At 44.6% G+C, this 459015-nt stretch carries 476 protein-coding genes, 17 tRNA genes, 3 rRNA genes, 6 pseudogenes, 12 riboswitches and 1 other annotated feature (2 of these 515 running past the window's edge); of the genes and pseudogenes, 127 read left to right on the top strand and 375 right to left on the bottom strand.

All coding sequences use genetic code 11. From position 1 onward, the window contains the following. Nucleotides 1–981: the 3' portion of a DUF2254 domain-containing protein gene (locus QNH15_RS06800; protein WP_283893532.1), read on the top strand. The gene continues 390 nt to the left of window position 1, outside the view; the window shows 981 of its 1371 coding nt (coding positions 391–1371); the start codon falls outside the window, past its left edge; the stop codon is at nt 979–981. A 73-nt stretch (nt 982–1054) separates the two neighbouring features. Here QNH15_RS06800 and QNH15_RS06795 read toward each other — a convergent pair whose 3' ends face one another. Beyond that, nucleotides 1055–1981: a S66 peptidase family protein gene (locus QNH15_RS06795; protein ID WP_283893531.1), complete on the bottom strand. Its 927-nt coding sequence runs from the start codon at nt 1979–1981 to the stop codon at nt 1055–1057. 195 nt (nt 1982–2176) lie between these two features. Between QNH15_RS06795 and QNH15_RS06790 the strand changes: the two genes are divergently transcribed. Further along, nucleotides 2177–2347, top strand: coding sequence for a hypothetical protein (locus QNH15_RS06790; protein WP_164988894.1), 171 nt, complete (start codon nt 2177–2179; stop codon nt 2345–2347). A gap of 26 nt (nt 2348–2373) precedes the next feature. Here QNH15_RS06790 and QNH15_RS06785 read toward each other — a convergent pair whose 3' ends face one another. From QNH15_RS06785 to QNH15_RS06750, 8 genes and pseudogenes are all read right to left on the bottom strand, one after another. Continuing rightward, nucleotides 2374–2682: a DUF2325 domain-containing protein gene (locus QNH15_RS06785; RefSeq protein ID WP_283893530.1), complete on the bottom strand. Its 309-nt coding sequence runs from the start codon at nt 2680–2682 to the stop codon at nt 2374–2376. A 330-nt stretch (nt 2683–3012) separates the two neighbouring features. Beyond that, entirely contained in the window at nt 3013–4152 is a 1140-nt protein-coding gene (gene ssuD, locus QNH15_RS06780) for an FMNH2-dependent alkanesulfonate monooxygenase (RefSeq protein ID WP_283893529.1), read from the bottom strand. Beyond that, nucleotides 4149–4736: an NADPH-dependent FMN reductase gene (ssuE, locus tag QNH15_RS06775; RefSeq protein ID WP_283893527.1), complete on the bottom strand. Its 588-nt coding sequence runs from the start codon at nt 4734–4736 to the stop codon at nt 4149–4151. The genes ssuD and ssuE overlap by 4 nt, the downstream gene beginning before the upstream one ends. Continuing rightward, entirely contained in the window at nt 4736–5107 is a 372-nt protein-coding gene (locus QNH15_RS06770; protein ID WP_283893526.1) for a hypothetical protein, read from the bottom strand. Before QNH15_RS06770 ends, ssuE begins: the two co-directional genes overlap by 1 nt. Before the next feature lie 27 nt (nt 5108–5134). Next, complete coding sequence (locus QNH15_RS06765; RefSeq protein WP_283893524.1) at nt 5135–6139, bottom strand: aliphatic sulfonate ABC transporter substrate-binding protein; 1005 nt, start codon at nt 6137–6139, stop codon at nt 5135–5137. A gap of 34 nt (nt 6140–6173) precedes the next feature. Continuing rightward, nucleotides 6174–7245: pseudogene (locus QNH15_RS06760) on the bottom strand (LLM class flavin-dependent oxidoreductase). 30 nt (nt 7246–7275) lie between these two features. Next, nucleotides 7276–8127 (bottom strand): ABC transporter permease, encoded by an 852-nt coding sequence (locus QNH15_RS06755; RefSeq protein ID WP_283893522.1) that lies wholly within the window; start codon nt 8125–8127, stop codon nt 7276–7278. Nucleotides 8128–8146: 19 nt separating this feature from the next. Further along, nucleotides 8147–8917 carry an ABC transporter ATP-binding protein gene (locus QNH15_RS06750; RefSeq protein ID WP_283893520.1) on the bottom strand — a complete coding sequence of 257 codons (771 nt, stop codon included), beginning with the start codon at nt 8915–8917 and terminating at the stop codon, nt 8147–8149. Between the two features lie 193 nt (nt 8918–9110). Further along, a riboswitch (SAM riboswitch) is annotated at nt 9111–9223 on the bottom strand. A gap of 208 nt (nt 9224–9431) precedes the next feature. Here QNH15_RS06750 and QNH15_RS06745 point away from each other — a divergent pair. From QNH15_RS06745 to QNH15_RS06735, 3 genes are all read left to right on the top strand, one after another. Then, nucleotides 9432–10304: a VanW family protein gene (locus tag QNH15_RS06745; RefSeq protein ID WP_283893518.1), complete on the top strand. Its 873-nt coding sequence runs from the start codon at nt 9432–9434 to the stop codon at nt 10302–10304. A gap of 121 nt (nt 10305–10425) precedes the next feature. Beyond that, nucleotides 10426–10704, top strand: coding sequence for a hypothetical protein (locus QNH15_RS06740; protein WP_129477202.1), 279 nt, complete (start codon nt 10426–10428; stop codon nt 10702–10704). Nucleotides 10705–10763: 59 nt separating this feature from the next. Then, nucleotides 10764–11312: a site-2 protease family protein gene (locus QNH15_RS06735; RefSeq protein ID WP_342027833.1), complete on the top strand. Its 549-nt coding sequence runs from the start codon at nt 10764–10766 to the stop codon at nt 11310–11312. Nucleotides 11313–11347: 35 nt separating this feature from the next. On the opposite strand, the gene QNH15_RS06730 is transcribed toward QNH15_RS06735, so the two are convergent. Continuing rightward, complete coding sequence (locus QNH15_RS06730; protein WP_283893513.1) at nt 11348–12061, bottom strand: GNAT family N-acetyltransferase; 714 nt, start codon at nt 12059–12061, stop codon at nt 11348–11350. After that, the gene (locus tag QNH15_RS06725; RefSeq protein ID WP_283893512.1) at nt 12058–12918 is read right to left on the bottom strand and encodes an alpha/beta fold hydrolase; all 861 of its coding nucleotides are present in this window, start codon (nt 12916–12918) and stop codon (nt 12058–12060) included. Before QNH15_RS06725 ends, QNH15_RS06730 begins: the two co-directional genes overlap by 4 nt. A 163-nt stretch (nt 12919–13081) precedes the next feature. Here QNH15_RS06725 and QNH15_RS06720 point away from each other — a divergent pair, with 163 nt between their 5' ends. Both QNH15_RS06720 and QNH15_RS06715 read left to right on the top strand, forming a co-directional pair. After that, a complete protein-coding gene (locus QNH15_RS06720; RefSeq protein ID WP_283893511.1) occupies nt 13082–14344 on the top strand; it encodes an MFS transporter in 1263 nt (420 codons plus the stop codon). A 63-nt stretch (nt 14345–14407) separates the two neighbouring features. After that, a complete protein-coding gene (locus QNH15_RS06715) occupies nt 14408–15061 on the top strand; it encodes an ArsR/SmtB family transcription factor (protein WP_283893510.1) in 654 nt (217 codons plus the stop codon). 295 nt (nt 15062–15356) lie between these two features. On the opposite strand, the gene QNH15_RS06710 is transcribed toward QNH15_RS06715, so the two are convergent. After that, complete coding sequence (locus QNH15_RS06710) at nt 15357–15842, bottom strand: peptidoglycan-binding domain-containing protein (RefSeq protein WP_283893508.1); 486 nt, start codon at nt 15840–15842, stop codon at nt 15357–15359. Nucleotides 15843–16037: 195 nt separating this feature from the next. Between QNH15_RS06710 and QNH15_RS06705 the strand changes: the two genes are divergently transcribed. Next, nucleotides 16038–16580, top strand: a complete 543-nt coding sequence (locus QNH15_RS06705) for a hypothetical protein (RefSeq protein ID WP_283893507.1) — start codon at nt 16038–16040, stop codon at nt 16578–16580. A 166-nt stretch (nt 16581–16746) separates the two neighbouring features. Here QNH15_RS06705 and QNH15_RS06700 read toward each other — a convergent pair whose 3' ends face one another. The 10 genes from QNH15_RS06700 to QNH15_RS06655 form a co-directional block, all read right to left on the bottom strand. After that, nucleotides 16747–17727, bottom strand: coding sequence for a cation diffusion facilitator family transporter (locus QNH15_RS06700; protein ID WP_283893505.1), 981 nt, complete (start codon nt 17725–17727; stop codon nt 16747–16749). Nucleotides 17728–17895: 168 nt separating this feature from the next. After that, entirely contained in the window at nt 17896–18468 is a 573-nt protein-coding gene (locus QNH15_RS06695; RefSeq protein WP_061967780.1) for an undecaprenyl-diphosphatase, read from the bottom strand. Then, a complete protein-coding gene (locus tag QNH15_RS06690) occupies nt 18440–19453 on the bottom strand; it encodes a glycosyltransferase family 2 protein (RefSeq protein ID WP_283893504.1) in 1014 nt (337 codons plus the stop codon). Before QNH15_RS06690 ends, QNH15_RS06695 begins: the two co-directional genes overlap by 29 nt. Nucleotides 19454–19483: 30 nt before the next feature. Beyond that, nucleotides 19484–21166 (bottom strand): DUF6044 family protein, encoded by a 1683-nt coding sequence (locus QNH15_RS06685; protein WP_283893502.1) that lies wholly within the window; start codon nt 21164–21166, stop codon nt 19484–19486. Nucleotides 21167–21196: 30 nt separating this feature from the next. Then, complete coding sequence (locus QNH15_RS06680) at nt 21197–22330, bottom strand: MGDG synthase family glycosyltransferase (RefSeq protein WP_283893500.1); 1134 nt, start codon at nt 22328–22330, stop codon at nt 21197–21199. Between the two features lie 133 nt (nt 22331–22463). Then, nucleotides 22464–23297: a hypothetical protein gene (locus tag QNH15_RS06675; RefSeq protein WP_283893498.1), complete on the bottom strand. Its 834-nt coding sequence runs from the start codon at nt 23295–23297 to the stop codon at nt 22464–22466. Nucleotides 23298–23308: 11 nt separating this feature from the next. Beyond that, nucleotides 23309–23812: an anti-sigma factor family protein gene (locus QNH15_RS06670; protein ID WP_283893496.1), complete on the bottom strand. Its 504-nt coding sequence runs from the start codon at nt 23810–23812 to the stop codon at nt 23309–23311. Between the two features lie 5 nt (nt 23813–23817). After that, on the bottom strand, nt 23818–24351 hold the full coding sequence (locus tag QNH15_RS06665; protein ID WP_283893495.1) for an RNA polymerase sigma factor: 534 nt from the start codon (nt 24349–24351) through the stop codon (nt 23818–23820). Nucleotides 24352–24544: 193 nt separating this feature from the next. Beyond that, nucleotides 24545–25357 (bottom strand): DUF2935 domain-containing protein, encoded by an 813-nt coding sequence (locus QNH15_RS06660; protein ID WP_283893493.1) that lies wholly within the window; start codon nt 25355–25357, stop codon nt 24545–24547. A gap of 59 nt (nt 25358–25416) precedes the next feature. Continuing rightward, entirely contained in the window at nt 25417–26772 is a 1356-nt protein-coding gene (locus tag QNH15_RS06655) for an amino acid permease (RefSeq protein WP_283893491.1), read from the bottom strand. Between the two features lie 139 nt (nt 26773–26911). On the opposite strand from QNH15_RS06655, the gene QNH15_RS06650 reads away from it, so the two are divergent. Next, nucleotides 26912–27733 (top strand): MBL fold metallo-hydrolase, encoded by an 822-nt coding sequence (locus tag QNH15_RS06650; RefSeq protein ID WP_283893489.1) that lies wholly within the window; start codon nt 26912–26914, stop codon nt 27731–27733. A gap of 43 nt (nt 27734–27776) precedes the next feature. Here the strand turns inward: QNH15_RS06650 and QNH15_RS06645 are convergent, their stop codons facing one another. The 6 genes from QNH15_RS06645 to QNH15_RS06620 all read right to left on the bottom strand — a co-directional run bounded on the left by QNH15_RS06645 (nt 27777) and on the right by QNH15_RS06620 (nt 31871). Continuing rightward, nucleotides 27777–28412, bottom strand: coding sequence for an FMN-dependent NADH-azoreductase (locus tag QNH15_RS06645; protein WP_283893488.1), 636 nt, complete (start codon nt 28410–28412; stop codon nt 27777–27779). A 71-nt stretch (nt 28413–28483) separates the two neighbouring features. Further along, complete coding sequence (locus QNH15_RS06640) at nt 28484–29458, bottom strand: ring-cleaving dioxygenase (protein ID WP_129477230.1); 975 nt, start codon at nt 29456–29458, stop codon at nt 28484–28486. A 118-nt stretch (nt 29459–29576) separates the two neighbouring features. Beyond that, a complete protein-coding gene (locus tag QNH15_RS06635; RefSeq protein WP_283893486.1) occupies nt 29577–30419 on the bottom strand; it encodes an STAS domain-containing protein in 843 nt (280 codons plus the stop codon). A 65-nt stretch (nt 30420–30484) separates the two neighbouring features. After that, a complete protein-coding gene (locus QNH15_RS06630; protein ID WP_283893485.1) occupies nt 30485–30976 on the bottom strand; it encodes a hypothetical protein in 492 nt (163 codons plus the stop codon). Between the two features lie 107 nt (nt 30977–31083). Beyond that, complete coding sequence (locus tag QNH15_RS06625; protein WP_283893483.1) at nt 31084–31317, bottom strand: hypothetical protein; 234 nt, start codon at nt 31315–31317, stop codon at nt 31084–31086. Nucleotides 31318–31700: 383 nt separating this feature from the next. Further along, on the bottom strand, nt 31701–31871 hold the full coding sequence (locus tag QNH15_RS06620; RefSeq protein ID WP_283893482.1) for a hypothetical protein: 171 nt from the start codon (nt 31869–31871) through the stop codon (nt 31701–31703). 255 nt (nt 31872–32126) lie between these two features. On the opposite strand from QNH15_RS06620, the gene QNH15_RS06615 reads away from it, so the two are divergent. Together QNH15_RS06615 and QNH15_RS06610 are read left to right on the top strand one after the other, a co-directional pair. Next, nucleotides 32127–33770 (top strand): M4 family metallopeptidase, encoded by a 1644-nt coding sequence (locus QNH15_RS06615; protein ID WP_283893481.1) that lies wholly within the window; start codon nt 32127–32129, stop codon nt 33768–33770. A gap of 148 nt (nt 33771–33918) precedes the next feature. Beyond that, a complete protein-coding gene (locus tag QNH15_RS06610; protein WP_283893480.1) occupies nt 33919–34554 on the top strand; it encodes a flavodoxin family protein in 636 nt (211 codons plus the stop codon). 38 nt (nt 34555–34592) lie between these two features. Here the strand turns inward: QNH15_RS06610 and QNH15_RS06605 are convergent, their stop codons facing one another. Further along, nucleotides 34593–35024 (bottom strand): MerR family transcriptional regulator, encoded by a 432-nt coding sequence (locus tag QNH15_RS06605; RefSeq protein WP_283893479.1) that lies wholly within the window; start codon nt 35022–35024, stop codon nt 34593–34595. Between the two features lie 194 nt (nt 35025–35218). Here QNH15_RS06605 and QNH15_RS06600 point away from each other — a divergent pair, with 194 nt between their 5' ends. Both QNH15_RS06600 and QNH15_RS06595 read left to right on the top strand, forming a co-directional pair. After that, nucleotides 35219–36409 carry an MFS transporter gene (locus tag QNH15_RS06600; RefSeq protein ID WP_283893477.1) on the top strand — a complete coding sequence of 397 codons (1191 nt, stop codon included), beginning with the start codon at nt 35219–35221 and terminating at the stop codon, nt 36407–36409. 21 nt (nt 36410–36430) lie between these two features. Beyond that, nucleotides 36431–36850: a universal stress protein gene (locus QNH15_RS06595; RefSeq protein ID WP_283893476.1), complete on the top strand. Its 420-nt coding sequence runs from the start codon at nt 36431–36433 to the stop codon at nt 36848–36850. 34 nt (nt 36851–36884) lie between these two features. On the opposite strand, the gene QNH15_RS06590 is transcribed toward QNH15_RS06595, so the two are convergent. Beyond that, the gene (locus tag QNH15_RS06590) at nt 36885–37085 is read right to left on the bottom strand and encodes a hypothetical protein (protein WP_283893475.1); all 201 of its coding nucleotides are present in this window, start codon (nt 37083–37085) and stop codon (nt 36885–36887) included. Between the two features lie 144 nt (nt 37086–37229). Between QNH15_RS06590 and QNH15_RS06585 the strand changes: the two genes are divergently transcribed. Then, the gene (locus tag QNH15_RS06585; RefSeq protein ID WP_283893474.1) at nt 37230–39260 is read left to right on the top strand and encodes a YhgE/Pip domain-containing protein; all 2031 of its coding nucleotides are present in this window, start codon (nt 37230–37232) and stop codon (nt 39258–39260) included. Here QNH15_RS06585 and QNH15_RS06580 read toward each other — a convergent pair. The 3 genes from QNH15_RS06580 to QNH15_RS06570 form a co-directional block, all read right to left on the bottom strand. After that, nucleotides 39254–39445, bottom strand: a complete 192-nt coding sequence (locus QNH15_RS06580) for a Fur-regulated basic protein FbpA (RefSeq protein WP_061967728.1) — start codon at nt 39443–39445, stop codon at nt 39254–39256. The genes QNH15_RS06585 and QNH15_RS06580 overlap by 7 nt on opposite strands. A 152-nt stretch (nt 39446–39597) precedes the next feature. Further along, a riboswitch (SAM riboswitch) is annotated at nt 39598–39701 on the bottom strand. Nucleotides 39702–39728: 27 nt separating this feature from the next. Continuing rightward, the gene (locus tag QNH15_RS06575) at nt 39729–40955 is read right to left on the bottom strand and encodes a threonine synthase (RefSeq protein WP_283893471.1); all 1227 of its coding nucleotides are present in this window, start codon (nt 40953–40955) and stop codon (nt 39729–39731) included. Between the two features lie 211 nt (nt 40956–41166). Beyond that, the gene (locus QNH15_RS06570) at nt 41167–41661 is read right to left on the bottom strand and encodes a DinB family protein (protein ID WP_283893470.1); all 495 of its coding nucleotides are present in this window, start codon (nt 41659–41661) and stop codon (nt 41167–41169) included. Between the two features lie 197 nt (nt 41662–41858). Here QNH15_RS06570 and QNH15_RS06565 point away from each other — a divergent pair, with 197 nt between their 5' ends. Further along, a complete protein-coding gene (locus tag QNH15_RS06565; protein WP_283893469.1) occupies nt 41859–42068 on the top strand; it encodes a hypothetical protein in 210 nt (69 codons plus the stop codon). Between the two features lie 134 nt (nt 42069–42202). On the opposite strand, the gene QNH15_RS06560 is transcribed toward QNH15_RS06565, so the two are convergent. The 3 genes from QNH15_RS06560 to QNH15_RS06550 form a co-directional block, all read right to left on the bottom strand. After that, complete coding sequence (locus tag QNH15_RS06560) at nt 42203–43552, bottom strand: IS1182 family transposase (protein WP_283889030.1); 1350 nt, start codon at nt 43550–43552, stop codon at nt 42203–42205. A gap of 135 nt (nt 43553–43687) precedes the next feature. After that, nucleotides 43688–44323, bottom strand: a complete 636-nt coding sequence (locus QNH15_RS06555) for a pyridoxamine 5'-phosphate oxidase family protein (protein WP_430667130.1) — start codon at nt 44321–44323, stop codon at nt 43688–43690. 153 nt (nt 44324–44476) lie between these two features. Further along, nucleotides 44477–44626, bottom strand: a complete 150-nt coding sequence (locus QNH15_RS06550) for a hypothetical protein (RefSeq protein WP_156412545.1) — start codon at nt 44624–44626, stop codon at nt 44477–44479. Between the two features lie 262 nt (nt 44627–44888). Between QNH15_RS06550 and QNH15_RS06545 the strand changes: the two genes are divergently transcribed. Next, nucleotides 44889–45824: a M15 family metallopeptidase gene (locus QNH15_RS06545; RefSeq protein WP_283893467.1), complete on the top strand. Its 936-nt coding sequence runs from the start codon at nt 44889–44891 to the stop codon at nt 45822–45824. A gap of 39 nt (nt 45825–45863) precedes the next feature. Here the strand turns inward: QNH15_RS06545 and QNH15_RS06540 are convergent, their stop codons facing one another. From QNH15_RS06540 to QNH15_RS06520, 5 genes are all read right to left on the bottom strand, one after another. Next, entirely contained in the window at nt 45864–46277 is a 414-nt protein-coding gene (locus QNH15_RS06540; RefSeq protein WP_283893466.1) for a DoxX family protein, read from the bottom strand. Nucleotides 46278–46436: 159 nt separating this feature from the next. Beyond that, nucleotides 46437–47060, bottom strand: coding sequence for a nitroreductase family protein (locus QNH15_RS06535; RefSeq protein WP_283893464.1), 624 nt, complete (start codon nt 47058–47060; stop codon nt 46437–46439). A gap of 132 nt (nt 47061–47192) precedes the next feature. Next, nucleotides 47193–48803, bottom strand: a complete 1611-nt coding sequence (locus QNH15_RS06530) for an APC family permease (protein ID WP_283893462.1) — start codon at nt 48801–48803, stop codon at nt 47193–47195. Nucleotides 48804–48936: 133 nt separating this feature from the next. Continuing rightward, nucleotides 48937–50370, bottom strand: a complete 1434-nt coding sequence (locus QNH15_RS06525; RefSeq protein WP_283893460.1) for an NAD(P)H-hydrate dehydratase — start codon at nt 50368–50370, stop codon at nt 48937–48939. Nucleotides 50371–50451: 81 nt separating this feature from the next. Continuing rightward, a complete protein-coding gene (locus QNH15_RS06520) occupies nt 50452–51162 on the bottom strand; it encodes a hypothetical protein (RefSeq protein WP_283893458.1) in 711 nt (236 codons plus the stop codon). A gap of 209 nt (nt 51163–51371) precedes the next feature. On the opposite strand from QNH15_RS06520, the gene QNH15_RS06515 reads away from it, so the two are divergent. Further along, nucleotides 51372–52466: a hypothetical protein gene (locus QNH15_RS06515; RefSeq protein ID WP_283893457.1), complete on the top strand. Its 1095-nt coding sequence runs from the start codon at nt 51372–51374 to the stop codon at nt 52464–52466. Next, entirely contained in the window at nt 52463–52588 is a 126-nt protein-coding gene (locus QNH15_RS06510; RefSeq protein WP_276203830.1) for a hypothetical protein, read from the top strand. Before QNH15_RS06515 ends, QNH15_RS06510 begins: the two co-directional genes overlap by 4 nt. A 40-nt stretch (nt 52589–52628) precedes the next feature. Here QNH15_RS06510 and QNH15_RS06505 read toward each other — a convergent pair whose 3' ends face one another. Beyond that, the gene (locus tag QNH15_RS06505; protein ID WP_430667129.1) at nt 52629–54146 is read right to left on the bottom strand and encodes a M36 family metallopeptidase; all 1518 of its coding nucleotides are present in this window, start codon (nt 54144–54146) and stop codon (nt 52629–52631) included. A gap of 223 nt (nt 54147–54369) precedes the next feature. Further along, nucleotides 54370–54643: a binding site (T-box leader), on the top strand. Nucleotides 54644–54747: 104 nt separating this feature from the next. On the opposite strand from QNH15_RS06505, the gene metG reads away from it, so the two are divergent. Together metG and QNH15_RS06495 are read left to right on the top strand one after the other, a co-directional pair. Next, nucleotides 54748–56382, top strand: coding sequence for a methionine--tRNA ligase (gene metG / locus QNH15_RS06500; RefSeq protein WP_283893456.1), 1635 nt, complete (start codon nt 54748–54750; stop codon nt 56380–56382). Between the two features lie 311 nt (nt 56383–56693). Then, a complete protein-coding gene (locus QNH15_RS06495; RefSeq protein ID WP_283893455.1) occupies nt 56694–57500 on the top strand; it encodes an aminotransferase-like domain-containing protein in 807 nt (268 codons plus the stop codon). 190 nt (nt 57501–57690) lie between these two features. Here the strand turns inward: QNH15_RS06495 and melA are convergent, their stop codons facing one another. Further along, nucleotides 57691–59019, bottom strand: a complete 1329-nt coding sequence (gene melA, locus QNH15_RS06490) for an alpha-glucosidase/alpha-galactosidase (protein WP_283893454.1) — start codon at nt 59017–59019, stop codon at nt 57691–57693. A gap of 134 nt (nt 59020–59153) precedes the next feature. On the opposite strand from melA, the gene QNH15_RS06485 reads away from it, so the two are divergent. Beyond that, complete coding sequence (locus QNH15_RS06485; RefSeq protein WP_283893452.1) at nt 59154–60050, top strand: AraC family transcriptional regulator; 897 nt, start codon at nt 59154–59156, stop codon at nt 60048–60050. A 29-nt stretch (nt 60051–60079) separates the two neighbouring features. On the opposite strand, the gene QNH15_RS06480 is transcribed toward QNH15_RS06485, so the two are convergent. After that, complete coding sequence (locus tag QNH15_RS06480; RefSeq protein ID WP_283893450.1) at nt 60080–60514, bottom strand: MarR family winged helix-turn-helix transcriptional regulator; 435 nt, start codon at nt 60512–60514, stop codon at nt 60080–60082. Nucleotides 60515–60688: 174 nt separating this feature from the next. On the opposite strand from QNH15_RS06480, the gene QNH15_RS06475 reads away from it, so the two are divergent. The 3 genes from QNH15_RS06475 to QNH15_RS06465 all read left to right on the top strand — a co-directional run bounded on the left by QNH15_RS06475 (nt 60689) and on the right by QNH15_RS06465 (nt 62568). Next, nucleotides 60689–61114: an organic hydroperoxide resistance protein gene (locus QNH15_RS06475; protein ID WP_283893448.1), complete on the top strand. Its 426-nt coding sequence runs from the start codon at nt 60689–60691 to the stop codon at nt 61112–61114. A 119-nt stretch (nt 61115–61233) separates the two neighbouring features. Next, entirely contained in the window at nt 61234–61524 is a 291-nt protein-coding gene (locus tag QNH15_RS06470; protein WP_283893446.1) for a putative quinol monooxygenase, read from the top strand. Nucleotides 61525–61575: 51 nt separating this feature from the next. Beyond that, entirely contained in the window at nt 61576–62568 is a 993-nt protein-coding gene (locus tag QNH15_RS06465) for an LLM class flavin-dependent oxidoreductase (protein WP_283893444.1), read from the top strand. 45 nt (nt 62569–62613) lie between these two features. On the opposite strand, the gene QNH15_RS06460 is transcribed toward QNH15_RS06465, so the two are convergent. Continuing rightward, a complete protein-coding gene (locus QNH15_RS06460; protein ID WP_283893442.1) occupies nt 62614–63213 on the bottom strand; it encodes a nitroreductase family protein in 600 nt (199 codons plus the stop codon). A 172-nt stretch (nt 63214–63385) separates the two neighbouring features. Here QNH15_RS06460 and QNH15_RS06455 point away from each other — a divergent pair, with 172 nt between their 5' ends. Then, nucleotides 63386–63892 carry a cupin domain-containing protein gene (locus tag QNH15_RS06455; protein ID WP_129477272.1) on the top strand — a complete coding sequence of 169 codons (507 nt, stop codon included), beginning with the start codon at nt 63386–63388 and terminating at the stop codon, nt 63890–63892. A gap of 34 nt (nt 63893–63926) precedes the next feature. Here QNH15_RS06455 and QNH15_RS06450 read toward each other — a convergent pair whose 3' ends face one another. The 4 genes from QNH15_RS06450 to QNH15_RS06435 all read right to left on the bottom strand — a co-directional run bounded on the left by QNH15_RS06450 (nt 63927) and on the right by QNH15_RS06435 (nt 66798). After that, nucleotides 63927–64541, bottom strand: a complete 615-nt coding sequence (locus tag QNH15_RS06450) for a DUF2238 domain-containing protein (protein ID WP_283893439.1) — start codon at nt 64539–64541, stop codon at nt 63927–63929. 123 nt (nt 64542–64664) lie between these two features. After that, nucleotides 64665–65084, bottom strand: coding sequence for a hypothetical protein (locus tag QNH15_RS06445; protein ID WP_283893438.1), 420 nt, complete (start codon nt 65082–65084; stop codon nt 64665–64667). 79 nt (nt 65085–65163) lie between these two features. Further along, entirely contained in the window at nt 65164–66135 is a 972-nt protein-coding gene (locus QNH15_RS06440) for a DMT family transporter (RefSeq protein ID WP_283893436.1), read from the bottom strand. A gap of 15 nt (nt 66136–66150) precedes the next feature. After that, on the bottom strand, nt 66151–66798 hold the full coding sequence (locus QNH15_RS06435; protein ID WP_283895459.1) for a GntR family transcriptional regulator: 648 nt from the start codon (nt 66796–66798) through the stop codon (nt 66151–66153). Nucleotides 66799–66940: 142 nt separating this feature from the next. Between QNH15_RS06435 and QNH15_RS06430 the strand changes: the two genes are divergently transcribed. Genes QNH15_RS06430 through QNH15_RS06410 form a run of 5 tightly spaced genes read left to right on the top strand, consistent with a single transcriptional unit; the run spans nt 66941 to nt 72231 of the window. After that, a complete protein-coding gene (locus tag QNH15_RS06430; protein WP_430667128.1) occupies nt 66941–68485 on the top strand; it encodes a spore germination protein in 1545 nt (514 codons plus the stop codon). A 33-nt stretch (nt 68486–68518) separates the two neighbouring features. Then, a complete protein-coding gene (locus tag QNH15_RS06425) occupies nt 68519–69718 on the top strand; it encodes a Ger(x)C family spore germination protein (RefSeq protein ID WP_283893435.1) in 1200 nt (399 codons plus the stop codon). Beyond that, the gene (locus tag QNH15_RS06420) at nt 69715–69945 is read left to right on the top strand and encodes a hypothetical protein (RefSeq protein WP_283893433.1); all 231 of its coding nucleotides are present in this window, start codon (nt 69715–69717) and stop codon (nt 69943–69945) included. Before QNH15_RS06425 ends, QNH15_RS06420 begins: the two co-directional genes overlap by 4 nt. A gap of 36 nt (nt 69946–69981) precedes the next feature. Next, entirely contained in the window at nt 69982–71076 is a 1095-nt protein-coding gene (locus QNH15_RS06415) for a GerAB/ArcD/ProY family transporter (RefSeq protein ID WP_283893432.1), read from the top strand. Between the two features lie 51 nt (nt 71077–71127). After that, a complete protein-coding gene (locus tag QNH15_RS06410) occupies nt 71128–72231 on the top strand; it encodes a GerAB/ArcD/ProY family transporter (protein ID WP_347343370.1) in 1104 nt (367 codons plus the stop codon). Between the two features lie 30 nt (nt 72232–72261). On the opposite strand, the gene QNH15_RS06405 is transcribed toward QNH15_RS06410, so the two are convergent. The 4 genes from QNH15_RS06405 to QNH15_RS06390 all read right to left on the bottom strand — a co-directional run bounded on the left by QNH15_RS06405 (nt 72262) and on the right by QNH15_RS06390 (nt 75436). Continuing rightward, complete coding sequence (locus QNH15_RS06405; RefSeq protein ID WP_283893430.1) at nt 72262–72720, bottom strand: GNAT family N-acetyltransferase; 459 nt, start codon at nt 72718–72720, stop codon at nt 72262–72264. 102 nt (nt 72721–72822) lie between these two features. Next, nucleotides 72823–73269 (bottom strand): hypothetical protein, encoded by a 447-nt coding sequence (locus tag QNH15_RS06400; RefSeq protein WP_129477280.1) that lies wholly within the window; start codon nt 73267–73269, stop codon nt 72823–72825. Between the two features lie 115 nt (nt 73270–73384). Further along, a complete protein-coding gene (locus tag QNH15_RS06395; protein ID WP_283893427.1) occupies nt 73385–74242 on the bottom strand; it encodes a DUF1028 domain-containing protein in 858 nt (285 codons plus the stop codon). A gap of 402 nt (nt 74243–74644) precedes the next feature. Further along, nucleotides 74645–75436, bottom strand: a complete 792-nt coding sequence (locus QNH15_RS06390; RefSeq protein ID WP_283893425.1) for an SDR family oxidoreductase — start codon at nt 75434–75436, stop codon at nt 74645–74647. A 145-nt stretch (nt 75437–75581) separates the two neighbouring features. On the opposite strand from QNH15_RS06390, the gene QNH15_RS06385 reads away from it, so the two are divergent. Next, nucleotides 75582–76811 (top strand): glucoamylase family protein, encoded by a 1230-nt coding sequence (locus QNH15_RS06385; RefSeq protein ID WP_283893423.1) that lies wholly within the window; start codon nt 75582–75584, stop codon nt 76809–76811. A gap of 37 nt (nt 76812–76848) precedes the next feature. Here QNH15_RS06385 and QNH15_RS06380 read toward each other — a convergent pair whose 3' ends face one another. The 19 genes from QNH15_RS06380 to QNH15_RS06290 form a co-directional block, all read right to left on the bottom strand. Next, entirely contained in the window at nt 76849–77850 is a 1002-nt protein-coding gene (locus QNH15_RS06380) for a carbohydrate ABC transporter permease (RefSeq protein ID WP_283893422.1), read from the bottom strand. Further along, nucleotides 77847–78749: a carbohydrate ABC transporter permease gene (locus QNH15_RS06375; RefSeq protein WP_283893421.1), complete on the bottom strand. Its 903-nt coding sequence runs from the start codon at nt 78747–78749 to the stop codon at nt 77847–77849. The genes QNH15_RS06380 and QNH15_RS06375 overlap by 4 nt, the downstream gene beginning before the upstream one ends. Further along, nucleotides 78746–81073: a DUF5696 domain-containing protein gene (locus QNH15_RS06370; RefSeq protein ID WP_283893419.1), complete on the bottom strand. Its 2328-nt coding sequence runs from the start codon at nt 81071–81073 to the stop codon at nt 78746–78748. Before QNH15_RS06370 ends, QNH15_RS06375 begins: the two co-directional genes overlap by 4 nt. Next, nucleotides 81066–83120, bottom strand: a complete 2055-nt coding sequence (locus QNH15_RS06365; protein WP_283893418.1) for a YIP1 family protein — start codon at nt 83118–83120, stop codon at nt 81066–81068. Before QNH15_RS06365 ends, QNH15_RS06370 begins: the two co-directional genes overlap by 8 nt. A 12-nt stretch (nt 83121–83132) precedes the next feature. After that, nucleotides 83133–84005 (bottom strand): carbohydrate ABC transporter permease, encoded by an 873-nt coding sequence (locus QNH15_RS06360; RefSeq protein ID WP_283893417.1) that lies wholly within the window; start codon nt 84003–84005, stop codon nt 83133–83135. Between the two features lie 29 nt (nt 84006–84034). Further along, nucleotides 84035–85045 (bottom strand): carbohydrate ABC transporter permease, encoded by a 1011-nt coding sequence (locus tag QNH15_RS06355; RefSeq protein ID WP_283893416.1) that lies wholly within the window; start codon nt 85043–85045, stop codon nt 84035–84037. A 10-nt stretch (nt 85046–85055) separates the two neighbouring features. After that, nucleotides 85056–88052: an extracellular solute-binding protein gene (locus QNH15_RS06350; protein ID WP_283893414.1), complete on the bottom strand. Its 2997-nt coding sequence runs from the start codon at nt 88050–88052 to the stop codon at nt 85056–85058. A gap of 63 nt (nt 88053–88115) precedes the next feature. Then, a complete protein-coding gene (locus QNH15_RS06345; protein WP_283893412.1) occupies nt 88116–89462 on the bottom strand; it encodes an ABC transporter substrate-binding protein in 1347 nt (448 codons plus the stop codon). 45 nt (nt 89463–89507) lie between these two features. Then, complete coding sequence (locus QNH15_RS06340) at nt 89508–90533, bottom strand: LacI family DNA-binding transcriptional regulator (protein ID WP_283893411.1); 1026 nt, start codon at nt 90531–90533, stop codon at nt 89508–89510. Nucleotides 90534–90606: 73 nt separating this feature from the next. After that, nucleotides 90607–91245: a carboxylesterase family protein gene (locus QNH15_RS06335; RefSeq protein WP_283893410.1), complete on the bottom strand. Its 639-nt coding sequence runs from the start codon at nt 91243–91245 to the stop codon at nt 90607–90609. Further along, on the bottom strand, nt 91245–91871 hold the full coding sequence (locus tag QNH15_RS06330; RefSeq protein WP_283893409.1) for a YesL family protein: 627 nt from the start codon (nt 91869–91871) through the stop codon (nt 91245–91247). Before QNH15_RS06330 ends, QNH15_RS06335 begins: the two co-directional genes overlap by 1 nt. A 12-nt stretch (nt 91872–91883) precedes the next feature. After that, nucleotides 91884–92990: a Gfo/Idh/MocA family protein gene (locus QNH15_RS06325; RefSeq protein WP_283893408.1), complete on the bottom strand. Its 1107-nt coding sequence runs from the start codon at nt 92988–92990 to the stop codon at nt 91884–91886. 4 nt (nt 92991–92994) lie between these two features. Then, entirely contained in the window at nt 92995–93759 is a 765-nt protein-coding gene (locus QNH15_RS06320; protein WP_283893406.1) for a sugar phosphate isomerase/epimerase family protein, read from the bottom strand. A 12-nt stretch (nt 93760–93771) separates the two neighbouring features. Further along, nucleotides 93772–94818: a Gfo/Idh/MocA family protein gene (locus QNH15_RS06315; RefSeq protein WP_283893404.1), complete on the bottom strand. Its 1047-nt coding sequence runs from the start codon at nt 94816–94818 to the stop codon at nt 93772–93774. A 22-nt stretch (nt 94819–94840) separates the two neighbouring features. After that, entirely contained in the window at nt 94841–97306 is a 2466-nt protein-coding gene (locus tag QNH15_RS06310) for a beta-galactosidase (protein ID WP_283893402.1), read from the bottom strand. A 285-nt stretch (nt 97307–97591) separates the two neighbouring features. Next, nucleotides 97592–97969, bottom strand: coding sequence for a hypothetical protein (locus tag QNH15_RS06305; protein ID WP_283893400.1), 378 nt, complete (start codon nt 97967–97969; stop codon nt 97592–97594). 277 nt (nt 97970–98246) lie between these two features. Continuing rightward, nucleotides 98247–100004, bottom strand: a complete 1758-nt coding sequence (gene thiC, locus QNH15_RS06300; protein ID WP_283893398.1) for a phosphomethylpyrimidine synthase ThiC — start codon at nt 100002–100004, stop codon at nt 98247–98249. Between the two features lie 137 nt (nt 100005–100141). Then, a riboswitch (TPP riboswitch) is annotated at nt 100142–100252 on the bottom strand. Between the two features lie 441 nt (nt 100253–100693). Beyond that, entirely contained in the window at nt 100694–101149 is a 456-nt protein-coding gene (locus QNH15_RS06295; protein ID WP_283893394.1) for a DinB family protein, read from the bottom strand. A 124-nt stretch (nt 101150–101273) separates the two neighbouring features. Next, nucleotides 101274–101906 carry an SDR family oxidoreductase gene (locus QNH15_RS06290; protein WP_283893392.1) on the bottom strand — a complete coding sequence of 211 codons (633 nt, stop codon included), beginning with the start codon at nt 101904–101906 and terminating at the stop codon, nt 101274–101276. Nucleotides 101907–102135: 229 nt separating this feature from the next. On the opposite strand from QNH15_RS06290, the gene QNH15_RS06285 reads away from it, so the two are divergent. After that, nucleotides 102136–102357: a hypothetical protein gene (locus QNH15_RS06285; protein WP_283893390.1), complete on the top strand. Its 222-nt coding sequence runs from the start codon at nt 102136–102138 to the stop codon at nt 102355–102357. Nucleotides 102358–102435: 78 nt separating this feature from the next. Here the strand turns inward: QNH15_RS06285 and helD are convergent, their stop codons facing one another. Then, complete coding sequence (gene helD, locus QNH15_RS06280; RefSeq protein ID WP_283893388.1) at nt 102436–104772, bottom strand: RNA polymerase recycling motor HelD; 2337 nt, start codon at nt 104770–104772, stop codon at nt 102436–102438. Between the two features lie 331 nt (nt 104773–105103). Between helD and QNH15_RS06275 the strand changes: the two genes are divergently transcribed. Continuing rightward, nucleotides 105104–106462, top strand: coding sequence for an alkaline phosphatase family protein (locus QNH15_RS06275; RefSeq protein ID WP_283893386.1), 1359 nt, complete (start codon nt 105104–105106; stop codon nt 106460–106462). Between the two features lie 45 nt (nt 106463–106507). Here the strand turns inward: QNH15_RS06275 and QNH15_RS06270 are convergent, their stop codons facing one another. Together QNH15_RS06270 and QNH15_RS06265 are read right to left on the bottom strand one after the other, a co-directional pair. Next, nucleotides 106508–107041, bottom strand: coding sequence for a GNAT family N-acetyltransferase (locus QNH15_RS06270; protein ID WP_283893384.1), 534 nt, complete (start codon nt 107039–107041; stop codon nt 106508–106510). A 60-nt stretch (nt 107042–107101) separates the two neighbouring features. Continuing rightward, complete coding sequence (locus tag QNH15_RS06265) at nt 107102–107356, bottom strand: DUF3949 domain-containing protein (protein WP_283893382.1); 255 nt, start codon at nt 107354–107356, stop codon at nt 107102–107104. A 148-nt stretch (nt 107357–107504) separates the two neighbouring features. Here QNH15_RS06265 and QNH15_RS06260 point away from each other — a divergent pair, with 148 nt between their 5' ends. The 3 genes from QNH15_RS06260 to QNH15_RS06250 all read left to right on the top strand — a co-directional run bounded on the left by QNH15_RS06260 (nt 107505) and on the right by QNH15_RS06250 (nt 108875). After that, nucleotides 107505–107693, top strand: a complete 189-nt coding sequence (locus QNH15_RS06260; protein ID WP_283893381.1) for a hypothetical protein — start codon at nt 107505–107507, stop codon at nt 107691–107693. 5 nt (nt 107694–107698) lie between these two features. Then, complete coding sequence (locus QNH15_RS06255) at nt 107699–108520, top strand: serine/threonine protein kinase (protein ID WP_283893379.1); 822 nt, start codon at nt 107699–107701, stop codon at nt 108518–108520. Between the two features lie 94 nt (nt 108521–108614). Then, the gene (locus tag QNH15_RS06250) at nt 108615–108875 is read left to right on the top strand and encodes a hypothetical protein (protein WP_283893377.1); all 261 of its coding nucleotides are present in this window, start codon (nt 108615–108617) and stop codon (nt 108873–108875) included. On the opposite strand, the gene QNH15_RS06245 is transcribed toward QNH15_RS06250, so the two are convergent. After that, nucleotides 108862–109545, bottom strand: a complete 684-nt coding sequence (locus QNH15_RS06245; protein ID WP_283893375.1) for a Dph6-related ATP pyrophosphatase — start codon at nt 109543–109545, stop codon at nt 108862–108864. The genes QNH15_RS06250 and QNH15_RS06245 overlap by 14 nt on opposite strands. A gap of 92 nt (nt 109546–109637) precedes the next feature. Here QNH15_RS06245 and QNH15_RS06240 point away from each other — a divergent pair, with 92 nt between their 5' ends. Then, nucleotides 109638–110102, top strand: coding sequence for an HIT family protein (locus QNH15_RS06240; RefSeq protein WP_283893374.1), 465 nt, complete (start codon nt 109638–109640; stop codon nt 110100–110102). Beyond that, the gene (locus QNH15_RS06235) at nt 110083–110922 is read left to right on the top strand and encodes a PP2C family serine/threonine-protein phosphatase (RefSeq protein ID WP_283893373.1); all 840 of its coding nucleotides are present in this window, start codon (nt 110083–110085) and stop codon (nt 110920–110922) included. Before QNH15_RS06240 ends, QNH15_RS06235 begins: the two co-directional genes overlap by 20 nt. Before the next feature lie 46 nt (nt 110923–110968). Here the strand turns inward: QNH15_RS06235 and QNH15_RS06230 are convergent, their stop codons facing one another. The 16 genes from QNH15_RS06230 to QNH15_RS06155 form a co-directional block, all read right to left on the bottom strand. Then, nucleotides 110969–111679: a cytoplasmic protein gene (locus QNH15_RS06230; protein ID WP_283893372.1), complete on the bottom strand. Its 711-nt coding sequence runs from the start codon at nt 111677–111679 to the stop codon at nt 110969–110971. Between the two features lie 20 nt (nt 111680–111699). Then, a complete protein-coding gene (locus tag QNH15_RS06225) occupies nt 111700–112422 on the bottom strand; it encodes a bactofilin family protein (protein ID WP_283893371.1) in 723 nt (240 codons plus the stop codon). Between the two features lie 13 nt (nt 112423–112435). Further along, on the bottom strand, nt 112436–113059 hold the full coding sequence (locus tag QNH15_RS06220; protein ID WP_283893370.1) for a YhbD family protein: 624 nt from the start codon (nt 113057–113059) through the stop codon (nt 112436–112438). A 300-nt stretch (nt 113060–113359) separates the two neighbouring features. Continuing rightward, complete coding sequence (locus QNH15_RS06215) at nt 113360–114202, bottom strand: STAS domain-containing protein (protein WP_283893368.1); 843 nt, start codon at nt 114200–114202, stop codon at nt 113360–113362. A gap of 159 nt (nt 114203–114361) precedes the next feature. Continuing rightward, entirely contained in the window at nt 114362–115567 is a 1206-nt protein-coding gene (locus tag QNH15_RS06210) for a M20 family metallopeptidase (protein WP_283893366.1), read from the bottom strand. After that, nucleotides 115543–116193 carry a pyroglutamyl-peptidase I gene (locus tag QNH15_RS06205; protein ID WP_283893364.1) on the bottom strand — a complete coding sequence of 217 codons (651 nt, stop codon included), beginning with the start codon at nt 116191–116193 and terminating at the stop codon, nt 115543–115545. The genes QNH15_RS06210 and QNH15_RS06205 overlap by 25 nt, the downstream gene beginning before the upstream one ends. Next, nucleotides 116165–118168 carry a S9 family peptidase gene (locus QNH15_RS06200; RefSeq protein ID WP_283893363.1) on the bottom strand — a complete coding sequence of 668 codons (2004 nt, stop codon included), beginning with the start codon at nt 118166–118168 and terminating at the stop codon, nt 116165–116167. The genes QNH15_RS06205 and QNH15_RS06200 overlap by 29 nt, the downstream gene beginning before the upstream one ends. 25 nt (nt 118169–118193) lie before the next feature. Continuing rightward, nucleotides 118194–118544, bottom strand: a complete 351-nt coding sequence (locus QNH15_RS06195; protein ID WP_283893361.1) for a DUF3899 domain-containing protein — start codon at nt 118542–118544, stop codon at nt 118194–118196. Nucleotides 118545–118612: 68 nt separating this feature from the next. Then, nucleotides 118613–120220 carry a peptide ABC transporter substrate-binding protein gene (locus QNH15_RS06190; RefSeq protein ID WP_283895453.1) on the bottom strand — a complete coding sequence of 536 codons (1608 nt, stop codon included), beginning with the start codon at nt 120218–120220 and terminating at the stop codon, nt 118613–118615. A gap of 32 nt (nt 120221–120252) precedes the next feature. Further along, nucleotides 120253–121200 carry an ABC transporter ATP-binding protein gene (locus QNH15_RS06185; RefSeq protein WP_283893359.1) on the bottom strand — a complete coding sequence of 316 codons (948 nt, stop codon included), beginning with the start codon at nt 121198–121200 and terminating at the stop codon, nt 120253–120255. Further along, nucleotides 121197–122216, bottom strand: coding sequence for an ABC transporter ATP-binding protein (locus QNH15_RS06180; protein ID WP_283893358.1), 1020 nt, complete (start codon nt 122214–122216; stop codon nt 121197–121199). Before QNH15_RS06180 ends, QNH15_RS06185 begins: the two co-directional genes overlap by 4 nt. 9 nt (nt 122217–122225) lie before the next feature. Continuing rightward, nucleotides 122226–123173 carry an ABC transporter permease gene (locus tag QNH15_RS06175; protein ID WP_283893356.1) on the bottom strand — a complete coding sequence of 316 codons (948 nt, stop codon included), beginning with the start codon at nt 123171–123173 and terminating at the stop codon, nt 122226–122228. A 1-nt stretch (nt 123174) separates the two neighbouring features. After that, nucleotides 123175–124104 (bottom strand): ABC transporter permease, encoded by a 930-nt coding sequence (locus QNH15_RS06170; protein WP_283893355.1) that lies wholly within the window; start codon nt 124102–124104, stop codon nt 123175–123177. Between the two features lie 27 nt (nt 124105–124131). Further along, nucleotides 124132–124980, bottom strand: a complete 849-nt coding sequence (locus QNH15_RS06165) for a M55 family metallopeptidase (RefSeq protein WP_283893353.1) — start codon at nt 124978–124980, stop codon at nt 124132–124134. Between the two features lie 10 nt (nt 124981–124990). Next, complete coding sequence (locus QNH15_RS06160) at nt 124991–126055, bottom strand: M42 family metallopeptidase (RefSeq protein ID WP_283893351.1); 1065 nt, start codon at nt 126053–126055, stop codon at nt 124991–124993. Nucleotides 126056–126126: 71 nt separating this feature from the next. Then, the gene (locus QNH15_RS06155; protein WP_283893349.1) at nt 126127–126579 is read right to left on the bottom strand and encodes an Lrp/AsnC family transcriptional regulator; all 453 of its coding nucleotides are present in this window, start codon (nt 126577–126579) and stop codon (nt 126127–126129) included. A gap of 193 nt (nt 126580–126772) precedes the next feature. On the opposite strand from QNH15_RS06155, the gene QNH15_RS06150 reads away from it, so the two are divergent. Then, on the top strand, nt 126773–127924 hold the full coding sequence (locus QNH15_RS06150) for an amidohydrolase (protein WP_283893347.1): 1152 nt from the start codon (nt 126773–126775) through the stop codon (nt 127922–127924). Between the two features lie 68 nt (nt 127925–127992). Here the strand turns inward: QNH15_RS06150 and QNH15_RS06145 are convergent. From QNH15_RS06145 to QNH15_RS06105, 9 genes are all read right to left on the bottom strand, one after another. After that, nucleotides 127993–129158, bottom strand: a protein-coding gene (locus QNH15_RS06145) for an IS3 family transposase (protein ID WP_283889040.1) whose coding sequence is annotated in 2 segments (ribosomal slippage) — nt 127993–128882 and nt 128882–129158 — 1167 coding nt in all. Because the reading frame shifts where the segments join, the coding sequence is not laid out codon by codon here. A 109-nt stretch (nt 129159–129267) separates the two neighbouring features. Continuing rightward, a complete protein-coding gene (locus QNH15_RS06140) occupies nt 129268–130539 on the bottom strand; it encodes an MFS transporter (RefSeq protein ID WP_283895451.1) in 1272 nt (423 codons plus the stop codon). A 121-nt stretch (nt 130540–130660) separates the two neighbouring features. After that, on the bottom strand, nt 130661–131809 hold the full coding sequence (gene dgoD, locus QNH15_RS06135) for a galactonate dehydratase (protein WP_283893345.1): 1149 nt from the start codon (nt 131807–131809) through the stop codon (nt 130661–130663). Between the two features lie 15 nt (nt 131810–131824). Beyond that, on the bottom strand, nt 131825–132460 hold the full coding sequence (locus QNH15_RS06130; RefSeq protein ID WP_283893343.1) for a bifunctional 4-hydroxy-2-oxoglutarate aldolase/2-dehydro-3-deoxy-phosphogluconate aldolase: 636 nt from the start codon (nt 132458–132460) through the stop codon (nt 131825–131827). Nucleotides 132461–132476: 16 nt separating this feature from the next. Next, nucleotides 132477–133430, bottom strand: a complete 954-nt coding sequence (locus tag QNH15_RS06125) for a sugar kinase (protein WP_283893342.1) — start codon at nt 133428–133430, stop codon at nt 132477–132479. Between the two features lie 21 nt (nt 133431–133451). Then, nucleotides 133452–134204, bottom strand: coding sequence for an IclR family transcriptional regulator (locus tag QNH15_RS06120; protein WP_283893340.1), 753 nt, complete (start codon nt 134202–134204; stop codon nt 133452–133454). 309 nt (nt 134205–134513) lie between these two features. Next, entirely contained in the window at nt 134514–135059 is a 546-nt protein-coding gene (gene msrA / locus QNH15_RS06115; protein ID WP_283893339.1) for a peptide-methionine (S)-S-oxide reductase MsrA, read from the bottom strand. A gap of 458 nt (nt 135060–135517) precedes the next feature. Then, entirely contained in the window at nt 135518–136351 is an 834-nt protein-coding gene (locus tag QNH15_RS06110; RefSeq protein ID WP_283893338.1) for an aldo/keto reductase, read from the bottom strand. Between the two features lie 102 nt (nt 136352–136453). Next, complete coding sequence (locus QNH15_RS06105) at nt 136454–138130, bottom strand: methyl-accepting chemotaxis protein (RefSeq protein WP_283893337.1); 1677 nt, start codon at nt 138128–138130, stop codon at nt 136454–136456. Between the two features lie 183 nt (nt 138131–138313). Between QNH15_RS06105 and QNH15_RS06100 the strand changes: the two genes are divergently transcribed. Then, complete coding sequence (locus QNH15_RS06100) at nt 138314–140410, top strand: DNA topoisomerase III (RefSeq protein ID WP_283893336.1); 2097 nt, start codon at nt 138314–138316, stop codon at nt 140408–140410. A 60-nt stretch (nt 140411–140470) separates the two neighbouring features. Here QNH15_RS06100 and QNH15_RS06095 read toward each other — a convergent pair whose 3' ends face one another. Next, the gene (locus QNH15_RS06095) at nt 140471–141967 is read right to left on the bottom strand and encodes a LuxR C-terminal-related transcriptional regulator (RefSeq protein WP_283893335.1); all 1497 of its coding nucleotides are present in this window, start codon (nt 141965–141967) and stop codon (nt 140471–140473) included. Between the two features lie 197 nt (nt 141968–142164). Between QNH15_RS06095 and QNH15_RS06090 the strand changes: the two genes are divergently transcribed. The 5 genes from QNH15_RS06090 (at nt 142165) to QNH15_RS06070 (ending at nt 145349) form a co-directional block, all read left to right on the top strand. Then, entirely contained in the window at nt 142165–142761 is a 597-nt protein-coding gene (locus tag QNH15_RS06090; RefSeq protein ID WP_283893334.1) for a DUF6230 family protein, read from the top strand. A gap of 18 nt (nt 142762–142779) precedes the next feature. After that, on the top strand, nt 142780–143184 hold the full coding sequence (locus tag QNH15_RS06085; RefSeq protein WP_129477365.1) for a DUF6114 domain-containing protein: 405 nt from the start codon (nt 142780–142782) through the stop codon (nt 143182–143184). A gap of 2 nt (nt 143185–143186) precedes the next feature. Then, entirely contained in the window at nt 143187–144437 is a 1251-nt protein-coding gene (locus QNH15_RS06080) for a hypothetical protein (RefSeq protein ID WP_283893332.1), read from the top strand. Between the two features lie 105 nt (nt 144438–144542). Then, a complete protein-coding gene (locus QNH15_RS06075) occupies nt 144543–144965 on the top strand; it encodes a GNAT family N-acetyltransferase (protein ID WP_283893330.1) in 423 nt (140 codons plus the stop codon). Nucleotides 144966–145061: 96 nt separating this feature from the next. Next, nucleotides 145062–145349, top strand: a complete 288-nt coding sequence (locus tag QNH15_RS06070) for a DUF3817 domain-containing protein (RefSeq protein ID WP_283893328.1) — start codon at nt 145062–145064, stop codon at nt 145347–145349. Nucleotides 145350–145408: 59 nt separating this feature from the next. Here QNH15_RS06070 and QNH15_RS06065 read toward each other — a convergent pair whose 3' ends face one another. The 3 genes from QNH15_RS06065 to QNH15_RS06055 all read right to left on the bottom strand — a co-directional run bounded on the left by QNH15_RS06065 (nt 145409) and on the right by QNH15_RS06055 (nt 147641). Next, nucleotides 145409–146131 (bottom strand): amino acid ABC transporter ATP-binding protein, encoded by a 723-nt coding sequence (locus tag QNH15_RS06065; protein WP_061971419.1) that lies wholly within the window; start codon nt 146129–146131, stop codon nt 145409–145411. Between the two features lie 30 nt (nt 146132–146161). Continuing rightward, complete coding sequence (locus QNH15_RS06060) at nt 146162–146770, bottom strand: amino acid ABC transporter permease (RefSeq protein WP_283893324.1); 609 nt, start codon at nt 146768–146770, stop codon at nt 146162–146164. Nucleotides 146771–146876: 106 nt separating this feature from the next. Next, nucleotides 146877–147641: a transporter substrate-binding domain-containing protein gene (locus QNH15_RS06055; protein ID WP_425590392.1), complete on the bottom strand. Its 765-nt coding sequence runs from the start codon at nt 147639–147641 to the stop codon at nt 146877–146879. A gap of 294 nt (nt 147642–147935) precedes the next feature. On the opposite strand from QNH15_RS06055, the gene QNH15_RS06050 reads away from it, so the two are divergent. Next, a complete protein-coding gene (locus QNH15_RS06050) occupies nt 147936–148517 on the top strand; it encodes a hypothetical protein (RefSeq protein WP_283893320.1) in 582 nt (193 codons plus the stop codon). A 35-nt stretch (nt 148518–148552) separates the two neighbouring features. Here QNH15_RS06050 and ytvA read toward each other — a convergent pair whose 3' ends face one another. Continuing rightward, nucleotides 148553–149338, bottom strand: a complete 786-nt coding sequence (gene ytvA / locus QNH15_RS06045) for a YtvA family blue-light photoreceptor (protein ID WP_283893318.1) — start codon at nt 149336–149338, stop codon at nt 148553–148555. Between the two features lie 193 nt (nt 149339–149531). Between ytvA and QNH15_RS26310 the strand changes: the two are divergent. Further along, nucleotides 149532–149723, top strand: a pseudogene (locus tag QNH15_RS26310) (hypothetical protein); the annotation flags it as partial. Nucleotides 149724–149762: 39 nt separating this feature from the next. Here QNH15_RS26310 and QNH15_RS06035 read toward each other — a convergent pair. Both QNH15_RS06035 and QNH15_RS06030 read right to left on the bottom strand, forming a co-directional pair. Further along, on the bottom strand, nt 149763–150095 hold the full coding sequence (locus QNH15_RS06035; protein WP_283895784.1) for an LSm family protein: 333 nt from the start codon (nt 150093–150095) through the stop codon (nt 149763–149765). A 134-nt stretch (nt 150096–150229) separates the two neighbouring features. Further along, complete coding sequence (locus tag QNH15_RS06030) at nt 150230–150889, bottom strand: type 1 glutamine amidotransferase domain-containing protein (protein WP_283893316.1); 660 nt, start codon at nt 150887–150889, stop codon at nt 150230–150232. A gap of 154 nt (nt 150890–151043) precedes the next feature. Between QNH15_RS06030 and QNH15_RS06025 the strand changes: the two genes are divergently transcribed. Further along, the gene (locus QNH15_RS06025) at nt 151044–151499 is read left to right on the top strand and encodes a hypothetical protein (protein WP_283893314.1); all 456 of its coding nucleotides are present in this window, start codon (nt 151044–151046) and stop codon (nt 151497–151499) included. Nucleotides 151500–151533: 34 nt separating this feature from the next. Here the strand turns inward: QNH15_RS06025 and QNH15_RS06020 are convergent, their stop codons facing one another. The 28 genes from QNH15_RS06020 to QNH15_RS05885 all read right to left on the bottom strand — a co-directional run bounded on the left by QNH15_RS06020 (nt 151534) and on the right by QNH15_RS05885 (nt 175405). Next, nucleotides 151534–151770, bottom strand: coding sequence for a DUF2164 domain-containing protein (locus tag QNH15_RS06020; protein ID WP_129477376.1), 237 nt, complete (start codon nt 151768–151770; stop codon nt 151534–151536). A gap of 105 nt (nt 151771–151875) precedes the next feature. Then, entirely contained in the window at nt 151876–153096 is a 1221-nt protein-coding gene (locus tag QNH15_RS06015; protein ID WP_283893311.1) for an ABC transporter permease, read from the bottom strand. A 1-nt stretch (nt 153097) separates the two neighbouring features. Then, on the bottom strand, nt 153098–153982 hold the full coding sequence (locus QNH15_RS06010; RefSeq protein WP_061967565.1) for an ABC transporter ATP-binding protein: 885 nt from the start codon (nt 153980–153982) through the stop codon (nt 153098–153100). 170 nt (nt 153983–154152) lie between these two features. Then, entirely contained in the window at nt 154153–155439 is a 1287-nt protein-coding gene (gene aceA, locus QNH15_RS06005) for an isocitrate lyase (protein WP_283893309.1), read from the bottom strand. A 35-nt stretch (nt 155440–155474) separates the two neighbouring features. Continuing rightward, nucleotides 155475–155621 (bottom strand): hypothetical protein, encoded by a 147-nt coding sequence (locus QNH15_RS06000; protein WP_156412540.1) that lies wholly within the window; start codon nt 155619–155621, stop codon nt 155475–155477. Between the two features lie 196 nt (nt 155622–155817). Then, nucleotides 155818–156642, bottom strand: coding sequence for an aldo/keto reductase (locus QNH15_RS05995; RefSeq protein WP_283893306.1), 825 nt, complete (start codon nt 156640–156642; stop codon nt 155818–155820). A gap of 143 nt (nt 156643–156785) precedes the next feature. Next, the gene (locus QNH15_RS05990; protein ID WP_283893304.1) at nt 156786–158006 is read right to left on the bottom strand and encodes a M20 family metallopeptidase; all 1221 of its coding nucleotides are present in this window, start codon (nt 158004–158006) and stop codon (nt 156786–156788) included. A 24-nt stretch (nt 158007–158030) separates the two neighbouring features. Further along, nucleotides 158031–158855 carry a MetQ/NlpA family ABC transporter substrate-binding protein gene (locus tag QNH15_RS05985; protein ID WP_283893302.1) on the bottom strand — a complete coding sequence of 275 codons (825 nt, stop codon included), beginning with the start codon at nt 158853–158855 and terminating at the stop codon, nt 158031–158033. A gap of 24 nt (nt 158856–158879) precedes the next feature. Beyond that, entirely contained in the window at nt 158880–159542 is a 663-nt protein-coding gene (locus tag QNH15_RS05980; RefSeq protein WP_061967556.1) for a methionine ABC transporter permease, read from the bottom strand. Further along, the gene (locus QNH15_RS05975) at nt 159532–160563 is read right to left on the bottom strand and encodes a methionine ABC transporter ATP-binding protein (RefSeq protein WP_283893299.1); all 1032 of its coding nucleotides are present in this window, start codon (nt 160561–160563) and stop codon (nt 159532–159534) included. The genes QNH15_RS05980 and QNH15_RS05975 overlap by 11 nt, the downstream gene beginning before the upstream one ends. Nucleotides 160564–160653: 90 nt before the next feature. Next, nucleotides 160654–160764, bottom strand: a riboswitch (SAM riboswitch). Nucleotides 160765–160845: 81 nt separating this feature from the next. Beyond that, nucleotides 160846–160965: riboswitch (SAM riboswitch) on the bottom strand. Nucleotides 160966–161071: 106 nt separating this feature from the next. Next, on the bottom strand, nt 161072–161515 hold the full coding sequence (locus tag QNH15_RS05970) for a YflT domain-containing protein (protein ID WP_283893298.1): 444 nt from the start codon (nt 161513–161515) through the stop codon (nt 161072–161074). 108 nt (nt 161516–161623) lie between these two features. After that, the gene (locus QNH15_RS05965) at nt 161624–162823 is read right to left on the bottom strand and encodes an ATP-grasp domain-containing protein (RefSeq protein ID WP_283893297.1); all 1200 of its coding nucleotides are present in this window, start codon (nt 162821–162823) and stop codon (nt 161624–161626) included. Nucleotides 162824–163008: 185 nt separating this feature from the next. After that, nucleotides 163009–163908, bottom strand: coding sequence for a heme o synthase (gene cyoE / locus QNH15_RS05960; protein WP_283893296.1), 900 nt, complete (start codon nt 163906–163908; stop codon nt 163009–163011). Nucleotides 163909–164262: 354 nt separating this feature from the next. Then, nucleotides 164263–164592, bottom strand: coding sequence for a YolD-like family protein (locus QNH15_RS05955; RefSeq protein WP_283893295.1), 330 nt, complete (start codon nt 164590–164592; stop codon nt 164263–164265). Nucleotides 164593–164679: 87 nt separating this feature from the next. Then, on the bottom strand, nt 164680–165618 hold the full coding sequence (locus QNH15_RS05950; RefSeq protein ID WP_283893293.1) for an SDH family Clp fold serine proteinase: 939 nt from the start codon (nt 165616–165618) through the stop codon (nt 164680–164682). A 16-nt stretch (nt 165619–165634) separates the two neighbouring features. Beyond that, on the bottom strand, nt 165635–165808 hold the full coding sequence (locus QNH15_RS05945) for a hypothetical protein (RefSeq protein ID WP_283893291.1): 174 nt from the start codon (nt 165806–165808) through the stop codon (nt 165635–165637). Nucleotides 165809–166087: 279 nt separating this feature from the next. Further along, the gene (locus QNH15_RS05940; RefSeq protein WP_283893289.1) at nt 166088–166522 is read right to left on the bottom strand and encodes a phBC6A51 family helix-turn-helix protein; all 435 of its coding nucleotides are present in this window, start codon (nt 166520–166522) and stop codon (nt 166088–166090) included. A gap of 11 nt (nt 166523–166533) precedes the next feature. Beyond that, the gene (locus tag QNH15_RS05935; protein ID WP_283893287.1) at nt 166534–166965 is read right to left on the bottom strand and encodes a hypothetical protein; all 432 of its coding nucleotides are present in this window, start codon (nt 166963–166965) and stop codon (nt 166534–166536) included. 138 nt (nt 166966–167103) lie between these two features. Next, entirely contained in the window at nt 167104–168912 is a 1809-nt protein-coding gene (locus QNH15_RS05930; RefSeq protein WP_283893285.1) for a phage tail protein, read from the bottom strand. Next, complete coding sequence (locus QNH15_RS05925) at nt 168902–169240, bottom strand: hypothetical protein (RefSeq protein WP_283893283.1); 339 nt, start codon at nt 169238–169240, stop codon at nt 168902–168904. Before QNH15_RS05925 ends, QNH15_RS05930 begins: the two co-directional genes overlap by 11 nt. Nucleotides 169241–169301: 61 nt before the next feature. Beyond that, entirely contained in the window at nt 169302–170057 is a 756-nt protein-coding gene (locus QNH15_RS05920; protein WP_283893281.1) for a hypothetical protein, read from the bottom strand. A gap of 133 nt (nt 170058–170190) precedes the next feature. After that, on the bottom strand, nt 170191–171054 hold the full coding sequence (locus QNH15_RS05915) for a hypothetical protein (protein WP_283893279.1): 864 nt from the start codon (nt 171052–171054) through the stop codon (nt 170191–170193). A gap of 187 nt (nt 171055–171241) precedes the next feature. Next, nucleotides 171242–171703 (bottom strand): HNH endonuclease, encoded by a 462-nt coding sequence (locus QNH15_RS05910; protein ID WP_283893278.1) that lies wholly within the window; start codon nt 171701–171703, stop codon nt 171242–171244. 178 nt (nt 171704–171881) lie between these two features. Then, nucleotides 171882–172094 (bottom strand): helix-turn-helix domain-containing protein, encoded by a 213-nt coding sequence (locus QNH15_RS05905; RefSeq protein WP_283893277.1) that lies wholly within the window; start codon nt 172092–172094, stop codon nt 171882–171884. 63 nt (nt 172095–172157) lie between these two features. Beyond that, on the bottom strand, nt 172158–173075 hold the full coding sequence (locus QNH15_RS05900) for a hypothetical protein (RefSeq protein WP_283893275.1): 918 nt from the start codon (nt 173073–173075) through the stop codon (nt 172158–172160). A gap of 261 nt (nt 173076–173336) precedes the next feature. Further along, entirely contained in the window at nt 173337–173780 is a 444-nt protein-coding gene (locus QNH15_RS05895; RefSeq protein ID WP_283893273.1) for a helix-turn-helix domain-containing protein, read from the bottom strand. A 926-nt stretch (nt 173781–174706) separates the two neighbouring features. Continuing rightward, the gene (locus QNH15_RS05890) at nt 174707–175027 is read right to left on the bottom strand and encodes a hypothetical protein (protein ID WP_283893272.1); all 321 of its coding nucleotides are present in this window, start codon (nt 175025–175027) and stop codon (nt 174707–174709) included. After that, nucleotides 175028–175405, bottom strand: coding sequence for a hypothetical protein (locus QNH15_RS05885; protein WP_283893271.1), 378 nt, complete (start codon nt 175403–175405; stop codon nt 175028–175030). A 133-nt stretch (nt 175406–175538) separates the two neighbouring features. Here QNH15_RS05885 and QNH15_RS05880 point away from each other — a divergent pair, with 133 nt between their 5' ends. Next, entirely contained in the window at nt 175539–175754 is a 216-nt protein-coding gene (locus tag QNH15_RS05880; protein WP_283893270.1) for a helix-turn-helix domain-containing protein, read from the top strand. Nucleotides 175755–176144: 390 nt separating this feature from the next. Here QNH15_RS05880 and QNH15_RS05875 read toward each other — a convergent pair whose 3' ends face one another. Further along, nucleotides 176145–177065: a hypothetical protein gene (locus QNH15_RS05875; RefSeq protein ID WP_283893269.1), complete on the bottom strand. Its 921-nt coding sequence runs from the start codon at nt 177063–177065 to the stop codon at nt 176145–176147. Between the two features lie 165 nt (nt 177066–177230). Here QNH15_RS05875 and QNH15_RS05870 point away from each other — a divergent pair, with 165 nt between their 5' ends. Beyond that, complete coding sequence (locus QNH15_RS05870; protein WP_283893268.1) at nt 177231–177767, top strand: site-specific integrase; 537 nt, start codon at nt 177231–177233, stop codon at nt 177765–177767. Between the two features lie 13 nt (nt 177768–177780). Further along, on the top strand, nt 177781–178479 hold the full coding sequence (locus QNH15_RS05865) for a hypothetical protein (RefSeq protein WP_283893266.1): 699 nt from the start codon (nt 177781–177783) through the stop codon (nt 178477–178479). A 521-nt stretch (nt 178480–179000) separates the two neighbouring features. Here the strand turns inward: QNH15_RS05865 and QNH15_RS05860 are convergent. The 3 genes from QNH15_RS05860 to QNH15_RS05850 form a co-directional block, all read right to left on the bottom strand. Beyond that, nucleotides 179001–179804: a hypothetical protein gene (locus QNH15_RS05860; RefSeq protein WP_283893264.1), complete on the bottom strand. Its 804-nt coding sequence runs from the start codon at nt 179802–179804 to the stop codon at nt 179001–179003. Nucleotides 179805–179942: 138 nt separating this feature from the next. After that, nucleotides 179943–180956, bottom strand: a complete 1014-nt coding sequence (locus tag QNH15_RS05855; protein ID WP_283893262.1) for a tyrosine-type recombinase/integrase — start codon at nt 180954–180956, stop codon at nt 179943–179945. Nucleotides 180957–181109: 153 nt separating this feature from the next. Further along, nucleotides 181110–181185: transfer RNA gene (locus tag QNH15_RS05850), tRNA-Arg, on the bottom strand. A gap of 188 nt (nt 181186–181373) precedes the next feature. On the opposite strand from QNH15_RS05850, the gene QNH15_RS05845 reads away from it, so the two are divergent. Further along, nucleotides 181374–182840 (top strand): aminoacyl-histidine dipeptidase, encoded by a 1467-nt coding sequence (locus tag QNH15_RS05845; RefSeq protein ID WP_283893260.1) that lies wholly within the window; start codon nt 181374–181376, stop codon nt 182838–182840. Between the two features lie 87 nt (nt 182841–182927). Here QNH15_RS05845 and QNH15_RS05840 read toward each other — a convergent pair. Next, nucleotides 182928–183378 (bottom strand): annotated as a pseudogene (locus tag QNH15_RS05840) (aldo/keto reductase); the annotation flags it as partial. A 222-nt stretch (nt 183379–183600) separates the two neighbouring features. Between QNH15_RS05840 and QNH15_RS05835 the strand changes: the two are divergent. Next, on the top strand, nt 183601–183789 hold the full coding sequence (locus QNH15_RS05835; RefSeq protein WP_283893258.1) for a hypothetical protein: 189 nt from the start codon (nt 183601–183603) through the stop codon (nt 183787–183789). Here QNH15_RS05835 and QNH15_RS05830 read toward each other — a convergent pair. The 3 genes from QNH15_RS05830 to QNH15_RS05820 form a co-directional block, all read right to left on the bottom strand. Beyond that, a complete protein-coding gene (locus tag QNH15_RS05830) occupies nt 183786–183953 on the bottom strand; it encodes an aspartyl-phosphate phosphatase Spo0E family protein (RefSeq protein WP_283893256.1) in 168 nt (55 codons plus the stop codon). The genes QNH15_RS05835 and QNH15_RS05830 overlap by 4 nt on opposite strands. 418 nt (nt 183954–184371) lie before the next feature. Beyond that, nucleotides 184372–185721, bottom strand: a complete 1350-nt coding sequence (locus QNH15_RS05825; RefSeq protein ID WP_283889030.1) for an IS1182 family transposase — start codon at nt 185719–185721, stop codon at nt 184372–184374. 138 nt (nt 185722–185859) lie between these two features. Then, a complete protein-coding gene (locus QNH15_RS05820) occupies nt 185860–186405 on the bottom strand; it encodes an NADPH-dependent FMN reductase (protein WP_283893254.1) in 546 nt (181 codons plus the stop codon). Nucleotides 186406–186589: 184 nt separating this feature from the next. Between QNH15_RS05820 and QNH15_RS05815 the strand changes: the two genes are divergently transcribed. Then, nucleotides 186590–186970 (top strand): hypothetical protein, encoded by a 381-nt coding sequence (locus QNH15_RS05815; protein WP_425590536.1) that lies wholly within the window; start codon nt 186590–186592, stop codon nt 186968–186970. A 117-nt stretch (nt 186971–187087) separates the two neighbouring features. Here QNH15_RS05815 and QNH15_RS05810 read toward each other — a convergent pair whose 3' ends face one another. Then, the gene (locus QNH15_RS05810) at nt 187088–187468 is read right to left on the bottom strand and encodes a hypothetical protein (protein WP_283893252.1); all 381 of its coding nucleotides are present in this window, start codon (nt 187466–187468) and stop codon (nt 187088–187090) included. Between the two features lie 107 nt (nt 187469–187575). Continuing rightward, nucleotides 187576–187848: a hypothetical protein gene (locus QNH15_RS05805; RefSeq protein WP_283893250.1), complete on the bottom strand. Its 273-nt coding sequence runs from the start codon at nt 187846–187848 to the stop codon at nt 187576–187578. 154 nt (nt 187849–188002) lie between these two features. Between QNH15_RS05805 and QNH15_RS05800 the strand changes: the two genes are divergently transcribed. Further along, nucleotides 188003–188794, top strand: a complete 792-nt coding sequence (locus tag QNH15_RS05800; RefSeq protein ID WP_283893248.1) for a hypothetical protein — start codon at nt 188003–188005, stop codon at nt 188792–188794. A 37-nt stretch (nt 188795–188831) separates the two neighbouring features. Here QNH15_RS05800 and QNH15_RS05795 read toward each other — a convergent pair whose 3' ends face one another. Continuing rightward, entirely contained in the window at nt 188832–189566 is a 735-nt protein-coding gene (locus QNH15_RS05795) for an MBL fold metallo-hydrolase (RefSeq protein WP_283893247.1), read from the bottom strand. Nucleotides 189567–189772: 206 nt separating this feature from the next. On the opposite strand from QNH15_RS05795, the gene QNH15_RS05790 reads away from it, so the two are divergent. The 3 genes from QNH15_RS05790 (at nt 189773) to QNH15_RS05780 (ending at nt 192568) form a co-directional block, all read left to right on the top strand. Then, the gene (locus QNH15_RS05790; RefSeq protein WP_488259974.1) at nt 189773–190234 is read left to right on the top strand and encodes a hypothetical protein; all 462 of its coding nucleotides are present in this window, start codon (nt 189773–189775) and stop codon (nt 190232–190234) included. Nucleotides 190235–190386: 152 nt separating this feature from the next. Next, nucleotides 190387–191301, top strand: a complete 915-nt coding sequence (locus QNH15_RS05785) for a DMT family transporter (RefSeq protein ID WP_283893243.1) — start codon at nt 190387–190389, stop codon at nt 191299–191301. Between the two features lie 70 nt (nt 191302–191371). Further along, nucleotides 191372–192568 carry an MFS transporter gene (locus QNH15_RS05780; protein WP_430667127.1) on the top strand — a complete coding sequence of 399 codons (1197 nt, stop codon included), beginning with the start codon at nt 191372–191374 and terminating at the stop codon, nt 192566–192568. A 38-nt stretch (nt 192569–192606) separates the two neighbouring features. Here the strand turns inward: QNH15_RS05780 and QNH15_RS05775 are convergent, their stop codons facing one another. Then, the gene (locus QNH15_RS05775) at nt 192607–194997 is read right to left on the bottom strand and encodes a M14 family metallopeptidase (RefSeq protein ID WP_283893241.1); all 2391 of its coding nucleotides are present in this window, start codon (nt 194995–194997) and stop codon (nt 192607–192609) included. 242 nt (nt 194998–195239) lie between these two features. On the opposite strand from QNH15_RS05775, the gene QNH15_RS05770 reads away from it, so the two are divergent. Next, a complete protein-coding gene (locus QNH15_RS05770) occupies nt 195240–195722 on the top strand; it encodes a glutathione peroxidase (RefSeq protein WP_283893240.1) in 483 nt (160 codons plus the stop codon). Nucleotides 195723–195905: 183 nt separating this feature from the next. After that, nucleotides 195906–196133 (top strand): sporulation protein YjcZ, encoded by a 228-nt coding sequence (gene yjcZ / locus QNH15_RS05765; protein WP_283895447.1) that lies wholly within the window; start codon nt 195906–195908, stop codon nt 196131–196133. A gap of 56 nt (nt 196134–196189) precedes the next feature. Here the strand turns inward: yjcZ and QNH15_RS05760 are convergent, their stop codons facing one another. The 17 genes from QNH15_RS05760 to QNH15_RS05680 form a co-directional block, all read right to left on the bottom strand. Further along, nucleotides 196190–197425, bottom strand: a complete 1236-nt coding sequence (locus tag QNH15_RS05760) for a homoserine dehydrogenase (RefSeq protein WP_283893239.1) — start codon at nt 197423–197425, stop codon at nt 196190–196192. A 97-nt stretch (nt 197426–197522) separates the two neighbouring features. Beyond that, nucleotides 197523–197630: riboswitch (SAM riboswitch) on the bottom strand. A gap of 95 nt (nt 197631–197725) precedes the next feature. Then, nucleotides 197726–197835: riboswitch (SAM riboswitch) on the bottom strand. Between the two features lie 41 nt (nt 197836–197876). Beyond that, nucleotides 197877–198065 (bottom strand): hypothetical protein, encoded by a 189-nt coding sequence (locus QNH15_RS05755; protein WP_283893238.1) that lies wholly within the window; start codon nt 198063–198065, stop codon nt 197877–197879. Between the two features lie 95 nt (nt 198066–198160). Further along, on the bottom strand, nt 198161–198412 hold the full coding sequence (locus QNH15_RS05750; protein WP_283893237.1) for an HPr family phosphocarrier protein: 252 nt from the start codon (nt 198410–198412) through the stop codon (nt 198161–198163). Nucleotides 198413–198587: 175 nt separating this feature from the next. Beyond that, nucleotides 198588–199037: a GNAT family N-acetyltransferase gene (locus tag QNH15_RS05745; protein ID WP_283893236.1), complete on the bottom strand. Its 450-nt coding sequence runs from the start codon at nt 199035–199037 to the stop codon at nt 198588–198590. A gap of 79 nt (nt 199038–199116) precedes the next feature. Then, nucleotides 199117–199257: a hypothetical protein gene (locus QNH15_RS05740; RefSeq protein WP_283893235.1), complete on the bottom strand. Its 141-nt coding sequence runs from the start codon at nt 199255–199257 to the stop codon at nt 199117–199119. 57 nt (nt 199258–199314) lie between these two features. Then, nucleotides 199315–200325, bottom strand: coding sequence for an ABC transporter substrate-binding protein (locus tag QNH15_RS05735; protein WP_283893234.1), 1011 nt, complete (start codon nt 200323–200325; stop codon nt 199315–199317). Next, on the bottom strand, nt 200300–201100 hold the full coding sequence (locus tag QNH15_RS05730) for an ABC transporter permease (RefSeq protein WP_283893233.1): 801 nt from the start codon (nt 201098–201100) through the stop codon (nt 200300–200302). Before QNH15_RS05730 ends, QNH15_RS05735 begins: the two co-directional genes overlap by 26 nt. After that, entirely contained in the window at nt 201075–201818 is a 744-nt protein-coding gene (locus tag QNH15_RS05725) for an ABC transporter ATP-binding protein (protein WP_283893232.1), read from the bottom strand. Before QNH15_RS05725 ends, QNH15_RS05730 begins: the two co-directional genes overlap by 26 nt. Before the next feature lie 24 nt (nt 201819–201842). Then, nucleotides 201843–202532: a thiaminase II gene (gene tenA / locus QNH15_RS05720; RefSeq protein WP_283893231.1), complete on the bottom strand. Its 690-nt coding sequence runs from the start codon at nt 202530–202532 to the stop codon at nt 201843–201845. Next, nucleotides 202525–203814: an acetylornithine deacetylase gene (locus tag QNH15_RS05715; RefSeq protein WP_283893229.1), complete on the bottom strand. Its 1290-nt coding sequence runs from the start codon at nt 203812–203814 to the stop codon at nt 202525–202527. Before QNH15_RS05715 ends, tenA begins: the two co-directional genes overlap by 8 nt. A 379-nt stretch (nt 203815–204193) precedes the next feature. Then, nucleotides 204194–204298: riboswitch (TPP riboswitch) on the bottom strand. A 7-nt stretch (nt 204299–204305) separates the two neighbouring features. Next, on the bottom strand, nt 204306–205328 hold the full coding sequence (locus QNH15_RS05710; RefSeq protein ID WP_283893227.1) for a thiazole biosynthesis adenylyltransferase ThiF: 1023 nt from the start codon (nt 205326–205328) through the stop codon (nt 204306–204308). After that, complete coding sequence (locus QNH15_RS05705) at nt 205328–206092, bottom strand: thiazole synthase (RefSeq protein ID WP_283893225.1); 765 nt, start codon at nt 206090–206092, stop codon at nt 205328–205330. The genes QNH15_RS05710 and QNH15_RS05705 overlap by 1 nt, the downstream gene beginning before the upstream one ends. A 5-nt stretch (nt 206093–206097) precedes the next feature. Further along, nucleotides 206098–206298 (bottom strand): sulfur carrier protein ThiS, encoded by a 201-nt coding sequence (gene thiS, locus QNH15_RS05700; protein WP_061967493.1) that lies wholly within the window; start codon nt 206296–206298, stop codon nt 206098–206100. A gap of 6 nt (nt 206299–206304) precedes the next feature. Then, on the bottom strand, nt 206305–207435 hold the full coding sequence (gene thiO, locus QNH15_RS05695) for a glycine oxidase ThiO (protein WP_283893222.1): 1131 nt from the start codon (nt 207433–207435) through the stop codon (nt 206305–206307). Further along, complete coding sequence (locus tag QNH15_RS05690; protein WP_283893220.1) at nt 207419–208051, bottom strand: thiamine phosphate synthase; 633 nt, start codon at nt 208049–208051, stop codon at nt 207419–207421. The genes thiO and QNH15_RS05690 overlap by 17 nt, the downstream gene beginning before the upstream one ends. A gap of 93 nt (nt 208052–208144) precedes the next feature. Then, nucleotides 208145–208249, bottom strand: a riboswitch (TPP riboswitch). A 50-nt stretch (nt 208250–208299) separates the two neighbouring features. After that, nucleotides 208300–209682: a glycine--tRNA ligase gene (locus QNH15_RS05685; protein WP_061971403.1), complete on the bottom strand. Its 1383-nt coding sequence runs from the start codon at nt 209680–209682 to the stop codon at nt 208300–208302. A gap of 387 nt (nt 209683–210069) precedes the next feature. Beyond that, entirely contained in the window at nt 210070–210474 is a 405-nt protein-coding gene (locus QNH15_RS05680; RefSeq protein ID WP_283893217.1) for a hypothetical protein, read from the bottom strand. Between the two features lie 148 nt (nt 210475–210622). Here QNH15_RS05680 and QNH15_RS05675 point away from each other — a divergent pair, with 148 nt between their 5' ends. After that, nucleotides 210623–211477 carry a DUF1206 domain-containing protein gene (locus QNH15_RS05675; RefSeq protein WP_061967487.1) on the top strand — a complete coding sequence of 285 codons (855 nt, stop codon included), beginning with the start codon at nt 210623–210625 and terminating at the stop codon, nt 211475–211477. Between the two features lie 39 nt (nt 211478–211516). Here QNH15_RS05675 and QNH15_RS05670 read toward each other — a convergent pair whose 3' ends face one another. Further along, nucleotides 211517–212170 (bottom strand): penicillin acylase family protein, encoded by a 654-nt coding sequence (locus QNH15_RS05670; protein WP_347343379.1) that lies wholly within the window; start codon nt 212168–212170, stop codon nt 211517–211519. Nucleotides 212171–212214: 44 nt separating this feature from the next. Further along, entirely contained in the window at nt 212215–212598 is a 384-nt protein-coding gene (locus QNH15_RS05665; RefSeq protein ID WP_283893215.1) for a penicillin acylase family protein, read from the bottom strand. Nucleotides 212599–212754: 156 nt separating this feature from the next. On the opposite strand from QNH15_RS05665, the gene QNH15_RS05660 reads away from it, so the two are divergent. After that, the gene (locus QNH15_RS05660) at nt 212755–213582 is read left to right on the top strand and encodes a GDSL-type esterase/lipase family protein (protein WP_283893213.1); all 828 of its coding nucleotides are present in this window, start codon (nt 212755–212757) and stop codon (nt 213580–213582) included. 185 nt (nt 213583–213767) lie between these two features. Here QNH15_RS05660 and QNH15_RS05655 read toward each other — a convergent pair whose 3' ends face one another. Both QNH15_RS05655 and QNH15_RS05650 read right to left on the bottom strand, forming a co-directional pair. After that, nucleotides 213768–214397 carry a hypothetical protein gene (locus QNH15_RS05655; RefSeq protein ID WP_129477424.1) on the bottom strand — a complete coding sequence of 210 codons (630 nt, stop codon included), beginning with the start codon at nt 214395–214397 and terminating at the stop codon, nt 213768–213770. Nucleotides 214398–214411: 14 nt separating this feature from the next. Further along, complete coding sequence (locus QNH15_RS05650) at nt 214412–214678, bottom strand: hypothetical protein (protein ID WP_061967480.1); 267 nt, start codon at nt 214676–214678, stop codon at nt 214412–214414. A 310-nt stretch (nt 214679–214988) separates the two neighbouring features. On the opposite strand from QNH15_RS05650, the gene QNH15_RS26165 reads away from it, so the two are divergent. After that, nucleotides 214989–215072 (top strand): putative holin-like toxin, encoded by an 84-nt coding sequence (locus tag QNH15_RS26165; RefSeq protein WP_353051312.1) that lies wholly within the window; start codon nt 214989–214991, stop codon nt 215070–215072. 54 nt (nt 215073–215126) lie between these two features. Here QNH15_RS26165 and QNH15_RS05645 read toward each other — a convergent pair whose 3' ends face one another. After that, entirely contained in the window at nt 215127–217286 is a 2160-nt protein-coding gene (locus QNH15_RS05645; RefSeq protein ID WP_283893211.1) for an ATP-dependent Clp protease ATP-binding subunit, read from the bottom strand. Between the two features lie 245 nt (nt 217287–217531). Further along, on the bottom strand, nt 217532–218044 hold the full coding sequence (locus QNH15_RS05640) for a BsuPI-related putative proteinase inhibitor (RefSeq protein WP_129477430.1): 513 nt from the start codon (nt 218042–218044) through the stop codon (nt 217532–217534). A gap of 129 nt (nt 218045–218173) precedes the next feature. Between QNH15_RS05640 and QNH15_RS05635 the strand changes: the two genes are divergently transcribed. Together QNH15_RS05635 and QNH15_RS05630 are read left to right on the top strand one after the other, a co-directional pair. Beyond that, nucleotides 218174–219550 carry an FAD-binding oxidoreductase gene (locus QNH15_RS05635; protein WP_283893210.1) on the top strand — a complete coding sequence of 459 codons (1377 nt, stop codon included), beginning with the start codon at nt 218174–218176 and terminating at the stop codon, nt 219548–219550. Between the two features lie 234 nt (nt 219551–219784). Further along, the gene (locus QNH15_RS05630; protein WP_283893209.1) at nt 219785–220093 is read left to right on the top strand and encodes a hypothetical protein; all 309 of its coding nucleotides are present in this window, start codon (nt 219785–219787) and stop codon (nt 220091–220093) included. Nucleotides 220094–220333: 240 nt separating this feature from the next. Here the strand turns inward: QNH15_RS05630 and QNH15_RS05625 are convergent, their stop codons facing one another. The 4 genes from QNH15_RS05625 to QNH15_RS05610 all read right to left on the bottom strand — a co-directional run bounded on the left by QNH15_RS05625 (nt 220334) and on the right by QNH15_RS05610 (nt 223855). Further along, the gene (locus tag QNH15_RS05625; protein WP_141687001.1) at nt 220334–220594 is read right to left on the bottom strand and encodes a hypothetical protein; all 261 of its coding nucleotides are present in this window, start codon (nt 220592–220594) and stop codon (nt 220334–220336) included. Between the two features lie 47 nt (nt 220595–220641). Then, the gene (locus QNH15_RS05620; RefSeq protein ID WP_283893208.1) at nt 220642–222492 is read right to left on the bottom strand and encodes a PAS domain-containing sensor histidine kinase; all 1851 of its coding nucleotides are present in this window, start codon (nt 222490–222492) and stop codon (nt 220642–220644) included. 161 nt (nt 222493–222653) lie between these two features. Next, nucleotides 222654–222932 carry an HU family DNA-binding protein gene (locus QNH15_RS05615; protein WP_061967465.1) on the bottom strand — a complete coding sequence of 93 codons (279 nt, stop codon included), beginning with the start codon at nt 222930–222932 and terminating at the stop codon, nt 222654–222656. 152 nt (nt 222933–223084) lie between these two features. Next, nucleotides 223085–223855 (bottom strand): SDR family NAD(P)-dependent oxidoreductase, encoded by a 771-nt coding sequence (locus tag QNH15_RS05610; RefSeq protein ID WP_283893207.1) that lies wholly within the window; start codon nt 223853–223855, stop codon nt 223085–223087. 194 nt (nt 223856–224049) lie between these two features. Between QNH15_RS05610 and sigY the strand changes: the two genes are divergently transcribed. Continuing rightward, nucleotides 224050–224577, top strand: a complete 528-nt coding sequence (gene sigY, locus QNH15_RS05605; protein WP_283893206.1) for an RNA polymerase sigma factor SigY — start codon at nt 224050–224052, stop codon at nt 224575–224577. Further along, entirely contained in the window at nt 224552–224863 is a 312-nt protein-coding gene (locus tag QNH15_RS05600) for a YxlC family protein (protein ID WP_283893205.1), read from the top strand. Before sigY ends, QNH15_RS05600 begins: the two co-directional genes overlap by 26 nt. A gap of 250 nt (nt 224864–225113) precedes the next feature. Here the strand turns inward: QNH15_RS05600 and QNH15_RS05590 are convergent, their stop codons facing one another. From QNH15_RS05590 to QNH15_RS05575, 4 genes are all read right to left on the bottom strand, one after another. Beyond that, a complete protein-coding gene (locus QNH15_RS05590) occupies nt 225114–227888 on the bottom strand; it encodes a DEAD/DEAH box helicase (protein WP_283893204.1) in 2775 nt (924 codons plus the stop codon). Beyond that, a complete protein-coding gene (locus QNH15_RS05585) occupies nt 227881–229545 on the bottom strand; it encodes an SWIM zinc finger family protein (RefSeq protein WP_283893203.1) in 1665 nt (554 codons plus the stop codon). The genes QNH15_RS05590 and QNH15_RS05585 overlap by 8 nt, the downstream gene beginning before the upstream one ends. 114 nt (nt 229546–229659) lie before the next feature. Continuing rightward, complete coding sequence (locus tag QNH15_RS05580) at nt 229660–229917, bottom strand: phage holin family protein (RefSeq protein WP_283893202.1); 258 nt, start codon at nt 229915–229917, stop codon at nt 229660–229662. Nucleotides 229918–229990: 73 nt separating this feature from the next. After that, a complete protein-coding gene (locus QNH15_RS05575) occupies nt 229991–231550 on the bottom strand; it encodes a Na+/H+ antiporter (protein ID WP_283893201.1) in 1560 nt (519 codons plus the stop codon). Nucleotides 231551–231745: 195 nt separating this feature from the next. Here QNH15_RS05575 and QNH15_RS05570 point away from each other — a divergent pair, with 195 nt between their 5' ends. Then, nucleotides 231746–231910: an aspartyl-phosphate phosphatase Spo0E family protein gene (locus QNH15_RS05570; RefSeq protein WP_283893200.1), complete on the top strand. Its 165-nt coding sequence runs from the start codon at nt 231746–231748 to the stop codon at nt 231908–231910. A gap of 87 nt (nt 231911–231997) precedes the next feature. Here the strand turns inward: QNH15_RS05570 and QNH15_RS05565 are convergent, their stop codons facing one another. Continuing rightward, the gene (locus QNH15_RS05565) at nt 231998–232948 is read right to left on the bottom strand and encodes an aldo/keto reductase family protein (RefSeq protein WP_283893199.1); all 951 of its coding nucleotides are present in this window, start codon (nt 232946–232948) and stop codon (nt 231998–232000) included. A 296-nt stretch (nt 232949–233244) separates the two neighbouring features. Here QNH15_RS05565 and QNH15_RS05560 point away from each other — a divergent pair, with 296 nt between their 5' ends. Both QNH15_RS05560 and bacA read left to right on the top strand, forming a co-directional pair. Further along, nucleotides 233245–234156, top strand: coding sequence for a peptidoglycan-binding protein (locus QNH15_RS05560; RefSeq protein WP_283893197.1), 912 nt, complete (start codon nt 233245–233247; stop codon nt 234154–234156). A gap of 199 nt (nt 234157–234355) precedes the next feature. Further along, complete coding sequence (bacA, locus tag QNH15_RS05555) at nt 234356–235159, top strand: undecaprenyl-diphosphate phosphatase (protein WP_283893195.1); 804 nt, start codon at nt 234356–234358, stop codon at nt 235157–235159. A 66-nt stretch (nt 235160–235225) separates the two neighbouring features. On the opposite strand, the gene QNH15_RS05550 is transcribed toward bacA, so the two are convergent. The 5 genes from QNH15_RS05550 to QNH15_RS05530 form a co-directional block, all read right to left on the bottom strand. Next, nucleotides 235226–235789: a GNAT family N-acetyltransferase gene (locus QNH15_RS05550; RefSeq protein WP_283893193.1), complete on the bottom strand. Its 564-nt coding sequence runs from the start codon at nt 235787–235789 to the stop codon at nt 235226–235228. A gap of 5 nt (nt 235790–235794) precedes the next feature. Next, nucleotides 235795–236211, bottom strand: coding sequence for a CBS domain-containing protein (locus QNH15_RS05545; RefSeq protein ID WP_061967445.1), 417 nt, complete (start codon nt 236209–236211; stop codon nt 235795–235797). Nucleotides 236212–236231: 20 nt separating this feature from the next. Beyond that, nucleotides 236232–237158 carry a DNA-3-methyladenine glycosylase family protein gene (locus QNH15_RS05540; RefSeq protein ID WP_283893191.1) on the bottom strand — a complete coding sequence of 309 codons (927 nt, stop codon included), beginning with the start codon at nt 237156–237158 and terminating at the stop codon, nt 236232–236234. Between the two features lie 186 nt (nt 237159–237344). Next, nucleotides 237345–237509, bottom strand: coding sequence for a YtzI protein (gene ytzI, locus QNH15_RS05535; RefSeq protein ID WP_090238000.1), 165 nt, complete (start codon nt 237507–237509; stop codon nt 237345–237347). Between the two features lie 72 nt (nt 237510–237581). Further along, the gene (locus QNH15_RS05530; RefSeq protein WP_283893187.1) at nt 237582–238133 is read right to left on the bottom strand and encodes a DJ-1/PfpI family protein; all 552 of its coding nucleotides are present in this window, start codon (nt 238131–238133) and stop codon (nt 237582–237584) included. 327 nt (nt 238134–238460) lie between these two features. Here QNH15_RS05530 and QNH15_RS05525 point away from each other — a divergent pair, with 327 nt between their 5' ends. From QNH15_RS05525 to QNH15_RS05515, 3 genes are read left to right on the top strand one after another with little or no spacing between them, the layout of a single operon-like run. Beyond that, nucleotides 238461–239780, top strand: a complete 1320-nt coding sequence (locus tag QNH15_RS05525; protein WP_283893185.1) for an ABC transporter substrate-binding protein — start codon at nt 238461–238463, stop codon at nt 239778–239780. 15 nt (nt 239781–239795) lie between these two features. Next, nucleotides 239796–240887 (top strand): carbohydrate ABC transporter permease, encoded by a 1092-nt coding sequence (locus QNH15_RS05520; protein ID WP_283893183.1) that lies wholly within the window; start codon nt 239796–239798, stop codon nt 240885–240887. Next, nucleotides 240884–241756 carry a carbohydrate ABC transporter permease gene (locus QNH15_RS05515; RefSeq protein WP_283893181.1) on the top strand — a complete coding sequence of 291 codons (873 nt, stop codon included), beginning with the start codon at nt 240884–240886 and terminating at the stop codon, nt 241754–241756. Before QNH15_RS05520 ends, QNH15_RS05515 begins: the two co-directional genes overlap by 4 nt. A gap of 71 nt (nt 241757–241827) precedes the next feature. On the opposite strand, the gene QNH15_RS05510 is transcribed toward QNH15_RS05515, so the two are convergent. The 7 genes from QNH15_RS05510 to QNH15_RS05480 form a co-directional block, all read right to left on the bottom strand. Then, the gene (locus QNH15_RS05510; protein WP_283893179.1) at nt 241828–242664 is read right to left on the bottom strand and encodes a carbohydrate ABC transporter permease; all 837 of its coding nucleotides are present in this window, start codon (nt 242662–242664) and stop codon (nt 241828–241830) included. Nucleotides 242665–242675: 11 nt separating this feature from the next. Continuing rightward, complete coding sequence (locus QNH15_RS05505; protein ID WP_129477457.1) at nt 242676–243608, bottom strand: carbohydrate ABC transporter permease; 933 nt, start codon at nt 243606–243608, stop codon at nt 242676–242678. A gap of 62 nt (nt 243609–243670) precedes the next feature. Further along, nucleotides 243671–244954, bottom strand: a complete 1284-nt coding sequence (locus QNH15_RS05500) for an ABC transporter substrate-binding protein (protein ID WP_283893175.1) — start codon at nt 244952–244954, stop codon at nt 243671–243673. A 17-nt stretch (nt 244955–244971) separates the two neighbouring features. Next, nucleotides 244972–247230 (bottom strand): glycoside hydrolase family 2 protein, encoded by a 2259-nt coding sequence (locus QNH15_RS05495; protein WP_283893173.1) that lies wholly within the window; start codon nt 247228–247230, stop codon nt 244972–244974. A gap of 216 nt (nt 247231–247446) precedes the next feature. Then, a complete protein-coding gene (locus QNH15_RS05490) occupies nt 247447–247668 on the bottom strand; it encodes a hypothetical protein (protein ID WP_061967422.1) in 222 nt (73 codons plus the stop codon). A gap of 82 nt (nt 247669–247750) precedes the next feature. Then, nucleotides 247751–247972 (bottom strand): hypothetical protein, encoded by a 222-nt coding sequence (locus QNH15_RS05485; RefSeq protein ID WP_061967420.1) that lies wholly within the window; start codon nt 247970–247972, stop codon nt 247751–247753. 143 nt (nt 247973–248115) lie between these two features. Then, nucleotides 248116–248784: a C40 family peptidase gene (locus QNH15_RS05480; protein ID WP_283893170.1), complete on the bottom strand. Its 669-nt coding sequence runs from the start codon at nt 248782–248784 to the stop codon at nt 248116–248118. A gap of 568 nt (nt 248785–249352) precedes the next feature. On the opposite strand from QNH15_RS05480, the gene QNH15_RS05475 reads away from it, so the two are divergent. Continuing rightward, nucleotides 249353–250015, top strand: coding sequence for a phosphatase PAP2 family protein (locus QNH15_RS05475; protein ID WP_283893168.1), 663 nt, complete (start codon nt 249353–249355; stop codon nt 250013–250015). A 42-nt stretch (nt 250016–250057) separates the two neighbouring features. Here the strand turns inward: QNH15_RS05475 and QNH15_RS05470 are convergent, their stop codons facing one another. From QNH15_RS05470 to QNH15_RS05460, 3 genes are all read right to left on the bottom strand, one after another. Continuing rightward, nucleotides 250058–250567, bottom strand: a complete 510-nt coding sequence (locus QNH15_RS05470) for a TraR/DksA C4-type zinc finger protein (protein WP_283893166.1) — start codon at nt 250565–250567, stop codon at nt 250058–250060. 90 nt (nt 250568–250657) lie between these two features. Further along, nucleotides 250658–251575: a formate/nitrite transporter family protein gene (locus tag QNH15_RS05465; protein ID WP_283893164.1), complete on the bottom strand. Its 918-nt coding sequence runs from the start codon at nt 251573–251575 to the stop codon at nt 250658–250660. Nucleotides 251576–252380: 805 nt separating this feature from the next. Continuing rightward, nucleotides 252381–252761: a hypothetical protein gene (locus QNH15_RS05460; protein WP_283893162.1), complete on the bottom strand. Its 381-nt coding sequence runs from the start codon at nt 252759–252761 to the stop codon at nt 252381–252383. 202 nt (nt 252762–252963) lie between these two features. On the opposite strand from QNH15_RS05460, the gene QNH15_RS05455 reads away from it, so the two are divergent. Genes QNH15_RS05455 through QNH15_RS05445 form a run of 3 tightly spaced genes read left to right on the top strand, consistent with a single transcriptional unit; the run spans nt 252964 to nt 255657 of the window. Then, on the top strand, nt 252964–253776 hold the full coding sequence (locus tag QNH15_RS05455) for a GDSL-type esterase/lipase family protein (RefSeq protein WP_283893161.1): 813 nt from the start codon (nt 252964–252966) through the stop codon (nt 253774–253776). Next, nucleotides 253773–254684, top strand: a complete 912-nt coding sequence (locus tag QNH15_RS05450; RefSeq protein ID WP_283893160.1) for an ABC transporter ATP-binding protein — start codon at nt 253773–253775, stop codon at nt 254682–254684. Before QNH15_RS05455 ends, QNH15_RS05450 begins: the two co-directional genes overlap by 4 nt. Continuing rightward, complete coding sequence (locus QNH15_RS05445) at nt 254677–255657, top strand: ABC transporter permease (RefSeq protein ID WP_061967405.1); 981 nt, start codon at nt 254677–254679, stop codon at nt 255655–255657. Before QNH15_RS05450 ends, QNH15_RS05445 begins: the two co-directional genes overlap by 8 nt. 60 nt (nt 255658–255717) lie before the next feature. Here QNH15_RS05445 and QNH15_RS05440 read toward each other — a convergent pair whose 3' ends face one another. After that, the gene (locus tag QNH15_RS05440) at nt 255718–256419 is read right to left on the bottom strand and encodes a TerC family protein (RefSeq protein WP_283893159.1); all 702 of its coding nucleotides are present in this window, start codon (nt 256417–256419) and stop codon (nt 255718–255720) included. A gap of 302 nt (nt 256420–256721) precedes the next feature. On the opposite strand from QNH15_RS05440, the gene QNH15_RS05435 reads away from it, so the two are divergent. From QNH15_RS05435 to QNH15_RS05425, 3 genes are all read left to right on the top strand, one after another. Beyond that, nucleotides 256722–257546 carry a YihY/virulence factor BrkB family protein gene (locus QNH15_RS05435; RefSeq protein ID WP_061967400.1) on the top strand — a complete coding sequence of 275 codons (825 nt, stop codon included), beginning with the start codon at nt 256722–256724 and terminating at the stop codon, nt 257544–257546. Nucleotides 257547–257638: 92 nt separating this feature from the next. Next, nucleotides 257639–258670 (top strand): sporulation integral membrane protein YtvI, encoded by a 1032-nt coding sequence (gene ytvI / locus QNH15_RS05430; protein WP_283893157.1) that lies wholly within the window; start codon nt 257639–257641, stop codon nt 258668–258670. A gap of 183 nt (nt 258671–258853) precedes the next feature. Next, nucleotides 258854–259876, top strand: coding sequence for an acyltransferase family protein (locus tag QNH15_RS05425; protein ID WP_283893155.1), 1023 nt, complete (start codon nt 258854–258856; stop codon nt 259874–259876). Nucleotides 259877–259922: 46 nt separating this feature from the next. Here the strand turns inward: QNH15_RS05425 and hutG are convergent, their stop codons facing one another. The 5 genes from hutG to hutP all read right to left on the bottom strand — a co-directional run bounded on the left by hutG (nt 259923) and on the right by hutP (nt 265907). Then, entirely contained in the window at nt 259923–260870 is a 948-nt protein-coding gene (gene hutG, locus QNH15_RS05420; RefSeq protein ID WP_283893153.1) for a formimidoylglutamase, read from the bottom strand. Continuing rightward, nucleotides 260863–262119 carry an imidazolonepropionase gene (gene hutI, locus QNH15_RS05415; protein ID WP_283893151.1) on the bottom strand — a complete coding sequence of 419 codons (1257 nt, stop codon included), beginning with the start codon at nt 262117–262119 and terminating at the stop codon, nt 260863–260865. Before hutI ends, hutG begins: the two co-directional genes overlap by 8 nt. Nucleotides 262120–262129: 10 nt before the next feature. Beyond that, nucleotides 262130–263791, bottom strand: a complete 1662-nt coding sequence (gene hutU, locus QNH15_RS05410; protein ID WP_283893149.1) for a urocanate hydratase — start codon at nt 263789–263791, stop codon at nt 262130–262132. 16 nt (nt 263792–263807) lie between these two features. Further along, the gene (gene hutH / locus QNH15_RS05405; RefSeq protein WP_283893147.1) at nt 263808–265340 is read right to left on the bottom strand and encodes a histidine ammonia-lyase; all 1533 of its coding nucleotides are present in this window, start codon (nt 265338–265340) and stop codon (nt 263808–263810) included. A gap of 132 nt (nt 265341–265472) precedes the next feature. After that, nucleotides 265473–265907 carry a histidine utilization transcription antiterminator HutP gene (gene hutP, locus QNH15_RS05400; protein WP_283893145.1) on the bottom strand — a complete coding sequence of 145 codons (435 nt, stop codon included), beginning with the start codon at nt 265905–265907 and terminating at the stop codon, nt 265473–265475. Between the two features lie 181 nt (nt 265908–266088). Here hutP and QNH15_RS05395 point away from each other — a divergent pair, with 181 nt between their 5' ends. Beyond that, on the top strand, nt 266089–266550 hold the full coding sequence (locus QNH15_RS05395; protein WP_283893143.1) for a hypothetical protein: 462 nt from the start codon (nt 266089–266091) through the stop codon (nt 266548–266550). A 125-nt stretch (nt 266551–266675) separates the two neighbouring features. Beyond that, nucleotides 266676–268061 (top strand): branched-chain amino acid transporter BcaP, encoded by a 1386-nt coding sequence (gene bcaP / locus QNH15_RS05390; RefSeq protein ID WP_283893141.1) that lies wholly within the window; start codon nt 266676–266678, stop codon nt 268059–268061. Nucleotides 268062–268101: 40 nt separating this feature from the next. On the opposite strand, the gene QNH15_RS05385 is transcribed toward bcaP, so the two are convergent. From QNH15_RS05385 to QNH15_RS05360, 6 genes are all read right to left on the bottom strand, one after another. Beyond that, complete coding sequence (locus tag QNH15_RS05385; RefSeq protein ID WP_283895445.1) at nt 268102–269445, bottom strand: TrkH family potassium uptake protein; 1344 nt, start codon at nt 269443–269445, stop codon at nt 268102–268104. 12 nt (nt 269446–269457) lie between these two features. Beyond that, entirely contained in the window at nt 269458–270114 is a 657-nt protein-coding gene (locus QNH15_RS05380; protein ID WP_283893139.1) for a potassium channel family protein, read from the bottom strand. Between the two features lie 92 nt (nt 270115–270206). Further along, a riboswitch (cyclic di-AMP (ydaO/yuaA leader) is annotated at nt 270207–270351 on the bottom strand. Nucleotides 270352–270428: 77 nt separating this feature from the next. Further along, on the bottom strand, nt 270429–271211 hold the full coding sequence (locus QNH15_RS05375) for an undecaprenyl-diphosphate phosphatase (protein ID WP_283893137.1): 783 nt from the start codon (nt 271209–271211) through the stop codon (nt 270429–270431). An 88-nt stretch (nt 271212–271299) separates the two neighbouring features. Beyond that, nucleotides 271300–272802: a cardiolipin synthase gene (gene cls / locus QNH15_RS05370; RefSeq protein ID WP_283893135.1), complete on the bottom strand. Its 1503-nt coding sequence runs from the start codon at nt 272800–272802 to the stop codon at nt 271300–271302. A 90-nt stretch (nt 272803–272892) separates the two neighbouring features. Then, nucleotides 272893–273075: an asparagine synthase gene (locus QNH15_RS05365; RefSeq protein WP_283893134.1), complete on the bottom strand. Its 183-nt coding sequence runs from the start codon at nt 273073–273075 to the stop codon at nt 272893–272895. Nucleotides 273076–273188: 113 nt separating this feature from the next. Continuing rightward, nucleotides 273189–273644 carry a MarR family transcriptional regulator gene (locus QNH15_RS05360; protein WP_061967367.1) on the bottom strand — a complete coding sequence of 152 codons (456 nt, stop codon included), beginning with the start codon at nt 273642–273644 and terminating at the stop codon, nt 273189–273191. A 143-nt stretch (nt 273645–273787) separates the two neighbouring features. On the opposite strand from QNH15_RS05360, the gene QNH15_RS05355 reads away from it, so the two are divergent. Then, nucleotides 273788–273913, top strand: coding sequence for a hypothetical protein (locus QNH15_RS05355; protein ID WP_283893131.1), 126 nt, complete (start codon nt 273788–273790; stop codon nt 273911–273913). 129 nt (nt 273914–274042) lie between these two features. Here QNH15_RS05355 and QNH15_RS05350 read toward each other — a convergent pair whose 3' ends face one another. Then, nucleotides 274043–274672, bottom strand: a complete 630-nt coding sequence (locus QNH15_RS05350; RefSeq protein WP_283893129.1) for a hypothetical protein — start codon at nt 274670–274672, stop codon at nt 274043–274045. Between the two features lie 135 nt (nt 274673–274807). On the opposite strand from QNH15_RS05350, the gene QNH15_RS05345 reads away from it, so the two are divergent. Both QNH15_RS05345 and QNH15_RS05340 read left to right on the top strand, forming a co-directional pair. After that, a complete protein-coding gene (locus QNH15_RS05345) occupies nt 274808–275350 on the top strand; it encodes a histidine phosphatase family protein (RefSeq protein ID WP_283893127.1) in 543 nt (180 codons plus the stop codon). Between the two features lie 87 nt (nt 275351–275437). Next, nucleotides 275438–276109 carry a CAP domain-containing protein gene (locus QNH15_RS05340; protein ID WP_283893125.1) on the top strand — a complete coding sequence of 224 codons (672 nt, stop codon included), beginning with the start codon at nt 275438–275440 and terminating at the stop codon, nt 276107–276109. A 132-nt stretch (nt 276110–276241) separates the two neighbouring features. On the opposite strand, the gene QNH15_RS05335 is transcribed toward QNH15_RS05340, so the two are convergent. From QNH15_RS05335 to QNH15_RS05325, 3 genes are all read right to left on the bottom strand, one after another. Beyond that, nucleotides 276242–277672, bottom strand: coding sequence for an ATP-binding protein (locus QNH15_RS05335; RefSeq protein ID WP_283893123.1), 1431 nt, complete (start codon nt 277670–277672; stop codon nt 276242–276244). Between the two features lie 155 nt (nt 277673–277827). Then, entirely contained in the window at nt 277828–278403 is a 576-nt protein-coding gene (locus QNH15_RS05330) for a TlpA disulfide reductase family protein (protein ID WP_283893122.1), read from the bottom strand. Next, nucleotides 278400–278603, bottom strand: coding sequence for an RNA polymerase sigma factor (locus QNH15_RS05325; protein ID WP_283893121.1), 204 nt, complete (start codon nt 278601–278603; stop codon nt 278400–278402). Before QNH15_RS05325 ends, QNH15_RS05330 begins: the two co-directional genes overlap by 4 nt. A gap of 223 nt (nt 278604–278826) precedes the next feature. Here QNH15_RS05325 and motA point away from each other — a divergent pair, with 223 nt between their 5' ends. After that, complete coding sequence (gene motA / locus QNH15_RS05320; RefSeq protein ID WP_283893119.1) at nt 278827–279612, top strand: flagellar motor stator protein MotA; 786 nt, start codon at nt 278827–278829, stop codon at nt 279610–279612. Beyond that, the gene (gene motB / locus QNH15_RS05315) at nt 279605–280384 is read left to right on the top strand and encodes a flagellar motor protein MotB (RefSeq protein WP_061967351.1); all 780 of its coding nucleotides are present in this window, start codon (nt 279605–279607) and stop codon (nt 280382–280384) included. Before motA ends, motB begins: the two co-directional genes overlap by 8 nt. A gap of 388 nt (nt 280385–280772) precedes the next feature. Here motB and QNH15_RS05310 read toward each other — a convergent pair whose 3' ends face one another. Together QNH15_RS05310 and QNH15_RS05305 are read right to left on the bottom strand one after the other, a co-directional pair. Further along, nucleotides 280773–282071 (bottom strand): M48 family metallopeptidase, encoded by a 1299-nt coding sequence (locus tag QNH15_RS05310; protein WP_283893116.1) that lies wholly within the window; start codon nt 282069–282071, stop codon nt 280773–280775. Between the two features lie 87 nt (nt 282072–282158). Continuing rightward, on the bottom strand, nt 282159–282986 hold the full coding sequence (locus QNH15_RS05305; protein WP_283893114.1) for an HAD family hydrolase: 828 nt from the start codon (nt 282984–282986) through the stop codon (nt 282159–282161). A gap of 131 nt (nt 282987–283117) precedes the next feature. On the opposite strand from QNH15_RS05305, the gene QNH15_RS05300 reads away from it, so the two are divergent. Beyond that, complete coding sequence (locus QNH15_RS05300; RefSeq protein WP_283893112.1) at nt 283118–283282, top strand: hypothetical protein; 165 nt, start codon at nt 283118–283120, stop codon at nt 283280–283282. A 71-nt stretch (nt 283283–283353) separates the two neighbouring features. Continuing rightward, the gene (locus QNH15_RS05295) at nt 283354–283533 is read left to right on the top strand and encodes a YetF domain-containing protein (protein WP_347343369.1); all 180 of its coding nucleotides are present in this window, start codon (nt 283354–283356) and stop codon (nt 283531–283533) included. Nucleotides 283534–283546: 13 nt separating this feature from the next. Here QNH15_RS05295 and QNH15_RS05290 read toward each other — a convergent pair whose 3' ends face one another. The 5 genes from QNH15_RS05290 to QNH15_RS05270 form a co-directional block, all read right to left on the bottom strand. Next, nucleotides 283547–284431, bottom strand: a complete 885-nt coding sequence (locus tag QNH15_RS05290; protein ID WP_283893109.1) for a glycerophosphodiester phosphodiesterase — start codon at nt 284429–284431, stop codon at nt 283547–283549. 130 nt (nt 284432–284561) lie between these two features. Continuing rightward, entirely contained in the window at nt 284562–285437 is an 876-nt protein-coding gene (locus QNH15_RS05285) for a Cof-type HAD-IIB family hydrolase (RefSeq protein WP_283893107.1), read from the bottom strand. Between the two features lie 85 nt (nt 285438–285522). Beyond that, nucleotides 285523–285657 (bottom strand): hypothetical protein, encoded by a 135-nt coding sequence (locus QNH15_RS05280; RefSeq protein ID WP_283893105.1) that lies wholly within the window; start codon nt 285655–285657, stop codon nt 285523–285525. A 75-nt stretch (nt 285658–285732) separates the two neighbouring features. Further along, the gene (locus QNH15_RS05275) at nt 285733–286044 is read right to left on the bottom strand and encodes an AzlD domain-containing protein (RefSeq protein WP_061967340.1); all 312 of its coding nucleotides are present in this window, start codon (nt 286042–286044) and stop codon (nt 285733–285735) included. Then, nucleotides 286034–286753, bottom strand: coding sequence for an AzlC family ABC transporter permease (locus QNH15_RS05270; protein ID WP_061967337.1), 720 nt, complete (start codon nt 286751–286753; stop codon nt 286034–286036). The genes QNH15_RS05275 and QNH15_RS05270 overlap by 11 nt, the downstream gene beginning before the upstream one ends. A gap of 100 nt (nt 286754–286853) precedes the next feature. Between QNH15_RS05270 and QNH15_RS05265 the strand changes: the two genes are divergently transcribed. Beyond that, on the top strand, nt 286854–287414 hold the full coding sequence (locus tag QNH15_RS05265) for a helix-turn-helix domain-containing protein (protein ID WP_283893101.1): 561 nt from the start codon (nt 286854–286856) through the stop codon (nt 287412–287414). Between the two features lie 98 nt (nt 287415–287512). Here the strand turns inward: QNH15_RS05265 and lpdA are convergent, their stop codons facing one another. The 11 genes from lpdA to QNH15_RS05210 form a co-directional block, all read right to left on the bottom strand. Next, on the bottom strand, nt 287513–288946 hold the full coding sequence (gene lpdA, locus QNH15_RS05260; RefSeq protein WP_283893099.1) for a dihydrolipoyl dehydrogenase: 1434 nt from the start codon (nt 288944–288946) through the stop codon (nt 287513–287515). 1 nt (nt 288947) lies between these two features. Beyond that, nucleotides 288948–290189 (bottom strand): dihydrolipoamide acetyltransferase family protein, encoded by a 1242-nt coding sequence (locus QNH15_RS05255; protein WP_283893097.1) that lies wholly within the window; start codon nt 290187–290189, stop codon nt 288948–288950. A 12-nt stretch (nt 290190–290201) separates the two neighbouring features. Continuing rightward, nucleotides 290202–291200 (bottom strand): alpha-ketoacid dehydrogenase subunit beta, encoded by a 999-nt coding sequence (locus QNH15_RS05250; protein WP_283893095.1) that lies wholly within the window; start codon nt 291198–291200, stop codon nt 290202–290204. A 1-nt stretch (nt 291201) separates the two neighbouring features. Beyond that, nucleotides 291202–292263 carry a pyruvate dehydrogenase (acetyl-transferring) E1 component subunit alpha gene (gene pdhA, locus QNH15_RS05245; protein ID WP_283893094.1) on the bottom strand — a complete coding sequence of 354 codons (1062 nt, stop codon included), beginning with the start codon at nt 292261–292263 and terminating at the stop codon, nt 291202–291204. A gap of 28 nt (nt 292264–292291) precedes the next feature. Beyond that, nucleotides 292292–293392, bottom strand: a complete 1101-nt coding sequence (locus QNH15_RS05240; RefSeq protein ID WP_283893093.1) for a Leu/Phe/Val dehydrogenase — start codon at nt 293390–293392, stop codon at nt 292292–292294. Between the two features lie 64 nt (nt 293393–293456). Continuing rightward, nucleotides 293457–293855 carry a thioesterase family protein gene (locus tag QNH15_RS05235; protein ID WP_283893091.1) on the bottom strand — a complete coding sequence of 133 codons (399 nt, stop codon included), beginning with the start codon at nt 293853–293855 and terminating at the stop codon, nt 293457–293459. A 250-nt stretch (nt 293856–294105) separates the two neighbouring features. Continuing rightward, on the bottom strand, nt 294106–295440 hold the full coding sequence (locus QNH15_RS05230; protein WP_283893089.1) for a sodium-dependent transporter: 1335 nt from the start codon (nt 295438–295440) through the stop codon (nt 294106–294108). 124 nt (nt 295441–295564) lie between these two features. Next, nucleotides 295565–296359: an ABC transporter ATP-binding protein gene (locus QNH15_RS05225; RefSeq protein WP_129477523.1), complete on the bottom strand. Its 795-nt coding sequence runs from the start codon at nt 296357–296359 to the stop codon at nt 295565–295567. Beyond that, the gene (locus QNH15_RS05220) at nt 296334–297353 is read right to left on the bottom strand and encodes an ABC transporter permease (RefSeq protein ID WP_283893087.1); all 1020 of its coding nucleotides are present in this window, start codon (nt 297351–297353) and stop codon (nt 296334–296336) included. The genes QNH15_RS05225 and QNH15_RS05220 overlap by 26 nt, the downstream gene beginning before the upstream one ends. 126 nt (nt 297354–297479) lie before the next feature. Further along, nucleotides 297480–298472 (bottom strand): ABC transporter substrate-binding protein, encoded by a 993-nt coding sequence (locus tag QNH15_RS05215; protein WP_283893085.1) that lies wholly within the window; start codon nt 298470–298472, stop codon nt 297480–297482. Nucleotides 298473–298606: 134 nt separating this feature from the next. Beyond that, nucleotides 298607–299575, bottom strand: a complete 969-nt coding sequence (locus QNH15_RS05210) for an NAD(P)H-dependent flavin oxidoreductase (protein WP_283893083.1) — start codon at nt 299573–299575, stop codon at nt 298607–298609. Between the two features lie 60 nt (nt 299576–299635). On the opposite strand from QNH15_RS05210, the gene QNH15_RS05205 reads away from it, so the two are divergent. Then, nucleotides 299636–300148: a gamma carbonic anhydrase family protein gene (locus QNH15_RS05205; RefSeq protein ID WP_283893081.1), complete on the top strand. Its 513-nt coding sequence runs from the start codon at nt 299636–299638 to the stop codon at nt 300146–300148. A gap of 58 nt (nt 300149–300206) precedes the next feature. Here the strand turns inward: QNH15_RS05205 and paaX are convergent, their stop codons facing one another. The 18 genes and pseudogenes from paaX to QNH15_RS05115 all read right to left on the bottom strand — a co-directional run bounded on the left by paaX (nt 300207) and on the right by QNH15_RS05115 (nt 317077). After that, the gene (gene paaX / locus QNH15_RS05200; RefSeq protein ID WP_283895444.1) at nt 300207–301094 is read right to left on the bottom strand and encodes a phenylacetic acid degradation operon negative regulatory protein PaaX; all 888 of its coding nucleotides are present in this window, start codon (nt 301092–301094) and stop codon (nt 300207–300209) included. A gap of 90 nt (nt 301095–301184) precedes the next feature. Next, nucleotides 301185–301964, bottom strand: a complete 780-nt coding sequence (locus tag QNH15_RS05195; RefSeq protein ID WP_283893079.1) for an enoyl-CoA hydratase-related protein — start codon at nt 301962–301964, stop codon at nt 301185–301187. 13 nt (nt 301965–301977) lie between these two features. Beyond that, nucleotides 301978–303179, bottom strand: a pseudogene (locus QNH15_RS05190) (thiolase family protein). Next, complete coding sequence (locus QNH15_RS05185; protein ID WP_283893077.1) at nt 303176–304048, bottom strand: 3-hydroxyacyl-CoA dehydrogenase; 873 nt, start codon at nt 304046–304048, stop codon at nt 303176–303178. Before QNH15_RS05185 ends, QNH15_RS05190 begins: the two are co-directional and overlap by 4 nt. Before the next feature lie 64 nt (nt 304049–304112). Further along, nucleotides 304113–304883, bottom strand: a complete 771-nt coding sequence (locus tag QNH15_RS05180) for an enoyl-CoA hydratase-related protein (RefSeq protein ID WP_283893076.1) — start codon at nt 304881–304883, stop codon at nt 304113–304115. Nucleotides 304884–304896: 13 nt separating this feature from the next. Further along, complete coding sequence (locus QNH15_RS05175; protein ID WP_283893075.1) at nt 304897–305673, bottom strand: enoyl-CoA hydratase/isomerase family protein; 777 nt, start codon at nt 305671–305673, stop codon at nt 304897–304899. Then, nucleotides 305666–305971: an EthD family reductase gene (locus tag QNH15_RS05170; RefSeq protein ID WP_061967296.1), complete on the bottom strand. Its 306-nt coding sequence runs from the start codon at nt 305969–305971 to the stop codon at nt 305666–305668. The genes QNH15_RS05175 and QNH15_RS05170 overlap by 8 nt, the downstream gene beginning before the upstream one ends. Nucleotides 305972–306016: 45 nt before the next feature. Then, nucleotides 306017–306523, bottom strand: coding sequence for a 1,2-phenylacetyl-CoA epoxidase subunit PaaD (gene paaD, locus QNH15_RS05165; RefSeq protein ID WP_283893073.1), 507 nt, complete (start codon nt 306521–306523; stop codon nt 306017–306019). 15 nt (nt 306524–306538) lie between these two features. Next, entirely contained in the window at nt 306539–307330 is a 792-nt protein-coding gene (paaC, locus tag QNH15_RS05160) for a 1,2-phenylacetyl-CoA epoxidase subunit PaaC (RefSeq protein WP_430667156.1), read from the bottom strand. A gap of 11 nt (nt 307331–307341) precedes the next feature. Beyond that, the gene (gene paaB / locus QNH15_RS05155; protein ID WP_061967291.1) at nt 307342–307689 is read right to left on the bottom strand and encodes a 1,2-phenylacetyl-CoA epoxidase subunit PaaB; all 348 of its coding nucleotides are present in this window, start codon (nt 307687–307689) and stop codon (nt 307342–307344) included. A gap of 15 nt (nt 307690–307704) precedes the next feature. Further along, a complete protein-coding gene (gene paaA, locus QNH15_RS05150; RefSeq protein WP_425590391.1) occupies nt 307705–308613 on the bottom strand; it encodes a 1,2-phenylacetyl-CoA epoxidase subunit PaaA in 909 nt (302 codons plus the stop codon). Nucleotides 308614–308741: 128 nt separating this feature from the next. After that, a complete protein-coding gene (gene paaK, locus QNH15_RS05145; RefSeq protein ID WP_430667155.1) occupies nt 308742–310052 on the bottom strand; it encodes a phenylacetate--CoA ligase PaaK in 1311 nt (436 codons plus the stop codon). A gap of 383 nt (nt 310053–310435) precedes the next feature. Continuing rightward, nucleotides 310436–311425 carry a lipoate--protein ligase gene (gene lplA, locus QNH15_RS05140; RefSeq protein WP_283893067.1) on the bottom strand — a complete coding sequence of 330 codons (990 nt, stop codon included), beginning with the start codon at nt 311423–311425 and terminating at the stop codon, nt 310436–310438. Nucleotides 311426–311543: 118 nt separating this feature from the next. Further along, nucleotides 311544–312278: an MBL fold metallo-hydrolase gene (locus QNH15_RS05135; RefSeq protein WP_283893065.1), complete on the bottom strand. Its 735-nt coding sequence runs from the start codon at nt 312276–312278 to the stop codon at nt 311544–311546. Between the two features lie 116 nt (nt 312279–312394). After that, nucleotides 312395–313222 carry a carbohydrate ABC transporter permease gene (locus QNH15_RS05130; protein WP_283893063.1) on the bottom strand — a complete coding sequence of 276 codons (828 nt, stop codon included), beginning with the start codon at nt 313220–313222 and terminating at the stop codon, nt 312395–312397. 28 nt (nt 313223–313250) lie between these two features. After that, the gene (locus tag QNH15_RS05125) at nt 313251–314495 is read right to left on the bottom strand and encodes a carbohydrate ABC transporter permease (RefSeq protein WP_283895441.1); all 1245 of its coding nucleotides are present in this window, start codon (nt 314493–314495) and stop codon (nt 313251–313253) included. Nucleotides 314496–314743: 248 nt separating this feature from the next. Further along, nucleotides 314744–316039: an ABC transporter substrate-binding protein gene (locus QNH15_RS05120; RefSeq protein WP_283893061.1), complete on the bottom strand. Its 1296-nt coding sequence runs from the start codon at nt 316037–316039 to the stop codon at nt 314744–314746. Between the two features lie 51 nt (nt 316040–316090). After that, nucleotides 316091–317077 carry a LacI family DNA-binding transcriptional regulator gene (locus QNH15_RS05115; RefSeq protein WP_283893059.1) on the bottom strand — a complete coding sequence of 329 codons (987 nt, stop codon included), beginning with the start codon at nt 317075–317077 and terminating at the stop codon, nt 316091–316093. Between the two features lie 234 nt (nt 317078–317311). Between QNH15_RS05115 and QNH15_RS05110 the strand changes: the two genes are divergently transcribed. Then, nucleotides 317312–318034: an amino acid ABC transporter ATP-binding protein gene (locus tag QNH15_RS05110; RefSeq protein WP_283893057.1), complete on the top strand. Its 723-nt coding sequence runs from the start codon at nt 317312–317314 to the stop codon at nt 318032–318034. Nucleotides 318035–318082: 48 nt separating this feature from the next. Here the strand turns inward: QNH15_RS05110 and QNH15_RS05105 are convergent, their stop codons facing one another. The 10 genes from QNH15_RS05105 to QNH15_RS05060 all read right to left on the bottom strand — a co-directional run bounded on the left by QNH15_RS05105 (nt 318083) and on the right by QNH15_RS05060 (nt 331250). Continuing rightward, nucleotides 318083–319639, bottom strand: a complete 1557-nt coding sequence (locus QNH15_RS05105) for a glycine betaine ABC transporter substrate-binding protein (RefSeq protein ID WP_283893055.1) — start codon at nt 319637–319639, stop codon at nt 318083–318085. Beyond that, nucleotides 319629–320780, bottom strand: a complete 1152-nt coding sequence (locus QNH15_RS05100; RefSeq protein WP_283893053.1) for an ABC transporter ATP-binding protein — start codon at nt 320778–320780, stop codon at nt 319629–319631. The genes QNH15_RS05105 and QNH15_RS05100 overlap by 11 nt, the downstream gene beginning before the upstream one ends. A gap of 140 nt (nt 320781–320920) precedes the next feature. After that, nucleotides 320921–323314: a YhgE/Pip domain-containing protein gene (locus QNH15_RS05095; RefSeq protein WP_283893051.1), complete on the bottom strand. Its 2394-nt coding sequence runs from the start codon at nt 323312–323314 to the stop codon at nt 320921–320923. A 165-nt stretch (nt 323315–323479) separates the two neighbouring features. Then, nucleotides 323480–324049, bottom strand: a complete 570-nt coding sequence (locus QNH15_RS05090) for a TetR/AcrR family transcriptional regulator (protein WP_283893049.1) — start codon at nt 324047–324049, stop codon at nt 323480–323482. A gap of 84 nt (nt 324050–324133) precedes the next feature. Then, nucleotides 324134–324826: an ATP-binding protein gene (locus QNH15_RS05085; protein WP_283893047.1), complete on the bottom strand. Its 693-nt coding sequence runs from the start codon at nt 324824–324826 to the stop codon at nt 324134–324136. A 23-nt stretch (nt 324827–324849) separates the two neighbouring features. Continuing rightward, nucleotides 324850–325386, bottom strand: a complete 537-nt coding sequence (locus tag QNH15_RS05080; protein WP_283893046.1) for a LytS/YhcK type 5TM receptor domain-containing protein — start codon at nt 325384–325386, stop codon at nt 324850–324852. Nucleotides 325387–325498: 112 nt separating this feature from the next. Next, nucleotides 325499–326920, bottom strand: coding sequence for a protoporphyrinogen oxidase (gene hemY / locus QNH15_RS05075; protein WP_283893045.1), 1422 nt, complete (start codon nt 326918–326920; stop codon nt 325499–325501). A 5-nt stretch (nt 326921–326925) separates the two neighbouring features. Then, complete coding sequence (gene hemH, locus QNH15_RS05070; protein ID WP_061967263.1) at nt 326926–327864, bottom strand: ferrochelatase; 939 nt, start codon at nt 327862–327864, stop codon at nt 326926–326928. 5 nt (nt 327865–327869) lie between these two features. Next, nucleotides 327870–328907, bottom strand: coding sequence for a uroporphyrinogen decarboxylase (gene hemE / locus QNH15_RS05065; protein WP_430667154.1), 1038 nt, complete (start codon nt 328905–328907; stop codon nt 327870–327872). A gap of 222 nt (nt 328908–329129) precedes the next feature. Beyond that, nucleotides 329130–331250: a transglycosylase domain-containing protein gene (locus QNH15_RS05060; RefSeq protein ID WP_283895437.1), complete on the bottom strand. Its 2121-nt coding sequence runs from the start codon at nt 331248–331250 to the stop codon at nt 329130–329132. A gap of 237 nt (nt 331251–331487) precedes the next feature. Between QNH15_RS05060 and QNH15_RS05055 the strand changes: the two genes are divergently transcribed. Both QNH15_RS05055 and QNH15_RS05050 read left to right on the top strand, forming a co-directional pair. Continuing rightward, complete coding sequence (locus tag QNH15_RS05055; RefSeq protein ID WP_283893042.1) at nt 331488–331982, top strand: antibiotic biosynthesis monooxygenase family protein; 495 nt, start codon at nt 331488–331490, stop codon at nt 331980–331982. Between the two features lie 141 nt (nt 331983–332123). Continuing rightward, nucleotides 332124–333014 carry a diacylglycerol/lipid kinase family protein gene (locus QNH15_RS05050; RefSeq protein WP_283893041.1) on the top strand — a complete coding sequence of 297 codons (891 nt, stop codon included), beginning with the start codon at nt 332124–332126 and terminating at the stop codon, nt 333012–333014. A gap of 11 nt (nt 333015–333025) precedes the next feature. On the opposite strand, the gene QNH15_RS05045 is transcribed toward QNH15_RS05050, so the two are convergent. From QNH15_RS05045 to QNH15_RS05035, 3 genes are all read right to left on the bottom strand, one after another. Further along, nucleotides 333026–333709 carry a phosphatase PAP2 family protein gene (locus QNH15_RS05045; RefSeq protein WP_283893039.1) on the bottom strand — a complete coding sequence of 228 codons (684 nt, stop codon included), beginning with the start codon at nt 333707–333709 and terminating at the stop codon, nt 333026–333028. Between the two features lie 78 nt (nt 333710–333787). Beyond that, the gene (locus QNH15_RS05040) at nt 333788–334126 is read right to left on the bottom strand and encodes a DUF3243 domain-containing protein (RefSeq protein ID WP_061967254.1); all 339 of its coding nucleotides are present in this window, start codon (nt 334124–334126) and stop codon (nt 333788–333790) included. Between the two features lie 14 nt (nt 334127–334140). Beyond that, nucleotides 334141–334665, bottom strand: a complete 525-nt coding sequence (locus QNH15_RS05035; RefSeq protein ID WP_061967250.1) for a type 1 glutamine amidotransferase domain-containing protein — start codon at nt 334663–334665, stop codon at nt 334141–334143. Between the two features lie 140 nt (nt 334666–334805). On the opposite strand from QNH15_RS05035, the gene QNH15_RS05030 reads away from it, so the two are divergent. After that, nucleotides 334806–335237, top strand: coding sequence for a ferritin-like domain-containing protein (locus tag QNH15_RS05030; RefSeq protein WP_061967247.1), 432 nt, complete (start codon nt 334806–334808; stop codon nt 335235–335237). 62 nt (nt 335238–335299) lie between these two features. Here QNH15_RS05030 and QNH15_RS05025 read toward each other — a convergent pair whose 3' ends face one another. The 3 genes from QNH15_RS05025 to QNH15_RS05015 are packed head-to-tail and all read right to left on the bottom strand — an operon-like array spanning nt 335300 to nt 338048. Then, nucleotides 335300–336052, bottom strand: coding sequence for an EcsC family protein (locus tag QNH15_RS05025; RefSeq protein ID WP_283893035.1), 753 nt, complete (start codon nt 336050–336052; stop codon nt 335300–335302). Nucleotides 336053–336090: 38 nt separating this feature from the next. Beyond that, entirely contained in the window at nt 336091–337308 is a 1218-nt protein-coding gene (locus tag QNH15_RS05020; RefSeq protein ID WP_283893033.1) for an ABC transporter permease, read from the bottom strand. Then, a complete protein-coding gene (locus QNH15_RS05015) occupies nt 337305–338048 on the bottom strand; it encodes an ABC transporter ATP-binding protein (protein WP_283893032.1) in 744 nt (247 codons plus the stop codon). Before QNH15_RS05015 ends, QNH15_RS05020 begins: the two co-directional genes overlap by 4 nt. Nucleotides 338049–338553: 505 nt before the next feature. Between QNH15_RS05015 and QNH15_RS05010 the strand changes: the two genes are divergently transcribed. The 3 genes from QNH15_RS05010 to QNH15_RS05000 all read left to right on the top strand — a co-directional run bounded on the left by QNH15_RS05010 (nt 338554) and on the right by QNH15_RS05000 (nt 340794). Next, nucleotides 338554–338979 (top strand): HIT family protein, encoded by a 426-nt coding sequence (locus QNH15_RS05010; RefSeq protein WP_129477564.1) that lies wholly within the window; start codon nt 338554–338556, stop codon nt 338977–338979. 62 nt (nt 338980–339041) lie between these two features. Further along, entirely contained in the window at nt 339042–340127 is a 1086-nt protein-coding gene (serC, locus tag QNH15_RS05005) for a 3-phosphoserine/phosphohydroxythreonine transaminase (protein WP_283893031.1), read from the top strand. 115 nt (nt 340128–340242) lie between these two features. Beyond that, nucleotides 340243–340794 carry a tryptophan transporter gene (locus tag QNH15_RS05000; protein WP_061967234.1) on the top strand — a complete coding sequence of 184 codons (552 nt, stop codon included), beginning with the start codon at nt 340243–340245 and terminating at the stop codon, nt 340792–340794. 23 nt (nt 340795–340817) lie between these two features. Here the strand turns inward: QNH15_RS05000 and QNH15_RS04995 are convergent, their stop codons facing one another. Beyond that, the gene (locus QNH15_RS04995) at nt 340818–341234 is read right to left on the bottom strand and encodes a YkvA family protein (RefSeq protein ID WP_283893028.1); all 417 of its coding nucleotides are present in this window, start codon (nt 341232–341234) and stop codon (nt 340818–340820) included. A gap of 453 nt (nt 341235–341687) precedes the next feature. Between QNH15_RS04995 and QNH15_RS04990 the strand changes: the two genes are divergently transcribed. Then, on the top strand, nt 341688–342044 hold the full coding sequence (locus QNH15_RS04990; RefSeq protein ID WP_283893026.1) for a YtxH domain-containing protein: 357 nt from the start codon (nt 341688–341690) through the stop codon (nt 342042–342044). A gap of 202 nt (nt 342045–342246) precedes the next feature. Further along, the gene (locus QNH15_RS04985) at nt 342247–342831 is read left to right on the top strand and encodes an HTH-type transcriptional regulator Hpr (RefSeq protein WP_283893024.1); all 585 of its coding nucleotides are present in this window, start codon (nt 342247–342249) and stop codon (nt 342829–342831) included. Here the strand turns inward: QNH15_RS04985 and QNH15_RS04980 are convergent. Beyond that, a complete protein-coding gene (locus QNH15_RS04980) occupies nt 342822–343163 on the bottom strand; it encodes a DUF1878 family protein (protein WP_283893022.1) in 342 nt (113 codons plus the stop codon). The two genes, QNH15_RS04985 and QNH15_RS04980, sit on opposite strands and share 10 nt — an antisense overlap. A 122-nt stretch (nt 343164–343285) precedes the next feature. Continuing rightward, nucleotides 343286–343852 carry a YpmS family protein gene (locus QNH15_RS04975; RefSeq protein ID WP_283893020.1) on the bottom strand — a complete coding sequence of 189 codons (567 nt, stop codon included), beginning with the start codon at nt 343850–343852 and terminating at the stop codon, nt 343286–343288. An 88-nt stretch (nt 343853–343940) separates the two neighbouring features. On the opposite strand from QNH15_RS04975, the gene QNH15_RS04970 reads away from it, so the two are divergent. Next, complete coding sequence (locus tag QNH15_RS04970) at nt 343941–344126, top strand: hypothetical protein (RefSeq protein ID WP_061967217.1); 186 nt, start codon at nt 343941–343943, stop codon at nt 344124–344126. 36 nt (nt 344127–344162) lie between these two features. Here QNH15_RS04970 and QNH15_RS04965 read toward each other — a convergent pair whose 3' ends face one another. The 3 genes from QNH15_RS04965 to QNH15_RS04955 all read right to left on the bottom strand — a co-directional run bounded on the left by QNH15_RS04965 (nt 344163) and on the right by QNH15_RS04955 (nt 344611). After that, on the bottom strand, nt 344163–344246 hold the full coding sequence (locus QNH15_RS04965; RefSeq protein ID WP_074440427.1) for a YjcZ family sporulation protein: 84 nt from the start codon (nt 344244–344246) through the stop codon (nt 344163–344165). Between the two features lie 56 nt (nt 344247–344302). After that, entirely contained in the window at nt 344303–344398 is a 96-nt protein-coding gene (locus tag QNH15_RS04960; protein ID WP_074440426.1) for a YjcZ family sporulation protein, read from the bottom strand. 117 nt (nt 344399–344515) lie between these two features. Then, on the bottom strand, nt 344516–344611 hold the full coding sequence (locus tag QNH15_RS04955) for a YjcZ family sporulation protein (RefSeq protein ID WP_283893015.1): 96 nt from the start codon (nt 344609–344611) through the stop codon (nt 344516–344518). A 213-nt stretch (nt 344612–344824) separates the two neighbouring features. Here QNH15_RS04955 and QNH15_RS04950 point away from each other — a divergent pair, with 213 nt between their 5' ends. After that, entirely contained in the window at nt 344825–345703 is an 879-nt protein-coding gene (locus tag QNH15_RS04950) for a peptidylprolyl isomerase (RefSeq protein WP_283893013.1), read from the top strand. Between the two features lie 114 nt (nt 345704–345817). On the opposite strand, the gene QNH15_RS04945 is transcribed toward QNH15_RS04950, so the two are convergent. The 7 genes from QNH15_RS04945 to QNH15_RS04915 all read right to left on the bottom strand — a co-directional run bounded on the left by QNH15_RS04945 (nt 345818) and on the right by QNH15_RS04915 (nt 355182). Next, nucleotides 345818–346090: a sporulation YhaL family protein gene (locus tag QNH15_RS04945; RefSeq protein ID WP_082635661.1), complete on the bottom strand. Its 273-nt coding sequence runs from the start codon at nt 346088–346090 to the stop codon at nt 345818–345820. Between the two features lie 82 nt (nt 346091–346172). Further along, nucleotides 346173–347483, bottom strand: a complete 1311-nt coding sequence (locus QNH15_RS04940; RefSeq protein ID WP_283893012.1) for an MDR family MFS transporter — start codon at nt 347481–347483, stop codon at nt 346173–346175. A gap of 371 nt (nt 347484–347854) precedes the next feature. Then, the gene (gene yhaM / locus QNH15_RS04935) at nt 347855–348814 is read right to left on the bottom strand and encodes a 3'-5' exoribonuclease YhaM (RefSeq protein WP_283893011.1); all 960 of its coding nucleotides are present in this window, start codon (nt 348812–348814) and stop codon (nt 347855–347857) included. Between the two features lie 33 nt (nt 348815–348847). Beyond that, on the bottom strand, nt 348848–350200 hold the full coding sequence (locus tag QNH15_RS04930; protein ID WP_283893009.1) for a sensor histidine kinase: 1353 nt from the start codon (nt 350198–350200) through the stop codon (nt 348848–348850). Then, a complete protein-coding gene (locus QNH15_RS04925; RefSeq protein ID WP_061967207.1) occupies nt 350197–350868 on the bottom strand; it encodes a response regulator transcription factor in 672 nt (223 codons plus the stop codon). The genes QNH15_RS04930 and QNH15_RS04925 overlap by 4 nt, the downstream gene beginning before the upstream one ends. Before the next feature lie 57 nt (nt 350869–350925). Further along, on the bottom strand, nt 350926–353955 hold the full coding sequence (locus tag QNH15_RS04920; RefSeq protein WP_283893007.1) for an ATP-binding protein: 3030 nt from the start codon (nt 353953–353955) through the stop codon (nt 350926–350928). A gap of 12 nt (nt 353956–353967) precedes the next feature. Further along, entirely contained in the window at nt 353968–355182 is a 1215-nt protein-coding gene (locus QNH15_RS04915; protein ID WP_283893005.1) for a metallophosphoesterase family protein, read from the bottom strand. Nucleotides 355183–355378: 196 nt separating this feature from the next. Here QNH15_RS04915 and QNH15_RS04910 point away from each other — a divergent pair, with 196 nt between their 5' ends. Together QNH15_RS04910 and QNH15_RS04905 are read left to right on the top strand one after the other, a co-directional pair. After that, nucleotides 355379–355564: a YhzD family protein gene (locus QNH15_RS04910; RefSeq protein WP_061967201.1), complete on the top strand. Its 186-nt coding sequence runs from the start codon at nt 355379–355381 to the stop codon at nt 355562–355564. A gap of 77 nt (nt 355565–355641) precedes the next feature. After that, nucleotides 355642–356076, top strand: a complete 435-nt coding sequence (locus QNH15_RS04905) for a GNAT family N-acetyltransferase (protein WP_283893002.1) — start codon at nt 355642–355644, stop codon at nt 356074–356076. Between the two features lie 441 nt (nt 356077–356517). Here the strand turns inward: QNH15_RS04905 and QNH15_RS04900 are convergent, their stop codons facing one another. The 4 genes from QNH15_RS04900 to QNH15_RS04885 all read right to left on the bottom strand — a co-directional run bounded on the left by QNH15_RS04900 (nt 356518) and on the right by QNH15_RS04885 (nt 360793). Further along, nucleotides 356518–358002 (bottom strand): aldehyde dehydrogenase family protein, encoded by a 1485-nt coding sequence (locus QNH15_RS04900; RefSeq protein WP_283893000.1) that lies wholly within the window; start codon nt 358000–358002, stop codon nt 356518–356520. 157 nt (nt 358003–358159) lie between these two features. Beyond that, on the bottom strand, nt 358160–359005 hold the full coding sequence (locus tag QNH15_RS04895) for a Cof-type HAD-IIB family hydrolase (RefSeq protein ID WP_283892998.1): 846 nt from the start codon (nt 359003–359005) through the stop codon (nt 358160–358162). A gap of 238 nt (nt 359006–359243) precedes the next feature. Beyond that, nucleotides 359244–359606: a YlbF/YmcA family competence regulator gene (locus QNH15_RS04890; RefSeq protein WP_430667126.1), complete on the bottom strand. Its 363-nt coding sequence runs from the start codon at nt 359604–359606 to the stop codon at nt 359244–359246. Between the two features lie 50 nt (nt 359607–359656). Further along, on the bottom strand, nt 359657–360793 hold the full coding sequence (locus tag QNH15_RS04885) for a DUF445 domain-containing protein (protein ID WP_283892996.1): 1137 nt from the start codon (nt 360791–360793) through the stop codon (nt 359657–359659). Nucleotides 360794–360908: 115 nt separating this feature from the next. On the opposite strand from QNH15_RS04885, the gene QNH15_RS04880 reads away from it, so the two are divergent. The 5 genes from QNH15_RS04880 (at nt 360909) to QNH15_RS04860 (ending at nt 366125) form a co-directional block, all read left to right on the top strand. After that, nucleotides 360909–362261 carry a YheC/YheD family endospore coat-associated protein gene (locus QNH15_RS04880; RefSeq protein WP_283892994.1) on the top strand — a complete coding sequence of 451 codons (1353 nt, stop codon included), beginning with the start codon at nt 360909–360911 and terminating at the stop codon, nt 362259–362261. A gap of 85 nt (nt 362262–362346) precedes the next feature. After that, nucleotides 362347–363231 carry a PucR family transcriptional regulator gene (locus QNH15_RS04875; RefSeq protein WP_283892992.1) on the top strand — a complete coding sequence of 295 codons (885 nt, stop codon included), beginning with the start codon at nt 362347–362349 and terminating at the stop codon, nt 363229–363231. A gap of 135 nt (nt 363232–363366) precedes the next feature. Next, nucleotides 363367–364467, top strand: coding sequence for an ABC transporter ATP-binding protein (locus tag QNH15_RS04870; RefSeq protein ID WP_283892990.1), 1101 nt, complete (start codon nt 363367–363369; stop codon nt 364465–364467). A gap of 244 nt (nt 364468–364711) precedes the next feature. Beyond that, nucleotides 364712–365479: a transporter substrate-binding domain-containing protein gene (locus QNH15_RS04865; RefSeq protein ID WP_283892988.1), complete on the top strand. Its 768-nt coding sequence runs from the start codon at nt 364712–364714 to the stop codon at nt 365477–365479. Then, complete coding sequence (locus tag QNH15_RS04860; RefSeq protein WP_283892986.1) at nt 365472–366125, top strand: amino acid ABC transporter permease; 654 nt, start codon at nt 365472–365474, stop codon at nt 366123–366125. Before QNH15_RS04865 ends, QNH15_RS04860 begins: the two co-directional genes overlap by 8 nt. A gap of 31 nt (nt 366126–366156) precedes the next feature. On the opposite strand, the gene QNH15_RS04855 is transcribed toward QNH15_RS04860, so the two are convergent. Together QNH15_RS04855 and QNH15_RS04850 are read right to left on the bottom strand one after the other, a co-directional pair. Further along, nucleotides 366157–366405, bottom strand: a complete 249-nt coding sequence (locus QNH15_RS04855; RefSeq protein ID WP_061967175.1) for a hypothetical protein — start codon at nt 366403–366405, stop codon at nt 366157–366159. A 76-nt stretch (nt 366406–366481) separates the two neighbouring features. After that, nucleotides 366482–366685, bottom strand: coding sequence for an alpha/beta-type small acid-soluble spore protein (locus tag QNH15_RS04850; protein WP_090237685.1), 204 nt, complete (start codon nt 366683–366685; stop codon nt 366482–366484). Nucleotides 366686–366948: 263 nt separating this feature from the next. Between QNH15_RS04850 and QNH15_RS04845 the strand changes: the two genes are divergently transcribed. The 4 genes from QNH15_RS04845 (at nt 366949) to QNH15_RS04830 (ending at nt 369397) form a co-directional block, all read left to right on the top strand. After that, nucleotides 366949–368190 carry a DUF2157 domain-containing protein gene (locus QNH15_RS04845; RefSeq protein ID WP_283892981.1) on the top strand — a complete coding sequence of 414 codons (1242 nt, stop codon included), beginning with the start codon at nt 366949–366951 and terminating at the stop codon, nt 368188–368190. Next, the gene (locus QNH15_RS04840) at nt 368177–368683 is read left to right on the top strand and encodes a GDYXXLXY domain-containing protein (RefSeq protein WP_283892978.1); all 507 of its coding nucleotides are present in this window, start codon (nt 368177–368179) and stop codon (nt 368681–368683) included. Before QNH15_RS04845 ends, QNH15_RS04840 begins: the two co-directional genes overlap by 14 nt. Nucleotides 368684–368775: 92 nt before the next feature. Then, nucleotides 368776–369111: a protein YmzB gene (gene ymzB / locus QNH15_RS04835; protein WP_061967169.1), complete on the top strand. Its 336-nt coding sequence runs from the start codon at nt 368776–368778 to the stop codon at nt 369109–369111. A 124-nt stretch (nt 369112–369235) separates the two neighbouring features. Then, complete coding sequence (locus tag QNH15_RS04830) at nt 369236–369397, top strand: hypothetical protein (protein WP_283892975.1); 162 nt, start codon at nt 369236–369238, stop codon at nt 369395–369397. Nucleotides 369398–369435: 38 nt separating this feature from the next. Here QNH15_RS04830 and QNH15_RS04825 read toward each other — a convergent pair whose 3' ends face one another. The 7 genes from QNH15_RS04825 to QNH15_RS04795 all read right to left on the bottom strand — a co-directional run bounded on the left by QNH15_RS04825 (nt 369436) and on the right by QNH15_RS04795 (nt 377902). Continuing rightward, nucleotides 369436–371457, bottom strand: a complete 2022-nt coding sequence (locus QNH15_RS04825) for an ABC transporter ATP-binding protein (RefSeq protein WP_283892973.1) — start codon at nt 371455–371457, stop codon at nt 369436–369438. A gap of 4 nt (nt 371458–371461) precedes the next feature. Then, on the bottom strand, nt 371462–373216 hold the full coding sequence (locus QNH15_RS04820; RefSeq protein WP_283892971.1) for an ABC transporter ATP-binding protein: 1755 nt from the start codon (nt 373214–373216) through the stop codon (nt 371462–371464). A 469-nt stretch (nt 373217–373685) separates the two neighbouring features. Beyond that, nucleotides 373686–374156, bottom strand: coding sequence for a 6,7-dimethyl-8-ribityllumazine synthase (ribH, locus tag QNH15_RS04815; RefSeq protein WP_129477599.1), 471 nt, complete (start codon nt 374154–374156; stop codon nt 373686–373688). 19 nt (nt 374157–374175) lie between these two features. After that, on the bottom strand, nt 374176–375369 hold the full coding sequence (locus tag QNH15_RS04810; RefSeq protein WP_283892969.1) for a bifunctional 3,4-dihydroxy-2-butanone-4-phosphate synthase/GTP cyclohydrolase II: 1194 nt from the start codon (nt 375367–375369) through the stop codon (nt 374176–374178). A gap of 19 nt (nt 375370–375388) precedes the next feature. Continuing rightward, nucleotides 375389–376036: a riboflavin synthase gene (ribE, locus tag QNH15_RS04805; RefSeq protein ID WP_283892967.1), complete on the bottom strand. Its 648-nt coding sequence runs from the start codon at nt 376034–376036 to the stop codon at nt 375389–375391. Nucleotides 376037–376214: 178 nt separating this feature from the next. Next, nucleotides 376215–376360: riboswitch (FMN riboswitch) on the bottom strand. A gap of 88 nt (nt 376361–376448) precedes the next feature. Then, nucleotides 376449–377195, bottom strand: a complete 747-nt coding sequence (gene nfsA, locus QNH15_RS04800; RefSeq protein WP_283892965.1) for an oxygen-insensitive NADPH nitroreductase — start codon at nt 377193–377195, stop codon at nt 376449–376451. A 386-nt stretch (nt 377196–377581) separates the two neighbouring features. Next, on the bottom strand, nt 377582–377902 hold the full coding sequence (locus tag QNH15_RS04795) for a thioredoxin family protein (protein ID WP_283892963.1): 321 nt from the start codon (nt 377900–377902) through the stop codon (nt 377582–377584). Between the two features lie 159 nt (nt 377903–378061). On the opposite strand from QNH15_RS04795, the gene dapF reads away from it, so the two are divergent. Beyond that, the gene (gene dapF / locus QNH15_RS04790) at nt 378062–379030 is read left to right on the top strand and encodes a diaminopimelate epimerase (RefSeq protein WP_283892961.1); all 969 of its coding nucleotides are present in this window, start codon (nt 378062–378064) and stop codon (nt 379028–379030) included. A 193-nt stretch (nt 379031–379223) separates the two neighbouring features. After that, nucleotides 379224–380471, top strand: coding sequence for an aminopeptidase P family protein (locus QNH15_RS04785; RefSeq protein WP_283892959.1), 1248 nt, complete (start codon nt 379224–379226; stop codon nt 380469–380471). Nucleotides 380472–380535: 64 nt separating this feature from the next. Here QNH15_RS04785 and QNH15_RS04780 read toward each other — a convergent pair whose 3' ends face one another. Both QNH15_RS04780 and QNH15_RS04775 read right to left on the bottom strand, forming a co-directional pair. Beyond that, entirely contained in the window at nt 380536–380910 is a 375-nt protein-coding gene (locus QNH15_RS04780) for a hypothetical protein (RefSeq protein ID WP_283892957.1), read from the bottom strand. Between the two features lie 97 nt (nt 380911–381007). Then, nucleotides 381008–381723, bottom strand: a pseudogene (locus QNH15_RS04775) (MBL fold metallo-hydrolase). A gap of 122 nt (nt 381724–381845) precedes the next feature. On the opposite strand from QNH15_RS04775, the gene QNH15_RS04770 reads away from it, so the two are divergent. Beyond that, nucleotides 381846–382001 carry a YjcZ family sporulation protein gene (locus tag QNH15_RS04770; RefSeq protein WP_283892956.1) on the top strand — a complete coding sequence of 52 codons (156 nt, stop codon included), beginning with the start codon at nt 381846–381848 and terminating at the stop codon, nt 381999–382001. Between the two features lie 112 nt (nt 382002–382113). On the opposite strand, the gene QNH15_RS04765 is transcribed toward QNH15_RS04770, so the two are convergent. The 6 genes from QNH15_RS04765 to modB form a co-directional block, all read right to left on the bottom strand. Beyond that, the gene (locus QNH15_RS04765) at nt 382114–382683 is read right to left on the bottom strand and encodes a manganese catalase family protein (RefSeq protein ID WP_061967140.1); all 570 of its coding nucleotides are present in this window, start codon (nt 382681–382683) and stop codon (nt 382114–382116) included. A gap of 21 nt (nt 382684–382704) precedes the next feature. Further along, nucleotides 382705–382959: a spore coat protein CotJB gene (locus tag QNH15_RS04760; RefSeq protein ID WP_061967138.1), complete on the bottom strand. Its 255-nt coding sequence runs from the start codon at nt 382957–382959 to the stop codon at nt 382705–382707. 6 nt (nt 382960–382965) lie between these two features. Beyond that, nucleotides 382966–383190, bottom strand: coding sequence for a spore coat associated protein CotJA (locus tag QNH15_RS04755; RefSeq protein WP_129477611.1), 225 nt, complete (start codon nt 383188–383190; stop codon nt 382966–382968). Nucleotides 383191–383345: 155 nt separating this feature from the next. Further along, nucleotides 383346–384032, bottom strand: coding sequence for a zinc metallopeptidase (locus QNH15_RS04750; protein WP_283892951.1), 687 nt, complete (start codon nt 384030–384032; stop codon nt 383346–383348). A 35-nt stretch (nt 384033–384067) separates the two neighbouring features. Beyond that, nucleotides 384068–384766 carry a sporulation protein gene (locus tag QNH15_RS04745; RefSeq protein WP_283892949.1) on the bottom strand — a complete coding sequence of 233 codons (699 nt, stop codon included), beginning with the start codon at nt 384764–384766 and terminating at the stop codon, nt 384068–384070. A gap of 98 nt (nt 384767–384864) precedes the next feature. Beyond that, entirely contained in the window at nt 384865–385524 is a 660-nt protein-coding gene (gene modB / locus QNH15_RS04740; RefSeq protein WP_061967132.1) for a molybdate ABC transporter permease subunit, read from the bottom strand. 243 nt (nt 385525–385767) lie between these two features. On the opposite strand from modB, the gene QNH15_RS04735 reads away from it, so the two are divergent. Then, a complete protein-coding gene (locus tag QNH15_RS04735; protein ID WP_283892946.1) occupies nt 385768–387681 on the top strand; it encodes an IS1182 family transposase in 1914 nt (637 codons plus the stop codon). A 758-nt stretch (nt 387682–388439) separates the two neighbouring features. On the opposite strand, the gene bluB is transcribed toward QNH15_RS04735, so the two are convergent. From bluB to QNH15_RS04650, 16 genes are all read right to left on the bottom strand, one after another. Next, on the bottom strand, nt 388440–389081 hold the full coding sequence (gene bluB, locus QNH15_RS04725) for a 5,6-dimethylbenzimidazole synthase (RefSeq protein ID WP_283892944.1): 642 nt from the start codon (nt 389079–389081) through the stop codon (nt 388440–388442). Beyond that, nucleotides 389068–390147 carry a nicotinate-nucleotide--dimethylbenzimidazole phosphoribosyltransferase gene (cobT, locus tag QNH15_RS04720; RefSeq protein ID WP_283892942.1) on the bottom strand — a complete coding sequence of 360 codons (1080 nt, stop codon included), beginning with the start codon at nt 390145–390147 and terminating at the stop codon, nt 389068–389070. Before cobT ends, bluB begins: the two co-directional genes overlap by 14 nt. A gap of 96 nt (nt 390148–390243) precedes the next feature. Next, nucleotides 390244–390386: riboswitch (cobalamin riboswitch) on the bottom strand. Between the two features lie 77 nt (nt 390387–390463). Beyond that, nucleotides 390464–391864, bottom strand: a complete 1401-nt coding sequence (locus tag QNH15_RS04715) for a nucleoside recognition domain-containing protein (RefSeq protein WP_283892940.1) — start codon at nt 391862–391864, stop codon at nt 390464–390466. Next, nucleotides 391861–392556 (bottom strand): FeoB small GTPase domain-containing protein, encoded by a 696-nt coding sequence (locus QNH15_RS04710; protein ID WP_283892938.1) that lies wholly within the window; start codon nt 392554–392556, stop codon nt 391861–391863. Before QNH15_RS04710 ends, QNH15_RS04715 begins: the two co-directional genes overlap by 4 nt. Beyond that, nucleotides 392549–392800: a FeoA family protein gene (locus QNH15_RS04705; RefSeq protein ID WP_283892936.1), complete on the bottom strand. Its 252-nt coding sequence runs from the start codon at nt 392798–392800 to the stop codon at nt 392549–392551. The genes QNH15_RS04710 and QNH15_RS04705 overlap by 8 nt, the downstream gene beginning before the upstream one ends. A 142-nt stretch (nt 392801–392942) precedes the next feature. Further along, entirely contained in the window at nt 392943–393509 is a 567-nt protein-coding gene (locus QNH15_RS04700; RefSeq protein ID WP_283895434.1) for a 5' nucleotidase, NT5C type, read from the bottom strand. A 16-nt stretch (nt 393510–393525) separates the two neighbouring features. Further along, entirely contained in the window at nt 393526–394620 is a 1095-nt protein-coding gene (gene ribD, locus QNH15_RS04695) for a bifunctional diaminohydroxyphosphoribosylaminopyrimidine deaminase/5-amino-6-(5-phosphoribosylamino)uracil reductase RibD (RefSeq protein ID WP_283892934.1), read from the bottom strand. After that, nucleotides 394613–395371 carry a GTP cyclohydrolase II gene (locus QNH15_RS04690; RefSeq protein WP_283892932.1) on the bottom strand — a complete coding sequence of 253 codons (759 nt, stop codon included), beginning with the start codon at nt 395369–395371 and terminating at the stop codon, nt 394613–394615. The genes ribD and QNH15_RS04690 overlap by 8 nt, the downstream gene beginning before the upstream one ends. A 144-nt stretch (nt 395372–395515) precedes the next feature. Beyond that, nucleotides 395516–396298: a sulfite exporter TauE/SafE family protein gene (locus QNH15_RS04685; protein ID WP_283892931.1), complete on the bottom strand. Its 783-nt coding sequence runs from the start codon at nt 396296–396298 to the stop codon at nt 395516–395518. A 30-nt stretch (nt 396299–396328) separates the two neighbouring features. After that, nucleotides 396329–396556 carry a sulfurtransferase TusA family protein gene (locus tag QNH15_RS04680; RefSeq protein WP_283892929.1) on the bottom strand — a complete coding sequence of 76 codons (228 nt, stop codon included), beginning with the start codon at nt 396554–396556 and terminating at the stop codon, nt 396329–396331. A gap of 16 nt (nt 396557–396572) precedes the next feature. Further along, entirely contained in the window at nt 396573–397700 is a 1128-nt protein-coding gene (locus QNH15_RS04675) for an MBL fold metallo-hydrolase (protein WP_283892927.1), read from the bottom strand. 3 nt (nt 397701–397703) lie between these two features. Next, on the bottom strand, nt 397704–398282 hold the full coding sequence (locus QNH15_RS04670) for a sulfurtransferase TusA family protein (RefSeq protein ID WP_283892925.1): 579 nt from the start codon (nt 398280–398282) through the stop codon (nt 397704–397706). 50 nt (nt 398283–398332) lie between these two features. Next, nucleotides 398333–398626, bottom strand: a complete 294-nt coding sequence (locus QNH15_RS04665; RefSeq protein ID WP_283892924.1) for a rhodanese-like domain-containing protein — start codon at nt 398624–398626, stop codon at nt 398333–398335. Nucleotides 398627–398643: 17 nt separating this feature from the next. Continuing rightward, nucleotides 398644–399126 carry a DsrE/DsrF/DrsH-like family protein gene (locus QNH15_RS04660; RefSeq protein WP_283892923.1) on the bottom strand — a complete coding sequence of 161 codons (483 nt, stop codon included), beginning with the start codon at nt 399124–399126 and terminating at the stop codon, nt 398644–398646. Nucleotides 399127–399235: 109 nt separating this feature from the next. After that, a complete protein-coding gene (locus QNH15_RS04655; RefSeq protein WP_283892922.1) occupies nt 399236–399496 on the bottom strand; it encodes a metal-sensitive transcriptional regulator in 261 nt (86 codons plus the stop codon). A gap of 489 nt (nt 399497–399985) precedes the next feature. Then, entirely contained in the window at nt 399986–401404 is a 1419-nt protein-coding gene (locus QNH15_RS04650) for a SpoVR family protein (RefSeq protein ID WP_061967092.1), read from the bottom strand. Nucleotides 401405–401548: 144 nt separating this feature from the next. Between QNH15_RS04650 and QNH15_RS04645 the strand changes: the two genes are divergently transcribed. Both QNH15_RS04645 and QNH15_RS04640 read left to right on the top strand, forming a co-directional pair. Beyond that, entirely contained in the window at nt 401549–402256 is a 708-nt protein-coding gene (locus QNH15_RS04645) for a DUF421 domain-containing protein (RefSeq protein WP_283892921.1), read from the top strand. Between the two features lie 115 nt (nt 402257–402371). After that, nucleotides 402372–402494 carry a hypothetical protein gene (locus QNH15_RS04640; protein WP_276203817.1) on the top strand — a complete coding sequence of 41 codons (123 nt, stop codon included), beginning with the start codon at nt 402372–402374 and terminating at the stop codon, nt 402492–402494. Nucleotides 402495–402538: 44 nt separating this feature from the next. On the opposite strand, the gene QNH15_RS04635 is transcribed toward QNH15_RS04640, so the two are convergent. The 11 genes from QNH15_RS04635 to QNH15_RS04585 all read right to left on the bottom strand — a co-directional run bounded on the left by QNH15_RS04635 (nt 402539) and on the right by QNH15_RS04585 (nt 412754). After that, entirely contained in the window at nt 402539–403600 is a 1062-nt protein-coding gene (locus tag QNH15_RS04635; protein WP_283892920.1) for a hypothetical protein, read from the bottom strand. Nucleotides 403601–403668: 68 nt separating this feature from the next. Next, entirely contained in the window at nt 403669–404388 is a 720-nt protein-coding gene (locus QNH15_RS04630; protein WP_283892919.1) for a DedA family protein, read from the bottom strand. A gap of 49 nt (nt 404389–404437) precedes the next feature. After that, nucleotides 404438–405394 (bottom strand): magnesium/cobalt transporter CorA, encoded by a 957-nt coding sequence (corA, locus tag QNH15_RS04625; protein ID WP_283892918.1) that lies wholly within the window; start codon nt 405392–405394, stop codon nt 404438–404440. A gap of 30 nt (nt 405395–405424) precedes the next feature. Next, complete coding sequence (locus QNH15_RS04620) at nt 405425–406552, bottom strand: MGDG synthase family glycosyltransferase (RefSeq protein WP_283892917.1); 1128 nt, start codon at nt 406550–406552, stop codon at nt 405425–405427. Between the two features lie 23 nt (nt 406553–406575). Further along, a complete protein-coding gene (locus tag QNH15_RS04615) occupies nt 406576–407154 on the bottom strand; it encodes a DedA family protein (protein ID WP_283892916.1) in 579 nt (192 codons plus the stop codon). A gap of 1 nt (nt 407155) precedes the next feature. After that, entirely contained in the window at nt 407156–407875 is a 720-nt protein-coding gene (locus QNH15_RS04610; RefSeq protein WP_283892915.1) for a polysaccharide deacetylase family protein, read from the bottom strand. After that, nucleotides 407872–408417, bottom strand: coding sequence for a Chromate resistance protein ChrB (locus tag QNH15_RS04605; protein WP_283892914.1), 546 nt, complete (start codon nt 408415–408417; stop codon nt 407872–407874). Before QNH15_RS04605 ends, QNH15_RS04610 begins: the two co-directional genes overlap by 4 nt. A 179-nt stretch (nt 408418–408596) precedes the next feature. After that, a complete protein-coding gene (locus QNH15_RS04600) occupies nt 408597–409964 on the bottom strand; it encodes a TrkH family potassium uptake protein (RefSeq protein WP_283892912.1) in 1368 nt (455 codons plus the stop codon). 112 nt (nt 409965–410076) lie between these two features. After that, complete coding sequence (locus tag QNH15_RS04595) at nt 410077–410958, bottom strand: YitT family protein (RefSeq protein WP_283892910.1); 882 nt, start codon at nt 410956–410958, stop codon at nt 410077–410079. 132 nt (nt 410959–411090) lie between these two features. Further along, complete coding sequence (locus QNH15_RS04590; RefSeq protein ID WP_283892908.1) at nt 411091–412356, bottom strand: cation:dicarboxylate symporter family transporter; 1266 nt, start codon at nt 412354–412356, stop codon at nt 411091–411093. 164 nt (nt 412357–412520) lie between these two features. After that, the gene (locus QNH15_RS04585; RefSeq protein WP_061967063.1) at nt 412521–412754 is read right to left on the bottom strand and encodes a DUF2642 domain-containing protein; all 234 of its coding nucleotides are present in this window, start codon (nt 412752–412754) and stop codon (nt 412521–412523) included. 188 nt (nt 412755–412942) lie between these two features. On the opposite strand from QNH15_RS04585, the gene QNH15_RS04580 reads away from it, so the two are divergent. Then, the gene (locus tag QNH15_RS04580; protein ID WP_283892906.1) at nt 412943–413269 is read left to right on the top strand and encodes a hypothetical protein; all 327 of its coding nucleotides are present in this window, start codon (nt 412943–412945) and stop codon (nt 413267–413269) included. Between the two features lie 81 nt (nt 413270–413350). Continuing rightward, nucleotides 413351–413941: a YitT family protein gene (locus QNH15_RS04575; RefSeq protein ID WP_283892904.1), complete on the top strand. Its 591-nt coding sequence runs from the start codon at nt 413351–413353 to the stop codon at nt 413939–413941. A gap of 53 nt (nt 413942–413994) precedes the next feature. Here QNH15_RS04575 and QNH15_RS04570 read toward each other — a convergent pair whose 3' ends face one another. From QNH15_RS04570 to queG, 20 genes and pseudogenes are all read right to left on the bottom strand, one after another. Then, complete coding sequence (locus tag QNH15_RS04570) at nt 413995–415338, bottom strand: hemolysin family protein (protein WP_283892903.1); 1344 nt, start codon at nt 415336–415338, stop codon at nt 413995–413997. 80 nt (nt 415339–415418) lie between these two features. Further along, nucleotides 415419–415637 (bottom strand): hypothetical protein, encoded by a 219-nt coding sequence (locus tag QNH15_RS04565; RefSeq protein ID WP_283892902.1) that lies wholly within the window; start codon nt 415635–415637, stop codon nt 415419–415421. 6 nt (nt 415638–415643) lie between these two features. Beyond that, a pseudogene (locus QNH15_RS04560) lies at nt 415644–415826 on the bottom strand (MerR family transcriptional regulator); the annotation flags it as partial. A 102-nt stretch (nt 415827–415928) separates the two neighbouring features. Further along, nucleotides 415929–416300, bottom strand: a complete 372-nt coding sequence (locus QNH15_RS04555; protein WP_283892901.1) for a YidH family protein — start codon at nt 416298–416300, stop codon at nt 415929–415931. A 75-nt stretch (nt 416301–416375) separates the two neighbouring features. Next, the gene (locus QNH15_RS04550) at nt 416376–418121 is read right to left on the bottom strand and encodes a phospho-sugar mutase (RefSeq protein ID WP_283892900.1); all 1746 of its coding nucleotides are present in this window, start codon (nt 418119–418121) and stop codon (nt 416376–416378) included. A gap of 206 nt (nt 418122–418327) precedes the next feature. Then, a complete protein-coding gene (locus QNH15_RS04545) occupies nt 418328–419881 on the bottom strand; it encodes a bifunctional GNAT family N-acetyltransferase/carbon-nitrogen hydrolase family protein (protein WP_283892898.1) in 1554 nt (517 codons plus the stop codon). A gap of 38 nt (nt 419882–419919) precedes the next feature. Then, on the bottom strand, nt 419920–420315 hold the full coding sequence (locus QNH15_RS04540; protein ID WP_425590327.1) for a VOC family protein: 396 nt from the start codon (nt 420313–420315) through the stop codon (nt 419920–419922). After that, entirely contained in the window at nt 420312–420965 is a 654-nt protein-coding gene (locus QNH15_RS04535) for an HAD family hydrolase (RefSeq protein WP_283892896.1), read from the bottom strand. The genes QNH15_RS04540 and QNH15_RS04535 overlap by 4 nt, the downstream gene beginning before the upstream one ends. A 139-nt stretch (nt 420966–421104) precedes the next feature. Continuing rightward, nucleotides 421105–421968, bottom strand: a complete 864-nt coding sequence (locus tag QNH15_RS04530) for a ComEC/Rec2 family competence protein (RefSeq protein ID WP_283892894.1) — start codon at nt 421966–421968, stop codon at nt 421105–421107. Nucleotides 421969–422072: 104 nt separating this feature from the next. Next, on the bottom strand, nt 422073–423239 hold the full coding sequence (gene yhbH, locus QNH15_RS04525) for a sporulation protein YhbH (protein WP_283892892.1): 1167 nt from the start codon (nt 423237–423239) through the stop codon (nt 422073–422075). A gap of 210 nt (nt 423240–423449) precedes the next feature. After that, entirely contained in the window at nt 423450–423629 is a 180-nt protein-coding gene (locus tag QNH15_RS04520; RefSeq protein WP_061967034.1) for a FeoB-associated Cys-rich membrane protein, read from the bottom strand. A gap of 26 nt (nt 423630–423655) precedes the next feature. Then, on the bottom strand, nt 423656–425662 hold the full coding sequence (feoB, locus tag QNH15_RS04515; protein ID WP_283892889.1) for a ferrous iron transport protein B: 2007 nt from the start codon (nt 425660–425662) through the stop codon (nt 423656–423658). Continuing rightward, nucleotides 425659–425886 carry a FeoA family protein gene (locus tag QNH15_RS04510; protein WP_061967029.1) on the bottom strand — a complete coding sequence of 76 codons (228 nt, stop codon included), beginning with the start codon at nt 425884–425886 and terminating at the stop codon, nt 425659–425661. Before QNH15_RS04510 ends, feoB begins: the two co-directional genes overlap by 4 nt. 153 nt (nt 425887–426039) lie before the next feature. Next, a complete protein-coding gene (locus tag QNH15_RS04505) occupies nt 426040–426222 on the bottom strand; it encodes a hypothetical protein (protein WP_283892885.1) in 183 nt (60 codons plus the stop codon). A gap of 48 nt (nt 426223–426270) precedes the next feature. Continuing rightward, entirely contained in the window at nt 426271–426828 is a 558-nt protein-coding gene (lepB, locus tag QNH15_RS04500; RefSeq protein WP_283892883.1) for a signal peptidase I, read from the bottom strand. Nucleotides 426829–427003: 175 nt separating this feature from the next. Beyond that, nucleotides 427004–428899, bottom strand: coding sequence for a PrkA family serine protein kinase (locus QNH15_RS04495; RefSeq protein WP_283892881.1), 1896 nt, complete (start codon nt 428897–428899; stop codon nt 427004–427006). Between the two features lie 420 nt (nt 428900–429319). Then, nucleotides 429320–429793 carry a tRNA (uridine(34)/cytosine(34)/5-carboxymethylaminomethyluridine(34)-2'-O)-methyltransferase TrmL gene (trmL, locus tag QNH15_RS04490; protein WP_129477658.1) on the bottom strand — a complete coding sequence of 158 codons (474 nt, stop codon included), beginning with the start codon at nt 429791–429793 and terminating at the stop codon, nt 429320–429322. A gap of 72 nt (nt 429794–429865) precedes the next feature. Then, nucleotides 429866–430753, bottom strand: coding sequence for an amidase domain-containing protein (locus tag QNH15_RS04485; RefSeq protein WP_283892878.1), 888 nt, complete (start codon nt 430751–430753; stop codon nt 429866–429868). A gap of 83 nt (nt 430754–430836) precedes the next feature. Then, nucleotides 430837–431376 (bottom strand): methylated-DNA--[protein]-cysteine S-methyltransferase, encoded by a 540-nt coding sequence (locus QNH15_RS04480; RefSeq protein WP_283892876.1) that lies wholly within the window; start codon nt 431374–431376, stop codon nt 430837–430839. A gap of 60 nt (nt 431377–431436) precedes the next feature. Further along, nucleotides 431437–432582, bottom strand: a complete 1146-nt coding sequence (gene queG, locus QNH15_RS04475; protein WP_283892874.1) for a tRNA epoxyqueuosine(34) reductase QueG — start codon at nt 432580–432582, stop codon at nt 431437–431439. A gap of 88 nt (nt 432583–432670) precedes the next feature. On the opposite strand from queG, the gene QNH15_RS04470 reads away from it, so the two are divergent. Then, complete coding sequence (locus QNH15_RS04470; RefSeq protein ID WP_283892872.1) at nt 432671–433333, top strand: B3/B4 domain-containing protein; 663 nt, start codon at nt 432671–432673, stop codon at nt 433331–433333. A 421-nt stretch (nt 433334–433754) separates the two neighbouring features. On the opposite strand, the gene QNH15_RS04465 is transcribed toward QNH15_RS04470, so the two are convergent. From QNH15_RS04465 to QNH15_RS04370, 20 genes are all read right to left on the bottom strand, one after another. Then, nucleotides 433755–433839 (bottom strand) — tRNA-Leu (locus tag QNH15_RS04465). A 32-nt stretch (nt 433840–433871) separates the two neighbouring features. Beyond that, nucleotides 433872–433960 (bottom strand) — tRNA-Leu (locus tag QNH15_RS04460). A 14-nt stretch (nt 433961–433974) separates the two neighbouring features. Next, nucleotides 433975–434049: transfer RNA gene (locus QNH15_RS04455), tRNA-Cys, on the bottom strand. 18 nt (nt 434050–434067) lie between these two features. Then, nucleotides 434068–434142, bottom strand: a tRNA-Gly gene (locus QNH15_RS04450). A 5-nt stretch (nt 434143–434147) separates the two neighbouring features. Beyond that, a tRNA-Gln gene (locus tag QNH15_RS04445) sits at nt 434148–434222 on the bottom strand. Between the two features lie 6 nt (nt 434223–434228). Next, a tRNA-His gene (locus tag QNH15_RS04440) sits at nt 434229–434304 on the bottom strand. 4 nt (nt 434305–434308) lie between these two features. After that, nucleotides 434309–434382, bottom strand: a tRNA-Trp gene (locus QNH15_RS04435). A gap of 29 nt (nt 434383–434411) precedes the next feature. Beyond that, nucleotides 434412–434495: transfer RNA gene (locus QNH15_RS04430), tRNA-Tyr, on the bottom strand. Nucleotides 434496–434575: 80 nt separating this feature from the next. Continuing rightward, nucleotides 434576–434651, bottom strand: a tRNA-Thr gene (locus tag QNH15_RS04425). An 8-nt stretch (nt 434652–434659) separates the two neighbouring features. After that, nucleotides 434660–434735 (bottom strand) — tRNA-Phe (locus tag QNH15_RS04420). A gap of 23 nt (nt 434736–434758) precedes the next feature. After that, a tRNA-Asp gene (locus QNH15_RS04415) sits at nt 434759–434834 on the bottom strand. 3 nt (nt 434835–434837) lie between these two features. After that, nucleotides 434838–434914 (bottom strand) — tRNA-Met (locus tag QNH15_RS04410). Nucleotides 434915–435071: 157 nt separating this feature from the next. Continuing rightward, nucleotides 435072–435147, bottom strand: a tRNA-Val gene (locus QNH15_RS04405). A 69-nt stretch (nt 435148–435216) separates the two neighbouring features. Then, nucleotides 435217–435291, bottom strand: a tRNA-Glu gene (locus QNH15_RS04400). Nucleotides 435292–435307: 16 nt separating this feature from the next. Next, nucleotides 435308–435398: transfer RNA gene (locus QNH15_RS04395), tRNA-Ser, on the bottom strand. 6 nt (nt 435399–435404) lie between these two features. Beyond that, nucleotides 435405–435479, bottom strand: a tRNA-Asn gene (locus tag QNH15_RS04390). Nucleotides 435480–435490: 11 nt separating this feature from the next. After that, a 5S ribosomal RNA gene (gene rrf, locus QNH15_RS04385) occupies nt 435491–435606 on the bottom strand. A 310-nt stretch (nt 435607–435916) separates the two neighbouring features. Further along, nucleotides 435917–438855: ribosomal RNA gene (locus QNH15_RS04380) — 23S ribosomal RNA — on the bottom strand. 218 nt (nt 438856–439073) lie between these two features. Continuing rightward, nucleotides 439074–440621: ribosomal RNA gene (locus QNH15_RS04375) — 16S ribosomal RNA — on the bottom strand. The 16S, 23S and 5S rRNA genes sit together here with 16 tRNA genes alongside, the layout of an rRNA operon. Nucleotides 440622–440896: 275 nt before the next feature. Beyond that, complete coding sequence (locus QNH15_RS04370; RefSeq protein WP_283892870.1) at nt 440897–441763, bottom strand: nucleotidyltransferase-like protein; 867 nt, start codon at nt 441761–441763, stop codon at nt 440897–440899. A gap of 108 nt (nt 441764–441871) precedes the next feature. Here QNH15_RS04370 and QNH15_RS04365 point away from each other — a divergent pair, with 108 nt between their 5' ends. Then, a complete protein-coding gene (locus tag QNH15_RS04365; protein ID WP_061974236.1) occupies nt 441872–442240 on the top strand; it encodes a YgzB family protein in 369 nt (122 codons plus the stop codon). A 21-nt stretch (nt 442241–442261) separates the two neighbouring features. Here the strand turns inward: QNH15_RS04365 and perR are convergent, their stop codons facing one another. From perR to QNH15_RS04350, 3 genes are all read right to left on the bottom strand, one after another. Then, nucleotides 442262–442705 carry a peroxide-responsive transcriptional repressor PerR gene (gene perR, locus QNH15_RS04360; protein WP_283892868.1) on the bottom strand — a complete coding sequence of 148 codons (444 nt, stop codon included), beginning with the start codon at nt 442703–442705 and terminating at the stop codon, nt 442262–442264. A gap of 82 nt (nt 442706–442787) precedes the next feature. After that, on the bottom strand, nt 442788–443741 hold the full coding sequence (locus QNH15_RS04355; protein ID WP_283892866.1) for a D-2-hydroxyacid dehydrogenase: 954 nt from the start codon (nt 443739–443741) through the stop codon (nt 442788–442790). A gap of 133 nt (nt 443742–443874) precedes the next feature. Next, nucleotides 443875–444984, bottom strand: a complete 1110-nt coding sequence (locus QNH15_RS04350) for an aminopeptidase (RefSeq protein ID WP_283892864.1) — start codon at nt 444982–444984, stop codon at nt 443875–443877. 144 nt (nt 444985–445128) lie between these two features. On the opposite strand from QNH15_RS04350, the gene QNH15_RS04345 reads away from it, so the two are divergent. Next, entirely contained in the window at nt 445129–445308 is a 180-nt protein-coding gene (locus QNH15_RS04345; RefSeq protein ID WP_283892862.1) for an H-type small acid-soluble spore protein, read from the top strand. Between the two features lie 33 nt (nt 445309–445341). Here the strand turns inward: QNH15_RS04345 and bcp are convergent, their stop codons facing one another. The 6 genes from bcp to QNH15_RS04315 form a co-directional block, all read right to left on the bottom strand. Further along, nucleotides 445342–445812 (bottom strand): thioredoxin-dependent thiol peroxidase, encoded by a 471-nt coding sequence (gene bcp, locus QNH15_RS04340; protein WP_283892860.1) that lies wholly within the window; start codon nt 445810–445812, stop codon nt 445342–445344. A gap of 59 nt (nt 445813–445871) precedes the next feature. Continuing rightward, the gene (locus tag QNH15_RS04335; protein ID WP_061974249.1) at nt 445872–446291 is read right to left on the bottom strand and encodes a potassium channel family protein; all 420 of its coding nucleotides are present in this window, start codon (nt 446289–446291) and stop codon (nt 445872–445874) included. A gap of 117 nt (nt 446292–446408) precedes the next feature. Beyond that, nucleotides 446409–447578 carry a S8 family peptidase gene (locus tag QNH15_RS04330; protein ID WP_283892857.1) on the bottom strand — a complete coding sequence of 390 codons (1170 nt, stop codon included), beginning with the start codon at nt 447576–447578 and terminating at the stop codon, nt 446409–446411. A 244-nt stretch (nt 447579–447822) separates the two neighbouring features. Continuing rightward, nucleotides 447823–448608, bottom strand: a complete 786-nt coding sequence (locus QNH15_RS04325) for an ABC transporter permease (RefSeq protein ID WP_283892855.1) — start codon at nt 448606–448608, stop codon at nt 447823–447825. A 7-nt stretch (nt 448609–448615) separates the two neighbouring features. Next, nucleotides 448616–449407 (bottom strand): ABC transporter permease, encoded by a 792-nt coding sequence (locus tag QNH15_RS04320; protein WP_283892853.1) that lies wholly within the window; start codon nt 449405–449407, stop codon nt 448616–448618. Next, complete coding sequence (locus tag QNH15_RS04315) at nt 449400–450416, bottom strand: ABC transporter ATP-binding protein (protein ID WP_283892851.1); 1017 nt, start codon at nt 450414–450416, stop codon at nt 449400–449402. The genes QNH15_RS04320 and QNH15_RS04315 overlap by 8 nt, the downstream gene beginning before the upstream one ends. 183 nt (nt 450417–450599) lie before the next feature. Here QNH15_RS04315 and QNH15_RS04310 point away from each other — a divergent pair, with 183 nt between their 5' ends. The 3 genes from QNH15_RS04310 (at nt 450600) to QNH15_RS04300 (ending at nt 457886) form a co-directional block, all read left to right on the top strand. Then, the gene (locus QNH15_RS04310; protein ID WP_283892849.1) at nt 450600–451895 is read left to right on the top strand and encodes a glutamate-1-semialdehyde 2,1-aminomutase; all 1296 of its coding nucleotides are present in this window, start codon (nt 450600–450602) and stop codon (nt 451893–451895) included. A gap of 275 nt (nt 451896–452170) precedes the next feature. Beyond that, nucleotides 452171–456631, top strand: a complete 4461-nt coding sequence (locus QNH15_RS04305) for a glutamate synthase-related protein (RefSeq protein WP_283892847.1) — start codon at nt 452171–452173, stop codon at nt 456629–456631. A gap of 178 nt (nt 456632–456809) precedes the next feature. Next, entirely contained in the window at nt 456810–457886 is a 1077-nt protein-coding gene (locus QNH15_RS04300) for an FUSC family protein (RefSeq protein WP_283892846.1), read from the top strand. Between the two features lie 44 nt (nt 457887–457930). Here the strand turns inward: QNH15_RS04300 and QNH15_RS04295 are convergent, their stop codons facing one another. Both QNH15_RS04295 and QNH15_RS04290 read right to left on the bottom strand, forming a co-directional pair. Continuing rightward, nucleotides 457931–458842 (bottom strand): ABC transporter permease, encoded by a 912-nt coding sequence (locus QNH15_RS04295; protein ID WP_283892845.1) that lies wholly within the window; start codon nt 458840–458842, stop codon nt 457931–457933. Nucleotides 458843–458857: 15 nt separating this feature from the next. Next, nucleotides 458858–459015: the 3' end of an ABC transporter permease gene (locus QNH15_RS04290; protein ID WP_061974264.1), read on the bottom strand. Its footprint extends 844 nt past the window's final position; 158 of the gene's 1002 nt are visible here — the last part of the coding sequence; the start codon falls outside the window, past its right edge — the gene reads right to left on this strand; its stop codon occupies nt 458858–458860.

The following is a 459015-nucleotide window of genomic DNA, read 5'->3' as shown; positions in this document are numbered from 1 at the left end:
TTCTACATGCTGTTTTCCTTTCTGGTTTTAAACAAACGCTTTGCTGATCACTTTTTCACCGTCCCGCTGGTGGCGGTTCTACTCGCCTCCTTGTCCATGGGAACGTTTATCTTTTTCATCAATCATGCAGTAGCCTGGCTTCAGGTGAACAAAATGACATACGAAATGAAAAAAGAATCCATGTCCATCGTGAAGGGGTCGCTTCAGAATGAGATTGATCCTTATAAGGTAAAAGATACAGCGCCACTTAAGGAATATGTTGAACGGCTGACAAAACGGGAAGGAAAGCAGATCTCATCTAACAGATCCGGTTATATACAGTTGATTGACTTTGTTGAAATCATGGAAGAAGCAAAAAAAGATGACATCATCATCAAACTGGAATATACCATTGGAGATTATGTTTTTAGCTCCACCCCCATTCTTTCATACTGGTCGAAAGAAGATGCGGAGATTGACATACCCAAATATTTGGCACTTTTCAGCTTTGGAAAACGGCAGACGGAAGTGCAGGACATGGAGTTTAGCATTAATAAACTGGTTGAGGTTGCCATCCGTTCTGTAGGAAATTATGACCCAAAGACTGCCTCTAATGCCATCAATCAACTTGGAGAACTGCTATCCTACATTTCCTGTGTAGGTAATCTGAATCCTTATCTGGTGGATGTGGACGGACACTTGCGCGTCATTCTTCAAGAAAAAGATTTTAGCTATTATCTGTATAACGGCCTTGGATACATCCGTCATTATTCCGAGGATAACGTGATTGTCGGAATCGAAATTTTAAGTGTGCTTGATTTGATTGCTAAATCAGCCAATCCAAGAGATTATGATGCGATATGGGAATTTGCAGTTTATACGACTAAAGGGTATGAAAAGGATTTTCTATTTGGACTTGATTGCGAAAAATTTAACAACCTGCTTTATGAAATCGCCAAATCAACCGGGCATGAAAAAGATTTTCAACACATGGGACCTTAAGGAATTGCTCCCAAAACTAAAAACCAACCGCTGATACCGTTGATATTAACGGTTTTTACGGTTGGTTTTTTCTTTACGCATTGCCAACTGAAGGCTCAAGAATGGTAAACCGGTTGTTCACCGTATCCAGATTGGCTCTGGCACCAATCGGAATCGCTGCTTTATAGTAACCATGGGCAGTTGTTACATTAGTCATGAGAGGCTTTCCAAGGGGAATCATGACCTCCCGGATTAACTGCTCATAGGTGACTCCATAAGCAGGTTCACATGAGGTGCATTCCCCCATCACAATTCCCGCACAAACTGCAAATTTACCGGCGATTTTAAGGTGGTTCAAATACCGGTAAACGGTATTGATCGGCTCATGAGTTTCTTCAATGATTAGAATCTTCCCTGTTGTATCAATCTCAAAGGGTGTTCCCAAATTATCAACAAACGAAGTCAGATTGCCCCCAACCACCTCTCCGGTCACATTTCCGCGCACTCGGCTGACTTGAGGGATACCAGGAGGATTTATAATCTGCCGGGGAGATTGAAAGGTGGATGTTGCCAAAAAAAACTGATCATAATTATATGGCGGAGTTTCCAGATTAAAGTCGAGGAGCAACAGGCTTTGGAAAGAAATCAAATCCGCGTACTGGTACAGAACATTGAGCAGGATCGTGATATCGCTGTATCCAGATACAATCTTGGGATTTTGACGAATGACAGTAAAGTCCAAATACGGAAGGATCCCCGCTACTCCCACCCCTCCACGGGTAGGCAGAATCATTTTCACGTTTTTATTGGAAAACATCGCCATCAAATCAGCAGCCCGCTGCTGGTCGGTTCCTGCCAAAAAGCCCGTGCTCGTATACACGTTTTTGCCCAGCACTGTATTGAATCCAAGGCTCCGAAGGGTTTTTATGCCTTCATTTATTCTTGCAGGCTCCAACGGGCTTCCAAGCGTCACAATCCCGATGGTGTCCCCTCTTTGCAGAATTGGTGGTCTGACAGCCATATACATCCTCCCCATCCCCAGAGTTTCCCATCGAGATGCATCATTGATGTATATGTAATATAAAACAAGATTATCCCCTTATGACAAATCTTTCAAAACAATACTAAAAGGGGAATAAAGAGGGTATGTAGAAATAATACATAGACCCGTTATTAGTTTACGGACTGAATTATAAAATAGAAAGGGGAAAATTCAATGAAAGAGTATAAAATTATCGAAACCAGCGGACGCTGGACGTTCAGTCTTGATACACTGCCGGACAGCAATGCGCCTTTATCCTGGGAAGAAGCAGAGCGTATAAAAGAACAGCTGGAAGAATGTGTCCCCTTCCAGCTTGAGATTGTGAAAATAGATTCAACTGACTAACAGCCTGCCTTATTGGCAGGCTATTTTTATTTTAGTCTTGTTTTTATGTTTAAGAAGATGGCTTTCTCGAGAGACTGATGGATCGAACACCATGATCGTTTCGAATAGCATACCGGAATTGCTTGCTTATTCGCTTTTTTCTTGATGGCCGTCGAAAATTCATGATTAATATAGTCCGTCAGTACCAACACAAGATTCACATGGCTTGGTATTTCCTTTTGTGACATTCTTGCCTTTCTCCCGCTTACATGTATAATTTCCTCTACACCTACGTGCTCGAGCCTTTTTTTTATTTTACCAAGATGATCTCCGCCTACAATCAATAATGCTGACATCAAAAACTACTCCCTTCCTCATTCCCATTCATGTATTGGTTTTGACAGGGTGCCTTTGGTTTTCCAATGGGCAGTTTACGTTATTATTTATTTCTTATCTGTTTACTCGGATTTACTTTTAAATAAAAACCTCTTCCTACAGCTTTTTGCGAATAGGAAGAGGTTGTGATACCTGAGAAGACAGAAAATTTAAACGATTAAAAATAATATATAGAAATAGACCTTCCAAGTCAATATTAATTAAAAAACGTTGTCATGTGTATGTAAGCAGCAAAAACTCATAAAGAATATGAGTTTTTGTCTGAGTTCTGTTTCTGCTTATCTAACTTGTCATTCCGCTTTGCTTTTTAACGGCAAATAAGTGTTGGCGACAAATTCTCCTACCGGGTGAGCAGCGGTGTTTTCTTGTTGTTCTCCATGGTTGAGAGGCAATCTGGGAAACAGCAGTTCCGCTACCCGATAGGCTTCTTCCAAATGAGGGTATCCGGAAAAGATGAAATGATCGATGCCAAGGGACTGGTATTCTTTCATTCGTTCGGCAACAGTATCCGGATCACCGACAAGGGCGGTGCCTGCTCCTCCCCGAACCAGACCGATTCCGGCCCAGAGATTGGGGCTAATCTCCAGAGATTCAATTTTTCCGTTATGAAGCGATGCCATTCGCTTTTGCCCTACGGAATCATACCTTGAAAATATTTTTTGAGAGGCGGCAATCGTTTCCTCATCCACATATTGAATCAATGAGTCTGCGGCTGCCCAGGCTTCTTCCACAGTTTCTCTTACAATGACATGAAGGCGGATTCCGAAGCTGACAGTCCTGCCCTGAGCTGCTGCGAGTTTTCTGACTCTCTCAACCTTCTCTTTCACCTGCTCAGGAGGCTCGCCCCATGTCAGATAGACATCAATATGCTTAGCCGCTACTTCCAGCGCTGCATCCGATGAACCGCCAAAATAAAGCGGGGGATATGGTTTTTGCTGCGTAGGCAGTAACACCTTGGCTCCTTTAATTTTCAGATGTTCCCCCTCAAAGTCGACCTTTTCACCAGCCAGCTCTTTTCTCCAGACCTCCAGAAACTCATCGGTCAGCCGGTAGCGGTCGCTATGGGACAAATGGAGCCCGTCGCCCGCAAGCTCCACCGGATCACCGCCTGTCACCACGTTGATCAATAGTCTGCCATTTGATAATCTGTCAAACGTAGAAGTCATCCTGGCTGCCAATGAAGGAGAAATCAATCCTGGTCTTACAGCCACCAGAAACTTCATTTTATCTGTTGCCTGTATTAATGAAGAGGCGGTGATCCAGGCATCTTCGCATGAATGTCCGGTAGGAAGAAGCGCGCCCTTAAATCCCAGGCAATCCACTGCTTGCGCAATCTGGCGGAGATAGGAAAGCGTAATCGGCCTCCCTCCCTTTGATGTTCCTAAATACCTGCTGTCTCCATGTGTGGGCAAAAACCAGTAAACGTTCATGCACCTGTCCCCCTGCCTTTAGCGGAATCGAGTTCCAATTCTCTAATATAGATGTCTTTCTTGACCTCATCAATCAGCTCATTCAGCGGCACAAAGAGCCGGTTTTCGATTTCGGGATCAAATCTGACATCTGACCCAATGTTGTGTTGCAGCTGCTGATCGATTAAATAGACACCGTTTAATATGTTTCTTGCACCGATTGCATACAGAACCGGTTTAAGCGCATAATCAATGCTCAGCAAATGGGCAGCCGACCCGCCGGTGGCGATAGGCAGCACGCTTTTGCCGGAAAGAATGTCACGCGGCAGCAAATCCAAAAGGGATTTGAGAACTCCGGAATAGGCGGCCTTATATACCGGTGTTCCGATGATCACCGCTTTTGCCTGCTTTACACTCTTTTCAATTGCCTTAAGGGCCGGGCTGTTAAAGTTCCCAAGAACCAGATCCTCCGGTGGAATATCCAGCACTGAATAGGATTCAGTTTCCAGGCCCGCTTTTTGCGCCAGCTCACTTAAATGGTGAAGGACAATCCCCGTCCTTGACGTTACCGATGGACTTCCTGAAATCGTAACAATATCAGCCATTACAACTCCTCCTTTTTCTTCAGTGGTTTTAGTGAAGCATTTATTTGCCTGTTGATAAAAAAGGTTTGCAGCGCTCTGGCAAGCCCTCCTGTGCCAAATGTCAGATGCGAATGTTTGCCTTCGGTATACCTGCTTTGGACATCATTTAAAAATTCCAGTATATACAGCCTCCTGTAGAGGATATTGCGGATTCCCTGCTTTGAAAAGTAGTCCTCTATCGTGTTATACAGCCCTTTATTCACACCGTACCGTTCTCTGCAGACCCCGCTGAACTCCAGGTCTGCCAAATTGACAAGATACAGCTGTTCTTTGGTAGCTGACGCTAAAAAATTTTGTGGTTTATGCCATTCTTTTAATGATGCTTCACCCATTTTTATCCCTCCGATAACTGTTGTGGGTTATTTATTCTCTAACGCTTTTTCAACAAACTTGTTTTCAATGACTTTTGAAGTATCAAGCTTTGTCTTTATCCCTCCTGCTTTATAAAGGAAATCTGCCTGTTCCTGATGGGCTTTCGCAAACTCCGGAGTTGTTGGAGAAAGGATTAAGTTCGACCGCTTTAAAACGGTACTGACGATCTTGGGGTCAAGTTTTTCCTTTTTGGCAATATCGGAAGATACTTTGTCCGGATGATCAATAAATTGCTTCATAACTCTCTCATAGGTTTTCAAAAACAACACCGTTAAGTCCGGGTGGTCTTTCGTAAATTGGGTTCTGGCAACAAGAAAGCTCGGCGCATTAATATTCAGGTCCTCTCCGTCAGCCAGGGATTTTGCGCCCGTTTGAAAAATAGCTGTTGTGGCATAAGGTTCCCAAGTGGACCAGGCATCGACTGAACCATTATCAAGCGCGGGTCGTGCTTCATCGGGCTGCAGCTGAACAACTTTAATATCTTTGTCGGACAGTCCCGCCTGGTCGAGTGCCATATAAAGGAAATTATAGGCGCTGCTTCCTTTCGCGACGGCTATCTTCTTGCCTTTTAAATCCTTTAGCTCTTTGATTTTGCTTCCTTTAGGAATGATGATCGAATTTCCCTTTTTTCCATCCGTGGTTACGGCGATCGCTTTAAAATCCACATTGCCCGACTGTCCGGCGATCAATGGGGTTCCACCTGTGGCGCCAAAGTCCAGCCGTCCGGAAGCCAGTGCTTCAAAGTGCGGCGGTCCGCTCGCAAACTCGCTCCATTTGACTTTCACACCCTCTTTTTCAAAGGCTTTCTCAAAGGCTTTGGTCTCCCTTGCATAAGGCAGTACCCCCGTACTGCCCTGCACACCGATATTAACCGTTACATCCCCTTTTTGTTCGGCGTTCGTTTTTTTCTCACTGCTGCATCCTGAAAGCACAATCATCATCGTTAAAAGCGCCATAAGTCCTGCTGCTATCGTTTTCTTTTTGAGTTTCATCCTTTTTTCTCCTCTCCCTATCCCATCCTTTTTGTCATGCATGTGCCGAAAGATTGATCGTATCTGTATCCGGCCGTTTCAGCCCGAGGTGTTCCCTTAAGAGTGTTCCGGCGTATTCCTTTCGAAACAAACCTCTTTCCTGAAGGATCGGAATGACATAGGTGATAAAGTCATCAAGCCCTTCTCTCATTAAATGCGGCATAATATTAAATCCGTCTGCTGCTTTGTTTTCGAACCATTTCTCCAATAGATCGGCGATTTGGGTTGGTGTGCCCGCAATAGTGTAATGGCCCCTTCCACCAGCCAGACGAAGCAGAAGCTGTCTGATCGAAAGATTTTCACGAAGTGCGAGCTCCTGAATCAGCTTTGTTCTGCTTTGATGTCCATCCGTTGCAGGAAGCGGAGGCAGCGGTCCATCCAGCGGATAGGCTGATAGATCCACGCCGACTCGGTTTGACAGTTGATGAAGACTGAACTCTGTATTGGTATAATGATGAAGCTGTGCTTCTTTTTCTCTGGCTTCTTCTTCTGTTTTTCCTATGATCGGGCATATTCCCGGCAGGACCTTGACCGATTCAGGCGACCGTCCAAATGCAGTGGCACGGGCTTTTATTTCCTGATAAAAGCGCTGTGCATCCTCCAATGTTTGCTGGGCGGTGAACACTGCCTCGGCATACTGTCCTGCAAAATCAATTCTGGGTTTCTCCATCTGTTCCAGAGGTGATGATATTCCATCCCGCCCTGCCATTGCTGATATGATCAAGAGAAGCAAATCGTCTGGCCACGTTATAAGGTTCATTAAAGCTGGTTGAAACCGTGGCAATCAATCCAATGTTTTCTGTTACAGCGGCGAGGGCAGACAGCAGTGTAAGCGGTTCGATGCCTCCCTGCGGACCGTATTTGGCACCTTGTCGTGATACCGCATATCGATCTGCCAGAAATAATGAATCGAATTTGGCTTCCTCTGCTTTTTTAGCAAATTTTACATAATGGGAAAGCTTTAGGTTATTCCCTGTTTCTGAACCGGGATGTCTCCAGGAAGCCTCATGATGTCCCATTCCTGTCAGGAATAAATTAAGATGCAGCTGTCTTTTTGTTTGAACCATGTTAAAGCACCTCCATCACTATTTTTCAAATCATCCGATAAAGCTGTCACGCCATTTCAGAAGTCTCTTCTCGAAATATCTCACCAATGAATCCGATGCTTTGCCAAATACAGCGAAAATAATAATCCCTACAAAAACAATGGACGTCTGGGAAAACTGGCGTGCATCCATGATCAAGTAGCCGATCCCTTCACTGGAACCCATAAGCTCAGCCGCTACCAATGCCAGCCAGGCGGCTCCTAATGACAGCCTCAGGCCAAGAAGAATGTTTGGCAAGGCGGCTGGCAGGATAAGCGTTGTAATCTGCTTCCATTTACTGAACTCGAGCACTTTTGCGACATCAAACAGTTTTGAATCCACTCCGCGAATTCCAACAAACGCGTTAACATACAAAGGGAAAAAGGCAGCTTTTGAAATGAGAAGGATTTTGGATAATTCGCCAAAGCCAAACCAAAGGATAAACAATGGGATCACCGCCAAGGAGGGGATGGTTCTCATCATCTGCAGCGTGGGATCCAATGTTAGTTCGGTTTTGCTTGAAAAACCTACAGCCAGCCCTGCAAGAAGTCCGAGCCCGCCGCCGAGCAAGAATCCCAGAATCGCCCGGAAAAGACTGATTTTAAAGTGAGCGAATAGTTCGCCCGAAACGATTAAATCCTTAAATGCCACCAGGATTTCGCTGGGCCTTGGAAGCAATGTAGCCGAAATCAATCCATAGGCACCAGCTGCTTCCCAAATCAGAACGACAAGAACAGGAAGTGCAAGCCCCCGCATCCAATGGGATAAAGGTAACTTTTTACGATTTCTTTTAACAGCCGTTTCCTTTACTGATGGGGGGTGTTCAACACCTGATCGTGTTAATACTCCAGTTTGATTGCTCATTTTTTCATCTCCTTTTAAATCAAATCGCTGCTGCCTGGTGTTCTTCTACTTTTTCAAATTCACTCAGCACACGCTGGCGGATTTCCTGAAAAGACGCATCTGTTTTCTTTCTCGGATATGGAAGGTCAACCGGAATCACTTCCCGGATGGTTCCCGGCCTTGGATTCATGATGACAACCCTGGTCGCCAGGTAGATCGCTTCGTCAATATCATGGGTTACAAAAAGCATGGTCGTACGGTTGTTCTGCCAAATATCGAGCAGGACCTCTTGCATATGAGAGCGGGTAAAGGCATCAAGCGCTCCGAACGGTTCATCAAGCAGCAGCACCTTCGGATTTCGAAGAAGGGCTCTGGCAATGGCTACCCGCTGTGCCATCCCGCCGGAGAGCTCTTTTGGATAGGAGTTTTCAAACCCTTTCAAACGGACCAGTTCGATGAGCTGCTTTACGCTTTCCTTTGTCTCCTTGTTCTTAACTGGCAAATTGGCGGCTATATTTTTCTCAACGGTGAGCCAGGGAAACAGCCGCGGTTCCTGAAAAATAAATCCTTTTTCAATGCTCGGTCCAGTCACTTTCCGGTTATCCAGCCAAACTGAACCTTCATGGGCCGTATCCAGCCCAGCCACGATTTTTAAAAGGGTGCTTTTCCCGCACCCGCTCGGCCCGATTACCGTAATAAATTCCCCTTTCTCCACATCAAGCTGGATTTGTTCCAGCGCTTTAACCTTGCCATTGACGGTTTCAAAGCTTTTTTCAACCTCATTGACCTGTAATAATGCCACTCGCCCCATCCTCCTTTTTTAAATAAAGCTGTTCAAAATAAAAACAACCGGAGCCATTTTAATAAACAAAAATGGTCTCCGGTTGTCCGGTCGACTTTATTAGTGAATTTGTACAGTTGCTCAATTCCCTTTATTCAAAAAAACATAAAAAACTCCTTTCAACGTGCCAGAAGGACGTAAAGAAGAAGTACGGTTCATGCTTCTCTTATCATCCAAGCTTGCGGCTTGTTGGATTTGGCACAGTTCTCTTCAATTGAAAAGAGTCCGCTGCCGAGGTTTCATAGGGCCAATTCCCTCCACCTCTCTTAATAAGATAGAGTATGTAGTTTTTGATAAAAGGGAATCCTTATCGGATTACTTGTAATTAAAACAGGTATGTATTTGAATGTCAATAACTTTCTGAAAAAACAGATTAAAACTTTTTAAAATGATAATTTTTCTACTTTCAATTTCTTCCTTCTGTTTATCTCTTACATAAATAAAAGTTACCCTTATCATACTAATTGTTGGGAGGTTTTCGACTATGTTACTTTCTTGGTTAACGAGTATGCTTCTGCTTGTGCAGCCGGTTCCTGTCAACACGCCGGACAGCATCTCACTCGTTCAGCAAGGCCAGACAATTGCCATCATACAGCGCAAGGATTTCACGGTGCCGCTTCCTGGGACTCCTGTTCTTGATACCGAAAAGCTTAAGGTCTTTACGGACAAGCTGGAAGGACATGTGTACCGGCCGCCTGTCAATGCACGGATCAATGATACTGGTGGAATATCTTCTGGGCAAAATGGTTCGAAGCTTTATCGGGAGGCGTTCAAGGAAAAATTTTATGCAAAGTTCTTTAGTAAAGGACCCTCAAAGATAGAAATTCCAAGCCTGACGGTCCATCCCCGGGTGGATAGTGAGCTGCTCGGAAACATAAGAACCAACCACCTCGGCCAGTATGTGACCTACTTTAACCGCTCCAATACCTCACGGATTCATAATATTTCATTGGCCGCCAACGCCATTGATAATCATGTTGTTTTTCCCGGGGAGACCTTTTCTTTTAATAGGGTTGTTGGAAACCGAACAAAGGAAAAAGGGTATATGCGTGCACCGGTGATTATCCGGGGCGAACTGTCCGAAGGAGTAGGCGGCGGCATCTGCCAGGTTTCTTCTACCCTTTTTAATGCTGTGGACCGTGCCGGACTCCACATTGTTCAACGGTATTCCCATACCCGCAGAGTTCCCTATGTTCCTAAAGGACGGGATGCAACGGTAAGCTGGTACGGTCCTGACTTCCGTTTTCAGAACCGTTATAATCAGCCCATCCTGATCCGTGCAAAAGCATACGGTGGAAGCATTATGGTCATGGTTTCCTCTTCCGATGTGATCAATCTTCCTCAGAAAAAAAGGTAAACACCCCCTCTCTCCATTAATTGTGTCAACATTGTTAACCATTGCACAAACCCGTTCCAAATTGAAGGTAAGGATGATAGAATAAATGAGGATTTGATCATCAATTGGAGAGAGTGATGACATGAAAAGTCTTCCATTTTTCTATATGCTGTTTCTAATCAACGGATTGCTTCTTGCTGGCGGATTGGTCAGCCCGGCGTACATGGCTGTTGCCCGGTGGAGCATGATTTTCTTTAATATTACGGCAGTAGCAGCCCTTATTTACTTTAAAGAGCATGGCAATGGTGCAAGATGGAGCAAAGTATCCTCCCGCGGCCGCATGCTTTGGTGGGGCGCATTTATGTTCAATATTATTTCGGCTGCCAATGAAGTTCTTCATTCGGCACTATTCCAAGGTTAATAAATGTGCAAAAGCCCGGCAGCTGTTCTGCCGGGCTTTTTTCATATGGATGAAATTACATGTTTGCTATGAGCCATTTTAGGAAAAAAGTTAAAACATGTAACACGATAAGGGAGATGGCAGCTTTGTTTGGCTTTACAGAAATTTGGAAATTTTTCTTTTCGTTTTTTTTGGTATTACCAGGCGTCACATTTCTTCACGAATTCGGTCACTATTTTTTTGCCCGTATTTTTGGAGGAAAGGTCAGGGTGCACGTAGGTACAGGAAATGTACTTATGAAAATAGGCCCGCTGCGCATCCGTAAACTTTATTTTTATGATGGCTGGTGTGAGTATGTGTCATTAAAAGAAGATGCCAAATATTCCAAAGTTCTCGTATATCTTGGCGGCTCTCTCTTTAATCTGGCAGCCATTCTCTTGTTAAACTTTTTCGTCTTTAAAGGCATCTTCGAGGCGAATCTTTTCTTTTACCAATTCACGTACTTCTCGTTTTATTATGTATTTTTTTCTCTGATGCCGATGGAACAGTCAAGCGGTTGTCCAAGCGATGGCCTTGCTGCCCTGAACACAATCAAAGGTATCCAGTTAAAAAGCCACCCTGCCGACTAACATACAGCAGCCCACCTTTTATGGAGGGCTGTTTTTTAAAAATATTTATAATAGCTTTCCGTATAGGCATGTACGTGACAGCCGTTTTTTTCAAACACGCGTTGCATTTTTTCATTGTTGAGATGAGTGCTTCCGATATAATATTCTGCACCCATTTCTTTTAGGCATCCCAGCGCCTGCCTGTGCAGTGTGCTTCCTGTTCCTTTTGACCGGGCACTGGGAAAGACCCCAAAGTAAAACAACCGCCCTTCATTTGTTGTACCCGGTTCAATATGGGGAATGGCGATTCCGATTTGCTGATGGTCTTTATAAAAAATCCTGCAGGAATATTTCCATCCGCTGCCAAGCTCCTGCTTAACTGACTGAAGATGCTGCTTCATCGACAAGGTTGATGCTGCATTATCCGATCCCTGCCTGCACATTCTCCACACCTCCATAAATGCCTTCTCTGTCGTCCCCCTGTCCTCAAGCGTTCTCCAGGTGTAGGGATGAAAGCTTTCCATTTCTTTCAAGTCCCGATATACATTCACTTTGGATGCAAAATGCTCAAAACCCGAAGAAATCAAGTAATCGGAGCATGATTCATAATGGTCTCGGTTACGGTGAAGCGTTACGCCTACTCTTTTGACTTTCCCTTTTTCAGCTTTTCGGATGATGGTTGAGATGCCCTTTTTCCACTCGTTAATGTCCAACATCCCTTCTGTCGGTTCAATAAGAATATATTCAGGGGTTCCGTCAATCACTTTCATCTGTCTTCCCCCACTGTCATTTGTTGATAGAACTTGTTGATCACGTTTTGGAAGGCTTTTTTCTCCTCCAAAAAAGGATAATGATTGCTGTTATCAAAAGCAGCCAGCTGCACATCGGGAATAAGTTCCGCCATTTCTTCAGAAAAACCGATCGGACACTGAACATCGTGCTGTCCGCATGCGACAAGCGTTCGGGTACTGATTTTATGCAGCTGCCTTGTTACATCAAAAAGGAGAATCTCCCTTGAGAAAAACTCCATCCGGCGCGCGGCCATTGATTTATGGACATCCCCTGCAAAATACTCATCATGTCTTCCAGGCTCATGTAGTGATAATTTTGCCCGTTCCCTGGATATATCGTTTCTTTCTTCCGCAGATAGATTTGTTTTTAACTGCTCGATTAGCGACTGCATGTTTTTAAATTTCGGATGGTCTGGATGATAGATGCAAAAAGGGGAGGAGGACGCATACTCTCTTGCTGCAGCACTGGCTATGATCAATGATTCAAGGGATTTGGAATGTCGTATCCCATACACGAGTCCTAGCATCCCTCCTGTAGAATGTCCGGCAAAATGCCATGTCGGATACCCGAGTTCGTCTCTTACAGCTTCAAGATCAAGCACCGTTTCGATCATGCTTAGCTGATGCGGTTCGTGCGCCTTTTCAGACCTTCCCGCTTCTCTTAAGTTAATCAAAAATACCTGATGCGACTCTGTGAACATGTCCGCAAAACGGTCTCCCGTTTCATTGAATTCCGAATAAAGATGGGACACACAAAGCGGCGCGCCCTTCCCCTTACTGAACACTTCAAATACGCCCCGTTCTGTGGGGACCATGATTGTTTTCCAGTTCTTCATTTGCTTTCCCTCTGTTCTCTGGTATTTCATTACAAAAGCAACTTCTCTGTTCCCTCACTGAATTCCTTTCTAAATTTTGTCGAACGATTTTTCTTCACTAAAATGTTTTTTACCATTAAAATAAATTTTAACGATAAATGTTATTTTGATTGGAAGGAGAATTATGATGGGGACCAGTTTGGCACATGAACCAAAGACGGTAAGAAAACAAAAATTTGGAGGCCTTCTCTCCAACCGGCAATTTTTATTTTTATGGATAGCCAGTATATTTACAGGGTTGTCCTTCTCGATCTACTTAATCTCAGAAACATGGTTTGTTCTTCAGGCACTAAAAGCTCCTTCCAAGCTTGGGATTATTATGATGCTAACCACCATACCCCGCGTTTTGCTCATGTCGGTTGGAGGAGTAATGGCTGACAGAATAAAACGGTCTCACGTGATTATGATCACAAATTCAACCAGGGGACTTTTGGTCCTTGGATTGGCCCTGCTCATCCTGAACAGCAGTATGAACCTCTATCTCCTTGGTGTTTTTGCTCTTCTTTTTGGAGTTCTCGACGCTTTTTTCTGGCCGGCTAACCAGTCTATGCTTCCCACCCTTGTAAAAAAAGAACAGATCGTCCGTGCCAACTCTCTCGTGCAAACGACCAATCAGCTTTCATTATTGACTGGGCCGGTCATTGCAGGTTTTATGATTAAGTTTGGCTCGTTTTTCGGTGTCTTTGTTTGTACTTCTGTTTTACTTTTCTGCAGCAGCATTCTAATCGGACAAATCCGTTATCCTGATCATCCATCAACTGACAATAAGCAGAAAGAACCGGTGTTCCGGCAGCTTAAGGAAGGAATTGTTTACGTCAAGACGGTACCCTACCTGCTGCTCACCATGGCCACCTCTATTTTCGTTAATTTGCTTCTTGTCGGGCCTCTGAATATCGGTCTTCCTTTGATGGTGGATCAGCATTTGAAAGGGGATGTTCTGTCTCTTAGCTATTTGGAAAGCTCGCTCGCTCTTGGAATGGTCGCGGGTGCCTTTCTTACTGGGATCTTGAATATCAAAAGAAAACGGCCGATCATCAGCCTTTCACTGATTGCCGTCCTTTCTTTCTTAAATATCTTTCTGAGCCAGATGACCGCCCTTTGGCATGGAATTATTCTTTTGTCACTTGCCGGCGTCTGCTTGTCCATTTCCAATATTATTGCTCCTTCTCTGGTTCAGGAAATGACGGAGAAACGGATGATGGGAAGAGTTCAGAGTTTGATGTCAACTGCCTCCATGGGATTTATACCGCTTTCCTTTGCCCTTGTTTCTGCTCTGCTCTCTAGCGGACTTTCAATCGACATGATTATTTTGTACTCAAGCATTGCCCTTACCGCGTTTGTCCTCACTGTTCTTTGGAGAAGCAAAACCATCCGCACCATCGATTAATCACGTACATCCCTTAAATTGTGGTATTCTTTTTAGTAACACAATGTTTAGGTGGGATACAACGTGGCACAATGGAAAACACAGTCAATCGATTTAATGAAAATTTTTTCTGATCCAAGACGCCTGAGAATCCTTCATCTCGCTTCCGAACAGCCGATTACCGTTAAACAGCTGGCTGCTGAGTTGAACGAACATCCTTCAAGGCTTTATTACCATGTAAAAAAGCTTGAGGATGCCGAGCTTTTGGAAGTGGCTGAAACAAAGCAACTGGGGAATCTGGTGGAAAAATATTATCAAACTATCAATATGAATGATGTATTATACCGTGGAGATCTGCAGGCACAGGCTGAACAGCCTGAAGTCGCTCTTTCCCTTACGTACCGGCTCATCGAACCGGCATTGAAGTTATATGAAAAGTCGCTTGCCAAGCTGAGGGAAGAAAAGAAACATGGCGTAGTACGCAATGAAATGCCTTATCAAGTTACCATCAATTCCTCCAGTGACCGCATGACCGCCAAAGAGTGGCGTGAATCCTTTCCTGTCATCATGAAAGCACTTGGTAAAAAGGATAAAAAAGACTATGACTGGCCGGAACGCTCTTATCCTTCTGAAGAAGAAGCGAACAAAGTTGGTACCTATCAGTACGTTTTGCTCAGTTACCGGATTGAGGATGCAGAAGAACTTGGAATTGTAACGGAAAACGAGGAAGAGAAATGAACTGAGCCGCCTTTAGCATGCTGGAGGTGGCTATTTTTTGTAAAAGCACCTAATGGGCGCTCCTACATATAGAGACATCATAGCTTTCAATTACCGTGCAGATTGTTTTACTGGAGGTATGTAACGTGCAAACCTTACATGAACATTTGAAAAATTGTGAAGCCCCTCACACGTGTAAAAAAAGAATAAGAGCCATTCCTTCGAATGGGAAAGAAGAGCTCTTTTCATAGATAACACCTTGTAGAGTCATAGATCTCTAAAGTGAAGGAAAATATGTCGGGGATGTACCCATTCCTTAATTGGCATATAAGCGATACGAATCGGTTAATGTATCGCCGTTACCATAAATGTATGCCTTAGATGGGGCATAGAAATTGCTGCTATCATACTTCCAATGAATCCTTAGAGCCATATAACCGCCTGCTCCGTACGTGTTAGTTCCTCTTTTTTCAATATATTGAGAGAAGCTGTCCCACGTTCTAGGACCCACAACGCCGTCAACCATTAAGTTATGCGTTTTTTGATATTTTTTTACGGCAGCTTCGGTTTTCGGACCGAAAATCCCATCCGAATCAATGACGGAGGAATCAGTGTAAAATCGAAGAACATTAATGATGTACTGCATGTTTTTAACTTCAACACCTCGGGCATCTTTACGTAAAATCGAGTTTTTATCCCAGTCTGCCGGATGATGAAACCCGGGTGCTGAGGCAGATGCGGTAGAAAAGGAAATTCCCCAGGCCAAAAGAACAATTACCATACTGGCTACTATTTTCTTCACAATGCCATCTCCCTTTTATTAACTAGTGCAAACCCCTTACAAATTTCCCCTCCTTCTGAAAATTCCCCCTTTTCGTAAATTGAACCCTTTCTTTCTTGAGACCAATGCCCTGTTTTCTTCTGTACCTTTGGAATCAGTGTCCAAGTGTGGCAAGGAAGAATAGGATATTTTATATGCAAATAAGGAGGTTTTTGGATGAATGAATATTATGGGCAGCATTCGAACCCACGAATGTTTCCTCAACTCCCCGGCCAGGGCGGAGGCCAGCAGGCACCTGGTTTTCATGGCTTTTTCCCGCAGGGACAGGGCGGGCAGCAGCAGATGCCTCAGCTCCCTGGGCTTTTCCCCGGTATGCCCGGTGGTCAACAGCAGCAGGGACAGCAAGGCGGACAATCACAGCAGGGACAGGGCGGGCAGCAGCAGATGCCTCAGCTTCCCGGGCTTTTCCCCGGTATGCCCGGTGGTCAACAGCAGCAGGGACAGCAAGGCGGACAATCACAGCAGGGACAGGGCGGGCAGCAGCAGATGCCTCAATTCCCTGGGCTTTTCCCCGGTATGCCCGGTGGTCAACAGCAGCAGGGACAGCAAGGCGGACAATCACAGCAGGGACAGGGCGGGCAGCAGCAGATGCCTCAATTCCCTGGGCTTTTCCCCGGTATGCCCGGTGGTCAACAGCAACAGGGACAGCAAGCTCAACAGGTGTTTTATCCTTACTACTACCCGCCTGGCATGTTTTAAGCCTGCCGGACAGTAAATGTTTAAAACCGGCCAGTAAATCTTGAATTTCGGCCAGTAACCTGACGATTCTGGACAGTAACTTCCGCTTTTGGCCTGTATTTCTCTGTAAACAAATAAAACAAGGGAATTTCCTCTGCGGAATTCCCTTGTTTTAATAAAATGAAGCTTATTCTTCCGATTTCTCTGTAGGATTCTGCTTTTTCCACCGCTGTACGCCGTCATCTTCATCAAATTCGATGGTGACATCGGTGACGCCTTTTTCCTGCAGGATCTTTTCTTCCAGCCGATCTTTAATATCGTCGGCCTGGGCAACGGTCAGTGCAGGATCCACTTCTACTTCAAGCTCTACGTGGAGTTCCTCACCTTCTTTGATAACAACGACTTCCACCACATCTATTACTTCAGGATCACGCAAAACGAGCTCCCCGATTTTGTCTTCCATCTCTTCATCGGCTTCCCCAAGGACTCCTGCCGCATTATCGAGAAACACTTTGCCTACAACAAAGAACATCATGAGACCAATAATAATAGAAGCAATTCCTTCCGCCTGATGAAAGGGGGTAAAATGGGAGATCACGATGGCGACGATTGCCAGGATCCCTCCCGCTGTCGCAACAAGATCTTCCATAAAGACAAGCTTGGTGGCCGGTTTGGCTTTTGGCAGGTGACCGAAGCTTTTAAAGAACACCGCAAAACCGCTTGTTGTGTCGCCAACGTCATGCATAATCTCCCTCATGGCCTTAAAGAGAACAAATCCCTCAAGCACAACAGCAGCACCAAGTACGGCAACATTTATCACAAAACCGGTGGATTCTGTCGGGTGAAAAATATGTGAAAAACCTTCCTTGATCGTTTCAAAAGACATAATGCCTACAATAATAACGGCTCCAAGCAGAACCAGATGAACCAGTCTGCCAAATCCATTTGGAAAGCGGTTCGTCGCACCTCTTTTGCTTAATGCAGAACCAATAAATACAAAAAATTGATTGGCCGCATCCCCCAGGCTGTGCATGGTTTCAGCAAACATGGCTACGTTCCCAGTGTAAATATAGGTGCCGCCTTTTATAATCGCAATAATGGTGTTCACAATCGCCGCCAAAAAAGCAGATTTGTTACCGTTTTTTAATAATTTGAATAACCTTCCCATTGGATCCCTCTCTCTCATCATTAGTGTCATGCGTTATGTATAGATTTCATTTTCATTCTACCCGCTCTGATCTTTACCTACACTTGATTTCCCTTTCTTGAATACTAAAAAAACCTTTCTTTCCTATTTTAGCGATTCATCCATAGGAAGGAAAGGGTATTCGGCAGGCTATTTGCTCCAAATGGCCTGCTTTACTGTAGATTGAACTTGATTGTATTTACGAAGAATGACGTTTACAAACGGATCAAAAACAGGAGACAGCAGATAAACAAGGATACTGATGATTCCCGCGACTACTATACTTCCAGCAACATCAAAAGGATAATGCTGTCCTGTCCAAACACGTGATAATCCGGTTAACGCCGCTACCGCCAGCATTGCACTTCCAAGCTTTTTGTGGCTTAAGAATACGGCAAACGATAAAGCAAACGCACCTGTGGTATGGTCACTCGGAAACGAAGCATCCGCCGCATGTTTGAACAGCAAATGCACATGATGGCTGACAAATGGCCTTGGTTCATAATAAAAAAGTGTGATGATATAGTTTGCGATCAGCCCCAAAATTCCAGTTATTCCTGAATAGATTGCTAATCTTTTATATGAATCATTTGTAAACCACAGGACCAAAAGAACAAGGGCATAGAGATAAAGCGCCTTTTGGCTTAAAAAAATCATAAAACTATCCAATACAGGATGAGAAACGGACAAATTATTAATATCTTGAAACCACTGGTAGTTCATTTTTTTCCCTTTCTTTCGGTTTATTTCCTACATTATTCAAATTGAGACTTGTTTCAATTGAATATTTCGGACGCCTTTTTACTTCAGTAAAGATTTTCCCGATATACTCACCGATAACCCCAATTCCCATCAGCTGCAGACCGCCAATGAACCAGATGGAGATCATTAGTGAAGACCATCCGGCTGCTGCATTCCCCATTACTTTATGCACCAATGTGTATGCTCCTGTAAGCATACTGAGACAAATCGCCATAAAGCCAATCACGGTAACAAAACGAATGGGCGTGATACTGAACGAGGTGATTCCATCGGCAGCAAACGCCAGCATCTTTTTTAACGGGTACTTCGTCTCCCCTGCCAGGCGTTCTTTCCGGTCATAATAAACTTTGGCTGTTTTCATCCCAATCAGCGGAATAATCCCTCTTAAAAAGAGGTTGCTTTCTTCATAGCGGCATAGCTCGTCAAGTGCCCGTTTGCTCATCAGCCGGAAGTCTGCATGGTTGGGAATAAGATCAATGCCTATTTTATTCATGAAACCGTAAAATCCATTAGCGGTCACCCGCTTGAAAAAGGTATCAGTGTCCCGTTTTTTACGAACGCCGTAAACAATTTCGCATCCTTCTTTATATTTTAAAATAAAATCACGGATCACCAGGATATCATCCTGCAAATCTGCATCAATCGAAATCACACAGTCGGAGATTTCCTTCGCCTCCATGAGTCCGGCTAACAACGCATTCTGATGACCGGCATTGCGGGACAATTTCAATCCTGTAACAAACCCATTCACTAAACTTTCTTTTTCAATCAATTCCCATGTTCCGTCTTTGCTCCCATCATCAACAAACAAGATTCTGCTTTGAGGATGAATCCATTTCTCTGTTTCCAGATCTTCCAGCAGATAGGTTAATTGCTTTGTTGTTTCACCCAAGACTTCTTCTTCGTTATAGCAGGGAACAACAATGGTAACAACCGGTTGATTCATCAGTTCCACTCCCTTTCGCTCGTGCTGCAATCATCTCGTCTGGTAAAGATAAATTTTCCATACCGAATGTGGATCGGTGAACACTTTTTTCAATACCAAGTGATCTTGCTTGGCATTCTTAACAGGTACAGCTGAAAAAATATACCGGCCTCCCAGCTTCTTAAAGGCTTGGATATTTAATTGAAGCTGATGAATTTGTTTTGTGGATGTTTTCTCATAATCATAATGTTCTCCCAGTTCCGCTGAATACAAATAACAGCGGCCTCCCCAGTGATCAAAGTAGCTTTTGAGCTTTGGACTTTTGTCCAATTCCTTAGCAATAATGGAACGGAACTGATGTTTATAGGAAAGTGGATAAAAATTGTTATACGTATCCACTGTGTAAAAACCATTGTATTGCGCGATGGCGGGGTGAAGCCCCAGACTTGCCACCCGGTAGGAACTTTTTGGTTTTCCAATATACGTATCAATTTTTTTAAACAGCTGCACAGAGTAGAATTCTTTAAACGAGGGATATCCAGCGATACGATACCGCACTTCTTCGTTCAAGGTAAAAAGCAGAGTCAGCTGGAGGATCAGGAATACCACAGCAGCTTTTTTCCCTTTCCCTCCACCCTTCCAGAAAATTCTCAGCCCTATGGCAAACAAGAGATACCATAGTAATGGATGTAAAAAGTGAAAACGTGAAAAGTTAAATGTCCGCAGAAGCGAAATATGGGCTTTAATCGGCTCCCATCCCTTGTAAAACCAAAAACCATACCATACAGAAAGCAGTACATTTAAGATCATAAGGTAAACGAATGTTTTTTCATTCCGCCACTTGTTTTCTTTTATCAAATTCCATAGGACCATGATCAACAGTGGCAGGATAAAATACGTATGAATGGTCATGACATGAGTATGGCCCAAAAGGAAATTTTTCAGCATAAGCTTCATGGATGAAGGCCCATCAAGAACAGATTCATCAAATTCATTTCTGTTGGTCGGCGGCTGAGGCAATAACAGGGAAAAGACAAGCCTGTATTCAGTGAGCAAATACATTCCTGCCATAAAAATGATGCTTAACAGGAATCTCCCATTCCACTGCCGGCTGCGATATACGTCAATCATCCATAAAAGAGTCATAAAAGCCAGAAAAAAGAAAAAACCTAATACAAAACTCGAATAGAAAGGAAGACAAAAAAGAACCAGCCACTCTTTCCACCCGGATGTACGGTTTCGAATATTTAAAAACGCCCATAATGCAAGCGGCATACCGAGAGTGCTGAGCATACCCGATGGCCAAAACGGGGTAAGTGCAAAAGCCAGGGATGCACCTACCCGTAAAACGGCTAATCCCTCTTCCTTTATGAAATGCTTCCTTAAAAGCAAGTACATTCCAATGAACGCGATCACCCGCGTAATAGCCTGCGAAAAAGCATAAGCGAGCATCGATGGAAAGAGGGTATGAAGCCAGACAATCCCACTGAATTCCGAATCAAACGCATCTCTTGGCACACCATTGATCACTTGTGGAATGACAGCATTCAGAGGTCCAAACAGCTGGCCACTCTCGTTTAGTTCCTTGTACCACGTGATATTGGAGTCCATATTATCATGGACGCGGATATGAGCATTATCCCCAAGAATAAACAGGGGTGAAAGATAGATCAGAAGGACAATTACTGCCGCAGTTAAATATTGGGTTTCCTTTAGTTGATTCCCTCTGAACATACGATATACTCCTGCCTTGATGTAATGATTTTAAGCTTGACGGCTCAAGGTAAAAGCCGGCTCCAGCAAAGATTGGATAAATTTCGTAATTTGATCAGGCGATAACATTTCAAGCCCTTTCTCATAAGCATTTTTGGCAGCTTGCCAATTTTTCATGGCAGGTTGATTTCGGAGTACCCGTTTCAATTGAAATTCCAGCGGCAATGATTTATCGATCCGGAAGACCAAATTCTTTTCCTCCAGGTACTCGAGATTTATTTCTTCTTGTCCCGGGAGTACGGAATGTACAAATATCGGCAAGTTTTTCCTTAGTGCTTCACTCACCGTAATTCCGCCGGGCTTTGTAACGATTGCATCTACTCTGTCATACCATTCATTCATTTCGCTCCTTGATGAAATATAAGGCAGCGGATGTATATTTGCCGCACCCAGTGATCGGATCTTTTCATATAGTTTTTTGTTTTTTCCGCACAAGACATAATAATCAAAGGCGTTGGAAGAACCAGCGGCAGTAATCAATTCATAAATATCACCCAATCCGCTGCTCCCTCCGGCGATTAATACTTTCCTCCTGCTGCCTTTTGATAAATTCGTTGCTTTTCTTTTGAACTGCTCATGAACCGGAATCCCAGAGACAATTATTTTATCTTGAGGGATATGGTGTTCATCCATGAGCATTGTTTTCATATCCTGATTGGGTACGAAGTGGTAATCAATCTCTTGTCTTCCCCATACGTCATTAATGAAAAAATCAGTATAAACATTCATGACAGGGACATGGCATTTCCCTTTTCGTTTTAGCTCATTCACGAGATAGGACGGGATGCTGTGCGTGCATATAATCACATCAGGCTGTTCATCCTCCAAAAGCTTGTGCATAGCCTTTAAGAACAACAGATCGTATCCTTTAAAGGACTCTCTTCGAATAGTGGAATACGTAAAGTTCTTATATATAAGTTCATAGGTACCTGGCAAATGTTTAATCCATTTCAAGTAGGTCTTAGTCACCATTTTTTCAAGGGAAGCATTCATATAGCTTAACAAGTCCACTTTTTTTAAAACAATATCCATCTCTCTGATTTTCAGCATGTCGATTAATGCCTCTGCGGCCTGATGGTGGCCGGATGGCATCTGTAAAAACGGCAAAAATAATATTTTCTTCATTCTTCATCACCTATTTTATAAATAAAATTTCATTTAATGAATCTTGTACACTTAAAAAGACGGAAGTTCGTCCAAAAAGTTCATTACAAATAAAAAAAAGTCCCGGCAAATCCTGCCAGGGACTTAAACTTATTTATTTACGAGCTCGAAAGCGTTCAAACAGAAATTTAAATGCTCCTCCCAATGATAGAAAAAAGAGAAGAAAGAAGAAAATACTGCCAATAATCGGAAAGTTGAACAAGGACACCAGCAAAAAAGAACCAGTCAAATATCGAAGCCACGGAGCTTTATTCTCCAAGCCGGAAAATTGTACCGCCAATTCATGGCTATAGACGGCCAGCCCCGTAATAAATATCAGTACCGGTAAAAGTAAAACCAGAATGGAGACAGGAATTCCAATGACCGTAATACCAAGCAATACACCTACCACCAACAGTGCGGCACTGATAATGGCTCCTGATAAAATCAGACGTGGAGCCTGTCCCTTTGTTACTTCTGCCAGGCTGTTTGTTCGTTTGTGAAGCGACATGCCGGCAAGTACCGTTAAGAAAACCAGCACAATGCTTGCAATAAGCCTGAGCAGCCAGCCGCTGATCAGGACCAGCCCCCCAAGAAAAAGGCTGTTTTGTGATGGACTGTTCAGATTCATGGCGATGATATTATCGGTCACCTTCGAACCTGCTTCTTGTTTGACATGTCCACCAATGACAAGGACCAGTTCCTTTACTTTTGCTTTTTTCTTGATGTCTACATTTCCATTAATAACAATGACAGCAGTTTTCACCTTTCCCTTTACGATCGCATCGTGTCCAAAAACAATGACATTTTCAACACTTTGCTTTGCGGGCACCATCACTTCTTTTTGTTTGATCACATTCTTTTCAGCACCATAAACGGTTGGAGCTGCAAGTGTGAGGGCCATCATGAAAACAATCGTTATGCTTAATAAAATACGGTGCTTTTTCATCGCTGCCCTCCTCACCCTGTTGACTTTGTATCCAGTAGTCTTCGCACAGACCATCCTGATGCTATCAGCACGATTAGCGCCAGCACTAAGAAAACTTCAAGCAGATTTGGCAAAGCCCCCGCCACGGTAAAGGCTGAACGTATTAAACTAAAGGAAATCGAAGTAAGAGTAACCCCCACATGAATCCCTTTCGTAATAACCGATGAGGCTAACCATAGAAAAGCGGCCATAACAATGGCCCCCGCAATAGCTGCAGCCATACCTCCCCGGGAAAGAAGCGTCTCAGGAGTAGATTCAAAACGGATCCTGGCCATCACCGTTTGCTCCATGTTGCTGTTTTTCATATCAAACTCCTCATAAGCAGATGACAGTAAAGCCTTTAATTCCAATAGATGAGCCACTTCTTCCCTACATTCCCCGCAGTCACTCATATGCCTTTCCACTTCTTGTTGTTGCTTCTTGTCTAACTCATCATCGACATAAGCAGATAGAAGCTCATGTATTTCATCATGCATCCCGATCACCCCCTTAACAATTCTTTTTTCAGTTCTTTGCGGGCTATATTAATTCTGGATTTAACCGTTCCCTCTGGTATTTCCAGTATTTCTGCAATCTCTTGATAAGAAAATCCCTGGATGTCCCTTAAAACAATCACTGTCCGATGCTCCGGATTAAGCTTCTGCATGGCAAGCTGCAAATTGATCCTCAGCTGCATGTTTTCAACTTCCGAGTGGGTATCCGCCATTAACTCTGTTTGTTCTGGATTGATTTGCAACTGTGGCCGTTTCTCCCTCTTCTTTATCCGGTCATAACAAAGGTTGGTAACAATTCTTGTAAGCCAGGAGGTAAAGGCATACTCCTCTTTCAAATGATCCATTGAAAAATAGGCTTTGACGAAAGCTTCTTGCGTAATATCTTCAGCTTCCATCTGATCATGGACCATCGCAAAAGCATGCCGGAACACTTTTCCTTTATATCTTTGAATAAGTTCAGAAAAGGAATCCTGGTCTCCCTTCTTAGCTTTTACGATTAATTGCTGAAGTTCTTGGTCCACACTTTTTTCACCCGTTTCTGGACAGACTGCCTTTAAGAAAAATGGTTTCTAGTTAAAAAGACGCCAAATGATGAAATAAGTTCATTCTTATTTCAATTTCTTTTCCTTTATTTTGTATTAGGCGAAAATAATTCATTCTCAATACGATCAACATAGCATGAACATAAAAAAAAAGCCCCCACTTAGGAGGTTTTCAATTTTCTTCCACCCTTGGTTTTGCAGGATTGCAGCCCGGTTCTGTCGTTTGCGAGGCCATGGCCACCTTCGTGAGATAATAGCATTCTTCTCTTGCCATATGATCGGCCATGAGAGCAGAAAACGTACCGAGCACCTCATGCGAAAGTTCCAGTTCCTCGATTTCTTTTAAAAATTTCCGGAACAACATAATCTCCATCTTCACTTCTTGATTCATGCGCTTCAAGGCCGGAAATTCTTTCAGGTTTGTCCTTAAATAGCCCGCAAGTTCTACCGCCTTGATATAAAATTGTTCAAAATGAACGCTGTATTCCTTGCTTCGTGCTTTTATATCTTTTTCTACCGCATCCATCGTATCCGATATGGCTCCTGCATGTCCTGCAGCATCGGGAAGCCATACCATATGATAATGGAGCTCATGGTAGAGCGGCGGCATTTGTTCCGTTTTTAAATACTTAAGGATTCCTAAATACTCTTCCACCTCATTCACCATATGATTAAGAAAGGTTGGTGAAAGATGAATGCTTATTTTTCCTGTCAGGTGCCTCCTGATCATGTGAAGCTTAAAATCCCTGATTGATGTCGCCATTTCTTCCGCTGCAGCAGTTAGCTTTGTGAGATCCGCGTTTCCTCTTGCCTGCTGAAGCAGTCCGTCGAAACCTTCCTTATATCGTTTGGCCGCTTCAATTTCTTTTGTTTCCTTCGAAGCCAGGGTATCCAAAAAGAAACGCGCATGATCCCCCAGTACCTGGAGCCAAAACTGATGCTCAAACCTTGCGCTTTTTTCCCATGTTTGCCGGTCTACCTTCATCTCCTCCTTTGCACCTCTTTCATATGTATCAAAGGAAAAGATAAGTTATGCCCGATTATTTAGCTTGTTTCGGTTCTCTTCCATACCTTCCGCATAAAAAAAGCCACGATTCCAATAATGACGGCAAGCAGGATGCTGACATAAAACCCTGGACGGATCGTTTTTTCAGCTAGGGTTCCGCTGATGCTCGCCAAAATTAAAAGAAGCCCCACAACAGAAAACACTTTACTCCATATTTTCTGCTTCAGCACTTTCAGAGAAGAAATAATAATGAACAGCCAGTTATAAAGAAGCAGGATTCCTGCTGCAGTTGTGATGTATTCATAAATTTTCCCAGGCATTAACAACGCGGTGATGATGGAAGCAAGGAGACCTGCGGCTCCAAGTCCCAGAGAGGCTAACGGCAGATCCTTCAATTTTTTAGTTTTCTTGCTGAACAGTAAGGGAGCATCACCATCCTCCGACATTGTACAAAGAAGTTTGGTCACACCAAAAAGGGAAGCAGTCATGGTGGAAAAACCTGCTATAATGATCGCTCCGTTAAACACATGTGGAAAAAAGGGCAGATGGTAATCGTCAAGAGCGGTCACAAACGGACTTTCCTTATCGTCAAACGCCCCTTGGAAAACCATGGTTACTGCCAGCCCCATGGACACCACATAAATCGCAGCTAAAACGAACATCATGACTTTACCAGCTTTGGGTCCGTCTTCTTTCTTTTTCAGCTGCATGGCCATCAGCCCGATGACCTCAATGCCGCCAAACGCATAAAACGCGTAGATCAATGAAGACCAAAACCCCGGAAATCCATCATGAAAAAAATCCCCTGTGCTGTCAGGAAGACCTGGTTTTTTGACATCTCCATCCAGCCAGCCAAGAAGCGTTGCCCCTGCTATAATAATGAACATTAAAATAGCCGCCACTTTTACAACGGCAAGGATGTTCTCAACTTTGTCAAAGCCATCTGTCCCGGTTAATACAACGATAATAGCAAGAATCGCATACCCTGAGGCAAAAACCCACAAAGGTACTTGTTCAAACCAAAAGCGCGACAAGATGGAAAGTGCCGTCAACTGGCTGCCCATGACCAGGATATTGGAGAGCCAGTAGTTCCAGCCGCAGCTGAAACCTGCCCAATGGCCAAATGCCTTTTTTGCATAGGCGCAAAACGATCCTTTTTGGGGATCTTCTGCTGTCATCTTTGCCAATACATTAAAAACAATATACGTGCCAAGCGCAGCAAGGACAAAAGAAATGACAATGGATGGACCGGTCATCATAATGCCGATGGAAGATCCTAAAAAATACCCTGTTCCGATGGTACATCCGATGCCCATTAACGACAGCTGCCACCATGTTAAATTCCCGCCTCCGCCGTTTTGGCCGGAGGGAGAGCTGCATTTTGTCTGACTCATCAAACCACCCCTGTTCTGTCGTTAGTTTTTGTATATTGGGGTGGAATATGTAATGCTTCCATTGCCAGTAATTGCTTATCAAAACAGGTTTCTTACTTTATAATCAAAGCAGACAGAAATAAAAAAAGGGGATGATCGAATGAAGCCGTATATTTGCAGCACCTGCGGGGTCCAATATCCGCCAACAGAATACCCTCCCGAAATCTGCACCATCTGCACAGAGGAACGACAATATGTTTCACCCCAAGGGCAGTCATGGACCACGATGGAAGAGATGAGAAACCGTAATTTTAAAAATACCATACAAGAAGATGAATCTCGCCTGTACAGCATACATACAAAACCGGCTTTTGCGATTTCTCAAACCGCCTACCTTGTACAGGATAATCATTTCAATTTATTGTGGGACTGTTTGACCTTTCTTGATCACGACACGATAGCGCGCCTGAAGCAATTAGGAGGGATTGATGCCATCGCTCTTTCTCATCCCCATTATTATTCCACCCAGGTGGAATGGGCGGAAGCATTTGAAGCACCCATTTATATCCATGAAGATGACAAAGAGTGGGTCACACGTTCAAGCCCAATGATAAAATTTTGGTCCGGCGAAACGCTCGAGCTGAGTGATGGGCTTACCCTGTACAGGCTGGGCGGCCATTATAAAGGTGGAGCAGTCGTCCACTGGTCTCAAGGAAATGAAGGAAAAGGAGTCCTTCTGACTGGAGACATCATCCAGGTGGCAGCAGACAGAAATTGGGTCAGTTTCATGTACAGTTATCCCAACTTGATTCCACTTCCGGCTTCCACCGTGGAGCGCATGGCCAGCACTGCAGAGCCCATACCTTTTAACCGGTTATACAACGCGTTCCACAGAGTTGTGGCGGAAAATGCCTCACAATCGGTCCAGCGATCTGCCAAAAGATATATTAAAGCATTAAGAGGAGAATGGTTCTCCACCTAAATAAAAAGCGAAGGCAGAATACGCCTTCGCTTTTTTGATGAAGTTAAAAGGTTTGTGCCATTTCTTTTGCTTTAGTGATGGCCTGTTGCTTAATCTCTTCTGCTCGGTCGGGAAATTGATTGTGTCCTTCCACAAACAAGCCTTCAAACGAAGGAATGCCAAAAAAGTTCATGATCACACCGATGTAACGGTGGCCCATCTCGAGTCCTGCTGCAGGCCCTTCCGAATAGACGCCTCCGCGGGCTTGGATATGCAGTGCCTTCTTGTCTGTAAGCAGTCCAACAGGTCCCTGTTCCGTATATCTAAAGGTCTTTCCTGCCGTACAAATAGAATCAATATAGGCTTTCATAACGGGAGGAAATGAAAAATTCCACAGAGGCGTTACAAAAATGTATTTATCTGCCGCTACAAACTGATCGGTCAGTTCGGAAAGCCGCTGTACTTTTGTCTTTTCATCTTGTGATAGCTGATCAAAGGTAGAACCCGTTCTAAGCTTTCCCCAACCGCTGAACACATCCACATCAATGTGGGGAATATTTTCTTTATACAGATCCAGATGAACAACTTGATCAGAAGGATTGGCCTGTTTGTAAGATTCAATAAATGCTTTTCCAACCGCCATACTGAAGGATTGTGTGTCATCATGGGGATGTGCCGTAATATATAATATAGTCGTCATATCGTTTTCCCTTCCCTTTTCATTTGTACAGAGTTAATATGATACAAAGAAAGGAAACACATACCCTGAATTTATGTTAATTTTGTATCCAGCGGTTTCAACCTGGCCTCAATCTCTTGACGTTTGGGTTCAAGAAATGGGGGAAGGGCCAGTGATTCCCCAAGATGCTCCAGATCTTCATCCGTCGCAAATCCCGGACCGTCTGTGGCCAGTTCAAACAAAATACCATTTAATTCCCTGAAGTAAAGCGACTTAAAGTAGAACCGATCAACAAATCCTGAATTTGGAAACTGGGCATTCTGGACTTTCTCTATCCATTTTTTTAGCTCTTCCTCATCATGGACGCGGAAAGCAACATGGTGCACCCCGCCTCTTCCAAGGCGTTCAGGGGCCAAGTCCTTCCGTTCTTCGATATGAAGCTCTGCTCCTGTGCCTCCTTCGCCTGTTTCATATACCACAACATCCGGCTGGCCGGGTTGAAACGACGGGTATTCTCCTTTTTTCCGGAATCCCAAAAGTTCCGTAATGACTTCCTCTGTAAGCTCTTTCGTGCGTACAGTCAGCCTGACGGGTCCAAGACCGGTGATGCCGTATTCATTTGGAATCGGGCTTTTGTCCCAGGGCACACCAGCAGAAACTCCTGTATTGGTTTCGTCTGATACAAGTAAAAGACGCTGTCCTTCATCGTCCTTAAAGGCGAGGGAGAGACGGCCAAATCGATCTGAAGGCTCCTCATGAACCACGTTTATTTTTTCAAATCTGTTCTTCCAATAGTTCAAAGCTTCATCATTTTTTACCCGCAGCGAAATTTCCGAAATGCTGTTGGCACCATCATGGTTTCTTCCTGCCATCGGAATTTCAAAGAATGTTAATTCGGTTCCGGCATTTCCCTTTTCATCGCCATAAAACAAATGGTAAACAGAGGTGTCATCCTGATTCACTGTTTTCTTAATTAGGCGCATCCCCAGTACTTTTGTGTAAAAGTCGTAATTTTTCCCTGCTTTTGCCGTAATCGCAGAAACGTGGTGTATCCCTTTTAATTCCATAGTTCCTCCTTATAAAGCCTGAATTTTTTCTTTATGTATATCATACCCTCTTGGTTTATAAATTCAAAAAAAACAGCATTACGAAATGTAAATGCTGTTTTTATATGTGAATAAGTATTCATTTTCCCTGGTTTTTAATATCAATCGCCTGGGCCAGCGTTGAGGTTACCGATACACGGTCAAAGGACAGTCCTAGTTGAACCGCAGTTGTAGCGATCTCCGGTCGGATTCCGGACAATGTTGTCTTTACACCAACAAGATCCAAGGCATCGATCAGCTGAAACAGTTCGTGAGCTACCATCGTATCGATCATGACTACCCCTGATAAATCGATAAACAAATGGCCGATGCGCTTTTGCACACACTGGTTTAATGTATTCTCAAGAATAAATTTGGCTCTCGCTGTGTCGACATCCCCAACAAGAGGCAGCAATGCCGTATCATTGTTCAAGGAAATCACGGGAGAACTTAATTCATTCAGCAGTTCCTGCTGGGCACGCAATCGATCGGTGGAATATTTATGGGTTTCCTCGATAAATTGCAGCATGACAGAATCAAACACCTTAATCATCAGACCGTTCCATTCATCGATTTCCTCTTGATGCAATGTATCCCGGTTTATTGCCGCAAACTCACTGATATAATCAAAATATTGCTGGCGGACCCTCATGAACTCTTTAATGATCAAATGGATAGGCGTTCTCAGATGCTCATTATCTTTGGCAATTTTTATGATCCACTCTTCAAATTCCTTAAAGAAAACCTCTTCAGGCTTTACAAGAACCTCGCATAAATGAATATGAAATTCATAATTTTGAGCTTTCAGCGTTTCTATCACTGTTGGATCATTGGAAGTATACACGCCGGAAGTGCGGGTTTTATCGAGAGAATTATACCATTCCTCGGTCAGATTCCTGGCCCTTTTTAAAAGAAATTGATGTAATTCTTGATTTTTATTCATTAAAATACTCCTCGTAAAATGAAATATCTCTATACAAAAAGTTTACTTTCCCCATTATAAGATGTCTAGCGGGAGGAGCTTGAAATTTTTTCAAATCCTTCTTCCACAAGATAATCATGTGCTTCTTTATACGATTCAAACGCTGCTTCCAGATTCAGTCCTGCATAAATATTCCATAGTTCATCCTCATGTACGAGAAGAAGTCTTTCATTGTCGGCACCGCCTGTCCATATTTCTTTCACAGGTACTTCCGGCTCAGGAGCAGCCACTGATTCTTCGCTGCTTAAATAGTCGATAGAGTTTGAAATGAGTGAAATAAGATCCTCTCCGCTGTAGTCGCGAATGTTAACCAATTCCTTGTCATTCTTTTGCCGGCGGTCCAGATGGCCTGCATAAACAAAGCCATTTCCGTTCGGATGCAGCTGCTGTACGACTATTTTCTTATCTCTTTTGCTTTCTTCCAAGTGGTAATTGACTCGTCCGAGTGAAATATTTTTCCTGGTCAATTGTGGAAAATGAGTTTCAATAAGTTCTATTTTTTCTTCAAATGATAGCATGCTTTGCCTCTTTCTATAATTAATTTCGCCTGATTATACCATAACCCGAGAATAGTAATATAATCCCGCCTATCATCCAAAAAAAAAACACCGTGAAAGCACGGTGTTCATTTATGTCTGCAAAATTCCGCGGTTATCGCATCCATTGCGGCAGTTACGTTTGCAAATGAAACGATCTCTTGATTGTCGGTATATTTTAGTTGAAAAACATGATCTTTTTTGCTGTAGCTGATTGATAGTAAAGGAATGTTATTTTGACTTAGTGTGTGGGTTATTTCTGATTTAATGTACTGTTTTGCTTTTAAATCGACCAACATCTCTTGAATTTTAGATTGATTCATGGTCATCAATCCCCTTTCCAATATGAGGGGCAAAAAGCGAAAAAACCCAAATATTTTTTATTGATTCTATAAATTATAACATATTTCGGGTTTCGTTTAAAGAGATTATGGGAATAATTATATCTTTATATTATTTTCAGGCAAAAAGTCATAATTATAAAAAACAGCACTGCCCTCTTACGGCGTACTGTCGCTTAATTTACATTTGGCTAATAGCTTTTCTTTAAATCCAAGAAGAACTTCCTCTCTCCTGGCATAATCTTCTTCATCCTCTTCCCAACGGTTCAGGTCCGTCGCCGGTCAATCAGCTCAATGGATTTGGTACGGATCTCCTCCAATTGCTTGTGCTCTTCAAGCTGTCCGGCAGCAAGCCCGAAATATACCTAGGATAAGACTTCAAGATCTTCTTGTTCATCAAATTTCTTGTGATATTCATCCAGTATCATTTTGGTTGCTTCGTGAACGGTTAAATCTTCCTGCAACAGGTCATCAAACTTTTTTTTGACGCGACTGGCTTTTTCATTATCGAGCAGTCCTGTTCCTCGTGTACCCATTGTATCAAGCTCCTTTTAAAATATCGTACTCTACTACCATTCTCCTCCAACGGCTTCCGACAAACCAATATTTATGATGAAACATGACAAAAAATTATACTCTATTTTTGGTGTCTTGACACTTGGGAAAACAACCTGCCGGAGATAGAGGAATTTAATAGAAAATAGCACTTTATTTCCCAATATCGTAAATATTACCCTGTGCTATGATGTGAGTAAGGGCGCCCCCTATAAAGAACATTAGGAGGGTATTTTATGAAAAAAGGTTTCATTGCTTTACTATCTGCCGGTCTGTTGTTCAGTTCCGCCTATCAGGCAGCAGCTGCCAACGAACCTGGAACAAAATCACAAAAGCTTGTTCTTCATGAGAATAGCAAAACCCTTACTCCTCAAGTCCAAGTCACCACATCCAAGGACAAAGCCATTCCTTCCTTTATTGCAGGGAAACTTTCAAATGGTACATACCATACCGAGAAAGACGTCCTCGCCTTTATTGACAGCAATAAACAATTATTTCAATTCAATGAAACTCATCATCTTAATTTCATTTCGAAAGAAAAGGACAACCTGGGCATGACCCATTATGTGTTCAACCAATCCATCAATGGAGTACCTGTTGATGGAGCCGTGTTCATGGTCCATACCGATCAACAAGGAAAAATCACGGCGATTAATGGAGATGTTCATGCCAACCTTCCTGAAAATATAAAATCAATCAAAAAACTCACAAAAACCAACGCGATCAGTGCTGCCTGGAAACATATCGGGGAACAGCCGAAAAAAGAGAAAAACAAACCGCTTGCTTTTAAAGGGGCAAAGCTCAGCGACACGGTCGAAAAGTCAAAACTGGTCATCTTCAAGGACCAAAATCAATACAAGCTCGCCTACCGGGTGGCGCTTCAATTCATTGATCCTTATCCTGCAAACTGGCAGGTATATGTAGATGCGAACAGCGGCAAAGTCCTGAAAAGCTTTAACGCCGTGAATAGTGACGGACCTGCGACCGGTTCCGGCTACGGTGTTCTTGGCGACAATAAAACGCTGAACACCTACCTGTCTGGCGGCACCTACTATTTGTATGACACTACTAAAGCCATGTCCGGTGTGATTGAGACGTATACAGCAAGAAACGGATCAAGCCTTCCCGGTGTTTATTCAACAGATACAAACAACGCTTGGACCGCCTCCAACCAGGGCGCGGATGTAGATGCCAACTACTATGCCGGCAAAGTATATGATTATTATAAAAATACGCATGGCCGCAACAGCTTTGACAATGCAGGCTCTACCATAAGGTCTACTGTTCACTATAGCTCCGGCTATAACAATGCGTTCTGGAATGGTTCACAGATGGTTTATGGGGATGGAGATGGACAGGTCTTCCGTCCACTATCAGGAGCTCTTGATGTTGTAGCACATGAGTTAACGCATGCGGTAACAGAACGTACAGCCGGACTCAATTACTCTTATCAGTCCGGGGCGCTGAATGAATCCATGTCCGATGTGTTCGGTTATTTCCTTGATCCAAACGACTGGCTGATGGGAGAAGATGTTTATACACCAGGCACAGCAGGAGACGGTCTGCGCAGTTTATCCAATCCAAAACTTTACGGACAGCCTGACCACATGAGCGGTTATGTGAACACGTCAAGCGACAATGGCGGGGTGCATACGAACAGCGGAATTCCTAACAAAGCCGCCTACAATACGATTACTGCTATTGGAAAAGCGAAAGCCGAGAAAATTTATTACAGAGCACTGACCCGCTACATGACACCATCGACCAATTTCAGTGGTGCACGTGCCGCATTACTTAGTGCAACAACGGATTTATACGGAAGCACCAGCACGGAATACAATGCAGTAAAAACAGCCTGGACCAATGTTGGCGTAAATTAAATAAAAATGATATCCCACCGCAGGCGGCCTTTTGGAAGCCTGCGGTTTGTTTGTGTTGATGTTTTGTATAAAACAGCTCGATGTTTTTATAAAACAGAAACGGGTACAGATATAGAAGTAAAAATGGAGGACAAGGAGTGAACTCAGAATGACTTTGAAGGCACTAGTGATTAATTGTACATTAAATAAAAGCAATCAACCGTCAAATACCCGGGCTTTAATTGATGAAGTGGTGAAAATTTTTGACAAAAAAGAAATGGTAACAGAAATTGTTACACTTGCTGATTATAATATCGAATATGGCGTTACGGGAGAGGCGATCAGCGATCAGGATGAATGGCCTGTCATTTATGAAAAAGTAAAAGAAGCCGATATTTTGGTTATTGGTTCTCCGATCTGGCTTGGTCAGCAAAGCAGTCTGACCACCGTTTTGATCGAACGTCTTTACGGAGCAAGCAGCGAAACCAACGAGCAAGGTCAATATATCTTCTATAATAAAGTAGGCGGAGTTGTAGTCACGGGCAATGAGGACGGGGCAAAACATGTGAGCCGCTCCGTGATCTATGCACTCTCACACATCGGCTTTACTATCCCCCCGAATGTTGACACCTATTGGGTAGGAGAAGCCGGCCCTGGACCTTCTTATATTGAAGCAAAAGGATATGAAAATGAATTTACCATGCAGCATGCCGAAATTATGGGGTACAACCTGTATCACTTTGCTCGATTACTCAAGGAAAGTCCCATTCCGTCAGAGGGAAATGTCATCCAACAAACCCATTAAACGAATTGTTTCATCAGCCGGCCTGTCTGCCGGCTTTTTTATTTTTCCCCTTCAAAACGAATAAGTGCTGCTTTTGCACGGTCCCTGAGAGAAACCAGATCACCTTCAACCTTTAAGATAGTCTTCTTTTTCTGCTCCAAAAGCTTTAACTGCTCTTCTACAGTATGAAGAACCTTTTCAAGCTTTTCTTTTTGCAGCTCTGTACCCTTTACCTGTCTGTAGTCATGCCGCTGAAGTTCGAGCATGTCGCTGAGCTTAATAAATTCCTGAAGTTCAGCAAGAGAAAAACCCATCACTTCTTTGGCGTTTGTAATCTTCTTTAAAAAATTAACATGGTCTTGCGAATATAGCCTGAATCCTCCCTCACTGCGGGGCGGTGAAGACAGCAGCCCGATCTGTTCATAGTAACGGATGGTCCGTTTTGTCAGCCCGCTTTGTTTTGCTACTTCATCTATTTTTAAACCCGTCATTTCAAAAATCTCCTTTTAAAAAAACGTTGTATTCCAAAACTCTATATTCAAAATAACATAAATCAATATAAAAAAGGAAATAGTTACGTTGACGTAAAGGTTAACTTATATTATAATTTGTGAGTATTGATTTTATTTTGCGTGCACTACATTTAACTTTATTAACTAAATTTGATGAAAAGGGGTTTTACAGCATGCGTCAAGAAACGCTTGAGATCCAGGATCAGTCAGACAAACAGCCACTGGTCATCTGGGTCATCTTTTTTGCAACGATTATTTCGTTTATGGGATTAGGATTGGTCGACCCGATTCTCCCTGCTATCGCCAAGCAGCTTAACGCAACTCCGAGCCAGGTTTCGTTGTTATTTTCAAGTTATAACCTGATTACCGGTGTTGCAATGCTGATTACTGGTGTGGTTTCCAGCCGGGTTGGCGTTAAATGGACGTTATTAACGGGTATTTTACTTATTATTGTCTTTTCAGCATTAGCAGGTTCATCCAACGCGATCTCTCAAATTGTTGGATTCCGTGGCGGTTGGGGCCTTGGAAACTCCCTGTTTATTGCTACCGCCCTGTCAGCCATTGTTGGATTATCCATCGGCGGAACAGCAAAAGCCATCATTCTTTATGAAGCCGCGATTGGGTTGGGAATTTCCGTCGGGCCTCTTCTTGGAGGGGAACTCGGTTCCATTTCCTGGCGCGGACCTTTCTACGGTGTCAGTGTCTTGATGGTCATCGCCTTTTTTGCTTTACTGATTAAAATGCCTCAGGTACCAAAACCAAAAGTGAAAAGTTCAATCCTTGATCCGATTAAAGCCTTAAAATATCCAGGGTTGTTCAGACTAGGACTTACGGCTTTTCTCTATAATATCGGCTTCTTCACTTTGATGGCTTATTCTCCATTTGTTATGAATCTGGATGAACACGGCTTAGGTTACGTTTTCCTTGGATGGGGACTTTGCCTTGCGATTACTTCTGTATTTGTAGCACCGAAGATTCAAGCAAGATTTGGTACCGTTAAATCCATGTGTGCCATGCTTGTATTGTTTGCTTTTACCCTGCTTTCGATGGGGATTTGGACAGATCATGCCATTGTGGTAATCATTGCTGTTATTGTGGCCGGCTTGTTCCTCGGTACAAATAACACATTAATTACAACAGCTGTGATGCAGGTAGCACCTGTTGAACGGGCAACCGCTTCAGCAGCCTACAGCTTTGTCCGATTTATTGGAGGAGCCATCGGCCCATGGCTGGCAAACAAATTGGCAGAAATGTATTCGCCTCATGTTCCTTTTGTAACCGGAGCAATCTTTGTCATGTTTGCCATGCTTGTCGTCGCATTTGGTCGTAAACACTTAGCACACGTTGATTCAGCATCTCACTAATAAAAAAGGAAGGTCATACTTATGTACAATAAAATTCTAATCGCTTTTGACGGCTCACCTTCTTCCGCCCGTGCACTCATGCACGGAACAGAACTGGCAAAAAAATTCGAATCCGGACGGGTGACCATCGTTCATGTGAATAAAAACCTTCCCATGCAAGAGCCGGTAATGACCATAAACCTTGATGAACTGATTGAGGAAGAAGATAAGGAATTATTGCTTCCTGCAGTGAAGTTTCTTTCCGAATCGGGAATCCATTATGAAACTCACACATTCCAGGGAGATCCCGGCCATGTGATTGCTTCTTATGCAAACGAGCATGGCTATGATGCCATCGTCATCGGAAGCACAGGAAAAGGCTTAATAAAACAAACACTTCTCGGAAGTGTCAGTCACAGTGTTGCCCAATTGGCAGACTGCCCTGTCATCATCGTAAAATAAAAAAATCGGTTCCTTTAAAAAGGAGCCGATTTTTTTATGCTGTCCAGCCTGGCTGGTAAAAATATTTAATGTTTCCCCCGCCGCCCGGAACAATAATTCCTCTAAATGCCTTTTTGTCCTCCTGCTTTACAAGAACATCACGAAATAAAGGAAATTCCTCTTTTATCACAATATATTCACTGAGATTTCCATTTCGCAAATCAGATAGAATTTCATTGGCCAAATGTTCGTTCATTATCATTTCCTCCAATATTTCTGCTCACCTTAGTACACCACAACGCCCATTGGTATGTCCACTATCAAATGAATACATAATTGCTCCTTACAAACAAAAACTAAGCAAGATGTGAGATTCAATACTCATAAAAAAGGATCCAATATGATGAAAAGAGCATTTAATGTGTTTCGTACTGACTGGAAAGAGGTTTTAACCATCCCTTCTGCCGCCCTTTTATTAATGGGCCTCATTTTTCTTCCGTCCGTCTATGCCTGGGTGAACATAAAAGCAATGTGGGATCCTTATGAGAACACGGAAGGCATTAAAATTGCCATCAGCAATGAAGACAGAGGAACCGTCTTTCAGGATAAAAGCATCAATATCGGAAATGAAGTCGTCCAAAATTTAAAGAACAATCATAAGCTCGGCTGGACGTTTGTTACCAAGGAAAAAGCTCACAACGGTGTGGTGATGGGAGATTACTATGCAAGCCTCTACATCCCGAAAGACTTTTCCCAAAAGATTGCAAGCATTGCGAGTCAGTCTCCGGAAAAACCGATTATTGACTATACGGTAAACGAGAAAATCAATGCGGTGTCTCCAAAAATTACTCAAAGCGGCGTCTCCACCATCATCAACCAGGTGAGCGACAGCTTCACAAGAAACGTAGGAAAAGTCATTTTTTCAAAGTTCAACGAGGCAGGAATCACCCTTGAAAGGAATCTGCCGACGATCCAAAGCTTTGAACAGAAACTCTTTGCCCTTGAAAAAGAACTGCCGGAGATCAATCGAATGTCCAAACGCATTATTTTGCTTGATGAGAAACTCGCCTTATTGCATAAAAGAACAGCGTCGCTGAACCTCCAAAATATATCTTCCGATTTCGAGAAGGTAAGCTCACTTCTTACACAGACGGAAAAAGCCGTTCCAGAAATACAGCAAGTGCTGGATCGGGCTTCAGCCATCGATAGCCGTCTTTCCATACTTCCATCCGCAGAGCAAACAGCTGCTTCATTAGACAGTACCCTTCTGGAGCTTCAGTCTGTGACCGATGAGGCGATTCAAAAAGCCCGAGAAGCCCAAAAGGCTTCCCCGGGCGTGTCTTATCCAACGGAGCAGTTAACCACCATTAAAAATGATCTTAACAATCTGCGGGTGCTAACAGAAAAAAATCGTCGTTCATTAGGGGAGCAGATGGGGAACCTAACGTCCCTGCAGGATCTCATGGTCTATTACAGAGAAGATTGGCCTGCCGCCAAGAAAAATATCAGCGAGGCTTCAGCCAGACTTAAAAGGGATTCTCCCGAAATTAAAAAAGACCTTACACTTGCCGCAGCCTCACTGGAAAAGGATATACCCAAACTGGAAAGAGCCATCCACCGGGCGGCCAGCCTGGCTGAGAAGGATCTTCCCCAGATGGAAAAAGCCATTATAGAAACAGCAGACAAAATTAGAGAATTTAAACGGAATAACAATTTGAGTGATGTAATCCGTGCGCTAAAAAACAACCCTGGAAAAGAAAGCGATTTTCTTGCCTCTCCCATTATTCTAAAAGAACGTAAAATTTTCCCCATCCCTAATTACGGCTCTGCTATGACTCCCTTTTATACCGTCTTGGCACTTTGGGTAGGAGGCATGCTTCTCATCTCTTCTCTTAAAGCCGGCAGAGCAGTAAGTGAAGAGGGTCAGTCGGGCATGGTGTTTTTCTGGGGAAGATGGCTTACGTTTATTTCAATCGGCATACTCCAGGCGCTGGTGATTTCCCTCGGAAATTTATTTGTCATTTCAGCCTACATTGTGGATAAACTCCCATTTGTGCTGTTTTCCATCCTGTTAAGCATCGTATTCATGTCAATCATCTATTCGCTCGTTTTCATTTTCGGAAACATCGGCAAAGGCATGGCGGTTATTTTCCTTGTTCTGCAATTCTCAAGTTCAGGAGGCACGTTCCCCGTGTCGATGACCTCCCCTTTTTTTCAAAGGCTCAATCCATATATGCCCTTTACTTATGGCGTCAGCTTACTGCGCGAAGCAACGGGAGGCATGATCAAAGAGATTGTACTTTCAGACATCTGGCATCTCGTTCTTTTTCCTGTCATTTTTCTGTTGTTGTCCATGATATTACGCAAACCTCTTGGTAAGGTGATTTCAAACAAAAAACGGGGATTGAAGAAAGCACGTATCCTTCAATAGGTTAATTCATCCTTTTCTTGCCGTATTTTTTTATCGGTGACGGCTTTGCCGTATTCTTCTTCCAGGTCGGTCAAGGTCAACTGAAACAAATGCCGTTCTTCTTTCTTGTACACACCCATTTCGATGAGGCTTGTCATCAGCTGGTTTCTTTTGCTTTCTACTGCTTTACGAAATTGATTTCCCATGGTTTTTCCTCCTTTTGGACAAAAAATAAACGCATGTCATGATATTGACATGGCGCCTTTGGTTGACCAATCAGCAGGTGTTCAAAATGAAAAAGCCTCTTCCTGCATAATTAGTAAGCAAGAAGAGGCGGATATTTCAAAGTATGAGGCTCTTCTTATCTTTCAAGCAATACGCTTGTGGAATTGGCACAGTACTCTAAACGAGTCCGCTGCCGAGGCTTCATCGGGCCATTCCCTCCCCCTCTCTTCATAAGAACATTAAACCGTTATTTTATTTTATTTTTTATTTAACGTTCTCTTTGTTTCTTTGAAGATCCTCGCCCGGCTGGAGTACAAGCGGATCAACTTCCACAGTATCCGGGTATTTGATCCCCTGGCCGGTATTCAGGCAAAGTACGCGCTCCCCTGACTGAATCCATCCTTTGTCTCTTAATTTTTTGGCTGCAGCAAATGTTGCTGCTCCTTCCGGGCAAATGAAAGTTCCTTCCAGTTCAGCCGCATGGCCCAACGCTTGTTGAATTTCTTCTTCTGAAACGGCTACCGCACATCCTTCAGTTTCATAAATGGCTTCAAGAACTAAGAAGTCTCCAATGGCTTTCGGTACATTAATTCCGAACGCTGCTGTTTTGGAGTCCTCCCAGAATTCAGATTCATTTTTGTGCTCCTCCCAAGCTTTCACAATGGGAGCACATCCCTCTGCCTGAACAGCTACAAGGCGCGGGAACTGGTTTCCTTTAAAAAGACCAAGTTCCTTAAATTCCTTTAATGCTTTGTAAATACCAATAAGACCAACACCACCGCCGGTAGGATACAGGATGACGTCTGGCGTTTCGCTTCCGGACTGCTCAAGAATTTCATACCCCATCGTTTTCTTGCCCTCGATCCGGTATGGTTCCTTTAATGTCGAAGCATCGTAGAGTCCCTTTTCTTTTACCAGATTGGCGACCATTTTTCCCGCATCACTGATCAGGCCGTTCACAAGGTAAAGCTCAGCTCCGGAAATTGCCGTTTCTTTCCGGGTGATGACAGGTGCATCGACAGGCATTACGATCGTTGGTTTAATTCCTGCTCTCGCGCAATAAAGCGACCATGCGGCTCCCGCATTCCCATTGGTGGGCATCGCGAGCTGGGCCACTCCCAGTTCTTTTGCTTTTGAAACACCTACCGCTGCTCCTCTGGCTTTGAATGAACCCGTAGGTATGAGACCTTCGTCTTTCATAAATAACGATTCGATTCCCAATTCTGCACCCAGTTCGGGCATCGGCAATAAAGGAGTCATTCCTTCACCGAGAGAAACGACATGTTCCTCACTCGTAACCGGCAGCAGCTTGTGATAACGCCAAAGATCATTGCGTGCTTGATCAATAATGACGTCTTCCTCTTTCAATCTCTCCAGGTCATAATCCACAAGAAGCGGCGATCCACAGGTACAAAGCTGGTGAAGCTTATTGTGATCATAGGTTTTAGAGCATTTTGGACATACAAGATGGCTTACAAAGCTAAATGACATATCGAAAACTCCTCCAAAGTTGAGAAAAGCCTGGAGCTAGTTGCTGAAATCCTTTTTTTGCAACTCCGCAGAGCACAGTAAAAGAGACACTGCCCTGCATCGCAAAGAAGTGCCTTCAGTTTTCTGATCAGCTTTTCATATTGTGTTTTTGTTGTGTATCATTTTAAGGTAAGTATCCCGATAAGTCAACTTAGTTTTATATTGGGTTCTTTTATATCCTGTCCACCACCTTGTCCCTGATTTCCTTTATTTGCTCCAAGTGCCTTTTTTCGTGATAGCCGACAAATGGAATCCATTGCTCCAACGGCATCGGTCCGAAAACAGGATGCGGATAAGATTTTTGTTTCAGCTCTTCCTGATTTGCGCTGGCAGCTACCTTATTCAGCTCGTTTCTCGATTCTTCCAATTTATTTTTCATTTTTTCCAGCGTCATGTACTTTTTCGTGGGAACCACAAAAACTGGCGCGCTTACTTTCACACTTCGATCCACCGTCCTGTCAATCGGCTTCCTCTCGGCAGGAGCTGTTATTTTGCTTTTCAGACGGTTGGAGACAATGATGGCCACTGACCGTTCCATGAGGTAGAGATGGTGGAGAGTCTGCATAATGGACCATCTTCCCTTTTCTTCCGGCTCATTTAATTGGTCGTCCGTTAAGTTATTTACCGTTTCCAGCACTTCATTTCTGATTTCTTCATTATGCGTCACATGGACCGCCTCCCCGTTTCTGAATACGTTCTACTTTTCTTCTCCCGCACTCTAGGATTTTCCTTTATTTTTGTAGATTTTTAAAAGAAAGTGATCCAAATACAAAATCCGTGCGTTTTCTCTATGAGTTTACAAAAAAGGCCAAAAGCCAAAAATTTAAAGGAGTGAATTTCACATGAAAACATGTGTTTCATGGTATGCGGTTCGCGACAAATAAATATATTGTCCGATACAGGGTGTATAAAGGAAAGAAAAACGGTCCGTTTAAGCATGTGGCCAGCATATCAGCCTACGAACGCAAAACCTTTACCGATGAGGAAGCCGACAAGTACAGCTACTATGTTACTTCCATTACCAAGCAAGGGCTGGAATCAAAGGCTTCAAACGTTATTCATCCTAAAAAATAGCCAATTAAAAAAGAATGCCAAAGGGCATTCTCAGCTTGTGGAGAAAGCTCTGTTTTTTCTCCACAAGCTTTTTTATTTGTTTAGAATTACTGCCCTGTTGTGTGATTTCTCTGAAGAAAAAGATCCTCACACACCTAGCCAAGCTTGGCTAGGTGTGTGGCGATCTTTTTCATATTCTGACAGGCTGCTGTGAGAAGCACCTGCTCACTCGCATTCTGTAATCCCCTCAACCTGCAATAGCGAAGCCCATGCAGCTCTTTCGAATCTGCGAAGCTTCGCTCCACCTTTTCTTTTCTAAATTTATAAAGCATCTTTCCAGAAGCCGACAGTCTGTTGTCGCGTACTTTTTCTTTATGTTCTTCCCAGACATGGCGCGTTACGACTTTTTGTTTGTTTTTTGAACGCGTGCACTCATTTAATAGTGGGCATTCTGCGCATAGCTTGGGATCCGATTTATACTCCTGATATCCTTCCCTTGTGGTTGTGCAGTAGACGAGTTCCTGGCCATTGGGACAAACATATACTTCCCGTTCTTTATCGTATGTAAATTTCCATTTCGGCATCAGCCCTTTTGTTGGGTGGTATCTGCGGTGGGCGATCACCCCGAAAATCGTCCGGTCATAAAGTCCCTTACAAATCGGAGTGGTGAGATAGCCTGAATCTAAAGCCACAGCTTCTACCCCTAATTGAAATCGTTCGATTTGGCGGTCTAAACGAGAAAGGTAAGGCACAGAATCATGCACGTTCCCAGGGGTGACATAGGCATCGGTGATAATATTGAATTTCATATCGGTCGTTCTATGATCTAAATAACAGAACATTTCTTGTTTATGGTCTCGCGACATAAAACCACAATCGGGATCAGTCGTACTTTTGCGAATTTGCTTCTTTTCTTTCACCTCCTCTTTCTCTTTTAAGGGCTTTTTTCCGTGCTTTTCTCTGTCCTCCTCGACCGCCTGATTTAATTCTTCAATGTATCCTCTTGTTTCTGCTTCCACTTCTTCTCTTGTGAATTTATGTTTATTGGCATTCGCTTTAAGGTGGGTAGAATCGGAAAATAAGACTCTTCCTCCCACCATTTTATGATTCATGGCTTGAAGGACGATCTCATCAAAGATCTCTTGAAAGACGTGGGTATCTTTGAAACGAGTCCGCCGGTTCCAACTGATCGTGGAATGATCTGGAACAGGGTCATTCAGTTTTAAGCCAAGAAACCAGCGATAAGCGATATTGGTTTTGACTTCTCGTTCAAGTTGTCGTTCTGAGCGAATGCCGTAGAAATAGCCGATGAACATCATCTTGAAAAGCAGAATAGGGTCCGAAGGACGTCCTGTAGATTCTGAATAATAAGGACGAACTTTCTCACCGATAAAAGAAAAATCGATATAGCGATCAATCTTCCTCAAGAGGTGGTCTTCAGGAACCAAATCTTCGATAAAAACAAACTCTGCTTCATTCTGAGTATCCTTTTTAGGCTTATACATACAAACACCGTCCGATCCTTATTTGTTAGTTATATTATAACAAATTAACGCGGTGAATAAATAAAGTTGATGGATAAAAAAATAGACTGTCGAGAGTTTCTCGACAGCCTGAGAATGCCAAAGGGCATTCTTTTTTTAATATAGACGGGTTTGATAGCTCTCTTCCAATCCTTTAGCCACTTGCTCCTCACCCATGGCCGGTATATTCATGTGGGCTGCCATGATCGCGGCTGCAGAAGGGAGTTCTTCCTTGGAAAGCCACGTTTGCGGGTTCCAGATTCCCGAACGGATAAAAGCCTTGGCGCAATGAATAAAACATTCCTCTGCTTTTACAACCACACCGAAAAGCGGAGGATTTCCGTTAACCGCGTGTTGCTCCAAAAGTTTGGGATCACGGCATAACATCGCTTTGCCATTAATTCGCAAGGTTTCTCCCATGCCCGGAATCATGAACAGCAATCCGACTGCAGGATTGGTTATAATATTTTTTGCTGAATCCAACCGATTATTTCCTTTGCGCTCAGGAATGAACAAGTAGTGTTCATTCAATACGGTTACAAAGCCTGGCCGATCCCCACGGGGTGAAACATCACAACGCCCATCCGCACCATAAGTGGCCAATGAAAGAAATGAAGACTTTGAAATAAAATGTACACAGTTTGCATCCAATCGATCAATGACTTTATTGGCTGCGCGGATACTGGGGCTGCCGCATTGGGCTTGCAGCTCTTCAAATTGCTCTTCGGTCGTAATAACCTCCTGGAACTCCATCGCCATCCCCCTTTTGGACTTTCTTCCATATTCAGGATAACACGGAGCGCTCTCTGCTGGAATATCTTTTTTAACCCATAATAAAAGGCCTGAACTCCTGTGAAACTTGAGTTCAGGCCTTTTAATTCAACATTGGCATAGTCTCCTGAAAAATCAATTTGGGTTTAGAAAGGTCAATTCATACTCTGGTTTTCTGTTTTCATCCGGTTTTTCCAATGTCCCCGCTGCCCTTAATAACGGCTGCTTAGGAACGGACTGCGTTATTTGCTTCGAAACGGGCTGCTCAACTTGATTGATTTCCATTTGTCCATCCCTCCTTAACAAGTTTCTAACTCTATTCCCTCTCTATACTGGGGATAAACATAAAAATTAATAATTTTAATGATTTATTTTATGGAAGTTTAACGAATGGGTTCATTGAATCATCAGAAGTTCATATAACGTTCGGTTTCATCCGTGGGTCTTGTGGGAATTTAAGTTATAATAAGGTTAAATTCCTTTTTTCATTCATCTTAAATGATGGTAAAGTATTTTTTTGAACGTCATCTGAAAGGAAGTTTTACATATGAAAGTGAAATTGGTGTCTGGCATATCTTTAGCCTTGAGTTTAGTTCTTTTTACAGGCTGCTCAAATGATGAGCCTTCCCAAAAAGAAAGCACATCTCATCATACTGAAGACCATGCAAAAGAAACACAAAAAGATAAGGATCAGTCCAAAACAAATGAAGATAACAAAAGTGCAGATCAAAACAAGCCAAGCCATGATTCAAAAAATAATGGAGGAAAAGTAAGCCAGGATCCTGAACCAAAGGACGGACAAGAGCAAAAGAAGAACGATCCAAGCGAACCGACTCAGGATCACAAAAAGCCAAAGCCTCCAGCCAAGAATGACGAAAGTGTTTCTGTTGTTGCGCACCCTGAAAGCATCCCGGTTCTTGTAAACAAGCGTTCGAAGCTTCCGGAAGACTATAAGCCGGCAGACCTTGTGTATCCAGATGTTCCTTTTATTTTCAGTGAGAAAATTGAAAAACGAATGATGCGCAAAGAAGCTGCAACGGCTCTTGAAAACATGTTTGCGGCTGCAAAAAAAGACGGGATTAACCTTACCGGCGTATCCGCCTACCGTTCACATGCCACCCAAACGGCTCTTTTTAACAACTATGTCAAACGGGATGGCTACGAAAAAGCACGCTCATACAGCGCATTGCCCGGCACCAGTGAGCACGAAACCGGATTGGCCATTGATGTAGCTGGCGATGGGGGCAAATGCCCTGCACAGGATTGTTTCGGGGGCACCTCAGAAGCAAAGTGGCTGGCAAAGAATGCTCCTGATTTCGGCTTTATTATCCGGTATCCCGAAGGCAAGGAAAACGTCACAGGCTATAAGTACGAACCTTGGCATATACGTTACGTCGGAACATCCGTTTCCAAAAAGATTGTAGCCAAGCATGAAACACTCGAAGAATATTTTAACGCTGTTCCTGTAACAAACGGCGAATAAACGTAGAAAAGTACCAGCTTTATCCAGCTGGTACTTTTTTTATTGGTAATGAACGGTTTTATTTTTTCGGAATAAGGCACCTACTGACAACAAACGGCTGCCATTCAACAACAAAAATACAGTGATGACCAAATAGGCTAAATCAAGTTCATATCCAGCTGACTGGCCGTTTCCGGTAAAACCCGCTTGTGCTTTTACCGTAAGGATCGCACCGAGCAGTACCACTGCAAACAAAAAGGCGACCAACCGGGTTCCCAATCCCAGAATCATTAAGAACCCACCTGCCAGCTCAATAACCGCAACGACATAGGCTAAAAGGCCAGGTAAACCGATGCTTTCAAACCAGCCTGCTGTATTTCCAATTCCCTCCTGAAATTTTAAAGCTCCGTGAATTAAAAAAGCAATCCCGATAAAAATTCTTAAAATAAATGCTCCTGCATCCCTTCCTCTCATCGTTTCAAATAACCTCCAACTAATTTATATTTGTCCCACTAAATTACTTAATGTTAGCTAGTTTAAATAAATAACTAATTTACGTCAAGTAATTATGTATACAAAAGTATATATAAAAAACAACTTCCCATAGGAAAGTTGTTTTTTATGGCTCACGTATTAAAATTTATTCCAGACGATGGCTTCCTGAATGGGAAAGCGTGCCGTCTGATGAGCAGGCTTTACCGCTTTTCCAACGGAAATCAGCATGACAGGATGATACCTTTCAGGGATATCAAATGATTTGACGAGCTCCTCGGCGTTAAATCCGCCCATCGCACAAGTATCAAGTTCTCTGGCTTTCGCTGCCAGCATAAGCTGCATAGATGCAAGAGAAGCATTACGAATGGCTTCATCCTTTGCCATATCAGGTTTTGTAGCATAAGCGTCTTTAATCTGGCTCACAAGAGTCGATTTTACTTCCTCTGACATGTAGCCTTCATCTACTGCCCCCTGGTAGACCCTGTCAGCATTTTGGTCTGCCTCAAGGTCACCCAAAACTACCACAACAGCCGCTGCCTCTACCACCTGCTGCTGATTGTAGGCAATCGGCAATAATTGTTCCTTGGCTTGCTGGTCATGAATCACAAGAAACTTCCAATGCTGCAGGTTCCATGATGATGGAGCCTTTGCCGCATCCTCTAGTAATTCTGTGATCTCCTCTGTTGTCAGTTCTACTTCAGGATCATATTTTCTAACGGAATGCCGTTCATTTAGCACATCTGTAAACTCTCGTGATGTCATGTATATTCCCTCCAGTATTCCTATCTGCATTTGCAACCAAAAATATAATTCTTTACGACATACCTGTCAACTTTAAAAGCTTTAAATGGCCTCCCCATTGTCAGAGAAGACTATTCCGTTCTTTACTTAGCTCTATACCGTAGGTCCTTTTAACTCTGGATTCTCATCCCCCGCAAGATCTTCGTCATCATTATCAATGATAGCTTTCGGAAGACCTGAATGCTTCGCCCAGAAATAAATGGCTAGCGCACCGACGGCGATAATAATCAAATCCCATGGATTGCTCAATATTCCTTTGCCGCCTCCAAACGATCCGATGTAAGAGATTAGCAACATCATTACGTAGTAGACAATGAGCCACCAGGATGACTTAATTTGCTGAGCAAGGCTGACATCCTTTTTCGGAACATATTTGGAGAATAACAAATAAATAATAAACATGAGGAGCTGCGAGCCAATCAGCCATGAAATCGTCTTCCAGCCCGACCAGTAAACGATATACGTGGCAAAGATAAACGATAAAGGTGCAATAATATTCATTCCCTTTAACGTAAAAGGCTTATGAAGATGTTTGGCGTTAATGCGGAACGCTGCCGAAGAAATCGGAGCAATCGCATAAGAAAGGATCAATGCAACGGAACATACGTTAACCAGTGCATTCCAGGATGGAAACGGAAGCGTCCAAAAAACCGCCATTCCGAAAGACAGCCACAATGATGGCCGTGGAATCCCTGTCTTTTCATTTACTCTTGAGAAGACATTAAAGAGCGTCCCCGTCCTGCTCCAGGCGTACACAAGGCGGGATGTGGTATTCATAAAAATATTTCCGTTTCCACCTGGAGAGATAATGGCGTCCAGCACGACAATAGTGGCAAGCCAGCCCAATCCAAGTGCAACTGCAATATCTTTGAAGGGAAGCGAGAACTCTTGTGCAATTTTTGGCCATCCGTTTGAAACAATATCGGTTGGAATCGCTCCAATAAACAAAACCTGGAGAAGTGTATAGATGATGGCCGCGAGCACAATACATACGATCAGCGCGATCGGAATATTCCGCTGTGGATTTTTCACCTCTCCAGCCACTGAAACGATGGGATGAAGACCAAGATAGGCAAACATCACACCGCCCGTTGATATGGCTCCTTGAACTCCCTGAAAACCGAATGGTGCAAAACCTTCTACCGAAAAGTTCCCTGATTTAAAATGGAACGCTAGCACGGTAATAATGGTGAGCGGAACAAAATATTTAAAGATCGAAATAATAATATTGGATTTGGTAAAAGCTTTAACGCTCCAATAATTTAAAAGAAAGAATAAGCATAGCAGAGCAAACTGCAGCAGCCACCCTGCGATTGTGGGGGAATCCGATCCTGACTTTGTCAGGCCCGGGAACCAATAGGCAACATATTGTCGTACTGCTGTAACCTCAATTGATATTAAACTTGTGTAGGCTACAATGGTGATAAAAGAAATCAAATAGCCTACCAGCGGTCCATGAGAATAAACAGGATATCTTAAGATACCTCCAGTTCGCGGGAGAGCCGCGCCGAGTTCGGCATAAACAAACCCGATGAGGAGAACGATAACGCCGCCGATAATCCATGAGAAACTGCCGATCGGTCCAGCTTTTGATGCCACATTACTTACAGCAAACAGCCAGGCTGATCCGAAAATAGCTCCTAGTCCTATGAGTATAAGATCTAACAATGATATCGATTTTTTGAATGGTCCTTGGTCTGACATAATTTCCTCCTTAGTGATTTCCGTTACCCTTCTTCTCCCCCTCCGATATTTTTCGACTTAATCTGACAAAACATACATAATCAATATTTATCCATTTGCCCCCTGTTTAAAACCTCTTTTTCTCTTGCTCTGGTTATTCAAAATTCTTCATGACTTCGGGAAGCAGTTCACTTACATCACTGGCCAATAATCCGCGCTGTGCTTTTGTTTTGTCCCAGAGGTCAGCACAGCAGCCATGAAAATAAACAGCATTTGCCACGGCCGATTTGATGTCTTTTTCCGAAGAGACAAAAGCAAGCAGCATACCCGTTAATGTATCGCCGGTGCCTCCCTTGGCAAGACCCGCATTTCCAGTTTCATTGACAAATAGATCTCCATCCGGAAAGGCAATGACGGTATTTCTTCCTTTTAATACGGTAATAACTCCTTGATCCTGTGCATACTTTAGGGCAAAATGCAGACGGTTTTTTTGAATATCAGGTACCGGAACTCCTGTCATTTTGCTGAATTCTCCGGGATGGGGAGTCAAGATAATCTCAGCTTTCCTGCTCGGATATTGGCGTTCTCCAAGTGCTCCTGCATCAATAATCAGGGGAAGATCGGTTTGAAACAAAACCTGTAATGCCCCTTCGATGGCTTTTTGATCTGGAAGCCCAGGCCCGATGGCACATGCTTTCATTCCTTTTGGCACCTGACCGTCCACCACTTTTTTAAGCCCGTCGTGCGCGTACATGGCTTCCGGAATACGGCCTGCCAGAATACCTGCCACAAAGCGGCTTGTCCCTATCATCAGTTTTCCTATCCCGCTCCGCAATGCGCCAATGCCTGCAAGAAGAGCACTTCCCGGCATTTCATCTGAACCCGCAAGCAGCAGGCCAGTCCCGAACGTTCCTTTATGAGCACCCTGCTCTCTTTTTTGAAAGGTCTGTTTCATTTGTTCTTCCGTCCATACCTGCCATTTCGATTCTTGAGGCAAGCCAATGGAAAGGACCTTTTTCTCTCCATAAAAATCCGTGCTGCCTTCCAAAAAAGCGGAAGGCTTATAGCCATGGAGACAGTACGTATAATGAGCCTGAAACGCTTCGTCGGCTCCTCCTTCATCTGCCGATACACCCGTTGGAAGATCAACTGCAATTTTAAGCGCATGCTGTTCGTTGGCCCAGCGGATCACCTTTTGTATTTCACCTTGTAAAGGAGGAGTCGCTCCTGCCCCTAGAAGGGCATCAACAATAACATCGTATGTCCCCTCAATCTCCGATACTTTACGTCCGCAAGAGGTATAGTGGGCAAAATGCTTCAGTGCGGTTTCACTTTTGGGTTTTCCTGCAGGAAAAACCAATTCACACAAATAGCCATTCTGCTGCAAATACCTGGCCAGCACAATTCCGTCACCGCCATTGTTTCCTTTCCCTGACATGATCAGGATCCTGTCTGTTTTGCCGATGTGCTTCTTCATTTCCTCAAACAAGGCTCTCCCGGCGTTTTCCATTAATGCGAAAACATCAAGGCCGCTTTTTTGGGCAACTTGATCGATTTGTTTAATTTCAGCTCCGGTAAATATATACATATAGAGTGCCTCCAATCATTCAATAAACAGCTGATTTTTTTGGAAATAAAAAAGCCTTTTCTTTAATAAAGGCTTTTTTGTTTATTCAGTATCCTGTTTTTCCATGGCTGTTGGATTTGAGTCTTCCTGCTGATCATTTCCATTATTTTCGCTTGCTGGCAGCGACCCGTTTTCATCACCAGGATCATTTGCTTCTTCATCTCCTGCCGGATCCGGCTGCTTCTCGACAGCCGGTTTATCCTTTGGATTTGCCTTTTGCAGGGGTTCCGGTTTCTTCGGTTTCTTTTCCGCTTTGGGCTTTACTTTTGACGGGTGCTTATCAGGCCCGGGAGATTCTTTTTCTTTCATATTTTTGATTTGGTTTTTTTGCTTACCTTTTTGCTTACCTTTGTGTTTACCGTTATCCTTTTTTTCCTTCCCAGCAAGCTGTTTTTTACCTTTTAGTTTCTCTTTACCAGTATTTTTTTGCTCTTTTTTTTCTGGCTTTGCTTCTGCTGATTTAGGTTCAGCCTTTGCAACGTTTACGTTTTCAGTCAGTTTCCGGTTACCTTCAGGTCTTTTTACCGGCTGCTTCTGAAAAAGCTGATCCGTTGAAATGACTTGCTCAAACAAAATCCTTTGGTCCGTATTATGTAATTGATTGGTAGAAACAATTACACTGGACAGCGTGTGGATGGACTCAGAATCCTTTGCCGTTTCCTTTTTTTCGGAGGTTTCCGCCTTATCCTGACCTTCGTATCCAAGCCATATCCCCATTAGAAGAAGCGGTATGGCCACCAAAAACTTATACATTACTTACACCTTCCTCATAGCTACATACCACGGCAGCAACAATCATAAACACCAATGTGCCAAACAAATAAATCGAAATTTTATAAAAACTTGGGAAAATGAGATCAAAAACCCCTCACTTATTATAATATTTTCGGGTTCACTTTCCCAATTTTACTTTTTCCATTATATGCTACTATTTTTATATAACCTTCTTAAGGGGAGTTATCATGATATTACAAACAGAAAAGGCGTCTGAAGTCATTGAATTGCTCAGTCGATGGAATGTAAGTATGAGGGATCGGAATCTGGCAGTTGTCGAGGAATTAAATATTGAGATACAGGAACTGCTTGATCCTGCCGAATTGGATCATCAGGAACTGCTATGGCACTCTCTGCTGGAGACGCGGTATACACTCATCCATAAAAGGTATGACGACACCGAAGTCCTTTTGCAGCAACTGGAACTGCTTGAAGGACAACTTTCCCCTGAAATGGCATTTTATTATCACTTTTTTAACGGCTTGTTTGCATCCAGCATGAACCGGCACGTGGATGCTGTTTCCAGTTATCAGATCGCAGAGCGTTTTTTAGGCTGTGTGGAGGATAAAATTGAAGTAGCCGAATTCTATTATAAAGCGGCTGCCGCCTTCTACCATACCCGCAAATTTTTGCTTGCCATCAGTTATGCAAAAATGGCCAGGGAGACGTTCGAAGAAGTTTCAAAGAATGATTTAAGATGCGCTGATTGTGAAAACATCCTGGGCTTGTGCAGCCTCAGCCTCAAACAATATGAACAGGCAGAAGAGCATTTTTTAGATTCTCTGGATATCGCAGAAAAATTTAAAAGCGAAGAATTGCTCAACTTTATTCGCTATAACCTGGGATTTCTTTATTCTGAACAAAATTTATCCGATATCGCCATCCGGCATCTCGGCGAACTGTACAGTAAAAAGTTTATCCCTCACAAGCTTTCCTTTCTGCTTGCACGTGAATACTTCAAGATGAATGATAAGGAAAATGGATTTTATTATCTTCATCAAGGCATGGATGTGTGCAGCAGCGTTCAAAATGAAGAGTATCTCCATCACCTGCAAATTTTAAATGCCCAGTACTCTGATCTTCCTTTCGTGGAAATTGAACAGATTGTTATTGAGCATTTGAAATACTTTGAAGAAAAACAGCTTTGGGGTTTTGTGCAGGACTATACAGAATCTCTTGCTACCCTTCTTCATCATGAAAAACAATTTGAAAAAGCCAGTACTTATTTTTACCAGGCGTTCCGCGCTAAAACCAAAATCGAAGAAATGGGGTATTTACGATGAAAAAAGCAAAAATTCTTTTGGGAACATTTTTGGTTTTGACCGCGCTTATCGGCGCAGTTGCAAGTAACGGAAGCTTAGAGGCCGAGCACGGCGTCATCCGCGACACTCCAACACATCTTTAATCAAAAAAAGAGCCGGCTGGCTCTTTTTTTGATGCATTCATTATTTTGTAGATAACCCCCGGGCATTGAAGATCCGGTCAATCAACTTTCCATTTTTCCCGCGGTTAAGGAGCTTGTCTGCCTGTTTAATGGCACGTGCACCGTCATTGAAGGATGCATTTGGAGTCAGCGACCAATGAGACTGCAAAATGATTTTAGTGACAGCATCCCGTCCCATTGCATTTGCCAATTCATAAAGAGGCTGAGACCAGATTTCCCCGTCGGCATGAACTTCACCTATCGCATCGTTCGGGTACACTTTGTTTTCATCGAGCCTGCGCAGGCAAGGGGGATCGCCTGCGGAATACGAGGTCGCATCCCACTCGGCTACACAAGCTCTGCCAAAGGATTTTCCGGAAAGTGCGTCTTCATAAACAGCACCGAGATAATCCCCAAAGCCTTCACCCATGGAGCCTCCTTCAATGGAATCTCCAAACCCCGGAACCTGGTTATCCTGTATGGAATGACCATATTCATGGGCAATAACCCCTGCGTCCTCCGCATCATCCACACCGCCTGATCCAAAGGTCAGATCTTTTTTAGTCGGGCTGTAAAAAGAGTTATCTCCTTTATATGTATTCACATTGGCTGTTATGGAGCGGTTATTGATGTTTGTAAAGCCGAGCGACTGAATGTAACGCTGCAGCCGGTCGATATGATAGTAGGCCATGACATCTTCAAACCGGTCATCGGAACGGGTATAACGAAAAACATTGCTTTTGTTTTTTGTTTTTGCTTTGGAATAAACATTAACAAAATCACCTGTAAGTGTACCTGATCCATCAAGTCCCTGCAGCGCCACCGTTTTAAGCTGTGCGGTTAATTCCGGGGAATCGGCATCGTTATTATCTGCAAGATTGGAGGCACTTCCGCTTGACTCTACGGGGTTCGGATAAAATACTTGTCCCGATCCTATCGCTTTTTGGTTTAAGTCTTTCTTTTTCAACAATTTCCCTGTTCCTGCGTGAACGATGGTTTCCCATGCGCCAAAAGGTTTTTTTGCATGCACAATAACCTTGTATGCTGGTATGGCCTTTCCATTTTGGATCACATACCCAAACATATTCTTTGTCGTTCCCCAATCTCCCTCTCCTTTGTCTCCTATCAACTTATGAGCTTTGGACTCTGCCTGGCCTTTAGAAAGCTTGTCCTCCACCCGTTCTACTGATGTGTAGGGAATATAGTCCGAGACCACAAGAGAAATTTCTCCTGAAGGATCCACTGTTACTGCGAGCTGTCTGCCGAATACTTGGTACCCATTGACCGTTTGCTGGTATCTCACGTAGCTCCCCGCCTCTGTCTGCACAGTATTGACGTAAGAAAGACCGGAAAGATCCTGAGGAAGCTTTAATGCGCCCGCTTGTTCTTTTAAATAGGCATCTGCTCTTGCTTTCGCATTGATTTCTTGTGCTTTAACCATTGAACTTTGAGCCATGGGACTTCCTTGCTGGCAGACAGGCACTCCCAATGTAATTACGAGGGCTGCTGCAGCGGACCAGATCATTTTCTTTCTCATCATCTCTTTTTCCCCTATTCTTTTTAAATTTTCAGACAGCTTAATTGTACGTTGTGAAAATAGAACCAGGCAATAGACACAATGAGCTATTTTTACAAGTTTTGGATACTGAGCAATCAGGGGAAAGTACTTTTCAAAAATATAAAAGTACTTCTTTTACCCGAATACACAAAGGCTTTCACTGAAAGAGAATAACCTGCTATAATAAGGAAACAATTCCTTTATTGAAAAGGCGATGATGAGAAAGAGTAGAATCTCACCATTTTTACACAGAGAGCTTCGGCAGCTGAAAAGAAGCACTAATGAAGATTCGAACATGGTCTCAGAGCTCTGTCCTGAATTCAGAACCTTGTGAGTAGGGAGCAGCGAGTGGTGGCACTTGTTATCAAAACCACAGTATAAGAGTGTTCTTTTTACTCACTCCGTACTTGCTGAGATGACAGGCGCAAGCCTCTCATGAATAAAGGTGGTACCACGGGCAGACCGGCCCCGTCCTTATCTGTTTTTTTAGATATGGGCGGGGTTTTTCTGTTGTTTAGTATGAATAAAACGAGTTTCGGGAAAGGGTAGTAGAGACCGGGCTCAACAATGAGGAGGAATACTGATGGCTATTTTTATTGGAGGAGCGTGGCCCTATGCGAACGGATCTCTTCACACCGGGCACATTGCAAGCTTACTGCCCGGAGATATATTGGCGCGCTATTACCGGTTAAAGAGTGAAAAGGTGCTGTATGTCTCAGGCAGCGACTGCAACGGAACACCTATCACGATCAGGGCGAGACAGGAAGGCATAACGCCTGAGGAAGTGGCGGACCGCTATCACACGGAGTTTGAAAATAACTTTAACGCGCTTGGTTTCTCGTATGACTGCTATACCCGCACAGATCATCCTCATCATCACAAAATTGTTCAGGAAATCTTTCTTTCTCTCTATAAGAGAGGGTACATTTATCCAAAAGAAATCGAACAGGCGTATTGCGAAACCTACGAACAATTTCTTCCTGACCGTTATGTTGAAGGCACCTGTCCGGTTTGCGGAAGCCATGCACGGGGAGACCAATGTGACAATTGCTCGACGATTCTTGATCCTTCAGACCTCCTTGACAGAACGTGCAAGCTTTGCGGCAAGCCACCCGTCTTCAAGCGGACCGAGCATTTATACTTCGCTCTTCGCTTCTTTCAGCAGGTACTGGAAAAAGATGTGGAAGAAGCGGAAAAGAAGCACTCCTGGCGGACTAATGCCATTCAGCTGACCAAACGTTATTTGCGGGAAGGGCTGATCGACCGGGCCGTCTCGCGTGACCTTTCCGTAGGTGTTTCTGTTCCGATTGAAGGCTATGAAAAGAAGAAAGTCTATGTGTGGATTGAAGCTGTATCGGGATATTACTCTGCCAGTAAGCTATGGGCGCAATTAACAGGGAAAGATGATTCTCCGTTCTGGCAGGAGGATACCGTAACCTATTATGTCCACGGCAAAGACAACATTCCCTTTCACACCATTATCTGGCCGGCGATCCTCCATGGAATCGGGAATCCTGCCCTTCCCCGCCATATTGTTTCCAATGAATATTTGACATTGGAAAAGAAGAAGCTGTCCACAAGCAAGAACTGGGCGGTTTGGGTTCCTGATCTATTAGAACGCTATCATCCCGATTCCATTCGTTACTTTTTGACAATCAATGCACCAGAGAATCGTGACACCGATTTTTCATGGCGTGAGTTTATTTACAGCCACAACAGCGAGCTGCTTGGAGCTTACGGAAATTTCGTTAACCGAACCTTGAAGTTTATCGAAAAGTCGTTCAATGGACAGGTTCCCGATGGAGAAATCGCCAACATTGCAAGAGACGGGCTGCCTCCTCTCTATAATAGAATTGGCTCCCTCATCGAAGAGTCCCGCATTAGAGAAGGACTGGACGAGATTTTTTCCTACATCCGTTCTGCCAATAAATACTTTGATGAGCAGCAGCCCTGGAAGCAAATCAAAGATAAAGATCAAAGCAGGGTCAACGGGACACTCGCCACCTGTGTCGTTATCATTGCCAATCTCGCTCAGCTCCTGGAACCCTTTTTGCCTTTTTCCAGTCAAAAAGTACGTGAGACGCTCAAGCTCGACGGTGCATCCTGGGAGATGGTTACTCCGAAAGATATTGTGGTTTCCGAAGTATCCCCGCTGTTTGAACGAATTGACCTTAAGCAAATTGATGAGGAGTTCAAACGATTGGGAAATGAGTTTTAACACACAAAAAGGAACGAAACCGTTTATATCGGTTCGTTCCTTTCGTTGTTTATACAGCTTTTTGATTCATGTGTTTATTCCCATCTTCAAGATCTGATTTCGTCCAAAGGATAACCCCACCAATGAAGTAAAGAAAAGACGGCACAAGGACTCATGCCGTATACCGATTACAAGCACTGTATAAATGAAGCGATTGATCTGTATAAAGAAGCCATGTTTGCCTATTCCGATACACAGGGCCTTCCCTCTCTTCGTCATGAACTGGCACGGCAATTGCAAGACTGCAAGTGTTCACCGAACGAGAACGTATCGTGGTAGTAACTGGTTCCCAGCAGGCGCTTCATCTCCTGATCTCACTTCCTTTCCCAAATGGCAAGCAGACCATTTGCGTCGAACAGCCGACCCATCCCAGCATGATAGAATCCCTGCGTCACCAGAATGCGAGAACGACAGGCATCGAGATCCACAGAGACGGACCAGACTTATCACAATTGGAACACATTTTTCGAACAGAAGATATTAAGTTTTTTTATACCGTTTCACGATTTCACAATCCAACAGGCTACAGTTATTCAAATAAGCAAAGAAAAAGAATCGTTGAGCTCGCCCAAAAGTATGATGTATTTATTGTGGAAGATGACTATATGGGAGATTTGGACCATAACAAAAAACAAGATCCGATGTTTGCTTTCGACCCATCCGGAAGAGTGATCTATACAAAAAGCTTTTCCAAGGTGCTCCTCCCTGGCTTACGACTTGGTTTGGTCGTCCTTCCTGATTCATTAAAAGAGAACTTTCTGCGGGGAAAATTCGGCATGGATGTCCATACCCCCATTCTTACTCAAGGTGCACTTGAAATTTATTTAAAAAGCGGAATGTACGGAGCCCATATTCATAAATTACGGAATTTATATCATCAAAAAGGAATAATTGCACAGAAGGCTTATCAAAATTACTTACCGGCAAATACTGCCTATACAGGTTCCAACTCTGGATTTTATTCCAGTATCGAGTTGCCCCATCCACTAAAAGCAACCCATTTCGTTCAGCATTTAAAGAAAAGGGGATTTTGCTGGAAAGCATGGAGGAAATGTATCTGCCCGATTTCAAAAAATTAAATACCGTACGGCTCAGCGTCTCTAAGGTTGATAAACACCTTATACCCAAAGGGATTCTAAAAATCGGAAAAGCAATTGAAGTCCTGCTTACGAACTGGGTGTAGACAAAACAAAAACGAGTGGAAGATTTCCACCCGTTTTACTCTGCACTGCTATGAGCTTTTAATCCCATTTTAAATTTTTTTGCGGATTATGAATTAATGGCTTCTGCCTCTTCCTTAGGAAAATCCGGAATCCAGTCACCGTGAGCTTGAATGAGATCGTCACATAGCGCAACGATGTCATCCAGTGAAAGCTCTGCAGCGGTATGAGGATCCAAAAACGCAGCCTGGTACAAATGATCGCGGCTTCCTGTGACTGCTGCCTCGATCGTCAGCAGCTGCGTGTTGATGTTCGTACGGTTAAGGGCGGCCAGCTGTTCAGGAAGCTCACCCATATAGCATGGTTTGATTCCGTTCCGGTCGGCGACACATGGAACTTCTACGACCGCTTTTGACGGAAGATTTGAGATTAAGTTTCCTTCATTCAGCACATTTCCGCCAAACACAAACGGTTGATTCGTTTCCATTGCTTCGATGATCCTTGATCCATATTCATGTGAACGCACATGGGTCAGCTGTTCATTTTCCACGATGCTATCGCGCATTTTTTCCCAGTCTGCGATCTGCTGCTCACATCGTCTTGGATATTCATCCAGCGGAATATTGAATTTTTCTATCAGTTCAGGGTAATTTCTTTTAATAAAGTAAGGGTGGTACTCCGCATTATGTTCTGAAGATTCCGTTACATAGTAGCCGAATTTATCCATGAGCTCAAAGCGCACCATGTCATTGTGCTTTTCTTTTTGCTTTTCTTTTGCACGGTGCTTGATTTCTGGATAGAGGTCTTCTCCGTTGCGCTTGATCTCCAAAAGCCAAGCCATGTGGTTAATCCCCGCAATGCGCTCTTCTATTCCATCTGCCGGAAGATCCAGCGATTCCAGTAAGTCTCTTGTACATACCTGCACACTGTGGCATAGCCCGACAGCCTTTATGGATGTATAGCGTAAAACAACACCTGTAAGGGAAGCCATCGGATTGGTATAGTTCAGAAGCCAGGCGTCAGGGCATACATTTTCCATGTCTTTTGCAAGATCAAGCATAACCGGGATCGTCCGCAAGGCACGGAATATCCCGCCGATCCCAATCGTATCTGCGATCGTTTGCTCCAGGCCATATTTTTTCGGGATTTCAAAATCAATCACTGTGCTTGGTTTATAGCCTCCCACCTGAATCGCGTTAATGACATAGGAAGCACCTGATAAAGCGGGAATTCTCTCCGTATATGACTTAATCATAACGTCAGATTTAAGATTCTTTTTAAGCTGGTTCAGCATCGCCTCTGATTCGCTGAGACGTTTAGGGTCAATATCAAACAGCGCAAATTCAAAACTTTGCAGCGCAGGTGACAGCATGCAGTCTCCCAATACATTTTTAGCAAAAATGGTGCTTCCCGCTCCGATAAAGGTAATCTTTTTCATTACGCTCTCCTCCAACATGCAATTTATTGTTATCGTTTTTCCAAAGATATTTGTAAGAATATTTGTTATACTCAATATTAAATCGCTTACATTCTATTATCAATGGTAAAATACTGTTTTTGGAGGGTAATAAATTGCTGAACCAGGTGTTAGAGGAGCCATACGGCAATAGCGTATTTCAATACCGCAAAAAGGATATATCCATGCCTGCCAACCTGTGGTATGCAGGATGGGAGCTCCAAACCTCTTCCGCCTATCGGTGGAATGGGAATACAAGGAATGATGGTGATAACACATTTATCTTTCAATACACAACAAAGGGGGAAGGAAGGATCAGGGTGAATGAAACAACCTATTCGCTGTTACCGGGAGACGCGTTCCTTGTGGATGTTCCAAGTGACCACGAATATTGGCTGCCGGATGAGAGCAGTGAATGGGAATTCATGTTCATCACTCTGGTGGGCGAAAGCACCAAAATGTGCTGGGAGGCATTCACGGAAAAAAGGGGACCCGTCCTCAAGATCCCCTACTCTTCCCGCGTGATCCAGCTTCTTCATCAAATCAACCAGGAAGCCGCCAACAAAGAAATCAAGGATGCCTATATGGCCTCAAGCCGCGCCTATGAATTTGTCATGGCATTGCACCGTTTTGGCCAGGGGTATACCGAGGATACCGCCCCCATGCCGGAAAGCCTGCAGCAGGCCATTACCCATATCCATCAAAATATGAGCTCGCCGCTTCATCTGGAGGAATTGGCTGCTGTGGCCGGCTTGTCTAAGTTTTACTTTATCCAACTGTTTCAATCCCACCTCCAGACGACACCCATGCAGTACGTTACAAAGAAAAGAATCGAACAGGCGATGGCCTGGCTGTCGAATTCCACCATCCCGGTACAGGAAATCTCGCGCCAAAGCGGGTTTGATACCTCGAATTACTTTAGCAAGGTATTCAGACGGTATACTGGTGAATCGCCGAGCAGTTTTCGTGAACGCACCAGACACCGCAAATTTACAAATGTATTTTTGGATTAAAAAACCTCACTCCAGATGGAATGAGGTTTTTAGTCTTCCTGTATGCTATTGAGTATTTTTCCGAGCGATTTCTTTAATTGGAAAAGTTCTTGGTCATCAAGATTCATATTTTCGAGCAAGGCGCCTGGTATGCATGCCGCCTCCTCCTGCAGGGCTTCCCCCTTTTCGGTCAGAGAGACCATTACACTCCGCTCATCCTGTTTTGAACGCTGCCGAAGAATCAGCTCATGTGACTCCATACGCTTCAGCATCGGTGTCAGCGTACCCGAATCAAGGAGCAATTTCTTTCCCAGTTCTTTGACCGACACTTCCCTCTGTTCCCAAAGCACCAGCAATACCAGATACTGCGGATAGGTTACATCGAGTTTCTCCAGAAGCGGACGATACTGTTTGGTTATCTCCCTTGCTGCAGCATAAACCATAAAGCAGATTTGATTTTCCAATTTTAATGGGTCCTGTTCCATTTCTAACACCTCTTTTCCCTTTCCAATTCCTTACTACACTATAATCGACAAAAAAACATGCGTCAAATTAAATTGTGAAAAATTGAATTTTTGACAATCAGTAAGATATGTGCTAAATTAGCATCAAGCAATTAAATTGTGCACAATACAAATGATAAAAAGGAGAGATCTTTTATGTTAGATGCATTATATACAGCAAAAGCAACAGCAGACGGTGGACGACAGGGTAAAGTTAAATCCAGTGACAGCACCATCGACTTTTCATTGTCCATGCCAAAATCTCTTGGCGGAAAAGAAGAAGCAGGTGCAACCAATCCAGAACAATTATTCGCAGCCGGCTATGCCGCATGCTTCGACAGTGCCCTTCAGCTTGTAGCCCGTCAGGCAAGAAAGCGGATTGAATCCAGCGTGACAGCAGAAGTCAGTATCGGAAAAGACACAGATGGGGGCTTTGGCCTTGCCGTAGCTTTACATGCAAAAGTGAACGGAACAAGCCAGGAGGAAGCAGAGCAACTGATCGAACAGGCTCACCAGGTTTGCCCATACTCTAAAGCGACTCGCGGAAATATTGCGGTTACTCTCCACGTTTCAGCAGAATAATAATTAAGGCCAGTCTCTAACCTTTTAGAGACTGGCTTTTTCATGGGCAAATCAAATGACTTTTTAATTCGTGTCCGGTATAGTGGCTTAAACAACCAAAAACGGGAGGAATAAATATAATGAGTGCCATTGCTGTTTTAGCTACATTGAAAGCCAAATCGGGAAAAGAACAACAAACACAGGATGTATTGCTCGAAGTCATGAAGTATTCCAGAAATGAAGAAGGATGTCTTCACTATAACCTGCATCAAGCACAGGCTGACCCACAAACGTTTATGCTGTACGAACTTTGGAGCGACCAGGAGTCCATCGACCGCCATATGGATACCGCTCATTACAAAGCCTATCGGACCAACATCGAACCTCTTATACATGATCGTCAGGTTCATAAGTGGAATCAGATCGATTGAAAGCAGCCTTTTGACTGACTACAAAAGACGATACTGGGAGGCATATTCTTCATGCACTTAAGCATACTTGATCAAGTTCCCATTCCTAAAGGGCAAACCGCATCTGAGACCCTGCTTCAAAGTGCAGAGCTCGCAAAGCTTGCCGAACAATGGGGCTACAAGCGCTACTGGTTTGCTGAACATCACAGTACAAAAGGGCTGGCAAGTACAGCTCCTGAGATTATGATGGCACATATCGCGGCCCGGACAAGAACCATCCGGGTGGGTTCGGGCGGAGTGCTGCTTCCACAATACAGCCCTTTTAAAGTGGCAGAAACCTTTTTGCAGCTTGAAGCATTGTATCCCGGGCGAATTGACCTCGGCGTGGGGCGTTCACCTGGAGGAACGATGAAAACGAGGCTGGCCCTGACGGACAGCCTCAAAAAAAGCATGACGCAATATCCCCGTCAGCTTCTGGACCTAACTTACTATTTATCAGGATCTCTTCCTTCTGATCATCCCTATTACGGAATAAAGGCATCCCCGTCTGTTCCTTCACCTCCCCCGGTTTGGGAGCTCGGTCTCGGAGAAAACAGCGCACTGCAGGCAGCTTCACTCGGAATTGGATATGTTTTCGGGCACTTTATCCACCCTGACCGTGGACAGGAGGCATACAAAGCGTACTATTCAAACTTCGCTCCTTCCCCACTTCTTAAACAACCGGCAGGGATCACGGCCATCTTTGTTATTTGCGGGGAGAGTGATGAACATGCGGTAGAGCTCGCATTAAGCCAGGATTTATGGCTTCTTCGTGTGGAAAAAGGGCTCGACAGCAGAATCCCGAGCCTGGAAGAAGCGCATGCCTATTCCTTTTCACAAGCCGACCGGGAAAAAATCAAGATCAATAGAAAGCGAATGGTAATTGGCTCACCCCAAACGGTAAAACGCCAGCTGGAAAGCCTGGCCGAACGTTATCAAACGAATGAATTTATGGTGCTGACCAATCTATATTCCTTTGAAGAACGAAAGAAATCGTATGAGAGGCTGGCAGATATTTTTCTTTAATACTTCATTGCACAAAAAAGAGACCTTTTTAGGGTCTCTTTTTAATTATTTATAGATTTTCACGCGGTCTTCAAGCGGTTGGAATTCTTTTTCTCCCGGTACTGCAGCAGGTTTGCCAAACGGCATTTGTGCAATAAGATTCCAGCTTTCAGGCACATTCCATTCCCGTTTAACCTCTTCATCGATAAGTGGATTGTAGTGCTGAAGTGAAGCCCCAAGGCCTTCGTTTTCAAGAGCAGTCCAGATAACCAATTGAAGCATCCCTGAAGAATGATGAGACCAGATTGGGAAGTTGTCCGCATAGGCTGCAAATGATTCCTGAAGTCCTTCAATCACTTTTTGGTCTTCGAAGAACAATACCGTACCATATCCACTGCCAAAAGCATTCATTTTATCTTCGGTTGGAGCAAATTTGTCTGCAGGCACCATTTTGCGCAGTGTTTCTTTCGTAATGTTCCATAGCTTGTCATGATTTTCACCCAATAGCACAACAACACGTGCACTTTGAGAGTTAAATGAAGAAGGCGTATGCTTTACTGCATGCTCCACAATCTCCTGGATTCTTTCATCGGAAGCCACTGTTTCTTTACTGATTCCATAATACGTGCGTCGATCTTCAACAGATTTCAAAAAGTCCTTTGCCATGATGGTGTATTCCCTCCAACAATTTTTAATGTTAATTACTTTATATAAGTTAGTATAATTATTATATTTCATTACGTCAAGTACAAAGCGATAAATAAATCAGCCGATTAGCATGGTTAATTCTGATCAATAGCGGGAATTCTTTTTAAAACCCTAATGAGGAGGATTCACCATGAAAACATATGAAGTTAAAACGTATTTTCTTGAGGACGATGGCTTTATTCCCAACAACCCACGTCTGCCCGTTTTGTTTTATGAAGGTGTTTTATCCGAAAAACCTCAGCAGGCAGAAGAAATTTTCCTTTCCAACAACTGGCTGAACAGCTGGCAGGGAGGAGTATACGACTTTCACCACTATCACAGCAATACTCATGAAGCCCTGGGTGTGGTTTCGGGTTTTGCCACAGTAAAAATTGGTGGTAAATCAGGTGAGGAACTTCAGATTCATACCGGAGATGTACTTGTTCTCCCTGCAGGAACCGGACATATGAATGTGGATTCCAGCTCCGATTTTCAAGTCGCCGGTGCCTATCCAGAGGGGATGGACCATAACCTGATGCGGGGTGTTGACGGGGAACGTCCGCGTGTTCTTGAGGAGATTGGTGCGGTTCCGCTTCCTGAAACAGACCCTTTATTCGGAACAGACGGCCCTTTGCTCCAGTATTGGCAGGTAAAATAAAAAGCGCCCGAATCATTAGCGATTCGGGCCTTTCTTATGCCATTGATTCTGGCGGCAGCGGCTCTTTTTTTAGCGTTGGTTTACCTATTTTTGATTTCGTTTTGATGAGAGAAATGACGGCAATCACTAAACCACCTGTCGTATCCGCGATTAAATCCACCATTGTATCGCTGTTGCCTCCGCCCTGCAGTGTCATGTGAAACAGCTGATCCATGCTGAATTCATACATTTCCCACAGTACCCCGCCTAACACAGCAAAAGAAAACACAAACCAAAACAGAAGCCAGGGGGAGATTTCTGTTTTTCCTTCCCTGTGGACCAGTCGTTCATAAAGAGCGATGGCCACAAATGCCAGCAGCGCCCCGCTCAGCAAATGAAGAAAGGTATCCCACCATCCCAATCCATAAAAATGAAGAATGGATCCTAAATATTGTGAAGCAAAAAGAAACACAAGATAGGAAAGTGTAATCGAAAGGTTAAACGCGAGTCTCGTGAACTTCGCCAGCACAAGCGGAATGGCGCCGCATAATACTCCTCCAATCGCGACCTGATAGCTGTGCGTTGTTCCTTTTGAGAAATAGTAAAAAAACAAAACCGCCATAAAAACGGTGTAAGCCAGACTGAGCATAAGCACCCATTTTCGTTTCATAAGAACACCTCTTTGTTTCTTCCTTCTTATAAATTATTGCCACTCCCTCCAGAAATATGAATGATTCCGTGACATGGAAAGGCCCGGAACAAATTTTGTTCCGGGCCTGAACGCTATAACCTATTATTGTTTGGTTGTCTCTATACGATTTCTGATCGGTTTGATCACGTTCATATCCACATTGTATGTCTTCCCGTTGTATATCACTTTGGCTTTGTCATCCCCATCCCTGCCAGTAATCTTTACGCTTTTGCTCTCGATGACAAAGCTTCCGTCCTTCTTTTCCACATGTTTGGCATTTCCCAGCTCTTTGTTAATCACAGGTTCAATCGTTTTTTCATAAGCTTTCGAGGCGGAATTTGCGCCTTCTTTACCAATATCCGCAATCTTTCCCGGGCTGACTCCAAATACAACAATGGCGATGAGTGCAATAATGCCAAAAAGAATAGCAGCACGTACAGCAAGCTTTAGCAAGAATATAAAAACAAGTATGGCGACGACAGCCAGAATAACAAGCAGAAGATGATTCTCCAACCAAGCCATGATTTTTGTCATCCCTTCCTTTTTATCAGAATATTACCCCATTTACCTAGAAAGTAGGCAAGGAAAGAACTTCCTTTTATCAGGATGCGCTTGCTTTTCTGAGCGTCTCCTTTACAGAAGAGCGGGAGAAATAGCTATGAAGCACCATGCCAAGCATAACCAGAAACATGCCAAGCCAGCTTAAAGCAGTTGGCAGCGGCAGTGACAGCAGCCAAATCTCTCCTGCAGCCGCAAACAGAACTTCTGCCGACTGAGTCGCTTCCACCGCTGCAAGCTGCTGCATGCTTCCACGTACCAGGTCAGTCGCATAAAAAAACAGCACCGTTGCGATGACACCTGAAGAGAGAGCCACAATTCCTGTTTGTAAGATTTGTGCTTTGGCAGGCGGCCCTATTGTTGCTATCCCTATTACAGAGAGAATGATCCATACTGGCAAGCTTGCCAGTGTCATACCGAGCACTCTCTGATACGCATCGAGTCTTCCCCTGCAGACCTCCATCATTTTCCGGTTTCCAAGCGGGTAAGCAAACGAAGCCAGAATCACAGGAAGGACACCAAGCAGAACATCGTTAAACGACAATGTTCTCGCCTGCTCCAGCTGCAATAAAGCAATACCGAGCAGGATAATGAGCGACATCGACAGGCCTTTAAATGGGATCTTCCCCCGTACCGCTTCCATCCCATTTGGTGTTTGAACCTGTTCCTTAAAAAAAGGCACTAAGAGTGATCCGGAGATGATGGTAATCTGCCAGGTTCCTGCAATGAGCCATCCCGGCTCGTAAGCCGCGGCAAAGCAAATGGGAGCGTAAAAAAGGCCAAACCCAACCATACTCCAAATTCCCCATGCTTTTGGGTCTTCCTTCATCACCTGTACAAGAGACGGTAAATTCCCTCTAATGCCCACAATAATAAGAAGAAACGGCACCATGAACAAATACCGGAGTGAAGCACTCCAAATCCAGCTTCCTCCCGAAACTTCCATTAATGAATTGAGAACAAATGTAAAGGCAAAAAAGAACGCTGAACCTATACCAATCAATACCGGACGCATGACAACACCTCTGTTTTATTCTTGTATGAGCAGTTCTCCAAGACTGAGCCAGTTCTTTTCCGTTAACTGTGCCGTCTTCTCCCTATCTTTTTCTATGCAGGCAGAGATGATTTGCTCATGCTGCTGCACAGATTGAATTCCCTTTAATGAACCGAATTGTGCCATCTCCAGCCGCCTGATTTTTACCGTACTGGACTCCAGGGCTTTTCTAAGCTCCGGATTGCCGGCGGTCTCCAAAAACACTTCATGAAAACGTTCATCCGCTGCAATTGCAGCACTTACGTTTTGTTCTTCCATTGCTTTTTTCAGACTTTGGTTGTATTCCTTCAATTTTTGAACATCCTCGTTATGGAAAACAGGAACGGCCAACCTGGCTGCAAGTGCATGCAAAGCTGCGACTACGGTAAAGGCATGTTTTGCCTCCTCTTTATGCAGCGGGGCTACCCGTGTCGCAGAACCTGGCATCGCTTCCACCAGTCCCTCATCTTCCAGTCGTTTGAGCGCCTCTCTTACCGGTGTCCGGCTGATTCCAAATTGTTCGGCCAAATCCTTATCATTGAGCCTTTCTTCTGGTGCCAGTTCCAGTGAGAGAATCGCTTCCTTTAAATGTTGATACACTTCATCCCTCAAGGATTGTCGTTTAATTCGTTGAATTTTTTTCATAAAACCAATATATCGCATATCAATTGAATGCTCAATAAAAAATCAGCTTCCTGCGAAACTAAAATCCTTTTGCAGGACAAAATATATATTGGAAACATTCCAACCCAAGGTGCACATGCACTAAAAGAAGGAGCGCTTGAAGTTGTTTCGACGAAAAAGACTTAAATACCGCAACACTCCCCTGCAGCAAAAAACAAATAAACAATATCTTTCGTCAGATTTAAATAAAAATCTGGAGGTTCTTCGCTCCTTGTATGAAGATTCCTTTGATGTGGTGTTTCAAACATTTTTGGTGGGTGGAAATTTGAAAGCCGCTCTTATTTATATAGAAGGCTTATCCAATGTGGATGAACTTCACGATAATGTGCTTGCACCGTTAATGGAAGAAAGACAAGGAATAGCACCAAGTCCAAAGGCAATCATAAAAGAGCGTCTGCATCTTTCAAAACTAAAAGAATTTAAGACCATCGATGATTGCATTGAGAACATTTCAACCGGAAATCCTGTACTATTCGTAGAACAAGAAGATTTAGGCTTCGCCTTAGGCTTGTCCCAATGGCAACAAAGATCCATTGAAGAGCCCACGGCCGAGAGCCTCGTCCGGGGACCAAGGGAAGGATTTGTAGAAACACTGGGAGTGAATACTTCCATGCTCCGGAGAAAAATTAAAAGCCCTGACCTGAAAATGAAGTCAATGAAAATTGGCCGTTATACCAGCACGAATGTTGTAATTGCTTACATAAAAGGACTGGCGGATCAATCACTCATTAAGGAAATTGAAAACCGGCTGCAGCGGATCGATATAGACAGTGTGTTAGAAAGCGGTTATATCGAGGAGTTGATCGAAGACAACCCCCGCTCTCCTTTCCCTCAATTGATTAACACCGAACGGCCTGATACCGCTGCTTCCAATCTGCTGGAGGGCAGAGTGGTGATTTTAGTCGATGGTACTCCCTTTGTTTTAATTGCACCCATTGGCTTTTTTTCTTTACTGCAGTCACCCGAAGATTATTATCAGCGTTTCATTGTAAGTTCAAGCATCCGACTCTTACGTATGCTGTTCATGGGCATCTCTCTAGTTTTGCCTGCCCTCTATGTTGGGGTTACGACCTATCACCAGGAAATGGTGCCAACTTCGTTGCTGATTAGTGTAGCAGCATCAAGAGAATCCGTTCCTTTCCCGGCGTTCGTGGAAGCTTTACTTATGGAAATTACGTTTGAAGCATTACGTGAAGCGGGGGTCCGGCTCCCTAAACAAATTGGAGCTGCAGTAAGTATTGTTGGTGCTCTGGTCATAGGTGAGGCTGCTGTCTCGGCCGGCCTCGTTTCTGCCCCAATGGTCATCGTTGTCGCCATTACGGGAATTTCCTCCTTTATGATGCCGCATTACACACAAGGGATGGCGTTGCGGCTGTTGCGGTTCCCTTTGATTTTATTGGCTGCTACTCTTGGTTTGCTTGGAATTATGCTCGGCATCATTACGATTGTCATTCACTTATGTACGTTACGTTCGTTTGGTCTTCCATACTTAACGCCCGTTGCTCCTTTATCTGGTAGTGGATTGAAAGATACCTTTTTTCGGGTTCCTTGGTGGATGATGGACACCCGGCCTCATTTAACTGGAAAATTCAATAAAAATAGACAGGCTCCTGGTGAAAAACCGAATCCTGGTAAAGACAATCAATAGCGTGAATGCGATAAGGGAAGGATATGAATTTGGATGACTCTCTTTCTATCTCGAAAATACACAATCAAGTTCAACATTCTTCTCTTTGCCTCTTTATGTACCTTGCTAACAGGCTGCTGGGACAGAAAAGAAGTGAATGATATGGCACTGGTTTTGGGAGCTGCAATCGACAAAGCAGGAGATAAACATATTGAGCTTACGATTCAAACCTTACAACCCCGTAATGTTAGCAGTGACCGGCAGGGATCAGGCAGCGGGCCCATCATCTCCGTGCGATCGGCGGTTGGAGAAAATTTGGCTGATGCTGCATCGAAGCTCCAGACAAAGATTTCGCGTCAAATCTTCTGGGGGCATTGTAAAGTATTCATCATTGGAAAAACCCTTGCAAAAAGAGGAAAACTTAATCAGGAGATTGACTTTTTACTGCGTCATCCGGAACCCCGTGAGAATGCTCACCTGTTTGTCAGTAATGAAAAAGCAGCCGATATTATGGAATTAATGCCTCCGCTGGATCGTTATGAAGGAGAAGCTCTCAGAAGGTTATCTCTGATGGGAACAGGCACAGCTGTCACTGTTAACGAATTTGAGGTAATGCTTACAAGTGCAGGGGGGGGCGCCATACTGCCGTTAATTAAGATTTCACCCCGGATTCACGGGGAAGAAAAAGCAGAAACGTCTGCTTATATCGCCGGTACCGCTATATTTAAAAGAGATAAAATGGTCGGACAAATTGGTGCAAAAACAACGCAAGGTTTATTGTGGCTTAGAGATGAAATCAAAGGAATGTCCATTACAGTTTATCCGAAGAACAAGGGATCCATATCCTTGGATCCTATTCGGCAAAGAACGACTCTGGTCCCTGATATCAACAACGGAAAATGGAAAATTACAGCCAAAATACATTCAGAAAATACTGTTGTAGAGAATGGCACAAATCTTAACCCGATGAAATCAGGCGTTGTTAAACAAATTGAATATGATGCAAATAAAAATCTCGAACACCGTATAAACCTTGCCTTGAACCAAGTTCAGAAAGGAATGAAAGTAGACGTGTTCGGATTTGGAGAGGCCTTTCATCGCAAATACCCAAAAGAATGGATGAAAATGAAGAATCAATGGCAAGAGGCGTTTCCACTGCTCGAGGTGGACAAAAATATCACACTGCGTATACGACGGCCCGGTTTGTCTACCACACCTGCAGGGTTAAAGAAGGAAGAGATTAAAGAAAAATGAAATGGATATCGGTAATTGGGATAACAATAGTTGTAGCAATTCTTGCTTTTTATGAATGGCCGAAGATGAAAAAGGATTGTCAAAAGGAGAAAATGGCCTTTATTACCATTACAACAATCGGGTGGCTGTTGGCCATCGTCCTTCTTTTCTTTCCGGACTTGCCCGGACCCACACATTTGATAGTCAAGATTTTTAAACCTCTGGGTCAGGTGCTTGTACAAGAGTAAGATTGATAAAAACTTGAATCGAAAGAGACGATGCCCGTGCAGGAAAAAATAAGTAATTCCCAGCTTTTTTATATTATGATTGGGTTCGAAATAGGAAGCACAGTGATATTTGGTTTAGGGGCACAAGCAAAACAAGATGCATGGTTAGTGATCCTGACTGGGATGTTATGTGGTCTTGTTTTAATGTGGGTGTACACGAAGTTGGTGGATCACTACCCTGGACACACACTTACTCAAATGATACCAAAAATCGTGGGTCGATATATTGGCTACCCATTGAACTTGGTCTATATCCTTTATTTTATTTATCTGGCCTCTCGGGTAGCAAGAGATTTTGGTGAACTGATCGGTGGGACGTTTTTGCCCAAAACCCCAATGCCGGTCGTGATCGCTTGTTTTATGGCGGTGATCGTTTATTGTTTAAGCGGGGGCATTGAAGTGTTCGGCCGTACAGGAGAGGTATTAGTGCCCTTTCTTTTCCTAGTTGCAATCGTAAGTTGGAGTATTGTATACAGCTCACATATATTTGATATTAAGCGCTTAACACCAATTCTTGAATCAGGAGCAGGGACGATATGGAAAGCTGCATTTCCTCTGGTTGTTACGTTTCCTTATGGAGAGATGGTACTGTTTATGATGTTCTGGCCTTCATTATCAGATCAGACAAAAGTAAAAAAATTAGGATTAACGGCTGTATTTGTTGCGGGGATTTTGCTGACTATTAATATGGTCAATGTGATTTCTGTTATTGGTCCCAGATGGATAGAAGAGAGAGTTTATCCACTGCTTACAGTGGTAAAACTGGCATCGGTTGCAAATTTTATTGAGCGGATTGATGCGGTTGTCATTATAACCATGTTTATAGGCGGTTTTTTCAAAGTGGGTTCGTTTATTTATGGTGCGGCAATTGGTGCGGCTGAGCTGGTAAAAAAGGAAAGCCGTCGTTCGCTGGTTGTTCTAATCGGTGTAATCATTGTTCCATTGTCATTGATCATCGCCGGTTCCTATATTCAGCATGTAAATATCGGACTAAACAAGGTACCCCTGTTTTTACATGTACCTCTCCAGATTGTAATACCGTTCGTTTTGTTGGTTATAGCGACAATACGTAAAAGGTATGGAAGCCGGTAAGTTTCTTTTAAAAAACTATGGAAATACTAAAAAAAAAGGCATTGGGGCAGAATGATGATCGAAAAAGGCAAAATTTCATCCTACCAGATGGCACTTATTATGTATCCGACAATAGCAGCAACCGCTCTTCTTACCGTTCCAGGAATTACAGGTATGTATGCCGAACGGGATATGTGGATTTCTCCTATCATTGGGTCTGTCAATGGTTTTATCACAGTGTTTATCGTATTTCAATTACATAAGCTTTATCCTCAGGAATCGCTCATTCAATTGATAGAAAGAATTATCGGACGCTTCATGGGAAAAATAATCGGTTTTCTCTATCTGTTCTTTTTTCTCCATTCCGGGAGCATTATTTTAAGAGAGTACTCAACATTTATTAGTGTATCGTTCTTGCAAACAACGCCACCATTTGTAATCATTGGCGGTATGGTACTGGTTTGTTCATTTGCTGTGCGCGGAGGTATAGAAGGACTTGGAAGAACGGCTAACTTGTTTGTTCCTATGGTAGCCCTTCTTCCTCTTCTGATAGCCTCGCTTCTTTTAAAGGATTTTGAACCCCAAAATATGTTACCGGTAATCGAGCATGGGTTTGGGCCAGTTTTACTAGGTGCTGCTGCCCCTCAGGCTTGGTTTGGGCAAACACTTTTTATCTCCATGATCCTGCCTTTTTTATCCGATCGGGAAAAAGGAATGAAATGGAGCCTAATCATGGTCATTGTCATTACGGTTAACTTTACGATCACCAATTTGTTAGCTGTTTTCTTATTTAATGGAACGGCCAGTGGATATGCCTATCCCTTGTTTACCGCTGTCCGCTATATTACGATTGCCACTTTCTTTGAGCACCTTGAATCCGTTACAATCGCGATATGGATTACGGGGATATTTATCAAAATAGCCATGGTCTATTACGCACTTGTACTGGGAACTGCACAATGGTTAAACCTCAAAGATTACAAACCCATTGTATTTCCATTTGGCCTTCTACTGACGGTTTTCGGTTGTCAATGGGTAGCTCCCAACTTTGAAACACTTAATCAATTCGTCGTTGTGATTTATCCTTTTTATGGAACTTTGTTGTTGACTTTTATTCCGCTTCTATTACTGGTTATCGCAAAAATCAGGCAAAAACAGAACAAAGAAGATTTCTAAAGCTTTACAATAACAAAACACTCCCGGCCTTTATACTCGTTTTCGCCTATACACCAGCTCACCATCATATTCTTCACCTGTCGGAACATACCCTATCCTCTCATAAAGGTCGATGGCATGTTGATTTTCCCTGTTTACGGTTAACCGTGTTTCCTTAGAATGTGGAAATTTCCTTTCAATCCAGGAAATCATCTCATTCAACGCTTGCTTTCCATATCCCTTTCCCTGCTGCTGTTCATCAATAAGAAAGCCATTAATCCAATACATGTTTTCTGTATTTTGCACATACGCATGCATAATGAAGCCGACCATCCTGTCATTAACATAAATGGAGAAAGGCAGATATTCAACGTCATCACCGTCGGGTTTGATATACACTTTAGCCAGAGAGACTGCGACTGACGGTACCAGTTTTTCCTGCTCTTTCATCACCTTCAATCTTAATGCTTCTTCCCAATTATCACGATCGACTTTCCTGAGTTCCATCATCCAGTTTCCTCCTGCCAATCAGCTTGCAACTCTATTTCCTCACCAGGTTTGCACCTTCCTTTATAAAAACAAAAAAACCGGCGTCAACCGGTTTTTTATTGATTATGCTGTTTTTCTGTATTTTCCTGAAATACCAATCGCAAAAGAGATGATGGTCGTAATGAGCAGCGCCTCAGTAATCGAGCTTAAAAGCGGACTAAAGGCCATTGCGCTGTAGATTTGAATGGAAATGCCAATCGGAACACCTAAAAATAAAACAGCGGATCCGAAAAGCGCATTTTTGGTCGTTGTCAGTGAAGTGCGGTGTGCCCAATCAAGAACACGCAGAGCTGTGATCCAAAAAATGCTGACAACCGCCCAGAAAAAAAGAAGAGCTGCAATAAAGGAATGGGACGACAAACCGAAAAGCACTTGCTCGGAATACAAATCGATATTCATAAATACTTTAATGGTTTGATACGCTCCTACTCCAAACAGCAGTACAAGGTAAAACAAAGCAAACTCCATGCCTCTATGGTTCTGTAATCTCCGTTTCCATGAATGCATCATCTTTCCCCCAAAAAATGACTTATATGTTTATCGTCTAATCATACAAAAAACAATCTGAATTTTAAACCTGTTTTTTAAAAATTTTTGCAAAATAACGTTAATTGGTAAGATTGTACTACTTTTTAATCTTTTTATCTAATTTCATATACGTCAAAACTTCCGTATCAATCTTTCCTTTCTCCTGTTCCCTGTCTTCAAAGTTTTCTGTGTGGATATAGGCGGTGAGTGCTTTATACACCTTGCTGTCGTCAGCCGATGCGCCTTTCAGATAGTTTAGCCTGAGCAGCTCCCTGCTGATTTCCTGCTTCACTTCTTCACTAATTTCTATAATATTTTCCGGCTTGGAAGGCGCAAAGTATAATTGGTGCAGCTTATAGATTCGTTTCAGTTCTTTAATGGGTTCTTGGTGATCTTCCACTCGCAAATCAATATAGCGGTCATTATATCCGCCATAGCCGCCCCGGTCTTTCACAACCAGCAAAGCGGCGGACTGCTGGCCTCTGCTGTCCCCGCCAGCTTCTTGTCCTGCCTGCAAGGCTGCAAGCAACCGTTCAGCAAGTGTTCCCTCCGCCTCAGAGAAAGTCTTCCCCATGGCTTCCACTGTTGCTGAACTAACCAGGATATTGCCCTGTGCCGCAAAATGGGGACCCGTTATTCCTCCCGCCCAGTCGTAACATTCTTTCCCGGTAAAGGTAGCACCATTTCCGTTGGCATCGATCAGGCCGACCTGACGCATTTCCCGTTGCTCGTCCTTTTCGATCAACATCTTCAGCGTTGTCTCTGCTGACTTTCCTTGCTCCATCTCGTTCAGTGCCTGCGGCCCGTATGAGGTATTGGCATAGGACTGTGTGGCAACAGCCCCTATTCCTGCCTTTGCCCAGGGAACTACCGCACCCACCCCCAAAAATTTGGACTGCACCGCAATTCCCCATTCTTTTTCAATAGGATCAAAGCCTACAATTGAATATGTCATTACAAAATCTCTCCTGTCTTTTAATATGTAAAAATGCTAGATATTATGCTTTTCTGAACAAAGCTGTCTGGAAACCAGGGAGACCAAATAATCTCTCGTCTTCTTCCACGGCCGGAGTGCTGCATCTTGAAAAGGTCCTCCTTATTCAGAATGACTTCGCTTTGATCGTCTCCCGGTTACAAATTTTTTACCCTATCTAATTCTTCAAAATCACCTTTAATTCCTCTTTTTTCCACATCTTTCAGCAAAATGACAAAAAAAGCAGGCTGCTTCTGGAGTAGTTGGTTTCCGTTTCAGCCTACAATGAAGAAGCCTTGCAACGATATTCTCTAAGCTACAATCTTTTTGTAAAACTAAAAAAGAAAGAGCCTCGAGAGCTCTTTCTTCCATTGAATATATTTATTACAGCAGGGTTTCCGCTCCGTCAATATAAACTTCTGTTCCTGAAATATGGCTGGACCGTTCGGACGCCAGAAACAGGGCGAGATCCGCTACTTGTTCAGGCTCACCAGCCTTATGTTCAAGCGGTTGATTTCCCTCCGGGTATTCGACAGGAATGCTGATTTCTTTTACATCATCTGTTGGATGGGTATTTTGCCCAATGTTCGTGGAGATAGCTCCCGGACAGATGGCATTGACCCGGATTTTATATCGGGCAAGTTCCAGCGCCGCCATTTTCATAAAAGCCACTTGTGCTGCTTTGGTAGAGCTGTATGCCGACATCCCAAATCCTGAAAAACTTCGGTTTCCATTGATGGATGCCGTAATGACAATGCTTCCACCTTCTTTTTTTAAATGAGGAACCGCATGCTTAACCGTTAAAAAGGTACCCGTTAAATTGGTGGAAATGGTCGTGTTCCAGTCTTCCAGATTAAATTTCTCAATGGAGGAAAGAGTTCCATTGATTCCGGCATTGGCATACAGAACATCCAGCCTGCCCCATTCTTTTACCGCTTTTTCAATGCCTGCCTTCACCTGGTCTTCGTTTGTAACATCCATTTCTGCAGCAATGGCTGCCCCGCCGGCCTCTCTGATTTCCTTTGCGGTTTCTTCCGCACGCTCTTTTTTGACGTCCAGGACGCAGACCTTCATCCCCTCTTTCGCAAATGCAATGCAGGAGGCCTTTCCGATTCCCGATCCTCCTCCTGTGACAACAGCCACTTTGCCTTCTTCCTGGTTATAAACGGTTCCCATATGTATCTCCTCCTTTGGATTTATTACTTATATACCCACTTATTCTGCACTTTTTATAAAATTTAGAAACTTTCTTATGTTACACTGGGTTTGAGGGTTGCATAGCTATTAATTGAAACGTTTCAACTGTTGAGGAGGATGAATAATGACACCACTTTCCAATGAAGAATTAATGGACCTTGAAAGCAAACATTCCTTCCTGTTTTTCTGGCAGGAGGCCAATAGTAACCCCGGAAGCCCTGGTTTCGGATTGATCCGCGACCGTGCGCCGGGTGATCCCGAAATGTGTTCTGTCGCTTCGGTCGGTTACGGATTAACAGCGCTTGTGATCGGAGCTGAGCGGCAGTGGATCACCACGGATGAAGCCCAGCGGCGTGCCGAGGGGACACTTGATACACTATTGCAGCACGCAGAAGAAGTGAACGGATTTTTCTATCACTTTCTTTCTATGGAAACGGGCAAACGGTATGATAATTCCGAGGTTTCCGTCATTGATACAGCCATTGCCGTGTGCGGGGCCATTACGGCCGGTGAATATTTTGGCGGAAAGTTGAAGGAAAAAGCACAACAGCTGTATGAACGTGTGAATTGGGAGTGGTACAGAAATCCGGAGACCAACCAGTTTTACATGGGATATACACCTGAACGCGGCCATTGGGGCGCCTGGGACATGTATGCCGAGCAATTCATGATGTATTTTCTCGCGGCGGCTTCTCCTACACATCCGGCGGACCCTGAGATGTTTTACGATTTCCATCGCCAGGTCAGCACTTATGGCGATGTTCCTCTGTTCATTTATACTTGGACAGGCTCTCTGTTTACCTATCAATTTTCCCATGCCTGGTTTGATTTACAGAACAAGACGGACCGGGACGGCCTGAACTGGTGGGAGAACTCGGTTAAAGCCTCGCTTGCCCACCGTCAATACTGCATGGATGAATCGGAAACCTTCAAGACCTTTGGTCCCAACTCGTGGGGCCTGACGGCATGCGATGGCCCTTCCGGCTACAGAGGGGATTACGGAGCGCCACCTTCCGGACGGTCAGGAGCCAATGACCAGCATCATCCTGATGGGACCGTTCCTCCTGCAGGCGCTATCGGTTCCATTCCTTTTACGCCAAAAGAAAGCCTTGATGCGATGCAGCATTACTATAACCATGTTCCTGAGCTTTGGGGAGAATACGGCTTCAGGGATGCTTACAATCTGGATGTTTCTCCTCCCTGGTATGGCCGTGATGTCATCGGAATTGATAAAGGCATTTCCCTGCTCATGATCGAAAATCACCGGTCGGGACTGGTCTGGAAATGGTTCATGAAAAATAAATTTGCCAAAAAAGGATTGGAACTGACCGGTTTCACCGAAAAACCTCTATAAAAAATGCCTGCCAGCTTGTGCCTGGCAGGCATTTTTCTTATTCTCCTGAAATTCCCGTTTTATCCGTTACTTCCACAAACCATCGCTGTGCCACAAAATAGAGCACCAGTAGCGGCAGAATGACAAGCATGGTGCCCGCCAGTTTAATGGATTCATTAATGTCCGTTTTCGCCGATGCCGCCTGACTGCCGCCAAACATATTTTTGAATGCATCGTTAAACTCCTGAAGCTTTAAGGGAAGCGTGGACATGGCATCGCCAAGATACAGGGACGCCATATACGTCTCATTCCAGTGCCAAACAAAGGAAAAGAGGAACACAACGACCATCGCCGGAACCGAGATGGGAAGCACGATTCGGAAAAAGATCGAGATTCTTCCAGCCCCGTCAATCTGTGCCGCCTCTTCCAGAGCCACTGGAATCGACTTAAAAAACTGGGTGTAGATCAGGATAAACAGCGTGCTTTTGATCCCCATCGCAAAAATGGCCGGAAGGATAAACGGCAGGGATGAACCGGTCATCCCATAGTTCTCAAACAAGAGATACAGGGGGATCATGACCACTTGCGACGGGATAATGAAGGTAATAATCATCAGTACAAACAATACCGGTTTTCCCGGAAAATTGAATTTCGCAAAGCCGTAACCGACAAGCGCACAAGAAATCGTTTGTGCCACCGCCGGCAGAGCGGCATTCAAAAGGGTGGTGCTCAGGGTTTTCGGGAAATCAAGGACCTGCCATGCCTGAATATAGTTATCCAGGTTAAATTCCCGCGGTATCCACATGACGGTCGGATCAAGCAAATCGTCCATGCTTTTAAAGCTCTGCGAAAGGATAAACAGGATAGGATATAAGTAAACAAAGCCGATGCAAATAAGCAGGTAATAGGTGAAAAATTTAAAAATGAGCCCGTCATTTCCCTGTTTACCCAATAAGAGACGCCTGCCACGGAGAAGAAACGGATTTTTCCCGTACCTCCCTTTAGCAAGAACAGAGCCCGCAGGCGGTGTTATTTTTTCATGTTCTGCTATGGTTTTCATGAGACTGTCCCCCTTTTCGTACGCGGCTTCCGGTACCCCAGCTTACGCTCTCTCTTATCTTCCTTATTTCGGAAAAAGAAAACAATAACCAAAAGGATCAGCAGGATCAGGGCCTGATAAATCCAGGAAAGCGCGGTTGCATAACCAAACCCGGTTTCAATTTTGAACATATTCTCTTTAATCAGCTTGATGATGTCATTCACCGAGTTGGTAAACAAATCAACGGTGGTATAGATCAGGTTGACGAGTATAAACGGTTTTAAGCCAGGCAATGTAATCTTCCAGAATGTTTCCCATGGTGAGGCCCCGTCGATTGCGGCCGCCTCGTATATGCTTCTGTTGATTTTCTGCAGTCCGGCCAGAAAAATCAGAATCTGTACACCCGAAAACCAGAGAATCAGGATGAACTTCTGGATCACCTCAATGATCGGATCCGCAAGTCCAGGGCCCAAAGAATCCTTGATCATGCTCACAATGCCATACTGTTCCACCATAGGAATGGTTCCTGCTCCCTGTGCAAACAGCTCAGTGATTACGGCACCGCTGGAGATCACGACCGGAAGGAAAAAGATAGCCCGGAACATCCCCTTCATTTTGATCGGCTGGTTGATCAATAGAGCTACAATCATGGAAAAGATGACAACAATTGGCACCATGATGATCACCGATTTGGTAAAGTTAAATACTTCATCCATAAAATAGGGATCCTTAAACAGAGCGTACTGATAGTTATCAAGTTTAATAAATTGCGACTTAATGCCATCCGGTGTGATGAATACCTTCTCAAAACTCATTTTCAAAGAAGAATAGATCGGATACGCCATGAAAAAAAGAAAGCCGATCAGCCAGGGAGAGATAAACAGCAATCCTGTCAGCGTATTTTTTCGTTGGTTGGTCATTGCCTGCTCCCCCTTTTTAATAGAAAAAAATCTCTTGCCGGAATGGAATGGCCAGCCGCTTTTACTGCCTTGGATTGATAATTTACCAGAATGGCTGCTCCATTTGAATAGGTCACTTCAACCACTCCTGGCTGATAGACTTTACGGTTCTCAATAGTTTCTCCGGCTACCTCCCCAAGCGGCTCTTTCACTCGTTCATAAATTTCTTTTGCATCGTTCATCCAGTCCTTGTAATAGGACGCGCCAATGGATTTTGACGGTCCTTTGCTTAATAGATGAGACGGTTGCTTTGTAAAATAAAACGAAGGATAGGCTCCTGATTCTACCATCTTTAAGATCGTTTCATTTTTATCAGCCGCAAAGTTCAGCGGTGAAGTAAAGTAATCGATATAGCCGTGAAGCACCATCTGCACAAAAGGAATGGTGTCTGTCGCATACATGTATTGCGAGGAATCCATTACTATGTTGTAGATTTTTGATGCATGCTTTAAGAGATAAGCGTTCGGCTGATACACAGCCAAATCTCCAAGTTGATTAGAAAGCTGGTCTGCCAGTTTCATATAATCGGATGCAGCTTTATCCCGCCCTGTGGGCTGCGACTTTTTGAAATCTGAGAACAGAATGGAACCCGTATTTTCCAGTGCTGCGCCGGCTGAAGGGATATTTTTTATTTCTTTTGTATCCTCCCTGGCCAGGCTGACTGCTTTATGTGGAGAAATGTAATACCGCTCCAAATCGATTTTTTCCTTTTCAAATGGATCGCTTCCAATCCGCTCAATCAACACCTGATTCGTGATCTTGCGTGACGCTTCCGTTTTCTCATTGAAATTATTGGCTCCATCATAGCCATACGTGTAATCGAGCTGAAGCGACAGCGCGATCCCCCGGTTCTTAAGCACATGGGCGAGATCGGTCAAACCGTTCTCACCGCCAAGCTGATCGGCAACGGGAAACCGTTCCGGGTTGCTGCCCGTAAGGCCGCCATTGCCCCATCCACGTAAAAGCACATCCAGATTAGCAAGGCCATCCGCTTTTAATGTTTTCGTAATGTCATCAACATCCTGAAACTTCGTCATCTCCACATACTTGCGGCTGAACAAGCCTTTTTCCATTTCACCACCAAGAAATTCAACATGGGCCGGCACATCTTTTTTTGCAGATTTTGTTTTTCTCAGAATACCTTCATTCTCCAGGTAGCTTCGATAGGACTTGGCCATCCCTGTGTAAGATGCCTGATCTTTTTGAAGAAAATGGTACCTGATCTTCAGGTCCGTCTGAATTCTTGTTTTTTGGTAGGTGTTGTATCCGCCCATATTTTTGCTTGTTGGCTGAAAGTATGCGTTGCGGATGATAAACCGCGGGCTAATCCAGTTAAAGTTGGTGTTCAACCCTGCCGGATAGGCCACAATTTCTGAATTGTACTGGCCCTTTTCAACAATGCCGAGGAAGCCGTTCTGCCCTTCGCCATGAACCGCTCCAAAGACCGGCATGGTTACATTAATATCCCTGTTGTCCCCCATTTTTAGAGGATTAACGGAATAGTCCTGGCCGAAGATCCTGCCGACAAACGGTTCGTCATAGGAAACTGATGGCTTTTGGTAACGGATAAGAGCCCCGCTTCCATCCGGAATCATCATATAGCCGGGTAGATCATCAAGCCGGGTGCTTCCCATAAAAGGATAGACATAGAGATTAGCAAGCTTGTGATCTTTTTCGCTCCAGCTTTTTTCCGGCACGTTTACAACGAGCTCCTCACCCTCAATGCTTACTTGCACATCAAAGGACGTTTTTAATTTCTTAAGATTCACGGTAAACTGAAAGCCGTTTTTGATCGCCTTTTTGTTTACCACCTGGCCGTCAAGCGATGCTACGCTACCTCGATCGAGCCCTGCATTTTCGTTAAAATAATCGACCATCACCGGGGAACGGACAAGCATGCTCCAGTCCTCGTTCAACTGCTCTTTTTTCAGGGTCTCCTTTGCAGGATAAGAAGACCAAGCATATCCTGTTTTTTTATTTTTCACCATAATGCCCATCGTTTTGCTGTCAACATAAAGTGCGATGGAAGGCGTTTCTGCTTCTTTTTTGTACTCAGCTGGAATGGATTGGGATGTTACTTCCTTTTGTTTTTTGTCCGGCTGTGTGTAGCGGTTGGAACTCAGCTCAACGGCTGAGAGTTCCTCATGTTTTTTCAGTATCTCTTGCGGCGGCACATCCTTCGTTTTGGTAAAAAGCCCTGAAGCGCCTGTTAAGCCGCTTGAAATCAGCAGCAGTACTGCAAGCATCACACCAAACACTGCTTTTTTCACTGTGAATTTAAACACGGGCCATCACCTCCGAAAGGATAGCATCTACAAAATCATACAGCTGGTTGGTCAAACCAAACATCATAAATCCGATCAGCCCCAAAATCCCCATCCCCGCAAAGGTTAAAAGGATATTCTTCAGGGTTTGTCCAAGCTCGAACCGGTGGATTTCCTTGACCATTAAAAACATGAGAAGAGCCGTCCAAACCATCATCCCGAACCGGGCAATATCATAAAGCACCGATTCCATTAACGTAAGTCCGTTGGAAATAATGGCAATCGGGATACCCAAAAAGATGTAGGGACTGAAGGCGTATGCTGTCCCAATATAAACGTCACGCAGTTTTCCTTTACCGTCATTGATAGTACTCACCAGGTAGTTGGCAATGATCCAGACGGCAATCGGGGCGAGAATTTTCCATCCTTCATTAAATATCCTGATATTGTCGGGATCTTTTGCACTGAATAGAAAATTGGTATAGAGAAGATCAATGAAATAGACAGTAACCAGTAAAATGTAAAGGATTGTCGCCATGAACACAGAGCCTTTGCCTTTTTGAATGAGCTCCCAATAGCCATCGATCGGATGCCTCATGATCCGGAAGGACTGCAAAAATTGTGAGATGTATTTTTCCTTTTTTACGATCTGCCACTGGTTCATCACACGGGCGCCTAGTCCCTTTTTACGATACAATCGCCTCATCATAAAATAGGCGGCGAGAAGGACAGCACCGGCAATAATAAAAGATGAAGTATGCTCAAGCATCCATTTCCGCCGGATCTCCCAATAGGCAGTGGAGTAGCCTTCCATGTCCTTTGAGATGGAGAACCGTTCGAGTGCCTCTTCGTAGTTCCCTTTCTTTAAAGCCGCCATCCCCATTCCCTGGTGAGCCAGCCCGAACATGCTGTTGTACTTAAGAACTTCTTGCCAGTACCCTTCACTCTTTTCATAGCGGCCTTCCGAGTAATAGGACATCGCTTTATGCACAAGATTCGCATAGGCGGTGGGCTGGAAAACCTGGATGGCCCCCCGCTGTTTATCAAGCACGAACACGCGTCCTTTTGAGTTCACCGCAATGCCTGAAGGGCTCTTTGTCAGACCAAGGCGCTGGTTCCCGCTGTCCTCTCCGCTGAACGTGAAAATCAGGTTGCCCTCTGAGTCGTATTCGTAAATATAGCCAAATTCGCCGTCAACTGTATAGATGTTCCCCATGAAATCCACGGTGACGTCTGACAGGCTTGTACTGCTCATTACCGATGGAATGAGGTTGGAGCCGGAGATGTTCAGCTTTTTGATACTTTCTGTTTTGGTTCCGGTGGTGCTTGTGTAAATCAGCCCTTCATCATCAATGGCAAGGTTGCTTGCCGAAGGAGGGCGCTTGCTTTCTAGTTTTTTCAGCTGTTCCTTTGTATACAGCACCTCCTGGATCTTTCGTTTCAAATCAAAGGAGGTCTGGTTGGCACCGAAATAACCAAGAAACTCTCCCTTTGGACTGAATTGCGCAAGCCCTTCGACGGATCCTTCAAGCACCGCATACAAGTTCCCCCGCTTATCGACAATGACCTTTTTCGGGACAAAGTTGGTGTCTTTGCCAAAGAGAAGCGAATCGGGTTTTCCAAACTCGTTCACTTTTTTGCCGTGAGCGTCAAACTCAAACAGCTTCTGGCTCCCGTAATCGGCCACAAATACATGGCCGTTCTCCTTCACAAAAACCCCGGTGGGCTGGGTGAGCACCCCTTTCCCGATACTCTTGCTGTACTCGCCGTCAGGGCTTAGTACGGCAATTCTGCCGTTGCCGGCATCCGCAACATAGATCCGGTCATGCCGGTCAATAAAGATGTCTTCCGGCTGTGAAAAAGGTTGAAGTTTTTCTTTTCCGACGCCTTCTGTATTTCCGATGGAAGCCAGTCCATTGATCATTCCGGTCGGCAGGTAGGCATCCTGCGTAATCATCCATTCACCGTCGGGATTGATCGTATACGTATCATAAGGTGCAGAAGCTTCGGTTTTCCCCGGAAGCCAAAGGAGAAAAACAATGAACATGAGTACCATTTTTTTAGCCACAGTCTTTCCCCCCTATTTCAGACCTGAATGGGCCATCGTATTGATTACTTTACTTTGCATGAAGATGAAGATAACGAGGTTCGGAATGAACATGATCAATCCTGCCGCCGCAGCCATCCCCTGGCCCGCCACATTATTTTCGAGCTTTGAGGTCAGCGTGTTCATGTAAAAAGCAAAGGTTTTTAAGCTTTCATCGTTCATGAAAATAACAGAGGTTTCAATGTTGTTCCAGGCGAGCTGGAACGCAAGGATCGCCACTGTTGCAAGTGCCGGCTTGATCATCGGAAAGATAATCTTCCGGAACAGCACAAGATCATTGGCCCCGTCAATGGATGCCGCATCAAGGAGCGAGTCAGGAATCTGATCCACAAATTGCTTGACGAGAAACACACTGACCGGCAAGGCGAGAAGCGGCAGGATGTGACCAAGAAACGTGTCGGTCAAGCCAAGCTTTTCAATAATAAAATACCTTGGAATCATGACGGCTGCCGGAACAAACATCATCGCAATGATGTTGGCTTCAAAAATAACCTTCTTCAACATAAAATCCTTTTTTGAAAGTGCAAAACCGGCCATCGCGCTTACAAGGCAGGTTAACAGTACGACAGCGCCTGTAATGATGACACTGTTAAACAGGTATCGTGTAATTGGCACCAGTGTCGTGGATGTTTGCGACATCAGATCTGCAAAGTTTTCCATCGTCGGTTTATGGACCAGAAAACGGGGCGGATACAGGAAGAGCTCATCCATTGGCTTAAGTGCCTGAGAAAACATGAAAATGATCGGCAAAATCATGAATGTGCTCAGAGCCAGCAAAATGACGTAAAACTTCCACTGGCTGATATGAAATTTATCCGGGTTGATTTTTGTTGACTTAAATGACATCGGGCTCAGCTCCTTCATGTGGAAGTGGGTCAGTCTTTTTCACCGAATAACCTCCAGCACAGCTTTGAAAACAGATAAACGATCAGCAAAAGGATTACTGAAACAGCTGAAGCATATCCCATTTCATAGCGGATAAATCCATAATCGTCGATATGGTTGATGATCAGCTGGCCGGCATACTGCGGAGTGGGATTCGCTCCCGACAGCTGTACGCCGATCACCCCCGCCTGCACGGTTCCCACCACTGCCATAACAGCTCCAAACAGCATCTGCGGCTTCATGGAAGGAATGGTAATATAAAAAACTTCCTGCAGGCGGCTCCTGATTCCATCGATATAGGCTGCTTCGTAAAGTTCCTTATCCACGTTTAAAATACCGGCAAGCATCGCAAGAAATCCTACCCCCATGCTTCCCCATAACGACACAACCACCATAATCGGCATTAAATAGTCCGGTGACTGTGTCCATTGGATGGGCTCATAGATCAGGCCAAGCTTCAGAAGCATACTGTTTAAATAGCCTGCACTGTCTCCGCTGAAAATGATCAGCCAGACGACAGCCATGGCAATTCCTGCTGTCATCGACGGAGAGTAGATGACAAGGGTGAGGACTGTGCGCGATTTTTTCGGAATCTGCGCCAGCAGCCACGCGAGCCAGAACGACAGGGCATAGCCGATAGGTCCGACGATCAGTGAAAATTTGATCGTGTTGGGCAGCACATACATCATAAATACATTGTCCTGTGTCAGCAGATTCACGTAGTTCTGGAGACCGACAAACTTCGGCGCTTCCACTGTGTTAAAGTACGTAAATGACAGACCAATCGCAGCAATAACCGGGATAACAATGAAGAGGATAAAGAGAATCAGAAATGGACCGATAAAGATCATGGCACTTCCTTCATCCCTAAACTTTTTCTTCTGAAGAAACATGGTTTTCCGCCGGGTTTGCTGCTTTACTTCAGAGATTCCCGCCTGCTTTGGCAGAACAGCAGCATTGCTCTCCTCTTCTCTTTGCACAGACATATCAGGTAAACTCATTCATGTCACCTCACTTCTCCTGGAATTTAGGCATCTTGATTTTCTTTACAACTTTTCCGTTTTTCACATAGCCAAATTCCTCTTGCTTTTTCTTCATCTCGCGGTTGGAAAGAACAATGGCGTCCTCCAGTGCTTTTCTTGGGTTTTCCCCATCAAACACGATCGAGTTCCAGGCATTGCTGATTTCCCGTTCAAGCATGTAATCTCCCGGTACATGGGTGACATCCTTAAGCCATTTCCACTGCTCATTAATGACTTTTTTATCTTCATCCGGCCACGGAAGCCCTTTAAATGCCTCAAGGTTACTTGTGTTCCATTTATAGGAAGGTCCGTAGTTCACTTCCATCTTTGTTCCATATTCCTGCTGAACATCCTGGGAGGTCCACCACTTCAAAAACTCCCACGCCTCGTCTTTTTGCTTGGTTTTTTTGAAGATGAGTGCGGATTGTCCGGTACCCGGCGCCCATCGCTGAATCTTGCCATTTTCATCACGCACACCAGGCTGAGGGGCAATCTTCCACCACCCGGCGAGTTCCGGAGCCGCTGAAGTCAGCTGAACATAGGTTTCATAATCCGAAATTCCGATCGGCAGATTCCCTTCACGGAAATGGTTGTAGAAATTGGGAACTTGCATGGACATGCTGTAGATGGTGAACGCTTTGGTCATCAGTTCAAAGCCTTTCAATGCTTCATCCGTGCCAATGGCTGCCTTCATTCCATCTTTCGTGTAAAGTGATCCGCCAAACTGGTACAAATACGGCGTCGTCAGATGAAACGGCTTAAAGCCGCCTGCCTGTGACAGCGGAGTGTAAAAGTTCATGCCATACCGCTGAAGTTCCGGAAGCATGTTCAGGACTTGATCCCACGTTTGGGGAACCTTCATATGAAGCGCATCGAGAATATCTTTTCTGTAAAACATCACCCAGAAATTTTGGGTTTCCGGGATGGCATAAACCCCGTCATCAAAATAAAAGGGAAGCATGGCACCCGGTGAAAACCGTTTGTTTACCGTTTGGAAGTCGGGGAATTGCTTTAAGTCAAGCACAGCTCCCCGAAGGGCCATGTTGTATGGAAGCTGATTGCTCACACCCAGTGCAACATCCGGTGACTTGTTGGCGGCATTGGCCAAAATCAGCTTTTGCTCATCAGGCATGATTGAAAATGAGATTTTGATACCCGTTTTTTTTGTAAAATCCTGATCCGCCATCTGCTGCATCATGCTGACATATTGCTGTGGACGGTTGACCCAGACGATAAGCTTTTTCTCCTTTTTCTTTTCGGGTTGTGATGTGCGGTTAAATGAAAGGAAAAATTTCGAAACCTGGTTGCCAATCTTTGTTGCCCAGCCAGCTTCAGGATCCGGAAGTTCACCATTGGATATGTAGATTCTGTCCAGTTGCATTCGCTGGTTTGGAAGTTCTGCCAGCAGGTCACCAAGCTGCTGCGAGGCTGACCCTGATCCCTGATCAAGCATGCTTAATTTGTCTGGTACCTCATTCGGGTTCTTTGCCAGTTTTCTAAGCTGGTTAGCGGCCATCATCAAATTTCTGGCGGCATCCGGCTTGTTTCCGGAAATCTTTTGCAAATAAGTGTATTCATTGCTCAACTTGTCTGCATTGTCGGTTAATTTCTGTTTCAGATCTGGAATCTGTGTCGCAATCTCCCATTCACGGTTTCGGTCGACCGTGTTTCCAGTCGCCATTTTAATCCGCAGCGAAAGCTTTTTGATATCGTCCATTACCTTTCGGACCGACGTCACGGTCCGCTGGATCGGCTGCCCATTGACGATCAAGGAAAGAGTATGCTCTCCTTTATCTAAATGGATATTGTAGGGTTTCCCTTTACTGCCCAGGGTTTCATTGCTCCATGACTGGTTATAGGAAAACGGATAGGCCTCCAATTCTTGAAACGGGATCTTGCCATCTATAAGCACCGTTCGGAAAACCGGCATGTTTACTTTTTGATCCTGCAAGTATTTGAAGGACAGATGATAGGTTCCAGCTTCTTTTACATTGATTTTCCACGTGACCTTTTGGCCGCCCAGTTCAAATGATTTGTCGCCGGGTGTACCCAGCGTATTCAGCAGATCCTTCTTGACGCTATAAGGCTCAACATTGGCATCCGGCAAAGAAACAGGCTGAATATAGGGAACATTTTTATACGTAAAGCGTTCCGCTTCCAGAGTGATGGTTTTGGAAGGCTTTTTGTATGCTTCGTTGTCTGTTTCATAGTCTTTATAGGTTACAGGGGTTACAGGTGAGGAAATATGCATTTGGCCAAGCAGCATCGGTTCTCTCACGTACTCAAGACTTACGGTGTTCTTGCCTTTTTTCAAATAAAAAAGCAGTGGTTTATCTTCGAAATAACTGGCATCCATGGCAGAGATTTTTTGCCATTTTTTCACTTCTTTCAACTCATGGGGATATTCGTTCCCTTTTTCATCATGCGGGAATTTTCCGGAAGGGCTTTCCCATTTCCGGTCGAATACAATTCTTCTCGCCTCAAAAAATGGATACTTTCCGTTTACTTTTATGCCCCGCTCCACCGTATTCACATTTTCTTTAAGAGGCATATAATCGAAGGACAGCTGATACAAGCCCGATTCCGGCACCTCGACTGGAATCGAGAGTTCTTTCATCTGTTCATCAAACCGAACAGCTTTCTTTCCTTGCTTCATTTCCGTACGGCCTTTTGTCCCGGAAAGCCCGCTTAACGATATGTCCATCGTCTTTCCCGATGTGCTTTTCAGGCCAGCTTTCTTCCATTGGGCCAGCACGTCGCTATAGCTGCTCTCCACCATTTTTGAGATCAGGGATTCGTCCGCCTGTTTTCCGGATGAAGGTTTTTCATCTGTTTTCTTGTTCACTACGTTTGTTTTCTTTTTATCAAAGAGATCATTCAGAAGGCTTTTCGTATCATTTTTCTCGGCAAAGGTCTGTACCGGGGACCATACGGTCTGAAAAATGAGCAAGAGGGCAGCAAGGCGAAGGACCCACTTACATTTCATGGCAAAAACTCCTTTATGAAGGTAAGGCCCCTTCTTCTAAGAGAAGGGAGCCCGGTACCTTGCCTATTTTGTAGCTTCATCCATCTTTTTCTTGGCGTCCTCGTATGCCTGGTTCGAACGCTTTTGCAGATCCTGGCTGATGTCTTCCGGCTTGATTTCGCCTTTAACAAACTTCTCATAGTTGTTGCCGACAATTTTGTTCATTACTTCCTGGTAACCCGGAAGCCACTTCCAGCCGTCCACAAATCCGTCGGAGATCATCGGAACGACATTTTTCATTCCGGCTGGTACTTCTTTGCTATTCAGGTATTTCTCCCATACACTCTTGTCGTTGATCAGCGGGAAGCTTGTAATCGGCTTTTCCACTTCAATTCGGCTCTCCCAGCCTTCCTTGGAGTAGGTCATCCACTTCACAAGTTCAAACGCTGCCTCTTTATGCTTGGAAGACTTGGCCATTCCGATATAATCAGTTACAAGCGGAGTGCGCTGGCCTTTGTCTTTTGGCATCGGAAGGAAATCCCAGTCAAACTTTAATTCTTTGGACTGCCATCCGAAATCAGAAGATCCGCCATAGCGCATTGCAGCTTTTCCAACATTCCATGAAGATTTGCCTTTTCCAAATTCCTTGTCCCGCTCTTCCTGTGGAAGAATTTCAGCAGAAACTTTATCCTTGGTGAGCATATCTGTAACAATTTTATTGGATTGAACAAATGCGGGTTTATCAAAGTTATATTTTTCGCCATCCCAGGTTAACCAGCCCTGTGAAGGATCAAGCTGGGGAATCAGTGTTTCACGCAAACCGCCGACTCCGTCAAAACCATATTGTTTCTCACTGACTTTTGTCAGCTTCACGGCTTTTTCACGCATTTCATTAATAGTCCAGTCCGGCTTTGGAAGCTCAACATTCTCTTTTTTGAACAAATCCTTGTTCACAAAGATTCCGTTCGCATACAATCCTTGCGGAAGAGCATATTGTTTGCCGTTATACTCGGCGGTTTCCGTGAGATTTCCGAATACCTTGTCCTTGCTGTAGTCCTTGTCTTTCTTTAAATAAGGAGTAAGGTCTTCTAGCCAGCCGTTCGTTACGCTTGGTGGAACACTGAAAACAAAAAATACATCAGGAAGCTTGTTGGCTGCCGCTGCTGCTGCAAGCTTTTCATCCCAAGGCCAGGTAACGGCCTTGTTCATTTTTACTTCAATGTTTGGGTGCGCTTTCATAAAAGCATCGATGCGTCGTTTTTCAACTGCCGGATCTGCCCAGCTTGAATATGTGATGGTTACCTTCTTGCCGTCTTTTTCACTGTCTGCATCTGCCTGGTTCCCGCTTGATTTCTTTGAATCGGAACAACCCGCGAGCACAACGGATAAACAAAGTAGAACCGCCATTAACATTGCATACTTTTTTTTCATCTTAATCCCCCTCATTTTGTTTTCATTCACCTTCCAGCCAGAGAATCACACCTTATCCCGGTTCCCCCTCACCCCCTTCATCTGCTCCCGGGAAGAATCTCTTACGATCAGTTCCGTTGGCATGATATAATCGTTTTTCACAATTTTTTCTTTAATCGACCGGTAGATAAGATGCGCCGAAAGCGAGCCCACCTCATAGTTGGCCTGGCTGACCGTCGTCAGCTGCGGAGAGGTGTAGCGTGACATCTCAATGTCATCAAAACCAACGACCGATATTTCTTTGGGGACTTTGATTCCCGCTTCTTTTAAGGCATTCATTGCGCCTATCGCCATTTCGTCATTCCCAGCAAAGATGGCACTTGGCAGATCGCCCTGAAGAATGAGCATCTTGGTGGCCAGATAGCCGCCCTGCCTTGTAAATCCGCCCTGCAGCAGCCATTTGGGATGAACGGGGATTGAAGCTTCTTCCATCGCCTGTTCAAACCCTTTGCGCCGCTGAAGGTTGTCCCGTGAGTCAATGGGTCCGTTGATATAGGCAATATCGCGGTGACCGCGGTCAATTAAGTGCTGTGCTGCCTTGTATCCCCCTGATTTGTTGTCCACAATCACACTCATGATTGAATCGTGATTCAGAATCAACCGGTCGAGGACGACGATGGGAAAGTCTTTTCTTGCGGCCCTCTCAATCTCTTGATCTCCTAAATTGGATGCCAGAATAATCGCTCCGTCTGCTCGGCGCTCTGCCAGAAATCGTGACGCCGTGGAATTCCTTCCGCCCATTGAGCTGCAGGCGATCAATCCATAGTTTAATGATTGAAGCGTGTCCTGCACGCCCCTTACCAGTTCCGAATAAAAGGGACCGGCCAGATTATGGAGGATCAGCAGGATCGTATCTGTTTTATTTCGTTTCAAATCCCGCGCAATACCGTTTTTTTGATAGTTTAAGGTTTGTGCCGCATCAATTACTTTTCTGGCGGTTTGCGGCGCAACCTTGGAACTTTGGTTTAACGCATAAGAGGCGGTAGACACTGCCACACCTGCGAGTTTTGCCACATCTTTTATAGTAGCCATTGAAACCTCCAGCGGTTGAAACGTTTCGAATTACAGCATGAACCGTTTCTCTTCATCTTATATACTCTGCTATCTATCTCCTGTTCTCCAAAAACCAGGAATATAACGTTTGATTTTGATAGGTTTCCGTCCATGCATCATGTCCGGTATCCGGGTAAATGGTCAATCTGGCTTCCATTCCATTCTGTTCCATTGCCTGTACCATGGAAGTGGAACAAGCAACAGGGACTACATCATCCTTGTCCCCATGGAATACCCAAACCGGCAGTCCGGCCAGGCGGTCTGCTTTTTCTGGAAAACTTGTTCCGCATACGGGTGCTGCCGCCGCAAAAAGGTCTGGGTTCTCAATCGCGAGCTTCCATGTGCCTGCTCCCCCCATGCTTAACCCTGTCACATAGACTCTTGCCGGGTCCACTTTTAATGAGAGAATGCATTGTGTGATCAGTTCTTTTAATGTATCTGTTTCTTCTGTCCAGTATGAATCCCCGGGACATTGGGGAGAAACCGTTATAAACGGAAAAGACTGATCATCGGCCGCGGTTCTTGGTATGCCGTAATGCTTAATCAGATTTAAATCCGTTCCTCTTTCTCCCATGCCATGAAGGAAAAGAATCAATGGCCAGCTTTCTTCGGCTTCATACCGTTTTGGCTTGGAGAGCAAAAAAGGAAGGGTCCTTGTTTTTCCTGTAAATTGATGGGGTTCCAGTGCCATTACGAAACCGCCTCCTTGATTTCATCGATTTTGATTACGATTTTTTGTGTTCTCCATGTCAGCCATACCGTCATCGCACTCACTCCAAAAAAAGGAAGGAGTGATGGCAGTTTGATCAGGACGGTGCCGATTGTTATCGCCCCCACCACGGTAAAAATAGTTTGAAGCGGATGCACCATGGCAATCGACAGGGCGTACTTCCAATATTGAAGGAAATTAAGCCGGTAATGAGTATATACCGGGAAGATGTATACAACAGCCATGGCGAGCATGATGGACAATACAATCGCTATCGCTGAAAGAACAAAAAACAAGATGGATGATTTGCTGGAAAAATATAAAAAGTCCAGATACAGTACTCCCATCAGCACAATCGATATCCAGCCGTACGCCTGTGAGCCAGCAAAATTTTGTTTGTATTCCTGCCAAAACACACGGAAAACCGGAAATTCCTCATCAGATCTCATCCAGCGCCGGCATACCGAAAAGGCAGCAGCCGTTGCCGGCGAAAATCCGGCAACGACCACACCCAAAAGTGTAAAAACGATCCAGAGAATATTAATGTAAGCCATCCGCATCAGCCAATTGCATACCTCCATCAGAGGCATTTTTTTCAAGGCCTTCATGCTTCCACCTCCTTATTCAGACCGGTGTTTATATTGGGTTTGAAGACCCATCAATGGTTCTGGTTTGCTGCATTGTGTATCCAATTCGAGAAAGCGTTTCTTATCAGAGGATTCCAGGATGATTTCCATAACCTCCAGTACATGCAGGCCAAGTTCTCCACTGCACAGATACGGGCGATTTTCTTTTATGCCCCTGATCATGTCTGCCAGGCCAATTCCCCGGCAATTGTCTATATAGGCACTTACAAGGTTAGCTTCCTTCCAGCCTTCTGTTTCGTCATTCATGTAACAAACAGGCCCATTGAATTCGTTGGGATCCGGCACGAGCAGGGTTCCTTTTGTTCCGTAAATTTCAATTTTCGGAAGCTTTGTATTCCAAACATCAAAGCTTGTCATAAATGATGCGCTGATTCCCGTTGAAAATTGCAGCAGGGATGAAACGTATGTCGGAACTTCCACTTTAATTTTTATCCCGGCAAACGGTTCACTCGTAATCTCCCGTTCCGGAACCGTCACCCGGTTCATGGAAGCCACATGACTTACCGGGCCAAGCAGACTGATTAAGGCCGTTAAATAATAGGGGCCGAGATCAAACAGTGGACCTGCACCTTTTTTGTAAAAAAATTCAGGATTCGGATGCCAGCTTTCCGGACCCCGCCCAAGCATAAAGGCAGAAGCGCCTACCGGCTCCCCTATCACTCCCTGATCGAGCAGTGTTCGGCACGTTTGCAGGCCGGCTCCCAAAAACGTATCCGGCGCTGTGCCGACATGAAGTCCTGACCGCCGGGCTTCCTCCATCACCAGAAGACCATCACTGTAGGTAGTAGCCAGTGGCTTTTCGGAATACACGTGTTTTCCTGCCTGAAGGGACTTGATACTGACCTCTTTATGCGCAGCCGGAATGGTCAAATTCACAATAAGTTCGATATCTTCTTTTTCCAGCAGCTCTGATACACTGCCAGCAAACGGAATCTGGTGCTTTACAGCCTGTTCCTGTGCACGTTCTACATTTAAATCTGCCACCCCTGCAATTTCATAGTTTGAAAATTTCTGAGGCGAGGACAGATAGACATCACTGATGCTCCCTGTCCCAATGACTCCGATTTTTGTCTTCCTCATCTGTTCACACTTTCTGCTTTAAAAGTTCTTGAAGGACTCTGACATTTTCCTTTGCCGCTGTCTCCAGATCGGTTTCAAAATGCTCCTGCTCGACAACGAACCAGGAAACATCCATTTCTTTGCCTTTCGCTACAATGGATGCAAGATCCAGTTCGCCAGTACCGAAAATCGTGCTTGTGCGCTCTGATCCCTTTACTGCCATGTCTTTTACATGGAGAGTAACAAGACGGTCACGAAGAGTTTCCATAAACTGAACAACGTCATAGCCTTTGTAGGCCGCCCAATACACATCCAGTTCAAAAGATAAAAGTGACGGATCGGTCTCTGATAAGAGAATCTCATAACCGGTAAGCGCTTCCTGCTTTTCAAACTCAAAATCATGGTTGTGGTAGCCGAGCTTCAAACCTTCGGATTTTAAAAGGTCGCCAGCTTTGTTCAGTGTATCGGCCACCCGTTTATAATCATCCAGGTTCCGTCTGTTCTCTTCTGTCAAATAAGCCAGAATGATAAGCTCATTCCCAATTTCATGGCTGTATTCGATTTGCCGCTTAAGGGCATCTTCTTTTAATTGGTCCAGACCGGTATGACTTCCTGCAGGCTTTAATCCCAGTTCAGACAGCGTGTTTTTCAGCTGACCAGCTGGTGTATCATAAAATCCGGCAAACTGGGCACCTTCATATCCCCACTGCGCCACGTTTTTCAGCGTTCCGATAAAGTCTTTCTCACACAATTCTTTGATCGTATAAAGCTGTAAGGCTTTACTTTGCATATTGACCCCTCCTTATTGCAGCAATGCTGTCGTTTCTTTTGTATTTACAATGACCTTTGTTTCGCTCGATTCCAGTGCTGCAAGGACTACATTCAGCGACTTCATGCCTTCCTCTCCGTTCACCGGCGGTTCTTCATTGTTAACAACACTTCGGACAAAGGCGTCGATGACGTGAGAGCTGTGCTGGCCCCCCGCATCATTGGTCTGTATTTTATCGAGCTCATATTTAACCACTTCACCATCTGTATATTGTGCGATCAGCGAAAACTCCGGGTTTTCTTCAAGGCGAAGTATTCCTTTTTCTCCATAGATGATTGTGGAATTGTCGGCATGGTAATACGACCAACTGGCAGCAAGCGTACCGATGATACCGCTTTCGGATTTCAAAATGCAGACGGCGTTGTCATCAATGTCTGTATCTTCTTTAGCAAGGGTTTCAACAAAGGAACCTACCTCGGTAATTTCTTCTCCGAGCAAAAAGCGCAAAAGATCCGTCTTATGAACACCAAGGTCTCCCATTGCGCCAATAAACGCTTCGCTCTTTCTGAAAAACCAGCTGTCCCTTCCATCCACACTCCAGCCCTCAGGTCCTGCATGTCCAAAGGCCGTGCGGAAGCTGTAGATTTTTCCGATTGCACCGGAGGAAATCAGTTCTTTCGCTTTTTTGTGAGCGGCAGCAAAGCGCTGGTTGTGGCCGATCATCAGCTTTTTCCCGTTTTGTGCGGCAGCTTCGATCATTTGCTCCGCTTCTTCCCGGGAAGTGGCCATCGGCTTCTCGCACAGCACATGCTTGCCGGCATTCAACGCATCAATAGTTACAGGCGCATGAAGATAGTTTGGAAGGCAGACACTGACAGCATCCAATTCTTCTATTTGCAGCAGTTCGTTGTAGTCTGTTAATGCCTTCGCACCGTACTGCTCCGCATATGCCTCTGCTCTCTCCGGCACCAGATCACAAACCGCCACGAGTTCCACTTCCGTGTTTGCGTCATATTCCGGCAGATGCCTGTATTTTGCAATCGTTCCGCAGCCAATTACACCAATTTTTAATTTACCCATATCGGATTCCCCCAAATTAAGATTAATTTTTTTGTACTGCCACATTTCTTTGATCGTCTATTACATTTGAACCTGAAACGGTCTCGACGATCAGGTGGTCATCTATCTTCGCGTGCTTTTTTGAAGTAACAATCGTTTGGTTTCCTTCTGTTACAACATCAAATTCCTCTGACGGCAGGAGTTCAGGAGCCCCTTCAAAAACAATGACATCTTCCTTCTGTGTCAAACGGAAATCTATGGCTTCGTCTTTGATCTCTTTGATTTCTGCCGTGGAATAAAGAATTTTTATTCCGTTTTTCAACGTCATATTGACCGGAAGCATCAAACCGTCTTTGCTTTGCAGCAAAAGCTTTTTGCCTCCAAAAAGCACTTCGCCGTTTTGGTACAGGTGCAGCTCTTTATCAAAGCCATCAAGGTTTAACAGGTGGTAAAAGCGTTCTCCGTCCTTATTGATCGTCGATGTCATGAAAATGCCGTGATCCTTGAAGTCATGGATCAGGTTGGCACTCGCCCCGAGTCTCTCAAGTGCTTCCGTGAACAGCGGGATATCACAGCTGTAGGATGATCCGATAACGATCGCTTTGCCCTTGCCGGCCGTTGTTTCAAATCCGCACACCTCGTCTGTTCCGTAGACCGTCAGGATGGGTTCCCCGCTCCTTAGCCTGTACGTTTGAGCACGGTTAGCCCTGACCTCCGGACGGGGAGCGGCCCATCCTTTGGCAACAACAGACAAATAGTAACGCTGTTCTTCTTTTACCGTTCCCAGCGGTTCGGCGCCCAGGGAATCGGCTAAAATAGTACAGTCCTGCCCTTCCATATCCATTGTGGGAACTTCACCATAAAGCAACAGGCCTCCTCCGTCTTTAACAAAATGCGCCAGCTTCTCCTGGATGTTTCCTGCCATATAAGCGGCAGACGGCAAGACTAAAACGGGAGTTCCTTCAGGGTCAAGAGGCTTGTTCTGGATATCCGTTGCACCAAATCTGTAGCCGGCTAAAAGCATAGCCCGTGCCACGATTTCCCATCCCCCGCCTGACCGGTAAGCTTCAAGATTTTGAATCATTTCTTTCATCCTGCTACTGTTCGGATGGAACGATTCGGTCATATAATAGTCAGGAATAAAGCCGAAGGATACCCCGTCATGTTCCTCAACCATTTCTGCGAGCTTGTTTGAGGAAGCCATGACCGTTTTTGTCACCCTCGCCATCCGATCATAGGTGTAGTTCAATTCCCCTTCCGGGCTTACCGGGGCTGCAAATCCATGGCGTTCGCCGGTAAAGGCGATACGGTCATTTCCATCCTTCAATTCCTGATCCATTCTGTAATTGCGTCCTCCGGTAAACAGATAGTAGTTGATCAGCCTGTTCCCCTGTGCGATGCACATGCGAATTTTAAAATCCACCGCAGATGGGTCATACCGGTCGCTGTATGTACTTCCAAAGTTCCCGTCACCGCAATTGAACTCAACAGAGGTAAGCGGCTGTTCTTCCCGGTGGACCGCATCCATAAAGCCATTGATCAAATAGAGATCCTGAAAAGTTGTCATGTTCAGGTCGCCGAAATAGATATCCGAGCCTGACAGGTAGCCGTCATCCTGGGTATAGGATTCATACAGCTGGCTGATGCCGATCGGATAGGTGAATCCCCGGCCGCCGCTAGTCCCATGAATATTGACGACGAACGGAATATCCTTGACCCCGAACTCTTCTGCATAAGAACGAAGTGTGGCAACATACTCTGAAAAACGGTGTCTCATGTAATAACCCAGATCGTTCATTAATTCTGCGCTGTAAGCTTCTTTCGGTGACCTGATTTGTTCGTTTCGCTCCTGGGTGGAAGCAAGTGAAAACGGATAGCGCAATTTGAGCTGTTCTTTGCTGTAGCGTTTCTCAAGGTACACGCAAAAGTGGTCAATCAGCTGATCGGTAAGGTCTGGTGAATTGCTGACCCATGAGAGCATGCCGATTTCATTATCGAGCTGCACCGCGATCACATTGCCTCCGTTTTGAAGCAGCCTTGGTTCAATGACCCTCATGATTTTTTCATACCATTGGCGTGTTTCCTGCAAAAAGGAAGGAGCCAGGTAATCAATCGTCCTTGTTTGGATATCCCGGCCATCCCATGTGACTGGAATGATCTCCGGATGCTTTTCGTAGACCCAAAAAGGAATCCCCTCGTTTTTCATCTCAGCCATAATAAAAGGTCCCGGGCGTACAAAGAAGGAAAGACCGTTTTCTTTGCATAAATCAATAAATCCACCGATATCAAGCTCTGGACGGGTCTTCCCCGTTACATCAAGTTCACCTTCCACGGGCTCGTGACAAATCCATGGAACATACGCGGCCACCGCATTGCATCCCGCCTTCTTCAGTTTGGTGATCCGGTCCTGCCAATCGCCCCTGTCGAGTCTGTAGTAGTGAATTTCACCGCACATAATGATCTGAGGAGATCCATCAATCCATATTTTCTTTTCTTTGATTTCAATCATATCTTTTCCTCCATTTCTCATTCATTCCAAAAATTTCTATTTGTGAATAGAAACGTTTCGAAACGGTGTAAAAAAATAAGGTGTTCGGTTCATTTCTTTGGAATCGCTTACATAATTGAGGCAATTAGTCTTCTTGATGATTAAAAAATAGGAGGGAAAAAGTGAAACGTTTCGATTTAATCTTAATATGATTCCTCTTTTCTTACAAGTACTTTTTAAAATATTCCCAAAAATCTTTCTATATCCTGAATAAGAAGAACCGTCTGCCTTTTGGCAGACGGTTCTTCAGTGACTATGATAGTTTTTAATGTCATCCGGCACAGCCATTATTGTTTTGGTCTTTTTGTCATAGGAACGATAATGGGAAATGACTTTATTCTTGTTGATCACCAGGCATTCCAGTACCTTGGGCAACGAATTCTCTTTTGCCTCCAAAATCAAATCCGTCTCTCCCATTTTCAAAGTATAGGTGGCAAAGGTAAGCCCTAGCAATTCCCGCCTTTTTTTTACGGTTTCCGGATGGAGCATGATAAATGTAGCCAAGTCATTCACACTCATTGAGGATTCCTGCTTCACCTTGTTGAAAATTTCCCTGAATCCCTCGGAAGCTTGTCCCAGTCTTTGTTCTGTCCAGCTTATTGCTTGCTGCAGCCAATTATTCATACCGATTCCTCCGTTTTCACCTGCATTCTTGATCTAGTGCTTTGTATAAACACACTATATCTAGTTTAGTGCCCTTTGCCAGAAATATGCATCCACCTGCTAGTTCAGGAATGCTTTTGAGGAAATCGGTAAAAAATTCTTTCAGTAAAGCTGCACTTTACACAGGTCCGTTTGTCCGATTCAGAGGTTTCAAAGAAAACGTGAGAACAATGGGACTGTATTTCCTTCAGCTGTTTTTCTAAAAGCCTCATCCGTTCGGCAAGCTCCTCACAGTTTTTCATAAATACAGATTGGAGCCCTGTTCCTGAAACTCTTTTGCTTTTTTCTTCATTTCTTTCTCGGCTTCTTGTTTTAGTTCAGGCATGTTCCGCAGATCGTGAGAAATTCGCATAGAGCAGAACTTCGGTCCGCACATTGAACAGAAATGAGCGGTTTTCGCTCCCTGTGCGGGCAGGGTTTCATCATGGTATTCTCTTGCCCGGTCCGGGTCAAGTGACAGATTGAATTGATCCTCCCATCTGAATTCAAAACGGGCTTTGGACAGTGCGTTGTCCCGTTCCATGGCTCCCGGGTGGCCCTTGGCCAAATCGGCTGCATGGGCTGCAATCTTATAGGTGATTACCCCCTCGCGCACATCATCTTTATTGGGTAATCCCAAATGTTCCTTTGGTGTCACATAGCAAAGCATCGCAGTTCCGAACCAGCCGATCATTGCGGCTCCAATGCCCGATGTGATGTGATCATAGCCCGGGGCAATATCCGTTGTTAGCGGCCCGAGTGTATAGAAAGGCGCTTCATGGCAGATCTCCAATTGTTTATCCACGTTTTCCTTGATCTGATGCATCGGCACATGTCCTGGTCCCTCAATCATCACCTGGACGTCATGCTTCCAGGCGATTTTCGTCAGTTCTCCCAGCGTTTCAAGCTCGGCAAACTGTGCTTCATCGTTCGCATCGGCAATCGATCCTGGACGCAAACCGTCCCCAAGGGAGATGGAGATGTCATAGCGTTTGCAGATCTCACAAATTTCCTCAAAATGACTGTACAAGAAGTTTTCCTCATGGTGAGCCAGGCACCACTGGGCCAGGATGGAGCCGCCACGCGAAACGATGCCGGTCACCCGGTTGATGGTTAATGGGACATATCGGAGCAAAACCCCTGCATGAATAGTAAAGTAGTCCACCCCCTGTTCCGCCTGTTCAATTAACGTATCTTTGTACACCTCCCAGGATAAATCTTCAGCTATGCCATTCACTTTCTCAAGCGCTTGATAAATCGGGACTGTGCCAACAGGTACCGGTGAATTTCTTATAATCCATTCCCTGGTCGTATGGATGTCCTTTCCAGTGGACAAATCCATAATGGTATCCGCTCCCCAGTAAGTCGCCCAGGTCATTTTCTCAACTTCTTCTTCGATGGAGGAAGTTACTGCTGAATTGCCTATATTTGCGTTGATCTTCACGTGGAAATTCCGGCCGATAATCATGGGCTCTAACTCAGGATGGTTGATGTTTGCCGGAATAATCGCTCTTCCGGAAGCCACCTCATTGCGGACAAATTCTGACTCCAATCCTTCCCTGATGGCGATGAATTCCATTTCCGGCGAGATGATGCCTTTTTTTGCGTAATGCATCTGGGTTACATTTTTATCTTTTCGTGCACGCAGTGGTTGTTTTACAGCAACAGGGAAAGCATAGGCATTCCGTTCATTCTTTTCGTTATATCCATTGTCTTCGGGCTTCACATTACGTCCTTCATAATTTTCAGTATCATTTCTTTCCTGAATCCATGGTTTCCTTAAAACCGGAAGTCCTTTTTCTACATCTGATGTATAAAACGGATCAGTATAGGGCCCGCTTGTGTCATAAAGAAGCACCGGCGAATTCTTCTCTTCCCCTCCAGAAAGCCTGGTGGTACTCAGATTAACCTTTCTCATGGGCACCCTGATATCTTGGCGAGAACCCTCTTGATAGATTTTCTCACTGTTCGGGAATTGCGATTTCAATGAAACCTTTTTTTCGTTCTGTACTGTCATGCCACTTCCTCCTCTTGTTAAAAGTCGGAGCTACACGCAGCGGGGAATGGCGAAGCAACGGGTAAAATAAAAAAGCCAGGTTCTAATCAATAGAACCCGACAGGATAGACAAAGAAACAAACATACAAATATACCGTTATCTTCGACTCCTACTTTCCTACGCTGGTATAACCCAGATCAGGTTCAAAGGGTCAAAGGGATCGTTCTCCCCTCTCTCAGCCCGGCTACGGGCTCCCCTAGCAGAAAATATATTTTATTTTCCATGTTATCATAGCTTCTATTCAACTTTCACGCAATCCGCCTTTTGTCACAGGCTGATGCACACCTTTTTCTCTTAAATCATAAAAATGTCGCAGAACATGGTTTAATTTGACGAAAAAAGAGGAAAGGATGGAGTAGAAGAACTATCCATTACAAATCAAGGCAGGGAGAATGCATGCTAAAACATACAGAGGTTGTTTTGTTTATGAAAGAAATCGCTACGCTCACTGGCGAATATATACGTTGCAGAGATCATCTATTAAAAGAAAAAATTAAAGATGATATCGATTTTTTACATTCAGTCATTCACTCCTGACTTAACGTTTTGTGGTGGATGACTTTACATAAAACTTAAAACCTCTGTAACTTTCTGCCTTTTGCGTGTATATAAATAACCCGGAGAACCTGAACAGGTTCTCCGGGTTATTTTAGTGCTGTGTGCGTTCGAGCAATAGCTTCATGGAATGCAGCTGACCCAAATGGTTAGATTCATGAAAGAGAGACATAGCGGCCAATTCCCGGAACGTTTCCAATCCAAGAAACGGTTTTTCCAGCTTTTGCTCAAGGGCTTCTTCCGGAATTTCCTTGATGCGGAGAAGCTGCTTCTCAAGCTCGGGAGTCAATTCCTCGATGGATGGAACATCTCCTTGCCAGTCAACCGGCTTTGACCCCTTGCCAAACCATTCGACATATTTCCCGGGCAAAGCAAAGGATTTACCAAACAGAAACTGTTCGGTAACGGTTAACACGTGCCCGATGTGCCATTGTATCGTGTTGTTATACCCTTGTGGCTGAATATCAACCAGTTCTGGTGAAATCTTGCTGATGCTTCTTAAGAAAAATCCTCTTGTCATTTCGAATTGTCTGTAAAGTTCTTGGTTCATTTCTTTTATTCTCCTTTCAAAAACCCTTATTTCCTACACTAACAGAAAACACCTTCGAAATGCAGTGCAGAAGGTCTCAAATGAAAAAGGCATGCCCTCGGAGCATGCCTTTTCCATTCTTTATTTATAGGGATTTAAGGGCATCGGCTACTGGCTGGTCTCCTTCAAGGATTTCAAAAATCTTATGATTGGCATTCTCCAGGTCCAGCGACTGAACCATGACTTTCGCCACATCTGCCCGGGAGATGCTTCCCTGGCCCAGCTGCTCACCAATTTTTATTTTCCCATTTCCTCCGTCATTGGTCAGGGCGCCCGGCCTCACGATGGTATAGTGAAGCCTGCTGGATTCCAGCCGGTCGTCTGCTTCACCTTTCATCCTCAAATAATGCTGTAGTTCTTCCGGGCCTTTTTCAGGACTTCCGGCCCCCATGCTGCTTAACATGATAAAACGCTTCACCTGTTGCTTTTCCGCTTCTTCCATCAGCTTGATGGCCCCGTCCCGGTCAACCGCCTCAGTTTTCTCTGGTCCTGTTTTGGAACCTGAACCTGCCGCAAATATGATGGCATCACACCCTCTGATCGCATCTGAAAGATCCCCTTCCAGATCCGCCAGCACCGTTTCGGCTCCCAGCGTTTCGAGTTCTGAGGCCTGTTCTTTTTTTCGTATAATCGCCATTGCTTCATGTCCTGCGCCGGCTAATTCCTGCAAAATCAGCCTGCCGGTTGTTCCGTTTGCTCCTGCAACTGCTACTTTCATTTTTCAAAACTCCCTTCTACTCTAACTATTACCTTTTCATACCCTCATAAACCTATTCCTAGTCCGCTTTTGCTTTCTCTTACCTGCGTTAAGCTCAATTGCAAAATAACTGAATTTTCGATATAAAAAGATAAAATGTTACAATTAAATTTCTTTTTGCCTGTACAAGAGTAAAATGCTAAAATTGTGGTATTAATCTTATATAAACCAATACGGAGGTGGTCCCGTCATGGTTTCGTTAGTCAATCACGTTTGCCGGCAGCGTTCCTGGTCAGTTGGACAAAAAGAGATACAAGGAAAAGAATACGACTCGGTGGTAGGCGCCTTGCAGAATTGTCATGAAAATGAAGCAGTTGTTTGCAGAGTTAATGATGATTCCGTTTGCGTAACCAGCAAAGAGGATATTCAGGAGTTAGAGGAAATTGGCTATAAAGTCCTAGCCGCCAATTAACACACCCATTCGGGTGTGTTTTTTTTTTGCAAAATAACAAAAGCTTGCCATTTCGGCAAGCTTCGACAAACTGATCATTTAGTTTTCAGCATGAAAGGTATCCTCAGGAATTCGTTCAAAAAACGGCGAAAGGTCTCCTTTGGCGAAAAGATGTAGTTCATGCATAGCACGGGTGCAAACGGTATAAAACAATTTTCGTTCGCTTTCTTTTCCATACACTTCGTTTGACGCATCATAAACAAGAACAGCATCAAATTCAATCCCTTTGGCGAGATAGGACGGGATGATCAGTGTTCCTTGCTTAAACGCGGACGATTCTTTCAGCATCAATTCTACCTCCACCTGTTCCTTCAATGCTTCATACGCCTCTTTGCACTCCTGTTCGGTTTTGCAAATGACGGCAATCGTTTTAACCTTCTCGTTTTGAAGATGCGCAATCGTATCTGCAACTGAGCGGGAATGGTCACGAGAAACGGAAAATTGCTTCAGTACCGGCTTTTCTCCATCCCTGTTGAATGGAACAACCTTATCCGGTTCATCCAGCAGTTCTCTTGTAAACTCTACAATCTGCCTTGTTGACCGGTAGCTTCTGGTCAGAATAATCTGCTCTGTATTCTCCCTGCCAAAACGGTCGTACAGCATTTGAAAAGCGTCTCCTGTGGAATGCGCATAGATGGATTGGTTTAAATCCCCCAGTACTGTCATTTTGCTCCGCGGAAACAGCCGTTGTATGAAGGCAAACTGAAACGGTGAATAATCCTGGGCTTCATCAATGAATACATGTCTTACAGCCGTATTAGTCTGAAAGCCTTCCATCCGTTCTTTTAAATATAAAAATGGAGTAGCATCTTCATAATACAATTCTCCCTGGGCAAGAGTTTTTGCAGTAAGCAGGCATATTTCTTTCCATCTGGACGGGACTTCTGCAGGTGAAACCACTCCATCCTCTTTGAACAACGCCATATAGAGTGCTTTTAAATTAATGAAAGTTAAAGCTTTAATCCTTTTCTTCAGCAGCTTAAATGCTCTTGATACGACATAAGCCGATAACAGCTTTTGCTCTCTTTCAAAATCGTTGAATGTATTTTCTGAGTACTGCTTTTTCTTTTGCAGTTTTTGATACAGCTTTACGTATACATCCTTTTCGAGCAGCTGTATTTTTTCCTCTACCCACGGTTCATTTCTTTCGGCTTTTTCGAATTTGCGCACCTCACGGACCAGCCATTCGGATACGAGTTTCATCCGGTTCGGAATCGAGACCGATGGAGCGTAGGAATAAAACTTTTCTTTAATCTCCTCAGCCGGGATGAGTACTTTCCCCCTGAATTTGATCGGTTTAAAGATTATTCCCTCTTTACGAAGACGAGAAATGTGCTTTTCAATCATATCCATAAAGTCCAGAGACGCTTTGTATTGGATACTGGCCAGCCTTGTCTGATCCTGTGGACCCTCTCCAGCTGTCAGCACCGCTTCCATTTGTTCGAGCGGATCCTCAAGGTGAAAGGAGCTGCCCAAATGATGGTGAATATACTGCTGAAACGTCGTTTGCATCATATTTTCCTCACCGAGCTCAGGAAGGACATTGGATACATAACTGTTAAATACGTTGTTTGGAGAAAAAAGAACGATTTGGTTGGCTGTCAGCGTTTCTCTGTAACGGTATAGCAGGTAAGCCACACGCTGAAGGGCGGCGGAGGTTTTTCCGCATCCCGCAGCACCCTGGACGATCAACAGGGACCCCTTCGTGTTTCGAATAATCTGGTTCTGCTCTTTCTGAATGGTCGCCACAATACTTTTCATCTGCGGGTTCGCCTGACGGCTCAATACTTCCTGAAGCAATTCATCACCAATGGTTACACCCGTATCAAACATGCTTTTGATGATAGCGTTTCGAATGATATATTGGCGCTTAAGCTCCATCTCACCTGAAATAACACCGCCAGGAGCTTCGTATTCCGCCTTGCCCAGAGAATAGTCATAATACAGGCTTGAAATGGGCGCCCGCCAATCATATACCAAAAATTGATCCTTTTCTTCATCATAAAAAGAGGCAATGCCAAGGTAAATCGGCTGAGAATCGGAATCACTCTTCTCTTTAAAGTCGATTCTTCCAAAGTAGGGAGAATCACTCAAGCGCACCAGGCTTTTCATTTGATCTTCTGCATTTTTGTGGCTGCGTTCAAGTTCTGAAAGCAATTCCGCCTGCTGTTTAATGCTGGCCGCAGTCTCGATCGCTTCATCGGCATCTTCTAAATTGACGGTCACGTCTTCCCAGAAATTTTTCCGGATGTCAACCACGTCTACTTTTTTACCGCCGAGATGTGCCTCCAGCCTCCGGATCTTATGAGCAGCCTTCTCAACAACGGAATTCACACGCTCCTGCTCTGTCTGCCATTCTTTTTCCCACTGGTTCATGGCCCCTCTCCTTTATCTAAAATTTTTTTCGTATATCACTTGACAACAGATCAGCTTACATAGTATAATAAATTTGGATAGTTATAATATTATTTAAACTCGTAAGCCACAACCTTGATTTTAGCACAGCTATCATAAACAAAGCAACCTTTTATTTACATATGAACCCCAGAGCCGAAGCCTGTTCGGCTCTTTTTTTATGTCCTCTTTTTCACTCCATTGTCCCTCTAGTACATTCTATGCAATACCTATGGTCCATTGAGGGAACTCTTAAGGATGGCATATACTTAAATTGACAGATAAATATAAAATTTTACAGGAGGGAACGACATTGAAAAAGGACCGCTTTAAAAAATGGCTTCCTATTGCCCTTAGTACCGCCGTCGGGCTTGGAGCCGTTTCTATGTCGATGCATGGCGATGCAAAGAACCTCACCAAGAAAGAACCTAAAATAAAGAATGTTATTTTCATGATCGGGGACGGGATGGGCCCTTCGGCCACCACAGCATTACGGTATTGGAAAGATGATCCAGATACAATGGAAATGGAAAAAACCGCTTTTGACCGTTATTTCGTTGGAAAACAAATGACCTATGCTGATGATCCCGATGAGAATATCACTGACTCTGCTTCCGCCGCCACAGCAATGTCCACCGGAGAAAAAACATACAATGCCGCCATTGCCGTGGACAAAGATCAAAAGGAATTAAAAACAGTGCTCGAGGCGGCCAAAGCGCGAGGAAAATCTACCGGGCTTGTTGCCACTTCTGAGCTCGCTCACGCCACCCCTGCTTCTTTCGGCGCACACGATCCAAACCGTAAGAACATGAATGAGATTGCCAACGATTATTTCGATGAAAAAATCAGCCATAAGCATAAGGTCGATGTCCTTCTCGGAGGTGGCTCATCCAATTTTATTCGCAATGACAGAAACCTGGTGAATGAATTTAAGAATGCAGGATACAGCTATGTGACCACAAAGGATCAATTGCTCCGCAACAAAAACGAACTAGTACTGGGACTGTTTGCGAAAGGCGGAATGCCGAAAATGATTGACCGTAATCATGACCTGCCCTCACTCAAGGACATGACGACCTCCGCCATTAAACAGCTTGATAAAGACAAAGATGGTTTCTTCCTCATGGTGGAAGGAAGCCAGATTGACTGGGGAGAACACGACAATGATATCGTCAGCACCATGAGCGAGATGCAGGACTTTGAAAGGGCGTTCCAGGCTGCGGTTCAGTTCGCAAAAAAAGACAAGCATACTCTTGTCGTGGCTACAGCAGACCATGCGACAGGCGGAATATCGGTCGGGGCCAACGGAAAATATAACTGGTTCACTGAGCCGATCAAAGCGTTCAAGCGTACTCCCGATTTTCTCTCAGAAACCATTGCTTCCGGAGCAGATGTTGAAGCAACACTCGGAAAGTATGTCAACCTCAGCCTGACACCGGAAGAAATCAACAGTGTAAAGGAAGCGGCTAAATCAAAAGATGTAACAAAAATCGACGCCACCATCGAGAAAATTGCCGACCTTCGTTCCAATACCGGATGGACAACGACCGGCCATACCGGCGAGGATGTGAACGTATATGCATACGGTCCAGGCAAAGAAAAGTTTGCGGGATTAATCAACAACACAGACCAGGCGAAAAAGGTCTTCAAGATTGTTCACACCGGGAAATAACCAGAAAAAAAGCAACCAACGGGAGTTCCCGAAGGTTGCTTTTTCTTATTTTTTCGGTTTGTCATAGATGTTAAATCCGGTATCACTTGTACCTCTATATGTAAAACCTGCTTCACGGTAAAACGTATTCAAGCTCTCATTTGTGGCAATACAGTCTAAACGAATCACGTTTTTCCCTTCAAAAACAATTCCTTCTGTCACCCAGTTAAGAATTTCTTTCCCTAGGTTCTTCCCCGCAACACTCCGGTCAATGGCGAGGCGATGCAGATAAATGGCTTCCGGCTGTTCATTACCCCATAGTTGGATATCCCATTCTCTGGCTTCTTGCGGAAGCATCACCACTCCGGCAATCCTGCCGGCTTTTTTAAAAACAAATACATCTCCGTCTGCAATGGATTGGGCCATTCCGTGGACATCTTTGCCTTCAAGCAGCTCACTCCATTGAGATGATCCTTTGCTTTGAAGCCATTGAGCGGTCCGAACAAGGAGCCCCATAATTTCATCGGTCTCTGCTGCAACAGCCTGAGATGCAACTACATCCTTACTTACTTCTCGTTTAACAATGGTAAAAGTACCCAAGCTGATCCTCCTCTGTTCTTCTCTCTTATTAAAACTATCAAGGATCTGCTCCAAAGACAACTACTGCGACTTTCCGTGTTTTACTTTATATATCAAGCGTGCGACAAGAGCCGATGGAAGATTGAAAAGGTTGCCTTGTACGTGATAATGAAGCTGTTGTTCCTGAACCGGCATCGCGTCATACATCCCTTGCTGATTCAGTCCGGTGCTTTTGCTTCTTTCCTTCAAGCCGGTAATATAAGCATACTGTACAGGAATCATGACTAAGAAATATAAAAGGGCGATGCCTCCGAAAAAGTAGTAAACCGTTATCATATCTCTTCCTCCTTTACCATATTATAACATTCATGACTGAAACCCGCTTTCTTTTTCCTTCCCTTCTATGGATTGCCTGTTTTCGATTTTGGTCAAAATGAAACTAAATCCACAAGAACACGTATAGTTAAAAAAGGAGTTGATCGATATGATAAAAAAATTATTGAAATCCATACTTGGAAGCCGCCACAGACGATACAGCAGCAGTGATCACCGCAGACATTCCTACCGAAAATACAGCAGCAGCAGCGGCTACAAAAAGCATCATTACGGAAAAAGCCACGGCCACTCCTACTACAAAGGGAAGCGTCGAAAAAGCGGATTCTTCAGCAGCTAAAGAACATGAATTTTCATTGGGCAAAAACAATTTACCGGTTCATCATAGACCGGCCGCTCCCTAAAGGATATCTCCTATTTGAGCGGTATACCATTAAAGAGATACTCGGTATGGGCAGTTACGGTATTACGTACCGTGCGATCGACTACATGACCGGTAACCACGTGGCAATAAAGCAACTTCGAAGAACGAAATCCTGGACCGAGGATGGAAAAAAATCCTTTGAGAAGGAAAAGCAAATTCTTCAGCAGCTTTCCTTATCAGAAGTTCCTGCTGTTCATCACCCATCCCTGAATGAACAAGACCAGTTCCTTGTTATGGATTATGTGCCTGGGAAAAATTTTGAGGATTTGATTTTTGCAGAAGGTATGGTTTACTCAGAACAGGATGCGATGGCCATTTTTACTCAAGTAATGAAAATCGTTCAAAAGATCCATGAAAAAGGCATCGTTCACCGAGATCTCCGGATTCCCAATATTATCTCTTCTGGCGGCAGGCTGCATATCATCGATTTCGGTCTTGCCTGCAAACTTTCCGCCGAGGGTCAGGACAAACCAACAGAACAGCATCGGAACCTCATGCGGGAGGTATCGGTAACAAGTGACTTTTATGCACTCGGCCACTTCCTTCTTTTTCTTCTGTACTCAGGTTATGAACCTCAATCGAAAAAGGAAAACAGCTGGGAGGAAGAGCTTTCTTTATCCCAGGAAGTCCACGGAATGCTGAGGCGCCTGCTGCAAATCGATGAAAGCTTCATTTCTGCAGAAGAAATTATTGCGCATATACAGTCGATCAGTGACCGCAGAGAGACAACCAAAATCATGTAAAAAAGAGAACTGGCTTTCAGTTCTCCTTTTTTGTTTCACTCTTTATTTGGATAATGAATAAATTACGTTAAAGTCTGATTACGGAGGATTTATTATGTATCTTTTTCAACGGCAAATTCATGATCACTCAACCGGACGTGTTGTATCCGTCCCAGCTGTACCAGCTGTACCAGCTGTGCCTGCCGTACCGGCGGTCCCTTTCACTCCCGCTCCCCATCCACCCGTTCCGTTAGCATTTGGTTCCCCCTACTCTCTTCCTTACTATTCATCTCCCTATCACTTATCCTACTCTGTATCCTATCCCTTTTCTTCTTATCCCTACTACTCTTATCCCGGCTGGTTTATTCCTTATTAACACGCTCTTCTAGCAATGTGAGCTCCATACGTTTTGTTGTTTCCAGTTCCACAATATCGCCTTTTTTTACCGGAACCTGAAACCGGAACAGAGGGCCATCATACACATAGGTGTGGTACTCCCCCGCTTCACCCATCGGACAGATACCTGTTTCCTGAATCCCATTCAAGAAAGACGCATCCACTTCTCTTCCCAGCCATTTTTCATCAAGCCGGCTGTTTGAAATCCGGATCACCTTTGCTTTGTATCCTGAGTCAACAAAATCCTTTAAGGCCGCAGCTGCATTTTCCTTTTCCATCCAAAGTGGATATGATGACATGAGTCCTGCCTGTTCAGCCACGTTTTCTCCCCATTCTCTATGCTCGTCCAGATACAGATCGCCAAACGCCACCCCTTCCAGTTCATATTTATTTTTCAAAGATTTCAAGGTTGATAGGAAATCCAACGTATACGTATCAAACGAACAAGAGATCCATTCAAGCGGGATGCCGGTTGCTTCTGCCTGGGCCTGGATAAGCTCTGTTCTTTCACCATGCCCAAATGTCCGTCCAATCTCTTTTGGAAGGGTTGTGATCAGGCAAGCTACCTGATCTCCTTGTTTAATCAGCTGATCAAGCACCATGCAGGCATCCTTTCCTCCGCTCCACGAGAGCGCCCATCGTTTACTCATTTCGTTTCCTCCTTTTCGCATGGATAACTATTCCTTTTTATTAATAATTCCTATATACTTTCTAAAATACCAATAAAAGGGGATGTCCAACTATGTCTGATTCCTGTTTTATTTGCAGCAAGCATAAGGGCACAATACATACAGCAGGCAAGATGATCTACGAAGATGAATATGTTTACATCGGACATATTGATAAAGGAGACAGTCCAGCCTACCTTGGCTATTGCATGATCGATTTGAAGCGGCATGTGCCAACTCTGGCTGATATGAACATGGAAGAAGCCAAAGCGTTTGGCATGGCCATGGCCAGAATCAGCAGGGCTTTAAAAGAAAGCGAAGGCGCCGAACACATTTACGCCCGTGTATCAGGACATGGCGTCCCTCATCTTCACATGCACCTTACTCCCCGCTATCCCGGAACACCACAAGAGTACTGGGGCCCATGGGAAGTGCTTGATTGGCAGGATGCTCCATACGGGAAAGGCGTACAGGTCGATACAGTATGCGAAAGGCTGAAAGTTCATATGGAGGCCAATCATGCGAGCGGTGATGAATGAAATGAGCTGGGTTGGAAGGCAGGAGCCCTTTATCGATCATCCCCATGTTTCTGCTCTCTATCATATCATGGTCGGAAGGTATGGAGGCCATTCTCGTTCAGGAGGAAAGAAAAACGAAGATGGCTGCCTTGTTTGGGCATGCGAAAAAGCAGATTGGGAGTTTGCAGCCATTCTTGACGCCCATCATAGTGCAGAGAGTGCCGAGTTGGTCATTAAAGGACTTAAGGGAATCAAAGCGGATTTATTAAAAGCAATCCATCTGGATGTTCCTGAGAGTTTTAAAGAACTGGAAACCCGTATACTTACATTATTTAGAAGTGCTGAGTTTCGTAACGAGTGTCAGAAGGTAAAAGGCGAGACCGCCTGCCTGCTCGTTTTTCGAAAAGGAAACTATGTATGGTGGCTTTCCATCGGGGACTGCGTCCTCTATCTCTTCCACCCGGAACTTGCCGCTTTTGATCAATACCAGTTAAACCAGCGGAACTTTTATGAATGGATCGGAAAGGTGAATACGTTTGAAAAACCGGTACCCTGTTTCAGTTCAGGCACCCGTGAACTGAGAAAAGGCAAAACCATCCTCCTCCTGGCAACTGATGGCATGATCGAATGTCCCAGAGCCGGATATGAGAATGCAGAAAGCGTATATCAAGTGTTTAAGCAAGCTGAAAACGCCAACGCCAGTGTGCACCATCTGCTCAAAACTGTCGAAGAAAACCGCGGCCGTGACAGTGCAACATTAATAGCATGGCAGATACATTGTTCGGTGGAAGGCAGTGAGCCAAGCGATGGACGTATTCCCCCGGAGCTCAGGGAAGAATAAACAACGAAAAACGCGATGCCGGATCGGCCTGCATCGCGTTTTTTATTTAACCAATTTTCCGGTGTTCTTTCACAGACGATCCCGAAAGAGCCTTGAACTCATCGTAATACTCGACCAGCTGGATCTCACAGCCTGCACCGATTCGTACAGATTTCCCCCGCACGATATCAGCTGTGGTATTTTCCAAGAAGACATCATCTCCCTCAATTACCTTGGCTTCCAGAAAGCCTTCATTCTTCACGAACGGCAGGAATGCCCCCTTCTTTTGTACACGGATGGTCTGTCCGCCCATCTCCTGAACTTGACTCGTACTGAACCTCAGCTTTACATCAATAACATCCGCATTCAGCAGGCCGGAAACTTCAAAAAGCCCGCTGGAGATAAATTCCTCCGCCTCCAAATCGCCTTTCACCGCAATACTTCCTTTAAGGTCCACTTTATCGCCGGTAAATTTTTTGGCGACGTCCACAGATCCACGGATTTTCGTGTTTTCAATCGTTGCTGACTCACCAATTGAGAGCGTTCCATATACCTTCAGATTACTTGCCTGCACATTTCTTTTCACTTGGGTTTCGCCAAAGATCTCTATATCTCCGCCTTTAACATTTCCAGACGCTTCACTTGATCCGTACGTCTTAAAAAGAGTACATTCAAAATCATCCGTGATGGTTCCCTCACCCATAATTTTCACTTTATTATACAAACCGCCCGCTGCACTTCCGGACCCATTCATCATTAAATTATTTGCTTTCGTCATTTCCATCCTCCTTTCAATGGTTAAATTTTTTTAAACTCCCGTACTTTCGCGTCATCGTCGCAAAGAAAGCTTTCCTTGTATTCCACCAGATCGATTTCACAATCAGGTCCTATGTTCACATTTTTCCCACGAACAACTTCTGCCTTTGTGCTTTCAAGTTGAAGTTCATCGCCTTCAATGACATTTACCGTCAGCTTAGTTTGAAAAAAGGGTTTAAACAATTGAAAAAAGCCCCGCTTTTTGCCTTTTATCTTAATGGTCTGTCCGCCTATTTCAGCAGCAGTGCTCTCCCCATAAAGCCTGACGTCAATATGATCGGCACTCAGCAGCCCGCCGATGGCAAATTGACCGTCCGACCGAAAGTTTTCTGCTTCGCAATCAGTTGCAATTGTTGCCTTCCCTTTGATTTGGATCTCATCCGCCCGAAGGTTGCCTCCGATTTTACTCGAGCCCGAAATATTCATTTTGTTCAACAGGCTCACTCCTTCAGACACCGATCCATGCCCTTCAATGGTAAAATTGTTTCCTTCCACTGCGCCTTTTACTTTACCGCTTCCGCTGATCTTTCCGTTATCCACCTTTAAATCACCATGAACAGCACCTGACCCGTTGCATTCAAACAAAACGCATTCCAGGTTTCCGTTCACTATGCCACGTCCATTCAGCTTAACTTGATTAAAATGACCGCCATTTGACGAACCGTATCCATTGATCGTAAGGTTTCCTTTCATTCCGTTTTCCATAACTTTTCCTCCACTACAGATTTGTTTTCAGTTCTTCTATGCAGCTCATTACAGACAGTCTGACTGTTACTTTCGAACCCTGATCCACTATAATACTTTCTGCACCGTTCACCAGCAGGCATGATGTGACACCCAGCTTTCGGATCAGTAAAAGTTCATGTTTGCTTTGTCCCAGTGTTCCACTGGCCTCTTTCAGAACCCGGAGAAGCATCCTTCCTTCATCCAGACTGATATCCCCGGAAGACAGCAGTTTATCCAGAATAAATACTTTCAGAAGCTGATCGAACAGGAACGACTCAGTCATCCCATTTTCAGTAACATACAGTTCAAGAGATTTATTCGTAACAATGTTTCGTTCCAATAATTCGTTCTTTGATAATTCCACTCCTGCTGCTGATAAGGGTGAAAGCCGTTCCGCAAGCTCATCAAGCGAGAGCGTCTCTTTCATCGATTGAATTTTATCAATACGTTCAAGCACTTTTTCCTTTGGAAAGAACGTCTCCTGCCCGGTAAACGTGGACTTGCGGATAAACCATTCTTCAGGAATAAGATTCTTCCTTTTCCAGCGGTACAGCTGTCCGTAAGAGATTCCAGTCAGATCCAGCAGATCTTTTTTCGATATCAGTTCATTGCTCAAGGTAAATGCTCCTTTCTTTTATGAATAGAATGTAACATAACACTGTTACGTTTGTAAATACATGTTATGGATTTCTCTTCTTCTTGTTCCAAAAGCACGAAAAAAACGGCAGGAGCCTGCTCCTGCCGTTGAAACTCTTAGTCTATTCATTTATTTTAAGGGCTGATCTGCACGTTTGCAAAAGAACCGAAAACTTGCCAGTTCACAAGCCAAGGGCTCGATCTCTGTTCTTCAATCCCTGAACCTCAGCCCTGCCGGCATCGGCAGATTTGTTGCTTTCATTAGTTGCCTCCGTCTTTCCTAGGATAGTTCGGGTTTGTAATATTCAGGAAGTGTTTGCTGCAGTGTCCCCTTCATTTCTGCCTTGTCATAAAAGGTTACACCCAGCTGTATCATTTTTCTCACCAGTTCGGGCCGCAACCCGGTAATCACTGCTTTGCATCCCATAAGCGAAGTGCCATCAAGCACCTTTTGGAAGTGATGAATCACTTCCATATCCATATCGGTAATCCCGGAAAGATCAAGTATAAGTGTCTTGATCTTCAGCCTGGAAATGTCGGTTAATACTTTTTCTTCAATCGTATACATACGGTATACGTCAATAATCCCGATAAGAGGAAGAACAGCGACATGAGCGCTGAGCGGAATAATGGGAACCGACAAATGCTCAACCGTTTTACGCTGGGAGTTAATCAATTCGTCTTTATATTCGGAATAACTGATAAAAAAGCTATTGAGAAATTGGTCCAGGCTGTCATTGATTTGCTTTTCCATCTGATAAATGAGCTTTCTGAATTCAGAAATGGAAAGATGGGCATTTTCTTCTTCATCGTAATCCTTTAAATAATGCCAGATCGTCCTCCGGATAGCATGGACCCATTCCAGTTTAAATTGAAGCGTCAACGAATGCTCGGCCCATGCAATTCCTTCTTGCCTGGCAAAAGCGGTCAGCTCCGCTTCCCTGTTTTCCACCACAAACTGAACAAGCTTCTCCGCATTCTTCAGCAAATCAATATTGCCTTTTTGCAAGATTTCACTGATTTTAGAGGCTACTCCGTCTGCCTTGCTTAACAATTTGCTGTAAAAATCTTCCCTGTTTCCGACAATATACGAAGTAATTTCATCTTTATATAATTTTTCCATGGGATATGCTCCTTACTTTGTATTTTACAAGACGTCGCTATTTCCTTTTGTCCTAAAAGCATTCCTATAGTTTTATTAAAGACGATGAATGGGTACAAAGCAAGCATGAAAAAGCTGGAATGCATATTAAACCCTGATGCATTCCAGCTTCCTGCTGTCTTACTTTTTTACGGTTGTTTCTTCCTTAATGGCAGCTTCTTTTAAAAATGTCACCGCAGCTGCTCCAAGGGTGTTGGCTGCCACAAGCATCGCACGCTCATCAATGTTAAACTTCGGATGGTGGTGCGGATACATTTCATCACGGCTTGCATCCTGTGCGCCGGTGTAAAAAAAGGTGCCCTTCACATGCTGAAGATAGTAAGCAAAATCCTCGCCGCCCATATCAGGTTCACATTCCACGACGGCGGTTACTCCCGGCACATCCCCGGCCACTCTCGCTACAAAATCGGTCTCATCCTTATGATTCACAACCGGCGGATAACCCCGCTGATACGATAACGTATACTCTGCATCAGCTGTTAGGCAGGTTCCTTTTCCCACCCGCTCAATTTCCCGTTCCATCAAATCCCGCACATTCTCTTTAAAGGTACGTACGGTTCCGGTGATCTTGGCCGTATCGGCAATTACGTTAAACGCATTAATTGCTTCAAACCGGCCAATGGACAATACAGCGGAATCCAGCGGATTTACCCGGCGGCTGACCAGCTGCTGCAGATTCATTACCAGCTGCGAACCGATCACAACCGCATCCTTTGTGAGGTGAGGCTGCGCCCCGTGTCCTCCTTTGCCCTGGATCACAAAATCAAACTTATCAGCGGCAGCCATAAAAGGACCTGTCCGGTGCTGAATATGGCCATACGGCGTAACCGCCCAAAGGTGGGTGCCAAAAATGACATCCACGCCATCAAGGCAGCCATCTTCAATCATGGCAATGGCCCCTCCGGGAGCGAGCTCCTCGGCATGCTGATGGATGAACACAATGTTGCCTTCAAGCTCGTCCCTCATGCCATTCAGCACCTTTGCCAGGACCAGAAGCGTAGCCGTATGCCCGTCATGGCCGCAGGCGTGCATTACTCCGTCCACTTTGGATTTGTACTCTACGTCATTCTCTTCCTGAATGGGAAGTGCATCGAAATCTGCCCGGAGTGCAACGGTTTTTCCCGGTTTCCCGCCTCTTAAGACAGCGACTACTCCTCTTCCGCCAACCTCCGTGCGAACTTCATGGCCTAATTTTTCATGATAAGCGGCAATGTATTTCGGGGTTTCCACTTCCTCAAACGAAAGCTCCGGATGTTCATGCAGATGTCTTCGTATTTCCACCATTTCCGGATAACGTTCCTTCAGTCTGTCGTATAGCTTTTCCATGTGCGTTCATCTCCCGCTATTTTTTGATCCAAGGATTCAATGAGAATTTCAATGCCTTTTTGCAAGTTTTCCTTCGGCCAACCGGACAACCGGCGATCATTCACCGCCAGCTCGTTTGACGGAGGAACATGTATAAACCCTGCAGGAATACTGTGCTTCACCTTATTTATGTGATGAAGCATACTGTACATGACATTATTACAAAGGTAGGCACCTGCTGTATTCGATAATTCAGCAGGAAATCCTCTTTCATTTAACAGGTTTACAAATTTTCTGACAGGAAGTGTTGAAATATACGCCGCTGGCCCATCACCCGCAATCGGAACATCCGTCATCTCTGCGCCCGAAATATCGTTTGGCCCGTCATTGATATTGATCGCAATCCGTTCGGGCGTAATCCGGTTTCGCCCTGCCGCCAGACCGAGCATCATAACAGCATCCGGCTGCAGCGCTTCATAGTGATCGAGCAGCTCAAGAGCCGACCTTCTGTAATCTACGGGCAACACTTTTCCCGCAACTTGATAGGAGCCGATTTGTTTTCTGTTCAGTTGGCGGACAATATATTCCGCCGGATTGAACGGGTGCTCCAAAAAAGGCTCAAATCCTGTCAGCAGCAATGTTTTCATGCAAACTCCTCCCTTGCTCCGCCTGTCCAAGATGATCATCAAACCAGCTTACAATATACTGGAGGCGGTTCACCCTTAATCCCGGGTCTCCGTTTCGTGAAAGATTATGGTCGGACTTTGGAAACCGGACAAATTTAACAGGTTTTCCCTGCTGTTTTAAGGCAATGAATAATTGCTCACCCTGTTCGATCGGACAGCGGAAATCTTCTTCACCATGCAAAATGAGAAGTGGGGTTTCCACCTTGCTGCTCAGGCGTAAAGGAGAATGCTGCCACAGCTTCTCAGGGTCTTCCCACACATGATTTCCAATCTCCCATTTTGTAAAATAGTAGCCAATATCGCTGACACCGTAAAAGCTCAGCCAGTTGGAGATGGAGCGCTGGGTGACAGCAGCCTTAAACCGGGAGGTATGCCCCACGATCCAATTGGTCATAAAACCGCCGTAGCTGCCGCCGGTAACCACAAGCTGATCAGGATCCACAAAATCACAGTGCGTTACCACATGATCTACGGCTGCCATTAAATCGCGGTAGTCACCGCCTCCATAATCCTCCATGCACGCTTTTACAAACTGCTGGCCGTAGCCATAGCTCCCCCTCGGATTGCTGTACAGCACCACATAGCCGGAAGCTGCCAACAGCTGCAGTTCATGAAAAAAGGTATTGCCGTACATGGCATGAGGGCCGCCGTGAATTTCGAGCACCATCGGATACTTGCTTCCCTCTGTGTAGTGAGGCGGCTTCAAAAGCCAGCTTTGCACCCTAAAGCCCTCATCATTAATAAATGTAAATTCCTCAGGCTGTGAAAGGGAAATACTTGAGAGCAGCTCCTCATTCACATCCGTCAGTCTTACTTCTTCGCTCAAATTGGACAGCGAAGCATAAAACAAATCTCCCGGCACAGTCGGAGAGCTTGCCGCGAAAACGGCATAATCATTTTCTACATCCATGCTGTAGCCATACAGATGGCATTTTTGCTGAGTAATCTGTGAGACTTCTCCTTCCATCGTGACATAATGAAGAGAAGCATTGCCTTCACAGCTTGCAATGAAATAAAGCCCTTTTCCGTCTTTTGACCAGAATGGTTTTGGCGAAGGATGTCCAAAGTGCATATCACCGACCATCGCATCTCCGGCATGATCATCGAATTCCCCGGTCAGGCACAAGACCTTCCCGCTCTCCACATCAGCTGTGTAAACATTTCCTAGTGTTGCACTGCCATATTCAAACGTTTGCCCCAAAAACGCCAGGTGTTCTCCGTCTGCTGACCAGACCGGATCCGTAAAGGAGCCTGTTTCTTGATTAATCCGTGCTTCTTTTCCGTTCATTGTTCGAACAAAAAGATCTGAAGCATACGAAATCGTTTCCCTCTGCCCCCGGCTTTTACAATATGCGATTTTTTGTCCATCGGGCGACCATGCTGCGTCAAAATGTTGATGGGCCCCATCAGTCAGCTGTAATTCTTCCTTTGTCTCCAGATTAATGTGCACAAGCTGGCTGTATGCTTCGTTAAGCAAGCCTTTTCCATCCGCTTTATATTTCAGGTGTGTGACTTCCAATGGCTTTAGTGCGTTTTCCTTTTCTATTTCCTCTCCCACCGTCACTGTCACCAGGAGGGACTTTCCATCCGGAGACCATACCGGGCTTCCCGCTCCTTGAGTACTGCTGGTCAGCTGTACCGCTTCCCCGCCTTCCGAAGAAATAAGCCAAACTTGGTTCTTGCCGCTCCTGTCCGATACAAAAGCGAGCGTTTTGCCATCCGGAGACCATCGGGGACTGGAATCTTTTTGGCACCCGTTCGTCCACTGAACAGATGCACCGGAATTAAACCCGCAAATATAAAGATGAGATTCATAGTCTTTGTCCTGATTGATCCGTTTTGCAACATAAGCAACCCTTTCCCCATCTGGTGAAATTTGTGGATCGCTCACAAACCGCAATCGGTATAGATCTTCAGCCTTTACTCCCTGTTTCATGTTTACTCCTTCTCTCTGTATCGTTCTAGTGTTGAATCATAAGCAAGAGTATGGATACCGTACTGAATCCTGTTCCTATTCCAAGCAAAATGGAGGCAAAGAATGGCTTTCTTTCGGCCAGCGAAGCTTCCATATCCAGTTGAGCCGCCCGTACCGCTGAATGTGCGTGTTGCTTTTTCATTCGAACGAATTCCAGGGTTCGCTTAAGCGGTGAAAGGAACCCGCTGGAAAGAACAACGGCAGAAGCTCCAGCAGCCAGAAACATAAGTCCGAGAATAAAAGATTGATTGACCGCATCCAAAGCATCCAGTTTCCATGCGTTCATATACATAAACCATGCACCTGCCGACAAAAGGCCAGCTGTCAGAAATTTCATAACTACCACTCCATTCAAAACAAAATAGGAGGAACCTGCCAAGTACGGCAGGCGGCCCTCCACTTTATTTATTCGGTTTTTTCTGCCCAGCGGACATACGGATAACGGTTCACCGGATAAACCACTCCCTTAAACTTGCTGGAAGTTAAGTAGTTGTTAGAGTAATAGTATACCGGCATGAATGGCAGATCCTTCATCAACACATCCTCCGCCTGGTGAAGAAGCTCCATTCGTTTCGCTTCGTTCTGCTCGGTTTTGGACTGCGCAAGCAGCTTGTCGTACTTTGGATTCACCCAGTTCGTACGATTGTTCGGGCTGTCTCCAAGATAATAATCAAGAATTGGTGTTGGATCCACATAGATGCCGATCCAGCCCATGCGTGCCATCTGGAAGTTCTTTTGTTTTGTTGTATCCAGATACGTCTTCCATTCCTGATTGGTCAGCTTTACATCGACTCCAAGATTTTTCTTCAGCATTTCCTGAACAGCTTCAGCAATTTTTTTGTTGCTGTCCAACGTATTGTACTTTAGTTCAGTCTCAGGGAACTTGCTCCAGCCTTCTTCTTTCATGGCTTCCTTAATCAGCTTCTTCGCTTTTTTAACATCTTCCTGGAAATACTGTTCTTTCTCTTTTCTGAAATCCTTGCCGCCAACTTCTGCTCCATATGGTACAAAAGCCTGAGCAGGCTTCTCACCGGCTTGTGTAATCTTGTCGGTAATCATCTTGCGGTCAATTGCAAGGTTAAAAGCTTCGCGGACTTTTTGGTTGTTGAACGGCTCCTTGTCCACGTTGAACATGTACATGTAAGTTCCGAAATATGGTGTTACCTTGTATTCTTTATTATCCTTTTCCTGGTTGATAACATCAGAAGGTAAGGTTTGGATCAAATCCAACTCTCCTGATTTGTACATTTGGTAATACGTGGTGGCATCATTGACCATTTTCCAGGTGACCTTTTCCATGTTCACATCGTCTTTGCCATAGTAATTCTTGTTCTTTTCTATCACAACGGAACGGTTATGTTTCCATTCTGTTAATTTGTAAGGACCATTCGAAACATAGTCTTTTGCCTCAGCAGCCCAGTTTTTGTTTCCTTCGGCTGTTTCTTTCTTCACAGGGTAATAGACCCAGAATGAAAGGAGTTTTTCAATAAAACCAATAGGTGCGGCAAGCTCAACCTGAAGGGTTTTGTCATCAAGCGCCTTCACACCTACATCTTCAACAGAACCCTTGCCTTTGTTGTAGGCTTCTGCGCCTTTAATATAATACATATAAAACGCAAAGGAGCTTCCTGTTTTCGGATCAAGCACGTGCTTCCATGCATACTCAAAATCTTGAGCCTTTACCGGGGCGCCATCGGACCATTTTGCGTCATCCCGGAGTTTGAATGTATATACCTTCTTATCCTTTGACACTTTCACGTCTTTGGCAAGGCCCTTTACAGAGTCGCCGCTCTTGTTTTTCATGTACAATCCTTCATACAAATGATCCAAAATCCATCCCGAAGTTGTGTCTGTTGCCAGCGCAGGATCCAGAGACGGCGGCTCACTCACCGCGTTCATTGTAATTTCCTGTTTTACACCTTCTGTCGAAGACGATTTGCTGTTGCCCGAGCAAGCAGACAGTACAGACATGATCAGTACCAAAACAAGCAATCCGGCAAACGGTTTTTTCATCGTTTTTATCATATTCCTATTCCCCCATCCGTTTAATATAAATGACAAGCTGTCCAATGCTTTGGACGTATTTCTTTCCATTCCGGAACTGCTGCAGCACACACCTCCATGGCATGAGGGCAGCGGGTTCTGAACCTGCAGCCCGACGGCGGCGAGATCGGGCTAGGCGGATCTCCCTTTAAAATAATCCGCTCCCGCTTTTCCCTGGAAACCGTTGGAGCCGGGATCGCTGACAAAAGTGCCTGGGTGTATGGATGAAGCGGTTCACTGAAAAGATCATCACTGTCCGCGAGTTCCATGAAGCTTCCAAGGTACATCACACCGATGCGGTCGCTGATGTGCTTGACCATCCCCAAGTCATGGGCGATAAACAAAAACGTGAGCCCCATATCCCCCTGCAGATCTTCCATAAGGTTAATCACTTGCGCCTGTATGGAAACATCCAGCGCAGAGATCGGCTCATCGGCCACGATAAACTTTGGTTCAACCGCCAGCGCCCGTGCAATGCCGATCCTCTGCCGCTGTCCGCCGCTGAACTCATGCGGATAACGTTTGGCATGATCGCCCTGCAAGCCCACCCTTTCAAGCAAGCTGTAGATACGATTCATCCTTTCCTTTCCAGAAGCAAGTTTATGGGCGTCCATTCCTTCGGCAATGATATCGCCCACTTTCATTCTCGGATTAAGAGAAGCATGAGGATCCTGGAAAATCATTTGAACGATTCTGTTATACTTTCTTTTTTCTTTTTTATTGAACGTCCTGACATCCTTGCCCTCGAAGACCATTCTTCCGCCTGTGGCCTCATTCAGGCCGACAATGGTCCGGCCCAATGTGGATTTTCCACTGCCGCTTTCTCCAACCAATCCCAGGGTTTCTCCTTTTCGCACGGAAAATGAAACATTGTCCACAGCTTTCAAGGATTGCTTTCCTACGTTAAAATACTTTTTCAAATTTTCTACCTCAAGCAGCGCTTCTGTCATGATTCATCCCTCCCCGCAGCTGCAAATTCAGCTACCTTAGGCGCTCTTGGGTCGTTCAGCCAGCATCTGGAATGATGGCCGTCGTTTACGGCGAACGGCTCAGGCAACTCCCCGACACAAATTTCCATGGCATATTCACATCGGGCAGCAAACGGGCAGCCCTTGGGCGGGTCGTATAAATCGGGCGGTGTACCTTCAATCGGAATGAGCCGTTCCTTTTCTCCATCCTCATAATTAGGAAGAGAATTCAGCAGCCCCATGGTATACGGATGCTTTGGCCGCTCAAGGATATCAGCCACCGTACCACTCTCCACCACGATCCCCGCATACATCACGATGACTTTCTGAGCCATTTCAGCGACCACCCCCAAATCGTGGGTAATCAGCATGATGGAGGTGCCAAACTTGTGCTGCAGGTCCTTCATTAAGTCCAGAATCTGGGCCTGGATGGTCACATCAAGAGCGGTTGTCGGTTCATCGGCAATCAAAAGCTTGGGGTCACACGCCAGCGCGATCGCGATAAGGACGCGCTGCCGCATTCCGCCGCTCAGTTCATGCGGATACTGGTTGTACCTGGATTCGGGATTAGGAATCCCGGCAAGCTTCAGCAATTCCAATGCTCTTGCCTTCGCCTGCGTTTTATCCAGTCCCTTATGCTTGATAATCCCTTCTGCGATCTGTGTTCCAATTCTCATCGTCGGATTGAGTGAGGTCATCGGGTCCTGGAAAACCATGCTGATTTGCGAGCCTTTAAGTTGTTTCATTTCTTTTCCTGACAGCTTTAACAAATCTTTTCCTTCAAAATGAATGGAGCCATCTTTTATCCTGCAGCCTCGTTTGGGGAGAAGCTTCATGATCGCCTGAGCAGTTACGGACTTGCCGCATCCGCTTTCTCCTACCACAGCGAGTACCTCACCTTGGGCAATATCAAAGCTTACTCCCCTGACTGCCTGAACTTCGCCCCCATGGGAGCGAAACGATACTTTTAACTGATCCACTTCCAAAAGCTGTGCCATCGTCTCCCCCTAATCTTTTGCCTGATGCGGATCCAGTGCATCCTGTAATCCGTCTCCGAACACGTTAAACGCAAACATTGTCAGTGAAATCATGAATCCCGGAAAAAACAATCTCCACCACTGCCCGCTCAAAATTACACCGAGCGCATCGTTGGCCATCGTCCCCCAGCTTGCAATGGGCGCTTGTACCCCAAGGCCGATAAAACTCAGGAAGGCTTCGGCAAAGATGGCATTTGGAATGGTAAACGTCAGATTGACGATGATGATACCCATCATGTTGGGAAACAAATGCTTAAGAATGATGGCTCCGTGCGGTGTTCCGAGTTTTTGCGCAGCGGCCACGAACTCCTGCTGTTTAATCTGGAGAATCTGGCCCCGCACAACCCGGGCCATCGAGACCCAGCCTGTAATGGAAAGAGCAATAACGATGGTCCATAATCCCGGCTTCATAACCACCAACAGCAGAATGACGACGAGCAAATAAGGAATGCTGTACAGAATCTCAACAATACGCATCAAACCGTTGTCGATCCGGTCACCGAGTTTTCCCCTGCCTGCCATGTAGCCAGAAATACCGCCAACCAGGAGGCCAACGACGAGATCAATCACCGCAGCTGCCACCCCGATCGTTAAGGAAATCCTGGCACCATACCATGTTCTTGCCCACATATCGCGGCCGAGATCATCGGTTCCAAACCAGTGTTTTCCGTCAGGCGCCAGGTTTCCGCTCGCCAGACTTTGGTCGGAATAACTGTACGAAACCATTCGGGGACCAAAGATGGCAAAAAACAGAATCAGCAGCAAAATGACGGCTCCGGTGACAGCCAGTTTGTTTTTCAAAACCCTTCGAAAGCTTTCTTTTGCCTGGCTGACACTCGGCCGCCTTATCTCTTCTTTTTTCAGACGGCCCTTTTCAATCGGCCTGAAAAGTGAATCCTGAGAAGCTTTTTCCAGCATGTCAGTCCCCCCTGCTGCTTAGTTTGATTCGCGGATCAATGAGCCTGTAAGATAAATCGATAAGAAAGAGCGTTACGATCAGCACTACGCTGAAAAAGATGGTCGTTCCAAGAATGACGGGATAATCCCGGTTAAAGATACTGTCCACAAAGTATTTGCCCAGCCCAGGGATCGCGAAAATCTTTTCAATAACAAAGGTTCCGGTCAGAAGATGGGCAACAAGCGGCCCCATAAAAGAAACAACCGGGATAATTGCGTTGCGAATGCCATGCTTGATGACGATTCCTGCCGCACCAAGTCCCTTGGCATCTGCTGTTTTCATGTAATTTTGTTTAAGCACCTCAAGCATGCTTGATCTCGTAAACCGGGCAATAATGGCGAGCGGCCCGGCAGCAAGTGCAACGGACGGCAATATTGTATGTTTCCATGTGCCCCATGAGGCGACCGGCAGCATCCCCCATTGAACGGCAAAGAACTTGATCAGCAATGGCGCCAGGATGAAGCTTGGAACAGATATACCGAGTATGGCGATCGTCATGGCGGCATAGTCGATGGTCCGGTTATGAAACAGAGAAGCAATGATTCCAAGGATCATTCCAAAGACAAGGGCGATCACCAATGCCTGGAATCCGAGAAGTGCGGAAACCGGCAGACCTTCAGCAATGAGTGTGTTCACGTTGCGTGTTTCCGATTCAATGGAAGGACCCAGGTCAAATGACGCCAGGTTTTTCAGGTAAAGCAAATATTGAACAGGCAGCGGCTTATCGAGATTGAACTTTGCGCGCATGTTGTTCAATACTTCTTCTGGCAGCACATCGGAATCCGACGAAAAAGGATCTCCCGGGATCGTATGCATGATCACGAATGTGAGCGTTGTAATAACCCAGATGGTTAAAAGCATGGTCAGCAGCCGCTTCAGGATGAACTTCATTTCCCCACGCTCCTTTCTTTTCAGGTTTTAGGCGTTGGCATGTCCCAGTACGCCATTGGTCGCTGCCATACCGATAATGACCGCACCCCACATATGCTTGTAGGCGGTAATATAATCTTCACACGTAAATCGGATCGTCTTTGGCCCGATGAGCTCGACTGTCGGCAAGGTGGTCGTCATCATCGCCTGATTTGTTCCTTTAAACTCAATCTCAAATGTAACAGGGCCTTCCACCACGTATGGCGGAATCTCTTTTGCCCTCTCTACTCCCCGCTTTGCTTTTTCACGGATAATCTGCCTTGCCTTTGAGGGATGAAGAAGTTCTGCTGAAAACCGGTCAACCGCAAATTTCACCACGGCACCTTCGATTTCAGGCAAGGTTTCCGTTACTTCCTCCACGTAGGCATCATCTCCGGTGGCAAGAATGGCAGGTACACCGAAAAAGCCCGCAGCGCCTGCATTCATTTCTGTTTCCCCGACCACCTTTCCGTTGATTTTCATCTCAGCAACCGCGACACCAGCGAGTGTATGGCTGATCACCGCACGTGCGGACCCCGCTTCTCGTCCATGGTGGCCAACAAACATGATCCCGCCGAAGCTGTCATCCAGGCCAGTCAGCTGGCATAACACCCGGTTGTTTCCCGACACAAGACGCGCTCTCTCATCCAGCTCCTCAACAAGGATGTTGGACATATTGCCATGGCCGTCGGCTACGGTCACTTCGGTTGCTCCTCCATCAAATGCTCCTGCAATAGCGGCATTGACATCCTGTGTCATTAACTTCCTAAAGCGCTGATACTCATCGTTTTTTTTCAGCTGCATGTTCGTCGCTACTCCTGAAATGCCTTCCATATCTGCAGAAATAAAAATTTTCATGTTTTTCCTCCTATAAAAATGTAAATGATGAACGTTCTGATAACGATTCGATAAACGAGAGCAGCAGATCCACGGTTGCTTGCAGATCTCCCATATCAATCACTTCCACCGGTGAGTGGGCATACCTTGATGGAATGGAAAGAACACCTGTAGGTATGCCCCTTCCGCCAAGACTCAGTGCCCCGCCGTCCGTTCCGATCCCCGGAAAGACCTCTCGCTGAAAGGAAATTTCGTGTTCTCGCGCCAGATTCACCAATGTTTTTTTGATGGCCGGATGGGCAATCAAACTAAAATCCATAATTTTAATGCCTGTCCCGTCTCCAAGCTTTAAGCTATTGTCCATCGTGCTTTCAGGTGTATCGCTCACAGCCGTGGTGTCAACGGCAATGGCAGCATCCGCTTTGAGATGGTTGGCAGCAATGGATGCTCCTCTCAGGCCCACTTCTTCCTGAACTGAAAACAGCGCAATAACCTCACCTGCAAATTCTTTGTTCTTTAACTCCTGAAGCACCTGAATGAGCACCGCACATCCTGCTCTGTCATCAAAGCCCTTCCCTACGATTCGCCCGGTTTCTTCATTCCCGAGGTATTCTGTCTCACTAAACCAGGTCGCAATGTCTCCCACCTGTACACCGAGCGACTCAGCTTCACTCTTTGATGAAGCTCCAATATCGATATAAAGTTCCTTATGTTTCCGGACGGTATCCGGATTGTCAAATTTCATATAATGGGCGGAGATAGTGCCGATGATTCCCCTTAAGCGTCCCTGTTCCGTCGTTACCTCCACCTTTTGGGCAAGCAGGATACGGTCATCATGCCCGCCCAACTTTTCAAAACGCAGCATGCCATTCTCTTCTATTTTCTTGATCACAAATCCAACTTCGTCTATATGGGCCGTCACAATGACTCTTGGTCCCGGCTGGCTCCCCTTCGTTCTGCAAATAACATTTCCAACGGCATCCACTTCAACCGAGTCTGCAAGCTCTGCTGTTATTTCACGAATACAGCGGGTAATCTGCTGTTCATGTCCGCATGGTCCGTGAAGCTCGGTCAACGCTTTAATCAACTGATACACTGTCGCAATCCTCCTCAAAAGGAAACCGAATTTTCTGAACCTGATGCTGATATAAAAAAGACCCGGAGGCCTTAAATATATTCAAATGAATTTTTATACACATCCATCTGCAAAATCACATTGCTTTTGTTGATACCCGGAAGTTGATGAATGCTTTTTACAATCTCGGTAATCTCCTCATAATCCTTGACGTTGGCCTGTACTAGCAATTGGTATTCGCCTGAGGTCAATGTAATAAACCGGATGCCGGCAATGTCTCTCAACTGCTGAATGGTTTGATCCATATTTGGCGGAACCAGACTGATTTGAATGATGGCTCCTACTTTGACACCAAGAGAAATCGGATTCACCACACCGACGACCTCGAGAATGTTATTTTCCACAAGGTTGTTGTAACGGGAACGGACGGTCTTCTCGGTTACATTCAAACGATTCGCAATTTCTGTAAATGACATTCTTCCATCCTTGGATAAAAGTTTTATAATCCCCTTATCCAAATGATCAATAATCTCCACCGACACCATATTTCCACCTTTCAGTAATAAAAAGCTTCTTAAAACCACTAATTTAGTACTATTACTAGTATTTATTACCTAAAAACTATACTTTTTTTAGCAAATGGTATTGAAATTAGTAATTTTTAAATAGTATAATTTTTTCAGAATATTTATTCAAGTGTTTTTTGAAAAAAATTGAAAAAAAGAGGGGATTTTTGTCATGCTTTTGATTAAAAATGGAACACTCGTGACCGGCACAGGAACAATTTATAAAGGAGATGTTCTGCTGGATCAAGGAAAAATCGCCAGCATCGGTAAAATCATCGACCTTCCAGAAACCGAAACAGTTCTTGATGCGGAAGGAAAATTTGTGACGCCTGGCTTGATCGATGTACATACACACCTGGGCATTCATGAAGAGGGAATCGGGCCAGCGGGGCATGATTACAATGAGACAAGTGATCCCGTTACTCCCTATGTGCGGGCAATCGACGGCATTAATCCTAATGAGCAGGGATTTGAAGACGCCCGGAAAGCCGGTGTGACTACTGTTCAGGTGATGCCGGGCAGCGCCAATGTTATCGGGGGAGAAATGGTGGTCCTTAAAACGGCCGGAACGGTTATTGATCAAATGGTCATCCGCAATCCTTCCGGTATGAAGGCGGCATTCGGGGAAAACCCCAAACGTTTTTATGGAGGAAAAGGTAAAGCGCCGGTTACCCGAATGGGCATTGCAGCTCTGTTTCGCAAGGAGATGAAAGCGGCGCACCATGCTTTAAAAAAGCTTGAGCAGGGTGAAGAGCTCACACCTGATTTAGGAACCGAACAGCTCATCAAAGTCCTGAAAAAGGAAATACCTATTCGGGCACATGCCCACCGTGCAGATGACATCGCCACGATTCTCCGGCTGGCAAGGGAATTTGGATTTGACCTGACGATTGAGCATTGTACTGAGGGCCATCAGATTGCATCCTATATCGCAGAACATGATGTGCGTGTTTCTGTCGGCCCGACCCTTTCCACACGAAGCAAGATTGAACTGGCTGACAAAGGATGGCATACGCTCAAAGAGCTGAACGAAGCCGGAGTGCCGGTATCCATCACCACCGATCATCCAGTAGTGGGAATCGACAGCTTGATTTTGAGCGCGATCAGTGCTGTTAAACACGGTCTGGATCTGGAAACCGCCTGGTTGGCCATTACCTTGAATGCTGCCAAACATCTCGGGGTGGAGGACCGGGTGGGTTCCCTTGAGAAAGGAAAGGACGCCGATGTGGTCATTTGGGATGGCGATCCGTTTGATGCCCGGAGCATGGTAGAAACGACCATTATCAATGGTACTATTGTTTATGATCGTTCAAAAGAAAAGTAGAATCATAGAAAAAAGGCAGCGATGACTAGACTGCCATATTGAAATGAGACAAGAATAAAACACCTTTATTAGGCTGCCATTCGACCAAATTCCATGGGTGAATGGTAGCCTAATTTTTCTTGTATTCTTTCTTCATTGTAGTAGTTTATATAATGGTCAATTTGCTCACGTACCTTATCTAAAGATAAAGAATTGAATTTTACATACTGAAATTGTTCCGATTTTAAATTGGAATGAAACGACTCGATGACGGCGTTATCCCAACAGTTGCCCCTTCGCGACATGCTGCTGATTACTTCTTCCTCTTTCACAAAGTTCTGAAAGGCATAGGAAGTATACACACTGCCCTGATCGGAATGGAGAATTACCCCTTTCGGGTTCCCTCTATGGTCCAAAGCCTCTTTTAGCGTATCCATGACTAAGGGGGTTTGCTGATGTGTATAGAGTTTATAGGCTACAATTTGGTTATTATATAAATCTATAACCGTCGATAAATAAAGGGTAGACGATCCATATTGAATATAGGTAATATCCGTCACCCATTTCTGATTGGGCGCGCTGGCCCGAAAATTTCGCTCTAATAGGTTGGGGGCCACCACGATCGTTTCTCCTTGGGATTTCCATCTTTTTTTCGGCTTTACCCTGCATTGAAGATGATGTTTCTGCATTATGCGCTGAACGGTATTTCGATTGAGCTTTACTTGGTGCTGACGCCATAATAAGGCTTTGATTTTGCGGTGTCCATATCGATATTTTGTTTCCTTGCACAATGAAATAATGACCGTTTCTTCTCTGCTTAATGATTTCAACGGAAGCGTCTTGACCCAGCGATAGTAATTCGCCCGCGGCACATTTAATACGGATAGAACGGCAGAGACCGTATACTTTTTCCGCAATTTCTCCACAAGCTGCAGGACTACTTCTCTTTCAACTCCTTTACCATCTCCAAGTACTTTTTTAAGATTTCGTTCTCCTGTTTTAAATGGGCATATTTCTTCTCTTTTTTCTCTTCCTCACTCAGGATGTCTGGACCAAGCCCATAGGTGTATTGCTTTCCAATCGGCTGATCAAACCGATGGATCTCATTATTTTTATACCATTTCATCCAGGTACTAATTTGCGTTTTGTTCTTAATCCCGTGCTTTTCCATAATCTCCTGGTTGGTCAATTGGCCGCTCATTTTATCTTTAATCACAGCCCACTTCACTTCACTTGAATATACGTTTTTGCCCATGCAAAAACACCTCCGAATTCTCACTTGTTTTAAGTGTAACATTTCGAAGGTGTTTTATTGTGTCTCATTTACTTAGGTTAGTCTAGACCGCTGCCTTTTTTCTTTCTATCTATGCATGATGGGACAGATTTGAACGCTTCCCAGCATCGCCCTTTTCCACAATTCGCTCTACTTTTCCAACCAAAAGGATGTAGGATAGCGCACCAAACAGCGCCAGAACGCCAATGAAGACCAGTGCGGGCGCAAAGTTTCCGCCTTTCGCCAAGTATCCAATGACAATCGGAACAATGATGGATGCGAGACTTCCGATAAAGTTAAAAACCCCGCCAGTCAGCCCGACAAGTCGTTTCGGTGCGAGCTGGGAAACAAGCGACCATGTAATGGAAGCCAGACCGTTTCCGAAGAAGGCAATGGTCATGAAAAAGATAATCATCGTTGTATTATCCACATAATTGGCTCCAATAATGGCGATGGATAAAAGAAGACCTGTAATGATTGGTGTTTTTCGGGCAATACCCATGGATACTCCCCGCTTGGCCATGTAATCCGAAACAAAGCTTGAGATCAGAACACCGACAAATGCGGCAAGGAACGGAAGAGAAGCCAGAAAACCAGATTTAATGAAATCCAATCCCCTGTATTCCACCAGATAAGTAGGGAACCAGGTTAGAAAAAACCAGAGGGTGGAATTGACGGCAAACTGGCCGAGATAGATGCCCCAAAGCTTTCGATGGGATAAGGTTTCTTTCAAATCGCTCCATTCCAGCTTTTCTTTTTCCTGATTCTCTTTGCCTTTTGGATTGACCAGTCCTCCGCCTTGTTCTATATAAGACAGTTCTTTCTTGTTTACTTTTCTGCTTTTATTGGGATCCCGATAAACCGCATACCAGACGAGGGACCAGACAATACCGATGATCCCGGTAATAATGAACAGCCCTCTCCATCCTGTATAATGCTGGATGGTGGCAAGTACCGGTGTCAGAAATGCCAGACCCACAAATTGGCCGGACGTATACATGGCAACGGCTGAAGCACGTTCATTGTCTGGAAACCAGCTGGTGACGATCCGGTTATTCGTCGGAAATGCCGGGGCTTCAAACGCCCCAGTCGCAAGCCTGAGGCCGAACAGACCGGCAAACCCCTTCGTGAACCCCTGAAATAAGGTGGCGATTGACCATGTACATAAACTTAAAGCATACATTGCTCTCGGGCCAAAACGGTCAACCATCCATCCTCCCGGGATTTGAAGGGCGGAATAGGCCCAGCCAAACGCTGAAAAAATCAAGCCTAATTGCACTGAACTTAACGCAAGGTCTTTTCCCATAGAAGTGGCGGCAACCGAGATATTGCTTCTGTCCATATAGTTAATGATGACATTTATAAAAACAAGAGCAAGAACCCCGTACCTCGCCCTTGTACGCCTTTCCTTCTTTTGTTAGTACATGATGCGAACCCCTTTCTTTGATGAAGCGCTTACAGATCAGGCAAGAATGGTGAGATTCTCACCATTCTGCGATACTGCCGTCCTTATGCCGCCAAACCGGATTCCTCCAGTTGTGACCTTCCTCGGCCATCTTTCTGACATGGTCTTCATTGATTTCGATGCCTAGGCCTGGCCCATCAGGAATCTTGACATAGCCTTCCTCATAATGAAAGACGGAACGGTCCACGATATAATCGAGAATGTCACTGCCTTCGTTATAATGAATACCAAGACTCTGTTCCTGAATAAACGCATTATGGCAGGTTGCATCCACCTGCAGACAGGAGGCCAGTGCAATCGGGCCCAGCGGGCAGTGCGGAGCAGCCGCCACATCAAAAGCTTCAGCCATCGACATGATTTTCTTGCACTCCGTGATTCCCCCGGCATGGGATAGATCCGGCTGAATAATATCGACATATCCATCAATCAGCAGTGGCTTGAAATCCCATTTGGAAAACATCCTTTCCCCTGTGGCGATTGGAATGGAAGTGGCTCTCGCAATCTCGCGCAGCGCTTCATTGTTTTCAGGAAGGACCGGCTCTTCGATAAACATAGGCTTATAGACTTCAAGCTCTTTTGCCAGCAGCTTGGCCATCGGTTTGTGCACACGTCCGTGAAAATCCAAACCAATTCCAAACTGCGGTCCAACTGCTTCTCTGACCGTGGCAACGGTTTCCAGAATTTTATCCACTTTGTCATAGGAATCAATATATTGAAGCTCTTCCGCTCCGTTCATCTTCACTGCTTTAAATCCGGCAGCCTGTGCCTTTTTGGCAGCAAGCCCCACCTCTGCTGGCCGGTCTCCGCCAATCCATGAATACACCTTAATGGAATCACGGCATTTTCCGCCAAGCAGCTGATGGACAGGAGCGTTAAAATACTTTCCTTTCATGTCCCAGAGCGCCTGATCAATACCCGCAATGGCACTCATCATGATTGGGCCTCCCCGGTAGAAGCCTGCCCGGTACATCAGGTTCCAATGATCCTCAATATGCATCGGATCTTTGCCCATCAAGTATTCCATCAATTCTTCAACCGCTGTCTCAACCGTGGCTGCACGCCCCTCAATGACCGGCTCTCCCCAGCCCACGATTCCTTCATCCGTGGTAATTTTTAAAAACAGCCAGCGCGGCGGCACCTGAAACAATTCATATCCTGTAATTTTCATGATCTCATCCTCCTATTAATCTCGTGATACGGCGTTTACAAAATCACGTGCTTTTTCAGTAAGCTTTGATAAATACGCTTCTGTAACTTCTTCTTTTGTATTCACAAGTGCACTGCCAATGCCGCATCCGACTGCACCTGCTTTCATGAAGTCCGAAACATTTTCAAGCGTCACTCCGCCTGTTGGAAGCAGCGGAATGTGGGGAAGCGGCCCACGCAAATCCTTAATATAAGATGGCCCGATGGAAGCAGGGAACACTTTGACAATGTCCGCCCCATGCTCATTGGCGGTTAAAATTTCTGTTGGTGTGAACGCGCCCGGAATACTTACCGCTCCATACCTTTTGGTCAATTCTATCGTTTTCAAGTTAACGGTTGGAGCCAGGATAAATTGCGCACCGGCAAGGATTGCCATTCTTGCGCTCTCCGGATCAAGAACGGTGCCCGCACCGACCAATAGCTCATCTCCCAATTCCGATGAAACCTCTTCGATCACTTTAAGCGCCCCTGGTGAGTTCAAGGTGATCTCAAGCGTTCTTATACCCCCGGCCTGAAGCGCACGTGCGATCTTCAGCACGCTCTTCGGTTCTGCACCTCGGATGATGGCAACCAATTTATTTTCTTTTATGGATGAAAGTACATCAGACAACATGGTTCCTCCTCTTTTCTTAACGGCTTACGTCACTTTTGCTCGACAGGAAAAGCTCAAGCGTTTTTCGGTCAGGAAGACCTTCAATATCCCCATTGACCATCGTAACCATAGCTCCGATGGCACAGCCCCTGGTCACAGATTCTTTGAGGGAAAGTCCATCAAGCAGCCCCGATACCACTCCTGCCGCAAATCCGTCACCTGCCCCGACCGGATCGATTACCTGTTTCACACGAAAACCTTCCGCATGCCCCTGTTCCTTTTTTGAAAGGCAGGAATAGTAAGCACCTTCTTCACCCTTTTTTACAACAATAGTATCTGGTCCGAGCTCGTGCAGCGCATCTGCTATTTCCTCCGGATGGCTTGTTCCGAATAAAAATTCCCCTTCACTTGTACCCGGAAAAACAATATCGGAATGGCCTGCAATCTCCAGGATGGTGTTTCGTGCCTTCTCCTCAGTCCAGAGCTTGTACCTGATGTTTGGATCAAAGACAATGGTCAACTTGTGCTTTTTGGCTATTTCGATTGCCTGAAAAACAGCCTTTGAACACGAATCGGACAGCGCCGGGGTAATGCCGGTTATGTACAGCACTTTGCCCTCTGACAGGTAGTCTTCGTTAATGCTTTCCGGATTCAGAAAGCTGGCGGCCGAGTGTTTACGGTAATAATGTACGCGTACGTGGTCTCCGTAGACATTTTCTTTAAAAAAGATGCCTGTTGGTGCCTCATCGTCTGCGGCAACCTCACTCACATCCACCCCTTCGCCTCTTACGGCGTTTTTGAGCATGGCACCGAACTCATCACTTCCCACTCTGGAAATCCATCCTGTTTCATGCTCAAGTTTAGCCAGCCCAATGAGTGTATTGATTTCTGCTCCGGCTATTCTCGAGGTATAATCCCGGGCATACCTCATAGGCCCGCTCGTTTCAGGGGTAAAAAGCACCATCGCTTCCCCTATACTGATCACATCCATCTTTTGCCCTCCCTGTCATTTTTATCTGGCCAAATAGCCGAGACTGGCTGATATCTTTTTTGAAGTAAGCAGCAGCACTTTGGCAATCTGATCTTTACGGGCAGTCATCCTCTCTTTGGGCCCTGCTACGCTGATCGCAGCCTGCATCTGCCGGTCACCCCCGTATATTGGAGCCGCCAGACAGAATAATCCCTCTTCGTTTTCCTCATTATCGATCGCGTAGCCCCGTTTCCTGCTTTCGGCAAGTTCGTGTTCCATTTGTTCCCTGCTTGTAATGGTGTGACTCGTAATCGGAAGCAGCTCTGTTGAATCAAGCAGCTTGTTTTTTGATTCTTCCGGCATGAAGGAAAGGAATGCCTTGCCAAGCCCTGTGCAGTATATTGGCTTTTTGTTGCCAGGCTGGGCGGTGGTCCGGATGGAGCGGTTATTATCAATTTTGGCAACATAAACCAGTTCTTCTTCTGCCATCAGCGCCATAAAAACCGTTTCCTGTACTTCTTCCATTAACGTTTTCAGATAAGGCTTACCTACCGCCGAGACATCCAGCGATTCCATGGCAGCGGTTCCAATTCCAATGAGTTTGGGTCCGAGCTTGTACCTTTTTTGCGTGTCCTGTCTCAGGTAGCCTTCATCTGCTAAGGTTTTAATTAAATTTGATGTGCTGCTTTGCGGAAAGTCCAAGGTTTCGCTGATCTCCTTAATGGACAGCCCCTCTGTGTGCATGGTCAAGCACTCAAAAACCTGGAGTACCCGCTGAGCTGATTTAACTGACATCTTGCCCTCCATCTACATCACATATGTGATTTAATATTCTGTATGTGATTTTTGACACCTAGAAGCTACCATACCTCTTTTTGAATTGCAACCGCTTTCCAAAAAACTTTTTCTTAACTCATTGTTGCCTTGAGGGTCGTTGATTTCGTTCCAGGAGGCTCGCTTTCCGCGGGGCGTGCGCTGAGCCCCGCGGCCCAAGCGCCTCCAGGTCTCACCTGTCACGCATTTCCCGCCGGAGTCTCGCACCTAACACTTCAATGAACTATTCAATGAAGATTTTAATGAAACAATAAAATAAGACAGCTGTGATCAGCTGCCTTTTTTGCTCCAGTTTTCTTTTATAAATGCATCTCTGCCGGATTCTATTCGTTCCTGTTTGTATTTTACGGGATTCTTTTTATAAAAATCCTGATGATCCTCTTCAGCGGCATAAAAGACTGATGCCGGCAAGATTTCGGTTACAATGGATTTGCTGAACTTGCTGCTGTCTTCGAGCTTTTGTTTGGAAGCCAGTGCGAGATCTTTCTGTTCTTCATTATGGTAGAAGATCGCTGTTCGGTACTGGCTGCCCCGGTCAAAAAATTGTCCACCCTCATCTGTTGGATCAATTTGCGGCCAATACAAATCCAGTAATTGTTGATAAGGAAATATAGCCGGATCATATGTAATTTCCACCGCTTCGTAATGGCCGGTTGTTCCTGTTTTCACTTGTTCATACGATGGGTCTTCCACATTCCCTCCTGTATATCCGGAAACAATCCCATGGATTCCCGGCAATTCATCAAAAGGCTTGACCATGCACCAAAAGCATCCTCCGGCAAACGTCGCTTTTTCCAGTTTATTGTTTTCCTTCATCAAAATCCCCCTCATTATCCTGCTCAATTCTTTTTATCATATCGGTTCCAAGAGGGAAAATCCATAAAAAAGGCCGGTCCATTAAATGAACCGCCTTACTTTGCGTGCTATTTATCATCTTTTCCAAGATAATCTTCATGCTCTCTGTTTCTTTTTTTGCGTCGGACCGAACGAACGACCAATATTACAATTATGATGATCAACAATATGCTGACATTTAAAAAACCGCCCAAAAATAGTAGTATGTCCTTTAGCCAATCTGTAATTGATTCCATAGCTGTATTCACCTCTTCCCTTCTACAATACCCTGGTGCAGTAAAAATTAATCTATTTTCACTTCCGTTTTTCATAAGCTCTGGGCTAACTGTTATTTTTATTACCCCCGTTTTACAACTTTTAGACATGGAAATTGTGGCAAAAAAACAAACCTTCCAACGAGTGGAAGGTTATATGAAACGCTATTCGCAAAAGTACTGTCCTGTATTCGGTCCTGTCATCCGGCTGTTGTTCAAAAAGTGCAGAGTAACCATATCCTCAATCGGAAGAGTAAAAGACATCATTTGAATATTTTCCTGGACTTCGTTAATGGACGAAAATGCAGGAACAACCGGTATTCCATTCTGCAAAGCCCATTTCATGGCGATCTGAGCCGGTGTTTTCTCATGCTTTACCGCAATGTCCAACAGGACTTTTTGCTGGAAAAGCTCCTCCCTTGAATACGGGTTTCTGGCCTGAACTTGGATCTGGTTCTGCTTACAGAAATGGATCAGCTGTTTTTGAGACTTTAGCGGATGATATTCAATTTGGTTGACATGTGGCTTAATCTGACTTCGTCTCATGATCAGTTTCAGATCAATTTCTTCAAAATTACAAACACCAATGGCTCTCACTTCACCCCGGTTATACAGAATTTCAAGCGCTCTCCATGTTTCCTCAAGTTCTCCCCTTACCGGCCACTGAATCAAGTAAAGATCAATATAATCGACGCCCAGTTTCTTTCTGCTCTCATTAAAGGCAGCAAGGGTGTTATTGTACCCGTGAGAAATACTGTTTAACTTTGCCGTAATAAAAAGTTGCTTCCTATCCATGCCGGATAAAGATAAAGCGTTTCCAATTCCGCGTTCGTTTTGGTAGGATGCCGCAGTATCAATGGCCCGGTATCCTGCTTTAATGGCTGCAAGCACTCCTCTTTCTACTGTTTCAGGGTTATTTATACTGCATGAATCCAATCCGATCCATGGGATATGAACCCCATTTGACAACACCGTTCCTTCCTCCAGACCCATCATCATTTAAGTCCCCCTAATCCTTATACTTTTTACATTCTATGCGGTTAAGCATTTTTTCATATCTATCTAAAAAAGAAGACCGTAAAAACGGCCTCCTTCTTTTTGCTAGATTTTGAATTTTGATATCATCATTTGCAGCTCTTCTGCCATAAAGGACAGCGAATGAGCAGACGCTGCAATTTCCTCCATGGATGCCAGTTGTTCTTCTGTAGCAGCGGCAATGCTCTGCACACTGCCGGACGACTCTCTTGCGCCTGCTGCGATAATTTCGGATGAAGAGGAAAGACGTTCTGCTCCTTTTGCCAGTTGCGCAATCGATCCTGTTATTTCCATAATCTGACGATTCACTTCATTGGTTGAGTTCTGGATATGCTGGAATTGCTTTTCGGTTTCCTTGACTACGGTGAGACCTGCAAAAACATTGTTTCTTACCATTTTTACAGATTCACTGGAGTTATGGGTCCCCTCCTGAATCTTTTTAACAAGGTCACTGATCGATTGAGCAGAACTCCCCGACTGCTCGGCAAGTTTTCGTACCTCTGATGCCACCACAGCAAAGCCTCTACCACTTTCCCCGGCACGGGCGGCTTCAATGGAAGCATTTAGCGCAAGCAAATTTGTCTGATTGGCAATCTCGGTAATGATGGTTACAATTTCTCCAATGGATTCGGATTGTGCATTAAGTTCCTCAATGCCTTGTTGGGCCGTATCGACCGAGTCGACGATCTCTTTCATCTGATCATGTGTCCGATTGACATGCATCCGCCCCTCGTCGGCCTGTTCTGAAGCTGCTGATGTCAGGTCACGGGCCAGGACGGCATTTTTGGAAATAACCTCGAGCTGGCTTGCCGTTTGTTCCATCATTTCAGAAGTCTCCGTCGATTTTTCCGTTTGCACTTCGGTAATCGATGCAATTTGCTGAATACTTAACGTGACTTGGCTTGCCGCATGGCTATTTTGTTCAGCACTAGCGGTCAACTGTTGAGAGGAAGCTGCCACTTCGGAAGTGGTTTCTGAAATCTGCATGATCATATTCCGCAGACTTGAGGTAAATAGATCAAAGGTGTCGGACAGCTGACCCAATTCATCTTTTCTGCCAAGCTTTACGGATTTGGTCAAGTCCCCTTTCCCCTTAGCGATCTCCTTCATATTTTGGTGGAGCACTCCAATTGGACGAACGATGGAGGCCACGATAATACTGCCAAAAACCAAACCTCCCACGATTAAAAGAAGCAAGACAACCGCAAAAACAACTGTCTGAATCTTGATCGCCGTTTTATTTTTCTGCTTCTGAGTTTCAATATCTTTATGAAGCGTTTGCACCATTTTCTCAATAACAGGATTCAGCACATTTTTCCTAATGGCTCTTTCATCCACAAAGTGAACCGTCATAGCCAGTTCTTTCCCACCGCCATCATAAGCTTGGACCGCACGAGTGCTGGAATTAAAATACCCGGTCAATCCTCTCTCAGCAGTCTTTTTTGTTTTTGCATCCAGCAAAGGAAAAAGTTGTTTCTTTAGCTCTTCAATCCTGCGCTTTTTATCCGCCAATTCCGTTGTATACTCCTTCTTGCCCGTAAGAAGGTATGCCCGTTCATCATTCGAATAGCCTGCCAGGTAATATTGAAACTCCTTAAACTCTGTCTGCATGTCCTGCTTACTGGCCAGTTCCTGGCTAAGCCGGGTCTGATCATGAATAGAGTAAAACGCATAACTCCCGGCAACCATCAAAGCGACCACAGCGGTTCCCAATAAAATGAATAATTTACTTCTGATTTTCATTCGCTGCACCTCTAATTTTTTTACTTTTACGTTAACCATCTTTTTTATCGGAAATCATTTCATCTTTTTAACCTTTAGTCACTGTGTTTTTTCATATCATTTTCGAAGAAGCCTTGAATCGGCTATACTGATAAGGGATGCAGTTTAGGAAACTGCTGTTGTAGAAAGGAGCTTATTCATTTTATGAAATCCATTGTACTTGCTGAAAAACCGAGTGTTGCCAGAGACCTGGCCCGTGTGCTTGGGTGCAGTAAGCAATCAAAACAATATATAGAAGGACCGAAATACATTGTAACGTGGGCGCTCGGCCACCTAGTAGAACTAAAGATGCCCGAGGATTATAACAAGGAATATAAAACCTGGAGGATGGAAGACCTGCCGATCATCCCAAAAGAAATGGGATTAAAACTCATTCGCCAGGTCAGCCACCAATATAAGGGAATTGAACAGCTCGCCCGCAGAAAAGATGTGGGTGAATTTATTATTGCGACGGATGCCGGGCGTGAGGGAGAGCTGGTTGCACGCTGGATTCTTGAGAAACTTCGCTGGAAAAAGCCAGTTAAACGGCTCTGGATTTCTTCACAGACCGACCGGGCCATCAAGGACGGCTTCAAAAATCTGAAGCCTGCCAATCAATATGATTTTCTTTATCAATCCGCGGTATGCCGTTCCGAAGCGGACTGGCTGATCGGTTTGAATGTCACACGTGCATTAACTACGAAATACAATGAACAACTGTCCGCAGGCCGTGTGCAGACACCTGCTCTTTCCATGATTCTGGAACGCGAAGCAGACATTAAAGCGTTTGTGCCAAAAGAATATTTTACGATTGATGCCAAAATTGGACCCCTTGAGGCGGTGTGGGAGAAGAATGGAGAACGCCGGATTTTTGATCGTTCCCAAGCGGAAAAAGTTGGAGAGCTTGTAAAAAACGAAAAAGGGAAAGTTATTTCCCTGAATACGAAATCAAAAGCTGAACAGCAGCCTCTTCCGTATGATTTAACGGAGCTGCAGCGTGATGCCAACCGGCGCTTCGGGTTCTCTGCCAAGAAAACCTCCAGTGTCCTGCAAAATCTGTATGAACGGTATAAGCTTGTTACTTACCCGCGTACAGATTCCAAATATTTGACTGTGGACATGAAAAATACGATGAATGACAGGCTGCAGGCGCTCTCTTCCGCATATCGTGACGAAGTTCAGCCCGTCCTGAAAAATAAAGGAACGGTGCTTGTGAAAAAGGTATTTAACAACGACAAAGTGTCCGACCACCATGCGATCATCCCAACAGATGAACCCCCGCACCTCGGTGATCTGTCAGCCGATGAAAGGAAGCTGTATGATATCATCGTCCGCCGCTTTCTCGCATTATTTTACGGACCGTACCAGACAGAAACCATTCATGCGGTCATTGATGTAAAAGGCGAATCCTTTTCAGCCAGAGAAACGAAGGTTGTTGACGCCGGATTCAAAAAAATCACCGGGAAGGATGAGGAAGATTCCCATAGCAAACCGCTTGGAAATCTTACATCCGGACAGGAATTCAGTGTAAAAGAGTCGCGAATGCAGAAAAAACTGACCGAGCCGCCTGCCCGCTTTAATGAAGCCGATTTGCTCGCGCGCATGGAAAAATTCGGACTCGGGACACCGGCAACGCGTGCCGACATCATAGAGCGCCTGCTCAGCACCGAAACCATTGACCGCCAGAATAACCGGCTCCATCCTACACCAAAGGGCAAACAACTGATTGATTTGGTAAACAGCGAGCTGAAGTCGCCGGAATTAACGGCAAAATGGGAAAAACAACTGGAGGATATTGCACGGGGCAAAGGCAATCCAAAAGATTTCCTCGAGAAGATCAGAACGCAGACCAAGCAGCTTGTCAAGGAAATCAAAGGCAGTGAACAAACCTATAAAGCGCATAACCTTACTGGTTCGAAGTGCCCGGAGTGCGGAGAATTCATGAAGGAAGTCAAAGGACGCGACGGGAAAATGCTTGTATGCTCCAGCAGAGAATGCAGCTTCAGAAAGCGAAAGGACCCCAAGCTTTCCAACCGCCGCTGCCCGCAATGCCATAAAAAAATGGAGATTCACAACGGCAAAGCCGGTACCTATTTCCAATGCCGGCCATGCAACGTGGTTGAAAAAGCAGAGGACCGTAAAAAGACCGTATCCAAACGTGAGGAACGCCAGCTGTTGAATAAATACAAGAAAAAGGAAGAGGCCCCGATGGGCAACAGCCTGGCCGATGCACTGAAAGCGGCCCTCAAGAAAAAAGATTAAACCCATTTAATAAAGACCAGAGTCCGTTGATGATTGCTCATCAGCAGCCTCTGGCCTTTTTTATTCGATAAAATTCATCCGAATGGCTTTCACAACAGCCTCTGTCCGATTCTTCACTTTTAATTTTTTTATGATACCGGCTACGTAATCCCTTACAGTGTAATGACTTAAATGAAGAAGTGAAGCGGCCCGCTGAATGGTTTCCCCCTGTGCCATCAGCTTCAGCACCTCTTTTTCTCTTGGCGTCAAGATCGGTGAATCCATGTCAAGCAGTTGAATAACCGTCCCCCATTGCTTATAAAGAGCCTCTCCTGCATACTGACCGAATTTCATGAGCATGGCCTGCTCGTTTGGTGTCGGTTCCTCAAAGTGCGCTCCGTTACAGTCAAGCAATACCAGCCCGAGAAAACGCCCTTTTCGAGGTGTAAATACCGGAACGGCGATGAGCGATGCCACCTTGAACTGCTCTTCCAGTCCTTTAGGAATCTGCTTGGAAGCATCCTCAAGATAAATGGGCTTGGACTGAAGAATCTTCTGCAAATGATTCTTTAAAAAAGCAACCTCAGTAAAATCAACTTGGATTTCCTGAATATTATGTCCCAGGTTGCGATGAGCCGCAAATACAACCCGCTCCACCCGCGGGGAGTACAGAAAGAGGGCACTTCTTTCAAACTTTAAATAATCCACAAAACCATCCGTAACTGTTTTAAGTGTTTCGGTACAGGTTTGTGCCATAAGCAATCGGAGTGTATATAGCAGAGCAGCATCTTTCCATTCGTTTTCACTTTCAAGTGTATTCATCTTGAGCTGCTTTTTGTACATGTTCGAAATCAATTCAATACGCTGGGAAGAAATGCTTCCCGCATCGGTTGATTTTACACAAAGCAGCAAGGTTTCTTTGGCAAATGAAACAGGAATGACTCTCGGCTGTTTCGTACCAGGATTCATCAGGCGGCACAAAGCAAGGGACAGCTGTTCGGATGTGGGAGCGGACATCGTTTTGCAGATTTCTATGAGCGATTGATTGTCCTGCCCGGTATCTACACTTTTCAGCTCGATTAATTTATACTCGAAATCCTCAATTCTCAGCAGCGCAGCCCAATGAAGAGGGATAATGTTAGAGGTGATCATTGTATCCAGCCACTGATGCCCGTTCGTTTCCGATGTCAAAGGAATCAGAACATGGTCTAAAAGCTTGTTGAAAATATACTGAATGGACTGATGATCAATGATCCTTGGATTTTCTTCCTGTTCAAGAATATGATGAATCATATTTTCAATGGCAGACAGCAAAAAAATAACCTGGCTGTAGTCAACGTCCATGGAATAGTGGTCTCTCCATTGCGAGATCATGGCAAGTATGAGCTGATTGATATGCTCACAATCGTTCTTTTTCAGCAGTTCCTCAAAGGAGTAGGTCATCATTCCGTCAAATTCCGTAATGAGGTCCTGTTCATGCTGAGAGGATAGCTCACTTTTTATCGTTTTCCAGTTGTTTAATATATCTCCGCCATACTTTGCCAATAATGCCATGCCATTTAAAAAAAGCTCGTCCATATCCAGCCCCTCCTCCCCACTGCTTACATTCACTTTATAGTTTTCGAAATCTTTTTACAATATCCGCCCATTTAACCCGACAATTGTCGGGGTGATCCCCGTAATTACGATACTTATCGGAATTGTCAACTTACTAAACAAACCTTACAGTTACATTATTAAAGCGCTTTCATCATATTAAAAAGGGTGGGATACTGATGGGTAAAACGGTCGAATTGAAAACAACCCTCAACAAAGGAAACGTGAACAAAAGGGTGTTTTGGAAAGCTTTCGCATCAGGCATGGTGGTACTCGCCGCACTGCTGAGCTTTATGGGAGTATCCGGGACTGCTTATGCCATACCGATGGCAGGAGTAGGTAACTTCTATGTTGAGTTTGATCACCTGGAAGGAAACGGCTATACCTTCTACCCGAAAATGGGTGAATCCAGCAAGGAGAAATCGACTCCTCAGGGCACCAACCTGATTAAGGATTTAACCATTGATCATCTGCAGCTGTATAAAGATTTTAATATTAGCGGGGACAAATGGATCCGTGTAAAAATTGCCGCCAGTAAACCGGTTCATATCTCCGGTCTGCAGCAGGACGCTTCTGTGATCAATGCGGATGCCAAGTTCAGTAACCTTGCATTGAAAGAAAAACAGAGCAGTGACTGGCAGAAACAGTTTCAGCAAATGTCTTCAACCATTGAGCTAAATCATGCAAAAATTAAAACGCATTACCTTTTCCAAGAGAAGATTGTGATGAACGGAATGAAAGTTACGGTGGAACGCATCAACAAACCAGCCAATTAACAACAAGGAGGAATAAAGATGTCAGTTAGACAATGGAAACATGAACGCCCTTTTACCGGGTCACTGCTGACCTTGATATCTGGGGCATTGATCCTGTGGGTGCCCTTGAATCTTATTGTGAAAGCTTTCCTGCCAGGTACTGTCTCTGTAATTGGCATTTTATTTGGCGGCATGATTCTTTTGCTCGGTGTCATGGCACTGATTTTTCCCCAGTTCTCCAAACTGCTGGGGATTATAACCATCTTTTTATCCATATTGTCCGTGATCGGAGCTCTGGGTGGGTTTCTCATCGGAACATTACTTGGTATTACCGGGGGATCCCTGATGATTGCCTGGAACCCTCCTGCCCCTCTTCAGAAGAATGATGAACAAAGTGATGCTTATACCGGCTATGAGTCTCCTGAACTGGTAGAAGCGAAATGAGGATGCGAGCATTAAAAGGCTTGACCTGTTTGCTTGTTATGGCCTTGCTCTATGTTCCAAATCACGCACAAGCGGCAGCAAGCGGGCAAAATGACGAAGGGTTTGTGGTCAGCGCAGATCGGGTGGAGGGCGGAATCATGCTCCCTCAAGTAGTGATGGGAGAAACGTCATCAGCAAAATCAAAACCCATGATCCGCTTTCAATACCGTAATGCCACACTGTATGGTATGAAGCTTACAAAGGTACTTTCGACCGATGAAGGGCCGGTCACTGTAATTATGCAGGCACACGGACCTGTTCATATGACAAATATGACCGCTGATGCTTCGGCATTTTCACTAAAGGGAGCATGCCTGACCGCAGGAAAACCAATCCCCGACCCAGGACTTAAAAAGGTAACCATGCTCATACACAAAATGGAAGCCTCAAAAGGAGAATTGGACAGACTGACGCTTACTACGGTAAAAGGCAATCATGGACAACAGCGGCCAGCTGCTCCGAAAGTGCTTCAGGACCTTGCCTCGCTTCCCTTATTGGAAGTGAAAGAAGCCGTCAATAAGCTTATGAACGGCCATCTCCCGCTGACCTGCGAAGACCAAAAAGAGGACAAAGAAAAATCGCCTGAAAAGCCTGCTTCACCTTCGGATGAGATAAAAAAAGCACTTCCCAGGCTGTCAAAGGATCCTATAAAAAAAGCTGAGAAAAAACCGGACAAAAAGCAGGAGAAACCTGATGCCGAACACATTGTAAAGCACGTTAAAAAACCATTGGAAGATGTGTCCGACCCGGTAAAACACGTAAAAAAACCACTGGAGCATGTAACCCATCCAGTTAAACAAGGTGTAAAAAAAGAAATTACAAAAGTGCCAAAAGTCATTGATAAAACAAAGGAAACTGCCAAAAAGGAGAAGAAAAAAGTCAAGAAAACCATACAACAAACGAAACAGCAGCTTTGCCAGAAGGCAGGGATACTGAATGGATCTGTACCTAAAAAGCTTGGTCTTAACTTCATTGATGAGGCCCAAAAAGAAAAAATTCCGCTCACTGGCCTCTGTCCAACTAATGAGTCTGCGACCAAACAGCTTAAGCTTGTTCAGAGTCAGCTATTAAAGAACCTTCACTTATCTTCCCTGAACAAAGATCAGCTCGCCGATCCTGACCTGTTAAAAAAGATGGAGAAGGAGATGGAGAGTCACTCCTCACTCAAATTTCTGCCTGATCTTTTAAAACCATTGGACGGCCTCTTTTCATAATAGAACCCAGCAGCCTGCACTACATTCCAGGCTGCTTTTTCTCCTGGCATTAACAGCGTATGGAAGTTAAAATAAAACAAATGATATAGAGCAGGAGGAGGTACAGTGTACAAGATTGATAGAAACATTACAGGCCTAGATTGGAATGAGGTATTGTCCATCTACCACGCTGTAGGCTGGACCCGGCATACCCTTATAGCTTTGCAAACTATATACAGCAACAGCAGCCATGTTGCTGCAGCCTACGCTGACAGCCGGCTTGCAGGCCTTGGGAGAGCACTGTCTGATGGCGTGTTCAATGCAGCCATTTATGACGTGATCATTCACCCGCAATTTCAAAGAAAGGGAGTTGGGAAGCTCGTTTTGGAGGACCTTCTTAATCAGCTTAAGGACATTTCCTGCGTGCATTTAATTTCCACAACGAGTAATGAACCGTTTTATGAAAAAGCAGGACTGAAAAGCGCAAAAACCGCCATGGCGCGCTACCTGAACAAAGATTTGGAAGCTGAGTATCTAGTAGAAAAATAGACAAAAAGGATTCACAACTCTCTGTAATTTCCTGCTCAATAATCCCTTTGCTTATGGTAAATTAATAGGGACATAAGATACAGGAGGTAATCAGGTATGAATCCATCCCTCAAACGTTTTATCCTAATTGGAACACTTGAAGGCATCTCGTTTCTTGTTTTGCTTGCCATTGCCATGCCGCTCAAATACTTTGCCGATCTTCCACTGGCTGTTACCATTGCCGGTTCTCTACATGGGCTGTTTTTTGTTCTTTATCTGATCGCACTGGCTTATGCCACATTTAAAAACCGTTGGTCATTCCCTCTCGTCATAGGAGCCCTTGTTGCTTCAGTCCTTCCCTTCGGTCCCTTCGTTTTTGACTCCTATTTGAAAAAAAACGCATAAAAAACCAGGCCTTTTTCTTTGATCGGTTCAAAGACGGGCCTGGCCTTCTTATCTTTTATTTACAGGATAGTTCCAAGAAAATCTTTTGTACGCTGATGCTTCGGCTGGGAAAAAATATCGCTCGGTGTACCCTTTTCTACAATTTTGCCGTCATGCATGTACACCACAGTATCGGCCGCTTCTCTTGCAAAGCCCATTTCGTGTGTTACGACGAGCATGGTCATTCCTTCTTTCGCCAGATCCTTCATCGTCGACAGCACTTCACCAACCAATTCGGGATCGAGGGCCGAAGTCGGCTCATCAAACAACATGATTTTTGGCTTCATGGCGAGTGATCTTGCAATCGCCACCCTTTGTTTCTGGCCGCCGGAAAGCTTTGATGGATAAACATGTTCCTTGTCCGCCAATCCCACTTTCTTTAAAAGCGCTCTACCTTCCTCGATCGCCTCTTCTTTTGGAATCTTTTTGACCATTACCGGGGCTTCAATCACATTTTCCAATACCGTCTTATGAGGGAAAAGGTTAAAATGCTGAAAGACCATTCCCACTTCCTGACGCACTTTGTTCAAATCCGTTTGATCTGGTTCAATTACTTTGCCATCAATAGTTATCGTGCCGCTCTCCTTGTACTCCAAATAGTTTAAACAGCGGAGCAATGTGCTTTTACCTGAACCACTGGCACCAATTAAAACCACAACATCCTGCTCATGAACTTCGATATTCACATCCTTTAGAACATGCAGTTCACCAAAGGACTTATTCAAGTTGTTAACGTTTATCATTACTTTTCTCTGTTTCACACTCGTTCCCCCCTACTCGTCTCCTCCGGCAATTTTCCCTTCCAGTTTATTAACCAAAAGGGTGAACAACAATACCAGTACCAGATAGTAAATCGCCACTATTAAAAGATACGTCATTTCTTCAAACGTTCTTGACCCCTGGGTGGTGGCCACATTAAACAATTCTGAAGACGAAATAAAGGCGGCCAATGATGAATCCTTCAGTCCGATGATAAACTGGTTGCCAAGCGGAGGCAGTGCGCGCCGGAATGCCTGAGGAAGCACAATTCTCCTCATGGCAAGTGCCGTGCTCATGCCAAGTGACCGTCCTGCTTCGAGCTGTCCTTTATTAATGGACTGGATGGAGCCCCTGAAAATCTCGGCGATGTAGGCACTGTTATGCAGCGCCAAACCCAGTGTTGCACACCAGTAAGAAGAAATTCCAAGTTCTGCTAAACCGAAATAAAAGAAGAAAATCTGTACGATCAACGGCGTACCCCTGATAATCGCTATGTACACGTTGGCAATCCAGTTAAGAATTTTGCTGTTTGACAGCTTAAAAAAGGCAAACAGCAATCCGACTATCGTACCAATTAATACGGAAACCACCGTAATTTGTAAGGTAAGCAGCAATCCTTTCATAAAGAGCGGATAGCTGTCGATAAATACTTCGAAAAAATGTCTAATCTTGGTTCAGCTCCTTTTGAAAGAAAAGAATGTGCAGTGTAACACACATTCTTCATCGATTTTATGGTTTTTTTGTAATATCGGTTTTCAGGTATTTTTCGCTTATTTCTTTCAATGTTCCGTCTTTCCTTAATTGTTCCAGCGCTTTGTTGATCGCTTTTAACAGCTGCTTGTCTTTCTTTGATACCGCAATCGCTTGTTCGCTCGTGCCAAGCGTTTCTGCTTCCTCTACTTTAAAGCCTTTTGCAATAGCCTGTTTGCCGGTAATGGAGTCCGTAATGACACCATCATGCTTCTTTTCACTTAAGGCACGCAATGCGGTTACATCGCTGTCATATACCGATATGTCTTTGGAGTATTTTTGTGCTTCACTTTCGTATGTAGAGCCTTTCGCTACAGCGATATTCTTGCCTTTAAGGTCGTTTACATTCTTAATGCCGCTGCCCTTTTGAACAAACAAAACCGGTCCGGAATAATAATACGGTGTACTGAAATTTACCGCTTTCTTTCGTTCAGGAGTAATAGTATGGCTGGCAACAGCTGCATCAAACCGGTTGGTCTTAACCGCCGTAACAATTCCATGGAATTTCTGCTTGTCCACTTTTGCCTTCAATCCCATTTCCTTGGCAAGAGCCTTTCCAACTGCAACATCAAATCCATCAAGCTTACCATTCTTGTCTGAATAGCTGAACGGATAGAACTCGCCTGAGACGACAAAAGAAAAAACGCCATCTTCTTTAAGTTCCACCTCATCCCCACTCTTCGTTGTGGATGTCGAGGACCCGCAGCCGGCAATCGACAAAATCATCGCAGCAATTAACAACATTGGCAAATAGAACTTTTTCACTGCTTTTCCCCCTTTTTTAATGTTTGATAGTTCTGACTAATTCAATGGTAACGTGTTGAATCTTCAAATACTAGCCACAAAAGTACTAGAGAGATTGTACTATCCTGGGTATATGTTCACCTCTGCTTTTTTTAGAACGCTTTGATCCTCAGATACCAAACAATAGTCCCATGAGATATTTACCCTAATTACCATGTAACTAATCGTAGGATTATTTCAAATTTTGTAGAATATATCAATAATTCACTTTGTTTAAAGGGAGGGGTGCGAAAAATGATGGGGGATCATCCAAAAGTTATCCTTCTTTCGGAGTATAAAAAGAAGAAACGAAAAAAACGGGGAACCCTTGGTTCCACCCGCTTGCTTCTCCGGTCTACCTTGCTGTTTATGAGTGTAAGCTTTCTGGTGTTTGCCATTTTTATGTGGCAGGACTATAAACGCACCACTCTATTTTCTCACAATCCCAATGAAATTTTTAAAGTACTGGATCAGCAGGATTCAAAAACATTATCTTCACCCGCCAAAGAAAAAATTTCGTCCATTGCCTCAAAGATCGAAGGACTGGAGTATTTGGCTGTTTTTTCACAAAAACCAGTCAAAGGAGATGAAAGCACCACTTCTCCCATCTATGTATTTTCAAAAGCAAAAGGAAAAGTCGATAATACTCTTAATCTCGGAGATGGAAATTGGCATATTGAATATAAGTTCAAGAAGCCTCAAAATCATTTTTTATGGGATATTTTTCTCGTTGTATTCATTTTTTTCTGCTTCGTTTTCTTCGGTTTATGGATGATCATTGGCTTCAAATATCCAAAAGGCATGAGTCTTGCCAGCCGTATGATGTATATAAAATAAAAACAGAGCGCCAGGATGCCGGCACTCTGTTTCTTTTATATTTTGCTCAAATCGTTAATGGCTTCTTGAACCGACAAATAGGTTTTCAAGGAATACAATTCATGGCTGGTGCCTGCTTTCATGGCAAGTTGTGCAGAAATACCGGTTAGTACAAGGTCCGTGCCAAGCAGTTTAATAAGATGATGCAGTTGAAAAATCAGGGATGAAGTGTGATCATCAAACATGCCCAATCCAGAAAGATCCAGTATTAAATATGTAGCATGTCTTACATTTGTGTCAGAAACAACGATTTCGGTGATCTTTTCAAACCGTTCACGGGATAGGTTTCCGATCAATGGAAGAACCAGCGTATTATCTGTAACAGGAACAAGAGGTGTGGACAAACGGTCAATTTCCTTTAATGTTATTTCCAGCCTCTCCTGATACTCTTCCTGTTTAGTGATATCATTTTGAATGCCGATGAAATAGTACTTTCCCTCCTCTTCCATATAAAAGGGATCGATCGTTAAATCGTTCCAAAATGGCGTGCCGTCTTTCCGGTAGTTTCTCAGTTTAATGGAAATTTTCTTCTTATCCTGCAAGGCTTCTTTTATTTCCCTGACAGAATCTTTATCCGTATCTTCCCCCTGAAGAAAGCGGCAATTTTTCCCGATCACTTCTTCATACTCATAACCAGCCATGGACAGGAAGCCTTCATTAACATAAATAATGGGATTATCGGAGAGCGATGGGTCGGTAATAGTAATGCCCACTCTAGTAAAATCAAGGGCTTTTTCAAGCAATGACACCTTTTCCTTAAAAAGATTCAGATTTTGTTTCAACACATCCTCTCCCTTCTGATACACCGTTCTACTAATTTAGGGCCATTATATCATTATTCTTCCTTGTTTCCTAACTTCCCCCCCTTATCCCCCATTTGTTGAAGAACCCGCTATTTATTTCCCGGAAAATGACGAAAGGTTGCCCTTACAAATCACGTGATCATCTGTATACTATAAACAGGAGGGATGAACCATGAGTAAAAGCAAAGCCAGGAAACTCCGAGACCGGATGATCAGGGAAGGAAAAAGGAACCCTTCGGATAACAGGGGAATTTATGCCCTTGCCGATCTGCGGACCAGAAAAACGAAAACCAAACTACAAAAGAAGATGCAAAACAAACACAAAGGCCGATTATCAGGTTATGGACAAGCTGATAATCGGCCTTTATTTTATTTAATCCTGTCCACTCGAACTAAAAGGCCTTCAGGCGTACGGCCGAAAACGTCGTATGCCATGGAAAGGAAAGCCGAAAAGTCCAACTCCCGGATGCAGTTCGCCTGCAAAAAAAGGGAACACGACACGGCTGGCTTCCGCCTCTTTCACGTTCAAGGGTATAGCCATATAGAGATTTTCACTATCATAGGAACTTAACAGTCCAGAATAGACCTCTCCATCCATCATTTCCAGTTCACTGTACTGTCCCATATATTGCCGGCATAGAAGCAAATAGTGATAAGGTTGGTGGGAGCCCGCTTTTTGGAGGGCAGCGGGAGGAACAGCATTCATTGTTGGCTTTAGGTCTTTGTCCAGATTCATGTTCTATCTCCTCCTTTGTACATACCATCTTATTCCGCTTATTCAGGATTGCACCGCTTATCCACCCAACTTTGCAAAAAAAAGCTGCCAGATTCCAGCGTGCGCTGGTTACTGACAGCTTTTTTTAGTGGCCGTTATGCTTCAAGAACTTCAATAACTTTCTTTGCTACGCTTAAGCTTGACTGCGGATTCTGACCGGTAACAAGCTTTCCGTCAGCTACAGCAAAATCCGCCCAGTTCTCTCCTTTTACAAATTCTGCTCCCAGTTCGCGCAATCTCGTTTCCAAAAGAAAAGGCACCTCTTCGGTAAGATTCATTTCCGCCTCTTCCGAATCGGTGAACGCCGAAACCTTTTTCCCTTTTACAATTGGAGCCCCGTTTGCGCAGGCAGCCATGACCAGTCCGGAGGGACCGTGACATACAGAACCAATTACCTTATCATCTTCTGCAAATTGACAAACAACGACCTGGAGATCGTGGCTGTTCGGAAAATCAAACACGGTTCCATGTCCTCCCGGAAGAAAGATCGCATCGAATCCATGGGCATCATCTCTCGTTAATGGAGGCGTATCTTTCAAAATGGCTTTTGCTTCCTCAAATTGTCCTGTATCCCCTTCAAGACTGTTGGGATCCAATGGAACATCGCCTCCAGCGATGCTTGCCACTTTGATCTCATAGCCCTGTTTTTTAAATTCATTGTATGGAACGGCAAACTCTTCAAGCCACAAACCCGTTTTGTGATCTCCGATGGTACCATGACTGGTTACAACAAACAGTATCTTTTTGGATGACATTTCACTTCACTCCTTTTTAATTTCATCTGCACCCGTATTTATTCCTTACTTTCCCAAATGATAAACATCCGACACCCATCCCATAGGGCTGCAGGTCCAATCCCTTGTCCTTTCATTCACATAAACTATCAAAAAAGCAGAATGAGGAACAAGCATGAAGTTTAAATTTGGAAACAGCACCACCGATGCGAAACGATACAGCACGTTTCAGAAAAAACTGGCCATCACCAAAGAAGCTGACTTGAACAGTCCAAGTGACTTTCTTCCGCCTAATCAAGAAATCCCCCTCCTGTCAGTGCATTTTACACAGTTGTCCAAAGGAAACAAGGTAGAAATCGAAGCATCGGCCGGATGGACGGCGGGCTTTCCGTGTGAACCTGCAACAATAAAGCTCACGGTAAGGCGAAATCCTGACATCCTTGTGGCAGAGACAGAGGATAGCACCCAGGATCTTCAGATGCAAAAGACGACGGCACTTACAGGCTCTGAAACCCTGAGCGATAATGCTGAATTGGCTATTTACACCTTATACGCATCAACCGAGCAGGCACAGAGAATCCGGATGAGCGGCAGCTTCCGTCTTCGTGCCGTTGTGAGGCTGAACATTTAAAAAAGCAGCAGGCCGCCAGCCTTGCTGCTTTTACTCATTTACGCTCAAGAGCATACAAATCATCTTCCACTGCCCCAAGCCGGTCTCTGACCACATTCAATGAATCTTTGATTCCCTGATTATAAAAGTGCTGCCCCAGCTGTGAGGAAAAAAAATCCAACACATTTTCTGCCGCGATCTCTCCGATTTCTTCTCCTCTTTCGTCATAGAAAAACTGCTGAATATCCCGGATTGCCTGATCCTTGTGTTCTTTTTTCCATTGTATAAGCATAATACCGCCTCCCCTATTCTTTATCAGTGTATCATTCTTCCTGTGTGTCTCCCATTCATTCTTAAAAAAAGAAGCCCGCAGACCCATGCTGCCGGCTTTCCTTTCTCACTTGCCTTTTGCAAGCAGAATCATGTCTTTGAATTTTACTTTTCCGCCGTAATGCATGACCCCATGCACATAAATTCTTCCTGCCAGCCGGTTGATGAACAACAAGGAGATTAACAGGATGGCAATGGTGATGATCACTTCAAGTGTACCTGCCTCACCCGCTACGATTCTTGAAAATGTAACAATCGGTGAGAAAAAGGGAATGTACGAGCTGACCACAACGAGCGTTGTCGAAGGATCGAACAGCGACCGCATTCCGATGAAGAATGCCCCCATAATAAGCATAATGATTGGAAACTGTGAGGCGCCCAAGTCTTCTGTGCGGCTGACCATGGAACCGACAGCAGCATACATCATCGCATACAGAAGGTATCCCAATATGAAGTAAGTGATAAACGCGGCAATGACGCCAGGGGTCAGGTTGGACAGATCGATTCCCGATCCAAAAATGGAAAGCTCGTTGGTATCGAGCCAGCCGATGGCATAAGCGATTAATCCGGCTGCAGCAATAATTGCGAGTTGAACGATAGCTCCCGTTAAAATGGCGGCAATTTTTGCATACATCATCAAAATGGGCTTCACTTTCGGAATCATGATTTCCATAACCCTTGAGGATTTTTCTGCAGCGACCGCGGTGGCGATCATTTGTCCGAATGCAATAATAAACAGATACATAAAGAAAACAAACACATAAACGATTCCAAACGTATTACTGGTATCCTTTAGAACCTCTTCTTTCACCTGCACGGTTGAAAGGAGAGATGTGGCGGTTTTCGGATTGATTTTATTTTTGGCAATCGTGTCAGCAATATACGATTGCTGCAGTGCTTGTGAAACCACGGGTACCGCTTCATTGTTCGGGAAGTTTTTATAGATATACGTCAGGGCCGGGACCCCTTTTTGCTCGCGGACAAGCAACAGTCCATCCAGGTCACCTTTTTCCACCTTTTTTCGAAACTTCTCTTCCTCATCCTTCTGTGCTGATCCCAGCTTTGTCTCATCTAATGTTTTGTTCAGGGCGTTGACGTTTATGTTACTTTCCGTCTTATTGATTACGGCAATGGTATCTTTATTCCCGCTGTCATTCTGATTCGCCCAATTGGAGTAAGCAAAGAATGCCAATATGGCGACAAAGATGATCGCCGTTGAGATTTTAAATGCCTTTGATTTCAAGTTTTCTTTTAAATGGAATTTATAAATTGCCGCAAATTTTTTCATCTTACTTCACCTTCTCCAGGAAGATTTCGTTCAATGTAGGTTCAAGCATTTTAAAATAACGAATCGGGATATGGGCCGAGTGCAGCCGGCTAAACAATTCAAACGCTTCTGACTCATCCCGCACCTTAAGCTTTACCTCATTGAGTGTTTTCTCGAATACAATTTTCCACTCCTGGAGCTTGTTTTCAAGCTCCCCATCGTTATGAAGAGTCAGATTTCGGTAGCCATAATTCTGCTTAATTTCACTAAGGTTGCCTTGGATTACCGTCTTACCGTCCTTCATCAGACAGACCTTTTCACAAAATGTTTCAATCTGCTCCATGCGGTGAGAGGATAGGATAACCGTTTTTTTCATTTTAACCTGTTCCTCAATAATGGACGCCAGCATATTGGCATTTACTGGATCCAGGCCGCTGAAGGGCTCATCAAGAATGAGCAGTTCCGGGTCATGAATAAGGGTGGCGATCAGCTGGATTTTCTGCTGATTGCCTTTTGATAAGTCAGAGGCCTTTTTTTCTTTATGCTCCTGGATTTCTAATTTTTCCAGCCAGTAGTCAATTGCCTGATTAGCGCTCTGCCTGTCCATCCCTTCCAGCTCTGCAAAATACCGAAGCTGATCGGATACCTTGCTTTTTTGGTACAAGCCCCTTTCCTCCGGCAAATATCCGATCGAAATCTTTTCTCTGTCCAAGGGAGCTCCCTCCCAATAAATTTCCCCAGCATCCGGTACAAGAAGACCCAATATCATTTTAATCGTGGTCGTCTTGCCTGCTCCATTCCGTCCAAGAAGTCCCAGCACCTGACCCTTGGGCAGATTCACTGTAAACTCGGAAACCGCATGCGTTTTTCCAAATGATTTGTCTACATTCTTCAGATTCAGCGACAAAAAATAACCCCCTTATGTACTGCAAAAGTTACCATTCTAGCATATTGGCAAAATACGCCTTATATTCTCTCATACAAAAATGGAAATATCAAACAGTCCTTGTTTAAAGCTGACTTCACAACACAAAAAAACTGCTCTCCCTTTAAGAGAAAGCAGGATTCTTTTAAACTTCAATTGGTGATCGTGAATTGCTCTTCTTCAGTCGATCCTTTTAATGCTGTGGTTGAAGAAAGGCCCCCTGAAATTGCCTGAGCCACTTCATCAAAGTAGCCTGTACCTACTTCTCGTTGATGGCGGGTAGCCGTATAGCCATCCTTTTCACTGTCAAACTCTTTTTGCTGCAATTCCGAGTAGGCGGCCATTCCCCTGGTTTTATATTCCTTCGCAAGTTCGAACATGCCATGGTTAAGGGCATGAAAGCCTGCTAGAGTAACAAACTGGAACTTGTAGCCCATCGCTGCAATCTGCTGCTGGAAAGTCGCGATTGTTTCATCATCCAGCTTCTTTCTCCAGTTAAAGGAAGGCGAGCAATTGTAAGCGAGCATTTTACCTGGAAAACGTTCATGGATCGCATCTGCAAACTTTTGTGCCTCTTCAAGGTTTGGTTCCGATGTCTCGCACCAGATCAGGTCTGCGTATGGAGCATAGGCAAGTCCCCTGGCAATGGCTTGATCAATTCCGGCACTTGTTCTGTAAAATCCTTCCGCTGTACGGTCACCCGTTAAAAACGGATGGTCATACGCATCAACATCACTTGTAATCAGGTTGGCCGCATTGGCATCTGTCCGTGCGATGAGGATCGTATCCACACCCATCACATCAGCGGCAAGTCTTGCAGAAATCAGGTGGCGCACAGCCTGCTGTGTCGGCAGCAGCACCTTTCCTCCAAGATGGCCGCATTTTTTCTCCGAGGACAACTGATCTTCAAAATGCACACCGGAAGCTCCTGCTTCAATCATCGCCTTCATCATTTCAAAAACGTTAAGCGCACCGCCAAATCCGGCCTCCGCATCTGCAACAATAGGTACAAACCAGTCGGTGTCCGTTTTTCCCTCGGAGAATTCAATTTGGTCGGCCCGCTGCAATGCCTGGTTGATCTTTTTCACCACATTAGGCACACTGTTTGCCGGATACAGGCTTTGATCCGGGTACATGTGACCCGAAAGGTTGGCATCTGCCGCTACCTGCCAGCCGCTTAAGTAAATCGCTTTCAGTCCTGCCTTTACTTGCTGAACGGCCTGATTCCCTGTCAATGCTCCCAGCGCATGAACATAGTTCTCTTCCTGCAGTGATTTCCAAAGCCTTGCAGCCCCTCTTTTTGCAAGAGTATGCTCAATTTGAACCGAACCTCTTAATCTGGCAACGTCTTCTGCCGTATACGTTCTTTCTATTCCTTCCCACCGCTTGTCGTTCCAGTTCTCCTTGATTTGTTCAGCCGTTTCTTTTTGATTCATCATTTTTCACTCCTTATTTAATATAGCAATCATGTACCTCACAAACGTTCCATTAGCTCTTTAATCAATGATTCCGTTTCCGTTGCAACGTTTGCAGCATACGCATCCGTCACCCTGGCAATCCGGGCAATTCCCGTTCCTGTGCTTCCCTGAACCATTGCATTCCGTGCAAGTTTCCTCACCATGCCCCTGGCATCCTTTACAATCCATTTAACTTCCTCCTCTTCGTGTTTTTAGTCTGTTATAAAACAGTTTATTATCTTGTAAAATAATATATAACACAACGACAAGGATGTGCAACAATTTTTTATAACAAAATAAAAAATAGGCCATCTGTTCTATAACAGATGGCGTTTTGTGACAATCTTACTGTTTTTTCTTTTAAAAGTCGTTCGGATTGGGTCCGTTTCGATGATTCGTATTCAATGTGTCGATCTGTTCCATGTCTTCTCTGCTTAATTCAAAGTCAAAGATATCGCTGTTTTGATAGATTCTTTCCTTATTTACCGACTTTGGTATGGTGACGACACCATTTTGGAGATCCCAGCGGAGAATGACCTGTGCTACTGTCTTTTCATATTTTTTTGCCAGCTCCACTAAAACAGGCTCATCAAAGATTTCTCCCTTTAACAAGGGCCGCCATGCTTCAAGCTGAATATTTTTGTCCTTGCAATAAGACAGCAATTCTTTTTGGGTCAGACGGGGATGGAACTCTACCTGATTGACCATTGGCACAATTTCACAGTCACCGAGCAGGTCTTCCAGATGGTGGATTTCGAAATTGCAAACACCGATGGCCTTCACCTTCCCGTCTTTATAGAGATGTTCCAACGCTCGCCAAGTGTCTTTGTACTTGCCGGAAACGGGCCAATGGACCAGGAACAGATCCACATAATCGAGGGCGAGCTTCTTTCTGCTTTCTTCAAAAGACTGCAGTGTGGTTTCGTAACCCTGCTCCGTATTCCACACTTTTGTGGTAATAAAAAGTTCTTCCCTTGGAACACCCGACTCCATGAGGGCCTGTCCCACACCTTCTTCATTTTTGTAAAACGAAGCTGTGTCAATGCTTCTGTATCCCGCTTCGAGCGCATATTGAATGGCGTTAATGACCTCCTGGCCATCCTCCGCTTTATAGACGCCGAGCCCCAGCCATGGCATGCGAACACCGTTATGCAGCACGGTTGTATCTGAAATGCTTTTTATCATCTGTAACGCCTCCTTGAGATTATCGTACCACTCCACATGTTAAAAAGAAAAACCTCCCGTTTGTTCGAGAGGTTTTTCCGCCAGGAAAAAGTCGGAATAATAAAATAGGTTCAATTCATCCAATCATCCAGAAAAAACAGACCTTAAACAGAAGCAAGCTCCTTCGCTTTGTTTACTTTAAATTCCTGCTTGATGCCGGAGAGCACTTCTTCATCTGTCAGAAGCTTCAATGCGGTTAATGCCAGTGACTTGGCTCCGAGAATGAGTGCATGGTCTCCTGCCGGTGAAATGGCGGCCTCGCGAAACTCATCGGTATGTCCAACCAGGCTCTCCGGGCCAATCTGCAGATAAGGATGAATGGTTGGAACCACTTGACTGATATTGCCGGCATCAGTGGATCCCAGACCGCTTCGATGCGAACTGTCGACTTCAGCACCAAGGCTTTCGAGCTGTTCCTGAAATACTTTATCAAAGGAACGGTTCAATAAAAGGTTATCGACCTGATTTTGAAAGGCGATCACATTTAATGTTGCGCCTGTGGCAAGGGCAGCGCCTTCTGCAATCCCTTTTACCTTTTTCGTCACCTCATCCAGCTTGGCGCGTGTGGCGGCGCGAATGTAAAAACGCGCTTTTGCGTATTCCGGAACGATGTTCGGCGCATCTCCGCCATGAGTGATAATCCCGTGAATTTTCACATCATCCGGAACATGCTGCCTGAGAGCGTTGATTCCGACAAACAGCTGAATGACGGCATCAAGAGCGTTGATGCCTTTTTCCGGTGCGGCTGCAGCATGGGAAGGTTTACCAATATACTCAAAATCGAGAGGATCAACCGCCAGGGATGTTCCCGTGATACGGTTGGAGTTACCCGGGTGAAACATCAGGGCTGCATCTATGCCCTCAAGCAGTCCGTGTTTTACAAAACTGCCTTTTGCACTTCCGTTTTCCCCGCCTTCTTCAGCGGGTGTACCAAACACTTTGACTTCACCGCCAATTTCATGAATCACGGATCCAAGAGCAATCGCCGCAGCCGTACTTGAGGTTCCGATGATGTTATGGCCGCAGGCATGCCCAAGCCCCGGCAACGCATCGTATTCAGCCAGAAACGCAATCGTTGGACCGTCCAGTGCGGATTTCTTGCTGGCAACAAATGATGTTTCATGGCCAGCTACACCACGTTCTACCTTGAATCCCTCTCGTTCGAGCAATGAGGTCAGAAGCCTGGATGCTAAAATTTCCTCATTTCCGATTTCCGGATTTTCATGGATTTCATGCGAGGTCTCAATGTATGTTGCTGCATTTTCCTCTACATTCACAGTGATAAGCTCTTGAATTTCCTCTACAGTACGGCTGATGACAGTCATTTTCTCAGATCCTTTCTCTCTCTTTTATTCTCCTATTTCACTTAATGGGACGAACGTTGGGATGGTTGCGCCCTTATAGATTTCATTAATTTTCTTGGCAGTATCCTTGGATTGATAAATCTTCGCGATTTTCTTTAAGGTCTTATTGTTCTGATCTTCTGTTCGTACTGCAATAATATTGATGTACGGCTTAGCCGTCTTGCTTTCCAGATAAATCGCATCCTTCTTTGGATTCATTCCTGCGTCCACTGCTACCCCATTATTGATGATGGAAGCTGCCACATCCGGAAGCACGCGCGGTGTTTGTCCGGCAACCACAGGCTTAAGCTTTAAATGCTTCTTGTTCTCGACAACTTTTTTCAAATCTCCGTTGCCATCAAAATTCTTTTCGAGCTTGATGAGACCGGCGCTTTGCAGCAAAAGAAGTCCGCGGCCCATATTTGTCGCTTCATTCGGGAGGGCAATGGTTGCTCCATCCGGTATATCCTTGATGTCTTTGTATTTTTCAGAGTAAACGCCCATCGGCGCGATTACGGTTGTGGCAATCGGTGCTAAATCCAATTTATGTTCCTTTTTAAAGGAATTAAAGTAAGAAATGGTCTGGAACGAGTTTGCGTCAATATCTCCGTCCGCCAGGGCCTGGTTGGGACGAACATAATCAGAAAACTCCACAATTTCAAGATCGATTCCTTCCTTTTTAGCCTTTTCCGCAATGTATTTCCAGACATCACTGTCCGATCCACTAATGCCCATTTTTACTTTTTCCTCTTTGCTTCCGCCGCTGCATCCGCTTAAGAAAGCCGACAACAGCACCCCGATAACTAAAACGATAAGTGAATATTTTTTCATGATGTATCTCTCCCTTTTCTTTCGCTATCTTCTTCTTAATTTTCTTGAAATCACATTTCCTGAGCTTTGTAATCCTTGCACCAGGATAATGAGCAGAACCACCGTTACAATCATAACGTCCGTATCAAACCGCTGGTATCCGTAAGCAATAGCCAAATCACCAAGGCCTCCGCCTCCAACTGCACCAGCCATGGCAGATGCACCGACCAAACCGATGGTCGCGGTGGTCAATGACAGGATCAATGAACTGAAAGCTTCCGGGAGCAGGATGCGGAAAATGGTTTGCCAAGGCGTTGCACCCATGGCTTCTGCAGCCTCCACAATTCCCGGATCAATTTCCAGCAAGCTGTTTTCCACCAGCCGGGCGATATAAGGCCCTGCGTATACAATCAACGGAACGATCGCCGCCGCTGTCCCGATGGATGTTCCTACAACTAAACGTGTAAACGGAATGATGGCTACCATGAGAATGATAAACGGTATGGAACGGAGAACGTTCACAATGGCATTCAGCACATTAAACACAGGTAAATTTTCAAGAATGTGGCCTTTTCTCGTTACGACGAGAATAATACCGATCAGGATGCCGATCACTGCCGATGCCAATAATGAAACACCGACCATGATCAATGTATCACCGGTCGCATCCAGGATGTCGACCCAGAATGTACTCCAATCAACTGGCATGTTCAATAACCTCCCTTACTTCCACATCGCCCTGTCCTGCAAAAAAGACGGCCCTGCGGATTTCCAGTTCGTCCCCAATCAGCTGAACTACGAGATTTCCAAATGGAACATCCTGCAGTTCGGTAACATGTCCGTACAGCACGCTGACATCGACATCAAACTTTTTTGCAATTTGAGATAAAAGCGGCTGTCCTGTTGAAGCTCCTGTAAAAACAATCCGGAACACCTGATGATTTTTGTCCTGGTTCCTCAAGATGGTTTTCAGCGAATCAGGAAGTTCATCCTGAAGGACAGAGCTTACAAATCGACGTGCGGTTTCTGTTTTCGGCCGGGAAAAGACTTCAAAAACACTGCCCTTCTCGATCACTTTACCTTTCTCCATCACCGCGACCGAGCTGCAAATCTCACGGATCACATTCATTTCATGGGTGATGATCAGAATAGTGATGTGATATTCCTTATTGATTTTTTTTAATAGCTCGAGGATGCTTGATGTGGTCTGCGGGTCAAGCGCCGAGGTGGCCTCATCACAGAGCAGAACCTCCGGATCCGTAGACAGCGCCCGTGCAATGCCCACCCGCTGCTTTTGACCGCCTGACAACTGATCCGGGTATTTATGTCCATGTTCGGAAAGTCCGACAAACTCAAGCAGATTGTTTACTTTTTCTTTAATGACACTCTTCTTTTCTCCCTGGAGGTAAAGAGGCGTTGCTATGTTATCAAACACCGTTTTCGCATTCAGCAGATTGAAATGCTGAAAAATCATACCAATGTTTTTCCGTTTTTTCCGGAGCCCTTTCGGTGAAAGATCAGCCATGTTCTCTCCGTCCACCAGCACCCGTCCGGAGGAAGGCTTCTCAAGCAAGTTGACACACCGCAGCAGCGAGCTTTTCCCTGCACCGCTGTACCCAACCACTCCATAAATCTCTCCTTTATCTATTTCAAAGCTCACATTGTTAAGTGCTTTGACCTGGTTTTTGCCGCTCTCATAAATCTTGGTAACTTCCTCAAATCGAATCAATCGTGTGTTCCCCCTTCAAAACTGCTCCAACAAAAAAACCTCTTCTTGTGAACACAAGAAGAGGCCTGCTAATAATGATTAAAGCTTCTCTTCTTATCTCCCAAGCTCACTGCTTGACGGAATTGGCACAGTATTTCCGTTTGCCGGAAACCCGCTGCCGAGGCTTCAAAGGGCCAGTCCCTCCACCTCTCTGGATAAGAAAACCATTCAGTTTTTTTTTGCAATAAAAAATTCTCTTCCAAGACAAGAAGAGAATGTTAATTCCATAATAGAAATTTGCTCTTCTTATCTTCCAGGTTCTTTAGGGAACCTGGTGGAATTGGCACAGTGTTTTTTCAAAAAACGAAAAACCCGCTGCCGAGGTTTCAAAGGGCCATGTCCCTCCACCTCTCTGGATAAGAAATACGTCATATTTACTTGATGTGCTCTATCATATACCAGGGATTTCAATTTGTCAAATGTTTTTCCGAGCTATCCGCTTGGAATTGTTAGTATGTATTGCCCTATTCTAAAGCTTTACGGCATCCTTTTCAAGGAAAACCATTACACTTCCCTGCTCCACTTTCTGAACATAACGTTCCGCCGTTCGTTCGGACAAATCAAGGGACATTAAGAGCTCTTTTAAGTCTTCCTCTGAATCCTCCGAAAACATGGAAGCAAACGGCCCTGCGGCGAGGAGCGGCCCAATACCAGGAACGCCAAGACCCGGAACAGCAATGGCTCCGCCAATACCGGAAAGAAACCCGGCAATTGTGCCATAGGCTGCTTCGTTCACATCTTCATCCAAATGTTCTTCTGAAACGTTTGTCTTGTCAGCCACCCGATCCATCGTTCCATCGTCTTTAGCCAGGATGGATATGTCTTTGGCGTTGTACCCCTGGTCAACCAATGCTTGAATGCGATCAATCGCTTCGCTTTCTGAATCATATACCCCGATTACCATTTTACTCATTGCTTATCCTCCTTTATCCGTATGGCTCTCTTATTAGTAATTACCCTAACCCCACTTCACTAAACAATCACAAAAAAACTCCTTATCGGAGTTTTTTTGTTGACGGGTTCAGGACAGACCAGCCCGTTCAAAAATATGTTCTTTTTGATCAGCTTCGTACCTGCTGTCCCCAAGGACCAGTCCCTGAATCAGTGTATCCGCATCCTCATAGGGACTTTCGCTTCCGTTATAGATGGAAAGCGGCACAAAATATCCGTCTTCAATCGCTTGTTTTACCGTGTCGTATAACGGTTCAATTCCGCCTGACGACTTCCAGGATACATATTTGACTACCCTTTTCCCAAGCTGCTCAGTGATGCTGTCCTTCAAAAGCAGAGCCGCCGTCGAACCATTGACCCTGTAATTTAAATCAAACGCGATCTTTCTTCCATCCGGCGTAACAGCAATATCAAAACCGGCAATTCCCCTGTAGCCTCTTTTACAGCCCTCTTCCATAATTCGCCTGCCGATTTTAATGACTTCGCTATCGGGTTCGGAATCTTCGTCCACCCAGTTTCCTTTATATTTTGCGTTTTCATCAATATTTTGAACGGTACTGCCAAGGTAAATCAACTTCTCATCAAATGTACAAGCAAACTGAACGCAGTAATTGTGTTCAATTTCCAAATACTCTTCGATTACGATGCCTTCACAGGTTTCAAAAAACTTCTCAGCCTTTTGGATATCTTCATCAGTTCTGCAGATAAACACATCAAAGCCTGCCGCATTTGCTTCATTCGTCGCTGCTTTAACAACACATGGAAACGAAAAAGCTTCGAGATGTTCATGAAGCTTTGCAGCTGTGGTACTCACACGCTTTGGTGCATGCCCTTCCGGCACCAGCTCTTCAAGATTTGCTTTATTATTCAAATACTGAACCAGCTTCGGGTCGATCCAGTAGTTTAGAGCTGACATTTCTTCTTCAGGATGAATATGCTGGACCACCATCCGTTTCCGTTCGTCCTCAAGCCGTTTGAACAAATTGCGGTAATCTTCTTCAGTGGAGTAATAATGCATGGGAAACCGAAGCTGCAGTCCGGCCCTCTCATATAGATCTGTCGCCTGCCTGGTTGTTACGGACCGGCTGCAAATAACCGGCATATCTCCCATTACAGCAAACTGGCTGCCAGTTAATAAATCAAGCTTGACTGGACAATCCGGGATCCATTTATTATGGGCAAACGATGGCCTGGGGTTAAAAATCAAGTCAGGCCCATAAATTTCTGAAAAGGTGTAACGCGGAACAATGATGGGTTTACTTTTCTGCATGCATTTGTACCTCCTGATCATGCCTCAATTACATGTTCAATACCTTTTTTATCATACCCTTAAACTCCATTAAGCTTGCGATTTAATCAGCAAGCAAAAATCAGCTTACTGTACTTTAACACAAAAAACCCCCTGCTCGGGATTTTTTGCCGAAACAGGGGGTTTCCTTCTTTTATTTGGTAACATTATCCGAAAAGAGGAGCAAACATCATGGTCACAAACATTAACGTTAAATACATAATGGAAAACTTGAACATTTTCCCGGACCAGACCAGTTCGCTTTCTTTTTCTCTAAATTTAAAGGATTGAATGGCACGGAACAGGAAGACTGCTCCCAAAATGCCTGCCACAATCAAATACCAGATGCCCAGAACATTAAAGAAATACAGAAGCAACGAAGCTGCAACAGCAAACACGGTATAGATTAAAATATGAACCTTTGTTTGCTTAAAGCCTACCTTGTTTGGCAGCATAGGCACGTTGACACTCTTATACTCTTCGGCACGCTTCATCGCAAGAGCAAAGAAATGAGGCGGTTGCCATGCAAACATGAAAACAAACAGAAGCAATGCAATCAAATCAAATTCTCCGGTTACAGCCGTATAGCCGATAATCGGCGGAGTAGCGCCTGAAATACACCCAATTTCCGTGTTCACAACGGTTACCCGCTTGGACATTGTATACACAAAACCGTAAAATACAAATCCTATAAAACCAATCAGTGCAGCTATTGGATTAACCATCAGGCCAAGAATTAATTCGCCAATCACGATCATTACAATGGAAAGCAAAATAGCATTCCGTTTTGGAATTCTTCCATTGGTAATCGGGCGGTTTTTTGTCCGTTCCATGTGCTTATCGATATCCGCATCGTAAACATTGTTAACAATGGCAGATGATCCGATAACAAAAACAGTTCCGAGAACGGTCCAAAAGAACAACTCCCATAAACTGAGGCTAGATGACAAGTTTCTCGCACCGATACAAAAGCCGGCTATGGTTCCCAACAAATTTGAAGTGATAATACCAGGCTTTGTAATTTGTATATAGTCTTTAAAAATACTTGGAGCAGCATTTTCACCCATTAAGATCACCATCTTTTCATATCTATCATTAGTATGACTCTATTTTAACAGAACTAACACATGTTTGTGATAAATGTCACATTAAGTTCTTACAGTGTTCAGAAAACGTTCAAATTATGCCGGTAAAAGCATAAAAAAAGACAGCACCGCGCTGCCAGTTATGTTTTTATCTAGTGGCGGCCCCGGCAGGAATCGAACCTGCGACGCACGGTTTAGGAAACCTAAAGTACCACCGTATATACCGAGTTCTTCCGTATTGCTGTGCGTTAGCCTATCCGAAGACATCTAACGGTTCAGTTGTAATCGCACGTTTTCTGCTATCGACTTGTTAATTATAACCGTTTGTCCACGCAATTACAATCGAGTAACTTCGGTAATGTCTGAAAAATTTATTCGCGCAATATCTTCGCCTTTGGTGACGAGGCGTAATTGCTTATTATGTACGTCAAGATAATGTATATGACCGTTTATAGTTTCGTTGCACCCCGCTTTATAATACGTAATCTTAACCGCGGTATTGAACTCCATCGCTACGTATATAGTTTCGTTTATTTCCTCGAGTTGTTGTTCATCGAGTACTGGCCGCTCGATTCTCGTTATGTCCCAATCAAATTCGCGCAGAGCTTTTACATGTTCGGGTAACATTAAAGAAGTCCATTTGATACCGCCGCGATCCTTTAACATAGTAAACCACTCCTTTATTCCATAATATTACCGAACGCATGTTCTTGTAAACAAATAAAAAAAGAACGCCCTATTAAGGCGAACTTCTTATTGGAATTGTGGAAAACGAGCCTCCAACCCATTATCTGATTTATTTTCAGAACCACTTTCAGAACCCTCATTAGGTTGGCTAGCATCGGCCGTATTGGTATTATCTATTCCTGACTCTTCATCCGCCTTTTCTTCCATTCCTCTTAGAGACTGAATAAAGTATGAATAATTGGTATTTTGCCGCATTTCTAAATTGTAAGTTAAGAATAAGGCCCAAATCTGGTCCCATAATTCGTCATCACAATTTACCACATTCAAATAAAGTTCTTCCTTTGCTTCCTTACTGTCAATTGCAAAACCATGCGAATAGTAAGACTCACTTAATTTCCCCACTGTACTCTGCAGTTCTTCTGCGGTATTATTTTTCAGCATACCATTTTTCAACAGCAACTCAGCATACTGCTTGGACATTTTTACAGCCCGTTCATAGATTCCCACGATAAATGGGTTAAGTTTGTCTATAATGGGCATTAATACATATGATGTAGCCTCCGGTGAGTCTGTGGTTTTAAACCTCTCTTCAACAAAGTCAACACAGTCTCTGATAGACTGAGTTGCGCCCCATCTTTCACTTGTTTTGTCATAGATCTGCGGATCTATTGGACCTAATTCTGAAGGTGCACCCATAACAATTTCATCAGTGCCTATTGCCAAGAGTGTGGCAGCACTTTTTGCCATGAAAGGTACAATAACAGATAGCTTTTGCTCACAGTGCTCTCTACACATTTTAACAATTTTAAAGGCTGCGTCAGGATCTCCACCAGGGCTAGACAAGAAAATATCGAGATTTTTCACTTTACCAATCTTCTTTAATTCATTGTAAATTAAAGGTACATGGTTGTATGACATAGAATCATCATGCACATAGATCAGTATAGTGGAATCTCGATCTCGTTCAATCTTTTTTATTATGTTGGTTCTCATCTTTTCAAACACTCTCGTTACCCCTCGCTCAATACTTTAATAAAGTTCTAAATTCTTGTATCTTCTCTTGTTCTCTGAGGTGTTTTGAATCTGCTTGATTAGTGTGATTAATCCCTTTAACTTTGCTAAAAGTTGAAGAGGCCTCTCGGACATTTTTGAGTATTTCAGCTGGTTTTTTATATTTCTCTAAAACTTGCGTCATTTTACTCATCCTCCCAAATTCTACCCAGTACCGGGTCGTTAATTTCATATTACCCCAACTTTCCATAAATGAAAATAAATTTATATGAAATTTATTCAGATTTTCCCATATTATGTATACTTTATTAGCATTACCCTCCTGGGAATAACTATACAAATGACTCAAATGCGAAAATAGCCACTCTGACTTCAAAAGTGAAAGCGGCTATTAAACAAGACTTAATTAAAGCATGGAAAATAAAAGTAAGCATGTTGTCACTACTTTTAAGAGAAACAATTCTTAATTCAACAATTCTTCTAGCCTCGCCAACTCATCCGCAATCTCCTGTTTGGTTGCGCGTTTAGGCGGCGCTTCCGACAGGTTCACGATCTCCTGACGGCTTACCAGACGCCCAGACAGCTTATAATAAAGTTCGAGTCCTTTAATCGAAGGCAGTCCGTTGTTTGAGGTTCCTTCGATTAGCTTTATGAGTTGAGCGTCCGCTGTAGCGCGATAAGAATCGAGTGTTACATCTGCCAACGCGTTCATGTATTCGATAAACTTTACGTCCTTTTTACGCCAATTCCACAATTGAACGCGAGATATACCGATTTCTTCCGCAATGGTGTCCTGTGTACGCCTTTCTTTACCGGCAAACTCGTTATTAATCAATAACTGCGCCGCGAGTAACTGTTGCTCCGTTAATCCTTGCTTTAGTTCATCCATCGTTTTCATGCTTTCGCCTCCTAAATTAAATGCCGGATTGATTCGTAATGCCTCCGGTATCTTTTCGTTATCTGAATAAATTCCAACGGTTCGTACTTAATGCTGGTATGACCGTCGCTCATTAGCTGTATGTCAAGGTATATCATTTCCGCGATATAGTCCGGATCTACTCGTTCACCTACAGCGATTGCCGTATTCACAGCGTCCATTTGCCGCAATATATCGATGACAGCAACGCCTGTACCCGCAAGTAATACGTCATCACACATCGTCAATAGTTCGCCGATCTTGCGGTACTTTTCGAGTTTGGCCGTATTGATCGGATAAAGTTGGCCTGTACCCATCAGCAATTTTGCGTACCTAACTGCGATTGCTTTTAACGGATGTAACCGTGCTGCCAAGAACGCAGCATAGTCATCCGGCACAAATGCTTCCGGAGGTTCTTCCGGCAACCCTCTTTCTAATCGATCATGGCGTATCTCCTCTTCTAACTGCGCTGTACTTTCTTCTATAGAATCCCAGTTAATATTCAATATGATCTATCCCCTCCTTTTACCGCCACCCTAACGAAAGAGTGACGGCTATTTGTTTTACGCGCCAGCCAAGCCTGCCATTTCCACTTTATGCACGATAATATCCAACAGCTTGTCCGCAGCATGTTCCAGATTACCACCGACTCCGTTAATATGGATATCCCCAAACTTGAACGTATTCCCTCCGCCTTTTCCACCGCTAAACGCTTTATTTTCTTCCGGTGTTAATACGCGTTCTCCTTTGTGCAACGTCGCCTGGTATCCGTTATAAGGTACGTGAGAAAGACCACCAGCGTGGGATTTCCCCGACTGAATTAACCCGTTACCGCCAAGGAACTTCGGCATCCCAATACTCGGCATCTTAAAGCTACGAATTGACGATACCATTCCGCTCCAAGCCGACTTCACCTGGTCAATAAAACCAAGCAACGGACTAAAGAATCCCGCAACTTTGTCTTTCGCAGACGCCATCGCCGACCCAATCGCATTCGCTACGCTTCCGAACGTTGTCCTTACTGCGCCAATAACGATTTGTAGGGCGCCCTTTAGAATCTGCTTCACCGCAGACCAAGCCGCGGACCAGTTACCGGTTAGTACCGACGCAAAGAGCTTAACTACGCCTAGTATCACGTTAACCGCTCCGGAGATAATCGATTTAATGCCGCTCCAGACCGATGAGATCAACGACTTAATAGCCGGCCATACAAACGACATCACCGCGAAAATACCCATCGCTATGCCTTTAACGACCGTGCCTACGTTACCCATCGCTTCTTTAATCATCGCTCCATTTGACGCCCAAAACTGTTTAATTTGATCGAGTTTCGCCTTAATGAAGTTAGCGACCGCAGAATAAGCTGCGACAGTCTGCGTCTTAATCCAATTCCACGCCGCGTTTACACCATTTCGGAACCACTCGACCTTCTTGTACGCGATAACCAGCGCCGCACCGATACCGATAACGGCGAGTGCCACTAGCGCAGCCACCCCGACAACCGTACCCAACCCGATAATGAACGGACTCACGGCTAACCATAACGATCGGAACGCTATTGCGAGGCCCGGCACCAACTTACCGCATATTGCCAGAGGTGAAAGTAGTAACGTAAATAAAAACGTTAGATATATGAACGCCCCCGCCAGCTTAGATATCGTCTGATGCGTTTCAGAAAGCTGGCCGAGGAACTTACCCATTGCCGTAACGCCTTTCATGATGTAGACAACCACCGTTGTCCAAGCCTGCACGAACGGCTTAATTACCGGTGCCCACGCTTTTTTCAGCGCATCCAGGGCCGGTACCAAACGTCCATCAAGCGCATTAGACGCCTTAACCAGGCCGTAATTTAGCCCGATGAAGCCGATTCCGCCGAACAGCAGTATCTGATTCATACGGCTGATACCGCTGTTAATCAGCTTAATTCGATCATGTATCTGTTTCAGGTTGGCGCCCTTACCAAGCTGTTTTAGCGCCACGTACGCAGGATCACCTTTTTTCGCGATTTCATCTAAACCACGCGTAATGCGCAAAAGACCACGCGAAACAGTGTACATCAGATGGTTACCGAGCATATCGAGCATTTTCGAACTCTGCCCGGCCTTCCGTTGCATGGCCTCAACGTTGGCGATAAATTTCTCTTTGTAGAACGCCATTTTTTCGGCACTCATGTTAGCAAAACGGTCGGTTTGTACGCCCATCGAATTCATTAGCGATGAATACTCACGTTTACCGACGCTGGACGTCTTAGAGATATTGCTAGAAAGTAACGCGGATGCTTTAGAAGCAGTTTCGATATTTCTTGTAATTTGTTTGATTGGTTTAGAAATTTTGTCTGTCACACTAATAACTGCTTTGAGATCAAATGCCACGTAATTCACTCCCTTCTATACGAATAATCGCGGATACCATTCCGTTTTTCGCTTTTTTTAGTAACGCTTCTTGTTTGCGGACCGCCCGACTTTCCGGTTGCATGTACTTAAGCAACGTAACCAGTTCGTCCAGCTCGCGGACATAATCGACGGTACGCGCACCGAGTAGTTTAATATCCGGATTGTCAGACCGTTTGAAGTCCTGGCCAAGTTTCCGGAATTCAATTACTTCCGGTATGGACGGACTGTATTCGCGTTTTAATTCGGTAATCTCAATCATGACGTCTAGGCATTCGTTATATCTTGCGACTTTCTCTTCGTAGTTCATTTTCGTTTCACCTCCTTTAAACAACAAAAAAGACGCCGTGTTAGGGCGCCTTACATTACATTTATTTATTTTTCAATTCCTGTCTACGCTTTCTTTCGAGGTAATGGTATTCTGCCTGGTACATTTTATAACTACCTTTTAAATGACTAATTAGTTCATTACACAAATCTATATAATCATTTATACTCGATGCCCAAGCATCTAAATTTTTATTTCCTATTTTATAACCTTTTGTAAAATTAATATGATTATCCAGTGTATCATCAATATTGGTCAGTATACGCAAAAACTCGGTGTCTAACGCATCCTTGATTGAAAATAAGTCTTTTATTAACGACTTAGTTTCTTCGTCAATAAGTTTAAAACATGAATACCAGTCACGAATAACTATTCCCTTTTGCCCATATGTCAAAGGATTGTTCGGATTAATGTTATGACATAATATAGCTAAAGTCTTTGTCTGCGAATCGTCGGGAGAAATTACATGATTGGAGGATGCAAGTTGCAACGCCCTTAGTAAATGAAAACTATAATTTTTTATTGCTAATGTTTTATTATTTACATACCTAAACGTTTTAACCTTAAGCTTGTAAGATTGAAGGTGCACGTTCACAAAAAAGAAAATAAACCCTGTAATATAAGCAAAACATATCTTATAATAAGTTGCTCCTACAATTGATGCACCGCTAAACCATTCAGGGATATTAATTAACCAGAAGTCATAAAGAAAAATTGACATAGCAGCAATAAAAAATAAAATCAATAAATCTAATCTAACTGTAAGAACTCTGTAAAGTACAAATTTTATCTTTTCCATAAAGAAAGCTCCCTTTATATATACCTATAACAATATTAACTAAAAAGGGAAGATCTTGCTATAAATTTCTTTATTAGACTAAAGAACAAGAACGTTATTTTTAACAAAAAAGACATCCCTGTTAGGGACGCCTCTAAAGTTTCAACTCACCAGATTGGATTTTTTGTTTAGTGATTAGATCCAGCTTTGCGTTTAATTCATTCCCCTTTTTTACCCCCTCAGCAATACGTCTTTCTAGATCTAATTCAGGGTCGACGTGTTCAGCCGGCTTAGCTTCTTTATACTCTTCCTGCGCAAAGAACTCTTCGGGTTTATTTAAATAACTCGCATATTCATGACCGACCATTTCTTTTACAGCGTCAGCTTCTATAAAACCGCTAAAAAGTCCGTTTGACTGTTCGGCGTGTTCTACGTAATGAAGTACCTCGCGTGCTTCCACAATTTCCGGGGTAGCATGATCCGCATCTAATTTTTCAAAGGCAGCAGCTAATTCAAGTTGATACTTCGCCCTACTACTTCCAGCCGCATTAAGGATAGGACCTGCAACATCTGCGAAGTCTGAACGAATTTGTTCCGCGATCCATGGGTCTTTTACCTTTGCCATAAATTCATTTAGTTTACGTTGCGCCGTGTCAGCGCGTGGCGTAAGCATTAACTCCGTTTTAAGGGCCTTGAATGCTTTTTCAAACCTGCTAACCGTTTCCGCATCAGGCTTCTTATGAGTAGTGTGAATGGTTTTTTCCGCAGCTTTCCGTGCCTTTATCAGATTGGCCGAGTGCTTTTCCTTCATTGTTTGCGCATTTTGAAGGATTTTAATTCCGTATTCTTTTTTCAGTGCATCAGCTTTGGCTTTTTTCCCTACCTCAGTTAAATTCTGATCCTGGTTAATCTTGCTTAGCTCCGGACGTATGACTGTTTGATATTCTCGAATTAGCTGTGTTGTTAACCCTTGGATTTCTCTTGCCTCTTCGTAATAAGCGCGCGCGTTCTTTTTCATAATCTAAAATCTCTCCTTTTTTGTGGTTTTATTTGATTAGCTACGGGTAACTCCAGAACCTATGCCCTCAATTGAACTTTCCTGCTGCTCTTTCGTACCACTAGCGATCTTTTTAACAATGCGATTGAATCGGTGGTTTGATTTTGACTTTCGTATGTTCATAGGATCACCGCACGTTACTTGACGTCTAGTCTTCCGAGGCATCTTTGCTCACCAACCTTCGCGCCGCTTTACGTTCCGCAACGTATCTCTCTCCCGCCTGATGATCACGTAATAAATCAAACATGTCCTCTGGAGTGTGACTGTGCTTCTCAGCGAACTCCCTTAAAAACTGATTAAATAGTTCTTTCGTAAATGCTTCATTGGTTTCGTAAAATGTAAGTATGTCGAGCTGTTTCTTGCGGTTATTACATGCCGAGCATGACGGCGCTAAATTCTTCAAGCTATTCGCATATCCTAGTTTAGGCGGTAATATATGGTCTGCTTGTAATCGCTCATTCTCACCGCGTTTGCAGCCACAATATGTACATGAATCAGCAAGTACTACAGACTGAAACTGATCGAAGGTTAAATCGTTGTACACACCTAATGCCTTATGTCTCGCACGAACGGTGTAAAATGTACCGCGCTCATAATCACCATTAGCCATTCTAACTTCTCTTCTGCAGGGCTTACAGTATGTTTCTACACCTTGTCTATTTGATTTATTGCGATTAAACTCTTCGTTTCTCTTGAGCTCTTTACACTTTGGACATCGTATCTCATCATTTTTCAATTTGGACCCTCACTTTCGATTGACATTTTTTTTGTTGACCTATACTATAAAGTTAGTAACTTATAACCATCTGTTCATGAAATTTCAAAAAATCGTCGGACATTTCAAAAACAGAAAGAAGTTTTGCTTTAACTCTTGAACTAACCTTTAGATCACCTGCTTCGATCCTGGCGATTACAGGGCGTGAGATACCTGTAAACTCGCTGAACTCTTCTTGAGACATGTTTTTGTATAACCTACAGTGCTTAAACATCTCATTTGCCATCTAATCATCTCCAATTGTTATTTTCTTTTTAAATATTATAGGGCCATCTTACGCCCCTTCTCGTTAATATTGGATTTTAGGGGGAGCCTTTTTAACACTTTTTGAAGATTTTTTATCGGAAATCCCCGATAATATTTCAGGCGCGAAAGGTAGGTTATGTGAGTTATAACGGTCGCTTGCCCACTCATCGGATACTGACAAGTAAAAGTGTTTTGGCAACAGAGTCCCATCGCTCTTTAACCTTAATAACGCCTTTTCCTGAGCTTTTTGGCATTTTTCGGAACAATATCTACTATTCTTGTTTCCGGTGTCAATCGACTTGAACTTCCATATTCGCTTCTTTGCCATAAAGTGTTTCTTTGCCATAGGAAAGTAATTGTCACAGCTATAACACCTACATTTGCGCCAGTGCCTACGTTCTTTACGATACTCCCCCGCAATTGAATCACCGAAAACCTCTTCGTCCATGTGTTCCAAAAGCCTATGATGCAGTTCGCGAAGGTTAAAGTCTGAGCGTTCCACGTATTCGTACTCCAAACGCTGCCATTCTTTTCTTGATCTCCGTTTAATCTCGTCAAGTTCATGCGCTTTAACAAGATACTCCGCATTAAAGTCTAATAAATTCCCGATAGCTTCCGCAGTGTGTAACGGTGCCCTTTTCAACCGTTGATCTAGTACGTTCGCATACGCCTGTAACCCCTCGTATTTTTTCTTCGGGAACTCTTTCGATACTCGGTAACGCGCAGTATTTCGCATTCTATCCGGTGCTTTTCCGGTGGCTTCTACGTAATCCTCTACGGCTCCACATACCGCTTCTACAAGCGCCTCACAGCGCGCAGTCATCTCGTCTGGTGTTACGCCTTTATCCGGCGCATAACCGTATTGAGTGCGTAATTTAAGCATCGTAGCGTTTAGAATAGAGCGAGCTTGCGCTTCGTTTACCGCGCGTTCTAACGTAAGTTTAGCGATCGATTCATTCATATTGTGACTCCCCTTCCGTATCAAAAATTAAAAGCTTCTACAACTCATGCCGTACACCCAGTGGTTAGGTGTACCAGTTATTTCTCTTGTTTTATCACTAAGTTCTTTGCGCAATAAGATATTAATAAGAAATCAATGCTCCGTTCTTTGTTTACAAAGGACGGTATGTTTTTAAGTCTTGTTTTAAATCTCGTTAATATATCTAGTTAACACATAACCAAGAAGGTAAGTACCCATCGTGATTAGGTGTACTAATTACCGTTAATCCGAGTAACCATTTTCCCGACGCCATAGTTTCATGCGTTGTGCTGCGGCTTCTTTCCGTTTTTCATATCTCTTATATGTTGTTTGATAATTCGTCCATGCTTGCGGGTTTTCCGTATAAAACTCCTCGTTCGATAACGGGACTAACGGAACATACGTCCCTTTTGCCGGAAAATCGATTAATCCCGCGGCTTTCAAATCGTCAAGATGTCGGCTGGTTGTGTCGGGAGCTTTTCCGTACATAACCGCCAACCTTTCAACGCTAGGAAATGCGTAACCATGGTCCTGGTTGTAGTGATCGATTATTAACGCGTACAACAACAACTTATCTGCGCTTATTCGTTCATGGTGGATGTAGTGTAATGCGTCACTAGGTAAAGGGATAAAGAACTTTTCATCTTTAGTAGGGCTGCGTTTGTCAAATACTTTTCGGTTTGTCATAAGACCATCTCCTTTTTTATGTGTGGACAACCTACTTATGTCCACGTTTCGCCTTCACTCAATAATACGAAGCGGTTTCGAATGTCGCGCAGTTCAACAGAGAATAGTTTCGCGCACCTTCCGCTTCACCTGATACGACGCGTGTAAAATACTAACCGCGCACTATTTTTACGCAAAAAAAATAACCGCCATCTACGTGGTGTAATACGAACGTAGAAAGCGATTATCTTGCCGGTAAACTTATATTAATTGACGTTTGACTTCCCGTAACTCTTTAACCGTCATCTCATCGACTGTTTTCGTTGTCTCTAACGTGCTTCAACCGTTTACCAATCTCGAATATCGCGTTGCCTGCGATTTGTTTGTACGAATTGATTTCCGCTGTGATTACGTTTAGGTCTTTCGATAGTACTGTGATTTTATTTCGTTTCTATTAACTCCGCGTTTTCTTTTTCCAAAATCGCGAGTAGCTCTTCTCCGAACAATTCAGCCATTGCGTTAAATTCTTCTTGGGTAATCTCAATTTTTTTCAACTTGGCAACCTCCCTCACTAAATAATACGGAGTCAAACTTTATCTCAAAAAAAAACAACCGACCATCCACGTAGTACTAGACAAACGTAGAATGGGCGATTGCTTGCCGGTAACTCATATTAGTTTTCGTTTCAAGCGTAAGACCAACCGGCATCCGTTCCTGGCGTCTCTGCTGCGCCTCTTTTCTTGGTCTTACTGCGGTAACATATCGTCTGGTGGCTTAACGAAAATGCACCGCTCGCGTCTTTTACCGACATACGCCAGGTCAACCGGAATCCCAGGCCGGTTATCCAACGGGAAGAGTTGCCGCTCTTTTTCAGCTCGATAACCGGTCTTAGCCGGTATGGCTCGTGTACTGTGCGCCCGAATGAGTACACGAACTGATATTTTACGTTATTTACATGCGATTAAATTAAATTGGATATCTTCGCTCGCTGGTATGATCGTTTCCGTAAAGAAATCGAAGGCGGACTTACGTTTCATTCGCGCAACAAATCCCGCTACAGCCGGTGCGAAGTCGGTACCTTCGAAATCTCCGATTATCATGCTTCCGCCGTTTTGACGGTACACATCCGGATCCTCCGTTTTACTAACGCGCACCATGCACAATTTGTTTGATTCGTGGAATACTCCGTGTTTACCATCGTCCATTAAAAGCCCCTCATTTGCGTCATATTCATTCCCTAGGTCGATTAACAATACTGCTTTTTTCATTTATCTCACTCCTTCAATAATATTTAGGTTAACAGCGTCCATTAAAGTTTCAGGTAATACGCCGGCCAGTAAATCCCACGCGCTCATACGTTCAAGTTTAGAAATCAATTCGTACACTAAAGCTTGAAAATTAACTCCGGGCTTGTTACTACCGATGGTCATTTGCGATGAGGTCGCTTTGTATACTGATACTTGTTCCGTAGGTTCCACTTTGACGATATTAATTTCTCCTGCTGCGCGAAAGATTACGTGCCTTTCATTCACCAAGAACCCCCGGAAAGTTTCTACATATGGCGCTTCATAATCGTCACCTGGGATTTCAAAACAAACCTTTACAGTTTCTACGGGCATACCTCCGTCAATAACTTCAAAAGCCATTTATATACCTCCTTTGACTACTTTTTGTAGTCGGTTGATTATTCACAGTATATTATGACCACAAAATTTAGTCAACTACTTTTTGTAGTCAAAAAATGATTTATTATTTATACTGGATTAAAGGAGGGCGTCCATGAAAATTGTAAGATCAAACTTAAAAAGCATATTAGATAGCAAAGGTATCTCTATCCGCCAACTAGCTGAAAGAACAGAACTTCAATTTGAAACTTTGCGAAGAATGTACAATGACGATACGAAGCAATACAACAAGGTCATGCTCGCAAAAATTTGCGAAGTCTTGGAGATTGAAATTTCTGATTTATTATTACTTGAAGAACACAAAAAATAAGGCCTTTCTTTAATAAGAAAGTGCCTCTTATTTTTACCACCTATTACGACGTAGGGGGCGTTTTTTAGTGGGAGCAACGACACCACTCCATTTTAGATATTATGTAATAATAGTTCCGTGTAAAGCGCATAGCCAGGAACGCTTGGTCGGCCTTGCGCCTCTAAATGTCCGCGAATACGTTTTGTAATACACCCTGCGCAATATGCTGCGTACTCCAAAACGTATACCTAGTCGTATAGCCTAACGCATGTATTTCCGAGGTACCTGCAATTATTAGCGTCCCACACGCATAAGCTGAGGCGAGAAGGCATCGCCAAACGTACAGCTTAAACGGTTGTACAGATGACAAAGAAAAGCGCCCCAATCCAAGGGACGCTCGAAAAAAAATTATTACTGAATTGCTTTCTTCAAATTCTCTTTCCAATTCTTTTGATGTATCAATCGTGATTTACATAAATTAGATTTAATAATCTCTGCCTTTGAAAGTCGTGAAATACTTTCCCAGTCCCCCTCAATAATATAAGTCGCATTTCCATAAAAGGCGCTCTCGAATAAGTAAGTTTTTTTATTTTCAAAACCATAAATAACATATCCCCTATAACCATGTAAACCATATGCCCTAAAATCGGGATTCAACTTTTCAACTTCTATTAAGCGATCTTTTATAATGCTTTTTTCACCTTTAGGAGATAGTGATACAATTTTATTAATGTATTCCTCTTTTTGTTCCCAAGGAATCTCCCCTTTAGGAAGTACTTCCCATCTCAATTTGATGCTACGAGTGTTTTGTTCAATTTCTAAATCCTTCTTAAAGAATTCCACACTCCCAAAAAGTTCTAAAAATAAATTAATAATGTGTTTGATTACATATGGGTCACTTTTTCCAATAGTTACAGTTTGATTGGAAATTACAAACATTTCTTTATTATTATTTGAAGAAATTAGAAGCTCAATTTCAGGTGCCTCAATTATATCCCTAGCAATTCGTTTGATATGTCTTGTAATCAATACATAATGAGTATTTCCATGCCAATCTTCAATATTTCTCCCTATAGTGTAAGAGTGATCTTCCTTTGGTAAATCCCTTCTTAAATTGTAATCCCCCAAAGAATTCTTTCTCGATGTTGGCCCATTTTTAATATCTGGCAATAAGTGATCACCTACAGCAAAAGTATCACTAAAACCCAATAAATTTAATTTCTTTTCAATTTCAGGGTTAATTTTCAACCCAAGTATGTATAACTCATTTTGTTTTAAAGTTTTTATATAACTCTCAACATTCTTTATGGATTTGACCCCTTTAATTATCACTTATTTCCCCCTCTACTTATTCTAACTTCCATTTTATTACTTTATTATGCAAAATACCACAAAATTTAGACGATTAATTCGGAATATTTAATTTACATTAAAATCCATTAGGAATATAATAAGTGTAACAAAATAAAATAAACGTTACAGTAGGAGGTTTGCAGTATGGCCAATACGGTTGAACCCATCCGTAATAAAAAAGATATAGCCAAAATAAAAAACGCTCTTAACGGACGTGATCGATTAATGTTCGTTATGGGAATATCGCTAGGCTTACGAATATCCGACTTACTTGCGCTTAAAATCGGTGACCTACGAGGGAAAACGCATATAACCCTTAAGGAACAAAAAACGAAAAAGAACCGACCGATTAAGCTCAGTAAGACGGTAATGGCCGAAGTGGCTGCGTTAACCGGTCCGGATGATGAGTACGTGTTTAAGTCGCGCCAAGGCGGTAACAAGCCGATCAGTCGCGTACAAGCATACCGGATCCTAAACGCTGCAGCCGAGCGAGCTGGCGTTAATATCGAAATCGGTACACATACATTGCGCAAGACTTTCGGCTACCAGTTATATAAGCAAGGTTTAGACATAACGCGAATAATGCTTATTCTCGGTCACTCTACTCCGGCAATGTCGTTGAAATACATCGGCATCACATCGGAAGAGATCGACCAGGCATACGAAGCTATCGAGATATAAAGGAGGAAAATTTTTGAGCAGGTTAATTAACAAAGGCATTCTTTTAATTGTTGTATTATCATCAATCGTAATTATCACAATTTCGGTATATAACTATGCAAAAAATCCTAAAGATAGTTCAAGTCTAATTGTTGCGTCACTCGCTATTATTGCTTCTGTTATTTCTGGTTATGGTGCTCAAAAAGTTGTTGAGTATCAAGAAGACAAAGAAAAGCCTTACCCATATCCTATCGCTGACCTTCAAAGTAGATATAATTTAGCTCAACTTACTGTAAAAAACTATGGACCATCACCAGCTTATAATATTTCTATAAAGTGGGACAAACCTCTTGTTAGTACCAAAGGAGAGATAATTGAGTTTAAAGGAAGTTCTCAATCAGAAATTCCTGTTTTACCACCAAATGAACATATTTCAAAACCAATCGATACTGCAACCGCCTTATATTCAATGGAAGACTTGAATTTTACAGGCACCATCAAATTTGAAGATGGAGGTGGAAAAAAATACAACAATCTCTTTCATATAAGCTTTGAACAATATCGCAAAACATTACTTCACGAAAAAGAGGAATTAAAAATGTATTACCAACTTCAAAAAATACCCAAGGGTTTAGATTCGATTTCTAAGGAGTTAAATAAAATCAGGAAAAAAATTGATAATAACTCCAGCCCACGAGGTAGAAAAATAAGGCGTAGAAGTAAGATTCACTAAATGACGCCCCTCAAAGGAGGGGTCGTGGGGGTCTGGCCCCGTTGTATTCCCTATGCAATCATTCGCATATCGACTGTTACTTAATTACCTTTTGTTGCACTCGTAACATGAACGATTCACTTATTTAACAACGTTTCTTCACGTTCAATGATCGATAAGTTTTCGTCTTTCTTTTATGCAATCGATACAGCCCGTTATATCAACGCTTACCAAACGTAAGTAATAACGTAATTGTGTATACGATTATGCATAAACTTAGCGAGGGTTGAGGTTATACGCACCCCACGTCCGCCAGGACCGCGGTGCTGATTTACGTGCAACCCCGGTAAACTCCCCAACTGTTAAGTCGTGTTAACTTTGCGTATACATGCGTAACAGTACGTAACTATTTACGGTTATCTTTTCTTCGCTTCTTAATCAGTTTAATCATCTCAGGCCGTAATATATCGGCTATCTTCCGCATCTGCTCCGGAGTCGGTACGAGTTTGTTCGTTTTCTTATCCACGCTAACACCTCCTTATTTAGAGGTTAGCCACCTCAGAAAGCGTCTCATACTCGTTGTATATATCGTTATGTACGCTAGGCTCGTATCCCATCGCGTGTAATTGTTCGTAATATAAATCGTCCAGCTTGCTCGATAGCACACCGTAATAATAAGCGACCTTATTGCGTACTCGTCCCGTTTTTAACGTACCGATCATCTGCTTAAACGCAGCGATAGCGGCATTCGTTATAGTCTCGCGATCAAACGCTTTGTGGCCTGCAATTAACGCCATACGGTAATACTCCTCGATAACCTTTGCGTTATCCCAGAACGACGCTACCAGCGCTTTAAAGCGGTCAGGAACAAAATCGCGGACATAAGTATGATTTAAATCGGATATACGTATTCTTTTTGATTTATGTATTAAGGTTTCTTCTAATTCGCTACCCCTTTGCGCCTTAGTCTCGCATGTACTTTCGGCTGCAGACCGACTGGACACTTTCGCATGGTCAACCGGTAATATTACGCATATATCATATCCCCGGCCGCCACGCTTTCGTATGGTTGGGATCCGCTTGATTGCGCCGACTGCTTCTAACGCTTTTAGCGCCCTCCTGACGGTCTTTTCGGATTTATCTATAATACCGGCCAGCGTACCGACTTTTAGCCAGCTAACGCCTGGAATAACGCAGCTATAACGGCTTATCGTTTTGAGTACGGTAGCGGCCGTTTTATTTAATTCTGACGCGTTGCAATAAAGATGCTGCCGAACAGCTTCGTTTAATAAGGCGACCGATTCAAACGATTGGTGGTCGCGATATTGGTCATACGTCCATTGCACGATTACCCCTCCGATTTAATGACGGAGAAAAAGCAGAACCCAGATACTTGAAATCAAAAAAGATACCAAGTAAAATAAAACTACGAACATCATCTAGGGTCCAGCGTTGGCGCGCTGGGCTTTTTCTATGTCTTTTTTTTATTTGTACTTCTTTCTAATCCTCAATACAGGGCTGAACATAGCGTGTTGTTCCTGAATGCTCTCATTACTCATTTGAATGTATTTCCTTGTCGTGGATAGGTCTTGATGACCAACAATCCGAGCGAGTGTAAATACGTCCCCTCCCGATCGAATAAACATCTGACAAAAATGATGTCTTAAACCATGTGGCGACACTCGTTTTTTTATCCGTGCCTTATCGCGATACATAGTTAACCGCTTACGAAATGAATTCGGGTTATACCTTGTCCCACAATTAGCTAGGAAAACATAATTAGTATCGAAGTGCGTCTTATTTTCTTGAACCAGCTCCATTAACATCCTAATCACTTGATTGGAAAGCGGCATGATTCGAGGTTTTCTGTTTTTGTTTTTGTGTGCCGGTAAAATTATGGCTCTCGTTTTAAAGTCGATATCATTAATTTCAAGATCGCAAATTTCCGATATTCTGGCGCCGCAATCTAAAATCGTGTACAGAATGCATAGGTCTCTAAATTGCGCGTATTCTTTTGAATCAGGCACAGCGAGTAACCGTTCTATCTCTTCATCCGTCAGTGGCTCGTATGTATCCTCATCCACGCGCATCAACTTAACGTGATTAACCGGATTAACATTAACGATTTCTTCTCGAAATAACGCGTTAAAAAACGTTTTGAGAAATCGAATCCGAATATTAACGGTGTATGGGGACAGTCCGAAGCCACCGGTCTTATCGTTGTATTTTTCCTCTGAAAGATAAACGGAATATGAACGTATGATAGCGGGGGATATTCCGGATACATTAAGAACATCCGGTTGAAACTCCGTTAGCCAACTGCGAAAATAATTAAAATGCGTTTCGTAATCCGTCATTGTACGCTGTCTTACGCCTTCCGTTTTCTTTAACGTAACGAAATACTTGTAAGCATCTTCGAGTGTCGTATCGTTGCCTGGTCGATACGATTCCGCGCTGGTTGATCTCCGTTTTACGATCGATTTACCTTTTCGCGACAAAATAAAAAACGCCCCTTTCCGAATTCCTGCGATTAGCAAGAAAACGAAAAGAGGCGTCGTATGTACGTCTCTATTTACGATTACGAAACCGTGTGCTGTCCGACTAGCCTAACGTTACACAAAACGGCTTAAACCGGCGGTATTACTATCTAGTGGCGGCCCCGGCAGGAATCGAACCTGCGACGCACGGTTTAGGAAACCGACGCTCTATCCACTGAGCTACGGAGCCAATATGCTGTTCTTGGTGTAACTACGCACTCGTAATCTTCTTTACCTGATAATTCTACAAGAGGAAATGAATAGAGTCAAGCAACTAAGATTCATTTGTTTACCGTGTTGTGCCATTGATTATTTCGGCAGCTTTCTCTACTCTAGACATATGTGATTACAGAAAAATGAAGACAAAGGATGAAATGAATGGACATGACATTGACAGAATTAAAAAAACACCCCGTATTTCATTATTTCGCAGAACTTTCTTCCATCCCCCGGGGCTCAGGTAATGAAAAAGGAGTCAGCGATTATCTTCTGGATTTTGCAACGAAACGAAATCTTGATGTGATTCAGGATGAAGCCCTCAACATAATCATTAAAAAAGAAGCCACAGAAGGTTATGAGCATGTTCCGGCCATTATTCTTCAAGGCCACATGGATATGGTCTGTGAAAAGAACAAAGGAACCGTCCATAACTTTGACACAGACCCGCTTGAATTGCAGATCAAAGGGGACATGCTGTATGCGAACGGCACTACCCTTGGAGCGGACAACGGCATTGCTGTTGCCTATGCGCTTGCCCTCCTTGATGCCAGTGATATTTCCCATCCCGCTCTCGAGGTGGTTATTACTACAGAAGAAGAGACAACAATGAAAGGAGCTCTGGAAGTAAGCCCTGAACATTTTTCAGGGGAGATCTTCATTAACCTGGATTCTGAAGAAGAAGGCAAGCTTCTGGTCAGCAGCGCAGGCGGCATCACAGCTGCTCAAGGTTTGCCCATTCAGCGGGCTCTGCCGGAGCACACAAACGTTTTCCATGTTCAGATTGGCGGTCTTTTTGGCGGCCATTCCGGCATGTCCATACATAAGGGCAGGGGAAATGCCAATAAACTTCTCGGCCGGCTTCTGAATGGCCTTTCTGAAGAGTTCGATTTCCACTTGTCTTCCATTTCCGGCGGATTAAAATCCAATGCAATTCCTCGTGAAGCAGAGGCTGTTATTCATGTGCCGGCAGCGCATGCCACACGCGTCCCGGAGGTGGCAGCCGCGTGGGAGGTCACTTTCAAAAAAGAACTAAGAACATCGGATCCTAAAGTTAAAATAACAGTAGAGAAAGTTGACGACCTGCCAGAAAGGGTTTACTCAGATGAAACCACCCGATGTGTCATCCATTCGCTCATGCTGATTCCAAACGGAGTACAATCCATAAGCCAGGAGATTGCGGAACTTACCGAAAGCTCCACCAATCTTGGTGTGGTATCAAGCACCGCATCAACCATCACATTTATCAGCGAAATCCGAAGCTCAGTAAAAAGCTTAAAAGAGCAGATTCTGAAGCAAAACGAGGTCATAGCCCGGGTTACAGGTTCCTCTTTCACGACTCAGGCGGATTATCCCGAATGGCCGTATCGCAAGGATTCAAAGGTTCAGAAGCTTTTTGAAGAAGTGTATGAAGAACGATACGGAAAACGCCCAGAAATTGTAGCAATCCACGCCGGGCTGGAATGCGGGATTTTTGCCGAAAAACTGCCGCATATTGACGCTATTTCCCTGGGTCCCGATATGTTTGATGTTCATACACCAGAAGAACATCTCAGCATTCCTTCAACTATTCGTACTTGGGAATATCTTCTTTCTGCACTCATAGAAATGAAAGCTTATTACAACTGATCAACATAGAAAAGAGCCAACCGGTATCATTACCGGCGGCTCTTTTCTATGCTATCCATTTCTTAAAAATCAAAATTGTCAGGGTGGTTCAAAATCAAAAACCTCGGAATTTTCCCGGATACGGTGGGCCTTGACGGATTTCGGAATGGTTACCACTCCGTTTTGAAGATCCCACCGAAGAATAACCTGCGCCACAGACTTGCCATGGTTTTCTGCAATTTCAGCAAGAACTGGATGGTTCAATAATTCCCCTTGCATCAAAGGACTCCAGGCTTCCATCTGAATGCAGCTTTCCTTACAGAACGCTAGACGCTCTTTTTGCGCAGCCGCGGATGGTACTCCACCTGGTTGACCATAGGTACAATCTCACGTCCTACGCCTTCTTCATTACCGTAGACCGCAGCCTGTATCAATGCTCTTGTATCCTTGGCTAAGGGCGGATTTTACTGATTGGTAGACTTCATCGTTCTTCTACCTTATATACCCCCAAGTCAAACCAGGGCATTTTAACAATGTATCCCTCCCAGGTTTTAAGCATATCAACATTTTACCTTTAATAATGGTCTAGCAAAACAGATACACTTGCCCGGAAACCTTTTTTGCAAAAAGGCAAAAAACCATAAGTTATAGCCAATCTAGTTGTTTACTGATGGAGTCTGGAATAACGTTTTTCAAAACATTTACAATTTCATGCAGGGATGTTGATTTTTTTATGGAATGTATATATCCAAATAGAAGTATGTTACGCGGAGGTGTTTTGATGAAAAATAATGTCATTAACTTCCCCAGGCAAGTAAACCCGGTTGCTTTTCTCGAAAGCGAGATGGACCTGGTCACCGAAATCCGGGGACTGCTCAGCGAATTCAGGAATGATCACCCGGTCTTGATCAAACGGGCTATCCTGACACGGGTTGACCTTTTAACCCAGCAGCTTGTCAGTTTGTCTTAACAGCAATTTCTTTGATATTCGTTCAACAGGCCATCCAGCTCCTGGCTGCATTGAACCGTCTCGTGATTCGTAAACCCTCTGAGAAAAGCCAGCCTGATCAGCTCTTCCTTCTTTGCTCCAATTGATTCCAACAGTCCTTTTAAGCGATATTCTGTAGTAATCACGCACAAGCTCTCCTTTTCTATCAATTCCAACATCATTATTCGATACACAGAGATATTATCTATAAAAACCAAGCATTTGAGAAGGGATTCAACAAAAGAAGTGATAAAGTTACAAAACTATACAAAGTTTCACGCCAACTCTTTTTTATTCTCTGGTTTTTTGGGCCATACTGATAAAAAAGATAGGAGAATCTTCGTGAAATACGTCAAATACATCGTTTTGTCGCTTGGATTCCTTTTTCTTGGCGTCATCTGGTACTTTGAGCTTTCAAGCTGGTTTAAATAATCATAAAAAGAAGAGGCAGTTCTGCCTCTCAGCTTGTGGAGAAAGCTCTGTTTTTTCTCCACAAGCTTTTTTATTTGTTTAGAATTACTGCCCTGTTGTGTGATTTCTCTGAAGAAAAAGATCCTCACACACCTAGCCAAGCTTGGCTAGGTGTGTGGCGATCTTTTTCATATTCTGACAGGCTGCTGTGAGAAGCACCTGCTCACTCGCATTCTGTAATCCCCTCAACCTGCAATAGCGAAGCCCATGCAGCTCTTTCGAATCTGCGAAGCTTCGCTCCACCTTTTCTTTTCTAAATTTATAAAGCATCTTTCCAGAAGCCGACAGTCTGTTGTCGCGTACTTTTTCTTTATGTTCTTCCCAGACATGGCGCGTTACGACTTTTTGTTTGTTTTTTGAACGCGTGCACTCATTTAATAGTGGGCATTCTGCGCATAGCTTGGGATCCGATTTATACTCCTGATATCCTTCCCTTGTGGTTGTGCAGTAGACGAGTTCCTGGCCATTGGGACAAACATATACTTCCCGTTCTTTATCGTATGTAAATTTCCATTTCGGCATCAGCCCTTTTGTTGGGTGGTATCTGCGGTGGGCGATCACCCCGAAAATCGTCCGGTCATAAAGTCCCTTACAAATCGGAGTGGTGAGATAGCCTGAATCTAAAGCCACAGCTTCTACCCCTAATTGAAATCGTTCGATTTGGCGGTCTAAACGAGAAAGGTAAGGCACAGAATCATGCACGTTCCCAGGGGTGACATAGGCATCGGTGATAATATTGAATTTCATATCGGTCGTTCTATGATCTAAATAACAGAACATTTCTTGTTTATGGTCTCGCGACATAAAACCACAATCGGGATCAGTCGTACTTTTGCGAATTTGCTTCTTTTCTTTCACCTCCTCTTTCTCTTTTAAGGGCTTTTTTCCGTGCTTTTCTCTGTCCTCCTCGACCGCCTGATTTAATTCTTCAATGTATCCTCTTGTTTCTGCTTCCACTTCTTCTCTTGTGAATTTATGTTTATTGGCATTCGCTTTAAGGTGGGTAGAATCGGAAAATAAGACTCTTCCTCCCACCATTTTATGATTCATGGCTTGAAGGACGATCTCATCAAAGATCTCTTGAAAGACGTGGGTATCTTTGAAACGAGTCCGCCGGTTCCAACTGATCGTGGAATGATCTGGAACAGGGTCATTCAGTTTTAAGCCAAGAAACCAGCGATAAGCGATATTGGTTTTGACTTCTCGTTCAAGTTGTCGTTCTGAGCGAATGCCGTAGAAATAGCCGATGAACATCATCTTGAAAAGCAGAATAGGGTCCGAAGGACGTCCTGTAGATTCTGAATAATAAGGACGAACTTTCTCACCGATAAAAGAAAAATCGATATAGCGATCAATCTTCCTCAAGAGGTGGTCTTCAGGAACCAAATCTTCGATAAAAACAAACTCTGCTTCATTCTGAGTATCCTTTTTAGGCTTATACATACAAACACCGTCCGATCCTTATTTGTTAGTTATATTATAACAAATTAACGCGGTGAATAAATAAAGTTGATGGATAAAAAAATAGACTGTCGAGAGTTTCTCGACAGCCTGAGAGGCAGTTCTGCCTCTTTTTTGTTTTTAGTTTTTAGAATTGGATGATACCAATTTTGTAAGGTCCACCAGTTGATCGATCAACGAATTCACACGAAGTGTTGCGAGTTCTTCTGTAAGCTCGCGTTCGTCATTAAAATGAATAGGATCAGCGACAAACTGGTCAGCGATGACCAACGAATAGAGTCCTCTCATAACAGTACGCAAGTTATTCAGTGCGTTGATACCGCCTTTTCCTCCGCCGGCAGCCGCAGTAATCACCACAGGTTTGTTTTTAAATTGATTGCCTGTGAGGAAGTCAAGCGCATTCTTCAGCGCCCCGCTCATGCCGTTGTGGTATTCCGGTGTACAAATGAAGAAGCCCTGTGCTTCATCCGCCGCCTGGATCAACTTCTGAACCGCTTCGTTTTCCTGTTCCGCTGTATCACCTGTATACAATGGAAGACGATCCTTGCCAGCGTCGAAAAACGTCACTTCCACCCCTTTTTCCTGCAAAACATTTGCTGCATATTCAGCTATTCCTCTTGTTCGTGATTCAGCCGTCGGGCTGCCGTTCATGACTAAAATTTTCATTCAGCTTTCCCTGCCTTTGCGCTCATATTATCGTACCCATTCCATTATACTTAAAATTTACATTAGGTTAAATATTCTGCATCAATGTGTTTCGGTTGGAAAAACATCCGACCCGCACCGTTTAGTAGGCGTTGGCATACACTACAATGTCGTGAAGGCCATTTACAGAAGAGGTGAATCGAACGTGATGCCTTATCCATATCCACCTTACCCCGGTCCCATGCCCTTTCCAGCAGCGCCTGGTGGAATGCCTGGCGCAATGCCTGGTGGAATGCCAGGGGCTATGCCTGGAGGAATGACAGGAGCCGGTGCAGGATACCCGGGGATGCCCGGAGGAAGTTACTACACACCATACAACAATCCCTTAAAATTATCTACCATGACGTCAGTCGAATGGTTTGTTCAGCGGGGGTTGGCCGAGGCGCCAAAAACCTCCTATGAACATGCTTTGCGGGAGACGGCTGCCATGGCTTATTTGTACGGGATGGGCTATCCGCAGCAAGCAGCCTACAAGCTTGTAGAATCTTGGGAACTGGGTGAAAAATTTTACCCGGGAGAAAGATGACGGACTGGAGATTACAGTGATGTATTCTTCTTTTGTCACTTTTCCAATCTTCTTGTCAGCAACTACAAAACGGAAGCGAAGGTCTGCAGACCTTCGCTTCCGTTTTTTCTAAGTATCTCATTGCAAAAATGAGGTGGCTTTATAATTGACGGCAATTCCACTGCCGCCTGCTTTTCCAGAATCTACTACTTTAAGATAATAATTACCGGAATCCTCGAGATTATAAACCTTTTGGTAACCTACTCCTTTACTACTTACCCATGCCGTCTGTCCAACTTTTTCATCCTTGAAGAATAAGTGCTTTCTCCAAAGCTCCAGCTTGATTTTTCCGCTACCCGAAGTCTTTTTAATGGAAATGGTAGCATAAGAGCCATCAAATGTAGCAGAAGATGATGTTTTATCTCCGCCCGATGATTTCAAGCTGATGGATTCGGCTGCATACGCCGTACAAGTGACCAGCAAAAAGACTGCAGTTAAGATGAAAATTTTTGCTTTCATGTAAATCACCTCATCCGTATGTTATTTCAACATAATATAACATACGGATGAGGTGAACTTAGCTGATGTCATGATGCTGTAATAAAACGTAATGGTTTTGTACTATTTCACTGCTTTTTTTCATTAAAATATTGGACCCCATAGGCAGAACCTTCGGAAACCATTTTTGAATCTTCATAGTCACTGGGATCCGGCTGGCCGCCTTTATCAACGGGCAGGACTTTTGTTTTACAAGAATAGTCAGGCCTTATTTTTCTTTTGATGCTTTTGAATGCTAATTTCGTGCGGATTCTGTTCGGCTTGGATGATAACCAAACCGCTGCTGCAGAGGTGCCCAGCCCAACTAGGATCCATGGTTTCATACTGGCTGTTTGTTTCATTGTTATAACCTCCTTACGCTTCTATACCCAGATCGATCTTCGGTTAACCCGTAAAATATATTTCATTTTTTTTACATAAAACGACTGATCCCGGTATGATATGCCAAAGTTTTCCGCATATTAAAGCCAAGAAGGCAAAAAGGAGGCAACACACGTGAAGTCCATCTTTTTTAATCTGCTTCTTTTCCTCATCCTGCTGATTACTGCCGGTTCACCCATACATGCCACACCTCTCGACCCACAGACAGAAAACATTGATAGTAAAAGCGGTTCATCCATTTTCGTAATCGATCAGCGGAAAATGGATGTGACGGGAGACAAACGGCCCGATACTGTTACGCTAATGGGTGAGAAGGAAAAGCAGGAAAATATATATTCGGAAAATCTTTTCCTGATCTTTCAAGACGGGGCTACCCGCCGTTTTACCACCTTAAATTTAAACGATGGAGGATATCACCCAAACATTCAATTCTTTGATTTTAATGGCGACCGTATTCCGGAAACCTATATTTCAGCTGAAACCGGCGGAAGGGGCGGTACTTCTGTCTTTCATCTGGTTTCATCAAAAAACAATCATGTAGTGGAAATTCCGGTTCCTTCTTCACTCGGGATCAGCGGGCGGTTTACGGACGGATATCACGCTACCATTTTGGTTAAAAACACCGGTGAAATTACGTCCATCAATCTGGCTGAACGAAGACAAAAATATGAAACGTCCGAGGTGTATAAAAACGGAACGCTCATTAAACCGATTAAAGTCTCGGCGAATAAGTTCAGTATGCTGACCCCTGTGGATGTAAACGGAGACGGTGTATTTGAACTGCGGGGCGTCCAGCGCATATCTGGAATTGCCAATGGCGATTCTGTAGCCTTTGCCGACTCGATCTGGAAATATAAATTTATGCAATGGGAACTTGTCAGCAGCAGTGTCCACAAAGCGAATTAAAAAAGCAGTCCAGGGCCAAGACCCTGACTGCTCTTTTTTATACTCTTGGGGTTTGATGGATCAATTTTTGCAGCTGTTTCCCTGCATTTTCACTGCAGAGCCCCCCATGATAACAAACAACCTGTTCCACATGATAAGCGGTGTAGTGCTGGATGGATTTCTCGGCCTCTTCCAAGTCGAGCGCCGTTTCCTTGTGGGGCCCGTACAATACACCATTCATGCAGTACATTGAATCTCCTGCAACCAACGCGTTACTTTTTTTCAAATAGAGGCTGATATGGCCAGGTGAATGCCCCGGGGTAAAAATAACAGATATGCCGCCTGCCAATTCAAGTTCCTCTCCGCCTTTTAACGGAATATGCACCTTGGAAGCTGGTGCCGGAACTTCATAGAACGCTTTTGCCATCTCGGGAAGAGCCTCAAATTCTTCATCAGTCAGCCGGCTGCGATCGGTTTTTATTAAAGGCTTATCGCCTTCAATAAAGGGCTTTTCGGTCTCATGTGCGTATACAATAAGAGATTGTCCAAGTGCGTCCTGCAGTTCCGGGAGGCTGCCGATATGGTCAATATCCTGATGCGTCAGAATAACATGCGTGAGATTTTGGAAGGGAACGCCTGCTGTTTCCATTTCATTCCGTAGGTTCTGCAGTTGGCCGGGCACACCTGTGTCGATCAAAACGGCTGACTTCTCGTCCCATTCAAGGACGGGATGAATCAACATTCCGTTCACATTCACATCGAGCATGGCTGCACCATTTGCGAGTTTTCTCATACATTTTCCCTCCTGCTCTTTCCTTTTTAACTTCATGCCTGAAGTACATATTCTCTTTTGGATGCTTAATTCCTTGAATCCGCTTGAACCTTTTTGCAAAAGGGTACTACTTAGACATGACCAGCCATCTGAAAGGAGACTAACGATGAAATCAGATACGATACGTTTAATTGCCAACGCCCGCAGGACTGCCTTTTTAATTCAGCCTGGATTTTTGCCTGGCATTACGAGCAAGTCTGCTGATCATGTTTGGTCTGTTGGCCACTTTGATCGTCATCTATAAAAAAATTACCAAGACAAAAGGCTTCTCCGTTTGGACCCGGCTTCCATTCTCGATTTATATCGGCTGGGTGTCTGTAGCTACAATCGTCAATACGGGCGTGTTCCTGGTTTCTCATAATTGGAACGGTTGGGGCTTAAGCGATGTTACCTGGACCGTTATCATGCTCATCGTTGGGACGGTTTTGGCCTTTTATTTCACCTCAAGAAACAGAGACATTTTCTATTCACTCGTTTTTATATGGGCGTTCATCGGGATCGCTGTGAAACGGACGGAACTTAAGGATGTTTGGCTTTCTGCCCTGCTGGTCGCAGGGTACTTGCCGTTCATGTGCTTTACCGCCTTTTCACGAGAAACTTTTCTTATAAACAACGAACACAATAAATAGTTCCTGAAACGCCAAAAGGCCGGTTCCACGTGTGGAGCCGGCCTTTATTTGGATCGGATGGAAAATCTTTTCGTATTTATGATATTTTTTCGCAGAAATCTTGTATACTTCTTATAGTCTTATAGATCAATGCGTATATGCTGGAGGCCTCCATGGAAAAAACAAAATGTCCCATTCCGGTTTTTATTCCGCTCATTGTCGGCATTGTTGCCGTATCATTTTCTTCTATTTTTGTGAAACTCTCTGATGCCCCTGTGTCTGTACAGGGCATGTACCGGCTGCTGTTTACGATTCTTTTCATGCTTCCATTTACAAAAAATCAATGGAAGAAGGCTAAACGGATTCAGCCAAAACATTGGCTGCTTCTTTTTTTATCCGGAACGTTCCTTGCCCTTCATTTCCTTTTGTGGATGGGCTCCCTCAAGCTGACTACGGTGGCCAGTTCTACCATTATTCTGGCATTGCAGCCGGTGTTTGTTTTAATCAGGGCTTTTTTCTTGTTTAAAGAACGCACATCCTCTGCCTCCCTTATGGGAATGGCGATTGCAATTTGCGGTGCCGCTCTTATTGGATGGGGGGATATCGGGATTTCTGCGGAAAACTTGCTAGGAGACTTACTTTCCCTTTTCGGAACGCTTGCCGTAGCTGTACATATGCTTATCGGACAGCACTTATTGCGTCATATTCCTTCTTTTTTCTACAGTCTTGCCGTGTTTATTTCAGCTGTCCTTGTGTTTGCTTTGTATAACGGGGCAGCCGGCATTCCCATGACTGGATATGGTGGCCACGACTGGCTCATCTTCTTTTTGCTGGCCATTATCCCAACTGTATTCGGGCATGTTCTGTTCAACTGGCTGATGAATTATGTGAGTGCAACCACCATTTCCGTCAATATCCTTGGTGAACCTGTGGGGGCAAGCATCCTGGCTTATTTCATGCTGAATGAAAGCATCTCCCTTTTTCAGGGAGCCGGCGGTTTTCTGGTTTGCACCGGCTTGTACCTTTTCTTAAAAACAAGCAGGGTTCCCGATCACATAAAAGAAGCTTCTGTTCCTCAAAATGTATAGGCAGTAAGTTGATTAAAAGAAACAAAAGAGGTACGTTAATAGAGTTAATAAAAGATCAGAGAAAAGATGGATGATCTCATCAGGGGGGATTCTGAGATTGGAAAATAAAAAAGCGTTGCCAATCTTATTTTTAGTGATGTTTTTAGTAATGGTTGGATTCGGGATCATTATTCCTGTCCTTCCTTTTTTTGCGGAAAAGGTCGGAGCAAATCCTGCTCAGCTCGGCTTTTTGATGGCTGTATATTCTTTGATGCAACTGTTGTTTGCCCCGGTATGGGGCAGGATTTCCGACCGGATTGGACGAAAGCCGGTTATGCTGATCGGGATTGCAGGATTGGCTGTTTCTTTCTTTTTAATGGCTGTCTCCAGCCAGCTTTGGATGCTTTTTGCGGCCCGCATTGCCGGGGGACTTCTGTCTTCAGCGAATATGCCGACAACGATGGCCTACGTGGCCGATATTACAACCCCTGAAAACCGGGGGAAAGGCATGGGCATTGTCGGAGCTGCCGTTGGCCTTGGGTTCATTTTCGGACCGGCTATTGGCGGTATTTTTTCCGAGTCCAGTCTGAACACTCCCTTTTATCTTGCCGGAGCTTCTTCGCTCATTACGTTCTTTCTGGTTCTTTTTGTATTAAAGGAATCACTGCCGAAAGACATGAGAATAACCGGAAATGTAAAAAGCGCATCCAGGTGGGAAGCGTTCAAGGGCGAGGTTTCGATTCTCTTTGTTCTGCAGCTGTTTATTTCACTTTCTTTATCAGGACTCGAAGCGACCTTTGCTTATTTCGCCGCAAAGAAAGCGGGACTTGATTCGAATCACCTTGGATACATCTTCATGATCATGGGGTTTGCCGGCGCTCTTGTGCAAGGGGGACTTGTTGGCCGTTTAACCAAAAAGTATGGAGAAGGAAAGGTCATTCAGGGGGGAATTGTTCTCTCCGCAGTCGGATTCGGCTTAATTCTTCTTGTCCATAGCTTCACGACTGCTGCTATTTTCCTTTCCATTTTCGGAATTGGCAATGGCGTCATTCGGCCAAGTGTATCCGCCCTTCTGACAAAAACCTCCACCTCGGGGCACGGCAGTGTTACCGGCCTGCTGTCTTCCTTCGATTCACTCGGGCGGATTATCGGTCCCCCTCTTGGAGGCTGGCTGTTTGCCAAAGCCGCAGGGCTGCCTTATATCTCAGGTATCGTGTTATCAATCATTGCCCTGGTTCTTTACCAGGTCTATCGGGCCCGGGCTGAACATTTTTCAGAAGCAGGTTAAAAAGGCAGTGCACTTGTCGTGCACTGCCTTTTCCCTTGCTATTTGACTTTCACCGTTTCGGAGCGGTAGTTATCTTTTTTCCCCTCAGGTTTATAATGATTTTCGATATTGCCGCTCGCATCTACGGCAAACCATTTCACCGTTGCCGTCTGCTCAAGAACCGGTTTTTCTGCACCTTCACGAATACCGCTGATTTTTATTTTTTTGGATGAGAAAGTCGGCCGCTTGTTATTGGTCGTATAGTAAATCGTTGCGGGTTCAGACGTGGAAAATTCAAGCGTTGCATTTTCCATACTGCGCTTCACGTGGAGCTTGGAAGTTGGCGCTTTTTTGTCATGCTCGTAATCATAGGCAACATCCAGCATTCCGATCAGGCCGTTGGCAAATTCCATTGCCTCTTCATGTCCTTCCTCAAAAGGCGGCTGAAATCCTACGGGCTCCCATTTTCTCTCCTGGGCGTTCCATAAATCGGCGCCTACCTCAAAATCCCATGCATAAATGCCATTGTTATACCACAGGGCATCTGCCGAGTTTCCAGCTGCAGAATACAACACATCCGGTACAGGACCCGTGCGTCCTGGCAAAATGGTTGTTCCGCGATACTCCTTTATTTGCTGCAGAATCCGCTCCGACGCGCTCCAGAAGAAGGCTTCCTGTCCGGCAGTCGGACGCGGCAATGTTTCCCTCCCAAGAGCTTTGTACGCTCCCGGAGGCCACATGAAATAGCCGCCGTAGCTGTGGACATTCATGGCAAACTTCACATTCGGATTTTCATCGGCCAGCCAGATCAAATTTTTGGCTTCGGGTTCTGACTGCTCTGTAGGACCTCCGTAAACCGAGCTTTGACAATCTGTCGAAGAGCCAAGATACCCATCATACACCGAACCGGTTCCGTGATTGCGGTTCAGGTCGACACCCCATGTATTGCGGAGAGCCGGGTCCGATTTCTCGGGGCCGCAATGATTGGTCATGTTCTTTCGTTGCCAGTTATAATCATAAAAAGAATAAGTGGCTCCATCCGGGTTGACAGAAGGGACGATAAAAATATCAAGGTTATTCACCAGCTTGCGTGTCGCTTTGTCTGTACTGTAGTTTCTGAGCAATCTTTCTGCCGTTTCCACGGATACGAGCGGTGTCACCCACTCACGGGCATGCTCCTGTGAATAAAGGAGAACTCCGGCTTTCGAGCCATCCCGATGTTTTCCGATCCGAATTGCTTTCATTGTATGCGGTTCGCGCGAAATCGACTCCGGCGCTTTTAAGCCATCCGTGAGCTTCAATTTTTCCGTTGAGGCTACAAGACCTTCTCCACTGCTGTCTCTAAAGAAGGTGGCGGTAACGAGACTTCCTGCCTCTGCGTTAATTTTTTGAATGACGTCTTTTGCTTTACTCGAACTTTGTCCGGCGGCATCAGTCGCCAGTTTGACAACAATCGTGTTTTCCTTTGTATCAATGGACAGCGGAAGATTTGCGCCCTCCTGCTTTACTGCCTGGAGGCTGATGCTGTTTCCGCCTTCATGGCCCCATTTTTTCGAGGTAATGACGACAGCCGAAGCGGGATTCGCCAGATCTCCAATCATCGTCTGTGCCTTTCTGCGGTAACCATTGGTCTCATATGGCAGTTCCACAATTTCCGCAATACTGGAAAATTGCTTTGCTAGCTTGGTGATCCGCTGATCGAGCTCGGTTGGGGTCATATAATGGTCTGTAAAATCCGATACATAATGTTTACCTGGAGTTGGTTTCTTGCCGCCGATCCAGTTCGTTACTTTTGCTTCCATGGTGCCGCCAAGACTGCTCGTGATTATAACGTTTGAAGGACGGGTATCCACTGGAAGCAGCATGGAATGATACATATAAACATCCGCGTCCTCTATTCGTTCAAGCGCTGCTGTTCCACCTGATCCAGGTGCTGTATTCTTTCCTTTGTCCCATGTTGCGGTAAGTACGGTTGAGTTGAGAGAGCCTGCATCCGTCTTCGCCTCGACATACAGGAATTTGCCGCCCTGGCTTGTAAAATAGTTGGCTCGTAAAATGGTAACCTTGTCCTTGGCTGCTGCCAGGTCTTTTTCCTGCTGTACCGTAAATTGGCGCTCCTGCCTCAAGGTTTGAATTTCATGCTGGGTGGAAATAACATCCGTCTTGTACCCTCTTAATTGCAAAATTTCCATCTCTTCTTTGGTCAGGATAGCGTCAGCTTCCATTCCCTGGCCTGCATGCTGGTCAAGGTTTTCCGTAAGATCCATTCCATAGCTTAGTAGTTTGTCCAGGTCCGCACGGTTCTTCAGATGGATTTTTACCAGCATGGCTTCATTCTTTGCCGTTGTGGAAGGGCTGGCCGCATGGACGGAAGCTAGCGGCAAAGGCAGCAGAATGGCAGCAGCCATCGACACAGCTATGAGCTTTTTCTTTGTCTTTCGACTTTTCAATTTTATCGCCTCCAATAATCGACTGTTATGCAAAATATGTAAGTTAGTTACAGTATAAGGTGAATTGAAGGAATATTTTGTCTTTTATTGTTTGTTGACCATAAAATGATTCCATGTAACTAAATAGCAACCCTGGTCCCATGCTATTAGTCCCTGAAAAAGAAAGCGTTTTATTTTCTTTTCGGCCATAAAACTACTAAACTATTACTATGAATGTTAATACGTACATATGGGAGGATGCTATGTCTGTTTACGAATATCATGCGAAGACAATCATGGGCGAGGAAAAATCACTTCAGGAGTATGAAGGTAAGGTATTGCTTATCGTCAATACAGCCAGTAAGTGCGGATTTACTCCGCAATATAAGGAACTTCAGGCGCTTTACGATGAATTCAAAGATCAGGGTCTTGAGATCCTGGGGTTCCCATGCAACCAGTTTGCTGGCCAGGAACCTGGAAATGAAGAGGAAATCCAGGAATTTTGCCAGTTGAATTACGGAGTGGCCTTCCCGATGTTTGCCAAGGTGGATGTAAAAGGCGATCATGCACACCCTCTCTTTACCTACTTAACCAGTGAAGCACCCGGGATTTTAGGATCAAAGGCAATTAAATGGAACTTCACCAAATTCCTGGTGAACAAACAAGGAGCAGTCGTATCCCGCCATTCTCCTCAAACCTCACCGAAGGATATGAAAAAAGAAATAGAAGCACTGCTCGCGCAGTAATCAGCACGCACGCTTTTGGTTTCCCCTAAAGCGTGCGTTTTTCATTGCACGGTAATTAGGCTTGCCAACAAGGCAAACGTCCAGACCGAGTGATGCCTCCTACATATACTGTATCGAGAATGTTGGAATTGGATATTAAAGGAGGAATTTTAAATGTATGCAAACTCACCGATTAATGCACCAATGAACGCTCCGTTAAACGTACCTGTGTCAACGGCTTCTTATGGGTATGGTTATGGCGGCGGATGCGGCGGCGGTTACGGTTATGGCGGCGGTTACGGCGGTTACGGTTATGGAGGCGGAAGAGGATTTGCGATCATCATCGTATTGTTCATCCTCTTGATCATCATCGGCTGTTCATGCTGGGCCGGTCACGGCCACGGCGGCTGTGAAAGCAGCAGCAGCTGCTAATCGTTCAAGCAGCAAAAAAGATCCAGGCGGTTGTCCGCCTGGATCTTTTTATTTTTTTATAATAGAACTTCCTCTGCAACCTCGCTTGCAGCCGAGAGTCTCACAGGATAAATGCTCGTAAACGGCAAAGGACTTACAGGCAAGTCTCCAGCGTAAAGGAATGCAATGAGGGAGGCTTCCGGCAGAGAAACCGTATCGAGTACTGCTCCTTGAAGCTGCAGTGCAGAAATTGTTTCTCCCGAAATGTGCTCTTTTTCACCAATCAGAAGATAGGTCGTTCCCTCTTTGGCCTGTTTTCTTTGAACGACTTCTGAGACTGTCGGTTTGTCCTGATAAACACTGCCCGTCTCATACAGGGATAAAAAATCTTCGACGATGGCACTTGCTGTTGCTTCAGCCCCGGCACCGGGTCCCTGTAAGGTTAAACAGCCAAGAAGATCCGTCTGAATGCGGACGGCATTGTCCACTCCTTCCACTCCATAAAGCGGGTGTTCACTGTCTACCAACACCGGTTTCACCTTCAGCTCGAGACTGTCATCCAGGAGCACCAGATGTTTTAGGCGAAGTCCAAGCTGTTCTGCGAGCTGTATTTCCTCAAGACGCACATTTCCAATTCCCTTTACCTCGGCTTCCTCCCATATAGGCTGTTCACCATAAATCCACTTACTCAGCACCATGGCTTTATAAAAAGCATCCAGCCCTTCAATATCATTCGTCGGGTCAGGTTCTGCATACCCCTTTTGCTGGGCGAGTTCCAGAGCTTCCGGAAACGTAGATCCAGTTGTTCTCATGTGCGAGAGAATAAAATTGGACGTTCCATTCAATATTCCCTCCACGTGCTGTACTTTATTGATTCGCAAAAGCTCCCTCAGTGTCCTTAACACCGGGATGCCGCCGCCTACACTTGCTTCATATACAAAGCGTGCTCCTCTTGCTTTCGCAAGGCTTGTTAGCTCTTCCCCATGACGGGCAATCAGGTCTTTGTTGGCGGAAATTACATGGCACCCTGCTTCCAGTGACCGGGTAATGTACGTTTTGGCCGGTTCAATTCCCCCGATGGCTTCAATGACCACATCCGGCGCCTCCTTACCCAGAATTTTTTCAAACTCTGAGTATAATGGCGCTTTCTGAAAGTCGGACCTCGGTTTTGCCGGATTTTTAATCAATATTCCTGACAGACGAATCTTTTTTCCCAGCAACTGTTCAATATCAGGTTTTCTTTTTAACAATGAGGAATATACCCCGGTTCCCACAGTTCCCAGTCCCAGCAATGCAATTTTAATTTCACTCAATGATATCTCTCCCTTTGTTTGATTGGATAAGCTTACCTCTCGAGAATAGCTCCGAAATGAAAAAAGCCCCCTTCCTAAGAAGAGGGCGTCCGGCCTCCTCTTATCATCCAGGATTTCTCCTGCAGGTAGTAGCACCTTTTCAGGCAATATGCCTGAAGGTTGCCGGGCTTCATAGGGCCTTTCCCTCCGCCGCTCTGGATAAGAGTACATATGAGATTGAAACATGTTATGTAGCAAATGACTTTTTTAGTACTAAAAAACTCCCTTATCGATGATAAGAGAGTTACATTCCGGTTTCATCTCTTATCGCTCAAAGTTGTACCTTTGAAGGACTTGGCACCTTTTCAGACAATCTGCCTGAAGGTTGCCGGGTTTCATCGGGCCTTTCCCTCCACCGCTCTGGATAAGCTTTTTTAAATTAGTCTTACTTTATCATGGAGGAAGAAGAGCGTCAACCGCTCCTGGACCTATTTTTCCGTTCAAGATAAAACATGATCAGCAGTGAAGGCACCAGAGCCATGATAAAGGATTTGGTGATTACCGTTCCACTGAAACTTTCACTCGCAGCGATATGAAAAGCAAAATCTGTAAAAGTGATGGCCAAAGCCATTAAAACGGTCCCAGGAATTACGTTTTTCATAACAAATCCTCCTGTCGAGCGAAATTGAGTTACCACCAGTTTACAAAATCCGTGTGGTAAAATCCACTGTTCCAGGAATTTTCAGGCACATAAGGCTACACTAATTTTCCTGCACAAATCTGACGTATTCCTTCAAGGGCATCCTGCTGATCCTGTCCTTGCGCTGTTATACAGCACAAGCCAGCCATGCCTGAGAGTTTACTCATGCTTAACATGCTTTTGGCATTCATCTGGCAGTTATCGAATTCGAAATAGATTTGACACTCTTCAAATTCGTTCGCTTTATGAACAAGCTTTGATATTGTTCTGGAATTCATTTTTTCCTGCAAAAAGCAGTATGTCTTCATACCTTTCCACTCCTATTCCTTATCCCTGCCATTTTAACCCGCAATGATTAAGCACATATTAAGGCAGTTTAACTTTTTTTCATACCAATGAAGATATGCACGCCTGACCATCAATATGTGGATAATGGGCAGTTTAGGAAAAAAGGAGGAGCATCAGAAGGGTTAAAATTGTTTTTCAAAAATATGTATTTTTTTCCTCGTTTTCTTTAATTTCGATTTCTCTGAAGCCCATTCTGCTCCAAAAGCTGAACGCAGGAGCATTACCCGTTAAGATTCCGAGCCGCAATACGGGGTGCTTCATCTTTCTTAACTCATTTTCGCATTCCGTATAAAGCTTTTTTGCCAATCCCTGGTTTTTACAGGCTTTGGCAACCATCAGGAAACCCAGCCACGGCTTGCCATCCTTCGGGTTATGTAAAAGGTATTCAATAATGGCCGCGTTTTTGCCGTATTCTTTAACCACATAACGAAACCTGGGAGGCTTTATATCTAGAAGTTCCTCCATAATATCTTTTGGCTCCACTTTGCCTTTCCCGTAAAACAGCTCATTATAAAATGGATTGGGGTTCATAATCTCTAGTTCATCCATCGCTTTCTCCAGCCCGCTCTGTTCCCATATCAGCACTCCCGCACCCCCTATTCTTCTTTCTAGCATACAACAAAATCAAAAAAAACACGCTCCTGAAATCAGGGCGTGTTCTTCGTTATTGGCTGTCCTTGTTGTTCTTGATTTCGGCGATATCACCCTGATTGGCAATTGGATCAGCAAACGTTCCCTTCGGAATATCCGCCTTTCCTTTTCGCTGCTCCGCGTTTTGCTTGCGGATTTTTTCATTTTTGGCCATGCCGGACACCTCCTTGCCTGGTACTTAACATAACCAAACAAGGCGGAGTCTACTCTGTTATTTTTCCAGATTAATATAGGCTTTTTGGGTATCTATTTTCTTTTTGATCATATCTGTCTCATAAAGCCACTCTGAAACCTTATTCCACGACTTTTGATCCTGATACCCAAAGGGTTTGCTGCCACTGTCCATCAAGGGCAGAAGAATTTGAAGGCTTTTCTTTTCTACCTTTTGATCCAGGGGAAACTCTTTGTTTTCATGCTGAAATAAAATATTCAACGCGTTCTCCGGATGCTCTTGTACATCCTTTTGTCCTTTTGACAGAGCCCGCCAAAATTTTTGGTAAAGCTTCCTGTTTTTCTTCAATCCATCTTCACTCGAAACAAGTACCAGCTCATAATAATCAGGCACTCCGTATTTTACTGGATCGATGGATCGGACAGGGTGCCCCTCTTTTTTCAGCAAAATTTGTTCATGGTTGATATAGCCACCGGAGATGCCGTCAACTTTTTTAGAAGCCATCGCCGGAATGATATCCCATCCGATATCCGTCATTTTTACGTTATCCGGATTTCCCCCGTCATGTTTTACCATCGTTTTAACAATAGCTTCATTAATCGGAATAGACGGATAACCTACATTCTTTCCTTCAAGATCTTTAGGTGTGTGAACGCTGCTTTTCTCTGGCACCATCAGATGATTGAGCGGATGCCTCACCATCGCTCCAAGAGAAACCACCGGTATGTTTTCGGCACGTGAAAGCACAACCTGCGGCTGGTAGGTCAATGCAAGGTCCGTACGCCCGGCTGCCACAAGCTTTAACGGATCATTGGTTTCAGCCGGCATTTTCACGTCCACCTCAATGCCTTCCTTTTTAAAATACCCTTTCTCAATGGCATCATAAATTCCGGCATGCACTGCGTTTGGGTACCAGTCGAGCATCACGCTCACTTTCTTCATTCCATCTTTCCCTTCCCCGCTTTTAGTCGCGGAAGAGGAACAGGCACCAAGTGCGAGAAGCAGACACCCTGCAAGCAGCCATTTACTGTGTTTTATCCACTTTTTCATGTTGTACATCCTTTCTGATTTCTTTCCATCTGAACATTCGTTTTTCCGCAAGTGCTGCTGCCCCAAAGAAACACATGCCAAGCAGAGACAAAAGGAAGATGGCGGAAAAGACACCTTCTGCGTTCAGACTGCCTGACATTCTTCGTGAATAGTAGCCGAGCCCTTCACTTGCCCCGAGCCATTCACCGATTGTTGCACCCACGACTGAAAATACAGCAGCAAGTTTGATGCCCGAAAAGAATGAGGGAAGTGCCATGGGCATCTGTACTTTTTTAAAGATCTGCCATCTTCTTGCTCCCATGGAACGCAAAAGATCCACATAATCCCGATCATGATGGTTCAGGCCGTCATAGGTGCTCACCACAATGGGGAAGAAAGCGATCAAAACAGTAACCGCCACTTTGCTCCATATGCTGTAGCCAAACCAAAGGACAAAAATCGGTGACAGCGCGATAATCGGTATGGTCTGGGAAATCAATACCCCGGGATAAATTGTTCGTTGTAACGATTTGAAAAAAAACATGGCAACCGCAAGTGAAACACCAGCCACTGCCGCTATAACAAAGCCAAGGATCGTTTCCTTAAACGTGGCCCATGTATGAAAAAGCAATATGTCCTTGTTCTCAAAAAGAGACAGTAGGATGCCTGACGGTGCCGGCAGAATAAAAGACGGCAGCCTGCCGGTATCCACAAGCCATTCCCATGCACCAAGCAGGAGGAGGGCTGCCATCAAAAATAAATAATAATCCTTAAAAAATGCTTTGATACGATTCATGTGTAATTCTGCTCTCCAATGTATTGATCAGCTCTGTTATTTCAGGGGATAGATATGTCTCTCTCGGCCTTTGCAGCTGAACCATGATTTCTTCCGTCTCACCGGATGGGTGGAGAACAATAATCCTGTCACTTAAAAAAACCGATTCGTGGAGGTCATGTGTGACCAGGACGATGGTTTTGTTCAGTTCTCTCCATAGTGCAGCCATCCATTGGTGCATATCCTTTTTGGTCATGGCATCAAGAGCGCCAAATGGTTCGTCCAGAAAAAGCACCTCTTTTCCCGTCAACAATGTGCGCAAAAAAGCGATTCGCTGACGCATTCCCCCGGACAGCTCATGTGGATAGGCTTTCTGAAATGCGGACAGTCCCACCCGTTCCAGGAGAGCTTCCGCCTCTTTTCTCTTTTTTTGCTTTTGAACCTCTGGTGACAGAAGCAGGTTATCCATGACCGTACGCCAGGGAAGAAGAAGGTCCTTTTGAGGCATATAGCCTGCTGCCCCCGGGACGGATGGCTCATTTTGAATCAGGATTTCCCCTTCATCCGGCTTCTCCAGACCGCATGCGAGTTTAAGCAGTGTACTTTTTCCTGTGCCGCTTTTGCCAATAATGGAGACAAATTCTCCTGCTGCCGCTGAGAGATTTATGTTCTTTAAGATGGGTCTGTACTGCCCGCCTTGTTTCATGCTGTAAGAAACATTTTTCATCATGAATGTCATTCATTCGCTCTCCTTTTTGCAGGACTATACCGGCCATTCATGCCCGTAATAAACCATGTCCCAAAACATGAACTCAAATCGTGACGTAGTTAGAAAATGGTTTTGCAAAGCCTCTAGCTCCTGATTGGTTTTTCCTTCCGCCCATTCATCAAGCTTATCCTTCAGCCAACGTGAAAGACTGCCGAAGTCTTCAGAAGCGTACATTTCAATCCAAGGGCCATAAGGATGGCCGGACAGGTTCCCTGCTTCCCTTTTCAACATGGTTCCGATCTCGTGATAGCTCCACATGCATGGCAAAAGGCAAGAGACCAGTTCGGCCAGGCTCCCCTGCTGGGACGCTGCCAGCATATACCTCGTATATGCGAGATTTATAGGCGTCGCCTTTTCGTTCTCCAGTTCCTCCTCACCGATGCCGATTTCTTTGCAATAACTGCGGTGAAGATCCATCTCTGTGTGCAGCGTTTCATGCAGAAGGCCGGAGAACCATTTAATTGTTTCAGTATCTTCTGCTTTTACCGCTCCAAGTGCGAACAGCTTGGCGTAATCCTTCAAAAATACATAATCCTGTTTCATGTAAAACATAAAGCGCTCCATCGGCAGGGAGCCATCCTTAATTCCCTGAACAAAAGGATGGCGGTGGATATGCTCCCATACCTGCAATACCCGGTCATGGAGCTGGCGGGTAAATCGGTCCTGCTGGCTACTCTTAACCATTTAAAGTGCTCCTTTCTGTATTGCACCATTTTTCAATAAACCCGGCGAGAACTTTTGCATGATGGATTAACTGCTGAAGCTCTACTCTCTCATTTAGCGAATGGGCTTCCTCCAGTTTTCCGGGGCCGTAAATCACAGTGGGTATCCCGGCTTGTCCCAGCCAGCCCGCGTCTGTCACTGTCGGTGACATGGAAACGACAGCCTCCTGCTTGGACACCTGGTGATGCTGATTCTTCAGCATGACGAGCCCCGGATGATTTTCATCAATATCAATAGCAGGAAAAATCTCTCCTCTGTCTTCGATCATCGATTTTCCGCCCCAGTCAAAGGAAGGCGGATTGTCTTTGAGCCAAGGATCTCCTTGGGCAACGGCAAGGACATGCTGCTGAATTTCCTCCGCAACCTCTTTATAAGTCTCGTTCGGATAAAAATGGACGGTAATCCAAAGCCTGCACTCATCCGCAATATAGGCCGCATTCCTTCCCCCCTCAATAACCGAAGGATTGATCGTTGTGCTGCCCGGCAAAAACCCGGGATAGACTTTGGTTACGGCCCAGTGACGCTCAAGCTCCTGCAGCCCCTGTATGACTTTCATCATCTTTTCAATGGCACTTGCACCAACAATGCCTCCGCCGGCATGAATCAATCGGGAACGGAGGCCATCATGATGAGTGGTTTTGCTTTTTATCGTGATCCAGCCTGTAATCACACCGCCCTGCCCATGGATGGCAAGATCGGATGTATCCGCCACAACGGCAAAATCAGCTTGCATACCGCGGTCGACGCATGATTTTGTTCCAGCTTCACCGGCTTCTTCTCCTGTTACGGATTGAAAATATAAATCGCCATCCAGTTCGACGCCTAATTCCCGTAACAGCTGCAGCGCAAAAAGTGTGGAGGCCATTCCTCCTTTCATATCAGCTGTGCCTCTTCCATACAAAAAATCTCCGTCTTTCCTTAATTCAAACGGCTGATGCTCCCATTCAGCTTCATCTCCTGCCGCTATCACGTCGATATGCCCATTGAGGATAAGACTTTGATACTGTTCACTGTTTCTCCCGGGTTTGGTTCCAGCCACAATCGTGTCACCGGGAAACAGCCCCCACTCTTCTGTCTCAAACCCGAGGTCCCGAAGAAGATATTTGATATAATGCTGGGCTTCCTCAGTATTTCTGGCCGGCGGGCTTTCTGTCCGGAAGGCCACAAGCGACCGAAGAATCTCGATCAAATCCTCTTTTCTTTCATCTGCCAATCTATTAATCTTGTCCTGAATACTGCTCATGCTCACCCTCCTTTATCTGCTGAACCTTTGTTGCTCTTGAAAGCAGTTGCTTTCCGTTTCAGGATGCTCGCTTTGACCGGCGCAAGTGCCTACTTTTGAGCCCTGCGGCGCAAGCTCCCCATTGGCCGGCGTAAAATACCTGCCTTTGCCGGCGTAAAACGCCTACCTGGTCTCACCTGTCACGCATATCCCGCTGGACAAGGAACGCTTCAGCAGCGTTACATCGCACGAAGAAAATGTGAAGTTCATTTTCGAGGATCTCGCACCTTGCACTCCAATCAACATATCAATGAGGATTTCTATCGCTGATCCTTATGCACATAAAAAACCGCCTTCCCCAGATGAGGAAGGCGGCTGTATGATCGATTCGTCTAAAAACCGTTTCGCAAGCCTGCTTCCCTACGCTGGCATCATCCAGATCAGGTTCCAAGGGTGTAGAACAAAGGTTCAGTCTCAGCCGTTTCCGGCTCCCCTAGCAGAGTGCTATTCAATTATCCTATCAAACTATAGTACAGATTTTTCGCTTCAGCTATATCTTTCGTGCCATGGATTAAAACTCGTCCGTCCTTGAAGAAAACAAGCCGGTGCTGTTCATCCGCCCGATAGGAGAGCAAATACGGATTTTGTTCAATCCTGCCTCCCAATCGTGCCAGCACCCCGGAAAGCTCCTCCAGATCCCGTTCCCCATGCTCAGAGGGACGGATTTGCACGGTATCTCTTCCACAGAGCACGGCTGTTTTTGTCTGGTTTTCGGGATTCAAAAAAGGATTCGTTGGATGATTGCCACAGGAAGGACAATCCTGTTTCTTTAACTTCCTTACATCCATCGCCATGTAATAATTGTTCCACAGGTCAAAGGAAACCAGTTTGTTCCGGAGTGCTTCCTTGTTTTCGGTTAACAGCTTTAACGCTTCCGCTGTCTGATGGGCTACAACCGTCTGTACAGCGGGTGCTATAATGCCTGCTGTATCGCACGTAGCTCCGCCCATCGGCACCTTTTCCAGCAAACAGCTAAGACAAGGAGTCTCTCCCGGTATAATGGTATAGCAAAGGCCATAGCTTCCCACACAGGCACCATAGATCCATGGGATCTTGGTTTCCTGAGAAATATCATTAATCAGAAGCCTTGTATCAAAATTATCCGTGGCATCAATGATGAGGTGGACAAATTCTGTCAGCTCCCTCAGCTCTTCGGCACCTGCATCCATAACAAGCCCTTCGACCTGGATATCAGAGTTAAGCTGTTCCAGCCGTTCTCTTGCCGCCACCGCTTTGGGCATCCGGTATTTTGCATCTTCCTCGCTGAACAGCTGCTGCCGCTGCAGGTTGCTCCACTCCACATAATCCCGGTCGACGATTGTGATCTTCCCAACGCCCGCACGGGCAAGAACTTCAGCATTTCCAGTGCCCAGTGCCCCGGCACCAATGATCAGTACATGCTTATTGGCCAGGAGCTCCTGGCCCCCTTCTCCGATCGGATCAAATAAGATCTGCCTGGAGTAGCGATCGTTCATTAAACACTCATTCCCTCCAGCGGGCTGCTTGCCGTGGCATACCGTTTCTTCGGAATTCGTCCCGCTTCATAACCAAGCCTTCCCGCTTCGATCGCAAGCTTCATCGCTTTTGCCATTTTCACAGGATCCTCTGCGCCCGAGACGGCTGTGTTCAGCAGCACACCATCAGCGCCGAGTTCCATCGCCAACGCGGCATCCGCCGGCGATCCGATCCCGGCATCCACAATAACCGGGATCGTTGCCTGCTCGACGATCAGGCTGATATTTAAGGGGTTGATGATTCCAAGGCCCGAACCAATGGGTGAAGCTCCGGGCATGATGGCATGCACGCCAAGGTCCTCTAATTTCTTTGCAAGAAGTACATCATCAGAAGCATAAGGCAGAACAGTAAATCCTTCATTCAGCAAGATCTCCGACGCTCTCAGCGTTTCTACCGGATCAGGCAGAAGGGTCTTGAAATCTCCTATAACTTCTACCTTAATCATATCACATAAACCTGATGCTTTTGCCAGCTTTGCGATCCTGACCGCTTCTTCTGCTGTTTTGGCACCCGCCGTATTGGGAAGCAGAGTATATTTCGACGCATCCAGCTTTTCTAAAAAATTCGGCTGTTCCGGATCAAAAATATTCATTCTCCTGACTGCAAATGTCAGAATCTCTGTACCTGATACGTTAACCGCTTCTTTTTGAACATCAAAATCCGGGAATTTTCCCGTTCCCAAAAGAAGACGTGAAGAAAATTCATGGTTTCCAATTTTAAGCATAATGCTCATCCTCCTCCTACAAAATGGACAATCTCTACTTTATCTCCGTTGGCCAATACCGTTTCGGCATGCTGGCTTTTGTTCAAGATTTCTTCATTAAGCTCTACGATCGCCCCCTTGCCAGCCAGCTTTAGCTCTTTGATTAAATCATCAACCGTCTGAACCCGGGCAACTTCCATTGTGTTTCCGTTTACGATCAGCTTCATGTCCCCTCATCCTTTCATTTGTTCAAGTACAAACCGTTCGGGAGCAAACTCATTCAGACTTTGCTCCTCTTTCCTTCCGCAAACCAGCTCGGTTATCCATTGCCCGGTAATCGGGCTCAAAAGAATTCCGTTTCTGAAATGCCCGGCCGCAAAATAAATGTTGGAATGGTTGGGATGTTTCCCCATATACGGCAGGCCGTCCGGTGTTTGCGGACGAAAGCCGCTCCACGCCTTCTCCCATTCTCCATTACGGATGCCGGGAACCACCTTTATCGCACCCTCAAGCAATTGCCCGACGGCTTCAGCGGTTACTTTCCGGTCATAGGTTCCCGTACGCATCGTCGCGCCGATCACCAGTCTGCCTCCCTGTTTCGGCACAAGGTAGCAGTCTTTTGAAATGATGCTTGAGGTAATGACAGGCTCCATAAAATTCAGCGACAGACATTCTCCTTTTACGGGAAAGACCGGCATATGAAGGCCTGTCTGGGCAGCAAGTCTCCCTGTCCATACGCCTGAAGCCAGCACCAGTTTTTCCCCATAAAACGTGCCTGCGCTGGTTTGCACGCCTGTTCCCAGTTGGGCAAAATCGAAGCCAGCAGCCTCTGTATACTCCATAAAATCGGCACCCAGCTTTACAGCGGCCTGGGCGTAGGCCTGAGTCAGCTTGGGAGCATTCACCTGACCGTCCTTCGGCAAAAACAGGGCGCCCGCCAGTTCCGCTGATGCGTTTGGTTCCTTTTTACAAAGTTCATCCACGTCCATCCACTCGGCGGGCTGTCCGTTAGCCCTGTGAAAGGCAGCCAAATCCTGCAGCCTTTCTGCCTCACAGCTGTCTTTGGCTGTTTTAAACAATCCTTTATCCACCCATTCCATATCCACACCGCTGATTTCCTTAAGTTCATAACTTAGTTCCGGAAAAAGCTGCCTGCTCTGTCTGGCCATCTCATACAGCGGGCCTGCTTCATGAATCTCTGCCTGGGCTCCGAGCATGCCGGCCGCCGCAGAAGAGGCTTCACTTCCAATTTTGTTTCGTTCCAATACAAGAACGTTGTAAGGGGTGTGACGGCGAAGAAAGTAGGCGATCGAACTGCCAATGACCCCTCCGCCGATGATGATGACATCATAATGTTTGCGCATCCTGATCACTCTCTTTCATTAAAACTGCTTTGTACTGTTTGGCTATCGAAACAGGATCTTCCGCCTTCCAGATTCCTGACATGACAGCAATGCCCGATGCTCCTGCGCTGACAATGGCGCCAACTCTCTCCGGAGAAATTCCTCCTATGGCGAGAACCGGAATGCTGACCGCTTCGGCCACCTCCTGCAATTGATCAAGTCCCCTTGGCTCTTTATCCTTTTTGCTTTCGGTCGAAAAAACATGACCAAAGAAAAGATAGTCCGCCCCCTTCTGTTCCGCCTGGATCGCCCCATCCCTCGAATGGACTGACTGACCGATTCTAAAAGAGGGAAAATGATGCCTGACCACATCTGGCGCAAGACTGCTTTCCTTTAAATGAATGCCGCCGAGTCCTGCAGCTACCGCAACATCCACACGGTCATTCATATAAATGGCTTCTCTTTGTATGCCACATTGCTTCAGCTTTTCGGACAAACTGTAAATGTCGCCTGCAGCCTGGCTGTTTTCTCTGATATGTATCGCTGTCACATGGGGGGCAAGGATGGATGACACTGAAAGAATACGGTCTTCGCTCTGTTTGCCGTCCGTGATGACATGGAACTCCAATGGGTGCATTTCCATTCCTCATTTCCATACAAAAAAGCCACTCTTTGCGTAGAAAGAGTGGCTGATTCACTGTTTTTTCAAATCAGCTGCAGCAGCTGTCAAAGCTGTGCAGTGGCACTTCCCTACGCTGGCATCATCCAGATCAGGTTCAAAGGGTTTAGAACAATGCGTTCAGTCTCAGCCCGGAAGGCTCCCCCAGTGTTGCTATAATATGAAGTTATTTTCATCTTACCACGAGCGAAAAAAATGTAAAGTGATTAGAAGCTGATTTTTTGCTCGAGGAACGCACGCAATTCGGATACCGGCATACGCACCTGTTCCATTGTATCACGGTCACGAACTGTTACTTGCTGGTCTTCCTTCGAATCAAAATCATACGTGATACAAAACGGCGTTCCGATTTCATCTTGTCTGCGGTACCGTTTTCCGATTGATCCGGTTTCGTCATAATCCACCATAAAGTCCTTGGCAAGACCTGCGAACACTTCACGCGCTTCCTCGGATAATTTTTTGGAAAGGGGCAGTACCGCTGCTTTAAACGGCGCAAGGGCAGGGTGCAGATGAAGCACATTTCGTGTGTCTCCGCCTTCCAGCTCTTCCTCTTCATAAGCATCAATCAAGAAGGCAAGGGTGACACGATCTGCTCCAAGCGATGGTTCGATGCAATACGGAACATAGCGGTCGTTCGTTTCCTGATCAATATAATTGAAATCTTCTCCGGAATGTTCGCTGTGGCGCTTCAAGTCAAAGTCGGTGCGGGAAGCAATTCCCCAGAGCTCGCCCCATCCAAATGGGAACTGATATTCAAAATCTGTCGTCGCGTTGCTGTAGTGAGAAAGCTCTTCGGATTCATGATCACGAAGGCGAAGCTTATCCTGCTTCATGCCAAGATTCAATAGGAAATCATGGGCGTATTGCTTCCAGAAATCGAACCATTTCAATTCCTCTCCCGGTTTGCAGAAGAATTCAAGTTCCATCTGTTCAAATTCCCGCGTACGGAATGTAAAGTTTCCTGGCGTGATTTCGTTTCGGAAGCTTTTGCCTACTTGTGCAATACCAAACGGCAGCTTTTTCCTCATGGTACGCTGAACGTTTTTAAAGTTTACAAAGATCCCCTGCGCTGTTTCAGGGCGAAGATAGATTTCGTTCGTACTGGACTCTGTTACCCCCTGGAATGTCTTGAACATCAGGTTAAATTGGCGGATGGAAGTAAAATCATGTGCTCCGCATTCAGGACAGGCAATGTTATGTTCTTCAATCAATTTTTCCATTTCATCAAATGACAATCCATCCACAATCTTTTCAATGCCTTTTTCGGAAAGCGCATCTTCAATCAGCTTGTCCGCACGGTGGCGTGCTTTACACTGTTTACAGTCTATCATTGGGTCATTGAAGTTTCCAATGTGTCCTGAAGCCACCCATGTTTGTGGATTCATCAGGATCGCAGCATCGAGACCTACATTGTAAGGGGATTCCTGAACAAACTTTTTCCACCAGGCTTTTTTTACATTGTTTTTCAGCTCCACACCGAGCGGGCCATAATCCCAAGTATTTGAAAGTCCTCCGTAGATTTCAGATCCCGGAAAAATAAATCCGCGCTGTTTCGCCATGTTGACGACTTGCTCCATTGTCACACTCATGTCATTCTCTCCTTTATTCGCATTTGCTTTTTGAAAACCAAAAAAGCCCCCGCCCATAGACAAATCCTGTTTGTCCAGGGACGAGAGCTGTACTCACGCGGTTCCACCCTAATTGATGCAATCACTATTGCATCCGCTTTGGTCAATTAATGGCTCGAGACTTCCGTTTCTCTGAACATTCGCCCGGGCTTTCACCATCCCCGGTTCGCTTCATCTAAAGAGGCTCAGATACTATTGGTCTGTCATTGCGGTTATGATCTTCGATTATGGAAAAAATAGTACAGTTTTTCCGCCATAATGTCAAGTCTGTACGGTATGCAGAACTTTTATTCTTTCAGGTAAAAAAAGAAAACTCATCGCCATTGTCGATGAGTTTCATAAGAGCCCTTAGAAGCCCCCAAATCCGCCGCCCGGAAAGCCTCCATATCCACCTGGGAAACCACCGCCGAATCCACCATACCCACCTGGGAAACCGCCGCCGAATCCTCCCGGTACCCCTCCATAAGCGCCTGGAAACGGAGCCACCCCGCCGTAACCATAACCGTAGCCAAAGGCAACTGGCGGACGTGGAGCGAGTGCGAAGCCCGCAATTGTGCCGAGTCCAAGACCAATCAGCCCTGCACCCAATAATGGGAAAAATCTTCCCGTACCATCATCCTGATGGGGAAACAAATAAACATTTTCCGTGTCAACATTTTGGATGGTTCCTACGTATCTGCCGCCATCTTGGGTTGTGATTTCAACATCCTGCCCCATATATTGACAGCATAAGCCATAATAATGTTCTTTCATGAATAACCCTCCCTTTTGTCGAAATTACATAAGGTTCTTCATATGGTATGCCAATTAGGGAATATGGGTGTGGAACAGCAGTCTGTTAGTTTGATGAATTGGAGAAAATGGGTACTAAGTACATAGAACCTTTGAAAGGGGCACCCATATGGATAAAGATTTGTCACAGCACAAAGAGCACGCTGAAAGAAAAGCAGAAGAATACAAAGAAGAAGCAGAGCCATGGATCGTTCGCATGGCCCGGTTTGGTCACCTGTCGAAAGGTGCCGTTTACATTCTCATTGGAGTACTCGCGGTTATGACTGCATTCGGTTTGGAGGGGAAACTCGCTACTTCCTCTGGTGCACTTTACACGATCGCCAAGCAGCCTTTTGGCTCCATTCTGCTTGCAGTGCTCGCTGTCGGGCTTGCCGGCTATGCGTTGTGGGAAGTCATCATGGCAATCTTTGATCCCGAGCACAAAGGGAAGGATGCAAAAGGATGGATGGCACGCATAAGCTACCTCATTGTTGCAGGTGTCTATTTCGGCTTATGCGGAAGTGCCATCAAGATTATATTCAGAGCTAGCAGTGGTTCCTCCAGCGAGAAATACCAGACACTTTCAGCCAAAGTTCTTGCGCAGCCTTTTGGCCAGTTCATCATTGGGCTCCTTGGCGCCATTCTGATCGGGGTAGGAATCTTTAATTTTTATAAGGCCTATAAGGAAAAATATTTAAACAAACTGAAGCGCGAAGAAATGAATCAAAAAGAATGGAAAACAGCACGTTACATTGGCAAATTTGGAATTTCCGCCCACGGAATCGTCTTTGCCATTATGGGCATCTTTCTCATCCGTGCAGCCGTCCAGGCAGACCCTGATGAGACGAAAGGACTGGACGGGGCACTTGCGGAGCTTGTTAAACAGCCCTATGGGCAGGTTCTCCTGACCATAGTAGCTCTCGGTCTCGTTGCCTACGGCGTTTACCTGCTCTTTGAAGCACGCTTCAGAAGGCTCGACCCTTAAAATAACAACATCCCGGCTCAAAAGAGCCGGGATGTTGTTTTATTGATCCGGTGTGAGAACAAGTTTTTCTTCGTCTTTAAAGGAAGCTTCCTTTGTATCGGTTACATGATAGTTTCCCGTCGTCCAATCCTTGATCTGGTTGTCGTACCACTTGCTCAGCACATGTCCCGATTGCCCTGGACCAACCACATTATATGATTTGGACAGGTCCGAGAGATCGACGACCGTCCGCCAGGCGGCTCCGTGATTTACTTTTCCTGTTGCAGGATCCCAGCCTGCCGCTCCGACCGTCACCCTGCTGCCGCCCATCTCCGTCTCTTTCGGATTAAACAGCGGGTTAAGCGGTTTAATCGCAGCGAGTGGATGATCAAAAGGAAGGGTATGATAAGCTCCCCAACTCCACTTCTCCGTGTTCTCACCTTGCACGTTTTCTACTTCCTTTACCGTTCGTGAAAATGACCGGTTGGAGACAGCTTGCAATCCGCCCGCTTCCTTGACCCAGGGTCCTTCCTGCCCCTTTGATGCACAACGTATAAGTTCATCGACTACTTGCGCTTTTCCGTCAAAAAGTTTCATCATCTTTTGATCAATCTTTTTTTCAAACAGCACGTTGCTGAATTCCTGCATCCATAAATTAAATAGTAAAGGTGCAGCAAGTTCTTTATCATCTTCATGATTCCAGTCCTTCAAAATCTGCAGTGCTTTCTTTCCGTTTGGATCCAGCTTATCCTTTTCAATCAGCGGCAGCAGCGGTCTTTCTCCACCGTCTTTTCACCAATCACCTCACTTAACTGCCCTGAGGCCTGTCGTCTGCTTAAGTCCATCTGAAACATCCGATCCTGAGCCGTTACATAGCCTTGCGCCATATACAAGTCCTTCAGGGTTTTGGCCACAATATGCGGCACGCCATTTTTATCTCTGTAGGCCTTCACTGGAGATGTCAGTGAAGAGATTGCTTCTGTCCCGCTGGTCACCGGCAGGCTTTTTCTCATGAGCCAATAAGCGGCTGTCCCTGAAATCACAAGGATGATGAGGACCCCTGTTATTACAATAATAGCTGTTTTCTTCCAGCGGCTCCTTTTAGGACGCTGTTTTTCAATTTGAACGGCTGTTTCCACCATCACTCCCCCTTTTTTTATCCATTCTGTATGGTCTAGTTGTTTTCCTTCTCCTGAAATTCCCAGTTATAAACCGCTCTCATATGTTGCTTTCATGCTAATATATTGATAGAAGAGGGAGAAATGGTTTAAAATGGGGACCTTGAAAGGAGGCAGCATATGAAGAAATGGCTATGGCTGGCGCTCATCCTTTTAGGTTTGATAGTTGTCTCAGTCGGAGGATGGTACTATTATCCTCAGTTTAAAATTGACCGTTTGAAAGCACAAAATGCCGCTTTACAGGACTCAGCCGATAAGCCTGAATCCCATAAAGTTTCCTATATCGGCCATTTAAGAAATCTTCCGGGAAAAACCATTCATCATCTTGCCCTGGGAGACTCAGTCATACAGGGACGGGGATCGACGGAAGGTGGATTTATCAAAATAGCCAACGATGAAATATCCTCGCTTACCGGAAAGAAAGCGATTCTGGATAACCAGGGTATATCCGGGGCAACAAGCGGAGACCTGCTCAGATTTTTATCCAATCCTGAGATGAAGGAGCGGATTCATTCAGCAGATTTGATAACGATCAATATTGGGGGCAATGATCTCGTTAAACTCGCATTAAAGGAAGGTCCGGTTAAAGCGCTGCAGGATTATGCCAATGTTAAATCATCCTATCAGTATAATCTGGTTGAGATCTTTTCCATCATTCGAAAAGAAAATCCTGACGCCATCCTTGTTTACAACGAATTGTACAACGCGGTGGACTCAGAGGAGACCTTTTTTCCTGCCACGAAAAAGTTATTGAATGACTGGAATCTGATCGCCTACGAAACCACAGCCAACAATAAACCATCGCTTGTCATCCCGAGCAGTGAGGTACTGAAACCTGAAAACAGAAAAGAATGGATTTTCGATGCCATTCATCCCAATGATAAAGGCCATGAAATGATTGCTAAGCAAATGATTAAAACATTAGAAGCACCTTATCAGCAAAAATGAAAGCACTGTCCTCATTTGGGACAGTGCTTATTGGTATTGGCAAAAAAATAGAGATGCCCTGGTCAAGGCATCTCATATGTATAGGGGATTACATTATCTCACCTATTCCCCCATTTCGTAAGCATCCAGAGACTTGCGTCTTGGTACCTATTTTACCGTTAACGTTAAAGAACAGACCAATATAACTAAGACCTTTCCGCTAGTCCCGAATCCTTCTTGATCTGCTCTCTCGTTTTAACGCTCTTAAGGCCGTTTTTCTCCCCCAGGTAATCCAGTATGTCATCATCGGTCATTCCCATGGCCTTCAATCCTTTGGCAATGGTACGAAGATACCCAGGAGCTGGAGCCACGTATTCTTCCTCCCCCATATCATGATTGGAGGTAAAAGAGAAAATGGGGTAGCCATCACAATCTCCAAGATAAACAATGGTGCCATACCAGCCCTCTGTCAAAGGAAGAAAACGGGCTTCTTTAATCTTTTCAAAATCAAACTCAAGCCCGTCAATTCCATTCTCCTGTGAAGCAACATCCATAAACTGCTCCTCGGTGACTAAGTACATTCGGCCGATGGTTTTTGAAGAAGCAGCAGGCTGATGGCCGATAAAGGCCACCCCTCCTGCTCCCCATTTGCTTTCCTGCTTTGAAAAATAAAGCGGATATTCCATTTCAACCGAACGATCTTCTAGTGGAGGGTTGCAGTTCCGGCACCCTCTTTCCGGTTCGGAGCTTCCTTCTGCCTGCGTTCCTTCTATGTAACAGGAAAACCTGTCTTTATTCATGTTTGATCCATAGCTTGCATACCATACATACTTCACGCTGTTACTCCTTCCTACAAATATCGCACCTGCTGTTTAATGTAGCGGCGCAAATAACTAACAAAATCCATAAAACTGTTTTTATCTTCAAAAATTCCTTTTAAGGTGTCCAATTGTGGGTAAATGCCATGCGTGTTAAACCTGACAGCTGTGGTTCCCCGGTAAAAATCGCTTCCATCTTCATTCAGAATCACTGTGTCAATGTGTACTTCCTTTGTTCCTTCAATATAATGCTCCTTTACCTCAAAAACATCCAGTACGTTCAGCTTATATTTCAGCATATGCATTCCTCCCCGCTCTATTGTAACAAACGGACATCCAGAATTCCCGCCAGTCGTATCGCAGCAGAATTAGCCAGAAATCGGTAATGGTAAAAAAGTCCCGAAATCATATCAAATCTTTAATTTATCTGAATTTACTGATTTTTAGGTTGGTAAATCGGTACCATCGAACTATTGGGAAAGTTTTGAAATAGTTATAACGATTCTTGTTATATATTGGCAATCGGGATAAAATAGGAATATATAAGACAGGGACTGCGGCTCATTCGAATAAAACGTTCTAGCCCAACAATCATGGGGAGGGAATGGTATGACAGTATTCGAAGCAATGTCGTTGATGATTGGTTTTTCCATGCTAGTGCTGACCATTATTCGCTCCAAGGACAACGATTAAGTCTACCCACATAATTATACAAAAAAGCCATGCGTCTGTACGCATGGCTCTTTTTTATTCTACGACTAATTCATTTTCACGAACATCCACTTTTAACGCTTTGTTTTCTTCCTGATCCAGTAATACATCTGCTACGGCATCTTCTACTTTTTCCTGGATTACTCTGCGTAACGGTCTTGCACCGAATGCAGGATGGTAGCCCAATTCAGCAATTTTCTTCTTCGCTTCATCGGTAAACTCGATCGTGATTCCCTGATCTACAAGGTTTTCTTTCAGATCAGCAAGCATCAGTTCAACAATTTGTACAAGGTCATCTTCTTTTAGAGACTGGAACTGTACAATGCTGTCAAACCGGTTCAGGAATTCCGGTTTGAAGTAGGAACCGATGGCATCAAGAATATTGGTTTCTTTTTGTACTTCCGCGATTTCGTTGGTAAATCCTAATTTTTTGGTTTGCTTTACACCACTGCCGGCATTGCTCGTCATGATGATGACTGTATCTTTAAAGGATACAGTACGGCCCTGGCTGTCGGTTAAGCGGCCATCCTCAAGGATTTGCAGGAACATATGCTGTACATCCGGATGCGCCTTTTCAATTTCATCCAACAAAATAATGCTGTAAGGCTTGCGGCGGACCATTTCAGTCAATTGTCCGGCTTCATCATGGCCGACATATCCAGGAGGTGAACCGATAAGCTTGGACACGGCATGTTTCTCCATGTATTCACTCATGTCCAGACGAATCATGGCTTCCTTATCACCAAATAATTCTTCTGCGAGTGACTTGGTCAATTCGGTTTTACCTACCCCTGTCGGACCGACAAACAAGAAGGATCCGATTGGACGGTTCTTCGCTTTCAGACCGGCACGGCTTCTGCGGATGGCTTTGGATACTTTTTCAACCGCTTCTTGCTGTCCGATGACTTTTTGGGAAAGGTTTTTCGCCAAGTCCTTCATTTTCGCCTGTTCGTCTTCCTGAAGCTTTTTAACTGGGATACCTGTTTTCTGCTCTACGATGGATTGAATGTCTTCAAGGGTAACGGCGGCTTTTTCTTTGCCTTCGTTCTCGTTCAATTTTGCCTCCAATTGAAGCTCTTCCTGGCGAAGTTTTGCAGCAAGCTCATAGTTTTCATTCATTGCTGCCTGTTCTTTTTCTTTTGAAATTTCCTCTAAACGCTCTTCAATGGAAGAAGTTTCATTGCCTGAATGAAGCAAGTTGATTTTGGAACCGGCTTCGTCCATAAGATCGATCGCTTTATCCGGAAGGAAACGGTCCTGGATATAGCGGTGAGACAAGGTTACACACGCTTTTAAAACATCTTCTGAAAACGTCACTTCATGGTACTGCTCATATTTGGAAGCAAGTCCCTTAAGAATTTCAAATGCCTTTTCAGGAGTTGGCTCGTTAACGATAACCGGCTGGAATCGGCGCTCCAATGCCGCGTCTTTTTCGATTTTGCGATACTCTTTCAGTGTCGTTGCACCCACCAGTTGAAGTTCACCGCGGGCAAGTGCCGGTTTTAAAATGTTGCCGGCATCCATTGATCCCTCGGCTGATCCTGCACCGACGATTTGGTGGATCTCGTCAATGAACAAAATGATGTTTTTACGCTTTTGCAGCTCAGCAATCAACTGCTTCATTCTCTCTTCAAATTGTCCGCGAATACCTGTATCTGCTACAAGAGAAGCTACATCAAGCATGTAGACTTCCTTGGAAAGAAGTTTGGACGGTACTGTACCTTCGGCAATTTTCAATGCCAATCCTTCAGCAATGGCTGTTTTACCAACCCCTGGTTCCCCAATAAGAACCGGATTGTTTTTGTTTCTTCGATTCAAAATTTCAATCACACGGTTTATTTCTTCCTCACGGCCGATCACAGGGTCAATAAGACCGGTTTTTGCGGCCTGGCTGATATTGCGGCCGAATTGGTCAAGGAAGCCTCCGCCCCTGCCTCTTCCGCCACCTTGCTGCTGAGCCTGCTGGGATTGTTGCTGGCCTGAAAACCCTGAGTTCATGCCGTTGTTCATCATTTGTTTAAAGAAATCATCGAAGGATGAAAATTGGTTCATCGGATTCATACCTCCTGTTGTATTCATAGACTGAGTAATTTTATGATAGCAATCTGCACATAGTGTTAACTGTTGTTTATGTTGATTAAAAGAAACGTTCATTTGAATTGTCGCAGGATTCACTTTACATTGTTCACATTTCATAAAGCATGTCCTCCTTTAGAATGTTAGGTCGTTGTTTGACTTTGACTATCTTTGACCTTATGTCTATATTATACTTTGACCTTCTTTGACTTTCAAGTCCTTTGCTCAAAAAAATTTATATTTACTTATTTAAAGTACGTTTTATTTTGATTATTTTTATGAGTGTACTCCGTAATAAATAAAAAATCAAACAATCTGCATTTCCCCTTGCTGCATAAAAAAACCCGCTCCATAAGAGCGGATTCTCACTGTATTTCAAATGTTTTTTTCTGCCGATAATCGTTTTCTTCGTTTTTCGCCGTAAGCCATATCTCGATCGTATAAGTGCCCGCTGGCAAGTTTTTTACCATAATGTCCTGCGTGAACGTTTCACCTTGTTTCAGGGTGATCTTGGAAAGAGACTGGGTAAACATGTGATCGTGTGAATATTGATATACCTTTTTCCCGCTTTCATCTTTGACGATGTAATCAAACTTTTTGCCGCTTGTAAATTCAAAGGTTTTTATTTGTTCAGTCTGGTTTTTTAGTTCATAACGCAAGAGCGTGCTGCCTGTGTTTTGCTCCATAACCGAAAGCTTTGGCTCAATAGCTCCCGCAACGATTCCCCCGCTGTGGTCTCTGCCGGGCTTGTCCTTGTGCTGCTCCTGTTTATTCCCGTCTCCCATGACTGGCTCCCCCTTGTCCGCTTCATTTTTTTCTGTTGTTCCGCATCCGCCCAAAAGCAATGTAAAGCTGAGTATCAACAGCCATTTTTTCATGTCATCACCTCACCTAATAGTGTTGGCTGATTTTTGTTTTTTTAACAGAATAAAAAGGATTTTCGCTTTTCATCTATAAATTACCCTAAGAAGAGAATAATCAACATACACCTAAGGGAGGATTTTTACATGCAGGCAACACATGAGGATTTACTTATAGAAATGAAAAAACTAACGGATGAAAAAAGAGCCACAAGCAATGAAACCATTCTTCGCCAGCACAGCAAAGACGAATCTCATCATTCTCCCGTGCTTCCGGAAGTCGTGGTGTTTCCAAACTCAGCCGAAGAAGTTTCTTCTATAGTAAAATTCGCCAATGAACATAGAATTCCTGTTGTTCCGTTTGGCGTGGGATCGAGCCTTGAAGGTCATTGCATCCCACTGCAAGGCGGCATCTCCATTAACTTTCAAAATATGAACCAGGTAGTGGAGGTCAGGCCCGAAGATTTTCTGGTTAAAGTACAGCCGGGAGTAACCAGAACACAGCTGAATCAGGCTTTAAAAAAATACGGACTGTTCTTTCCGGTAGATCCGGGAGCGGATGCTACCCTGGGCGGAATGGCCGCCACGAATGCAAGCGGCACAACAAGCGTCCGCTACGGCATCATGCGTCCACAGGTCAGAGATCTCGAAGTGGTTCTTGCCGACGGCTCCATCATTCATACAGGAGGTTTGGCGGCAAAATCTTCATCGGGCTATCATCTCACAGGCTTGTTTGTGGGATCGGAAGGAACCCTTGGCGTATTTACAGAGCTCACACTAAAGGTATATGGCATTCCGGAAACAACCGTGGCAGGCAGGGCCGTTTTCCCTAGCGTGAAAGAAGCAGTTGACGGAGCGGTCTCCCTTTTGTCTTCCGGGAATTCTCTGGCACGTGTAGAGCTTGTGGATGAGCCCTCCATCCGTCAGGTGAACATGCACAGCGATACTTCCTATCCGGAGAAACCCACCCTGTTTCTTGAGTTTCATGGCAATGAAGGCGGAATTGCCCAGGATGTAGCCTTTGCAGAAGAATTGCTCTCGGCCAATGGTTCAGAAGAACTGATTTTCGAAACTGATTCCATCAAAAAAGCAAAGCTTTGGGAAGCTCGCCATCACCTGGCTTATGCATTCAAGCATGGCTTTTCCGGAAGGGAAATGATGCTGACAGATGTGGTGGTGCCGCTTTCGGAATTAACCGGCGCAGTCATTTATGCACGTGAACTGATTGAAAGTGAGGGCCTCCCTGGCGGAGTGCTCGGCCATGTAGGAGATGGCAATTTCCATTCCATTCTCATGTTTGATAAAAATAGCGAGGAAGAAACAAATAAAGCGAACCGGATCAACGAAAGAATTGTAGAATATGCACTTTCCAAAAAAGGAAGCTGTTCCGGAGAACATGGAATCGGTATCGGAAAAATGAAATACTTACAGCAGGAGCATAGTGACACATTGCCGCTGATGAAAATGATCAAGCAGCAGTTTGATCCAAACAACATCATGAATCCGGGCAAGGTTTTATTTTAAAGGTTAGAGAGAGGATCAGTTGGGTAAAGATAGAGTATAAATTACTCGTGAAAGGACATCATTCGTGAAAACTCTAATCATTCTAATACTCATTGTGATTCTTATTTACCTGTTTGTAAAAAGAAGAAGATAAGTTTGAAGACCCCTTCCGCCTCGGAGGGGGTCTTTTTTGGATAACAATGAGGATTTGGTCTGAAAATAAAAAGAATGAAACAAGAAATCCGGGTGATAAAGATGAAATGGTTTAAGAGTAAAGGCAAACCGTGCAAAAGTTTCAACTCTGTTATTGAGCAGTTCAAACAGTCAAGTGATTTCCATTATTTAAGTCATGAAGAGAGTTCAACGCCCTACTACGTGGGTTACTTTTTTTCCATGGTGGACAGTAACTTCATCCGGCATGATATTCTTCCTGATTTAAAAGGAAACAACTTTCAAAGGTATGAAGATATTGAAGCGATCATTCCGGTCGAACTGACTGCTATAGAACACGCTTTAAACAAAACGATTGAAAGGGCAGCCGCTCTAAATGATTGGCACGTTTAAAGATAACGGTGTTGATCCCCCGGGCGCATTAAAAAACAATGGCCTTATTCGCCATTGCCTTTTTTAACGTTTCCAATTTTTAAAATCCCGGTTTAAACGCGTTAAATTCTTTTCTAGCGCATCCATAATAGGTAATAAAGCCATTATAAATGAAAAATCCACTCAAGAGAAATGGGGCACAAAAAACCAAAAGTGCCTTTTTAATAAGACGCTTTTGGTTTCCACTTCCGGCTGGAACTTCTAATGAAGTTGTTCATTGTACGATTGGTACTCCCACTGTGCCAGATCATAATATCCCTGATCAATCCTGGCCTTTTCTTCCTCCAAAACGCTCAGGAGCTCTGCCGGCAAGTGGCTGGTCTGAACGGTTAGATCAATGGCATCGTTTGGCGAATATAAGAGAACTGTAAACAGCTTCTTCGTGGCCATTTCCATTCCATGTACATGAAGGTAATTTAAATCATGAATGCGGTAAACGAAAAAAATACGATAAGGAGACATACAGGTTCCTGCCTTTTTAACAACCATTATGTCCCCTTTAGCCTCTTTTAAACGACGGAAAGGGGGTAAATGGGCAATTTCACCTGAACCTTCGTCCCTTTTCCTTCTTCACTCTCAAATTGGATTTGACCAAAATGCTCTTTAACGATTTTATAGCAGACCATTAACCCAAGGCCTGTTCCTTTTTCCTTTGTCGTATAAAAGGGTTCACCCAGTTTTTCAAGCCGGTCTTTAGGGATACCGGAACCCTGGTCCTCAATTTCGACCATCACATTTCCTTTGGCCTTTATTAGAGTCAGCCTGATCAGCCCTCCCTTGTCCATGGATTCAATTGAATTTTTCAACAGGTTGATAAAAAGCTGCTTCAATTGGTTTTCCACACAATAAACAGGTGGGATATCCCCGAATGTGTTCAGCTGGATTTGGACATTTTTTATAATGGCCTGCGTATCCAGGAGCCGTACCACGCTCTCGAGCATATCTTTGAGTGAACTGTTTTCAAAATGAACGGCCTGGGGCTTCGCCACGAGCATCAGCTCACCGACAATATCATTGATTCGTTTTAATTCGGTCAGCATGATTCCGATATACTTGTCTTTCATTTCTTCATCTGATTCCTTCAGCAGCTGTGCAAAGCCGATAAGAGATGTCAGGGGATTGCGTATTTCATGGGCGACTCCTGCAGCGAGCTCACCGAGAACAGACAGCTTCTCAGACTTCCTTATAAGCTCTTCGGTTTCTTTGGTTGCTGTTATATCCCTTGCAATGGTTACAAAGCTCTCTATCTCATCCCATTCGTTCAAGACCGGGACGGCATTGGTTTCCATAACCACCCAATCCCCGCTGCTTATTTTTAGCCGGAACTCGAACGTAAAGGGTTTCTTCTGGCTTCTTGCCTTGGCAAACGTGGCACGCAAGAATTCCCAATCGTCCTGATGAATTCTTGAAAAAAGGACCTCATTCAGTTCATCGAGACCATTTGTCAAGCCGAGCAATCCTTCATGTGAAGGTGAGCAGTACAGAAGTTTCCCCGAAGGATCAGCCACAGCGATCAGGTCTTTGGAATGCTCAGCAATTACCCGGTACTTGGCTTCACTTTCCCGCAGAGCCCGCTCCGCTTTTTTTTGAGGTGTAATATCCCGGTAAATCAAACAAAAGCCAATCACTTGCCCCTGCATATTTCGAATGGCCGAGAAAGAAATCGAAACATCGATCTTTGTCCCTTCTTTGCACACCCGCTGGGTTTCAAAGGAAGGCACAGTACTTCCTTCCGCCAGCAGGCTCATGATACTTTTTGATTCTGGTTTATATTCAGAAGGAATAATCACATGAGTATCCACTCTTCCGGAAATCAGGTCGTCTTCTTTCCAGCCAAATAATTTTTCAAATGAATGGTTAACTTTAATTGGATTTTCCTTTGTATCCACAATTAATATCGCATCGGTCGTTCCTTCAAGAACCGATTCTAATAGTTCAAGGGCCACACTGAGCTCCTCTTCCTTCTCTTTGTGCTGAGTGATGTCACGCCCAGTTACAAACAGGTACAGAGGATTGCCCTCATCATCAAATGTTGCTTGTTTAATCAATTCAAGAATAATGTAGGAACCATCCTTTTGCAGCACTTCTTCCTGGATTTTAATCGGCCGGCCCGTTTCCCATGCTTTTTGGTCCGTTTCATGGCAGCGCCGGATGGTATCAGGCGTAAGGAAGCACGAGAGCTCCTCAGCTCGCAGCCCTTTATATGAACTCCGGTCGACACCGCACACTTGCAACGCGAATTCATTGGCTTCAAGCCATTCGCCTTCCTCGTTTTTCAAACAGATGAACTCCGGGAGTACATCAATTAACTTCTTAAATACGCCAAGCTTTGGGAGAAGCTCATTACCCGTTAATATCATAAAAGTCCACACCCTCAACTATCAGTCTGTCGTTTTCTGTCATTAATCTCCCTTTATATTAGATAAAAAGAAGGCGTTTTCCTTCATGAATCGACCGACAAAATGAGGAACAAATCGCTCTTTTATGACAAAAGAAAAAAACCCCCGTGAATGGGGTTCTTTTATACTGCTTTTACAGCTTCTTTTAATGACTTTCCAGGCTTGAACGCCGGCACACTGCTTGCAGCAATCATAATCTCTTCGCCTGTCAGAGGATTACGTCCTTTTCGGGCGTTTCGGTTACGAGTTTCAAAGGTTCCAAACCCGATGAGCTGAACACTTTCTCCCTGCTTTAATGAATTGGTGATGGCATCAAGTACAGCTTCCACCGCAAGTGTTGATTCCTTTTTATTCATACTTGTAGCCGCTTTTACTGCGTCGACTAAATCTTGCTTTCTCATGATAAAAGGCCTCCTAAAATAGCAATTTAATGTGTTGCATTTGCTACCATTATTAACCGTTCTCCATGTTTTATACATGTTTTCCTTGTTTTTTTCGAAAGCAAAAAAACCCCTGAGCCCATAATACTCAAGGTTTCGAGATACTCAGTCTGCTAAAATCCGTATACGGTCATACCGCCATCGACAAACAAGGTTTGCCCCGTACAGTAGGAACCTGCGTCCGAAGCGAGAAAAACAGCCGGCCCAACCAGCTCCTGCAGCTCACCGACTCTGTTGAGCGGAGTGCGGGACAGGATATCGTTTAAGTAGGTTTCATCTGCAAGCAGCTTTTCGGTCAGCGGTGTTTTGAAATACCAGGGGCCGATTGCATTGACGTTGATTCCATACCTTCCCCATTCAAGTGCCAGGTTTTTGGTCATTTGAATGAGTGCGGCTTTGGTAGAGGCATAAACCACTCCGGTGCGCAATGCCACATGGCCCCCGACCGAGGAAATATTCAGGATGCGGCCATATCCGGCTTCCTTCATCCGCTTTCCTGCTTCCTGAGAAAAATAAAAAGCAGATCGAAGGTTTGTATTGATAATGGTTTCCCATTCTTCCTCTGTCACATCGAGTGCTTTGCTCCTGATATTCATACCGGCATTATTAACCAGAATATGTAGAGGAATGCGGTCTGTATCCAGAGAATGGTACAAAGACTGTATTTCTAGTTTTTGTGTGACATCGACCGCATATGTATACGCTTTTCTCCCCATCTCCTGAACGACGCCTGCCACTTCGTCCAAGTCCTTCTGTGTACGGGAGACCAAAATAACATCTGCACCGGCTTCCGCAAAACCTATGGCCAGCGCCCTGCCGATTCCCCGTCCGGCACCTGTAATCATCGCTGTTTTTCCTGTCAATGAAAAGGATGGCAAATACATTAGAATCTTCCTCTCTGATTAGTACCTCGCGATTGTTTTTTCAATAATCAAACCATTATTATTTTAGCACATTCAGTTGGAACTGCATTTTTTTATGGCTCTGGTGAACGAATGGAGTGCCATACACGTCATAGTTTTAGATTCATGAATCTAAAGGAGCAAGGAGGAAAGAGCCATTTATGGAGGAAAAGGACTTGATTAAACAAGCAAAAAAAGGGAACCAGAACGCTCTTTCTCTTTTGCTGCAGCAAAATTATTCGATCTTGTTTCACTACCTTTTAAAAATCACCCTGAACCGGTCGGTAACTGAGGATCTTGTGCAGGAAACCATGCTTAAATGCATACAAAAAATCGAACTGTACGAGGAAAAAGCCAAATTCTCTTCCTGGCTGATCTCTATTGCTTCTAACCTGTATATGGATCAGATCAGAAAACAGAAGACTGAGAAAAAATACAACGAGCAGATCAAGCAAGCCCGAAGCTTAAAATGGAAAGCAGCAGCCAGCAACGAAGAGTGGTCGGAGTTGCTAGATGCCTTATGCATACTAAATGAAGAAAACCGGATTCCCTTAATCCTGAAGCACTATTACGGGTACACGTATGACGAAATTGGCAGAATGCTGAAGATTCCGGCAGGAACTGCGAAATCGAGGGTTCACAACGGGGTGAAATTCATCAGGGAGGAGTTGGAAGACCATGAAAGAAAACGAGGAGAAGCTTAAACAACAGCTCACAGAGGAGCTTTCAAGACTAGAAAAATGGGAAAATCCCCCTATACCTGACCTTGCCTTTTTTGAACAGCTTGTTGCTGAAGAAAAAAAGCGAATTCACCAACAGCTGATCAGGGAGCTGTTCTATTTCGCTCTGACGGCCGCAGTGATTTTATGTTGTGTCGCGGTCATGCTCATACGCCTTCCGGTTTTCTTCTTGCTGCTGCAGGTTCCGGTTTTAGTGGCTGCCGTATTGTTCCTGTTCTATCCTCGTAAAAAGGAAGGTGAAGTGGAATGACATCTGAGTTTCATGGGCTGCCCCTTTGGTTACTCATCCTGTTGATTTTCGTTTTGCTGTGCCAGAGTACCTTTCTCTTCCTTGATGGCAGAAAACGGGGATACCGCTATTGGTTTTGGTCCTTGTGGGGGCTGATTCAATGTCCTCTCCCTCTTCTTTTTTATTTGATCTTTGCCAGAAGGATATTCCGCCGAACGTCGTCGTGAAGTTAAAAAAAGAGGAGCATACACCAGCGTAAGCTCCTCTTTTTTTATTCTTTTTCCACCCATTCTTTTCGCAATACAAAAAGTTCCCGTAATTCCTGGGTGGATAGTTCAGTGATCCAATTTTCGCTAGTGATGACTTTTTCGCTTAATTCTTTTTTGCTTTCAAGCATTTCATCAATGCGCTCTTCCAGAGTTCCAAGCGTAATCATTTTGTGGACCGTCACAAATTTTTTCTGTCCGATCCGGTGGGCTCGGTCTGTCGCCTGGTTTTCCACTGCCGGATTCCACCAGCGGTCAAAGTGGATAACATGGTTGGCTTCTGTAAGATTCAGCCCTGTCCCGCCTGCTTTCAATGAAAGAACGAAGACGTTATGCTTTTTGGCCTGAAATTGTTCAATCATTTCATCGCGTTTTGCTTTTGGAATCCCTCCATGCAGGAAAGGCACCTCTTCATTCCACCGCTTTTCGATGTAATCCTTGATCAGATTTCCCATAAATAAAAATTGAGTAAAGATCAGGCAGCCTTCATCCTTCTCCTTAATGGCCTCCAAAAGCTCCATCAGTTTCGAGAATTTGCTTGATCGTTCTTCAAGCCTTGTTTTTTTCTCTTCTTTTAAATAGAGAACCGGGTGATCACAAATTTGCTTCAGTTTGCCAAGAAGGGCTAGAATCAATCCCCTTCTCTTCATTCCCTTCTCTTGCTCCAGCTGCTGAAACGTATCCTGAATGATCCGTTCATAAAGAGTTGCCTGTTCAGTTGTAAGGTGCACGTATTCTTTAATTTCCTGTTTATCCGGCAGGTTCAGCTGAACGTGGGGATCCTGCTTCGTCCTTCTTAGCAGAAAGGGCTGTACGAGACTTTGCAGCTGCTTAAGCCGGTCATTGTCATGCTCCCGTTCAACAGGAATAACGAACCTCTTACGAAATGCCGTTTCACTGCCAAGGTAACCGGGATTAAGGAAGTCAAAGATCGCCCAAAGCTCCAGAAGGCGGTTTTCCACAGGTGTTCCGGTAAGCGCAATTTTATGACGTCCGGACAAACGCCGGATACTCCTGGACTGTTTGGTAAAACTGTTTTTGATGTTTTGGGCTTCATCCAGAATAATGGCATCCCACATCACAGGCTGAAATTCATCCTGATCAAGCTGTGCTGTCGTATAGGACGTTAAAACCACATCCGCGTCCCTGATCGCCTCCATGAAGTGTTCTCCCCTGACCCGCGATGAACCATAATGAAGAAAAACGTTCAGGCTCGGTGAAAAATGCTGCAGCTCTTTTTGCCAGTTTCCGATAACAGACGTGGGACAGATCAAAAGCACCGGGAGCTTACCGCTTCGTTTCCCTTTTCGGGTATGAAGCAGGTAGTCGATGGTCTGAATGGTTTTCCCAAGCCCCATGTCGTCAGCCAGACAGCCACCCAAGCCAAACTTTCTTAAAAATTGCAGCCAGGAACTGCCGACTTTTTGATAGTCACGAAGACTTCCTTTAAACCCGGGAGCTAATGGCTGAATCGGAATTTCTCTTACCTCAGACAGCTGCTCCACCATTCGGGAGAGATCACTGTTCAGCTCGATATTGACATACCGGAGCATGGAAGGCTCTTCCTCACTGCCGGCTTTTTGATTTTGAAGAAGATGCTGCTCAAGGACATCCTTCAGCTGCAGCCCCTTGCGGTTGAAACTTTTCATGACTTGCCGGACCTCACGGATGAAAGCCGGATCCAGCTTAAACCATTTGCCTTTGATTTTCACCAGACGACGTCTGCTGTCAACCAGCTTCATGAATTCATCTTCGCTTAATTCAATATCACCGGTCGATACCTTCCAGTCGAATTGAACAATAGCATCCAGCCCCAAAAAGGACGGTGCATAGCCCGACGAATTTTTCACCTTGGCTTTAATGTCAGGCTGGAGATCCTTTAGTGCTTCCCACCATGACGGAAGGAGAATCTTAAACCCTCCCTCTTCCAGCCATTCTCCTTTTTCATTTAAAAAATCCCAGGCTTCATTTTCGGTCAGTTTGTGTTTAAAGGAGCCATCCTTCTTTTTTAAAAAAGGCACCAGTGTTCCCGCAAACGCCAAATCCTCGCAAATCCGTTCTTCGTAGGCAGCCCAGTCCTCTCTAGGAAGTCGCTCGCCGTCCTTCCATTTATGAGCTTCACCGTTCTCTTTGTCCTCCAGCATCACCTGTAAATTCCAAAACCGGTCATCTTCAGGAGGTTCCTGCAGCTCAAAGATCAAATCAAACGGTTTCTCATCCTTTTTCCATCCTAATTTGACAAGCCACGATTCTTCCGAAAGATTTTCGTACAAAGCGTTTTTTTCCAAAAGATGCTCAAACGGGAAACGGTCAAAAAAGGCAGGATCCGCATCCAGCCTTTCCGGTTCCGTTAACGCCAGCCCATCAACGGCGGCATTGGCCCAATCTGACAGCTCTCTTGAACTGCCTTCGATTTCCCATTGCCAAAGCCCCTTCTTCCAAGCGGTAAAACTTGGCTTTACCCCGTTATTTTCCAATGAAGAAAGGACCCATTCGGCTTCATCCATCATCGATTGAGCATCTTGCGTCCAATTGCTCTTCTTCAGGAAAAATCGGGGGTGATTGGTGAACAGGCGAAAGGCATCTTCAGCAGAAACATAGATATTCTGTTCATCATCCCGGTCAACAAAGGTGCCGTAGTAGGATTCATGATGCCATGCGAACAACAGCGGCATCCAATCATCGACATGAATCCGGCTTCCCTTCTTTTCACACCAGAACATCATTCTTTTTTCATCCAGCCATTTTGTATGAATGACAATGGCGGTCACATCAATCATGAATGAATTTTCCTTTCCTCAGCTCTTCCTGAAAAGCACGAAGCCGCCCATATTGCGCAGACAGCTTTTCAATATATTCATTAAACTGCCATGAACGATCCAATTTTTTATAAATGGACTGCAGCTTTTTCAGAAAGCGAATGGCCAATTTGTAAGATTTACGGTTTTTCTCGCGGATGAGCCGGTCAACGGATTGGTGATAAATCGGCAACAGGACATCCATCTCCAGCTGCTCCACATCTTTTAAATCTGCGGAATTGATCAGAGAGGGAGAATAGCCCATTAACAGCTGAAGCTCCACCCACCGCTTGAAGTCCTGCTGAACATGCAAAAACTCGTTATATTCATAAAAGGTGACAGGAAGGCAATCAACGAGCATCTCCTCATATTCTTTTTCCTCCCCTGTATACTGAGCATACTTCCAAAAGAACTCGATATACTGATGAAATTCTTCCCGTACGGAAGCATCTTTGTAATAATCTTTGGTTTTCCGGTAGAATTCAGGCTTCAGAGCAAGGAGCCATTTCAAAAGAGCTTCCCATTTTTCCCAATGGAAAAGAAGCTCAAGCCAAATTAACGCATGGCGGGATGAAAACTGCTCTGTGCTCTCCATCCTCTTGAATGCCTCCTTCAGGTCATCCCTCAGAAAGGCAAAATGAACGAGCGCCATATCAAGGAATTTGGCCCGCGAGCCTTTTTCTTTCTCATCAAGCAGCTGTTTTTCATAGGACACTGCCCATTTCTCCACATGGTAAATGGTCGCCCAGCCGACCTGAAATACCCGAAAGATGGTATCAAAGTATCGGGAAGGGAGCTTAAAGATATTCTGGAATTCTCGTAAACTTTCTTCAATCAAATCGAGATGCTTACTCCTCAGGCGCCGAGCATCCATCTCCATGGCCGTCTTGAACATGCCATCCACCAGCTGTTTGAGATTCAATCGGAAGTGAGAGTGTAAATAATCAGGAATGCCAAATTGTTTTTCATATTCCGTCAGTCTGAGAAATGTTTCAAGCTGGGCATGGAAACGATACAGCTTTCCTATATCATCATCCAAAAAGGTCGCAGAATTTAATAAACCGGGATAGAATTCTCTATAAATATGCGTAAATGTATATCCTTCTCCCTTTTCCAGCTCTTTAAAGGTCATATTCTGCATTTTGATTCGTTCAAAGTCTTCAAATCGCTGATCAAACACACTTTTCCATTCTTCCACCGAAAGCACATTTTGGATCCGCTTTTTTGTTTGTTTTTCAGAAACCTGAGGGGCTTCTGTTACCTTAGGCGGTCGGTCCAAACTGCTCTGCTCTTGGTCCTTTGGTTTACCGCGCTGGCTTTTCCATTCCAGTATCAGTTGATAAGGAGGACCAAAGGAAGCATACAGCTGAAAGAAAACAGCTATAATGTGAGCACACGGTTCCGGCTGCCCGCATCTGCAGCTGCTCTCCAGAAAACGGTCAAGGTTAAGGCTTACCTCATGCTCCCCTTCTTCCGAAACACGCCCGGTCACGACCGTTTCTTCTTTTACATTTATATTATATACAGCGCCTTTCTGATAAAGCGCATAGCCATCCTGGATCGCTTCACTGCTAAAATGAAACAACACCGTTTTTCCAAGGTTCAACACAACGTCTTTAGGGATTTGCTTACTTAACATGTGAGCCTCCGTAACATAGTATCCTCCATTATATCAAAATTCAGGAGGTTCCATTCAATGTTGTGCTTTTTCTTGCCAAAAACAAAAAAAACAATGGACACTTCTGCCCATTTTCTAAAAGTTGATTTTTTTTATCAATGATAATGCCCAATGGACCACCCCTGCATTGATGACACCATCTACAAACGAATGTATGTTTACTCCAAAATTCCAGAAGGAGAGGAGCACCGAAATCCCCAGGGACACCCAAAACACGTATTCCCTTTTTAGAAAAGGTGCTCGCCTCAATCCAAAGCCAATGACCAGCAATGCCGGAATTAAAAATAATGAGTGCTGATTCAAATACTGAAGCAAAAAAGTTAAGATATCCACTCTATCACCGCCTTTGCTCAAAGCTGTAATAGTGTATGGAAGTTTACTAGATTTGCTTATTCATTTGCCCGTTTTATTCCAAATCCTTTTTTTCCAGTCTGTTCAGAATTTTATCTTTTTCTATTTCAGCCAGTTCTTCTGAAATGAGAAGTCTTCTGGCCAATATATCAACTGCCTCATGTTCGGCAGCCAATGCTTCTGCCAGCGCCTTTTCTTCCAGTTCTTTCTCAAGCTCTGGATGATCGCGCAAGAGCTCTTCCATTTGATTTTTCGCTTCATTAATTGTCTGTTCATAGCTTTCCTTCATCTTTCTGAATGTTACAGGAGTAATGACAGCATCATCCTGTAAGCGGTAAAGATGTTTCAGAGCCCGGCGTGAGCGATGATAGCTTGTAAACAAAACTTCATTTTTCTGAATAGCTGGAGCCTGCTTACGGATACCCAAAGCCTTGATTAAATAGCTGATTGTTGTGCCCTGAACAAGAAGGGAAAAGAATACAATGGAAAAGGAAAGAACAATGATTTCATCTCTTCCTTTAAAATCCTGGGTTAAACTTAATGCAAGCGCAATAGACAGCGACCCACGCAGGCCTCCCCAATTGACCACATGTTTCCATTTGGAAGGGATATCCTTAACAAAGATTAACATTCCATAAACAACCACGGCTCTCGAAACTAATACGATCAGGATTCCAATTCCTATGATTTCCCATTTGTCATTAAGATTTATATTTGCAATTTCAAGCCCGACAAGCAAGAAAACGATCGAATTGGCCAAAAGTGACGTCACGTCCCAAAATGAGTTGATATTCATCTTTGTAATTGGGCTCATACCAATTTTGGCTCCGTAGTTCCCTAATATGAGTCCACTGGTAACAACAGCAATAACACCTGAAAAACCAAAAAACTCTGAAAGCAAATAACTTCCATAGAAAAGGAGAACCGAAAACAGGATTTCCAGCGGATAGTCATCGTAAAAACTGGTGAGCTTGGAAAAGATATAACCCATTACCGCTCCAATCGCAATACCGCCAAGAGCGACTTTTATAAAAATACCAAAGCCGTACAGTCCTCCAGTCGCTCCCATTTTCAGGTAAGCAGGCAGATATGCAGAAGCAATCGTAAATAAAACGACAGCCATTCCATCATTAAACAAACTTTCACCCTCTACAATGATAGAAAGTTTTCTGTTAACGCCCATGGATTTAAAGATACTAAGAACAGAAACGGGGTCTGTAGCACTCATCAAGGCACCGAATACAAAAGCCGCCTGCAGACCAAGGCCGAGCCATAAATAAGAACTAAATCCCACGAGCACACATGTAATCAGAGTACCTACCAGGGCCAAAAGGACAATGGCCACTTTATTTTCAAGCAGATGGGAAAAAGGCAACTTCAAAGAAGCTTCTCCCAGTAACGTGGGAAGGAGAAGAGAAATAATGACAAACTGGAAGATATCCCCTTCCTGTGTTAAATTTTTGATAGGTTCCAAATTCTCAATGGGAATAAGACCGATTAAAGCGCCTACGACAACCAGTGCAATAGGGTATGGCCTTTTTAGTTTTTTTGCCAGCGCCGTCACCAACACCGAAATACCCAAAAGAATGACAATAATATGTAACATTTCTTCCATGACGTTGCCTCTTTTCCTATAAAAGCTTTTATTTCTATCCATTTACTATTTTGCGTCCCTTTAAACGGATTTAACGTGAGAGAAAAGGTATTTTGTAACTTTTTGACTATTTTTAGCAAACCTCTTTCCTTCAACGGCGTTTTCCTTCATACTTGTTTTTGTGACAAAATCCCTCATGAAAGTCGTGAATGAAAGATGTTATTACAAATGATTGAAAAAAAGCGGGAAGTTTTGCTATGTCTTGGAAAGACCTATGGCTTGACGGCAGAGGTTACTGTGAAATGCAGCCAGGAACTTGATCATTTGCTTAATCTGCTTTCCCGAACAGAGGAAAAACCAAAATCTTTGATAAGACAATAATGGACCAACCCAAAAATTTAAAAGCAAAAAAACGGCGGGAGACCACTCCCCGCCGTTTTTTTAATGATAATCTCTATTAATTCCCTATTAATTTTGAAGGATTTCCTCTATGCGTTCAAGTGATTCGGCAGAGAGTTTGACTCCTGAAGCCTTTACGGTTTCCTCCAGCTGATCCGGTGAACTTGCGCCCACAATGGCACTTGATACATTGTCCTGACGAAGAATCCAAGAGAGTGCAAGCTGAGCGACGGTAATTCCATTCTCTTCTGCCACTCCTTTTAATTTCTCCACCTTTTGAAGTTTTTCTTCGGTCAGATGGCCGGATATCATTTTCTTGCTGTTCTCATCCGCGGCCCGGCTTCCTTTTGGCGCCTCTTCACCGATTTTATACTTTCCGGTCAGAACGCCCTGCGCAAGCGGCGACCATACCACCTGGCCGATGCCATGTTTTTCACTCACCGGAATGACTTCTTTTTCAATATAACGCTCAAACATATTGTATTGAGGCTGGCTGACAACAATACGGTCCAGCAATTTTTTATCCGCCAAGTGTACCGCTTCTGAAATCTGTTCTGCAGTCCACTCACTCACCCCGGCATAAAGCACTTTGCCCTGACGGATCAAATCATCGATAGCCCGCAGCGTTTCCTCCAGAGGAGTTTCCTTGTCATAGCGATGGCAATAAAAAATATCCACATAATCCAATCCAAGCCGCTCGAGGCTGGCATTGCACTGCTCAATCACATGCTTTCTCGAAAGACCCCGGTCGTTCGGGCCGTCCCCCATTGGCCAGAATGCCTTTGTAGCCAAAACATATGAATCGCGCTGGTAGCCTTTTAAAACGCTTCCCACCACTTTTTCAGCTTCTCCCCGCATATAGACATTGGCGGTATCAAAGAAATTAATTCCAAGGTCAAATGCTTTATGTATACTGGCTTCTGCGTTCTCCCGTTCCACATAGCCGGCAGTGGTCAGCCAGCTTCCAAGAGAAATCTCGCTGACTTTTAATCCAGTACTCCCAAGACGACGGTATTCCATAATCATTTTCCACCTTTCAAATTAGAAAAATAGGTACGGTACAAGTTTACCAGTTTTCTAAATATTATAAAGAATTACATCTTGAAAAATCCATAAATCCCCTATTGGTAGGATAAACAGCTGATAATTGTTCAATTAATGGATGATTTTACTACTATTTTGAAATAATTATGTAACGGTTTTGTTACCTTCCTCTAACCTGCCTGTCATACTCTACCTGTACAATGGCAATTGTGGCTATCAAGGAAATCTTATCCTTTTTAACTAAACTTTTCGTACTTTAGGAGGTACTACATATGTTAAAAAAAGTAATTGCAACAGGAGCGATCACTGGAGTAATAATGGGTTCTCCAATAGTAGGGGAAGCCGCGTTAGGGGACCATACATTAAAACAAGGCATGTGGGACAAAGACGTACACCAATTACAGCAATCGCTTAAAGATAAAGGTTATTTCCATTACACCAAAACAACAGGTTACTATGGAGATATCACAACGGCTTCCGTGAAGGATTTTCAAAAGAAAAACGGACTCAAAGTAGATGGTATTACAGGAAAACAAACAGCAGAAGCGCTGCTTCAATCTTCTTTAAATAAATCCAATCTTTTGCAACAGGGCAGCAAAGGCTATGCTGTTTCCGGATTGCAAAGCGAATTAAAGGATCAAGGATTCTACAACTATACCGTTGATGGAATCTATGGACCTGTTACCGTAAGAGCGGTTAAAGCTTTCCAGACTGCTAAAGGGATCGGTATTGACGGCATCACCGGACCTCAAACCATTAAAGCGCTTTACAGCGATAATGGGGTCCGTGTAAAAACTGAGGTTCAATCTGCTGCTCCGGCACAGAAAACTACAACTGCCTCAGCACCAAAAGCTGAAGCACAAGAAACAAAAGCACCTGCACAGAAAAAACAGGGTAAAACCATTGCTGTGGAATCAACAGCTTACACAGCAAACTGCAACGGCTGCAGCGGTGTAACGGCGAATGGGACAAACCTTAAATCTAACCCTAATGCAAAAGTCATTGCTGTTGACCCTGATGTTATTCCTTTAAATTCTAAAGTGTATGTTGAAGGATATGGCTATGCAACAGCAGCTGACACTGGCGGTGCGATCAATGGCAACCGAATCGACGTATTCTATTCTTCCAAGGATACTGCCAACCAATGGGGAAGAAAAACAGTTAAAGTTACTGTTCTTGATTAATCAGAAGAAACCTTTAATTAAGAGAGGCGGCCGCGTGCCGCCTCTTTTTTTGATGCTCCATCGAAGAGTTTAACGTGAGCCGGACCGCTAGGCCGCTTTTTAAGTTTTTCTTTGTCACATAATCTTTATATGTTTTTTAGCGGTTTTCTTTTATAATAGGTAAGTGTTTGATTAATTTACGAACAGGCTGGTGAATGTATTGTTTCTTTGGATTGCCATTATTATGGGTCTGGTTGAGGGACTGACCGAGTTTCTTCCTGTTTCTTCCACTGGACATTTAATTATCGCAGGGCACTTTTTAGGATTTACAGGAGATAAAGCAAAAACGTTTGAAATTGTGATACAGCTTGGTTCCATTCTGGCTGTTGTAGTCCTTTACTGGAAAAGGCTGTGGAGCCTTCTCGGTGTGGGCAAAATCGAATCTGAGGATGGGCAAAAAGGCCATTTGAATCTGATTCATATTTTTTGCGGTATGCTGCCTGCAGTTGTGATCGGACTTCTTGTTCACGATGCCGTAAAAAAGTATTTGTTCTCAACAAGTACGGTTGTATTCAGCTTGATTGTCGGCGGACTGCTGATGATTTATGCTGAAAAGAAAAAAAAGAAGATTACGGCAGCTACTCTTGACCAGATTACGTACAAGCAGGCCTTTATCATCGGCTTGTTTCAGTGTCTTGCATTGTGGCCGGGCTTCTCGCGTTCGGGTGCTACCATTTCCGGTGGTGTTTTGATGGGCTTAAGCCATCGAACGGCGGCTGATTTTACGTTTATTCTTGCGGTGCCGATCATGATCGCGGCCAGCGGACTTGACCTCTATAAAAGCTGGGATTACTTAAGCGCAAGCGACCTCCCGTTTTTTGTTACAGGATTTATTACGGCCTTTATCGTAGCGGTTGTTGCTATCCTGTTCTTTATCCGTTTGATTGCTAAAGTAAAGCTGACACCATTTGCATATTACCGTTTCATCCTTGCAGCCGTTTTGGCTGCAATTATCTGGCTGTAATCATAAAGCATCAAAAAAGGATGGCGTTTTCCCGCCATCTTTTTTTGATGTAAATAATAATAAGGCTCACCATTTCGTATCTTTTTTCAGCAAGCTGTACATCACCAAATCCTGAAATTCCCCATCCACGAACTGATAATCCCTTAATTGCCCTTCCGCATGAAAGCCTAATTTTTCAGCCAGTTTAGCAGAACCGAGATTATCGGGATGGATAAGCGCGCCAATACGGTTAAGCTCCATTGTATGAAAGCCATAAGGCAATATGATACCTAATACCTCCGACATGACACCCTTCCGCCATTCACTGCGCCGTATTTCATATCCGACTTCCGCTCGCCGTTTCTTTTTTGCCCAATTGTGAAAACCGCAGGTTCCAATTACTCTTCCATTTGTTTTTTCGGCAATTCCCCAGCGAATGGTTGCCCCAGAACTGAATCCGTTCTGAAAATCCTGGATGAGTGAAGCGGTCTGTTCGATGGATTCAAACGGAATCGCTCCCCAGTACTTTACTACCTCGGAATCAGAATATACTTCATGCAGATCCTGTGCATCCTCCACTTTGATTTCTCTCAATTGATATCGTGTAGTGGAAATTTCTGGAAACACAGGCAGATCAGAGACTGTTTCCATACTCGTTAACTCCCTTTTATCGCAAATAGCTGATTTGAGCAATATTCAATAATGTCGCTGCGGCGGACGATGCCGATGAATACATCATTATCATCCACCACTGGAACAAAATTTTGGGTCGCTATCAAACTCAGGAGATCTTCCATTTGAGCATTAATGTAAACCGATTTGATCAACCGCTCTTTTTTAATACCCGATATGGAAAACCGGTGGCTTGTTTCGAAATTCAGTCCCGGTGTATTTTTGATCGTCCACAAAAGATCCCCTTCAGTGACAGTTTCAGAATATCTTCCTTTATCATCAAGCACCGGGACTGCGGTGTATCGATGGTGTTCGAGTTTTTCCAGCGCCTGACGGACGGTTGAATTTGTTTTCAAAAAGGCAACCTGCTCTTTCGGCAAAAGAAAAAAAGCAATGTTCACGATACCTTCCTCCTAGTTATCTAAATCTGCAAATCTTTTATTACGGGCTCAGCCGCAAGGCTCTCCCACAGATAATAGGTAATATACGTACTCCACGGGCGCCAGTCTTCCGCAAGTCTTCTGACGTCTTCTTCTGTGGGCTGGTAATCCAGTCCCCATGCATTACGAACTCCGTTTCTTAAGCCAATATCCGCAGCAGGCAGCACATCCGTCCTCCCCATGGCAAATATGAGAAGGCACTCAATGGTCCAACGTCCAATTCCCCTGATTGGCAACAGTGTTTCCATTACCTCTTCATCACTCATCCCCCAGAGGGCATCAACATCAAGCTTTCCTGCCGCAATCATCCTGGCAAAATCAATAATATATTCTGCTTTTCTTTGGCTGAACTGAAGTTCTCTCAGCTCCTGATAATCAAGAGCTGCAATCTTCTCCACCGCCGGAAAAATAGAGAAAGGTTCACCGTTCACTTCCAGATGCTCACCGGCAAGATCAATGAGACGGTCGATCAGAACACCGGCAAACGTGAGATTCACCTGTTGTCCAACGATGATTTTCACCATCGATTCGAACAGGTCCGGATCCGTCACCAGACGCAAGCCGTAAAATGACGTGATAAGAGGCGCAATCTGCCTGTGTCCTGAAAATTGGGTATAAAATTGCTTAAGATCAATGTCCGTTGAAAACATGCGTGTGACAATAACATCCAGTTCGGCCTTTTCCTCCTGGTTAAGGTCATCCGGCTGATCAATCAAAAGTTCTGCCTCATCTATGCCGCCGCTAGCCTTTACATTAAGCAATACCGGCCTGTTTCCAACATGAACCATCCGTTTGTACGACTTACTTTCCAAATCTGCCTGGACAATGTTATTTTTCCCATGGCTCTTCACCCTGCGAAGCATTTTAGAGAAATCAAAGGGTGAAGCAGGTTTAATTACTTTTAACATAATTTCTCCTTTATCCTTCTTCTTTGTAAAAAAACACACATCGTGTATGCGCTCTCATATTTATTATCTCTTCTTGCCCGCAAACTTTCCAGTCCAAATTTCAATTCCTTCTGATCACCATGGCAAACCGTTCAACAAAAAAACACTGCTGAATCCTTCAGCAGTGCTCACTTTGCGGCAGACGGGTCAGGCGTCTCCCGAGTTTTCTCTTTTTTTTAGATGGGGGTTGTCATCCAGGCTGTCCACTGTATGTTTATACGCATATCCTTTTGAAATTGCCAGAACAAATACGACAAGAACAAACAAAATAATAATAACGGAAATCAAAATTGAAATAAGAAGAGTTGACACAATGTACAGCTCCTTTATTTGATAATCCCTATTTTAGCATGAGCAGCTCCGGAATCTCATGGACATTTCGTTCTACAATGTGCCCTTATACAGGTTATAATCGTCAATACTTGAAAAGCACCCCAGCCGGTCCCCGATCAGCAGCCCAAAATCAATATATGCATTGTTCTTTGCCGTTATTATATTTTTGTCTTCAACTACCTGCCGGTTTACGGCGCGCCCTGTCAGCCACTCCTTCACTTTTCTGTTTTCCTCCTCCAGATGAGGGGCTGAATAGCTTTTATTTTCCAGTATCCCTGCTTTTCCGGCAATTAACACTCCTAAGCCAATAGCAGCAATACGGACTCCATCTCTGTCGAAGCCCTTTATCAGCCTGATAAGGCGAGGATCTGACTGGCTTGCTGCCTGTCTTCCGCCAGGGAGCAGCAGCAGGTCGTATTCCAAAGGATTTATGTTTTTCAATTTAATGGTCGGATGTACAAGCAATCCGCACTCACTCGTAATTCCCCCGTGGGGCAATGAAAAACTTAAAATTTCGTAATGTCGGCTGAGGGCGGATAACGCCACCACAATTTCTACTTCCCGGAATTGGGGATAGAGATAAACCAGCACTCTCTTTTTCATGTATCCACATCCATTTCTGTGGTACAAATGGCATACCAATTTTTGTCGAACCTTGTATTAATTTCATTGTATCAGTACAAAAGAGGGGTGTGTATTGGGAAAATTGATGATTAAGTTGTGAAAATAACCCAGTATTTAATCGTCTATTTTCCCAAATTCTCCATTCTTTCCTATAAAAACATGAAACCAAATAAACTTTTTATCAAAAAATCAGACTTTTTCTTATAATTTGTTGAAAACTTGGTTTCAGTCCTAAAGTAATTGGGTATTTAACAAGGTCGGTTTTTTGCGAGAAGAAGCTGTTACTTATTTACTAGGAGGTACTACATGAAAAGGGTTTCTGTCTTATTTATCTCTGTTTTAATTTTGCTGGGCATGCTTGCCGGCTGCTCAGGGAGTGCGGGGGGGCCGCAAGAGGAAAGCTCCGGCGACAGTTCTGCCCAAAAGGGGAAAGTCACGTTGAATTTTTGGACATTCTGGGGGTCCGAAACAAGACGGCCTGTGATTGAAAAAATCATTAATGATTTTAACAAATCACAAGATGATATATATGTAAAACACACATTCTTGCCATTTGGTGATATCTGGACAAAGAACCTTGCCGCTATTTCTGCCGGTAATCCTCCCGATGTGATCATTAATGACATTAACTCCGTGCAGCATCGCGCCAAAAACAATCAATCTACCAATTTATCTGAATATATAAAAGATGATTCTTTTAAAGGCAACTTTTACCCACGACTGTGGGATACAGTCCAGTATAAAGGCGATCCGTATGCCGTGCCATTTAACACTGATACCCGACTTCTTTTTTATAACAAAAAGGCGTTTAAAGAAGCTGGCCTTGATCCAAATAAACCGCCGAAGACATGGGATGAGCTTGAAGCGTATGCCAAAAAGCTCGATAAAAAAAGCGGCGACCGCTATGAGAGAATCGGTTTTTACCCGTTATGGGGATCATTCGGGCCTCCAAGCTGGCTCATGAATGCCGACAACGGAAAAGGATTCCTGTCCCAAAACAACGAGGTACAAATCAACACACCTGAGAAATTGGAAGGACTAAAGTGGCTTAAGAGCTGGAATGACCGGATCGGCCAGGAAAATGTAAATGCGTTCAAAGCGGAATTTGGAAGCGAACAATCCAATCCTTTCATTGCCGGAAAAGTCGGTATGTGGGTGGACGTTGCCACCTTCTATACACAAATCAGGGACTTTGGGAAAGACATGGATTTTGGAGTGGCGCCAATCCCTGCCAAATCCGCAGATGCCAAGCATTGGAGCGACGGTGGCGGCTTCGTGGCTGAAATCCCAAAGGGAGCCAAACATCCAAAAGAATCCTATGAATTCATCAAATATTTGACAGGAGAAAAAGCACAAGCCTATTGGGCGTCCAAAAATTTTGATAATGTGGCGAACAAGAAAGCGTCTGAGGATGCCCTTTCTAAATTAAGCGGCAACGACAAAATGGTTTATAAGGAAGCGGTTGATAATTTACAAGTAACCACCATGAATCCTGTTCCGGCAGATGCTCCTGATTATCAGAATAAAATCAACCCGTTAATTGATGCCGTTCTTTTAGGAAAAGAAAAACCGGAAAATGCCCTGAAAAAGGCACAGTCAGAGGTAGAACAATCACTAAAGAAATAAGGTACTCTTTTACTTTTGAAAAAGAAGCGGCCTGTCGCCACCAAGACAGGCCGTTTATGCAGCCAAACGCGGATTCGCAGCCAGACAGCTGGCAAAAAATCAATCGAAGGGCGGGATGTTGTGATGGAAACAGCGTATGAGTCTGCAAAAAAAAGAAAACAGGCTGCCCAAAGGAACATTGCAGAACCTGTAAAAAAGTACAGGATAAAATCCTTAAGAAAACGTGAGGAGTTATCAGGATTTTTATTTATTTCGCCATGGCTGATCGGGTTTGTGGCATTAACAGTGGGTCCGCTTCTTTTTTCTTTGTATGTCAGTTTCACTAATTACAATATCACATCGAAAATGGATTTTGTGGGAACACAAAATTATCATAATATGTTTTTTAATGATGGATTGTTTTGGACCTCTCTCTGGAACACTTTGTATTTTGTAGCCTTTTCCGTACCATTGACAACGGCCGGCGCTATCCTTTTGGCAGTGCTTCTCAACCAAAAAATCCCAGGTATCAAAGTGTTCCGGACCATCTATTATCTCCCTGCTGTTCTATCGGGTGTCGCTGTTTATTTACTGTGGATGCAGCTTCTCAGCCCATCAACAGGTTTAGTGAACACTGCACTGAGCTGGTTCGGCATCAAGGGCCCTGCATGGCTGTTTGATCCCGAGTGGACAAAACCTGCATTGATCGTCATGAAAATGTGGAGCGTTGGCGGCGGTATGCTCTTGTATCTTGCCAGCCTTCAAGGGGTTTCAAAAGCCATGTACGAAGCAGCAGATATTGATGGAGCGAGTGCTTTTCGAAAGTTTTTCCATATTACGCTTCCCATGATCACACCCGTCATCTTTTTTGATATTGTTACAAGCCTGATTGGAGGATTCCAAATTTTTCAGGAAGCGTACGTCATGACGGAAAATGGGGATGGAGGTCCTGTGAATTCCCTCCTGTTCTATAATTTGCATATGTGGAACAAAGCATTTGAAGTCTTTGACATGGGATATGCTTCAGCGATGGCATGGTTCCTGTTCGTCATTGTACTGGTTTTAACAGTCATCAACCTGAAATTCGGAAAACACTGGGTTCATTATGGCGGAGGGGATGAAAAATGAGTACTAGGCAGCACGCACCAAAGTTCTATGAAACCATGTCATTTAGAAGAAAAATGAAGAAATCTTTTGTTCTCTTTCTTCTGATTCTCGGCAGTATCGTTATCCTGTCACCCGTTTGGTGGATGATCTCTACGTCCTTGAAAACTCCGGGAGAGATTGCCCAATATCCTCCCTCATTTATGCCGGAATCCTTTCAGTGGAGCAATTATTTGAAAGCCTGGCAAACGGCCCCCTTCACCCGGTGGGCCATCAATACCATTTTTATTACAGTATGTGTAGTGATTGGAAACGTCGTGGTGAACTCTTTTGTTGCCTACGGTTTTGCTAAAATCCGGTTTAGAGGAAAGAATTTTCTATTCATGCTTGTTCTTTCCACCATGCTGATTCCGGGGTTTGTTATGATGATTCCCCAATATATGCTTTTTTCAAAGCTGCACTGGATCAATACGTATTTACCATTGATTGTTCCCGCTTTTTTCGGCAATGCGTTTTTCATTTTTCTGCTTCGTCAGTTTTTCAAGACCATTCCTGATGAAATGATTGAAGCAGCCAAAATTGACGGCGCCAACCATTTTCAGATCTGGTGGAAGCTGGCGATGCCGCTCATGAAACCAGCGGTCATTACTGTGGCCATTCTTTCTTTTAATGGCGCATGGAATGATTTCCTTGGACCATTGCTCTACATTAATGATGAGAAGCTATATACACTTCAAATCGGACTGCAGACCTTCAAGGGAACGGTTCAGACCCAATGGCATTATTTGATGTCAGCATCGGTACTTGTCCTGCTTCCTGTCATTCTCATCTTCTTCTTTTTTCAACGGTACTTTATTGAAGGCTCCAACATTACCTCTGGAACAAAAGGATAAAGAAAAAACGGGTATACCGCCATCTGGTATATCCGTTTTTTTATGTTTCGAAGTTTCATAGCCATCCAGTATTAATTTTTCATACCGGCAGAGGCAATTCCCTGCACATAATACTTTTGAAAGAATACAAAAATGATCAACAGCGGTATGGTAGCCATCGTGAGGGCTGCCATGACATGTCCATACTTTACAGGCGGCTGGTGGAAAAAGAATTGCATTCCCACCTGCAGCGGTCTGACACTTTCATCTGTAGTGGCAATTAAAGGCCACATAAAGTCTCCCCAATGGGTAATGAAGGTCAGCAGAGCTACCGTGATAAATACGGGTTTCGATAACGGAATCACAATCTGAAAAAAGATTCTCAGGGTCGATGCTCCGTCCATCCTGGCCGATTCCTCAAGCTCCTTCGGCAGGTTCAAGAAGAATTGCCGGAACATAAAAATATTAAATGCATTGGCAATGAACGGGATAATGAGCGCCTGATACGTATTGAGCCAGTCAAACTCATCAATGATCAAATATAGCGGAAGCAAAATGCTTTCAAACGGAATGATAATTAAAGCTACCACTGCTGAAAACAAAAGATCTCTTCCCTTGAACTGCATGCGGGCAAATGCGTAGGCGGCAAGCGAGTTCACAAACAAGCCGAGAAGAACGATCACGGATACATACAGCGTACTTGTGAGCAAATAGCGGATGAAGGGAATTCGTTCAAATACCCCCGTATAGTTGTCCAATGAGAATGTATAAGGAACAAAAGCTCTAAATGATTTCAAATCCGCAAAAATTTCCGGCTCGGTTTTAAATGACGAAACCACCATCCAAACAAGAGGAAATAAAAAGAGAATGGCCAACAAAATGAGAACAACATACAAACCGATTTGTGCAATGATTCGATTCTTTTTCATACATTCTCCTCCTATTCTGTATTTTCTTTAATGAACCTTCGCTGCAGTATGGAAATAATCAATACGATCACAAAGAATAAAATGGCAATAGCGGAGGAATAACCAACATCCCGGAATTTAAAGCCGGTTTCGTACACCATATAAACAAGCGTTTTCGTGGAATCAAGCGGCCCTCCCTGCGTCATTACGAATGGCTGTATAAAAAGTTTTGTTGCCGCAATCATTGTAACGATGGCAATAAAGGCAAGAATGTTGCGGATTCCCGGAATAGTAATATGAATCAGCTTTTGCCATGCATTTGCTCCGTCAATGGATGCTGCTTCGTATTGATGATCCGGAATATCCTGAAGTCCCGCAAGAAAAATCATCATTTGATAGCCAGCACCCTGCCAGATACTCATAAAAATAATAGAGTACATTGCCTGGTCTTTATCCGTCAGAAATTGAAACGGCCCCAGACCGACAATATTTAAAATGGAGTTTGCCAAGCCATTGTCAGGATTATAAATAAAGGTCCAGAGGATGGATACGATAACCATCGATGTCACAACAGGTGCAAAAAAGGCCATCCTGAAAAATTTTATGCCCATTAATTTTTGATTGACCAAAAGCGCAAGGGCCAGTGCAACAAGCGTTTGTACAGGAACGACAATCACTACGAAAAGGGCTGTATTGCCCAGTGATTTCAGGAAGAGGCTATCCTCTGCAAGCCGCTTGTAATTTTCAAATGCGACAAATTTCGTTTGTTCCGGGGTTAGAAGATAATAGTTTGTAAAGCTGAAATATAACGCAAGAATAGCTGGAAGAATTAAAAATACAAAGAGCAGGATTATGGCAGGAGCTACAAAGCCATAGCTGGTAAACAAATTTTTTCTTTTTCTTTGCTTCGGGCTCACTGTGGGCAACGGATTGTTTACGTTTGTTTTTTGGGTAATTGGTTCCATCCTTTTCTCCTTTCCGTGTAAAAATATATGAAAAGGAGTGACATCATCACTCCTTTCCCTTCTTATTTTTTAAAGCGCTGAAGCTCACGGTCAGTGTCCTTTGCTGCTTTATCCAGTTCTGGCTTTACATCCTGTCCCAGTGCAGCTGCTTGGAACGCTTCAGCAAACTTGGCGCTCAGCACTGGATAGGCTGGAGTGGCCGGACGGGCTTTTGCAGTATTCAATACCTGGTCTTTAATTACCTTTTTCGGAAGTTTGTCATACTCTTTAATTTCCTTAAATGCGGACTCCCTGGCCGGGGGCATTCCGGTAATCTTGGATATTTCAACGACGGAATCCTTATTGCTCATCCATTTTACAACTTCTGCCGCTTCTTTTGGATGCTGAGATTGGCTGGAAACACCAAATGCCCAAGAGCCTGAAGGCGACACTTTCTTCTTGCTGTAAGGGAAATAGGTCATTCCCCAATCCAGATTTTTATAGTCTTCAAAACCAGGAATCAACCATACTCCGCCAATCATCATAGCGGCTTTTCCTTCTTCAAAGTCTGCAGGTCCGTTGGAAACACTTACAACCTTTGATTTAAATAAACCTTTCACATAATTCAACGCTTCTACCGATTCCGGTCCGTTTAAATAGCCTTCCGCTTTCGTTCTGCCCTTGTTGAGCAAGAGCCCGTCATTTGACCATACGAATACGGAACCCATGTACGTGAGCCATTCCCCGACCCCAAGATCCATGTGCATGGTAAGGCCGCGTACATCCCCTTTTGTCAGTTTTTTGGAGGCTTCCATGAACTGGTCCCACGTCCATGCTTTGTCGAGTGTTTCAGGAGCCTGAATACCCGCTTCTTTTAATAATTTTTTGTTATAAAAGACTACAATGGAGGATTCCATCGCTCCAAGTGCATAAAGCTTGCCGTCATATGTACCTTGCTGGATGATGGATTTGGCAAAATCCTGTTTGTCACTCTTCTCCACATAATCATCGATTGGTGAAAGAATACCGGTAGCTGCATAGTTTCCGACAAAGGGACCATCCATATCGAGAACATCCGGAAGTCCATTGGAGGTGGCAGCTGCATTGATTTTATCTTCATACGCATGACCTGTACCGCTTGGGATAATATCAAGCTTTACATTAATTTTACCTTTGTGTTCTTTGTTAAACTCGTCAATCCTTTTTTTATAAAAGTCGACTTCCTTGGGCTGGCCCTGGTGCGCCCACATCTTAAGCTGCACCTCCCCGCCTTTCTCCGATCCCGACGCTCCCTGCTTGTCGTTGGAACAGCCAGCCATCGAAAACGCAAATATAAGACAAAACAGCAGCAATATTCCCTTTTTCATAGAATTGCCTCCTCATTTTATAATCGTATGGGTGATTTAAATGGATCCTGCAACTCATCTGCAGATGGTAGAGACCGGATCACTTTGTCATTTTCCATAATCAATGTACCGTTCATGTCCTTCAGTTGCCCTGTTACGGTAATGGTTTCCCCTTTCGCAACAGGAAGAGTTAATGATTCAAACGATTGGACGGAATCTTTCTCAATCAATGGAACGGATAACTTTTGCTGATCAACCAGTGTTCCATCTTCCAGGAACACTTTGTAAGTCACTTCATAATTTTTAAAAGCTACATTATAGTCATTGATGATCCATGGTATAACCGTGGCTGTGCGTCCAAGCTCACCTTCAGTAATATCTCCGTTGAACGACAGATGGAGCGGTTCAAAAGCCTTTGCCATGGCAAAGTAGGCTTTCTTCGGCTGGCGGTAGTAGTCGATAATGGACCAGTCAATGGAGGGGCCGGTATTTACAAAGTGAAACTGAAGCAGTCCGCCGACTTGATTGTATTTCTTTCTTCTTAATGCCTCCGTATGTTCCTTGTAAAACTGCACCTGGTAATCCTGAGTGATATCGATGAGATCTTGAAGCGACTGAGTCATCACAGATCCCATCATGGTCTGGTAGATGTTCGTCTGGAATCCCCATGTACGGTAGATCTCCCAGTTAACCGGCCAGAGAGACTCCTGATTCATAAATTTCTTTAAGGAATCTTCATTTGGAATGGACTGAGTGCCGTATTCTGTTACAAACATCGGATTATAGAATTCTGCGTCCTCAATTTTCCCCCAGTACCATCCAACCCAGTGAACACTTAAATGTGTACCGATATAAGTTGTAAAATCGTCAAGTGTCTCAAAATAGTGTGGAAGTTCTTCATCAGAGACAAGGACTGAGTTTTTTATTACAGGGCGCAGGCTGTCGAGTTCCTTAACCACGCGCAGCAGCATATTATCCAGCTTATTGTAATCATGATAGCGGGATTCACTGTGGCATGACCAAAGAATGATGGACGGATGGTTATACAGCATTCGTATAAAACGCCTGGCGACATCCTCTGCTCTTTTTATAAAAAGACCTGTCGATTCATAGCCCCACTGAAAGGGCAGGTCCTGAAACACCATAATCCCCTTTTCATTGCACAGCTGGTAAAACTCTTCCTGTTCAGCATGCGCAAACAAACGGGTGGTGTTCATATTGGCGTCCAGCATCATCTGGACATCGAGCTGGTAGGACTCCTTGGTCATCAGGGAAAGGAACTGGTCGGACAAGTAATTGTTGCCTCTGATAAAAACTCTCGTTCCATTGAGATAAAAGATCCAATTTTCGTCCATTTTGATTTCTTTAATCCCAAATATTTGAATCTTTTTATCAACCAATACCCCGTTTGCCCAGACCTCAATCACAGCTTTATAAAGATGGGGAAAACCAAGCTCCCATGTCCACCACAATTTTGGCTGGGACAGCTGGTCGGTCATGGAGTAACTGCTTGTTCCCGGCCTCTGGAAATAACTTTGCCGTTTCCATCTGTATATTTTCCCCCTGAAATTATGCGGCAAAAAGGAGACCTCCACATCAATCCTTGCTTCCTTGCTGTTGTTGTTGTTTAATTCAACGTCCAGGTAGATGGTGGCTTTCTTATAGTCATCCTTCAAGTAGGGTGTAATCTGGATATGCTCAATATGTACCTTGCCTCGTTCCTCCAGATAAACATCCTTCCAAATACCGCCCGGGTTGATGAGTGGATTCGGATAGTGAGCGTTCACAGAAGAAGGGACCTCGGGGCAATCGGTAAGCCCTTCCTGGTTCACTGGTAGACAGTCCCAATGATAAAGCCCGCCCTTGGCAATCTTTTTCCTCTCCGGCCTCGTATCCAATTCAGAGGTAACTTTAACGACCAGAATGTTTTCCTCGCCATTATGCAGAAAATCGGAAACATTGAATTCAAATGCATCAAAGTCTCCTTCATGCGTTCCCAAATACACACCGTTCAACCAAACTTCCGAATAATAATCTACCGCGTCAAAACAAATATAAAACATTTTATCGGACTTTTTGGGTGGTGCCCGGAATGTCGCCTTATACCACATCACCCCCTGAAAATCTTCATAACCCGCTTTCTGCCAATGAGCAGGAACAAGAATGTCTGTCCATGTTAACTCTTCAGCATGGTAAACCGGCTTATTTCGAATATTTCCTTCCAGCTGGTCATCTTCATCCTGCACACATTTCCAAATTCCATTTAAACTCAGTTTTTCTCTGCACTCTCTGCTCATTTTTATCACCTGACTTTTCGGGTATAAGTGTATGTTTTCTATTACTTTATGGGCCAGAGCCAAAGAACTTCACACTATTCTGAACTTTTCCCTTGTTACCGATTGTGTAAACACCTTTTTTGCCATTATCATCCATTTATAAAAAAAGAGGCACCGCTTCACCCATGAGGAAACTGGCTCATAATGGATATGAAGCGGGACCCATGCCATTCCATCTTATTTGGTTCCTTTTCCTTTTGTCAGATGGCAAGGGACTCCATGGCCCACTGCTCCCGGATGGCTCATTTTTTCGATATATGAGAGCCCTCTCGCACACTGCGTCTTGCATGAAATACAGGTCGAGCTTGTGACCATTTTTACTGTATGTGCATACTTGTTTACCGCCTGATCATACTTGGATGTCTTTTTTGCCGTTTTCTTCGCTGGTTTTTTCGCCATTTTTCTTCCTCCTTGCCTCACATCTTTCATATGATATGAAACGTGTAAAGAGGATGACACTGGGCAAAAACAAAAAAACCACTTACAGAAACAAGTGGTTTTCATCATATTTTAATTCAAACTCCAGCGTGTTGTGATTAGCAAGTGATAGTATATAGTCGCTGTCTCTTCTGTCATAGGAAGCCAAAAAGTCCCTTAGCGGCATGTGATATTTGTTCCACACAATATCCATCAGCCAGTGCTGGCTCACCTCAAAATATTCTCCGTCAAATCGATCAATTTTGACAGTTTCACCTAAATACATGCCTAACACTCCTTTCACAGGAAGGTAAACTGCATTAAGGCCCTACAATATATCTTAAATTATACTATAGTATTCAGAAAAGTGAAACAGTATGACAAAGAATAAATAAAAAAACAGACATATTGAATATGCCTGTTTTCCTGTTATATTTTCTTTGCCCCAAGATATTTAGGAGCCCAGTATGGATTTTTCATAGAAGCAATACTTACACCCTTCGAAGATGAGCTGTGAATGAACTCGTTATTGCCAATATAAATTCCTGCATGGGAAGCTCCGCTCTTGTACGTATGGAAAAACACCACATCGCCGGCTTTTGGCTTGCTTACACGTGTCCCTTTCAAATAAATACCTGAAACCGTGCGTGGCAAGTCTACTCTCTTGGCTTTTTCAAACACATAATTGATATAGCCGCTGCAGTCAAAACCTTTTGGTGTCGTTCCGCCCCATCGGTATGGAACTCCCTTATATTTCTTTGCCACAGTTACTACACTTGCCGAGCTGCTTGAAGAACTTTTCTTTACTGCTTTTTTTACGCCCAGTGCTTTAAATGTGTTTGAACCGGCAATGCCATCCGCTTTTAACCGTTTTGCTTTTTGAAACTTTTGAACTGCTGATTTCGTATATGTACCATAGTAAGTCGTTGTCTTTTTATATGTAAAGTATCCTTTTTTCTTTAGGACGGTCTGTAATTGTTGTACGTCTTTACTGGTCATACCTTGTTTTAATGTGTGATCGCCAAGCGCTGCTTTACCTACGATCGGATTGAAAGCCATCATTCCTACTAGTGCCGCTGCCGCTACCAATTTTTTCAAAGCATGTATCCCCCTAAAATCTGTATTACCAATGTTGGTATTTTCTTCTTGCTAACTTACTTAGATTCTACCAACAAAATATGACATCCGTGTTTTAGGAAGATTACAGTAATATTACAAAAAGAGATAATTCCCGATTTTTCGTGACATTAAACCTAAAGAATTCCTCAAATTTTGTCAATACTAGTTAAAATATGGAGGGGGATTTCCGTCATTTGCTCTATTCATCTTTTATAGTAGGTCTTTTCGCCCCTTAAAAAGTAGTGTTTATAAAATGTCCCATCATATATTGGAACATTTAGTGACTTTTAGCATTCATTTCTAAAATACCTTCCTTTAAAGGGGTGCTATAGGCATATTTTTACGCTATGATGAACAAGAACCCGCATGATCTCATGTGGGTCGTATCCTGTTTTTTGGAATGGCCATTTCTCTTTTGGAAAAGCCGGCATTCCTGAAAATATGGTATAATGTGGTAATCACCTGTGTTCGGTTTATAGTGTTCATTCGGGTAAAATAGGGTAATACATTGTAAGTACTTTTTATCACGGCTAAAGGAGTAGTGACTTTGAGTAAATTAAAAATGCATTTCTTTCCTTTGTGCTTAATGCTCTCTATTCCGCTTTTGCACTCTTTTTATGAGTTGCTTAATAATGGAGACCGTGGAGCCAGGAGCCTTATCACATCGTTTGACCAGCAGATCCCTTTTATTGAAGCATTTATTATTCCCTATGTCTTTTGGTATATTTTCATCTTTGGCATGCTGTTTTACTTTTTTGTTTATGACCGGTCTCTCTACTATAAAACTTTGTTGAGCCTTACCACCGGAATGGTCATTTGTTATGTTATTTACTTCTTTTTTCAGACCACTGTTCCAAGGCCTCCTCTGGATGGAAACAGCATTTTCACATCCATGATCCGTTATATTTATTCGGCAGATGAACCGTACAATTGTTTTCCAAGCATTCATGTGCTGAGCAGCTACCTCATGGTAATTGCCTCCCGCCATTGTAAAACAAAGACTCCCGTTTTTGTTGCTTCAGTGGCATTGATCGGATATCTGATCATTTTTTCCACCCTTTTTGTTAAACAGCACGTTATTCTCGATGCTTTTGCCGGCATCCTGCTCGGAAACATTTTGTTTAATTCAATCTTTTATTTTAAACCCATACTGGAATATGCCAGCAGCAAGAAGTACGCCAAAAACAAAAAAGCAGCAGAACCCCGCTAGAGGGACTGCTGCTTTTTTATTGGGTAAAAAATAAGGAGCGGCTCAGGCGTCCTCTCCTTTGTTTGATGCATTTCCATGTGTGTCCATAATTTCGTCTACCGTTCTCATCCGGCTGTCTTCAAGATTCTTTTCTCCATTACGGACAAACGAGGGTTCTTCAATTTCGTACTCGTCACTGATTTTCCCTTCCTTGTCCGCTACTGCCTGCGCTTCAACAGTCCGTTTGGCATAAGGAAGAGCTTTTAATCTTTCGTAAGGTATTTCCTCTCCCGTGTCAACGCATTTCCCATAGGTACCCTCTTCGATACGCTGGAGCGCTTCGTTAATGTCTTCAAGAATTTCCTCTTGATTTTCATCAAGCGCCATTGCCATTTCGCGGTCATATAACTCACTCCCCATATCACCAAAGTGGCTGTCAACTGAGCTGATTTCCCCTGTAGACTCCTGCAGGCTTTCCTCGCTCTCCCTTAACTCCTGCTGTTCCTCAAGCTGTTTCTTCATCCTCAGCAATGATTGTTCGAGTTCGTTGATTTGCTGTTTTGTTAAGCTCATGATGGGCCTCCTCATACTTGTTAGTGATTACTATTTACCCTATTTATCCGAAAATAACACGCATTCACCTGCCGAACAGACATAATCTCATTATGAGTGCTGACCTTGTTGATCTTTATGTTCGATTTCATCGATTGCCTCTTCCTCTTCCTTCAATACCCCTTCATCAATTTGTTCTTTATAAGCGTAAGACAAGAGCAGAGATACGAGAATGGCGCCGCCGATTAAATTCCCAATGGTAGCCGGAAATAAATTTAAAAGGATAAATTTGTACCAGCTGATATCAAAGCCTTCAAGAACAGATATACTGAAATAACCCATATTTGCTACGGCGTGTTGAAAGTTGCCGGCCTCAAAGATAATGACAGGCAGCATAATACCAAGTATTTTCCCTACAACATCCCTTGCCGCAGTAGCAAGAACCGCGGCCGCTCCAATGAGCCAATTGGCGAGGATGCCTGAGAAAAGGACCTGAAACCAACCCCATGTTCCACGATGCGTAAATTCCATTTTCTTTTCCATAAAGGTGAGCAGATGATCGTAAAATTCCCCATGCAGCGATCCTGAAAAATTGAGCAGGAAGCCGACAAATAAAGCACCAAGGAAGTTTCCTATGTAACAGATCAGCCAAAAATAGAGCAGTTTTTTGCTGATCCAGTATTTGCTTTGCATGATATAACTGGGAAGGAGAATGTTTACTTCGGTAAAAAGGATTGAGCCGGATAAAAAAACCATGGCATAGCCGATGGTAAAGCCGACCCCTGCAAGCAGATTCATTACCCCCTGGCTGTCTACTTCCATAGTAAGCAGTACTGAACCGAGTGCTCCAAATGCGATGAACGCTCCCGCCAGAACCGAAAGAATGAACTGGGCCATATACGTCGTTTGCAGGGATTCCTTTCCCTTTGTAATAAAACTTTCTACAATTTGAGCAGGAAAATAATATTGCCGCTCCGGTTTCTTTGGCTTCGTTGTTTCTGAAGCCTCGTTTTCAGTACCTTTACTCATCCATACCCCTCCATTTCCCTGCTAAGATTCCCTGCCGCTTCATGCCTCAAACAAAAGTGAAATAATGTTCATAGCGTTCCCCGAAAATCTCCGTGTTATGATGAAGAATAGGAAGACACAAAAATAAGGCGCTGTTTATGTGAATGAACATAAACGTGCGCCTCATTTAATGTACTTGCTATTCACTTATTGATTTTCCTTTCTTTACTTAAAACACATGCCTTGCATTACTTGCAGACTTGCATCTTTCAGTTTATTTTCCTTCTTTGGATTCCCACATGCCCACATGATGCGAAAATAGTTTTCACGGACTGTTTTCCTTTGCGCCATGATTCTGGCATGTTTCGCTTGCCGTTGTCATTGGAACCACGTCCTCTGAATTAATGCGTACCCGTCACTGGTTTCCCACATGTCCACATATCGCAAAACCAGTTTTCACGGGCTGGTTTTATGGTGGATACGATTCTGACATGCTTCGCTAACAATTTTCATTGGAATCACGCCTTTAACAGATTATGTGTTATTAAATAGACTACTCTGAAGACCCACATGCATAAGCTCCTTAAAGCTTCTTTAGCATGCTTCGCTTTCATTCTTCATTGGAATCTACTCCCTTCGTTTGTTACGTTTATAATACTGTATTCTAAGCATAATTAAAATATTCAGAATAATCATTTTTGTCTGATATTAACGCTTTTTGCTTGCTTCACCTTCAACACATGAGTTTTTTTACAAAATTCCTTCTTTTTTCATCGTATCTCAACAAAAATTAAATAAATTCTTTAAAAAACAGCTTCTTTTTATATTACCCGACATCTTTTACAAAGAACGTCCGGGTGAAAGGAATGCCGGCATATTGATAAACAATCACGATTTGCTTAGCCGGAAAGTCATGCAGAATACGTATTTTCTTTTTTTGTCCTGCAAAAATCTTTTGCCCGCGAACAGGAACCCAAGAAGTATTCATCTTCATAGAGACCTCGGGTGGAACTTCATTATTATTAATATAAAAAGCTTCTATTTTCAAAGGAAAGCGGCCCGTATTTTCTGCGTCCATCCACGTTTGAACCGCTGAGGTTCTTTTAGTTTGTATTTTAAGAGGCGGCATCAGGCTGCTATACATATAGATTGCACAACCGCCGATTATAATCAAACCGGCCACCATGCTTCTCATTTTTTTCTTCATATTTATGATCACCTTGTTGCCTTTCCACCGTTTTCTATATTGTCTCTTTCTTTACCAGCAAATATCAATAAAAAACCAAAATTCCTAATGTGTCAGATTTGAAAACATTTGAAATAAATGAAGGAATTCCTATGCAAAATAGTAAGAGATTTTTCCATTGTCTGCTATGCTTTTACTAATCAGGATATGAAAGGATGGTCTTGTGAGAAAAAAAGGTCTATCTCTCGTCACAGCTCTTTCCATTTTATCCGCATTGGTCTGGCTGGCGGGTCTTGCCTGGGTCCTTCAGGATCAGTTTTTCGCGGATAACAAAAACCGGCAGGCAAAATCGCTGAAGCCGGATACCGCTCAACAACAGAAGCAAGATTCATCAGGGAAAACCCTGCAAATTGCGGCCATTGGTGACTCATTGACAAGAGGAACAGGAGATCCTGATGGCAAGGGATACATTGGTTACCTCAAGGAAGAATTGGCAAAGACAACAAAAAAGGAAATCGAGTTGACCAATTCCGCCATAAAGGGACAGACCTCTGTCCAGCTTCTTAAGCAACTCCAGCAGCCACAGATTCAGCGACAAATAAAAAATGCAGATGTGATTCTGCTGACCATTGGCGGCAATGATTTATTCCGCGGAGGACAAGCGCTCGAAGAGCTGGAATCGAAAAATATCAATAAAACAGAAGATGTTTATCTTTCAAACTTAAAAGCTATTTATAAAGAAATCCGCTCGCTGAACAAAAACGGTATTATCTATCATGTTGGGCTTTATAATCCCTTCAGTGACATGCAGGATTCGAAAACGACTTCCAGCATCGTCAGAAAGTGGAATTATGATTCAGCCAACGCCGCAGCTGCTCAGCCAAATATCATTTATGTACCTACTTTTGACCTTTTCGAACTGAATGTGAATGATTATTTGTACAGTGATCATTTTCACCCCAACAAACAAGGATATCAATTAATCGGAGAGCGCACAGCTTCCCTCATCCGTTTTAGCGAGGAGGACCAGAAATGAGCCAATCACCTGCTCTATCCGTAAAAAACTTGCGAAAGACAATCGGTAAAAAAGATATCATTAAAGGCATCTCCTTTGACTTGTACCCTGGAGAAGTTTTTGGATTTTTAGGTCCGAACGGGGCCGGGAAAACGACAACCATCCGTATGATCGTCGGATTGATTAAGCCCTCTTCAGGCACTGTCCTGATCGGAGGCAAAAACGTTCAGACCCATTTTGGCGATGCCATGAAAGACTTGGGCTGCATCGTAGAAAATCCGGAACTTTATCCTTATTTGACCGGCTGGGAAAACCTTGAACATTTTGCCCGGATGGATCCCTCCATTCCGCAGAAACGGCTTCATGAAGTAGTTGAACTTGTGGATATGGGAAACCGGATTCATGACAGAGTCGGCACCTATTCCCTTGGCATGAGGCAAAGGCTGGGGATTGCCCAGGCCTTGCTGGGAAACCCCAAACTGTTGATCCTTGATGAACCAACCAACGGATTGGACCCTGCCGGGATTCGCGAGGTGAGAGAATTCATTCGCTTCCTCGCGGAAAAAGAAAAATTATGTGTCATGGTTTCTTCCCATCTGCTTAGTGAAATTCAGCTGATGTGCGACCGTGTTGCAATCATTTCAAAAGGAAGCATCATCCGTGTGGATTCGGTTCATGCATTGCTGGCAGAACAAGAACGGGTGGTCTGGAAGGCTGAACCGCTGGAAAAAGCAGAATCCCTGCTCAGGGAAGTCACGAATGTCACACGGTCGCAAGAAAATCTTATTACCTTATATGATGAAAATCAAATCGGGAAATGGAATCGGATGCTCGTCACTGCAGGAGTGGAAGTGAAAGAGATGCGAACTAAGCTGCCTGCCCTCGAAGATCTTTTCCTGGAACTGACAGGAGGCGAGCATATTGAATAAACTTGTCCATAACGAGTTGCTTAAGCTTTTCAGAAAAAAGCGTTTGTTCGTTATCATCCTCATTATCGCGGCTCTTGTGCCTCTCTTCACGTACGCACAGTATCAGGAAGTAAAAACAACACGGGAAAAACTGGGGAACGTGGATTGGAGAACACAGCTTCAACAGGAAATTGTGGATACACAGAATCGGCTAAGCTCGAGCAGGATGCAGGATGACTGGAGAAAATACCTGAAGATCCGTTTGGCTCAGCAGCAATACTATCTGGATCACAATATTAATCCGCAAGCTCCCGGTGCTCCAACATTCATGAGGGTGTTTGTTGAAAACTCCATTGATTTGCTGCTTCCGCTTCTGGTCATGGTTGTAGCTGCCGATCTCGTTTCATCGGAAGCAAGTGGCGGAACCATCAAGCTGCTGCTTACCCGGCCAGTCAAGCGATGGCGAATATTATTAAGCAAATATTTAGCTCTGATCTTATCCGTCTCCTTTATTGTAACGGCATCCGCGGTGTTATCCTATGCCATATCAGGCGTGGTGTTCGGTTATGGGGGATGGGGCATGCCGCTGCTCACCGGCTTTAGCACAAGCGGAGAGGAATTAGTTACGAATAACGTTCACCTCATACCCCAATGGCAGTATATCCTTATGGAATTTGGTTTAGTTTGGTTTGTGTGCCTTGTCGTCGGAACCTTAACCTTCATGCTTTCGGTTCTGCTCAGGAGCACAGCGGCTGTCATGGGAATCATGCTGGCTGCACTTATCGCCGGAGCGATTCTTTCCAACATGGTATCATCATGGGAAAGTGCGAAATATTTGTTTATGGTTAATCTCAGCCTCACCGACTACATTAGCGGAATGGCCACACCAATAGAAGGAATGTCCCTCGGCTTTTCACTGATCGTCCTTTTGGTATGGGCAATCGGAGGCCTCGTTGTTTCCTTTGCCGTGTTTACCAAAAAAGATGTGTTTTAAATGAATTCAGCAAAAAAAGCTGAAGCAGAACAACGCCTGCTTCAGCTTTTTTCGTTTCGTTTAGACACCGCTCTCGGGTTGATTCGCCGGTTCTGCCTTTTTCCTGCTGGCCGAACGTTTCTTCAGCCAGCCGATGAGGACCACAGCTGCAATGATAATAATTTCAAAACCGTACTTTATGACCGGATTGCTGAAATATTCTTTCAGGAACGGCTCACCAACGATCATCTTCGCGGCTGTCCAGGCGAGAATAGCCGCCCCTATGGTAATAATGAATGGAAATTTGTCGATCAGTTTTAAGAACAATGTACTGCCCCAAACGACGATCGGAACAGAAATCAATAAACCAAGAACAACGAGCAAAAAGTCTCCATGAGCTGCTCCTGCCACAGCGAGTACATTATCAAGCCCCATAACCGCATCCGCTATAATAATGGTCCGGATGGCTGCCAAAATACTGTCCTGTGCTTTAATGTCGTGGTCTTTTTCCTCCACCATCAGCTTATAGGCAATGTAGATTAAGATCAGGCCACCTGCCAAAAGCAGGCCAGGTACTTTAAGCAGCCATACAACGGCCATTGTTGCCACAGCACGAATTACGACAGCTCCGACCGTTCCCCAGATGATAACCTTCTTTTGCTGTTCTTTTTTCAAATTTCTCGCTGCAAGTCCTATGACAATCGCATTGTCGCCTGCGAGTACCAGGTCAATAATGACAATGGATAAGAGCGCAGACAGAAATTCGGTTGATAAAAAATCCATCAGTAAATATCCTCCTTGATTTCCAGCTCAAACACCTTATGATGTGAAAAACACATAAAATAATTTCAAATTCTTTACTATCATTTCTTAAAAATCCGGGAGACATGCATCGTCCATTTCCCTATCGCAACCTTGTCCTTCTCCTCTCAATTCTGCTTTTTAAGAATTTTGGCATGTTAAAGTATACGGTTCTTTACGCATAAGGTTTCAATCATTTTCGGGCGGTGAAAAAATTTGACATCCACGTCTCTATTGCTGAAACAAGGGGAATACTGGGGCTAGTGAGGCAAAAGGAGTTTGTTATGATTGTATTTCTGAAGGAATTGAAATTGCGTTTTTTTGAAGATAAAGTGTTCGATTTGTCGGCACAGCTTGCTTATTATTTTTTGGTTTCTTTATTTCCGTTTTCGTTTTTGGTTTTCTCTATACTGGGCTTTCTGCCGATTTCGTCGTCCTCCGTACTGGAGCTTATCCGGCCGTTTGCTCCTGTTCAGGCCTTTAACCTGCTGGAATACAATTTGATATCGGTACTTGATCAAAGCCGCGGGGATATTTTTTCAATCAGTCTGTTGGTTACCCTCTGGCTGTCCTCGATCGGCATTCTCGCCATTATCCGCGTGTTCAATCAAGCATATCATGTGGAAGAGAACCGTCCGTTTATCAGGGAACTGCTGCTGGGTATCCTTTTGACCATTGGCCTGGTTATTGCGATCGTTTCATCTTTACTGCTACCCGTTTTTGGAAGCTCGATTGGCCATTTTTTAGCCAATCACCTTGGATACAATCATCCAGCTTTTCATATCTGGGCAACCACCCGATGGACATTGGGCTTTGTGATCCTCATGGTTATGTTTATTTCCCTATACCTTATTGCCCCGAATGTCCGTTTGAAATTAAAACATGTTCTTCCCGGTGCTTTCTTTTCAACCATTGGGTGGCAGCTGATCTCCCTTGGATTTTCCTACTATGTGACGTTGTTTGATTACCGTCAGATTTATGGAAACCTTGGTGCTTTGCTGACGCTTATGATCTGGTTCTACCTGTCCGCCATGATTCTTATTCTTGGAGGACAGCTCAATGCCATCCTGGTTACCATGCATCAAAGGAAAAACTTGCAAAATTCATGAGATTACCAATATTACAGATTGACTTTTTACCCGTTCCATATAATCATTTAATTAGAGAGAAAGTTATTATACATAGAGGATGATGTACAGAAATGCGTCTAAAGAATGTAATTATTATTATTGTGCTGCTGGCAGCAGCCATTTTTCTTATTCCATACAGCATTCCGTTGATTCTAGCGCTTGTGACCGCTTTGGTGCTTGAACCGGCTATTAAACTTTTCATAAACAACTTTAAAATTAAAAGGCTGCTGTCCGTAACGATTGTGTTTATTTTATTTCTTGCCGGATTCGGCATTTTCACCTACTGGCTGACAACCACACTTGTTGTTCAGACGATTGATTTTCTTACGATGGTTCCGAAGTATGCAGTAAAAGTATTCAGTCTGATTGAAAATGATTTATATAAAGTAGAAAAGCTCTATGCCTCCCTTCCTCCTGAAGCCCTTTCAACTGTTCAGAATGCTTTGGACGGATTTAAGGATTATGCCGGAAGCTTTGCAACCAAACTGACTAACGGCATCATTGCAGTTGCGGCTGCCATACCCCAGCTGCTGCTTTACCTTATTATTTATCTGGTAGCTTTATTTTTAATTTCACTGGACTTGCCGAGGCTTTTTGCCAACTTTCTCAATTTGTTTACAACCTCTGCGCGGGAAAAGGTCGAGCTCGTCTTTACCCAGCTGTCCCGAGCAACCGTAGGATTTATCCGTGCCCAGTTGATCTTAAGCTTTATCACCTATGTGCTTGCATTAATCGGCCTTTTGATTCTGGATGTCAAATATGCCGTTCTGATTGCTTTATTCATCATTCTTGTCGATATCCTTCCCATACTGGGTACCGGATCGTTTATTGTCCCCTGGGCGATCTACAATTTTATTGTAGGTGATGACTTCCTTGCGATTGGCTTAATCATCATGTTTGTTGTTCTTACCGTAATCCGCCGTATTATCGAGCCCAAGATCCTTGGTTCCAGCCTTGGAATTTCAGCGCTTGCCGCATTGATCAGCCTCTACCTTGGCTTCCAGCTCCTTGGCTTCATCGGACTAATTGTCGGGCCGGCTCTTGTGATCATCTATGAAGCACTGCGCAGCGCAGGATTTATTAAGATTAAAATTGATTTTTAAGCCCTTTTTAAGAAAAGAATGATATGGTAAAAGTACAAACCCCCCGTTTGTACTTTTTTTATTTATAGGTTAGATTACCAGTCATTTATGGGAATTATAGAAAGAGATACAAAAAAACGGACCCTGCTCATAAAAAAGAAACGAATAACTATATTTGCACGTCTTGTAAAAGTTGGAGGAATTATGGCGACCCAAGTAAAAGAACGAGACTATTATTTTGACAATGCACGATTTATTTTAATTTTTTTGGTGGTGTTTGGACACTTTATTTCTCCGATCAAAAGCCAAAGTGACTGGCTTTACACTATCTATAATTTCATCTATACCTTCCACATGCCGGCATTTATTTTAATCTCCGGATTTTTCACTAAAGGAGTACACAAAGACGGATATCTTTCCAAAATCTTCAGGAAGATTCTTATTCCATACATCGTCTTCCAATTAATCTATTCTTTTTTTTACTATGATCTCTACAATAAAAGTGAAATGAAGCTTAACTTTTTCGATCCGCATTGGGCGCTTTGGTTTCTATTAAGCCTTGTGTTTTGGAACGTCCTGTTAAAGGTTTTTGTGAAAATGAAATATCCCTTGCTGCTGGCGATCGGCATCGGAATTGCGGTTGGGTACATTACAGAAATTGGGACGTACCTGAGCCTTCTGCGAACCTTTGTCTTTTTCCCGGTGTTTCTATTGGGACACTATTTGACCAAAAGGGATTTCAAACAAATTCTAAAGCCATCCATACGCATCGGTTCGGGAGTTTTTCTCGTACTCATGTTTTTGGCCTATCATTTCTTTATTCCGGATCAAGCCAAAGACTGGCTCCTGTCCTCATCTTCCTATGCAGATATATTGGGGCATAATGAATGGTATGGCGGTGTGATCAGACTCGGCTTGTATGCGGTCATGTTTTTATCAACGTTCAGCTTTTTGGCGATTATACCGAAACGGAGATTTTTCTTTACCGAATTCGGAGAACGGACGTTATATATCTATCTGCTGCACGGGTTTGTATTGAAATATCTGTTTACAACCGATCTTTTTTCAAAGATTGAGGACAACAATTATTATGTCATGCTCCTTGTCCTCGCAGTGATCATTACCATGTTCCTGGCCAGCAAGCCTGTCATTGCACTTGCTCAGCCGCTTATCGAGCTCCGCTGGTCCAAGCTGAACCGGATGCTGAAAAAAGAGGGAAAATCATAAAAAACCATCCAGCGTCATTCTTCTGGATGGTTTTCTTCTTTTTATATCAAGGGCGATTCAGAAGAAACTGAAGGATCAGGTAAGCCGCAAGACGGCTGGTCATATTCCTGAAATCAAGGGTTGGATCCACCTCGACAATATCCATCCCCTTAACATCCGGGCAGGTGGAGAGGTATTGTACCCCCTGAATAAGATCTTCACTGGTCATTCCTCCGGGTCCGATCGCCGGACAACCCGGAGCAAACGCCTGGTCCAGTACGTCCATATCCACAGAAACATAAATGGAAGAAACCTTGGATTTTAGAGTACGAACACTCTCCTCCAAAATCCTCCTTGCTCCCAAACGGTTGACATTGTTCATGGAATAAATCTTAATGCCATTTTCTTTGGCATAGTTTGTATACATTCTGCCATTTGAAAAATCCCGGATTCCGATTTGAATAAGATGTTCCCCTTTAATATCGTTTCCTTCTATTAATTGGCGGAAGGGGGTACCATTGGAAGGTCCCCCATCTTCAAGATTTCGGAGATCATGATGCGCATCAAACTGAATAATCCCAACCGGCCCTTTAACCTTCCTAAAGGCTCTGATACTCGACGCACTGATCGAATGGTCGCCGCCCAGGATAACAGGAATGATATCCGGATTGCGTTCAAGCACTTCTTGTATCACTTTTACAAACCTGTTCTGTGTTTCTTTCAGATCTGTTACATGGGGAGTGATGTCCCCAAAATCGGTAATAGCCACTGACTTGAGATCTTTGTCTTTTTCCACACTATAGGTCGTAAAGGAATGCAGCATTTTTCGAATTACTTCAGGCGCCATGGCAGCCCCTGAGTGGGATATCGAGGTTTTGGATAGAGGAGCTCCAATCAGTCCGATTCCGGTTGCAGGACTGCCGTTCCAGATTTTTAGCAATTCACCTGCTTTCGTTATTCCACTGTCCTTGAATTTAGGTTCGCTGGCGGGCAAAAGATGACGGACATCAGGCATAGGAAGGCTTCCTTTCCCCTGCTTTCCTGCCTTTTTTCCATACAGTGTTTACGTGGTTTACACCATAGTGGTAGGGAAGATAATGATAGTTGGGAGCATCCCATAACACAATATCTGCCCATCTTCCAACCTCAATTGCGCCGGCTTCTTTCCCTCTTCCGATCGCATGCGCAGCATTTACCGTTACCGCATTCCAGATTTCTTCTGGTTTCATTTTGAGGCGCAATGCGGCCAGATTCATGATAAACTGCAGATTTTCAGTCGGTGAACTTCCCGGGTTGAAATCGGTTGACAAAGCGACAGCTCCGCCTGCTTCAATAATGCTTCTGGCGGGAGCATAGCTTTCTTTGCCAAGATAAAATGTAGTCCCCGGCAGCAGGACGGCAATAGTCGGTGCTGTTCCAAGCAAGGAAATCCCTTTTTCGGAAACACCAACGAGATGATCGGCCGTAACCGCTCCAATTTCACACGCCATTTCCGTTCCGCCAAGAGGGTCAATCTCATCTGCGTGAATTTTGACCCCAAATCCCATCTCTATGGCAGATGCCAGAAATTTGTGGGATTGTTCAACCGTAAAGACTCCTGTCTCGCAAAAAATATCTACAAATTCCGCAAGTCCCTGTGCTTTAATTTCCGGCAAAAGGTCAAGCATACTGTTCAAAAATGCCTCAGGCTTCCCTTTAAATTCCGGGGGCAGGGCGTGGGCACCCAAAAATGTAGAGACGATGTCCATTTCATGCGCCTCATTTAATTGTTTAACGACCCTTAGCTGCTTTAGCTCCGTTTCCCTGTCCAGTCCATAGCCACTTTTTGCTTCCATGGTGGTGACGCCAAGGTTCAGGCTCCGGTCAAGATGGAACATCCCCTTTTGAAAAAGGGCTTCCTCACTTTCTGCTTTCGTGGCTTTTACAGTGGATAAAATGCCGCCGCCCCGGCTCAGGATTTCAAGGTAGGACATCCCCTGCTGTTTTAATGCCATTTCGTGTTCCCGTGATCCGCCAAAAACCAGATGGGTATGGGGATCAACCAGGCCAGGGGAAACGACTTTACCGCTGCAATCTATTCTTTCTTTTGCCTCAATCCCTTTTGCCTCTTCGGCACTTCCGACAAACGCGATTCTTCCGTCCTTTATCCCCAGCGCAGCATGCTCAATCACAGGAAGAACAGCCATGCCGCTTCCCCGTTTTGGGCCTTCTGAACCCGTAATCATCAGCAGCTGGCCGATGGGTGTGAGTAGTGTATCCAGCATTTTTTTCCTCCTATTCCTGCAACATTGGCATATGAATTCCTTTTTCTTTGGCGGTCTTCTTAGCCAGATCATATCCGGCATCCGCGTGCCGGACCACGCCCATACCCGGATCTGAGGTAAGCACCCTTTCCAACCTTTCGCCTGCTTCATGGGTACCGTCGGCCACAATCACCATCCCACTGTGCAGGGAATACCCCATTCCCACTCCACCGCCATGATGGAGGGAAACCCAGCTTGCTCCATTGACGGAGTTAATGAGCGCATTCAGGATCGGCCAGTCGGCTACGGCATCGCTGCCATCCAGCATGCTTTCGGTTTCCCGGTTTGGAGAAGCTACCGAACCACAATCCAGATGGTCACGTCCGATGACAATTGGAGCGGACAGCTCTCCCTTTGCCACCATTTCATTGATGATACGGCCAAATTTTGCCCGTTCTCCATATCCGAGCCAGCAAATTCGTGAAGGCAGTCCTTGAAATTGAACTTTTTCCCGGGCCATTTTGATCCAGTGGCATAAATGCGTGTTGTCAGCAAATTCTTTTAGAATGACTTCGTCCGTTTTATAGATATCCTCCGGATCACCTGACAATGCCACCCATCTAAATGGGCCTTTCCCTTCACAGAACAATGGCCGGATGAAAGCAGGAACAAAACCGGGGAAAGCAAAGGCATCTTTTACACCTTCGTCAAATGCAACCTGTCTGATGTTGTTACCATAATCAAACGTGATGGCTCCTCTTTCCTGCAAGTCGAGCATGGCCTGAACGTGAACGGCCATACTTTCTTTTGCTTTTTTGATATATGCTTGAGGATCCTCCTTGCGAAGGCGAGCCCCTTCTTCCATAGTCATCCCGACAGGAAGATATCCGTTTAATGGGTCGTGGGCTGACGTCTGGTCGGTCACCAGCTGCGGAATTTCATTTCTCTGCACAAGCTGTGGCAATAATTCTGCGGCATTGCCTAACAAACCAATGGAAAGCGGACGCTTTTCAGCCATCGCTTTTTTGGCCATCATCAATGCTTCATCAAGATCAAGAGCAAGCACATCGCAATATTTCGTATCAATTCTGCGTTGAATGCGGGAAAGATCACATTCAATGGCAATAACCACACCGCCATTCATCGTAACGGCCAGCGGCTGTGCTCCTCCCATACCTCCGAGTCCTGCTGTAACGGTAAGTGTCCCTTCGAGCGAACCATGAAAATGCTTGCGAGCCGCTTCCCCGAAGGTTTCATAGGTGCCTTGAAGTATCCCTTGTGTGCCAATATAGATCCAGCTTCCCGCGGTCATCTGGCCGTACATCATCAGCCCTTTTCCATCAAGCTCACGAAACGTTTCCCAGTTGGCCCATGCGGGAACGAGGTTCGAGTTGGCAAGAAGTACTCTTGGGGCCTCACTATGAGACTTGAAGACGGCAACCGGTTTGCCAGATTGAATCAGTAGGGTTTCATCACTTTCCAGCTCTTTTAAAGTAGCCACGATTTTTTCATAGCTCTCCCAATTTCTCGCCGCTTTTCCGATTCCTCCGTATACGACAAGTTCCTCCGGCTTTTCTGCTACTTCTGCATCAAGGTTGTTCATTAGCATCCTTAGTGCAGCTTCCTGTACCCATCCCTTTGTATGAAGTTTTTTTCCGCGTGGAGCAGAGATTCGTTGAATAGTATCTGACATGTTACGTTTCCCCCTTTTATCGTTGCATTTCTTTTGGATTTTCACCGGACACATTAATGAGGCTATCCCAGCGATTGTGTTTGAGCCATTCGTTCATTCTTTCAATATCATTTGAAAACATACGGTCCGATGTGATCGGCGGGCAGATTGAACTGGCCTGTTCATAAATTTTTCTTGTTCTAGGTGCCATCCGGTCAATTCCTCTGAACCTTACCGCCTGAAGAGCACAAATGAGTTCGATGGCAAGCACCCTTCTCACATTTGTGATGATCTGGTAAGCATGCCTGGCGCCGATCGTTCCCATGCTGACATGGTCTTCCTGATTGGCGGACGAGGGAATGGAATCGACACTGGCAGGATGGGCCAGCGTTTTGTTCTCTGACACAAGAGAAGCCGCACAATATTGCATAATCATTGCTCCCGACTCAAGTCCCGGGTTCGGACTTAAAAAGGCGGGGAGATCACTCAGCTGCGGATTCACCATCCGCTCAATGCGCCGTTCCGAAATGTTGGCAAATTCAGCCATAGCGATACTGAGAAAATCCATCGCCAGCGCTACTGGCTGGCCATGAAAATTGCCGCCGGAAATAACTTTCCGTCCTTCATCAAAAATGAGGGGATTGTCTGTCGCTGCATTGATTTCGATTTCAAGTTTTTCCTTTACATAGCCCAGTGCCTGCCAGGAAGCTCCATGCACTTGAGGAATACAACGGATGGAATACGCATTCTGTACCCTTGCTTCTCCCTGTCTGGTCGTCAGCCCGCTTCCTTCTAAGTAGGAGAGGATCCGCTCTGCAACCTCACATTGTTCCTTGTAGCCCCGGGCGAGATGGATATCTTTATCAAACGCATCTGTAATGGCCGTTAACCCCTCCATCGTCATTGCCGCAATGGATTCCGCCTGGCTGGCCAGTTGTTCCGCCTCCAGATAGGCTGCCACCCCCTGGGCAGTCATGGCCTGCGTCCCGTTGATCAATGCCAACCCCTCTTTTGCCGTAAGAGTAAGCGGCAGGATTTCCTCCTGAAGCAAGGCTTCCATCGCAGCGATTCGCTTCCCGTGATACCACACCTCCCCTTCCCCGATCAATACAAGAGCCAGATGGGAGAGCGGAGCTAAATCGCCGCTTGCTCCGAGAGAGCCCTGCTGGGGGATAACCGGATGAATCTGATGGTTTACGAGCTTCAGCAACGTTTCAACCACAGCTCGTCTGACGCCGGAGTAGCCCTTAAGCAAGGCATTAGCACGCAAGACGAGCATAAGGCGGCTGACCTCTTCCGGAAACGGTTCACCTACCCCGCAAGCATGACTTCTGATTAAATTCATTTGCAGCTTTTCTGTATCTTCAGGCGCAATATAGACATCGCTCAGCTTTCCAAAACCGGTGGTGATGCCATAAATTACTTCTCCCTGATCCACAATCCGCTCAACAGCACTCCGGCTCTTACCTACTCTCTCCATACTTTTTTTACAGGCAGAAACCTGTTCACCGTCTTTCATGATTCGTTTTGTTTCCTCAAGTGTCAGCGTATTTCCTGTCAAAATGACCATGACGATTCTGCTCCTTTTCCCCTTTAATGAAGTGCAAACAAAAAGAGGCTGCATTTAAAGAAACAGGCACACCTGTTGTCTTAAAATACAGCCCCCTGATCACTAATCACTATGGGCTTTTGTTATCTTTTGTTATATGTGGTTAATACCGAGTCCAATGGCTTCATGCTCAAGTCCCTTAACGGGGGCGCCAATGGTTCCATATAAAGCTACAGCAATCCATTCTCCTTCTTCCGGCTGCTCATATGGTTGGCCTCTGACCACGGTAAAACGCAGACCGACAGTGCGAAGAACAGTTCCCAACTGAACCTGGCCTCGTGTTACACCATGAAGCGCTTCCATAATCGCATGGTAGAGTGCATGAGTCTCCCGGTAGACGCTGCCGTTGATCACTTCATTCTTCTTGGCCGCTGTTTCAATCGCTGCAACAATTTTATTGGATTCCATTGAGCCTACCTTGCCGCTGCAATGAATCCAACCCAGTTCTTCCACGCTTTCCAGCCGGGCTTCATCCAACACATAAAGCATGGCAATCTTGCCGATTCGCTTTTGTTCTGCAAGTGACATCCTACCACTTCTTTCGATCTTTCCACTAATGGCTGAGTACTATCCTCAGTGTATTCGTTTCTCAATTGTTCGTCAATTCCCTTTCAACAACTTATTACTTTAGCGAATCAGCACAACCCAATGTATAAACTAGCAATCTAGCGGACAAGCTGTAGGTAACAATTCATGAAAGAGAGTGGTAGTGTTGATAACCGTACAAAAAGAGATCGTACGAGCCACCATGAAACGGCAGCCTGTAAAAAATGAAACCAGCACTGATTTTTTTATCGGGTATGATGAGCAGGATATACCTTTTCTTATTCTTCCAACGGCACCCGGACTATTGCTTGAGGATGAATGCTATGGCATATCTTTTCAGCGTGATGAGTTTAATCCTTACAAATATCACCTGGATACGCATATTGCACCGGTAAATCTGAACAGGATCCGGATGTTTATTGATCATCTGGCTTTCTTTTTCGGCCCTGACCACAATATGCTCAATTCCTACCTTCAGGCGTCCGGATATCAGGCTTATGTCTGCTGGAGCGAGAAAAAACAAGGGGAAATGATACGAGAAACCTTGATGAAATACGGATCCGTGAGCACAAAAGACGAAAAGAAGAGATACAGTGAACTCCTCTCCCAGCTTCTCGGCAGTTAACATAAGATGGTAACTTTTCTCACTTGATATTTGTTGACAAGCAAGCTCTTCGACAATATACTACAAATAGTTTGAAAATATAAATTTTCGATATTTTCTATTTTTTTAAAAAAATGGAGGCATCTATGAATATACTTCGAAAAAAATCCATTTCCGAAATGCTGGCACAAAGCCAGCAAAAAGGGCTAAGCCGTTCACTCGGAGCCTTTGATCTTACCTTATTGGGTATTGGCGCTATCATCGGAACCGGGATCTTTGTATTAACAGGAGTGGTTGCTGCCGAACATGCAGGCCCTGCCCTGATTCTTTCGTTCATTATTTCTGGACTCGCCTGTGCGTTTGCTGCTTTCTGTTATGCGGAATTTGCTTCAACGGTCCCCATTGCAGGCAGTGTTTACACCTATACGTACGCAACCCTTGGTGAAGTATTTGCTTTTTTGATCGGCTGGGACCTTATGCTTGAATACTTGCTGGCGACTTCAGCCGTTGCCACCGGTTGGTCCGCCTACTTTCAGTCACTGATCGCAGGATTTGGTCTTCACTTGCCTGCAGCACTGGCATCCGCTCCCGGAACAGGAAAAGGCGGTATAATCAATCTTCCCGCTGTTATTATTATTTTGATCATTACAACCTTATTGAGCAGGGGCATTCGCGAAAGTGCCCGTGTAAACAACATTATGGTTTTCATCAAGCTGGCTGTAATTGTGCTCTTCATCGTGGCTGGAATCGGCTATGTCAAACCGGACAACTGGTCACCATTTATGCCGTTTGGCTTTCAGGGTATCGTTGCCGGTGCCGCTACCGTATTCTTTGCTTATATTGGTTTTGATGCGGTTGCGACCGCGGCAGAAGAGGTCAAGCGTCCGCAACGCGATCTGCCGCTGGGAATCATCTGGTCGCTTGCAATCTGTACAGCACTTTATATTATTGTGTCCCTCATCTTAACGGGAATGGTGCCATTTGCCAAACTAAATGTGGCAGACCCAGTTTCTTTTGCTCTACATTATGTGGGACAGGATTCCATTGCCGGTCTTGTATCAGTAGGTGCCATAACAGGAATTACCACCGTGCTTCTCGTCATGCTTTTTGCTCAGGTCCGCATTTCCTATGCAATGAGCCGTGACGGTTTGCTGCCTCCCGTTCTTTCGAAAGTCCATGAGAGGTTTAAAACACCGTTTAAAAACACATGGCTGACTGGATTTGTAGCAGCAGGGATTGCAGGATTTATCGATTTGACTACCCTTGCCCACCTCGTGAACATGGGGACATTGTCTGCTTTTGCACTCATTGCTGTTGCTGTTTTGATATTAAGGAAAACCCATCCTGATCTTAAACGTTCGTTTAAGGCCCCATTTGTTCCAGTCCTGCCAGTCCTGACCGTCATCTTCTGTGTGTACTTGATGATCAGTCTTCCGGCCATCACATGGATTTCATTCGTGATTTGGATTTCTATAGGGTTAATCATCTATTTCCTTTACGCCCGCCGAACAAGCAACCTAAATAATAAATAAGTAAAAAAGAACGTGTGCAGTACTTACCGCACACGTTCTTTTATCCTGTAAACAGATCTCCATCCGGATAGCGGATATTTGACTTATCGGGTCTTGCAATTGAAAACGCGAGTGTAAGCGGCCCGATTTTCCCCAGGAACATCACGCAAATAATAATAATCTTTCCAATCAAGGTCAATTTAAAGGTAAGCCCCATGGAAAGCCCCACTGTACCAAATGCCGATACCACTTCAAACAGAATCGTTAAAAATGGAGCTTTCTCCGTCATGGCCAACAGCATGACCCCCGTAAACACAAGCAGCATGCTAATGGTGGCAATGGCAAGGGCACGAAGGATAATTCCTGTTCTTATGGTCCGCTTCAGAACGGTAACTTCATTTTTTCCCCGCAAAAACGTAAGTACTGCAAAAATAATCACTATAAACGTCGTCAGCTTGATTCCACCACCTGTAGAAGCGCTTCCTGCTCCAATAAACATCAGCATAATCATAAAGAGCAGGGAATCCTGCCTCATGCCAGCGATATCAATTGTATTGAACCCTGCCGTTCGGGGTGAGATTCCCTGAAAATAGGCAGCCCATATCTTCTCCCCCAATGACAAATGACCCAATGTGTGCGGATTATTATATTCAAACGCGTAAAACACGAGAATGGAAACCACGTTGACAAACAGCGTGCTCCAAATCATGATACGAGAGTGGAGCGATAATTCTTTCCACTTTTTGCTGTACCAAAGGTCAACCAGTACGGTAAAACCAATCCCACCGGTAATGATCAATAAGGTAATAACAAGATTGACAGTCGGATCGCCCACATACCTCACCAAATTGTCGGGCCACAGGCCAAATCCTGCGTTGTTATAGGCGGCTACGGTGTGAAAAATACTGTAGTAAATTCCTTTGCCCCAGCCAAGGTCAGGCACCCAGCGAAAGGAAAGGAGAATTACCGCTACAGCCTCAATTGACAGGGAAAAGACGAGCAGATTTCTGACCAAACGAATTACCCCGCCGATGGATGGCTGGTTCAGTGCTTCCTGCATGATGAGACGCTGTTTAATGCCAATCCGTTTACCAAGCATAAGGACAACGAGAACGGCAAATGACATGATTCCGAGCCCTCCCACCTGGATCAGGAAGAGAATGACAATCTCGCCAAACAGGGTAAAAGTAGAGCCGGGATCAACCGTCACCAGGCCTGTTACTGTAGCTGCAGATACCGCCGTAAAGAACGCATCAATCCAGCTGACCCCTTTTTCAGATGCAATGGGCAGCTTAAGCAGCAAGGCTCCGGCCAGCACAAGCACCAGGAAAAGAAGGGCAAGGATTTGGGGAGGATTGAGCTGGATTGGTTCATACAGAAAAGCTCTCCGCTTTTCAACCTTCAGAGCCACTGAGCGTTACACCCCTTCATTTTCAAATGTATTGAGATCTCTGTTTTGGCCAATCACCACAAGCATGTCCCCTTGTCTCAGCACCACATTGGCTATCGGAGAAACAAGAATATCATTGCCTTTTTTAATAGCTACGATATTGCACCCATATTTGGCACGGATATCAAGCTCGGTTAACGTTTTACCAGCCAGCTTGTCTGTTACCCCTACTTCTATAATGCTGTGTTCATGAGAAAGTTCAATAAAATCGATAATTTTTTCGGAGGTGATCAACTGGGCCACACGAAGGGCCATATCCCTTTCCGGATGAATAATCCGGTCTGCTCCAAGCTTATCAAGGACTTTATGGTGATAATCATTTGTTGCCTTGACCCATACCTTTTTAACACCCTCTTCTTTTAAGAGAAGGGTCGTCATAATACTGGATTGGATGTCTTCACCGATTGATACGATGACATGGTTAAAATTACGGATACCGAGCGCCTTCAATGCCTTTTCATCCGTCGAGTTTGCCTGAACAGCCTGGGTGGCAATATTGGCGAACTCATTGACCCGTTCGATATCCTTGTCCACCGCCATGACTTCATAGCCCATTTTTGCAAATTCCCTGCATATGCTTCCGCCAAAACGGCCCAATCCAATGACCGCAAACTGCTTGTCCATTATTTTCTCTCCTTGTACGTCAAATATCCCTTTAGTTGGCAAATAAAAAAGACCATCAAAAAAAATGGTCAGTCACTATCCAAACTGTCCCTTTCTTCCTTGTTTAACGCTTACGAGGTTAGCTGACGGATTAGGGAATCGGAAGTATCCCCTCTTTATTAAAAAGATTCACCCCATATGATTGGTTCCCCCGCTTTTAAGCTTATACAAAATCTTAAAATTAAGCGATCAAAAGGTTATGTAATTTTGAATAGTTATAATGTAATCCTGCAGGAATCAAATGTCAATCCTTTCTTTCCTTCCTTCATAAAAGGTTAAAAAAGACCCGCCGCCTGCATGCCAATGATGGCGAATCCAAGCAGCCAGACATAGACGGCAAAGCCTTTTAACGATCCCTTTTTTACGAGGGCGATCATCCACTTAACCGCCAAATACCCAAAAACCGCCGACATCACCGTACCGAGAAACAAGGGAAAAAAGGAGAGCTTTTCTGCCTGGCCCCCGAGCACATCTTTTATCTGCAGAAGACACCCGCCGGCAATGGCCGGAATGGACAACAGAAACGAAAAATAGGCAGCTGTCCCCCTGTCAATCTTCCTGAAAAGCGCAGCTGCGATGGTCAGGCCTGACCTTGAAACCGCGGGCAATATGGCCGCACCTTGAAAGCTTCCGATCAGAACCGCATCCATTAGTGTGATGTCTTCCAATTCCTTATAACCTCTGGATTTCATGGAATCGGCAAGCCAAAGAATACAGCCTGTGGCGAGAAATTCCCAGCCAACCGTAATTCCGGTTCTTGAGATTTCCTCAAAGTAATCCTTAAATGAAAGGCCGATAATGACAGTGGGAACGGTTCCCGCAACGAGAAGAAGTGACAGCCGGCTAAAAGGCTGACGAATCAGTTCCTTTATTTCTTTCCAATAAATCGTCATAACCGCGATCAGTGTTCCAATGTGAAGCATGCTGTCCAGAAACAAGCCTGCTTCATCCAGCCGAAAGAAATGCCTGCCCAGCAGCAAATGGCCTGTGGAGCTGATCGGCAAAAATTCGGTTAATCCCTGTATGATCCCCAACACCACTGCTTCAATCCAATCCATTAGATCACCTCTTATCACACAGCATGATAAAGGTTATTCACTTGGGGACAAGGATAGTACAGTTTTGGAGAACCTGGGGTGCGTCTTTTTACAGAACTCCGGAAAACAACCTGGCAGTTGATTCCTTCGTCCTTTCCCATACGCTCCTTTTATAAAAACCTACGGGTCTGATTTTTTCACTGTCTTTTATATCTTCTTCATAATGTTCCACAAGCTCTTTGATGGACGAGGTCCCAGTGAGAAACACGTTGACTTCAAAATTCAGATGAAAACTCCTCATGTCCATGTTCGCCGTTCCAATGGAGGCAAGATCTCCATCCACAATGATTACTTTTTGGTGCAAAAATCCTTTTTTATAGGAATATATTTCAATCCCGCTGCGCAGTAGTTCCGGAAAGTAGGACCTGGTGGCATATTGGGTAAGAAACCCGTCATTGATTTCCGGTACCATAATCCTTACCTGAACCCCTTTTCTCGATGCAATCCTGAGCGCAGTGCGAATGGACTCTGTCGGTACAAAATAAGGTGTGGCAATCCATATCGATTTGGTGGCACAGGAAATCATGGAATAGTATAGATCACTCATGATGCCTTCCTGGGTATCCGGACCGCTTGGGACCACCTGAACGGCACCATCCCCCTTCACTGGTGTCGGGGTTAAATATTCTTCGGTTTCCAAAAGGTATTCGTCACTTACGTAATCCCAGTCGAGCAAAAATATGGCATGCAGGGTTTGCACCGCTTCCCCTTCTATTACCATGTGGGTATCTCTCCAAAAGCCCATCCGCTCATCTTCACCCAAATACTCAATCCCGACATTCAGGCCACCAACAAAGCCGACAGCCCCATCAATCACAATGATTTTACGGTGATTTCGAAAATTGAATTTTTGGTTGAAAAATCCGTACTTAATAGGAAGGAAGGAATACACATGAATGCCTGCCTGCTTCATCCGGTCTACTTCGGCAGCAGACAGGGATAAGCTTCCAACAGCATCATACAGAAAACGGACCTCCACGCCTTCTTTTGCTTTTTCAATCAGGATATCTATGATTTCCTTTCCCAGGCGGTCCGATCTGAAAATGTAATACTCAATATGTATATAGCGTTTCGCTTCTGAAAGACGTTTCTTAATTTCAGGAAATGTTTCGTCTCCATTTTTTAAAATGTTTGTTTGGGTAGCTGTATTTTGAAAGGTCATTGTGACGTTGTGGGAGAACCGGGCAAAGCATGCCTGATGATCATTAAAATCAGAGAAGTCGGGTTTTTGCTCCCTTTTCGCCAACAGCTGAAGTTCTTCCCGGTCATGTTTGCGCTTTGTCCGAAACAGGTGTCCTTTTAAGTAAAGCTGACCGGAATAAAGATAAAAGATATAGCCTAAAAGCGGCAAGAAAACCAGGGCATAGATCCAAACCAGAGTATGCTGCGCTGTCCTGTTTTCCAAAACCAGGGAATATAATGTAATCAGGATGATGGAAGCATACAGGGCAGCGAAGCCCCATTTCCAATAAAAGCCCAGGTCAGAAAAAATAATGACATACAGTGCAGCGATCATTATAAGCACAAAAATAAATTCAATAATCCGTTTCATGGTACATTCTCCTACTGCTAATGGATTTATATGAAAAATTCCCTATAAAACCTTTCTTTAAACAGAAAGAAGGAGAAAGAACTCTCCCTCTTACCATTCGTCTCGATCATGTTCAAATAAATCAATGACCCCAAGCACAATGTGCGCCAATCCAAAGCCAAGCAGAACCTTTGAAAGACCGGAATATTTTCGGGTGGATGCTCCAAACGAAAAAGAGGCCAAACTCACAATGGTTCCCAGTACAGTCGGGATCATCCCTTCTCTTCTCAGCATAACAGCACTACCTCCTTAAGCTGGAATAACCTTAGTATTTTCAACTTTACGGGGAGTATGATACACAAAGGAGGTTTTGACACAAAAAAACAACGGGAAAAATTCCCGTCGCTTTAAGGGGCCAAGGTCAAGGCTTTATGCTGTTTAGTGTCATTTCCGAATTTATCATAAATCGTAATCAGTGCTTCTAGGTCGTCCCTGGAAATTCTGCTCAGTAGATTTTCCATGCTTTCAAGCCGGCGCTCTTCCGCTTCTTTTAATATCCCACTGCCGGTTTCAGATAATTCAAGATATACAATCCTGCGGTCTGCTTCACTGCGATAGCGCTGCACATAATTTTTTTTATACAGTCGGTCTACGGCTACAGTCACAGCACTTGGCTTTACTTCAAGCACCTCCGCCAACTCCGTAACCGTCCAACGGTCCCTTTCCGAAAGCATTCTCATAAGGATGTATTGGGTCCGTGTCAAATCTCCATCACCTGTTGTTTCCGGATGCAAACTTTTTGACAGGATATAATGAGCCACTTCCAGCTTTTCTACATATGCCTTTAGTCCTTCTATTTTCATTGAATAGAGTCCCCCAACTTTATGATCTAATAACATTATACTAAAAAATCTAAACATTGGAAATTTATTTTTTTGAAAATTTGGCCTTCCTAGGCTGAATGGCCCGTTATAAAGACAAAAAGGTGATGATTACTGGAAAATATATGGCGAAGTTAGTAGAAAAAAAGGTTGCTGAAGAGAGGCAGCTGGTGGAAGGCGAAATACGAAGCAGAAAAATGGGCGGTTTCATCATGGCACTTGTCCAGACTTCAGCCGGCATACGAGCATAATGTAATCATGTAGAGAATATCACTCTCTCTGCCGGCCAGATGTCTCACCGGCAAAACAGCACTTCCCCACCCCAATTCTTCATCATGCGTTCGGCATTTTGCCATAATCAAAACGATTATGGCCTTTTTTTATTTTTTGGAAAGATGAAACGATGAGTATAGGTCTGTAAATTTGGACAGTTCAGCCGGCAAATCTCCTTTTGTAAACACCTGCTGAATTTCCCGGTGTGTAATCTCCATTCTCGACAGAGCGGGGTAAATGGAGAAATCCGATTTCTGGTTATACCGGGTTCCCATGGTTTGAAAAGCCTGGAGTGTGGATTCTTCAATGCCATTCACGTATTGGTGAATCTGATGAATTTGCTGCACAATCATTAAATATTCAGCTTTTAATCGCTGCATTTCGTCAATTTTCTTTTTCATGGTCCTTGTTGCCGCATCAACTTCCCGGTCTCTTGCCTGCAGCAGCGTATCAACAAATTCCCTCATCCTGTCATTTTTGCTTTCTTTCAATTCATCGAGAAGTTCCATTGCTTCTCTTTCTTTTGCCAGGAGACGAAGATACTCATCCTTGCTCTCATGGAGAGTTTCGATATCCACTCTTGAATTTCTTCGGCCGTATTGCCCAAGCAAATGCTCATATTCTCTTGAAGCTGTCTCCTTTTGTCTGTTAATCACTTTCCAACGATCATGGGCCTCTTTTATACGTTGCTCATAATCCTTGCTCATTTGATTGAATTGCTTAAGTTCGGGATACACACTCTTTGCTCCTTTCATCTGGATCGAACGATAACGGAAAAATTCTCCTGTTACAGTATTCGTTAAAGGATTTTGGTTTAGCGGCCTCGAAACATACAGAGTTTTGAACAATACATAGTAGAAAGAGGAACAGCCATGAAACGAGTTATCGCTGTCCGGCATTGTAAGGCATCAGGTCAGGAAAGAAACGCTGTCCTTACAAAAGAAGGAATAGCCCAATCACAAAAGTTAAAAGCCTTTTTAATGATGAAACCCATTGACCGGATCATTTCAAGCCCCTTTGTCCGTGCTGTGGATACCATCGAGCCCCTTGCACACTTCAAAAACCTGCCCATCGAAACAGATGAGCGCCTGGGAGAACGAATACTGTCTTCAATGGATCTGCCAGACTGGCTCGATCACCTTGAATATTCGTTTACCAACTTTGAAGCAGTACTTGAAGGTGGCGAATCCAGCCAGCGCGCAACCGACCGTGTTAGTGAGTTAATACGAGACATCCAAGCCTCTCCGGATCAATGTACCGTTCTTGTGACCCATGGGAATTTATTGGCGCTCTTGTTAAGAACGTTTGATGAGCGCATCGGTTTTTCCGATTGGAAGCAGTTCTCCAATCCCGATGTGTATGAGATCTTACTGGATGAGGGTCATGTCCAAAAAATCTGGCCGTTAAACTGGTAGTTGTTTCCAAACCCCCAATCATGGTCACCTATACCCGAAACCTGTGTTGTAGCTAACATCACTATACAAAACGGGAGGAATTCATCCATGAAAAAGGTAGTAGTAGCTTCAATTCTAGGTGCATCTCTTTTTGGTGCGAACGCAGGGATTTCACATGCGGCTGATTGCCCGCAATCACAAAACGTACAGGTACAGCAGGGTCAATCCAATGCTGATATCAATAAATTAATCGAATCTCTAAAGAAACAAGGATTCGATGTACAAGCTCAAAACGTTGAGCAAAAACAAGCTCCAGCTCAAGAAAAAACACAGGCAGCTCCAAAACAAGAGCAGCAAAAGACAAGTGAAGCGCCAAAATCTGACGCTGCAGCAGGACAGCTTACAGCTGATGAAAAACAAATGGTTGAAAAAGTAAACCAAGAGCGTGAAAAAGCAGGAGTAAAACCACTTCAAGTGGACATGGAACTAACTAAAATGGCCCGTGTAAAAGCACAGGACATGATCGATAATAACTATTTCGATCACAATTCACCTAAATACGGATCTCCATTTGATATGATGAAGCAATTTGGTATCCAATACCAAACAGCAGGTGAAAACATTGCTGGAAACTCTTCAGTAGATGGAGCTCATACTTCACTTATGAACTCTCAAGGTCACCGTGAAAACATCCTTAAATCCGATTACACTAAAGTCGGCATCGGAATTGTGGACGGTGGAAAATACGGTAAAATGTTCGTACAAGAATTTACTGGATAATAATGGATTTGAAAGGGGCAGGCCTTAAGGGCTGTCTCTTTTTTTGCTTACAGATAGAACAATCAGGACAAAAAAGCCAACGAAACACCTGCTAAAGCAGTATGGTTAAAGTCAACTTTCAATGTGGCTCATTTAGGGGGATAAAGGTAAGGATATTTCAAAGGTCGTCCCTTTTCCCACTTCACTTGATACATCCACGGTACCTTTATGGTTTTCAATAATTTTATAACTGACCATCAGTCCGAGGCCGGTCCCATCTTCTTTCGTCGTATAAAAAGGTTTTCCAATTCGGTTTAACACTTTGTTGGGCATACCTGTTCCGTTATCGGTGAATGTGAAGTGAATATACTTGCTATCTTTGCGTTTGGCTGTAATTGAAATCTTTCCGCCAGAATTACTTGCTTCAATCGCATTTTTAATCAGGTTGATAAACACTTGTTTCATCTGAAACGGATCACAATGACTATCCGGGAGATCTTCTTCGCACACAAGATCGAGCGTGATGTTTTTTAAGATCGCCTGTGTTTCCAGGAGAGAGACCGTTTCCTTCAGCGTATTGACCAGGCTGATTTTCTGTACCTCCTGGCGGTCCGTTTTGGCGAGGAGCAGAAATTCTTTAATAATATGGTCAATTCTATCCACCTCGTTCAGAATAATGGAATAATACACCTCATGAGCCTGTCCCTCGTTTTGCATGAGCTGTACAAAACCCTTCAGGCTTGTTAAAGGATTACGGATCTCATGGGCAACACCTGCAGCCATTTCCCCGACTACATTTAATGTTTCTGCTTTGCGCAGCCGTTCCTGGGTTTGCCTTCGCTCGGTAACATCCTGTAAAATCCCCAAATGGATCCCGGGAAGAATATCTTTTTTCCCCGTAAACTCAATCAGCCTTTTATTATGTGCAGTACCCCGGTTAAACTCCCACCTGTACGCAGGGTCAAGCAAGAACAAATCCCAATTGAGGGTTACATCAAATCCAGGCTCCCCGACGATAAACGCATCTATCCTGCTCCGTTCTACATCATAAGGACTGATTCCGAGCAGCCGGCGGGCGGCAGGATTGGCATCAAGAATGACACGGTTATCATCCAACAGCAGGGTAGGATGGATACTATGATTAAATATTTCTTTATATTTTTGCGACGATTCCCTTCGCTCTGCAACGGGATGAATGTTTCCGGAATAATCTGCAGTAGCACCTGCTACTTCGATTACTTTCCCATTGGAAAAGACAGGGGTAAGCGAGGTATACAGGGTTCTTTTTGCATTACCGGTCCTGTAAAAACACGGCACCCCGCCAAATGCTTTTTCAAAATAGGGCTTCAATTGCTCTGCCGGCTGACCGGTGGCCATTTCCCCCGATCCCATAAAGTGAAAACCCAATTCATCGGCTATCACGCCTTCCGAGAAGGTGATTGTATAGTTTCCGGCAGTTGTTCGTTTTAGTCGAAAATAGTGGACAGAATCCATTTCCAAGGTAGTAATCTGCATATCCTCCCTTAGAGGTTTTTCTTGCGTCCTTTGCAGTTTCATCATTTTTACCAATGATCGTTCAACCATGGTTATACCCCTTTTCCTCCATAGTTGGATTGATATAGCCTCTATTCCCCTTTTACTATTTCGCTAAAAAGTCAAAAACTCCTAGTATTCGAATTGCCTAATTTTTCAATGTAAAATTTTAGGATAAAAAGACTAAAACCCCCGTGAAAAGGGGGTTATTTGGAGCGTTTAATAAACTCTGACATAAGACTAGGTGATAACGGGCCAATAATTTTTTTTTGGACCACTCCGTTGGAATCAATCAAATAACTGGTAGGAAGCGAAACAGCCTGAAATTTTTTACTGACTTTCCCCTCCCGATCAAGCAGAACCGGAAAGGAGGCTTTTCGATGCTCTACATAATCGGAGACTGCCTCCGTACTTTTTTCCGTATACCTTAGATTGATGGCCACAATCTCCAGTTGATCATCTTTATGGCGGCTGTACATTTTCTGCATATCCGGCATTTCTTTACGGCAAGGAGGACACCATGTAGCCCAAAAGTTCAAAATGACTTTTTTCCCCCGAAACTCTTTTAACGAAACGGTTTTCCCTTCCAACGAAGTCAAAGCCGCATCTGGAAGGGTATTGCCGGGCTTCAGGCCTGTCTGTCCGTTTCCGTTCACCGGTTGAAAGCTTTCTGTCGGCTTTGGATTTTCACGGGCGCTGTGGGATTCCTTCTGTGACGTCCAGACACCAATCCCGATCAGTGCAATCAGTACTAAAATCATCAATAATGGTTTTGTTTTCATAAAAAAGCCCAGACCCCTTTTTTTCTCCAAAGTTTAACAAACACTTCCTGTACCACATCTTCGGCGGTATCCTTACTCTGGATCATTCGGAAGGAAAAGGAAAACAGCAGCTTTTCATATCGATCGTAAATCTGCTCCAGGGCTGATTTATCCCCATTTTGAACTTTGGTATAAAGTTCAAAATCAGTAAGCTTTGACATACTATTCTCCTTAGGTTGGTTTTACTGCTATTATACCGATTGAGTTTCGCTTTGTCTTATCCCATCGGAAAGTAGTTATAAAGCTAACGTACGAAATTGCCATTTGGATGACTTTTTTCGTAAATTCTTTCACCTGTCTCCCACTATCGACCTATAAATATCCGTTTGAAGCAGCCGATATACATAATATACGAAAATAGCAAAAAACGAGGATGAAACAAAAATGGACAAAACATCAGTTATCGGCATCATCACGGGCATTATTGCCATAGGAGCCGGGATGGTTCTAAAAGGGGTTGCGCTTTCTTCCCTGTTCAATCCTGCGGCATTACTGATTATTTTTGCAGGGACGGCAGCAGCCATATTGATTGCCTTTCCGGTGCATGAAGTAAAAAAGCTTCCCGGCCTTTTTAAACTATTGTTTACAGACCAAAAGGTCGTTCCCATAGAAGACTTGATCCGTCTCTTTATCGAGTGGGCGACGATTGCAAGAAAAGAAGGTCTGCTTGCTCTAGAGCCGATGTCGGAAGAAATTGATGATTCTTTCTTAAAGCAGGGAGTTAAAATGATCGTGGATGGACAATCTCCTGAATTTATAAAAGATGTTTTATTGAAAGATCTCGAGACCATGGAGGACCGGCATTTAAGCAACGCAGCCATTTTTACACAGGCAGGAACGTACGCGCCGACACTGGGAGTGCTGGGAGCTGTGGTGGGTCTTGTCGCCGCCCTGAGCCACATGGACGATATTGAAGCGCTTGGCCATGCTATATCCGCCGCGTTCATTGCCACCCTGTTTGGTATTTTTACGGGATATGTTTTATGGCATCCTTTTGCAAATAAACTGAAGCGAAAATCACAGCACGAGATCTTCCTCAAGGAAATCATGATTGAAGGCATCCTTTCCATACAAGATGGAACCTCTCCAAAAATCCTGGAAGAAAAATTATTAACGTATGTGCCATCCAGTGAACGAGAGAAGGTTAAGGAAGGTGTAAATAATGGCTAGAAGGAAGAGGAAGAAGCACGATGATCATGTGGATGAATCCTGGCTGGTTCCCTATTCAGACATGCTGACCCTTCTTCTGGCACTGTTCATCGTTCTGTTCGCCATGAGTGAGGTCGATGCCTCCAAATTCAAGCAGATGGCAAGTGCGTTCAATGACGAATTTACAGGAGGAACCGGCATGATGGAGGAACAAGCGCCCATTTCATCTCCGGAAACAGATCCACTGCCGGATAAAGAGAAGCTGGTTCAACTGTCCCTTCAGGAAAAAGAACGCATGGAAAAAGCGAAGAAGGAACTGGAATCCCTTCAAGAGGTAAAAAAACACATTGACAATTTTATCGAAGACAAGGACCTGTCAAAAAGCCTGCAGACCAAACTGACGGAAAACGGGCTGTTAATTACCATTTTAGATAATGCGCTGTTTGATTCGGGAAGCGCGGAAGTCAAACCGGAATCAGTAGGCATTGGGAAAGATTTATCCAAACTGCTTGTGACGAATCCGCCGCGAAACATTATTATCGCAGGGCATACCGATAACGTTCCAATCAAGAATGCGCAGTATACGTCCAATTGGGAACTGAGCGCCATGCGTGCCATTAATTTTATGCAGATTTTGCGCACCAACCCCAACCTCTCCCCTAAAACGCTCAGTGCCAGCGGATATGGCGAATACCGTCCGAGAGCGAGCAACAAAACAGCTGAAGGCAGGGCGAAAAACCGGCGGGTTGAGGTTCTCGTCCTTCCAAACTACAGCCTTGAAAAAGACAAATAAAAGGAGCTGTCCTGAAAGTCAAAAATTGACCTTCAGGCAGCTCCTTTGCGTAAAAAGCTTCCAGGAAAGTTGATTGTAGTGGAAGGCGCGAGATCCTCGAAAATGAAAATCACATTTTCTTCGTGCGATGCACCGCTGCCGCAGCGTTCCTTGTCCTGTGGGACTAGCGTGACAGGTGAGACTAAGTAGGTGCTAGCACCGGTACCGCAGGCGCGTGCGCCAAAAGGTAGGCGTTCACGCCGGTAAGGCTCACCGCACGCCGGTAAGGTAGGCGTTCACGCCGGTAAGGCTCACCGCACGCCCCACGAAAGTAGGCGCTCGCGCCGGTAAAAGCGAGCAGCCTGGAACGAAAATCAACGGCTTCCAGACTTTTTGGATAGCCCCTTTTTTACTCCTGCTTTTGCTTCTTTGCTTTTTGAAGTTCTTTTGGCTCATATTTGTCCTTGTAGGAATCCAGGAAGGTGATTCTCTCGAGCATGGTGGGATGCCCGTATAAAAAGAATTTCACCAGCGTTGGCGGATTCACCTCGCTGAGTCCGGAAATCGTCAGCTTCTGGAAAGCTCCTACAGCCGCTTCTGGATCTTTAGTCATTTCAATGGCGTACCGGTCTGCATCTTTTTCGGCTTTACGGGAAACGGCATTTTCCACTGGTCCGGCCAGAAAAGAGAGAAGACTGAATATCAAAAGCAGAACAGGGAGTCCGGCAATATCCCCTGGTCCTTTAATTCCCCATCGTTTCCCCCATTTTGCCAGGGCCCACGTATAGACCTTGCTTCCCAGAAATAACCCGAAAAGCGTAAGAATAATCGCTCCGATCAAATTCTGGTACAAGTGGTTCATCACATAATGTCCCATTTCATGTGCCATGACGAATAAAACCTGTTTATCATTCAAACGATCAAGTGTGGTATCCCACAGCACAATCCGCAAATTCGAGCCGATTCCATTCACATACGCGTTCAGGGAGTTTGTCTTTTCTGACATATTCACTTCATAAACATTTGAAGCGGGTATCTCCGCCCGGTCGGCAAGCGTCAAGATCTTTTCTTTTAACGCCTGGTCCTTCAATGGATAGAATTTGTTGTACAGCGGATCAATCACAACTGGCTGGATAAAGTACATGAAAATGGTAAATGGAATGGAAATCAGCCAGGCATACAGCCACCATTTCTTTTTGGCTTTCCTGATAAAGAAATAGATGACAACAACGGTGAGAAAGGTAAATAACCATCCCACCCAAAAATCGATGAGACTGTCCTTCATCCAGCCTTTGAACAGCTGAACTGAAATGTGATAATCCCTGGAAACAGTATAGCTGTAATATCGCAGCGGGAACGTCAAAAGCCAGCTTACAAAGGAAAGCAACAGAACATAAAGCCCGGTATGAACGAGTGAAAACCGGGTGATGCCCTTCACGGCGCTGCCCATCTTTTTCGAAAGGCCAAATCCCAATACAAGCAGGTAAATCAACCATTCCAATGGAACGGATAAGAAGTAAATCCAGTCTTTCAGCCGGGAGAAATCATAGCTCAGTTTCAACTGACGGCCGTTCATAAACATGGTCGGATCAGCGGCCGATCCCCGGTACTGAATCGGCAGCTCAGTATGAGCTCCATGCAACAAGTAATACCACATCAGCACACCATATAAAATAAAGCCTGTGGCAAACAAAAGTGCCTTTTTCACACGCTCTCCTCCTTACGGACATCCTATTACCTAGTTTAGGTAACTTTGTCCGAAATAGAACAAAAAAGAGCTAAGGTGGTCCATTCTTTAAAAAGCATCCGCCAGCGTGGGAACCACCGTTAAATTATCATGCTGTAATTGGTAGCCGTTGGGCTGTATGTATACTGCGTTTAAGCCCATTAGCAGGGCAGGAGCAATCTCATTGATAAAGTTATCACCGATGGAAACAGCTTTCTCCGGAGCAATCTTCCATTTCGCCAGGATCTCAGACAATACTTCTTTTGTTTTGACCGGCTTTTGGGTGGATGGATAAATGGCATGGAAAAGTCCGTCCAGACCCAGCTCCTTGAGAAGTCTTAGCACATCATCTTCTTCACTGTTTGTCATTAAGACAAGGTACTTGTCCTTTTTCAGGCGTTCCAGGCTTTCTTTTAAACCAGGTGTTTTAGATAATGAAAATTCATCACTGACCATATAGAGTTTTGTCGCGTTATAGGCGTCCCATGTATCCTGCTGCGTAAGGCCGTAATGCATGGCAGTGACATAAGGCAGCCACCATCCGTCACCAATGGCGATAAACCGTTCGAAATCATAGAGTAACTCACCAGGATATTCCCTTTTCAAGGTTTCTTCTTCCATGGGGGAGCCATCCCAGTGATGAGCAGCGGTTACCTGCAGGGTTAGAGGATCAACCGTAAGTGCCATGTCCAATTTCAGGTCATACACTTTTCCAACGGCCACCGGATGAAGCCCCTTCTTCATTTTCTCGTACGCCCCGTAAAATTCCTCCTGAATCCCACGGTCTGCCCGTTGCTGGAGCAAACGACAGTAATAGTCAAAATGGTCCGTGTCCTCGTATAAGGTTCCGTCCAGATCAAAGATTAAAAGCTCACTATTTTCTATCAGATCTCTCAACTCTTCTCCACTCCTTTCCCCATCTATTGTATTCGCAATAAGCGGTGAAGTAAAACAGGACTGATCCTTTTCCAGTGTTTGTGATCGCTGTTTTCCGGCCAAAATAAGACTAGTGAAAAAGAGGTGAGCGCATGGACGGAATGGTAGAAACGGCATACAGAACCCTATTGGGACTGGCTTTCTTATTATTGTTCACAAAAGTCCTCGGCAAAAAGCAGTTGGGTGAACTTACATACTTCAATTACGCAACAAGTATTGCCTTTGGAAATCGTCGGAGAGATGATCATTCATTATAAGGATGTTTCCATTTCCAACGGAATTGTTGCCGTGGTCATTTGGGTGCTCTTGATCCTGGGCATTGAATTTCGTGGATGGGAAACTGATGAGAGGGAATTTGAAGGAATACGGACTAAGTGATAAATGGGTACAGAGCAAGCTTCATAAAGCCGGCATTTCCTCCAGCAAATCGGTGTTTCTCGCACAGCTTCAGGAAGATAGAACACTGTATATTGCTCCCAAAGACAATACAAAGCCGCTCATTGTCTGAGCGGCTTCGCGTTTTATTTAGCTTCTGCTTTATGATGAGGATGACGGTTTTCTTTTATAAGCCGGTGAAGCTTATCCGGGAAGTTCGTAAACATTCCGGTAACTCCCCAATCAATCAGCCTTTGCATATCCGTTGCCTCATTTACTGTATAAGGATGCACATCCAGGCCGGCTTGACGCGCGGTTTGCACATAGGCTTGGTCCAGGTAATTGAAGTTCGGCCCGATCCCCACTGCATATTTCTTCATGTCTGCTGCTTCCTGATCCGTCAGAACAGCATGCTTCTTGTAGGATAACAACTGGATCAGTCTCACGGATGGATCAAGCTCATGCACTTTCAACAGGCTTTCTTTACTGAAAGATTGAACAAAAAGTGTGTCTTTGTTGATGTGATACTTTCTTACCAGACGCAAAAGCTCCTCCTCCATGCCAGGGTAAACATCAGGTGATTTGGTTTCAATGTAATATTTTTTATTTTTTTTGAACGTCTTAAAGATTTCCTCAAGCGTTGGAACCTGTAACCCTTCATAGCGCGGATTGGCATACTGCGGGTATTTTTCGTTAAACCAAGAGCCCGCATCCAGCTGTTTAATCTGCTCCAGCGTAAAATCTTTAACTTTCCCTGTTCCATCTGTCGTACGGTCTACCGTCTCATCATGCATGGCAATCAGCTTGCCGTCTTTCGTCATTTGAAGGTCGATTTCTATGTAATCCCCATGCATACGGTCACCCATTTTATAAGAAGTGAGCGTATGCTCCGGCGCATATCCTGACGCTCCCCTGTGGGCGATATCAAGCACGTCATGATGCGGATTTTTTGCGGCTTCCGTCGTTGTACCTGCAAATAAACTCGCCCCAAGAACAGCGGCACCCAGCAATGTTTTCATTTTTTTATTCAATTTTCTCTCCCCTTCCTCTTTTCCATCTGAGAAAAGCGTACCAAGAGAGTATTAAGCCCTTTTGAAAACCTGGTAAATTTCATGTAAATATATATATTAATTATTTACTTACATAAAAAAACCCGGCGTGTTAAGCCAGGCTTGTTTTCCGTTCTTCGAGATAATTTTCAATGGCATAGGCGACGCCGCTTTCGTCATTTGTCTTGGTCACGAATTTGGCGATAGTTTTGATTTCATCATAGGCATTGCCCATGGCAACGCTGATGCCCGCCTTTTCAAGCATGGAAACATCATTGTAATTATCACCGATTGCCATCGTGTCCTCAAGACTGATGTTATTCAGCTTCGCAAATTTTTCGAGTGCAAATCCCTTTTGTGCATCTGCATTAGTAATTTCAAGGTTGTTGTTGGCGGAAGAACTGACCGCCAGATGATCAATCTGTTTCAATCGTTCAACCGAATTGGCCACTTTTTCCGGTTCGCTGGAAAATGCCAGCACTTTATAAATTTCAAGGCCTTCTCTTTCCATCAAGAGGTCGTAATCATGGATATACTTGACCGTCCCAAGCTTAAAACGGCGCAATGCGGCTTTATGCACATCATCTTCTGTCGCATCCGGATTGGAGGTGAGTACGATATCCTTCATTACCTTGAAGGCCTTCTCACGGTTATCGGTATAGGTCCCCTCACTGGTATAGACTTCATAATAAATGTTGTTTGCGCGCAGCGCCTTTTCCACATTAAAATATTGCTTGAACGGAATTGGGATACTGGTGACTTTCTCCCATTTCTCATTACGGATTTCTGCTCCGTTCACACAAATCAGCGGAAGATGCAGCTCTGCTTCACCAAGTGTATAGCGTGCTTCATCAAAGGATCTTCCCGTCGCAATAACCACCATATGCCCTTTTTCACGAGCCCTTTGAATGGCTTCCTTGTTTGCTTTGGTAACCTTCAGTTGTTTGCTGACAAGTGTTCCATCCATATCTATTGCTATAAGTTTCATTTAACAATCATCCTTTATCTCCGTCTTTCCTTTTTCAGTGTGCCCTTTTTCATAAAAAAAAGAGCTAAGTATAGCTCTTTACCCTTTAATCTCTATGAAAAAAACCTGTAAAAATGTCCAGGAAGGCATGAAAAACTTCCAGAGACTGAAACAAGATGAGGGAAGCCGCCGTCATTGAAAACAAACCGATTAAAGCAAAACGAATCATATGAAGATACATTTGATTCCCCTCCTATCGTTTGGGTATTCATACTATCATAATGATTGAAGAAAGAAAACCTTAATCATCTTTATGTTATAATCCCAAAAAAGAGAAAAGGCTTACGGCCAACACCGAACTTAGGACCACGAGAATGATGTTCCAGTTCAGCCATGAAGAAAGCAAAGCTATACCGGCTCCCACAATGCCATACCACATGCTGCCTTCATTGATGTGCAGAATTCCGGGAAAAATCAAGGCCCCAAGAATGGCAAATGGAACATTCTTCAGGATGCTCTGCCATTTCTGGGGGATAATGGCCGTATCCAGGGCAATAAGCGGCAGCACACGCGGAAGATAGGTGACCACCCCCATACCGGCAATCATCCAGAGCAAATTAGTTTCCATGGGCTTCCTCCTTCATCAAAAATTCAATGCCGGCTGCCGAAATAATGGTGGATAGAATAATGCCCCATCCTCCTGACAGTGGCTCATACAATGAAAACAGCGAATTCAACAGAGCAGCTGTACCTGCCAGGAGTATGACCTTGCTGGATTTTTTGGCAGATGGAACAAGAAGGCCGATAAACATGGCATATAATGCAACCGCCATTCCGGCCTGAATGGTTTCCGGCAGTCCTGCTCCGATCAGGTATCCGATGCCCGAATTGATCACCCAGCTTCCGTAGGCCGTTAAACCAAGTCCCAGCATAAAAGAAGAAGCAAGTTTCCTTTCAGTCCGTGTTGCTGCGACAGAAAAGGTCTCATCTGTAATGAGGAAGCCGTACACGGCTTTTCTCCACTTCGTATCCTCTTCCATTTTTTCGTTTAACGAAGCACTCATCAGCAGGTGGCGGATGTTCATGATAAAGGCAGTGATGATGATTTCAAAAGCACCTGTACCCGCTGCAATCATGGAAAGAGCAATGTATTGGGATGCTCCTGCAAAAACAATGATGCTCATTCCAACTGTTTCAAGCAGTGACAATCCACTCGACTTTGCCAGCAGACCATATGTAAAAGCAATAGGCAAATAACCGATGGCAATGGACAGTCCCGCCTGGATTCCTCTCTTGAAATCATGATTTGCAGCAGAAATAGCAGGAATCGGGATCATGATGAAGAACACTCCTTTTGTTCACTTTATTCAGAATTATATGTTATATTGTACATATTGTATGTTATGTAAAACAATTTCACAAGGAGCATTTATTCCTATGAATTTAACCGAAATTATAGGTAAGAGATTAAAAGCCATGCGAGGCCAGCGAAGCTGGAGCCTGGACCAGGCCGCCCATGCAACCGGCGTATCCAAACCGATGCTAAGCCAGATCGAGCGGGGAGAATCCAACCCGACAGTAAGCACGTTGTGGAAAATTGCGAATGGGTTTGGAGTATCATTCAGCTCCTTTGTTGAAGAAGATCAGCCTTCCATAAAAAAGGTCATCACGAACGAAATCAATCCGATTGCCGATGCCAGTGGCACCTTTCTCGTCCGTCCTCTGTTCCCGGTTGAACCGGGGAAATCGTTTGAAATCTACTCATTGGAGCTTCTTCCCGGCTGCAATTATTGTTCTGAAGCTCACCCCGATGGTGTGGAAGAATACCTGTTAGTCGAAGAAGGCAGCTTTGCTCTGACTGTTCACGAAAATACCTACACATTATCAACGGGGGAAAATCTGCGATTCGCTGCCAACTTTACGCACTGTTATCAAAACCATGGCGACAGCCCTGCCAAATTGATCATGATGATCTATTATCCGTATCCCAGGGCATAATGGTACAGACCCTAAGCCCCATTCAACGGAAACATTCTAAAAAGAAACGGCACCCCAGAATTTAGCAAAGCTAAACATTCGGGGTGCCGTTCAAAATTTTAAGATGTTGCCGTTTCTTTTCTGCGTGCCGGAGGCAAATGGATGGCTTTTCCGGTTGCTTGTTCAACCGCTTCAAGCCAGGTTTCGCTCAATGATGGATGGGCATAAACAGGATACGAAAGATCTTCATCTCGGGCGGCCATTTCCAATGCCAGCGTTCCCGTGCTGATCATTTCAGCAGCCCCAGCTCCCATCATGTGAACTCCAAGCAACAGGTCTGTTTTGGCGTCTATAACCATTTTAGCCAGCCCCTCCTTTTGCCCGCTAAGGCTGGCAAACCCATTGCCACCCATGGCGAACTGGCCGGTCTTAACCTCAAATCCCTGCTCTTTCGCTTCCTTTTCCGTCCATCCAACGGTTGCTATGGGAGGTGTGCTGTGAATGACTTGAGGAACAAGGGCCAGGCTGTATGCAGAGCTCAACCCGCCAATATGCTCGGCAGCCACTTTACCCTGTTTAATCGCCTTGCTGGCAAGCCTCATACCGATGGTGCAATCTCCTGCAGCATAAACTCCAGGGACACTGGTTTCTCCATATTCATTGACCACGATATATCCCTCGTCATCCAAATGAACCTTGATAAATTCAAGACCCAGTTCATTTGTGTTCGGCTGATAATTATCGGTAAAAACAATTACATCGGCATCCAAGGTTATCTTTTCCTTCACGCTTTGAAGCGTGATGGTGACCGCTTCCCCGCCTGCCTCAGCCTCAAGCAGCTCAGCATTTTTAAAAAGTTTAATTTTCACTTTTTTGTATACCCTCTGAAGCTCCCTGGCAATAGATTCATCAAGACCAAACGTATCATCACTGCAGATCAGGGATACGTCTGCCCCCAAATTACGGAAAGCCATGGCCGTCTCTATAGCGATATAATCCGAACCGCATACCACGAGATGTCCTGGTACCCCGTTCAGGTTTCTCAGTTCCTCCGCGTATATGATTTTCTCTTCAGCCCGGCTGATCCCGGAAGGCATTACCGGCCTGGCCCCTGTTGCCACAAGAGCATTTTCATACTGATACATCTCATAGTGATGGCCGGAATCCACCCCAATTCGATTCTCGGACATAAACGTTGCGGTTCCTTTGATCACTTCGATTTTGTTCGCCTTAAAAAGAGCTTCAACTCCTTTTTGCAAACCGGTAACGATTTTCTTTTGATATTCGATAAACGACGACCATTCAAAACGCGTTGCCTCTGTCTGAATTCCCATTTCTTTTAGATGGGGCATGGAGGCATATTGCGCGGCGGCATGAGTCAGAGCTTTGGAAGGGATGCATCCTGTATTGAGGCAGACACCGCCCAAGTCTTCTTTTTCAATAAGGGTCACTTCCAGCCCCAACTGGGCAGCTCGGATGGCGGCGTTGTAGCCACCGGGCCCTCCGCCCACGATGATCAGCTGCCTGTTTTGGACAAATTCACCTACCACCATCTTATATCAGCTCCAATACCATAACTGAAGGATTTTCAATCAGTTCCTTGAACCGGTTTGTAAATTGTACTGCCGTTGCTCCGTCGGCCACACGATGGTCAAAGGACATGGACACATTCATGACCGAACGGATTTGGATTTCATCATGGATAACGACCGGCATTTTCTTTGTTTTATGAAACGCCATCAAAGCGACCTCAGGAGCGTTAATGATCGGTGTTGCCCCCATGCTGCCAAGCGGTCCTACGTTGGAAATGGTAAACGTCCCGCCTGTAAGGTCTTCCCTCGTTAGCGTTCCTTCTTTTGCTTTTGTGATTTTCTTTTTCATGTCACGGTTGATGTCCTTTATGGAACGGCGTTCGACATTTTTAATAACAGGGACAATCAGTCCATCTTCTGCATCCGTCGCAATTCCGATGTTCACCTGCTTTTCGAGCCTGATGACTTCCTTTTCTTCATCCAATTTGCTGTTAAAGACCGGGAAATCGGCAAGAGCCAGCTGGATCGCTTTTATGAAAAAAGAGGCAACAGAAATAGCAAAGCCTTTGCTTTTGTCAGGATCCAGCATTTTAAGCTGCTTTTTCAGCTCCAGTACATTTGTCATATCCACTTCTTCAAAGTGTGTCACATGCGGGATCGTAAACAGGGATTGCGTCATCTTTTTGGCGATTTGCTTCCTGCGTCCCCTGAACGGGATCTCTTCCGTCTCACCTGCAGGTAATTCTTTGTTTATCGTTGGGGCAACCGGCTGTTCTTTTCTTATGGAAGTCTCGGTTCCATTGACGAAACGGAGAACATCTTCCTCCGTGATCCGCCCTGCCGGTCCTGTTCCGGTAATCTGCTCAATGTCCACGCCGTGGTCCCTTGCCACTTTTCGGGTATAGGGAGCGGCAAGCACCCGTTTGTTGAGCATGGCCAGAGATGCTTGCCCACTGGAAGGACTGCTGTCCGCTCCTGCTTCCATTAAAGGTTCCTGTGATTTCGGCGTTTGGGGAACAGCGGATGCTCCTTCACTTTCAAGACAGAGCAGGACGGTTCCAACGGTAACGGTTTCTCCTTCCTTTACAAGAATGTCGGTTACTTTTCCGGCCACAGGGGAAGGGAGCTCCGCGGTTACCTTGTCGGTCTGGACTTCAACCAGAGGCTGGTCAATGGAAACCACGTCTCCCGTTTTGACAAAAAAGTGCAGAATTTCACCCTCATGCATACCTTCACCTATATCGTGCAGCTTTACTTCCACCATAAACAAGCCCTCCTAAAAGTTGATCACTTTATGAATTGCAGATGTAATTCTTGCTGCATTGGGAAGGTAATGATCTTCCAGTGCAAACATCGGCACAGGTGTGTCGAACCCGGTAACCCTCTCAATAGGCGCCTTCATATATAAGAAAGACGTGTCATTGATGAGCGAAATGAGAGTGTCCCCCAGACCGCCGGTGGAGGGAGCTTCATGGACAATGACCGTTCTCCCCGTCTTCTGAACACTCTGGGCAATCAATTCTTTATCCAGCGGATACAATGTACGCAGATCGATAACCTCCACGCTGATCCCTTTGCTTTCAGCTTCATTCGCCGCTTTTAAAGAAGCGTCAACCATGGCCCCATAAGTTAAAATGGTTACCTGTTCCCCTTCCTTCATCACACGGCCTTTTCCAATTTCAACGGTATATTTGCTGTCCGGAACGTCCATCTTTGAGCTTCTGTAGCATCTCATCGGCTCCAGAAAAAGAACCGGGTCAGGGTCCTCGATGCTCGCAATGAGAAGCCCCTTCGCGTCGTATGGATTGGACGGCACCACAACCTTGATGCCCGGCATGTGCGTAAACAGGGCTTCAACCGAATCCGAATGGATTTCCGGAGCTCGTACGCCGGCACCAAATGGCGCACGGATGACCATGGGAACGGTAAATGCTCCGAGCGTTCTGGAACGTATCCTCGAGGCATGCGTCATAATTTGGTTAAATGCCGGATAGACGAATCCAAGAAACTGCATTTCGGCAACCGGTCGGAATCCGTTCATGGCAAGGCCGATCGAGGTTCCGATAATGCCAGACTCAGCGAGTGGCGTATCGATAATGCGCTGATCCCCAAACTCTTCCATCAATCCGTCGGTTGCCCGGAATACTCCTCCATTTCGCCCGACATCCTCACCGAGAACAATTACGTTTTCACTTTCTCTCATCATAGTTCTCAGTCCATCGGTAACTGCCTGAACAAGCGTCAGTTTCTTTGTGCCAACTGCTGCTGTCGCCATGCTATTCCCCCCTCACATGTGCATATGCTTCTTTTTGGTCCTCAATAGGCCATGGATTCTCGGCAAAAACGTGGTCAAACATATCATTTAGATGCGGCGGCTGTTCGTTCTCCATTTCATTTACCGCAGCTTCAATTTCCAGAGTGATGTCTTGTTCCAGCTCCTTTTGCCATGAAGGCTCCCAGATGCCTTCTTGCTGCATAAACTTCTCAAGACGAGCAAGAGGATCCGTAGTTTCACGGCGGATACTACTTTCATTCTGGTCTCTGTATTTGGACGGATCGTCTGCTGTTGTATGAGCTCCATATCTCCAGGTCACAGCTTCAATCAGCGTCGGACCACCGCCGGCGCGGGCCTTCTCCACCGCAGTTTTCGTATGGAAATAAACCGCAAACACATCATTTCCATCCAGCCTGATGCCTTCGATATCATATCCGACTGCCTTTTGGGCGATCGTTTTGGATTTCATTTGTTTTTCGACCGGAACCGATATGGCAAATCCGTTATTTTGGTTAAAAAAGACCACTGGAATGTTAAACACACTGGCGAAATTCAACCCTTCATGAAAATCCCCTTCAGATGTGGCTCCGTCCCCAAAATAAACGATGGAGGCACGGTCCGTTCCTTTCATTTTTTCAGCCCATGCCGCTCCTGTAGCGTGGAGAAGCTGGGAAGCGATGGGCACAGCAGGAGGAAAAATCTTTATACCCTCTGGAGGGATGCAGCCTTCCTGGCGTCCTTTCCAGTACAAAAGCACATTCTTTAGCGAATGGCCAAACGTTAAGGTAGCCCCATGATCACGATAGGTCGGAAACATCCAGTCTCCTTCCTCCATTGCCATTGAACTGCCGATCTGGGCCGCTTCCTGGCCCTCAAAAGGGACATAGGTGCCGATGCGTCCTTGCCGTTGAAGATTAACACCCTTTCGGTCGAACAGCCGTGCTCTCAGCATTTTCGTATACAATGTTTTTACCAGGCTCTCGTCCAGCATGCTTTTATAGGCATCATCCACCACTACTCCATCTTCATTCAGAATTTGTTTTTTGGGAAATTGGGTCTCCATGTTAACTCCTCCTTGGTTTTAGGATCTTCTAATGCCTGACGCTCCACTTTGGCCGCTGTTGATGGGAAAAGAAACTGTTTCGCTTCTTTCGCTGCTCGATCCGGTCTTCGCAAAAACGGTTTGCTGCTTCCATGGTTGAAAGATTCAGCTCCCTGCTTTGTTTATAGATTTCAAGAAGTGAATCATAGATGGCCTTTGTCTGATTCAGCACGCGCGCTTTATTCGGTCCGTACAGTTCATCGGCTACCTGGATCAGCCCTCCTGCGTTCACGATATAATCCGGGCCGTACAGAATCCCTTTTTGCTGAAGGTAGATTCCGTGTTTATCTTCAAGCAGCTGGTTGTTGGCACTTCCCACTACCGCTTTAACCTTCAGCCTGTCAATGGTCTCGTCATTCACGACACCTCCGAGCGCACAGGGAACAAAAATATCGGCATCCACTCCGTAGATCTCATTCCCCTCAACCACTTCAACGCTTCCCGGAAGAAGTTCAGCCCGCTCCACAATGCTTTGTTGCGCCTGAGGATTAATATCGGTTACATAGACCCGGGCACCTGCCGCGATCAACTGCTCAGCCACTTTATACCCAACCTTCCCCAGTCCCTGGATACTGTAGGACATTTCGGAGAGATCCTCGGTTCCAAGGAGGGTCTGCAAGGTGGCTCTTAAACCGTAAATAACACCCTGGGCTGTCGGAACAGAGGAATCACCGCTTCCCCCGTATTCATCCGGCACTCCGACAATACAGGCGGTTTCCTTTAATGCATGCACAAAATCCGACGGCGTAGTCCCCATATCTGTGCCGGTATAAAACCTTCCGTTCAATGAATCTACGAACTGGCCAAACGCCCGGAACAGAGCGGGAGATTTATCGGTTGTAGGATCTCCGATGATCACCGACTTTCCTCCGCCGAAATCGACGTCGGCTCCGGCGCATTTATAGGTCATGCCACGGGACAGCCGGAGTACATCCTCAAGTGCTTCGTCTGTGGATTTATACGGCCGCATTCTGCATCCCCCCAGCGCCGGTCCAAGCGTGGTATTATGTATGGCGATGATTGCTTTTAACCCGCTGGCCGGATCATTGCAGAATACCACTTGTTCATGCTGCGATATTTTTTCAAACATGTTTTCTCCCCCCTGATGATCCTTTGACTCTTTGTCGCTTTAAAGTAAGCGCTTACATTTTATTCTATAAAACTTTCATCTCTTCCAGCTTTTTTGAGATCTGTGCTTTGGGCAAAATATATTGGGTGACTTCTCCCTGGCCCACGACCGCTTTTTCATTACGTACCTCTACCTCGCAAATCACGGCCTTTCCTTTCAATTCCGTCAGCGTTGCGGTAATGGAAAGGGGCATCCCTTCAGGGGTAGGCGCCAGATGAGTTGCTTTAATACCACCGCCTATTCCTTCCTCGTTCTCTTCTAGAAATGGAAGAATGATTTGTCTTGCCGCCCATTCCATATGGTAAACCATTGAAACGGTAGAATAGGCCGGATGAACCAGCTTTCCCTCAAACTGTGCAAACATTTCGGGTGTAACCCGTGCTGTTATCGTTGCCGTGTCCCCAATCTTCATCCCTGGTTTCATCTTTTCACCTCATTATGAAATTGTTAAACCGCAAAGAATAAGGACATTTTCCTATTCCCGGTCCATGCCCTCTACTACTTCGCACTATTCAACTCGATAATTATATAACGTTTTCTTAACGTTATAATATCATTTTGTTAAATGATCAGTCAATGAGTACCCTTTGATTTGAAGTCAATCACTCCTGAATGCACAAAAAAACCGGACCATGTGCCAGTCCGGCTTTTCCTGTAGAAGTGATCGAAGTGTATTAAAACAGCCCGACCTGGTTTAAGAAAACAATTAAGATAACGATCGGCGTAACATAACGGATCAATAACAGCCAAAGGGCAAAACTTTTTCTTCCGACTGTTGCCCCGCTTGTAAACTCATCGTACAGCTTGTTTTTGGGATAGCGGAAACCAACAAACAATGCAATAAAGAGAGCCCCGAGCGGAAGAAGAATGTTGCTGACAAGATAATCAAGAGAATCGAATATATTCTTGCCGAATAGGGTAATGTCACCCAATACCCCCATTGAAAGTGCTGAAGGAACTCCTGCAAGGAAAATGAGGATTCCCATGATCCAGGACCATTTTGCCCGCTTCGAAACATCGTCCTTAATGATGGAAGCCACTATAATTTCCAGCATGGAGAATGCCGAAGTGAGTGTCGCAAATAAAAACAGAGCGAGAAAAATCACAAAGAAAACCTGGCCAAATACGATTTTTTCAAACACCGCCGGCAGAACGACAAACAGCAGTCCGGGCCCTTCGGTTGGTTTTAAGCCAAGCGAGAAAACACCGGGAAAGATTGCCAGTCCCGCAAGCAACGAAATCAAAACGTTAAGGCTCACAATTGTCGTGGCGGATTTCGGCAGACTCTCCTGTTTCGACAGATAAGAGCTGTACGTTGCCATCACGGAAATCCCTACACTCAGTGAAAAGAAGGATTGCCCGAGAGCAAACAGAACCGATTCTCCGGTGATGGACGTAAAGTCCGGCTTCAGAAAAAACTCAACGCCCTTCATTGCCCCGTCCAGGGTAAGAGAGCGGAGGATCAGAACGACAAACATGACGAAAAGTGCCGGCATCATGATGTTGTTTGCCGCTTCAATCCCGCTTTTTACCCCTCTGGACACAACAAAAATCGTGATGGCCATAAAAACGAACTGTCCAAATACTACAGCGGCGGAATTGGAAATGGAGCTTCCGAACAAAGCGCTGTAATCCTGGCCAAACACCTGGCCAGTCACACTTTTATATAAATAAAGCGTCACCCATCCGCCAATCACACTATAAAACGATAAAAGAATGAAGGCTGTAGCCACTCCCATTCTTCCAAGCCATGGCCACTTGGAGCCTGGTGCAAGAATCCGGTACGCTGTAATGGCTTCTTTTTGTGCCCCCCTGCCGATGACGAACTCTGCCATCAGGAGAGGAAAACCAATAATAAAGGTAAAGAGCAAAAAGAGTAAAAAGAATGCCCCTCCACCGCTTGTTCCTACAACGTAAGGAAATTTCCATATCGCCCCAAGCCCGATCGCAGAACCTGCTGCTGCCAGGATAAAGGCCAATTTTGACGTCCATTGCTCATGCTGCTTCAAAAAAAATTTCCTCCCACTTAATTTTGATTCCTACCGTATATTTAAGCTCAAAGTCTACCTGTTTTGGGGAGAAAAATCAAGGCGTCCCAGAGTTCTTTCCGCTGGTAAAGTGTTACAGGGGCGTTTATGAAAGCAACGCTCTGTCGCTAGCCATTTTTTCTCCGCGGATTCTTTGAAACTCTTCCAGCAGCCGTTCCACCGTAAGCTGCTTCTTGCTTTCCTCATCCACATCCAAAATGATCTGGCCTTTATCCATCATAATCAGGCGGTTCCCAAGATCGATGGCCTGCTGCATATTATGAGTGACCATTAACGTGGTCAAGCGGTGCTTGGAAACAATCTCTTTTGTTAAATCCGTGATGAGGGCGGCACGAGAAGGATCCAGTGCTGCTGTGTGCTCATCCAGCAACAGGATATCCGGCTCGGTGAATGTTGCCATCAGCAAGGAAAGCGCCTGGCGCTCACCGCCGGATAACAGCCCCACTTTGGCAGTGAAACGGTTTTCCAGTCCCAGATGTAAAGACTTGACAGCTTCCTGGAAAAACTCCTTTGATTTCTTTGTAATGCCCCGCTTTAGCGATCTTCGCTTGTTTCTCGCGTATGCCATGGCCAGGTTCTCCTCGATGGTCATGGTCGGGGCTGTACCTGCCATTGGGTCCTGAAAGACTCGGCCAATAAACCTTGACCGTTTATGCTCAGGAAGATTGAGGACGTTTTTACCTTTGATGAGCAGTTCGCCCATATCCGGGTAAAGAACCCCAGAAACCACGTTCATGAGGGTGGACTTTCCCGCTCCATTGCTTCCGATGACAGTAACAAAATCACCAGGTTCAAGCTCCAGCTGGATGTTGGACAGTCCAATTTTTTCATCCGGCGTACCCTCGTTGAAGATTTTATGAACTGATTTTAGTTGCAGCAATTTCTTCACCCTTTCTTTCCAGAGCCTGACGGTGAAGCTGTCTTCTCTTCGCTTTTCTTGCCTGCTCTTTTCGTGCGTCCAGCAATTTGGGCAGAACAAGTGAACAAACTACAATGAGGGCTGTAATCAGTTTCAGGTCACCGGTTTCAAAGAATTCAATTTGCAGCGCGAACGCAATGATAATGCGATAGACAACCGCTCCGAGGATGACGGCCAGCGTTGCCCGGCCAATTGATTTTGTACCAAACAGCGCTTCACCAATAATAACGGAAGCCAGGCCGATAATGATCATCCCGATCCCCATTCCAACATCGGCAAATCCCCCGTATTGAGCAATAAGTGCTCCCGCAAATGCCACCAAGGCGTTGGAAAGCCCCAATCCTAAAACCGTCAGGCTGTCGGTGTTTGCGGAAAAGCTACGGATCATACGCTTATTGTCACCCGTTGCGCGTATAGCCAGGCCAACCTCCGTTCTCAGGAACCAGTCGGTGGCAAACTTGATCAATAACGTAACAATAGCCATGATAAAGAATATCCCCCACGTTTTTGGCAGGCTTCCTCCCAATCCAATGGCTGTAAACAGGTTATTGACCGCACCGTCAATACCAAGCTTCTGCCAAAAACCCGTGATGAGTGTAAACGAAGTATCTTCACCGAGTAGCGGAACATTCGACCGCTGGTCCATGATCCGAAGATTGATGGAATAAAGAGCAATCATCATCAGGATACCGGACAAAAGCGGATTGATCTTTCCTTTTGTATGCAGAATCCCTGTGAGACAGCCCGCTATAAAGCCCGCCAGCATGCCTGCTATCGTGGCCATAAACGGATTCTGCCCGTGTACAATCAACGTGGCTGAAATGGCCGCTCCTGTAACAAAGCTGCCATCTACCGTCAGATCGGGAAAGTCCAGAATCCGAAAGGACAAGTATACCCCTAGAGCCATGATGGCGTAGATGACCCCGGATTCCAAGGCGCTAAAGAGTGCAAACATTATGTTATCCCTCCTGTAAAATGCATTTTAATATACTCTCAAAAGCTACTAAGATTACAAAAATCTCATAAAAAACGTGCCGGATTTGACCCAAAGACATTCTGTGCCAAACCCAACACATATGCATTACTCGGTATATTCAGCCATGGATTTCCATTCCGGCTTCAGTTTGACACCCATCGCTTCTGCTGCTTTTTTATTGATCACAAGTTTAAGCTTTTGAGGATATTGCACTTTTAGTTCGCTCGGTTTTTTATCGCCCTTCAAGATTTTAGCCGCCATTTCTCCCGCTTCATAACCGATGTCATAATAATCAAATCCATAAGCGGCAAAGGCTCCGCGCTTTACTGAATCCAGTTCACCGGCAAACATCGGAATATCTTTATCCTCTGCTACACTGATGACGGACTCCAGCGCAGAAACGACCGTGTTATCGGTGATAATGTAAAAAACATCCGCACGCCCTACAAGGGACTCCGCTGCCTGTTTCACATCCGCTGAAGTAGATACACTGACTTCAACCGGCTTGAGATCTGATTTTTTCATCGCATCTTTTACAAGATCCACCTGAGCGACGGAATTTTGTTCTCCTTTGTTATAGATGAGGCCAACGGTTTTGGCGTCCGTTTCTTTATCAATAAATTCAATGGTTTTGGGGATGGCATCAGGATGCGTATCCGTGGTTCCCGTAATGTTGTCTCCCGGCTGGTCAAAGCTTTTTACAAGTTTTGCCCCCACCGGGTCGGTAACGGATGTGAACACGATAGGAATATCTTTTGTCGCATTAAGAGCGTGCTGCGCACTTGGTGTGGAGTTGGCAAAAATTAAATCCACATTGTCCCCAACCAGATTTTTTGCGATGGTCTGTGAATTGTTCGGGTCGCCTTGGGCAAGCTGAACATCATATTTCACATTTTTCAGTCCGTTGGCTGAAATCGCCTTTTTAAACCCCTTATAAGCAGCATCAAGTGACGGATGTTCCACGATCTGGGTGACCCCAATCTTAATCTCCTTATCCTTGGCTTCACCATTTACTTCTTTTCCGTCCTTTGTGCCGCATCCGCCAAGCAGCAACACTCCTGCCAGAGAAACGCCAAGCAAGCTTTTCCACTTTCTCATTCTCTTTTTCCCCCTTTTTACTCCATCAGACATGTCCCTATCGTGCTGCAGTCCTTGTTGAACGGCCATGTCCCCGTAATTTGTCGAACTATTTACAAAATTTATTATATTATAAATCCTAATCCTTTAAAAGGCTATTTCACGTTTTGCCATTGGGCGGTTTTCTCTGCCTGGCCTTGGAGGGCTAAAGATGCTTCTTCCATGATCGATTGGATCAGTTCGCTTGCAGAAGGCACATTTTTAATCAGTCCGGCGACCTGGCCACTGTTGATATACCCATTTTCAAAATCGCCTTCCATGGCACCGGCCAAATGGCGGTTTTCAGCTGTGACTTCATTAAATTCCTCAAGTGTTATCCCGTTTTCTTCACGTGACAGCAATTGCTCCGAATAAGGCGTTCGCATGACTCTTCTTATTCGGCCGACCGATCGGCCGACGATCATGGTATCCCTGTCTCCCGCCTTAATGAGAGCTTCTTGATAGCGAAGATGAAAAGGCGCTTCCTTTACCGATATAAAGCGCGTTCCGAGCTGCACACCTTCCGCTCCGAGAACCATCGCGGCCGCCATGCCTCTTCCGTCTCCTATTCCGCCGGCAGCCACCAGCGGCACGTTTATCGCATCTGCCACTTGCGGAATCAGGGTCATGGTCGTCGTCTCAAACGGAGAGTTCAATCCGGCTGCTTCATACCCCTCTGCCACAATGACATCCGCACCGGCATCTTCTGCTTTTTTGGCATGATAGACCGATCCCACCACACACATGACTTTTATGCCGTGCGCCTGAAGCCGGGGAATATAGGGTGCCGGATTTCCTGCTGATAGGGAAACCACCGGTACCCGGTGGTTAATAATGAGTTCAAAAATTTCTTTTAGATTTGATGCCACGGCGAGAGGGACGTTCACCGCAAATGGTTTTTCTGTTTTTGAAGCAGTCTCCGCAATAAGCGTTTCCACCTCTGAAGGAGATCGGGTGCCAACTCCAATCGTGCCGAGAGCTCCTGCATTTGAAATCGCAGCTGTCAAAGGGGCATTGCTCGCATTTCCCATCCCTCCCTGAATAACCGGATAGCTGATTCCCAATTGCTTGCAAACTCTGTTCATCTTCTCTCTCCTTTCTATGAATCTGTTATACTTAGATAAAACCAAAGGAGGATGTTACACATGAACTATCCATCTAACGGCAAAACTCCACAAATCGATGAAAGCGCTTTTATAGCGCCTGGCGTACATATTATTGGCGATGTGACCATCGGCAAGGAATCTAGTATTTGGTTCAACAGCGTTCTTCGCGGAGACGAAGGGCCCATTGCGATTGGTGACCGCTGCAACGTCCAGGACAATTGCACGTTGCATCTTTATGAACAATTTCCCCTTGTGCTTGAAGATGAGGTCTCCGTCGGGCACAATGTGATCCTGCATGGATGCACCATCCGAAAAGGCGCCTTGATCGGAATGGGAGCGACAATTCTCGATGGCGCCGAGATTGGTGAACAGGCGTTTATTGGCGCAAATACCCTCGTTCCATCCGGCAAGAAAATCCCTCCCCGGACGATGGTGATGGGCTCCCCAGGCAAGGTGGTCAGAGAGCTCACTGATAAGGATTTAGAGCTTATCTCGTTAACCATCGAAACATACCGGCAAAAAGGACAGCAATGTAAACAAGAGTTAAAATAACCGTTTTAAAAAAGCACTTTCCCTTGCGATGGAAGTGCTTTTTGTTTGCATAAAAGGCTTAAAGCTCCTGAATGAGCGGATGGTTCAGCGCATTGTAGGATTTATCCTTCTTCAGCTCGTTCCCCTCCTGATAAATCTTTTCAAAAAAGGAGCTTGAAGGACCTGCGAGTGTTCTGTAGTAATCGCCAAAAAGTGAGGCCGCATAATCTCCGAGCCAGTCGGAGGGCAGCAGTTCCTGTGGAAGGCCGGGGTCCACAAACAGAAATTTCCGGTATTCATGGACAAGCTTCGTGCGCTCCACAAAGCATTCTCCTTCGCTCATCTCGCCTTTTTCAATTTTATTTTTATCAATCACATATTTCTGGGAATACGTTTTAATAAATTCATCATACTTTTTATTTGTTTCGGCCAGATCCCAGCATTCATTGACCAGCTCGGCGTTCTTGTGCGGTCCCTCGTATTTTGCTGTGAAATAATGGACATAATCCTGTATTTCATACTTCTCCATCATCTGTTTAATCTGTTCTCTCTGGTTATTCGGAGAGATCCAAAAGCTGTTGGCCAACAGACCAAAGCCGCTCCATACGAGCTCTTTTCTCAGCTCATCCCTGATGCTGCGCTTCTCCTCGGGAATGGTGTACGTGAACATATACCAGGACCCGTCCCATTTTTCCGGCTGAAGCTTGAAAATCCGTTTGGCCGCCTCATCCATCCGCCTGACGCCGCGCGGGGTTAGATAATAGTAGCTTTTGTTCCCCTGTTTGCGGGAAACAATCCAGCCCTGTTTGTTCATCCGGGAAATAGCGGCCCTTACCGCCTGCTCATTATGGCCGAATTCTTCGAGCAGCCGGATGAGGCTGCCGATCCAGATTTCATTTCCATAGTGCCGGATATAATCCCCATAAAGCGTAAAAATCATTGATCGTGTATTTAAACTGTTTTGCATCATGTCCCCTCATTTGCTTACTGTCCATTTTTAATGACTCTTATCCTACCAAAACCAGGAGTCTGGAACAAGACATCTGCGTCCCCCAGTCTATTCCCCCTTAAAAACAGGCGCTCTTTTCTCACCGAATGCTTCAAGCGCTTCGACCCTGTCTTTTGTGGGAATGGTCAATTCATACGCTTTGGCTTCAATGGCCAGCCCTGTCTGCAGGTCGGTTTCCATTCCGTGTTTGACGGCATACTTCGCCTGCTGTACAGCAACGGGACCATTCTTTAATATAGCCGCTGCGTACTCCTCGCATACCGCCATCAACTCTGCTTTGGACACAGTCCGGTTAAGAATGCCGTATTGCTCTGCTTCAACAGCGGTGAGTTTTTTTGCCGTCAGGATCAGCTCAAGCGCTTTTGCCTGACCGATCAGGCGCGGCAAACGCTGTGTTCCCCCTGCACCCGGGATGATCGCCCAGCTCAGCTCGGTAAGTCCCATGGAAGCTGCTTCCGACGATACTCTGATATCGCAGGCCAACGCCAGCTCAAAACCGCCTCCGAACGCATGGCCGTTAATGGCTGCGATGGTAGGCTGCGGAAGCGCCTCAATGCTAGAAAAAACATCACGGATTTTCCGCACGTTCCGCTTTACGTCTGCTTCAGAAAGGGTGCGACGCTCTTTCAGGTCGGCACCTGCGCTAAAGGCCTTTTCACCCGCACCGGTAAAAATGACAACACGCACGTCCTGGCTGTGATGAATTTCTTCAACTACTTCGCCGAGGCGCTGGAGAGTGGGAAAGTTGAAACAGTTAAGAACTTCCGGACGGTTCAGCGTGACATAGGCAATATGATTTTTCACTTGATAAAGAATGGATTCTGGCATGTGGTTCTCTCCTTTATTCTATGTTTTCAACAACTGCGGCAATTCCCTGGCCCACACCGATGCACATTGTTGCCAGCCCGTATTTGGCGTTTCGTTTTTTCATTTCGTGTATGAGGGTGGTCAAGATTCTGGCCCCGCTCGCACCAAGCGGATGGCCGAATGCGATGGCACCACCATTTACATTCACCTTCTCGGGATCAAGCTCAAGTTGATTGATGCATTCGAGCGACTGCGATGCAAAGGCTTCGTTCAATTCCACCAGCTCCACATCGTCCATGGTGAGGCCTGCCCGCTGCACGGCTTTCCTGCACGCTTCAATCGGACCGAGCCCCATCACTGACGGTTCGAGTCCCGCAACCGCTGACGCTTTATAGCGAACCAGCGGCGTAAGACCAAGCGCCTTCGCTTTTTCCGCACTCATCATGAGCAGCGCTGCTGCACCGTCATTTACTCCTGACGCGTTTCCTGCTGTAATGGTGCCGCCCGGGAACAAAGGCTTTAACTTGGACAGTTTTTCAATGGTCGTACCAGGCCTAGGGTGCTCGTCTTTGTCAAAAATGCTTTCATTACCTTTTTTATCTTCAAGCCTGACCGGGATAATTTCATCCTTAAACCGGTCTTCTTCTACCGTTTTTGGGCCCTGCGCTGGCTTTCTGCAGCAAACTGGTTCTGCGCCTCCCGGGTAATGCCGTATCGCTGCGCCACATTCTCCGCCGTCTGCGGCATGGAGTCGGTGCCATACTGTTCATTGAGCAGCGGATTGATGAACCGCCATCCGATCGTCGTGTCAAACATTTTCATGTCTCCGCGCGGGAACTCCGCATCGGGTTTTGCCATCACAAGAGGAGCTCTTGTCATGCTCTCCGTTCCGCCAACAATAAAAATGTCTCCCTCATTGGCCATGATCGCCCTGGCGCCATAAATGACCGCATCCAGCCCAGAACCGCACAGACGGTTGATCGTCGTTCCGCCAACCTCGACTGGAAGGCCGGCAAGAAGAGCAGCCATGCGGGCCACATTCCGGTTGTCCTCACCGGCACCATTGGCGTTTCCAAGGACAACTTCCTCAATCTGTGAGACTGGCACATCCGGATTTCGCTCGAGCAACGCCTTGATCGCGATGCCTGCCAGATCATCCGGCCTGACGGATTTAAGGCTGCCTTTATACCTGCCGATTGGCGTTCTGACGGCATCTACAATTACGACCTCTCTCATTTCGTCACGCCGCCCTTCTCCGCTGTATAATCATATACACCGCGCCCTGTCTTCCGGCCAAGCCGTCCTGCTTTCACATACTTAACAAGCAGTTGACACGGACGGTATTTTTCTCCCAGCGTTTGATGAAGATAATTTAAATTATTCAGGCGTGTGTCCAGCCCGACCAGATCGCCCAGCTCAAATGGTCCCATCGGATAATTCAGGCCGAGCTTGATCGCTTTATCGATTTCTTCCGGTGTACCTACACCTTCCTGAAGCATATAGAAGGCTTCGTTTCCGACCATCGCCGATATCCTGCTTGTTACAAAGCCCGGAAATTCATTGACCACCACTGTTTCTTTCCCCATCCGCTCAGCTGCTTCTTTGGCAGCCTGTGCCGTCTCGTCACTTGTTTCGTGACCACGGACAATTTCAACCAGAGGCATTTTATGTACCGGATTAAAGAAATGCATGGCAATCACCTTATCCGGACGGGAGGTAAACGACCCGATTTCTGTCGGGCTCATCGTCGATGTATTGGTGGCCAGATAACAATGCAGCGGCGCAGAAGAATCAAGCTCGGTAAACACCGCTTTTTTTATGTCAAGATTTTCAGGTACTGCTTCAATGACCAAATCAGCTCTGCTGACAGCATCTGAAAGAGAGCTAGAGTAAAAAAGCCTCTGTCTCGCTCCGTCTGCCTGCTCCTCGGTCAGCTTCCCTCTTTGAACACCTTTTGAAAAAATCGCTCCTATTTCACCACGGGCATTTTGCAGCGCTTCTTCCTGCACATCCACCAGCTGCACATGAAAACCTCCTGCCGCCGCAGCATACGCAATGCCTCTACCCATTACACCTGATCCCACAACAACGATGGATTCCATCAACACCATCTCCTCCACTTCCTAGGATATCGTAAAAGCGAGCCGTTCAGCCCGCTTTTTTTGTCTATTATCTTCCCGTAAAAGCGGGCTTTCGTTTTTCCATAAATGCCGAAACGCCTTCTTTATGATCCTCGGTGCCGCCTGCCGTTTTCTGGGCAAGAGCTTCATATTCCAGAACCTCGCTCAGATCACTTTCCCAGCTTTTATTCATATACCGCTTGATCAGTCCAATGGCTTTAGTCGGCATGCTGGCAAGTCTGACAGCAAAGGTTTCCACTTCCTGAATAAAGGCTTCTTCTTCTGCCACTTTGGTTACCAGCCCCAATTCCTTCGCCTGGTCTGCAGAAATCTTTTCACCCAGCACTGCAAGCTCCATCGCCTTTGCATGGCCGACAAGCCGGGGAAGGAAATATAGGTTGCCCGAATCCGGTACGAGACCCACGTGGATGAAAGCTTCAATAAAGCTTGCTTTTTCTGAAGCGATTCTGAAATCGCAAGCAAGTGCAAGACTCATCCCCGCTCCTGCCGCCACACCATTGACCGCTGCAATGACAGGCTTCTCGATCGAAACCAGCTCCTGAATCATTGGGTTATACCCTTTGCGAAGCACTTCGCCATAATCCGGGCTATCGCTTGAGCCAAGATCCTGGCCGGAACAAAAAGCCCTGCCTGCTCCTGTAATGACAATGGCCCGAATGTCCTTGTCTCTCCCCGCATTCTTTAAAGCAGCCAGCATTTCCTTATGCATCACTGCCGTAAAGGCATTAAGTTTGTCCGGCCGGTTCAGCGTGATCCAGGCCACCCCGGCTCTGGATTCATAGTTAATGGTTTCAAACATGGACCGCTCCTCCTTATTTTCCCTTGAAATGGGGATGCCGTTTTTCAGTAAAAGCTTTCATTCCTTCTTTTTGATCTTCCGAAGAAAACAACAAATAGAAGTTCTTTCTTTCAAGCTGCATGCCGTCTTGCACGGAATGATCAGCCGCATACCGGACGGATTCCTTAATCAGCCGAAGAGACAGCGGTGCTTTATCTGCAATGGTTCGGGCAAATTTCATAGCCTCTTCCACCACAAGTTCTGGAGCAACTATTCTGTTAATGATTCCGTGTTTTTGCGCTTCCTTCGCTGTCATTGGTTCACCAAGCCACAGCCATTCGAGAGCATTTTTCGGTCCCATCAGTTTTGTCAGTTTGACCGTGCCTCCTGCACCCGGCATGACACCAAGCTTAATTTCCGGGAAGCCAAACTGAGCCTTTTCTGAGGCAAACAGGATGTCACAGCACAAAGCGAGCTCAAATCCCCCACCAAAACAATAGCCGCTGACCGCCCCGATTACTGGCTTTTTAATGGTGTGCAGCTGATCCCAGTCCTTAAACTGATTAAGCAGTTCAAGCGTGACCGCGTCATCCTCCATCATCTCATCGATATCCGCCCCGGCAGCAAATGCTTTCTCATTTCCCGTGAGAACGATTGCCTTTACCGCATCGTCTTTGTCAAACGTTTCAAAGGCAGAGCGGATCTCTGTGACCATGCCTCTGCTGATCGCATTCAGCACATCCGGCCGATTTAACTCGATGAGCGCAATTCCGTCTTCCACTTTTGTTTTTATGCTTTGAAAATCAGCCATCCACTTCCTCACCGATCATCAGTGTGACCAGATCTCCCGCAAAGGACATTAAATCTTTTCCGGAGGCTTTTCCTTCGGCAGACTTCATGCCTGCCTGCAGAGATTCATGGTCGTCATAGTACATCTCGCAGAGCAAATAGTACTTGCTGTCTCCCATTGGCGAGCCTGTAATTTTAGTTACCTCCATCTTGCGAAGACCCGGAATTTTCTTCGTTACTTCCGTATGCGTACCGTAATAGTGCTCATCAAAACTTTCCTTGTTTTTCGGAGTTTTGTAAAGGGCGATTAATTTGACCATTTAAATCTTCCTCTCATGTTATGGATTTAATATTCTATCTTTCTTTTAATTCATGTCTGCGACAGGCTTCATGGCTTCAAACGGATTTTTGCAAGACTTGCAATACAGAATGCTGCGGCAGGCGGTAGGGCCGAAGATGTTTTCCATCGTGACATAGGATGACCCACAATACGGACAATCAATGCTCCACGGTTCTCCCATCACGTGATTGGCCGGAGGCGGAGCAATGCCAAATTCCTTGAGCCTGATTTTCCCTTCCTCCGTAATACGGTCTGTTGTCCAGGAGGGTGAGAACACGAAGTCTACCTTTACCTCATTAACACCATCTACTTCACTCGCTGCTTTTTTTATGTCCCGTTCAATGATATGAAGCGCCGGGCATCCGACAAACGTTGGAAGCGCCTTGATTACAACTGAGCCGTCTGTGGCCTGCACATCCTCCACCATACCCAGATCAAGGATGCTAACCGATGAGATTTCCGGATCCTTGACTTCCTTTAATGCCAAGAGGACTTTTTCTTTGAGATTCATAGACTGCAACACTGCCTCCATGTTCTCTCTCCTTTCTTACCAGCCAGACGCCGGATTGGTCGCATAAACTTCTGAAAGAGTGGTAAGCGCGTCTGCGAGATCTTGCGTATGCTCTCCCTTTCTTCCATTTCCGCTTTCGATCAGCGGCTCACCCTGTGGTGGAACCCCTGTTTCCACAAACATCTTTTCAATTCGGTTCAGCCAGCGTTTTTTCAGCAGATTTTCATCCTCTATGAATCCGCCTTTTACCATTTCAATGTAGGATGGGCCGAGCGTAAGCACCCCGCCGAAATCTTTCCACGCCTTCCCTACTGCCGAGAGCATGCGCTTTTTGGCCTCTTCGGTACTTGTCACAAGCTGCTTGAACCACAGCTCCCAGTGCATTAAATGATAATATTGCTCGGTTATGATCTTTCTTGCCGCATCCGCCAGCGGCTCATAGGATGATAGTCTTAGAGATTCCAGACGAATCTGTTTGTATACCGCATAAAAGTAGTTTCTTACGACCGTAAACGCCCAGTCATAATCCGGCTTCTTGAGATAGGTGCCACTGCCATTTACTTTTTCAAGCAGAATGGCATTTCGGAAGGCTTCCGGTTTTCTGAGGTGCGCCAAGCCATCGGCTTCGCCTTCCCCCAATTCCTCCAAAAGGTGATAATACATTGCGGCATGCCCCATCATATCCTGGCTGATGGATGAGAAGGCCACATCTTCTTCGATGTGCGGTGCCAGCCCGAGCCACTCAGAACCTCTGTAGGCCAGAATGAAATCATCATCCCCAAGCTGGTAGATCAGTTCTATAAGCGCTGATTGCTCCTGTTCGTTCATTGTCTTGGTGTTCACCGGCTCTCTTCCCTTCCGCCCATGATGTGCTTCTCCGTAAACTGTTCCTGGTTGTAGTCGCGCCACTTTTTCTTTAAATAGCCGTAGCCTTTTGTTTCCCGGTAGTTTTTATCCATCCGCTTCAGCATTTCCCGCTCACCCTGTGTCAGGCCGCGGATATTTTCCCGTTTGACCACCCAGATGTCTGCGACCGTTTCTCTTCGAAAGAAATTCTCCTTCGCCATTACAAGGGCCATATCAGCATTCGGTGCCAACAGGCTGAACTGATGCTGAAACGGAGCTTTATCGGTCTTTTTGCTAAACACTTCATACACGTTATAAAATTGATTTTCTTGCTCGCTCATCCATTTACACTCTCCTCAGATTGCCTTTTGGGCGGCAAGCGCCTCACGAACCCAGCCATTGTTATCATAGGATCTTCTTCTTAGATCCAGGCGGTCCTGTGAACGAGGGCCGTTTCCAGAAACAATTTGCTTAAACTCCCTCCAGTCCACATCCTTGTAAATCCACATCTGTGCTTCTTCATCAAAGTGGATGGTCTCATCCGGAATCGTAAGGCCGAGCGCCCAAATCCTCGGGATATATTTTGTAAAGAATTCCTGTCTCAGTTCTTCATTGGTCTTGGTTCGGATTTTGTACATGATATTTCTGTCTGCATTGGAATTGCCGGTTTCTTTGGCAGATTTCGGACCAAAGAACATGATCAGCGATGTCCACCAGCGGTTAAGAGAATCCTGCAGAAGCTCGCGTTGTTCCGGTGTTCCTTCCGCCAAAGCGAGAATGATGCTCTCGCCGTGCTGCGCATGAAAAACTTCTTCGGCACAAATTCGCTTTAACGCCCTTGCGTACGGGCCATAGGAGGAATCAAGCATCATACTTTGTGAAATAATGGCCGCACCATCCACCAGCCAGGCAATCATTCCGGCATCTCCCCAGGTTGGCGCTTCCATGTGAAACACGTTATGAAACTTTAACTTTCCGGAAAAAAGATCCTGCATAATGTCTTCTCTTGATTTGCCAAGCGGTGCCATGAGATCCTCTGCTACCCGCAACAGGAGCTGTCCGTGACCCATCTCATCCTGCACCTTCGCCATGATGGCCAATTTGCGGTGAAGGGACGGCGCTTTTGGAACCCACTCCTTTTCCGGAAGCGCTCCCATAATTTCCGAAATGCCATGCATGGAAATCAGCCGGATTAAGCTGATTCGGTAATCATCCGGCATCCAGTCATCTGCTTCTATCTTTTCACCGCGGTTGATTCTTTGCATAAAATGCTGATGCTTCTCATCATTGGTCAACTGCTCAAACCTGAGACCTGCCTGCACAATAGCCCCTCCTAATTATATTACGTATATTTACCGTTATTATAAAATAACGTCATATAAATAACAACCACCTACACTTTCAGTTGAGCCGCTTTATGCCTGACAACCCGGACCGCCTTTCCTTCCGAACGCGGAATGGATCCAGGCGAAAGTACATGAATGTCCAGGTTCACAAGGCAGCTGCTTTTGACCGCTTGTTTGATTTGATGCTTCAAGCTATCCATTTGGGCATGGTTTATATTTTGCCCGATTAATGCAAAGCACGACTCTGTCATTTCAACATGCAGCTCCACCTTTTCCTTGAATCCATCGGCATGAACATGAAGCTGATAATGAGGAACAAGCTCATTCACCTTAAGAAGGCAGTTCTCGATCTCCGAAGGAAACACATTCACTCCGCGTACGATCAGCATGTCATCAATGCGCCCCTTTACTCTGGACATACGGACCGAAGTCCTGCCGCACGCGCATTTTTCCTTATGAAGTGAGGCAATATCCCCCGTCCGGTAACGAATCACAGGAAAGGCTTCCTTTGTTAAACTGGTAAACACCAGCTCCCCCGGCTCTCCTTCAGGAAGAGGCTCCAGTGTTTCCGGATCAATTACTTCAACATAAAAATGATCATCCATAATATGCAGACCATTCTGAGCCTCATGGCATTCCATCGCTACGCCAGGACCCATCACTTCACTCAGCCCATAAATGTCATTCGCCTTAATATCAAGCTTCTCTTCAAGCGCTGCCCTCATCTCCTCAGACCATGGCTCCGCTCCGAAAATACCGTATTTTAATGAAGTTGAACGAGGATCTTTGCCCATTTTCTCCATCTTTTCGGCAATGGTCAGAACGTAAGACGGCGTTCCGCAGATAACCTCCGGCTTGAAATCTTCAATGAGCAGAATCTGACGCTCCGTGTTCCCTCCTGAGACAGGAACAGTCACCATGCCGAGCCGCTCGGATCCGTAATGAAGGCCGAGTCCCCCGGTAAACAGGCCATACCCGTAAGCATTATGCAAAAACTGCCCGGGTTCTCCCCCTCCAATGGCAATGCTCCTGGCCACCATTTCACTCCAGTTCTCAATATCTTTGGCTGTATAGCCAACAACCGTCGGTTTGCCACTGGTGCCTGAAGAAGCGTGCACGCGGACAAGATTCTTCGTTTCCTCCGCGAACAGGTCAAACGGATAGTTGTCCCTGAGGTCTTTTTTCACAATAAACGGCAGCTTTTTTATATCTTCCAAAGAACAAAGATCTTCAGGCGAAATTCCTTTTTCCGCAAATGCTTTTCTGTAAAACGGTACCTTTTCATACACCTTCTCCACGGTTTCTTTCAGCCTTGAAAGTTGAAGGTTCTGCTTTTCCTCCTGATCCATGCATTCCATTTCCACATTAAAGATCACAGCTATTCACCTCTTGAACGGATTTGTAAGCCCTTACATTTACGAGTGAAATAATATGACGTTTTATTTTCGATTGCGTTTTATATGTAATATGTTTTTCTAAAGCTTACCGTTTTACAATTATTCTGTCAAATATGTTATAAGCTTTTATAACTCTTGAAAGTGGTTGATTTCCGTTTCAGGTGCTCGCTTTTACCGGTGGAGACTAAAAAACTGTTCCCAAAGCAACAATCTCAAAAAACAATCAAAAAAGAACACAGCCTGGCTGTGCTCTAAAACTTGCACATCCCTGCTGTGCTCTAAAACTTGCACATCCCTGCTGTGCTCAAATTCCTGCACAGTCCTGCTGTGTTTCCTAATGGATATTAATAAAGTAAATCCAAAAATTCTTCTTTTGTAACGTTGCCGAAGTAATGGCGCATGTTTATGTCTTTTATCGCTTTCTCGATTTCTTCCCGGTCATAGCGTTTGTCGATCAGTCGCTCCTCAATATCATGCACATCGCCGACTCCGAAAAAGTCTCCATAAATTTTGCATTCCCTCATGATGCCTCTTTCGATCTGCAGCTTCACTTCTACTGATCCCCCGGCAAACCGGTTGGAGAGTTCGACGTTTGATTTGGGAGACTTACCGTAGTTCCAATCCCAGTTATCGTACCGCTGTTCTGAGATTTTATAGATTTTCTCCCAGTCCACTTCCGTCAGTTCATAACGAGGCACTTCTTCAAACTCTTCAAATAAGTAGGCGAGAAGCGTTTGCTTGAATTCGTCCATTGTCATGTCCTGATCAAGATGATCACGGATATTGGTTACACGGCTGCGGATGGACTTAATGCCTTTGGACTGGATTTTATCCATTTTTACATTAAGGGCAGAAACTACATTTTCGATTTCTGAGTCAAACATCAGCGTTCCATGGCTGAACATCCGCCCTTTCGTAGTAAACATGGCATTTCCGGAAATTTTCTTTTCGTCTACTTGAATATCGTTTCTTCCGGTCAGTTCCGCATGCACACCCAATTTGTTCAGAGCTTTTACGACAGGATCTGTAAATTTTTTAAAATCATGAAAGGAGTTTCCGTCATCCTTGGTAATAAAGCTGAAATTCAGATTGCCGGTATCATGATAGACGGCGCCCCCTCCGGACAGCCGGCGGACCACATGAATGTTATGCTCTCTCACATAATCGGCATTGATTTCTTCTACTGTATTCTGGTTTTTCCCTATGATAATGGAGGGTTCATTAATATAAAATAAAAGGTAGGTTTGATTAATATCGAGATGCTTTAATGCATATTCCTCAATAGCCAAATTCACCCTTGGATCTGTAATATTGCGATTATCGATAAACAGCATAGACCTATTCTCCTTCACTGCTCAGTTAGAAAAAAATTCTCCTTTTTCGTTATACAACTCTTTTAAAAGAATAGCAAGCTGTCTGACTTTCGTAAAGGTAGCAATTTATGGATGCTTTTCAATTTCCCCATGTCCAGCCTGCATATGCGGCTTCAATTCGTCCTGCATATTTTTCTCCCGCCTGAGATACCAGCTGTTTCCGGTCACCGAAATGAGGCAGGTGAGTCAGAAGAAGAAACGGCACACCTGACGCTTCCGCCAGATTCCCAGCATCATGTGAATTCATATGACCGGGGCCGCTGCCATCCTGATCACTGTAAAAGTTGCACTCCGAAATGAGCAGGTCCGCTCCGGTACTGAACGGAATAAACTCTAGAAGATAAGCAGAATCCGCTGTATAAACGATGGTTTGATCTCCCGCTGTAATCCTCATGCCATAACAAACAGCCGGATGCTTCGTTTTTTGAAAGGCGATGGAAAACGGCCCGACAGTCAGGCTTTCTTCTGGAAAATAGGCCACTCCTTTCGTTGCCTCACGATAAGTCAGATTTGCAAAGCCTTGCTGGTCCTCATTATGACCATAGATCGGCAGCGTCTCAACACCTGACTGCAGAAAGGATTGGACAAGTCTGGCGTATTGGAGAACACCAATATCAGCCACATGATCATGATGATAATGAGAAAGGATAACTGCATCCAATTCTTCTGGCTGAATATAGGATTGCAGCCCGGAGAGAACTCCGCTTCCGCAATCGATTAATAGATTGAACCCATTGTGCTGCAGCAGATAACCCGAGGTGGCTTCCCCCTTTCCCGGATAGCCGCCCCAATAGCCAATAACGGTTAGTTTCATCTTCCCACTCCCTGTTTCGTCTTTAGGTATTAACAGTGTACCCTTAAATTGGATTTAAACAAAACTTCTGTTAACAGCAAAAAAAGACCGGCTTGTGGAATGGCCGGTCTTTACTCTTACTCTTTTACAGCACCCGAGGTAAGCCCTGACACGATTCTGCGCTGGAAAAGCAGTACCATGATGACGAGCGGGATTGTAACAATAACAGTGGCCGCGGTGATATCGCCCCACGGTACGGTAAATTGCCCTTCAAACATGGCGATTCCTACCGGCACAGTTTTAAATGCTTGATCAGTATTTATCGTCAAAGCAAACAAAAATTCATTCCAGGCCGCAATAAAGACCAGGATGGCCGTAGTGAAGATACCAGGTACGGCCAGCGGAAGGATAACCTTCCAGTAGGTTTGCATCAAAGTGGCTCCATCCATCTTGGCAGCCTCTTCAAGATCAAATGGAATCTTTCTGAAAAACGTAACCAGAATCCAGATCGAAAGTGGCAGCGTGATGGTGGTATACGGGATGATCAGTCCAAGATAACTGTTGGTCAGACCAATATTTTTCAATAAAATATAGATGGGTGAAATGGTTGCAATCTGCGGAAACATGGAGACCGATAATACCAATCCCAAAATGACTGTCTTTCCTTTAAATTGAAGACGTGCAATCGCATAGGCAGTAAACGATGCGATCAGAACTGTATATAGCGTCGTGATGCCCGACACTACAAAACTGTTCCATAAATATTTCAGAAACGGGTAATTGGTAAAAACAGAAATATAATTTTCAAATGTCGGGTGACTGGTAAACGGTGTGAATGCCTTGTCACCGAACAGTTCATTTATCGGTTTGATGGAACTGACAAGCATCCATAAAAACGGAAACATAACAAGGAAAACAAAGATGGCAAGAAAGATATAAAACAACGGCCCTGCTTTTTTATTCACAAGTTCTCACTCCTTTTATACACGTTTCTTATCTGTCGGTCAGCAGGTCACGGCCAAGAAACTTAATAAAGATCATGGAAATGACGGCCACACATACAAATACAATGACCGACAGAGCGGACCCGTCCCCAAAATTGGTCTGTTCAAACATCCGTTTGTAGGCCAGGATGGAGATCGTCTCTGTGGAGTTGGCAGGACCTCCGCCTGTAAGTACGAACACAAGGTCAAACACACGGAAGGCATCAAGGGTTCTGAACAATAAAGCGACCAGAATACTTGATTTCAATAATGGAAGAGTGATCGTTGTAAACTGCTTCCATTTCGAGGCTCCATCAATGGAGGCCGCCTCGTAGAGTGAAGATGAAATCGTCTGCAGCCCCGCGAGCAGTAGGAGCGCCATATACGGTGTCGTTTTCCAGACGTCGGTAAAAATAATGGAAAACATGGCACCAAGGTTGGTGGTCAAAAGATCAGTGGCGTTGCCAACAAGTCCTACCTTCTCAAAAATGTGGGCAACCACTCCATTTTGTCCGTCGTACAGGAACTGCCACATTTTTGCGGAAACCGCTGTTGGAATCGCCCAGGGAATCAAAATGGTAGCCCTCACCAGCCCCCGTCCAAAAAAGGCTTTATTGATCAGTACGGCAATCGCAAGCCCAATGACAAGCTCAAGGAAAACGGAAACAATCGTAAAGGCGCTTGTATTCCAGATGGCCATCCACATCCGCTTATCCGTCAGATTGTTTTTGTAATGATCAAATCCGATAAAGTTGGGTTTAATCACGGCTTCATTAAGGGAGGAAGAAAGCCCAAGGGCATCCTCTTCATTTTTAAGGCCTTTTAATCCTTTGACTTCGGACGTTACCTTATGAAGGGTTTTATCGAGTTTCAGTGCATCACTTTTGTCGACTTTTACTGAACTTAATTCTTCACTTACCGGTTCCATATTCGTCAGCTTGTCATCGACCTGCTGATATTGTTTTTTAACCGCTGAATCTTCCTGAATTCCAGCATCCACCTCTTTTAATTCCGAGATCAATCCATTTAACGTTTCTGCAGATGAGCCTTTTGCTTTGCCCGCTTCGTCTTCCAGGACATTGATAAGAAATGGATAGCTGTTCAGATATTTTTCCAGGTCCAGATGATAGCTTAATGTAACTTCCGATTTTGTTGGATTGTTCAATCTTAAGTCAAACAGACTGTAATAAAAGGATTGCAGAACTGGCCAGATGGCGATCAAGAGGATCAAGAGCAGAGAAGGGGCTACAAGCATGTAAGCCAGCCTTTTTTCAGATGCTTTTCTTTTTTTACTTGAAGATGTTTTTGCCCGTCCAGGATCCTTTTTAGGACTTGGGCTTGGATTTAATTTCACTTCCACATTTGCCACTCCCTTGTGTTACGGATGCAATCGATGGGCTGGCGAAGCAGCAGTCCATCCATCCCATTCTGGAATCGATACCAATATTTGTTATGCATAAGCCTCCATAAAATATGAAGGCTTATGCATTTAACAGTAAATCTTTACTTTTCCATTTTGGAAGAAATCTCTTTTTGCATGTTTTTAGCTGCTTGTTCCGGCGTGATTTCTTTCGCGATCGCTTTGGACACCTGGATTTGGATAATATCCGAGATTTCCGTATAGTTTGGAGCTACAGGGCGGGAAACCGCTGATTTGAGCGCATTTACGAAGCCTTCCTCTTTAAAGTATGGGTTGGCTTTTTGGACATCCGGATCATCAAAGAGCTTGTTGATCGTTGGCGCGTGGCCGCCGTTTATCGCATCCATTTTCTGTCCTTCTTCTCCGGCCATAAACTTAAGGAACAGCCATGCTTCTTTTGGTACATCGGTGTTTTTATTGATTCCTGCCTGCCAGCCGCCAAGTGCAGCAGCCGGTCCCTTATCGCCGGCAGGAAGCGGAGCTACGCCGACTTTACCGACAATTTTGGATTGAGATTTGTCATTTGCCAGGGCAAATTGATACGGCCAGTTTCGGATAAAGGCGGATTGCCCGTTAATGAATGCCGTATGGCCCTCCGGTTCTGCAAATGTGGTGATATTCTTTGGCACTACATCAGAAGTGGCCACTTCTACGAGTTTCTTCAATCCCTTTACGGCTTCTGGAGAATCTACCACAACTTCACCTTTCTCATTGATGATCTCTCCTCCATAGGAAGCGATGAACTCAACCGCATTACAGACAAGCCCTTCATATTGCTTGGCCTGCATCAGGTATCCAAATTTGGTACCGCCTTTTCCTTTGTCCGCTTTTGCCTGTTTCAAAAGGTCATCCCATGTTTTAGGCGGATCTTTTACGAGGTCTGTACGGTAGAACAGCATCCCGGCATCAATAAACTTTGGCAGGGCCCACTGTTTTCCTTTAAATTTTGAAGCGCTCAATGCTCCTTCGTTATATTCATCAAGTTTGATTCCATCCTTCTGTATAAAACGATCCAGCGGCATAACATAACCTGCCTGAGCGAACTCTGCCGGCCAAACCACATCCATATCAAAAACATCAATCTCATCGGATTTCGCATTAAAAGCGGTTACATAAGCGTTATGCTGTTTCCCTGTATCGGCGGGCATTTCACGGAATTTCACATCGATGTTTGGATATTTTTTCTCAAATGCAGCTACCATCTTTTGAGTGGCATTCGTATCATCTTTACCACGTGCATAAATCAACTCAACCTTTTTGCCTTTGTTTGCAGAATCCTTCTTCTCGTCCGTGCTTGCCTTATTGTCACTGCATGCGGATAAAACGAGTGAAAGAGCAAGCGAGGTAGTAATGACTTTTGAGATTTTTTTGATGTTCATGTAGGTAATCCCCCTTTTAATATGTTTTGCGGGCTGCTGCTTCTTTACAGATCAGGTAGACCGCCGTTTAATGAGCTCAAAATCCAGCTTAATTTCCTTTTTTTCACTTGGCAGTTTATGTTGAATGATATCAATCATTTGCTCCATTGCCTGCTGTGCCATGTTCTTAATCGGCTGCCTGATCGTAGTTAAACCAATCAAATCTGCAACTGGCTGATCATCAAAGCCGATGATGGCCAAATCGTTTGGTACATCCCATTTGTGATTAAGAGCTTCCTTCCAGATTCCTGCCGCCACTTCATCACTTCCAGTAAAAACCGCTGTCGGCCGGTCATTCATTTTCGCGATATCGTTGAAGACCCGCTTCCCATCGTCAATACTATAAGCATTTGTGAGAAACCAATCCTCGCTCGTAAGAATGCCTGCCTCTTCCAGGGCCTTTTTATATCCCGTGTACCGGTCGGATGCAACCCGTGACGCGTGGTTGTCTCCTGAACAATAGGCGATCTGGGTATGGCCCTGCTCAATAAGATGACGGGTCCCGATGTATCCCCCCTCAATTTGGTCGAGATAAACAGTTGGTACCTGTGCCTGGTCGTTGTACTCGTTGCATAACATGATGGGACCGTAGTTCATATAAGGCTCAATACTGCTCCATTCATTTTCAATCGATGTGAGGATCAAACCGTCTACCTGCTTTGTTTTTAACAATTCCAGATAATTGATCTCCTGATTGCGGCTGTAGCTTGTTTGGCAGAGAATAAGCTGATAGCCTCTGTCTGAAGCATAGTTTCCCATCACTTCTACCATTTGGCTGAAGAACGGATTTGTAATTCTGGGAACATATACAGCAATGGTTTCTGTCTGCTGCTTTCTGAGCCTCCGGGCAGAAGAATTTGGAACATAATTTAACTCTTCCATCGCGTTCATAACCAATCGTTTTTTTTCATCCGTCACATACGGATGACGATTGATTACTCTGGAGACAGTCGTTCTCGACAGTCCGGCCAGCTTTGCTACATCTTGGATAGTTGCCATTGCGTTTCTCCTTCAATTTAACTATGAAATCGAAATCATGAAACCGTTTTCATATATAGAGTATAGGTGATATCACCTATTAGGTCAACGACTTTTCAGAAAATTATTATAATGTTTTTGCTGCTGTTATTAATTCATCGCATTCTTGCTATCTAACAGGTATAATCAAACTATCATCTGACAAAGGCTATAGAGAGAACAAGAAGAGAGAAAAAAAGGGGGAACGCACTCTTTATGATAAAAGTACGCAATTTAAAAAAATCGTTTGGCGATCTCGAAGTGCTAAAAGATATTAATTCCGAAATCAAGGAACGGGAAGTGGTCTGTGTCATCGGTCCATCAGGATCGGGAAAAAGCACGTTCCTTCGTTGTTTGAATAAGCTCGAAGATATCACCGGCGGAGAAGTCATCGTCAATGGCTACAACCTGGTTGATCCAAAAGTAAATATCAATCTTGTCAGACAGGATGTCGGCATGGTGTTTCAGCAGTTTAACCTTTTTCCGCATAAATCGGTAGTAGAAAATGTAACTCTCGGACCGATTAAAGTACGGGGAATGGCTCCTGCCCAAGCGAAGGAAAAAGCACTTGAGCTTCTGGCCAAGGTTGGATTGAAGGATAAAGCATCCAGCTTTCCCGGTCAGCTTTCAGGCGGCCAAAAGCAGCGTGTCGCAATCGCACGCGCACTTGCAATGGATCCGAAAATCATGCTTTTTGATGAGCCCACATCCGCTCTGGATCCCGAGATGGTTGGTGAAGTGCTTGAAGTCATGAAACAGCTCGCAAAAGAAGGGATGACCATGGTCGTTGTCACACACGAAATGGGCTTTGCCCGCGAAGTTGGTGACCGCGTTATTTTTATGGATGGCGGCTACATTGTCGAAGAAAATGTTCCTTCGGAGCTATTCGGCAACCCTCAGCACGAACGCACGAAATCTTTCTTGAGCAAGGTATTGTAAGACAACCCAAAACAGCCCGGCATTTATGCCGGGCTGTTTTTTGTCCAATTACTTAATTAACTTTTTCTTTTTAAGAAAATCCCTTGCGACATCTCTGGGCTCTTCTTTATCGATATCCACCTTGGCATTCATCTCGGCCATGTCTTCTTCACTTATTTTTCCTGCAAGCTCATTGACAGTGCTTTTGAGTTTCGGATACTTCTTCAGCGTTTCTTCACGGACAATTGGCGCTGCATAATAAGGAGGAAAGAACTTTTTGTCATCCTTTAAAAGCTCCAGGTTATAGCGTGGAATCCTTCCGTCCGTTGTAAATGCAGCGATCGTATCCACTTTTCCGTTCTTAACCGCCGCATACATCAAGTTTGGATCCAGGCTTTTTTTATCTTTAAAGTTAAATTTGTAGGCTTTTTGAAAACCAGGGTATCCATCCTCCCGCTCATAAAATTCCGTAGGGGCTCCAAATGTGACCTCAGAAGATTTATCTGCAAGCTCAGATGTAGTCTTTACCCCGAGTTCCTTGTACTTTTGCGGTCTTACAGCAATGGCATAGGTATTCTGGAAACCAAGCGGCTCCAGCCAGTCCAGCTTATATTTCTTTTTGTAGTCTTCTTTTACACGGTCATAGGTTTCGTCCGCAGACATATCTGGAGAATATTCCTCTTTTAAAATAGTCAAAAGAGCTGTACCTGTGTATTCGACGTACATGTCGATATCTCCCTTTTTAATTGCCTGTGTCAAAATCGGCGTCTCCCCGAGTCCTTCTCCAACATCCACTTTATAGTCGGTTTTGTCTTCCACGTATTCTGCAATGATATACGGGAGGATATATTGTTCTGTCCATTTTTTCCCTGAAATTTTGATCGCATCGTCAGACGTTCCACTTCTGAGGGCAAAGAACAAAAGCAACGCGGCTACCGGGATGAGGATGAACCCTGCCTTCTTCCACGAAAACTTTTTGCGCCCTACCGGATTGGAGGCAATCTCAATTCGTTTCAGCAAATAGTCGATGACAAGAGCAAGAAGCGCTGCGGGAATCGCTCCAGCAAGAACTAATTCGTTCCTTGTGGTGGAAAGACCCCTGTATATCAGGTCCCCAAGCCCGCCTGCTCCGATAAAGGCAGCAAGTGTAGCCACACCTATAGTCAATACCGTCGCTGTACGAAGGCCCGCCATAATAATCGGCATGGCCAGCGGAAGTTCGATCATTCTCAAGATCTGGTTTTTGGTCATTCCCATCCCCCGTCCGGCTTCCACGGCGGACTGATCGACCCCTGTAATACCGGCGTATGTATTTCTTAAAATGGGAAGCAGGGCATAAACCGTCAAGGCGATAATTGCGGTTGTGCTTCCGATTCCGAACAAAGGCAATAAGAAACCGAACAGCGCGAGACTCGGAATGGTCTGAAAAATAGCTGTGACTCCGATCACAGGTTCTGCTACTCTTGCTCTGCGTGAAATAAAGATGCCAAGCGGAATGGCGATAACGGCCGCGATGATAATGGAAACCAGTGACAAAAACAAATGCTGCTGAAGACCTTCCCAAATATCCGGCCAACGCGTCTGGAACGTATCTGCAAGTGCTGAAAAGAAATTTTTATTGTTCATCGGCCATTGCTCCTTCCTGTCTTCCGGTGATCTTCAAGCCCGCAAGGCCGCGCATCATCGTAGAATGAGTGATCAGGCCAGCCAGCATTTCTCCGTCCAGCACAGGTATAAATGGTGATTTTTTTGTGGCAAAGATCTCTGCCACATCCGTGTACGTTGTTTCTACAGAAACCGAATCAAAGTCCGCTTCCATAATGTCTGCCAGCGTTTTATGTTCTTCGTTGTAGTGTCGCTCGACCGCATCAACCGTCGCAATTCCGAGTAAATGGTTGGCGGCATTCGTGACCATCAGACTGTCGACTCTGTATCGTTTCATCATTTTTAATGCTTCAGCCAGTCCCCTCGTTGGTTTGGCAGTTACTACTTTCTCAATCATCAGGTCCGCGGCTGTTGGCTGCCCATTGGAGGCTTCCTCGAGTCTTTGCTCGCCAATAAATCCTTTCACAAAATCATCGGCAGGATGGCGCAGAATTTTTTCAGGAGTATCAAACTGAATGATTCTTCCTTCTCTCATGATGGCAATCCTGTCAGCGATCTTTAGTGCCTCATCCATATCATGGGTTACAAACACAATGGTCTTTTGAATGGCATCCTGCAGCTTGATCAATTCATCCTGAAGCTGCTCCCTGCTGATGGGATCAAGTGCACTGAAGGGTTCGTCCATTAAAATGACAGGTGGTTCGGCCGCAAGCGCCCTGATGACCCCGATCCTTTGTTGCTGCCCGCCGCTCAGCTCTGCGGGGAATCTGTCTCGGAACGTCTCGGGATCGAGCCCCACCAGGTTCAAAAGCTCATCCACCTTTCCCTCATACTCTTCTTTTTTCCATCCCTTCAGCCTGGGTACGAGCGATATATTTTCACCAATGGTCATATGCGGCAGCAAACCGATTTGCTGGATAACATAGCCTATGTTCCTGCGAAGCTGAACCGGGTCCTTTTCTGAAATATCTTCTCCGTTGATCATGATGCTTCCGCCCGTTGGTTCAATCAGACGGTTGATCATTTTCATTGTCGTGGTTTTTCCGCAGCCACTGGGCCCGATCAGAGCAACGAGTTCACCCTTTTCAATATGGAACTCTATGTTTTTTAAAGCTTGAAACCCATCGGGATATGTTTTTTCCACATTTTTAAACGTAATCATAAGCCACCCCTTCTTTCGTTTATATCTCTTTTGTCCTATGTATGTTTCCCTAAATCGTCAAGCAAGAAACCAAGTTAGCAAGCAAACCGCCAGACAATAAAAAAAGCAGCCCCTTCACTTGCAAAAGGACCGCTTTGATATTAAATAGTATTCGCAGCGTTCTCGTCATTTTTGAACTGTTTCATTTTAAATGCGAAGAACAGAAGAGTAGCTGCAAGCATTGGCACCATAAAGTAGCCCAATATAATGGCATTTTGCCACATCAGGCTGTAATCTCCGGTAGTGATGACTGTCCTTAATCCTGCGATCGAATAAGACATCGGCATAAAGGAATGAACCGTCTGTAAAGAAGAAGGAATCATTTCAGTCGGGAACGTACCTCCGCTCGACGTCAATTGGAAAATCAGCATCAGGATGACGATAAATCTTCCCGGATTCCCCATAGTAGATACCAGAAACTGTATGATCGCCATGAACGTTAAACTGATGATGATACTGAAGACAATAAACCTTCCTGTGCTCTGTACGTCCAAATCCAGTCCTTTGAGCAGGATGAAGTCCGCAATGAATGCCTGTATAATTCCTGTTACCGCCATAAAAGCGTATTTGCTTAAGAACCAGCTGAAGGCGTTTTTAGGCTTAACCGCAGGTTCAACCAGCGGAAAGACAATGGTTAGCATGAGTGCCCCTACAAAAAGACCAAGGGACAAGAAGTAAGGAGCCAGACCTGTACCATAGGTCATATCCTTTACAGTACTTGCGTTAAGGGTTTTTACCGGATTGGATATCATTTTGATCTCATCGTCAGTAGCTTTCGCTTTTCCGGCTTTATCCGCTGCCTTGTGAAGTTCGCCGGCAAGCTCCTTATTGCCCGAATGGATGGAATCCACTCCGGATGCCAGGTCTCTAGCGCCTTTATTCAACTCCTGGGCTCCTGCACTTAGTTTCCCTGAACCGTCTTTGGCACTTTGAAGACCTTGGGTTAAATCGATGCTTCCTTGTGCCAATTTGGATTGCCCTTCGTTCAGTCTACCCACATTCTCAACCAGTGCAGGCCATCCTTTCGCCAGACTGCCTGTCCCTTCACTTACTTGTGCAGAACCGGCTGCTATTTGATCGGCTCCATTTTTTGCTTCACCAATTTTGGACATAAAGGTTTTTGTGCCGTTCAGCAGTTTTTGCTGGCCTGCTGCGAGCTGATCAATGCCATCCACTAATTTTTTCTGGCCGGTATGAATAGCCCGGACACCTTGCTGAAACAATGACTGTCCTTGTTGAAGCTGATTCGCGCCTGCTGACAGCTCATTTGCTCCTTCTTTAAGAGGAAGCGCACCGTCCGCAACTTTTTGGGTTCCCTGACTCACCTGTTTACTGCCTGCTTCAAGAGCCGCAACCCTTGCCAGGATTTCTGCTTTTGGCATATCCGGATTCTTTTCTAAATCGGCTTTTAAGGATGAAAGACCATCGCTTACTATCGCTGCTCCTGCAGCCGTTTGGTCGGCACCGTCTTTAAGTGAAGATGCACCTGCTGAAAGTTCACCAGCACCTTTCTTTAAACGTTCTGCGCCAGCCAGCAGATCTTCTCCTTTTTCATCAAGCGTTGCGGAACCCGCATAAGCCGCTTGAGCACCAGATTTCAGCTCGTCTGCCCCCTGGGCGGATTGCTCCTGGCCGGATGTGATTTGACTTCCTTTTTCGTTTAACTCACCCAAGCCTGCAGCAAGACGATTTGTACCCTGGGTAAGCTGCTCCGCTCCGTTATTCAGCTTCTCGATATCAGAGGTTTGCTGCTTCATTCCTGAATACAGCTTTTCTGTGCCGTCCTTGGAAGCCTTCAACCCTGATGACAGCTGGGAAGAACCTCCCTCCAATTCTCCAAGTCCGCTTTCAAGATCTTTTGTTTTATTGGACAGGGTTTCTGTGCCTTTCGCCAAATCGTGCGAACCCGTGGAGGCTTTTGAAGAGCCCTGTGCCAGTTTTCCTGCTCCATCAGAAGCTTTCTTAAACCCATTTCCCATTTCATCTATCTTATCAAATATAACGCTGGTATAGGTTTTGGAGATTTGGTTGGACAGCTTGTTTTCTAGCTGTTGTACCCCTTTTTGACCAATTTGGGATGCCAGATAGTTATATCCCGAATTGGTTTTGTATGTTAATTGCAGCTTGTCCGGATGAGGATCCATTGCTGTCTTGGCTTTTTTTGAAAAATTGTCCGGAACCTCAATTACTGCATAATACTTATTCTCTTTAAGTCCGTTTTCCGCTTGTTTTCTTCCTACAAACTCCCATTTAAAATCGGGATTATCCTTTAATTCCTTGACGAGGTCATCCCCAATCTCGAGTTTTTCTCCATCCATTACAGCACCTTTGTCCTCGTTTACAACAGCGACAGGCAGCTGATCGGTATGGGAATAAGGATCCCAAAAGGCCCATAGATAGATGCCGGCATAAAGAATAGGAATAAATAAAATAGCCGCCACTGGTATCAGTAATTTCGGATTGCGCAGGACGGAATGAAATTGTTTCCAAACCATGTGTTCTCACCCATTTCTTTCAGTTAATACATAATGACTATTTTAGTCATATGGTCATTTTCGTTTAAAAAAAAAGAGATCTTTTAAAAAGATCGCTGCAAAACTGACTAAAATCAAAAATTGGTCATTACTAAAAATACCACGAGTTTATCCGGTTTGCAACTGTTACTTTCTTAAACCGGTAATGAGGATATTTTCAAAGATGTCGGCGATTTCTTCCTTGCTTAACGGCTTGTGCTCCATTTCCCAGTCAAATACAAGTGATACATACATCTTTAACATGACATAGGAAGTAATTTCTGTATTACATTTCTTAATTTCACCTTTTTCGATTGCCTTTTCAAGCTCTTGCCTGATGAATGACATCACCGCTGCTTCCAGCATGTTGCTTGCCTCTTTTACAGCAGGAGTATTCATCTCTCTGCCTTCCTGCGAAATTTTGATGGCAAGCTTGTGAGACTTGCGAAAGTCAAGAACGCCATAGAGGGCAGCATGAAGGTTTTCATGAAATGGGCGTTCTTGCCGGATCGCCTCCACCGCTACATGTTTAATTTGCTGAACAAGGTCTGATACAATTTCTTTAAAAAGCTCCTCTTTGTTCTCAAAAAAAGTATAAATCGTTCCCTTTCCAACATTGGCAATTTTCGCTACCTGGTCCATTGTGGTTGCCTTGTAACCAAACAATGTAAAAGACTTTGCAGCAGCTTCTAAGATATTTTGTCTACGATCAACCATGGGCACATTTCCTTTCACTGACCATTTTTTAGAACTGGTCAATTCCTCACTTTACCATGTAACCGATCTTTATACAAGATTCATTTAAGGAGAAGAAACAGGCAATGTAAGCAAGACTCTCGTTCCCTCCAGGGGTTTGCTTTCAAATTGTACACTGCCTCCGATTTCCCTGATCAGCCGGTTAATAATCATGGTTCCGAGGCCAGTACCTTTTGTTTTTGTCGTGTAAAAGGGCAAACCGATATTTTGAAGCTCTTCTTCCGTCATTCCTTTGCCATTATCCTCAATGACAAGCGTAACGGAGTTTTTTGAAGAAGAGTGCTTATAGATATCAATCTTTCCTTCTTTCCCCTCTGTGGCCTCGATGGCATTTTTTATAATATTAATCAAACACTGCTTGATATGCTGGGAATCTCCGACAATCTGGTAAGGCTGCTCTGTTTCTTTATAGTGAATAGAAGCACTATGCAAAGCACCATATGGAGTAATGAGCGCCAGCGTATCATGAACCACTTCATTCATGGAAAGAACCGTCAGCTCCGGAGCGGAAGGTCTGACCAGCGTAAGATAATCCGTAATAATTTTATTTGTACGGTCAAGTTCTCCCAAAATAAGCGGTGAAAATTCCTTGAGTTTCTTATCCTCCGTGTCTTCCGCTAAAAACTGAATCAGTCCCCGCACCGTGGTCATCGGATTTCTCACTTCATGGGCAATAGCTGCAGCCATTTGCCCCACGACCGACAGTTTATCAAGGTAAACGGTTTCTTCCAGTCTCATGTTCACCGCAGTCAGTCTTTCAATCAACAAAATAGTAGAGAAAAAAGAAATATGAAAAGAGATAAAATACACCCAGTAAAAATCAACAGGAAAAAGTTTAACCGGTTATTGATGATCATCATATAAATGACCGTATAAATGGAAGCAATCACGATGCCTGCTTTCCATTTCTTTTTGTTCTCTGTAAAAAATCCCTTGTAGGCTGCCGCAATAACGAATGCGATCAATGCCAGCCCTACACCAACCATTGCAAAATTCCCGCCAATAAACAAGCGTGCTGCACAGACAAACAAGGTACAAATAACTCCCGGGATCAGTCCTCCGTATAAGGTGGCCACCATAATTGGAACGTTTCGTAAATCGAAGACAGAATCCTGAAGCGTCTGGATTGGATAGACCATGCAAAGCAGAGCACATGCACTCGCGATCATGCCATAAATGCCTTTCATGCGAAGGGTAAACTCCCGCCTGATCATAAATGGAATCAGCGTGTTGGCTAAATAGGTCAATGAAAACACAATCGCAATATTCACAAACAATGGCTGTAAAAAGTCCCTCATTTTATTAAATCTCCTTCAAAAATCCCTATACCCCTATAGAATTATACTGAAATAACCGTTTAAAAGCGAGAGACACCGGCAATGCTGGAAAAAAATAAAAAAGCGGCAGGCGCTAATGGGCCGACCGCAAATTTTTAACAATATGCATTACTGCTTTTTCAGCTGAAGCCACACAATCGGGAAGCCCCACCCCTTCATAGGAAGCACCGGCCGCATAAACACCGGGAAAATGCTCAGAAAGGTTGGCCTGCAGCCTTTCCCATTGCTGCTTATGGTTGACTTCATATTGGGGCATGGATTGAATCCAGCGGGACACATAATAAAATTCCGGTTCAGCGGCAATATCCATGATGATATTTAAATCCTTCAATACGGTTTTCAATATCATCTCATCCGACTCAAAAACAATATCCTGATTGTTGGCCCGACCCACATAACAACGCAGCAGCACCATTCCTTCAGGAGTAGTATGCGGCCATTTCCGATGGGTCCACGTGCATGCGGTAATCGTTGTCGGCTCTTTTCTGGAGATAACAAACCCTGTTCCGTTAATATCCGTTTTCAATGCTGAAGCAGGAAAAGCCATCGCTACTGTTGCTACAGAGGTAGATGGGGTTGCATGGAATCCATCTACTCTCAATTGTTCCGGAAGCAGATGTTTAGTCACCGAATAAGGAGAAGCCAAAATCACAGCATCCGCATGTGTGTTGGTTCCATCCTCCAAATCGATCCGGTATCTGCCTGCTTCTTCCCTTGCCACGCCTGACACCTTTTTATTTTTCCAAATGCTTTCCGGTTCCAGTTGTTCCTCAATTCTTTCCACAAGCGATTCAAGCCCGGAAGACAGCGTGAGAAACTGCCCTTTTTTCTTTCCATACGCACCCGGACGGTCGGACGGCTTCGGAATGTTTTGTTTCATACCAAGAATAAGACTTCTTGATTTTTTTTCAACATCCTGAAACTGCGGAAATGTCGATTGCAGACTCAGCCGGTCGATGTCGCCGGCATAAATGCCCGAAAGCAAAGGTTCGATCAAATTCTCCACCACTTGGTCACCCAGCCTTCTCCTGAAAAAGTGGCCGACCGAAATGTCGGTGTCTGCTTCTTCACGCCGTGGAAGAACGAGATCAAGCGCGGCCCTGGCTTTGCCAGCCGGAGAAAACAATTTGGTTTTAATAAAGGGACCGACTTTCGTAGGAACACCCATAACCGCGCCTTCGGGAATGCGATGAAGAGCCCCCCCGGACATCACATAAGCTTGTCCGGTTTCATTGTTGACCAGTTTGTCAGCTAGTCCTGCCTGCTCAATCAAACGTGTCATGCTTTTTTTCCGCCCAAGGTAGGAGTCCGGCCCCCGTTCGATCACAAACCCTTCGCGATGAATGGTTTTGATCTTTCCGCCAAGCCGGCTTGAAGCTTCAATCAATGTATAGGTTACCGGAAGGCCTTTTTCCTTCTCTTGCTGCAGGTAGAAGGCTGCCGTCAGGCCGGTTATTCCGCCGCCAATTATTACCACATGCTGCCGTTTGGGCATGATTATCACTTTCCTTCTTGGGTTAAAGCTTCTGATACAACATCAGCGAGTGCGCCAATAAATTCATCCTTGGCATTCGGCATTGCCGGGCGGTAATAATTTACGCCCAGTTCTTCGGTTACAACCTTGCATTCATAATCATTATCAAACAAAACCTCGAGGTGATCAGCAACAAAGCCGACCGGGCAATACACATAGGATGTATATCCATGTTCTTTATATAAATCTCTTGTCAAATCCTGTACATCGGGACCGATCCAGGGTTCAGGCGTATTTCCCGCACTTTGCCAGCCGATTGTATAATGAGGAATTCCAGCTTTGACCGCGATCAAGTCTGCTGTTTCTTTTAGCTGATCGGGATAAGGGTCTCCCATTTTCAAAATCCGTTCAGGCAGGCTGTGGGCTGAAAAGATAACGACTGTTTTTTCTTTTTCGGCCGATGGAATCCCGCCCATGACCTTATTAATCTCCGTTACCCAATAGTCTATAAATTTCGGATGATCATACCACTGGTCAATTGAGGTCAGTTGAATACCAACGTTCTCTGCCTCTTCAGCGGCACGCCCATTATAGGATTTCACACTGAAGGTGGAATAGTGCGGGGCAAGAACGATGGATACCGCTTCCGTTATTCCGTCTTCCTTCATTTGCTTTACCGCATCCTCAATGAAGGGATCAATGTGCTTCAAGCCTAAATAACTTTTAAATTCCACATCACTAAAGCGGCGGTTCAGCTCCTCTTCCAGCCTCAAAGCCTGTTCCTCTGTAATTTTGGCCAGCGGGGATATTCCCCCAATCATCTCATACCGGTGTGTGAGATCCTGAAGCTGTTCTTCGGATGGCTTCCTTCCGCGGCGAATGTGAGTATAGTAGGATTCTACTTCATCAAGGCTTCGTGGTGTGCCGTAAGCCATGACAAGCAATCCCATTTTTCGTTTTCCCATTTGTGTCACCCCAATTTTTCAGAAGAGTAGTCGTGTATAAAAGCGGTCAGCCGCTGCAATGTTTCTACCTGTACCTGAGGGAAAATCCCTTTCCCTACATTAAAGATGAACCCTGGCTCTTCCATTCCTTCGTCGAGGATTCGCTTGGCTTTTTCCTCAATAACCTTCCACGGAGCCAGCAAGATGGAAGGATCCAGATTGCCCTGAAGCGCTTTGGTCACTCCCATTTCTCTTGCTTCCCTTGGAGACGTTCTCCAATCCAGCCCAATCACATCGATAGGCAGGTCATTCCAATCCTGCAGAAGATGGCGTGCCCCGGTTCCATAAAGAATGAGCGGAACTCCTTCGGTGCGCAGTTCAGAAAAGATACGGTTCATCACCGGCTTGATGTAATGTCTGAAGTCTTCGGCGTTCAGGGCACCTACCCATGAATCGAAGATCTGGAACGCCTGTGCACCTGAAGCAATCTGTGCTTTTGCATAGGCAATCGTCATGTCACCCAGTTTGTCCATCAGCAAAAACCAGGCTTCCGGATCTGAATACATGAATGCTTTTGTATGATGGTAATCCCTTGATGGGCCTCCTTCAATCATATAGCTTGCGATCGTGAACGGAGCCCCTGCAAAAGTAATTAACGGCACCTCGAGCTGCTGGCGGAGAAGCTGGATCGTTTCCAGAACATAAGGAACATCCTTTTGCGGTTCAATTATACCCAATTTCTCAACATCTTCCATCGTCCGGACCGGTGCATCAATCACCGGGCCGATGCCGGTCTTGATCTCAACATTTACTCCAAGAGCGGGAACAGGAGACATAATGTCTTTATAGAGGATGGCCGCATCAACACCGTGCTGATCAACGGGCAATTTAGTAACCTGGGCACAAAGCTCCGGGCGGTGAGTAATGTCAAAAAGCGAATATCTTTCTTTCAGTTTTCGGTATTCCGGTTGAGATCGCCCTGCCTGGCGCATATACCATACCGGTACAAAACTGTTTTCCTCTTTTCGACAGGCTTTTAAAAACTCCTCATTCATCATCAACATCAACACACCTTTCTGCTTTGAAGCAAAAGCCCGATCCACACTTTCCCTGCTTTGTGTCCCGACCTATTATGAATTCCTTTAATATGATGATTAGGAACCCGTTCGCTCCATTATCCATAAAACATTGTAAAAGAATTCACAATAAATGTATAGCGTACCGATTTAAATGTCATGAATTCGACAAGCGGCCACGGACGAATGTCATTTACAGCCGGTAAAAATTTAACGGAACAGATCAAGCGCAACAGAATTGGAAGGTTCACCCTCCTGATCGGTTTGCGGATTCAGGGGCACCACGTAGAATTTAGGCAGGGTGAACAGATATCGTCCTGAAACGGTATAAGAGCCCTTTCCGGTTACTGTATCGACATGGGTGGATTCCCCGTCTTTTATTGCGTAAATCTTATACTGGAGACGTTCATCGTCAGATGGCGTCCAGGAAAGTTTAATTCCAGGCACACCGAAACTCCCAAGAGCAAAGTTGGCTTTCAAATCACTGATTTTGATCAAATCCACTGGTGGATCGAGTTCTTTCACACCTTTTGGTTTCTTGAACGCCAGCCCCCGTTGAGACGGCATCTGGGAGATCACATCTTTAAAAAGCAGCGTCGCTTTTTCACTTGATGTGTTCAGGTAGCTTTCGTTTGTGGTTCTGTCATATCCAATCCATGCGGCTCCTACCACTTTGGGCGTGTACCCGACAAACCAGGCATCTTTGTTTGCATGAGGAACTCCTTCATAATTCGTCGTACCAGTTTTGCCCGCCAATTCTGTGCCGGCGTTTCCGGATTTTCCGGTCCCTTTTTCAACCACCTGCTGAAGCATGCGGGTCATATACCATGCGGTTTGTTTTTTAAATACTTTCTTTTCTTTATGGCTGGCCTTTCCGACAAGCTCTCCGTTCCGGTCATAGATTTTGGCAATCGCATACGGTTTGACCGTCTTCCCTTCCCGGGCAAACGACCGGTAGGCGGCCATCATCTGATAGGGTGATACACCGTTGTCCAGACCGCCAAGCGCAATACCGAGCCCTTTGTCCGGGATGTCCATGCCAAGCTTCTTCAGTGCTGCTTTAGACTGGTCGATGCCCAGCTCATTGAGAAGCCATACCGCTGGAGCATTGATTGAATCCCTTATGGCCTCGGCCATGGATACTTTGCCGCGGTATTTTCCGTCATAGTTTTTGGGCGCATAGCCTTTGTAGCTAAGCTGCTCGTCTTTAAGCATCGAATACGGTTTGTACGCCTTGGTTTCCAGAGCTGGCGCATAAACCGCAAGCGGTTTGAAGGCAGAACCCGGCTGGCGATTAACATTCACCCGGTTAAGGCCTTCTCTTAAATATCCTCTTCCTCCCTGGGCAGCAATGATACCGCCCGTGTCGGCGTCCATCATCACCATTGCGCCTTCAGGCGGCTCTTTCCCCGTTCCGACAAAATAGTCAGGTTTTAAAAAGGTTTGATACAGGGTTTCCTGTGTGGCTTTTTGCAGCGGCACGACAACTTTATAGCCGCCTTTGCGCATTTCCTCGCGTGAAAGATGATATCTGTCCTTTGCTTCATCAAGCACCATATCAATATAGGTGGTCAGGGCCGGATTTCGTTCTTCTTTATGAAGATTCAGAGAGATTGTTTTGCCCTTCGCTCTTACCGCCTGTTCAGCCGTAATGAAATGATGCTTGGCCATCAAATCCAACACAAGGTCCCTTCTTTTTTTACTGGCCTCGCGATGCTCAATCGGTGAATAGTAGCTTGGTGCTTTTGGCATTCCTGCAAGCATAGCCCCTTCTTCAAGCGTCAGATCACTCACATCTTTATTAAAATAGAATTTGGAAGCGGCCTGAATTCCATAAGCACCATGCCCAAAATAAATTTGGTTAAGGTACATTTCCAAAATTTTATCTTTGCTGTATTTTCTTTCAAGATTAATAGCGATGACAGCCTCTTTCGTTTTTCGGAGCAGTGATTTTTCATGGGAAAGAAAAACGTTCTTTGCCAGCTGCTGAGTAATCGTGCTTCCTCCCTCTACTTTATGCCCCGCGGCAATATCCCGGTAAACGGCACGGGCGATGGAGCGAAAATCAAGGCCATGGTGCTCATAGAATCTCGTATCTTCCACCGACACAAATGCATCTTTCACCTCATCCGGTATCTCTTTCCCGGATACCAGCTCCCGGTTTTCAGAATAGATCCTTGTAATGGTATTCCCCTTCATATCCACCAGTTTTGAAGCAGAGTTCATGACGAGGTCTTTCTCATCCACCACATAATCCCCGGCCATGAGTATAAATAAATAGCCCATAAATCCCGCTATAAAAATCCCGATTAATAAACCAATACCTAGCATTCCATTTTTAAACACGCCATGTACCTCTCTTTATGACAAAGTTTCCCTATCAACGTGCCATCCTGATTGCTTATTTTACTATATTATTACAGATTACGCGAAAAGAAGGATAAATCACATAATACTGCAGACGCTATTCATTAACTTAACACTCGTTTATTATTTGCATTCAGCGGGTAATTCATGAATTAGAAGCTTTCTTCCCACTACTATCTGACCAAAAAGGAGCGGTTATATATGAAGCTATTTATCACTTACGGAACACAGCATTATCTAGAAAAACTGCCGGAAGCCTCTCATGAACATGCCATCCTGCTTGAAAGCGGAGGAGATGCGGCATTATTAGCGGAAAACGAGGAAACCAATCCTTTTGAAGAAGGACATTCATATGAAATCCTGAATTCACGCGGAAACCTGAAAAATGGTTCATTTGCCGTGTTGAACCACATCCAGGTAACCGATGAAGGACGTGCCCTCTTTGAGGAACGATTCCACCAGAGAGCCGGCCTTGTAGAAAAGGAACCCGGCTTTGCAGCGATTCGCGTATTGCGGCCAGACAAAAATGACCCTTATATCATATTGACGTTATGGGAGTCCCAATCAGACTTTATCAATTGGCAGCAATCCTCCGCCTATGCGGAAGCCCACAAGGACAGGGGCACAGGTGGCGGTCTTCCACAAACCTTGTTTTCCGGACCATCGTATGTAAAGCAATACCGAGTACTTTCCTAAAAAAAGCATATACATTCATTCATCTAAGCCTGCAGGCATCCGTAAGCTGTGCAGGTTTTTCCTTATGAGAAATAAATTCTGGAAGATATGATAAATCTATAGGAGCGTGCGAATACTTTTAGGAGATGAGGAGGGGTTCATATGAAAAAAGCAGCAATTATCCTGAATCCGTATGCGGGCAACAAACAGCTCGTTGACAATATAGATTATGTGGTAAAAAAAATAGAAGAAGGCTACAGCGAGGTTATTCTCCACAAAACAAAGGAAGAAGGAGACGGCGGAAGATTTCTGGCAGAGATTGCTGACGATGTGGATCTGATTATCGGAGCCGGTGGAGACGGGACGATCCACGAACTTGTCAACGCTCTTTGCCCTCTTGAAAACCGTCCAACCTTCGCCATATTGCCCGGAGGCACATGCAACGATTTTTCAAGGGCCATTGGCATGGATCAGGACCCTTTTAAGGCCGTGGATCAAATTCTCGAGAACAGAATCGAAAAACTGGATGTCGGCCATTGCAGCACAAACTACTTCCTTAACTTTTGGGGAATCGGCTTAATCACTCAAGTCTCTGCGAATATTGACAGCCAGGTTAAGGACCGGTTTGGGCGCTTGTCCTACTACCTTTCAACTGCTCAAACGGTGAAGAATTATGAATCGTTTCACCTCGAAATTGATAGCCCTGACTTCAACTATAGCGGAGATGCCTCCATGCTCATTGTCGGAAACGGACCGTTCACCGGAGGCATTAGAGCGTTCTTTCCTGACACGGACATTCAGGACGGGAAGTTTGACATCCTGATTGTCAAAGAGCCTTCGCTACGGTTAATCCTGGATGCGGTTCAATCCAAATTACTGAACACCACACCTGCCAATAAAGACCTGCTTTACTATAAAACCAGTTCACTATCCGTTACCGCCACACCCGACCAATTGATTGACTGTGACGGGGAACGTAATGCACGAACGCCGGCAACACTCGAAAACTTGAAGAACTACTTGTCCGTTATCGTCGGCCAATTCCCGGTTTGATTCTGTTGTCCTTAAGAGTTACGCCGTTTATAAAAATAAACGGCTTCAAGTGCAGCTACACATAAAAGAAGCCATACGAGACCAGCAGAATAACCGGCAACCACATCTGATGGATAGTGGACACCAAGATATATTCGGCTAATTCCAATCAAAATGATCACAATTCCGAAAAGAAAGCCCCAGAAGAATTTAATGCCGGTCTTTCTTTTACTCCTGACTATCAAGTATCCCAGAAATCCATAATAAACTAAACTGCCCATCGCATGTCCGCTAGGAAAGCTGAAGCCCAAAGCTTCAACAATCGGATCTGTGTCGGGCCGTTTTCTTTGGAAGGCATTTTTCAGGATCAGGTTCAGCAAGCCTCCCCCGCCAACGGCAATTAGAAAAAAGAGCATTCCCCAAATATTTTTGCGTTTAAGCCATAGCCACAGCATTCCTGCTGCAACCAGAATCCCCAGCGCCAGTTTCGATCCGATTTCTGTAAATACAAGCATGACCCGGTCCATGGCCGGTGATGAATACGAACGAACCGCATCAATAATGACGGGATCAAACCCAAACGCTTCTTTTTCCAATACCTCCTCCGATAATTCGGCAAAAATCAAAAGGCAAGCTGTAGCCAGTCCAAAACCGGCCAGAAGCAAAAGCGTCGGGATGAGAGGAAAAGATACTTTTTTAATCAAACGTTTAATCATTGCGGCACCTCTTGCAAAAGAATAACTTATTAAACGAAAAAAAGCTGCCAAGGGTTTCAAAATGGCAGCTTTTTTTCTCTATTGTACAAGTTTAATGAGCATATGGGCCAGTTGGTGCTTCTGCTGATCATCTCCAACCTTCCAAAGCTCTTTCAGAAGATTTTCTTCCGCGTTGCGTGGGTCTTCTGATTGTGCGAGATGTTCAGCGACCTTTTGTGCCGCTTTGGCCAATGTTTCTTCATCCAGTCCCAATTTTTCGCCAAGCGCTACTCTTGTGTGGAGGTAAGATTTAAATTCTTCAAAATTGTGCAGAATTTCATCTTTTCGCTCATCACTGATGCGTTCAACGGTGTCATCGACCTTGTTGAGGTTTACTGTATCGTCTTTGTGCAAAATATGTTTTTCTTCATTGCCCATGGCCTTTTTCTCCTTTATCGATTTAATTTTGAAAGGATAGAGAGTGATTCTCGGTTAAACGCAGGAATATCATCCGGCTGTCTGCTTGTTACAAGATTTCCGCCGCAAACGACAACCTCTTCATCGACAAAGTTGGCGCCCGCATTCTTTAAGTCCACCTTGATGGAATTATAGCCCGTTACTTTGCGGTCCTTTAGCACGCCTGCCGTAATGAGCAGCTGAGGCCCATGGCAGATTGCAAAAATGGGCTTTCCGTTGTCTGCAAATTCTTTGGCAAAGCTGACAAAACGCTCATCATCTCTCAACTGGTCCGGAGAGAACCCTCCTGGGATAAACAGCGCATCAAAATCAGAAGGGCTGACCTCACCGATTCCTGCATCTGAGGTCACGGTTGCTTCCTGCTGTTTCCCTTTTAGTGTTTGTCCTTTTTCAAACCCGATTACCGTTACTTGGTGCCCTGCTTCCTTGTAAGCTTTGGCTGGATCGGTAAGTTCGACGTCCTCAAACAAGTTAGTTAATACAGTTGCAATTTTAGCCATCTGCAATCCTCTCCTCTTCAGTAATCTACACCCTTTAACATTTCCTTTTAACAAAAGAAGTAAACCCGTTTTTCTGGAGTTTATTACATGTTTAAATAGGGAAGTATATAGCTGAATGAATATTGGGAGGTAATGTATAAATGGAAAAAGATTTAGAAGTATTGATTGAAGGACTAAACGAAGACCTAGCCAACGAATATTCAGCGATCATTATGTACAACCATAATGCAGCCACTGTATCCGGAATTTTCCGCCAGGTTCTGAAACCGTTTTTCGAGTCTGAAATTGGTGACGAACAAGGACATGCCTTGTATCTTGCCGAGAAAATCAGCACGCTCGGCGGTACCCCAACTACCACTCCAAAAGAAGTAAAACAGGTAAATGATGTCCGCCAAATGCTGGAAGAAGCCCGCAATGCGGAGATTGATACCATCCGCCGTTATGAAGAGCGAAAAGAACAGGCGTCCAAGCTTAACATGACTGAATTGGTTGTGCAGCTGGAGGATATGATTGCGGATGAAACTAAACACAAAGAAGAAATGGATCGCTTGTTAAAAGATAATCGATTCTAAAAAACCAGGAAATGCGATAAAAAGCTGCTGCTTTCACCCATTGAGGAAAGCAGCAGCTTTTTTTAAAGCCAGCCTTTTTGTTTCAGTTCATTGACTGTACGAAGTCGAAAACAGTTTTTAGCCGTCTTTCCCAGCTCATCAAGAAAGCGGTAATTGGCAAAGGCGCCAACCACTGCACCAAAGCCCGGAACCATTTGCAGCATCTTCACCAAGTCAATGTGATCTCTGTAATCCTGTTGCAGTGTCTGCCAGTCAATCCCCCGCAAGTATTGCTGCTCCGTCGGGAAATCACCGGTGGTGTCCTCCCAGTTCAAAATCCGTTCAAGTAGATCCACCCGTTTAAACGGACTGCTGTAAGCCAGCTGAAAAATATAAAGAATGTAAAGCCGCTCCCGGTAATCCTTCACATCGAACCCGTATACCCCGGCAGCATCGAACAGAAATTTCATTTTAATACCCAAAAGGATAGGGAAATCGGCAAGCCCCAGCAGGAATCCGCCCGCTCCTGTACCTGCTCCTTCCACCGCTGCTGTGCGCCGGTAAGAAACGATCAAAGCATCCGCTGTTTCATCACTTTCCCTGAGACTGCGGGGAGGCAACGGCTGTTTTTTCGAAATATATCCCGACCCGATCAATGTCCCATGCACCATGCTTTTTATACTTTTCGTGATCATCAGATGCACCTTTTCCGGGAGCATGCTGTTGAACCGGTTCTGCAATTTTTTTGATGAGCGGTCCCAAAGAGAAGGCTCTTTTCTCATCTCTTGCTCCCACCTGTGAAGCTCTGCCAAAATTTCGGTTTCATACCTGCCCATGGACTCGCCTCTTTCATGAACTTCAGGGTTGTTTTATTCTACCTTACTCGCAAGAGCTGCTTTTTAGTATAGTATTCGGTAAACAACCAGACAAAAATAACAGCAAGAATGCCAGAAACCACTCCATTGGTCCATGTCCCCCCCATAGCAAGAAGGAAGGCTACGTAAAGAAAAGCCTGAATGAGCATCAGCAGGCGCAGCCATCTCTGGAATGCCTGAAAGCGCCATTGGTGCTTCACCGGATAAAGTTCAAACCAGACATTCCCCTTATGATGCTTATACAGAGGCAGAAGCTGTATCCCTGTAGCATGCAGAAAAAGAAGAACGAGGACGGTATGCCACCAGCCTTGTGGAATCCAGAAAAGAAACAGGCCTCCGATAAGAATCAGGCGAATATAAATGCCGAAATAATCGTTGGATCGGAAAAAGGTTTTTCGGTATAAACCGTCAAACGTGTGGCTGTGCCTGTAAGAAACTTTCGATAGCGAAGACAGCCAGGTTCGCGGCCGTACCCTTTGAGCCAGCTGCGGCACATCGGTAAACAGGTTGGCTACACGGTAAAGCTTCATCATCATTCCGTTTTCCACCTCCAGGAGATGCTCCCACTTGTAGCCATGAACCTTTTTTATATAGCCAAAAACAAAGTTCGATAAAACGTACATAATAGCAAGAACAGCGATCAAAAACACATAGGCCATCTGAAACAAAAGATATAGAAATACAGCATTAACGACCAGGCGGAGGAAAGTGTAATTCCTTCTGTTCCTGTGAAAGGGCAGCCGCTGCTCCTCCCACGATGTTTTGATGTTCCACAGCTTGGCAGCGAGCAAAAGAGCAATGGTAATCAGCATTTCAAACCCTCTGCCGGAAATATATTTCGAAAACAATGGTCCCAATGCCACAAAAACAAGAACCACAATAAACGATTGAACTACCATGGAATACCGGATGGAATGTCTGAAATACTCCTTCATTCGCGATTCAACCGGCAAAAGAAACACAAGGTCTCCTTTCCTTAAGAAGGTGCGGACCGGGCTTTTCGTAAGTAAATAGGCAAAAACAGCAATGAACAGCCATAGTGCCGGGAAATTTTCAGGAAGCTGTTTCAGAATACGGGCGTAATAGAAACTTCCGGTTACAAAAAGGATATACAAAGACAGCATGAATCCGCTGTTCCCAATCAGCCTGAAATACCGAAGCGCCAGGCTGAAATATTGATCCTTCCTCACCCGCCAAATTTTTGTGAAATCCATCATGGCCGCTTCCCTCTGCTAGCATGAATATAGATGTCATCCAGGGTGGCATCGGGGTTGCCCATCTGGCCTTTAAGCTCCTGAAGGGTTCCCTGCATCGCGATTTTGCCTTCATGCAGAATGATAAACCGGTCACAGTACCGTTCAGCCGTCGCAAGAATGTGCGTGGACATCAGGATTCCCGCCCCATTGTTTTTAAAGCTCTGCATAAGCTCCAAAAAAGAATGGATGCCAAGCGGATCAAGACCGACAAATGGCTCATCAACGATATAAAGTTCGGGCTCAACGAGAAAGGCACACAAAATCATTACCTTCTGGCGCATTCCTTTTGAAAAGTGGCCCGGAAACCATTTAATTTTGTTTTCCATATTAAATTCCGCCAACAGCGGCCGAACTCTCGTTAAAAAGGTCTGTTCTTCAAGCCCATAAGCCATCGCCGTCATTTCGAGATGCTCCCACAGGGTAAGCTCTTCATAAAGAATGGGTGTTTCCGGTATGTATGACAACTGTCCTCTATATTCTTCCGGTTCCTCCTGAAACGTTTTTCCGTTAATCTTTGTTGTTCCCCTGCTTGGCTCCATCAGCCCCAATACATGCTTAATCGTTGTACTTTTTCCTGCGCCGTTTAATCCGATCAACCCAACGATTTCATTGGCATGTACATCAAAGGAGACATCGTGCAGGACGGGCCTGTCGGGAGAATATCCCCCTGTTAAACCGGTAATTTCGAGAATTTTTTTCATATTCAATATCCCTTCTTTTGGACCTTTGTTTCTAGTTTGGTAAAAACGTTTCAATATTATTTCAACAAAAGCTGTCCTTTTGGTAACGAACAGCCTGCACTCCTGTCTGAATTCCTTTTCATCATACTATTTTTCGTTTTTGTTTTCCAACCGTGGCAATTTTTATGGATAAACTTCAACAGATCTGGCAACCCTAAAAAAGAAGAAGGCATCCCCCCTTCTTCAAGGGAGATTTCAGGTACTATATCACGATTTGAACAACCAAATTCAGGGAGATGATTCTCTTGGAAAAGATTATGGCTTACCCAGGCATATAATCCAATGGAATGAGGTGTTCGCTAAAAAATCGGAATGTATGTTTCCAGGTTCTCCTTTCTTCTCTAACCTCTATAGGAAAAGGGCTCTGCATACGCAGGGCTCTTTTTCTTATGTAAATTTCTAAATGTTCCAATAACATATGGTCCCAAGTTGTGCTAAAATGAGAAAAAACATTTGAGGTGATGGAATGAATCATGATGATCAATGCATTTTTTGTAAAATTGTAAAAGGTGAAATCCCTGCCTACAAGGTCTATGAGGATGAAAATGTAGTAGCGTTTTTGGATATCAGCCAGGTTACAAAGGGACACACCCTGGTAATCCCGAAATCTCATCACAAAGATGTGTTTGCCCTGCCGTCTGAGACAGCCGGAAAATTGTTCTCTGCTGTACCCCAAATCGCTACTGCAATTAAAGAAGCGTTTGACCCGATCGGTTTAAATGTGCTGAACAATAATGGCGAAGCAGCCGGACAATCTGTATTCCACTATCATGTACATATTATCCCGCGCTATGGGAAAGGTGATGGCTTCGGAGCTGTTTGGGAAACACATGATTACACCAAAGAACAATTTGAGGAAATATCAAACAATATAGCATCCCGTCTTTCCTGATCAATCCGATCACTGCCTGTCTAAAGGCAGTTTTTTATTTCACCAGAGGAGGAACTGCATTCATGAATCAAGTGTATAATTTCAACGCCGGTCCCGCTGCACTGCCGCGGGAAGTATTGGAAAAAGCGAAAGAAGAGCTTTTGGACTTTGAGGATACAGGAATCAGCATCATGGAGCACAGTCACCGCGGAAAGCATTATGAAGCGGTGCATGAGGAGGCAAAAAGCTTGTTAAAGGAGCTCTTATCCATCCCGAATGAGTATGAGATCCTATTTCTACAGGGCGGTGCAAGCCTGCAGTTTGCCATGATTCCCATGAATTTCATGAAACAAAACGAAAAGCCGGGCTACATCCTCACAGGGTCATGGTCAGAGAAAGCCCTGAAGGAAGCGAAAAAAATTGGGGAAGCTGATGAAATCGTGTCGGGGAAATCTTCCAACTATTCCTCCATCCCCGAAATCCCTTCTCTTTCTTCCGATGACTATACGTATGTACACGTGACAAGCAACAACACCATTTTCGGTACGCAATGGGCTTCGTTCGACAACCTTGAGCACCCTTTCTTGATCGCTGATATGTCCAGTGACATTCTCAGCAAACGATTCCCCGTTGAAAAGTTTGGAATGATCTATGCAGGCGCACAGAAGAATCTGGGGCCAGCTGGTGTTACCGTTGTTATTATGCGAAAAGATGTAGCGGACAAAGCAAATAAAGAACTTCCGACTATACTCTCTTATGAAACACATATCAAAAACCATTCGCTTTATAATACACCACCTACATTTTCAATCTACCTGCTAAAGCTGGTACTCGAGTGGGCAAAGGACCTGGGCGGTCTTGAAGAACTGGAAAGACGAAACAAGGAAAAAGCAAAGCTTATTTATGACGCTATTGATGAAAGCGGCGGCTTTTATACCGGCCATGCCGAAAAAGACAGCCGTTCTTTGATGAACATTACCTTCACCTTGCAAAACGAAGAGCTGACGAAGCAATTTTTAAAAGAGGCACAGGAGCAAGGATTCTCCGGACTTGCCGGACACCGTTCAGTTGGGGGATGCAGAGCTTCGGCTTATAATGCGGTTCCTTTGGAAGCCTGCAAGGCATTAAAGAAATTTATGAATGAGTTTCAGGAAAAACAAGGTAATTAGGGCTTGTTGCCTGTTCAACGCTTGTGAAATTTGTTAAAATAAGATGAACTTCTTTGCAGAGGGCACGAGAGCACCTATGAAGGAAGTAACTAGTTGAGTTGAGGAGAGATGAGATATGAAAACAAGATCTTTAGCAATAACTGCTGTACTTTTAGCATTGGGGTATGTCCTGCATGCCGTTATGCCCCCTTTATTTTTGGGCATGAGGCCTGACATGATGCTGACTATGCTATTTTTGACCATTATCATGTTCCCGGCGCTGTCTAATGTGATTGTCGCTGCACTGGCAACAGGGGTCATTACAGCCATCACAACCACTTTTCCAGGAGGACAGATTGCCAACCTGGTAGACAAACCAATCAGTGCACTCGTATTTCTGGCACTATTCCTGTTGATTTCCCGTATTAAACTAAATGCCTTGACCGCTGCGATTCTCACACTTGTCGGAACCATGGTGAGCGGGTCCATTTTCCTAGGAACAGCTCTACTCGTAGCCGGACTTCCCGGAACATTTTCAGCCCTGTTCCTCACAGTCGTTCTGCCGACAGCTGCTATTAACTGTGTGGTCATGTTTGTGATTTATCCTGTGGCAAACAGCGTGCGTAAACGTACAGCGCCGCAGAACAGCAAAGCGGTTGCAGCTCAAAATACAGCAAAAAAAGCATAACAAAAAAGGGCCGGTACCTGGAATTAAGGTGCCGGCTTTATTGTTTGCTCTTTTTCTTCCCATTCCATGTAGTGATCGATTTCTTCCTTGATTGTTTTGTATAAAAAAGCGAGTACAGCCGCATCATCCAATAATCCAATTCCCACCAGGAAGTCGGGAACCGCATCAATCGGGCTGACAAAGTAAAGCAGTGCTGCAACCACAAGCATCATTGATTTTTTGGATACTTCGCGGTACGTGCCGTCACGGTAATGCTTCACCAGCCGGATCAAGCTTCTCACCTGGGTAATCAGCTCGCGAAGGCCGCTGTTGTTCTGTGCGGTTTCAGTTTTCTTCTCCGCATTCGTGATCAGCTCGCCCGTTTGCTTATCATCATCGAGAATGACAGAAGCTTTGCTTTTCATTTTGTTAAAATAGTTGCCAATGGTGTGACGCTCCATAATACTAAACCCCTTCCTCTTGACTTGTTGTTATTATACCTTTATCTCCTTTATTTCTAACATAAAAAAGCCAATTCACAAAGAATCAGCTTTCCCCTTTTTTCGTTATTTTATGACAAATACAATCAAAAAAAGCAAAAGTCCGCTAATTCCCATAAGACCGACAAATAAAGCTTTTTTTCTTTGTCTAATAATCTGTGTGTTACGAAAAGAGTACTGGCGGGTAGTGTTTAATGAGTACAGCATACGTATAATCAGAAACAGTCCTGCAGCCAGAAAAAGCCAAGATATCCAGCTCATCTGTCCTCACCCCCTATTTAAGATATGCAGGCGCCTGTCCAAACATGCCGAAAAACATCGTTAAATATTTCTCATTTCGGGAAATTTTTTAATAGGAATTTTTCTTTAACAGCAAGAAAGTAATTAGTAAATATAAAAGAGGAGGAATTAATCATGGCTAAAACAAAATCTCTACTTTACGGTTTCGCGATCGGAACAATTATTACAGGTGCTACTGCGCTTCTCTCCGCTCCCAAATCGGGCAAGGACGTCAGACAGGATATTAGAAACGGGGCGGCCAAGCTGAAAGGCTCGGTTTCCAAAATGAAACAAAACAGCATCACATTGAGGGAAAAGGTGATGTTTATATCAAAGGAAGGCAAAGATGCCTTCAAGCAGGCATCGGCTGATCTGAAAAAGGACATCAGCCACTGGAAGGAAGAAGTCCAGCCCAACATGGAACATATTCAAGAGGGTGTAAAGGAAATCCAGGGAACCATTGAAGAGACAAAAAGCACCGTTGCAAAATAAAATTCACCAGGGATCTCCTAAAAAGGAGATTTCTTTTGTTACGGACGAAATCATCGTTGCTATCTTATCATACTTAAGTTTCGCGCCTTTATTACCAATTTTTCTTGCGTTTTTCAAAAATTTTACTTTCTTATTATAGGAAACACTGGCATAATGAGGAATAGATTGATGTTCTTATATGTTGTAATGGAGGGCATTTGGTATGGAAAAGGATAATTTAACGAGTTTAAAAGAAGCGATGATTTTCAGTCAGACATTCGCTCAAATCAGCAAGGCGCTATGGAAAAGCGTGGAAAAAGACTGGCAAAATTGGATCAAGGATTTTGGGTTAAACATAAATGAACACCATATTTTATGGATTGCTCATCATCTGGAAGGGGCAAGCATTTCCGATATCGCAAAGTTTGGTGTCATGCATGTTTCCACTGCATTCAATTTTTCGAAAAAGCTGGAAGAACAAGGATATCTGTCTTTTTCTAAAAGAGAAAACGACAAGCGGAATACATACATTCAATTGACAGATAAGGGTGAAGAACTGCTCTTAAAAACAATGGAAACGTATGATCCAGCCAAATTTGGTGTTTATACATCAGCACTGCCGATCAAGGACCTTTTTGGGAAGTTTCCCGAATTCCCTGAGATTATGAGCATGCTTCGAAATATTTATGGTGAGGATTTTATGACCATTTTTAACAAACTGGAAGAAAAAATAGAGGAAAGCCTTGAGGAGAAAACACCGAGCAATGTCATTCCGATGACTCCAGAGCTGGCCAGCGTTCATTCATAACGCCGTGCCAGTTCATAGAGTTTATCCATGAGTTCTGGATGAATTCCCTGGAGACGCAAAGCTTCGATGGTTTCTCCCGGCTTCAACTTTGAATTGAGCATTCCGGCGAAATGGAGAAGAAGAGGAAGGTATTGGACATAGCCGTTCTCCGTCTGAGCGGTGAAACGCCGGTGAAGTTCATTACACAATGAAAGGACATCTTCCACTTCTGCCTCGGTGAGGTGTTTTTCCATCACCAGTGTGTAGAAGGGATATGTCCTTAAATTAATCGATTGTACAGTCAGCCGGTTATAATACTCCAGCCGTTCAACACGTTCTTCAATCGTTTCCATCTTCATCCTGCTTTCTTTATCGTCGATCTATACTTTCTATTGTATAGCAAAGCCGCCTTTTTTGTAAGGCGGCTTTCTTGTTTTCTTCAAAATTTCTCCATATACTGCCTGCTTGTCTGCAATTACTTGCTCAATACATCGATGATAATTTCATCGTTTTTTAAATCCACTTTTTTTGCCTTTACTTCAATGTGTTTTTTCACCTTCATCTTTGTCAGCTGGACCTGGATCAGTTCCTCCTGCGGATAAACCTTAACCCACTTCGGCAGATCCACCGTATTGGATACCAAGGTGAGAACCTGTTCTCCCGGCAGATTCAGCCTTCCTACCCGGACATTCTTTTCATGAAGGACCAAATCACCGTTTTTCATGACTTCGGGATTGAGGTCCATCTGGTACATGATTTCCCGTCCAAACAAGTCTGCCTTACCGAGCAGTTTTACCTGATCGGTGAGCTCAGCTTTCATTTTCACACCTTTTTGGTCTTCGAGCTCTTTATTCATTAAAAAAGCAGCCTGCTCCTTGCCTGTATGTATGGTGAACAACTTTTTCCCTGCCGGCAGTGTATCATTGGCATTTTGATCAAAATTCTTCTCTCCTCCGGAAAACAGCAAAGAAACGACGATGATGAGCCCGATGACCACTAGAGCAGCCAAGGTCAAAAAGGCCCACTTCCATTTATTTATCATTTATATCCTCCATCCGTGCTTTTTTCTATTCTTATTCTCCAACTTTTGTTAAAGTAAGAATGGTAGCTTTTTATGGAGGTATTGTAACATGCCAGGATTAATATTTGTAATTCTTGCTCCTATATTTTTGTTCATCTTTAATGCCCTGACGAATGAACTCTGTGCAAAAAAATCCATTCCGGCTGAAAGCCAGCCCAATGTATTCCGTACAATCAATGTTTTAATCACATTGCTTTTAGTCAGTGCCTATGTAGAAAACATTTTTACATACTAACAAAGGGGATGGCATGCGCCTCCCCTCCGTGCTTCATTAGCAGAAACAAATACAGCCAATAATAATGAGTAGAATAATCAATACAACAATCAGCTCAAAGCCACCAGCTATACCGCTCATTGTTTACCTCCTCCGGCGAAAATCACCGGTTTACTACTGTAGTGCACGGCAGGTGCTTAGCACCAGCCTCCCCAACATACACATCCGACGATGATCAACAGAATAAACAACACAACGATTAACGCGAAGCCTCTTCCATGTGCGAAACCCATGATGCCACCTCCTTTATTTCTTACGGTATCCTATGCAGCCTATTCCCGTGGGGCCTAGGCGAATGCCTGAATTCGCGAAGATTTTTTAAACTCATGCCTACTCGTCCTTTTGGTTCCTTAGCATGCATAGCAGGTACAACCAATGATAATCAGCAAAATGAATAGAATAATCAGGAGTAAAAAGCTATGGCCCAATCCTGTACCGCACCCCATTCTAAATCTCCTCCTTTGGTCTTCTCCACATCATATAGTGATATGTCACGGTTTGATTAGACGAATGTCACGGTTTCCTAAAATTTCTTCTTCGCTTGCAAAGTAAATATGTGTAATTTTTCTCATAATTGTCATGATGCATAGTACTTTTTTGAATGTTTATGCTATAGTAGAAACAGTGAAAATATTACTCGAACAGTGGGAGTGTGTCAGATGAAAAAATGGTTAGTGTCCCTTGGACTTGCTGCCGGAGTTCTGTCGCTGTCTGCGTGCAACTCAGGTGCAGGATCAGAGAAAGTTGTGGAATCCAAAGCTGGAGACATCACCAAGGATCAATTCTACAATGAGCTTAAGGCCCAGTACGGCGATCAGGTTCTTAAGCAAATGGTAGATAACAAGCTTCTCGAAAAAAAGTACAAGGTTACAGATAAAGAAATTAACACCGAAATCGATAAAATCAAAAAAGAGCTGGGCGGCGACGACCAGTTTAAACAAGCGTTGGAGCAAAACGGCATCAAGAGTGAAAAAGACTTGAAAAAGCTTGTTAAAACCCAGCTGTTAAATAAAAAAGCGGCAACGGATGGCGTAAAAGTAAGCGATAAAGAAATGCAGAAGCTCTTCAATGACAAGTACAAAGAAGAAGTAAAAGCGAGCCACATTTTGGTGGATGATAAAAAGACAGCAGATGAAGTAAAGGCGAAGCTTGATAAAGGCGGAGATTTCAAAAAACTTGCTGAGCAATATTCCAAAGACCCAGGTTCTAAAACCAAAGGTGGAGAACTCGGCTACTTTGGCAAGGGCCAGATGGTTCCTGAGTTTGACCAGGTTGCATTCAAACTTAAGCCTGGACAAGTCAGCGATCCGATCAAGACCCAGTTCGGCTACCACATTATTAAAGTCGAAGACAAAAAGAGCAATAAGTTTGAAGATAAAAAGAAACAAATCAAGGAAGAATTGCAGCAGCAAAAAGCAAAATCAACTGACGAAGTCATTTCCAAGCTTCAGAAGGATGCAGACATCAAGATCAACGACAAAGATCTTAAGGATGCCCTTAAGAAGCAAGATACACAATTACCGCAGCAAACACAGTAATCCGGGTACAAACCCGTTCCGAGGATGGCTCATTTAAGAGTCTCCTCTTTTTGTTTCAACCACTCCTGCTCACTATAGATCAAAATAAAAAAAACCGGCCACTTGGCCGGTTTTTTATTCATTTACTGATTTGTTTCTCCGCTCCCGCTCTTCAGCGATCCGCTTCATGAAAACTTCCCCTTCTTGTTCGATCACCTTCAAGTCCAGTTTCTTTTGTTCAGATCCCAAGTTGTAACTGCGGTAGGCGCTGAATATAATGCCTGCCACCACAAAATAAACCCAAAATGGCGTAAGATCAAAGAAATACTGAATAGGAGCAAAAAATTGCTTTAAAACAAACAGAACAACCAGCAAAACGCCAAGACCCAGGGCTACATATCCTTTCATTTCCCTTCCTCCCATAGACAAGCTTCGTATTTCCATCTTATGAAAAGAGAAAGGAATATATGTCAACCTGATGGTCTTTTTATTAACCGGCCGATTGCGGAGCCACTGCCTCCTGTTTGTTTTCCGCCGCCCGTTTTTGATCATGGAGACGAAACATCACGTGGTACATAAAGGCACTGATTACCGTTAACACAAACAGAAGAAAGAACGTCCATCGAAAACCGATCCACAGCGTAAGCGGAATCGCCAATGGCGCAAGGCTGCGGCCGATTGAATAACGAAGTCCTGCTGCGGCGAAGTATTGACCGCGCATATGCTCCGGAGCAAGCTTGGAGATAAAGCTTTCCTGAATCCCAACCACCATGAGCTCCGCAGCGGTAAAGATCGCAATAGCCAATAACAGAAACCACAGAATCGTTGTATTCCCGTATAAAAGCATCGCCACTCCATATAAAAGAGAAGAAATTACAAACACATTCCCCTCTTTATATTTGTTCATCCACTTTGACATAAATACGGTGAACAAAGCGACCAACAGCCCGTTTGTCGAAACAATGTAGCCAAATGCCTTTTCACCGGTAAGTGAAAAGGACCAACTCCCAAGATGCAGAAGCGTTTGGGCAGGCACCTTTTCGGTCGTATAAACAGCAATCAATAAATCGAGCTGCATAAACGTCTGTGCCACTAGGATACCTGCAAGAATAAACAGCAGAAACAGCTTATCCTTTGCAATGACACGGTAGTCCTTAAGCTGATTGAGGACTACCTGGTTCCACTTTTTCGGACTTCCTGCCTGGTCCTCTGCAATCGGCTTTTTCTCCGGCACCGTTTCCCTGATATACTTTTGCAGTACAAAGGTCAGAATAATACCGACAATCGTACAGGCCAGCAGCAGCTCAAACCGGTAATCAAAGAAGAAAATACTGCCCAGCGCAGGGCCAAAAACCACTGATATGTTGATACTTGTATAAAAAACAGCAAATACTTCACTGCGGTTCTTTTCAGGTACAACATCTGCAATCATCGCATGGCTGGCAGGCCAGTACAATGAACCGAATAATCCTAAAGCGGTAAACGCCAAAAAGGTTAATACCGGTGAATCCAGCCATGGAGAATTGGCAAGTGCAAAAACGGCAAAGGACACCGCTTGGCCCGCACCGGCGATTACCATCATTCTTTTTCTGCCAAACGTATCCGCACAATAGCCGCCAACCAGATTGGTAACAACGCCGACAAGCTGGGAAGCCACCAAAAGCATCCCTGCCTGTTCTTTTCCAAGTTGATCCGAAAAATAAATCGCCATGTACGGGAAAAACATCCAAAATAATAAATTAATAACAAACTCGCCAAGCAGGCGGACCTTTATGTTTCTGTCCCAATCTTTCCATTTCATTCCCATCACACTCTTTTCATCGTTTAAAATCCATTACAAATTCTCCCAGTCTCTTGAGGGAAGGGCAGGAAAGCATAAAAAAGCCTGCAGCTGCGCAATTCCACGTCAACTACAGGCTTCACCGTACGTTTTAGAAGGCCGTGAGCTGACAGATAAACCAACACTCAAGAGAAAGGGTCATAACTGAATAAATCAATACTGTACATGAAAAACGCAAAGAAACTGATGTTCTTTTTGGCCATCATGGTACATGGGTTGATTTACTCAGTTATTTAGCAGACACCTTTACTTGAACAATGGGTTTCATCTGTCATAGCCTCCATCTCATTAATCTCTCTTACAATTTACCATATTCCCCCGCTTTAAGACAATTACTTTTTTACCAATTCCTGTTCAAAAAGCGGTTTGTAGAGGCTTCTGTTCTCCAGAGGAAAAATCTTTTCCGTGAATTCCCCTGGTTCCACTTTGCCCAGTGCACGGTCCATCATGTTGATTTTCGCATCAAAGTTATCGATCATATGAAGGATTTCTGCTTCCCGGATCATTGGGGCCTTGGGGCTGCCCCACTCCGGCTTGCTGTGATGGCTAAGCACCAGGTGCTGAAGGACCGTCACTTCTTCTCCTTCAATATCGAGCTCTTTGGCGATAATCCCAATTTCGTTGACCATAATGGAGATATGTCCAAGAAGCTTGCCTTCGAGTGTATAATTTGCCGCCACAGGCCCGGAAAGCTCGATGACTTTTCCAAGGTCATGCAGAATAATGCCAGAGTACAGCAAATCGGTGTTCAATGATGGATAGAGGCTTGCAATCCCTCTTGCCAAATCAAGCATGGAGACCACATGATAGGCGAGGCCCGAAACAAACTCATGATGATTTTTCACGGCTGCAGGATACTTCAGAAAGTCTTCCTGATACTTTTTCAGAAGGTGCCTCGTAATCCTTTGGATATTGGGATTTTGCATATCAAAGATGTATTGCGTGATTTTTTCCATCATCACATCTTCTGAAAGCGGAGCCGTTTCCACAAAGTCTCCGATTTTTACGCCGTCCATATCATTAGTGGGACGGATGTGCTTCAGTTTCAGCTGAAGCTTGCCTCTGTAGCTGCTCATCTCCCCTATGATCTTGATCAGTGCCTGGGGAACATACTGCTGCTCGTCTTCGGGAGAGCAGTCCCATAATTTTGCTTCAATATCTCCCGTCTGGTCCTGAAGCGTTAAGTTTAAAAATGGCTTTCCGTTACTGGCAGTTGATTTCGAGGAAGATTTAATCATCAGATAGGAATCTATCATCTCTCCCACTTTATAATGGGCCAAACCTTTTTTCATATGCGCACCTCATCTTTTAATAAGTATAGTAGTCTATGACAGCCTGTCTTTGGGCAGAATGACTTCAAATAAAATGCCGTCATCGACATTGGTTACCTTTGGTTTCCCTCCGTGCAGCTCCGCAATCCGGTTCACAATCGCCAGGCCAAGGCCGAATTGTCCTTTATTGCCTTTGCGGAACGGCAGGAAAAGCGTTTCGCGGTCACGATCGGATAGTTGCTCCCCATCATTCCAAACGCCAAGGGCAATGTTGATGCCTTCTTCTTTTGCCGATAAAACAATCCGGGAATTGGCATATCTCATGGCATTCTGAATGAAGTTTTCAAAAACAATGGTGATTTGCTCACGATCTCCCCAGAACAGCACTTCATCACCTGTAATCGTGAATTCAATGTCATCCCTCTGAAACCGGAAGCGGCTGATAATCTCTTCGGCGAGCACTCCAAAATAGATCAGTTCCCATTGAAGAGTCTGCTGCTTAAGTGTATCAAGCTTTGTGAAATACAGCATGTTTTTCACCCGGTTTTCCATCCGGTTCGCTTCATTCAAAATGACATCCATCATATCCTCTACATTGTTTTTCGGCATGATTCCGTCTTTCACCGACTGTGCGTAGCTTTTTATGGTCATCACCGGTGTCTTCAGTTCGTGGGAAGCATGCTGAATAAAGGTTTTCTGGGCAGTATCATAGCGGATCAAATTCTGCCGCATCGTTTCAAACTGCTGAGACAGCCGCTGAAATTCATCATCTTCATGCCAGATAAACGGCTCTTTCCAGTTTCGTTTGGCGATCTGTTCAAAACGTTTCCCAAGAATGGTAAGCGGCGCCCGCAAATACCGTGCCATCCAAAGCGCGGGGATCACGGCAATCATTCCGGTGAAAAACAGAATCCACAAGAGGCGCGTCCACAGCCGGTCGACCATCTGGTCACGATACGTATCCCACATGTAGGAAATCAGGTAAAAATTGCCCTGCGAGTGAGTTTCAAGTCTTTTCACAATGTAAAAAAGGGTGGCATCCCCATACGTAAGTTCATATTTTTGCTGCGACTTTTTTTGTTTATAGGCATGGGAGCTCATTTCACCTAGCACCCGCTCCGGAATATAATCTCCTTTTGTTCCCAGGTAATCGTTCTTGATCACTACATGGCCGACAGAGCGGCCCAGTTTTCTTCGTTCTATAAAATCAATGGAAGAGTCGGGATCAGGAACTTCCTTGTCCTGGTCCATCAGTTTATCCTGCTCCAGTGAGATAATTTTGTAGGTTTCATCTGTCATCGTTTTTTTTATGGAAAGAGGAAAAATAATGGCGAGTACAAGCCCGATCAGCAAAATGAGCAGGGCAAACGAGATCCAGATTCTTTGCGTCAGATTCAGCCGGATCATGAAGTTACAATCCTGTACCCGTTGCCATAGACCGTTTCAAGGTTTAAGCGGGGCATTTTCTTTCTGACCCGCCGGATCACGTCATCCACAGCACGCTCTGAACCGAAATAATCGGTCCCCCACACATGGGACAGAATCTCTTCCCTTGCCTTGGATGTTCCCAAATTTTCGATCAAGTACAAAAGCACATCCATTTCCTTTGATGTCAGGTTGATTAGTTCGTCATCAAAAGTGATTTTTCTGGCGACAGGATCGATCACATAACCGGTAATTTCAATCTTCTTCGGCGCCATTGCTCCGGTTTCGTAAATCCGGGTTAACAGTTTTTTGGCGCGAATGACAAGTTCACGCGGCATAAAAGGCTTCGCCAAATAATCATCGCTTCCCAGCTCAAGTCCTACGATGCGGTCAAGATCCTGGTCTCTTGCAGAAATAAAAATGACCGGGGTGTCAGCATGCTGTTTGATTTTCCGCAGTACTTCATACCCGTCAATACCGGGCAGCATAATATCCAGAATCCATAGGTGAGGGGCATCCGTTACATTCCGGGCTGCCTCTTCCCCATTATTGAATGCGGTCACGTTCCAACCTTCTTGTTCCATATAGGCTTTTAACACTTGCGCAAGATTTTCTTCATCTTCCACAAGGTAAATTTGGTAGTCAGACATTGATTGTCCCCTCCTGTTTTGCGCTTCTTTCATTTCTTTATATCATAACGCATCCGCTTATGAAAAAGCACCTTCCTGGCGGTAGGCGCCCTCCTGCTTCTTTAACGAGATGACCGGAACGGATGGCCGGTCTTGAAACAGATGCTCATGGCATGTGAAAAATATCATTTGCTGGCCCGGACCCATCGAAGTCAGAAGATCCAGCGTATGCTTTGTCCGTACCGCATCAAAGTTAACCGTAATGTCATCCATGATCAATGGCATGCTCTCCTTTTGATAGAGGGACGCTAGAGAAAGCCGTACACACAAATACAATTGTTCCGCCGTGCCTCTGCTCAGTTCTCCCGGATGAAATCGTACGCCGTCATGCCGCTCGAGCTCCAGACTGTTCTGGCCGCCTCCCGACAAATACAACTGGACATACTTTGCGTTTGTCATTTTTGAAAAATAAAGCGAGGCCTGTTTGATGATGGCGGGCAGCCGCTCGGCATGAAATTGTTCTTTGGTTTTCTTTAGAAGATCGGCTGCAATTTTGTACACACTCCACATTTTAGCCTGTTCTCCCAATGCATTGCGGAGATTTTCATAGCGCTGCAGGCATTCCGAATAACTTTCCTCGTTTTGCAGTGTCTGCAGAACAAGGGAAAGCTCTGCACTTTTTCGCTGCAGCTGCTCCAGCTGCTGTTCTTTTTCTTTCAGCTCCGCTTCTGCCGAAGCATTTTCCTTGTCCACATTAAAGTCCTTATCCAGCAAAATGTCCGCCAGCTCTTGTACTTCTTCCCCTGTATAGCCAAACGACTGCAACTGAAAAGAAGCCTGTTCCAGCAGTTCGATTGTTCTTTTTCGTGTCTCTGCCTGCTTTCCTTTGAGCCTGAAAGCTTCCTCGTTCTGGGCTTTTGCCTGCGATAGGAGTTTGTTGATTTCCAAACCGTAACTCTGTTTTTTTGTGATCACTTCATTTAGATGTTCAGTGGCGGTCGTTAATTTATCCTGCAGCGTTTCTTGCGCCTGGACTTTCTCTTTTTCTTGCTGCAGCAGCAGCCGTGCCTCCGTAACCTTCTCCAGATAGGAGGATTCCTCCGGCAGGCGGAGCCGGTGCGTCAGTGTGTCAGCCTCTGCAAGAATGACGTAAATCCGTTTGTCTGCTTGTGCAATGTTTAAAAGCAGCTGTTTTCTTTCCAAAACAATCTCTTTCAGCTTTTCGATCTTTTCGAAGTATCCCGGGATAAGAAGATAGCTCCAGGGTCCGGTGTAATGGTTTTTCTCGCACCATTGCTGAACCGCGGCTTCGTTATCATATTGTTCAAGCTCCAGCTTGTCATAGTTGGCAGCCTGCTGCTGGTAAGAGTGTTCCAGCCGTTTGGCTTCTTCTCTCATTCTTTCAAGCTCCGTTCGCTTCGCTCTTTCATCCGCATATCTTTCATTAATCATGTCCAGTTCTGATAAGCTGGAAATACCTGAGAGTTCACCTTCAAGTGTCCGGATTTTGGCTAAAAGCTCTACATCATTTGTGCCAGCTGAGTAAGACTCATTTTTCCGGTTTGAACTCTTGATCCATAAATAGGCACCTGCTCCCAATGCCACGGCAAAAAGTGCCGTCCCAAAGAGCTCCCCTTTGACGGCAAGGTACATCAGGCAGGCTGCCGCCAAAAAGCCGAACACCAGAAAGGGCAGCAAATGTTTAGAAGCAGAAGGAGTGTGCTGACGTTTCCCATTGGCTTGCGCCATCAGTGCCTGAAGCTGCTCCTTTTCAACCAACAGTCGCCTGTTGGTTGAATCCCTCTCCGATCGTTCTTTTAATTTATGAAACTCCTGTTCTTCCAGTACTCTTCCTTCATGCTGGCACAGCCCTTCTTCAGCGGATTCAAGCCGCTCACGTGCGTTCTCAAGCTCCTGATCCAGCCAGCCTTTCTTTTGATTCAGCAAATCCGCCTTCTTAATTAATACCAGAAGATCATTTTTGGAAGCCAGCCCCGTATTGAGCCGTTCCAACTCCTCTGTTGTTCCCAAAAAGCCGGTTTCATCTTTTAAGCGCCGGGCTTCCATTTGAACGAATTCTGCTTTTTGGACCCAGCCGCGTTTTTCCTCCAGCAATCGTTCAAGATCGTGGCTCTTCTGACCGGCGGAAACGACGAGGCTTTCGGATAGCAGCACATCTTCATTGATTCGAAGGGCATGAAGCTGTTTTTCGATTTCATGCACCTTGTTTTGAAAAACAGTCAAATCTCCCTCCACATCCAGCCGTTTCTCCTGAAGCTGTTCCAATAGGTGAAGTCCGTTTTCCGGGAAGCTGTTCTCTGGCAGTGCTCGAAGTGCAAGCTGATGCTCTTTCCACTTTCGAAGAGCAGGAAGTACATTTTTCCACTTCTTTGTGTTGTACCAATGATCCTGAAGTTGCTTCTTCTCTTCTTCTGCCTCCCTGATCGCTTCCTCTGTTTTTTTAAGTTCTTGAAGGGAAGGCTGAAACTCCTCATTTTTTCTTTTCCATGTCCTGAGTTCCTCTTCCGTGCTTTCCAGTTGCTGAAGCAATTCATTAATTACCGGTTTTCTTCCTCCCGGTTTAAACAGCGTGGTCTGCTTTTTCTCCAGTAGGCCTTCAAGCTGCTGCAGTTCCCTGTTGCCGGTCATTCCCGCACCCAAAAGGTAATTCCCCAGTTGTTCAGAGCTTAATTTTTCAATTTCCTGAAGCCCTTCAAGACCAAAACAGTAAATGCCCTGAAACAGGGGACGGTCCATTCCTTTCAGCACCGTACGAAGAAGCTCTTCTCCTCCCTGAAGTCCATTTTCACCGTAAACCGTCACATTCCCGGCTGCTTTGCCGGCAACCCGTTCAATAGTTAAATCCCCATATGCATCGGTATGAATGTTGATGGAACCGCCAATCTGGTTTCCATCTTTCGGCTCATACCGCCTCTCGTTCGTCACCTTGGAAGGAAAGCCAAAAAGCATACAGGTAATAAAATTCATGAGCGTCGTTTTTCCTGCTTCATTTTCTCCTGAAATGAAAAGAGGCCCCCGGGATAATTGATCGATTTTGAGGTTGTGAAACTTGCCAAAATGATAGATGTGCAGCTTTTTAATCCACATATCCCGTTCCTCCTAATCTTTCAGTAAAAATTGCAAGAGCAGTGTTTCCGCCTCATCGACCATCTCTTTTTCCTCATTTGGAGTAAGAGGATCTATGTATTTCCTTGCCTTCCTGTGCAGGTAGAGCTCCTTTGGGGTCTTTTGAGTCTGTATATATTCCTTGCCGTTGGTTAATAGGGCACCGATAAACCCGCGGTCGTTCTGGAGCTCTTCACGGTTCCAGTTTCGTCTGGTCTGATTGATAATGGCAAAGGTATAGACAAAGGATGTTTGATCCCCTTCCCCGTCCTGCAGGGTCTCCATCAGTTCCTCAAGCAATCCCTCTTGTTCCATTTCGTTAAATAAACCAGAATGCCCGTTCAGGACCAATTTCAGTAGAATTCCTTTTCCTTGTATTCTCGCATTCTCCTTTATGTCCAGGCAGTGATCAATCATTTCTGATACAGAGGATAAATCAGTGAGGTCTATGTTCTTTTCCAGCCAATAAATATCGTTTGTTTCATGAAACGTCCGCCTTTTATTTTGCAGATCAATAATAAGACAGCCTTTTGGTCCTGTTTCTTTTTGATTTCTGCCTTGGATGTTACCAGGATAAATAACTGGCGGATCGTGGTGTAGTTCCATTCTTTTATGAATATGACCAAGGGCCCAATAGTCATATCCCTTTTCAAAAAGCTCCGCAACCCGGAACGGCGCATAGGCTTCGTGGCCATTCTGCCCTTCTGCATTCCCATGCAGAATACCGATATGATACACATCATCTCCGGACTTTGCAGGATAGAAAGGGACACGGTTTTCAGCAACCGACCGCTTTTCATAGCTGAATCCGTGCAGCATTGCTTTCAATCTTCCATTCTTATAAAAAGGCACACTTTGCGGATGTCCCCCGTCAAACAGATGCACGTTCTTTGGCCACTCCAGATCAATCCATGTTCCTTCCAGATGGTCGTGGTTTCCATGAATCATGTATACAGCGATTCCCTGGGCGTCCAACCGGCCAAGTTCCTTGCGGAAATAGCTTTGCGCTCTAAGGCTGCGGGAATCACCATCATAAATATCACCCGCAATCACGATAAAATCCACCTGTTCTTTTATCGCCACACTGACAATTTCACTGAAGGCTCTGAAGGTGCTGTGCCGGATGCGTTCAAAGATTTCCCTCGGTAAATGAGATAACCCTTTAAAAGGGCTGTCCAGATGCAAATCGGCACAATGCAGAAACTTCAACACCATCGCCTCCTTTTCCCTAATCATTCTAACCTTTATTTTACCATATATACGAAAACACGTTCTCATATTTGGGAAAATACACATATTTTCGGCAGAAATGTTGAAAGGCCAATTAACCGTACAAAAAAAGCAGGAAATTTGACGAAAAAACAGAAATACAAGAAAGGAAATCCTGAAAGGAGCTTCACACCTTATGAAAAAATACTTTCTTACTGTCTATGACAAAAGCGGGGAAAAACTGCTCGATGAAACCATCCAGGCTGCCGATGACAGGCAGGCAAAGAAACTGGGAGAAAAACGCTTAACAGAAGAACAATTCAATGACCGTACACACCGCCTCACATCGCCATCAGGAGCTCTTCTGCTGTTTCACCGTTAAAGAGCAGCCTGCCCTGATGCCAACCAGGTCACTGTGCTTTTTATCAGATTTTCATTATTTGTGAAAGAGGTGCGAGGATGAGTGAATTCTTCATCAGGCAGGGAACCATTGAGGATAGTCTGTCTCTCTCTTATCTAATGGGTGATCTCGGCTATCCCACCACCGAAGAGGAAATGAGAGACAGGTTAACGTATATCCTGCAAGACCCCGCCTATACCTGCTTTGTCGCTTGCTGTGACGATCTGGTGATTGGAATGATTGGCGTCGTCAAAGAATACTACTTCGAAAAAAACGGGACATGCCTGCGGATCATTGCCCTTGTCGTAACCGAAGAATATCAGGGGAATGGCTTTGGAAAGGCCCTAGTCGGGTATGCGGAAAACTGGGCAGAGGAACAGGGCTGCACTGCCATTGTTCTGCATAGTGGAAAACAGCGCAAAGAAACCCACGAATTTTACAGAAACCTGGATTATGATGATACCGGCCTCCGCTTCATCAAGGTGATGTTATAAACCAAAGCTCCAGCACCCTGTTTAAATCCGACAAGCGTTGGAACTCCTGATCTGCAACACGTTCTTTGTGTTGTGGAGAAGGAGTGAAACGACCTAGAGGATTTGGGTGCTGGAGCTGGACGCGTCTTCCTCGAATACTCCAGCACCCTGTTTAAATCCGACAAGCGTTGGAACTCCTGATCTGCAACACGTTCTTTGTGTTGTGGAGAAGGAGTGAAACGACCTAGAGGATTTGGGTGCTGGAGCTGGACGCGTCTTCCTCGAATACTCCAGCACCCGTTTATATCCGACAAGTGTTGGAACCCCTGATTGCAAAACGAAAAACCCGGCTGTCTGGATTGGACAGCCGGGTTTTTGTTTCCGTGCAGTTGTTGACCCCTTTTTCATGCCTATCTTTTTGTTTTTCCCCGGTTGTTTCTCCGAATCATTTTTGTCTTAATCTTACTTCAGGTTTACCCACACGCTTTTTACTTCTGTATAGTTATTCAACGCATAAGATCCCATTTCACGGCCCATACCGGATTGCTTGTATCCTCCGAATGGAGAAGCCGCATCAAAGGCATTATAGCAGTTAATCCAAACTGTACCTGCCTTCAGGTTGTTGGACACATAGTGAGCCGTTTTGAGATTTTCTGTCCAAAGACCTGCAGCAAGTCCATATTCAGAACGGTTCGCACGCTCGATTACTTCATCAAGATCCTCAAACGGCATTGCCGCTACAACCGGACCGAAGATTTCCTCTTTGGCAATGGTCATCTTGTCATCAACGTCCGCAAAAATAGTCGGCTCCACAAAATAACCTTGCTCAAACGGTCTGGATCCTCCAGTCAGAAGCTCAGCTCCCTCATCCTTACCTTTGGAGATATAGCTCATTACGCGGTTATGCTGCTCCTCGGAAACGAGCGGCCCCATTGTAGTATCCGGATCAAGACCTGGTCCCTGCTTGATGCTTTTCGCATGGGACACCATGTCCGCCATAACATTGTCGAACGCTTTTTTCTGAACAAACAAACGGGAACCCGCACAGCAAACTTGTCCCTGGTTGAACATGATACCGCTCAAAGCACCAGGAATGGCACGCGTCATATCCGCATCCGGAAGGATAATGTTCGGTGATTTTCCTCCGAGCTCAAGCGTTACACGTTTGAGGGAGTCCGCTGCATTTCTCATGATCATTTTACCGACTTCAGTAGAACCGGTAAATGCGATTTTGTTAACTTCCGGATGGTCGACAAGCGCTGCTCCTGTTTCTCCGGCACCCGTTACAACGTTAAGCACACCTTCTGGGAATCCGGCTTCCTGAGCAAGCTTCGCAAGATAAAGAGCGGATAGCGGCGTCTGCTCTGCAGGTTTCAATACAACCGTACAACCAGTGGCCAGGGCTGCGCCCAGTTTCCATGCTGCCATCAAGAGCGGGAAATTCCAAGGGATAATCTGGCCGACAACACCAACCGGCTCGTGGCGTGTATAGTTGAAGAAGCTTCCTGCCACAGGGATGGTTTGTCCGACAATTTTAGTCGCCCATCCTGCATAATAACGGAAATGTTCAATCGCCAAAGGCACATCACCGTTCATGGTTTCACGGATTGGTTTTCCGTTGTCCAGCGTATCGAGCTGTGCGAGCTCTTCTTTATTTTCTTCCATTAAATCCGCAAGTTTATAAATTAAATAGCTGCGCTTTGCGGCGCTCATTTTTGACCAGTATCCAGTATCAAAGGCTTTGCGTGCCGCTTGCACCGCAAGATCGATATCTTCTTTTCCACCTTCTGCAACAAGCGCCAAAACCTCTCCTGTTGAAGGATTCAGAGTTTCAAACGTTTTTCCTGATTTCGCTTCTACCCATTCTCCATTGATGAAAAACTTTTTTGTTCCGTTTAAGAATTCGGCCACCTTCGGCTTCAGATTCAGGTTAACAGTTTTTTCCATTTTAATCCTCCTCATATCCTTGTTCCTTACCTTATATCTGTTCGACAAGGTTATTGAAAACCCTTTCAAAAAATGTCGTTTTCTTGTTTTGTAACATAAATGAAATATTCCGGGATTTATATTCATATAAAAAAAGCCCCTGAATGGAGCTTTCTGGTTAGTATAACCCTACTCTCAACTGCTTTCTGAATACTTCTTTAATCATATAAGGAACTCCCAGCTGGTCATTGGTGCGTGTAATCCAGCTGGCGGCGTGTTTGACATCATCCGGCGCATTCCCCATGGCTACCCCAAGACCAGCCATCTCAATCATTTCACGGTCATTATGCGAATCACCCACCGCCACCATTTCTTCAGGAGCTATATCAAGCTTTAATCCAAGCATCCTTAAGGCATTGGCTTTGGTCACATTTGGAGATGTAATCTCGAAATTGCATTTAGTGGAGGAGGTGTATTCAAAATTGGCAAAGTGGTTTTTCAAATGTTGTTCTGCGGATCGGCGTTCTCTTTCTTCAAAAAATTGCACATCAATCTTGGAAGGTGTGATTTCCTTTTCAAGAACATGATGACTTAAGTTTTCTGTAAAGGTTACAGGATAAAACAACGGATCCCCTGCTCCGAGGGTCAGTCTGGCAACGAGTTGATTTTTCTGCTGGACCTGGTTCCCCACAGAGAAGCGCTCATGAACCAGCCGAATATGGCAATTGTAATTTTCAAGTATGGAAACCATCTTGTTTGTATCTTCTCTGGAAATATGTGATTCAAAAAAAGGTTCATCCTGATTGGCTGCAATAAAACCGCCATTTTGGCTGATCAGATAACCATCCAGCTTGAGAGCCTTGGCGACTTTTTTGGTTGAAGGAAAGTTGCGGCCGGAAGCAAGCGTAACATAAACCCCTTTTTTTCTTACATAATCGATCGCTCCCCTTGTTTCCTTATCCATGCGAAAGTTGCTTCTCAACAGGGTCCCATCGATGTCCAGAACCAGCATTCGGTAAATCAAGGCAATCCCCCCTCTGACTGAAAGATAGACTCTCTCTGTCAAACTATATTCCGAATGAAGTCGAGATAGAACATGGAGCCCCTCCATGGTGATTTATCGCGTTCATGCAATTAATTTGATTTCGTGCAATTGTTCTTGAAATACGTGCAATTCTTCCTGCGCTTCGTGCAATTCTCACTGGTCATACAAAAAAACGCCTTTCAGCAGGATGCAGAAAGACGTTTTTCCTCATAGACACTTATTGCTGCTTTTCGTCCGCCATCGGTCCATAAAGCTCTTCAAGCGGCTTTGTAATGATTTTGTTCAGATCAGAGATGGTTACGCTCATGCGCTGCTCAGTGTTTATCAATGTGCTGATGACCTCGTTTTGCTGCACTGACTGGAATAAAGCCTGTGCCTTTTCCACTTCCTCCTGTGTGATCTGCTCGCCGGACATTTGCTTTTGCTGAAGGCCCATTTGAATCGTGCGGAACTCGTCAAACATTTTTTTGGCTTCTGGATCCGCATTTACCTTCGCATAGCTATCCTTCAAGGTTTGAAAATCCTCGCTGTTGCGCAAGGCGTTTTCAAGATCGTACGCTAAATCATAAAGATTAGACATAATTTGTTTTCCTCCTCAGACTCTAAATGTCTCTACCACTATAACAAACCTTAGAGGAACATCAAAATCAAAGCCTGGAACACGGCGATGATTCCTCCGAGCAATGCACCGAGCCAGGTGATCATGGTGAGTTCTTTTTTGGCTACATCAATAATGATTTGCTCCAGCCGTTCAAGCGAAAACGTTTCTACCTGTTCCTCCACAATTTTTGCAATCTGCAGTTTATCCAAAATCATGGCTAAACGGTCGTTTAACGATTTCATGAATAGGTCCACAATTCTTGGAATGAAACGTTCCAGAATGGCTTCCTTGTACTGATCCGGGATGCCATCGAGCGGTTGATGCAAAAGGTTGGTAATCGGAAGCTGCGAAACAATTTGGGAAGCTCCTGGTTCGATCCAGGTTTCGGCATTCATTATGTCCTGAAGCTTTCCTGCCTTCTGCTGCTGAGCTGCCTCCCACTCCTGCCGGATTAACTTTTCAATGGTTTCCTTCGTTTGTGGCTGTTTTAACAGCTTGATCATTTCTGGCTGAATCTTATCTACCATTTTTACATTTCCAAAAAACATCGAAAGCATGTTCAACAGCATGCCTCTTTCTGCCAAGAAAGCATCAATGCCCTTGGATAGGGTTTCTTTACCATCTTTGCTTTGAAGAAAGGCGATACCTTTATCGACGATAAATTGGGCAGCTCCCCCGATTTTTCCGTCGACCGCAGCCGTCATACTTGAAGGAAGGAGTTCGCTTATTGTCTGCTCCTTTACCTCATCCAGGATGGCATTCAGCTTGTCCTGAACAAAGGATGTTGCTTTTTCAGAAATGACAGCCTCCGCATTTGAAACATTCAACTGTTCCGCCAAAAATCGCTGAAGCGTAATATCACTCTCAAGAAACCCCCTTGCTTCGGTTTTTACAAGGGAAGTAATTTCATCTATAAAAGCTGGATCCGTGACTTTACTCTGAATCCCTTCAGCAGTTAACAGATGGTTCTTGACGGTTTCCCCCATCTTTATGGCCAACTCATGCCTCCGCTTGGGAATCAGCCCCGGGGTAAAGGGCACTTGATACTTTCCAATTTTCCAAGGTTTATAAGGACGGAACAGCATCCGGATGGCGATCAGATTGGTTAATCCGCCAATTATCGCCCCCACCACAACCAAAAACACTATTTTTATCCATGTATCCATTGTTAATCTCCTAGTTTAAACACTATTTTCGTGCTGCTTTCATAGTATACGATATGGGCATCGGCCTAATCAAACGGGAATGCCCTTTTAAAATGATAAACAAGGAGCGAAAGAAATGACGATTCTTCCTCTTTATCCCTACAAGACGGAAAAGGCTGTACTTTTCATCCCCGAATGGCTGCTTTTGGATACAGGAAAGCCGGTTACTCTGTCCTTCGGTTCAAGCACTGTGACATGCACCGCAATCGCACATGCCAGGGATGAGCTTCGTCTTTCTTCACCCCTTTGGACTGCCCTGCAGATTCCATTTGCTTCAAGGGTTCATATACATATTCACGGCTCCTCGCTCGAAATCGGTCCTTTGGCTGGTATTTTCACATCCCATGTCGGTTTCTCATCTTCACGCCCTGCCGGGGAGCGTTCCTCCTTTTTTGCTAAGCTGCTTTCTGCTGCCAGGCCTGTCGGTTCCTACTATTTTCTGTTTGGCCCAAAGCAGATTGATTTAAAAAACCGGATCGTCTATGGCTACTTTCACGATGGAACACGTTGGACCACGCACAGCGTTCCGCTTCCTTCTGTAATCTACAACCAGATTCCAACGCGGAAAACGGAAAACAGTCCCTCAATTCAAAAAGCGCTTCACCTTTTTCAAAACGAGTGGAAAATTCCCGTGTTCAATCCTTCCTTTTTCAACAAACAGGAAATTTCCCAGATGATGTCCGGAGACAGTGAAACTGGGCACTATCTGCCCGAAACTTTCATCGATGCAGATGTCTATGAAATCGAGCGAATGTTGAACACTTATCCTGTTATTTTCTTCAAGCCCGCAGGCGGCAGTTTTGGCCGTGGCATTTCCACAGTCAGCAAGTTGAAAAACGGAAATTACATCTGCAGATTTCAGGATGGTCCCCGACTTCAATCCATGAATTTTGGTCGTTTATCCGATCTCCTTCATTCGCGAAAGCTTGTTTCTCAAAAAGAAAAGGTCCTTGTACAGCAAGGAATTGACTTGATCACCATCGGACAATCGCCTGTCGATTTCAGAATACATTCCAATAAAAACCGTCATGGCCAGTGGGTGATCAGTGCAATTGCCGCAAAGGTCGCCGGATCCCAGGCGCTAACCACCCACCTGTCCTATGGAGGCGAAGCACGACGTCCAGAAAATGCACTGGAGCTGGCAGGAATGCCATCTCAATTGCTCATAAAACTGAAGCAGGCAGCTCTTAAAATCAGCAAAAAAATTGATGCCAAAACAGACGGACTCATAGGAGAAATCGGATTTGACATGGGAATCGACAAGCAGGGGCGTATTTGGCTAATCGAAGCAAATTCAAGGCCGGGCAGAAGTCTTCTTTCTCATTCCTTGTTCCGAAAAGAAGACTATTTAACGCGGAGACTTTCTCTAGAGTATGGAATTCACCTTGCTGAACAAGCGTTTCTTTCCAAACAGTTGCTTCATGCCTGATAAAGCCTGTCCTTCTCCCTTCTTTTTGTTAGAACACTGTTTGCACTGGTATACTAGGGTGAGAACATGAAAAGGAGTTTTCGGCATGCTATCCAAACTTCAACAACATTATGGCAACCATTTTTCCTTACATACCGCCGACCATCCGGAACAGTATTACTGGTTTGCAGATCAGGCAGGTGTTACGTTCGGCATAGCCAAAACGGCAATTACTTCCAGTGAATTGGATTTACTGCATTCGCTGTTTACAGAGGCAGAAACGGATACTCGTCTTTCGGAGCAGCAGATTTTTTGGAAGAACGTTATTTCTGGCGACCTTCAGGGCGAACACCCGCAGGTCCGTTTCCGGTTCATTCATTTTTTCTTAAAAAACGATCTCAGTGACCAGGATGCCTTTCTCGAAGCTGTCTCCGGCATTTTTCCCGATGAAGTGACTGTGCTTTTTATGTCCGGTCATCACGGAGTGCTGATCGAGCCCAAAACCAATGAAACGGAAGAGCTGCCGTATGATCAGGTTAAGTCGGTCCTCACAGCTGACTTTTATACCGATCTCGATTTGTTTATCGGCAGGTGGATGGATAGCTATGCAGAGGGAGCAGAACAGTTCAGAATTGAACGGGAAATGTTTTCCTCCATCCGGCCTTATCTCCCTCCCCAGGAAGTATATTGCCGGGAGGACTTGATTCCCTACCTGCTTCTTCTTCATCTGGACAAGTCTGCCAGTCAATTCATTTCCAATCTCATACCGGATGAATTATTTAAAGACCGTGATCTGATTCACAGCATTAAAATTTTCCTCGAATGCAATATGAACCTGTCCATGGCAGCAAAAAAATTGTATATTCACCGAAACAGCCTGCAATACCGTGTAGACAAGTTCATCGAAAAAACAGGAATAGATGTGAAACAGTTTAAACAGGCGGTCGCTGTTTACCATGCGCTGATCAGCCGTGAAACAACGATAAGTTAGATCGTTTTGTGCACAATGCACAAAAAATTGACTGAAAATTTCGGACATGCCTCCAATATACGAAAGCCCTTACATTCGCTACAATTAAGGCAATCAGCAAAGGTCGTTCTTTTGCAAAACCAAGGAGGCAATACAATGGCAGGAATTAAACTACAAAAAATCGTAAAACGCTACGACAATAAAGTAACCGCAGTACATGACTTTAACCTTGATATTAAGGACAAAGAATTTATTGTATTTGTTGGCCCATCCGGCTGTGGTAAATCCACAACCCTTCGTATGATTGCCGGCCTTGAAGATATTTCAGAAGGAGATCTTGTCATTGGAGACCGCGTGGTAAACGATGTCGCACCAAAAGACCGTGACATTGCCATGGTTTTCCAAAACTATGCCCTTTACCCGCATATGAATGTATATGACAACATGGCGTTCGGCCTAAAGCTCCGTAAATTCAGCAAAGAAGAAATTGAAAAACGCGTAAAAGAAGCGGCCCGAATCCTCGGCCTTGAACAATACCTTGATCGTAAACCTAAAGCACTTTCCGGCGGTCAGCGCCAAAGGGTGGCGCTTGGACGTGCAATTGTTCGTGATGCACAGGTTTTCTTGATGGATGAACCTTTATCCAACCTTGATGCCAAACTTCGTGTACAGATGCGCGCTGAGATCACCAAGCTTCACCAGCGCCTGCAAACAACAACCATCTATGTAACGCATGACCAGACTGAGGCCATGACGATGGCTACACGAATCGTTGTTATGAAGGACGGACACATCCAACAGGTTGGTTCACCTAAGGAAGTATACGATACACCTGAAAACATGTTTGTCGGCGGATTTATCGGAAGCCCGGCCATGAACTTTATCAGCGGAAAAGTAGAAGACGGATATTTTGTAATCAACAATGATATCCGCGTGGCGATTCCAGGAGGCAAAATGAAAACCCTTCGTGACCATGGCTACCTTAATAAGGAAGTAACACTTGGCATTCGTCCGGAAGATCTTCATGATGAGCCAGTATTCATTGAGTCTTCTGCCAACACCAAAATTAACGCCCGCATCGACGTAGCGGAGCTTATGGGAGCGGAAACTTTCCTGTACTCCACAATTGCCGGCCAGGACTTCATCGCCCGTGTGGACTCCCGTACGGATGTACGAAACGGCCAAAATATTGACCTTGCTCTTGATATGAACAAAGCTCATTTCTTTGACAACGACTCAGAACAACGCATCCACTAAGTTAAAAAACAGCGAGGACATCGGAATCTCCATCAGGAAGAAGGCTTGCCTTCTCCTTGATGGAGATTTTTTATTTTTTTTGGCAAATCATGTGAAAAACAAGGTTGATTAGGGAATAATGTTTTATCATTGACAATTCCTTCATTTACTGATTAAATGACTAAGGAATTCTGATGAGTTTTATCGGATTTAACCTTAAAAAAAAAATCATCCATTTATGGATATATTATGGAGGTACACACACATGAAAAAACTATGGGCCATCCTCATGGTTTCCGTCATGCTTGCAGGAATTTTGTCCGCTTGCGGCAATAATGACGGCGACAACGGATCAAAGAAAAAAGAACTGACGATCGGAACGGAAGCTACATACCCTCCCTTCTCCTATCGTGACAAGAAAACAAACGAAGTAACCGGCTATGATGTGGAGGTAGCAAAAGAAGTTGCGAAGCGCCTTGATATGAAGCCGAAAATCGTGCCGACAGAATGGAAGAACATGTTCACTTCACTTGGCAGCCGTTTTGATATGGTAGCCAACCAGGTAACGATTACACCTGAACGTGAGAAACAATATGCCTTCTCCACTCCTTACACCGTTTCTGGCGGGAAAGTTATTGTAAATAAAAGTAACAAAGACATTAAAGGCATAAAAGATCTTAAAAGCAAGGTGGTCGGAACCACTCAAGGAAGCAACTATTCCATGGAAGCTGAAAAGGCCGGCGCAAAGGTTAAATATTACAAAGGCATTGCACAAGTACTGTCCGATCTTGACGTAAACCGTGTGGATGCGGCTATGAATGATGAACTGTTCATTTTAACAGAACTGAAAAAAACAAAATATAATGTAAAAGCAGTGGGCAAACCATTCAATGAGAATAAAATGGCCTTTGCCTTCAAGAAAGATAATAAGGACTTAGCGAAAAAAGTGGACAAGGCTCTTGCTGATATGAAGAAGGACGGTACCCTTTCCAAGCTTTCCAAAAAGTACTTCGGAGCAGACGTAAGTGAGTAGTTCTCTCCAGTACATGGTGGACTCCCTCCCGTTTTTACTGGAGGGAGCCAAAATCACCGTTCTCCTTAGTCTGGGGTCCATTATCGGCTCATTAATCTTTGGGCTGGTCATCGCATTATGCAGAATGTCGAGCAACAGAGTCCTTTCCCGGATTGCACGAATCTATATTTCTTTTTTCAGGGGTACTCCTCTTCTTATTCAATTGTTAATTTGGTATAACGGTTTTACGTTTGCGATCACGCCTCAAGGATGGCAGGCAGCGCTTATCGGATTAATCCTTCATTTCAGCGCTTATATTGCGGAATCCTACCGCGGAGCGATTCAGTCTATACCTAACGGCCAGTGGGAGGCATCTTATTCACTTGGCATGAATTACTACCAGACATTCCGGGAGGTTATCCTGCCTCAGGCATGGCGCATTGCGATCCCGTCCATCTGGAATTCACTGATTGACGTTGCCAAGTCGTCGTCACTTGCATCCGTCATTACCGTACCTGAACTTACTTCTATTGCCGATCAGCGCAGTGCATCCAGCTTGATTGTCCTGCCGATTCTTTTAGAAGCCGCACTTATATATTGGGGATTATCCACCCTGCTTGAATGGAGCCGTGAACGTCTTGAACGGCGACTTCGTATTATTAAATAATCACCAGCTCAAAACGGGCTGGTGATTTTTTTTATGTCCATTCAGATATAAAAACGACCATTTCCTGCCGGCATATTTTGCAATAATAAACATGAGGGCACTGTGATTCCTTAAAATCTGCCGGATATCCATTTTCGAGCTTGAGACCATCGGAATCGACATATGGACTGTAGTCATCAAAATAATCGCTCAGCTTTCCCTGGTCCTCTCCTGCATTGCCGCAGTCCGGGCAATGGAAAACGACCGTATGTAATTGGTTGCAGACCGGACACATACTCATAAACATTCCTCTTTCCGAATGCGGGAATTTAAAAAGGGGCGGATCGCTCCACCCCTTTACAGCCATGATTATAGAGTTATCGAGCTGACCCGCTGATTTGTTGTTGAGCCATTGCTACAAGACGTTTAGTGATTTCTCCACCTACAGATCCGTTAGCGCGAGCAGTTGTATCAGCACCTAGTTGAACACCAAATTCAGAAGCGATTTCGTACTTCATTTGATCAAGAGCTTGTTGAGCACCAGCAACTACTAGTTGGTTTGAGCTATTGTTGTTTGCCATTGATATCACCTCCTTGAATCATATTGTGCTTCAATAAAATAAGGATATACGCCGCTCTGTTTTCCAAATTATGTGGCGTTTTCTTTGCTTTTCCTTTCCTTGCTGCATTCTCTAAAATCAATTGGCATATCTTCTTGTGAGGTACTGAAATTTCCGTCCTACTCTGTTAAAGTGGAGAGGAAAAATCAGCTTTACTTCAATCAGCAATTGCATTACATTTTTAAATGTATAATTTCCCCATTAAAAAGAGGCGGGGTGAAACATTGAATGATCAATGGTTAGAGAAAGAGGGAAAAAAATGGGTAGCGGAAAATATTATCAGCGAAGAGCAATACCGTCTTATAGTGGCAAAATATAAGGATAATCATTCACAGCGGGGCATCGGTCTTATACCGATCTTCGCAAGTATTCTGATCGGCCTCGGAATCTTGTCCTTTATTGCAGCCAATTGGAGCGGCATAACTCCCCCTTTCAGGCTGATATTGCTTATCGCCGTTTTATGTACCAGTTATGGGCTGGGCCATACATTTCTTCAAAAAGGTAAGGAAGCTCTGGGACATTCGTGTATTGGCCTTGGAATAGCCTCTTTTGGAGCATCTCTGATCCTGCTGGGCCAAACGTATCACTTTGTTTCATATGACGCACGCACCTTTATTATCTGGTCCGTGCCTGCCTTGATCTATCTGTACTTTCTTAATGGAAGGCTGTTATTTTTTCTTACCTCTGCCATTTTAACCGGAGGGCAAATTTACGCCCAGACCGAGTTCTCCAGCTACAGCTATGTGCTCCTGATTTTGTTCGGACTTGGATTGGGCTGGTTCGCCCTGAACGAAAAGAACCGTCTGTATACCCGCTTTTTTGCCGCCGGGTTTATTTTGCATCTTGTTTTCCTGGCAGGAACCCTTGATGAAAACTGGCTATGGCTGATCGTTATTCTTCTCGGTGTTTACAGTCTGTCAGAATGGCTCGATCAAGGCCTTGGATCTTCCCTTAAGTTTTTTGCTTCTGCTGCGGCTTTTGGGATAAATCTCGTGCTGTACTTTACATTAACGAATACCCCATCGGATACCTTTGATTATCCCGAGCCGCTTTGGTTTTTACTTATTTTTATTCTCTTAGCTGCTTTCCTTATTTATTCGAGAATGAAAAAAGGTACCTTGCCAGCATTACTAAAAAGCGGCATTTTATTTATTCCCTGGTTTTATCTGTCCACCTTCACCGGAAATCTGGCGGTGGGAATCCTGTATTTAATCGTTGCTTTCGTTTTTCCCGGATTGCTGCTGTCCGAAGGGTACCGGACAGAACAGCGCTATCAGATCAATTGGGGCATCATTTTGTTTTTGCTCGTCACCTTTATTGCTTACATTAATTTGGCGTGGTCGTTTATGCCAAAATCCCTGTTCTTCCTGATTGGCGGAATCCTTCTGTTTGCTCTGTACTTCTTTTTGCAGAAAAAGAAAAAAGATGTGTTAGAGGAAAGGGGGACCCCACATGAAAAAAAATAAATGGTGGATTGGATTAATCATTCTTCAGGTCCTCGTTCTGCTCGGAATAGCCGGAAGTTATTATGGAGTTGATTATTTTGGCAAGGAGATCCAGCTGAAAACAAAGCCTGTAGACCCATCGGATGTATTTTCCGGGGACTATGTTTCCTTGAATTACGAAATCAGTGACGCTCCCGATTCCCTTTGGAAAGGAAAGCCTATTCAAGAGCCAACACCAGTATATGTGGTTCTTGCTCCGGAAAAAGGGAAGTACCACATTGAAAAATTAACAAATCATTGTCCTGATATTTCAGGCAGCAGCCAGGTCTACTTAAAAGCAAAGGCTACCCCCTCAATGGTTGGGATGCTTCATTTGGAATATGGTCTGGAACGTTTTTATGTCGAAGAAAATACAGGAAAGAAGTTTGAAGAACCGGGACAGGAATACTCCGTAGCAGTAAAAGTCGCGCCATGGGGCAAAGGTGTCATTCAGAAAATCCAGACTGAAAAGTAAGACCGCTACAGTCTGCATCATTTCCAGTCATTCTCCTGTCCGAATGGTTTATTCTTGTGCAATAGGGGTACATTGTTAGAGAGGTGACCCAAATGAGTGAAATGAAAATCATTGATATTAAAAATACAATAAATGACTGGGCAGGAAATCAGATTACCATTCGAAAAGAAGAGAATGAAGATTTGGATCAAATCAACATTCAGCTGGAAAAAGCCACCTTTGAACAGCGGGATTCTGTTGATGACTACATTGCAGACAATGTCATGTTCCTTCATGGCACGGCCTACAGTACCGAAGACGGCGAAAAAACAGAGCTTCCTTCTGTTTTGTACGAAGTGCCGCTGGATGGCATTGAGGAAATCAATACAGATCAAAGCATCATAACCTTTAAAACAAGCAGAGGGCAGTATGCCATCATGAAATCGTAAAAGAACCCGCAGAGGGTTCTTTTTTTGCTTTTTCGTCATATAAGTTGTAAAATAGTTTAAAATATTCTAACAACAGGTGTTGCTTTCAAAACGGATTTTCTTCACATTAAATAGGAGGGTATGCATGCATCCTGATTGGAAAAAGAAAATCGTGATCGGCGGTATGTCCACAGCCTTGGGAGGTTCATCCGCTTCAAATGCACATGATGAAACTTCCGTCCAGAAACATGAAGTAAAGATCATGGGAGCAGTAAAAGCAGCATCTGAACAAAAAACAGCACAATAGATATAATTAAAGGGAACCCTCGATGGCTCCCTTTTGTATTATACTGCTTTACTTGTCTGCTGCCCCTGCTGTATTTGGTACATCTGATAATAACGTCCGCCCGCTTCCATCAGAGACTGATGCGTTCCCCGCTCCATAATTCTGCCGCGGTCGAGGACCAGAATCTGATCTGCATTTTTGATTGTGGACAAGCGATGGGCAATAATAAAGGTCGTTCTACCTTGCTTGAGCACTTCAAGCGCACTTTGGATAATGGCTTCTGTTTCAGTATCAATGCTGGCTGTGGCTTCATCCAAAATTAAAATGGCCGGATTAAAGGCGAGTGCTCTGGCAAAAGACAGAAGCTGGCGCTGCCCGGCAGAAAGGGTGCTCCCCTTTTCGATAACCGGTTCATCCAGACCGCCGGGAAGGTTTTGTACAAACGGCATGGCTCCTACATCCGTGAGCGCTTTTTCTACCTTTTCCCTGGTGATGGAAGGATCATCAAGACTAATGTTGGAAGCAATCGTACCGCTGAACAAAAACGGGTCCTGCAGAACAATGCCCATATGCTCACGCACAACCTGCTTGGGCATCGTCATGATATCTTTGTTATCAATCATTATCTTTCCCTGCTTAATATCATAAAAACGGAACAGCAGGTTCATGATGGAACTTTTTCCAGATCCGGTATGGCCGACAAGCGCCACGGTTTCTCCTTGCTTTGCTTCAAAGGAAATATGGTTTAGCACATTTTCTCCCTCAATGTATGCGAAGCTTACATCATTGAAGGAAACATTCCCATCATAGCGCGGCGCCTTTTTCACTTCCACATCCATTCCTGGCTCGTCGAGCAGTACAAACACGCGCTCTGCCGACACGAGTGCCTGTTCAAGCTGTGCCAACTGATTCACCATCCCGGTAATGGGCTGGAACAACCGGTTTAAATAATCGACAAAAGCATACAGAACACCAACGGAAATCAAGGCATCCGCCTTTAAAGAAGCTCCCCCGAAATACCAGATCAGAGCCACGAACGCCAGGTTCCTAAGAACACTTACAAGATTATGGGACGTCAGGCCGTTTAAGCTTAGCAGCTTGTTCTGGTAGGAATAATACGTTTTGTTCATGTCTTCAAATTCCTTAACCGTCTCTTTTTGCCGCTTGAACGCCTGGATGATCGGCATGCCTTGAATGGACTCATTCACCATACCGTTTATATCACTCAAGGTGGAACGGATAATATGGTTATACTTGGAAGCGACTTTTCTGTACAGCTTGATCCATACAAGGAGAATAGGAACCAAAACCATGGTGATCAGGGCGAGACGGGCATCCAGGATAAAGAGTGCTGTGAAGATCCCCGCCATATAGATGGTTCCAGTAAAAAAGTTCGACAGTACATTTACAAATAATTCTTTAATCGCTTCCGTATCATTCGTTACCCGTGACACTGTTTTTCCAGCAGGCTGATTGTCAAAATACGTAATCGGCACCCGCTGGATTTGCGAGAAAACATCCTGACGCAGTTTTTTGATCACAAGGTTGGACGAGCTTTGCAGCATATAATGCTGACCATACTGAAAGATACTCGCAAACAATAGCAGAACAAAATAAAAACCGGTCAGTTTGACGAGTCCTCCAATCTCAGGTTTGTAGAAGTTGAAAAGATCCTTGTTTTTTATGAGTACTGCCGGGTATTCTTTTGTAACACCTTTATTTGAAACGGTAATTTTATGGTTGTTGTACTTCTTCTCGCCTTTAATTTTGGCAGGCTGTGGAATGAAATAATAACTTCTTCCGATCTGGGTGATCCTGACTTGCCTTCCCTTGCGTTCACCCGGCAGCAGCCGGTCTTCCCTTTTATATTGCTTGCCTAGAAAAACTACCGTGTTTTTTGAACCCGACCCGGTTTCAAACCATGGCTTTTCTATGCCCAAAATGTGTACATCTATCATCCGTTTTGCTATAAAAGGACCGGTAAGCTCTGCAGAAACCGCGAGAGCCAGCAGAAGAAGCCCAATTATAAAGCTTTTTTTATAAATCAAGGCGTATTGAAATAATCGTTTTCCAGGCTTCACGTTTTTACACCGCCCTTTCATCGAGACGTTCTTCGACCTTTTGCCGTTCATACTGTTCACTGTACCAGCCGCCGTGCTCCAGAAGCTCGGTATGTGTTCCTTCTTCGGCAATCTTCCCATCATTCATCACGATGATCCAGTCTGCGTGTTCCACCGCTGATAACCGATGGGTTGTAATCAACGTTGTTTTCCCTGCTCTCTCTCTTCTTATGTTTGTGATGATGGCTGCTTCCGTTTTTGCATCGACTGCTGAAAGGGCATCATCAAGCAGCAGGATCTCGGGGTCGATGAGAAGGGCCCTGGCAATGGAAACCCGTTGTTTTTGGCCACCTGACAAAGCGACGCCCTTTTCCCCCACCAGCGTATTTAGTCCTTGCGGCAAATACTTCACATCCTGATCAAAAGCTGCCATTTTAAGAGCATGCTGAAGCTCCTTCTCCGTCCCCTGGCTATTCCCAAACAGCACATTCTCTCGTATTGTTTTTGAAAAAAGGGTAGCTTCCTGCGGAACGTAGCCGATCCATCCCTGAATATCCTCTATGGCAAGCTGGGCCAGATCGATTTCCGAGATACTAATGGTTCCCTCTCCTAGCGGATACTCACGAAGAAGCTGCTTGAACAGCGTTGTTTTTCCACTTCCTGTTCGTCCGACAATGCCAAGCGTCTGGCCTGTTTTAACGCTTACATGAATTTCTTTTAAATTATCTCTTTCTGATGACGGATATCGAAACGATACATTGTGGAATTGAATGGTTCCCGGCTGATCCAGCTTTATCGGGTGGGGATGGCTATTTACATCCGGTTCATAGGCAAGTGTTTCGTTCACCCGGTCCAAAGAGGCATTTCCACGTTGCATGACATTGATTAATTCGCCAACAGCAAACATCGGCCATATCAGCATTCCAAGGTAAACGTTAAAGGAGACGAGCTGTCCAAGAGTGATGGTGTTGTGAAAAACAAGGTATGCGCCATATCCTAATCCAATCAAATAGCTGATCCCAACCAGCACTTTAATGGTTGGCTCAAACAACGCATCCACCTTGGCAACAGCGATATTTTTTCCATAGACATCATCCGTGAGAGTTTGGAAGCGGGCCATATCTTCCTGCTCTTTTACGTAAGCACGGATTACCCTCACTCCCGAAATACTCTCCAGCACCTGATCATTCATGTCTCCAAACGCATCCTGTGCCAGCAGAAACCGTTCATGAACCTTCTTTCCGTACCGATTCATGGCAATGGCCATCAGAGGCAGGGGAATAACAGCCGCGAGTGTCAGTTTCCAGCTGATAAATAACCCCATGGTAAGCAAAATGACCAGCATAAATGCACTCGAGTCCACAAGGGTGAGAATTCCGAACCCTGCGGTAACTGAAATGGCCTTCAAATCGTTGGTTGCCCGGGCCATGAGATCTCCTGTCTTATTTTTTTCATAAAACGAAGGAGTCATTTTTAAAAGATGTCTCATAAATTTGGAGCGGAGGATCCGTTCCACAACAAATGCCCCGCCAAACAACTGATACATCATGAAATACGTTAAAATATAGGTAATGGTCAATAAACCGGTATACACTAAAATCGTTTGGATCAGTGTTTCTTTTGTCAAGTTGCCCAGGTTAATGGCATCAATCGCATTTCCGACGATCTTTGGAGGGATAACCTCTAGAATGCCAACCACGATTAATAAAACAACCGCTATCGAATAGCGTTTCCAGTGCTCTTTAAAAAACCATCCTAATTTGCTTAAAACAGAAAACATCGTTTCACTCCTCTCATCCTGAATCCTCTGATACGAAAGCTACCCTGAGCCCAAATGAAGCTGCCACTTTAATCTCACTACTGTTACTAATCTCATCTTTGCATCTCTCCTTTATATGAACGGTGAATAGAACCCCAAATGCAAAAAAGCATACCGCCTCAGGGAGGCGATATGCTAAAAATAGAGACACGTCACGTCACAAAGGAAAAAGCGCGGCCGTGTGTCTATAGATTATGCGTTATTACGGAATGGCCGGTCACCATATGAAATTGAAAAAGAGCCGTTGGTTAAATGCAGTAAATCAATCATAGTCTTTTTCATGACACAACCATCCTTTCAATAAATTGTAATTCCATTTGACCTCAGTAATAGTAACACTATTTCAATTAAAGTGTCAATATAAAATAGTGTATATTTTCTAACAATTCACAAAAAAATAAAAAGCCCGCCAGAGGCGGACTTCCTATACTTAAAAATTAAGTTGGCGATTTAAGTTGGCCATCTCAATGGCAGAAGCAGCCGCTTCCCAGCCCTTGTTACCAGCCTTCGTTCCTGCACGTTCGATGGCCTGCTCGATGGAATCAGTGGTCAAAACACCAAAAATGACCGGGATTCCTGACTGAAGTGAAGCTGCCGAAACACCTTTTGCCGCTTCGTTGCAAACATAATCAAAGTGAGGAGTAGATCCGCGAATAACTGTTCCAAGCGTGATCACTGCGTCGTACTTTCCGGAATCGGCCATTTTTTTGGCGATCAAAGGAATTTCAAAAGCACCAGGAACCCACGCGACGTCCACATTCTCTTCTTCCACACCATGACGTTTCAGTGCGTCCTGTGCGCCTCCAAGCAGCTTGTTTGTAATAAATTCATTGAACCGGCCTACGACGACCCCTACTTTTAGTCCTGTTCCGATTAAGTTTCCTTCAAAAATGTTTCCCATTGTTGTGCATCCTCCTCTGTTAGAACTGCAGCAAGTGCCCCAGTTTCATCTTCTTTGTTTTTAAGTAGTTTTCATTGTCTTTATTTGCCGGCATCTGAATGGGCACTCGCTCAACCACTTCAAGATCGTAACCTTTAAGACCGGTAATTTTGCGAGGATTGTTGGTTAAAAGACGCATTTTCTTTATGCCGAGTTCTTTCAGGATCTGTGCGCCGATGCCATAGTTTCGAAGGTCCGGTGCAAAGCCTAGCTTTTCATTGGCTTCCACCGTGTCCAAGCCTTCTTCCTGAAGCTTGTAGGCGCGCATCTTATTCAACAGGCCGATTCCACGTCCTTCCTGCCTCATATAGAGCAATACACCTGAACCAGCCTCTTCGATTTGCTGAAGCGCCGCATGAAGCTGCGGACCGCAATCACAGCGATGAGAGCCGAACACATCGCCGGTCAGGCATTCTGAATGCACTCTTACAAGCACCGGCTGTTCTGCATCGATCCTTCCTTTAATCAATGCCACATGCTCTTTATCGTCAATAAGGTTCGAAAAGCCAATGGCAGTAAAATCTCCGAAATCCGTCGGCAATTTAATTTCGACTTCTTTTGTAACCATTTTTTCTTTCCGGTTCCTGTATTGAATAAGGTCTTTAATGGTAATGAATTTCAGATCATGCTCGAGTGCCAATTTTTGCAGCTCCGGCACCCTTGCCATGGTTCCATCTGCATTCATAATTTCACAAATCATTCCTGCCGGTTTTGCGCCTGCTAACAGAGCCAGATCAACGGCCGCTTCCGTATGTCCTGCCCTCCTCAGCACGCCTCCTTTTTTGGCGATCAAAGGAAAGACATGACCCGGACGCTTGAAGTCAGGTCCCTTCGCACCTTCTTCCACCATTTTTTGAATGGTAATGGCCCGTTCAGCAGCCGAGATGCCTGTTGTTGTGCTTTCATGGTCAATGCTGATCGTAAAGGCAGTCCCATGGGGATCGGTGTTATTGGTGACCATCGGTGTCAGCTCCAGCTTAGCTGCAAGATTTTCGTCAATCGGAGCGCAAATCAGTCCTCTTCCGTGAGTTGCCATAAAGTTAACCGTTGAAGGTGTTACTTTTTCAGCGATGGCGACAAAGTCTCCTTCATTTTCTCTGTCTTCATCATCCACCACAATGACAGGTTTGCCGTTAATCAAATCCTCAATCGCTTCTTCTATACTGTGAAACATCAATCATCCCTCCTCTGCTTTAAAACCCATGCTCTGCTAAGTATTCCAGTGTTATGGCTGATTTTTGTTTTTCTTCTTTTTTGCCTGTGATAAATTTTTCAACATACTTTCCAAGCATGTCGCATTCCACATTCACCGAATCCCCCTTGGCTTTATCACCTAATACAGTATGGGAAACGGTATGAGGGATCAATGAGACCGTAAACGTATCATCCGTCAAACCAAAAATGGTCAGACTTGTTCCATCCACCGCCACTGATCCTTTCAGCAACAGGTAGTTCAACAGTCTTTTTGGCACTTTTATATCATAATAGATAGCATTCTTCTCGGGACGTTTTTGAACAATTTCGCCGGTACCATCGATATGGCCGCTGACAAAATGTCCTCCAAACCGACCTCCGGATGACATGGCCCGTTCCAGATTTACTTTGGAGCCAAAGGATAGAAGTTTCAGCCCTGTGCTGCGATAGGTTTCGGGCATAATATCAACGGTAAAACTTTTCTCGGAAAAAGTGGTCACCGTTAAACATACGCCATTGACGGAGATGCTGTCCCCAAGCTGGACATCTTCAAGAATTTTTGAAGCGGAAATGGTTAATACAATGGTTTCGTTGCCTTTTTTAATTCCTTCGATTGTACCTAATTCTTCAACGATTCCAGTAAACATCGATTCACCTCCTGCTGTGCTGTTCTTTTATTCAAGGAATGAAAAAACCCCTGAAAGTCATTAAGCTCCCAGGGGTTTCTATCTATTGCATTCTGAAAATACTCATCATATCAATAAACAGTATGTCGAAATAAGCCTTTGGTGTACTTCTAAAAAAGCAATCCAAAAAAGCATTTCGTCATTCCTTCTCCCATCCAGACTATACTGTCGGCTCTGGAATTTCACCAGATCCACCGTCCGCTAAAAAAGCGTCCGGGTCACGGACTAAGAGGATTACACCTCATCACCGCCGGTTGGGAATTTCACCCGACCCCGAAGGAAATATAATATTTAATTACTTGCATAATGTAAGTATACCTTTCTTTTTCGCTCGTTACAAACATCAAATCTCAAACTCGTCAATTCACTGCGTTTATTGCTTATCCAAACCCTTGGATTCAATAAATTCCTTCATGTACGTTCGTTTGGGCTGGCTCATTACTCTGGCCATTTGTGTAGCCCAGCCTTCATCTCGAGCTCCACCCGTGCGTTCTCTATAATACTCGGCGGTCTGAAGTTCAAATTCTTTAAGGACCGGAAGAGCTTTTTCATCTTCAACATACTGGTTTTTGTGGAAAACTGCGGCCTGAGGCAACCGTGGCTTCAATCCTGGAGAAGCATCGGGATGGCCGACAGCCATACCGAACAAGGGTACCACATGATCAGGGCAGCGGAGAAGCTCTGAAACCTCCGGCAGATTATTGCGGATGCCGCCGATATAAACGATGCCCAATCCAAGTGATTCTGCTGCCACCGCCACATTCTGGGCCGCAAGCGCAACATCGATCATTCCGACCATAAAACCTTCTTTTGATTTAATCGTATCATCGACATTTTGTCCGGCAATTTGTGCCATCAATTGATGGCGGTGATAATCCAGGCAAAAAACAAAGAAATAGCCATTTTGGGATACATAGGTTTGATTGCCCGCCAGCTCAGCCAGCTTGTCCTTGATGCTCTGCTCTTCAATGCCAATAATCGAATAAACCTGCTGATAGCTTGAAGTGGATGCAGCCTGAGCGCATTGAATCAGTGTTTCCACGGTCTCTTGCTCAATCGGTTCGTCCTTAAAGCGGCGGATCGACCGGTGCGAAAGAATATTCTTTATCGTTTCGTTCATTCTGCTCAAACCCTTTCCTTTTGGATACATCATTTATGTTACCTAATCTAGCATAAGATTAATCAAAACGAAAAGCAGAGCGGCTTAAGCGACCTCTGGCGGCATCATTCGTAAGATACATAAAAGAAATGCCCATCATGCCTTTTGATTATAGGTTTAATATTGCAGAAGGTGCTGGATAAATTTTTTGACGGCATATGTTCTGTATTTTTGCTTTTTCATAATAACCCCAAGGTTTTTTTAACTGTCTGATATCCATGACATGTCCCTTCATGGCAATTAGCTATTAAAACATGATTATATATTCATTTTACCCATGTCAGAGACAAAAAAAAGCTGCGTTAAGCAGCCAAACTTTCAACTGCAACGCAGCTTGAGGGATCAGATTAGACGGGGAGACTTTCCAGATACGCACGAACATCCTCTGGTGTTTTCGCGTTTGCACTGTGCAAATGAGCCAGCTTTTCTCCGCCTTTGAACAATAACAGGCTTGGAATTCCCATCACTTCATACTTTTCTGCCAGCTCAGGAAATTTGTCCCGATCAACCTCATACCATGCTTTATCCTTATGTTCTTCAAGAATTTCAGGAAGAAATACTTCCAGGCGCCTGCAGTCAGGGCACCATCCTGCTGTAAAAATCATGATCGTTTCCTTATCTGCGGAAATAATCTCATTGAATTCTTCTAACGTTTGAACTTCTTTCATTAAAATAACCTCCCTTTTTACTCTTACTTCTATCTATTATATAACATGCCATGTTCACCACACGAAATATAATGCACTTTCCAAATGATGATATTAACATTTTTCCATGATTCCTGGTATGATACTAGTAAACACAGTGAAACGAAAGGACGACAACCTATGAAGATCGGCATTCTGAAAACACATGGATCCTATAACGATTTTATTTTAATTGATGAATATAGCAATGATTATGGATTAAATGATGAACAGCGGACTTCTCTGACCAGAACGCTTTGTGACCGCGACCACTCTATCGGTGCAGACGGCATTCTTTTTATCCAAAAAAGCGATAATGCGGATGCCCGAATGCGGATTTTTAACTCAGATGGCACGGAACCGGAAATGTGCGGAAACGGCCTGCGCATTGCAGGAAGATACATTACGGAACTTCTTGGAAGAGATCATGCTGTGGTTGAAACGCAAAAAGCCAACTTGAATGTTCAAAAGACGGACAGCATTTATGAAGATATCCAAACCTATGAAGTACTGATCGGGCCAGTTTCCTTTGATGTTTCCACACTGCCCGTTATCCATAGCGAAAACACGCTCCAGAACACGGTTATACCAAAACTTTCACCCGACTTAACGTTTACAGCTGTCAGTATGCCCAATCCCCATATTATTACGCTGGTAAATGAAATACGTGAAAACCAGGTAGCGGAAATCGGAAAAAAAGCCAATGAGATTAAGGATGTGTTCCCAAAAGGCGTAAACGTGAGCTTTGTAAAAGACCTTGGCGATTCAACGATCTTTGTCCAGACCTATGAACGCGGAGTAGGGATCACCAATTCCTGCGGAACAGCAATGTCCGCTTCAAGCCTCATTACCTGCCTGCTTGGCATTAATCATCCGGAAAAGGAAGTCACCGTATTGAACAACGGGGGAATGGTTCGCTGCAAAGTCAATCATCTCGAACAAGAAGGCTATTCCGTTCTTCTCAAGGGGAATGCAACGTATGTTTTCTCAGGAGCACTTGATTTTGACTTCAGCAAACCCGAAAACTCGGAATTCCATTTGGAAGAAGAATTTCCGCACGAAGAAGAAAGCTACCGGAAGCTTGAAGCCTACGCGAAAAATGTCCAATAGAAAGACAGGGTCCTGTTTGTGGATCCTGTCTTTTTTCTTTAGTACACAAACTATTTAGTAAGCTAACGGATCGACACAGGAAAAAGATCATTTTTTGCCCGAAAAATATTTCATAAACTCATTGACGAAAAATTGCATAAAAAATACAATTAAATAAACTAGTCAGTCAGTTTTACAAAAAAAGGAGGATCCTATGAAACCATCATTTTATGCCGAGAACCGAAAAAAGCTTGCCGCACAGCTTCCAAATGAGAGCACTGCTGTTTTGTTTGCCGGTGAAGCTCCTTATAAATCAGCAGATGAGCGCTATCCGTTCACCCCGAACCGAAATTTTTATTACAACACAGGCATTGACGGGCAGAACGTCATTCTTGTGATTAAGAAGACAGCCGGAACTGTTGAAGAGACACTTTTTATTGAAAAGCCGGATCCGGTAATGGAAAAGTGGGTTGGCGTTACCCTTTCACAAGAAGAAGCGAAAGCAGTCTCGGGAATCGGGCAGGTCCAATACCTTGAAAACTTCGAATCTTCGATTGGCCGGACCTTGTTTACCGAGCAGGTACAAACTGTATTTCTAGATTTGGAGCAACGGGAGTTCAAAGGATGGCAGTCCAAAGCCTCCCTCTTTGCCAAGCATCTTCAGGAGCATTACCCGCAAGTTGCGATTCGAAATGCATATCCCATTATTACTGAATTGCGGGTATTCAAAACAGCTGAGGAAATTGAAAAGATCAAAGAAGCGATTCAAATTACTAAAGACGGCATCTACAATGTGATGAAGCACGCAGGGTCCGGCATGCTGGAAAATGAGCTGGAGGCGCACTTTAACTTTGTCCTCAAAACGGCCGGAGTGAAGGACTTTGCTTTTCACACCATCCTGGCAAGCGGAAAAAATGCGACTGTACTGCACTACGAAAACAATGATTCGCACATTGAAAAGGACAGCTTGATTTTGCTTGACCTTGGTGCACAAAAAGACTACTATAACGCCGATATCAGCTTCACTTTCCCGGCTGATGGAAAATTCACTGAGCGGCAAAAACAATTCTACAACATCGTGCTGAAAGCTTTAAGAGAAACCACCTCTCTTATTAAACCCGGACTGAAATTTGCCGAATTAAACGAACGTACAAAAGCCATCCTTGCCGAAGAATGCATGAAGATCGGATTAATAAAAGAAGCATCTGAAATCTCCAATTACTACTATCACGGCGTAAGCCATTTCCTTGGGCTTGATACCCATGATGTTGGGTCCTACAAGAACCGGGTGCTTGAGCCGGGGATGGTGCTCACTATTGAACCCGGACTTTATATCGCAGAAGAAGCGATTGGTATACGAATTGAAGATGACATCCTGGTCACAGAAGACGGATATGAGAACCTGTCCGCGGATATCATCCGCACCACGGACGAGATTGAAGCGTTCATGTCTGATCGATAAGAAAAAGGAGTCACAGACAACATGGTCTGTGACTCCTTTTTTTATCCGTCAATCTATCTACTGATTACCACCAAAAACGTCTAAATCCTCTGAAACCCCAGAATGGAAAACCGAACAGACCGAAACCTGGCAAAAACGGGCCTGCGAAAAACGGAAAGCCAAATCCCAAACCAAAGCCTGGGAAGAAACGTTCTGCCGCTTCATCCCTGTTCTGCATAGGCATGACCAGATAGATGTTATCATTATCGTGGCTATGGATTCTGCCCTGATAGATCTTTCCATCTGACATTTCAATTTCACAGTTGGCCCCTGCGTACTGCTTGCACATCTTCATCCAATTTTCTTTGTGGCCATGATGATGATGATGGTGATGATGCATCGCTTTGTTGTCTTTCGGCATGTGATAGCCTGGCTGAATATTGCTGTTGTTTTCGTACAAAGTAGATCCTCCTTGTGTGGTATATAGCCAGATTATTCACGTAAGACAAGGGTGGTTACCAAAATGGTTGTTTGACCCATCCGTAAGGTTTCTGCTCTCAATCATCCCGGTCAACGTATTTTCCATGCTCGGGAACAGCTATATCATAGAACCGGTCAGCCAGTCTCTCCAAGCTCGTCCCAAGAAGCTGGCCGGCCATCGGAAGACCATGGCCTGTCACGGCAAGATGGGGATTTAAATCATTCAATTTCCTAACTGATTCATACGCCGCTTCCCAGTCTGTTGTTAAATATTTGGGCGGTCCGCTAATTTCCTGTTTTTGAGTCATCACCTTGTACAGAGATTCCTGCTGAACGGTAACAAACGCATCCCCTGCAATCAGCGAGGCATCACTTTCCCTAAAGAAGGAGACATGCCTGAAACAAGTCCTCCACCTACAGACGAATCAGGCTCGGGATAATCTTTCTTCCCCGTTAAATAAGGCAATTCAAGGATGTGGGCGTAGACCGGCACCTTCCATTTCTCCACTAATTCCCTTAAAGCCCCGGTATGGTCAAAATGTCCATGTGTAAGGATAATGGCTCTGGGCCTTGTTCCCTCTCCAAACCGTTTTTCGGCTTCTTCTGTAATTTTATCCGCTGTTTTTGGCATGCCGGCATCAATCAATACCCATTCATCCTGGGTTCCTGCAAAAATAACGTTAACAATCTGTACGGGAAAATAGTACAGATCAGGCATAACCTCCAGGCCAATGCCGCTTGCGATTGATGTTACCGGAATAAAAGATTCTTTCATGCTCGGCCTCCTTGTCATTACGATAAAAGCTCATCCCTCCAACCACAGATCCAATACCACCAAGGCATCGGCACATTTCATGTCTTGCCTAAACCAATAAAGCCAAGCCATCATATTCTAAGTTTGAGGAGGTGTAAACTATGGGATTTTTTGGTGGCGGCGGAATTTTCGCCTTGCTCGTCGTGTTGTTTATTCTTTTGGTTATCGTCGGTTGCGCTTGCTGGGGCGGCGGCGGATTCGGTGGTTATGGTGCCGGATTTGGCGCAGGCGGTATCGGTTACGGCGGGATCTATTAATCCAAGTTTTACCGTTAATGAGAAAAAGCACGGGGAAACTTGTCCTGTGCCCGAAAATTGCAGGTTTAAAAAAGATGTTTCTCTCGTGAGAGAAACATCTTTTTTTGTTTGGTTAAAATACCTTCTTTCGATCCCGCTCTTCTTTTAAGATTTCCACCGCTTCGCGGAATCGCTGGGAATGCACAATTTCCCTTTCCCTCAAGAAGCGAAGGGAGTCGTTCAAGTCCACATCATCAGACATATCAATGATCCACTGATAGGTGGCCCTTGCTTTTTCTTCAGCGGCAATATCTTCATAAAGGTCCGCAATGGGATCTCCTTTTGCCTGGATATATGTCGCGGTGAACGGCACTTCAGCAGCATTGGAGTAGAACAGGGCTTCTCCGTGATTCACATAATGATCACCTAATCCTGCCTGCTTCAGCTGTTCAGGCGTCGCATCTTTTGTTAGTTTATAAACCATGGCCGCGATCATTTCGAGGTGGGCAAATTCTTCGGTGCCTATGTCATTCAGCAGGCCAACCACTTTATCGGGGATGGTGTACCTCTGGTTCAAATAACGAAGCGCTGCTGCCAGCTCCCCGTCTGCTCCTCCGTATTGTTCCACCAAAAACTTGGCGAGCTGAGGATTGCAGGTGCTTACTTTTACCGGATACTGCAGTTTCTTTTCATAAACCCACATTACGGATCTCCCCCTTCAGTTTTAAACCTGCCATGGCCACGGCCCTTTGCTCCATGTCCAATGGTCATCCATTCCGTCCGCCCGTATGGACCCAAACTTCTTCTCAAAAGGCTTCAACAGCCTTTGCTTTTCTTCTGAAAGCTCTGTCAGCTGTTTAAACGCATCCTGGTCCTCAGGGTGGGTGTCCAAATATAAGTTGAGCTCGGTGATTGCAAAATCAACGGCCTGTATCTCTTCAAGCATCGAATAGTATTCCTTAGGCAACGTCTTCGGCATCACTCTTCACCCCTTCAGTTTTTGATTTTTTTCATACGGATCATACAAGGCGGGCCATAAGGTGCCTTTTTGCAAAGCTTCTTTTGGTGTAAACTGCGGGAGTTTTTCCGGCTGGAATCCCATGTAAAGATGGGGAGGAGTTGAATAATGCTTCTCGCCGGGATCCGGACAAGGGTCATCAGGGCTGTGGTAGGGGTGATAGGATTTGGTGTAAACCTGGTTTTTAGCCAAAAATAAAACCTCCTATAGAAATAGTTGGTTACTGCTTTACCTTTTGATAACTGCATGGTTCAGTTATGTATCCCACACTGGGAAATCCTTTAAACTACTTATTTATAATTAATATAAAAAGGCTCCCTTGATAGGGAGCTTCTTCAATACTATTCTTATTCTTCGCGCTGTCCCTGAAAAAAGATCATCACGAATTTCAGCAGTTCCAATAACGAAATGAGGGCGGCAGCCACGTAGGTCAGGGCAGCAGCATTCAACACCTTATTTACACCGCGTTCCTCATCATTGCGGATAAATCCTTCAGCCAGCAAATAGTGTTTTGCCCGTGAACTCGCATTAAACTCTACCGGAAGGGTAACGAGCTGAAAAAGAACCGCAAATGAAAACAATACAATACCCACTCCAATTAATTGGAATTGCTGAAGCAAGAGCCCACCCATCAATAAAAATGGCGCAATACCTGAAGTAAGGTTAACAAGCGGAAACATGCGATGGCGGAAAACAAGGGCTCCATAGGATTGCTTGTGCTGAACCGCATGCCCCACTTCATGGGCAGCCACCGAAACGGAGGCAATCGAATCGCCGTAATACACCGGTTCGGATAAACGTACCACTTTTGAAACGGGATCATAATGATCGCTCAGCATTCCCGGCACAGGTTCTACCGGTATATGTGACAGCCCATTTTGATCAAGTATGGACCGTGCCACCTCTGCCCCGGTTCTTCCGGAATAGGCACTAACTTCCGACCACTTTTTGAAATTTCCTTTTACCTTGAATTGGGCCCATAATGAAATGGCAAACGCAATAATAATCAGAAAATCCATCGGATGAAAAAACATTTTTTTATTACTCCTCCTTCATATTGGCAAAAAGCTTATTCCGTCACGGTAAGCAGTTTTCCTTTCAATTCCTCTTCGACACTTCGTCTGCTTTTCAACTGCGTGGAAGATAGAAAAATCATATCCTGGTACTCGGCTTTACGGTGATCACCGCGCTTCATCACGTTTAAAAAGATGGATATTCCGTTTCTTCTTTTTTCAATTGACGACACGTGCAATTCCTGTATTTCCTGAGACAGAAAAACAGAAGGAGCGAAACGAAAGATCTGTTTTTTGCCGTTAAAAATTCCCGAGTGCTGCACTTCACGAAAACCCAGTGCACCTAAAGCATAAAAAATCTGCAAAACTTCATGAGATCCTTTGATGCACACCGGCAGGAAATGGAGCCGGACTCTGCTTTTTCCTGCCCGAATGCCCGCCTGTACCTTATATGAAATATTGGAACAGGAAATCGGTATATCATCAGGCAAATGGGCGGAAAACGAAAGAATAAAGCCATTTTTATTTTGCTTCCGGCTTTCGGATATGTGTTGTAATTGAATACGTTTTTGAGTGTGAAGCTGACCGTCATGATATTCCAGGATCAACTCCAAAGCAATAGTACTTCCTTGTGAGGAAACGACTCCATTTTTTATGATCCACTGCCCCTCAAGCTTTCCTCCAGGGTAAAAAACGGACGAGTCTAAAGTCGGACCAGTGTCATTTTTTAGTTTTGAGACGATTTCTTTGATCATAATCTGCCTTTCTGCTGCTGCATTTACCGTTATATACGAAAAAAGGAAGGGAAGGTTTCAACTTTTACACAAAAAAAGAACGGCCGGAGCCCCTCTTTTCAGTAACGTTTTATTCGGTATGCTGCTGTAAGCATCGCAAAAGAAATGACAATACTGGCAAGAACCAAAATCCAGGCTTCCTTCATGTCGCCTGAATCGATGGCAAGATAGATTGCGGTCGGAATGGTCTGCGTGCGCCCGGGGATGTTACCTGCAAACATTAAGGTTGCTCCAAATTCTCCAAGCGCTCTCGCAAAGCTTAATATGGCTCCTGAAACAATGGACGTGTAGGAAAGAGGAATTGTAATAAAGAAAAAAACATTCCATTTCCCTGCTCCATCCACACGCGCGGCATTCTCAATATCATGATCAACGGCTTCAAACCCGGTCTTTGCCGATTGGTACATGAGCGGGAAGGCAACGACACTCGAGGCAAGCACTGCGGCCCACCAGGTAAAAATAACAGGCTGCTGAAACAATAATTCTATAAATTGGCCAACCGGACTTCGTTTTCCAAAGACAATAATGAGAAGGAACCCGATGACGGTTGGAGGAAGAACGAGAGGAAGCATTAATAGTGTTTCAATAATGAGTTTCCCTTTAAACGACTTGCCTGCCATTGCCTTCCCCAGCAGTACGCCTGACAGTATAACAATGATCCATGCGGAAGCCGCAACGGTAATGGACAAATAGATCGGCGGCCAAATGTTTGCTAGCATAGGTTCTCCTTAGATTTAAGCATCAAACCACTTATGTACTAGATTTCAAAGAATATATTCAACCTCCATTATAACGAAAAAGCCCACAGGCAACAAAAAGGGGCTGTCCAGAAAGTCAGTGTAAACTGACTTTCTGGCAGCCTTTTTTTAAAATACTATAAAAAGTACACAAAAAAATCGTCCTCTTTAGTAAAATGAAAGTTACCACACCAACATCTTCACGAAAAGAAAGGACGATTTTTTATGCGCAATCTTACGATTACTACTGAAAATTATACCACGCAAACGAGCCTTCCTCTAGGGGGAATCCAAGAAAGTTCTTCTACTAAACGAAAATTAGCTCCCACCTTCAAACCGTACGATAACCAACAAGTTCAAATGATCTTTGATCTGCAGGAATGGATTCCAGCCCACCATGTGGCACGTGTAATTGATGAGATGGTGGAGGGCATTCCTGATGACCGGCTATTTTCTTATTACTCCGGCGGTGGACGGAGCTCATATCACCCAAAAATGATGGTGAAAGTCCTCCTCTATGGGTATTCACAGAAGGTCTATTCGTGTCGCGGAATTGAAAAGCTGCTTCAGGAAAATCTTCCGGCCATGTGGCTCGCAGCCATGCAGAAGCCCGATTTCCGAACGTTGAACGACTTTCGCGGCCAACGGATGAAAGCCTTGATGGATGAACTGTTTGAAACCATGATCAGGCAACTCATCCAGGACGAGTATATTACGATGGATCACTACTTTTTGGATGGTACAAAGATCGAAGCCGATGCCAATAAGTATTCTTTCGTGTGGAAAAAATCCACCGTGAAACATGAAGCGAAGTTGAAAGAGAAAATTCAAGAAACGCTGCACCACATCAACCGCCTCACTGAATTAGAAGCGTTGCCAGAAGGAGATGAAACCAGCGATGAGCTCTCCCTTCCATTAGAAGAAGCCGCAACGATTCTCGATGAAGAAGTCACGTCCCTGACGGATGCGATCGAGAAGGAAACGAATACCGAAAAACGCAAAGAGATGCGTAAGAAGCGCAGTATCTACAAAAAACCCTTGAAGCTTATTCGTCACGATTTCTTGCCTCGTTTAGCCAAATATAAGGAACAGAACGAACGGTTTGGAGACCGGAACAGTTACTCCAAAACCGATACCGACGCCACCTTTATGCGCATGAAAGAAGACCACATGAAGAACGGCCAGTTGAAACCCGGCTACAATGTACAGATGGCGACCGAGAACCAATTTGTTTTGTTTTATTCCCTTCATCAACGCCCGACAGATACGCGGTGTTTCATTCCTCATTTAGAGAAACTGGCCGCGTCTTCTTTACCGATGCCGAAAACCGTGATTGCGGATGCCGGTTATGGCAGCGAAGAGAACTATTTGTTTGCGGTCGGAGAAGAAACAGAACCGCGATTTGATTTTCTGATTCCCTATGGAAGCTATTTGAAGGAACAAACCCGAAGCTATAAAAACGAGATCAAAAACGCAAAGAACTGGGTATATGAGGAACTCGATGATTGGTTTATCTGTCCCAATGGCAGAAGGGTACCGTTTAAGAAATATCTGAAGAAAAAGAACCGATCCGGTCTGGAACAAAGTTTCAAGATTTATGAATGCGAAGATTGTACGGATTGCCCGTTTAAAACCAAGTGCACCAAAGCGAAAGGGAACCGCCAGGTGCATTGGAACACGATCTATGAAGAAATGAAGGCCAAAGCAAAAGCAGCCCTTGAATGTGAGGAAAAAGCCGCGATTTATGCCCGACGTAAAGTCGAAGTGGAAAGCGTCTTTGGCCACATCAAGGGCAATCGGTCGTTCCGCAGGTGGTCGTTGCGGGGACTGGACAAGGTACATGTAGAGTTTGGAATCGTGGCATTGGCCCACAACCTCCTGAAAGTAGCAGGCATTCGCCTGACTACTTTCAGGAAAAAAGAACAACCAAAAAAAGCAGGACGGAAAAACTTATCGTTTTTCCGTCCTGCTTTCATTTTAGGGACTTATTGGACAGCCTCTTTTTTAATAGAAGGGACTTTCATACAAGGAAGACTTGATCACCGGCTTAAACGGAAGCCTGTATTTTTCAAGCACCGACTGGACCACTTCCTTCAGCCACTCCGGACTGGTGGGAGACACATACACTTCGTCAATTAACGTGTGTAAATTACAATCCACATAGGCCCCGTCCTTATGATTGAATCTCCGATGATTTGGATCATCGAAGGCAAGCAGCCGGATTTCATTTTCATGGCTGAAAGACCTCCGTTTATAGAATAACGTTTCATAGGGGTTCAGACTGGCCATTTCCGAATTAAAATTAATGTATTGAACCTGCCCGACATATGTCCGAAAACGTTTGTCATTGATGCTGGTAAACAGCTTATCAAGTGTGGAACAGATGGCAATTCCTTCATCCGATTTCAAATACAGGTTCCACATCCCCGCTGATTCCTCTTCGTTCAAATGCCAGCAATTGACCCCGACATAATCATGCATCTGCTTGATATATTCATGGAGCTGTCTTCTTTTCTCGGCTTTTGAGAGATTTTCATCCACCGGCACGGTAAGGTAAGACAGCGGATCATTGAGGATATTATTTACGTCCAGGGCAGAATAACTGCCTTCATGATTGTCCACAAAAAGGGACGGTTTCGGAAAGAACAACGATTTTTGATAAAGCATACCGACAAACTTGGCGAAATCCATATACTTCCATATCTTTGAGCTGCCGGACAATCTTTGGCTGTTCTTTATGTTGTAGGTCGTATTTTGATCAAACTGAGACTGGAATTTAACCAAAGCTTTTTCCGCCCAGTATTCACTCATACGGCAGTCCTTCCTTCATATGTTTTCTGCACATGGTCTATGATTATGCTTGGTGGTTGCCTTTTATAACAGGTTACATTTCCTGCTTATCCTTCCCACCGGTCAGAATAAATCAAGGAATCCAGTTCTTTTCTGTTTTCCCATTTCTCCGTTTCGAGAATGGGTTTCTGCGGATAATCTTCCGTATATCCCAGGGAAAGGAGCGCCACTGGCTCAATGTGGGGTGGAATATGTAAAATATCACGGATATCTGCCTTCTTGTAAAAGCTGACCCAGCCCATGGCCAATCCTTCTGCACAGGATGCCAGCCACATATTCTGGATAGCACAAGCCGTGGACATCCTATCGGTTTCAGGAATTGAATTTCTGCCCAGAACATGAGAGCCGCCCCGCGTCGGATCACAAGTTACACAAATTGTTAAAGGTGCTTCTTTTATTCCTTCTATTTTCAGATTCATAAACATGGATGACCGCGAATCGTCTTCGTAGTGTATGGCCAGGGCTCTTCTTTCCTTGTCGGCGGCCCATGCCATACGATTCTTTACTTCTTCTGAGGTGACCAGAATAAAATTCCATGGCTGCATGAAACCAACAGACGGAGCTTGATGGGCTGCTTGTAATATAGAATAAACGGCTTCATCCGGAACAGGGTCCGGCAAAAAACTCCGGACATCCCTTCGAGCAGCAATGACTTTATAGACAGCTTCTTTTTCATCATTTGTAAACAAGGCGTGTTTCTCCTTCCTGGTTCTTGGCGGATATTTGAGCGGTCTCAAATGTCGCCATTTCGTTGATCATAAGTGAGGCCGACAAAAGAATGGGAAAGGCAACCGCCGCACCGCTCCCTTCACCCAGCCTCATGCCTAAATCCAGAATCGGTTCCTTTTCAAGCAGCTTTATCAACATCGTATGGCCGGGTTCAACCGAGCGATGACCCATGATCATGTAATCAGCAGAACGGCTGCAGATCATCTTTGCGATTAAGGCAGCCGTACTCGCGATAAAGCCATCCACCAAAATCGGAATTCTGCTTGAGGATGCTGCCAGCATGGCTCCGGCCATTCCGGCAATTTCCAGCCCTCCCACTTTGGATAAAATATCAACCGGATCATCCGCATTCGGTTTCCTCAGCTCCAGCGCCTTTTGAATGACCTCTTTTTTGACCTGCAGCTTCTCTTTTTTAATGCCGGTGCCTGTCCCAACCAGTGTTCCGACTTTTTCACCGCTCACCACCGCGACTACGGCACTGCTCGCCGTCGTATTGCCAATCCCCATTTCACCTGGAATAAGACACTTTACTCCACTTTTAATCATTTCGTTTGCCGTCTGATACCCCGCATCAACAGCCTGCTCGGCGTCCTCCCGGGTCATTGCATCTTCCACAAGGAAATTGGCCGTGCCATAACGTACTTTTCGGGAAATCAGGGTCTGGCTGTCAATATCAGCGGCTATTCCAATGTCCACGATGTTCAACTTGGCACCGATTTGTTTGCTGAACACGTTGATTGCAGCTCCGCCATTCAAAAAGTTACGCACCATCTGGCTCGTTACTTCCTGGGGATAGGCTGACACTCCTTCTGAAACGATGCCATGGTCAGCAGCAAAAATCAGAACACCCGGCGGAAATACAATTGGAAAGCGTTCTTTCGTCATAGAGGCAAGACTCACCGCCAAAGCTTCCAATCTTCCAAGACTGCCAACCGGTTTTGTTAATGAATGAATGTAGGTCTGTGCAGCACTTCCCATCTTTTCATCGATTGCCGGAATACGGGCATTTTTCCAATGGTTTTTCATCCTTTTCTCTCCCTTCTATTTCAACAAAAAACCTTGACTGCAGGCGCCAAGGTTTTGATCTAACGTACACTATCCCTTTCTTCCCACCGAAGACACAGAAATCAAGATTTATAAGCAGGTCTCCTGGCTTACCGGTTTAACCGGTTTTACAGTAGCGTGGGCTGCTCCAGAATTACACTGGATTCCCTATTATCTCTCAACCATTTTTGGTCTTGAGCACTCATAAATTTTATGTAATTGTTTTTTATCATAACAATTCTTTAAAGAATTTGATATAGGAAAAACCAGAACCGGTCATACGGTCCTGGTTTTTATATCATCCCAGCATTCTCACACTTTGTGCAATAACGAATGTTACGAAGATGGCGATCATGGTTGGAATGAGAAAAGCCAAAAAGGTCCATTTTATGCTTTTTGTTTCTTTATAAATGTTGACCAGAGTCGTTCCGCATGGAAAATGAAGCAATGAAAACAGCATCGTATTCAATGCTGTGAGCCACGTCCACCCTTGGTCTACGAAAATTTGTTTCAAATCTCCCAGGTTATCAACCTCTGTCAGTGCCCCTGTAGAAAGATATCCCATAATCAAAATGGGAAGGACAATTTCATTTGCTGGCAGCCCGATCAGGAATGCCATCAGAATACAGCCGTCGAGCCCCAGCATCTGTCCAAAAGGATCCAGGAAATTGACGATATGCATAAGAACGCTTGTGTCGCCAACCGTAACATTGGCCAGCACCCAAGTCAGTATACCTGCTGGCGCAGCGACCTTAACAGCCCTTAGAAGTACCGCCCATGAACGCTCAAGTGATGAACGGATGACCGTTTCCCAAAATTTTGGCCTTCTATATGCAGGAAGCTCGAGTGTGTAGTGGGTAGGCACCCCTTTGAGAACCGTCTTTGATAATACCCAGGAGACCAAAAAGGTAACAAGAATCCCAAACAACACAATGCCAACAATTACAGACGTTGTAACAAGGGACTTGGCTCCACCTGTATATCCTGCCGCCATAAAGAGGGAAGCCAGCACAATCAGTGTTCCCCAACGGCCGTTGCATGGTACAAAATTGTTAGTTAGGATGGCAAGCATTCGCTCTCTCGGTGATTCAATAATCCGCGAAGACATCATTGCTGCAGCATTGCAGCCAAACCCCATCGCCATCGTCAGGGACTGCTTGCCGTGTGCGCCCACTTTTTTGAAGATGCGGTCCATATTGAACGCTACTCTCGGTAAATATCCATAGTTTTCAAGCAAAGCGAACGTTGGAAAAAAGATTGCCATCGGCGGCAGCATCACACTTACGACCCAGGTAGTGCCGCGATAGAGACCCAAAACGAGAACACCATATAGCCAATCCGGAGCACTCATCCACTGAAAAAAGGCTGTAATGTAGTTTTCGAGCCATCCGAAAAACCGGGCAATCATGTCAGATGGAACGTTGGCGCCGGCGATTGTAAGATAAAAAACAATGCCTAGCATAACCATCATGATTGGAAAGCCCCAAATGGGAGAGGTGAAAACAGCATCCAGTTTCTCCGTTCGCCGATCACGTTTGGTGTTTGAATGATGAACACCCGCCTCGCAAAGCCGCTTGCTTTCCTGATAAAGGCTGCCCACAATTTTATCACGAAGATCTGGTGATGTAAGCTGCTGTGCCTTTTCATAGAGAGCATTCAAATCTCCTCTTGAACCTGAACTTGCCAGTTCTGTATTCATGCCGATCCCTCCTTTACCTTCAGCCTTGATTTCAACTCATCCAGCAGAGATTCATCCCCATCCAACAAGCGCAAAGCCACCCAGCGGGAAGAGATGCGATCTTCCACCAGATCAGCCACAAGGGGCTCCAATGAAGCGATCTTTGCTTCAATGTCTTTGTCGTATGTCATCCGCGCGGGTTCGCATACAAGTTTGCCCTCTGCCAGGCGTTCGATGGTGTCGAGCAACATGGGAAATCCCGCTTTGTTCCGGGCTGAAATTTTTATGACAGGAACACCAAGACGGCGGGTCAGTAATCGTTCATTGATCGAGATGCCTCTCTTTTCTGCCTCATCCATCAAATTAATGCAAATAATTACATTTTGAGTCATTTCCAGTATTTGCAGAGCAAGATTCAGGTTCCGTTCCAGAGAGGTTGCATCCACCACGACAAGTGTCACATCCGGTTTTTCAAATACAATATAGTTTCTTGCCACTTCCTCATCCCGGGAGTTCGAGAAGATGGAATACGTTCCAGGCAAATCAATCAGCCGGTAGTTTTTCCCCTTATGGCTTAATGTTCCTTCAGCAAGCGAAACGGTTTTTCCAGCCCAGTTCCCCGTATGCTGTTTTAATCCGGTCAATGCATTGAACAATGTACTTTTTCCCGTGTTTGGGTTTCCGGCCAGTGCGATCCGGTACGTTTCAGTCATGATTCATCAACTCCCCTTGAATCTTCGAACTTTCTTCCCTTCTCAGGGCAATGGTAGTCTGGCTGACACGAAAAGCAATGGGATCGCCCAGCGGGCTCTTTCGTACAACCTCCACTACTGCTCCTGGTACAAATCCAAGATCCAGCAGCCGTCTTCTCATCACACCTTCGATATCCATGGAGGTGATTTGTATGAAGTCGCCGTTCTTCCCTTCAAAAAGGGTGATATAGTTAGTCTCATCCACTTCTTTTTCCTCCACTCTTATTTGTTTCCTTCGTGCAACATTTGCTTATATGATATGTATATCCAATGGTTTTGTCAATGTTTCCTGCAAAATAAAAAAAAGCCCTCTGATATACAGGGGCTTTTTGCCACAGTTATTTTTGTTATTTTGAAGAAAGAAACGTCTTCATCTCTTTCCAATGCGAGAGTCGTTCCCCTTGTAAATGCCGGTTGTACGACTGGTCCCTGACCACGACTCTTAAGGAGTCTGATGATAAGGTATCGAGCACGCCTGGTTTATCGTCAAAATAAAAATCTAAGCCAAGCTCTTCAATGATTTTTACTTTTTCATCATCCTTCATTCCGCAATAAAATTTATCGTCATCAACAGGAAATCCCTGCTTCTTCATCCAATTCATCGTCCGTTCACCGTGTTCTCCCGGACGAGCCGTGATGTAATAAATTTCATGGCCCTTTTCTTTCAACTCCTGCAAGGTTTCCACCGCATCAGGGTATGGTGGGCAATCAGAAAAATAGATTTCTTCGCGTAAAGTGTTCCACATCTCTTTTCCTTCGGCATTCGTCAGACCGAACGGTTCATGGATTTCAACCGTTTTCAATGCTTCGAAAATATCCATCGCCAGGTTTTTGTTTAATTTTTTATTATAGATCGTAAAGGCATAGCCTCTCAAATTAATCAACGTATCGTCAATATCAAACCCGAATTTCATCATTGTGCTCCTTCTGTTACTTGTAAACAGGGTATCCTGTAAACTTAAAATCATCCCCGACTTGTTCCACTGTCATCTCGCGAAGATCCACCGCTCCACTCATCCGCTCAGCACCCTCACCTTCAAGAAACGTGGGCGACAGGCTTCCGCCCAGGAGTTTGGGAGCCATATAAACCACGAATTTGTCGATGAGCTGCTGCTCAAGGAAAGAAGCATTGACGGCTCCGCCTCCTTCAATCATCACAGATGAGATTTGCTGTTCTCCAAGAAGATGTAAGACCTCTTCGGGATTCACCCGATCAGCCCGGCTTTTAGTTGTAAAGATGGAGACACCATGACTTTCCAGCACTTGGCGTTTCTCCTCTCCTGCCCGTTCTGTCGTAAAGATCCAGGTTTCTGCTTTTTTGTCCTGCACGACTTTGGATGAGACGGGAATTCGCAGGGTGGAATCCAGTATAACCCGGACAGGGTTGCGGCCGTTCGGGATACGCGCGGTCAGCTCCGGATCATCCTTGATCACAGTGTTAACGCCCACAAGGATGGCCATGTTTTCATTCCGGATCTGGTGAACATTCTTTCTGGCTGCCTCTCCGGTAATCCATTTGCTGTCGTGCGTTGCGGTGGCGATTTTCCCATCAAGCGTTGCCGCTGATTTCACCGTGACAAAAGGGAGCTTTTGCACAATAAATTTATTGAACACTTCATTCATTTGTTGCGATTCCTTCTCCATGATACCGGTGATGACTTCGATACCAGCTTCCTTTAAAATAGCAACTCCTCTTCCGGATACGAGCGGATTTGGATCCAGACTTGCGATCACCACCTTGCTTAATCCAGCTTTCACAATGGCTTGTGCACAGGGGCCCGTTCTTCCATAATGGGAACAAGGCTCAAGGGTCACATAAATCGTTCCCCCTTCTGCTTTCTCTCCCGCCATTCTAATCGCATGGATTTCAGCATGAGGCTCTCCAGGCTTTAAATGGGAGCCGATTCCCACAATTCGGTTCTCGTTGACAATAACAGAACCGACCATGGGGTTTGGATCGGTTTGGCCTTTCATGGCCCTGGCGTTTTCAAGCGCTAATTTCATATAAAAGGTATGATCAGTCATTCGGGCAGCTTTCCTCCTCTTTTAAGTGGCCAGAACGGGAAACCTTGGTCTTCAGGTAGTTGGCGTTATACTCTGACTCATCTCCCCATAACGGTGTCCGTCCTAAAAGCAGCATGCCGGATTTTTTTAACGCATCCTGCTTTTTTGGATTGTTCGTGATCAAGGTCACCGGTTTGGTTCGAAGTGTTTTTAATACCGAGATGGCATCCTCATAATTCCGGGAATCATCCACAAATCCAAGGTTCAGATTTGCTTCTACTGTATCATAACCACTTTCCTGAAGCACATAAGCCATGGCTTTTGAAAACAGGCCAATTCCGCGTCCTTCATGATTGGCCAAGTAAAAAAGCGCGCCTGTTCCATGATTTTTGATCATCTGCATTGACTTTTTCAGCTGAAAACCGCAGTCACAGCGCTTGCTACCAAAGATATCCCCGGTATGGCAAATGGAATGCATGCGGATGAGCGCATCTTCGTTGTTTTTGAAGTCGCCATAAACCAGCACGCTTGATTGCTGATATTCAGAAAGGTTTGTGGAAGATAATTTTCCAATGATTTCTTCAATATTCTCTGTAACCTGCTCCCGCTCCAGCCAGCAATACCACTGAAAAACAACGGTCTCTCCAGACAGATTAACCGGAAGGCGAATAGGGCCAACAAGGTAAATGCCCCCGTTTTCGGATGTTTTAATCAATTGAATTTTATTTTTCAACAATGAAATAACATCAGATTTAAGAAGTGATTGTTCCATCTTGATGAATCCCCTTTTGTTTATTGTTACGCGTTTAAAATTTGTCTGCGTGCTTATTTGAACATTATCCTTGATTATACACCAACAGCAAACAAAAAGTAAGTATATAGCAAAAGGAAAGCCGCCTGTTAAGCGGCTTTCCTTCTAATGCATAAAAATATCCAGCCATATTTTGACCGCCGTTCCGGCAATCAAGATGGCCAAAGTGGCCTGGAGCACTTTTGTATTGATCTTTTTTCCGACTTTTACTCCGAGAGGAGCTGCAATCAGACTGACGATCAGCATAAGAACGGCAGGATGGTACAGAATTTGTCCTGTTGCTGCTTTCCCAATCAAGGAACCGATGGACGAAAGAAATGTGATTCCCAGTGAGGTCGCGATGGTCACCCTTGTTGGCAGCTTCAGCACGACCAGCATGATCGGTACGAGAATAAATGCTCCCCCTGCCCCTACAATTCCAGCAAATACTCCAACGGTCAGTGCGAGGATTCCTGCTAATTTTTTATTAAATACCAGTTCGGACCTGGTATCATCCACTGCTTCTTTTTTTGGAAAAAGCATAAGAACGGCAGCAATAACCGCCAGCAGACCGTAAATAATATTAATAACTTTTTCAGTTAAAAGATGAGAGCCAAACCCTCCAATGAAACTGCCTGTTAAGGAGCTTAATCCCATGATCATGAGAAGCTTCGTATGAATAAAGCCGCCCTTCCTGTATGCCACAAGTCCTGCAAGCGTGGAAAAGAATACTTGTACCGCCACAATTCCTGAAACATAATGAGCACCAAAACCTGCATACCCGAGTAATGGAGGAACATACAGAAGAATGGGGTAATTAATAATCGCTCCGCCTATACCAAGCATGCCTGATATAAAAGAGCCAATAAAGCCAATCACAAATATGGTTAAAAGATAACCTGCATCCATTCCCATCATTTCACCCCGTGTTCCCTGCGATTATTTCTTTTGGATAAAGAATACAAATACACCGTTGTCTTCGTTCATTTCCAGCAGCGTATGGCCGCCAGCTTTTGCCCAGGCAGAAAGGTCACTTTTTGCCCCTTTATCCGTAGCATGGACCTCGAGCACCTGTTCAGATTCGAGTGCATCCATTGCCTTTTTTGTACGTACGATGGGCATCGGACAGGCCAAGCCCTTCGCATCGAGTAACTGATCAGATTTCATTTTTGTTACCTCCTTTTTAGTCCTGAATGGCGCATCGGTTCGGACCGATTTCCATCTCCTGCTGTGTCTCTTGGTCAGGGCTTAATTTTCCCATGTTGGTCTTGCGGATTTCCTGATAGGCATTCGGTTGCGGAGGAAGATTTTCAGTAACCGCCTTTCTGAATTCAGCCTCATCGAGATGAAGACCTTCATTCTTTTCAAACAGATCTCCTAGTACAGCTTTAACCTCACCCTGGTCCCCAAGCTCTGAAACTTTGGAGTAGTGAGCGGGAAGAACAATAAGGTCACCTGAAAGCCTTTTATAGTTATCATACAGTGTGTTTCTTAAGTCTCCAACCCAATCTTCTGCTTTTCCGGCCAAATCTGGACGGCCAATGGATTCTACAAACAGAATATCACCGGTTAATAAATACGTCTGGTCGATAAGAAGCGTAGTACTCCCTATAGTATGTCCTGGTGAATAAATAGGCTCAGCGGACACGGAAGTGCTGCCGACGGTAATGGTTTGGCCATCTTCCAGAGGTTTGTATGAAAACATAACCTCATCCGCATCCTTCGGCGGGAGATAGTAGATGCTTCCTGTTTTTTCGGCAAGCAAGCGCCCTCCAGAAATATGGTCCGCATGAAGATGTGTATCAACTGCGTATTTAATCGTTAATCCTTTTTCTCTCGCAAATGCCTCATATGGCTCAGTCATTCGTGCAGTGTCCACAATCAAAGCCTCTCCATCGGATTCAATGAGATAGGACAAGCAGCCTTTTCCTAAGCGGACAAACTGGTATAATGCACCGCCATTCTTCAAGCTGCCCACCTTTACCGGTCTCAAATACTCGCTCCATGCTTTCATGCCCCCCTGAAGGTAGAAAACATCCAGCCCTTGTTCTGACAGCATTTCTGCCACCATGACAGATGATCCTTCTTTGGCACAAACCACCAAAATATCTGTATCCTTTGGGAGCTGATCCAAGATATCGTCTACCCCATCCAACAGATCAAAATAAGGAATATTTAAGTACTGGAAAGCTTCCCCTTCAATTTTCCAATCTTGAAAAGTATCTTCATTTCTCACATCCAAAATAAATAGGTTACTTTTTCTGATGACACGGCTTGCTACTTGTGCTGCCGTCATTTTTTGAATAGCCATTCCTTATCCCTCCAATTTTGTGATTGGTCCCTTCCATTCGCTCATTCCCGGTACAACATTAATGACGTTCTTAAAGCCTGCTTCTGTCAGCTTTTGTGCAGCAAGATCGCTCCTGTTTCCTGTCCGGCAAACGACATATACATAGACACTAAAATCTGTTTTAAGCTCATTTAAACGGTCGTTTAACTCTCCTAGCGGTATGGATACAGCGCCTGGTATATGGCCGAATTCATATTCTGCAGACTCTCTGACATCCAGAAGAAAAACTTCCGTTTGACGTTCCATTTCGGGTAATAGTTCTTCATTGGAAATCACATCAGGATGATGCTTTTCTATCTTTTCCTCTTCAGCCGTAGCTTTGCGGATATAGTGTTTCAGAACTCCGTTTTCTTCAATGGTGCCTAAATAGTGATGGCCACTGCTCGTTGCCCAGGCTTTCATATCAGCTTTCGAACCCTTATCCGTTGCCTGTACTTCAATCACTTCACCTGCGCCTAATTCATTGATTGCTTTTTTTGTTTTGACGATCGGCATCGGACAAGCGAGCCCCTTGGCATCCAGCATAACGTTTGATTTAATCATTGTTATTCCTCCTTAAATACCCACACCGGTATATTCATTTGTAAAAAAATTTATTCTGTTGGGCCGTCCCACTCCAGCATGCCGCCTGCCATATTGAACACCTTAAATCCATGGTTCTCGAGCAGCTGCGAAGCTTTAAAGCTTCTTCCCCCTGAACGGCAAACCATAATATACTCCTTCGCTTTATCCAGCTCGTGCATTCGGAATTCAAGCAAGCCTAACGGAATATTTACGGCGTCTGGAATTTTTCCAGCCTTTACTTCTTCTGTTTCCCGTACATCAATGACATGAATATTTTCTTTCTTCAACAGGCTTTCCACTTCTTTTGGTGTTATCTCTTTCATGTTCCATGCTCCCCCCTTTAAATAAATAGGTTTACGTTGCCGTCAGATGCTTCCCCCAAATATGCTGCCACACCAGCATAATCAATGCCATCCATCAACTCTTCCTGCTGAAGGCCCAGTAAATCCATGGTCATTGTGCAGGCAATGAGATTCACATCCTGCTCTTTCGCCAATTCAATCAATTGGGGTAATGTCATGGCGTTATGCTTCTTGATCACATGTTTAATCATTTTGGGACCCATTCCCGCAAAATTCATTTTTGACAAGCCCATTTTATCAGCATGACTCGGCATCATTTTGGCGAACATCTTTTCAAGAAAACCTTTTTTCACGGAAAGCGGCTCATCCTTTCGTAATGCATTTAATCCCCAAAATGTATGAAAGATTGTTACTTCATGATCATAAGCCGCCGCTCCATTTGCGATAATATACGCTGCCATTGCTTTATCATAATCGCCGCTAAATAAAACAATCGTTGTTTTCTTTTTTTCTTCAGACATAACTAAACCGTCTCCTTTTACCCATAGGGGTATATATTAAAATAAAAAAATACCACTACCTGTACGGGTATATTATAACTTAAATAAAAAGCCCGTCAACCCGAACTTTTTATCTGCTTTTAATTAACAACTCTACCGCTTCCTTCACCAAATGTTCTGTGGAAGCACCTTTTTCAACGTTTTCTCTCACACATTGCTCAAGATTTTGACTTACAATCACCCCCATTGTGCGGTCCATTGCATTTCTTGCCGCAGATAGCTGGGTCACGATTTCCCGGCAGTCTTTTCCTTGTTCCATCATGGAGAGCACTCCTTTGATCTGGCCTTCGATCCGTTTCAGGCGGTTTTTTACTCCGTTATCGTATTCCATAATTTACACCTCTTTCTCTTCTTTTTTACAAGGACATTTAGAATAAATATATCCGGCTACTTGGTGGCCTTTCGCCGTTAAAAGCCTCAACGCTAAGTTCCTTTCCGCTCTATTCGATGATATAAGATAAAGTTTCGTAAAAGGAATCTCGTGATAATACCTGTTGAGGTATGGGTATGGTATGTTAAAATTATGGGCATCTGCTGTATTGTAGGACCTTATGTCCAAAATGATTTTCTCATTAGTATTTGAGATCGAATCTATTTCAACACATGGTATTCTCCTAATTGGAATATTACGCCTGATCAGCACCAATACAATCGCAAACACAAGTACACCTAAAAAATACTGCATATTACGCAACACCGTCTTTTTAAATGTGACTTTAATTACATAATATACCCCCTAAGGTATATTGTCAAGAAGCATGATTCATTTTTTCCATAGAAAAAGCATCACATTTGACCACGTGATGCTTTCAGAATGGGATTAGAGGTATTTTCTATGCATGCTTTTTCCGTCATAAGTAAAAAGCACAGGCTTTTCTTCAATTTTGGTTTCCATGTGCACAGGCCGTCCCCATAGCTGATTGATGTAAGGAAGGACCTTTTCAAGGTATTTCACATCCAGTTCAATATCCTCGTACGAGTGCTTGATGTAAAGTTCCCCATTCTTCAAATAGTCGCCGTCATTTACCGTCAGATACGGAAATCCTCCGTTCACTCTCATGCCCACAAGCTGATCGCGTACAGCTTCCCATTCTTTGTCCACAATTTTATAGTCCCGCCCCTGCTTTTGGAACAAATACATATCCTCACGCTGGCACAGTTCCTTTGTTAAATAGTTCCGGATAAACGACATATCGGATTCCAGTTCCCGCACTTCAAACATTTTCTCACGGCCCGATCCAGGCTTTACCCCCTGTCTAAGCAATTCTTCATCGGGGTTGTTATACCGTTCTTCAATATCTTTAAAAATCTGAAGTCCCATGTAATACGGATTGATGGAGGTTCTGGACGGCTGGACCACCCCGGCATTCAGTTTGGCAAATTCGATGGTTTCATGAGAGGTCAGATCCATTTCCTGCAGAATTTTGGCGTGCCAATACGAGGCCCAGCCTTCATTCATGATTTTCGTTTCCAGCTGGGGCCAGAAATAAAGCATTTCTTCCCTCATCATGGAAAGAATGTCCCGCTGCCAGTCTTCCAGCTCGCGGCTATATTCTTCAATAAACAGCAGAATATCTTTTTCCGGCTGCGGAGGAAAATGCTTCTTTTTCACTGGAGATGGCTGATTCCGTTTGCTTCTTGATTCGTCTATGCTCCATAAATCATCATAGGGAGTTTCTTTTTTTACCGGCTCATCTTGTTCTTCATCTTCCAAATTATAGCTCAGCCGGTTGCGCACAATCGAAGGATCGATATGTTCCTGAATGGCGAGCACCGCGTCGAGAAAGACTTCAACTTCTTTTTTTCCGTGAATGATTTCATACTGGGAAATCCTTTCCGCAGTGGCGGTCATGCTGTCCACCATATCCCGCCGCGTATTGGAAAAACGGACATTGTTTTTGAAAAAGTCGCAGTGAGCCAGCACGTGGGCGATAATCAGCTTATTCTGGATTAAGGAATTGGTATCCAATAAAAAGGCATAGCAGGGATCCGAGTTGATCACCAGTTCATAGATTTTGCTTAAACCCAGATCATATTGCAGCTTCATTTTGTGAAATTGCTTTCCGAAGCTCCAGTGAGAAAAACGAGTCGGCATTCCGTACGCGCCAAATGTATAAATAATATCCGCTGGGCAGATTTCATAACGCATCGGGTAAAAGTCGAGGCCAAATCCATCCGCGATTTCTGTAATCTCGGCGATTGCATTTCCGAGCTCTTTATTTTGCTCATCCCAAGACATGCTTGTTCCCTCCTCTATCATCTCTTACTTTCAATTTATGATGGTAAAAGCCATTTCATGAAAAAAGGGGAAAACTTCTATGGTCAAGTATTAGCTTGATACAATCTGTCCATAATAGTTGTACGTTTAGAAGGGGAGACACTTATGGCATTCATCTACAATCCTTTACTTATTTTTTTATTCGGTTATATATTTTTACGGATTACAGGCAAAAAAGCCGTGTCGCAAATGCACAGCTTTGATATGCTTTATATTCTGATCATCGGGAATGTCATCAGCCAGCCTATGCAAAAGGACAATGTATGGAAAGCCCTGCTGTTTACGTTCATCGTCATGCTTTTATATAAACTGTTCATGTGGCTATCACTCAACAACAAACTGCGATGGACTTTATTTGAGAGTCCTACCGTTCTCATCCGAAACGGAGACATCGACCGCACAGGATTAAGAAAGGTACGGCTTCCCATGGATGAACTCCTTGCCCAGCTGCGTGTGAAAGGCTTTACCGATACCCGGAATATCGCGCTTTGTGCCATGGAGGACAATGGACAGATCAGCGTCATACCTAAATCCAATTTCCGGCCGGTTCAGCCGGGTGATTTAAAAATAAAGGTAAAACGAGAATTTATCCCCATTCCGGTCATTATGGACGGCCAAATCATTGACCATAACCTCAAATACCTGAAACTGGATAGAGACTGGCTATTAAAGCGGGTTAAACAAAAGGGTGCCGACGTACAGAATGTGCTGCTTGCCACGATTACCGAATCAGGAACGCTCCACATTGACACCAACAATCCGCATAATGAAGACAAAGGGCCATATTCCTATAAGCCCGGTGAGGATAATTAAAAGACAAAAAGCCAGGAATGATCACGAATATAGTAATGGCATTTAATAGAAACGAAATGTTTAGAAAGCAACCAAGCAGGCAATATTAGTTTTGAGAGAAAAGGAGGAATGACAAATGACCTTTTTATGCAGCGTACTTAGTATATTTGGAATTGCTCTCCTGAACGAAATAAGGCATGCCAACTTAAAAAAAGCACCGGCAAAGCACCGTTTGCCGTCAAAAAAGCCAATCCTTTAATGAAACCAGCCCACCCGGCATGTCAGGGTGGGCTTTCGTATGATTTAAGTAGGCATCTCCAGCTTTTCTTTGACTCTTTCAAGAAACAGATTGTTCTCATCTACCGATACATGCAGCATATCGACTCTTTTCGTGAAGCCGTATAGGAGCCTGGCCGTTTCCGGTGTTTTCAATTTCATTTCAAATGCTGGCTTTTCTTTTGAAAATTCCTGAGGAAGAGCGTCAAATGTACGCCGCTGCTCTTCTTTAGAAAGGTGTTCCGGCCCCCTGTAGTATTCAATGCTCTGTATATTTGAGAATTGTACCCTGAGGCCCTGGGCAAGTCCCGATTGTAAAATCAGCTCGTAGTCATCCAGGAGAATCGGACAAGTACGAATCACTTGAAGATCAGCAACAAGATATAGAAGGGTATAGAGATTCAGAGCCAATAACAGGATGGCTGCTGTATGGCTCCAATGCATCAAAAGGTAATGAAATCCAACCGACTCAATGAGAAGAGCACGAATGAGCATCAGACGAAAGGCCACCGCTGACGTTTTTTTATGATAGGAAAAATGGTGTGCAGAGGATCTTCGCACTCTTTTCGTCCAAGAGAAGAAGGCATAACGGAATAAAGCACATTCAGTGAGCAGGCATTCCATCGTCCTTGTGAGTTTAAATTGGCGGGATAATGCTTCTCTGAAATCGTGCTGGAAGTGGCATGTGCGCCCGCTGTCCTTCCTGAAGGCAATGGTCGTTTTGACCAATTTGGGAACAAGAAAAAACAAGATGTACAATTCAGCAGCAATCCATATCCCTTCCATTCCAAGTATCAAACTAGTGAGCCATTGGGCGTCTGGAGAATTTCTTGCGGGAACAATGATTTCTGCCAGCCAGTAACCTGCAAGTATAACGAGGGGAAGATACTTCAGCGCCGATTGGCGACGGAAAATAAACAGATAGGCTAAAAGAGGAATAACAATCAAAAAATCGAACAAAGTAGACCATCCCATATACTGTGGCAATTGACCGAAGGCATTCACCCGGTAGACGGAAAAATTCCAAAGAATAATAAGGACAGTCAGCAAACTAAACGAGATTCGTTTTTTATTGATGGAGAAATTCATCGGACCGCCTCCTTCAATTCCATTATATAACATAATTGGAAAGTGAAGAGCCGTTTCGCAAAATTTCCTTATTTGGAATGCTTATGAAGACGGGGAAGATGACTTTTACTTTGTTTGGCATAGCGCCATGCCCATATTAAAGCAAAGGTAATGGGCACTGAAGGAAAGATCCAGCTGTATGATCGAAAATAAGAATGAATCAGGGCAATATGTTCCCCATATTGATTCCCGATGGCGAAGTAAAAAACTGCCCAAAGAAAACCTGCCGGATAGGTGAGTAAAGCAAAGCGTGAGTATGGCAGACGGTTGCTGCCAACAATAAAAGGCATCAAGATCCTTAATCCCGGAATAAAAAAGCTTAACACAAGAATTTTCTCTCCCCACCGGTCAAGCAGGCCAGATCCTTTTTGAATTCCCTTTCTGATCCGGTGGAATCGATAAAGCCGTTGGACGATGGCTGTGCCGCCATACCTTCCGAGCATATAACTCACTGTTAATACAGAAATAACTCCCAAATAGGTGGCAATGAATGAAAAAGCAGGATTCAGCTGAACTTTATCTGAAAGCATTCCGCTGACCATTACAATGAATTCATTGGGCACGGGTAGCCCGAGTAATCCAATCCATGAAAGCACGAACACACCAAGGTAACCATGATCATGAAAAAACTGAAAAAAGAAGCCGTAATCCATCGTCTCCGCCTTCCTTCCTGCAGGCTGTTGGCCATTCTCATGAAGCGCCGGCCTTTTTCTTTTACCTTCTGTACCCTTTTTCCCTGTTTGGTTCACCCGTTTACCCGTAGTTATTTGTAAATTTTTTTATTTTCGCTTGCTGTGGTCAGTCCTGATCAAACCATCCTTTTTTTCTAAACCAGAAATACATGCTCAGTCCGAGAACCAGCATACATACCAGTACAAAAAAATAACCCTCACGCCACTTCAATTCCGGCATAAACTGAAAATTCATTCCGTAAATTCCTGCAATAAACGTTAACGGCATAAAGATCGTAGTAATAACCGTCAGGGTCTTCATAATGTTATTCATTTTATAGGAATTAAGTGATATATAATTATCACGGATATCCGAGGTCATTTCCCGGTTGGAATCGATCATCTCACTTAATTTTATGAGATGGTCATAAATATCATGGAAATACGCTTTTTTATTTTCATTGATAATTAATCGTTTCGATTCCAAAGTCCGGTACATTAAATCCCGCATGGGAAAAATGGAACGCCGTACTTTTAACAGGTCGCTCCGAACATCAAATGTTTGTTGAATAAGAGTGTGCTTATTTCCTTTTTCATAATTGTTTTCAATGTCTAGCAGGTGGTCTTCTATGTTCTGGACAATTGGAAAATACGTATCCACAATTTTGTCAATGATTTTGTGTCCGACTTCTATCGGTCCAATTGAAGAAAAATTTTCAATCCCTGCAAAGTAGTTCCACGTAGAGTCCATTTCTGCCAGTTGGTCATAATGAAAAGAAACGATGAACTTCTCTCCGATAAAAAGATCAACTTCCTGGGCAGCAAGAGACTGGGTATGAAGGGCATGCATAACAAAAAAACTGTAACCCTGGTAATACTCAAGTTTAGGCCGCTGAAGAAACTGCAGGCAGTCTTCAATTGCCAGTGGATGAAAATGAAAATATGAGCTGAGCAGCTTAATTTCCTCATCATCCGGATCGATAAAATCGACCCAATACCACTCGATCCGATCCTCCGCCAGCTCTTCAACAGACGGCTGAAGGATAAGCTCATGATCTTTTGTGACTGCCATTATTCTAAGCATCAATGCTTCCCCCGGTTTATTAAAAGTGAATTAGACTGGCTGAACTTTAAGCATCGGCGTCTCATTCAGCAAATTGAGCACCACTTCATACGCACTTTTTTCCCGATGATTTTCAAAATAGCTCATTTTGTTCAATAGTCCTTTCACTTCCGGTTCATTTTCAAGTACAGAGGCGATCTGATCCTCCAGAGTCATATCCTCGTTCAGCTGAATGATCAGTTTTTCTCTGATGAGCTTTTTTAAATTAATCTGTTCCTGTCCCGGCAACGCGGAATGGACAAAAATGGGCAATCGTTTCTTTAGTGCTTCGCTGATGGTGATTCCGCCGGGCTTTGTTATAATCGCGTCCACCTGTTCGTACAGATGGTTCATTTCCGACCTCGTGGAAATATATCCTCTCGGTTTAATATTCGGATGATTCCAGGAAGTAAGTTCTTTATACAGCTTCTGGTTTTTACCGCAGAGGACCGTATAGCGGTAATTGGAACCTGGTTTAATCTGTTTTAAGAAGCCTTTGATCTTTCCAAGCCCAATGCTTCCTCCTGAGATTAAGATATGCTTCTTCAAGGCAGGTTTTCCGGAAAAATAAGCTCTGATGTCCTCATTCACCGGAATTCCAGTAATAATAATCTGCTTGCTGTGAATTTGGTGTCTGTTTATCAGCTCTTTTTTCATGGATACATCGCTGACCAAATGATAATCGATCCCTCTTTTTCCCCAAATATCATTGATAAAGAAATCCGTGTACACATTCACAACAGGAATGTCGATCACCCCCCGTTTTTTAAGCCGGCTGATGACGGCTGAGGGAAAACAATGCGTACATACAATGACATTCGGCTTTTCCTCCTTCAGCATGCGCAGCATTTTATGCTCAAACAGAAGCAGCTGATGAGGAGGCATTAATCTTTTTTTTGCCGGGGAATACATCACATGATGATAGATCCAGTCATATGTCCTTGGCATCATATGAATCCATTTTAAATACGTAGTTGATATGACTTTTTCCAGCGGCTTATTCCAGTAGCTGAGAAAGTCGATTTTTTTGCAAACCACCTGTTCATCACTGCTTTGCTCAATGGAAGACATTAATGCATCAGCAACCTGATGATGACCAGAAGGCATTTGAAATAAAGGTAAAAACAAGATTTTCTTCATGGTAAATCCTCCTTACAAACCTTTTAAGCCTTGTTTGTAAATTTCTTTCTGAATACAGTCAGCACGAATAACAGCAAAGCTGCTGCGGCAATCCACGGCAAGTAGGATAACTTAACTTGGTCTCCAAAGAAATAGCCGATGCTGATAAAAGCAGCCGTCCACATACCGCTCCCAAGAAACGAAAGCAGAACATAGCGCAAAAAAGAATACGTGCTGATTCCTGCAATGTATGGGGCCAGCTGACGGAGGCCGGGAAGGTAAAAACCGAACAAAAGGGTCGTAATGGCGTGTTCATGAAACCTTTTCTCCACAGCTTTCCATCTATCCGGTGTTATTTTAATGAATTTTCCGTATCGCTCAATAAACGGCAGCCCCAGTTTGCGGCCGAGCCAATAAGAGGCAAACATACCGGCAACGGTACCCATAAATGCATAAAGAAAGCTCGTTCCAAACTCCAAATGTCCTTTCGCAACCAGTACACCGACCAAAAACAAAAATGATTCTTCAGGAGCAGGGATGCCGGTAATCCCGCAAAATAGAACCAGTAAAATGATCCAATGACCGTAGTTTTGCAAATAGGAAATAACGGTATCTAAACTCATATTAACCTCGTTTGTTTGTATTCTTTAGTTCTTCCAAAGGCATTCCGATATATCCTTGTCTTTGGGCATATTCCAGAAAACACCGCAGAGCTTCAAGCATGACAGAAGGTGCCTCATCATCAGCACCAGGGTTTTCACCGTTATCGTGAAGCAAATAAATACATCCTCTGTGCAGGCTTTTCTTTAACTTTGCGGCCAGCTTGTCCTTTCCCTGACCGGCCTTCCAGTCTCCGGTGATCGAGGACCACATGATCACTTGATAATCTCTTGAGAGCGGAAGTGAAAACAAGTTAAACCTTCCCCACGGCGGGCGGTAAAAATAGGCTTTTTTTCCTGTCGCTTGTTGAATAACAGTGGCACATCTGCTGATTTCTTTTTTTAGTTTACCCGGTGTTAAAAGCCAGCTGTTCGAATGGGTTTGATGATGAATACCCACAGTGTGTCCTTCATTACTCATCCTTTTTAGGAGGTCTGGTTCCCTTTCGGCCCGTTCACCGACTATGAAAAATGCGGCCGGTACATTATACAACTTTAACAGGTCCAACAGTTGCGGCGTATACACCGGATGGGGGCCATCATCAAATGTAAGAAAAAATTCTTTTCTTTCCGTTGTCCCATTTTTAATAATGCGAACTGAAAACAGCCTGATGCAGATGGTAGGTATCATGCCATACAACAGAAAAAGAAGTACAACTGTACAAATGCAGTATAGAATTATCATTTCCCTTTTTGTACTCCTTCTAACTTATATACAGCTTCCGCCAGCGAATAAAGGTTTTCCTCGCACTGTTTCAAGCACGCTTTGGCATGAAAGGATAATTCATGATTAAAGTAATCTCTTTTCAATATTTTTCTGAGCTGCCTTTTTAACCGCATAAGCTCCATTTCGCTTTCATCAATATTATAATAGGCAGAGCTGTTTGCTTCCCTATCCATATCCTGCCCAAAGTGTCTGCAGCTCTCCAGCCAATCATGGTACTCTTTTGATCTCTGCTCATTAAACATTTTAATGAGTTCCTCCTCGGAGTAATCGGAGAACTTCAGGATCTCCATCATAAAGGATTCACCGCCATGGTCCTTAATCAGGGTATGCAGTTTGGTCAGCTTATTCCCTATGTCCCCCACTTTCGGGACAAGACAAACAGACTGCTGTATATAAAGCACCCCAAGTGCTTTCAAATTTCTCCATATCCTCACTCTAAGTGTGGAAGGCTCCACAGGGACTTTATAAGAAAACAAATACCACTTCCTGCTTTCTTCCATTAAACTCCCACCTTATCATCCATATCATGTAGACATAATAACACAAATAACAATTGTTTCAACATATTATGTAACAGTTGTTTCATTTATGGGTGGTTTTTGTTATTTCCCCAAAGAAAAAAGGCCATTTAAAAAAGAAGAAGACCCCATATATACAGGTCTTCTTCAGGTTAGTCAGGCTATTGTCCGATAATGATTTTTTCCTTTGGATAATGAAAATGTTCAATGAGGACACGTCCGCGAATGATGAATAAGAAGGAAAGAATTCCAATCCTTCCGATAAACATAAGCACCATCAGCACCACTTTGCCGCCTGTGCTTAAATGCGGGGTGATTCCCAGGCTTAAACCGGTTGTTCCAAACGCGGAACACACTTCAAATACAATCTTCTCGATCGGCATCGGATCGGTAACCGCCATTATTAAAGAAGCGATACTGCACAGCATAAATGCAACGATAAGCACGATAAAAGCCTTTTGAATATCTTCGGTAAGCACTTCACGCTTGAAAACTTTAATCGTATTGCGTCCTTTTGCATAAAACAATATGCCGAGAAAGGCAACGGCAATCGTTGTTGTCCGAACCCCGCCACCCACACTGCTCGGCGACGCACCGATAAACATCATGGCGCTTAGGAAAAGATTGGTCGGCACGGAAAAGTGGTTCATGTCCATAGTGGAAAGCCCGCCGCTCCGTGTGGTAACCGATTGAAAAAGTGAATAAAAAAAGGTTTCATGCCATGTTTTATCCGCCAGGAACCGGTGGGATTCAAAAGCATAAATTCCTACGGTTCCAAGCACGACAAGAATAAAAAACGTAAGGGTTGTTACCTTCGTGAACAGTGTAAACGTGTACCGCTCTTTGTATTTCCGTTCCGCAATAAAGTTTTTCACTTCAATGAGCACCGGAAACCCTATCGCCCCGGTAGTAATCAAAATCATCGTCAAAACCTGGATAAGGTAATCATGCCTGAATGGGATTAGCGATTGTCCTGTCAGGTCAAAACCTGCATTGGTTGTCGCCGTAACAGAAGCAAAGAACCCATGATAGGCAGCCTCCTGCCAGGTCGGATAATATTTAAGAAAAAGAAACGTAAATAGGACCATACCGATGAACTCAATAATGATAATAAGGCCAAGGATCTGCCTCATCAAATTAACAATACCAGCCAATGTGGACTGGTTCTGGTCCGTCATGATCAATTGACGCTCGCGCATGCCAATTTTCTTTCCGAGCAAAATCCATAAAGCGGTCCCGAGGGTCATCACCCCTACACCGCCAATTTGAACGATGATGGCCAAAGCAACAACACCACTGGTATTAAATGTCTCATGAATCGTTACAACAGAAAGGCCTGTAACACTGACCGCACTGACTGCGGTAAACAGCGCATCAATAAAACTTAATGAAACACCCGGATTGTGAAATGCCGGCAGACTTAAAACTCCAGTTGCAACCACTACAGATATGAGGTAAAAAAGAACAATAATTTGAACAGACGTTAAAAATAACGCTTTTTTATCCCTTTTTCTTTTTACTCCGAGCAATCTTCTCACAACCCTGTCTATATCAACTATACTTTCTTAAACTATACCCAAAACAAGGATAAATCTTACCCTATGCTGGGCAATAATTCAAGGGCTGTTTTCCACTGATCATTCAGTGGATGTTTTTCTTTTTAAATCTGCCGCCTTTTACATCATGAATGTTGCCGACTGCTAAAAAGGCAGTAGGATCAATGTCATCAACGATATTTTTAAGCTTGGCTTCTTCCAGCCTGGTGATGACTGTAAAAATGACTTTTTTCTCGTCTCTGGAATAGGCACCTTCTCCGTTCAGGTAGGTGACCCCACGTCCGAGACGTGCAAGCAATGCTTCACCGATTCTCGTATGTTCATCACTGATAATCCATACCGATTTGGATTGATCAAATCCGTCCAGCGTAATATCAATCACCTTAAAAGCAATATAGTAGGCGATTAATGAATACATGGCACGGTCCCAGCCGAAAACAAAACCGGCACTGCCAAGAATGAAAATGTTAAAAAACATAACCACTTCACCGACTGAAAACGGGGTTTTCGTATTAAAGAGGATGGCCATCACTTCGGTTCCGTCAAGTGACCCTCCATACCGAATGACCATTCCGACTCCAACACCAAGGATAATTCCGCCAAACACAGCGGCCAATAATGGATCATCGGTGAGTACAGGAACGGGATGCAGAACGGCTGTCCCAATGGACATGATAGTGACTCCAAACAACGTGGAAAGGGCAAAGGTTTTACCTATCTGTTTATATCCAAAGAAAAAGAAAGGAATATTAAGAACGATAAGAAAAAGACCAAGTTTCCAATGGGTTAAATGTGAAAGAATAATGGATATGCCGACGATTCCGCCGTCAATGATCTGGTTGGGAACGAGGAAAATTTCAAGTCCTGTGGCTACCAATGCAGCCCCTAATGCGATAAAAACCACTCTCTTTAAAAGATTTGTCTTGGTAATTCGTTTATGAGCTTCCTGCTGCTGTAAAGCTTCCAAAAGCACTCCCCCTCTTAATTATAAGTTTCTCTTATGATCTATCTTAATTATAGCAGTTTTTTACTACTATCTTAATCAATATGCCTGTATGCCAAATAAAAAAAGCCCCTGTACGGTACAGGAGCTTCTTCTTTATGATGCTTGTTTCACTTCATCAATATAGGATTGTGCTTTGGATTCATCAAACTGGCCTTCCCACTTGGACATGATAATTGCCGCCAGGGAATTACCAACCACGTTAACAGCTGTTCGTGCCATATCCAGAATACGGTCGATTCCTGCAATGAACGCCAATCCTTCAACCGGAATCCCGACTGAACCCAATGTGGCAAGGAGTACAACAAACGATACTCCAGGAACACCTGCAATCCCTTTAGATGTCACCATCAGTACGAGAAGGAGGGTGATCTGGGAAGAAATCGGCATATCGATTCCGTACATCTGGGCGATAAACAGTGCGGCAAGTGCCTGATACAAGGTCGAGCCATCCAGGTTAAACGAATAGCCTGTCGGAATAACAAAGGATGCAATCGCCTTTGGACAGCCGAACTTCTCCATTTTTTCCATCAGTTTTGGGAGAACCGTTTCCGAACTTGAAGTGGAATAAGCAAGAATAAGTTCATCCTTTAAAATACGGAAAATATTAAAGATATTAATGCCTGCGATTTTTGCTACAAGACCAAGTACTACAATCACAAAGAAGATCATGGTGGCGTATACGAGTACCACCAGTTTACTTAATGGAATCAAGGATGTTAAACCAAACTTGGAAACCGTCACACCAATAAGCGCAAACACGCCGAATGGAGCAAACTTCATAATTTGGTTGGTCACGTAAAACATCGCTTCCGCTGTTCCCTGGAAGAACTTAAGAACGGGTTCACCCTTCTCTCCAATGGCCGCTACCCCAAGTCCAAAGATGACCGAGAAAAAGATAATCGCAAGCATGTCACCATTCATTAAGGATTGGAAGAGGTTTGACGGGACAATATTTACAAAGGTTTCCGCAAATCCATGTTCTCCGGCTGTTTTTGCCGTGTCTACATAACTTCCGATGTCTGTTTTTTCCAGGCCAGAACGGTCTACTCCCGCACCCGGCTGAAAGATATTTGCAGCAAGCAAACCAACCGCAATTGCGATGGTCGTAATAATCTCAAAATAAAGAATTGTTTTCCCGCCGAGTTTACCCAGCTTTTTTATGTCGCCAACACCGGCTACACCGACAATCAAACTGGAAACCACGATAGGAATAACAATCATTTTGATCAGCCTGATAAAGATATCACCGATTGGCTGCAAAAATTTTGCAACATCATCGCTGCCGTAAAAAATCGCACCAACCGCAATACCCAGGATCAAACCGATAAGAATCTGCCAAGCTAGTCCAATTCTTCTCATGTTGTATCTCACCTCTTTGTTGTAATCGTTAACAAACAATACTACCATTTTATATTCAAGGTAAATTACTTGTCAAAGTAAATAATTGCTAACTTAAATTTTTTAGTATAAAAGATAAAAAAAAACACCCCTTAACGGGATGTTTAGTACTGATAAAAAACTTGTTAAATCGGGAAAATCGCTACAATCTCGCATATGCGGATGACGACACGGAACGTACAGTTGTTTTTTCGAACACGCAGTACGATGACATCGCGGCCTACTTCTACCAATCGGCCACGGAATGTCTGGTTTACGGTATCTACTTGTACACGTTCGTTAATCAGCGCACACGCTTCTCTTCTAAACGTATCTCCCCGGCGGCCGCCAAAGCATCCGCCATCAAAACCAAAACCCATGAATTACTCTCCTTTCATCATCGATTAAAAGCACAACCGATGTTACTAATAGTTAATGCAAATCCACTGGTTTTGGTGTGGACAATCATCATGGTCTTAAGCTGATATTTTAGAATTAAACAGTGGTTTAATTTCAGGCGCACAGGGAAACCTGAATAAGATAACTCAAAAGAAGGGATGACGTTCACATGCGAAGTGCGGAATCGTTCGAAGAGGTCCTGGAATTCTCCAATGTTCACCAATCAGCCCATGGAAAGATGTATCTGAGCCAGAGAGAAACCTCACCAGGTGGTATCCTGTTCAGTGATGAAGATTCAGGAAAACAGCCTCTGGAGCTTGAAATCAAACTTCTCCTGAAAGCAGAAAATGACTCCCTTTACTTCTCCAAACGGTATATGGAAGATGAAGAAGAGGAATTTGAAGAAAGAATGAATCAACTGGACACGTTAAAAAATCAATTCGATATAGAAACGGTAAGCTCAAGTGAAATCAGTGACCTTCTAAAAAAGGCATAAATGTCATTGTCCTTAATGAAGTGGAATTGCTGCCTGCCTCCCATCATAAAGTAAAAATATAGGGTGGACAGGAGTGAGACTATGCTGGCAAAAATGACAGCCGTCTTCATCGGCAGTTTTCTGATGGGAATCGGAATCAATATGTTTATCCTGCCTTTTCATCTCCTTGACGGCGGGATGATTGGCATTGGTCTCCTATTTAAATACATCTGGGGATTTAAGGTGGGGATGACGATCATCCTGCTCAGCATCCCCATTTATTTTTTGGCGTGGAAGTTTGACCGCAGGTATTTCCTAAACAGCCTGCACGGCATGTTGATCTCCTCATTTGTCATCGATTTGCTTGTGCCACTCAATGGGTTTCTCCATTTGCCTGAGATGGAAAGCGCGGTGGCTGGAGGCTTGTTGATCGGTACAGGAATCGGGATTATGCTCCGATACGAAACAAGTACAGGAGGCACCGACTTGTTGGCTTTGTTTATAGCCAAGAGATCTCCCCTTAATGTCGGTGTCATCATTTTCTTTATCGATGCCTCCGTTATTTTGGCGGGATTGTACTTTATCGGGGAAGGAATGTTCTTTTATTCCATGGTTACCATCCTTTCCGTGGCGTTTGCGACCAGCTCCCTGACATTGATCCGCTCGGTATCCATCTTTCTTAGCCCGAGATAGTGGATAAAACAGCAGCCTGCCATCACGATGATGGCAGGCTGCTGTTTTTATATTTATTCTGGATCGGTGATCAAGGCTGGCTGCCTAAAGGATTCTTCTTCCTTTTTCGGGCTCTCCACCTTGTTCACCTCAATCCGTTTAATTTGGTGGCCATCAATTTCGACGATCTTGAAGGTTAATCCTTCGTAATTGATAACCTCACCTTCCACAATATCGGAATTTTGGGAAAGCACCCATCCGCCGATCGTGTCCAGATCTGAATCGTCAATTTCAAGACCGTATAAATCATTCACTTCAGAAATTAAAACCTTTCCGTCCAGTGCGGTGACCTTCGGTGTAATTTTTAAAATCATCGGTGTCTCATCTGTATCAAATTCATCACGGATTTCCCCTACGATTTCTTCCAAGATATCCTCAACCGTCAGAAGTCCCGCAGTTCCTCCGTATTCGTCCATCAGTACAGCCATATGAACCTGTTGCTTTTGAAGTTTCACCAATGTTTCCTGAATCGGCATGGTCTCAAGAACCGTCAGGATCGGACGCAGATAGCTTTCCAGCGTTTTTTCCTTGCCGGACATGAGGTCATAGAAAATTTCTTTAACGTTAACCATTCCAACCACATGGTCTTTATCTTCGTCTACAACAGGATAACGAGTATATTTCTCACTCGTAATGATCGCAAGGTTTTCCTCAATGGATTTATTTAGATACAAACACTCAATTTCCGTACGCGGCACCATGATTTCCTTCGCGATACGGTCATCGAATTCGAATACTTTATTCACGTAGCTGTATTCTGACTGATTAATTTCTCCGCTTTTATAGCTTTCTGATAAAATCAAACGCAATTCTTCTTCAGAGTGGGCCATATCATGTTCCGAAACAGCTTGCAGACCAAACATTTTGGTAAACAGCCGGGCACTTCCGTTCAACACCCAGATGATCGGGTACAGGACCCTGTAGAACATGATCAGGGGACCCGAGAGCATTAAACTGATCTCTTCGGCTTTTTGAATCGCAAAGGTTTTAGGCGATAGTTCACCAAGAACGACATGAAGAAAAGTAATGACGGCAAAAGCGAGTATAACTGTAATTGTTTTTGTGAGTGCCGGTGATAAATCCAGCTGGCTGAACAAAGGATGCAGCAGGTGTTCAAGTGTTGATTCACCAAGCCACCCGAGCCCGAGGGCCGTAATAGTAATTCCAAGCTGGCAGGCCGAAAGATATCCATCAAGGTTCATCAGTACCTTTCGGACGGCAACGGCCTTTTTGTTTCCTTCCTCAACGAGCTGATCAATTCTCGTCCGGCGAATTTTCACAATCGCAAATTCAGCTGCCACAAAAAAGGCGGTTAATACAATCAATATTGCTACTAAGAATAGCTTAAATATGTCCAAATAGACTCTTTATTCTCCCGTTTAAAAGAGGAATAAAGATGTCACCTCCTAAAGTTTTTACTGGATAACCAATCGTTCCCTTAAACAAACGGCGTTTCTCCAATAATCAATAATAGGCTGTGAAGTAATGCAACACGCTCGGCAGGCATATGTTTAACTGCCAGTTTAAGTTGTTCTTTGTTCAGTTGCTGAAGCAGAGGTTTGAGCTCCTGAACATCTTTTTCAAGCGTATTGAGCTGCATATCAACTTTTTGTAGTGTTTCGGCATACTCTCCTGAATGTTCATTGAATGATGCCATTTTTTCTTTAATCTTCTCTAAAGGAAGATGCTGATTTTTATAATAATTAATCCACTTAAGCTGCTCTAAAGCTTCTTCACTGTAAAATCGATAATTTGATTGGGAACGTTCAGCCTTTAACAGGCCAAGCTTCGTATAATAATCAATAGTTCTTTTTGAAACGCCTGCTAATGTTGCTAGTTCACTGATACGGTACTTCCCAAATCAATCACCCCAATGCATAGATAATAAACAATTTTACAGAATTTCAACTATACAGTCAAACGTTTCAGTTCCTCCAGCAACGGAGATTTACACAAAAAAATAGCTGACAATTAAAATCAGAATGACAAGGATCAGCGACAAAGACATGATAAAAACCATGGTTACCGGGGACTGAAAGGTCTGGGAATTAATTTGTTTCCGTTTGTTCAAATAATCAACCGTCGAAAAAATGATGGCCGCCACTCCAAGGAGAAAGAATATCATTCCTACTGCAGCAACCACCTTTCCCTCCAGCTGCAGCACCCTGAGCTGCAAGGAGAAATGAAAGTTCAAAAAAACAAAGCCTATGCCCGCCATAGCGATGGCTGTCCGTATCCAGGCCAGATAGGTCCTTTCGTTAGCGAGATGCTGCTGGATGTATTTTGAATCCACGGTCTGTTTACGCTCCTTTTCGATCATTTACACCTCCCGGGATGGCATTTCTTGAATCACCAAAAAAGCAGACCCGGAAGATCCGGGCTGCTTTAAGATGGATTACTGAGCAGCAGCGACAAGCTGGCTGACAAGGTCCATAACGTCATTCTTCAGACTTTGCAGCAGATTTTCACTGTCACTGTACGTATTGGATTGGACGGCAAAGTAAAATTTGATTTTTGGTTCAGTACCCGATGGACGTAGACAGAACCATGAGCCGTCTTCTAAAACATATTTTAAAACATTGGAGGCTGGGAGGTCAATCTGGGTCTTCTCTCCCGTTGCAAGGTTTCGCTGTTTGCCTATGCTGTAATCTTCCACATACAACACTGCCTTCCCTGCCATTTCGGACGGAGGGGTAGCTCTGAAGCTGTCGAGGATGTTTGCAATTTGTTCAGCGCCTGCTTTTCCTTTAAGTGTAAGGGATTCCAGGCCTTCAAGGTGATAGCCGTAAGTAGAGAACACATCCATAAGACCCTCATACATCGTTTTGCCTTGCTTTTTGTAATAAGCTGCTACCTCAGCTGCCAGCAGGCAGGCTTGTACCGCGTCTTTGTCTCTCACAAAGTCACCGATGAGATAGCCGTAGCTCTCTTCATATCCAAACAGGAAGGTATGCTCCCCGGTTTTCTCATACTCTTTAATCTTTTCTCCGATAAATTTAAATCCAGTGAGCGTATCCACCGTTTTAAGTCCAAAGGAGCTTGCAATCTCTCTTCCAAGTTCAGAAGTAACAATCGTTTTTAGCACAACGCCTTTTGGGCAAAGTTCGCCCTGTGCCTCTTTTTGTGATAAAAGGTAATGCAGCAGGAGTGCTCCTGTCTGGTTTCCGGTAAGCACCACATACTCACCATCCAGATTCTTGACTGCTACCCCCACCCGGTCTGCATCAGGATCCGTCGCAATCAGGACATCCGCATCTTTTTCTTTTCCATACTGAATGGCAAGCTCGAAAGCGGCATGTTCTTCAGGATTTGGTGATTTGACCGTGGAAAAATCGGGATCAGGCAGTTCCTGTTCTTTGACTACCGTGACATTTTTAAAACCGATCGCCTCAAGGCCGTTTCGAACAGGAAGGTTCGCCGTTCCATGAAGAGGTGTAAAGACAATGCTTAAGTCTTCCATGTCCTTGATCAGGTCTGGATTTACAGTGATGCCTTTCAACTGCTCCAGGTAAGCAGTATCAATTTCTTCACCCACGATCTGAATTAGACCGTCCTCCTGCAATTGGGATTTATCTTTTACAGAGATGGCAAGTTCATTTTCAACCTCTTCCACCTTTTCGGTTAATAGGTCTGCTTCACGTGGAGGAAGCTGGCCGCCGTCCGGCCCGTACACTTTAAATCCATTATATTCCGGCGGGTTATGGCTTGCTGTAATCACAATTCCGCTGAACGCCTTTAAATAGCGGACAGCAAATGAAAGAACGGGAGTCGGCCGCAGGCTTTCAAACACATAGGTCTGTATTCCCCTTGAAGCCAGTGTACCGGCAGCTTCCATTGCAAATTCAGGAGATTTATGTCTTGAGTCATACGCGATCACCACACCGCGTACCTTTGCTTTTTCACCTTGTTCTTCAATAAAGCTTGCCAAACCGGAGGATGCTTTTCGGATCGTGTATGTATTCATTCGATTCGTTCCTGGTCCGATTTCGCCCCTCATTCCACCTGTACCGAATTCCAGATTTTTATAAAAGGAATCCTCCAGGCCCGTTTCAGTTTTTTCTAATTCTTCCAGCTGCAATCGAAGCTCCTCATCAAGAGTTGGTTCGTTTCGCCATTTTTCATATGATGTCTTCCAGGTCATTCCCGACTCTCCTCCTTTTATATGCTGAATCTCTGTTAATTAAATCATTATTCTCTCTTTATTATAGCGCAGAGCCGCAGACAGGAAAACCGCTTTCGACATGCTTCGCATAAATATCTTTCCATTTCTGTAAGAAGTGACATATTTCCCGAGAAATATTTCATTTCATGCAAAAACGGCAGGGAATTTCCCTGCCGCCATGCACATTACATTTTACTTTTGCTTTTTTGAATGACTTCATAGAGATCCAGCCGCCTGTTCCGGAGCTGGGTGACATTCCCGGTCTTGCGCTGTCTGCGCAGGATTTCCAGATCCACATCCCCGACCACCACGGTCTCAATGTTCGGGTGGCATTCTCCGACGATGCCGTCACGCGGAAATGCGAAGTCTGAAGGGGTAAAGATTCCGGACTGTGCATATTGAATATCCATGTTTTCTACCTGCGATAGGTTTCCAACAGTCCCCGCAATCACTGTATAAATTTCATTTTCTACCGCTCTTGCCTGCGAACAATATCTTACCCGGACATAGCCTTGCCTGTCTTCTGTACAGAACGGGCTGAAAATAATATTCGCTCCCATATCTGTAACAATTCTTGAAAGCTCAGGGAATTCAATATCATAGCAAATAAGGATGGCGATCTTTCCGCAGTCGGTATCAAACACCTGAACCTTGTCTCCCGGTGTGATTCCCCACCATTTTCTTTCATTCGGGGTGATATGAATCTTATATTGTTTCTCGATCGTCCCATCTCTGCGGAACAGATAGGCAACGTTATAAATATTTCCATCCTCCTCCACAAAATGGGAACCGCCGATAATATTTACGTTGTAACGTACGGCTAAGCCTGTAAACAGTTCGATATAATCCTCGGTAAATTCAGTTAAACGGCGAATGGCCTGGCTTGGGCTTTTCTCCTCCACAAATGAGAGAAGCTGAGTCGTAAGCAATTCCGGAAATACGGCAAAATCAGATCCCTGATCTGCCGCCACATCGGTATAATACTCTACCTGTGTTGCGAAGTCATCAAATGATTCAATGGTTTTCATCATGTACTGAATCGCTGTAATGCGGATCGGCTCACTTGTTTTGAAGTGCCTTCGTGTATTATGCGGAAGGTAGTCCACATTGTTCCATTCCATTAATGTGGCATATTCCTTAGATTGCTTATCATCCGGCAGATAATGGCGGTTGATTCTCATCACGGTAAAACCGTTCATGAGCTGGAAGGTAAGCACTGGATCATAAATGTTGTGGTGGATGACTTCCTTCACGTAATCGCGTGGTGTCATTTCTTTGGAGTATTTATAATAGTTGGGAATCCGTCCTCCAAGAATAATACTTTTTAAGTTCCATTCTTCCGCAAGCTCTTTTCTTGCTTCATACAGGCGTTTTCCAATTTTCATCCGCCGGTAATCGGGATGAACCATAACCTCTATTCCATATAGATTATAGCCGTTTGGATTATGGTTCGTGATATAGCCCTCATCCGTTATTTCATCCCATGTATGCTGATCATCGTACTCATCAAAGTTAACGATCAGGCTCGAACAGCTTCCAATAATTTTCCCCTCAAAGGTAACAACAAACTGGCCTTCCGGGAAAATATCAAGATGACTTTCAAGCTGTTCCCGCTTCCAGGGTTCCATATGCCCCGGAAAACAGATCCGCTGCAATTCAAGTATTTCATCTATATCATTGTATTGAATATTTCTCAGTTCAATTTTTTTCTCGAATTTTGAAACATCAACTTCACTCAATGGATTCACTCCTTAACTGCTATTTTATTTTATGTTTTTCAGCCCCAGACTTTCATTCTTCCGGCTAAAGAACCTGTATTCAATTCAAGCTGAATCCCGTCAGGATCCACAAAATTCACACACCTGCCGTCCCCGCGAATAACGGGTCCTCTGATGATGCTGACTGAACTGGCTTTTAAGGTTTCAACGGCCTGATCAAAATCAGAATCAGAGATCGTAAATGCCACGTGATCCATACCGGCTTTGCCAGCTTCTGCCCTATTATCTTCTCCCCGTTCAAGCAAACAAATCCAAACAGGCCCCCACTCGATATAAGCATCGGTCCGGCCCCGGTGTATCAAAACCGCACCTAAAACATCAACATAAAAAGAAAGGGATCTTGTCAGGCTGCTGACAGTCAGTGTGAGATGATTGATGCCCCGAATGGGAATCATCCGAATTTCCTCAGCAAGTCCTTAAACTGCAGTTCGGCCATCGTTTCCATTTGATGGTCAACATCCCCAAACACAAGCCCCTTTGTTACTTCATTTGGAATAACCACACAATACAAGCCGGCCTTTTTGGCTGCTCTTGCTCCATTCGCGGAATCCTCAAATGCAATAGCCTCTTCAGGTTTCACACCGAGACATTTTACAGCTTCACGGTATAAAGCAGGGTTTGGCTTCACGTGTTCTACGTCATCAGACGTCTTGATGCAGTCGAAATAGGGAAGCAGATTCAGTTTTTCCAGGTAACCCGTCACCCAGGCGCGGGATGAGCTTGTCGCCAAACCAATTTTCAAACCGAGCTCCTTGGCCGCCTCCAGATAATCCTCTACACCAGGAAGGGCGCTTGTTCCATCAAGCATGGCCACCACCCGGTCATGGTGCATGGCACGGAGTCCTTCCCTGTCCACTTTTTCACCTATCTGTTCCTCTAGATATTCGAAGGGATCCAAGAAATCCTTTGTTCCAATGCATTGCTGCCAGACTTCAAGAGGCATATGGCTTGAATGCTCTGAAAAAATTTCCTGAATGGCAAGATACACGGATGTTTCCGAATCCAGAATCAGCCCGTCAAAGTCAAAAACAACAGCTTTAATCATATTGCTCTCATCTCCCCTCTCTTCCTTCTTATTTTCTTATCCAGCACAAAAAAGTGCAAGGGGGAAGCTTTAGATGCCAGCCAACATTTATACCCGTTTTTCTCATAAAAAAAACAAGACAGCCTCATTGCGGGCTGCCTTATTTGAAACCGTTCGTCCGGTATGTGATCTTTTTTCCGTTGCTGATGGCGGTAATCACGCCAAGCTGATCGGTTCGGTAAATCGTCATGTTTCTGCGGGCCAGCCGGTACAACACTTCCTTTGAGGGATAGTGATAAGGATTATTCTTGCCAACAGAGATAATGGCCGTTTTTGCATGGACCGCCTTTAAAAATGCCATGGTTGTCCCTGTATTTGCTCCATGATGGCCGATTTTAAAGACATCTGCCCGTACATCTTTCTTGGACGAAAGCATCTCCTTTTCGGATTCCATACCGGCATCCGCCATTAATAAAAATGAATTTTTGCCGTGGGTCACTTTCATTACGGCTGAATAATCATTAATGTATTTATAATAAGAAGACCTTGGAGCAAGCATTTCCATCTTTACAGAAAATCCAAATCGAAAGCTGACTCCTGCTTTTGCCCGCTCTACCGGTATTTTCTTTTCATTGATTATTTTAAACAAATCGTGGTAGTAAGCGGTGTCATAGGGCAAATTCGGCATATAGATCTTTTTGACGTTAAAATTCCGGATTACATCGTCCATTGAACCGATATGGTCATGGTGGGGATGGGTTGCCACCAGCACATCAATATCAGCCACACCCTGGCTTTGAAGATAGCGGGTGATTTCCGGACCGTCATTTTCATCTCCCGCATCCACCAGAACATTTTTACCATTTGGTGTTTGGATTAATATACTGTCGGCCTGGCCTACATCGAGAAAATGCACTTTGAGCGGCTCAAACCAGGCGGCACTCGCATTTTGAGGAGAGAACCACAATACAAGCGCAGACAGAAAAAAAACCGTGACCATCAGCTTTATTATTCGGATATTCACAGGCTCCGGTCCCTCCCAACATTGGTTATGAATTAGTTATATGTAATTTTCGGGAATAATAAAAGAAATCCCATTATCCAATAGATGGATAATGGGATCCCTCGTTAGCGCGCAGCTTCCCTCTTTTTAAAGAAGCTTTTCATGGAATGATATACGTCTGCTTTTTCCTTTAAAATGTAATAATTAAACTTCGGATCAGTTATGTTCTTATAGACACTCATTAAGGTGGAATGGCGATTATAGGCATTAACCTCGCCATAGCCAAACATATTGCTGTGCTGCATGATCTCCTGTACGAGCTTCACACAGCGTGCGTTGTCGCTTGTCAGGTTATCACCATCTGAGAAATGAAACGGATAAATATTAAAACGGGATGGAGAATATTTGGTTTCGATAAGTTCTAATGCCTTTCTGTATGCGGAAGAACAAATGGTTCCGCCGCTTTCCCCCTTATTAAAGAAGTCTTCCTCAGAGACCACCTTTGCTTCAGTATGATGAGCAATAAATTCAATTTCAACGGTTTCGTATTTGGATCGAAGAAAACGGGTCATCCAAAAGAAAAAGCTTCTTGCCATATACTTCTCCCAAATCCCCATACTTCCGGATGTATCCATCATGGCAAGCACCACAGCCTTGGATTCAGGCTTTACGACTTCATTCCATGTCTTAAACCGGAGATCATCGTTATAAATCGGCGCAATGGCGGGTTTGCCTTTTAAGGCATTACGCTTGAACGCTGTAAGAATCGTGCGCTTTTTATCCACATTGCCCATCAGGCCGGTTTTTCGGATGTCATTAAATTCGACTTTTTCAAGAACGATATTATCCTGTTCCTTTTGTTTCAGATCCGGCAGTTCCAATTCTTTAAATAAGAACTCCTGAAGCTCTACCAAGGAAACTTCCGCCTCCGAATAGTCGGATCCCGGCTTATCTCCCGGCGCGCCTTTGCCTTTTCCGGCTCCGGCCTGGCCCGGATTTCCGTCCCTGGCCACCACATCGCCTACCTTGCTGTCTCCTTCTCCTTGCCCCACATGCTTGTTCTTTTCATAATTGTAACGTATTTTGTATTCATCCAATGAACGAATAGGTATTTTTATGACGTCCCGCCCATTGGAAAGAATGATGTTCTCTTCACTGATCAAATCAGGCAAATTGTTTTTAATGGCCTCCTGGACCTTTTCCATGTGACGCTGCTGGTCATGGTGGCCTTTGCGGTGGAGGGACCAGTTTTCCTGAGAAACTACAAAATTGTTTTTCGCTTCCTCGCCCATTATTTCCCCTCCTTCTTTGTACATGCTCATTGTTTTATTTGAATGATAATGGATCAAATTGATAAAAGAACCACCCGCTTTTTGAATGTAAAAAGGGTTGGTTACACTATCCTATGCAAGATAAGACGAGAGTTGCTATGTAATTGGCACATTTTATAAAGAAGCGTGAAAAAATAAAAGCATCCCATGGCAAGCCATGGAATGCTTTTATTATTTCGTGTAGTTGTTAAATGCGACTTTGCTTTCTGCCATATCACTGCATGCGGATTGACAGCCTTTCTTCATTGAACAGGTCGCGCATTTTCCTTGTTTGCTTTTTTTCACAAAACGAAAGATAGTAAAACCTGCGTATCCAAAAATCAGTATTCCGAGCAAAATATTAAGCAGCATTTATACTCCCTACTTTCTGGTTAAACTTAAAATCCGAGCAGCTTGCCGCCCTGGTATATGATCAATGAAACAATATAGGCGATGAGCAGTGCATAGATGATGGAAAACCACGTCCACTTGGCAGATCCTGTTTCTTTTTTGATAACAGCCACTGTCGCCAGACAAGGGACATAGAGCAGCAAGAATGCCATAAAGCTGTAAGCCGATAATGAGGTGAAATGGTGGGCCATGACTCCTTGCAATGTATGAAGATCCGGCGCAACATAAATGATATTCATGGTAGAAACAACGACTTCTTTGGCCAGGAAGCCGGTGATCAACGCAGCACCTGCCTGCCAGCTGCCAAACCCGATCGGTTCAAACAGCGGGGCGATGGCTCCTCCGATCAATGCAAGGAAGCTTTTATTCATGTCCACACCCAGTCCGCCGGGTCCTGCATAACTGAGGAACCAGATGATAACAGATCCTCCGAAAATAAACGTACCTGCTTTTTTGATGAAGCCTTTGCCCTTCTCCCATGTATTGCGCATCAATGTACGCCATTGAGGAATACGGTATGGAGGAAGCTCGATCACAAACATCGAACTTTCCTCTTTCAAAATGGTGGAAGAGAAAACCTTCGCCAGCGTTAGTGCAATCACGATACCAAGGAGGTAGAGCGAAAGGACAACAAGTGCCTGGTTTTGTGTGAAAAAGGCACCCACGAACAGGCTGTACACCGAGAGTCTCGCGGAACAGGACATGAGCGGTGTGAGTATGATGGTCAAAAGCCTTTCCTTTGGCTGTTCAATGGTACGTGCCGCCATAATTCCGGGTACGTTGCATCCAAACCCGATAATCATCGGGATAAAGGCTTTTCCGTTCAGACCAATGCTCTCCAGCGTTTTATCCATAACCATGGCAATTCTCGCCATATATCCAGAATCCTCAATAAAGGAGATCAGGAAGAACAGGATCATGATTTGCGGAACAAAGACAAGAACCCCGCCTACACCGGCAACAATCCCATCGAGAATAACGGCCTTAATAAAGGCAGAAGCTCCTGCGGCTTGAAGCATTGACGTCAGGCCGTCAGTGAGCGGTCCCGTTAAGAACGCGTCAAGCATGTCTGAGATCGGGCTGCCAAGCCAGTCAAACGTCAATTTGAAAATCAGGTACATAAAAAGGATAAAAATTGGTATCCCCAAAAACTTGTTGGTCACGATGTTATCGATCCGGTCGGTCAATGTATAGGTGACTTCTTCGCCTTTTTGAAGGGAAACATCAAGCACTCCTGTTATATACTCCGCCCGTACGGCGCGGATATGATAGGAAAGTGATTTGGCCCCCTCTTCGGATTGAACCAGTGCCTCGGTTTCCGCAAAAATGCGTTGAAGCTCAGCTTCAGGCATCATTGTTTTCAGCAACGCATGCACCACTTCATTTCCTTCAAAAAATTGAAGAGCAAGCCAGCGTTTTGGCGGCAAATTTTCGGCGTCCGGCATTTTTGCCACGAGCGTCTCCATCGCTCTTTCCAGCGGCTGACCATATGAAATATACAAGGGCTTGTTCTCTTGTTCTTCATTGGTTAAAAGCCCTGCAAGCTCTTTACAGCCGGATCCTGTACGGGCCACTATCGGCAAAACGGGGCTTTGTAATCTCTCGGACAGTCTCTTTTCATTAACCATGATTCCGCGGCCCTTGGCTACGTCAACCATGTTCAGCCCGATCACCACAGGTTTTCCATATTCGAGAAGCTGAATCGTTAAGTATAAGTTTCGTTCAAGCTGGGAGGCGTCAACGATATTGAGAACCATGGAAAAATTCTCTTCAATCAAAAAGCGGGTTGCCACCCCTTCATCCCTGGACAAAGGATTAAGTGAGTATATACCGGGCAGATCGATAAGATGCCCTTTTTTATTATTCAGCATGCCGACTTTCTTCTCTACCGTTACACCTGACCAGTTCCCAACGTATTCATACGAATTGGTGAGAATATTAAATAAAGAGGTTTTTCCGGTATTCGGATTTCCGGCAAGTGCGATTTCAATCATGAATGGCACACCTGGATCAATTTGGCTTCACTTCTGCGAATGCCCACCCACTGTCCGCCGGCTTCCACCGCAAACGGACCTCCAAAAGGGAGGATTCGTTTAATGCTGATTTCCGTTCCTTCCATGATACCCAAGTCAAGCAATCTTCTTCGTACCAGTACATTCACATGTTCCGTATTGGTGATTTTTGCTTTTCCGCCAGCTTTAATGTCCGTTAATACCATATATAGCACCTCTGAGAGAATGATAATTATTATCAGTATTTTAATCTCATTATATGAGATTGATTCTCATTAGTAAATAGATATTTTGAATTTCCAAACAAATTCCGCAAAAAAACCTGTCCAGGTCATCCCAGAGCAGGTTTTTCGCAACGATTATTTATCTTTTTTTGCTTCTTCATCCTCATATTGATCCGGATCAGGCATTTTTCCGCTTTTTTTCACATTTTCGTTGGTGGACATGTGTTCCATCACTTTTCCATGCTCTTTCATTTCTTTTAAATTTGGTGTCATGGAGCTGTTTTTTGGTTTATCGATATAATCCTGTTCTCTGGACATAACCATCACCTCTTGCCTCCACTATTCCCAATACTCCTCGTCAATAAACTACTTTATGACTTTCAATTCCTCCATCGGCCAATAACGCAGGTTCACTTCCCCGACGATTTTGCTTTCATCAACCAGCCCGATGTGCCGGCTGTCAATGCTATGAAGCCGGTTGTCTCCCATTACAAAAACCTTTCCTTTCGGGATCACCTTTTTCCCGGTGACTTCTTCCAGCGTAAAATCTCCCGTCAGGTTCCCGTTGGTCACCTGTTTTTTATAATCATCCAAGTAAGGTTCATCCACCTGTTTGCCGTTGATAAAAAGATGATCGTTTACATACTCGATGTGCTCTCCCGGCATACCGATTACCCGCTTGATGTAATCCTCCTGCGAATTTGCATGAAACACGATTAAATCAAATCGCTTAGGTTCACCTATATTGTAGCCTAATTTATTTACAATCAGCCTGTTCCCGTTTTCGATCGTAGGCATCATTGATTCTCCATAAACAACGTACTGCTCAAATAAAAAGTTTTTTATTAGCAACGCTAGAATAAGTGCAATTCCAATGGCTTTGATCCAATCCCATAATTGGCTGCTCTTCTCCCTGGAACTCATCCTTTCACTTCCTTTTTGTTAGCGTATAGTATTAATTTACCACTATAGTTTATCATATTACAAGGTATTCTCCTCCTGTTTGGTTTTTATTCTTATGTGTAATGTGTTCTGCTCACAACCTTTTTAAAGATAAAAAAACGCATCCCATTTTTACAAAGGGATGCGTTTTTTACAGTTACCGGTTTAACAGGCTTCCTACATATCTCAGGAGTTCATTCGCTGATGTCGTATTATACCCATGCTCATCCACGAGACGGGCGATTACTTCATTCACCTTTTTCAGTTGTGCTTCATCCGGTGTTTTTGAGGATGTTGTAATCTTTACCACGTCTTTTAGGTCAGCAAACAGCTTTTTCTGAATCGCTTCTCTTAACCGTTCATGAGAATTATAATCGAATTTCTTTCCTTTTCTGGCATACGCTGATATTCGGATCAATATTTCTTCCCTGAAGGCTTTCTTGGCATTTTCAGAGATCCCGATTTGCTCCTCAATGGATCGCATGAGTTTTTCATCCGGGCTCATTTCTTCACCTGTGAGCGGATCTCTCAGCTTGTTTTTGTTGCAATAAGCTTCAACGTTGTCGAGGTAATTGTCCATCAGTGTCTTGGCAGACTCCTCATAAGAATAAACAAATGCTTTTTGAACCTCTTTCTTGGCAATCTCGTCATATTCTTTTCGGGCAAGAGAGATAAAGTTAATAAAGCGTTCTTTATCCTCTTTCGTAATGGACGCATGATGATCCAGTCCATCCTTCATCGATCTGAGCACATCCAGTGCGTTGATGGAAGTTATCTCTTTGCGGATGATGGCAGACGAAATCCGGTTGATGACATACCGCGGATCAATGCCGCTCATGCCTTCATCGGCAAATTCTTTTTGAAGATCTTCGAGATCAATATGATTATAACCTTCCACGATTTCACCATCATACAGCCTCATTTTCTTGATGAGGTCCATGCCCTGCTTCTTGGAATCCATCAAGCGGGTAAGTACCGAGAAAATGGCCGCCACCCGAAGCGCATGAGGAGCAATATGAACATGGGACATGTCACTTTCTTTAATCATTTTTTCATAAATGCGTTCTTCTTCCGAAACCCTCAGATTGTAAGGGACACCCATTACGATAATTCTCGAATGAAGAGCTTCATTTTTCTTGTTGGCGATAAACGAACGGTATTCCGATTCATTGGTGTGGGCCACAATCAGCTCATCAGCCGAGATAAGGGCAAAACGTCCTGCTTTAAAGTTGCCTTCCTGCGTTAATGATAAGAGATGCCAGAGGAATTTTTCATCACACTTCAGCATTTCCTGGAATTCCATCATCCCCCGGTTGGCTTTGTTCAGTTCTCCGTCAAAGCGGTAAGCGCGGGGATCCGATTCTGAACCGAACTCTGCAATGGTGGAAAAATCAATGCTGCCGGTTAAGTCGGCAATATCCTGTGACTTCGGATCGGACGGACTGAACGTTCCAATCCCTGTCCGTTTATCCTCGGAAAAAAAGACTCTCTCCACTATTACATCTTCAATGCAATTGCCATATTCCTTTTCAAGCCTCATAGTGTTCAACGGGGAGAGGTTGCCTTCAATTCGAATGCCGAATTCCCGGTAAAAATCGTCTCTCAAATGATGCGGTATGAGGTGCAGCGGATCTTCGTGCATCGGACAACCTTTAATGGCATAGACTGCCCCTGACTCTGTTTTCGAATAATCTTCCAGACCCCTCTTAAGCATGGTGACAATGGTGGATTTCCCTCCGGAAACTGGCCCCATCAGCAAAAGTATCCTTTTTCTCACGTCCAGCCGTTTGGCTGCAGGATGGAAATACTCCTCCACCAGCCGCTCGATTGAATCTTCAAGTCCAAAAATCTGGTTGTTAAAAAAGTTATACTTCTTGGTTCCGTTCACTTCCTCTATTCCAGCATCTTTAATCATATTATAGACTCGGGAATGAGCGGACTGAGCGACATAGGGACGTTCCTTTAAAATCTCAAGGTATTCTCCGAAGGTACCTTCCCAGGCAAGACGCCTCTCTTCTTCACGGTGCAATTGGATTTTACCTAAAATATCCATGTGTACCCCCTTGCGTAGTGTTTGCATCCTTCGTTTGTTAATCTACTTTATGCGAGGATGTCCCCAATCATTCAACTTGTTTTATGAATTTCGCAGGATTGCCGTATTGCCACAGAATTTAATGAATGATAGTGGTTTTAGTATGGGTATGATACGAGTTGAAGAAATAGTCTTTTCTTTTTGTGGCTGTGTTTGCCGTTGTACGATGACAGCGGTTTCGTTATAATAAAGGAAGATACGGAACCATTACACCAAAAGGAGGAGACCGCATGAGTTTTATCCTGATATTAGGAGTTATGCTTACGTTCTTGACCGCCATTTTCACTGCGGGATACAATGATAATCCTGGAGCCAAATAATCAGTACATATAAAAAAACGCCCCGAGCCCGGGACGTTTTTTTATTTATTTCACCAGCAGCTTATGTGAGCGCCGGAAAACCTTGCTGGCGCAATGCTTCATAAATTAAGATGGCGGCTGTATTGGAAAGGTTCAGCGACCGGATGTTATCATTCATCGGCAGCCTGAAACAATATTCCTCGTTTGCCTTCAATAATTCATCCGGCAATCCGGTTGTCTCCCGGCCAAATACAAAAAAGTGATCCCTGGCCGGCGCGCTGTAATCCATATCGGTATACCGCTGCTTTCCAAACTTTGTAATATAGTAAAACAATCCTTCCGGAAACCGTTCAAACAGTTCTTCCAGCGAATCATAGTAATGAACATTTACATGTTCCCAGTAATCAAGACCTGCACGCTTTAGCTGTTTGTCATCCGTTGAGAAGCCAAGCGGCCGGATCAGATGCAGTGAAGTGCCTGTTCCCGCACATGTACGGGCAATATTCCCTGTATTCGCCGGGATCAGTGGCTGATAAAGAACTACATGTAAACCCAAAACTCTCACCTCGTATACTAATATCTTCATTATTATAGCACTTTTATGAAGAATTAGCCCTGAGGTGGAACTTTACGTAATATGAAAGAACTTATATTTAATTTTCGGAGTATAAGCCGTAGAGTCTTCATACCTCCAATACCTCATCCGGCTGTCCGTGGAATGGGCATTTACCAGCGGCTCGCCCGAAGAATCCTTCCCCACGACAATGGTGGTATGCTGCCAGTGACCGTCGCCGTCAAAATCATAGCAAATAACATCACCCGGGATGAGCTGGCTCGCAGAGGATTTCTCCCTCGCCTGGAGGGTTGCCTTTGATCCGCTTAAATACCACCGCATGGCGTTGGCCACTGTCCAACTGTAGCTCCAGTCATGATACTTAAACCACCACCCTTTGGAACGTGTCCCGTGATGGGCCATGGGAATGCCTCCCCCCGCATGAAGGCACTGGGAGATATAGTTTGTACAATCAACATCAAATGACTTGTAAGCTGGATTGTAGGTATTCCACCATCGCTCGGCATACCGTACCGCTGCAAGCCGATCGTACGAATGCTTTCGCGGTTGAGGCGGATCCGTTTCCCTTTCGATCTTCACTTTTTCTTTATGCTTCCCTTCAGGATTCAGCAGCTGGTCGCTGATCAGCACGTCGTCTTTAAACACAGCCCGCCTCTGCTGGATCCACTCCTCAACATAAAAATCGAATCCATGCCGGATTAAATTGCTGAAGTGAAGTACATAATCCACCTGTCTCGTATCATTAAAAACCGAATGCCTGAGAACCTGCGCCTCCACATTATTATTGACAAGAACCGCATTCCTTTCATGCAGTGCCTGTTTTTTCCTTGCAAAGCTTTCCCTTTCCTCCATCGGAAGCTGAACACTATCACTCCAGTTCTCATTGACCATCCAGTCGGTCAGCTTTTGGACATAAAATTTGAGATGTTCCAGCCAGTTCATATGGCACCTCCACTGCTGCAAAAGTAACGTACTATTACCATATGAATCAGAGCCAAAAAAAAAGAACCGTCATAATAAACGGTTCAGGAAGACTTAGGTATAAAGTTTTGAAGCTCGATGTTTAAAAGAAGCTCTTTTTTATCCAGACCCCCGCCGTAACCGACCAGGGCACCATTGCTCCCTACCACACGATGACAAGGAATAATGATCGGAACTGGATTTTTATTGTTTGCACTGCCTACAGCTCTTACTGCTTTGGGTGCACCAATTCCTTGAGCAATGTCTTTATAGGAACATGTGGCACCATAGGGAATTCCCTTAAGCTCCTCCCACACTTTAATCTGAAAAGGAGTGCCATATAAATCCAAAGGAATAGTAAACTGTTGGAGATTCCCGCTGAAATAACTCGCAAGCTGATCAACAGCCGGTTTGAGTTCTTCCGGTGAATGGATCAGTTCCCCCTTAAGATAGTGCTTTGACATCCAGGATTGAAGGGATGGTAAATTTTCTTCAAGGCTCCCAAAGTCAATCCGGCAAATGCCGTTTTGTGTAGTGATCACAGTCAGGGGGCCAATGGGGCTATCCATTTCCTCGTAAGAGAATAAGGTTTTGATATTACACATAAAAATCCCTTCTTTTATTTTCTTGGTTTCTATACTAACGGACATGCAGTTGCGATGCGATTAGTGTATGCCTTGATTTTGAATCATTTGAAGGCCTTTGTTGATCTCAGCTGCCACATTTCCGTCATTTTCTTGTTCTTTCGCCGAAATAAGCTCGTTTTCCGCCGCCTCTGAGCCTATTTTACCGAGTGCCCAGGCAGCGGTTCCGCGAATAACGGGCCTTTGGTCCTCCTTCATGAGCTGCGCCAAATCTCCGACAGCACTGGTATCCTTAAAATGGGCAAGCGCAATGATGGCATTTCGTTGAATCGGCTTTTTCCCCCTCCAGGAACCAGACACATGGCCGAACTTCTCCTTGAATTCCCGGTTGCTCATCTTCAGTAGCGGCTTTAATAAAGGTTTTGCAATTTCAGGATCCGGCTCCATTTCGGGATGAAGGTGAAAATCTTTTCCTTTATTTTTAGGGCAGACCGTTTGGCATGTATCACAACCATACAACCGGTTGCCGATCTTTTCACGATATTGATCAGGAAGAAAATCCTTAGTTTGTGTTAAAAAGGCGATGCATTTGTTCGAATCGAGCTGTCCCCCTTGTACGAGAGCGCCCGTAGGACAAGCCTCCACACAGATGTTGCAATCTCCGCATTGGTCTGTGATGGGCGTATCAGGCGGAAGATAAACCGTCGTCAGCATCTCTCCCAAATAAACATATGAACCAAACTCCGGCGTAATGGTTGCGCAATTTTTTCCGCTCCAGCCAATTCCGGCACTTTCTGCCACCGCACGATCAGACAGTTCGCCGGTATCCACCATCGACACAGAACGGGCATACGGGGCTTTTTCAGCGATAAATGCTTCCAGCAGCCTTAATTTCTCACGCAAAATATGATGGTAATCCACACCCCAGGAAGCTCTGCAAAATATTCCTCTTCTCGCTTCCCTTGTACTTTGTGGAGCATCTTTCATCCTGGAAGGATAAGCAAGAGCAATCGAGATGATGGTGTTCGCTCCCTCAAGCAGCAGCTGGGGATTCGTCCGTTTCTCGATATCTTTTTCTTCGAATCCAGATTGGTATCCGTGGTTCTGCTGTTCCTTAAGCCTTTCCTTCAGTTCCGCAAAGACATCCGCGGCAGCAAACCCAATCTTGTCGATACCAATTGATTTACTATATGCAAGGAGTTCTTCTTTTAACTGGGCGCCTGTCATGACTGCACCTCCTTTCTCCTTAAATGGATGATTTCATCTATGGTAAACTAACTATAAAATACAGCTATAAGATAAGGGTGAAAAGTTGATGATTAAACTGGCAGAGGACATAAAAAAGCTTGTTCCTTCCTTTAAAATGGGCGTAATACTATATCATGATATCGTGATTGAAGAATCACCGCAAATGCTAAAAGGCAGATTCCAATTATTTCTTGAATCCCTGAAACTAGATGCTCTTGAAAAGGCTGCGGCCGACCACCCGGGTATACAGGAATGGCGTCAGGTCTTCAAAAAGCTTTCCATGGATCCGTCCCGCTACAGACCTTCCTCTGAAGCTCTCCTGCGCCGTGTATATGGCGGCAAGGACGTAGCACTGGTCAATTCGGCCGTTGACGTAAATAACTTCTTTTCCCTTCAATATGGTATACCTTTAGGGATTTATAATGCAGATGGGGTCCATGGAGACGTTGAAATTAAAATAGGAGCTCCTGGAGATCAATATGAAGGGTTAAACGGTCGTTTAATGAACATGGAAGGGAAACTTCTGTCAGCAGACGAAAACGGCGCATTTGGAAGCCCTATCGTCGATTCCAAACGCACCATGACAGGAGAACAGGTCAAAAATGCCCTCCAGCTCGTTTACCTCAGACCCTCCATGGCGGACGATGAGGCCCAAAAACTGCTATCAGCGATCGAGAAAATGTTTGTTCAAATCAACGGCGGTTCCTCTGAATCCTATCTCATCCAATAAAAAAAGCGCAGGACTTCATTTAAAACGAAGTCCTGCGCTAAAACCTACAACTGCCTTGATACCAATATAGTCAGCGTGTATTAAAAATATGACAACCTTCCATTACTTTTTATGAAATCAAGAACATAAAGGTCCGCAAATATTGAAACACTCTGTTCCACTGATTGTCGTTTCTGCCCCTATTGTTCCGATTGGATATTGCTGGTCCAATGTAATGGAGAACGTGAAAGTTGGCTGGCTTAGGGCAAACATATTTATGTTGTTTCTTATTCATCAACCATCGATCACTCTTTCAAATTCGTTTACAACCAGTACATTCAAACAATGAAAGATGGGAGACGGCATATGTGAGGTAAGAAGATTGTCCATTTAAGCAAAAAAGACTCCTTACAAATGTAAGAAGTCTTTGATAGTTATGTAATGGTACCGGTGGTCGGGGTCGAACCGACACTCCCGAAGGAACACGATTTTGAGTCGTGCGCGTCTGCCAATTCCGCCACACCGGCATGTGAAAAGTAAAGCTGGCAGTGTATTTAATTGGTGCCGAGGGCCGGACTCGAACCGGCACGGTAGTCACCTACCGCAGGATTTTAAGTCCTGTGTGTCTGCCAATTCCACCACCCCGGCTGGGTGGTATGTAGTGGAGGCGGCAACCGGATTCGAACCGGTGGATAAGGGTTTTGCAGACCCTGGCCTTACCACTTGGCTATGCCGCCATTTAAAGATCATATAATTGGAGCGGAAGACGGGATTCGAACCCGCGACCCCAACCTTGGCAAGGTTGTATTCTACCACTGAACTACTTCCGCATATATGGCTGGGCTAGCAGGATTCGAACCTACGAATGACGGAGTCAAAGTCCGTTGCCTTACCACTTGGCTATAGCCCAATCATATGGGGCGACCGATGGGAATCGAACCCACGAATGCCGGAACCACAATCCGGTGCGTTAACCACTTCGCCACGATCGCCATATGGCAGGGGCAGTAGGAATCGAACCCACACCAAAGGTTTTGGAGACCTTCGTTCTACCTTTAAACTATGCCCCTAAATCAAAATAAATGTGCTAAAAATTAGATGGTGGAGGGGGACGGATTCGAACCGCCGAACCCAAAGGAGCGGATTTACAGTCCGCCGCGTTTAGCCACTTCGCTACCCCTCCATGAGAGACAAAACCTATTTTAATACATATCCATGTATTCTTCAAGAGGAAATTTCTTACACTTTGAACAAAAAGGATAGTGGTGCCGGCTAGAGGACTTGAACCCCCAACCTACTGATTACAAGTCAGTTGCTCTACCAATTGAGCTAAACCGGCGCCAAAAATGGTGGCTCGAGACGGAATCGAACCGCCGACACGAGGATTTTCAGTCCTCTGCTCTACCGACTGAGCTATCGAGCCAAAACTTCTTATTAAAGATAAAATGGCGGACCCGACCGGGATCGAACCGGCGATCTCCTGCGTGACAGGCAGGCATGTTAACCGCTACACCACGAGTCCATTTGGTTGCGGGGACAGGATTTGAACCTGCGACCTTTGGGTTATGAGCCCAACGAGCTACCAGACTGCTCCACCCCGCGATGATATTAAGGTTACGGACGATGTGTCCGAGTATGAGGAACTCTTCCTCTACCAGTATTTTCTTTGAAGTGTATGCGTCGAGTTTACTCGCAGCTTAATCGTGCTGTAGCGCTCGTTGCTCCACCCCGCGATGATAATCAATATATTAAGATAAAATGGTGGAGGATGACGGGTTCGAACCGCCGACCCCCTGCTTGTAAGGCAGGTGCTCTCCCAGCTGAGCTAATCCTCCGAAAGGTTTATATGTATAAGTTTTTTTCTTCGAAAAAAACATGGTTGTTTTCATTTTCATGAAAAAACTTGGTGACCCGTACGGGATTCGAACCCGTGTTACCGCCGTGAAAGGGCGGTGTCTTAACCGCTTGACCAACGGGCCGTATGTTAAGTAATTATGGCGGAGAGCAAGGGATTTGAACCCTTGATACGCGGTTAACGTATACACGATTTCCAATCGTGCTCCTTCGGCCACTCGGACAGCTCTCCATATAATGGCTCCACAGGTAGGACTCGAACCTACGACCGATCGGTTAACAGCCGATAGCTCTACCACTGAGCTACTGTGGAATAATATATATGCCCGGCAACGTCCTACTCTAACAGGGGGAAGCCCCCAACTACCATCGGCGCTGAAGAGCTTAACTTCCGTGTTCGGTATGGGAACGGGTGTGACCTCTTCGCTATTGCCACCAGACATATATCGGTTTGTGATCAACGGCGATTTGCTTCGTCAGCTTCACTCCTCCTCTTCCTCATGTACGGTAAGTACACTCCGGAGAGTCGTCGTTTTGCTTCCTTGAATCTCTTGTCGCTGACAAACCTTTTGTTTTTGAGGCATATTCCCTCAAAACTAGATAACTTCATCCAAACTTACTGATAACGTCCAGCTTCATGAACCATATCCTCGAGGTCGTTTCGTCCCTTCCGACGAACACCAAAACCGTGTTCTTGTCAGGGTCTCCAACGCTTGTCGGATATAAGCGGTTCATTCCGCTTTTGTTTTTAAGGATAAGCCCTCGACCGATTAGTATCTGTCAGCTCCACGTGTCACCACGCTTCCACACCAGACCTATCAACCTCATCATCTCTAAGGGGTCTTACTCACTTGACGTGATGGGAAATCTCATCTTGAGGGGGGCTTCATGCTTAGATGCTTTCAGCACTTATCCCGTCCACACGTAGCTACCCAGCTATGCCCCTGGCGGAACAACTGGTACACCAGCGGTGTGTCCATCCCGGTCCTCTCGTACTAAGGACAGCTCCTCTCAAATTTCCTGCGCCCGCGACGGATAGGGACCGAACTGTCTCACGACGTTCTGAACCCAGCTCGCGTACCGCTTTAATGGGCGAACAGCCCAACCCTTGGGACCTACTTCAGCCCCAGGATGCGATGAGCCGACATCGAGGTGCCAAACCTCCCCGTCGATGTGGACTCTTGGGGGAGATAAGCCTGTTATCCCCAGGGTAGCTTTTATCCGTTGAGCGATGGCCCTTCCATGCGGAACCACCGGATCACTAAGCCCGACTTTCGTCCCTGCTCGACTTGTAGGTCTCGCAGTCAAGCTCCCTTGTGCCTTTACACTCTGCGAATGATTTCCAACCATTCTGAGGGAACCTTTGGGCGCCTCCGTTACGATTTAGGAGGCGACCGCCCCAGTCAAACTGCCCACCTGACACTGTCTCCGAACCGGATCACGGTTCCAGGTTAGAATTTCAATACAGTCAGGGTAGTATCCCACCGACGCCTCCATCGAAGCTGGCGCTCCGACTTCTCAGGCTCCTACCTATCCTGTACAAACTGTACCAAAATCCAATATCAAGCTGCAGTAAAGCTCCATGGGGTCTTTCCGTCCTGTCGCGGGTAACCTGCATCTTCACAGGTACTATAATTTCACCGGGTCTCTCGTTGAGACAGTATCCAAATCGTTACACCTTTCGTGCGGGTCGGAACTTACCCGACAAGGAATTTCGCTACCTTAGGACCGTTATAGTTACGGCCGCCGTTTACTGGGGCTTCAATTCAGAGCTTCTCCCCTAAGGGATAACCCCTCCTCTTAACCTTCCAGCACCGGGCAGGTGTCAGCCCCTATACTTCGCCTTGCGGCTTCGCAGAGACCTGTGTTTTTGCTAAACAGTCGCTTGGATCTATTCACTGCGGCTCTCTCGGGCGATAAACCCTACCAGAGCACCCCTTCTCCCGAAGTTACGGGGTCATTTTGCCGAGTTCCTTAACGAGAGTTCTCCCGATCATCTTAGGATTCTCTCCTCGCCTACCTGTGTCGGTTTGCGGTACGGGCACCTCTTTCCTCACTAGAGGCTTTTCTTGGCAGTGTAGGATCAGGGACTTCGGTACTGTAATTTCCCTCGCCGTCACAGCTCAGCCTTCACGATTGCGGGATTTGCCTCACAATCAGCCTAACTGCTTAGACGCGCATTTCCATTCGCGCGCTCTCCCTACCTTCCTGCGTCCCCCCGTCGTTCAAACGGAAAGGAGGTGGTACAGGAATTTCAACCTGTTGGCCATCGCCTACGCCTTTCGGCCTCGGCTTAGGTCCCGACTAACCCTGAGCGGACGAGCCTTCCTCAGGAAACCTTAGGCTTTCGATGGACAAGATTCTCACTTGTCTTTCGCTACTCATACCGGCATTCTCACTTCAAAGCGCTCCACCAGTCCTTCCGGTCTGACTTCACCGCACTTCGAACGCTCCCCTACCACTGTACCTGACGGTACAATCCATAGCTTCGGTGATACGTTTAGCCCCGGTACATTTTCGGCGCAGAGTCACTCGACCAGTGAGCTATTACGCACTCTTTAAATGGTGGCTGCTTCTAAGCCAACATCCTGGTTGTCTGGGCAACTCCACATCCTTTCCCACTTAACGTATACTTTGGGACCTTAGCTGATGGTCTGGGCTGTTTCCCTCTTGACTACGGATCTTATCACTCGCAGTCTGACTCCCGCGGATAAGTCTCTGGCATTCGGAGTTTGACTGAATTCGGTAACCCTGTGGGGGCCCCTAGTCCAATCAGTGCTCTACCTCCAGGACTCTAGCCGCGAGGCTAGCCCTAAAGCTATTTCGGGGAGAACCAGCTATCTCCGTGTTCGATTGGCATTTCACCCCTACCCACACCTCATCCCCGCACTTTTCAACGTGCGTGGGTTCGGGCCTCCATTCAGTGTTACCTGAACTTCACCCTGGACATGGGTAGATCACACGGTTTCGGGTCTACGACAACGTACTATGGCGCCCTATTCAGACTCGCTTTCGCTGCGGCTCCGCCTTCTCGGCTTAACCTTGCACGTTATCGTAACTCGCCGGTTCATTCTACAAAAGGCACGCTGTCACCCGTTAATGGGCTCCAACTACTTGTAGGCACACGGTTTCAGGATCTCTTTCACTCCCCTTCCGGGGTGCTTTTCACCTTTCCCTCACGGTACTGGTTCACTATCGGTCACTAGGGAGTATTTAGCCTTGGGAGATGGTCCTCCCGGATTCCGACGGGGTTTCACGTGTCCCGCCGTACTCAGGATCCACTCAGGAGGGAACGAAGTTTCAACTACAGGGCTGTTACCTTCTTTGGCCGGCCTTTCCAGACCGCTTCATCTACCCCGTTCCTTTGTAACTCCATGTAGAGTGTCCTACAACCCCAGAGGGCAAGCCCTCTGGTTTGGGCTGTTTCCGTTTCGCTCGCCGCTACTCAGGAAATCGCATTTGCTTTCTCTTCCTCCGGGTACTTAGATGTTTCAGTTCCCCGGGTCTGCCTTCTCATATCCTATGTATTCAGATATGGATACCATCCCATTACGGATGGTGGGTTCCCCCATTCGGAAATCCCCGGATCAACGCTTACTTACAGCTCCCCGAGGCATATCGGTGTTCGTCCCGTCCTTCTTCGGCTCCTAGTGCCAAGGCATCCACCGTGCGCCCTTTCTAGCTTAACCTTTAACACGATCGTAAGATCGTTAAAAATAGTACTAAATCAGCGCACAACTAATGAATTAGTTGGCTTGTTTGGATGTTTCGTTATCTAGTTTTCAAGGAACATGGCCACAACAAATGTGTAACCTTATTATGAATTGAAAGAAACGATGTTCTTTCAAAACCAAACAAAAGCTCAGAGTAAGATTCATGAGGCACCTGAGTGCTCATGTCTCCATAGAAAGGAGGTGATCCAGCCGCACCTTCCGATACGGCTACCTTGTTACGACTTCACCCCAATCATCTGTCCCACCTTCGGCGGCTGGCTCCAAAAGGTTACCCCACCGACTTCGGGTGTTACAAACTCTCGTGGTGTGACGGGCGGTGTGTACAAGGCCCGGGAACGTATTCACCGCGGCATGCTGATCCGCGATTACTAGCAATTCCGGCTTCATGTAGGCGAGTTGCAGCCTACAATCCGAACTGAGAGTGGCTTTTTGGGATTGGCTCGGCCTCGCGGCTTCGCAACCCTTTGTACCACCCATTGTAGCACGTGTGTAGCCCAGGTCATAAGGGGCATGATGATTTGACGTCATCCCCACCTTCCTCCGGTTTGTCACCGGCAGTCACCTTAGAGTGCCCAACTGAATGCTGGCAACTAAGGTCAAGGGTTGCGCTCGTTGCGGGACTTAACCCAACATCTCACGACACGAGCTGACGACAACCATGCACCACCTGTCACTCTGTCCCCCGAAGGGGAAAGCTTGATCTCTCAAGTGGTCAGAGGATGTCAAGACCTGGTAAGGTTCTTCGCGTTGCTTCGAATTAAACCACATGCTCCACTGCTTGTGCGGGCCCCCGTCAATTCCTTTGAGTTTCAGCCTTGCGGCCGTACTCCCCAGGCGGAGTGCTTAATGTGTTAACGTCAGCACTGAGGGTGGAACCCCCCAACACCTAGCACTCATCGTTTACGGCGTGGACTACCAGGGTATCTAATCCTGTTTGCTCCCCACGCTTTCGCGCCTCAGCGTCAGTTACAGGCCAAAAAGCCGCCTTCGCCACTGGTGTTCCTCCACATCTCTACGCATTTCACCGCTACACGTGGAATTCCACTTTTCTCTCCTGCACTCAAGTCTCCCAGTTTCCAATGACCCTCCACGGTTGAGCCGTGGGCTTTCACATCAGACTTAAAAGACCGCCTGCGCGCGCTTTACGCCCAATAATTCCGGATAACGCTTGCCACCTACGTATTACCGCGGCTGCTGGCACGTAGTTAGCCGTGGCTTTCTGGTCAGGTACCGTCAAGGTACCGGCAGTTACTCCGGTACTTGTTCTTCTCTGACAACAGAGCTTTACGACCCGAAGGCCTTCATCGCTCACGCGGCGTTGCTCGGTCAGACTTTCGTCCATTGCCGAAGATTCCCTACTGCTGCCTCCCGTAGGAGTCTGGGCCGTGTCTCAGTCCCAGTGTGGCCGATCACCCTCTCAGGTCGGCTACGCATCGTCGCCTTGGTGAGCCGTTACCTCACCAACTAGCTAATGCGCCGCGGGCCCATCTGTAAGCGTCAGCCGAAACCGACTTTCAAAAAAGAAGCAGGCGCTTCTCGTTATCATCCGGTATTAGCTCCGGTTTCCCGGAGTTATCCCCGTCTTACAGGCAGGTTACCCACGTGTTACTCACCCGTCCGCCGCTAAATCAGAGGAGCAAGCTCCTCGTCATTCGCTCGACTTGCATGTATTAGGCACGCCGCCAGCGTTCATCCTGAGCCAGGATCAAACTCTCCAATAAAGTGTTTGATATAGCTCTTAATGTTTAAAAATAAGAAATTGATGGGATTGTAAAATCCCTGACTTACTCTGGCTTTTGTTTGGTTTTCAAAGAACATTTTGTCGATGCCGCTCGTTTTGGCGACTTTCTTATGATAGCACCTTTGACGAAAGGTGTCAACCACTTTTTTGCTTTGTTTATTTCGTTTATTTGCCGCGTCGTTTCAGCGACAAGTAGTACTATACCATGTTAGTTAGAAAGTGGTCAACACCTTTTTCGAAAAAAGTTGTTCTTTTTTAGAATTTAGTGGTGTAGTGGCGGTGATACAAGTGTTTTCCCTTGGTTTCCTGCCTGATCACATGGATGATTCCCCTTTCGATCAGGTGTTCAAGAAGGACGGTCAGGTCAATAGAATAATCGGCCACCTCATGATGCTCCATTAATTCGGCAACAGACCATTCGTTTTGTTCCTGAAATACGCTCAGCAAATGTCCGGCGCCAAGCTTTGTTTTGGAACTAATGGAGAACTCGCTGGCAATTAAGAGAAGTTCGATCCTTTTTTCAATCGGTTCATTCCCGGTAATAAGTTCTTCATATAGTTTGTAAATTTGGGGCTCAATCACCTTCACCTGATTCCAGACCGTAATTTCCGGGTGAAATCCGCGTTCGATCACAGCCAGACGGGCCAGGTGATGCAAGGCATGCAGAATATGGTTGAATGAATCAAGGTACTGACTGCTGTGGAACAATTCCTTTCCATCGGAAAAACGGCGGAGCAGCTTGCCGAACTCAATGGTTATTTTCTTGGATCGTTCCGGTACGGGAAACTTGTCCAATCGGTCACGAAGCTCCGTAATATATTCGTTTCGGTTAAATAGAACTTTTCCGTTTACAACCCAATCAACCACACGGCGGTTCGAACCCAGAAGAAGCCATTGGTTCAGCTGATCTTCCGTTACAATATGTAAAGCTGCGATTTTATCACCATATTCGTAATGTTTAACGCTCCATGGTTTTTCCCCTTTTGTCACAATAATAAAGAGGATGCTGTCAAAGTTGTCCGTTAATGGGCTAAACGGTTTATTGCTTTCGATTAACAGTACTCCCAATGTGTTTTCGTTACTTGCCCTTTCCTGATAAAGCGGGCGTAACAAGTCTTCCATGCCTTCAACTCCCGTTCTGATTTCGGTCTCCAACCAATTCAACGCAAGGTCTGAAAATCCTTTCTTTTTTTCCAAGTCCTTGTATACTGTAAGTTAGGAGGGACAATCATGATAAAATATACGAGCAAGATTAATAAAATACGTACGTTTGCTCTAAGTCTTGTGTTTATCGGAATTATTATTATGTACGCCGGCCTGTACTTCAGAAGCCATTTTATACTAATGTCATTATTTATGTTAATTGGATTTCTTGCAACCCTCGCCAGTGCCGGAGTTTATTTTTGGATCGGAATGATCTCAACCAATGCGGTTCAGGTGGTCTGTCCGAACTGCAATAAGATAACAAAGGTTCTGGGGCGAGCGGATGCCTGCATGTCCTGCAATCAGCCATTGACACTTGATAAAAATCTCGAAGGCCTTGAATTTGATGAAAAATACAACTCCAGACGCGCAATGAAACAAGCATCAAAAAAATAAGCTGAATCCAGCCAAGCTGGTTCAGCTTATTTTTGTTTTATTGGTTCTGCATTCCGGGCATGTACCGTAGATCTCCATGCGGTGATGGCCAACATCAAAACCTGTAACGGACTCGGCCAGCGCTTCCACCTCATCCAGTCCTGGATAATGGAAATCCACAATTTTTCCGCACCCTTCACAAATGATGTGATAGTGTTCGGTGGTGACGCAATCAAAACGGCTGGAGGCATCTCCGTACGTCAATTCCTTAACGAGACCAACTTCTTTAAATACACGAAGGTTGTTATAAACCGTCGCTACACTCATATTGGGAAATTTGCCTTCCAAGGACTTATATATTTCATCTGCGGTCGGATGGGTCATTGATTGTATCAGATGTTCCAGAATCGCATGACGCTGAGGAGTAATGCGGACTCCAGACTGCTTTAATGTGTCAATTGCTTCATTAATGCGTACTTCAGACATCGTCATGCACCTCGCTCTCAAAAGATATTCTTACATTGTAATATTTATAAATAGTGTATCTCGAAATGCCTGCATTTGTCAATCAATAGCCCCGCTCTACTGCGATGATATTGGCTAAAAGAGGGTCTTTCATCTTATATTTCTCCAGGTTTTCTGCAAACAGCTGAATGGCCCTGTCCTGATATAAAGGAGAGATCCCGGAAAGATGGGGAGTAATGGTAACATTATTCATTTTCCAGAGCGGATTGTTTGCAGGAAGAGGCTCTTCTTCGAACACATCGAGAACCGCATGGGCAATCTCCCCCTGCCGAAGAGCCGAAATCAAGTCATCTTGAACAACCGTTGTTCCCCTCCCGATATTAAGAAATACTGCAGACTTCTTCATGCGCCGAAAATGCTCGAGCGAAAGAAAGCCCTTTGTTTCCTCTGTAGTCGGAAGCACAGAGACAAGGTAGTCGCTCTCCTTGAGGACGGATGCCAGCTCCTCCCCTTTCGAATACATTCTGTCCACATATTCAGCATGCTCCCCGCTTCTGTTAAACCCAAGCGTCGTCATGCCAAATGCCTTGGCGAGCCTGGCGATTTCACTACCAATGGCCCCAGTTCCCAAAATACCAATCGTACGGCCAGATATTTCACTCATCGGAACACTTCTGTCCCAAATGCCCTGCTCCTGGTGCTTGATCAGGATTTTAGCTTGTCTTGCCGTCTGCAATATCATGCCCATCGTATACTCGGCCATTGGGGTTTTATGGATGCCTCTTGCATTCGTCACCAATATACCCTTTTCCTTGATGGCCTGAAATGGCATCCTGTCCATTCCGGCGGATATGACCATAATCCATTTTAGATGAACAGCTTCTTCAATATGCTCTCTACTTAAGTCTTCCCCAAGCGTTATTAAAATCTCTGCGTTCTTTAAATTCGTTTGTGCTTCGTTTATGTTTTCATGAAAATAAAAGTTCTCATTGGGAAAACGGTCCAAAAGTGCTTTTTGAAGGTCTTCTCTGATTTTTGCTGATGTCACAATGTACATGCTGTTTCCTCCCAAGGATTAAAAAGGTGGTCAAAGGAAAAAGTGCGGGAATGAATCCCGCACTGATTGGAAGAGTTATTACTAAATTCTATGCATTTTCGAATCTGCGGTACCAACTGTTCTGTTAAATTTTTTATTTTAAATGCTGAGGATTTAGCCCTTCAAGCTCAGGAAGGACAAACAATCCATCCTTTCGAACAAGAACGTCATCAAAATACAGCTCTCCCCCGCCATACTCAGGTCGCTGGATGAGCACCATATCCCAGTGAACGGAAGAACGGTTTCCATTGTCCGCATCCTCATAGGCCTCACCCGGAGTGAAGTGAATGCTTCCTGCTATTTTTTCGTCAAACAGGATATCTCCCATTGGGTGCAAAATCATCGGATTTACGCCAATCGCAAACTCACCGACAAAACGCGCTCCTTCATCCGTCTCAAAAATCTCATTGATTTTATCTGAATTATCAGCTGTTGCTTCTACAATTTTTCCGTCCTTGAATGTAAGACTTACATTGTTAAATACCGTTCCGCGGTATGGACAAGGAGTATTGTAGGTGATGGTTCCGTTGACACTATCTTTGACCGGAGCTGTAAATACCTCCCCATCCGGAATGTTGTTTTCCCCTGCACACTTCACGGCAGGAATGCCTTTGATGGAGAAGGTCAGATCCGTACCCGGAGACACAATCCTTACTCTATCGGTGCGTTCCATTAATTCCTTTAAAGGCTGCTGGGCCTGGTCCATTTTTACATAGTCCACATTGCAGACATCAAGAAGAAAATTTGTAAACGCCTCATAGCTCATCTTCGCCTTTTGGGCAAGACCCTGCGTCGGATAATTCAACAATACCCATTTGCGGTCGTTGATGATGACTTTTTGTACCGGCTTAAAGTATTTACCGCGCAGGCGGAACTTCTCTCCGGGCACATCAGAAAGTTCAGCATCGTTTTCAGAACTTGAAATGGAGATATACGCATCCACTTCCTTCACCCTCTTTAAGTCCCATTGCATGGAGGTTTCGAGCTGTTCCGCTTCATACCCCGTATACAAATACCGGTTTATTTCATCATCATAAAGGTTAACATACGGGTAAGCACCCATTGCATAAGCTTCTTCGATTAGTGCTTTTATTAAAGGGCGGGCCGTCAGCGGTGAAGTGATCAGCACCCTTTCCCCCTTCTTTAATTGAACGGAATGGTGAAGCAGTGTTTTCGCAAGAGTAACCACTCTCTGGTCAATCATGTAAAATCCCCCTGTTCTATGTATCTTACAAAAATTCCAACAATTTAATATTATCATGATTTCTTTCACCCTGCTTAGATTTCATCCTAACGTATACACGCCCGTTATACGTCCAATACTAAACAAAAAAAGGAGCAAATAATCATGAATACAGACCGAGCAAAACAAATTATTACTTCCCCTAGCGAAATTGAAGTTCACTACTATGGAAAACCTGTATGGATTGAATCGATAAACTCTGCAAGCGGAACCGCCTGGGTACACCCGAATGATAACCCGACTCATGATATGGAAGTCCCTGTTTCGGATCTTGAGGAACATTAAAAGGGATGCTGCATCAATTGCAGCACCCCTATTTTATTTCAAGTTTTCCCGGATATAGCTCAGCACTTCCTCTATATGCTCTTTGACCTTCACTTTTCTGTATTCTTTTACAAGCGTACCTTCCTTATCAAGGATAAATGTGGATCGTTCAATCCCCATATACTCTTTCCCAAAGTTCTTTTTGAGTTTCCAAACATCAAACAGCTCGGCCGCTTTATGGTCTTCGTCTGCGAGCAGCAAAAACGGCAGACCGTACTTATCAATAAATTTTTCATGCCTTGCGAGCGGATCCGTGCTAACGCCAAGAATCACCGCATCCAAATCCTGAAATTCCTCATGCTTGTCCCTGAAATCACAAGCCTGGGTAGTACAGCCCGGCGTCATATCTTTTGGATAAAAATAAAGAACGACATTTTTCCCCTTGAAATCTGATAACGTTACTTCTTTTCCGTTGCTTGCCGGCAATGTGAAATCCGGCGCTTTTTCTCCTGCGGCAACAGCCATTTGTATCCCTCCTGCATAAGTTGTTTCCATATAAAGAGGGTAACCAATTCTGTGCCTTCCTACAACCTTTTTGATGGAGGGTTGCGATCAATGACAGAATTCAGGACAAATGCGGCCGGCAGCAGATACCCGATGAGCGCCTCCAGAATTGAAAGCCACCTGCCAAAACCCATCGGTGTAAGATCTCCATACCCGACAGACAGCATCGTCATCGAGCTGAAATACATCGCATCATCAACTACATGAAAAAAATGTTGATGACCGATCACCAACCCATCTTTCTCAAGGACATGGATGTCCATCAAGAGCAGTGAGGTGTACATTAAGCCAAAACCCAAAATAATGGTCATATAAACGGTGATTAATACCAATAGGTGGTTCAGTGACATAAGCTGATACTTCATTACTGGATGGGAAAAAAGGGACTGCAGGCTTTTGAACACAATAAACCCTGATAAAAAAAGAATCGCAACATACATACTCCGTCCACCATCCCTTGGTAGCAGTTTATGCTTCACCGGGAACGATTAGGACAGGTCAGACCTTTTCATAAAAAAAGACAGCGGTACTTATCGCCGCTGCCTTTTGCAATTTGATTAATAACGGACAGCATTCGCTGCGTTCACACGTCCTTTGGAGAAATAGGTTCCGGTACCGGAAATTTTGTCTGCAGTGTTCTCAATCGCGGAACGAATCTGTGAAGCGCTTCTTCCCTGTGAAGCCAGCAGACCGGCTACACCAGCCACAAGAGGAGTGGCCATGCTTGTTCCGGAAAGGTAAGCATAATTTCCGCCAGGTATTGTGGAAAGGATGTTAACACCTGGAGCCGCTACATCTACCCAAGAACCGTAATTGGAGAAGGAAGCAAGCCGGTCATTCTGATCTGTTGCCGCAACCGCGATAGCAGAAGAGTAATAAGCTGGGTAACTTGGAGCAGAAGTGCTTTCATTACCTGCAGCAGCGACCACTACAGATCCTTTGCTTGCCGCGTAACTTACTGCGCTTTGAAGAGTGGACGCAGAGCTTGGCCCGCCAAGGCTGAGAGAAATAACCTTAGCTCCTTGATCAGCCGCATACCGGATACCGCTTGCCACGTCATCAAGGGAACCGCTTCCGTTTGCATCAAGCACACGAACTGCCAAAACCGAAACGTTTGGCGCCATGCCCGCAATACCACGGCTGTTGTTAGTTACCGCTGCCGCGATACCTGCGCAATGTGTGCCGTGCTCATTAAGATCCATTGGATCGCTGTCATTGTCCACATAATCGTATCCTTTGATTACTTTACCTGCCAAGTCCGGATGGTTGTAGTCCACGCCTGTATCGACAATCGCCACTTTCACAGATGACGATCCTTTTGTAACATCCCATGCGGACTGTGCTCCCACCTTTTGAGGCGCATATTGATAGGAAGAAAAATACGTATCATTTGGTGTGTAGGTTGCTTTGTATGTATAGTTTGGTTCTGCATATTCTACGTTTGCGTTGTTCTTGTACTCCTTGATGGCTCCTTTTACATCGCCATCCTTCACTTTAACCACTTGAAAACCATTTTCCTTTTCAACAAGCTGAGCGTCAGATTTTGCGTAGATCGCTTTTGTTTTGGCTGAAGAAACACCTTTTTTAAATTTTACAATAATTTCGTTAGGGGCTACTTCTGCTTTCACAGCTGTTTTTTGTGAAACTTGTGTTGCAGCTTGTGCAGGGGATGCTAAAGACACAACAATCGGTAATACAGCGGCTACTGCCATGAACTTCTTGATCAAATCGATCACTCCTTTGTTTGGGATACTTTTAGCATAGTAGCAATTTAGCAGAAAATAAAGAAAATTTTACATATTTGTAGAAAGATGAATACTATATACCAATACTTTCACACTCCTAACATTTGTAAGGTTAATTAACTAGAAAATTACTGTAAAAAAAATAATTCTTTTTTCCTACTACCTTAGATGCCGTCTGAATAAAAGACATAAAAAAGACACCTCCATTCGAGGTGTCTTTTATCCGTTAATTTCCTGCTCCCCGGTATTTGGTAACGCCGTAATTCCATAACACAACCGAAAGTCCGAAGAAGATGACGCCGATCACCGGAGTGAAAAACGCATATCCATACCATTCGTCCCTGCCGAGAAAATAAGCAGACGGATATACTCCGACAAAGGCAAAGGGAAGAATCCATGTCAGCACGTAACGAATAATACGGTTATAGATGTTGACCGGATAACGGCCGTAATTTCCGATATTGTACATCATCGGCATAATATCCGTTTTGCTGTCGGACCAAAACCCGATACTTGCCAAGGCAACAAAGATACCCGCATAAACGAGCGCCCCGCCGGCAACAAGCACCACAAAAACGAAAGGATCGTACCAGTGAAGGCTTAAACCGAGTTGGTGGCCGGAATAAAACATGATACCAAGTCCTGTAATAACCCCGAACAAGGATTCCAATTCCATTCTTTCAAGGATGATTTGGAACAGACTGTGAATGGGCCGGGTGAGAATCCGGTCCATCTCCCCTTTGACAATATACCGGTCCGTAAAGTCCCAAATGTTAAAAAAGGCACCGAATATAGCAAAGGGTACAAGAAAGAAACCATAGATAAAAACCATTTCATCCTTGCTCCAGCCGCTCAGCAGGCTGGTATGTCCAAAAACAACCAAAATAAAAATTAGATTTACAGCCTGAAAAAGCAAATCGGAAAAGATCTCAACCAGCATATCAGCTCGATAAGTGAGCCTTGTTTTTAAATACTGTCCTGCGTATTGAAAAAAGATAGATAAATACGACATTCAGCCATCACCCTCCCTGCACAATCAGCTGCCGTTTTGCCGTCGTCCAAAGCAACTGAATCGGGATAAAGAGAACCAGTGCCCATACCGTCTGATTCATAAGTCCATGTAAAATTTCGTTTCCTTGAAATCCCTCTGTAAAAATCATGCTAGGTATATAACTGATTCCTTTAAACGGCAAATAATCCATGACACTCTGAGCCCAGACCGGGAAAAAACTGATCGGGAGAATCAGGCCGGAAAACAAGTCGATAACCACCCGTTTCGCCCGGATCAGCCCATCATTGTTAAACAAAAAGAACGTAGCAATACCTGTCAGCAGGTTAATTTGTGTATTGATAATAAAGCTCAAAAGAATGGAAATTAAAAAATAACCCCAGGTGGCCGGATGTGTGGTAAATTGTATCGGAAAAATAAAGTAAACGATCACCATTCCTGGCACCGAGAAAAACAAAATCCGGAATAACCCTTCACCGAGGCCCTGCATCATCTTCATCCCCAGGTAGTTATAAGGACGGATCATCTCAATCGCAACTTTGCCTTCCTTAATTTCGAGAGCAATTTCACGGTCGATGTTATTAAAGTAAAACGCCCGTGCCATCCAGGAAACCGCAATATACGTCGTCATCTGTACAATGGAAAGATCCTGAATGGAGGATTTGTCACCATAGATGGCGCTCCACAAAAAATAGTACGCGCCAATGTTGATGCTATAGATTAAAATACCGCTGTAATAGTTGGTCCGGTAGGCAAGCATCATTAAAAAACGAATGCGGATCATTTCCGTATATTTAGCCATTCCGGATGACTCCTTCTTCATAGATATTTCGTATGATTTCCTCTGTAGTAATTTCTACGATTTTCAGGTCGGCTATTTTTTGCGCACCAACCACTTGGCCGATCACAGCGGAAATAATTTCCTCGTTGTTTTCAACGCTGGCCGTCCAGTTGCTTGCATTGCTGCCCTGCTCCCACACCACTAAATGATCATGAGTCAAGCTTTGCAGTTCGGCATGTGTTGCCTCTTCAGCAAAGGCAAATTGAATCTGCTTCCCTTCACCCCAATTTTCACGCAGCTGCCGAAGTGCTCCATCATAAATGATTTTCCCTTCATCCAGCATGATGACCCGCTCACAAAGCGCTTCGATATCAGACAGGTCATGGGTGGTAAGAAGAATGGTCGTTCCGTACTTCGCATTGATCTCTTTCAGGAACTCGCGAATCTTGAGCTTTACGAGCACATCCAGTCCGATCGTGGGTTCATCCAAAAACAAAAGCGGCGGATTGTGAATAAGTGCCGCCGCGAGCTCACACCTCATACGCTGTCCCAAAGACAGCTTTCGCACCGGTTTATCAAGCAACGGTTCAATAGCGAGTGTCTCGATGACATCTGCCATATGTGTGTTATAAAAATCGTCAGGAACGTTATACACTTTTTTTAACAGCCGAAACGATTCTTGAACTGCGATATCCCACCATAACTGGGACCGCTGACCGAACACCACGCCAATGCTCCGAACAAATTGTTCACGGTCCTTATGCGGATTCATCCCGTTTACCCGGACGTGTCCGGATGTCGGAGTCAAAATTCCGGTAAGCATTTTGATCGTTGTTGATTTTCCGGCGCCGTTTTCGCCGATATAACCGACCATCTCCCCCTTTTTAATCTGAAGGGAAATATCATCGACTGCTGTCTTGATGGTATAGTTTCTTGTAAATAAATCCCGGAACGCTCCCTTAAGCCCGGAGCGGCTGGAATGAGACGTAAATTCCTTGCGCAACTCTTTTACATCTATAATATAGTCCATTATTATTTTCCTCCAAAAAACCCTCGTTCTCGTGATTAGCACCTGAACTAGTTTATCCTAACTCACCAAGGACCACAATTGTTTCATCCTGAACTTCGGGCGTTTCTTCAGCTGTATAGCCCAAAACGTGCTACAATAAAGGATGGTTTTTAACCAGGTTGTAAACAGCAAGGAGGACAATTCATGAAGCATCAACAGTCAGAATTACTATATAAAGACGCACAGGAGCATATTGTCGGAGGCGTAAACAGCCCATCGCGTTCGTTTAAAGCAGTCGGCGGCGGTGCACCGGTGTTTATGGAAAAAGCACAGGGAGCGTACTTTTGGGATGTGGACGGTAACAAGTACATAGATTACCTCGCGGCTTATGGGCCAATCATCACCGGACATGCCCATCCCCATATCACAAAGGCGATCACAAAAGCGGCCGAAAACGGCGTTCTTTTTGGTACACCTACAAGTCTCGAAGTGAAGTTTGCAAAAATGCTGAAGGAAGCCATGCCTGCCATGGAAAAAGTCCGTTTTGTTAATTCAGGAACAGAAGCTGTCATGACGACCATCCGCGTGGCACGTGCGTACACAGGAAGAGACAAGATCATTAAGTTTGCCGGCTGCTATCACGGCCATTCTGATCTCGTTCTTGTAGCCGCAGGCTCAGGACCTTCCACGCTTGGCACTCCCGATTCTGCCGGTGTTCCAAAAAGCATCGCCCAGGAAGTGATCACCGTTCCGTTCAATGACATTGATTCCTATCGGGAGGCTTTGCAAAAATGGGGCGATGAGATCGCCGCTGTTCTTGTCGAACCCATCGTCGGCAATTTCGGTATTGTAGAACCGAAGGAAGGATTCCTTGAAGCAGTAAATGATCTGACCCATGAAGCAGGAGCCCTCGTTATCTATGATGAAGTGATCACAGCGTTCCGATTTATGTATGGCGGAGCACAGGACCTTTTGAACGTGAAACCTGATATGACTGCCCTCGGAAAAATTATCGGCGGCGGACTGCCAATCGGAGCTTACGGCGGGAAGAAAGAGATTATGGAAAAGGTGGCGCCTCTTGGACCTGCCTATCAGGCCGGAACCATGGCAGGAAACCCGGCATCCATATCAGCAGGAATCGCCTGCCTTGAAGTGCTTCAGGAAGAGGGCGTATACGAAAAAATGGATAAACTCGGGCAAAGACTCGAAGAAGGCATCCTCGCCCATGCAAAAACATACAATATGCCAATTACGATTAACCGCCTTAAAGGAGCATTGACGGTTTACTTTACTCATGAGAAAATCTCCAATTATGAACAGGCAGAAAACACGGACGGCGAGCTGTTTGGCAAATATTTTAAAGCCATGCTTGAAGAGGGAATCAATCTCGCACCATCTAAATATGAAGCGATGTTCCTTACCACCGCCCATACCGAACAGGATATTGAAGAAACATTAAAAGCGGTGGAGTCTTCATTTAAAAAACTTGCCGAAATGTAATTTTTATTAAGCAGAGTGAATAATCACTCTGTTTTTTTCACCTCATTATGTAAGCGCTTACTTATATTATAAGGTTCGTTCTGTTGTCTTTTCCGATACGCAATATTCGCAATTTTGAATAAAGATAATTGACTGACTATTTAAACAATGATACTATGATAAGAACGGAGAAAAAATAACTTCTCGAAAATACATTGGCAAAGAGATAAAACCATATCTATCGATTTGGTTTTTTTATGTCTTATATTAAAACTTGGAGGTAAGGGGGCGATCGGATGGTTAAGTCATGGAGTCCTGCGCAGTTTAAGGATTACAGGAAGCAAGAGTTTGACAGCTGTGGAATTGTTTCGGTCATAGAAAAGGAGAACATTCCTACAAAAAAGAACGTGGATGATGCCATTTCTGCATTGATCACAATGAACCACAGAGCAGGTTTTATCGAAAACGAAGGAGACGGCATCGGGATTAATATTGATATTCCAAAGACCCTTTGGAAAGAAAAGCTGACCCGGGCAGGTCTCCCTTATGCTGCCGTGGAATCAGACCAATTTACCGTCGGACATATTTTTATTGATAAAAATGCGGACAGTCTGTCAGAAATGACTCAAATCAAGAAGTTGTTTGGGACACATGGTTTTGAACTGCTGTTTGAAACCACATCTGTGACAAAGTCTGAAGCGCTTGGTCCGATCGCCAGAGGTGAAGAGCCTGTATTCTGGCAGGTGGCCCTCCATCCGAAGAAAGTAATGGCGGACCTCGACTGTACGCTGTATAACCTGCTGACTGATATTGAAGTGTCACCTTCTGTTCATGTTGCGTCCTTAAGCAACCATCATGCAGTTTATAAAGTCATGGGATCTGGAGAGACCCTCCCTGCCTATTACCATGACCTGAACAATCCGCTTATTGCATCGACTGTTACACTCGGGCATAATCGCTATTCCACCAACACGCTTTCTACGTTTTTCAGGGTGCAGCCGTTCAGTGTACTTGGCCACAATGGAGAACTTAATACGATTGCCAAGCTACGGGAGGAAGCTGAAATTGTCGGTATTCCGGTCACCGTCGGCGGAAGTGATTCGCAGGATTTAAACCGGGTCATCGAAACATTGATCCTTCGTGATGGATTTACACTGTTTGAAGCGATGGATGTACTGTTTCCTCCTATCGTACATGAAATTAAATCCTATCCTCATCATCTTCAGGATCTCTATACCTACTTAAGGGAAGCATGGGGCCATTTTGCACAGGGACCTGCGGGTATTATTTCAAGATTTGGACGGGAAGCGGTATTCAGCGTAGATGCGCTTGGCCTTCGTCCGATTTGGCAGCTTGAAACGGAAACCTCCCTTTACTTCTCCTCCGAACAGGGCATTCTATCAAACAATGAATTTATGGCAGAGCCCAAGTGTTTCGCGCCCGGGGAAAAAGTAGGGTTAAAGCGCGAAGAGGACGGACGCCTGGTTTACTATGATCATAACGGTTACCAGGAAGCTGTCTTCTCTTCCATGAAAGAACGAATTAAGGTGGACGGTGCCCGCAAGCAACTGCACACTCAAGCCTATGATACCGGTTATTTCCGTGCCCCGCTCAAGAAGCACAATGGCTGGTATTCCGCTTACGGATGGGACCGAGAACAAATCCATCAGCTCGAACAGATGGCGGAAAAAGGGGTTGAGCCAATCCAATCACTCGGGCACGACTCCCCATTGGCTGCCCTTCATCCGGAACGTCAAAACATTGCGGATTTTATTAAAGAAAGTGTGGCTGTTGTTACCAATCCGGCCATTGACAGAGACCGTGAAACAGAGCATTTTTCTACACGTACCGTTCTGGGGAAACGGCCTTCACTTTTTGAAAAAGAAGAGTCACTTGGAACGGTCGAGCTGCTGACTCCCCTGCTGGTGGAAGGAAAAGACGGAAACGAGCTTTCTAAACAAAACCCCCACCCTTCATATGAGCAATTAAGCGCTTACTTTGAAGCAAGAAACGAAAAATATATTCTTCACACCATCATGAAAGACGAAGAAACAGTGGAAGAGGCCTTAAAGCGGCTTTGCACTGAAGCGGCAACTGCCATTAAGGACGGGGCAACCATCCTTATATTGGACGACAATCAGGCACACCGTATGCATTTATGGCTCGATCCCCACCTCGTATTATCGGCTGTGGATCAAAGCCTCAGAAAACAAATGCTGCGCCGCAGTGCATCCCTTATTTTAAGATCCGCCGCCATTCGGTCGCTTCACGACATCATCCTGGCGATCGGGCTCGGAGCGGATGCTGTCAGTCCTTATCTTCTCTTTGAAACCGTTACGGAGCCAGAGGATACCACTCCGGCAATCAAATTGTTTGAAGCGTTGAACAAAGGACTGGAGAAAGTGATTTCCACTATCGGAATCCATGAATTGAGAGGCTATGACCGCCTCTTCTCCAGTATCGGGCTGTGCCAGGAAATTGCCGAAACACTGAACATCGTTAACTTTTTCGGTTCAGAAAACCTAAGCTATAATTTCTCGGCACTGAAAGAAGACAGTCTTGCCCGCATGGAAGTTTTCAAACAGGAAAATGCAAGACCTAGCAAAAGTTTCCGCCTCTTTCCGCGCGTTTGGAAATCCATCGGAGATATTGCAAGCGGAAAGGCCGACTACAGAAGCTATGCCGAGAAATTATCGGAACAAGAGTTGAAAAATCCGATCGCTCTTCGCCATCTGACCGATTTGATTCCGTCACAGACTCCTGTTGATCCTGCTCAAGTGGACATAGGCGTTAAAGACCACAGCCTTCCTTTTGTCATCAGCTCGATGTCATTTGGCTCGCAAAACGAAACCGCATTCAGAGCGTATGCGGAAGCCGCAGATGTTCTGAATATGATCAGTCTGAACGGCGAGGGCGGAGAGATCAAGGATATGATTGGAAAATATCCAAAAACACGGGGACAGCAAATTGCTTCCGGACGTTTTGGCGTCAATATCGAATTGCTCAATTCTTCCAACCTGCTCGAAATTAAAATTGGCCAGGGAGCAAAACCAGGTGAAGGCGGTCATTTGCCTGGCTCCAAGGTGACAGATAAAATCGCCGAGGCACGGAATGCGACCATTGGATCGGATTTGATCTCCCCTTCCAACAACCATGATATTTACTCAATCGAAGATTTGGCGCAAATGATTACGGAATTGAAAACCGCGAACGATCAGGCAAAGGTATCGGTAAAAGTTCCGGTTGTTCCGAATATCGGCACCATCGCTGTCGGTATTGCCAAAGCAGGAGCTGATATTATTACGTTGAGCGGTTTTGACGGCGGTACGGGCGCAGCCAGAGTTCATGCACTGCAGCATGTTGGCTTGCCTGCTGAAATCGGTGTAAAAGCCGCCCATACGGCCTTGCTTGAATCAGGGCTTCGCCACAAGGTTGAGCTTTGGGCTGATGGAGGAATCCGCAGTGCCCTCGATGCAGTAAAAATGATGCTGCTCGGGGCGAACCGGATTGGTTTTGGTACCCTGTCCATGGTAGCGATCGGATGTACGACCTGCCGGGGCTGTCACCTGGATACATGCCATGTGGGAATTGCCACTCAAATTGATTCCGAACAAAAAGCCATTGATCATGGTCTTCGCCGCTTTGTGCCAAGAAAGTTTGACCCGGCTGTTCAGGGACTGGTGCGACTGTTTAGCGCATTTGGAGAGGAATTGCGCTTGCTCACCGCCTCCCTTGGTTTTTCTTCGGCTCAGGAGCTCGTTGGAAAGTCCGATTTACTTGTTCAAGCCCGCGGCCAGGAACAGATCGACTTATCCACACTGCTTCAGACCTCGGTCGTGGAAGAAATAATCCCGGTGCCTCAAGCGGAGGAAAAATTGCTCGCAGCTGTCACAATGGCTGCAGGAGCAGAGTATCTGGATAATGACGTTGCCCAGCTCGCCCAGTCCAGAGAGTTTCAATTTGTTACCGCGGAGCAACGCGTGCTTGGCAGCCGTGTCTCCGGGTACAACGTTCGTTCAAAGCAAACCGGCAAAAAGCCTGACATTACGCTTAACTTTAAAAGCGGCTCCATTCCCGGAAACGGTCTTGGCGCCTACACATCAAAAGGAATTAAAATCAAGGTAGAAGGCGGAGCACAGGACGGTCTGGCCAAGACTGCGTTTGGCGGATCGATTACCATTTTGAAGGCCAAAGGAAAAGACGGCAACTACTATAACGGTTCCGTCGGAAAAGGGGTTGCCTATGGCGCCCAAAAAGGGCTCTTCATGATCCAGGGAAATGCCGATGCCAGAGCGGGTATCCGCCTGTCCGGTGCAGACCTCATCATTGGCGGCAAGCTGACCGGTCCGGTTGTTAAGGACCGCGGCAATGTCGGTATAAACGCGAATATCAAAGGATTCGCCTTCGAATATATGACCAATGGAAGAGGACTTGTTCTTGGCGATCCGGGCCCATGGATCTGTGCCGGCATGACAGGCGGTGTGGTCTACCTCCGTCTCCAGCCGGAGCTGGGCCTTACGACAGAAGTACTGCAGTCCAGAATTGCAAAGGGCGCGAAGGTGTCCCTCGAGCCTATCGGATTTAAAGGCGCAGAAGACATCTCCGAACTGCTGACAAAGTACATGGGAGCTCTTGTGAAATCCGAACAGTTCGAAGAGGCGGCTGAAATCAAACACTTAATTGAACATCCGCTTAAGCATTTTGTTCAGGTGATCCCGGTTAAGGAACAAGCCGATCCGGATGTTTCTACTGAGTAAATAGACTATTAAAACCATCCAATATGGGGAATTGTCCCTATGATGGATGGTTTTTTGCTGTTTATTGTGATTCTAGAAGTTGTTACAAATGAATACTTGATTATTACGGGGAATCATTGTATAGTTGTCAAGATTATTAGTGATCTAATTTTAATTACAGAAGGGAACACCTTTTCAGATGAAACTTGGAGCCCGAATGATAAAAACGGGGTTGGCCATCACCATGGCCATTTATCTAGCCATGCTTTTTAATTTGAATACACCTGTTTTTGCTGCAATTGCAGCTACGTTTGCGATTCAGCCTTCAATATACCGATCCTATCAAACCGTTATTGAACAGATCCAGGGTAATATCATCGGTGCATTCTTCGCCATTGTCGGAGTGCTCCTGCTCGGAAACAGTCCGTTTGTCATCGGATTTGTCGTGGTAATCGTTATCGCCGTTAACTTGAAAATCAAAGTGGAGAAGACAATCCCCCTTGCCATCGTGACGGTGATTGTCATTATGGAAAGCCAAACGCCAAACTTTATCTCGTTTGCCCTTGGACGGTTTTTGCTCATTATGCTGGGCGTCGTATCCGCTTTTCTCGTAAACTTAATTTTTATGCCGCCAAAGCATGAAACAAAGCTGTATTACAGCATTTCGAATTTAACTGATGACATTATTAAATGGATGCGCATGATTAACCGTCATGCCTCTGACTACTCGGCCATTAAAGATGACATTGGGACGATGAAGGAAAACAGCATCAAGATGGATCAGCTCTATCTTTTATACAAAGAGGACCGCACTTATCTTAAAAACAATCAGTTTACCAAAGGCCGGAAGCTTGTACTCTACCGGCAGATGATCCATACAACCAAGAAACTGCTTGAACTGCTGCGAAACCTGCACCGTCATGAAAATGAATTGCTATGCATGCCCGAAGAGCTGCGGGAGCTGATCACCGAACAAGTGGAATGCCTGACCAGTTACCATGAACAGGTTCTGCTGAAATATACAGGCAAAATCAGGTCCCAGCATTCAACAGGGATGCTTGATGAGCTTTGTGAAAATAAGAGCTCGTTAATGAAGTCCTTCATGAACTATTATAACGAAGTTGAAAATGATCAATGGATGCAATGGTTTCCCGTATTTGCGCTGATTATTGATTACAGTGACCAGTTGGAGCATTTGAACCGCCTGGTTGAAAGCTTTAAGAAGCATCATACTGATGATAATGAACTGACGATAAAAGAAGAGAACATCAATTAAAACCATAAAAAAACTCCTGACAAACGTCAGGAGTTTTTTGCACTTTAGCTCTTCATTCTAGGATCGAGTGCATCCCGGAGGCCGTCCCCCATCAGGTTAAAGCCCAAAACGGTCAGCATGATGGCGAGGCCCGGAAAGATAACGGTCCAAGGAGCCTGAATGATGAAATCCCTTGAATCCGCCAGCATTTTCCCCCATTCCGGAGTTGGAGGCTGGGCTCCAAGACCCAAAAAACCGAGAGCTGCGGCTTCAATAATGGCTGTCGCGATGGCCAGTGTCCCTTGAACGATGATCGGTGCCATACTGTTGGGAAGCACATGGTGAATCAGGATTCTGGAATCCTTCATGCCGATCGCCTTTGCCGCTGTAATGTATTCTTCTTCCTTAACACTCAGCACGCGTGAACGAACAAGTCTTCCGAATATCGGAACGTTAATGATGGCAATGGCAATCAATGCGTTTCTCAGGGATGGCCCAAGAACGGATACAACAGCGATGGCCAAAAGAATGCTCGGAAATGCAAGCAGAATATCAAAAATTCGGGAGATAATTCCATCCACGATTTTGCCGTAATAGCCCGCGACAATTCCCAGGGCCGAGCCGACAATAACAGATCCGGCTACGGAAACAAATCCTACCCAGAGGGAAATTCTTGCTCCGTAGAGTACCCTGCTGAAAATATCCCTGCCAAACTCATCCGTACCGAACCAATGCTCGCCTGAAGGCGCAAGATGCTTGTCCGCCAGTTTTTGGTCCGAAAAGCTGTATGGTGCCAACAACGGAGCGAAGATCGCGATCAAGATGAAAAAAACAACGATTCCCAATCCAACCATTGCAAGTTTATTCCTTTTAAAGGAGCGCCACGCATCTTTCCAGGGCGAGATCACTTTGTCATCGCTTTGCTCCATCACCGGCGGGTTGTTTAACGGTGGTGTGCTCTGTGCCAATTCTGCCATACTAAACTCCCCCTATCAGTACTTAATGCGCGGATCAATGGCCGCATACAGTATATCCACGAACAGATTTATAAGAACAAACAATGTCGCCACTACAAGTATCCCGGACTGGATCACAGGATAGTCACGTGACTGGATGGCATCGTATATATAAGTTCCGATTCCCGGCCATC

Source organism: Fictibacillus enclensis (assembly GCF_030123385.1).
In the GTDB taxonomy this organism is placed as follows: domain Bacteria; phylum Bacillota; class Bacilli; order Bacillales; family Fictibacillaceae; genus Fictibacillus_C; species Fictibacillus_C enclensis.
Note: the sequence above shows the minus strand (reverse complement) of the source record. Positions and strands in the feature narration are given on the sequence as shown.

Excerpts from the sequence above, each read along its gene's own strand:
- QNH15_RS04325 (WP_283892855.1), bottom strand. The coding sequence starts at position 448,608 with ATGTCGTATTTATCTATCTTTTTTCAATACGCAGGACAGTATTTAAAA.
- QNH15_RS04700 (WP_283895434.1), bottom strand. The coding sequence starts at position 393,509 with ATGAAATTCGGGTTTGATATTGACGATACGTTGATTAATTTGAGAGGC.
- QNH15_RS04655 (WP_283892922.1), bottom strand. The coding sequence starts at position 399,496 with ATGGAATACGATAACGGAGTAAAAAACCGCCTGAAACGGATCGAAGGC.
- QNH15_RS04840 (WP_283892978.1), top strand. The coding sequence starts at position 368,177 with ATGAAAAAAAATAAATGGTGGATTGGATTAATCATTCTTCAGGTCCTC.
- QNH15_RS06130 (WP_283893343.1), bottom strand. The coding sequence starts at position 132,460 with ATGTTGTCTGATGTACTTTCATCCATAAAAGAAAATAAATTGGTTGCC.
- QNH15_RS05680 (WP_283893217.1), bottom strand. The coding sequence starts at position 210,474 with ATGAAAGAACATTATTATGGCTTATGCTGTCAATATATGGGGCAGGAT.
- QNH15_RS05550 (WP_283893193.1), bottom strand. The coding sequence starts at position 235,789 with ATGGAAACAGTCTCTGATCTGCCTGTGTTTCCAGAAATTTCCACTACA.
- QNH15_RS04510 (WP_061967029.1), bottom strand. The coding sequence starts at position 425,886 with ATGGTATTAACGGACATTAAAGCTGGCGGAAAAGCAAAAATCACCAAT.
- hutU (WP_283893149.1), bottom strand. The coding sequence starts at position 263,791 with ATGTCAGATACTATTCAACGAATCTCTGCTCCACGCGGAAAAAAACTT.
- modB (WP_061967132.1), bottom strand. The coding sequence starts at position 385,524 with ATGCTAGCAAACATTTGGCCGCCGATCTATTTGTCCATTACCGTTGCG.
- QNH15_RS04315 (WP_283892851.1), bottom strand. The coding sequence starts at position 450,416 with ATGGACTATATTATAGATGTAAAAGAGTTGCGCAAGGAATTTACGTCT.
- QNH15_RS05540 (WP_283893191.1), bottom strand. The coding sequence starts at position 237,158 with ATGTTAAAAGTAATTAAACCTGCTTCACCCTTTGATTTCTCTAAAATG.
- QNH15_RS06030 (WP_283893316.1), bottom strand. The coding sequence starts at position 150,889 with ATGTCATCCAAAAAGATACTGTTTGTTGTAACCAGTCATGGTACCATC.
- QNH15_RS05590 (WP_283893204.1), bottom strand. The coding sequence starts at position 227,888 with ATGATTGATGTGACCGCCATTGTCATTCATACAAAATGGCTGGATGAA.
- cls (WP_283893135.1), bottom strand. The coding sequence starts at position 272,802 with ATGAAACGGATTATTGAATTTATTTTTGTGCTTATAATGATCGCTGCA.
- QNH15_RS06690 (WP_283893504.1), bottom strand. The coding sequence starts at position 19,453 with ATGAATCAACCGGTTGTTACCATTGTTGTTCCCTGCTATAACGAAGAA.
- QNH15_RS05620 (WP_283893208.1), bottom strand. The coding sequence starts at position 222,492 with ATGATATTAACGGGTAATGAGCTTCTCCCAAAGCTTGGCGTATTTAAG.
- QNH15_RS04810 (WP_283892969.1), bottom strand. The coding sequence starts at position 375,369 with ATGTTTCACAGTATAGAAGAAGCGATTGAGGATTTGATTAACGGCAAA.
- QNH15_RS05045 (WP_283893039.1), bottom strand. The coding sequence starts at position 333,709 with ATGATTAAACGTTTGATTAAAAAAGTATCTTTTCCTCTCATCCCGACG.
- QNH15_RS05060 (WP_283895437.1), bottom strand. The coding sequence starts at position 331,250 with ATGCTAGGTATTGGTTTATTAATCGGGATTTTTATAGCGGGATTTATG.
- QNH15_RS06215 (WP_283893368.1), bottom strand. The coding sequence starts at position 114,202 with ATGGAAAAATTATATAAAGATGAAATTACTTCGTATATTGTCGGAAAC.
- QNH15_RS05040 (WP_061967254.1), bottom strand. The coding sequence starts at position 334,126 with ATGGGCAATGAAGAAAAACATATTTTGCACAAAGACGATACAGTAAAC.
- QNH15_RS05175 (WP_283893075.1), bottom strand. The coding sequence starts at position 305,673 with ATGGCTGATTTTCAAAGCATAAAAACAAAAGTGGAAGACGGAATTGCG.
- QNH15_RS06445 (WP_283893438.1), bottom strand. The coding sequence starts at position 65,084 with ATGGCTTGGTTGGAGAATCATCTTCTGCTTGTTATTCTGGCTGTCGTC.
- hemE (WP_430667154.1), bottom strand. The coding sequence starts at position 328,907 with ATGTTGATGATGAATGAGGAGTTTTTAAAAGCCTGTCGAAAAGAGGAA.
- QNH15_RS06420 (WP_283893433.1), top strand. The coding sequence starts at position 69,715 with ATGAAATGGATATCGGTAATTGGGATAACAATAGTTGTAGCAATTCTT.
- QNH15_RS06590 (WP_283893475.1), bottom strand. The coding sequence starts at position 37,085 with ATGAACGAACATTTGGCCAATGAAATTCTATCTGATTTGCGAAATGGA.
- QNH15_RS04955 (WP_283893015.1), bottom strand. The coding sequence starts at position 344,611 with ATGGGGTGCGGTACAGGATTGGGCCATAGCTTTTTACTCCTGATTATT.
- QNH15_RS06530 (WP_283893462.1), bottom strand. The coding sequence starts at position 48,803 with ATGTCAGACCAAGGACCATTCAAAAAATCGATATCATTGTTAGATCTT.
- QNH15_RS04670 (WP_283892925.1), bottom strand. The coding sequence starts at position 398,282 with ATGATTAAATCAAACGTTATGCTGGATGCCAAGGGGCTCGCTTGTCCG.
- QNH15_RS04715 (WP_283892940.1), bottom strand. The coding sequence starts at position 391,864 with ATGAATACAGAACTGGCAAGTTCAGGTTCAAGAGGAGATTTGAATGCT.
- QNH15_RS05275 (WP_061967340.1), bottom strand. The coding sequence starts at position 286,044 with ATGGAAACTAATTTGCTCTGGATGATTGCCGGTATGGGGGTGGTCACC.
- QNH15_RS06225 (WP_283893371.1), bottom strand. The coding sequence starts at position 112,422 with ATGGAAAACGGAATGAAAGGAAACCTTACGATCAATGGATACGGTTCG.
- QNH15_RS05870 (WP_283893268.1), top strand. The coding sequence starts at position 177,231 with ATGGCCAATACGGTTGAACCCATCCGTAATAAAAAAGATATAGCCAAA.
- QNH15_RS04795 (WP_283892963.1), bottom strand. The coding sequence starts at position 377,902 with ATGAAAGAAGTTCAAACGTTAGAAGAATTCAATGAGATTATTTCCGCA.
- QNH15_RS06475 (WP_283893448.1), top strand. The coding sequence starts at position 60,689 with ATGTTAGATGCATTATATACAGCAAAAGCAACAGCAGACGGTGGACGA.
- QNH15_RS05325 (WP_283893121.1), bottom strand. The coding sequence starts at position 278,603 with ATGTCAAAGCTTACTGATTTTGAACTTTATACCAAAGTTCAAAATGGG.
- hutI (WP_283893151.1), bottom strand. The coding sequence starts at position 262,119 with ATGCTGGATACACTACTCACACCCATCGGCCAGCTGCTGATGATTACG.
- QNH15_RS05615 (WP_061967465.1), bottom strand. The coding sequence starts at position 222,932 with ATGAGAAAGCAAGATTTAGTCGACGCAGTAAAAGCGGCTACAAGTATG.
- QNH15_RS05055 (WP_283893042.1), top strand. The coding sequence starts at position 331,488 with ATGAAGCTATTTATCACTTACGGAACACAGCATTATCTAGAAAAACTG.
- QNH15_RS05095 (WP_283893051.1), bottom strand. The coding sequence starts at position 323,314 with ATGGTTTGGAAACAATTTCATTCCGTCCTGCGCAATCCGAAATTACTG.
- QNH15_RS04520 (WP_061967034.1), bottom strand. The coding sequence starts at position 423,629 with ATGCTGCTTAATATTTTGCTCGGAATACTGATTTTTGGATACGCAGGT.
- QNH15_RS05710 (WP_283893227.1), bottom strand. The coding sequence starts at position 205,328 with ATGAACGATCGCTACTCCAGGCAGATCTTATTTGATCCGATCGGAGAA.
- QNH15_RS06295 (WP_283893394.1), bottom strand. The coding sequence starts at position 101,149 with ATGAACCAAGAACTTTACAGACAATTCGAAATGACAAGAGGATTTTTC.
- QNH15_RS04870 (WP_283892990.1), top strand. The coding sequence starts at position 363,367 with ATGGCAGGAATTAAACTACAAAAAATCGTAAAACGCTACGACAATAAA.
- lpdA (WP_283893099.1), bottom strand. The coding sequence starts at position 288,946 with ATGGTGGTAGGTGAATTTGTCCAAAACAGGCAGCTGATCATCGTGGGC.
- QNH15_RS06025 (WP_283893314.1), top strand. The coding sequence starts at position 151,044 with ATGAAGTTTAAATTTGGAAACAGCACCACCGATGCGAAACGATACAGC.
- QNH15_RS04965 (WP_074440427.1), bottom strand. The coding sequence starts at position 344,246 with ATGAGCGGTATAGCTGGTGGCTTTGAGCTGATTGTTGTATTGATTATT.
- QNH15_RS05740 (WP_283893235.1), bottom strand. The coding sequence starts at position 199,257 with ATGGCCAAAAATGAAAAAATCCGCAAGCAAAACGCGGAGCAGCGAAAA.
- QNH15_RS06385 (WP_283893423.1), top strand. The coding sequence starts at position 75,582 with ATGACACCACTTTCCAATGAAGAATTAATGGACCTTGAAAGCAAACAT.
- QNH15_RS06605 (WP_283893479.1), bottom strand. The coding sequence starts at position 35,024 with ATGACGGGTTTAAAAATAGATGAAGTAGCAAAACAAAGCGGGCTGACA.
- QNH15_RS05490 (WP_061967422.1), bottom strand. The coding sequence starts at position 247,668 with ATGGCGAAAAAACCAGCGAAGAAAACGGCAAAAAAGACATCCAAGTAT.
- paaA (WP_425590391.1), bottom strand. The coding sequence starts at position 308,613 with ATGCAAAGAATCAACCGCGGTGAAAAGATAGAAGCAGATGACTGGATG.
- QNH15_RS04685 (WP_283892931.1), bottom strand. The coding sequence starts at position 396,298 with ATGGATGCAGGTTATCTTTTAACCATATTTGTGATTGGCTTTATTGGC.
- QNH15_RS06355 (WP_283893416.1), bottom strand. The coding sequence starts at position 85,045 with ATGAGTTTACCTGATATGTCTGTGCAAAGAGAAGAGGAGAGCAATGCT.
- paaB (WP_061967291.1), bottom strand. The coding sequence starts at position 307,689 with ATGAGCGAGCAAGAAAATCAATTTTATAACGTGTATGAAGTGTTTAGC.
- corA (WP_283892918.1), bottom strand. The coding sequence starts at position 405,394 with ATGCTTAGAATAATGGCAGTCACAAAAGATCATGAGCTTATCCTTCAG.
- QNH15_RS04650 (WP_061967092.1), bottom strand. The coding sequence starts at position 401,404 with ATGTCTTGGGATGAGCAAAATAAAGAGCTCGGAAATGCAATCGCCGAG.
- QNH15_RS05665 (WP_283893215.1), bottom strand. The coding sequence starts at position 212,598 with ATGGTGGAAACAGCCGTTCAAATTGAAAAACAGCGTCCTAAAAGGAGC.
- tenA (WP_283893231.1), bottom strand. The coding sequence starts at position 202,532 with ATGGTTAAGAGTAGCCAGCAGGACCGATTTACCCGCCAGCTCCATGAC.
- QNH15_RS06350 (WP_283893414.1), bottom strand. The coding sequence starts at position 88,052 with ATGAAATGTAAGTGGGTCCTTCGCCTTGCTGCCCTCTTGCTCATTTTT.
- QNH15_RS05205 (WP_283893081.1), top strand. The coding sequence starts at position 299,636 with ATGAACTATCCATCTAACGGCAAAACTCCACAAATCGATGAAAGCGCT.
- QNH15_RS05285 (WP_283893107.1), bottom strand. The coding sequence starts at position 285,437 with ATGAAACTTATAGCAATAGATATGGATGGAACACTTGTCAGCAAACAA.
- QNH15_RS04615 (WP_283892916.1), bottom strand. The coding sequence starts at position 407,154 with ATGAGTTTAGATACCGTTATTTCCTATTTGCAAAACTACGGTCATTGG.
- QNH15_RS05735 (WP_283893234.1), bottom strand. The coding sequence starts at position 200,325 with ATGAAAAAGTGGATAAAACACAGTAAATGGCTGCTTGCAGGGTGTCTG.
- QNH15_RS06020 (WP_129477376.1), bottom strand. The coding sequence starts at position 151,770 with ATGCTTATACAATGGAAAAAAGAACACAAGGATCAGGCAATCCGGGAT.
- hemH (WP_061967263.1), bottom strand. The coding sequence starts at position 327,864 with ATGGGAAAACGAAAAATGGGATTGCTTGTCATGGCTTACGGCACACCA.
- QNH15_RS05180 (WP_283893076.1), bottom strand. The coding sequence starts at position 304,883 with ATGTTTGAAACCATTAACTATGAATCCAGAGCCGGGGTGGCCTGGATC.
- QNH15_RS06770 (WP_283893526.1), bottom strand. The coding sequence starts at position 5,107 with ATGGGTGAAGCATCATTAAAAGAATGGCATAAACCACAAAATTTTTTA.
- QNH15_RS06740 (WP_129477202.1), top strand. The coding sequence starts at position 10,426 with ATGAAAAGTCTTCCATTTTTCTATATGCTGTTTCTAATCAACGGATTG.
- QNH15_RS05610 (WP_283893207.1), bottom strand. The coding sequence starts at position 223,855 with ATGTATTTGCCATCCTTTTCATTGACAGGAAAAACAGCGATGATTACA.
- QNH15_RS05570 (WP_283893200.1), top strand. The coding sequence starts at position 231,746 with ATGTTATTACAAATGATTGAAAAAAAGCGGGAAGTTTTGCTATGTCTT.
- QNH15_RS06455 (WP_129477272.1), top strand. The coding sequence starts at position 63,386 with ATGAAAACATATGAAGTTAAAACGTATTTTCTTGAGGACGATGGCTTT.
- queG (WP_283892874.1), bottom strand. The coding sequence starts at position 432,582 with ATGACAGGCGCCCAGTTAAAAGAAGAACTCCTTGCATATAGTAAATCA.
- QNH15_RS06000 (WP_156412540.1), bottom strand. The coding sequence starts at position 155,621 with ATGGTGAGGAAACTTGCACGGAATGCAATGGTTCAGGGAAGCACAGGA.
- QNH15_RS04765 (WP_061967140.1), bottom strand. The coding sequence starts at position 382,683 with ATGTGGGTTTATGAAAAGAAACTGCAGTATCCGGTAAAAGTAAGCACC.
- QNH15_RS05215 (WP_283893085.1), bottom strand. The coding sequence starts at position 298,472 with ATGAGAAAGTGGAAAAGCTTGCTTGGCGTTTCTCTGGCAGGAGTGTTG.
- hutH (WP_283893147.1), bottom strand. The coding sequence starts at position 265,340 with ATGGTCATTTTGACAGGAAATACGCTGACACTTGAGGAAACAAAACGA.
- QNH15_RS05725 (WP_283893232.1), bottom strand. The coding sequence starts at position 201,818 with ATGACATTCATGATGAAAAATGTTTCTTACAGCATGAAACAAGGCGGG.
- QNH15_RS06545 (WP_283893467.1), top strand. The coding sequence starts at position 44,889 with ATGAAAGTGAAATTGGTGTCTGGCATATCTTTAGCCTTGAGTTTAGTT.
- QNH15_RS06585 (WP_283893474.1), top strand. The coding sequence starts at position 37,230 with ATGATGAAAAGAGCATTTAATGTGTTTCGTACTGACTGGAAAGAGGTT.
- QNH15_RS04355 (WP_283892866.1), bottom strand. The coding sequence starts at position 443,741 with ATGTACATTGTGACATCAGCAAAAATCAGAGAAGACCTTCAAAAAGCA.
- QNH15_RS05820 (WP_283893254.1), bottom strand. The coding sequence starts at position 186,405 with ATGAAAATTTTAGTCATGAACGGCAGCCCGACGGCTGAATCACGAACA.
- helD (WP_283893388.1), bottom strand. The coding sequence starts at position 104,772 with ATGAACCAGTGGGAAAAAGAATGGCAGACAGAGCAGGAGCGTGTGAAT.
- QNH15_RS06670 (WP_283893496.1), bottom strand. The coding sequence starts at position 23,812 with ATGCATGATGAAATACATGAGCTTCTATCTGCTTATGTCGATGATGAG.
- QNH15_RS05170 (WP_061967296.1), bottom strand. The coding sequence starts at position 305,971 with ATGGTCAAATTAATCGCCCTTTACAAAACTCCGAAAAACAAGGAAAGT.
- QNH15_RS05805 (WP_283893250.1), bottom strand. The coding sequence starts at position 187,848 with ATGAAACAAACAGCCAGTATGAAACCATGGATCCTAGTTGGGCTGGGC.
- QNH15_RS05705 (WP_283893225.1), bottom strand. The coding sequence starts at position 206,092 with ATGCTTAAAATTGGAAACCATGAATTTTCTTCACGTCTTCTTTTGGGA.
- QNH15_RS06150 (WP_283893347.1), top strand. The coding sequence starts at position 126,773 with ATGCTTTTGATTAAAAATGGAACACTCGTGACCGGCACAGGAACAATT.
- QNH15_RS04925 (WP_061967207.1), bottom strand. The coding sequence starts at position 350,868 with ATGTCTGACTACCAAATTTACCTTGTGGAAGATGAAGAAAATCTTGCG.
- QNH15_RS06400 (WP_129477280.1), bottom strand. The coding sequence starts at position 73,269 with ATGATGCATTCATGGAAACGGAGATTACAGAACCATAGAGGCATGGAG.
- QNH15_RS06085 (WP_129477365.1), top strand. The coding sequence starts at position 142,780 with ATGTCAGTTAGACAATGGAAACATGAACGCCCTTTTACCGGGTCACTG.
- paaK (WP_430667155.1), bottom strand. The coding sequence starts at position 310,052 with ATGGAATGCATGGATCAGGAGGAAAAGCAGAACCTTCAACTTTCAAGG.
- QNH15_RS04865 (WP_283892988.1), top strand. The coding sequence starts at position 364,712 with ATGAAAAAACTATGGGCCATCCTCATGGTTTCCGTCATGCTTGCAGGA.
- QNH15_RS04880 (WP_283892994.1), top strand. The coding sequence starts at position 360,909 with ATGACGATTCTTCCTCTTTATCCCTACAAGACGGAAAAGGCTGTACTT.
- QNH15_RS04535 (WP_283892896.1), bottom strand. The coding sequence starts at position 420,965 with ATGATTAAAGCTGTTGTTTTTGACTTTGACGGGCTGATTCTGGATTCG.
- QNH15_RS05235 (WP_283893091.1), bottom strand. The coding sequence starts at position 293,855 with ATGAAACCAGGGATGAAGATTGGGGACACGGCAACGATAACAGCACGG.
- QNH15_RS04575 (WP_283892904.1), top strand. The coding sequence starts at position 413,351 with ATGCTGGCAAAAATGACAGCCGTCTTCATCGGCAGTTTTCTGATGGGA.
- QNH15_RS06685 (WP_283893502.1), bottom strand. The coding sequence starts at position 21,166 with ATGTTCAGAGGGAATCAACTAAAGGAAACCCAATATTTAACTGCGGCA.
- QNH15_RS04610 (WP_283892915.1), bottom strand. The coding sequence starts at position 407,875 with ATGATAATTCTATACTGCATTTGTACAGTTGTACTTCTTTTTCTGTTG.
- QNH15_RS05025 (WP_283893035.1), bottom strand. The coding sequence starts at position 336,052 with ATGGGCAGGTATGAAACCGAAATTTTGGCAGAGCTTCACAGGTGGGAG.
- QNH15_RS06595 (WP_283893476.1), top strand. The coding sequence starts at position 36,431 with ATGTACAATAAAATTCTAATCGCTTTTGACGGCTCACCTTCTTCCGCC.
- QNH15_RS04690 (WP_283892932.1), bottom strand. The coding sequence starts at position 395,371 with ATGGAACAATCACTTCTTAAATCTGATGTTATTTCATTGTTGAAAAAT.
- QNH15_RS06175 (WP_283893356.1), bottom strand. The coding sequence starts at position 123,173 with ATGCTGGAAAAAGCTTCTCAGGATTCACTTTTCAGGCCGATTGAAAAG.
- QNH15_RS04855 (WP_061967175.1), bottom strand. The coding sequence starts at position 366,405 with ATGAGTATGTGTCCGGTCTGCAACCAATTACATACGGTCGTTTTCCAT.
- QNH15_RS06335 (WP_283893410.1), bottom strand. The coding sequence starts at position 91,245 with ATGGCACTGGAACCCCATCAATTTACAGGAAAAACAAGGACCCTTCCT.
- QNH15_RS06250 (WP_283893377.1), top strand. The coding sequence starts at position 108,615 with ATGTATCTTTTTCAACGGCAAATTCATGATCACTCAACCGGACGTGTT.
- QNH15_RS06340 (WP_283893411.1), bottom strand. The coding sequence starts at position 90,533 with ATGGCTACTATAAAAGATGTGGCAAAACTCGCAGGTGTGGCAGTGTCT.
- QNH15_RS05465 (WP_283893164.1), bottom strand. The coding sequence starts at position 251,575 with ATGAGTAAAGGTACTGAAAACGAGGCTTCAGAAACAACGAAGCCAAAG.
- QNH15_RS05845 (WP_283893260.1), top strand. The coding sequence starts at position 181,374 with ATGGACATGACATTGACAGAATTAAAAAAACACCCCGTATTTCATTAT.
- QNH15_RS06330 (WP_283893409.1), bottom strand. The coding sequence starts at position 91,871 with ATGAAGGCCTTGAAAAAAATGCCTCTGATGGAGGTATGCAATTGGCTG.
- QNH15_RS05750 (WP_283893237.1), bottom strand. The coding sequence starts at position 198,412 with ATGAAGACATACTGCTTTTTGCAGGAAAAAATGAATTCCAGAACAATA.
- QNH15_RS04660 (WP_283892923.1), bottom strand. The coding sequence starts at position 399,126 with ATGTCTGAAGAAAAAAAGAAAACAACGATTGTTTTATTTAGCGGCGAT.
- yhbH (WP_283892892.1), bottom strand. The coding sequence starts at position 423,239 with ATGGGCGAGGAAGCGAAAAACAATTTTGTAGTTTCTCAGGAAAACTGG.
- QNH15_RS06125 (WP_283893342.1), bottom strand. The coding sequence starts at position 133,430 with ATGGATGTGATCAGTATAGGGGAAGCGATGGTGCTTTTTACCCCTGAA.
- QNH15_RS05565 (WP_283893199.1), bottom strand. The coding sequence starts at position 232,948 with ATGGAATACCGTCGTCTTGGGAGTACTGGATTAAAAGTCAGCGAGATT.
- QNH15_RS05360 (WP_061967367.1), bottom strand. The coding sequence starts at position 273,644 with ATGAAAATAGAAGGACTAAAGGCATATGTAGAAAAGCTGGAAGTGGCT.
- QNH15_RS04345 (WP_283892862.1), top strand. The coding sequence starts at position 445,129 with ATGAATACAGACCGAGCAAAACAAATTATTACTTCCCCTAGCGAAATT.
- QNH15_RS06555 (WP_430667130.1), bottom strand. The coding sequence starts at position 44,323 with ATGGAGTTCCAGGAGGTTATTACGACCGAAGAGCAATTTGAAGAGCTG.
- QNH15_RS06320 (WP_283893406.1), bottom strand. The coding sequence starts at position 93,759 with ATGCAAAGTAAAGCCTTACAGCTTTATACGATCAAAGAATTGTGTGAG.
- QNH15_RS05210 (WP_283893083.1), bottom strand. The coding sequence starts at position 299,575 with ATGAACAGAGTTTGCAAGCAATTGGGAATCAGCTATCCGGTTATTCAG.
- QNH15_RS05585 (WP_283893203.1), bottom strand. The coding sequence starts at position 229,545 with ATGTTAAGTAAGCAAATCCCTAAAGACGTTGTGTTGAACCTTGGAAAA.
- QNH15_RS05965 (WP_283893297.1), bottom strand. The coding sequence starts at position 162,823 with ATGCAGAAAAGTAAACCCATCATTGTTCCGCGTTACACCTTTTCAGAA.
- QNH15_RS04850 (WP_090237685.1), bottom strand. The coding sequence starts at position 366,685 with ATGGCAAACAACAATAGCTCAAACCAACTAGTAGTTGCTGGTGCTCAA.
- QNH15_RS06290 (WP_283893392.1), bottom strand. The coding sequence starts at position 101,906 with ATGAAAGTAGCAGTTGCAGGAGCAAACGGAACAACCGGCAGGCTGATT.
- QNH15_RS05990 (WP_283893304.1), bottom strand. The coding sequence starts at position 158,006 with ATGACTGTCATCAGCCGTACTGTAGAGGAAATTCAAGAGCTTATCACT.
- QNH15_RS06610 (WP_283893480.1), top strand. The coding sequence starts at position 33,919 with ATGACTTTGAAGGCACTAGTGATTAATTGTACATTAAATAAAAGCAAT.
- QNH15_RS04980 (WP_283893022.1), bottom strand. The coding sequence starts at position 343,163 with ATGGAAACGATTGAAGAACGTGTTGAACGGCTGGAGTATTATAACCGG.
- QNH15_RS06450 (WP_283893439.1), bottom strand. The coding sequence starts at position 64,541 with ATGAAACGAAAATGGGTGCTTATGCTCAGTCTGGCTTACACCGTTTTT.
- QNH15_RS04985 (WP_283893024.1), top strand. The coding sequence starts at position 342,247 with ATGGAAAAGGATAATTTAACGAGTTTAAAAGAAGCGATGATTTTCAGT.
- QNH15_RS04555 (WP_283892901.1), bottom strand. The coding sequence starts at position 416,300 with ATGATCGAAAAGGAGCGTAAACAGACCGTGGATTCAAAATACATCCAG.
- hemY (WP_283893045.1), bottom strand. The coding sequence starts at position 326,920 with ATGCCCAAACGGCAGCATGTGGTAATAATTGGCGGCGGAATAACCGGC.
- QNH15_RS06425 (WP_283893435.1), top strand. The coding sequence starts at position 68,519 with ATGACTCTCTTTCTATCTCGAAAATACACAATCAAGTTCAACATTCTT.
- ssuE (WP_283893527.1), bottom strand. The coding sequence starts at position 4,736 with ATGGCTGATATTGTTACGATTTCAGGAAGTCCATCGGTAACGTCAAGG.
- ytvI (WP_283893157.1), top strand. The coding sequence starts at position 257,639 with ATGCGTCTAAAGAATGTAATTATTATTATTGTGCTGCTGGCAGCAGCC.
- QNH15_RS04485 (WP_283892878.1), bottom strand. The coding sequence starts at position 430,753 with ATGAACTGGCTGGAACATCTCAAATTTTATGTCCAAAAGCTGACCGAC.
- QNH15_RS05090 (WP_283893049.1), bottom strand. The coding sequence starts at position 324,049 with ATGGTTGATCGTAGACAAAATATCTTAGAAGCTGCTGCAAAGTCTTTT.
- ribH (WP_129477599.1), bottom strand. The coding sequence starts at position 374,156 with ATGGGAAACATTTTTGAAGGAAACTTAATCGGAACAGGACTAAAAGTA.
- QNH15_RS05940 (WP_283893289.1), bottom strand. The coding sequence starts at position 166,522 with ATGAAAACGATGGATGAACTAAAGCAAGGATTAACGGAGCAACAGTTA.
- QNH15_RS06105 (WP_283893337.1), bottom strand. The coding sequence starts at position 138,130 with ATGAAAATCAGAAGTAAATTATTCATTTTATTGGGAACCGCTGTGGTC.
- QNH15_RS05030 (WP_061967247.1), top strand. The coding sequence starts at position 334,806 with ATGGAAAAAGATTTAGAAGTATTGATTGAAGGACTAAACGAAGACCTA.
- motA (WP_283893119.1), top strand. The coding sequence starts at position 278,827 with ATGGACAAAACATCAGTTATCGGCATCATCACGGGCATTATTGCCATA.
- QNH15_RS04990 (WP_283893026.1), top strand. The coding sequence starts at position 341,688 with ATGGCTAAAACAAAATCTCTACTTTACGGTTTCGCGATCGGAACAATT.
- QNH15_RS04320 (WP_283892853.1), bottom strand. The coding sequence starts at position 449,407 with ATGGCTAAATATACGGAAATGATCCGCATTCGTTTTTTAATGATGCTT.
- QNH15_RS05425 (WP_283893155.1), top strand. The coding sequence starts at position 258,854 with ATGGCGACCCAAGTAAAAGAACGAGACTATTATTTTGACAATGCACGA.
- QNH15_RS06520 (WP_283893458.1), bottom strand. The coding sequence starts at position 51,162 with ATGTATAAGTTTTTGGTGGCCATACCGCTTCTTCTAATGGGGATATGG.
- QNH15_RS05500 (WP_283893175.1), bottom strand. The coding sequence starts at position 244,954 with ATGAAAAAGGGAATATTGCTGCTGTTTTGTCTTATATTTGCGTTTTCG.
- QNH15_RS06470 (WP_283893446.1), top strand. The coding sequence starts at position 61,234 with ATGAGTGCCATTGCTGTTTTAGCTACATTGAAAGCCAAATCGGGAAAA.
- QNH15_RS06625 (WP_283893483.1), bottom strand. The coding sequence starts at position 31,317 with ATGAATCAATCTAAAATTCAAGAGATGTTGGTCGATTTAAAAGCAAAA.
- QNH15_RS06720 (WP_283893511.1), top strand. The coding sequence starts at position 13,082 with ATGATGGGGACCAGTTTGGCACATGAACCAAAGACGGTAAGAAAACAA.
- QNH15_RS04770 (WP_283892956.1), top strand. The coding sequence starts at position 381,846 with ATGGGATTTTTTGGTGGCGGCGGAATTTTCGCCTTGCTCGTCGTGTTG.
- QNH15_RS06460 (WP_283893442.1), bottom strand. The coding sequence starts at position 63,213 with ATGGCAAAGGACTTTTTGAAATCTGTTGAAGATCGACGCACGTATTAT.
- QNH15_RS05985 (WP_283893302.1), bottom strand. The coding sequence starts at position 158,855 with ATGAAAAAATATTCACTTATCGTTTTAGTTATCGGGGTGCTGTTGTCG.
- QNH15_RS04975 (WP_283893020.1), bottom strand. The coding sequence starts at position 343,852 with ATGATAAATAAATGGAAGTGGGCCTTTTTGACCTTGGCTGCTCTAGTG.
- QNH15_RS05675 (WP_061967487.1), top strand. The coding sequence starts at position 210,623 with ATGGATAAAGATTTGTCACAGCACAAAGAGCACGCTGAAAGAAAAGCA.
- QNH15_RS05895 (WP_283893273.1), bottom strand. The coding sequence starts at position 173,780 with ATGACAAACCGAAAAGTATTTGACAAACGCAGCCCTACTAAAGATGAA.
- QNH15_RS05000 (WP_061967234.1), top strand. The coding sequence starts at position 340,243 with ATGAAAACAAGATCTTTAGCAATAACTGCTGTACTTTTAGCATTGGGG.
- QNH15_RS06765 (WP_283893524.1), bottom strand. The coding sequence starts at position 6,139 with ATGAAACTCAAAAAGAAAACGATAGCAGCAGGACTTATGGCGCTTTTA.
- QNH15_RS06615 (WP_283893481.1), top strand. The coding sequence starts at position 32,127 with ATGAAAAAAGGTTTCATTGCTTTACTATCTGCCGGTCTGTTGTTCAGT.
- ribE (WP_283892967.1), bottom strand. The coding sequence starts at position 376,036 with ATGTTTACTGGAATCGTTGAAGAATTAGGTACAATCGAAGGAATTAAA.
- QNH15_RS04970 (WP_061967217.1), top strand. The coding sequence starts at position 343,941 with ATGCCAGGATTAATATTTGTAATTCTTGCTCCTATATTTTTGTTCATC.
- QNH15_RS04760 (WP_061967138.1), bottom strand. The coding sequence starts at position 382,959 with ATGCCGAAGACGTTGCCTAAGGAATACTATTCGATGCTTGAAGAGATA.
- QNH15_RS06360 (WP_283893417.1), bottom strand. The coding sequence starts at position 84,005 with ATGTCATTTAAGTCAACAAAAATCAACCCGGATAAATTTCATATCAGC.
- QNH15_RS05660 (WP_283893213.1), top strand. The coding sequence starts at position 212,755 with ATGAAGAAATGGCTATGGCTGGCGCTCATCCTTTTAGGTTTGATAGTT.
- perR (WP_283892868.1), bottom strand. The coding sequence starts at position 442,705 with ATGTCTGAAGTACGCATTAATGAAGCAATTGACACATTAAAGCAGTCT.
- QNH15_RS06235 (WP_283893373.1), top strand. The coding sequence starts at position 110,083 with ATGCGAGCGGTGATGAATGAAATGAGCTGGGTTGGAAGGCAGGAGCCC.
- QNH15_RS06155 (WP_283893349.1), bottom strand. The coding sequence starts at position 126,579 with ATGGTGTCGGTGGAGATTATTGATCATTTGGATAAGGGGATTATAAAA.
- QNH15_RS06310 (WP_283893402.1), bottom strand. The coding sequence starts at position 97,306 with ATGATTGAAATCAAAGAAAAGAAAATATGGATTGATGGATCTCCTCAG.
- QNH15_RS05885 (WP_283893271.1), bottom strand. The coding sequence starts at position 175,405 with ATGGCTTTTGAAGTTATTGACGGAGGTATGCCCGTAGAAACTGTAAAG.
- paaD (WP_283893073.1), bottom strand. The coding sequence starts at position 306,523 with ATGGAGGCAGTGTTGCAGTCTATGAATCTCAAAGAAAAAGTCCTCTTG.
- QNH15_RS06790 (WP_164988894.1), top strand. The coding sequence starts at position 2,177 with ATGAAAGAGTATAAAATTATCGAAACCAGCGGACGCTGGACGTTCAGT.
- QNH15_RS05905 (WP_283893277.1), bottom strand. The coding sequence starts at position 172,094 with ATGGCAAATGAGATGTTTAAGCACTGTAGGTTATACAAAAACATGTCT.
- QNH15_RS06695 (WP_061967780.1), bottom strand. The coding sequence starts at position 18,468 with ATGAACTACCAGTGGTTTCAAGATATTAATAATTTGTCCGTTTCTCAT.
- QNH15_RS06565 (WP_283893469.1), top strand. The coding sequence starts at position 41,859 with ATGCGGTTCGCGACAAATAAATATATTGTCCGATACAGGGTGTATAAA.
- QNH15_RS04550 (WP_283892900.1), bottom strand. The coding sequence starts at position 418,121 with ATGACCTGGAAGACATCATATGAAAAATGGCGAAACGAACCAACTCTT.
- QNH15_RS06795 (WP_283893531.1), bottom strand. The coding sequence starts at position 1,981 with ATGGCTGTCAGACCACCAATTCTGCAAAGAGGGGACACCATCGGGATT.
- ymzB (WP_061967169.1), top strand. The coding sequence starts at position 368,776 with ATGAGTGAAATGAAAATCATTGATATTAAAAATACAATAAATGACTGG.
- QNH15_RS04675 (WP_283892927.1), bottom strand. The coding sequence starts at position 397,700 with ATGGCTATTCAAAAAATGACGGCAGCACAAGTAGCAAGCCGTGTCATC.
- QNH15_RS05300 (WP_283893112.1), top strand. The coding sequence starts at position 283,118 with ATGGACGGAATGGTAGAAACGGCATACAGAACCCTATTGGGACTGGCT.
- ribD (WP_283892934.1), bottom strand. The coding sequence starts at position 394,620 with ATGACTGATCATACCTTTTATATGAAATTAGCGCTTGAAAACGCCAGG.
- QNH15_RS06315 (WP_283893404.1), bottom strand. The coding sequence starts at position 94,818 with ATGGGTAAATTAAAAATTGGTGTAATTGGCTGCGGAACGATTGCAAAA.
- QNH15_RS05115 (WP_283893059.1), bottom strand. The coding sequence starts at position 317,077 with ATGGCAACTATCCAAGATGTAGCAAAGCTGGCCGGACTGTCGAGAACG.
- QNH15_RS06260 (WP_283893381.1), top strand. The coding sequence starts at position 107,505 with ATGATAAAAAAATTATTGAAATCCATACTTGGAAGCCGCCACAGACGA.
- QNH15_RS05255 (WP_283893097.1), bottom strand. The coding sequence starts at position 290,189 with ATGGTGGAAGTAAAGCTGCACGATATAGGTGAAGGTATGCATGAGGGT.
- QNH15_RS06345 (WP_283893412.1), bottom strand. The coding sequence starts at position 89,462 with ATGAAAAAAAAGTATGCAATGTTAATGGCGGTTCTACTTTGTTTATCC.
- QNH15_RS05105 (WP_283893055.1), bottom strand. The coding sequence starts at position 319,639 with ATGAACAATAAAAATTTCTTTTCAGCACTTGCAGATACGTTCCAGACG.
- QNH15_RS05270 (WP_061967337.1), bottom strand. The coding sequence starts at position 286,753 with ATGATCCCGATTCCTGCTATTTCTGCTGCAAATCATGATTTCAAGAGA.
- msrA (WP_283893339.1), bottom strand. The coding sequence starts at position 135,059 with ATGAAGGAAAACAATAAACTGGAAAAAGCGACGTTTGCCGGAGGATGC.
- cyoE (WP_283893296.1), bottom strand. The coding sequence starts at position 163,908 with ATGGGTGAAAATGCTGCTCCAAGTATTTTTAAAGACTATATACAAATT.
- QNH15_RS04995 (WP_283893028.1), bottom strand. The coding sequence starts at position 341,234 with ATGGAGCGTCACACCATTGGCAACTATTTTAACAAAATGAAAAGCAAA.
- QNH15_RS05505 (WP_129477457.1), bottom strand. The coding sequence starts at position 243,608 with ATGGAACCAATTACCCAAAAAACAAACGTAAACAATCCGTTGCCCACA.
- QNH15_RS04945 (WP_082635661.1), bottom strand. The coding sequence starts at position 346,090 with ATGAAAGGATATGTAGCCCTGGGTCTTGGCGTTTTGCTGGTTGTTCTG.
- QNH15_RS05020 (WP_283893033.1), bottom strand. The coding sequence starts at position 337,308 with ATGATGGATTTCACAAAAATTTGGCGGGTGAGGAAGGATCAATATTTC.
- QNH15_RS05435 (WP_061967400.1), top strand. The coding sequence starts at position 256,722 with ATGATTGTATTTCTGAAGGAATTGAAATTGCGTTTTTTTGAAGATAAA.
- QNH15_RS04785 (WP_283892959.1), top strand. The coding sequence starts at position 379,224 with ATGAAACCATCATTTTATGCCGAGAACCGAAAAAAGCTTGCCGCACAG.
- QNH15_RS06515 (WP_283893457.1), top strand. The coding sequence starts at position 51,372 with ATGATATTACAAACAGAAAAGGCGTCTGAAGTCATTGAATTGCTCAGT.
- QNH15_RS06095 (WP_283893335.1), bottom strand. The coding sequence starts at position 141,967 with ATGGACGAGCTTTTTTTAAATGGCATGGCATTATTGGCAAAGTATGGC.
- QNH15_RS04920 (WP_283893007.1), bottom strand. The coding sequence starts at position 353,955 with ATGTGGATTAAAAAGCTGCACATCTATCATTTTGGCAAGTTTCACAAC.
- QNH15_RS05785 (WP_283893243.1), top strand. The coding sequence starts at position 190,387 with ATGGAAAAAACAAAATGTCCCATTCCGGTTTTTATTCCGCTCATTGTC.
- QNH15_RS05715 (WP_283893229.1), bottom strand. The coding sequence starts at position 203,814 with ATGAGCAGTATTCAGGACAAGATTAATAGATTGGCAGATGAAAGAAAA.
- dgoD (WP_283893345.1), bottom strand. The coding sequence starts at position 131,809 with ATGAAAATTACAGGATATGAATTGTTTCAGGTGCCGCCGCGCTGGCTG.
- QNH15_RS05900 (WP_283893275.1), bottom strand. The coding sequence starts at position 173,075 with ATGAATGAATCGATCGCTAAACTTACGTTAGAACGCGCGGTAAACGAA.
- thiO (WP_283893222.1), bottom strand. The coding sequence starts at position 207,435 with ATGCGCAAACATTATGATGTCATCATCATCGGCGGAGGGGTCATTGGC.
- QNH15_RS05955 (WP_283893295.1), bottom strand. The coding sequence starts at position 164,592 with ATGTTAAAGGATCGCGGCGGTATCAAATGGACTTCTTTAATGTTACCC.
- QNH15_RS05650 (WP_061967480.1), bottom strand. The coding sequence starts at position 214,678 with ATGCTGAAATATAAGCTGAACGTACTGGATGTTTTTGAGGTAAAGGAG.
- QNH15_RS06405 (WP_283893430.1), bottom strand. The coding sequence starts at position 72,720 with ATGATGGAACTCAGGAAAGTCGATCGTGATAATTGGGAAGAAGCATTA.
- QNH15_RS06525 (WP_283893460.1), bottom strand. The coding sequence starts at position 50,370 with ATGTATATATTTACCGGAGCTGAAATTAAACAAATCGATCAAGTTGCC.
- QNH15_RS06755 (WP_283893522.1), bottom strand. The coding sequence starts at position 8,127 with ATGAGCAATCAAACTGGAGTATTAACACGATCAGGTGTTGAACACCCC.
- QNH15_RS05575 (WP_283893201.1), bottom strand. The coding sequence starts at position 231,550 with ATGGAAGAAATGTTACATATTATTGTCATTCTTTTGGGTATTTCGGTG.
- QNH15_RS05010 (WP_129477564.1), top strand. The coding sequence starts at position 338,554 with ATGAATCATGATGATCAATGCATTTTTTGTAAAATTGTAAAAGGTGAA.
- QNH15_RS05915 (WP_283893279.1), bottom strand. The coding sequence starts at position 171,054 with ATGAAAAAGAACGCGCGCGCTTATTACGAAGAGGCAAGAGAAATCCAA.
- bcp (WP_283892860.1), bottom strand. The coding sequence starts at position 445,812 with ATGGCTGTTGCCGCAGGAGAAAAAGCGCCGGATTTCACATTGCCGGCA.
- QNH15_RS05635 (WP_283893210.1), top strand. The coding sequence starts at position 218,174 with ATGCAGGCAACACATGAGGATTTACTTATAGAAATGAAAAAACTAACG.
- paaX (WP_283895444.1), bottom strand. The coding sequence starts at position 301,094 with ATGCAAAACAGTTTAAATACACGATCAATGATTTTTACGCTTTATGGG.
- QNH15_RS06060 (WP_283893324.1), bottom strand. The coding sequence starts at position 146,770 with ATGAAAGGATTGCTGCTTACCTTACAAATTACGGTGGTTTCCGTATTA.
- QNH15_RS04745 (WP_283892949.1), bottom strand. The coding sequence starts at position 384,766 with ATGATCAAAGAAATCGTCTCAAAACTAAAAAATGACACTGGTCCGACT.
- QNH15_RS06100 (WP_283893336.1), top strand. The coding sequence starts at position 138,314 with ATGAAATCCATTGTACTTGCTGAAAAACCGAGTGTTGCCAGAGACCTG.
- QNH15_RS05970 (WP_283893298.1), bottom strand. The coding sequence starts at position 161,515 with ATGAGTAAAATGGTAATCGGGGTATATGATTCAGAAAGCGAAGCGATT.
- QNH15_RS05910 (WP_283893278.1), bottom strand. The coding sequence starts at position 171,703 with ATGGCTAATGGTGATTATGAGCGCGGTACATTTTACACCGTTCGTGCG.
- QNH15_RS04830 (WP_283892975.1), top strand. The coding sequence starts at position 369,236 with ATGCATCCTGATTGGAAAAAGAAAATCGTGATCGGCGGTATGTCCACA.
- QNH15_RS06195 (WP_283893361.1), bottom strand. The coding sequence starts at position 118,544 with ATGAAATTTCTGACAGCTGGCCTTTTGTCGGCAGGTGCATGGTTTATG.
- QNH15_RS06535 (WP_283893464.1), bottom strand. The coding sequence starts at position 47,060 with ATGACATCACGAGAGTTTACAGATGTGCTAAATGAACGGCATTCCGTT.
- QNH15_RS06620 (WP_283893482.1), bottom strand. The coding sequence starts at position 31,871 with ATGGGTACACGAGGAACAGGACTGCTCGATAATGAAAAAGCCAGTCGC.
- QNH15_RS06575 (WP_283893471.1), bottom strand. The coding sequence starts at position 40,955 with ATGTCATTTAGCTTTGTAAGCCATCTTGTATGTCCAAAATGCTCTAAA.
- QNH15_RS06435 (WP_283895459.1), bottom strand. The coding sequence starts at position 66,798 with ATGAAAAAAATTCAACGAATTAAACGACAATCCTTGAGGGATGAAGTG.
- cobT (WP_283892942.1), bottom strand. The coding sequence starts at position 390,147 with ATGAAAAACCATTGGAAAAATGCCCGTATTCCGGCAATCGATGAAAAG.
- QNH15_RS05630 (WP_283893209.1), top strand. The coding sequence starts at position 219,785 with ATGAAATGGTTTAAGAGTAAAGGCAAACCGTGCAAAAGTTTCAACTCT.
- QNH15_RS05050 (WP_283893041.1), top strand. The coding sequence starts at position 332,124 with ATGAAAAAAGCAGCAATTATCCTGAATCCGTATGCGGGCAACAAACAG.
- QNH15_RS04930 (WP_283893009.1), bottom strand. The coding sequence starts at position 350,200 with ATGATCCGGCTGAATCTGACGCAAAGAATCTGGATCTCGTTTGCCCTG.
- QNH15_RS04350 (WP_283892864.1), bottom strand. The coding sequence starts at position 444,984 with ATGATTGACCAGAGAGTGGTTACTCTTGCGAAAACACTGCTTCACCAT.
- QNH15_RS06110 (WP_283893338.1), bottom strand. The coding sequence starts at position 136,351 with ATGATGATGGGTCTGGAGGAAGGAACGGTGTTGTCAAATGGGGTTCAT.
- QNH15_RS04640 (WP_276203817.1), top strand. The coding sequence starts at position 402,372 with ATGACCTTTTTATGCAGCGTACTTAGTATATTTGGAATTGCTCTCCTG.
- QNH15_RS06245 (WP_283893375.1), bottom strand. The coding sequence starts at position 109,545 with ATGAGTAAACGATGGGCGCTCTCGTGGAGCGGAGGAAAGGATGCCTGC.
- ssuD (WP_283893529.1), bottom strand. The coding sequence starts at position 4,152 with ATGAACGTTTACTGGTTTTTGCCCACACATGGAGACAGCAGGTATTTA.
- hutP (WP_283893145.1), bottom strand. The coding sequence starts at position 265,907 with ATGTCACTTGCAGAACAAAAGCGAATCGGCAAGATTGCCATGCTTTAT.
- QNH15_RS05450 (WP_283893160.1), top strand. The coding sequence starts at position 253,773 with ATGAGCCAATCACCTGCTCTATCCGTAAAAAACTTGCGAAAGACAATC.
- QNH15_RS04665 (WP_283892924.1), bottom strand. The coding sequence starts at position 398,626 with ATGAAAGAGATAACACCAAAAGAAGTGGAAAGCCTGTTGAAGAAAGAA.
- QNH15_RS06065 (WP_061971419.1), bottom strand. The coding sequence starts at position 146,131 with ATGATAAACGTTAACAACTTGAATAAGTCCTTTGGTGAACTGCATGTT.
- QNH15_RS04470 (WP_283892872.1), top strand. The coding sequence starts at position 432,671 with ATGATTAAACTGGCAGAGGACATAAAAAAGCTTGTTCCTTCCTTTAAA.
- melA (WP_283893454.1), bottom strand. The coding sequence starts at position 59,019 with ATGAAAAAGATTACCTTTATCGGAGCGGGAAGCACCATTTTTGCTAAA.
- QNH15_RS06640 (WP_129477230.1), bottom strand. The coding sequence starts at position 29,458 with ATGGAATTAAAAGGGATACACCACGTTTCTGCGATTACGGCAAAAGCA.
- QNH15_RS05085 (WP_283893047.1), bottom strand. The coding sequence starts at position 324,826 with ATGAGACTGGAAGAAACCGTTTACCTTGATAAACTGTCGGTCGTGGGG.
- QNH15_RS05470 (WP_283893166.1), bottom strand. The coding sequence starts at position 250,567 with ATGAGCTTAACAAAACAGCAAATCAACGAACTCGAACAATCATTGCTG.
- QNH15_RS05530 (WP_283893187.1), bottom strand. The coding sequence starts at position 238,133 with ATGAAAAAGAGAGTGCTGGTTTATCTCTATCCCCAATTCCGGGAAGTA.
- QNH15_RS05980 (WP_061967556.1), bottom strand. The coding sequence starts at position 159,542 with ATGCCAGTTGATTGGAGTACATTCTGGGTCGACATCCTGGATGCGACC.
- QNH15_RS06050 (WP_283893320.1), top strand. The coding sequence starts at position 147,936 with ATGATGGGGGATCATCCAAAAGTTATCCTTCTTTCGGAGTATAAAAAG.
- QNH15_RS06055 (WP_425590392.1), bottom strand. The coding sequence starts at position 147,641 with ATGTTGTTAATTGCTGCGATGATTTTGTCGATTGCCGGCTGCGGGTCC.
- thiC (WP_283893398.1), bottom strand. The coding sequence starts at position 100,004 with ATGACAGTACAGAACGAAAAAAAGGTTTCATTGAAATCGCAATTCCCG.
- QNH15_RS06190 (WP_283895453.1), bottom strand. The coding sequence starts at position 120,220 with ATGAAAAAACCGTTTGCCGGATTGCTTGTTTTGGTACTGATCATGTCT.
- QNH15_RS06745 (WP_283893518.1), top strand. The coding sequence starts at position 9,432 with ATGTTACTTTCTTGGTTAACGAGTATGCTTCTGCTTGTGCAGCCGGTT.
- bcaP (WP_283893141.1), top strand. The coding sequence starts at position 266,676 with ATGAATATACTTCGAAAAAAATCCATTTCCGAAATGCTGGCACAAAGC.
- QNH15_RS06550 (WP_156412545.1), bottom strand. The coding sequence starts at position 44,626 with ATGGAAATCAATCAAGTTGAGCAGCCCGTTTCGAAGCAAATAACGCAG.
- QNH15_RS06015 (WP_283893311.1), bottom strand. The coding sequence starts at position 153,096 with ATGAAAAAATTTGCGGCAATTTATAAATTCCATTTAAAAGAAAACTTG.
- QNH15_RS05890 (WP_283893272.1), bottom strand. The coding sequence starts at position 175,027 with ATGAAAAAAGCAGTATTGTTAATCGACCTAGGGAATGAATATGACGCA.
- QNH15_RS04495 (WP_283892881.1), bottom strand. The coding sequence starts at position 428,899 with ATGGATATTTTAGGTAAAATCCAATTGCACCGTGAAGAAGAGAGGCGT.
- QNH15_RS06725 (WP_283893512.1), bottom strand. The coding sequence starts at position 12,918 with ATGAAGAACTGGAAAACAATCATGGTCCCCACAGAACGGGGCGTATTT.
- QNH15_RS04585 (WP_061967063.1), bottom strand. The coding sequence starts at position 412,754 with ATGGGTTTTGGTTTTGATGGCGGATGCTTTGGCGGCCGCCGGGGAGAT.
- QNH15_RS06600 (WP_283893477.1), top strand. The coding sequence starts at position 35,219 with ATGCGTCAAGAAACGCTTGAGATCCAGGATCAGTCAGACAAACAGCCA.
- QNH15_RS05825 (WP_283889030.1), bottom strand. The coding sequence starts at position 185,721 with ATGTATAAGCCTAAAAAGGATACTCAGAATGAAGCAGAGTTTGTTTTT.
- QNH15_RS05920 (WP_283893281.1), bottom strand. The coding sequence starts at position 170,057 with ATGGAAAAGATAAAATTTGTACTTTACAGAGTTCTTACAGTTAGATTA.
- QNH15_RS06410 (WP_347343370.1), top strand. The coding sequence starts at position 71,128 with ATGATGATCGAAAAAGGCAAAATTTCATCCTACCAGATGGCACTTATT.
- QNH15_RS06660 (WP_283893493.1), bottom strand. The coding sequence starts at position 25,357 with ATGAAGGTAGACCGGCAAACATGGGAAAAAAGCGCAAGGTTTGAGCAT.
- QNH15_RS05510 (WP_283893179.1), bottom strand. The coding sequence starts at position 242,664 with ATGAAAAAGAATCGAATCATTGCACAAATCGGTTTGTATGTTGTTCTC.
- QNH15_RS05330 (WP_283893122.1), bottom strand. The coding sequence starts at position 278,403 with ATGAAAACAAAACCATTATTGATGATTTTAGTACTGATTGCACTGATC.
- QNH15_RS06680 (WP_283893500.1), bottom strand. The coding sequence starts at position 22,330 with ATGAAGAAAATATTATTTTTGCCGTTTTTACAGATGCCATCCGGCCAC.
- QNH15_RS05265 (WP_283893101.1), top strand. The coding sequence starts at position 286,854 with ATGAATTTAACCGAAATTATAGGTAAGAGATTAAAAGCCATGCGAGGC.
- QNH15_RS05515 (WP_283893181.1), top strand. The coding sequence starts at position 240,884 with ATGAGTACTAGGCAGCACGCACCAAAGTTCTATGAAACCATGTCATTT.
- QNH15_RS04735 (WP_283892946.1), top strand. The coding sequence starts at position 385,768 with ATGCGCAATCTTACGATTACTACTGAAAATTATACCACGCAAACGAGC.
- QNH15_RS06230 (WP_283893372.1), bottom strand. The coding sequence starts at position 111,679 with ATGACGAAAGCAAATAATTTAATGATGAATGGGTCCGGAAGTGCAGCG.
- QNH15_RS04910 (WP_061967201.1), top strand. The coding sequence starts at position 355,379 with ATGAAAAAATACTTTCTTACTGTCTATGACAAAAGCGGGGAAAAACTG.
- QNH15_RS05770 (WP_283893240.1), top strand. The coding sequence starts at position 195,240 with ATGTCTGTTTACGAATATCATGCGAAGACAATCATGGGCGAGGAAAAA.
- QNH15_RS06090 (WP_283893334.1), top strand. The coding sequence starts at position 142,165 with ATGGGTAAAACGGTCGAATTGAAAACAACCCTCAACAAAGGAAACGTG.
- dapF (WP_283892961.1), top strand. The coding sequence starts at position 378,062 with ATGAAGATCGGCATTCTGAAAACACATGGATCCTATAACGATTTTATT.
- QNH15_RS05995 (WP_283893306.1), bottom strand. The coding sequence starts at position 156,642 with ATGATAAAAAGCATTTCAGATACAACCGTGCTGCATAACGGTGTTCGC.
- QNH15_RS04365 (WP_061974236.1), top strand. The coding sequence starts at position 441,872 with ATGATAAAATATACGAGCAAGATTAATAAAATACGTACGTTTGCTCTA.
- QNH15_RS06180 (WP_283893358.1), bottom strand. The coding sequence starts at position 122,216 with ATGGCACAGCTTTTGGAAGTGGATCAGTTAAAAGTATCGTTTCGCTCC.
- QNH15_RS05685 (WP_061971403.1), bottom strand. The coding sequence starts at position 209,682 with ATGAGTGTGACAATGGAGCAAGTCGTCAACATGGCGAAACAGCGCGGA.
- yhaM (WP_283893011.1), bottom strand. The coding sequence starts at position 348,814 with ATGAAAAAAGGTTTGGCCCATTATAAAGTGGGAGAGATGATAGATTCC.
- paaC (WP_430667156.1), bottom strand. The coding sequence starts at position 307,330 with ATGAACGAACAGGAGCAATCAGCGCTTATAGAACTGATCTACCAGCTT.
- QNH15_RS06700 (WP_283893505.1), bottom strand. The coding sequence starts at position 17,727 with ATGGGAAGGTTATTCAAATTATTAAAAAACGGTAACAAATCTGCTTTT.
- QNH15_RS04950 (WP_283893013.1), top strand. The coding sequence starts at position 344,825 with ATGAAAAAATGGTTAGTGTCCCTTGGACTTGCTGCCGGAGTTCTGTCG.
- QNH15_RS05495 (WP_283893173.1), bottom strand. The coding sequence starts at position 247,230 with ATGAGCAGAGAGTGCAGAGAAAAACTGAGTTTAAATGGAATTTGGAAA.
- QNH15_RS05780 (WP_430667127.1), top strand. The coding sequence starts at position 191,372 with ATGATCTCATCAGGGGGGATTCTGAGATTGGAAAATAAAAAAGCGTTG.
- QNH15_RS26165 (WP_353051312.1), top strand. The coding sequence starts at position 214,989 with ATGACAGTATTCGAAGCAATGTCGTTGATGATTGGTTTTTCCATGCTA.
- QNH15_RS04635 (WP_283892920.1), bottom strand. The coding sequence starts at position 403,600 with ATGAATTTCTCCATCAATAAAAAACGAATCTCGTTTAGTTTGCTGACT.
- QNH15_RS06540 (WP_283893466.1), bottom strand. The coding sequence starts at position 46,277 with ATGAGAGGAAGGGATGCAGGAGCATTTATTTTAAGAATTTTTATCGGG.
- QNH15_RS05690 (WP_283893220.1), bottom strand. The coding sequence starts at position 208,051 with ATGCACCCATTGGAGTTCCATGTCATCACGGACGGCAAACAGAGCGAA.
- QNH15_RS06185 (WP_283893359.1), bottom strand. The coding sequence starts at position 121,200 with ATGACAGAAGCGCTGCTTGAGGTAGAAAATTTGAAAAAGTATTTTAAC.
- QNH15_RS06580 (WP_061967728.1), bottom strand. The coding sequence starts at position 39,445 with ATGGGAAATCAATTTCGTAAAGCAGTAGAAAGCAAAAGAAACCAGCTG.
- serC (WP_283893031.1), top strand. The coding sequence starts at position 339,042 with ATGAATCAAGTGTATAATTTCAACGCCGGTCCCGCTGCACTGCCGCGG.
- QNH15_RS05560 (WP_283893197.1), top strand. The coding sequence starts at position 233,245 with ATGTTAAAAAAAGTAATTGCAACAGGAGCGATCACTGGAGTAATAATG.
- QNH15_RS06035 (WP_283895784.1), bottom strand. The coding sequence starts at position 150,095 with ATGAATCTGGACAAAGACCTAAAGCCAACAATGAATGCTGTTCCTCCC.
- QNH15_RS05080 (WP_283893046.1), bottom strand. The coding sequence starts at position 325,386 with ATGAGGGACTTTTTACAGCCATTGTTTGTGAATATTGCGATTGTGTTT.
- QNH15_RS06750 (WP_283893520.1), bottom strand. The coding sequence starts at position 8,917 with ATGGGGCGAGTGGCATTATTACAGGTCAATGAGGTTGAAAAAAGCTTT.
- QNH15_RS06505 (WP_430667129.1), bottom strand. The coding sequence starts at position 54,146 with ATGATGAGAAAGAAAATGATCTGGTCCGCTGCAGCAGCCCTCGTAATT.
- QNH15_RS04750 (WP_283892951.1), bottom strand. The coding sequence starts at position 384,032 with ATGTTTTTTCATCCGATGGATTTTCTGATTATTATTGCGTTTGCCATT.
- QNH15_RS04820 (WP_283892971.1), bottom strand. The coding sequence starts at position 373,216 with ATGTTTTCTGTTTTAAGCAAATTAGGATGGTTTTTTAAAGAGCACTGG.
- QNH15_RS05880 (WP_283893270.1), top strand. The coding sequence starts at position 175,539 with ATGAAAATTGTAAGATCAAACTTAAAAAGCATATTAGATAGCAAAGGT.
- QNH15_RS06440 (WP_283893436.1), bottom strand. The coding sequence starts at position 66,135 with ATGCGTCCGGTATTGATTGGTATAGGTTCAGCGTTCTTTTTTGCCTTT.
- QNH15_RS05240 (WP_283893093.1), bottom strand. The coding sequence starts at position 293,392 with ATGTTTGAAAAAATATCGCAGCATGAACAAGTGGTATTCTGCAATGAT.
- QNH15_RS06165 (WP_283893353.1), bottom strand. The coding sequence starts at position 124,980 with ATGAAAATTTTTATTTCTGCAGATATGGAAGGCATTTCAGGAGTAGCG.
- QNH15_RS05015 (WP_283893032.1), bottom strand. The coding sequence starts at position 338,048 with ATGAAAAAAATTCTCGAAATTACCGGTTTAACAGGGGGATATTCTCCC.
- QNH15_RS05280 (WP_283893105.1), bottom strand. The coding sequence starts at position 285,657 with ATGTATCTTCATATGATTCGTTTTGCTTTAATCGGTTTGTTTTCAATG.
- QNH15_RS06390 (WP_283893425.1), bottom strand. The coding sequence starts at position 75,436 with ATGGGAACCGTTTATAACCAGGAAGAAGGCAAAGTGGCTGTTGTCACA.
- QNH15_RS06240 (WP_283893374.1), top strand. The coding sequence starts at position 109,638 with ATGTCTGATTCCTGTTTTATTTGCAGCAAGCATAAGGGCACAATACAT.
- QNH15_RS05600 (WP_283893205.1), top strand. The coding sequence starts at position 224,552 with ATGAAAGAAAACGAGGAGAAGCTTAAACAACAGCTCACAGAGGAGCTT.
- QNH15_RS04875 (WP_283892992.1), top strand. The coding sequence starts at position 362,347 with ATGCTATCCAAACTTCAACAACATTATGGCAACCATTTTTCCTTACAT.
- QNH15_RS05250 (WP_283893095.1), bottom strand. The coding sequence starts at position 291,200 with ATGGCGACAGCAGCAGTTGGCACAAAGAAACTGACGCTTGTTCAGGCA.
- QNH15_RS05525 (WP_283893185.1), top strand. The coding sequence starts at position 238,461 with ATGAAAAGGGTTTCTGTCTTATTTATCTCTGTTTTAATTTTGCTGGGC.
- QNH15_RS05375 (WP_283893137.1), bottom strand. The coding sequence starts at position 271,211 with ATGGATTGGATTGAAGCAGTGGTGTTGGGGATCATACAGGGATTAACC.
- metG (WP_283893456.1), top strand. The coding sequence starts at position 54,748 with ATGGCTATTTTTATTGGAGGAGCGTGGCCCTATGCGAACGGATCTCTT.
- QNH15_RS06480 (WP_283893450.1), bottom strand. The coding sequence starts at position 60,514 with ATGGAACAGGACCCATTAAAATTGGAAAATCAAATCTGCTTTATGGTT.
- QNH15_RS04620 (WP_283892917.1), bottom strand. The coding sequence starts at position 406,552 with ATGAAGAAAATCTTGTTTTTACCTTTATTTCAAATGCCTTCTGGTCAT.
- QNH15_RS05440 (WP_283893159.1), bottom strand. The coding sequence starts at position 256,419 with ATGGATTTTTTATCAACCGAATTTCTGTCTGCGCTCTTATCCATTGTC.
- QNH15_RS05220 (WP_283893087.1), bottom strand. The coding sequence starts at position 297,353 with ATGTTTGCACTCTTTAGCGCCTTGGAATCCGGGGTCATCTACGCCATC.
- QNH15_RS06080 (WP_283893332.1), top strand. The coding sequence starts at position 143,187 with ATGCGAGCATTAAAAGGCTTGACCTGTTTGCTTGTTATGGCCTTGCTC.
- QNH15_RS04890 (WP_430667126.1), bottom strand. The coding sequence starts at position 359,606 with ATGTCTAATCTTTATGATTTAGCGTACGATCTTGAAAACGCCTTGCGC.
- lplA (WP_283893067.1), bottom strand. The coding sequence starts at position 311,425 with ATGCTGTTTATCGATAATCGCAATATTACAGATCCAAGGGTGAATTTG.
- QNH15_RS06510 (WP_276203830.1), top strand. The coding sequence starts at position 52,463 with ATGAAAAAAGCAAAAATTCTTTTGGGAACATTTTTGGTTTTGACCGCG.
- QNH15_RS05340 (WP_283893125.1), top strand. The coding sequence starts at position 275,438 with ATGAAAAAGGTAGTAGTAGCTTCAATTCTAGGTGCATCTCTTTTTGGT.
- QNH15_RS05625 (WP_141687001.1), bottom strand. The coding sequence starts at position 220,594 with ATGTCTCCTTATCGTATTTTTTTCGTTTACCGCATTCATGATTTAAAT.
- QNH15_RS05945 (WP_283893291.1), bottom strand. The coding sequence starts at position 165,808 with ATGACGCAAGTTTTAGAGAAATATAAAAAACCAGCTGAAATACTCAAA.
- QNH15_RS05110 (WP_283893057.1), top strand. The coding sequence starts at position 317,312 with ATGATAAAAGTACGCAATTTAAAAAAATCGTTTGGCGATCTCGAAGTG.
- QNH15_RS05100 (WP_283893053.1), bottom strand. The coding sequence starts at position 320,780 with ATGATTACGTTTAAAAATGTGGAAAAAACATATCCCGATGGGTTTCAA.
- QNH15_RS06645 (WP_283893488.1), bottom strand. The coding sequence starts at position 28,412 with ATGACGACTATATTATATATTACGGCACATCCCCATGATGACACACAA.
- QNH15_RS06655 (WP_283893491.1), bottom strand. The coding sequence starts at position 26,772 with ATGAGTCAGACAAAATGCAGCTCTCCCTCCGGCCAAAACGGCGGAGGC.
- QNH15_RS04680 (WP_283892929.1), bottom strand. The coding sequence starts at position 396,556 with ATGAAATCTGATCAGTTACTCGATGCGAAGGGCTTGGCCTGTCCGATG.
- QNH15_RS04565 (WP_283892902.1), bottom strand. The coding sequence starts at position 415,637 with ATGGCATCATTCAATGAACATTCAGGAGAGTATGCCGAAACACTACAA.
- QNH15_RS05485 (WP_061967420.1), bottom strand. The coding sequence starts at position 247,972 with ATGTATTTAGGTGAAACTGTCAAAATTGATCGATTTGACGGAGAATAT.
- QNH15_RS05810 (WP_283893252.1), bottom strand. The coding sequence starts at position 187,468 with ATGAAAGCAAAAATTTTCATCTTAACTGCAGTCTTTTTGCTGGTCACT.
- pdhA (WP_283893094.1), bottom strand. The coding sequence starts at position 292,263 with ATGGAGACCCAATTTCCCAAAAAACAAATTCTGAATGAAGATGGAGTA.
- QNH15_RS04295 (WP_283892845.1), bottom strand. The coding sequence starts at position 458,842 with ATGGCAGAATTGGCACAGAGCACACCACCGTTAAACAACCCGCCGGTG.
- QNH15_RS05835 (WP_283893258.1), top strand. The coding sequence starts at position 183,601 with ATGAAAAATAATGTCATTAACTTCCCCAGGCAAGTAAACCCGGTTGCT.
- QNH15_RS05795 (WP_283893247.1), bottom strand. The coding sequence starts at position 189,566 with ATGAGAAAACTCGCAAATGGTGCAGCCATGCTCGATGTGAATGTGAAC.
- QNH15_RS06730 (WP_283893513.1), bottom strand. The coding sequence starts at position 12,061 with ATGAAAGTGATTGACGGAACCCCTGAATATATTCTTATTGAACCGACA.
- motB (WP_061967351.1), top strand. The coding sequence starts at position 279,605 with ATGGCTAGAAGGAAGAGGAAGAAGCACGATGATCATGTGGATGAATCC.
- QNH15_RS05355 (WP_283893131.1), top strand. The coding sequence starts at position 273,788 with ATGGCGAAGTTAGTAGAAAAAAAGGTTGCTGAAGAGAGGCAGCTGGTG.
- QNH15_RS04370 (WP_283892870.1), bottom strand. The coding sequence starts at position 441,763 with ATGGAAGACTTGTTACGCCCGCTTTATCAGGAAAGGGCAAGTAACGAA.
- QNH15_RS05645 (WP_283893211.1), bottom strand. The coding sequence starts at position 217,286 with ATGAAATGTGAACAATGTAAAGTGAATCCTGCGACAATTCAAATGAAC.
- QNH15_RS06305 (WP_283893400.1), bottom strand. The coding sequence starts at position 97,969 with ATGAATAATTGGCTGCAGCAAGCAATAAGCTGGACAGAACAAAGACTG.
- QNH15_RS06735 (WP_342027833.1), top strand. The coding sequence starts at position 10,764 with ATGTTTGCTATGAGCCATTTTAGGAAAAAAGTTAAAACATGTAACACG.
- QNH15_RS04940 (WP_283893012.1), bottom strand. The coding sequence starts at position 347,483 with ATGAAATGGAAAGATTGGGACAGAAACATAAAGGTCCGCCTGCTTGGC.
- QNH15_RS04590 (WP_283892908.1), bottom strand. The coding sequence starts at position 412,356 with ATGAGAAGAATTGGACTAGCTTGGCAGATTCTTATCGGTTTGATCCTG.
- QNH15_RS06705 (WP_283893507.1), top strand. The coding sequence starts at position 16,038 with ATGAATGAATATTATGGGCAGCATTCGAACCCACGAATGTTTCCTCAA.
- hutG (WP_283893153.1), bottom strand. The coding sequence starts at position 260,870 with ATGCCTGATGTCCGTCATCTTTTGCCCGCCAGCGAACCTAAATTCAAG.
- QNH15_RS06560 (WP_283889030.1), bottom strand. The coding sequence starts at position 43,552 with ATGTATAAGCCTAAAAAGGATACTCAGAATGAAGCAGAGTTTGTTTTT.
- QNH15_RS06635 (WP_283893486.1), bottom strand. The coding sequence starts at position 30,419 with ATGAATAAAAATCAAGAATTACATCAATTTCTTTTAAAAAGGGCCAGG.
- QNH15_RS05925 (WP_283893283.1), bottom strand. The coding sequence starts at position 169,240 with ATGAACTACGAAGAGAAAGTCGCAAGATATAACGAATGCCTAGACGTC.
- QNH15_RS06255 (WP_283893379.1), top strand. The coding sequence starts at position 107,699 with ATGAATTTTCATTGGGCAAAAACAATTTACCGGTTCATCATAGACCGG.
- QNH15_RS05135 (WP_283893065.1), bottom strand. The coding sequence starts at position 312,278 with ATGAAACTAACCGTTATTGGCTATTGGGGCGGCTATCCGGGAAAGGGG.
- QNH15_RS05125 (WP_283895441.1), bottom strand. The coding sequence starts at position 314,495 with ATGCTTGTAGCCCCTTCTCTGCTCTTGATCCTCTTGATCGCCATCTGG.
- QNH15_RS06120 (WP_283893340.1), bottom strand. The coding sequence starts at position 134,204 with ATGTCAGTTAAATCAGCTCAGCGGGTACTCCAGGTTTTTGAGTGCTTG.
- QNH15_RS06170 (WP_283893355.1), bottom strand. The coding sequence starts at position 124,104 with ATGAAGTTCATCCTGAAGCGGCTGCTGACCATGCTTTTAACCATCTGG.
- QNH15_RS05345 (WP_283893127.1), top strand. The coding sequence starts at position 274,808 with ATGAAACGAGTTATCGCTGTCCGGCATTGTAAGGCATCAGGTCAGGAA.
- QNH15_RS06285 (WP_283893390.1), top strand. The coding sequence starts at position 102,136 with ATGGTTTCGTTAGTCAATCACGTTTGCCGGCAGCGTTCCTGGTCAGTT.
- QNH15_RS04580 (WP_283892906.1), top strand. The coding sequence starts at position 412,943 with ATGCGAAGTGCGGAATCGTTCGAAGAGGTCCTGGAATTCTCCAATGTT.
- nfsA (WP_283892965.1), bottom strand. The coding sequence starts at position 377,195 with ATGAACGAAACGATAAAGAATATTCTTTCGCACCGGTCGATCCGCCGC.
- QNH15_RS06200 (WP_283893363.1), bottom strand. The coding sequence starts at position 118,168 with ATGAAACAGGGAGTAAAGGCTGAAGATCTATACCGATTGCGGTTTGTG.
- QNH15_RS06265 (WP_283893382.1), bottom strand. The coding sequence starts at position 107,356 with ATGATAACGGTTTACTACTTTTTCGGAGGCATCGCCCTTTTATATTTC.
- QNH15_RS05365 (WP_283893134.1), bottom strand. The coding sequence starts at position 273,075 with ATGCTGAGAAGAGAAGGGATGATCCCGACTGTACTGGGAACCATTGTG.
- QNH15_RS05730 (WP_283893233.1), bottom strand. The coding sequence starts at position 201,100 with ATGAATCGTATCAAAGCATTTTTTAAGGATTATTATTTATTTTTGATG.
- QNH15_RS04305 (WP_283892847.1), top strand. The coding sequence starts at position 452,171 with ATGGTTAAGTCATGGAGTCCTGCGCAGTTTAAGGATTACAGGAAGCAA.
- QNH15_RS05120 (WP_283893061.1), bottom strand. The coding sequence starts at position 316,039 with ATGAACATCAAAAAAATCTCAAAAGTCATTACTACCTCGCTTGCTCTT.
- yjcZ (WP_283895447.1), top strand. The coding sequence starts at position 195,906 with ATGAACGCTCCGTTAAACGTACCTGTGTCAACGGCTTCTTATGGGTAT.
- QNH15_RS06785 (WP_283893530.1), bottom strand. The coding sequence starts at position 2,682 with ATGTCAGCATTATTGATTGTAGGCGGAGATCATCTTGGTAAAATAAAA.
- aceA (WP_283893309.1), bottom strand. The coding sequence starts at position 155,439 with ATGATGAATCAAAAAGAAACGGCTGAACAAATCAAGGAGAACTGGAAC.
- QNH15_RS05380 (WP_283893139.1), bottom strand. The coding sequence starts at position 270,114 with ATGGACAAGCAGTTTGCGGTCATTGGATTGGGCCGTTTTGGCGGAAGC.
- QNH15_RS04885 (WP_283892996.1), bottom strand. The coding sequence starts at position 360,793 with ATGGATACATGGATAAAAATAGTGTTTTTGGTTGTGGTGGGGGCGATA.
- QNH15_RS05035 (WP_061967250.1), bottom strand. The coding sequence starts at position 334,665 with ATGGCTAAAATTGCAACTGTATTAACTAACTTGTTTGAGGACGTCGAA.
- QNH15_RS04300 (WP_283892846.1), top strand. The coding sequence starts at position 456,810 with ATGAAACTTGGAGCCCGAATGATAAAAACGGGGTTGGCCATCACCATG.
- QNH15_RS04310 (WP_283892849.1), top strand. The coding sequence starts at position 450,600 with ATGAAGCATCAACAGTCAGAATTACTATATAAAGACGCACAGGAGCAT.
- QNH15_RS05335 (WP_283893123.1), bottom strand. The coding sequence starts at position 277,672 with ATGGTTGAACGATCATTGGTAAAAATGATGAAACTGCAAAGGACGCAA.
- QNH15_RS06325 (WP_283893408.1), bottom strand. The coding sequence starts at position 92,990 with ATGAGGAAGACAAAAATCGGAGTCATTGGGACAGGGAGCATCAGTGAT.
- QNH15_RS06675 (WP_283893498.1), bottom strand. The coding sequence starts at position 23,297 with ATGAAAAAGCACCGTATTTTATTAAGCATAACGATTGTTTTCATGATG.
- QNH15_RS04960 (WP_074440426.1), bottom strand. The coding sequence starts at position 344,398 with ATGGGTTTCGCACATGGAAGAGGCTTCGCGTTAATCGTTGTGTTGTTT.
- QNH15_RS06380 (WP_283893422.1), bottom strand. The coding sequence starts at position 77,850 with ATGAAAACCATAGCAGAACATGAAAAAATAACACCGCCTGCGGGCTCT.
- QNH15_RS06210 (WP_283893366.1), bottom strand. The coding sequence starts at position 115,567 with ATGGAAAAGCTATACGACAGACTGAAGGAACGTTATCCGGAAATGGTG.
- QNH15_RS06395 (WP_283893427.1), bottom strand. The coding sequence starts at position 74,242 with ATGACATATTCAATTGTAGGCTTTGATCCTATTGAAAAAGAATGGGGA.
- QNH15_RS04540 (WP_425590327.1), bottom strand. The coding sequence starts at position 420,315 with ATGATTCCCATTCGGGGCATCAATCATCTCACACTGACTGTCAGCAGC.
- feoB (WP_283892889.1), bottom strand. The coding sequence starts at position 425,662 with ATGATTGAAATCGCACTTGCCGGAAATCCGAATACCGGAAAAACCTCT.
- QNH15_RS04710 (WP_283892938.1), bottom strand. The coding sequence starts at position 392,556 with ATGACTGAAACGTACCGGATCGCACTGGCCGGAAACCCAAACACGGGA.
- QNH15_RS04505 (WP_283892885.1), bottom strand. The coding sequence starts at position 426,222 with ATGTCCAGAGAACAGGATTATATCGATAAACCAAAAAACAGCTCCATG.
- QNH15_RS04605 (WP_283892914.1), bottom strand. The coding sequence starts at position 408,417 with ATGGAAGAAAGCAGGAAGTGGTATTTGTTTTCTTATAAAGTCCCTGTG.
- lepB (WP_283892883.1), bottom strand. The coding sequence starts at position 426,828 with ATGAGTTCCAGGGAGAAGAGCAGCCAATTATGGGATTGGATCAAAGCC.
- QNH15_RS04645 (WP_283892921.1), top strand. The coding sequence starts at position 401,549 with ATGGCATTCATCTACAATCCTTTACTTATTTTTTTATTCGGTTATATA.
- QNH15_RS05195 (WP_283893079.1), bottom strand. The coding sequence starts at position 301,964 with ATGCCAGAATCCATTCTTTATCAAGTGAAAAATCATATTGCCTATGTC.
- QNH15_RS04905 (WP_283893002.1), top strand. The coding sequence starts at position 355,642 with ATGAGTGAATTCTTCATCAGGCAGGGAACCATTGAGGATAGTCTGTCT.
- QNH15_RS06375 (WP_283893421.1), bottom strand. The coding sequence starts at position 78,749 with ATGACCAACCAACGAAAAAATACGCTGACAGGATTGCTGTTTATCTCT.
- thiS (WP_061967493.1), bottom strand. The coding sequence starts at position 206,298 with ATGAAGCTGATCGTAAACGGAAACACAATGGAAGTTGCCCGGGTTCAG.
- QNH15_RS04900 (WP_283893000.1), bottom strand. The coding sequence starts at position 358,002 with ATGGAAAAAACTGTTAACCTGAATCTGAAGCCGAAGGTGGCCGAATTC.
- QNH15_RS06650 (WP_283893489.1), top strand. The coding sequence starts at position 26,912 with ATGAAGCCGTATATTTGCAGCACCTGCGGGGTCCAATATCCGCCAACA.
- QNH15_RS04480 (WP_283892876.1), bottom strand. The coding sequence starts at position 431,376 with ATGTGTAATATCAAAACCTTATTCTCTTACGAGGAAATGGATAGCCCC.
- QNH15_RS06070 (WP_283893328.1), top strand. The coding sequence starts at position 145,062 with ATGAATCCATCCCTCAAACGTTTTATCCTAATTGGAACACTTGAAGGC.
- QNH15_RS05460 (WP_283893162.1), bottom strand. The coding sequence starts at position 252,761 with ATGAAGAAAAAAATGAGAAGCATGGTGGCCGGTTTGATTATAATCGGC.
- QNH15_RS05640 (WP_129477430.1), bottom strand. The coding sequence starts at position 218,044 with ATGAAAAAATGGCTGTTGATACTCAGCTTTACATTGCTTTTGGGCGGA.
- QNH15_RS04335 (WP_061974249.1), bottom strand. The coding sequence starts at position 446,291 with ATGTATGTTGCGATTCTTTTTTTATCAGGGTTTATTGTGTTCAAAAGC.
- QNH15_RS06205 (WP_283893364.1), bottom strand. The coding sequence starts at position 116,193 with ATGAAAACATTGCTGCTGACAGGATTTGAGCCTTTTTTGGAGCACCCG.
- QNH15_RS06465 (WP_283893444.1), top strand. The coding sequence starts at position 61,576 with ATGCACTTAAGCATACTTGATCAAGTTCCCATTCCTAAAGGGCAAACC.
- QNH15_RS05755 (WP_283893238.1), bottom strand. The coding sequence starts at position 198,065 with ATGAAAAACGTAATTCCTGGGACCGTTTTAATGGCTTTGGCCATCACT.
- QNH15_RS06630 (WP_283893485.1), bottom strand. The coding sequence starts at position 30,976 with ATGCTATCATTTGAAGAAAAAATAGAACTTATTGAAACTCATTTTCCA.